Annotated in this window: 273 protein-coding genes and 1 tRNA gene (1 of these 274 only partly in view); 129 read left to right on the top strand and 145 right to left on the bottom strand. The window is 67.7% G+C overall.

Annotated elements, in window-relative coordinates:
* Window positions 1-289 precede the first annotated feature (289 nt).
* Window positions 290-802, top strand: a complete 513-nt coding sequence (locus tag KY501_RS54290; protein WP_373691609.1) for an HNH endonuclease — start codon at window positions 290-292, stop codon at window positions 800-802.
* A 39-nt stretch (window positions 803-841) separates the two neighbouring features.
* Here KY501_RS54290 and KY501_RS15920 read toward each other — a convergent pair whose 3' ends face one another.
* Window positions 842-1006, bottom strand: a complete 165-nt coding sequence (locus KY501_RS15920) for a hypothetical protein (protein WP_224363877.1) — start codon at window positions 1004-1006, stop codon at window positions 842-844.
* A 57-nt stretch (window positions 1007-1063) separates the two neighbouring features.
* The gene (locus KY501_RS15915) at window positions 1064-1324 is read right to left on the bottom strand and encodes a DUF4442 domain-containing protein (RefSeq protein ID WP_224363876.1); all 261 of its coding nucleotides are present in this window, start codon (window positions 1322-1324) and stop codon (window positions 1064-1066) included.
* A 139-nt stretch (window positions 1325-1463) separates the two neighbouring features.
* Between KY501_RS15915 and KY501_RS15910 the strand changes: the two genes are divergently transcribed.
* Together KY501_RS15910 and KY501_RS15905 are read left to right on the top strand one after the other, a co-directional pair.
* The gene (locus KY501_RS15910; protein ID WP_224363875.1) at window positions 1464-2087 is read left to right on the top strand and encodes a glutathione S-transferase family protein; all 624 of its coding nucleotides are present in this window, start codon (window positions 1464-1466) and stop codon (window positions 2085-2087) included.
* Between the two features lie 42 nt (window positions 2088-2129).
* Window positions 2130-3596, top strand: a complete 1467-nt coding sequence (locus tag KY501_RS15905; protein WP_224363874.1) for a protein adenylyltransferase SelO — start codon at window positions 2130-2132, stop codon at window positions 3594-3596.
* A gap of 22 nt (window positions 3597-3618) precedes the next feature.
* Here the strand turns inward: KY501_RS15905 and KY501_RS15900 are convergent, their stop codons facing one another.
* Both KY501_RS15900 and KY501_RS15895 read right to left on the bottom strand, forming a co-directional pair.
* The gene (locus tag KY501_RS15900; RefSeq protein ID WP_224363873.1) at window positions 3619-4479 is read right to left on the bottom strand and encodes a trypsin-like serine protease; all 861 of its coding nucleotides are present in this window, start codon (window positions 4477-4479) and stop codon (window positions 3619-3621) included.
* Between the two features lie 106 nt (window positions 4480-4585).
* Complete coding sequence (locus KY501_RS15895) at window positions 4586-5404, bottom strand: trypsin-like serine peptidase (RefSeq protein ID WP_224363872.1); 819 nt, start codon at window positions 5402-5404, stop codon at window positions 4586-4588.
* A gap of 346 nt (window positions 5405-5750) precedes the next feature.
* Between KY501_RS15895 and KY501_RS15890 the strand changes: the two genes are divergently transcribed.
* Together KY501_RS15890 and KY501_RS15885 are read left to right on the top strand one after the other, a co-directional pair.
* Window positions 5751-6221: a hypothetical protein gene (locus tag KY501_RS15890; RefSeq protein ID WP_224363871.1), complete on the top strand. Its 471-nt coding sequence runs from the start codon at window positions 5751-5753 to the stop codon at window positions 6219-6221.
* Between the two features lie 10 nt (window positions 6222-6231).
* Complete coding sequence (locus KY501_RS15885) at window positions 6232-6759, top strand: inorganic diphosphatase (RefSeq protein WP_224363869.1); 528 nt, start codon at window positions 6232-6234, stop codon at window positions 6757-6759.
* Between the two features lie 70 nt (window positions 6760-6829).
* Here KY501_RS15885 and KY501_RS15880 read toward each other — a convergent pair whose 3' ends face one another.
* Window positions 6830-7666 (bottom strand): hypothetical protein, encoded by an 837-nt coding sequence (locus KY501_RS15880; protein ID WP_224363868.1) that lies wholly within the window; start codon window positions 7664-7666, stop codon window positions 6830-6832.
* A 152-nt stretch (window positions 7667-7818) separates the two neighbouring features.
* Between KY501_RS15880 and KY501_RS15875 the strand changes: the two genes are divergently transcribed.
* Complete coding sequence (locus KY501_RS15875; RefSeq protein ID WP_224363866.1) at window positions 7819-9093, top strand: Hsp70 family protein; 1275 nt, start codon at window positions 7819-7821, stop codon at window positions 9091-9093.
* A 1-nt stretch (window position 9094) separates the two neighbouring features.
* Here the strand turns inward: KY501_RS15875 and KY501_RS15870 are convergent, their stop codons facing one another.
* The 4 genes from KY501_RS15870 to KY501_RS15855 all read right to left on the bottom strand — a co-directional run bounded on the left by KY501_RS15870 (window position 9095) and on the right by KY501_RS15855 (window position 14427).
* Complete coding sequence (locus KY501_RS15870; RefSeq protein ID WP_224363864.1) at window positions 9095-9961, bottom strand: hypothetical protein; 867 nt, start codon at window positions 9959-9961, stop codon at window positions 9095-9097.
* 1 nt (window position 9962) lies between these two features.
* A complete protein-coding gene (locus tag KY501_RS15865; RefSeq protein WP_224363862.1) occupies window positions 9963-12575 on the bottom strand; it encodes a TonB-dependent receptor domain-containing protein in 2613 nt (870 codons plus the stop codon).
* A gap of 26 nt (window positions 12576-12601) precedes the next feature.
* Window positions 12602-13417, bottom strand: coding sequence for an OmpA/MotB family protein (locus KY501_RS15860; RefSeq protein ID WP_224363860.1), 816 nt, complete (start codon window positions 13415-13417; stop codon window positions 12602-12604).
* 80 nt (window positions 13418-13497) lie between these two features.
* Complete coding sequence (locus KY501_RS15855) at window positions 13498-14427, bottom strand: LysR family transcriptional regulator (protein WP_224363858.1); 930 nt, start codon at window positions 14425-14427, stop codon at window positions 13498-13500.
* Window positions 14428-14531: 104 nt separating this feature from the next.
* Between KY501_RS15855 and KY501_RS15850 the strand changes: the two genes are divergently transcribed.
* Window positions 14532-15167 carry a glutathione binding-like protein gene (locus KY501_RS15850; protein WP_224363856.1) on the top strand — a complete coding sequence of 212 codons (636 nt, stop codon included), beginning with the start codon at window positions 14532-14534 and terminating at the stop codon, window positions 15165-15167.
* 58 nt (window positions 15168-15225) lie between these two features.
* The gene (locus KY501_RS15845) at window positions 15226-16131 is read left to right on the top strand and encodes an SAM hydrolase/SAM-dependent halogenase family protein (protein ID WP_224363855.1); all 906 of its coding nucleotides are present in this window, start codon (window positions 15226-15228) and stop codon (window positions 16129-16131) included.
* Between the two features lie 5 nt (window positions 16132-16136).
* Here the strand turns inward: KY501_RS15845 and KY501_RS15840 are convergent, their stop codons facing one another.
* Complete coding sequence (locus KY501_RS15840) at window positions 16137-16685, bottom strand: chalcone isomerase family protein (protein ID WP_224363854.1); 549 nt, start codon at window positions 16683-16685, stop codon at window positions 16137-16139.
* A 337-nt stretch (window positions 16686-17022) separates the two neighbouring features.
* On the opposite strand from KY501_RS15840, the gene KY501_RS15835 reads away from it, so the two are divergent.
* Both KY501_RS15835 and KY501_RS15830 read left to right on the top strand, forming a co-directional pair.
* Entirely contained in the window at window positions 17023-18375 is a 1353-nt protein-coding gene (locus tag KY501_RS15835; protein WP_224363853.1) for an erythromycin esterase family protein, read from the top strand.
* A 54-nt stretch (window positions 18376-18429) separates the two neighbouring features.
* Window positions 18430-19407 (top strand): RpnC/YadD family protein, encoded by a 978-nt coding sequence (locus KY501_RS15830; protein WP_224363852.1) that lies wholly within the window; start codon window positions 18430-18432, stop codon window positions 19405-19407.
* A gap of 7 nt (window positions 19408-19414) precedes the next feature.
* On the opposite strand, the gene KY501_RS15825 is transcribed toward KY501_RS15830, so the two are convergent.
* Entirely contained in the window at window positions 19415-19933 is a 519-nt protein-coding gene (locus KY501_RS15825) for a nuclear transport factor 2 family protein (RefSeq protein ID WP_224363851.1), read from the bottom strand.
* A gap of 86 nt (window positions 19934-20019) precedes the next feature.
* Here KY501_RS15825 and KY501_RS15820 point away from each other — a divergent pair, with 86 nt between their 5' ends.
* A complete protein-coding gene (locus tag KY501_RS15820) occupies window positions 20020-20799 on the top strand; it encodes an alpha/beta fold hydrolase (RefSeq protein WP_224363892.1) in 780 nt (259 codons plus the stop codon).
* Window positions 20800-21546, top strand: a complete 747-nt coding sequence (locus KY501_RS15815; protein WP_224363850.1) for a ZIP family metal transporter — start codon at window positions 20800-20802, stop codon at window positions 21544-21546.
* A 137-nt stretch (window positions 21547-21683) separates the two neighbouring features.
* On the opposite strand, the gene KY501_RS15810 is transcribed toward KY501_RS15815, so the two are convergent.
* Window positions 21684-24047 carry an alpha-2-macroglobulin family protein gene (locus KY501_RS15810; RefSeq protein ID WP_224363849.1) on the bottom strand — a complete coding sequence of 788 codons (2364 nt, stop codon included), beginning with the start codon at window positions 24045-24047 and terminating at the stop codon, window positions 21684-21686.
* Complete coding sequence (locus tag KY501_RS15805; RefSeq protein WP_224363847.1) at window positions 24044-27163, bottom strand: MG2 domain-containing protein; 3120 nt, start codon at window positions 27161-27163, stop codon at window positions 24044-24046. Before KY501_RS15805 ends, KY501_RS15810 begins: the two co-directional genes overlap by 4 nt.
* A gap of 124 nt (window positions 27164-27287) precedes the next feature.
* Between KY501_RS15805 and KY501_RS15800 the strand changes: the two genes are divergently transcribed.
* A complete protein-coding gene (locus KY501_RS15800) occupies window positions 27288-28463 on the top strand; it encodes a hypothetical protein (protein ID WP_224363845.1) in 1176 nt (391 codons plus the stop codon).
* A 14-nt stretch (window positions 28464-28477) separates the two neighbouring features.
* Here KY501_RS15800 and KY501_RS15795 read toward each other — a convergent pair whose 3' ends face one another.
* The gene (locus KY501_RS15795) at window positions 28478-28759 is read right to left on the bottom strand and encodes a hypothetical protein (RefSeq protein ID WP_224363843.1); all 282 of its coding nucleotides are present in this window, start codon (window positions 28757-28759) and stop codon (window positions 28478-28480) included.
* Between the two features lie 87 nt (window positions 28760-28846).
* Window positions 28847-29068 (bottom strand): hypothetical protein, encoded by a 222-nt coding sequence (locus KY501_RS15790; protein ID WP_224363841.1) that lies wholly within the window; start codon window positions 29066-29068, stop codon window positions 28847-28849.
* A gap of 207 nt (window positions 29069-29275) precedes the next feature.
* On the opposite strand from KY501_RS15790, the gene KY501_RS15785 reads away from it, so the two are divergent.
* Window positions 29276-29482: a hypothetical protein gene (locus tag KY501_RS15785; RefSeq protein ID WP_224363891.1), complete on the top strand. Its 207-nt coding sequence runs from the start codon at window positions 29276-29278 to the stop codon at window positions 29480-29482.
* Window positions 29483-29502: 20 nt separating this feature from the next.
* On the opposite strand, the gene KY501_RS15780 is transcribed toward KY501_RS15785, so the two are convergent.
* From KY501_RS15780 to KY501_RS15770, 3 genes are all read right to left on the bottom strand, one after another.
* Window positions 29503-30309, bottom strand: a complete 807-nt coding sequence (locus KY501_RS15780) for a hypothetical protein (protein ID WP_224363839.1) — start codon at window positions 30307-30309, stop codon at window positions 29503-29505.
* 75 nt (window positions 30310-30384) lie between these two features.
* Complete coding sequence (locus tag KY501_RS15775; protein ID WP_224363838.1) at window positions 30385-31299, bottom strand: AEC family transporter; 915 nt, start codon at window positions 31297-31299, stop codon at window positions 30385-30387.
* Window positions 31296-32270 carry a LysR family transcriptional regulator gene (locus tag KY501_RS15770; protein ID WP_224363837.1) on the bottom strand — a complete coding sequence of 325 codons (975 nt, stop codon included), beginning with the start codon at window positions 32268-32270 and terminating at the stop codon, window positions 31296-31298. Before KY501_RS15770 ends, KY501_RS15775 begins: the two co-directional genes overlap by 4 nt.
* Before the next feature lie 120 nt (window positions 32271-32390).
* Here KY501_RS15770 and KY501_RS15765 point away from each other — a divergent pair, with 120 nt between their 5' ends.
* The 4 genes from KY501_RS15765 to KY501_RS15750 all read left to right on the top strand — a co-directional run bounded on the left by KY501_RS15765 (window position 32391) and on the right by KY501_RS15750 (window position 38600).
* Complete coding sequence (locus tag KY501_RS15765; RefSeq protein WP_224363836.1) at window positions 32391-32984, top strand: hypothetical protein; 594 nt, start codon at window positions 32391-32393, stop codon at window positions 32982-32984.
* 44 nt (window positions 32985-33028) lie between these two features.
* Entirely contained in the window at window positions 33029-33622 is a 594-nt protein-coding gene (locus KY501_RS15760) for a hypothetical protein (protein WP_224363835.1), read from the top strand.
* 132 nt (window positions 33623-33754) lie between these two features.
* The gene (locus tag KY501_RS15755) at window positions 33755-35017 is read left to right on the top strand and encodes an MDR family MFS transporter (RefSeq protein ID WP_224363834.1); all 1263 of its coding nucleotides are present in this window, start codon (window positions 33755-33757) and stop codon (window positions 35015-35017) included.
* Window positions 35018-35057: 40 nt separating this feature from the next.
* The gene (locus KY501_RS15750) at window positions 35058-38600 is read left to right on the top strand and encodes a DUF2135 domain-containing protein (protein ID WP_224363833.1); all 3543 of its coding nucleotides are present in this window, start codon (window positions 35058-35060) and stop codon (window positions 38598-38600) included.
* Window positions 38601-38820: 220 nt separating this feature from the next.
* Here the strand turns inward: KY501_RS15750 and KY501_RS15745 are convergent, their stop codons facing one another.
* The gene (locus KY501_RS15745) at window positions 38821-39723 is read right to left on the bottom strand and encodes a hypothetical protein (RefSeq protein ID WP_224363831.1); all 903 of its coding nucleotides are present in this window, start codon (window positions 39721-39723) and stop codon (window positions 38821-38823) included.
* A gap of 349 nt (window positions 39724-40072) precedes the next feature.
* Window positions 40073-41872 (bottom strand): outer membrane exchange accessory lipoprotein TraC, encoded by a 1800-nt coding sequence (gene traC / locus KY501_RS15740; RefSeq protein WP_224363829.1) that lies wholly within the window; start codon window positions 41870-41872, stop codon window positions 40073-40075.
* A gap of 183 nt (window positions 41873-42055) precedes the next feature.
* Here traC and KY501_RS15735 point away from each other — a divergent pair, with 183 nt between their 5' ends.
* The 3 genes from KY501_RS15735 (at window position 42056) to KY501_RS15725 (ending at window position 43928) form a co-directional block, all read left to right on the top strand.
* Window positions 42056-42616: a DsbA family oxidoreductase gene (locus tag KY501_RS15735; RefSeq protein WP_224363890.1), complete on the top strand. Its 561-nt coding sequence runs from the start codon at window positions 42056-42058 to the stop codon at window positions 42614-42616.
* A gap of 130 nt (window positions 42617-42746) precedes the next feature.
* The gene (locus KY501_RS15730) at window positions 42747-42983 is read left to right on the top strand and encodes a hypothetical protein (protein WP_224363827.1); all 237 of its coding nucleotides are present in this window, start codon (window positions 42747-42749) and stop codon (window positions 42981-42983) included.
* Between the two features lie 156 nt (window positions 42984-43139).
* Window positions 43140-43928, top strand: a complete 789-nt coding sequence (locus KY501_RS15725) for an FRG domain-containing protein (protein WP_224363889.1) — start codon at window positions 43140-43142, stop codon at window positions 43926-43928.
* A 22-nt stretch (window positions 43929-43950) separates the two neighbouring features.
* Here the strand turns inward: KY501_RS15725 and KY501_RS15720 are convergent, their stop codons facing one another.
* Window positions 43951-44151, bottom strand: coding sequence for a hypothetical protein (locus KY501_RS15720; RefSeq protein ID WP_224363825.1), 201 nt, complete (start codon window positions 44149-44151; stop codon window positions 43951-43953).
* A 214-nt stretch (window positions 44152-44365) separates the two neighbouring features.
* Between KY501_RS15720 and KY501_RS15715 the strand changes: the two genes are divergently transcribed.
* The 4 genes from KY501_RS15715 (at window position 44366) to KY501_RS15700 (ending at window position 48264) form a co-directional block, all read left to right on the top strand.
* Entirely contained in the window at window positions 44366-44650 is a 285-nt protein-coding gene (locus KY501_RS15715; protein ID WP_224363823.1) for a DUF427 domain-containing protein, read from the top strand.
* A gap of 45 nt (window positions 44651-44695) precedes the next feature.
* The gene (locus KY501_RS15710) at window positions 44696-46501 is read left to right on the top strand and encodes an acyl-CoA dehydrogenase (RefSeq protein ID WP_224363821.1); all 1806 of its coding nucleotides are present in this window, start codon (window positions 44696-44698) and stop codon (window positions 46499-46501) included.
* 19 nt (window positions 46502-46520) lie between these two features.
* Window positions 46521-47330: a hypothetical protein gene (locus KY501_RS15705; RefSeq protein ID WP_224363819.1), complete on the top strand. Its 810-nt coding sequence runs from the start codon at window positions 46521-46523 to the stop codon at window positions 47328-47330.
* Window positions 47331-47565: 235 nt separating this feature from the next.
* Window positions 47566-48264 carry a hypothetical protein gene (locus KY501_RS15700; protein ID WP_224363818.1) on the top strand — a complete coding sequence of 233 codons (699 nt, stop codon included), beginning with the start codon at window positions 47566-47568 and terminating at the stop codon, window positions 48262-48264.
* A gap of 81 nt (window positions 48265-48345) precedes the next feature.
* Here the strand turns inward: KY501_RS15700 and KY501_RS15695 are convergent, their stop codons facing one another.
* On the bottom strand, window positions 48346-50616 hold the full coding sequence (locus KY501_RS15695; protein WP_224363817.1) for a M4 family metallopeptidase: 2271 nt from the start codon (window positions 50614-50616) through the stop codon (window positions 48346-48348).
* Window positions 50617-50894: 278 nt separating this feature from the next.
* On the opposite strand from KY501_RS15695, the gene KY501_RS15690 reads away from it, so the two are divergent.
* Complete coding sequence (locus KY501_RS15690; protein ID WP_224363816.1) at window positions 50895-52088, top strand: DUF1615 family protein; 1194 nt, start codon at window positions 50895-50897, stop codon at window positions 52086-52088.
* A gap of 24 nt (window positions 52089-52112) precedes the next feature.
* Here KY501_RS15690 and KY501_RS15685 read toward each other — a convergent pair whose 3' ends face one another.
* From KY501_RS15685 to KY501_RS15670, 4 genes are all read right to left on the bottom strand, one after another.
* Window positions 52113-53573 (bottom strand): M16 family metallopeptidase, encoded by a 1461-nt coding sequence (locus KY501_RS15685; protein ID WP_224363815.1) that lies wholly within the window; start codon window positions 53571-53573, stop codon window positions 52113-52115.
* Window positions 53570-54973, bottom strand: coding sequence for a M16 family metallopeptidase (locus tag KY501_RS15680; protein WP_224363814.1), 1404 nt, complete (start codon window positions 54971-54973; stop codon window positions 53570-53572). The genes KY501_RS15685 and KY501_RS15680 overlap by 4 nt, the downstream gene beginning before the upstream one ends.
* Window positions 54974-55088: 115 nt before the next feature.
* Window positions 55089-59015 (bottom strand): DEAD/DEAH box helicase, encoded by a 3927-nt coding sequence (locus tag KY501_RS15675; RefSeq protein ID WP_224363813.1) that lies wholly within the window; start codon window positions 59013-59015, stop codon window positions 55089-55091.
* 12 nt (window positions 59016-59027) lie between these two features.
* The gene (locus tag KY501_RS15670) at window positions 59028-59621 is read right to left on the bottom strand and encodes a hypothetical protein (protein WP_224363812.1); all 594 of its coding nucleotides are present in this window, start codon (window positions 59619-59621) and stop codon (window positions 59028-59030) included.
* Window positions 59622-59762: 141 nt separating this feature from the next.
* Here KY501_RS15670 and queC point away from each other — a divergent pair, with 141 nt between their 5' ends.
* Window positions 59763-60491 (top strand): 7-cyano-7-deazaguanine synthase QueC, encoded by a 729-nt coding sequence (gene queC, locus KY501_RS15665; protein ID WP_224363811.1) that lies wholly within the window; start codon window positions 59763-59765, stop codon window positions 60489-60491.
* Between the two features lie 16 nt (window positions 60492-60507).
* On the opposite strand, the gene queE is transcribed toward queC, so the two are convergent.
* A complete protein-coding gene (gene queE / locus KY501_RS15660; RefSeq protein ID WP_224363809.1) occupies window positions 60508-61155 on the bottom strand; it encodes a 7-carboxy-7-deazaguanine synthase in 648 nt (215 codons plus the stop codon).
* 246 nt (window positions 61156-61401) lie between these two features.
* Here queE and KY501_RS15655 point away from each other — a divergent pair, with 246 nt between their 5' ends.
* Both KY501_RS15655 and KY501_RS15650 read left to right on the top strand, forming a co-directional pair.
* Entirely contained in the window at window positions 61402-62439 is a 1038-nt protein-coding gene (locus KY501_RS15655; protein ID WP_224363807.1) for a Gfo/Idh/MocA family protein, read from the top strand.
* A gap of 152 nt (window positions 62440-62591) precedes the next feature.
* Window positions 62592-62927, top strand: a complete 336-nt coding sequence (locus KY501_RS15650) for a hypothetical protein (protein WP_224363806.1) — start codon at window positions 62592-62594, stop codon at window positions 62925-62927.
* Between the two features lie 126 nt (window positions 62928-63053).
* On the opposite strand, the gene KY501_RS15645 is transcribed toward KY501_RS15650, so the two are convergent.
* Window positions 63054-63126, bottom strand: a tRNA-Phe gene (locus tag KY501_RS15645).
* A gap of 220 nt (window positions 63127-63346) precedes the next feature.
* Here KY501_RS15645 and nhaR point away from each other — a divergent pair.
* Window positions 63347-64240, top strand: coding sequence for a transcriptional activator NhaR (gene nhaR, locus KY501_RS15640; protein ID WP_224363804.1), 894 nt, complete (start codon window positions 63347-63349; stop codon window positions 64238-64240).
* A 78-nt stretch (window positions 64241-64318) separates the two neighbouring features.
* Here the strand turns inward: nhaR and KY501_RS15635 are convergent, their stop codons facing one another.
* Entirely contained in the window at window positions 64319-64513 is a 195-nt protein-coding gene (locus KY501_RS15635; protein WP_224363803.1) for a hypothetical protein, read from the bottom strand.
* 206 nt (window positions 64514-64719) lie between these two features.
* Between KY501_RS15635 and KY501_RS15630 the strand changes: the two genes are divergently transcribed.
* On the top strand, window positions 64720-66015 hold the full coding sequence (locus KY501_RS15630; protein WP_224363801.1) for a glycosyltransferase: 1296 nt from the start codon (window positions 64720-64722) through the stop codon (window positions 66013-66015).
* A gap of 27 nt (window positions 66016-66042) precedes the next feature.
* Here the strand turns inward: KY501_RS15630 and KY501_RS15625 are convergent, their stop codons facing one another.
* Window positions 66043-66528, bottom strand: a complete 486-nt coding sequence (locus KY501_RS15625; RefSeq protein ID WP_224363800.1) for a DUF2721 domain-containing protein — start codon at window positions 66526-66528, stop codon at window positions 66043-66045.
* Window positions 66529-66638: 110 nt separating this feature from the next.
* Here KY501_RS15625 and KY501_RS15620 point away from each other — a divergent pair, with 110 nt between their 5' ends.
* The 8 genes from KY501_RS15620 to ureG all read left to right on the top strand — a co-directional run bounded on the left by KY501_RS15620 (window position 66639) and on the right by ureG (window position 75209).
* Entirely contained in the window at window positions 66639-67142 is a 504-nt protein-coding gene (locus KY501_RS15620) for a helix-turn-helix domain-containing protein (protein ID WP_224363798.1), read from the top strand.
* A 7-nt stretch (window positions 67143-67149) separates the two neighbouring features.
* On the top strand, window positions 67150-69780 hold the full coding sequence (locus KY501_RS15615) for a VIT domain-containing protein (RefSeq protein WP_224363796.1): 2631 nt from the start codon (window positions 67150-67152) through the stop codon (window positions 69778-69780).
* A gap of 64 nt (window positions 69781-69844) precedes the next feature.
* Window positions 69845-70471 carry a phospholipid scramblase-related protein gene (locus KY501_RS15610; RefSeq protein ID WP_224363794.1) on the top strand — a complete coding sequence of 209 codons (627 nt, stop codon included), beginning with the start codon at window positions 69845-69847 and terminating at the stop codon, window positions 70469-70471.
* An 8-nt stretch (window positions 70472-70479) separates the two neighbouring features.
* On the top strand, window positions 70480-71322 hold the full coding sequence (locus KY501_RS15605; protein ID WP_224363792.1) for an urease accessory protein UreD: 843 nt from the start codon (window positions 70480-70482) through the stop codon (window positions 71320-71322).
* A 54-nt stretch (window positions 71323-71376) separates the two neighbouring features.
* Window positions 71377-72051, top strand: coding sequence for an urease subunit gamma (ureA, locus tag KY501_RS15600; RefSeq protein ID WP_224363791.1), 675 nt, complete (start codon window positions 71377-71379; stop codon window positions 72049-72051).
* Window positions 72048-73763: an urease subunit alpha gene (gene ureC / locus KY501_RS15595; protein WP_224363790.1), complete on the top strand. Its 1716-nt coding sequence runs from the start codon at window positions 72048-72050 to the stop codon at window positions 73761-73763. Before ureA ends, ureC begins: the two co-directional genes overlap by 4 nt.
* A gap of 10 nt (window positions 73764-73773) precedes the next feature.
* Window positions 73774-74439: an urease accessory protein UreF gene (locus KY501_RS15590; RefSeq protein ID WP_224363789.1), complete on the top strand. Its 666-nt coding sequence runs from the start codon at window positions 73774-73776 to the stop codon at window positions 74437-74439.
* Window positions 74440-74447: 8 nt separating this feature from the next.
* Window positions 74448-75209, top strand: coding sequence for an urease accessory protein UreG (ureG, locus tag KY501_RS15585; RefSeq protein WP_224363788.1), 762 nt, complete (start codon window positions 74448-74450; stop codon window positions 75207-75209).
* A gap of 12 nt (window positions 75210-75221) precedes the next feature.
* Here ureG and KY501_RS15580 read toward each other — a convergent pair whose 3' ends face one another.
* Window positions 75222-75800 (bottom strand): Uma2 family endonuclease, encoded by a 579-nt coding sequence (locus tag KY501_RS15580; protein ID WP_224363787.1) that lies wholly within the window; start codon window positions 75798-75800, stop codon window positions 75222-75224.
* Window positions 75801-75880: 80 nt separating this feature from the next.
* Entirely contained in the window at window positions 75881-76183 is a 303-nt protein-coding gene (locus tag KY501_RS15575; protein ID WP_224363786.1) for a YkvA family protein, read from the bottom strand.
* A 244-nt stretch (window positions 76184-76427) separates the two neighbouring features.
* On the opposite strand from KY501_RS15575, the gene KY501_RS15570 reads away from it, so the two are divergent.
* Complete coding sequence (locus KY501_RS15570; protein WP_224363785.1) at window positions 76428-77345, top strand: CHAD domain-containing protein; 918 nt, start codon at window positions 76428-76430, stop codon at window positions 77343-77345.
* Between the two features lie 60 nt (window positions 77346-77405).
* On the opposite strand, the gene gyrA is transcribed toward KY501_RS15570, so the two are convergent.
* Entirely contained in the window at window positions 77406-80180 is a 2775-nt protein-coding gene (gene gyrA, locus KY501_RS15565; protein ID WP_224363784.1) for a DNA gyrase subunit A, read from the bottom strand.
* 149 nt (window positions 80181-80329) lie between these two features.
* Window positions 80330-81100 (bottom strand): tetratricopeptide repeat protein, encoded by a 771-nt coding sequence (locus KY501_RS15560; protein ID WP_224363782.1) that lies wholly within the window; start codon window positions 81098-81100, stop codon window positions 80330-80332.
* A gap of 283 nt (window positions 81101-81383) precedes the next feature.
* Between KY501_RS15560 and KY501_RS15555 the strand changes: the two genes are divergently transcribed.
* Window positions 81384-81737 (top strand): hypothetical protein, encoded by a 354-nt coding sequence (locus KY501_RS15555; protein WP_224363781.1) that lies wholly within the window; start codon window positions 81384-81386, stop codon window positions 81735-81737.
* A gap of 141 nt (window positions 81738-81878) precedes the next feature.
* Window positions 81879-82625, top strand: a complete 747-nt coding sequence (locus KY501_RS15550) for a hypothetical protein (RefSeq protein ID WP_224363779.1) — start codon at window positions 81879-81881, stop codon at window positions 82623-82625.
* 14 nt (window positions 82626-82639) lie between these two features.
* On the opposite strand, the gene sitI6 is transcribed toward KY501_RS15550, so the two are convergent.
* The 7 genes from sitI6 to KY501_RS15515 form a co-directional block, all read right to left on the bottom strand.
* Entirely contained in the window at window positions 82640-83353 is a 714-nt protein-coding gene (gene sitI6, locus KY501_RS15545; RefSeq protein ID WP_224363778.1) for a SitI6 family double-CXXCG motif immunity protein, read from the bottom strand.
* A gap of 6 nt (window positions 83354-83359) precedes the next feature.
* Window positions 83360-84076 (bottom strand): SitA6 family polymorphic toxin lipoprotein, encoded by a 717-nt coding sequence (gene sitA6 / locus KY501_RS15540; protein ID WP_224363777.1) that lies wholly within the window; start codon window positions 84074-84076, stop codon window positions 83360-83362.
* A 31-nt stretch (window positions 84077-84107) separates the two neighbouring features.
* Entirely contained in the window at window positions 84108-85292 is a 1185-nt protein-coding gene (locus KY501_RS15535) for a tetratricopeptide repeat protein (protein WP_224363776.1), read from the bottom strand.
* Between the two features lie 113 nt (window positions 85293-85405).
* A complete protein-coding gene (locus tag KY501_RS15530; RefSeq protein WP_224363775.1) occupies window positions 85406-86443 on the bottom strand; it encodes a hypothetical protein in 1038 nt (345 codons plus the stop codon).
* Window positions 86444-86565: 122 nt separating this feature from the next.
* The gene (locus KY501_RS15525; protein ID WP_224363774.1) at window positions 86566-87066 is read right to left on the bottom strand and encodes a DUF3592 domain-containing protein; all 501 of its coding nucleotides are present in this window, start codon (window positions 87064-87066) and stop codon (window positions 86566-86568) included.
* A gap of 9 nt (window positions 87067-87075) precedes the next feature.
* Complete coding sequence (locus KY501_RS15520; RefSeq protein WP_224363773.1) at window positions 87076-88809, bottom strand: sensor histidine kinase; 1734 nt, start codon at window positions 88807-88809, stop codon at window positions 87076-87078.
* A gap of 81 nt (window positions 88810-88890) precedes the next feature.
* Window positions 88891-89589, bottom strand: coding sequence for a uracil-DNA glycosylase (locus tag KY501_RS15515; protein WP_224363772.1), 699 nt, complete (start codon window positions 89587-89589; stop codon window positions 88891-88893).
* Between the two features lie 125 nt (window positions 89590-89714).
* Here KY501_RS15515 and chrA point away from each other — a divergent pair, with 125 nt between their 5' ends.
* From chrA to KY501_RS15490, 5 genes are all read left to right on the top strand, one after another.
* Window positions 89715-90947: a chromate efflux transporter gene (gene chrA, locus KY501_RS15510; protein ID WP_224363770.1), complete on the top strand. Its 1233-nt coding sequence runs from the start codon at window positions 89715-89717 to the stop codon at window positions 90945-90947.
* Between the two features lie 78 nt (window positions 90948-91025).
* Window positions 91026-92843, top strand: a complete 1818-nt coding sequence (locus KY501_RS15505; RefSeq protein WP_224363768.1) for a TadA family conjugal transfer-associated ATPase — start codon at window positions 91026-91028, stop codon at window positions 92841-92843.
* A 205-nt stretch (window positions 92844-93048) separates the two neighbouring features.
* Entirely contained in the window at window positions 93049-94029 is a 981-nt protein-coding gene (locus tag KY501_RS15500; protein ID WP_224363766.1) for a hypothetical protein, read from the top strand.
* Between the two features lie 8 nt (window positions 94030-94037).
* Window positions 94038-95651, top strand: a complete 1614-nt coding sequence (locus KY501_RS15495) for a hypothetical protein (RefSeq protein WP_224363765.1) — start codon at window positions 94038-94040, stop codon at window positions 95649-95651.
* A 386-nt stretch (window positions 95652-96037) separates the two neighbouring features.
* A complete protein-coding gene (locus tag KY501_RS15490; protein ID WP_224363764.1) occupies window positions 96038-98086 on the top strand; it encodes a serine/threonine-protein kinase in 2049 nt (682 codons plus the stop codon).
* Between the two features lie 39 nt (window positions 98087-98125).
* Here the strand turns inward: KY501_RS15490 and KY501_RS15485 are convergent, their stop codons facing one another.
* Entirely contained in the window at window positions 98126-98902 is a 777-nt protein-coding gene (locus KY501_RS15485) for a transglycosylase domain-containing protein (RefSeq protein ID WP_224363763.1), read from the bottom strand.
* 57 nt (window positions 98903-98959) lie between these two features.
* Here KY501_RS15485 and KY501_RS15480 point away from each other — a divergent pair, with 57 nt between their 5' ends.
* Window positions 98960-99655: a ferredoxin reductase domain-containing protein gene (locus KY501_RS15480; RefSeq protein WP_224363762.1), complete on the top strand. Its 696-nt coding sequence runs from the start codon at window positions 98960-98962 to the stop codon at window positions 99653-99655.
* Here the strand turns inward: KY501_RS15480 and KY501_RS15475 are convergent, their stop codons facing one another.
* The 5 genes from KY501_RS15475 to KY501_RS15455 form a co-directional block, all read right to left on the bottom strand.
* A complete protein-coding gene (locus tag KY501_RS15475; RefSeq protein ID WP_224363761.1) occupies window positions 99656-101251 on the bottom strand; it encodes a WD40 repeat domain-containing protein in 1596 nt (531 codons plus the stop codon). It lies immediately after the preceding gene.
* A complete protein-coding gene (locus tag KY501_RS15470) occupies window positions 101248-103398 on the bottom strand; it encodes a penicillin-binding protein activator (RefSeq protein WP_224363760.1) in 2151 nt (716 codons plus the stop codon). Before KY501_RS15470 ends, KY501_RS15475 begins: the two co-directional genes overlap by 4 nt.
* Before the next feature lie 347 nt (window positions 103399-103745).
* Complete coding sequence (locus tag KY501_RS15465) at window positions 103746-106910, bottom strand: protein kinase domain-containing protein (RefSeq protein WP_224363759.1); 3165 nt, start codon at window positions 106908-106910, stop codon at window positions 103746-103748.
* Between the two features lie 207 nt (window positions 106911-107117).
* On the bottom strand, window positions 107118-108248 hold the full coding sequence (dnaJ, locus tag KY501_RS15460; RefSeq protein ID WP_224363758.1) for a molecular chaperone DnaJ: 1131 nt from the start codon (window positions 108246-108248) through the stop codon (window positions 107118-107120).
* Between the two features lie 107 nt (window positions 108249-108355).
* A complete protein-coding gene (locus KY501_RS15455) occupies window positions 108356-108802 on the bottom strand; it encodes a hypothetical protein (RefSeq protein ID WP_224363756.1) in 447 nt (148 codons plus the stop codon).
* Between the two features lie 151 nt (window positions 108803-108953).
* Here KY501_RS15455 and KY501_RS15450 point away from each other — a divergent pair, with 151 nt between their 5' ends.
* Together KY501_RS15450 and KY501_RS15445 are read left to right on the top strand one after the other, a co-directional pair.
* Entirely contained in the window at window positions 108954-110717 is a 1764-nt protein-coding gene (locus KY501_RS15450; RefSeq protein WP_224363755.1) for an ABC transporter ATP-binding protein, read from the top strand.
* Window positions 110718-110777: 60 nt separating this feature from the next.
* Window positions 110778-111158 carry a hypothetical protein gene (locus KY501_RS15445; RefSeq protein WP_224363753.1) on the top strand — a complete coding sequence of 127 codons (381 nt, stop codon included), beginning with the start codon at window positions 110778-110780 and terminating at the stop codon, window positions 111156-111158.
* A 1747-nt stretch (window positions 111159-112905) separates the two neighbouring features.
* Here the strand turns inward: KY501_RS15445 and KY501_RS53120 are convergent.
* A complete protein-coding gene (locus KY501_RS53120; RefSeq protein WP_255636551.1) occupies window positions 112906-113520 on the bottom strand; it encodes a hypothetical protein in 615 nt (204 codons plus the stop codon).
* Window positions 113521-113584: 64 nt separating this feature from the next.
* Here KY501_RS53120 and KY501_RS15435 point away from each other — a divergent pair, with 64 nt between their 5' ends.
* Genes KY501_RS15435 through KY501_RS15425 form a run of 3 tightly spaced genes read left to right on the top strand, consistent with a single transcriptional unit; the run spans window position 113585 to window position 115539 of the window.
* A complete protein-coding gene (locus KY501_RS15435) occupies window positions 113585-114349 on the top strand; it encodes a hypothetical protein (RefSeq protein WP_224363751.1) in 765 nt (254 codons plus the stop codon).
* A gap of 3 nt (window positions 114350-114352) precedes the next feature.
* Window positions 114353-114913 (top strand): hypothetical protein, encoded by a 561-nt coding sequence (locus KY501_RS15430; protein ID WP_224363749.1) that lies wholly within the window; start codon window positions 114353-114355, stop codon window positions 114911-114913.
* Complete coding sequence (locus tag KY501_RS15425) at window positions 114913-115539, top strand: RNA polymerase sigma factor (protein ID WP_224363747.1); 627 nt, start codon at window positions 114913-114915, stop codon at window positions 115537-115539. Before KY501_RS15430 ends, KY501_RS15425 begins: the two co-directional genes overlap by 1 nt.
* Before the next feature lie 9 nt (window positions 115540-115548).
* On the opposite strand, the gene KY501_RS15420 is transcribed toward KY501_RS15425, so the two are convergent.
* The 4 genes from KY501_RS15420 to KY501_RS15410 form a co-directional block, all read right to left on the bottom strand.
* Window positions 115549-119343, bottom strand: a complete 3795-nt coding sequence (locus tag KY501_RS15420; RefSeq protein WP_224363745.1) for a serine/threonine-protein kinase — start codon at window positions 119341-119343, stop codon at window positions 115549-115551.
* Window positions 119344-119422: 79 nt separating this feature from the next.
* The gene (locus KY501_RS15415) at window positions 119423-120244 is read right to left on the bottom strand and encodes a hypothetical protein (RefSeq protein WP_224363743.1); all 822 of its coding nucleotides are present in this window, start codon (window positions 120242-120244) and stop codon (window positions 119423-119425) included.
* A 9-nt stretch (window positions 120245-120253) separates the two neighbouring features.
* A complete protein-coding gene (locus KY501_RS54625) occupies window positions 120254-121363 on the bottom strand; it encodes a hypothetical protein (RefSeq protein ID WP_507236556.1) in 1110 nt (369 codons plus the stop codon).
* A 321-nt stretch (window positions 121364-121684) separates the two neighbouring features.
* Window positions 121685-124717, bottom strand: a complete 3033-nt coding sequence (locus KY501_RS15410) for a helicase-related protein (protein ID WP_224363741.1) — start codon at window positions 124715-124717, stop codon at window positions 121685-121687.
* Between the two features lie 602 nt (window positions 124718-125319).
* On the opposite strand from KY501_RS15410, the gene KY501_RS15405 reads away from it, so the two are divergent.
* The 9 genes from KY501_RS15405 to KY501_RS54280 all read left to right on the top strand — a co-directional run bounded on the left by KY501_RS15405 (window position 125320) and on the right by KY501_RS54280 (window position 135986).
* Window positions 125320-127173 carry a cytochrome c3 family protein gene (locus tag KY501_RS15405; RefSeq protein ID WP_224363740.1) on the top strand — a complete coding sequence of 618 codons (1854 nt, stop codon included), beginning with the start codon at window positions 125320-125322 and terminating at the stop codon, window positions 127171-127173.
* A gap of 27 nt (window positions 127174-127200) precedes the next feature.
* On the top strand, window positions 127201-128352 hold the full coding sequence (locus tag KY501_RS15400) for an FIST signal transduction protein (protein WP_224363738.1): 1152 nt from the start codon (window positions 127201-127203) through the stop codon (window positions 128350-128352).
* A complete protein-coding gene (locus KY501_RS15395) occupies window positions 128352-131300 on the top strand; it encodes a response regulator (protein WP_224363736.1) in 2949 nt (982 codons plus the stop codon). Before KY501_RS15400 ends, KY501_RS15395 begins: the two co-directional genes overlap by 1 nt.
* Complete coding sequence (locus KY501_RS15390; protein ID WP_224363734.1) at window positions 131293-131694, top strand: response regulator; 402 nt, start codon at window positions 131293-131295, stop codon at window positions 131692-131694. Before KY501_RS15395 ends, KY501_RS15390 begins: the two co-directional genes overlap by 8 nt.
* A 130-nt stretch (window positions 131695-131824) precedes the next feature.
* Complete coding sequence (locus KY501_RS15385) at window positions 131825-133165, top strand: tryptophan 2,3-dioxygenase family protein (protein ID WP_224363732.1); 1341 nt, start codon at window positions 131825-131827, stop codon at window positions 133163-133165.
* Window position 133166: 1 nt separating this feature from the next.
* Window positions 133167-134309, top strand: coding sequence for an aminotransferase class V-fold PLP-dependent enzyme (locus tag KY501_RS15380; RefSeq protein WP_224363730.1), 1143 nt, complete (start codon window positions 133167-133169; stop codon window positions 134307-134309).
* Entirely contained in the window at window positions 134306-135328 is a 1023-nt protein-coding gene (locus KY501_RS15375; RefSeq protein ID WP_224363728.1) for a methyltransferase, read from the top strand. Before KY501_RS15380 ends, KY501_RS15375 begins: the two co-directional genes overlap by 4 nt.
* 87 nt (window positions 135329-135415) lie before the next feature.
* The gene (locus KY501_RS54285; protein WP_373691608.1) at window positions 135416-135667 is read left to right on the top strand and encodes an addiction module protein; all 252 of its coding nucleotides are present in this window, start codon (window positions 135416-135418) and stop codon (window positions 135665-135667) included.
* Entirely contained in the window at window positions 135657-135986 is a 330-nt protein-coding gene (locus tag KY501_RS54280) for a type II toxin-antitoxin system RelE/ParE family toxin (protein ID WP_224363725.1), read from the top strand. Before KY501_RS54285 ends, KY501_RS54280 begins: the two co-directional genes overlap by 11 nt.
* A 19-nt stretch (window positions 135987-136005) precedes the next feature.
* Here the strand turns inward: KY501_RS54280 and KY501_RS15360 are convergent, their stop codons facing one another.
* The 4 genes from KY501_RS15360 to KY501_RS15345 form a co-directional block, all read right to left on the bottom strand.
* Window positions 136006-136755, bottom strand: coding sequence for a glycosyltransferase (locus KY501_RS15360; protein WP_224363724.1), 750 nt, complete (start codon window positions 136753-136755; stop codon window positions 136006-136008).
* A 14-nt stretch (window positions 136756-136769) separates the two neighbouring features.
* Window positions 136770-137792: an NAD-dependent epimerase/dehydratase family protein gene (locus KY501_RS15355; protein ID WP_224363723.1), complete on the bottom strand. Its 1023-nt coding sequence runs from the start codon at window positions 137790-137792 to the stop codon at window positions 136770-136772.
* Window positions 137789-138973 (bottom strand): nucleotide sugar dehydrogenase, encoded by a 1185-nt coding sequence (locus KY501_RS15350; RefSeq protein ID WP_224363722.1) that lies wholly within the window; start codon window positions 138971-138973, stop codon window positions 137789-137791. Before KY501_RS15350 ends, KY501_RS15355 begins: the two co-directional genes overlap by 4 nt.
* A gap of 287 nt (window positions 138974-139260) precedes the next feature.
* On the bottom strand, window positions 139261-139938 hold the full coding sequence (locus KY501_RS15345; RefSeq protein ID WP_224363721.1) for a LuxR C-terminal-related transcriptional regulator: 678 nt from the start codon (window positions 139936-139938) through the stop codon (window positions 139261-139263).
* Window positions 139939-140586: 648 nt separating this feature from the next.
* Here KY501_RS15345 and KY501_RS15340 point away from each other — a divergent pair.
* Both KY501_RS15340 and KY501_RS15335 read left to right on the top strand, forming a co-directional pair.
* Window positions 140587-141849 (top strand): sensor histidine kinase, encoded by a 1263-nt coding sequence (locus KY501_RS15340; RefSeq protein ID WP_224363720.1) that lies wholly within the window; start codon window positions 140587-140589, stop codon window positions 141847-141849.
* A gap of 244 nt (window positions 141850-142093) precedes the next feature.
* Entirely contained in the window at window positions 142094-142522 is a 429-nt protein-coding gene (locus KY501_RS15335) for a response regulator (protein WP_224248625.1), read from the top strand.
* A gap of 28 nt (window positions 142523-142550) precedes the next feature.
* On the opposite strand, the gene KY501_RS15330 is transcribed toward KY501_RS15335, so the two are convergent.
* Together KY501_RS15330 and KY501_RS15325 are read right to left on the bottom strand one after the other, a co-directional pair.
* Window positions 142551-142844, bottom strand: a complete 294-nt coding sequence (locus tag KY501_RS15330) for a hypothetical protein (protein ID WP_224363719.1) — start codon at window positions 142842-142844, stop codon at window positions 142551-142553.
* A 121-nt stretch (window positions 142845-142965) separates the two neighbouring features.
* Complete coding sequence (locus tag KY501_RS15325; RefSeq protein WP_224363717.1) at window positions 142966-144273, bottom strand: ABC1 kinase family protein; 1308 nt, start codon at window positions 144271-144273, stop codon at window positions 142966-142968.
* A 179-nt stretch (window positions 144274-144452) separates the two neighbouring features.
* Between KY501_RS15325 and KY501_RS15320 the strand changes: the two genes are divergently transcribed.
* Window positions 144453-146051 carry a sensor histidine kinase gene (locus tag KY501_RS15320; RefSeq protein ID WP_224363715.1) on the top strand — a complete coding sequence of 533 codons (1599 nt, stop codon included), beginning with the start codon at window positions 144453-144455 and terminating at the stop codon, window positions 146049-146051.
* A 2429-nt stretch (window positions 146052-148480) separates the two neighbouring features.
* On the opposite strand, the gene KY501_RS15315 is transcribed toward KY501_RS15320, so the two are convergent.
* The 17 genes from KY501_RS15315 to KY501_RS15235 all read right to left on the bottom strand — a co-directional run bounded on the left by KY501_RS15315 (window position 148481) and on the right by KY501_RS15235 (window position 172319).
* The gene (locus KY501_RS15315) at window positions 148481-149626 is read right to left on the bottom strand and encodes a serine/threonine-protein kinase (protein ID WP_224363713.1); all 1146 of its coding nucleotides are present in this window, start codon (window positions 149624-149626) and stop codon (window positions 148481-148483) included.
* Window positions 149627-149745: 119 nt separating this feature from the next.
* Window positions 149746-151506 carry a serine/threonine protein kinase gene (locus KY501_RS15310; RefSeq protein WP_224363710.1) on the bottom strand — a complete coding sequence of 587 codons (1761 nt, stop codon included), beginning with the start codon at window positions 151504-151506 and terminating at the stop codon, window positions 149746-149748.
* 19 nt (window positions 151507-151525) lie between these two features.
* Window positions 151526-152437 carry a DUF2381 family protein gene (locus KY501_RS15305; protein WP_224363708.1) on the bottom strand — a complete coding sequence of 304 codons (912 nt, stop codon included), beginning with the start codon at window positions 152435-152437 and terminating at the stop codon, window positions 151526-151528.
* A 118-nt stretch (window positions 152438-152555) separates the two neighbouring features.
* Window positions 152556-152900 carry a hypothetical protein gene (locus KY501_RS15300; RefSeq protein ID WP_224363706.1) on the bottom strand — a complete coding sequence of 115 codons (345 nt, stop codon included), beginning with the start codon at window positions 152898-152900 and terminating at the stop codon, window positions 152556-152558.
* Between the two features lie 550 nt (window positions 152901-153450).
* Entirely contained in the window at window positions 153451-155337 is a 1887-nt protein-coding gene (locus KY501_RS53635) for a protein kinase domain-containing protein (RefSeq protein WP_309242966.1), read from the bottom strand.
* A gap of 273 nt (window positions 155338-155610) precedes the next feature.
* Window positions 155611-157815 carry an ATP-binding protein gene (locus KY501_RS15290; protein WP_224363704.1) on the bottom strand — a complete coding sequence of 735 codons (2205 nt, stop codon included), beginning with the start codon at window positions 157813-157815 and terminating at the stop codon, window positions 155611-155613.
* A gap of 172 nt (window positions 157816-157987) precedes the next feature.
* Window positions 157988-158260, bottom strand: a complete 273-nt coding sequence (locus tag KY501_RS15285) for a DUF5985 family protein (RefSeq protein ID WP_224363703.1) — start codon at window positions 158258-158260, stop codon at window positions 157988-157990.
* A gap of 8 nt (window positions 158261-158268) precedes the next feature.
* Complete coding sequence (locus KY501_RS15280; RefSeq protein WP_224363702.1) at window positions 158269-158532, bottom strand: DUF5985 family protein; 264 nt, start codon at window positions 158530-158532, stop codon at window positions 158269-158271.
* On the bottom strand, window positions 158525-158929 hold the full coding sequence (locus KY501_RS15275) for a hypothetical protein (protein ID WP_224363701.1): 405 nt from the start codon (window positions 158927-158929) through the stop codon (window positions 158525-158527). Before KY501_RS15275 ends, KY501_RS15280 begins: the two co-directional genes overlap by 8 nt.
* Before the next feature lie 64 nt (window positions 158930-158993).
* Window positions 158994-160673: a sensor histidine kinase gene (locus KY501_RS15270; protein WP_224363700.1), complete on the bottom strand. Its 1680-nt coding sequence runs from the start codon at window positions 160671-160673 to the stop codon at window positions 158994-158996.
* Entirely contained in the window at window positions 160670-161212 is a 543-nt protein-coding gene (locus KY501_RS15265; RefSeq protein WP_224363699.1) for a chemotaxis protein CheB, read from the bottom strand. The genes KY501_RS15270 and KY501_RS15265 overlap by 4 nt, the downstream gene beginning before the upstream one ends.
* Window positions 161209-162042 carry a CheR family methyltransferase gene (locus KY501_RS15260; protein WP_224363698.1) on the bottom strand — a complete coding sequence of 278 codons (834 nt, stop codon included), beginning with the start codon at window positions 162040-162042 and terminating at the stop codon, window positions 161209-161211. Before KY501_RS15260 ends, KY501_RS15265 begins: the two co-directional genes overlap by 4 nt.
* Window positions 162039-168518 (bottom strand): HAMP domain-containing protein, encoded by a 6480-nt coding sequence (locus KY501_RS15255; protein ID WP_444881607.1) that lies wholly within the window; start codon window positions 168516-168518, stop codon window positions 162039-162041. Before KY501_RS15255 ends, KY501_RS15260 begins: the two co-directional genes overlap by 4 nt.
* Window positions 168519-168761: 243 nt before the next feature.
* On the bottom strand, window positions 168762-169580 hold the full coding sequence (locus tag KY501_RS15250) for a hypothetical protein (protein ID WP_224363695.1): 819 nt from the start codon (window positions 169578-169580) through the stop codon (window positions 168762-168764).
* Between the two features lie 57 nt (window positions 169581-169637).
* A complete protein-coding gene (locus KY501_RS15245; protein ID WP_224363693.1) occupies window positions 169638-171122 on the bottom strand; it encodes a DUF7125 family protein in 1485 nt (494 codons plus the stop codon).
* Between the two features lie 91 nt (window positions 171123-171213).
* Window positions 171214-171525 (bottom strand): hypothetical protein, encoded by a 312-nt coding sequence (locus tag KY501_RS15240; RefSeq protein WP_224363692.1) that lies wholly within the window; start codon window positions 171523-171525, stop codon window positions 171214-171216.
* 122 nt (window positions 171526-171647) lie between these two features.
* The gene (locus KY501_RS15235; protein ID WP_224363691.1) at window positions 171648-172319 is read right to left on the bottom strand and encodes a CHAP domain-containing protein; all 672 of its coding nucleotides are present in this window, start codon (window positions 172317-172319) and stop codon (window positions 171648-171650) included.
* 171 nt (window positions 172320-172490) lie between these two features.
* Between KY501_RS15235 and KY501_RS15230 the strand changes: the two genes are divergently transcribed.
* Window positions 172491-173015: a hypothetical protein gene (locus KY501_RS15230; protein ID WP_224363690.1), complete on the top strand. Its 525-nt coding sequence runs from the start codon at window positions 172491-172493 to the stop codon at window positions 173013-173015.
* Window positions 173016-173699: 684 nt separating this feature from the next.
* Window positions 173700-176213, top strand: coding sequence for a sodium-translocating pyrophosphatase (locus KY501_RS15225; protein WP_224363689.1), 2514 nt, complete (start codon window positions 173700-173702; stop codon window positions 176211-176213).
* Window positions 176214-176288: 75 nt separating this feature from the next.
* Here the strand turns inward: KY501_RS15225 and KY501_RS15220 are convergent, their stop codons facing one another.
* The gene (locus KY501_RS15220) at window positions 176289-176609 is read right to left on the bottom strand and encodes a transcriptional regulator (protein WP_224363688.1); all 321 of its coding nucleotides are present in this window, start codon (window positions 176607-176609) and stop codon (window positions 176289-176291) included.
* A gap of 190 nt (window positions 176610-176799) precedes the next feature.
* Here KY501_RS15220 and KY501_RS15215 point away from each other — a divergent pair, with 190 nt between their 5' ends.
* Window positions 176800-177003 (top strand): cold-shock protein, encoded by a 204-nt coding sequence (locus tag KY501_RS15215; protein ID WP_224363687.1) that lies wholly within the window; start codon window positions 176800-176802, stop codon window positions 177001-177003.
* Between the two features lie 113 nt (window positions 177004-177116).
* Complete coding sequence (locus KY501_RS15210; RefSeq protein ID WP_224363685.1) at window positions 177117-177683, top strand: endonuclease dU; 567 nt, start codon at window positions 177117-177119, stop codon at window positions 177681-177683.
* Window positions 177684-177802: 119 nt separating this feature from the next.
* Here the strand turns inward: KY501_RS15210 and purL are convergent, their stop codons facing one another.
* Window positions 177803-181711 carry a phosphoribosylformylglycinamidine synthase gene (gene purL / locus KY501_RS15205; RefSeq protein WP_224363683.1) on the bottom strand — a complete coding sequence of 1303 codons (3909 nt, stop codon included), beginning with the start codon at window positions 181709-181711 and terminating at the stop codon, window positions 177803-177805.
* Between the two features lie 135 nt (window positions 181712-181846).
* The gene (locus KY501_RS15200; RefSeq protein WP_224363681.1) at window positions 181847-182395 is read right to left on the bottom strand and encodes a DUF2378 family protein; all 549 of its coding nucleotides are present in this window, start codon (window positions 182393-182395) and stop codon (window positions 181847-181849) included.
* Window positions 182396-182440: 45 nt separating this feature from the next.
* On the opposite strand from KY501_RS15200, the gene KY501_RS15195 reads away from it, so the two are divergent.
* Window positions 182441-183187 carry a hypothetical protein gene (locus tag KY501_RS15195; RefSeq protein WP_224363679.1) on the top strand — a complete coding sequence of 249 codons (747 nt, stop codon included), beginning with the start codon at window positions 182441-182443 and terminating at the stop codon, window positions 183185-183187.
* A gap of 30 nt (window positions 183188-183217) precedes the next feature.
* Here KY501_RS15195 and KY501_RS15190 read toward each other — a convergent pair whose 3' ends face one another.
* The 5 genes from KY501_RS15190 to KY501_RS15170 all read right to left on the bottom strand — a co-directional run bounded on the left by KY501_RS15190 (window position 183218) and on the right by KY501_RS15170 (window position 190790).
* A complete protein-coding gene (locus KY501_RS15190; protein ID WP_224363677.1) occupies window positions 183218-184690 on the bottom strand; it encodes a TolC family protein in 1473 nt (490 codons plus the stop codon).
* A 38-nt stretch (window positions 184691-184728) separates the two neighbouring features.
* A complete protein-coding gene (locus KY501_RS15185; RefSeq protein ID WP_224363675.1) occupies window positions 184729-187857 on the bottom strand; it encodes an efflux RND transporter permease subunit in 3129 nt (1042 codons plus the stop codon).
* Between the two features lie 42 nt (window positions 187858-187899).
* Window positions 187900-188991 (bottom strand): efflux RND transporter periplasmic adaptor subunit, encoded by a 1092-nt coding sequence (locus tag KY501_RS15180; RefSeq protein ID WP_224363674.1) that lies wholly within the window; start codon window positions 188989-188991, stop codon window positions 187900-187902.
* Window positions 188988-189743: a TetR/AcrR family transcriptional regulator gene (locus KY501_RS15175; protein WP_224363673.1), complete on the bottom strand. Its 756-nt coding sequence runs from the start codon at window positions 189741-189743 to the stop codon at window positions 188988-188990. Before KY501_RS15175 ends, KY501_RS15180 begins: the two co-directional genes overlap by 4 nt.
* 369 nt (window positions 189744-190112) lie before the next feature.
* Window positions 190113-190790: a DUF2293 domain-containing protein gene (locus KY501_RS15170; RefSeq protein ID WP_224363672.1), complete on the bottom strand. Its 678-nt coding sequence runs from the start codon at window positions 190788-190790 to the stop codon at window positions 190113-190115.
* A gap of 159 nt (window positions 190791-190949) precedes the next feature.
* On the opposite strand from KY501_RS15170, the gene rnz reads away from it, so the two are divergent.
* A complete protein-coding gene (rnz, locus tag KY501_RS15165) occupies window positions 190950-191873 on the top strand; it encodes a ribonuclease Z (RefSeq protein WP_224363671.1) in 924 nt (307 codons plus the stop codon).
* A gap of 5 nt (window positions 191874-191878) precedes the next feature.
* On the opposite strand, the gene KY501_RS15160 is transcribed toward rnz, so the two are convergent.
* Window positions 191879-192391, bottom strand: a complete 513-nt coding sequence (locus tag KY501_RS15160; RefSeq protein WP_224363670.1) for a hypothetical protein — start codon at window positions 192389-192391, stop codon at window positions 191879-191881.
* 55 nt (window positions 192392-192446) lie between these two features.
* Complete coding sequence (locus tag KY501_RS15155; RefSeq protein WP_224363669.1) at window positions 192447-193379, bottom strand: alpha/beta fold hydrolase; 933 nt, start codon at window positions 193377-193379, stop codon at window positions 192447-192449.
* 126 nt (window positions 193380-193505) lie between these two features.
* Between KY501_RS15155 and KY501_RS15150 the strand changes: the two genes are divergently transcribed.
* The 4 genes from KY501_RS15150 (at window position 193506) to KY501_RS15135 (ending at window position 197323) form a co-directional block, all read left to right on the top strand.
* Window positions 193506-194279, top strand: coding sequence for a rhomboid family intramembrane serine protease (locus tag KY501_RS15150; RefSeq protein ID WP_224363668.1), 774 nt, complete (start codon window positions 193506-193508; stop codon window positions 194277-194279).
* Between the two features lie 93 nt (window positions 194280-194372).
* On the top strand, window positions 194373-196052 hold the full coding sequence (locus KY501_RS15145; RefSeq protein WP_224363666.1) for an amidohydrolase: 1680 nt from the start codon (window positions 194373-194375) through the stop codon (window positions 196050-196052).
* A gap of 17 nt (window positions 196053-196069) precedes the next feature.
* Window positions 196070-196357: a hypothetical protein gene (locus tag KY501_RS15140; protein ID WP_224363664.1), complete on the top strand. Its 288-nt coding sequence runs from the start codon at window positions 196070-196072 to the stop codon at window positions 196355-196357.
* 93 nt (window positions 196358-196450) lie between these two features.
* Window positions 196451-197323 carry an alpha/beta fold hydrolase gene (locus KY501_RS15135; RefSeq protein WP_224363662.1) on the top strand — a complete coding sequence of 291 codons (873 nt, stop codon included), beginning with the start codon at window positions 196451-196453 and terminating at the stop codon, window positions 197321-197323.
* A gap of 7 nt (window positions 197324-197330) precedes the next feature.
* On the opposite strand, the gene KY501_RS15130 is transcribed toward KY501_RS15135, so the two are convergent.
* From KY501_RS15130 to KY501_RS15095, 8 genes are all read right to left on the bottom strand, one after another.
* Window positions 197331-201194 (bottom strand): hypothetical protein, encoded by a 3864-nt coding sequence (locus KY501_RS15130; RefSeq protein ID WP_224363660.1) that lies wholly within the window; start codon window positions 201192-201194, stop codon window positions 197331-197333.
* On the bottom strand, window positions 201191-202150 hold the full coding sequence (locus KY501_RS15125) for a hypothetical protein (protein ID WP_224363658.1): 960 nt from the start codon (window positions 202148-202150) through the stop codon (window positions 201191-201193). Before KY501_RS15125 ends, KY501_RS15130 begins: the two co-directional genes overlap by 4 nt.
* A gap of 21 nt (window positions 202151-202171) precedes the next feature.
* Window positions 202172-203125 (bottom strand): AAA family ATPase, encoded by a 954-nt coding sequence (locus tag KY501_RS15120; RefSeq protein ID WP_224363655.1) that lies wholly within the window; start codon window positions 203123-203125, stop codon window positions 202172-202174.
* Between the two features lie 3 nt (window positions 203126-203128).
* The gene (locus tag KY501_RS15115; protein ID WP_224363652.1) at window positions 203129-204955 is read right to left on the bottom strand and encodes a metallophosphoesterase family protein; all 1827 of its coding nucleotides are present in this window, start codon (window positions 204953-204955) and stop codon (window positions 203129-203131) included.
* Window positions 204952-206025, bottom strand: a complete 1074-nt coding sequence (locus KY501_RS15110; RefSeq protein WP_224363650.1) for a metallophosphoesterase family protein — start codon at window positions 206023-206025, stop codon at window positions 204952-204954. The genes KY501_RS15115 and KY501_RS15110 overlap by 4 nt, the downstream gene beginning before the upstream one ends.
* Before the next feature lie 31 nt (window positions 206026-206056).
* Window positions 206057-206791, bottom strand: a complete 735-nt coding sequence (locus KY501_RS15105; RefSeq protein ID WP_224363648.1) for a PEGA domain-containing protein — start codon at window positions 206789-206791, stop codon at window positions 206057-206059.
* Window positions 206792-206815: 24 nt separating this feature from the next.
* Window positions 206816-208330 carry a GspE/PulE family protein gene (locus tag KY501_RS15100; protein ID WP_224363646.1) on the bottom strand — a complete coding sequence of 505 codons (1515 nt, stop codon included), beginning with the start codon at window positions 208328-208330 and terminating at the stop codon, window positions 206816-206818.
* A gap of 133 nt (window positions 208331-208463) precedes the next feature.
* Complete coding sequence (locus KY501_RS15095) at window positions 208464-210605, bottom strand: serine/threonine-protein kinase (protein WP_224363645.1); 2142 nt, start codon at window positions 210603-210605, stop codon at window positions 208464-208466.
* Window positions 210606-210718: 113 nt separating this feature from the next.
* Between KY501_RS15095 and KY501_RS15090 the strand changes: the two genes are divergently transcribed.
* Together KY501_RS15090 and KY501_RS15085 are read left to right on the top strand one after the other, a co-directional pair.
* Window positions 210719-220522: a PKD domain-containing protein gene (locus tag KY501_RS15090; protein WP_224363644.1), complete on the top strand. Its 9804-nt coding sequence runs from the start codon at window positions 210719-210721 to the stop codon at window positions 220520-220522.
* Entirely contained in the window at window positions 220519-220905 is a 387-nt protein-coding gene (locus tag KY501_RS15085) for a hypothetical protein (RefSeq protein ID WP_224363643.1), read from the top strand. Before KY501_RS15090 ends, KY501_RS15085 begins: the two co-directional genes overlap by 4 nt.
* 29 nt (window positions 220906-220934) lie before the next feature.
* On the opposite strand, the gene KY501_RS15080 is transcribed toward KY501_RS15085, so the two are convergent.
* From KY501_RS15080 to KY501_RS15070, 3 genes are all read right to left on the bottom strand, one after another.
* Window positions 220935-221567, bottom strand: coding sequence for a hypothetical protein (locus KY501_RS15080; protein WP_224363642.1), 633 nt, complete (start codon window positions 221565-221567; stop codon window positions 220935-220937).
* Window positions 221568-221578: 11 nt separating this feature from the next.
* Window positions 221579-223054, bottom strand: coding sequence for a SitA5 family polymorphic toxin (gene sitA5, locus KY501_RS15075; protein ID WP_224363641.1), 1476 nt, complete (start codon window positions 223052-223054; stop codon window positions 221579-221581).
* A 71-nt stretch (window positions 223055-223125) separates the two neighbouring features.
* A complete protein-coding gene (locus tag KY501_RS15070; RefSeq protein WP_224363640.1) occupies window positions 223126-225132 on the bottom strand; it encodes a DUF4139 domain-containing protein in 2007 nt (668 codons plus the stop codon).
* 70 nt (window positions 225133-225202) lie between these two features.
* Here KY501_RS15070 and KY501_RS15065 point away from each other — a divergent pair, with 70 nt between their 5' ends.
* From KY501_RS15065 to KY501_RS15055, 3 genes are read left to right on the top strand one after another with little or no spacing between them, the layout of a single operon-like run.
* Complete coding sequence (locus tag KY501_RS15065; protein WP_224363638.1) at window positions 225203-225931, top strand: hypothetical protein; 729 nt, start codon at window positions 225203-225205, stop codon at window positions 225929-225931.
* A 1-nt stretch (window position 225932) separates the two neighbouring features.
* Window positions 225933-227147, top strand: coding sequence for a DUF6068 family protein (locus KY501_RS15060; RefSeq protein WP_224363636.1), 1215 nt, complete (start codon window positions 225933-225935; stop codon window positions 227145-227147).
* Complete coding sequence (locus KY501_RS15055) at window positions 227144-227497, top strand: DUF4286 family protein (RefSeq protein ID WP_224363634.1); 354 nt, start codon at window positions 227144-227146, stop codon at window positions 227495-227497. Before KY501_RS15060 ends, KY501_RS15055 begins: the two co-directional genes overlap by 4 nt.
* 49 nt (window positions 227498-227546) lie before the next feature.
* Here the strand turns inward: KY501_RS15055 and KY501_RS15050 are convergent, their stop codons facing one another.
* Window positions 227547-227981 (bottom strand): organic hydroperoxide resistance protein, encoded by a 435-nt coding sequence (locus KY501_RS15050; protein WP_224363632.1) that lies wholly within the window; start codon window positions 227979-227981, stop codon window positions 227547-227549.
* Between the two features lie 103 nt (window positions 227982-228084).
* Window positions 228085-229902: an amidase gene (locus KY501_RS15045; protein WP_224363630.1), complete on the bottom strand. Its 1818-nt coding sequence runs from the start codon at window positions 229900-229902 to the stop codon at window positions 228085-228087.
* A gap of 226 nt (window positions 229903-230128) precedes the next feature.
* Here KY501_RS15045 and KY501_RS15040 point away from each other — a divergent pair, with 226 nt between their 5' ends.
* The gene (locus KY501_RS15040) at window positions 230129-231700 is read left to right on the top strand and encodes a sensor histidine kinase (protein WP_224363628.1); all 1572 of its coding nucleotides are present in this window, start codon (window positions 230129-230131) and stop codon (window positions 231698-231700) included.
* A complete protein-coding gene (locus KY501_RS15035; RefSeq protein WP_224363627.1) occupies window positions 231700-232086 on the top strand; it encodes a response regulator in 387 nt (128 codons plus the stop codon). Before KY501_RS15040 ends, KY501_RS15035 begins: the two co-directional genes overlap by 1 nt.
* A gap of 120 nt (window positions 232087-232206) precedes the next feature.
* Here KY501_RS15035 and KY501_RS15030 read toward each other — a convergent pair whose 3' ends face one another.
* From KY501_RS15030 to KY501_RS15020, 3 genes are all read right to left on the bottom strand, one after another.
* Entirely contained in the window at window positions 232207-233412 is a 1206-nt protein-coding gene (locus KY501_RS15030) for a vWA domain-containing protein (RefSeq protein WP_224363626.1), read from the bottom strand.
* Window positions 233413-233430: 18 nt separating this feature from the next.
* On the bottom strand, window positions 233431-234273 hold the full coding sequence (locus KY501_RS15025; RefSeq protein WP_224363625.1) for an AAA family ATPase: 843 nt from the start codon (window positions 234271-234273) through the stop codon (window positions 233431-233433).
* 154 nt (window positions 234274-234427) lie between these two features.
* Window positions 234428-234997 (bottom strand): hypothetical protein, encoded by a 570-nt coding sequence (locus KY501_RS15020; protein WP_224363624.1) that lies wholly within the window; start codon window positions 234995-234997, stop codon window positions 234428-234430.
* Window positions 234998-235278: 281 nt separating this feature from the next.
* Here KY501_RS15020 and KY501_RS15015 point away from each other — a divergent pair, with 281 nt between their 5' ends.
* The gene (locus KY501_RS15015; RefSeq protein WP_224363623.1) at window positions 235279-236265 is read left to right on the top strand and encodes an endonuclease/exonuclease/phosphatase family protein; all 987 of its coding nucleotides are present in this window, start codon (window positions 235279-235281) and stop codon (window positions 236263-236265) included.
* Between the two features lie 14 nt (window positions 236266-236279).
* On the opposite strand, the gene KY501_RS15010 is transcribed toward KY501_RS15015, so the two are convergent.
* Window positions 236280-237041, bottom strand: a complete 762-nt coding sequence (locus KY501_RS15010; protein WP_224363622.1) for a J domain-containing protein — start codon at window positions 237039-237041, stop codon at window positions 236280-236282.
* A 262-nt stretch (window positions 237042-237303) separates the two neighbouring features.
* Here KY501_RS15010 and KY501_RS15005 point away from each other — a divergent pair, with 262 nt between their 5' ends.
* The 4 genes from KY501_RS15005 (at window position 237304) to KY501_RS14990 (ending at window position 240599) form a co-directional block, all read left to right on the top strand.
* Window positions 237304-238143, top strand: a complete 840-nt coding sequence (locus KY501_RS15005; protein ID WP_224363621.1) for a hypothetical protein — start codon at window positions 237304-237306, stop codon at window positions 238141-238143.
* A 304-nt stretch (window positions 238144-238447) separates the two neighbouring features.
* A complete protein-coding gene (locus KY501_RS15000) occupies window positions 238448-239212 on the top strand; it encodes a sterol desaturase family protein (RefSeq protein ID WP_224363620.1) in 765 nt (254 codons plus the stop codon).
* Complete coding sequence (locus tag KY501_RS14995; RefSeq protein WP_224363618.1) at window positions 239209-239700, top strand: hypothetical protein; 492 nt, start codon at window positions 239209-239211, stop codon at window positions 239698-239700. Before KY501_RS15000 ends, KY501_RS14995 begins: the two co-directional genes overlap by 4 nt.
* Window positions 239691-240599, top strand: coding sequence for an HTTM domain-containing protein (locus tag KY501_RS14990; protein WP_224363617.1), 909 nt, complete (start codon window positions 239691-239693; stop codon window positions 240597-240599). Before KY501_RS14995 ends, KY501_RS14990 begins: the two co-directional genes overlap by 10 nt.
* Window positions 240600-240683: 84 nt before the next feature.
* Here the strand turns inward: KY501_RS14990 and KY501_RS14985 are convergent, their stop codons facing one another.
* Together KY501_RS14985 and KY501_RS14980 are read right to left on the bottom strand one after the other, a co-directional pair.
* Complete coding sequence (locus tag KY501_RS14985) at window positions 240684-243974, bottom strand: ELWxxDGT repeat protein (protein ID WP_224363616.1); 3291 nt, start codon at window positions 243972-243974, stop codon at window positions 240684-240686.
* 287 nt (window positions 243975-244261) lie between these two features.
* A complete protein-coding gene (locus KY501_RS14980) occupies window positions 244262-244870 on the bottom strand; it encodes a hypothetical protein (RefSeq protein WP_224363615.1) in 609 nt (202 codons plus the stop codon).
* Window positions 244871-244992: 122 nt separating this feature from the next.
* Here KY501_RS14980 and KY501_RS14975 point away from each other — a divergent pair, with 122 nt between their 5' ends.
* Entirely contained in the window at window positions 244993-245904 is a 912-nt protein-coding gene (locus KY501_RS14975; protein WP_224363614.1) for a DUF3396 domain-containing protein, read from the top strand.
* A gap of 136 nt (window positions 245905-246040) precedes the next feature.
* Here the strand turns inward: KY501_RS14975 and KY501_RS14970 are convergent, their stop codons facing one another.
* Entirely contained in the window at window positions 246041-246757 is a 717-nt protein-coding gene (locus tag KY501_RS14970; RefSeq protein ID WP_224363613.1) for a hypothetical protein, read from the bottom strand.
* Between the two features lie 14 nt (window positions 246758-246771).
* Between KY501_RS14970 and KY501_RS14965 the strand changes: the two genes are divergently transcribed.
* The 8 genes from KY501_RS14965 to KY501_RS14930 all read left to right on the top strand — a co-directional run bounded on the left by KY501_RS14965 (window position 246772) and on the right by KY501_RS14930 (window position 255661).
* Window positions 246772-247683: a type VI immunity family protein gene (locus tag KY501_RS14965; protein WP_224363612.1), complete on the top strand. Its 912-nt coding sequence runs from the start codon at window positions 246772-246774 to the stop codon at window positions 247681-247683.
* A 475-nt stretch (window positions 247684-248158) separates the two neighbouring features.
* Window positions 248159-248494, top strand: coding sequence for a hypothetical protein (locus tag KY501_RS14960; protein ID WP_224363611.1), 336 nt, complete (start codon window positions 248159-248161; stop codon window positions 248492-248494).
* Between the two features lie 416 nt (window positions 248495-248910).
* Window positions 248911-249795, top strand: a complete 885-nt coding sequence (locus KY501_RS14955) for a DUF2381 family protein (RefSeq protein WP_224363610.1) — start codon at window positions 248911-248913, stop codon at window positions 249793-249795.
* Window positions 249796-249819: 24 nt separating this feature from the next.
* Entirely contained in the window at window positions 249820-251466 is a 1647-nt protein-coding gene (locus tag KY501_RS14950; RefSeq protein WP_224363609.1) for a serine/threonine protein kinase, read from the top strand.
* A 159-nt stretch (window positions 251467-251625) separates the two neighbouring features.
* The gene (locus KY501_RS14945) at window positions 251626-252807 is read left to right on the top strand and encodes a serine/threonine-protein kinase (RefSeq protein ID WP_224363608.1); all 1182 of its coding nucleotides are present in this window, start codon (window positions 251626-251628) and stop codon (window positions 252805-252807) included.
* Between the two features lie 25 nt (window positions 252808-252832).
* Window positions 252833-253180 (top strand): hypothetical protein, encoded by a 348-nt coding sequence (locus KY501_RS14940; RefSeq protein WP_224363607.1) that lies wholly within the window; start codon window positions 252833-252835, stop codon window positions 253178-253180.
* Between the two features lie 198 nt (window positions 253181-253378).
* Window positions 253379-255340: an ATP-binding protein gene (locus KY501_RS14935; RefSeq protein ID WP_224363606.1), complete on the top strand. Its 1962-nt coding sequence runs from the start codon at window positions 253379-253381 to the stop codon at window positions 255338-255340.
* Between the two features lie 153 nt (window positions 255341-255493).
* Complete coding sequence (locus tag KY501_RS14930; RefSeq protein ID WP_224247571.1) at window positions 255494-255661, top strand: hypothetical protein; 168 nt, start codon at window positions 255494-255496, stop codon at window positions 255659-255661.
* Between the two features lie 49 nt (window positions 255662-255710).
* Here the strand turns inward: KY501_RS14930 and KY501_RS14925 are convergent, their stop codons facing one another.
* Both KY501_RS14925 and KY501_RS14920 read right to left on the bottom strand, forming a co-directional pair.
* Complete coding sequence (locus tag KY501_RS14925) at window positions 255711-256820, bottom strand: aldo/keto reductase (protein ID WP_224363605.1); 1110 nt, start codon at window positions 256818-256820, stop codon at window positions 255711-255713.
* 113 nt (window positions 256821-256933) lie between these two features.
* Window positions 256934-257518, bottom strand: coding sequence for a TetR/AcrR family transcriptional regulator (locus KY501_RS14920; RefSeq protein WP_224363604.1), 585 nt, complete (start codon window positions 257516-257518; stop codon window positions 256934-256936).
* Window positions 257519-257652: 134 nt separating this feature from the next.
* On the opposite strand from KY501_RS14920, the gene KY501_RS14915 reads away from it, so the two are divergent.
* Complete coding sequence (locus KY501_RS14915; protein WP_224363603.1) at window positions 257653-258354, top strand: dienelactone hydrolase family protein; 702 nt, start codon at window positions 257653-257655, stop codon at window positions 258352-258354.
* A 17-nt stretch (window positions 258355-258371) separates the two neighbouring features.
* Here the strand turns inward: KY501_RS14915 and KY501_RS14910 are convergent, their stop codons facing one another.
* The 5 genes from KY501_RS14910 to KY501_RS14890 form a co-directional block, all read right to left on the bottom strand.
* Window positions 258372-260147 (bottom strand): zf-HC2 domain-containing protein, encoded by a 1776-nt coding sequence (locus tag KY501_RS14910; protein WP_224363602.1) that lies wholly within the window; start codon window positions 260145-260147, stop codon window positions 258372-258374.
* Window positions 260144-260695: an RNA polymerase sigma factor gene (locus tag KY501_RS14905; protein ID WP_224363601.1), complete on the bottom strand. Its 552-nt coding sequence runs from the start codon at window positions 260693-260695 to the stop codon at window positions 260144-260146. Before KY501_RS14905 ends, KY501_RS14910 begins: the two co-directional genes overlap by 4 nt.
* Before the next feature lie 159 nt (window positions 260696-260854).
* On the bottom strand, window positions 260855-261331 hold the full coding sequence (locus KY501_RS14900; RefSeq protein WP_224363600.1) for a TspO/MBR family protein: 477 nt from the start codon (window positions 261329-261331) through the stop codon (window positions 260855-260857).
* 114 nt (window positions 261332-261445) lie between these two features.
* On the bottom strand, window positions 261446-262204 hold the full coding sequence (locus tag KY501_RS14895) for a ferritin-like domain-containing protein (protein WP_224363599.1): 759 nt from the start codon (window positions 262202-262204) through the stop codon (window positions 261446-261448).
* Complete coding sequence (locus KY501_RS14890; RefSeq protein WP_224363598.1) at window positions 262201-263406, bottom strand: hypothetical protein; 1206 nt, start codon at window positions 263404-263406, stop codon at window positions 262201-262203. The genes KY501_RS14895 and KY501_RS14890 overlap by 4 nt, the downstream gene beginning before the upstream one ends.
* Window positions 263407-263628: 222 nt before the next feature.
* On the opposite strand from KY501_RS14890, the gene KY501_RS14885 reads away from it, so the two are divergent.
* The 5 genes from KY501_RS14885 to KY501_RS14865 all read left to right on the top strand — a co-directional run bounded on the left by KY501_RS14885 (window position 263629) and on the right by KY501_RS14865 (window position 270976).
* Entirely contained in the window at window positions 263629-266001 is a 2373-nt protein-coding gene (locus KY501_RS14885; RefSeq protein WP_224363597.1) for a CHASE2 domain-containing protein, read from the top strand.
* A 17-nt stretch (window positions 266002-266018) separates the two neighbouring features.
* Window positions 266019-266579, top strand: a complete 561-nt coding sequence (locus tag KY501_RS14880) for an SH3 domain-containing protein (RefSeq protein WP_224363596.1) — start codon at window positions 266019-266021, stop codon at window positions 266577-266579.
* The gene (locus tag KY501_RS14875) at window positions 266576-267580 is read left to right on the top strand and encodes a M48 family metalloprotease (protein ID WP_224363595.1); all 1005 of its coding nucleotides are present in this window, start codon (window positions 266576-266578) and stop codon (window positions 267578-267580) included. The genes KY501_RS14880 and KY501_RS14875 overlap by 4 nt, the downstream gene beginning before the upstream one ends.
* Window positions 267581-267709: 129 nt before the next feature.
* Entirely contained in the window at window positions 267710-269845 is a 2136-nt protein-coding gene (locus KY501_RS14870) for an alkaline phosphatase D family protein (RefSeq protein ID WP_224363594.1), read from the top strand.
* Window positions 269846-270001: 156 nt separating this feature from the next.
* Entirely contained in the window at window positions 270002-270976 is a 975-nt protein-coding gene (locus KY501_RS14865; protein ID WP_224363593.1) for a dioxygenase family protein, read from the top strand.
* A gap of 21 nt (window positions 270977-270997) precedes the next feature.
* Here the strand turns inward: KY501_RS14865 and KY501_RS14860 are convergent, their stop codons facing one another.
* The 3 genes from KY501_RS14860 to KY501_RS14850 are packed head-to-tail and all read right to left on the bottom strand — an operon-like array spanning window position 270998 to window position 275077.
* On the bottom strand, window positions 270998-272188 hold the full coding sequence (locus KY501_RS14860; RefSeq protein WP_224363592.1) for an extensin-like protein: 1191 nt from the start codon (window positions 272186-272188) through the stop codon (window positions 270998-271000).
* 38 nt (window positions 272189-272226) lie between these two features.
* On the bottom strand, window positions 272227-273174 hold the full coding sequence (locus KY501_RS14855; RefSeq protein ID WP_224363591.1) for a ParA family protein: 948 nt from the start codon (window positions 273172-273174) through the stop codon (window positions 272227-272229).
* A 40-nt stretch (window positions 273175-273214) separates the two neighbouring features.
* Complete coding sequence (locus KY501_RS14850; RefSeq protein ID WP_224363590.1) at window positions 273215-275077, bottom strand: HEAT repeat domain-containing protein; 1863 nt, start codon at window positions 275075-275077, stop codon at window positions 273215-273217.
* Window positions 275078-276007: 930 nt separating this feature from the next.
* Between KY501_RS14850 and KY501_RS14845 the strand changes: the two genes are divergently transcribed.
* The 3 genes from KY501_RS14845 to KY501_RS14835 all read left to right on the top strand — a co-directional run bounded on the left by KY501_RS14845 (window position 276008) and on the right by KY501_RS14835 (window position 278185).
* Window positions 276008-276364 carry a helix-turn-helix domain-containing protein gene (locus KY501_RS14845; RefSeq protein WP_224363589.1) on the top strand — a complete coding sequence of 119 codons (357 nt, stop codon included), beginning with the start codon at window positions 276008-276010 and terminating at the stop codon, window positions 276362-276364.
* Window positions 276365-276497: 133 nt separating this feature from the next.
* A complete protein-coding gene (locus KY501_RS14840) occupies window positions 276498-277397 on the top strand; it encodes a fatty acid desaturase family protein (protein WP_224363588.1) in 900 nt (299 codons plus the stop codon).
* A gap of 80 nt (window positions 277398-277477) precedes the next feature.
* A complete protein-coding gene (locus KY501_RS14835) occupies window positions 277478-278185 on the top strand; it encodes a helix-turn-helix domain-containing protein (protein WP_224363888.1) in 708 nt (235 codons plus the stop codon).
* A 6-nt stretch (window positions 278186-278191) separates the two neighbouring features.
* Here KY501_RS14835 and KY501_RS14830 read toward each other — a convergent pair whose 3' ends face one another.
* Both KY501_RS14830 and KY501_RS14825 read right to left on the bottom strand, forming a co-directional pair.
* Window positions 278192-278800, bottom strand: a complete 609-nt coding sequence (locus KY501_RS14830) for a glutathione S-transferase family protein (RefSeq protein ID WP_224363587.1) — start codon at window positions 278798-278800, stop codon at window positions 278192-278194.
* Between the two features lie 17 nt (window positions 278801-278817).
* Entirely contained in the window at window positions 278818-279423 is a 606-nt protein-coding gene (locus KY501_RS14825) for a phospholipase D-like domain-containing protein (protein WP_224363887.1), read from the bottom strand.
* A 108-nt stretch (window positions 279424-279531) separates the two neighbouring features.
* On the opposite strand from KY501_RS14825, the gene KY501_RS14820 reads away from it, so the two are divergent.
* Window positions 279532-280212, top strand: a complete 681-nt coding sequence (locus tag KY501_RS14820; RefSeq protein WP_373691607.1) for a TetR/AcrR family transcriptional regulator — start codon at window positions 279532-279534, stop codon at window positions 280210-280212.
* A gap of 6 nt (window positions 280213-280218) precedes the next feature.
* Here KY501_RS14820 and KY501_RS14815 read toward each other — a convergent pair whose 3' ends face one another.
* Window positions 280219-281265, bottom strand: coding sequence for a hypothetical protein (locus KY501_RS14815; protein WP_224363585.1), 1047 nt, complete (start codon window positions 281263-281265; stop codon window positions 280219-280221).
* Window positions 281266-281372: 107 nt separating this feature from the next.
* Window positions 281373-281789, bottom strand: coding sequence for a DUF1801 domain-containing protein (locus KY501_RS14810; protein ID WP_224363584.1), 417 nt, complete (start codon window positions 281787-281789; stop codon window positions 281373-281375).
* Between the two features lie 290 nt (window positions 281790-282079).
* Between KY501_RS14810 and KY501_RS14805 the strand changes: the two genes are divergently transcribed.
* Together KY501_RS14805 and KY501_RS14800 are read left to right on the top strand one after the other, a co-directional pair.
* Window positions 282080-283522: an aldehyde dehydrogenase family protein gene (locus KY501_RS14805; protein WP_224363583.1), complete on the top strand. Its 1443-nt coding sequence runs from the start codon at window positions 282080-282082 to the stop codon at window positions 283520-283522.
* Between the two features lie 26 nt (window positions 283523-283548).
* Window positions 283549-284175: a phenylalanine--tRNA ligase beta subunit-related protein gene (locus tag KY501_RS14800; protein WP_224363582.1), complete on the top strand. Its 627-nt coding sequence runs from the start codon at window positions 283549-283551 to the stop codon at window positions 284173-284175.
* 14 nt (window positions 284176-284189) lie between these two features.
* On the opposite strand, the gene KY501_RS14795 is transcribed toward KY501_RS14800, so the two are convergent.
* Window positions 284190-284675, bottom strand: coding sequence for a gluconokinase (locus tag KY501_RS14795; RefSeq protein ID WP_224363581.1), 486 nt, complete (start codon window positions 284673-284675; stop codon window positions 284190-284192).
* A 181-nt stretch (window positions 284676-284856) separates the two neighbouring features.
* Here KY501_RS14795 and KY501_RS14790 point away from each other — a divergent pair, with 181 nt between their 5' ends.
* The 3 genes from KY501_RS14790 (at window position 284857) to KY501_RS14780 (ending at window position 288661) form a co-directional block, all read left to right on the top strand.
* A complete protein-coding gene (locus KY501_RS14790; protein WP_224363580.1) occupies window positions 284857-285951 on the top strand; it encodes a DNA ligase in 1095 nt (364 codons plus the stop codon).
* A 282-nt stretch (window positions 285952-286233) separates the two neighbouring features.
* Window positions 286234-287700 (top strand): serine/threonine-protein kinase, encoded by a 1467-nt coding sequence (locus KY501_RS14785; protein WP_224363579.1) that lies wholly within the window; start codon window positions 286234-286236, stop codon window positions 287698-287700.
* Window positions 287701-287824: 124 nt separating this feature from the next.
* A complete protein-coding gene (locus KY501_RS14780) occupies window positions 287825-288661 on the top strand; it encodes a hypothetical protein (protein WP_224363578.1) in 837 nt (278 codons plus the stop codon).
* 7 nt (window positions 288662-288668) lie between these two features.
* Here the strand turns inward: KY501_RS14780 and KY501_RS14775 are convergent, their stop codons facing one another.
* Complete coding sequence (locus KY501_RS14775) at window positions 288669-291200, bottom strand: ATP-binding protein (protein ID WP_224363577.1); 2532 nt, start codon at window positions 291198-291200, stop codon at window positions 288669-288671.
* 396 nt (window positions 291201-291596) lie between these two features.
* Here KY501_RS14775 and KY501_RS14770 point away from each other — a divergent pair, with 396 nt between their 5' ends.
* Both KY501_RS14770 and KY501_RS14765 read left to right on the top strand, forming a co-directional pair.
* Complete coding sequence (locus KY501_RS14770) at window positions 291597-292232, top strand: hypothetical protein (RefSeq protein WP_224363576.1); 636 nt, start codon at window positions 291597-291599, stop codon at window positions 292230-292232.
* Between the two features lie 52 nt (window positions 292233-292284).
* Complete coding sequence (locus KY501_RS14765; RefSeq protein ID WP_224363575.1) at window positions 292285-292710, top strand: hypothetical protein; 426 nt, start codon at window positions 292285-292287, stop codon at window positions 292708-292710.
* Window positions 292711-292716: 6 nt separating this feature from the next.
* Here KY501_RS14765 and KY501_RS14760 read toward each other — a convergent pair whose 3' ends face one another.
* Entirely contained in the window at window positions 292717-294453 is a 1737-nt protein-coding gene (locus KY501_RS14760; RefSeq protein WP_224363574.1) for a histone deacetylase family protein, read from the bottom strand.
* A 139-nt stretch (window positions 294454-294592) separates the two neighbouring features.
* Entirely contained in the window at window positions 294593-295345 is a 753-nt protein-coding gene (locus tag KY501_RS14755; RefSeq protein ID WP_224363573.1) for a phosphatase PAP2 family protein, read from the bottom strand.
* A gap of 155 nt (window positions 295346-295500) precedes the next feature.
* Here KY501_RS14755 and KY501_RS14750 point away from each other — a divergent pair, with 155 nt between their 5' ends.
* The gene (locus KY501_RS14750; RefSeq protein ID WP_224363572.1) at window positions 295501-296907 is read left to right on the top strand and encodes an NAD-dependent succinate-semialdehyde dehydrogenase; all 1407 of its coding nucleotides are present in this window, start codon (window positions 295501-295503) and stop codon (window positions 296905-296907) included.
* Here the strand turns inward: KY501_RS14750 and KY501_RS14745 are convergent.
* Entirely contained in the window at window positions 296897-297922 is a 1026-nt protein-coding gene (locus KY501_RS14745; RefSeq protein WP_224363571.1) for a hypothetical protein, read from the bottom strand. The two genes, KY501_RS14750 and KY501_RS14745, sit on opposite strands and share 11 nt — an antisense overlap.
* Before the next feature lie 508 nt (window positions 297923-298430).
* On the opposite strand from KY501_RS14745, the gene KY501_RS14740 reads away from it, so the two are divergent.
* Window positions 298431-299417, top strand: a complete 987-nt coding sequence (locus KY501_RS14740) for a COX15/CtaA family protein (protein ID WP_224363570.1) — start codon at window positions 298431-298433, stop codon at window positions 299415-299417.
* A gap of 34 nt (window positions 299418-299451) precedes the next feature.
* On the top strand, window positions 299452-299820 hold the full coding sequence (locus KY501_RS14735; RefSeq protein ID WP_224363569.1) for a DUF4180 domain-containing protein: 369 nt from the start codon (window positions 299452-299454) through the stop codon (window positions 299818-299820).
* Between the two features lie 30 nt (window positions 299821-299850).
* Here the strand turns inward: KY501_RS14735 and KY501_RS14730 are convergent, their stop codons facing one another.
* From KY501_RS14730 to KY501_RS14705, 6 genes are all read right to left on the bottom strand, one after another.
* Entirely contained in the window at window positions 299851-301359 is a 1509-nt protein-coding gene (locus KY501_RS14730; RefSeq protein ID WP_373691606.1) for an ABC transporter permease/substrate-binding protein, read from the bottom strand.
* Window positions 301356-302102, bottom strand: a complete 747-nt coding sequence (locus KY501_RS14725; RefSeq protein WP_224363568.1) for an ATP-binding cassette domain-containing protein — start codon at window positions 302100-302102, stop codon at window positions 301356-301358. Before KY501_RS14725 ends, KY501_RS14730 begins: the two co-directional genes overlap by 4 nt.
* A gap of 36 nt (window positions 302103-302138) precedes the next feature.
* Window positions 302139-302732 carry a hypothetical protein gene (locus tag KY501_RS14720; protein ID WP_224363567.1) on the bottom strand — a complete coding sequence of 198 codons (594 nt, stop codon included), beginning with the start codon at window positions 302730-302732 and terminating at the stop codon, window positions 302139-302141.
* A 14-nt stretch (window positions 302733-302746) separates the two neighbouring features.
* Window positions 302747-303340, bottom strand: coding sequence for a hypothetical protein (locus tag KY501_RS14715; RefSeq protein WP_224363566.1), 594 nt, complete (start codon window positions 303338-303340; stop codon window positions 302747-302749).
* A 14-nt stretch (window positions 303341-303354) separates the two neighbouring features.
* Window positions 303355-303948, bottom strand: coding sequence for a hypothetical protein (locus KY501_RS14710; protein ID WP_224363565.1), 594 nt, complete (start codon window positions 303946-303948; stop codon window positions 303355-303357).
* Between the two features lie 487 nt (window positions 303949-304435).
* The gene (locus tag KY501_RS14705; protein WP_224363564.1) at window positions 304436-306325 is read right to left on the bottom strand and encodes an SPFH domain-containing protein; all 1890 of its coding nucleotides are present in this window, start codon (window positions 306323-306325) and stop codon (window positions 304436-304438) included.
* 141 nt (window positions 306326-306466) lie between these two features.
* On the opposite strand from KY501_RS14705, the gene KY501_RS14700 reads away from it, so the two are divergent.
* Window positions 306467-307855 carry a sigma-54 interaction domain-containing protein gene (locus KY501_RS14700; RefSeq protein ID WP_224363563.1) on the top strand — a complete coding sequence of 463 codons (1389 nt, stop codon included), beginning with the start codon at window positions 306467-306469 and terminating at the stop codon, window positions 307853-307855.
* Between the two features lie 118 nt (window positions 307856-307973).
* Window positions 307974-310520 (top strand): CHASE domain-containing sensor histidine kinase, encoded by a 2547-nt coding sequence (locus tag KY501_RS14695; protein ID WP_224363562.1) that lies wholly within the window; start codon window positions 307974-307976, stop codon window positions 310518-310520.
* Between the two features lie 23 nt (window positions 310521-310543).
* Here the strand turns inward: KY501_RS14695 and darG are convergent, their stop codons facing one another.
* The 8 genes from darG to KY501_RS14655 form a co-directional block, all read right to left on the bottom strand.
* Window positions 310544-311578 carry a type II toxin-antitoxin system antitoxin DNA ADP-ribosyl glycohydrolase DarG gene (darG, locus tag KY501_RS14690; RefSeq protein ID WP_224363561.1) on the bottom strand — a complete coding sequence of 345 codons (1035 nt, stop codon included), beginning with the start codon at window positions 311576-311578 and terminating at the stop codon, window positions 310544-310546.
* Between the two features lie 64 nt (window positions 311579-311642).
* The gene (gene darT / locus KY501_RS14685; protein ID WP_224363560.1) at window positions 311643-312272 is read right to left on the bottom strand and encodes a type II toxin-antitoxin system toxin DNA ADP-ribosyl transferase DarT; all 630 of its coding nucleotides are present in this window, start codon (window positions 312270-312272) and stop codon (window positions 311643-311645) included.
* 33 nt (window positions 312273-312305) lie between these two features.
* Entirely contained in the window at window positions 312306-314516 is a 2211-nt protein-coding gene (locus tag KY501_RS14680) for a SpoIID/LytB domain-containing protein (protein WP_224363559.1), read from the bottom strand.
* A 3-nt stretch (window positions 314517-314519) separates the two neighbouring features.
* On the bottom strand, window positions 314520-319226 hold the full coding sequence (locus tag KY501_RS14675; RefSeq protein WP_224363558.1) for an alpha-2-macroglobulin family protein: 4707 nt from the start codon (window positions 319224-319226) through the stop codon (window positions 314520-314522).
* Window positions 319223-320848, bottom strand: coding sequence for a hypothetical protein (locus tag KY501_RS14670; RefSeq protein ID WP_224363557.1), 1626 nt, complete (start codon window positions 320846-320848; stop codon window positions 319223-319225). The genes KY501_RS14675 and KY501_RS14670 overlap by 4 nt, the downstream gene beginning before the upstream one ends.
* A complete protein-coding gene (locus tag KY501_RS14665; RefSeq protein ID WP_224363556.1) occupies window positions 320845-321462 on the bottom strand; it encodes a DUF1175 family protein in 618 nt (205 codons plus the stop codon). Before KY501_RS14665 ends, KY501_RS14670 begins: the two co-directional genes overlap by 4 nt.
* Window positions 321463-321480: 18 nt before the next feature.
* The gene (locus KY501_RS14660) at window positions 321481-322452 is read right to left on the bottom strand and encodes a DUF2135 domain-containing protein (protein ID WP_224363555.1); all 972 of its coding nucleotides are present in this window, start codon (window positions 322450-322452) and stop codon (window positions 321481-321483) included.
* Between the two features lie 149 nt (window positions 322453-322601).
* The gene (locus KY501_RS14655; protein WP_224363554.1) at window positions 322602-323294 is read right to left on the bottom strand and encodes a serine/threonine-protein kinase; all 693 of its coding nucleotides are present in this window, start codon (window positions 323292-323294) and stop codon (window positions 322602-322604) included.
* Window positions 323295-323438: 144 nt separating this feature from the next.
* Here KY501_RS14655 and KY501_RS14650 point away from each other — a divergent pair, with 144 nt between their 5' ends.
* The 5 genes from KY501_RS14650 to KY501_RS14630 all read left to right on the top strand — a co-directional run bounded on the left by KY501_RS14650 (window position 323439) and on the right by KY501_RS14630 (window position 337331).
* Window positions 323439-325295 (top strand): serine/threonine protein kinase, encoded by a 1857-nt coding sequence (locus KY501_RS14650; RefSeq protein WP_224363553.1) that lies wholly within the window; start codon window positions 323439-323441, stop codon window positions 325293-325295.
* 84 nt (window positions 325296-325379) lie between these two features.
* Entirely contained in the window at window positions 325380-326303 is a 924-nt protein-coding gene (locus KY501_RS14645; RefSeq protein WP_224363552.1) for a DUF2381 family protein, read from the top strand.
* A gap of 177 nt (window positions 326304-326480) precedes the next feature.
* Window positions 326481-328562 carry an AAA-like domain-containing protein gene (locus KY501_RS14640; protein WP_224363551.1) on the top strand — a complete coding sequence of 694 codons (2082 nt, stop codon included), beginning with the start codon at window positions 326481-326483 and terminating at the stop codon, window positions 328560-328562.
* Entirely contained in the window at window positions 328559-332995 is a 4437-nt protein-coding gene (locus KY501_RS14635; RefSeq protein ID WP_224363550.1) for an AAA-like domain-containing protein, read from the top strand. The genes KY501_RS14640 and KY501_RS14635 overlap by 4 nt, the downstream gene beginning before the upstream one ends.
* A gap of 3316 nt (window positions 332996-336311) precedes the next feature.
* Complete coding sequence (locus KY501_RS14630) at window positions 336312-337331, top strand: acyl-CoA desaturase (RefSeq protein WP_224363549.1); 1020 nt, start codon at window positions 336312-336314, stop codon at window positions 337329-337331.
* A 9-nt stretch (window positions 337332-337340) separates the two neighbouring features.
* On the opposite strand, the gene KY501_RS14625 is transcribed toward KY501_RS14630, so the two are convergent.
* A complete protein-coding gene (locus KY501_RS14625) occupies window positions 337341-340070 on the bottom strand; it encodes an ATP-binding protein (RefSeq protein WP_224363548.1) in 2730 nt (909 codons plus the stop codon).
* 170 nt (window positions 340071-340240) lie between these two features.
* Here KY501_RS14625 and KY501_RS14620 point away from each other — a divergent pair, with 170 nt between their 5' ends.
* Window positions 340241-341317 (top strand): hypothetical protein, encoded by a 1077-nt coding sequence (locus KY501_RS14620; protein WP_224363547.1) that lies wholly within the window; start codon window positions 340241-340243, stop codon window positions 341315-341317.
* A complete protein-coding gene (locus tag KY501_RS14615) occupies window positions 341314-341814 on the top strand; it encodes a hypothetical protein (protein WP_224363546.1) in 501 nt (166 codons plus the stop codon). The genes KY501_RS14620 and KY501_RS14615 overlap by 4 nt, the downstream gene beginning before the upstream one ends.
* Window positions 341815-341820: 6 nt before the next feature.
* On the opposite strand, the gene KY501_RS14610 is transcribed toward KY501_RS14615, so the two are convergent.
* The 3 genes from KY501_RS14610 to KY501_RS14600 all read right to left on the bottom strand — a co-directional run bounded on the left by KY501_RS14610 (window position 341821) and on the right by KY501_RS14600 (window position 344836).
* Window positions 341821-343032, bottom strand: coding sequence for a serpin family protein (locus KY501_RS14610; RefSeq protein ID WP_224363545.1), 1212 nt, complete (start codon window positions 343030-343032; stop codon window positions 341821-341823).
* Window positions 343033-343081: 49 nt separating this feature from the next.
* Entirely contained in the window at window positions 343082-343654 is a 573-nt protein-coding gene (locus KY501_RS14605) for a hypothetical protein (RefSeq protein ID WP_224363544.1), read from the bottom strand.
* An 87-nt stretch (window positions 343655-343741) separates the two neighbouring features.
* Window positions 343742-344836: a 3-oxoacyl-ACP synthase III family protein gene (locus KY501_RS14600; RefSeq protein WP_224363543.1), complete on the bottom strand. Its 1095-nt coding sequence runs from the start codon at window positions 344834-344836 to the stop codon at window positions 343742-343744.
* A gap of 510 nt (window positions 344837-345346) precedes the next feature.
* Between KY501_RS14600 and KY501_RS14595 the strand changes: the two genes are divergently transcribed.
* Window positions 345347-346642, top strand: coding sequence for an MFS transporter (locus KY501_RS14595; RefSeq protein ID WP_224363542.1), 1296 nt, complete (start codon window positions 345347-345349; stop codon window positions 346640-346642).
* Here KY501_RS14595 and KY501_RS14590 read toward each other — a convergent pair.
* Window positions 346587-348545, bottom strand: coding sequence for a PAS domain-containing sensor histidine kinase (locus tag KY501_RS14590; protein WP_224363541.1), 1959 nt, complete (start codon window positions 348543-348545; stop codon window positions 346587-346589). The genes KY501_RS14595 and KY501_RS14590 overlap by 56 nt on opposite strands.
* 230 nt (window positions 348546-348775) lie before the next feature.
* A complete protein-coding gene (locus tag KY501_RS14585; protein WP_224363540.1) occupies window positions 348776-348970 on the bottom strand; it encodes a hypothetical protein in 195 nt (64 codons plus the stop codon).
* Between the two features lie 161 nt (window positions 348971-349131).
* On the opposite strand from KY501_RS14585, the gene KY501_RS14580 reads away from it, so the two are divergent.
* A complete protein-coding gene (locus KY501_RS14580; protein WP_224363539.1) occupies window positions 349132-349905 on the top strand; it encodes an alpha/beta hydrolase in 774 nt (257 codons plus the stop codon).
* Between the two features lie 6 nt (window positions 349906-349911).
* Here KY501_RS14580 and KY501_RS14575 read toward each other — a convergent pair whose 3' ends face one another.
* The gene (locus KY501_RS14575) at window positions 349912-351081 is read right to left on the bottom strand and encodes an ATP-grasp domain-containing protein (RefSeq protein ID WP_224363538.1); all 1170 of its coding nucleotides are present in this window, start codon (window positions 351079-351081) and stop codon (window positions 349912-349914) included.
* Between the two features lie 227 nt (window positions 351082-351308).
* On the opposite strand from KY501_RS14575, the gene KY501_RS14570 reads away from it, so the two are divergent.
* Entirely contained in the window at window positions 351309-352310 is a 1002-nt protein-coding gene (locus KY501_RS14570; protein WP_224363537.1) for an LLM class flavin-dependent oxidoreductase, read from the top strand.
* 43 nt (window positions 352311-352353) lie between these two features.
* On the top strand, window positions 352354-352417 hold the start of the coding sequence (locus tag KY501_RS14565) for an aldo/keto reductase (protein WP_224363536.1). 854 nt of this gene lie beyond the right edge of the window; 64 of the gene's 918 nt are visible here — the first part of the coding sequence; the start codon lies at window positions 352354-352356; the stop codon falls past the right edge of the window.

Genomic DNA, 352417 nt, shown 5'->3' with positions numbered 1-352417 from the left:
GAACGACGCCTGGCCAGAGACTACGAGCGAAAAGAGGAGTCGTCCGAAGCCTTCGTCTACCTGGGGATGATCCGACTGATGCTGGGCCGCCTTGCCTGAATGCCTTGCCTCAACACCCTCTTACCGTCTTCAAGGCAAGGATCCACAAAACCAAGCCAACCAACTCCTAGCGTTGGCCTACCGCCAACAGATTCCCCTCATCTACTTCCGCGGTATCGAGCCGGGCCGATACAGGCCCATCTGGCCAGCGGTCATCACGCATTTCGCGCCCCAATCGCTCAAGTGCAGGGTGGTCCAGTTGGACTCAAATGAGTTCACGTGGTTGGAGGCTTCGAAGCCGGTTCTGCATGACGCGGAGGCAGGGGCCGGAGCGGACCTCATCCGTCGGCGGTACGTGACGGTTCAAGCCAAGAGGCGGCTCCACCAGGCACTCTTCCGAGCCCGTGTTCTCCACGCGTATGGGAGACGCTGCGCGGTGTGCCTCCTTCCGCATGAGGCGCTACTCCACGCGGCTCACATCCGTCCAGACAGTGACGAACTGAGCGAGCCCACCGTACGGAATGGACTGGCGCTCTGCCTCCTCCACCATGGTGCCTTCGATGCGAACTTGATGGGCATTCACCCAGACGGGCACATCGAACTATCGTCCAGGTTGGGAGACACGTCGGTTCTCCCCATGAGCCAACATGCGTTCCACGCTTTCGCGGGCAGGCGCATTCACACCCCCGTTCGCCGGGAGCACAGGCCAAGCCCTCAGTTTCTAGAGGAGCGCTACCGCCGCTTCCTCGGACTGGCTCGTTGAGACTCGCTCTGTCTCATCAGGCGCCAGCCTGGACAAGGTTCAGCGCTTCTTCACCGAGTCCAGGAAGCGCACCTCGGTGACGACGGTGCCGTCCTCGGCCAGCAGCTTCACAGGCACCCACGCCTCGGCCTTGTCCCCCGGCTGTTGCAACGCCTCGGCCAGCGAGGCGAATGCCTCCGGAGGCGGCTCGCAGACCGCGGACACCGTCCCCTTCCCTTGAGTGCGGAAGTCCGCCTCCACCCGCTTCACGAGCGAGCGGTACTAATCAGGCGGAAAGCGCCGCAGCAGCAACAGCCCCGCGCAGAGCTCCGCCAGCGTCATCTGCACGCCGAAGTACAGCCCGCCCACGTGGTTGCGCGTGCGCCGCTTGAGCGGCACTGACAGCCGAGCCCGCGTCTCCGTCACCTCTTCCACCCGGATGCCCAACCCGCCGGCCGAGGGGATGATTCGCGGCAACGCGGCGCTCAGTACCAGGTTCGCCGCGCCCGGAGACATCTGGCGCAGCCGGTCGATGACATCCATGGGTCGCACAGGCCTCCTTCTCTCCCCCTTCAGGAAAGAAGGCGAAGGCGCATGCCTCGAACGACGAAGCCTCGCCTGAGCGTGCAGTGCGGGACGTGGCCGTTATACAAGGCCACCCCTCTGCCCGAGGAACTCCTACATGATCGACCTGTACACGTTCACGACGCCCAACGGCCGCAAGATCTCCATCGCCCTCGAAGAGCTGGGGCTGCCCTACACCCTCAAGGTGGTGGACATCTCCAAGGGCGAACAGTTCAAGCCCGAATTCCTCGCCATCAGCCCCAACAACAAGATTCCGGCCATCGTGGACCATGACGTGCCGGGAGGGCTGAAGCTGTTCGAGTCCGGCGCCATCCTGATCTACCTGGCGGAGAAAACGGGCCGGCTGATGCCGTCGGACCCCGCCGGCAAGGCCGAAGTCCTTCAGTGGCTGATGTTCCAGATGAGCGGATTCGGGCCGATGTTCGGTCAGCTCAACTTCTTCTCGCGGGTGGCTCCGCAGAAGCTGCCCCTGGCCATCGATCGCTTCCGCAATGAGTGTGCGCGCCTCGTCGGCGTGCTGGACCAGCACCTGAGCGGGCGCGACTACGTGGCACGCGAGTACTCGATCGCGGACATCGCCCTGTACCCGTGGGCGGCGGGGGCTCGGGGCTGGGCACCCGAGCTGTTCAGCTCCTCCCCGGGCGTCATCCAGTGGATGGAGCGCGTGAGCCAGCGGCCTGCGGTGCAGCGCGGCATGAAGCTGCCCGAGCTGTCTCGCTAGACCCGGGATACCTCCCCGGCCGCCCGGTTGTTATCTCCTGTCATGCCTTCGCTCGAGCAGCTCCGATTCGACAACACGTACGCCCGCCTGCCGGCCGGCTTCAGCGTGCGCGTTCTTCCCAGCCCGTTCCAGGACGCGCATCTGGTGAGCGTCAGCCCGCAGGCGCTCCGGCTGCTCGGGTTGGAGACCTCCGAGGCCCGGCGTCCGGAGTTCGTGGAGGCGTTTGGCGGACTGCGCCCCCTGCCAGGCATGGAGCCCATGGCGACGGTGTACGCGGGGCATCAGTTCGGCGTGTACGTGCCTCGGCTGGGAGATGGGCGCGCCTTGCTGCTGGGCGAGGCGGTGACACCCTCGGGTGAGCGCTGGGAGGTGAACCTCAAGGGCTCGGGGCACACTCCCTTCTCGCGCATGGGAGACGGGCGCGCGGTGTTGCGCTCCACGGTGCGCGAGTACCTCTGCAGCGAGGCCATGTACGGGCTGGGCATTCCCACGACACGGGCCCTGTGCATCATCGGCGGCCGCGAGCAGGTGTTCCGCGAGGAGGTGGAGACAGGCGCCATGCTGGTGCGGCTGGCCCCCTCGCACGTGCGCTTCGGCACCTTCGAATACTTCCATTACACCGAGCAGCACGAGCATGTGGCGACTCTGGCGGACTACGTGCTCGCGCGGCACTTTCCGCACCTGGAGGGAGCGAAGGACCGATATGCCCGCTTCTTCGCGGAGGTGGTGGAGCGCACCGCGCAGTTGGTGGCGCAGTGGCAGGCGGTGGGGTTCGCGCACGGGGTGCTGAACACGGACAACATGTCCATCCTCGGCCTCACGCTGGACTACGGCCCCTTCGGCTTCCTGGATGACTTCGAGCCGGGCTTCATCTGCAACCACTCGGATGACTTCGGGCGCTATGCATTCGACAAGCAGCCGCGCATCGCCCTATGGAACCTGGCGTGCCTGGGCGAGGCACTGCTCAGCCTCATCTCCGAGGAGGAGGCCCAGACGGCGCTCCAGGCCTTCTCTCCGTCCTTCGCCTCGCACTTCCTGGCGCGGATGCGGGAGAAGCTCGGGCTGCGCGAGTCCCGCCCGGAGGACCGGGAGTTGCTGGAGACGCTCTTCGCCAAGATGGCCGATGCACGGGCTGACTACACGCGCTTCTTCCGAAGGCTGGGGCGCTTCGACACCTCGGAGGGCGCTCGCAATGAGCTGCTGAGGGATCAGTTCCTGGACATGGAGGGAATTGATGCGTGGGCAGCGGCGTACCGCACACGGCTGCTCGCCGAAGGCAGCGTGGACGCGGAGCGCCGGTTGCGCATGGACCGCATCAACCCCAAGTACGTGCTGCGCAACTACCTGGCGCAGACAGCCATCACCCGCGCGCAGGAGGGAGATTTCCGCGAGGTGGACCGGCTCCTGGAGGTGCTCTCGCGTCCGTTCGACGAGCAGCCCGAACACGAGGCCTCCGCGGCTCCGCCTCCTGCCTGGGGCAAGCACCTGTCGGTGAGCTGCAGTTCCTGAGTGCAGCGCATACGCGTCTGCCTCAGTCTGGGCCTTGCCGCTCCGCATTCGCCATCTGCTGGCGAAGCCACGCCAGGTAGAAGTACGTGCTGGTGTATTCCGAGAACTGGACCAGATCCTGGCCGCCGTAGTGCGTCTTGGCGATTCCCACCAGCTCCATGGAGCCATTGCGCTCACGCAAGCATGGACCGCCACTGTCACCCGCCAGGCTGTACGAAGCTTCTTCTCGCACCAGCAGTCCCTCCTTGGGCTTGTAGGGCCGCCGGACCTGGACTGGCTTGCCGATCATGAATGTGGCGCCGTCCTCCGCAATGGTCACCACCTCGTTGAAACCGAAGCGGCGCATCTGCCCTTGCCGCTCGTCCGGCTGGCTCCTGCCAAAACCCACCAGCGTGACAGGCTGGGTATAGCGAACCTGCTCCGTCGCCAGACGCACGGGTTTGACTCCCTGAGGTGCTGACCTCAGAACGATCATCGCGAGATCGGCGCTGCTCGAGATCTCCTTGTCCGAGTCGTTGTAGACGACCCTCATTTGCTCATGAGGCGCAACCGTGCCTGTGAGTTCATCCAGCCTCGGCTTGCCCTCGAGGCGATAGGTCAACACCCTGACCTTCGCTGTGCGAATGCACGTGGTCTTGTCTACGAGTGTCTGGGGTGGAGCACCGTCAGAGGCCACCTCGTGCTGGGCGCAAACACAATGGCCCGCCGTCAGGACCACGCGTGGAGCAATCAGCACTCCGCTGCACACTCCCCTGCCGCCATCCACCAGGACCGTCGCCGCATAGCGATTGTCCATATCGACCTGGCTCTTCGAGATGATCGACTCTCCGAGTTCTGGCTGTATCTCGGCTGGCACATACTCGGGGAGACGGTCGCGGGTCACGGTCCCAGCGGTGCTCGCACCACATCCCATGGCAAGAACGACAAGTACAAGCTCCAGGCATATCGCTGGCCGTCGACCGCTCACAGACTCCGCAGCCCCGCGTTGCTCACTGCGACTTGGGGGTGGTTCCCTCAGCATGCTGGATCTCCTCCCTCAACCAGGCCTGATAGCCCTGGATGCTCGCGAAGGCCGCCCCATCTCCGAGCCAACGGCTCGAGATTCCGACAAGCTCCGCTCCCGCCACGCCCTGGCGCAAACAGGGGCCTCCGCTGTCCTGCCTGTATCGATGCCCTCCAGGCTGCCGGATCAGCACTCTCTCATCCTCCGCGGTGGCGAGCCTCCGCACTTCGTTCACGCAGAAGCGGCGCTCGGAGCCCGTGACCCTCTCGACCTCGTCATAGCCGTACCCCACGATGGTGACCGAGTCCCCCACCCGAACTTCCGTGTCGGCCAGGGACATGCCTGGAAACGCCAGAGGATCGCGCAGGAGGATGAGGGCAAAATCCGCGTGACTCGACAGCACCCGCCCCTGTTCATCGAGCACGATCCGCAGAGCAGGATGAGGCCGCACCGTTCCAGGGTGGATGCTCGTCTCCGAGCCCCCACTCCGAGCTCCTTGCTCAACGGGTGGCAGGTAGGAGAGCACCCCCACCTTCGCGGCTTCAAAGCAGGCTCGTGCAGAGATGAGGCTCTGGCCTCCGCCCTCCAGCCCTCCCTGAACTCTCCGCTCGCACACGCAATGGCCAGCCGTCAGCACCAGGTGAGGGCTGATGGCTACCCCGCTGCACCACGACTTCTCCTCCTCGCCTGAGAGAGCTGAGACCATGACGGCCGACAGGTAGCGATTCCCGGTGTCCACTTGTCCCGCCAGTTCCAGCAACCGTGTATCCAGCCGCAGGAACTCCGGCTCAGGCAAGGGAGGCATCGCAACCGCTTCCGTCTCCGGTTTGAGTGCATGGACTGGACTCTTCTGTGTGGCGCGCTCCTCGCACCGGCCACAGTTCACGGCAGCCATGACGCTCCATGCGCCCAGGAAGAGCCATGCCCGCTGACGGTTCATCCCCATTGGCTCCTCTCTGTAACCCAGTGGCAGAGAACCGCGTCCCACCCTTCGTCGAGGCATCAGGCACTGCAGGCCGCAGCCGCACACTATAGCTCCTCGCTCAGCAGCCTCTGTGTGCACCGAGCAGGCAGGCGTGACGCCCCAGAGCCTCCTCCGACAGGTGTCTAGCTTCAAGGCTCGGGGTGTCACCCATCCCCAGGAGGCTCTTGTGAGCGAAACCACCCTTGTCCCCGAGTCCCGTGTCTCCCTGCGCGCATTGGGTCCTGGCCTCGCCGGGGCGCTCGCCGTCACCCTCATCCACGAGGGCGCCCGCCGCGTGCTGGACCATCCTCCGCGGATGGATGTGCTCGGCAAGCGCTCGCTGAAGAAAGGGGCCCGTTGGCTCGGACTCCGCCCGAGCCGTGGCCAGCGACTCCACCGCCAGGCCTTGCTGGGCGACATCCTCACCAACTCGCTCTTCTACTCGCTCGTGGCCCTGGGCCGTCCGCGCCGCCCGTACCTGCGCGGCGCCCTTCTGGGAGGCCTCGCCGGACTGGGCGCCGTAGTGCTCCCACCCTTCCTGGGCCTCGGCCGACGCCCCAGCCAGGCTCGTACCTCCACCTCGCTACTCACCATAGCCTGGTATCTCCTGGGAGGCCTGGCCGCCGCACGCTTCACGCGCTCACTCGCCACGGAGTGAGAGACAGACCATGACGACGGACCTCACGCAGCTGCCCCTTCGCGGCGAGCCAGGCACCTTCCATGTCGTCGTCGAGTCCCCTCGCGGCTCCACGGTGAAGCTGAAGTACGAGCCGGAGCTGGGCACCTTCACCATCAGCCGTCCCCTGACACGAGGGTTCCGATACCCCTTCGACTGGGGCTTCATCCCCAGCACCAAGGGGCCGGACGGTGATCCGCTGGATGCCCTGGTGTACTGGGACGTGGCCACCTGGCCCGGCGTCGTTCTGCCCTGCCGCGCGCTCGGCGTGCTCGAGGTGGATCAGAAGAAGAAGCGGGGCCGAGGCCGCGAGCGCAATGACAGGCTCCTGATGGTGCCTGTGTCCGCGGCACGCTCCGACCACCTGCACAGCCACCAGGACCTCTCCCGCCGGGAGCGAGAGGAACTGGAGCACTTCTTCCTCACCGTGGTGGCCTTCGCTAACAAGGATGCTCGCATCCTCGGATGGAAGGGGCCCGCCGCCGCGCAGAAACTCCTTGAGGAGCACGCGCTGCACTGAGCCCGACAGCTCCAACCGGGCTGACAGCCGAAGCAACTCTCGAGGCTGCCCCGGCTGCCGCTCGGAGACGTCACTTGCTGTCCGGCTGGAAGGACGGCTCCTGGTCACCGGGAGAGGATTCACCGCTCTCGGGGGCCACTGGCGCGGCGGGCCGCACGGAGGTCGTCACTTCGATGCGCGTGGCGGTCGGCTCACCTCCCTGGTCGCGGTACGAGGCACGCACCTGGCTGCCCTCCTCGATATCCGTGGTCCGCGCCAGGCGCCCATCCACATAGATCTGCGTCCCTGGCCGCACTTGGAGCCGGAGCCTCGGCTCACCCCGGTCGCTCACCAGCACCTCGCGAGCATTCACCGTCAGCACCTCGCCCACGATGAACTGCTCTCCCTGCGGCTGCGACGTCCCCGCCGGAGCCTGGGCCACGGACTGCTGAGTCTGCTGGGAGCTCTGGTCCCCCTGGGCGGGAGTCTGCTCCGCCGGTGGCTGGGCCTGCCCCTCCTGAGGCTCCACTTGCTGCGCCAGCTCGGCCTGCTGCATGCGCTGGGCCTCTAGCGCGCTCTGCTGGGACTGGGCCACCGTCTGCTGGGCCTGCTGCGTCTGCTGCTGGGCCGCCTGCTGAGCCTGCTGCGCCTGCTGAGCTTCCGTCCGAGCCTTGGCCTCGGCCTCCTTCAGGTCCCGCTGCGCGTCTTCCAGGTTCCGCTGCGCCCGGGCCGCGTCTTTCTGCTCGTCCGTGGCCTTCTCCTGGGCCCGCTTCGCCTGGTCGATCGCCTTCTCGGACTGCTCCTGGGCCTTCTCCGCCGACCGGGACGCCGTGGCTTGCTGATCCCCCACGAACTTGCCCTCCTTGCACCCCGCGGTGAGGAGCAAGGCGGCGACTCCGGCCGACAACCATCCTGCGCCGAATCTCATGGTCTCTCCTGTCGTCAAATGGACAGGGCAAAGATGGAGCGCGGAAGTGGAGCGCCAACCCAGCCGGACAGGCGTCCAGGGCCCGCCCTCCTGCCTCTCCTACGAGAAGGCGCTACCGTCGGAGCCGGTTCAGCGGTATGGGCGCTGGCGCCATGCCTGTCTGCGGACTCGACTTCGGAACCAGCAACACGGCGGCGGCCCTGCCTGACGGCCGCGTGCTGCCCATCGCTCCTGGGACGCGGGAGCCTCGCCTCTTCCGCTCGGTGCTCTTCTTCCCAGAAGACGATCGCATCACCTACGCCGGCGAGGAGGCCATCACCCGCTACCTGGAGGACAACGCCGGACGCTTCATCCAGTCGGTGAAGTCCTTCCTCCACAGCCGCTCGTTCCGCGCCACGCAGGTGCACGGCCGCACGTGGACCATTGAAGAGCTGGTGGCGGTACTGTTACGCCGGGTACGAGAGGCGACGGGGGTGCAGTTGGGCAGCCCTCCCGAGGCCGTCATCCTGGGGCGCCCGGCCCTCTTCACCTCCGAGCCCGAGGCGGATGCGCTGGCCGAGCAACGCCTGCGCAAGGCAGCGGAGCTGGCGGGCTTCACGCGCATCCAGTTCCTCATCGAACCCATCGCCGCGGCGCTCGCGTACGAGGCGCAACTGTCCAAGGACGAGCTGGTGCTGGTGGCGGACTTCGGCGCGGGCACCACCGACCTGACGCTGATGCGGCTGGGGCCGTCCCGGCGAGGAAACCCGGACCGGAAGCCGGACGTGGTGGGCTCCACGGGCGTGCGGATTGGAGGAGACCGCTTCGACGCGGAGATCATGCGCAACAAGCTGCTGCCGCGGTTCGGCGCGGGAACCACGTACAAGGTTCGAGGCTTCTCGGACAAGCGGCTGCCGGTGCCGCAGCATGTGATGGCCAAGCTGCTGTCCTGGCACGAGATGTCGTTCATCCGTGAGAAGTCCACGCAGGAGCTGCTGGAGCTGATGCTGGAGTCCAGCGACAAGCCGGAGACGGCGGAGGCGCTGTACGACCTGGTGATGGAGAACCTGGGCTATCGGCTCTTCCGAGCCATCGAGCAGGCCAAGGTGAAGCTGTCGGCGCAGGACGAGGCGATACTGGACTTCGAGGAGGCGCGCATCACGCTGCACGAGCGCATCACGCGCGCCGAGTTCGACACCTTCTGCCAACCGCTGCTCACGGAGTTGGACCAGGTGACTCAGGGGCTGCTGGAGCGGTGCGCGGGGGCGGGAGAGATCGACGCGGTGTTCCTGACCGGCGGCTCCTCGCAGATCCCGGCGGTGCGTCAGCTCTATGTGAACCGGTTCGGCGAGGGGCGGGTGCGCACGGCGGACGCGTTCACCTCGGTGGCCGAGGGACTCGGCCGGGCCTCCGCCGCGCTCGAGCAGGCCGGAGCAGCTCCGGCCTGAGCTACGGCCCCACCTCCACCGTGCGCGTCAGCCAGTCCTCGCCGCCGCGCCCGTCCCGGGCCACCACATAGAACGTGATGCGCTGGGGCGTGCTCGGCGTCTGGTACTTGATGGTGGGCTCGCCCGGCTTGTCGTCCACGGGCTCCAGTGAGCGCAGCTGCTTCACCTCGCCATCGCCGGTGGCGTACCAGCTGTAGAAGACCTGCTCGGTGCGTGGGCCCTCGTCGCTCTCGTACGTCTCCAGGCTGCCCTCGGCCAGCCGTGGCCGCAGGACTACCTCCGTGTCCAGCGGTAGCGGACCCGCGAGCGGCGCATCGTCCAACAAGATCTCCTCCATGCGCGGGTTCTGGTTGGGGGTCGCCGTGAGTCTCAGCGTCAGCCGACGCACGCCTTCCTCCACACCCGCGGGCGCATCGGTACCATCCGTGGCCTCGTAACCGACGGAGAGCGGCACCCCCTTCTCGAGCACCGCGCGCGTCGCCGGATCATTGAGGTCGATCGGCGCTCCACCGTTGCCCGCATTCGCCGTCTCCTGGAGGATCTGCTGCACGTTCGGATCCTGCAGCGACAGCTCCCCCTGCGGCAGCGAAGCGCCGTCCTGGCCCGGGCAGTCCAGCTCGTTGCTGTAGGCATTGCCGGGCCGGCACAGCGCGAGCGCCACGCTCACCGGGCGCTCATCCGGCGCCACGGCCAGCGTGGTGAACACGACGGGCGGAGGCAACGTGGAGGAGTCCGGGTTGAACGCCAGCTCGGCGGGCTCGGCCTTGATGGCCAGCACGCGAACCCGGCGGATCTCGCTCTGCAGCTCGAAGTCCGGGCCACACGCAGCCACTCCCAGCGCCAGGAAGAAGAGAACGGGCGCGCGCATGTCAGAAGGTCCCCTTGGCGCCGAGGATCGGCAGGATGGGCAGGCCCTCCAGGAACGCCGACTCGGAGTAGTTGTAGTTGTAGACGGTGCCTTCCTTCGCCGGGTTGTTGTAGGCGTTGGTCAGGTCCACGTACAGGTCCAGGCTCCACGTGTCGAAGATGAAGTTCTTGTCCACGCGGATATCCATCTGGTGGAAGTTGGGCAGCCGCTGCGAGTTCACCCCGCCGAAGATGGGGATGAACACGTCCGTGACGTCGTCCCTCCGCGCTCCAACAATGGGCGTGGTCGGGTTACCGGAGGAGAAGCGGAAGCGCGCTCCCACCTCCCACCCGGCCGGCAGCTTGTAGCTGCCAATCACCGTGAGCACGTGCGTCTGGTCGTTGTCGAACAGGCGCAGCGCCCCGTCCGGCCTGTCCCGTCGCTCGCTGCGGCTGAAGGTGTACGCCACCCACCCGAAGAAGCGCTCGGTGAGGGCGCGCCGCGCCAGCAACTCGAAACCGTAGATACGGCCAGTGCCTTCATTGCTCAGCCGCTCGGTCACCAACTGCCCATCCCGTTCCACCAGCCGGCTCGAGCTGACGATGAGGCGGTTCAAGTCGTTGTAGAAGAGCTCGCCGCTGATGAAGTACTCGGGCTGGGGCTGCCACTCGGTGCCCACGCTGTACTGGATGGAGCGCTTGGCACGCAGCTCCGGGTTGCCGAACGAGACGCTGGGCTCCTCGTTGATCGGAGGCCCGTGGTAGAGGCCCGCGCCGCCCTTGAGCGTCACCTGATCCGTGAGCGCGTAGCGCACCGCCAGCCGTGGGTTCAGCGAGCGCTTGTTCACCTGCTGATCCTTGAACAGGTAGCTCTCACTGCGCACACCGGGAACCACCAGCAGGCCCTTCACCGGCTTCCAGCGCGCCTCGGCCCAGATGCCTGGGAAGTACTGGTAGTAGTCGTCATCCGCCGTGATGATCTCCTCCGTCACCTGAGGGCCGAACGGCTCGCCCTCGCGAGGCGGCTCCTGGACCCGGGCCTTCACCTGGGCACCCGCGTACTGGATGTCCAAGCCGCCCGCCAGGGTGAGCGAATCGCTCAGCGTGTACTCAGCGGTGGAGCGCAGATCCAGGTCCAGCGAGGAGATGCGCAGGAAGCGATCTCCGATGACGAACTCGATGAGCGTATTGCCCACCATGCCCTGGCTCTCCAGGCTGAAGTTGCCGGCCTTGTACTGGTGGCCGAGCCGAACCTGGTTGAAGCCAGTGGTGATGTTGAAGTCACCGTTGATGCTCGGGTCGTCATCCGCGGGCCGGTCGAACACCAAGCCCAGCACGTCATTCGAGGTGAGCCCCTGCAGGGTGAAGGTGTGCCGCTTGCTCGGCGTCCATTGCAACTTCACCTGGGCATCGTAGTAGCGCGGCGCCACCTGGATGGCCGGGCCGTCCTCGTTCTCGGGGACGAGCTTCAACACCAGGTCGATATAGGAGCGCCGGCCGCCCACGGCGATGCTCAGGTTGTCGGTGATGGGACCCTCGAGCACGGCATTGGACTCGATGAGGCTCACGCCCACGGTGCCGTGGAAGCGATCCGACTTGGGCGCTCGGCTGCGCACGTTGATGACGCCGCCGGTGACGTTGCCGTAGTAGGCGGAGAAGTTGCCGGGCAGGTAGTCCAGCGCCTCCAGCAGGTCCGAGTTGTACACGGAGGTCAGTCCGCCAAAGTGGTACAGCAGGGGAATCCGCTGCCCGTCCAAGAAGACGCCCGAGTCATTCGGACTGGTGCCACGGATGACGAGCTGGCCTCCATTGAAGGCGGGCCGCGCCACGCCGGGCAGGTTCTGCACCACCTTCAACGTGTCGCCCTGCGTACCGGGCACCTTCTGGATCTCCGCCACCTGGAGCGTGGTACGGGTGACCTCCTTGCGCTCGCGCTCGCTGCGCACCACCGTCTCGTACTGGCTGAAGATGCGCTTCTGCACGTAGTACGTCGCCTGCGTCTCCTGACCCTCGGCGATCGTCTCCTTCGTGCGGAACCGGTCATACCCGCTGAGCACCACGAGCACCTCGTGCGTGCCCACGGGGACGCCCCGGAACGAGAAGCGGCCGTCCTCATCCGTGCTAGTGGTCTTCTGTAGCTCGGGTAGAGCCACCTCGGCGCCCGAGAGCGGACGGCGGGTGCCCCGCTCCAGCGCCCGGCCACTGAAGTTCACCGGCGGCTCGGGGGCCTGCCCCGACTCGGTGCCCTCGGGAGGCGGCGGGGCGCGCCAGACGAACTGGTACGCGTACTCGATGCGCACCGGCGCGGGGACGTTGTCCACCTCGGCGGGCTCGAACTCGAACTGGCGCACCGCAGCCACGGCCGCCTCATCGAAGCCATGGCCCGCGGGCTGTGTCACCTGCACCTCCGTGACGGCGCCCGTCTCGGAGATGTCGATGTTCATCACCACCGTGCCCTCGAGCTGCTGAGCGAGGGCCTCGGGCGGGTACTGCGCCTCCACCTGGCGCTTGAGGACGGGAGCCTTGGTGAGCACTCCAGTAGGCGTGCCCGCGTCGGGAGGCGTGCCGGCATCCGAGGCCTGAGCCAGGGCCCCGGTCGCGGCGAGGAGACAGAGGACGAAGGCGAGTGTTTTCATGAGGGGGTGCGAATTCGCGCCCCCGTCTAGCGCCCTCCGGCTTTCGGTGCGAGCACGATTTCGATTCGTCTGTTCAAGCTGCGATTCTTCTCACTGTCGTTGGGAGCAATGGGCTGGTACTGCCCGTAACCCGCAGCCGAGAGGACCGTGGGATCCACCCCCGCATCCTGGAGCGCGCGCACCACGGCCATGGCACGCGCCAGGCTGAGCTCCCAGTTGGAGGGGAACGGGCCATCCTTCGGCGTGGGCACGTCGTCGGTGTGGCCCTCTACGCGGATGATGCGGCCCTGCACGGCCTTCAGGGCGTCGGCAATCTTCTTGAGCGCATCCTGGCCCTCCTTGTTGACGCGGGTGGAGCCGGAGGCGAAGAGGATCTTGTCCTTGAGCTGCACCGTCATGCGGCCCTGGAGCTCGGACAGCTGAATCTTGCCCTCGGAGATCTCCTGCTTGAGGCTCTGGGCGAGGTTCTCGTACTCGGAGCTCTTCTTCTCGAGGGCCTCCTTGGCCTCGGAGAGCTTGCGGGTGGACTTGGCCAGCTCGTCGTTGAGGGCGGACAGCTCGATGTTCTTCTGCTCCAGGGCGTAGCGCTCGGCGGCGGAGGCGGTGAGGCGGGACTCGGAGGTGGTGAGCCGGGAGGTGAGCGCCTCCTTGTCACGCTCGAGCGCGGCGAGCTTCTCCTCGAGATCCTTCACCTTGGCCTCGAGGGCGGCGCGAGCCTCCTTCTCCTCCTTGAGGCGGGTGTCGAGGTTCTCGTTCTCCGAGGCCAGCTCGTTGTACTTGCTCTGCGAGACGCAGCCCGTGGCGAGCGCCGCGAGCGTGGCGAGGGCCAGCATGGAACGCATGGGTAGGAATCCTCCTGACTGACGGTAAAGGTTGGGTCGCAGAGACTAGCGCCCATGGCCATCCGCGTCAGGGAGGAATTTCAGCCCGCCAGGAGTCCACGCGGCACCGTGGCCTCGATCGCGGCCAGGAGGCGGAGCGCGGCGCTGTCCACCTCGCGCCGCCACGCCATGCGCCAGGGCCGCAGCAGGGGCCCCGATGCGAGCCTTTTCGCCACCACGTCTCCCTTGCCGAGATGCGGACTGGCGACCCACTCGGAGAGCACCGCGATGCCCAGGCCGGCGCGGGCCACGTCGATGATGGCCTCGGTGAGGGGAATCTTCTCGAAGCGAAGCTGGGGCCGGGCCCGGCCGAACACGCGCTTCATGAACCAGTGTCCCTCGGTCGAGGGCACCGCGGACGACAACAGCGTGTGCTCGCAGAGGTCCTCGGGCGAGAGCGTCTTGCGGGCCGCGAGCGGGTGGGACGCCGAGACGATGAACACCACCTCGTCCGAGAAGATCTGCCGCTCCTCGAGCCGGGCGCGGGGAACCACGGCGGAGGTGACGAGCGCCACGTCAATGTCCCCGGCCTCGAGCGCGGCCACGGGAGTGTGCGTGTGCTCCAGCGCGAGTGACACCTCGAGCGCGGGCAAGCTCTTGCGCAGGTTGGCCAGCGTGGACGGCAGCCAGTGGTACGCGGTGTAGCACTCGCAGACGAGCCGGAGGCGCAAGGGCGCGGACTCGGGAGTGCACACGCGATGCTCGAGATCGCCCAATTCCACGAGGAGCCGCGTGGCGCCGGAGATGAGGCGCTCCCCTGCGGAGGTGGGCACCAGCCCTCGAGGTGTGCGGTCGAAGAGGCGGGTGCCGAGCTTGTCCTCAGCGGCCAGGAGCGCACGGCTCACGGCGGGCTGGGTCAGGTGCAGCATGGACGCGGCCTGCGCCGTGGTGCGCGCGGAGGCCAGGGCGAGCACGACGCGCAGGTCTCGGATGTCGAGCCGGGGGCTGGGCAGCGAGGGAATGTCATCCATGCATCGAGTCTATGCCAAAGATGCGTTGGACGCATTGCTCCTCGGCGCGCAGATTACGCCCGTTCCCGAGAGCGGGAACCAACCGACACACCGGAGGAAGTGCCATGCAGCTCTATTTCTCTCCCCTCTCCTGCTCACTGGCGACGCGCATCTGCCTGTACGAGGCGAACGCGGAGGCCACGTACACGGAGGTGGGCCCGAAGACGAAGCTCACGCGAGATGGCCAGAACTACCGGGAGGTGTACTCGCTAGGCCTGGTGCCGGCGGTGCGCACGGAGGATGGCGAACTCCTCACTGAAAACGCGGCCATCCTCCAGTACGTGGCCCGCCGCTATCCGGAGGCGAACCTGGCTCCGGCGGATGAGCGGGGCCTGACGCGGCTGCAGCAGTGGCTGTGCTTCGTCGGGACGGAGCTGCACAAGGCGCTCTTCGCGCCGCTGCTGGACCCGAAGGCTCCGGAGGGCGCGAAGGCCTACGCGCTGGAGAAGGGCCAGTCGCGCCTGGCCTTCCTGGAGAAGCACCTGACCGGTCGCGAGTTCCTGCTGGACCGCTTCAGCGTGGCGGACGCGTATCTGTTCACTGTGCTGCACTGGTCCATGGCGGCGCCGGTGGACCTGAAGCAGTGGCCCGCGCTCGCCTCCTACTTCTCGCGCCTGCGAGAGCGGCCCACCATCGCGAAGGCGCTCAAGGAGGAGAAGGTGCTCTACGCGGAGGAGTTGGCAAAGCACAAGGCCGCGTAGGGCCGAGAGCCTCTTTGGGGATTCCCAAGCGCGGCGAGTTCGGAAGAGGATGCCGCCCATGCGCCTGGCACGTCGCATCATCCTCCTCCTGCCGCTCCTCGCCGCCCTCGAGTCCCTGGCCGCGGAGCCCTCGCCGCAAGCTCCCGCCGCTCCGGCCCAACCCACGCTGGTCTTCATGACGGACTTCGGCCAGCGAGACGACTCGGTGGCCATCTGCAAGGGAGTCATGTGGGGGCTGGAGCCCCGGCTGCGCATCGTCGATCTCTCGCACGACGTGGAGCCCTACTCGGTGCTGGATGGGGCGCGCTTCCTGGCGGGCACGGCTCCGTACTACCCGGCAGGCACGGTGTTCGTCACCGTCATCGATCCGGGCGTGGGCAGCGAACGGCGCGCCATCGTGGCGAAGTCGAAGCGGGGGCAGTACTTCGTCCTGCCCGACAACGGGCTCCTCACCCTGGTGGAGCGCCAGGACGGGCTGGCAGAGGTCCGCCACATCACCAACACGGCGTGGAACCTCACCCCGAACCTCTCCTCCACCTTCCACGGAAGGGACGTGTTCTCCCCGGTGGGCGCGCGGATCGCCCGAGGGGATGACTGGACACAGGTAGGCCCGGCGCTGACGGAGTGGAAGCGGCTGGAGATTCCCGAGGCGAAGCTGACCGACGCGGCGCTGAGCGGCACGGTGCTCGCCATCGAGCACCCATACGGCAACCTGGTGACCAACGCGGACGGAGCGGTGCTGGCGAAGCTGGGCTACCAGCGGGGCGACACGGCGCGCGTCACCTTCGGCAAGGGCCGCGAGCTGCGCGTGCCCTTCGTCACGACGTTCAGCGATGTGCCGGTGGGCAAGCCGCTGCTCTACGTGGACTCCCGAGGGCGCGTGGCCTTCGCGGTGAACCAGGGGAGCTTCGCGCAGGTGAACGGCATCAAGCCCCTGACGACCTTCGTGCTGAAACGGAAGTAGGCGCTTCAGTGCTCGAAGACGGGGTTCTTCTGGAGCCACGCGGTGAAGAGCGCGTCCGCGAAGCCCTTGCCGGGAATGAGGATGCCACCCGAGGCCTCACCGGAGACTTCCAGCCCCGCGTCGGGCACGTAGGTGAGCACGAGATTGTCGCCCTTGCTCACGTCCTTGAGCGACTGGAGCAGCTTCTCCATCTGTTGCTGCATGGGCTCGGCGCTCAGGGCGGCATTGGCTGAGAGCCCCTTGCGGAAGGCGCCCACGAGCTGATCGCGGCGGATCTTCCGCAGGAAGCGGAAGTGCAGACGCTTGACGGAGTTGGCGGCCACGGCTTCGGCCTCCAGGCGGGGGATCTGCTCCATGTAGAGCCCCCACACATAGATGTCGAAGAAGAGCTTCTCCTTGAGAGCCATGTGCGCGAGCGCCAGGCGCTTGCCCTCGAGCTCGAGCGTGTCGGGCATCTTCACGCCGCCGACCTCCCGAGCCTCCGCCAGCCCCGCCGCCAGCAAGGCCACCAGCACCAGCCACCGCAGCCCCATCATCCAGTCATCTCGCCCCATCCGCCTGCCCCTCCAACACCCCATGGCTGGCCTGCCCCCATTCTGGCTCCAGGAGGAAGCCAGAGAGCGGGTGCCTGTCTCCGACTGCACGACCATGGTGGAATCGAGTGCCTGCGACGATGGCCACGCCGGCGCGAGGTGGCCAGCGTGGACAATCGGCAGGTGACGAGAATCGGACACGTTCGGGCTGACGAAACGCTTCCGCATGAACAGGAGCGTACCGCTGGTCCCTGACAGTCCGGAACCTGGGCGCACGGGTACGAGAGGCCCCCTGCCTGCATGTCTGCTACCCGATCGGGGCTGGGCAGTGCGGAGGAAGGAGCCGCACTTTCTAGATATGGCCTCCTTTTTCGACGACGAGACTCCGGAAGTGTCGCCTCAACTGTTGGATGGGGTGCGCTCGGCGGCGGTGCCGCTGACGGGTGCGGCTTCGGACCTGGATGCGCTCGTCGAAGGCATGGGCGCGGCACGCTTCGTCCTGCTGGGCGAGGCAACGCATGGCACCCACGAGTTCTACACACTGCGGGCCGCGCTCACGCGGCGGTTGATCGCCGAGCACGGCTTCACGGCGGTGGTGGTGGAGGCGGACTGGCCGGACGCGCTGCGGGTGAACGCCTTCGCGCACGGCGAGGGCGGAGACACGGAGGCGGAGGGAGCGCTGGGGAACTTCGAGCGCTTCCCCCGATGGATGTGGCGCAACCGGGACGTGGCGGAGCTGGTGCGGTGGATGCGGGCGCACAACGCGGCGCGTCCGGAAGCGGAGCGGGCAGGCTTCTACGGAATGGACCTGTACAGCCTGCATGCCTCCATGCGCGCGGTGGTGGAGTACCTGGAGAAGGTGGATCCGGAGGCAGCGCGGCGAGCGCGGGCGCGGTACGCGTGCTTCGAGCACTTCGGGGAGGATCCCCAGGGCTACGGCCACGCGACAGCGTACGGATATTCGGAGACGTGCGAGAACGGAGTGGTGGAGCAGTTGCTGGAGCTGCAGCGACGCCAGCCCGCGAACGCGAGAGACGAGGATGCGCGTTTCTACGCCGAGCAGAACGCGCGGCTGGCCCGGGACGCGGAGGCGTACTACCGCACGATGTACGCGGGGCGGAACGAGAGCTGGAACCTGCGCGACACGCACATGGCGGACACGGTGGATGCGCTGGCGGCGCACCTGGAGCGGAAGCTGGGGCGGCCGGCGCGGATGGTGGTGTGGGCACACAACTCGCATCTGGGGGACGCGCGAGCGACGCAGCTGGGCGATCAAGGCGAGCTGAACCTGGGGCAGTTGCTGCGCGAGCGGCATGGTAGAGCGGTGTACAGCGTGGGGTTCACGACGTACACGGGGACGGTGATTGCGGCGAAGGAGTGGGATGGGCCGGGGCTGCGGCGCCGCATCCGCCCGGCGCTCGAGGGGAGCTACGAGCACCTGTTCCACGAGGTGGGAGTGCCTCGCTTCCTGCTGCGGATGGAGGAGCTGGGCGAGGCGGCCTCGGGGCTGCGCGAGCGGCGGTTGGAGCGAGCGATCGGTGTGGTGTACGCGCCGCGCACGGAGCGCTGGAGCCACTACTTCCTGGCGGATCTGCCAGCCCAGTTCGACGCGGTGGTGCACTGCGACGAGACATGGGCCCTGCGTCCGCTGGATACGGACGCCGGACACGAGGAAGAGGACGCGCCCGACACGTATCCCTTCGGCGTGTAACCACGGACTCCGCCAGCCGTTGGCTGTCAGACGTGGCAGGTAGGGTGCCCCGGCATGGCATCCATGAGACATGACGGGTTGGTGAGCCTGTTCCGCAACCATCCCGCGCTGGCGCCCGAGTTGCTGCAGGAGCAGCTCGGAGTGGCCCTGCCGGACTGGTCCGAGGCACGGGTGGAGTCTTCCGAGTTCACCCAGGTGGTGCCCACCGAGTACCGAGCCGACCTCGTGGTGCTGCTGTTGAACGGCAAACCCGTCTTCGCCATCGTGGTGGAAGTGCAGTTGTCGCGCGACGAGGACAAGCGGAAGAGCTGGCCGTTGTACCTGACGAGCCTGCGCTCGCAGGTGGATTGCCCCACGGCGCTGCTGGTTGTCGCACCCGACCCGTCGATAGCACGCTGGTGTGCTCGGCCCATCGACATGGGCCACCCTGGCTTCGTGCTCCGGCCGCTGGTAGCGGGACCAGACGCCATTCCTCGCATCCTGGGGCCTCAAGAGGCGGGGAAGGATCCGGAGCTGGCCGTGCTGTCCGCCATGGCACACGGGCACGAGGAGGAACTGACGACCGCGCTCATGGAGGCGGTCATCAGCTCGGCCCGGGGGCTTGATGACGAGCGTTTCAGCTTCTACGTTGACCTGACCCTCTCGATGATGAGCGGGTCAGCTCGCAGGGCCTTGGAGGCGATGATGCAGAGCGGCAGCTATCAGTACCAGAGCGAGCTCGTCCGGAAGTTGTTGGCCCAAGGGCGCGAGCAGGGGCGCGAACAGGGACAACAGGAAGGCCGTCTGGAGGGAGAGCGACGAGCGCTCCTCAAGGTGCTGGATGCTCGTGGGCTCGTCGTGAATGACGCAGCCCGCCGGAAGCTTCTGGCCTGCACGGATCTGGAGCAGATGGAGCATTGGCTCCACGACGCTGTCGTCGTGAACTCCGTCCAGGAGCTCTTCAAGCGCAAACCTGGCTCCAAGCCCACGACTCGCGCCGCGGACAAGCAAAACCGGAGCGCAAAGCCCTCCAGGTCTCGTTCCAAGCAGTAACGGCGTCTCACCGGGTCTTCGCGGGTTCGCTCTGGGCCGGAGCCTGAGGCTGCTTGAGGTACGCGTCGATGCGCCCCTTGAACTCGGGCATGAGCGCGTTGGGGATGGGGATGGAGAGGTTGTACTGAGCGATCTTCCAGCTCCCTCCCTCCTTCACCAGGACTCCCGAGCCTCGACTCGGCCCCATGTTGGGCGTATCGAGCGCCTCGTCGAACCATGCCACCGTCCCCTCCTTCGAGAGTGTGATGTTCCGGGACACCGCGCGGAAACTCCACGCCTTCCCACGCGCGAAGAACGGCTTCGCCCAGGCACGGAACGCATCCCGGGTCCACCGCTCGGTGGCATCCGTGCCCAGGAACACCGCATCCGCGGTGAAGTGCCCGAAGTAGCGCGCCTCGTCCGCCTCCGAGGCGGCCTTGTGCCAGTCATCAATCACCGCGGCGATGGCTGGGCGCGGATCCCCCTTGTCGGAGGCAGGTGTCGGGGAAGCGGCGAGCATGAGACAGAGCAGCGAGACGGTGGACACAGAGTCCCTCCGGGCAGAAGGCGTTCGCGATATGAAGCGCGACGGCCCGTGCCCCGGTCAAGCGCGAGGCCTGAAAAGGAATGCGTGTGTTGCTCGAGAGCTTCCAACTGGGCGAGGGCGATGTCCCCACGGTGCTGCTGCACGGCTTCCTCGGCTCGGGGCGCAACCTGCGCTCGCTGGCCGTGGCCTGGAGCCAGGCGGAGCCCCAGCGCCGCTTCCTGCTCCCGGACCTGACGGGGCATGGCAGTTCCCCCACTCCGCCTCCGGGCGCCACCCTGGAGACCGTCGCTCGCGACGTGCTGGAGACGGCGCGCGCCAAGGGCTTCACGGGCCCGCTGGCGCTGGTGGGGCACTCCCTGGGCGGACGGGTGTCCCTCGCGGCGAGCCTCGTCTCTCCCTCGGAGGTGTCCAGCGTGACGCTCCTGGACATCGCCCCGGGCCCCGTGCCGGTGGACCTCTCGGAGAGCGGCATGGTGCTGAACGTGCTGCTCCAAGCGCCGGAGACCGCCTCGAGCCGCCGGGAGATGAAAGCGGGGCTGATGAGCCACGAGCTCTCGGAGGGACTGGCCGACTGGCTGGTGATGAACCTTGTCTCCACGCCCGAAGGTGGCGTGCGCTGGCGCTTCGATCGACAGGCCCTCGCCCGGCTGCACCAGCAGGTGAACGGCGCGGACCTCTGGGCGGCCGTGGAGCGCCCCGGCGCGAAGGTGCGCTGCATTCGCGGCAGCCGCTCGCGCTACGTGTCGGACGCGGACGTGGCGCGCATGGAGGCCGCCAACTGCCCCGTGGAGACGCTCCCGGGCGCGGGGCACTTCGTCCACGTGGATGCCGCAGAGCCCCTGCTCCGGTGGTTGCTGAGGCCCTGAATGGAGCGGGCGACGCTCTACACCTGGCTCGCGGTGCTCGCGGATGGACTCGCGGGCCTGACGGGCGGGCTGCTCTCCGAACAGTGGCTCCGGCGCCACCTGGCGGTGTTCGTTGGCTTCGCGGCCGGGGCCCTGCTGACAGCGGTGTTCCTGGAGCTGCTACCGGAGGCCGTAGCCTCGGAGGGACCGTCCGCGTTCCATTGGGCCTTCGCCAGCTTCATGGTGCTCGCCGTGGCGGAGTGGCTGATGGGGCACCACCACCATGACTCTCACGGGAGCCAATCCCGAACGTTGCCGCCCGCACTGCTGACCTCGGACGCGCTGCACAACGTGGGAGACGGCGCGGCGGTGGCGGCGGCCTTCCTCGTGTCGCCGAAGGCCGGCATCGCCACGGCACTGGCCATCATCGCCCACGAACTGCCACAGGAGGTGGGCGACTACGCGTTGCTGAGAGCCGCAGGCTTCTCGCGTGCCCGAGCGCTGACGGCGCTCTCCCTCGTCCAGCTGTCCGCGGCACTGGGGGCCGCGGCGGTGATGCTCGGCAGCCACCTCGTCCAGAACCTCGAGGGCATCGTCCTGGCCATCGCCAGCGGCACGTTCCTCTACATCGGCGCCACGGACCTGCTGCCGGAGATGCGCACGGCCACTCCCTCGGAGGGGCGTGGCCAGTGGCTGGGCGTGCTGGGCGGACTCGTGCTCGTAGGCGGTGTCAGCCTGGCGGAGCACCTGCTCGGGCTCAAGAATTGAACCCGAGCGATGCTCCGGCCCAGGAGCGGCGGCTCATGCGCAGGCGCGTGGACGGCGGCGAGAGCGCAGCAGCCACACCCTCACGAGCCCCGCTTCTATCGCGTATAGGCATCCATGACTCTGCGAATGACGCGCCCTCAGCGCACCGTCCACTGGGAAGGTGGCACGTACGAGACGAGGTCCGGCCGGCTCGCCGGGAACAGGCTGGAGGCCCCGCCCTGCAGCGTCCCCGCCAACGTGGGCACCACCCGGAAGCTGGCCTGGAACGGCTCGCCCGCCCCTCTCGGCGGAAGCGAGAGTGTCAGCGCTCCATCCTCCACCTCATATGTGGACACCTTTCGATCCGTCACGAGCCGAGCGAGGCTCGGCGTATCCACCTTGACACCCGCTGGCAGCGCGTAGCGCAACTTGAGCGCCATGCCCGCCGGAGACGCGGCCTGCACCGACACATCCACTGGCATCCCCACCTTCGCCTCTGACGGCGCCTTCACCGCGAGTTCCAGGCCCTGCCCCTTCTCCGCCTTCCACGGCACGTACGCGCTCAGCGCCAGCGAGTAACCCAACCCCGGCACCGCAGGCTCCGCGCGCACCGTCCACGTGTGCGCCCCCGCCGAGCCCGGCGACGCGGCCTCCAGCGCCAGCACGTCACGCAGAGCCTTCGCATCGAAGGTCCCTTCCGTCACGGTCTTCCCATCGCGCTCCAGCACCACGCGCACCTGCGAGGGCAGCGGCTGCGAGAAGAGCGCCATCGCCGCCTGGAGGCACAGGAGGTTCGCCCGGCCATCCCCCCACCCCCACCCCGGCTGGTAACTCGCGAGCAGCGATGTGCCCAGATCCGCCATCGGAGCCTTCGCGTCTCCCGCCAGCGCCAGCACCGCCAACGCCGTGGCCTCCGCCTCACCCGGCATCGTCCCATCCGCGCGCATCACGCCCTGCTCCACTGGCAGGTACGCCGAGCCATCCTCGCGCGTCTTCAGCGCCTCGCGCACCTTCGTGCGCAGCATCTCCTGGAGAGAACCCGTCACCCCTCCGCTGGCCAGGATGGCCGCCGCCGTGTAGCCGTCCTGCACCCGTGAGAGGTTCCGCTCGAAGGCCCCCATGGATCGCACGGAGAACGCCTCGGCGCGCTGCTTACCCGCCGAGGACAACGCCGCACCGGCACGCACCGCCTGCGCACAGTCCGCCGTGGCCACGAGCAGCCGCTGCAACGTCCACCCATCGGCTCCCTGGCACGTGCCATCCGGACGCTGGGCGTTGGCCACCTGCGCGGACAAGCGCTCTCCCAGCCTCGCCAGCACCGGGTTGTCCGGATGCGTGAGCGCCGCCTGCGCCAGCAGCGCCGCGGTGGGCACGTCCGGCGTGCGAGAGGCCCTCAGCACCCGCTGCCCGGAGACAGAGGCCATGGCCTTGAGTGCCTCCCCATCCGCCGTCTCCCCAAGCGTCTTCAGCAACGCGGGCGCTCGCCCCGCCAACAGCAGCGCATAGGCATCCTCCGCCAACCCTCCGCGCCCCACGGCCGCGGCCAGCTCCGCGCGCAGCACGCCCAGGGCCCCGGGGTACACCAGCAGCCGCACCCGCTCGCTGCCCTGCTCTACCTCCACGGGGCCCTCCAGGGTGAGCGTACGAGGTGCCGCAAGCGAGCCCCCGCGCGTCTGACTCACCGGCCGGCCCGTGGGCATCACGTCGAAGCCGCGAACCACCGCATCCGTCGAGCCCAGCGAGGCCCGCACGGAGACGGGGCCTGGCCGGGTGGCCTTCACCGTCACGTACGCCACCACACTGCCCTGGGCCGGCACCCTCACGGTGCGAGAGCCACCGCCCTCCACCACCGCGCCGTCCGCCTCCAGCTTCAGCGCCTGCTCCACCGCGGCGCCCGTGGTGTTCACCACCTGCACGGGCAGGCGCACCGAGTCTCCCGAGCGCAGGAAGGCCGGCACCACCGGATCCACATAGGTGGGCAACGTGCCCGCGAAGCTCGTCACCGCCCCCGCCTGTGCACCCGAGCGCGAGTGCGCCAGCGCCAGCACCCGCCACCGCGTCAACCGGTCCGGCACCTTCACCGGCACCGTCGCCTGCCCGGCCCCATCCGTCACCACCAACGGCTCGAAGAGGAACGTCTCGGGGAACCAAGCACGGCTCGGGGCGGATGCGGATGCAGATGCGTCCTGCTCGCCTCCCTCGGAGTCCTCTTTCTGCGCCAGCTCCCCACCCAGGGACATGAAGCCACTCCCCTTGACGCCCAGAACGAGCCCCCCGCGCTTCTTGGCCTTCATCTCGCTGCGATCGGCGGCACCCCCTCCACCAGGGGCCGCCTCCGCTTCTTCGGTGACAGCGGACATGGGTTCAGGAGCTGGCACCGCGGGAGCGGCCGTCACCATGGAGCCATATGCGGCCTCCTGCGTCGCGGCCATCGGTGCGGCGAGCCGCATGGTGCTGGTCATGACGGCGCCCAGCACCATGCCCACCAGCAAGATTCCAACCACGAGCAGTGCGCGCTTCATGGCGCCTCCCGGGCGACCCAAGCGCCCCAGTTCTCGACGTCCTCGGACAACCGCGTACCACCCACCACCACCATCCGCGGATCGGTGAGGGCGAGCAGATCCGCAGGCAGCCGTGACAACCTCAGGCGGCGCCCGTACCCATCCGTCACGGACTCTCCGCGCTTCTCGCAGGCCACCAGCGCCTGATCCCACATCTTCGCCATGGCCTCGGGGCTCAGCGTCTCCCCTTCGGGAGCCTTCTCCTCCCAGGCCCGCACCTGCGACGTCAGCTCGGCGAGCACCCGGTAGAAGGGCTCCGTCAGCTCCACGGTGGGCTCGAAGGTGCCCTGGGCGCTCGCGGACAGGGACGGTTCCGCGTCCTCGATCGTCGGCACCGAGCTGACACGCAGCAGGGCCGCCGCCGCCGCCTGGGCGCCGCGAATGCGCCCCATGGCGAGCGCCTGTCCATCCAGCACTCCGAAAGCCGGGCTGGCCAGGGTGGGCGCGGGCCGCAGGCTCGCCAGCGCCGTGGGCCCGGGCAGGGGCGCGAGCTGCGCCAACCCCTCATCCACGCCGAAGAGGCCCACGGCCGCGGGGCCCTCCTTTCCATCCACGCGGGTGTGCAGCAGCAGCCGAGCCACCTCTCCCGGCGCGTAGGCGGGCTTCTCCGGAGCCACCTCCACGGAGAGCTGCGCGCGGGGAGCCACGTAGACGCGAGCGATCGCCGAGTCCCACTGCACCTGGGCCCAGCCCTCGAAGTCCACGGGCAGGCTGAAGCTCGCCGCGCGAGCCTTCGGATCCACCTTGCTCTCCAGCCACTTGGTGCCGACCTGCAGGGAGAGTGTCTTCGGCAGTGTGCCCGTGAAGCCGGGGCCGCGCAGCAACTCCACGCGCACCTCATCCCCGGCACGTGCCAGGCCCGGCGTGGCACGCAGCCGCTGGGAAGGAAGCTGCGCGGGAGACAGGAAGAGCTTCGTCGAGCCGCTGTCCTTGCCCTCCACCCGGGCGCTCACCAGCAGCTCATAGCCGAGCCGCGTGGTGTCCTGGGGCCGGCCCTCTCTCGCTTCACTTGCACCGGGCGAGGCGGTGAGGTGCGCCACTCCCATCGCATCCGGATGTTTGCTGGGAGCGTCCTCCTCCTCATCCTCCTGATTCTGCACGTGCTGGAGCGACACACGCGCGAAGCGGGCCTGGATGCAGGAGAGCACCGTCGCGGAGAGCACGGCCTCGCCTTCCTGCTTCCGAACGGGCACCCAGCCCACCTCCACCTCCGGCTTGTCGGCCCGGATCCGCCACCGGAGCGTGGCGGGCAGCACGGCCTCCTCCGAGAGCTTCGGCGGCAGGCACGAGCGCGCATCGAGCGCCACCTCACCGAGCACCGCCTGGATGCTCGAAGGCTCGTCCATGGCGGCCTCGGCGGACACCTCCAGCATGGGCAGTTGGGGATCCATGACGCGGACGTTCAACGCCAGCATGCGCTCGCGGCCGGAAGGCAACGTCCGGCCCCGAGCCACCTCGGCCAGACAGCCAGCAAGCCGCCCGCGCCCACCCACCACATCCACAACCGAGCCATTGGAGCCGACCCGCACCGCCAGCTCTTCGTGGGCCGCTCCGATGTCGGGCGTGACGAAGCGCGCACAAGGGAAGAAAGCAGGCGCCCACCGCTCCAGGGCCACCTGATCCTCCAAGGATGTCTCCTGATCCTCGCTGAGCAGGTCGGTCGAGCTGGAGAGCTCCACCGGGGCCGAGACCAGCTTGCGGCGCACAGGCATCGCGGGCACGACGACATTGACGGCCACGCCGGGATCGAACTGCAGGGCCGCCACACCATCCTCGTCCGCCACCGCGTTCACTCCCGGATCCTTCGGATCCCATGCACGCTTCACGGTGAGCTCGGCGCCCGGGAGCACCTGGCCGTCCGCCGTGGTGGCGCGCAGGTACACCCGGTTGCTGTAGTTCCCCACGAGCCCGCCCTCCACCTCCGTCACGGAGGAGACCGCGAGCGCATCCTCGGAGAGCATCAGCGCTACATCGCCACGCACCGCGTCTCCAGCGGGATCGGTGGCCGTCAGCACAGCGGAGAGCGTCACGTTGCCCCGAAGATCCTCGGGCACCCGAGGCAGGCTCACCCGGAAGCGCCCCGCCACATCCGTCTTCACCTGAGTGGGCAGGCCGCCGCCCTCGAACCACTCCGAGGGAGGCGGCCACTCACCCGCGTGGTTCCACGCGAGCGCCACCTGCGCACCCGCCACGGGAGCCCCAGAGCTGTAGACCACCTGCCCCTCGACGGTGGGCTGCTCGCCCGCGCGCCAGAAGGCTCGAGGACTGGAGGCCTCCACCCGGAAGCGCGGCAAGGTGAAGGGCTCCACCCTGAAGGAAGCTTCGCCGCTGGCCGTCCCGCTCACCCAGCGCACTTGCCACGTGCCCGCGGGAGCACCGCGATCCAGCGGAAAGGCACCGGCCACCACGCCCCAGGGCCCTGCGGGAGCACGCTCCTCCAGCACCACCTCGCCGGAGGGATCCACGATGCTCCACGTGCCCGGGCGTCCGTCCAGGGGAGACAGATCCTTGGTCCGCAGCGCCAGAGCGCGGAACTGCACGCGGTGGCCGGGCTCGTACAGGGGCCGATCGGTGAGGACATGGATGCGCGCGGGCGCATACAGCGGCAGCGCCACCTCCACGGAGTCCGTGCCCAGCGGAGTCTCCACCCGGGCGCGCAGCCGGTAGTCTCCATCCGGCAACGCGGGCAGCTTCACCGAGGTGTAGATCTGCCCATCGTCGTCGTACGGCTCCCACTTCTTCTCGGGCTTGAGCGGCGTCTCCTGGCCCGCGGCATCCAGCAGCACGAGCTGGGCCTCGAGGCGCCGGACACGCGACAGGAGCTCCTCGCCATGGGGCTTGCCGACGCCGTGCGCCATGGCCCAAACCCGGACGATGCCGGAGCGCTCGCGGGCGAGCCCATCCACCGCTACGCCCGCGGTCTGCCTCCAGCGCCCATCCGGGCACTGCGGCACCTTCACTCCCTGGAAGAGCCATGCGGACAGGCACACCTGAGAGCTGGCGATGGCCAGTACGACTCCGACGAGTGCCACTCCAATGCCGCCAGCAATGAGCCGGCGGCGGGACCGGACGGTCATGTCTTCCTCCCCACGGGCCCACTCTATGCTGAGTCGAAGCCGGAGTGCCTGCCCGCCCGCCTCGGGGCTCCCGGGAGTATGAATCGAGGGGTTTCCCCGGATCTGCGCTAGCGTCTCCCCTCGAGTGAAAGCCCGAACGTCCCCCGAAGCCCTACCCGAGCGCCTTCAGGCGCTGCTCGAGTCCCTGACGGACCGCCACCTCGCCGAGCGCCTGGAGCGTGTATACGAGGCGGCCGCGGTGGCCATCGACCAGCTGAGCCACCTCAACATCGTCAAGTACGAGCCCACCACGGCCGAGCAGGCGGACGGGGCGGACCTGTCGCTGTGGGAGACGATGGCGCCAGCCCTGCGCGACACACTGGTGGACGTGAACCACCTCATCGCGGTCATCCGCAAGGAGTTCCCGGCACCGGAGCGCTCGGCGGGCGCGGACAGCGGCTGGAGGCCCCTGCCCGCGAGCGCGGACGAGCGGCTCTCGCAAGAGGCGGAGGTCGTCTTCCAGAAGAACGCGGAGCAATTGGCGCGGCGGGTGGCGGAGCTGGGCGAGCGGGTGCGCCGCCCGGAGGTGGTAACGGACCGCTGGGAGCTGATGACGGAGCTGCAATCCTCGCGCATGGACTTCCGCTCGCGCATCGGGGACATGGTGTACCTGACGGCGGCGGCCTTCGAGGACGTGAGCCGCGAGGAGGTCGTCCCGGGCTACGGGGTGCAGATGGCGGCGGCGGCGGCGCTGCGAGGCGCTCTGGTGGATCTGCGCCGCTCGCTGCAGGGCAAGCTGGAGCGCGTGGCTCGCACGGCGCCCGAGGGCATGGCGGGGCTCACGCGTCAGGTGGCCGAGAGCCTGGGCTCGTTCGCGACGATGCCAGCCTCGCTGACCCTGCGCACGCGGGACAAGCGGCTGCTGGTGGAGTTGCGCGAGCAGTTGCAGAAGGTGGCGGGCGCGGGCCCGGTGGCCGCCGAGGAGCTGCCGCGGCGGGTGCAGCCCTTCCTGGCGGAGCTGGAGCGAATCATCGAGCAGCTCACCACGCAGGTGCTCACGGGGCACGACCGCGCGGCGTGGAGCGCCTGCAATGCGCAGCTCGAGCAGATCTCCATGCACCTGCACCTGAGCTCCCGGGGAGCCGAGCGGGTGCTTCAGGCGGCACTGGACGGAGCGGGCGCGATCTACGGGCGCTCGGCCACCTTCGACGCCTTCGTGCGCAAGAGCCGCCGCGCGGCCGCCGAAGGTCTGGAAGAGCAGGCGGTGCGCGAGACGCTCGATCAGTTCCGGGAGCAGCTCGCGGCGCTCCCGTTCCACTGAGGCACTGCCGAAATCTACGGCTTCTTGTCGCCCTCGGGCAGCTGCGGCCTGGCGGCCGTGGGCGGGAGGGTGCGCAGGCGCTGGTAGCTGCGCGCAAGCGTCTCCGGCGTCATCTCCTCCTGGAACTGCTTGGGATTGGTGTTCCAGGCGAAGTCAGCGGGGACCTTGCCACCGCCCTGGTTCTTGTAGCCGATCATGTCCGGGAACTTGTCGGACCAACGGCCTGCGGGATCAGGCTCCAGGGTGACCTGCTCACGGTGGGGCGGAAGAATGAAGGGCTTGGAAGCGTCGCTCATGGTCATCTCCTACGAACATGTGCAGCCTCTCCGAAACCCGCCCGCATGGGTAGTAGAAAGCCGCCGACCGGTGGCTTCGCGGCCGGGCTAGCCCGGAGCCTCCACCCCGAGTGTGGCTGTCCGGGCCCGTTTGCGCTTGCGAGCGCTGGCAGGCAGCGTCCGAGGCCCCAGCTCGAACACGGCTGCGAAGAAGCGTGCCTGGGCCTCGCTGGCATAGCGGTAGCGCCGGGAGCCACCCTCCCTCATGAGGACCTTCACGCTCCATCCGCGTCGATCGCGCAGGAGCACCACGTGCTCGATGTCCGCCATCCGCCCCTTCCCCCTCGTGAACACTTTGCTTGAAAGACGCGTGCCAACCCGCGTGAAGCGTTTCAGGGGTTTGCAGTGTCGGCGAGCGGCCGTTAGGAGCAGGACTGTAAGGACTTCAGGCGGGCTCGCCTGGCCGGCTGCTCTTGGGTGGGCAGCCGGCGGATGAAGCCGACTTGTGATGCGCGAAATCTGCGTTACGTCAAAGGCATGATGATTCCAGAGATCAACGGCGAGCGGTTCGCTGAGTTCACGCTGCCTTCGGGGTGTCTGGTGTGCGGGGGTGAGGTGACCATCCGCGCGACACCGGCGGGAGCCCACAGCTACTGCACGAAGTGCCACTGGCTGTCGAAGCCGCGCATGAAGGTGAATGGCAACGGGCTGGAGCTGTCGTACTCGGCCACGGCCAACGCGTAGCGTCCCTCGCGCGAGGGGGCTCAAGGCCAGGCGGAGAGCCGGTCTAAGTCCTCGGCGGAGTAGTGGGCGCTGTCGAGCCCGTTGGTGACCCAGGCGCCTTGGAGACCGAAGCCTTCCCGCATCTGACGGTAGGCCTGGACATCGGTGAGGCTGGGGGCGAGCGCCCCAGCAATGTCCGCGAGCGTGTCCGCGGTCGCCCAGGTGCGATCCCCCGGCTTGCGGTCGAACAGGAAGGGATGGTTGTGGAGGTGTGCCAAGGGCGTAAAGCCTCGGGCCACATCCGCGACGACACGGTCACTCACCTCGTGGCGCAGCTTCTGGCCCACGCGATCCGCTCCCGAGAAGTACACACGAATGCGGCCCTGGCCGCGGAGCACGTAGGCGCCGAACTCGGTGGGCCGATCGATCGCGGGGAAGCGGTGGGCCTGGTGCTGGAAGAGGCGCCACTCCAGGCAGGATGCAGGCGAAATGGTACCGGCCCGGCCCTGCAGGAGCGCGTCGATATTCTCGGCTTCACGGGCGCGATCACCCGGGAGCGACGCATGCACAGCGCGCTGTCGCTGCAGGAGGGCACGAGGCTGGAGGGCATCCTCACCTCCAAGCCGGCCCACAAGGGCGGCACGATACTGCGTACGCTCGGAGTCCATGGGAGCCGGGGCCCACCACTCAGGTGAGTCGGGCAGCTCGAAGAGCACGTTCAGTTCGCCGGCGATGGGCTCTGGCACCGGGATGAGCTCAGGCGAAGCATCGAGCACGCACGCCGCGGTGGAGCCTGCGGACAAGACCTTCGCGCTCGGTGCGGCGCACGCCGCCAACAGCGATGCCATCAGCAACCAGGGGAGTGCTCTCACGGCACGGGAGCATACCGCTCCGCTGCCCGGGCACGCGTGCGGAGTCCCTGGTCACGCAACGTGGTGAGCCAGCCACAGCCACAGCGGAACGGTAAGGAAACTCAAAGGAATGCCGAAGCCCACCATGAGCGCGGACAGCTCGGGATCCAGCTTGTGCTCCGCAGCAAGGATGGCGCCGCTGACCATGGGCGCCATGGCGTTCTGGATCAGCGTGGCATCGCGAACGATGGGAGCCACCGGCAGCGCCCACAACCCGAGCGCCACCAGGGCCGGCGCCAGCACCAGCTTGTAGCCCAGCCCGAGAACCAGCGCTCCGGCTCGCGAGCGAAGCCCTGCGAACTGGAGCTGGAACCCCACGGAGAACAGCGTGAGCGGAGTCAACGTCGAGCTCAGCCGCTCCAGGATCGCGTCCAGCCACACGGGGAAGCTCCACGGATGCAGCGCCAGCGCGAGGACGAGCGCCACGAAGGGTGGGAACTTCACCACCTTGAGCAGAAGGGCGGTCCGGCTGAGGGACTCCTCCCCGGCGGCGGCTCGCGCGGCGAAGAGCGTCGCCAGCGTCGCGAGCACGAGGAATGTGCCGAGCTGATCCACCACCACCGCCACCGCGAGCCCCTCGCGCCCCAGCAAGGCCTCGGCCATGGGCAGGCCCACGAACGCCGTGTTGCTCAACCCGCCCGTGAGCACGAGCGCGGCCACGGAGGCCCGTCCCAGTCCGAGCCGTGACCCGACTCCCTGGAAGAGCACCACCGCCGCCACGAAGACGACCCACGGCGACACGGCCGCGACCACCAGCTCGGGACGGAACTCCAGCCGGTGCACCACGCGCAGCACGAGTGCGGGCAGGGCCACGGCGATCACGAATGAGTTGAGCACCATGGCCGTCTGGGGAGGAAAGCGGCCACTGCGCCGCGCCAGCACCCCGAGCGCCAGACACACCGCCAGCAGGCTGATGACGGAAATCATGCGGTCCGCTTCCTCGGCTTGCGAGGCACGGCCGGAGTCCGGGCCTGGGCCGCAGCTTCCGGCATGGGCACAGTCAGTCCGCCACCCGAGATGAGTGGGCGCTCGCGTTGGATGAGCTCGGCCAGGAAGTGGAGCACGGCACGCACACGCGCGTTGTGCTGCAAGTCGCGGTGAACCACCAGCCAGATATCGCGGCTCAGCGTGGAAAGGGGCGGCATCAACCGGCGCAGGGAAGGCTCCCTGTCGCCCATGAAACAGGGCATTAGCCCGATACCCACGCCAGCCCCCGCCGCCGCCACCACGGACAGCAGCGAGTTGCAGCGCACCGCCACCCGAGCCGAGGTGGCCACCTCCGTCATCCACCGTGCCTCGGGCCACTTCGACGCCGCATCCGCGTAGGCGATGATCTCATGACCTGCGAAGCCCGAGGCCGGATCGGGCTGCCCGCGCCGCGCCAGGTAGCTCTCGGCGGCATAGGGAGCGATGGCGATCTCCCCCACCTTGCGCGCCACGAGCGTGTCCTCCTTGGGGCGAGTCAGGCGCACGGCGATGTCCGCCTCGCGCCGAACGAGATCCAACGCGCCATAGTCGGTGAGGAACTGCACCTCGATATGGGGGTGGCGCTCGCGAAAGGGGCCGAAGCCGGGCAGCAGCGTGCGCACGGCGAAGGCCTCGGTGGTGGTGATGCGCACCACGCCCTCCAGGCGTGCGTCATCCCCGCTGGCCTTGCGCTCCACGGCCAGCACGGAGGCCTCCATCTCCTCCACGGCCGAGCGGATGCTGCGCCCGGCCTCCGTGAGCACGAAGCCCGCGGGCATCCGATCGAAGAGTCGAGCCCCCAGCGCCTTCTCGAGCACCGCGAGCCGCCTCCCCACCGTGGTCGCATCCACCCGGATCGTCCGGGCCGCCGCCGCGAGCGAGCCCTCTCGAGCGATGGACAGGAAGTAGCGCAGGTCATCCCAACTGGGCATGGCCTGCAGATTTGCAGGGGTCCCCGGCGAACTCCAGCGTTTCCGCATGGCCCAGGCTGAGGCATTTCTTTCCGCGTTCGGGACGCACTCCGCCCCCGAGTCACCTGGAAGGAACTCCCCATGAAGACCTCGCTTCGCCTGCTCGCCGCCCTCGCCACGCTGTCCGCCGCCTGTGCCACCACTCAGGGGGCACAGACGGCCGTGAAGCCGCAGGAGCTCGCCGGCACCTGGGACAGCGCCACCTGCGAGTCCATCGGCAACAACAACTACATCCAGCGCCACTTCACGCTCACCGAGAACACCTGGACGCTCCACCTGAACGCCTTCGGCGACGCGCAGTGCCAGATGAAGCTGTTCACCGCCCGCGTCGTGGGCCCCTACACGCTGGTGCAGGACTCGGCCGCGGTGCCGGGCGCCACCGAGGGCAACTTCGGCTTCGGCGAGCTCTACATGACGCCGCACGTGCAGCCGCTGGCCGACGCCTTCCAGAACGCGAAGTGCGGCTCGGGCACGTGGAAGGTCGGCGAGGAGCAGCGGACCACGGACACGGGCTGCCTCTTCTTCCGCCCCACCTCTGCGTGCGGCACGGATCACGACATCGTCAAGGTCGAGGGCAACCAGCTCTTCTTTGGTCAGCGCCCCGCCGACAACGACATGTGCGCGCCGCAGAAGCGCCCCGCCGCTCTCGCCGCGCTCCCCGTGGTGCGCCGCTGAACCCCACTCCTTCCCTCCCTGAACCCCACGAAAGGAACACCGTCATGAAGACCCCTCTCCGTCTCTTCGCCGCCCTCACCGCCCTGTGTGCCGTCGCCTGTGGTGGAACCGCCGTGCAGACCCAGGATCTCGAGGGCACCTGGTCGAGCGCCTCGTGCGAGGCCGTCCCCAACGGCGATGGCACCAACTCCTATCTCCAGCGGACGTTCACGCTGACCGAGGACACCTGGACGCTGAAGGTGGACGCCTTCGGCGACGCGCAATGCCAGACGAAGCTCTTCTCCGCCCGCGTGGGCGGCCCCTATGAGTTGGAGAAGGACTCGGAGAAGGTGGAGGGGGCCACCGAGGCCACCTTCACCTTCAAGGACCAGTACATGACGGCGTACGTGCAAGGGCTGGCGGACACCTTCCAGAGCACCCACTGCGGCTCGGGCACGTGGAAGGTCGGCGAAGAGCAGTCCACCGCGAGCACCGGCTGCCTCTTCTTCCGTCCCACCTCGGCCTGCTCGTCGGACCACGACATCGTCAAGGTGGACGGCGACAAGCTCTTCTTCGGCCAGCGTCCCGCCGACAATGACATGTGCACGGCCGACAAGCGGCCCACCGCGCTCACCACCGCGGCCGTCGTGAAGCGCTGAGCCCCCGACGCGTCCGAGCAAACAACACCCTTCATGCTCGGACGCTCGTGCCCTCCCACCCAGGGGCGTCACCGTGGAGGGGCGTCAGGCCTCTTGGAGGGCAGCGTCCGCTGGCGCATGCTGCCAGCCAGAATGGCCTCCGTCCCCCGCGACACACTCCGCAGCCGGTTCGTGGAGCAGGTGCGAATCACCATCGGTGGCTTGCCCTCGACGTACTGGTTCCTGTGGACGGGCACCCTGGTCAACCGCATCGGCGGCTTCGTGGTGCCCTTCCTGGCGCTCTACCTGACGCGCGAGCGCGGCTTCTCCGAAGTCCAGGCAGGCCTCGTCGTCTCGCTGTACGGCTTCGGCGCCATGTTCTCCGCGCTGCTGGGTGGGACGCTGGCGGACCGGCTGGGACGCCGCCTCGCACTGGGGCTCGGGCTGTGGCTGGCCGCGGGGGCCATGCTCTTCCTGGGCTTCTGCCGTGACCCACTGTGGATCCGCGTGGGCGCCTTCGCCCTCGGACTCCTGGGAGACCTGTACCGACCCGCCGTCTTCGCCGCCATCTCGGATGTGGTGCAGCCCCAGGATCGGATCCGGGCCTTCAGCCTGCTCTACTGGGTGGTGAACGTGGGCTTCGCCATCGCCGTGCCCCTGGGAGGGTTCGTCGCCCAGGGCGGCTTCCTCACCCTCTTCGTGGCCGACGCGATCACCACCTTCCTCTATGGTTGCGTCGTCTGGTTCAAGGTCCCGGAGACCCTCACGCAGCGCGCCCCCTCGCGCTCGCTGTTGCCCTCGCCGATCCCCTTCCTGGACAAGATCTTCCTGGCCTTCTGGCTGCCCAACCTCCTGGTGGCCTTCCTCTTCTTCCAGAGCCAGGCGGCACTCGCGTTGGACCTCGCCTCCCACGGCATGGGGACGGCGCAGTACGGCACGGTGATGGCCGTCAACGGGGTGCTCATCGTCCTGGCGCAGCCCTTCATCTCGCGGCTCGTGGCGCGGCGGCGGCGCTCGGCCGTGCTCGCGGCCGGAGCCATCTTCACCGGCGTGGGCTTCGGGCTGCACGCCCTGTCCACCACCGTCCCGCTGGCCATGTTCGCCGTGTCCATATGGACCTTGGGAGAGATCCTCGGCGCGACGATGTCCGCCTCGGTGGTAGCGGACCTGGCCCCGGTCCACCTGCGCGGAAGCTACCAGGGCGCCTTCTCCATGAGCTGGGGGCTGGCCTCCTGCCTCTCGCCCATGGTGGGCAGCTGGGTGCTGAGCCGCTTTGGCGGCGCCACCCTGTGGGGAGCCTGTCTGCTGGTGGGCCTGCTCGCGGGCGTGTGGCACCTGGCGGCAGCGGGTGCCCGGCGCCGCCACCTGGAGGTGCTTCGGACCCAGCAGGGCATCGTGGGCGCGGCCCTGGACTGACGCGGAGCGTTACCCCGCCTTGGGCTAACGTCTCCGGGCCATGAACCTGAAGCGTGCCTCCACCGCCCTGCTGTCCCTGTGGCTGCTCCTCTCGGGCTGCACCCGCGGCACCCCGCGCGAGCCCACGACTGTCACGCCGCCCTCGACGCCCTCCGTCCCCCAGGCGGAGGTGGAGCGGTTCAAGAAAGCAGGGCTGGCGGCACCCTCGGCGGCACTGAGCCAGGCGGACACCGGAGAGGTGAATCTCGCCGAGCTGCGTGACTCCGTGGCGGATCCCCAGGTGATCACCGAGGCCCAGGTCGCCGAACTCGAGCGCGCGAACCGTCCAGAGCCCCCCGCGGAGTCGGAGGCGGCCGAGGAGGGAGGCGTCCAGGGAGGCGTCGTAGGAGGCGTCGCCGGAGGTGTCGTCGGGGGTGCCCTCGGCGGCAGAGTGGCCGCTCCCGGGAGCGCGGGAGCGCTCCCGCCCCCGCCCCCACCTCCGGCCCCCGCTCCCCGAGACCTCGCCAGGAACCGCAGGGAGATCATTCAACCGGCTCCGGCCATGGAAGCCGCCCCGAGGCCGGACATGGACGACGCACCGAGGGAGGCCCCCAAGAAGAAGACAAAGGATGGCGAGAGCGACGCGCCGCCCACGCCGGTGCTGCCCAAGGTGGAGGCGGCGCTGCGGGCGGCCAAGGTGCTCATCACCGATGAGTCCGGCCGCTACCAGCCTCTCAAGATGCGCGAGGTGCGCGTGGTGACGTACATCCAGGGAGCCCGGGTGCGCACCGTGGTGGACCACCTGTTCGAGAACGACACGAACCGCAACCTGGAGGGGACCTTCTACTATCCGCTGCCGGGCGGGGCCTCGATGGCCGGCTTCGCGCTCTACTCGGGCTCGGTGGCGGTGGACTCGCCCTCGCTCTTCCAATCCTCGGAGCTGCTCCCGCCGCTGGGAGACGCCTCGGGCAAGATGGAGGAGTTGGAGGCTGCGGCGCCGCCGAGTCCTCCTGGGGCGAAGCGCTCCTGGGGCCAGCGCCAGGAAGCCCGCGTCGTCGAGCAGAAGCGCGCCCGCGAAGTCTACGAGGACGTGGTGCGGCGCAACGTGGACCCAGCGTTGCTGGAGTGGGCGGGAGCTTCGACGTTCAGCGCCCGGGTGTTCCCGCTGCCGCCCAAGTCCCTCAAGCGCGTGGTGATCGCCTACGAGCAGACGCTCCTCTTCGACGGGAAGCAGCTGCGCTACACGTGGCCGCTGCCGCCGGGGGCAGGCCAGGGGCTCCTGGTGTCCGCACGCGTGCACGTGGACCCGCGCCACGTGGGCGTGGTGACGGTGCAGCCGGCCTCGGCGAGCCAGCCGCGCGCACAGGGCCCATGGCAGGTCTACGACTTCTCCAAGCTCCAGGGAGACGGAGCACTGGACGTGGCGCTGGCCCCCAAGAGCGCGGACGCGGACGTGCTGGTGGGCAAGGACGCGGCGGGATTGCCGGGCCAGGCCTTCTACACACGGGTGCGGCTGCCGGCGCGGCTGACCTCGGGCGCGGAGGGCCCACCGACGGGACGCGCGGTGCTGGTGGTGGACACCTCTCTCTCCGTGGAGGACGGCAACGCCTGGGCGCTCCAGGCCGCCACCCTGCGCGCGCTGCTGGAGAAGGACGAGACGCTCAAGGAATACGCGGTGCTGCTGTTCGACGTGCGCCCGCGCTGGCTCCACGGCGCGGGCTGGCGGACCAATGACGCCGAGCACCGCCAGCAGACGTTCTCCGAGTTGGAGAACATCTTCCTCGAGGGGGCCTCGCACGTGGACGGCGTCCTGGAGGAGCTGGACAAGGCCGGAAAGGAGTGGCTCAAGCCGGCCAAGGCGGGCGAGCGCGTGACGGCATTCCTGCTCTCGGACGGCAACGCCACCTGGGGCCAGGGCCGGGTGGAGGCGCTGATCTCCACCCACCCCAGTGTGGAGACGCTGCGATGGATGACCTACCGCTTCGGTGAGGCGGCGGTGAACCAGGAGCTGTTCGACGCCCTGGCACGCGCGAGCGACGGGCGCGTGGTGAACGTGCTCTCCGGCTCGGAGGTGGAGGCGGCGGCCCGGGCGCACCGGGCGGCCTCGGTGGTGCTGGCCCGCGTCGAGGTGAAGGGCGCGGCCTCGAAGGACGTCGTGGTGGCGGGGCGGCCGCGGCTCGTCTTCCCGGGCCAGGAGCTGCAGGTGGCGGGGCGGCTGCCAGACGAAGGGGCGGCGGAGCTGGAGGTGGTGACGCGGGTGGGTGAGGAGGAGCGCGTGCTGCGAGTGCCCCTGCCCCGAGACATGGACAGCCCCTTCGCCCCGAGAGCGTGGGCGGAGCTTTTCACCGCGCGCCTGGTGTCGCTGGACGACGAGCGGCTGGACCGGATGGTGGTGGCGCTCAGCCAGCACTACCGGCTGGCGAACGCGCGAGCCTCCATGCTCGTGCTGGAGTCCGAGGGCGACTACACGCGCTACGCCGTGAAGGACGAGCAGGTGGACCTGGCGGACCTGGAGGGGCTGAGGCGCAAGGAGGAGGACCAGCGGCGCGACAAGCTACTGGGCATCGCCTTGGACGACGTGCCGGACTCGGGCCGGCAGGTGGTGCGCAAGCTGGGCGAGGTGGGCAGCCAGCTCAGCGCCCTGCTGCGGCGCCAGCCCCTGAAGGACGAGCCCTATGCGGGAGGAGACGAGCGTCTCCAGGCGGAGCTCCAGTACCGGAAGGCGCGCCGGGACAACAAGGACGACGTGCTGGTGTACGAGGCCATCTCGCGCAAGCGGGCGCTGGCGGGAGACACCTGGGGCGCGGTGCGAGCGCTCTCCTCGCCGGTGGAGCTGCGTCCCCAGGACGCGGAAGCGCTGCGGCTGGTCGGCTACGGCATGCTGGCGCTCGGGCAATACCCGGCGGCGGCCGAGCTCTTCGAGCACGTGCGGCTCAGCCGTCCCTTCGAGGCCCAGGCCTTCCTCGAGGAGGCGCTGGCGCTGGATGCGGCGGGCCGCTACTCGGAGGCGGCTCGCAACTACGAGATCGTCCTGGCGCGGAGCTGGCCCCGGCACCCGGCCGAGCTGAAGACGGTAGCGGCGTACCACTACTCACGGATGCTCACGGCGCTGGCGCGCCACCCGCGCGCGGGAGCCGTGGCGACCGTGCTGCGCACCCGGCAGGGAGAGCTGGCGAAGCTCGGCACCGTGACCGAGGAGCTGAACTTCCAGCCAATCGACTACCAGCTCACCACCCACTGGAACTCGGACAACACGGACATCGATCTGTGGGTCATCGAGCCCAATGGCGAACGCTGCTTCTACTCGCACAAGGAGACACAGCTGGGCGGCAAGCTCTTCTGGGACATCACCGACGGGCTGGGCCCCGAGCTGTACCACGCTCGCAAGGCAGCGCCGGGGCCGTACCACGTGGTGGTGCACTACTACGGCAACCACTCGCAGCGGTACGTCGTGCCCACGGCGCTGTTGCTGGTGAGCGATCGTGGAGTCTTCACGCCCGAGGACGAATACCGGCGCCGCTTCCAGGTGCGCATCCTTCCGAAGAACGATGCCCTGCTGCTGCTCCGGCGTGAAGAGATGGTGCCCGTCGCGAAGGCACCGTGAGCGGCGCCTTAGAGAACGAAGGCCGCCATGAGCGCCAGGTAGGCAGCAATGACGAAGAACATCGCAGGGTAGTTCAGGTCGCTGTCGTGGATCAGGTAATTGAAGTTCATGATGGCCTCCTCCGAGCCCCTTCATCTGGCTCTACGGCGCCACCTTTTTGCGATTGCGCACCCCGGCCGCCCGCCTGCTGTCCCCACAACCCAGAGGGGGGCCGAGGTGCTCAGTGCAGCTCGTCGGTCAATCCGATGAGAACGCGCTTCTCGGCTCTTCCATCCTGCGTGGCGAGCACGAGCTCCCGCTGGGATCCCCCTTCAATCAGGTAGCGGACGGCTCCCGCGAACCAGCGCACGCAATCCCTCCAGCCTTCGACAGCGGGAGAGCTCTCCTGGAACATGTCATGGGCTCGCGACAGGCTCTCCTCGAGGGTCCCCTCCGGGGAGAACAGGAGCTCGACGTACACGGACTCGGCGATGCGATCATCGATGGGGGCATGGACCCAGATGGCCCACTGGTGCCCGGGAGCGGGCGCCTCCACGGCATAGATCTCGGTGACATTCCGTGCGGGGAAGCCCTTCACCTTGAGGGAGAGCTCCGCCTCGGGAGGCACGAGCATCAGCAGGGACTGCACGGGCAACCGAGGCGTCCTCCAGGGGCTTTCGAGCGGCGACCGCCGGATCAGCTCGGCAACCTGGGGAGTAGGCTCATAGATGTGGCGCCCTCCCTTGTCATGCGCCACGAGGTGCCACAGGCGCAGTGAGTTCCAGGCAAAGCCCTCGACGGCGCGCGAATAGTGCTCCTGGGCGAAGGGGCCGTGGCGCTGGAGGGTACCGGACAGGCTGTCCGTCTGCAGGGTCATGAACTCGGGATCCCGGTACAGGGCGCCAAAGCGCGTATGCCCCACGCGCTGGGTGATGTACTCGATGACCAGGTAGTGCATGTGACTGAGCACCTGCTGAGCCTTCTCCCAAGGCAGACGGCCCTCATTCATGTCCGCCACGATGGCATCCACACCTCGATTGAGCCCGAACGCTTGGATGTAGCGCCGCCCGATCTCCAGATTCCTCTCGTGGGCGATGACACAGCGTTCGAACATGGTCGCGGGAAGAAGAATATCGTGTGGCACGTTGGGCCTCCTCGGCCCTACCTAGCACGTTGGGTAACGAAAGGGGGAGAAGATTTGTCAGCGCCTGCCGCCCGGCTGCCTGGAGGGTCGAGAGGCAGGGCGGCATGGGCTCAGGGAAACTGGATTTCTGGGACGATCCGGCAGCCCTCCTGCGCGGGAAGCCCAACCTAGCAGGTCTGTGACTCAACAAGTAGGGTCAGCGCGTGCCAATGCGTTGCATTCCCCTCATTTCATTTCGAAGGGAGCGCTGTATTGCGCACTGCGCTGGGTGTACGGACTCTTTCGCAGGGGCAACAGAGCCCCGCGCCGGGTCTTTTCTCAGCCGATCACCGGGAGCGTACCCCTGGGGTCACTTGCCGAGGATGGACTCCGGACGCTGGAGGCCTCGCGCCTGCGCCACCGGCAGCAGGATGTCCGCGGGCGGCTTGTCCGCCGTGAGCAGCAGCACCCGCACCGAGGTCTCCACCACGTCCTCCGCCCCGGGTCGCACCATGCCGCGCCGCGCGTCCTCCACCCGCTTCTGCCGGTACGCGTCGAAGCGCTCCATCACCCGCCTCGCCAGATCCCCCATCGCCTTGTCTCCCACGTCCACCCGCAGCTCCAACTCGCTGCGCAGCTGCACCGGGTCCGCCAGCACGCCGTACCGGTCATAGCCCTTGTGGCTGTAGTCCTCGTGCATCACGTCGTAGTCCTGCGTCACCGGCGCCGGCACCGCCTGCGTCGCCAGCAGATCCCTCAGCACCGACGTCACCGTGGCCTTCACCGTCAGCCGGTGCAGCTCCACGTCGAACACGAAGTCCGAGTACATCGGCTCTTCCACCGTCATCGGCTCTCGGAAGACCAGGTCCCTGTTCCGCTGCACATCGCGCCGCTGGTTCTCCGACTGCTCCAGCGACCCATCCAGCACCTTCTCCAGTTGCTGCACCACCGCCGCGTTCGACGCCAGCAACTGCTCCTCCTGCCCGCACTGCCGCGTCGCGCACGCCGACGGGTTGCACTCCTCGGGCACCGAGCCCGGCTTCTCCTGCTCGCTGGCTGCATCGCCACACTGCTGGATGAGCTTCAGACACGCCTGCCGCTCCCGCTCGCGGCAGCGCTCGGCCGTCTGCCTCACCGTGTTCAGCTCTGCCTGACGCCGCAGGTAGTCACGCAGCGCCACCGCCTGCTTGCGCTCCACCTCCTCCATCGTCCGCTCGGACTGGAGCAGCTTGTCCTCGTACTGCCGGCGCCTTGGGTTCGGCACGGAGCGGTTGCCCGCGAGGTACCGCTGGCTCCGCTGGGACTGCTCCACCACCTTCAGCGGCAGCACCCGCTCCAGCGTCAGATCCAGCCTCACTCCCACCTTGGACTCGGGCGCCTCCGTCACCACCCGGATGGGCACCTCCTTGGGCAGCATCGATGCCAGCCGCCCCGCCCCCAACCGCTGCGCCACATCCGGCGACTCCGCCTTGTCCTCCACCGGCGTGGCCACCACCAGGAAGGCCACGTCATCCCTCAGCTTCTGGCGCACCGCCTCGGCCCGCTCCCGAGCCGCCGTCGCCCCCACCCGCTCCTGATCCGCGCGCAGGTACGCCAACAGCGCGTTGCCCAGCTTGCCGCCCTCCTCGAGCTGCTGCCCCGTCTTGAACCAGCGCTTCGCCCACGCCACCTGCACCGCGTCCACCCCCTTGCGCGCCGCCGGGTGGTCCGGCGAGACAGACAGCACCGCGTCGAACTCCGCTCGCGCGTCCTGCAGGCGTTCCTCCTTCAGCGCCTTCTGCGCCGCCTCCACCCGCGCATCCAACGTCTTCGTCAGCAGCGCTCGCGCCGGCTCATTCTCCCCGTCCAGCTCCAGCGCGCGGACCAACAGCTTCTGGGCCGCCGGCAGGTCTCCCGTGCCGTGGACGCGCTCGGCCTCCGCGTACACCTCCTCGCTCCAGCTCTTGCGCATGGCGCGCAGCTTCACCGTCACCTCGGAGGCCTCGGGATCCACGGCGAGGGCGCGCAGGTAGGCGGCCTCGGCCTCGGCCCACTTGTGCTCGGAGGTGAACTGGTCTCCCTCCTTCACGGCGCGGCTGAAGGCGGTACAGCCGCTCACGAAGAACAGGGCGCACAGGGCCAGCACCGCCAGCGGGCGGCAGGAAGATGTCGAAGGCGATCGGGCAGGCATGGACACGGGCGCATCTTCAGGGAAAGTCCCCTCCGGGTGAAGGAATGTGCGAACTGCCCGGCCGCTCGATGAGCAGGGTTGGCAACGTGCGCGTGACAAAGGTATGAGGAGGGGCCGCCAAGGAGGCCCCCCATGGCTGTACCCATCCGCCTGTACTCGGACTTCGTCTGACCCTTCTGCTTCATCGCGGAGCAGAGCAGCCTGGTCAGGCTGCAAGCAGAGTACGACGTGGAGTTGGACTGGCGAGGCTACGAGCTGCGTCCCGAGACGCCGCCCGGAGGCATCCTCATGGAGCGGCTCTTCCCCGGCCGCTCCCAGGCGATGTTTGCCCGGATGCTCCAGGTGGCCCAGATGCAGGGCGTTACGGGCATCCAGCCGCGCAACCTGATGAACAACACCCGGCGAGCCATCGCGCTGGCCGAGTGGGCAAGGGACCAGGGCCGGCTGCACCCGTTCCGTGAGGCCGTCATGCGGGCCTACTGGAGCCGGGGCGAGGACATCGAGAACCCGGAGATCCTCGGGAGGCTGGCGGAGGAGGCCGGCCTGTCCGCCCAGCAAGCGGTCGCCGCCATGGACTCGCCCGAGTACCAGGCCCGAGTGGATGCGCTGCGCGCCGAGGGCATGGCCCTGGGCATCAGCGGCATCCCCACCGTCTTCGTGGGCAACCTCCGCGTGGTGGGCGCCCAGCCGTACGAGGTGTTCGCCGAGGCCGCACGCAGGGCTGGCGCCAGCCGCCGCACCTAGCCGCCCCATCCGGAAGGTCGGACGGCGCTGGCCGGTTGAGAGAGACGTACCTCCTCGGGAATGACGCGACGCACCAGCCGTTGGTCCGTGTGCAACGAGGGGGATCCAACCGAAACGCGAGTCATCGACCATGCCCTGCGCTCAGCCGCGACCCACCGCATTCCGCCTCCCCCGGCGGGCGGAACAGTTCCACATCGAAGAGCACCGCAACGTCCACTGCCGCCACTACAGCGCGTGCGTGGATGTCGCCGTCCACGAGGACTGGGAGAGCTTCACCTGCGCCAAGTGCCCCCTCTTCCAGGAGGACAAGGCCCCCGGTGCGGACTCCTATGCCTTCAACCAGCCAGCCGACTCCGGCCGGCCGTAAGCCCGTCCGCCGCACGGGCGGGCGACCGGGATGGCGGGCGTCCCCGTAGGTGTAGCGTGGTGCACGCTCCAACGTTGCCTCTGTGGGCTGGCGCACGCATCCCGGAACCTCCACGCTGGTGGAGGCGGGCCTGGAGTGAATACTGGTGCCACGGCCGTGAAAGAGCACCGCGTCGACAGCTGGATCGAGTTGCAGGAAGCGCTCTTCTCGGGCTCGTGGAACGAGCAGATCCGCCGCTTCCGCCCGAGCTTCGTCTTCCGGGGTGTGCCGGACGCCCAGCATGATCTGTCCACCTCGCTCAACCGCCACCAGGGCTCCTTCGTTCCTCACGAGAGGGATCTGCTGCGCGCCTTCCGCAAGTACGCGCGCGACGGCACCCAACCTTGTGAGTCAGTCTGGGACTGGCTGGCGCTGGCCCAGCATCACGGGCTGCCCACGCGGCTACTGGACTGGACGTTCAGTCCCCATGTCGCGCTCCACTTCCTGACGGAGGATCCGGAGCTGTACGACGTGGACGGCGCGGTGTGGTGCGTGGACTACCGTGAGACCAACCGGTTGCTTCCCAAGCCGCTCCAGGCCGAGCTCCGCGAGGAAGGCGCGGACGTCTTCACCGCGGAGATGCTCGCGGAGGTGGCCGGGGACCTGTCCACGTTCGATCGGATGACGAAGCACCCCTTCGTGCTCTTCTTCGAGCCTCCCTCGCTGGATGCCCGGATCGTGAACCAGTTCGCGCTCTTCTCGGTGATGAACGGCCCGCTGCTGCGCTTGGACACCTTCCTGGAGAGCCAGAAGCGCGGCGTGCACCGGCTCATCGTCCCGGCCGCCCTCAAGTGGGAGGTGCGGGACAAGCTGGACCAGGCGAACGTGACGGAGCGCGTGCTCTTCCCAGGCCTGGACGGCCTGAGCCGCTGGCTGCGGCGCTACTACAGCGCGCCGCAGGGTTGAGCCACGCCCCGCGCTCGGGCTCTCAGGCTTCGAGGTAACGCTGGTGGATCGGATGAGGCGTGTCGGAGGTGACGTCCCCCGTCAACCCGTCGCTCCGCTCCCGCTCGGTGCGCAGTTGCGCCTCCTTCTCGTGCGCATTCGCCGCGGCGCCAAAGAGGATCGTGACCACCAGCAGCCCCACGAAGAAGAGAACCCCCAACACGATGGACCACACGACGAGCATGACGTGACCTCCCTTGCGAGTGCGAAACCGTGGCCCTCGAGGGCCTGTGTCTTCCCAAAAGATGGGGATGCTCCGCCTGCCTGTCCGGCCTCATGCCCGTGCTCCCTCGTCCGCCGGGCTGTCGGGAGACTCCCCGCAGGAGTTGACAGAAGGGGCAGACCGAGCTGGCACCGAACCGGGGATCCGAGAAGATGACATGGACGAGGGGGGCCACATGGCGAAAGCAACGTGGAACGGGACCGTGCTCGCGGAGAGTGAGCGGTACGAGCTGGTGGAGGGCATCGTCTACTTCCCTCCCGAATCCGTACAGCACGCGTGCCTGCGAGCCAGCCCCACGCACACCACGTGCGCCTGGAAGGGCGTGGCCAGCTACTACGACGTGGTGGTGGACGGGCAGGTGAACAAGGACGCGGCCTGGTGCTACCCGGCGCCCAAGGACGCGGCCTGGCACCTCCGCAACCATGTGGCCTTCTGGAAGGGCGTACACGTGGAGCGATGAATTCCGGCTGGCGGCCCGGCCCCTCTTCGTATCAGGTTACCCCTCGTGACCTCCGCCAGCTCCAATCCGCTCCTGTCCGATCGTGACGTCGACTTCCAGCTCTTCGAGGTGCTCGACGCCGCGAGCCTCTGCACCCTGCCCGCCTTCTCCGAACACTCGCGGGAGACCTTCGACTTGCTGCTGGGCAACGTGCGCCGCTTCGCCCGCGAAGTGCTCTTCCCCACCTACCGGCTGCTGGATGCCGAGCCGCCCTCCTTCCGCGATGGGCGCGTCCACGTGCACCCGCTCATGCGCCGGCTCTATCCCCAGATGGTGGAGCTGGGACTGCTCACGGCCACGCGGCCTCCCGAGGTGGGCGGACAGCAGCTGCCCATGACGATCGCCTCGGTGGCCTCGTCGTACCTCATGGCGGGCAACCTCAGCGTCTACGGCTACGCGGGGCTCACCATCGGCGCGGCGCACCTGCTCGAGGTGTTCGGCACGCCCTGGCTGCGCGAGCACTTCATGTCCCGCCTCTACAGCGGCGAGTGGACCGGCACCATGGCCCTCACCGAGCCGCAGGCCGGCAGCAGCCTCGCGGACGTGAAGACGCGCGCCACGCCCATGCCGGATGGCAGCTACCGCATCTCCGGCTCGAAGATCTTCATCAGCGGCGCGGACCAGGACTTCACCGAGAACGTGGTGCACCTCACGCTCGCCCGCATCGACGGAGCCCTGCCCGGCACGCGCGGCATCTCGCTCTTCGCCGTCCCCACGCGCCGTCCCGAGGGCGGCCGGCTGGTGGACAACGATGTCCAGGTGGCTGGCGTCATCCACAAGATCGGCTGGAAGGGCCTGCCCAGCTGCGTGCTCAGCTATGGCGAGGCGGGAGACTGCCGGGGCTGGCTCGTGGGGGCCGAGAACCGCGGCCTGGCCTGCATGTTCCAGATGATGAACGAGGCGCGCATCATGGTGGGCCTCAATGCCGTCTCCACCGCGTCCGTGGCCTACCACGAGGCGCTGGACTACGCGCGCAACCGCCCCCAGGGCCGAGCCTCCTCGGCCAAGGACGTCACCCAGCCGCAGACTCCCATCATCGAGCACGCGGACGTGCGCCGGATGCTGCTGCGCCAGAAGGCCATCGTCGAGGGCGGGCTGTCGCTGCTGCTGACCGCCTCGCAACAAGCGGACCTCGCCACGCACGCACAGGACGAGGAGTCGCGGCGGCGCGCGGGGCTCCTGCTGGATCTGCTCACTCCGGTGGCCAAGACGTTCCCCGCGGAGAAGGGCTACGAGGCCAACGCGCTGGCGCTCCAGGTGCACGGCGGCTACGGCTACTCGAGCGAGTACCTGCCCGAGGCGTGGCTGCGCGACCAGAAGCTCAACAGCATCCACGAGGGCACGACCGGCATCCAGGGGCTGGATCTGCTCGGCCGCAAGGTGGTGGCCGCCGGAGGCGAGGCGCTGCGCATCTTCTCCGAAGAGGTGGCCGCCACGGTGGCCCGCGCCCGCAAGGCCGGCGTGGACCCAGGCTGGTGCGAGAGCATGGAGCGCACCCTGAGTGCGGTGACGGAGCTGACGCTGTCGCTCGGCGCCATGGGCATGTCCGGCGAGGTGGAGCAGATGCTGCGCCACAGCGCGGACTACATGGAGCTGTTCTCCATCATGGCCGTGGCCTGGCGCTGGCTGGCCCAGGCAGCGGCGGCCCGGGAGGGGCTCGGCCGGGGAGGCGAGGGCCGGGACTTCTACGAAGGCAAGCTGTGCGCCGCTCAGTATTGGTTCGCCGTCGAGGTGCCTCGCGTGCCCCACCTCGTGGAGCTCTGCCGCTCGTGCGAGGACTCCTATACGCGCATGCAGCCAGGATGGTTCTGAGCGTATAAATGGAGGGACTGTGTCCGTCTCCTTCCACCTGTGCCAGCCCGGGCGGGGTGCCTCCTGCGGTGCCTGCTGTGGGCTCTACAACTTCCGGGATCACTCCCGGGCGGCGTTGACCGAGCGGCTCGCGGAGCAGACCGCCCGCATGCGCGATGTGCCTCGAGAGCGCGAGGCCTGGCATGCCGCCGCCCGCGACGCGCTGGAGTCCCGGAAGGAGCCTCCCCTCTTCCCCTCCGTGCGCGTGTGCCCCCTGTTGGGCTTCATCGACGCGGAGCAGCGCCGCGTGGGTTGCCTGGGGCATCCGAAGGTGACGGGCGGCGTGGATCTCCGCGATTGCGGCGTGTACCGCGCCTCCATCTGCGAGACGTTCACCTGCCCCTCCTTCGGCTGGCTCGAGGATGCCCAGGCGCGGCTCGTCGAGGCGGCCTGCCAGGACTGGTACCTCTACGGGCTCGTCATCACGGACGTGGAGTTCATCCGGGGTTGCCTGCGCCTCATCGAGCGCGAGCTGGCTGGCCCGGCCCGTCCGGAGCGCATCATGGCTCGCCCCGCCGCGCTGGAGGCCGTACGGCGCCTCTTCGCGCTCAAGGAGACCGCCACCGGCCGCAGCCCCCACGCCCCCATCTTCGGACGCTTCACCCCGGACATGGAGGGCGAGCCTGTCTCGCGAACGCTCAACTACGCGCGCCTGGGTGTGCGCGCCGCCCCCGAGGACGATGTGGTGCTGTGCCTCGGCTACGACCCGGCGGATGCCTCCACGCTCATCGCGGCGCGGGAGCGCGTGCGCCTCCATGTCCGAGCCGTCGTGCGCACGCTGATCGACTGAGCGCTGTCCACTGCTCCACGGAGGGAGGGAAACTCCTTCGCCACAGGGGGAGGCAAACTCCTCGCCTGCCCGCTCCCCTTCCCGTCGGCCCTCCAGCCCCCAAAGCCCGCCTCCGGCCTGAGTTCCGGGCCTCGCACTGTCCGCTGCTGGAAGCACGCGCGAGCCGCCTGCCCGGCGCGCCCATTGCAGTGGTGCGCCCCCAAGAACCAATTTTCCCACACCGGGGGAGGCAAGGATGGGGCGTCGTTGGGCATGGATGGGAATGATGGGGGTGTGCGCGCTGGTGACGGGTTGCCAGCAGCGCGAGATCCACGAGCAGGCGGCGCCTGTCTCCGCGCGGGCACCGGCTCCGTCGCGGCCAGGCGCGAACACCGCACCCACGCAGGTGAGCACGGCGCCTCCGGCAGAAACCCCGGCTCCGCAACCCGTGGCGCAGCCCGCCGCACCGGCTCCAGCTCAGACACCGGCATCGGCCCCAGCTCAGGGCGTGGCCAGCTCGCGCACCGCACCCGCGCAGGCACAGCCGGCTCCACGGGGTACCACCACCACCGAGTCCGCAGCCCCTCAGCAGGCCCAAGAGGGCCGGGTGATGATCGGCTCCGAGGCCATCCAGGCCAGCGAGGATGAGGCCTGGTACGAGGGCGCGGCCAAGGCGGCGCGTGCAGCACGGCAGAACGACTCGGTGCCGCTGGAGCGGGTGGTCATCGCCTCGGGCAGCGTGGATGGCCGCGTCACCCGCGTGGATCGCGGCACGGTCCACGTGCGTGACACCGAGGGCAACGTGTACCAGCTGCGCATCGACAAGCGCAGCCGCGGGGTGCGCGAGGGCCAGAGCGTGCCGATCAAGCAGCTCGAGGAGGGCACTTCCGTGCGCGCTTCGTTCGACCTGGTCGGCGGCAGCAGCTTCGCGCGCGACATCGAGGTCCGCCGCTAGCAGCAGGACCCCGCAAAGACGACGCCCGGGAGCACAGGCCCCCGGGCGTCTCACTTCTCACTCAGTGTTACGAGCGAAGGACTAGTAGGTGCCCTTCATCGTCACCTTGGTGTAGGCGCTGTAGCCGTACGAGCACGCGTACCAGGTACCCGCAGTCGGGCTGCTGATGGTGCACGTCTCGGTGTTGCCCGTGAGGTACGGACGGCAGGAGTAGGTGCTCGTCGTCGGCGCGGAGCCCTGGCGAACGTACAGGTCCGCGTCACCCGTGTTGCCCGAGGCGCCGACCTGGTTGAAGGTCAGCGTGCTCTTGCCGGACGGAACCGTCAGCGTCCAGCACTTCCAGGTGCTCGCGGAACCGGAGTACTGAGCCGTGGCCACGCCGTTGGTCAGCGTGTCAGTGCCACCGCCGGTACCACCGGTGTAGGTACCCGTCAGCGTCACGCCCGAGTAGGTCGCGTACGCGCTCAGCAGCACGTACCAGTCGCCGGCCGCGGGGCTGGCCTTGGTGCAGGTCTCCGAGGTGGCCGTGCCCTCCGACTTGCAGTCGTAGGTGGAGGTGTCCGGAATCGCGCCGGCCTTGACGTACAGGTCCACGTCACCCGTGCCGCCCGAGGTGGTGAACGTCACGCTGGTCTGGCTGGCGGGAACCGTCAGCTTGTAGACCTTGTCCGTGCCCGCGCTGGCGCCAATGCCCGTCACCGGCACGCCGTTGCTCAGCGTCACGACGGTCGGCGGGGTGGTGGAGCCCACGCCCACGGCCGCCCAGGCCGCCGTCACCGAGGCGATCTCCGCCGCGGTGAAGCCCAGCTGGGTCGCCGCCTGCTCGGTCGCCGTCTTCAGCGCCGCGTACTTGCTGGAGGCCGTCAGGATGTCCGTGTTGGCCTTGTAGAAGATCTGACCGGCCTTCTGCACGCCGATGCCCGTCACGACCGTGGTGGACTTGCCACGCGGGTGCGTACCGCCGCGCGACAGCAGGGTGAACGCCAGGTTGGCGATACCGGAGCTGTAGTGCACGTCCACGCTGCCAGCGCTGCTGGTCCAGTAGTCCAGCGAGGCGCCGTCCTTGGCCGGATCGTACATGTAGCGGAGCGCGTCACCCGGGGTGGCCGGCGTCCAGATGTCCTCGCCCACCTTGAACACGTCGTCGGTGGTGATCCAGCTGCCGCTCTCGTAGCTCTCGCAGAAGGCGCCGAAGATGTCGGACATACCCTCGTTGATGCCACCGGACTCACCCGAGTAGGTGAGGTTGGACTCGTTCTCCGTCACGGCGTGCGTCAGCTCGTGCGTGGTGACGTCGTTGTCCAGACCCAGCTGGGTGCTGTTCACGCCGTCGCCGTCGCCGTACACCATCTGGGAGCTGTTCCAGTAGGCGTTCACGTAGTTGGTGCTGTAGTGCACCGTGCTCTTCAGCTGCGCGCCCGCGTTGTTGAACGAGTCACGGCCGAAGTTGTTGAAGTAGCAGTTGTAGGTGCCACCCAGCTTCGCGTAGTTCGTGTCGACGTGGTTGTCGCCGCTGGCCGCGCCGCCCTCGGAGCGCTTGAGCGTACCGGGCAGCGAGGTGCCGTTGTTGGCGCTGTACACCGCGCGGTTGAGCGACGTGTAGACCTTGGGAGCGCGCAGGGCGATCTTCCCGTTGTCGGCGTTCACGTACACCAGGTCTTCCACGGGGATGCCGCCCTGCTGGCCCACCACGCGGATCTCGTGCGCCAGCACGAGGCTCTCGTTGGTGTCACGCACGTAGACCAGGCGCTCGGCCTTGCCCGACTTGTTCAGGGCCTGGGTCGACTTGGTGGCGGCGGTGACCGCGGCGTCCGCGGAGATCTGCGCCTTCACCAGGGTGTTCATCGCCACGCCGGCCTTGGTGTCACGCGCGTCGCCGTTGGCGGCGTACACGTTGCCCTTGGCGTCCACGTGGAGGATGAGCTCGCCGTTGATGACGGGCAGGCCGTTCTTCATCTGCTGGAAGCGCAGGTGCTGGTGGCCGTTCTGGTCCACCGTGACGCGCTTGAACGTCAGGTTCGCAGCCTGCAGGCGGAACACCGGAGCTACCGCCGCCAGAGCCTCCTGCACGGTCGCCTTCGCGTCCACCGCCGCCAGGCCCTTGGCCGAGCTGGAAGCGAAGCCGAAGTTACCCGTGATGTAGTAGGGAACGCCGTCCTTGTTGGACCCCTGGACGCTGGCGCCAGGCAGCACGCTCAGGGCCTGCTGGATGTCCGCATGGTCGTCCTTCGACTCGGCATTCGTCGACAGCTCATCGGCGTCCACCGGTTGCTGCTGCTCAGCGGTGCCGCACGCAGCGTAGGTGAGACCCATCCACGCCGCACAGAACGTCCTCAGAAGCTTATTGCTCAACGTGCTACCTCCTCGGGGGAAATACGAGCCTTTCGTGACATACAGGTGTCGATGAGATCAACTACTTTTTTGCGGAAGTAGCTTCTAACAATTTGAACAACAATTAGAAAACTTCCGCATTAAACAATTATCACGGCATATACGGGGTTCCGTTTTTGGGATTCCTCAACACCCGTGCGCTGTTAGGGGCGAGAGCCTCGTCAGGGGCTGGCGAGACCCACCCCAATACTCCGCGTGAAACGGAGTGTTTTCAGACTCACCACCGCGGACAGTATGGAATGAAGTTTCTATCTGGACTGCAGCATCTGGGGCTCGGTCTGGCTGTCTTGGGTGTGTTCTCGAGCTGCGGTTCACGCGTGGTGCGCGAGTCCGAGCCCCCGCCCGCACTGCCTGCGCGGCTCACGGCGAGCCAGGTGGCGCGGCTCATCCCCTCGCGGGTGAAAGAGCCCGAGCGCTGGAGCCAGGACGTGCTCTCCGCGTTGGATGCACAACAGGTTTACCCCTCGGCGGAGCCGGTGTGTCAGGTGCTGGCCATCATCGAGCAGGAGTCCGGCTTCCAAGAGAACCCGGTCGTGAAGGAGCTGCCGCGCATCGTCCGCAAGCGGCTGGACACGTACGCAGGGAAGCTGGGGCTGGTGGGGCGCAAGGCCCTGCAGGCGCTGATGCAGCACCGGGCACCGGGCCAATCGCGCACCTTCGAGGCCCGGCTCCAGGCAGTGCGGACGGAGCGGGATCTGGACCGGTTCTTCCGAGAGCTGCTGTCTGCCTATGAGGAGCAGTACCCGGCGGTGTACACGGCGGCGGATCTGGCCAGCGAGCTGTTCACCTCTCGCGGACTGCGGGAGCTGAACCCCATCACCACCGCGGGCTCCATGCAGGTGAGCGTTCGCTATGCGGTGGAGCAGTCCGATGAGGATCGCCCCGAGGCGGAGGTGCGCGAGGAGCTGTACACGCGCGCGGGCGGCGTGCGCTTCGGCACGGCGCGACTGCTGGGATACGAGGCCAGCTACTCCCTGCCGCTGTACCGCTTCGCGGACTACAACTCGGGCCTCTACGCCTCGCGCAACGCGGCGCTGCAGGCCCAGGTGAGCGAGATGATGGGGCTGCGGTTGGCAGCGGATGGGGACCTGCTGCTCTACGACGCGGACGGCAAGCCCCGAGACGAGGACAGCCGCACGCTGGCGGCGCTACTGGCGTTCCGTGCGCGCCACGCCCCCAAGCTGAGCGAGCGGCAGGTGCGCCGGGACGTCCTCAAGGAAAAGACGGCCGACTTCGAGAAGACGGAGACGTGGCGCGCCGTGAAGCAGTCCTACGAGCGGGTGAAGGGGAAGCGCCCCGAGTATGCCCGGATGCCCGAGGTGGTCATCCGCAGCCCGAAGCTGAGCGGAGACCGGACCACCGGGTGGTACGCGCGATCGGTGGATCAGCGCTTCCAGCGGTGCATGACCCGCTACCACGCGCAGGCACAGTAGCGAGCCACGTCCGGCGGGCGCCCCTCAGCGCTTCGGTGCGGGAGGAGGCGTGAAGCTCTTGTCGGAGAGCTTCATCTCCGTCACGGGACCATAGCGGCGCGCCACTTCCCGGATGGCGGAGGCATTGCCGAGAAGCACGAGGGTCAGGTCCTCGGGAGCAGGGAGCACTCGCTGGGTGACCTGGCGGATGTGCTCCCGGGTGGCTCCGGCCACGGCGGCAGCGAAGCCGTTCACGTCCTGGGCATCGAGCCCATAGAAGGCCAGCTCCGCCAGCTTCGAGGCCAGCTGGCCGCTCGTCTCGAGCGTGGGCGGGAACTGGCCCAGCACGTAAGATTTGGCCGAGGGGAGCATCGCCTCATCCATGCCGTCGCGGCGGTAGCGGGAGAGGACGTCCAGGGACAGATCGATCGCCTTCCCGGTGGACTCCGTCTTCGTATACGAGGAGATCGCAACGACGCCCGGCTGCGTCTCCCTCATGAGGATGGAACCAGCGCTGTAGCTCAGGCCAGACTTGATGCGCAGCTCCGTGTTGAGGAGCGAGGTGAAGCGTCCGCCGAAGATGGAGTTGCTCAGCGACACGTCCACTCTGTCCGGATCGCCGCGAGCAATGCCGGTGTTGCCGAGCCAGAAGTACGTCTGGGTGGCATCGGGCTTGTCCACCAGCAACACGCGCCGGCCCTTGGTGGCGGAGGTCGGCGGCGCCACGGGCGCGGGGGCTCCTGCACGAGCCCAGCCGCCGAGCGCGGCCTCCAGCTGGCTGGCGAGCTGCTTCGTGTCGAAGTCTCCGACGACCGAGAGGATGAGGCGATCCCCACCGAGCTGGGCCTTCGCGTACGCGAGCACGTCCTCGCGCGTGAGGGTGGGGAGCGATGCCTCGCTGCCCATCACCGGCCGCCCATAGGGGTGCCCAGCGAAGTGGAAGGCGAGGAAGTAGAAGTTCATGAGGCTCCGCGGGTCTCCATCCTTCAAGGCGGCGAGTTCGGAGGTCATCCGGTCCCGCATCTTCTCGAACTCACCCGCTTCGAAGCGGGGCCGCATCAGCAGGTCCGAGAGCAGCTCCACCATGAGCGCCGAGTCCCGCGTCATGAACTGGCCCTCCACGTGCAGCGCCTCGGTCTCGGCGGAGACATCGAGCTCGGCCCCCACGCCATCCACGGCCTCGGCGAACTGCCGGGCGTCACGCTTGCCCGCGCCCTTGAGCAGCAGCTCACCGGTGAGCGCAGCCAGACCTTCCTTGCCCTGAGGCTCTCCCAGGGTTCCTCCGCGCAGCCAGCCGCTGAAGGAGATGAGCGGAACATCGTGCTTCTCGGCCAGGATGAGCCGAGCCCCGTTCTTCAGCTCGATGACGGTGGACCTCGGCAACTGGACGCCCGGCACGGACTCGGTCTTCTTCGGCTCCGCAGGCTTGGTGGTGGTGCTCTGCGCCCCGGCTGCGGTCGTCATCAGCAATGCCGCCACCACGCCCCTGCACATGACGCTGCTCATCGTCCCGCCTCCTTCCCGGCCGCGGCCTGGACTTCACCCGTGGGCATCAACACTCCAACGGTGCGGTGGTCCGGATCGAGGATGCGCTGGGCCACCTTGCGCAGTTGCTCGCGCGTCACCTGCTCGTAGCGCGTGGGCACGTCGAAGAGCTTGTGCCAGTCCCCCAGGAAGACTTCATACGTGCCCAGGAGATAAGCCCGGGAACTATTGGTCTCCATGCCTCGCCAGAAGTTGGCCACGACGATGTTCTTCGCCTTGCGCAGCTCCGCGTCGGTGACGCCCTGCGAGCGCACCTTCTCCAGCTCCTCGCCGAGCAGCTTCTCCACGCGGGCCACATCCGCGCCCGGCGGCATGTCCACGACGAACCACACCAGGGAGGGATCAAAGGTGAGCGTGGACTGGCTGCTGACGTGGATGGCCACCCGCTCCTCCTCCACCAGCCGCAGGTGGAGCCGGGAGGACTCTCCCTCCGCGAGGATCTGCAGCAACAGCTTCAACGCCGGCACGTCCGCGTCCTTCGCATCCACCCCGTGGTAGGCCACCTGGAGCATCGGGGCCTGCGCCATGCGGCGCACGAGCACGCGCTTCTCGCCCTGCTGCTCGGGCTCCTTCGTACGCACCGGCTCGGGCGGGGGCTGCGAGGGGATGGGCCCCAGGTACTTCTCCGCGAGCGCGAAGACCTCCGCGGGAGTCACCGCGCCCACCACCACCAGCGTGGCGTTGTTGGGGGCGTAGTACGTCTGGAAGAAGCGCTGGAGATCCTCCATGCGCCAGGACTCGATGTCCGAGGGCCAGCCGATGACGGGAATCTCATAGGGGTGCGCGACGAAGGCGGTGGCCTGCACCTGCTCCATCAGCGCGCCCATGTTGTCGTTGTCCACCGACGAGCGCCGCTCCGAGTAGACGACGCCGCGCTCGCTCTCGATGATCTTCGGATCGAAGGACAGGTGGGCCAGCCGGTCTCCCTCGAGATCGAAGATGGTCTCCAGCGCGGAGCTGGGGAACCAGTCCATATAGGTGGTGATGTCCTCGGAGGTGGAGGCGTTGTTCCGGCCACCCGCGGCCTCCATGACGGAGTCGAACTGGCCCGGGCCGTACTTCTTCGCGCCGTTGAACATCATGTGCTCGAAGAAGTGGGACAGGCCGGTGATGCCGGGCCGCTCGTTGCGGCTGCCAACCCGGAAGAAGTTGAAGAGCGTCACGTTGGGGATGTCCTGGTCCGGCCAGACAATGACCTTCATCCCGTTCTTCAGCGTCCGCACCTCGATGCCCGCGCCCTGCTGGGCCGACGCGGCCTTGCCAGCGGGTGCCGATGCGGTCTTCCCAGGGCGCCCCTGCGCTCCGGCGGCCGCGCTCACCCCGAGCACCAGAGCCACGACGAGCCACTGCTGACGGTACATCCACCCTCCCTTTGATGACGAGCGAGCCCAACTTGTGGGCATCCCCCATATTCCCAGGAGTGGGCTCGGATGGCATGACCTCTTGCGTTGGGCGGGCTTCCCTGGCCCCTTTTTCTCACTCGTTGGAAGGACGAGAGGGTGAGGAGGAGAAGCGCAGCAGGGACATGAGCTGCTCGGGAGTGAGGGCGGCGGCACCATCCACCTCGGAGAGCAGGCTCGAAGCCAGTTCCCGCTTCTCGGCGTGGAGCGCGACGATGGCCTCCTCGATGGTGCCCTCGGTCACGAGCCGGGACACCGTGACGGGCCGGGTCTGACCGATGCGGTGTGCCCGGTCCGTGGCCTGATCCTCCACGGCCGGGTTCCACCACGGGTCCAGGTGGATGACGTGGTCCGCCGCGGTGAGGTTCAGGCCCGTGCCTCCCGCTTTCAGGGAGATGAGGAACACATCGCCCTCGCCGCGCTGGAACGCCTCCACGCGGGATTGGCGCTCGGGTGCGGGGGTCTGTCCGTCCAGGTACTGCACGGTGAAGCCGCGGGCCTCGAGTGCCTCGCGCGCCAACCCGAGGAGCTGGACGAACTGGCTGAAGATGAGGGCCCGGCCTCCCTCGGCGCGCAGCACCTCGACACGCTCCAGCAGGCGTTCCAGCTTCGAGGACTGCTGCTGGAAGTCGGGATCGACCAGCCGGGGATGACAGGCCAGCTGCCGCAACCGGGTCAGGGCCGCCAGCAACTCGAAGCGCTTGCCTTCATCGGCGCCGTCCCCCACTTGTGCCAGGGCCGCGAGCCGGACCCGCTCATACAGCCGTCGCTCCTCCTCCGAGAGCACGACCGGGACGAGGGTCTCGATGCGCGGGGGCAGCTCGCGGGCCACTTCGGCCTTGGTGCGCCGCAGGAGGAAGGGGCGCAGCACCCGGGTGAGCGCCGCGCGAGCCGTGGGATCCCTGTCACGCTCGATGGGTTCGGCGAAGCGCTTGCGGAAAGACTCGCGGCTGCCCAGCAGCCCTGGGAAGACGATGCGGAACAGGCTCCAGAGCTCCGAGAGGCGGTTCTCCACCGGTGTGCCCGTGAGCGCCACGCGAGCCTCGGCCTGGAGCCCCCGGAGCGCACGCGCACGCGCCGTGTCCGGATTCTTGGCCGCCTGGGCCTCGTCCACCACGAGGGTGGCGAAAGGAATGCTCGCGAGCCGCTCGGCATCCCGGACGAGCAGCGCATAGCTCATCAGCAGTACGTCCCCCGCCTTCAGCTCCGAGAGCAGCCGTTCTCTGTCCGCCTCGCGGTAGGACCGCACCCGCAACGTGGGAGCAAAGCGAGCGGCCTCGGAAGCCCAGTTGAAGCAGACGGAGGTGGGCGCCACCACCATCGCCGGCCCGGCCTTCGCGCGGTGCAGCAACAGGGCGAGCGTCTGCAGCGTCTTGCCCAGGCCCATGTCATCGGCGAGGCACCCGCCTCCGCCCCACTCGCTGAGCCGGGCCATCCACTGGAAGCCCTGACGCTGGTAGTCGCGCAGCTCCGCTCTCAGCGCGGAGGGCACATGGATGTCTCGCGCCTGGGCCTTGCGGATACGGGTGGCGAGCCGTCGCCAGTCAGGAGGAGCCTGAACATCCACGCCTGCCTCGGCGAGCGCATCCAAAATGGGCGCCGCGGCCTGACTCACCTCCAGCCCTTCGCGAGTGGGGTGCGCGAGATCCGCCAGGGGCGTGAGCCGCTCGCGCAGCTCCTCCGTGAGCCGCATCCAGAGGCCCTTGCCCAGGGGCACGAAGCGCCGGCGGCTCCGAAGCGCTTCCAACAGGGTCGCGAGATCGACCTGCTGACCCTCCACCTCCACGCTCCCCTGGAGGCCGAACCAGTCACGCTTGCGGAGGACTTCGACCTTCAGCTTGCGTGCATCCGGCGCACCGGACAGCCGCCAGGGATGCTCCTCCCATTCGACCCGGAGGTTCGAGCCAATGAGCGGCTCCAACCGTTCCAGGAAATCGAGAGCCGCTTCCGCCTCTTCCAGGACGAAGTGACCCGCGGCGTCCGTTGCCAGCACACCCAGTCGCTCACGGAGCGTGAGGGCCTCGGCGCGCTCGGCCTCCAGATCGCGATGCGCCACGACGCGCTCGCCGTCACGGAGGGCCCGAACCCGAGGAGCCCCCTCCCCTGGAGGCAGCAGTGGAGCTTCGGGCAAGGGGCGAACGAGCAGGGTCCCCTCCAGCGCCTCCTGTCCCACGTGGCGCAGGCGCAACAGGAAGCCCGGCTCGGCGGGAACGGGGCGGGCCTCCAGCGATTCAGGCAGAGATATGGGATAGGCAGCCTCCAGCCCTGCGAGGTTGCGCACCACGGCCGGGCGGGAGGACTCGGGCAACCGGGTTCCATATTCGCGCAGCGTGGTGAGGAGCTCGCGCGCTCCGGAAGTCACGGTGACCAACGTCAGCCGTGGCAGCTCGCGCTCGAACAGAAGCCAGGGCAGAGGCGCATCGACTCCGGAGGGAGGCGGCTGGAGCGCCCTTGGATGGAAGGCTTCGCCATCGAGGGAGGGGTGAACGGTGAGGCCGGAGCCTGTCTCCGAGAAGGAGAAGCCGAGCGGCGCCTCGCGCACCTGGAGCGGCTCATCCAGCCGCGAGGCTTCGAAGAAGCGGGGGCTGTGCGCCAGCAGCCTCAACGTCCGCAGCAACAAGAAGTAGCCATCGGTGGCGAGTGCGTGGCGAGAGGCGAACTCACACAGCTCGAAGGCCTCGAGCTCTCGCGGGTCCGAGAGCATCGCGCGGATATCATCCCGATCGCGCCAGCCCGCGGGCGTGCCCTTGGACAGTCCTCCTTTCTTCAGCGGCCGGTGGAGGTAGAGACGCAGCTTGAGCGCGCGGACATCAAGGCCCTCCAGGCGGAAGGTGACGTAAGACTCGCTGACAGGCCGCACCAGCGCCTGGGTGGCCTTCTCGAAGGCACCGAGGATCTCCCGCGCCGGCACCTCGAAGAGCAGCTCCGCGAACCGCACATTGAACTGAGCCTGCAGGGGCTCCGAGAGCATGTCGAGCAACGTGTCGATGGCGGAGAGGGCATGGACGCAACGAGCCTCCCCGCTGGAGGTGCACCAGCAGGACAGGGCGGCCTTGTCATCGAGCAGAGCGCGCGGGTCCACCGAGACACGCATCCGCAGCAGCCCGCTCCAGGGGCCCAGCATCTTGAGAGGAGTCGGAGGGTTTCCAGGCTCCTCGACGTACAGGAGCAAGGGCCGATCCTGCAGTGTCACATCGGGCCGGCCTGGGAGGAGCCGAGGAACGGCCTGCGCTCGCACCCGGACCCGTGCCCTCTCGAGCGCTTCCTTCCAGGGGACCAGCCGCGCATCCGAGGGAGGAGGGCGAGGTGTCTCGGCCCGCTGCTGTTCGATTTCGAGCCCCCGCCGGATGCGCTCGGCCTCGGCGGCGAGCCAGGTCCACACCGCCTCCTTGAGCATGATCTGGGTGGCAAGCCCCCGGACGTGGCGATGCAACTCGAGCGATCCATCCAGCGGGGACGTGACGGGCAGATGTTCGAGGCCATAGAGCCCCGGTGTCTCCCGGAAGCTCTTGGCGAGGAATGGCTCCACGACGGACAAAGGCATCCGCGAGGCGTGGGTGAGGTGGTGCGCCACCAACCACTCCTGAAGCTCCTTGGGCCCTCGCGGCCGCTCGGTGCTGGGGGGAGGCAGCGCTCGCTCCGAAACGGAGCCGCCCGCATCGAGGAAGGCCAGACCGAGCGCGACGGCGTGCTTGCAGAAGCCCTGGCTCTCGAATGTGGGGCATTGGCACTCACAAAAGAAGCCGTCCGCGTCGACCGAGATGGAGACGGGATAGGAGTGCCCTGGCTGTTCGAGGACCTCGCCATGGAGGGCATCGGGTAGCGCCTCGAACGCGGTGACGCAGTGCCGGGCCAGACACGACTCCCCCTGCTTGAACAGCCGAGGGCCTGCGGTCTCGAACAGCGATTCCCGGGTGAGCCACCGTCGCAGGGGAGCCAGGGCGTCAACGGAAGGCTTTGGGAGGGAAGATGGGGTGGAGGATTCGACCTGTTGGCTGGACATGGGAGCAGAGGGTCAGGAGGCGCGTTCAGTCGAGCCCGTGGACGGAGCCATCCGGGCCGGGTGGTAGAACTCCTCGAGGACGAAGTGGTGGTAGTTGGTGCTGTCGAGCCGCGTGGCGAAGGTTCGCGCCGAGACGCGCAACCGGTCGGCCACGGCCTCGAACTCGGCGCGGCTCACGTCCCGCAGGGACAGGTAGAGGCGCGAGGCGGCTCGGAGATAGGAGAACAAGGGATTGGGATCGACGCCATCGGGGCGCCGGCGCAGGAAACGGTAGAGGCGCTGGAACTCGCGGTCCCGCTCGGGCTTGCCCGTGGCGTCGCAGTACTCGGCGGCGGTGGCCTCGATGAGGATGAAGAAGGGCTCGTACTCCGGCGGTGGCGCAAAGGAGAAATCGGGAGCCACCGCCGAGCCCGTCCACAGGGAGGAGATGGGTTGGAGGGGGAGCCAGACGACGCGGTCCTCCTCATCCATCACGGGCACGGGGAGGTCCTGGTCCAGGGGCAGCACCCTGCCCTGCTCTCCGAGCACGGTGGGTATCCGGAGGAACTCCGGGCGGGAGGGGTCCATGCCCGCCCTCTCGAGCGCCTTGGTTGCAATCAGGTCCATGACCTTCCCCACTGGGTTGTGCGCATCGTACCCAACCTAATACCTCGGGTCGCGCGGTGCCAGCACCTGGAAGGGGTCCAGGCGGGCGGAGCCGAAGTTGGGCGCGCCGAGAGGGTGGAGCTGGGATAGGGTGCCGGAGCCATGTTCGCTCCCGCAGCCCCGGTTCCCGCTCCTTCAGCCCTGGTCCTCTTCTCGGGGGGACAGGACTCCGCGACCTGCCTGGCGTGGGCGCTCGCGCGGTTCTCCCGCGTGGAGACCCTCAGCTTCGATTACGGCCAGCGCCACGCCGTGGAACTCGAGTGCCGCACCCAGGTGCTGAAGGCCCTCCGGGAGCGCTTCCCCGAGTGGGGAGCGAAGCTCGGAGAGGACCACACGATTGATTTGAGGGTGCTGGGGCAGATCAGCGAGACGGCGCTGACGCAGGACATGCAGATCCGCGTGGCGGAGAACCGGCTGCCCAACACGTTCGTGCCCGGGCGCAACCTGATGTTCTTCACGTTCGCGGCGGCGGTGGCCTACCGGCGCAACTTGAAGGTGCTGGTGGGCGGGATGTGCGAGACGGACTACTCCGGCTATCCGGACTGCCGGGATGACACGCTGAAGGCGCTGCAGGTGGCGCTGAACCTGGGCATGGACAGCCGGTTCGTCGTCGAGACGCCATTGATGTGGATCGACAAGGCGGCGACGTGGAAGCTGGCCGAGACGCTGGGAGGCGCTCCGCTGGTGGAGCTGATCCGGCTGGAGACGCACACCTGTTACATGGGAGACCGCCGCGTCCTGCACGAGTGGGGCTACGGCTGCGGCACGTGCCCCGCGTGCGAGCTGCGCTCGAAGGGATGGGCGACCTACCAGGGCGAGCGAAAAGGCTGATCGCGAGACACAGGGCTCACGGGATGCCCAGCACCTTGTGGGTCTGGAGGCCGAGTCTCCACTGGGGGTGCTTGAGGCAGTACTCCAGTGCGAGTTCCGTGTTGCGGACCCGGTCCGGGCCATCGCGGGGCTGGAGGAAGAAGTGGGAGAACTCCAGTTCGGCAAACTGGGCGGGCTCCATCCCCTCTTGAGGGAAGACGAACTTCAGCTCGCTGCCCTGCTTCTGGACCACCTGGCTCCCGGCCTTGGGGCTGACGCAGATCCAGTCCACGCCCGGGGGCACGGGCAGGGTTCCATTCGTCTCAAGGGCGATGAAGAAGCCGCGAGCGTGGAGCGCGTCACAAAGCGCTGAGTCGAGTTGGAGGAGCGGCTCTCCGCCGGTACAGACGACCAGGCGAACGGAGCGTCCTGGGGCCTGAGGCCAGGCTGCGGCCACGGCGTCCGCCAGTGCCTCCGCGCTCTGGAAGCGCCCACCGCCCGGGCCATTCATGCCGACGAAGTCGGTGTCACACCACTGCGAGCAGCCGCCCTGCCCACGGCCGCGATCCCGCTCGAGTCCAGTCCAGAGGTTGCACCCGGAGAAGCGAAGGAAGACGGCCGCCTTGCCCGCCTGAGCTCCCTCTCCCTGAAGCGTGTAGAAGATCTCCTTGACCGCGTAGCTCATGGCTGCTGCCTGCGCTCCTCCGCCTGAGGCGCTCTTATCTACCACTGGGTAGGTCCCCGCGCTTCCATCCTGAGAGGATGAAACTCGCGAGCAGCCGCCGAGACGGCTCACGCATCCCCGCCTGGCCGCCCCGGAGTCGGGCTGGATTCTCTCCACGTCGCGCGCCCGGTCTTCAACTCCCCGCCTGGGGTGGGCTGTCGCGAGGAAGAGGGGCTGTTTCGGGGAGCCGCTGGTAGGTTCGCGCGCATGAGCTCCTTTCCCTCAGCCCTGCCCGAACCCGACTTCACTCCGCTGCGAGGGGGGCGCGCGCTGCGCTGGGGGATTCTCGCGCCGGGCCGGATCGCGGGGGGCTTCGCCTGGGCACTCCATCGCCACACCGACCAGCGCGTCCAGGCCGTGGCCTCCCGAGAACTCGATCGCGCCCGGAGCTTCGCGGCGACGTATGAAATCCCGCACGCATACGGCTCCTACGAGCAACTCGTCTCCGATCCCGGGGTCGACATCGTCTACATCGCGTCGCCGCACAGCGAGCACAAGCGCCAGGCCCTGCTCGCCATCGCCGCGGGCAAACACGTGCTCGTGGAGAAGCCCTTGGCGCTCACGGCCGCCGAGGCGCGGGAGATTGCCGCGGCAGCGCGCGCGGCCGGAGTGTTCGCCATGGAAGCCATGTGGTCCCGCTTCCTGCCCCAGACGACCCTTATCGACCGGCTGCTGCGGGACGGCGTGCTCGGAGATGTGCGCCTCGTCATGGCGGACTTCGGCGTCCGCTGCGACTTCGATCCCGAGAGCCGCATGTTCAACCCCGCGCTCGGCGGCGGTGCCCTCCTCGACCTCGCGATCTATCCGATCTGGTTCGCGCACTTCGCGCTCGGCGCACCCTCGAGGGTGCTCGCAACGGGCGAACTCGCCAGAACGGGAGTGGATGGACAGACAGCCCTGGTGCTCACCACGGCCACGGGGGCACAGGCGCTCCTGCACACGACGCTCTTCGCATGGACCCCCAACGAGGCGACCCTGAGCGGCTCGCTCGCGCGCCTCCATGTGGAGGCACGGTTCATCGCCCCCGGTGGTTTCACGCTGGCGGATTCTCGCTCCGAGGCGCGGCTGCGATGGACCGATGGATCTGGGGTACGCGGGAGCGAGGCTCTTGCCTATCAAGCGTCGGCAGTGGCCCAGCACATCGCGGATGGGCTCACCGAATCGCCGCTGCACCCGCTCGATCGAACCATCGCCGTGCTCGAAACGATCGACGAGGCGCGACGGCAGGTCGGCTACGCGCCCTGACCTTGGAACGCACGTACGTCGAGTTGGGAAGCAGCCCCCCTCAGCCACCCAAGAAACGTGCGGCCCCTTGGGTGCCTCCTGCAGGTGTAGCCCCTGCTACCCAGGTTTCCTGCCAGAGGCAGCGCGTCCTCGGATGACACGGGAGACACACCATGAAGTTCACGAACCGGAAGCGGCTCGTCACCGGCTTGCTGGCTGGCACCTTTATGTTCATCGGGTGCACTGCGAGCACCCCCACCGTGCGCAAGAGCCCCTATGGGAACAACACGAACGCGGGCGCCGGACATATCAGCAAGACCAAGGCGTCGGATGACAACCTCCGCATGCCGCTGGAGGATCCGCTGCGCACGAAGGAGCACGAGAGCATCCGCGACGCGGAGGTCGAGCCAGCCGCCTCGGAGAGCGAGCAACCCGGCGTCGGCACGGGAGGCTCCGGCAACACGAGCCCGTCTTCACCCCCGCAGGAATACCGCTGCCCACTCGAATAAAACCCGGTCCACAACTGCGCGATGGGCGCAGCCCTGGCACCCTGAGGCGACGGTCCGCCAGGCTGCGGGCAAAAAACAAAGGGCCTCGAACCGAAGTCCAAGGCCCTGAAATCTCTTCGCTTTTTGTGCCCAGGGGCGGAATCGAACCACCGACACGGGGATTTTCAGTCCCCTGCTCTACCAACTGAGCTACCTGGGCGGGTCGCTGCGAAAGCAGCGCCGATTTACGGGGACTCCTCTCCCACGTCAAGCGCCTTCTGCGGACCCCCTCCCCCTCTCCGCTTGCCCGCCTGGGTTCACTTTTTCACCCTCTACCTCTGTCGAGCATGTGCCCAAAACCACGGTTGCCGGGTCACTCAAATCGAAACCCTTCGATTTTTTCGTGAATCCATGAGGGGTCCTGCCCCATTGAGGTACCCGTGAGCTGGCTCAACTACCACCACCTCCTCTATTTCTGGACCGTCGCCCGCGCTGGCACCATCGCCAAGGCGGGCGAGGAGCTCCATCTGGCCCAGCCCACCATCAGCAGCCAGATCAAGCTCCTCGAGGAGTCCCTGGGCCACAAGCTCTTCGAACGCCAGGGCCGCAAGCTCGTCCTCACCGATGTCGGCCGGACCGTCATGCGCTACGCCGATGAGATCTTCCGCCTCGGCAACGAGCTCAAAAACGTCGTCGGAGGTCTCCCTTCCGGCCAACAGGTCCGCCTCCAAGTCGGCGTCGCCGATGTCGTCCCCAAGGCTGTCGCCGAGCGCCTGCTCCAACCCGCCCTCGACATCGGCCCCCTGCGCCTCGTCTGCCGCGAGGGCCCCCTGCCCCAGCTCCTGGCCTCGCTCGCCCTCCATGAGCTCGATGTGGTCATCGCCGACGCCCCGGGATCCGAACCCGTCAGCGTCCGCGCCTTCAACCACCTGCTCGGCAAGTGCGGCCTGTCCTTCTTCGCCGCCCCCTCGCACTCCCACCTCAAGAAGGACTTCCCTCACTCCCTGGACGGCGCTCCCATGCTCATGCCGTCCGAGGCCAGCTCGGTCCGCCACTCGCTCGATCTCTGGTTCGAGGCCCAGAGCGTTCACCCCACCGTCGTCGGCGACTTCGACGACAGCGCGCTCCTCAATGCCTTCGGGCAGCGCGGGCTCGGCGTCTTCGCCATGCCCTCCGTCATCGAGGACGAGGTCGCTCGCCAGCTCGATGTCTCGGTCATCGGCCGCACCCACGAGATCGAGAACTGCTTCTACGCCATCACCGTCGAGCGCCGCCTGCGGCACCCCGCGGTCGTTGCCATCGCCGAAGCCGCTCGCTCCAACATCTTCCAGTAGTGGCTCCTCCAGACCCGCGGGCCCCGGGCTCGAAATGCCTCGAAGCCCGCGGCCCCGGAATGGGAGCTCACTCTGTTGTCAGCCTGATACACCCGCGTCCACGGGCGCGGTGATGGGCCCCGCAGGGCCGGGGGGCTCCGCGGGCACGCTCTGGACGGGTTCCGGCCCCACCTGATCGATGGGCATCTGGTTCTCCGTCCCCGGTGGCTGGGTCGTACGGCAGGCAATGGCCACGGCGGCCAGGACGGCGGCGATGAGTACGGCACGGCGCATGGTTTCTCCTCCGAGATTCCCGACCCTAGGAATCGCCTCCCTGCCAGGCAACGCGCCACTCAGCCTTTCGTTCGGCATCGGATGAGCATGCGGCCGTTCGGGCCTCCGGGCTCCGGGGCGCCCGCCCAGCTTGCCGCCCTTCACCGCTGGTGCTCCTGCCCGGAGTGGTCACCTTCCTCAGGACCTCTCCCTCGCTGGAGCGCCAGATGCTGGACCTCGTCGATCTCGGCAAGCGATCGTTCTCCGCCTTCCGGGGCATCGCGCCCCAGGAACAGCTCGACGAGGTGCTTCACCTCGCCCAGCGCCTGCGCGGTGTCCGCTGCCTCCACCTCAATGCCACGCCCTACGGTGGAGGAGTCTCGGAGCTGCTCCGCTCGGGCGTCCCCCTGCTCAACGACCTGGGGATTGTCACCGACTGGAAGATCATCCGTGGCGACCAAGCCTTCTTCCAGATCACCAAGCGGCTCCACAACGCGCTCCAGGGCGCACCCGGTGAGTTCTCCGAGTCGGACAAGGCCACCTACCTGGCCCACTCACGGCTCAACGCCAACAGCCTGTCGGAGGGTGACTACGACTTCATCGTCGTCCACGACCCTCAGCCCGCCGCCCTGCCCATGATCGGGGGCCGCAAGGGCGCCCGGTGGGTCTGGCGCTGCCACATCGACACCTCGCGCCCCAACCCCGAGGCCTGGGAGTTCCTCCGCCCCTTCCTCAGCTCCTACGACGCCGCCATCTTCACGCTCCCCGAGTTCATCCCTCCGCGCTTCCCCATCTCGCATGTGGCCATCCACTCGCCGGCCATCGACCCGCTCAGTCCCAAAAACCTCCCGCTGCCAGAGGAGCTCGCGCGCCACATCCTCGAGTGGATCGGCGTGCGGCTGAGCCGCCCTCTCGTCACGCAGATCAGCCGCTTCGATCCGTGGAAGGATCCGATGGGCGTCATCGCCGCCTACCGGCGTGTGCGGGAGCGCGTCCCGGAGCTACAGCTGGCCATGGTGGGCTCGCTCGCCCTGGATGATCCCGAGGGGTGGGATGTCTACCGGGAGATTCGCGATGCCACGGCCAACGACAACCTCATCCACATCTTCACCAACCTGGTGGGCGTGGGGAACATCGAGGTCAACGCCTTCCAGGCGCTCTCGAACGTCGTCATCCAGAAGTCCATCCGCGAGGGCTTCGGGCTCGTGGTCTCCGAGGCGCTTTGGAAGGGCACTCCCGTCGTGGCCGGGCGCGCCGGGGGCATTCCGCTGCAGATGCCCGAGGGCACGGGCGGCATCCTGGTGGACAGCGTCGACGAGTGCGCGGAGGCGGTGCTGCACCTGCTGAAGCACCCCCGGGAGGCCCACCGTCTGGGCGAGCAGGGACGCGAGCACGTGCGCCGTCACTTCCTCGTGCCCCGGCTGCTGCTGGACTTCCTGCACCTGCTGGACTCACTGGTGCAGGAGAAACCCGTCGAACCCCGGGGATTGGCCCTGGCGTCTCAGCCCTCCGCCTCGCCGTGAGCGGGCTTCACTCGAGCCGTCCCCTGTTCATGACTTGGGGGACGCAGGTGGCTCCTCGAACAGTTCCCGCTTCTCCAGCAGGATGGCCCTTCGGCTCAGCCGCAGCGAGGCCAGCGTGTAGAGGGCGATACCTCCCGCCAACACCACCCCCAGGGAGAAGGACACCACGGGCGCCTCCTCCGGCACGCTGAAGCGCCGCTGCGCCAGGTACAGCAACGACGTCACCACGAAGGACAGCAGCGCCGCGTAGTCCAGGATCAACGCTCTCGCCAGCAGCGCATGTCGCCGGTCGAGCACGGCCACCTCCTCGCGCAGCACCGCCCGCCGTGCGTGTCCCTCCGGCAGCGCGCGCCACTCGCGCACCATCTCTCGCACCCGCATGCTCACCCGGGCCGCCTGGTTGTCCAACCCCAACGCCAACATGCCGCACCCGGACACCATCACCGCCGGCGTCACCGCCGCGCCGATGAGCCGCAACGAGGAGACCTCCAGCATCCCTGCGCCTGCATCCATGGTTGCCTCTCTCCCACCTCGTCCCCCTCACCGCAAGCAAACCCGCCAGTGGCAAGATTTCGCCCACTGTCATCTTGACAGTCGAAGTGTCGAGTCTTACTGTTCGTCTCGTGAGCCCGAGGAAGACACAAACCGAGTGGAAGTTGGCCGAGCTGGCCGCCGAGGTCGGCGTCTCGCCGCGCACGGTGCGCTACTACGTGCAGCGAGGCCTGCTCCCCGCCCCGCCCTTCAAGGGTCCAGACACCGTGTATGGCGAGGAGCACCTGCGCCGGCTCAAAGCCATCCGCGTGCTGCAGGCGCGCTTCCTCCCGTTGGATGCCATCCAGGTGGAGCTGGCGCGGCTGAGCCCGGACGAGCTGCGCGCGCTGGCGGAGTCCGAGCTGCCCACGGACACCCTGCCGCCTCCTCCGCCCGCGGCGCCGGAACCTCTCAAGGCCTCCGAGGTGTCCACGGCAGGGGCGGTCTCGACAGTCAGGCAGGTGCCCGTGGCAGGTTATCGCCGGTGGGAACTGGCACCGGGCCTGGAGCTGCACCTCGCGGACACAGCGGATGACAAGACCCGGGCGCTCGCCGAGCGCGTGCGCGCCCTCATCGAGCAGTCGGAAGAAAGGTAGAAGCCAGATGACAACCGAGCAGTCAAACCAGAGGACGCAGTGCGGGCTGTTCACCAAGGACGGCGCGCAGATTCCCCTCCAGGGTGTGGAAGTCACGGGTGAGCTGCTCGGCGGCCATGCGCGCGTGCGCGTGAGCCAGCGCTACCGCAACTCCGAGCGCCGCCCCGTCGAGGCCATCTATGTGTTTCCGCTCCCCTCGGACGGGACGCTCATTGGCTTCTCCATGGAGTGCAACGGCCGGAAGGTGCAGGGTGTGGTGAAGGAGCGCGAGAAGGCCTTCGCGGACTACGACGACGCCATTGTCGCCGGCCACGGCGCCGCTCTGCTGGACCAGGAACGCCCCAACGTCTTCACCGCGCAGGTGGGCAACCTGCTGCCCGACGAGGAGACGCTGGTCGAGGTCGAGTTCCTCCAGGCCATCCAAGTGGAGGAAGGCAGCGTGCGGTGGATGCTGCCCACGCTGGTGGCCCCGCGCTACATCCCCGGCAATGTGCAGGGCAATCGGACCGGGCATGGTACCGCCAGCCCCACGAACCAGGTGCCGGACGCCGACCGCATCACCCCGCCGATCGGCCAGGTGGCATACGGCCTGAAGATGGACCTGCTGGTGGACCTGGGCCGCCCCGTGGTGGTGGAGAGCCCCTCGCACGCGCTCACGCTGGAGAAGGACGGCCAGAAGGTGCGCGTGAAGTTCGCCAAGGGCGAGGTCGCGCTGGACCGTGACTTCGTCCTCACCGTGCGCAGCGAGGACACGAGCACCTCGCTCACCACGCTCGTGACCCACCGCCAGGGCGAGAACCCGGGCACCTTTGCGCTCACCGTGGTGCCGGACCTGCTCGGCATGGCCACCGGCGCGAAGCGGCAAGAAGTGGTGTTCGTGGTGGACACCTCCGGATCCATGGAGGGCGAGAGCCTGCCGCAAGCCCAGGGTGCGCTCCGGCTGTGCCTGCGCCACCTGCGCGAGGGAGATCGCTTCAACATCATCGCTTTCGATAGCAGCTACCGGACGTTCTCTCCCGAGCCGGTCGTCTTCACGCAAAAGACGCTCGAGCAGGCTGACCGGTGGGTGGCCGCGCTGCGGGCCGACGGAGGCACCGAGCTGCTCCAGCCCATGCAAGCCGCCGTGCAGGGTGTGCCGGACGGCGTGGTGGTGCTGCTCACCGACGGGCAGGTGGGTAACGAGGAGCAGATCCTCAAAGCGGTGCTCGGGGCCCGGAAGACGACGCGCGTGTACTCGTTCGGCATCGGCACCAACGTGAGCGACGTGCTGCTGCGAGACATGGCGAAGCAAACGGGCGGCGCGGTGGAGTTCATCCACCCGGGCGAGCGCATCGACGACAAGGTGGTGGCCCAGTTCTCCCGCGCGCTTGCCCCACGCGTCACGGACCTGAAGGTCTCCTTCGAGGGCGTGGAGTGCACTGACCTCGCACCCGAGAAGGACTCCGTGCCGCCGCTGGTGGACGCCGTGCCATGGACGCTGTTTGGCCGCTACCCCGCCGCGGGCCGAGGCAAGGTGACGCTCCAGGGGCACTCGGGACAAGAGCCCTTCTCGCTCACCCTTCCCGTGGAGTTCCCCGCCGCCTCGGATCGCCCTGTGGTGGAGAAGCTCTGGGCCGCCGAGCAGATCCGCACGTGGGAGTCCGCGAGGCTCGAGGGCCGCCGCGCGGAGCGGATGAAGGAGCGCATCATCCAGCTCGCCGTGGCGCACCAGATCGTCACCCAGTACACCTCGTTTGTCGTGGTGGAGGAGCGCACCGCGGAGCGCCGGGCCTCGGGCCAGCCAGAGACGCGCGTCGTCCCTGTCAACGCTCCCGCCGGCTGGGGGATGTTCGGCACGGACAAGAAGGAAGCGGAGCAGGCCGTCGACGGGGGTGTCTTCAAGAACTCGAGCGGCGGGAAGCAGCGGAAGCGGGCCACCACCGGCTCCTTCGCCTCCATCGGAGGCATGGCGCCCGGTGCTCCGCCTCCGGCCCCTGCGCGCCCGGCTGCCCCGGCTCCCATGGCCGCGGCGCCCGCTGCGATGCCGGTGGCCGCGATGCCTGCCGAAGCCCGCGAGTCCAGCAAGGCAGACGTGGCGCGTTCGGCTGCAAAGCCCAAAGGCAGCCTCCTGCAGGGGCTCATGGACACCCTCTCCCTGAACAGGAGCGCGCCCTCCATGCAGAGAGCCCCCGAGCCCATCATGGACGTGGATGACGACGCGTTCGCACCCGCGGACATGGAGGAAGAAGCCCAGGCCGAGGAGAAACCGGCCCATGGCACGGGCGTCACCGCGCTCCTGTCCCGCCAACTCGCCAGCGGCCTGTGGGAGGGCACGGGCACCGGTCCGGAGCCAGTTCGCCAGGCCCGCGCCACCGCGCTCGCGCTGCTGGAGCTGCTGCGCCAGGGCATCACCAGCAACCACCCGCTGCACGGCGCCCAGGTGAAGAAGGCGGTGGAGGCGCTGCTCTCGCTCGCGTCGGGTCTCACCGGCGTGCCCGAGGTGGCGGAGCTGGCCCTGGGCGTGGCGTGGCTCGTGGCAGCGGGGCCTCGCACGCGGGGGAAGATTGCCCAGGCGGCCCAGCCCCTGGCGGGGCTCAGCGCCTGCATCGGCGATGAGGCGAAGCTGCGCCAGCACGTGGACACGCTGGCCACCCGGTGAAGCTTCTGTGACGACAGGGGCCTCGGGGCGCTAGGGTGCACCCAACCCGCGTCCCGAGGCCGCCATGCGCTCCGACTCCTCCGCCATCACCCTGTTCCAACGCCACAGCATGCTGCGCGTGCGTCAGAAGAAGGAATGGGGGGAGATCCTCACCGGCTTCGAGATGCGCAACAAATACCAGGTGGTGGGAGACGACGAGCAGCCGCTGTTCTTCGTGGGCGAGGTGGATGGCGGCCTGGGCGGGCTTTTGGCGCGTCTCTTCCTCAAGGCCCAGCGCCCCTTCACCCTGGAGCTGAAGACACCCGACGGCGCCACCCTGCTGCGGCTCAAGCGGCCCTGGCGCTGGTGGTTCGCCCACCTGGACATCGAGGACGGAGCCGGCCAGCACCTGGGCAGCATCCAGCAGCGCTTCGCCTTCTTCGAGCGGCTCTATGAGGTGCATGGTCCCTCGGGCGAGGTACTCGCCACCCTGCGCGGGCCGTTCTTCAAGCCGTGGACGTTCCTCGTCGAGCTGCAAGGGCGCGAGGTGGGGAAGATCCAGAAGCAGTGGAGCGGATTCGGCAAGGAGCTGTTCACCGCGGCCGACAACTTCGGCGTCTCCTTTGGAGACATCCAGGATTCCCGGCTGCGCACCCTGGTGGTGGGCGCTACGTTCCTCATCGACTTCGTCCACTTCGAGAAGCGCGATTGAGCAGCGCCTTGGCGGCACTTGCGTTCAAGGATGCACCGGATGCACCGGAGCACGCTCCGGGCAGAGGGGTGCTCGCGCTGGAGCGTGGGCCTCGGGGAACGGTCGTTCGTGCCGCACGCGCCAACAGCCCTCTCAAGATGCTGCTGCCGCGCAACCACGGCCGGGGCGCCTGGGCCTACCTGGCCAGCTTTGGCGGAGGGCTCGTGGATGGAGATTCCATTCACGTCGAGGTGGATGTCGGCGCCGGCGCCACCGGCCTGCTCTCCACCCAGTCCGCCACCAAGGTGTATCGCTCGCCGCGAGGCTGCCGGCAGGAACTCCACGCCCGCGTGGGTGAGGGGGGATTGCTCGTCCTGCTGCCCGATCCCGTGGCCTGCTTCACGGGTGCTCGCTACACGCAGGAGACCACGGTCACGCTCGAGCCTCGGGCCTCGCTCGTCCTGCTGGACGCCTTCACCTGCGGGCGCGCCGCGAGAGGCGAGCGCTGGGCCTTCGAGCACTACCTGAGCCGCACGCACATCCAACGCGCGGGCGCGCCCCTCTTCCTGGACGCCATCCGCCTCACCTCCGAGGAAGGTCCCCTGCCGGCACGCATGGGCCGCTTCGAGGCCCTGGCCATGCTCGCCGTCTTCGGCCCGGAAGTGGCTCCCCTGCGCGAAGCCCTCCTGCGCCCCTTGGAGCCCCTGCGGCGGCGGGCTCCTGTCATCGAGACGGCCAGCCCTCTCGGGGACGACGGCGCCCTGCTGCGCGTGGCCGCCACCTCAGTCGAGGAAGCCATGTCCGCCGTACGGGCCCGGCTCAAGCCCCTGCCCCAGGTGCTCGGCGACGATCCTCTTGCAAGGAAATGGTGACTCAGCTGACGCGGTGCAGCATCATGGCCTCCAGTTGTCACTGAGAGGATCCCCATGCACCTGGTCCCGCGCGAGTTGGACAAGCTCACGCTCCACGCCGCAGGTTTCCTGGCCCAGAAGCGACTGGCTCGAGGCCTTCGGCTGAACTACCCCGAGGCCGTCGCACTCCTCTCCACCCAATTGCTCGAGCTCATCCGAGACGGGCGCCGCGTCTCCGAGTTGATGGACCTGGGACGGCGGATGCTCGGCCGGGCGCAAGTGCTGCCGGGCGTGGCGGAGATGCTCCACGAAGTGCAGGTGGAGGGCACCTTCCCGGATGGAACAAAGCTCGTCACCGTCCACCACCCCATCTCGCTCGAGCAGGGAGACCTGACGCTGGCGCTCTACGGCAGCTTCCTACCCGTGCCCGCCGCCTCGGCCTTCGCCGCGCCCACCGAGTCCGCGCCGCCTCCGGGCGAGGTGCTCACCCAGGCCGGAGAGATTGCGCTCAACCCGGGCCGCCCGCGCCTCTCGCTGGCGGTGGAGAACCGCGGCGATCGCCCCATCCAGGTGGGCAGCCACTATCCCTTCGAGCACACCAACCGCGCGCTCGAGTTCGACCGTGCGAAGGCGGTGGGCATGCGGCTGGACATCCCTTCGGGCACGGCGGTCCGCTTCGAGCCCGGAGACAAGAAGACCGTGACGCTCGTTCCCGTCGCTCCGACGCAGCAGGCAGGAGGCACTCCATGAGCCGCACCCTCGATCGCCGCCACTACGCGGACATGTACGGGCCTACCACGGGGGACCGGGTGCGCCTGGGAGACACGGGCCTCATCGCCGAGGTGGAGCGGGACTTCACCTCCTATGGAGACGAGTGCAAGTTCGGCGGCGGCAAGGTGCTGCGCGACCGGCAGGGGCAGATGGAGGGCATCGGGGACGGAGAGGCGCTCGACTGCGTGCTCACCAACGCGCTCATCGTCGACTACACGGGCATCTACAAGGCGGACATCGGCATCAAGCACGGGCGCATCGTCGGCATCGGCAAGGCGGGCAACCCACGCATCATGCCGGGCGTGACGCCGGGGATGCTCGTGGGCGTCACCACCGAGGTCATCTCCGCCGAGGGCCACATCGTCACGGCGGGAGGTATCGACGCGCACATCCACTACATCTGTCCGCAGCAGGCCTTCGAGGCGATTGCGTCGGGTGTCACCACCTTCCTGGGCGGAGGTACGGGCCCGGCCACGGGCACCAACGCCACCACGTGTACACCGGGCGCGAAGAACATCGAGTTGATGCTGCAGGCCACGGACACGCTGCCGCTGAACATCGGGCTGACGGGCAAGGGCAACACGTCGCACCCGGCGGGCCTGGTGGACCAGATTCGCGCGGGCGCGGCGGGCCTCAAGCTGCACGAGGACTGGGGCACCACGCCGCCATCCATCGACTGCTGCCTGGGCGTGGCCGAGGACGAGGACATCCAGGTCACCATCCACACGGACACGCTGAACGAGTCGGGCTTCGTGGATGATTCGATCGCCTCGTTCAAGGGGCGGACGATCCACACGTACCACTCGGAGGGCGCGGGCGGAGGCCACGCTCCGGACATCATCCGCGTGTGCGGCGAGCCCAACGTCATCCCCAGCTCGACGAACCCGACGCGTCCCTACACGGTGAACACGCTGGATGAGCACCTGGACATGCTCATGGTCTGCCACCACCTGGACCGGGGCATCCCCGAGGACGTGGCCTTCGCCGAGAGCCGCATCCGCGGAGAGACGATCGCCGCGGAGGACATCCTCCACGACCTGGGAGCCATCAGCATCATCTCCAGCGACAGCCAGGCCATGGGGCGCGTGGGCGAGGTCATCACCCGCACGTGGCAGACGGCGCACAAGATGCGCGACCAGCGGGGGCGGCTGAAGGACGAGCGGGGTGACAACGACAACCTGCGCATCCGCCGCTACGTGGCCAAGTACACGATCAACCCGGCCATCGCGCACGGCTTCAGCCACGAGGTGGGCTCGGTGGAGGTGGGGAAGCTGGCGGACCTGGTGCTGTGGAAGCCGGCGTTCTTCGGGGCTCGGCCGGAACTGGTGGTGAAGGGAGGCTTCATCGCCTGGGCGCAGATGGGAGACGCCAACGCTTCCATCCCCACGCCGCAGCCGCTGCAGATGCGGCCCATGTTCGGCGCGTTCGGCCGGGCGACGGGATCCACCAGCGTGGCCTTCGTGTCGCGGCGCTCGCTGGAGGAGGGGCGGGTGAACGCGCTGGGGCTGAACAAGCGGCTGGTCGCGGTGCGCAACTGCCGTGGAATCGGCAAGAAGGACATGAAGCTGAACGACGCGCTCCCGCGCATCACCGTGGATCCGGAGAGCTACGAGGTGCGCGCCGACGGCGAGCTGCTGCGGTGCGAGCCGGCCACCACCGTTCCCCTGGCCCGTCTGTTCAGCCTGTTCTGAGCTCGAGCCGATGACGAACCGCTGGCGCGTGCTGCAGCTCGCTGACTCGGCCTTTCCGACCGGAGGTTTCTCGCACTCCTCCGGGCTGGAGGCCGCTGCTCAACAGGGCGAGGTGTCTGATGCGCCGGCACTGCGCACCTTCATCGAAGGAGTGCTGTGGCAGGCCGGCCATGGGGCCCTGCCCTTCCTGCGCGCCGCATATGCGCCGGGAGCCGAGCCGACGAAGCTGGATGCTGTGTGCGAGGCCTTCCTGTCCAACCACGTGGCCAACCGGACCAGCCGCACCCAGGGACGAACGCTGGTGGCCACGACGGCGCGCATCTTCCCCGATGAGGAGCTCCAGCGGCTCCATGCGGCGATCCGCGCTCGCACCCTGGTGGCCCACTACGCCCCCATGTTCGGCTTCACGCTCCGGGTTCTCGAAGTACCCCTGGAGCAGACGCAGGAGCTGTTCCTGCACCTGGCACTGCGCGGAGTGGCCTCGGCGGCGGTCCGCCTGGGGCTGCTCGGTCCGCACGAGGCGCAGCGGCTCCAGCACGAGCTGGCCGGGGTACAGAGCACCATCCTCGAGCGCTGTAGCTCGCTCTCCCTGAACGAGCTGGCCCAACCGGCGCCGCTCATCGACCTGTTCGGCGCCACCCACGATCGACTCTATTCCCGCCTCTTCCAGTCCTGAGGAGCACCATGCACGACCACGACCACGACCATGACCACGATCACGGGCATGCGCATGATCACGATCATGACCATGACCACGGGCATACCCACGAGCACTGGTCGGGCCCCGGCCTGTTCCGGGAGCGAGAGCCCCGCCTGCCTCGCGACTACCATCAGCGGTCATTCACGGTCGGCATCGGCGGGCCGGTGGGGAGCGGGAAGACGGCGCTCGTGCTGGCGCTCTGCCGGGCGATGCGGGACAAGTATTCGCTGGGCGTGGTGACGAATGACATCTTCACGAAGGAGGATGCGGAGTTCCTCCACCGCAACAAGGCGCTGCCGACCGAGCGCATCCGCGCGGTGGAAACGGGAGGCTGTCCGCACGCGGCGATCCGCGAGGACATCAGCCACAACCTCGACGCGCTCGAGGGGCTGATGCACGACGTGAAGCCGGAGCTGCTCATCGTCGAGAGCGGCGGCGACAACCTGGCCGCGCAGTACAGCCGGGAGTTGGTGGACTACACCATCTACGTGATCGACGTAGCGGGCGGGGACAAGGTGCCTCGCAAGGGCGGCCCTGGCATCACCCAGTCGGACCTGCTGGTCATCAACAAGAAGGATCTGGCGCCGCACGTGGGCGCGGACCTGGGCGTGATGGATCGCGACGCGCGGAAGATGCGAGGCGATGGCCCCTTCCTCTTCACGCAGGTGAACAAGGACGTCGGCGTGCCCGAGGTCGTCGAGCACATCGTCGCAGCGTGGCGCGAGGCGACCCACAAGGCGGCGTAGGCGTCGACAGGCTCAGCCGAAGATCCGCAGCAGCGGCAGGGAGACGCCCGGCAGCGCCCGGCACTCGAGCACTTCCCCACCGGAGCGCACTTCCCGGCTCCGGTAACGACCCTGAGTCGCATCAGGGTCCCGGTACACCTCGATGCTCTTCCGCCCCACGTCTACGAGCCAGTACTCTGGAATGGACGCGCGAGCGTAAAGGCGGGCCTTCACCTCGCGATCTCGCGCGAGCGAGGCATTTGCCACCTCCACCACCAAGAGTGCGTGAGACGGGTGCTCGGCCGAGCCCTCGGCACCTGCTGGTACGACGGCAAGATCTGGCTCGGGTTCACTCTGCTCATCCAACGTGAGCGGCAATTGGGGCCGAACATCGAAAGACTCTCCCAGGCTCAGCACCAAGAGACGAGTCAACCGGACGATGACCCCTGCGTGCGCCTTGCCCTGTGGAGACATCTCGACAATGACCCCCTCGAGTAGCTCGACATGGTCGTCCTCATCGAGGATGCCGGTCTCCAGCATCCGATGGTAGGCATCCACCGTGAAGCGGTGCGGCGTCCCGAGTGACGCCAGGGGTGCTTCGACCTCGACCATGAGAGGCTCCTCGTTGCCTCCAAGATAGCTACCTCGTTGGCGGCACGTCCACCGCGCCCTGCCCTCGCAGCAGAGCCCCGTCAGAGGGAATCGCGCACTGGCGGCAGACGCGAGCGCCCATCCATGTCGTGCGGCACTCCGGTAGGCGTCACCTCGGGCCGGTACGCCTGAACCTGGCGCACCATCCAGAAGGCCGCGGCGGACAGGACGCCGAGATCGTCCAACCAACCCAGGACGGGAATGACGTCCGGGATCGCATCCACCGGAGACACGAAGTAGATGACCGCCAGCAGCCCGGCGAGCTTCTTCCACAGGGGGACACGACCGTCTCTCAGGTACCGGAAGAACCGGGACCCCATTCCGCGAAGACCCGAAGCGTTCATGTCTCCTCCTACGTATAGGGGACCGGGTTCATTGCACCCCGGCACTCCACGCCCGGCCCCTCGCTGAGCGGCCGACAGTCCACTCCATTGCCCCACAACCCGGCAGTCCCAAGGGCCACCCAACGCCAAGTATCTCATCATCCCTTCGCGCCTGCTCCTCCGGACGCTTGAAGTTCCGCATGGGAGCACCCACGCTCGGAATCGAACAGCTACACCGCTCCGGTGTGGAGGGGGTTCAACGTTCGTGGCGTCCGCCTCCAAGAAGCTCGCTCACAAGTCTGCGGTGAAGGGAGCACGGAAGCTCATGCTCCAGCACCTGGAGGAGGCCGTGGCTGCCGTCGAGCGCCTGCCCGACTCCGAGGACACAGAGGCACTGCATGATCTCCGCGTCGCCCTGCGCCACCTGCGCACGTACCTGACCACCTACAGCAAGCTCTTCTCCGAAGCCGTACCCGCTCGGAGCCTCGAAGCCCTGAAAGAGCTCACCCGCCTCACCAACCCGGCACGCGACGCCGAGGTCCAGGCGGGCTGGATCGCTGAGCACTCCCCAAGCCGCCAGTCCTCCTCTAGCCCCGCAGCCCGTCTCCACTCCCGGCTCACCGAGCACCACGCAGAGCTGTTGCGAGTGATCCGCGAGCGATTCACCCGTGACTTTCCCCGACTCGCCAGACGCCTGCGTCGGCAACTTCACCGCGCTGAGGACGAGGACGCGCGCACCTTCGGGAAGTACTCCTCGAAGCAGGTGCTGCGCCGAGGCCGGCGTCTCCGCGAGCGGCTGGACCGCATCGAAGGAATGGCCGACATCGAGGGCTGCCACAAGGCTCGCATCGCTGCCAAACGCGTGCGCTACCTGCTGGAACCCTTCGATTCCCTCGAAAGCGCGGAGGAGCTGATCGACCAGCTCAAGGAACTCCAGGACACGCTGGGGGAACTGCACGATCTGCACGTGCTGATGGAGACGATGTCCAGCGCGACTGAGAACACCCAAGCCCCGAAGGGGCGACGCCAACGTTCGGAACTGGCTTCCCTCGCCTCTACCGCACGCCAACGAATGACCCGGATCTACGCACAGGTAGAGAAGCGCTGGCTGAATGACACGAAAGCCAGCCTCGACGAAGCGCTGGCTCGGGCCGCATCCAAGATCCGCAAAGCCGGACGGTGAGGCCGCTGAAGCAGCTCCCACCCCTCTGCCAGACACAGAGGGGCGAGGGTTCCACCGGGCTCAGCTCTCTTCAGGAGAGCCGCTGTCCGTGTCCGTGTCCGTGCTGCCCTCTGTGGACTCAGAACTCTCGGTGTCGGAAGGCGACGGCTCGGCCTCGGATGACTCGGTGCCCTGCGTCTCACCCGAGCCTGAGCCAGTGTCCTCCTCGGACTCGGTCGACTCCGGCAGCTTGGAGATGCCCGTCACCTTCTCCGTGCCGTTCTCCAGCGCGATCAGCCGCACGCCCTGCGTGTTGCGGCCGATGACGGAGATCTCCTTCGCCTTCATGCGGATGAGCATCCCGCCGTTGGTGACGAGCATCACCTCGTCCCCATCCTTCACCTGCACCAAACCCACCACCTTGCCGTTCCGCTCGGTGGTCTTGATGTCGATGATGCCCTTGCCGCCGCGGCCCTGGCTCCGGTACTCGGCCTCCTCGGTGCGCTTGCCGTAGCCGTTCTCCGTCACCGTCAGGATCGTGGTTCCCTTCTCCACCACGTCCGCGCCCACCACCTCGTCGCCCTCCTCCAGCGTGATGCCCTTCACGCCGTAGGCCTGCCGCCCCATGGAGCGGACCTCCTCCTCCGGGAAGCGGATGCTCATGCCCTGAGCCGTCGACAGGAGGATGTCCTTGCTCCCATCAGTGATCTTCACCGCCACCAGCTCATCTCCATCGTCAATGCCCAGCGCGATCAGACCGCTGGCTCGCACGTTGGAGAACGCACTCAGGTCCGTGCGCTTCACCACGCCGCGCTTGGTCACGAAGAAGACGTACCGGTTCTCCGGGAAGTCCCGCGTCACCAGCACCTGCGCCAGCTTCTCACCCTCGCCAAACTGCACCAGGTTCACGATGGCCTTGCCTCGCGAGGTGCGGCTCGCCTGCGGAATCTGGTGCACCTTCAACGAGTACAGCTTGCCCTTCGTCGTGATGGGCATCAGGTACGCGTGCGTGCTCGCCACGAACAGGTCCGTGACGAAATCGTCTTCCTTCGTCGTGGCGCCCGTCTTGCCTCGGCCGCCGCGCTTCTGCGCCCGGTACTCGCTCAGCGGCGAGCGCTTCACGTAGCCCGTGTGAGACAGCGTGACGACCATGTCCTCTTCGGCGATCAGGTCCTCGCTGGTGATCTCGGACACCTCGCCGGTGATCTCCGTGCGGCGCTTGTCGCTGTAGCGCGCGCGAATGTCCTGCAGCTCCGTCTTGATGACGTTGAGCAGGCTGCGCTCGTTGGACAGGATGTCCCGCAGCCGGACGATGTCCCGCACCAGCGCGATCAGCTCCTTGAACAGCTCCTCGCGCTGCAGACCCGTGAGGCGCTGCAACCGCATCTCGAGGATGTTCTGCGCCTGATCCTCGCTGAAGCCCGCGCCCTCGTACTTGTGCTCCAACCCACCGTAGCTGGGCTCCTCGGCGCGCGCGCGGCTGACCAGCAGCTCCATCTGCGCCTTGGCCTGCGCGTAGTCGATGCGCTGCAGGTTGCGGAAGTTCGGGTTCTCGTACAGCGCCGGCGACAGGATGTGCATCAACCCCCACCGCGCCTCGTCCGGATCCTTCGAGGCCCGGATCAGGCTCACCACCAGGTCGATGAGGTCCTGCGCCACCAGCAAGCCTTCGACGATGTGCAGGCGAGCCAGCGCCTTCTTCAGCTCGTAGCGGCTGCGGCGGGTGACGACATCGCGGCGGTGCGCGATGAACCGGTCCAGCAGCTCCTTGAGCGTGAGCGTGCGTGGCTGCCCACCGTCGATGGCCAGCATCACCGCGCCGAACGTCGTCTCCAGCGGAGTGGTGGCGTACAGGTTGTTGAGCACCACCCCGGAGATGGCATCGCGCTTGAGCTCGACGACGATGCGCATGCCCTGCCGGTCGCTCTCGTCGCGGATGTCGCTGATGCCCTCCAGCTTCTTCTCGCGCACCAGGTCGGCGATCTTCTCGATGAGCCGCGCCTTGTTCACCTGGTAGGGGATCTCCGTGATGATGATGGCCTCACGGTCTCCCTTCTTGCTCTCCTCGATCTCCGTCTTGCCCCGCAGGGTGATCTGCCCGCGGCCCGTGGTGTAGGCGCGGAGGATGCCCTCGCGGCCGGTGATCATGCCCGCGGTGGGGAAGTCCGGCCCCGGGATGAACTTCATCAGGTCCTGGACGGTGGACTCTGGATGGTCGATGAGGTGCAGCGTGCCGTCGATCACCTCGCCCATGTTGTGGGGCGGGATGTTCGTCGTCATGCCCACGGCGATGCCGCTGCTGCCGTTCACCAGGAGGTTGGGGAACTTCGAGGGCATCACGAGCGGCTCGGTCAGCGAGTCGTCGTAGTTGGGCCCGAAGTCCACCGTCTCCTTGTCGATGTCCGCCAGCAGCTCCTCGGCCAGGCGGTCCATGCGCACTTCCGTGTAACGCATGGCCGCGGGCGAGTCGCCGTCGACACTGCCGAAGTTGCCCTGCCCGTCCACCAGCAGGTAGCGCAGGCTCCACTCCTGGGCCAGGCGCACCATGGCGTCGTACACCGCGCTGTCACCGTGCGGGTGGTACTTACCAATCACGTCACCCACCACGCGGGCGCTCTTCTTGTACGCGCGGTTGTGGGTGTTCCCCAACTCGTGCATCGCGTAGAGGACCCGGCGATGCACGGGCTTCAAGCCGTCACGCACGTCGGGCAGCGCGCGCCCGATGATGACGGACATGGAGTAGTCGAGATACGAGCGGCGCATCTCGTCTTCGATGTTGACGGGGATCAACTCCCCAACGCCGCCCGGAGGGGGCGCGGGGGGCGTTGCCGGCTTGTCAGTGGTGTCGTCGGCCATGGGCTTTGAACGCTCTGGAAGGTAGGGGCGGGGCCGCTAGAAGGAGGGCCTCCGCGCTGCGTGGGAGCGTTCGTAACCCTCGGATCTTCCTGCGTCAACAGGGGAAACGGGGGGGTGTTGGCAGGTCCGCCCGGCCGGTGTGGGAGAGGCTAGGCAACACTCTTGGGACGCAGGGGAGCGGCGAGCCGCTCGGCCTCGGTTCCAATGGGTCCTTCCGGGTCTTTTTCCCTGGCTTTTTCGAAAGCAACCAGGGCTCCGTCGCGGTCTCCCTTGAGCTTCAGCGCCACGCCCTCGTTGAGGTAGGCCGCGGCGTTGTCGCGGTCCATCGAGAGGGCCTCACGGAAGAGTTCGAGCGCCTGGTCCACGTCACCGGACAGGAGCGCCTCCTTGCCGGCCTGGACCCGCTTCTCCGAGTCGTTGATGAACTCCACCTGGAGCACGCTCTTGCCCACCACGTTGGCGATGAGGACCCGGAGGATGCCGCCCCAATAGAAGCTGAGGCCCTCGGCGGCCACCACGGCGGCCAGCGGCAGGTCCGGCAGCAATTGCTTGCCCCGGAACTTGAACCGGACCTTGGTGTAGCGGCCCTTGTTGGCCCAGTGGACCATCTCGCCCTGGAGCTTCTTGAGGCTCTCCTCCACGCGCTTGGGATCGATCTCGAAGGGGAGCGCGCGGCCCTTGTCCACGGCCTCGCCCGCGGGCAGCGCCTTCGGAGTGGGCTGGGGCTCGACGATCTCGGCTTCGACAACGACAGCCTCGAGAGGCTGGGGAGCCTTCTTGGGAGTCTCACGGACCGGAGTGGATTTTACGGGAGTCTCGCGCCGCTTCGCCTTCACAGGAGGCGTGCGCTGCTTGGAGGCAGCGGCGCGGGTGGGCTTCTTCTTCGCAGGGGCCTTGCTGCGGGGTGCGGTCTTCGCCATGGGACGAGTTTAAGCCAGTCTCATTCCGAGTGCTCGAAGGACCTTCACGCAGGGTGGAACCTGCGGTGGTCTCAGGGTGTCTCTCACCGGAGAACAGAGTCGGCTGGATTGCTCGACTCCGCCTTCTCAACGCACTCGCAGGCTCACTGATCGAGGGCCACGCTGACACGTCAGTGACATACCGCTGACGTGTCAGCCGCGTCGGTTTCCGCCTGTGGCGCGGAGGCCTTCCATCCTGGGAGATGCATCAAGGGCGGTACGACGCCTGCACTCTGCGCGCGATATGGCCATCCTGACCGTCTACATCCAACCTCAAGGCGTGAGCTACCACCCCTCTCCTCCTGTCGCGAGGCCAGGCGATACGGTGAGCTTCGTCATCGACGGTCGAACGGATGAGGTCTCCGTGAGCTTCGACTCGAGCTCTCCCTTCTCTGGAGTCAGCAACTTCTGCCTGAATGGCAGCACTCAGATCACGGGCTCCTTCAGCGATCTCGTCATCGACAACGCGTCGGGGCGCTATGCCTTCACCGTGGCCCCCACCACGAACGCGTTTATCGGTGGGGCCCATGTCGCGCCGCCCGGCACTGTCCGTGGAGGCCTGGAGGTGAGTGCGGATCCGCTGCTGCGGGCGCTGTAGCTCTCGCCACCCGTGGCCTCTCTCTTTCGAAGCGGGTCTCCCTCCCTGGGAGACAGGCACGCGAACTGCAGACCAGCTCGCAACCCCTGAGACACCCCAGCCCCCAAGGCTGATTCGACCCCCTCCGAGGAGAAGAACCGAATGAACGTGCAGAACCTGCTTCGCATCCACTGGCTGACCGGAATCACGGCCCTGCTGTCGCTGACTGCCTGCGGCGGCGATGACACCCAGGAGCCTCTTCCGCCGCAGGAGCTGACGTGCGATGCGCAGACCTACTCGGATGGAGTCCGAGATGCCGCGGAACCCGACGCGGCGGATGTCTATACGGGCCTATGGGCCATCACCCCGTCCAACCCGAAGCTGATCTGGAACGCGGACAAGACGGCGGTGCGGATGGCGATCTGGACCACCTTCACGGGCTACCAGCCGGGAGACATGACGCTGACGCGCGAGGTGTGGATGACGGCGGCGCCCCAGGTCCAGGAGCTGTGCAAGACGCTGTCGGCGGAGAAGATCGTCCCGCGCATCAACCAGTTCCTCGGCCTGCCCCCGGCCGGCGATGCGGACAATGCGCGCTTCTTCGTGGAGGCGTGGGTGAAGCCTGGCGACATGTTCCGGCCGTGTCCGGACTCGGAGATCGACGACACCTCGTGCAGCCTGACGTTCCCGCCCACGGCGACCACCGAGCACAAGAACTGGATCAACGGCAACTACTCGTACAGCTATGGCTTCTGGCAGACGACGCAGTACCCGTGGACGGGGCTGGGCTACACCTATGACTGGTGCAACGCCGACACGCACGTGGGCGCCAGCGAGTTCGTCGTGCGCTCCGGCTCCACCATCACGGTGACAGGCGTGTTCGACCGGGCCACCTACTGCGCTCCGTAGGAATGGTAGGCCACTCAGCGCGCCGATAGTTCGCGGAAGGCAATGTCCTGCTCGTAGCCCAGGCGCCGCACGGTCTCCACGAAGCGCTCGGTAGCGAGGATCATCGTTCCGGCCAGCCGGAACAGATCCAGATCTTGCGGTAGAGAGGCTTCGAGCAGGACAGGCTCATCCGGAAGCTTGAAGCCATCTCCCCCACACTTCGGGCAAGGTGGCGGGCGTGGAGGCAGGCATTCCGGGTGAAGCTCTCCCCTGGGCAGCAGTTCCATCTCCAGCAACTCCGGCGGGCTCTTCTTGCGGAAGCGCAACTCCGTGCGGCAACCCTTCAGGCCCATCAAACTTTCGGCCTGAAGGCGCTCGAACCGCTCTCGCCACATCAACAGTTCCCATGAATTCACCAGGACCAGCGGAGCGAACTCTCCCTGGGCCGCGCCATTCATCGGGCCGAGCTGGGTACCGGGCCAGAGGGGAACTCCAGGAGGTACCAGCGGACGCACCTGCTCGCGCAGCCGCTCGAACTCCGCATAGTCCTCCTCCACTCGAGGGAGATACTTCTTCTGCTCGGAAGCGGGCAGATGCGACAGATCCACTGAGGGATAGGCATGTCCTGTCGCCGCCCAGGTGTCATGGCACGCAGGACAGTGCACGCCAGGCAAGCTCCACTTGTGCCCGTACGTGTACCAGCCCGAGTAACGCGGATGCGGGACACTGCGCAGCCAGTAGAATCGCATAGCCCCTCACTGCCCCGAAGACAGCGGTGGCGGCTGCTTCCAATACGGCACCACGGGGCCGAACAGCTGGAACTCGTAGAGGAGCTGTCCCGCATACCGATAGATCTCGGCTTTCGTCACCCTCTGTTGGTGGCTCTCGATGAACTTCCGCCATGCATCATTCCAAGGACCTCCCCGCTCCCCACGATGAATGCTGCGGTGCTTCTCCACCGCCAGCGGCATCACGTACTCGTCGATGTCGATGCCCCTCTCGGCAAACCAGGCCCTGAACGCTTGCGGAAAGATGGGGTGCCGCTCGTGTGGCTTCTTGCGTTCAGAAGCCGCCGCCTCCAGCGCCTGTTTCTGGCTGGGTAGCAGCTCTGGCTTCGCATCCCACGGAATGATGAACACCGGGCGCGAGTCCTGTGGCAACTCCTGCGCGCTCCCCCAGTATCGCTGCGCCCCTCCTTGGGCCTGGGGTAGCGCCAAGACCGCCCCCCGGGCGAGCACCACACGCCCAGCAGAAGAGGCCTCCATCACCTCGCGGCATCGGTAGAGCCCACAGCGCTCTCCGGCGCAGAGCACCAGCAGGCTGCTCTCCTCCACGCACGCTTCTTCGAAGGAGACGGCTTCCGCCGCCTCTTCGCACCCAGCGGGCTCATTCGCTCGGATAGAGGGTGTCGCGCAGGCCACCAACGCAACAAGGGCCAGCAGCCACACCCGGCCCCAACGCAGTCCAGTCATAGGCAGCGCCTGCGTCCTCGGGCGTCCGTGCTCAGTTGGCGTGCTTGAGCAGTTGCTCGGCCTGCTGGCGGATCGACTCCTCCAACGACGGCCCGCGCCCCACCAGCACCTTCGCCAACTCCTTCGCCTTCGCCTTGTCGCCCAGCTTCATGCACGCCAGCGCCAGGTTGAGCTGCAACTCGGGACGATCCGGACTCCGGCGCAGGCCCTCCTCCAACACCTCTCGCGCCTGCTTCGCCGCGTCCGGCAGCTCCGGCATCCGCATGAGCAGGTTGCCCAGGTTGTTGGCCGCCCCCCACTCCTTCGGATCCAGCGCCATCGCCGCGCGCCATGCCGCCGCCGCGCCCTCGAGATCCGGGGGATTCATCGCCTCGTAGATCATCGCCTCCACCGAGCGGCTCTCCACCGTGGCCATCCCCCGCTCCGCCAACGCCTGGCACAGCGAGAGCGCATCGCCGAACCGGCGCTGCACCATCCGGAAACGCGCCAGGTTGCTGATCGCCGCCGGATGGTTCGGCTGCACACTCGCCAGCTTCTCCGCAGCCTCCGCCGCTCCCGCCCAGTCCCCCTTCGCCGCCAGCACGTTGCACAACGACTGCAGCAGGTACGGATCCTCCGGGAACGCCTTGAGGCCCTGGCGCAGGATGTCCTCCGCCGCGTCCAGCTCACCACCCGCCTGCATCGCGATCGCGAACACCACGTAGGAAGGAATGTGCGCCGGGTTCAGCTTGAGCGACGTCTCCAGGTGCTCGAAGGCCTCCTTCATCTGCCCCAGCGCGAACTGCACCCGCGCCAGCTGGAAGTGGTACACGGCCTCCTGGGGCTCGAGATCCACCGCCTTCTGCAGCGCCTTGCGCGCCAGCTCGTTCTCCTCCGCCTCGGCCAGCAGGAAGCCCACGCCGTACAGCGCCTCGGCGCGCGGCGGATCCTCCGCCAGCTTCAGGTACAGCTGCCCCGCCGCCTGCGGATCTCCCTTCCGCATGAGGAGCGCCGCCTTCACCAGCATGGCGTCCTCTTCGTCCTTCTGGGTGCCACCGGCCGCGCGCGCCAGGAGCGACTCCGCCCGGGCCTCGTCGCCTTCGAACGCCGCCAGCTTCGCCAGCGCCAGCAGGGCCCGGCGGTCCTTCGGATCGCGCTTGAGGGCCGCCTCGGCCTCCGCACGTCCCTGCACCAGATCACCCGACTTCAGGAGGGTCTCGTAATGTGGAGTGCTCATGCAGTCCCAGATAACAGAAAAGGGGCAGATGACGCGAGCCGCGCCCCTGCCCCTCCAAGGTTCTTCAGGCTTGATGGCGGACCGCGACAACAGGCCCGCCACCCGGGCTCACATCACCAGCCGCTGAAGATCTTCTTGACGGTGTCGCCCACCGCCTTGCCCACCGACTTGACGCCCTCGGCGATGGCGTGGCCCGCGTCCTTCACGGCGTTCGTCACGCCCGAGGCCGCGCTCTTGAAGAAGTTGCCGACCTTCTCGCCGACGTTCTTCACGATCTCGACCGGCTTCTTGAAGATGTTCTTGATGCCCTCACCGATCTTCTTGAAGTTGATGTCGACACCGAAGCCCAGCTTGAAGCCGAGGCCGAGCGCCGCGCCGAGCTCGAAGCGCGCCGAGAACCGGCCGTTCTCCAGGCCCACGTGCGCCTTGGCCGTCACGCCGATGCCCGCCCAGGCCTCCGCAGTGCCGTGCACGCCGCCGTAGTCACCCAGGTTCACGTTGGCCGACGCGCCGATACGGGCGCCCGCGAACGCATCCGCACCGGCATCCAGCACGTACTTGCCGTTGATCGGATCGATGATGGCGTCGCCGCTCGCGTTGGCCTTCACGCCCGCGTAGGCGTGGGCCTCGCCGTCGGCGGACACCGGGCCCAGCTTCGCGCGGAAGTTGGCCGCCGCGTCGAGCAGCGTGGCCTGGGCGTGCACCTCACCGTGCGCCGAAAGGGCGCCGTTCTCCAGCGTCACCGAGCCCTTGCCATTCACCGAGGCCTCGAGCGCGCTCAACTTGTACGTACCGGAGGCGACGCCGTTCGGGTCTCCGAAGCTGCCCTCCTTCTTGTAAGCGGAGACGCCCTTCTCGAAGCTGCCCTCCTTGGTGAGCTTCGGCAGCTTGCCCAGCAGGCCCGCCAGCGCCCCGCCCACGCCCGTGGTGGGCAGCTTCGGCGTGTACATGGGGCGGTCCGAGCTGTACGTCTTGTTCCAGTTCCGGTTGATCTCCCCGCTCCGCTCGAAGCTGCTCTGCAACTGGTCCGGCAGGCCCGAGGACTTCGGCTGCGCCACCGTGTTCTTCTCGGACGTGGCAGCAGGCTTGTCCTGCGTGGTGGAACGATTGACCAGGCCGGAGCCAGACGAGTTCGTAGAGCGGACGGACATGACGGCAACCTCGATAGGAATGAGTCGTTGCTGGATTATCGCCGGGTTGGGGGGGCGGTTGCTTCAGGGCCGCGATCATTTTGATCCCATTGCACCCGTTAGGTTTTCATGGGCCAAGAGACCTACACCTTCGCGGCGAACCAGCGCGCCACGAGTTCCATCGACACCGCAACTCCCAGCAGCACCAGCCCCACGATAGCCCGAGTGAAATCCAGAGGGCGAAGGCCCGGCTCGAGGACCGAATCGGTCGGATCCCCTGGGTTATAGGAGACCCGGACCTGTTGGCCAGGGAGGTATCTGGCGAGTGTGGACTGCACCCCCACTTCATGGGTCGACTCCGTGGGGCCGAGCCTTACAACCGTCGAGCCGATATGGACTCGGCCGACGGTGTATTCGTAGTGGATCCGCGCCTCATAGTGGATGCGGGAGCCGCCTCCGGCCTCGGCGGGCATCTGCCGGGAGTGCTGCAATTCCTCGGCGGAGACGATGATGCCAGGAGCCGTGGGCCAGCTCCGGGTGCGGGCCGCCTTCCAGGCGTCCTTCAGCCCCGCGACGAGGAACGCGATGCCGGTGACGGCGAACACCGCACAGATGAAGTGGAGGACTCCCCAGAGCAGCCACACGCCTCCACCCTAGCAGAGCGGCGGAGGGCGCAGCGGCAGTTCCACCGTGAAGACCGAGCCCTGCCCCGGAGCGCTCTCCACGTGGATGCTCCCGCCCATGGCGTCCAGGATCTGCCGGACGATCCACAGCCCCAGCCCGAATCCGCTGTAGTGCCGCTCGCTGGCGAGGCGCTCGAAGCGCTGGAAGAGCCGGGACTGATCTTCGATCGAGATGCCGATGCCCTTGTCCTTCACCACCACCCGGGCCGACCGCGCGTCCGCGGAGATGTGGAGCTGGATGGGAAAGCCCGGCCCGTACTTGAGGGCGTTCGACAGCAGGTTCTGGAGGACCTGCTCCACGCGCAGCCGATCCCAGTACCCCACCACGGGCGCCTCAGGGGTCACCATCCTCAGCTCGCAGCCAGCCCGGGAGAGGTCCTCCGCGAAGCGTGGCACCAGCTCGCGCGTGAGCGAGGTCAGCTCCACCTCCTCGGGCTCGAGCCGGAGCTTGCCCGCGGTGATGCGGGACACGTCCAACAGCTCGTGGATCAGGTTGGCCAGGCGGGAGATCTGCCGGTGCACCGCCTGGAGCTTCACGGTCGCCGTCTCCTGGAGTGGAGTGCTGGAGCCCGCGGACGCCTGCTGGAGGGCCCGCTGCAGCGCCTGGATGTTCAGGCTGAGCGAAGTGAGCGGAGTGTTCAGCTCGTGGGAGGCGACGGACAGGAAAGAGTCTCGCGCCTGGATGGCCTCCTGGGCCTCCTTATAGAGCAGGCCATTGTCCAGGGACGTCGCCGCGCGCCGGGCCAGATCCTCCGCGAGCTGCACATCCGCCTGTGTGTACCGCCGATTCGAGTCCGCGTAGATGAGCGAGAGGGCCGCCAGCGTCCGGCCCCGGCTGCTGAGCGGGACGATGATGATGGATTTGACCCCAAGCTCCCGAACGTCGTGGCGGCGCTCGGGGTCCGAGAGACTCTGGTCGAGGAGCTCGTCCGAGACCTCCAGCACGTACTGCGAGATACCCGTGCGCAGCACCTTGCCAATGCCGTGGGGGTCCTCGAGGGTGACGGGGTACTTCGCCTGGAATGCCTCTCCCTGAGCGAGGCGCTCGGCCTCCAGGTGCACGGTGGCCACCCGCCGGACCGCGCCCTCATCCGTGGCCACATCCACCGCGCACCAGTCCCCGAGCGTCGGAACGGCCAGATACGCCAGGCTGCGGAGGATCTCGTCTGAATCCAGAGAGGACGCCAGCACCTCGCTGGCCCTGGCCAGGAAGGCGGCGCGCTGCTGCGCCAGCCGCGCCTGTTCATAGAGCTGCTCGGTGAACTGGTAGGACTCGGCGCGCTCGAGCTCGGCACGCTTCTGCTCCGTCACGTCCTGCGAGAACACGTAGATGAGCTCGCCGCGGAGGTAGAGCCGCTGCCGGAACCAGCGGTCCCAGGGCTTGTAACAGTGCTCGATCTCCAGCGCATGGCCCGTCTCGACGACCTGGAGGAACGCACGATGGAATGCGCTCTCCCCTGCCCCGGGGAAGACGTCCCAGATGCAGTGCTCGACCAGCTCCTGCCGCGACTTGCCAAGAAGGCGCTCGGCGAATGCATTGACGTATCGGTAGGTCGCGTCCCGCCGGAAGACAGTGACGCCCTCCGCCATCTGCTCGAAGAGGGCGGTGTCGATGCCCTCATCTCGCGCGTCACGCCCCTCGGAACGATGAGCGTCCCGGTGGTTCGGGAGAAGACTCGCGGATGGGACGCCGATCTGGGACATGGATCACCCCCATCCTGCTCCAACCTGTCGGGTCGCCGGGCATTCCTGCCCCAATGACTGTCGGACAGCGCACAGGCACGGCTAGGAACGCGAACCGCGTGTAGCCTCCGAGGGCAGGTGCCAGTCGATGGGCGGTTGTCCATGCAACACCAGCGCGTCGTTGATCCGGCTGAACGGACGGCTGCCGAAGAAGCCTCCCATGGCTGACAGCGGCGAGGGGTGTGGCGATTCGATAATGTCGTGCCGCCCGGTGTCGATGAGCTTGCGCTTCTTGCGCGCGTAGTTGCCCCACAACAGGAACACCACCGGCTCCGGCTTCGCATTCACCGCCCGGATGACCGAATCCGTGAAGTCCTCCCAGCCCTGCCCCGCGTGGCTGTTGGCCTCGCTTTCACGGACCGTGAGCACCGCGTTGAGCAACAGCACCCCCTGCTCCGCCCAGCGCACCAGCGAGCCGCTCGTGGGTGGCGGCATCCCCAGGTCGCTCTGGAGCTCCTTGAAGATGTTCACCAGCGAGGGCGGCAGTGCCACCCCTGGCCGGACCGAGAACGCCAGCCCGTGCGCCTGCCCGGCCCCGTGATACGGATCCTGCCCCAGCAACAACACCCGGACGCCCTCGTACGGTGTCAACCGGAACGCCGAAAAGAGATCCTCCTCGGGGGGATAGACGGTGTGCTGCTTCCGCTCCCCCTCCACGAAGCGCTCGAGCTTGCGGAACGTGGGGGACTCCAGCGTCTCCTTCAATACCGCGCGCCAATCGTCCGGCAGCATCTCCCTCATGCACCCTCCCTCATACGTCACATTCAAGCACGCCTACGTGCCGGGTTGGGTGAAAAACCGGTTGCATGCTCGTTGCTGGACGAGAGGCTTGGGAGACCACAGAGTCATGGGCATGGGGAGATACCTTGAATCCCTTTGAGGCGCACGACTCCTCCGCGCCCGATGCCCACGTTCCCCGCGAGCCGCTCCCACGCCTCTTCTGGCGTTTCCTGCGCTTCGGGCTGCTCGCCTGGGGGGGGCCCATCGCGCAGATCGCCATGATTCGCCAGGAGCTCGTCGAGGAGGAGAAGTGGGTCACCCCCGCTCGCTTCCACCGCGCCCTGGCCCTCTACCAGATCCTCCCTGGCCCCGAGGCCCATGAGCTGTGCGTCTACTTCGGCCTGCTCTCCCGAGGCCGCGTGGGAGGCCTGCTGGCCGGGCTCGGCTTCATGCTCCCCGGGCTGCTCCTCATGCTCCTGTGCTCGTGGCTCTATGTGCGGCTGGGCCTCGACTCGCCCGGGGTCAAGGCGGCGTTCACCACCGTCCAGGCCGCCGTCGCCGCCCTCATCGTCCGCGCCGTCCACCGCATCGGCAGCCACGCCTTCACCCAGCGCGCCTTCCTTGGCATCGCGCTGCTCGCCGCCGTCGCCCAGTTGCTCGGCGTCCACTTCACCCTTGCCCTCGCTTGGGCGGGCCTCGCCGCCGTGCTCCTTCAGACCGGCCTCCGTGCCGCGGCGCTCGGACTCACCGTCGCGTGTGCCGCCGCCACTGTGGGCTTCGTCTTCCTCCACACCCCCGAGATCGCCGCTCCGCTCACCGCCGCAACTGCCGTCAGGACGGCCCCGAGCACCCTCTCGTTGCTCGGTTCCGGCCTGCGCACCGGCCTGCTCACCTTCGGTGGCGCCTATACCGCCATCCCCTTCCTCCAGAATGACGCGGTGATCCGTGGCGGGTGGATGACCGATGCCCAGTTCCTCGATGGGCTTGCGCTCGGCGGGATGCTGCCCTCCCCCCTCATCATCTTTGGCACCTTCGTGGGCTACATGGGCGGAGGCCTGCCCGGCGCGCTGGCCATGACGGCCGGCATCTTCGCCCCCGCCTTCGCCATGACGCTGCTGGCCCATGATCCGCTGGAGCGCCTGCTGCACCACCCTCGCGCCCGCGTCTTCCTCGAGGGCGTCACCGCGGGCGTCGTAGGCCTCATCGCCGGCACCGCGCTGCCCCTGCTGCGCACCGCCGTGCGCGACGTGCCCACCGGGCTCGTCTTCGCCGCCGCCCTCGTTGTGCTCTTCCGCTCCAAGGCGCGGCTGGCTCCCATGGCCGTCATCGCCGCCGCCGCGGGGGTGGGTCTGGGCATACACACGCTCGGGTGGATGTAGGCCGCCCCTCCCCCCTGCAGGGAAGCATCCGCGGGCGCTTGGGTTCCAGGCTCCGCCCGCGCTAGCCTCGGGGTTGCCATGTCGATGTACAACGAGTCACTCCGCGCCTTCTTGAAGCCGGTCCTCCCGTACCTGGACGACCCGTCGGTGTCGGAGATCATGATCAACGGCCCCCAGGACATCTGGATCGAGCGCAAGGGCCGCCTCTCCAAGACAGACGCCGCCTTCTCCGAGGAAGGCCTGATGGGCGCCGCGCGCAACATGGCGCAGTTCGTCGGCCGCGTCCTCAGCGAGGAGCGCCCGCGACTCGATGCGCGTCTGCCCGACGGCAGCCGTATCCACGTCGTCATCCCGCCCATCGCCCGGCGCGGCACCACCATCTCCATCCGCAAGTTCTTCAAGGACAAGCTGACGATCGAGGCGCTGATCAAATACAACTCGATGACGACGCAGATGGCGCGCATCATCGACGCGGGCATCCACACCAAGCTCAACATGCTGGTGTCCGGAGGCACGGGCTCGGGCAAGACGACGCTGCTCAACATCGTCTCCTCGCTCATCCCCGATGACGAGCGCATCCTCACCATCGAGGACTCGGCGGAGTTGCAGCTCAACCAGTCCCACCTGGTGGCCTTCGAGAGCCGTCCGCCGGACAAGTTCGGCAAGGGCGGCGTGGACATGGGAGACCTGCTGCACTCGGCCCTGCGTCTGCGCCCGGACCGCATCGTGGTAGGCGAGGTGCGCGGCGGCGAGGCCTTCTACCTGGTGCAGGCGATGAACACCGGCCACGGCGGCTCGCTGGCCACCTGCCACGCCAACACCCCCACGGACACGCTGCGCCGCATCGAGTCGCTGTGCCTCATGTCCGCGGTGGAGCTGCCCATGGTCGCCGTGCGCTCCCAGGTCGCCAGCGCCATCAACTTCATCGTCTGCTGCGAGCGCCTCCACGACGGCAGCCGAAAGACGATTGCCCTGTCCGAGGTACTCCCCCTCAACGAGAAGGGCGACTACCGCACGCAGGACATCTTCGTTTTCACTCCCGTGACGAAGGACGAGGAGGGCCACGTGCTGGGCTATCACGCGCCCACCGGCATCATCCCCACCTTCGTGGGCAAGGCCCGCGCCTACGGCTTCACGGACCTGGACGAGTCCTTCTTCGATCCGGCCACCTACGGCGTGCCGCCGCCCCCCACCTTCCAGGTCGGCTCCTCCTACGAGGTGCGCTGGGCCCCCTCGCTCAAGCACCGCGAGCAGGGCCGGCCGGATCCCTCCGAGTACAAGAAGCAGTGGCTCGACTTCGAGAAGAAGCTCCAGGTTGACGCGCGCCAGGGCAAGGATGGCCAGCCTGCGGCTCCCGCCTCGCTTCCCGTGCAGGTGCAGGTGCCCGCCAACCTGCCCTCCTCGAAGCCTGCTCTGGCTCCCGCCGCCTCGAGGCCGGCCCCGGCTCCCCAACAGGCGCGCCCCGCGGGCAGACCCGCGCCGGATGCTCTCTCGGATGAGGACAAGACGCCGCCGCCCACCCGCAACCCCTTCGCTCGGGGTGAAGACGACGACTTCAGCGCTCCACCCGAGGACGTGCCCACCCACGCGGGCATGCCTCCGAAGGACGAGCCCAAGGTGGAAATTGCCGAGGATCTGCTGGCCGAGGCCTCCAGCTCCCGGCCGGCGTCCCCTCCCCCGCGTCGCCCTGCCGCGCCCGTTCCCGCTCGCCCGGCCACGGGTGCATCCAACGCAGTACGCCCCGGGGCCGTGCCTCCCCGCCGTCCCGCTCCCGCTCCGGGCGGTGCTCCCCCGCGTCCCCCCGCAGACGAGGAAGACATGGACGCCGGTGGAGCCCCGAAGAACGGGGAGAAGACGCAGATCCGCTCGCCTCCTCCCGAGCGGCCTCGCCGGTGAGCTCGCGCCTCGCGCTGCTGGGGCGTGCTCCCTCCCTCGGCTGCTTCCAGAAGAGTAGTAGGGCGCTCTCCCACCACCCAGAGGTATGAACCGAGTGCTCGGGCCCCCAACTCGGAGTGACAGCGCTCGCCGGGAGAGGCCTCTGGAGAGGCGGGCGAAGCGCCACAGTCTTGCTCTAGTGGCGGCATGAGGAGAAAGTCGCCCCGTGCTGACACCCCTTCTCCTGTCCTTGGTCCTCCTCAACCAGGCTCCCGCGTCGCCGGAAGAGCCCATCCGTGTGCTGATCGCCCCACCTGACACCGCGGGTGTGCCGGCGCACGTCGTGGAGTTCGCGCAGGAGCACGTCGCCGAGCAGACCCGGGTCAGGGGGCTCACCGTGGTGCGGATGAAGGACGTTCTCCGCAAGCTGCCCGCGGCCAAGCGCCGCACGCTGCTGAAGTGCAAGCGCACGGAGCTCAAGTGCCTCACCGCGCTCGGCCAGGCCGCCAAGAGCGAGGTGGTGCTGGTGGCTGAGTTGCTACAGCGGATGGATGGCTACCGCGTGGGCACGAAGGTCTACAAGACACAGGACGGTGGGCTCGTGGCCGAGCACCTCATCCCCGGGGTCCGGGAGGATGGGATGCTCGATGCGCTCACCCAGTCCCTCGATGTGGTGGTGCCCGCGGTGATCAAGGATCTGCGCCCGGGCAGCGTGGTGCCCGAGACGAAGCCTCCCGAGACGAAGCCTCCCGAGGTGACGCCTCCGCCCGTCGCGGTGGGGCCGGGCGAGACGAAGCCGCCTGAGACGAAGCCTCCTGAGGTGAAGCCGCCCGAGGTGACGCCTCCGCCGATCACGGAGAAGCCGCCCGAGAAGAAGGAGCCGTCGGCTCATCCGTGGGCCTGGGTTCCCGCCGCGGGTGGCGTCGTCTTCGCGGGCGCGGGGACGTACTTCTATCTCCAGGCCAAGGACAACTACGACACGCTGACGACGCCGGGTGGCGATGGCACCCTGCTCGACGGGAACAAACTCGCGAGTGACGGGCGTCGGAACCAGTTGCTGAGCCGGGTGTCCTTCGGGCTTGCGGCAGCCGGCGTCGTGACGAGCGCGGTGCTCTACCTCCTCCCCGCCAAGAAGGCGCCGGTCAGCCCCACCGTCGCCGTGGGCCCGGGTGGAGGCATGATCGGGGTGGTGGGGACGTTGCCGTGAGGATCTCAATGTTGAAGACCTGGAAACCCCGCGTCACCCTGGCAGTCCTCGGCGGCCTCGTCTTCGCCGTGGGCTGCTTCGACTTCGACAAGGCAGAGCAGAAGTGTCTCGACGAGGACCGCTGCAAGGGCTCCACCGAGGACTGCGTCAAGACGAGCGACGACGACGCGCCGGATGATGCCTTCGAGGACACCAACTGTGATGGTGTCGACGGCATGGCGGATGGTGGAATCTTCGTCGACCCTGCCGGCGGTTCGGAGGGAGCTGCGGGCACGGCGGCAGCACCTCTGAAGACGCTCAGCGAGGCGCTGGATCGAGTCCGCAAGGGAACGGCCCCCCGACTGGTGTATCTCGCCAAGGGCATCTACAACGAGACAGGGCTCATGCTCGACACCCAGGTGTCCCTGTATGGCGCCTATGGAGGTCGCGACAACTGGAAGCGCAAGAGTGATTACGTGACGCACCTGGATGGCGGCACGATCGGACTCTCGATCCAAGGCATCCCCGAAGGCTCTGGGATGGTGCTGGACCGGCTGAGCGTCTCTTCCGCGAACGCGACGGACAGGGGTACTCCTTCCATCGCTCTGCAAGTCATCAACTCCCAAGGCGTCGTGCTGCGTTACGGCACCTTCACGGCTGGCCAGGGAGCAGAGGGGCTCCCAGGAATCACTGGCCCCCAAGGCGCGGACGGCGGAGCAGGCATGGATGGAGGGAACTCCATCATGGCGGCGGCAGGTGGGTTCGGCGCCAGAGGCGTCAGTCTGTGCGTTGATGGGGATGCCTCGGGTGGAAACGGTCAGGATGGGGTGAGCGGCTCCTATTCGCCCGGTGTCCCGGGTGATCCGGGACAGCCCTCCGGGCGCGGAGGCCCAGGAGGAGCGGGAGGCCCAGCGGGTTCTCTGGTGGACGGCGGCTCCGGCTTCTTCATTTGCAGGGCAGGGGATGGTGGCGTGGGCGAGCCGGGTCTACCCGGAGGGAAGGGCAACGGCGGTGCGAGCGGTGAAGGCGAGGGCGAACTGAACGGCACCATGTGGGTCGCGACCCAGAATGGTGGCAACGGAAGCGTTGGGTCCCCGGGCGGTGGCGGTGGAGGCGGCGGGAGCGGAGGGGCCTGCAAGAGAGAAGGCACCGTTGCTGGTGCCGCAGGCGCTGGAAGCGGCGGTGGCGGTGGCGGTGGCTGCGGCGGCGGCGGCGGCGGCGGGGGACGCGGCGGCGGTGCCTCCATTGCGGTGCTGCTGGTCCACTCGCAGGTGGCTTTCGAGGGAGACACCGTGCTGAGCACGCGGGGTGGCGGGCGAGGCGGGAACGGCGGTGAGGGAGGCCCGGGTGGAGCGGGCGGCCCGGGGGGCGCGGGCGGTGTGGGAGATACCATCACGAGCCCCTCCTACAATTCCTATGGCGGAGGCGGTGGTGCAGGGAGCCCCGGTGGTGCAGGTGGCCCCGGTGGTCCTGGTGGTGGCGGCGGTGGCGGTCCCTCCATCGGTGTCTGGTGCAGCCCGGATGCCGGTTACTCGGGCGCCTTTGATGCCTCAGTGGGCAATGGAGGTGCTGGAGGCAACGGCGGAAGCGGCGGAGACGGTGGGCAGCCTGGAACGAGGAACAACACTCACGGGTGTCCTTGACATTGCACAGACATCCACAGCGCGGCCGTAAAAGCTAACCGTGGCGGTAAAGGTGGGACCGGGGGGACCCATGATCGCTGCCAGCACCTCGCCAGTGTTTGCTAGTCGAATGAGAGAACCCTCACAACCCGAAGGGGTCCCCTGATGGGGCGTCTGGCTTCCGCAGATCCCGAGGACTCACAAGGTAGCGTCCCCACGCATGACGCACTGCGGATCCGTCGTCAGGCCTGCCGCTGTCCCCGCTTTCAGCGTCAATCCCGGCCACACTACCCGACAGGGTGGATGAACAGGCGCTCCAGAGCGCCTGTCGGCCTGTCTGCTTTCCTAGAGACGACAGATCGGCGACAGTCCCGCAGTCTGCTAGGCTGCGAGCCCTGAATTCCCCGATGGCCTCCGCGCGCACTTGTGAAACCTGTGGTCTCGAAGTTCCGCCCGGCGCCGGTGTGTGCCCTCGGGATGGGACCGTGATTCTTTCGTCCTATATGGCCCGGGACGAGGATGACACGCAGATCGAGGCGCTCGCGAAGGTGTGGGGCGATGAGCCCCCCTCCCGAGGCCGCAACGCTCCCTTCGCCTGGGGCGAGGAGGCCCCGCCGAGGGCCGCCCAGGCCCCGACGGACATGGAATCCTCCGCACCTGCCTCCTCCCTGTGGGGAGAGGAACCTCCCACGCGAGATCCACTCATTGGCATGAAGCTGGGGGAGTACGAGCTGCGCTCGCGCATCGGCGTGGGCGGCATGGGCTTCGTCTATGACGGCATCCAGCCGCTCATTGGCAAGCGCGTGGCCGTCAAGGTGCTGCGCCCCGAGCTGGCCCAAGCCCCCGAACAGGTGGCCCGGCTGCTGGCCGAGGCCCGCGCCGTCAACGCCATCCGCCACCGCGGCATCATCGACATCTTCGGCTTCGGCCAGGTGCCGGACGGACGGCAGTACATCGTCATGGAGTTCCTCGACGGGCAGCCGCTGGATGGCTACCTGGCCGAGAAGGGACGACTGCCGCCCACCGAGGCGCTCTCCATCCTGGACGAGGTGCTGGCCGCGCTGGGTGCCGCTCACGGCGCGGGCGTGGTGCACCGCGACTTGAAGCCCAGCAACATCTTCCTCGTGCGCGAGCCGGGCGGCACGCGCTACGTGAAGCTGCTGGACTTCGGTCTCGCCAAGCAGGGCCAGAGCGGCGCCACCGCGCGCACCGCGCAGACGCGCACGGACATGGTGGTGGGCACGCCCGAGTACATGGCGCCGGAGCAGGCCCGCGGCCAGGCCGTGGGCCCGATGACGGACCTGTACGCCATGGGCGTCGTCACCTTCGAGATGGTCACCGGCCGGCTGCCTTTCATCGGCACCTCGCCGGTGGACCTGCTCATGAAGCACGTGGATGCGCGCCCGCCGCGGCCCTCGGAGTTCGTCCCCGAGCTGCCGCCCGCGCTGGATGCCTTCATCCTGCAGATGCTGACGAAGGATCCCGAGGCGCGCCCCAGCTCCGCGGACGCCCTGCGGCAACAACTGCACCGGCTGCGCCGCACCATGCTGCGGCCCACGCGCGCGCAGACTTCCGCCAACAATGGAGCGACCGGCGGCACGCGCATTCCCACGCCCGGGACGGCGCCCACCGCGTTCCCGCCCGAGCCCGCTCCGGGGGCTCTCGCCGGCGCCGCGCTCGCTGCCGCCGCCTCAGCGCCCCCGGCAGCTCCCTCGACCGAGGTGGCCTCCCGGGCTCCCACGACGGAAGTCCCGAAGCACTCCGAGGCCGAGACGATCCCCAATGAGATCGTCAAGGTGGAGGACGCGGCGCCGCGCCCCAAGTCGCGTCCGGTCTCCATCGCGCCCGAGGTGCTCCCCGCGCAGCTCCGTGCCGCGAGCGGGCCCTCGCCCATGCGGCGCCTGCTGCCTGTGCTGGGTGGCGCTGTCGCCGTCCTGGCCGCTCTCGGGCTGTTGTTCTGGAATCGGAGCCACCCTTCCACGGACGAGAAGCCTCCGGCCGTAGTGACTCCGTCCAACCCGGCCACGACTCCCGACAAGACCGGGCCCCAGACACCGCCTCAGCCGGCACCGGTTGGGACCAACCCAGCGCCCGATACGCCGCCGGTGGCGCCAACCCCGGTGACTCCGCCTCCCACCGTCACGCCCACCGAGCCTCCGAAGTCGCCGGAGGAGGGCAAGACCGTGGCCCAGTCCGAGACGCCGAAGCCCAAGAATCCCCGGCCTCCTGGAGGCAATGTCCCTGGCGCGTCCGAGATGCTCGACAACATCAACCGGCTCGAGCGGGACCTGGAGGCGCGCCTCGCCGCGGGCCAGAAGATCCAGGGCGCGGATCTGGCCCGCAAGAAGTTCAAGGAGATGCGGGCCGAGACGCGCAAGGCACGGGACGCCGAGGAGCTCCGCGAGGTCGCCAAGACGCTCGACTTCCTGGAGAAGAACCTCCTGAAGCGGCAGTAGGCCCCGGAGCGCTCCGCGCCGCCCGAGCGGGGGCCCTGCCTACTTGCGCTGCGTGCAGAACACCGGCTGAGCTATCGCGTTGTTGACCTTGTCCGGGCTGAGCAGCTGCGCATTCATCGTGTACTTCAGGATGAGGTCCCGGTTCTGCTTCATGATGGCGGGGTTCACGCAGGTCTTCAGATCGTTGTAGTAGCCGTACGGCGGCAGCACGAGCTGCAGCTCGGCCAGCTCCGACAGCGAGAGCTTGTCCAGCTCCTTCCCGAAGAGCTTGAAGGCCACGTCCTCCACACCCACCACTCCGCGCTCGAAGGTGATGATGGCCAGGTCGTACGCGATGAGCTGATCCTTCTGGAGGAAGGCGTGGATCTTGTTGGCCGCCACCGTCAGCTCGGTGTTGTCGCGCACGCCCAGCTTCCAGGCGATGCGGAAGGCCAGGATGCGCTCACAGCCGCCATCTCCGGGAGGCTGGCCGCCCGTGGCCAGGCCCAGGAAGAGCCGCCAGGCCCACGCCGTCCCGTCCTCGCGCGGCGTCTGGAAGAAGCGCGGGCACCCCATCTGGGTGATGTAGAGGGCCACCAGATCCTTGGGCAGCCGGGTGAAGTCCGGGTGGTTGAACTCGATGGAGCGATCCGGCTTCACGTACATGCCAGCCACGAGGCTCATCCGCTCGCCTTCGATGCTGTGCTTGAGCTTCTTCTCGATGTCGAACTCGCTGTCCATCGTGGGCAGCTTGCTCGCGTTGTAGAGATAGGAGATCGGGATCAGCACCCCGGCCAACCCGAGCAGGAACAGGACGAACCAGATAATGGCCTTCACCCCTCCAAGGCTACCAGGGCAGCGTCCGGCCTGCTCGCGGGTTAAAACGGGAGAGACATGACGCAATGGCACCCGGCCACCCTGGTGGCCCGCTCGCCCTCGGCAGATGGGCTGACCGACTTGACGCTCGATCTCTCGGAGACCCCGCTGAGAGGCGCCCATCAGCGTCCTGGCCAGTACGTCCACCTGCGTCTGCCCGGCCATCCCGAGGAAGGGCTGTTCGCCCTGGCCTCCCCGCCGGGCAACTCCGGGCGATGGGATTTCCTGGTGAAGGAGGGCAGCCCGCTGACGAGCGCACTGATCCACCTGCCAATGGGGGCCTCGGTCGAGGTGAGCCACCCCGAGGGCCGCGGTTTCCCGCTGGAGCAGGCCCGGGGCAAGGCTCTGCTCCTGTTCGCCACGGGCTCGGGCATCTCTCCCATCCGCTCCGTCATCGAGAGCATCCGCCGGGAGCGCCGGGAGTATGGGCGGGTGACGCTGTACTTCGGCGTTCGCACGCCGAGCGCGTTCGCCTACGCGCGGGACTTCGAGGCATGGGAGCAGTCCGGCATCCACGTGGTGCGCACGGTGAGTCAGCCCGGCGCCAGTGGGTGGCAGGGGCTCACCGGCTACGTGCAGGGGCACCTGGCCGAGGAGCCGCTCTCCGCCGACACGATGGCCTTCGTCTGCGGCCAGCAGGAGATGGTGACGGGCGTGGTGCAGGCGCTCCAGGCCCGCGGGCTGCCCGCGAGCTCCATCTCCCAGAACTTCTAGTCAGCGCCGCTCCACCGTGGGCGAGGCGTAGAGCACCTGGAAGAGCGCCGCGGCCGGATCACTCTCCTGATCGCCGATGGGGTTCTGCGGCGTCCACGCGGCCACTCCCACCCAGCGCCCGTCCGGGCTGAAGCTCACCCGGCGCACGGACCAACCGAACTCGCGCTCGGCCACGGGCTGCTCCTGGCCTTCGGAGAAGAGCAGCAGGTTCTTGTCCCAGCCGCCCGTGGCCAGCGAGTGCCCATCCGGCGAGATGCTGGCGCTGGACACCACGCCGCCGTGGACGGACCACTTCTTGAGGATCTTCCCGGAAGAGGCCTCCACCAGCGCGCCCGCGTTGAAGGGGCCCTTCGGCTCCTCGACGCCCTTCTTCTCGCGCTCGTAGACGGCCCGCGTGCGCTCGGCCTTGTCCTGCGAGAAGGCCACGCCCAGGCGCTGACCCTTGGCATCCACGGTGACGTCGTTGACGTAGCCCTCGAAATTGAAGTCCGCCTGCGGCGCGAGCACCAGGCCCTGCGTCTCCGCTCCAGGGGCCGAGCCCGCCTTCGCGGTGAAGATGGCTTCGCGGGTGGACTCGTCAAAGGCGATGTCGAAGCGCTCGGTGAAGGGAGCGCCCAGCACACCCTGGGCTCCTGTGGGCACGCACACGTCGCACACCGCGATGTCCACTCCCTCCATGGGCAGGGACTTGAAGCGCAGGGACTGGGCCTTCGCCAGCTTCGCCACGGTATTGCCCAGCGGCGTGGGCACCGTGAGCGTGTCCTTCAGGAAGGCTACGTCGATGCCCGCCTGGGTGGCTGCCTCGGTGGTGAGGAGGATCGCCGGAGCACGCGTATCCAGCGCGAAGCTGACCTGCGCCTTGCCGTTCACGGCGCCACGCACGACGGCGAAGCCACCGCGCCGATCGAAGATCACCCGGGCCTGATCTGGCCGCAGCGCCTCCTCACGGGTGGCCCACACGCGCAGGTGCTTGTCCCAGCCCCCTGAGTACAGTGTCCCATCCTGCGCGAAGACCAGCGCACTCACTTGCCCCGCATGGGCACGGGACTCGAAGGCGAAGGAGAGCTGCGGCACGGTGAAGACCGAGACGAGCCCCTTCACACTGCCCACCACGATGTAGCGGCCGCTGGGGTGGAAGGCCACCGCGGTGAGCGGCTCCTCGGTGAGGATACGGCCCTTGGGCTCGCCGCTGGCGGCATCGAAGAGGCGCAGTTCCCCGTCACGCCCCGCCGTGGCCAGCAGCGTGCTGTCCGCAGAGAAGGCCACCGCCTCCAAGTCGTACTCGTAGGAGTTGACGTTCTTGTCGGACACGAGCTCCGGCGGCGTGCCCAGCTTCCACAGGCCGAGCAGGTAGAACTTCGAGCCCAGGTGCGTATACGCCACGCGCGAGCTGTCCGGCGAGAAGGCCAGGGACCAGACGAAATCCTTGTTGTTGAGCAAGGGCCCGTCCTCGAGCCCCTTCGCGTCTCCCGCCAGGTAGCCGCCCGGTGACTCCGCCAGCCGTGAGAGCGTATCCGCCGACAGCGCGGGAGGCCCATGCGCACAACCCACCCCGAACACCAGCACCGCGGCGAGCAGGAGACGCATACGGCTCATGTTCCCGAGCCTCCCGCCGCGGGAGTCGCCTCGGGAGGCAGCTCCTTCACGCCCCTGCTGTCCACGGACAGCAGGAAGAGGGGCTTCACGGCCTCGCGCTTGTCATCGAAGGAGGTGCGGCCCGTGGCGCCCTCGAAGTTCTTCAGGTTGATGAGCGCCTCGCGCATGTCGCTGCGCGAGGCCGGCTTCTGCTTCTGGATGATCTGCCGCAGCATCAGCGCCGAGTCGTAGCCGATGGCCTCCAGCAGGCCCGGCTCCTTGTCCACGTCCTTGTAGGCCTCGCGGAAGGCCTGGACGAACTTGCGCGTGGGCGGCCGCTGCGAGTCGACGAAGAAGCCGTCCACGTACACGGAGCAGGTGACGAACTTGCCACCGCGCTCGATGAGCTCCGGCAACCCCGAGCGCCCCTTCGGGCTGCTCCACGTGTTGGTGCCCAGCAGCGTCACCGTCTTCAGGTCCTTCTTGCCCGTCGTCTTGCGGATGCGCTCCAGGTCCCTCGGGTCGCACGCGTTGGTGACGATGTCCTCCACCGCGAGCGCCGGACCCACCAGGCTCACGCGCTTCCAGTCGTCCGGGATGAAGATGGCGTCGAAGTCGATCACCGGCTCCACGCTGCCCTTGAGCTTCTCCACCGCCTTGCGCTTGCGGAACGCGTCCAGGCTCTCGCCCTGCAAGTCGCGCATGCCCTCAAGGTAGTCGGCCCGATCCTCCAGGTAGTAGCGGCCGACCAGCTTCTTGGCCTCGTTGGTGAACGTCGTCTGATCGTGCGCATAGCTCTCCGCGCCGCGCACGGTGCCGCCGTTCTGCACCACCTCGTCCCAGAAGCCGTTGGCCAGCTCCACGCCATAGGGGATGTTGGGGTAGAGCACCGCGAAGCGCTTGAAGCCGCGCGTCTTCATCGCGTAGTCCGCGATGGCCTGCGCCTGCGCGGAGTTGGTGAGCATGTTGCGGAAGACGTAGGAGCCGATATCGGTGATGCCCTCGGTGCGCGTCATCGTCAGCAGCGGCACTTGGAGTTCCTCGGCCACCAGCGCGGCGCGGCGCGAGTCATCCGGCAGCAGCGGACCCAGCACGGCGATGGCGCCCTCGTCGAAGGCGAGCTGCTCCATGGCCTGACCGGCCAGCATCACCTCGCCCTGGGTGTCCTTCACCACGAGCTCGATGTCGCTGCCATTGAGCGCCAGTTGCACGCCGCGCAGCACCGCCTCGCCGATGGGCTTGAAGCGCCCCGTCATGGGCAGCAGGACGCCCACCGTCTTGGGGCGCACGTCCACGCGACGGGTGGAGCGCGACAGCAGCTCCCGGGCCTGCCCGGCGAACGGATGGTTGGGGGCCTCCTGGAGGAAGCGCTGCAGGGTCTCCTCGAGCCGCGTCCAGTCGCGCAGGTGGTAGTAGATGCGGGCCAGCTTGAAGGTGAGCACGGGCCAGGCCGGGTGCCTCGGGGACATGCCATCCGCCACGCGAGCGATGTCCATGAAAGCCGCACGGCCCTCCACCAATTGCTCCACGCGGGCCACGGCGGCGGACTGCTCCTCGGGCGTCTTCGCGTCTCCGGCAACCTTCACCGCCATGTCGAGCGCCGCGCCGTACAGGCCCGCGCCCTCCGCGGCGCGCTCGGCGTCCGCGATGAGCTTCTGGCGCTCTGCGCCCTCCGCCTTCTCGGCGAGGCTGGAGAGCGTCTGGTAGGCATCCCGGTAGGCGCCCACCTCCAGCGCGGAGAGGGCCAGCTTGTGCTTGGCGTCCTCCGCCTGCGAGAAGAGCGGGTTCTCGAAGAGCAGCTCGTTGAAGGTCTTCCGCGCGTTGGCGTAGTCCTCGGACTCGAAGTAGAGGACACCGGCGCGGTAGAGCGCCTCCTGGCTGGCGGTGGTCTCCGGGTATGCCTTGCGGACGCCCAGGAACACCTCGGCCGCCTGCTTCTTGTCCGGAGCCCGGGCCGCGTTCTCGATGGCCTGCGCCAGCGCCGCATCCGCCGTCGAGTCCTTCCTCGCCTCCACGCGGGGCTTCGTCAGGAAGGTGGTGCCCTCCTCAGGCGGACCTTCGGTGCCGCTACCGCCTCCTCTCACGGGTTGGGTCGTCTTCGGACAGGCCGTCAGCAGCAGTGCCAGCGCCAGCCCCAGGGCACGGCGCGTAGTGGGGAGGACTTCCATGGTGGGGGGGTGCATAGCAGTGTGGGTGCGCCTCCGTCGACAATCGAGAGACCGGAAGATTCCGGGGGAAACGTCTCGGCGCCTGCAGTGCCCGTGCCCCTTCCAAGTGCCTGACACTCCGAGGGGTTATCCCGGAGTTGCGGGCGGCGAACCGCACCGTGAGGCCCGGAGTGCGGGTGACGCAGCGACTCCTATCGGACATCGCGCCGTGAGTGCTCGCCTCCCTGCTCTGCCGGGAGGCCGGAGCCCATGAGAGGAGACCCTCCGGGCGCGGTTCGGCCCCACTGGTATGGCGGTCCTACCAGTTGGGTCCTCCAGCGCCGCCCAGGGGCAGCCACCTCGAACTCCTATCCCGCGACCGCCGACAGGGAGCGCCGGGGCTGGAGGGCGCGGCGCACCTTGGCCGCGAGCACGTCCGGGTTCACCGGGTAGGTGAGCACGTCATCCGCTCCGGCATCGAGCCCCGCCTCCACCACGCTGGGATCCTCGGGAGGAGCGAGCAGGAAGATGGGCAGTTCGAGCGTGGGCCCGGAGGAGCGCAGCGAGCGGGTGAGTGCGGCGCCCTCCCCGTCCGGCAGGCGAGAGCCCACCACCAATGCTTGGGCACCACCCGCCACCAACTCTCGAGCGCGGGCCGCCGACTCCGCGAGCAGCACCCTGACGCCCTCCGCGAGGAAACGAGCCTGGAAGGTGGCGGAGCGGGCCGGATCAGGTTCCGCCAACACCAGAGTGGGCGAGGTGGCATCCCCGAGCACCAGCTCAGCCACCTCGGCGGCCAGGGCCTCCAGGGCCGTGGCGGGCACCCGCCCCTCTTCCCTCAAGCGCACGAGGGCACGCGAGGCATTCTCCGGCGTGAGTGCGCCCGTGCCCAGCGTCTCCATCAGCGCTGTCGCGGCCGTGAGCGCCTGGGACGCGCGGCCAGGCTGAGACGTACCCGAACCTTCGGTGGGAGCGCCGAGCACCGAGGCCAGCTCTCCCGCATCCCGTCCAAGCACTGCACGCACGGCCTCGCACTTGGGCCTCGCGAAGGAGTCCTTGCCCTCGAGCCGCGCCGCGCAGGCCATGGCATAGGCCGCGGCCGAGGCCCGCTCGGCCTCCGCCCTGCCCGCTCCGAGCCGAAGCGCCAGGCGCCGGGCCAGCTTCGCCAGCACCGCGCCCTGCACCCCCGCGCCGCCCAGGGCCGCGAGGGCCGCATCCAACACCCGGGCATGCAGCCGCGCCGCACGCCCCAGCGGCCCGGCCTCACCACCCAGTGCCTCGGCCAGCGAGGGCAGCACGCGCACCTCCATGCCAGGAGCCGCCACGAGCAGTCTCGCCACCACCGCAGGCGTGTCCTGAAGGGTGTCACTCGCGATGAGGGCCACCTCGATACCGCCCAGGGCCACCGCGCGCTCGGCCTCCGCACTGGAGCTGCCGGCGGCCGCGACGCCCTGCCGCGAGAACAGGCGCACCGCCGCGTCCCGCTGCTCTGGATCATCCGCCACCACCAGCAGCATGCGCGCCAGGGAGCGAGGTGGAGCCCGCGTCGGCTGCGGCGCGGGGGCAGGAGGTGGCGCTGCCGGCTCCGGAATCTGCAGTGGCGGCAACTGCGGCGGAGGCGGCGAGAAGGCCTCCTCGTCGAGAACGCGCTCGCGGGTGCGCGTGTGCTTGTCCGCGAAGGGTGTCACGCCGACCTGCGTCTCCGACGCGCTCACCTTCATCATATTGCCCCAGTCGAGTCCGACCGGTGGCTCCTCGCCTCGATAGAAGCGGTTGATGGTGCGGCGGATGGCACCCTCGCTGGCGAGGATGCCCCTCACGGCATAGCCGGTGCGGAACTGGAGCTCATCCAGCCGATCCAGGTTCTGCGGCTCGCGCATGGCGCAGAACAGCTCCTTGCCCTGCAGCGTGAGCGGGACGGCCTCGAAGCGCTCAGCGTGCTCCATCGGCAGCAGCGACAGCAGCGGTGTGGGCACGGGCAGCGTGCGCAACTGGTGCTCGGCGATGAACGGAATGCCGAGCTGCTCACCAATGGCGGCCACCAGCTCCTCGTCCGTGACCAGTCCCTCGGCCACGAGCCGCTCTCCCAGCTTGCCGCCCTCGCGGCGCTGCCGCTCGAGCATGCCTCGCAGTTGCGCCTCCGAGAGCTTCCCCGCGGCGAGCAGAAGCTCTCCGAGTGGGCGACGCACCGACGGACGCGGGCGCAGTGCACCGAGTTGCAAAAGCTGGGCGGTCGCCGAGCGCGGAGGCAACACGATGCGAGGTGCAGCCTCTGGAGGCTTCTGCGGCAGCGGCACCGGCGTGAGTCGCCGGCCCGGCTCGGGATGGGCTGCTGCCACCTGTCCCTGCGCGGGAGGCATGGCAGGGCGTTGCAGCTCCGGCCGACTGTTCGTGCGGATGGCCACCGTCTTGGCCCCAGCCATCGCGGCAGGCGCCGGAGCCTGCTGCTGCGGAGCGTTCGGGATGGGAGGAGGCGTCCTCGGCGCCGCGGGGCGCTGCGGCTCCTGCCACGCGGCTCTGATTGGAAGCGTGCGAGACCCTGCCGGCGGTGATCCCCCTTCCATCCCCAGGCGGATCTCCTCGCCCCGAGGCTCCACCGTCCCGGCCGGCGAGTTGTCCAGCGGTGAGCGCCGTCCCGGGAAGCAGCGGGCGAAGAGCCTCGCCACGTCCTGAGGCCCCACACGCAGGCGGTGATCAAAGAGGAAGTTCTGCAGCGCGTCCGACATGTCCCGCGCGCGCTGGAATCGAGCCACCGGATCCGGCGCCAGGGCGCGTGTGACCATGCTCCACAACGGCGCGGGAACGCCGGGCACCGGCACCACCGTCTTCACATCAAAGGACGAGATGTTGCGCAGGATCTGGAAGTACTCCGGCCCACTGAACAGCTGCTGGCCAGAGAGCAACTCATAGAGCAGCAGCCCGAGCAGGAAGAGATCCGCGCGCTGATCCACCGTGCCACCGCGCACCTGCTCCGGAGCCAGGTAGCCCAGCTTGCCCTTCACCACGCCTGCCTGGGTGCCGCTCTGGACGTTGGCGGCCTTGGCGATACCGAAGTCCGCGAGCTTCACCTCTCCCGCACTGGCGATCATCACATTGGACGGGTTGATGTCGCGGTGGATGATGTTGAGCGGACGGCCCGATGCGTCGAGCTTCTCGTGGGCATAGGCCAGACCCTCGGCCACCTGCTGGACGATGAAGCACACCTCGCGCAGGCCCAGCCCCACCTGCTGCGCGGCGGCGGCCCGCTGGAGCGTCCGGAGGTTCTCTCCGTCGACGAACTCCATCACCATATAGTACTGGCCCCGCGCCCCACCCAGATCAAACACCTGGACGACGTTGGCGTGCTGCAGGGAGACCGTCAGCTTGGCCTCGCGCAGGAACAGCTCGATGAACTCCTTGTCCTGCGCGAGCGAGGGCAGGATGCGCTTGACCGCGACGGGCTTCTCGAAGCCCTCGGCTCCGACGACCTTCGCGAGAAAGACTTCCGCCATGCCGCCCGCGGCCAGCTTGCGGACGAGTCGGTACAAGGCCACGTGAACTCCCCCCGACCTGGTGGTGGTGGCGGGCGAGATGTGCATGGCCTGGCGAGTTGGTGAGTGCCCGCTCAGTATGATCTCGACGAACGTCGAGTCGCGGGCACTCGCGCGTGCTGGCGCTGGACGAACCGTCGAAGGTTGAGCAGGCCCACGCCCACCACCGAGGTAGGCGCGGCTACACCGAGGTATTCAGAAGCGTGAGGCCTAACCGAACAGCTCCTTCACCTTGTCGAAGAAGCTCTTGGCCTGGGGATGGGACTCCTCGCCCGAGGCTTCCGCGAACTTCTCCAGCAATTCGCGCTGCTTGGCGGACAGCTCCGTGGGCGTCTCGATGATGACGCGCACATGCTGATCACCGCGCTGCTGGCTGTGCAGGTGAGGAACGCCCTTGGCCTTGAGGCGGAACACCTTGCCGGACTGCGTGCCCGAGGGGATGGTCATCTTCACCTTCCCGTCCAGCGTGGGCACGTCGATCTTCGCCCCCAGCGCCGCCTGCGTGAAGGAGATGGGCACCTCGCAGAACACCTCGTAGTCCTCGCGCTGGAACAGCGGGTGCTCGCGGACGATCACCGTGACGTACAAGTCTCCGGGAGTGCCGCCGCGATCACCCGGCTCGCCCATGCCCGCAAGGCGCACCCGCGTGCCGTTGTCCACGCCGGCCGGGATGCTCACTTCGATCACTTCCTCGCTCGGCGTCTTGCCCGAGCCCCGGCACTTCGAGCACGGATCCGGAATCACCGCGCCCGTGCCGTTGCAGTCGGTGCAGGTGCGCGACACCGCGAAGAAGCCCTGCGTGAAGCGGACCTCGCCCACGCCGCCGCACGTGGCGCACGGCTTGGGAGGCAGGCCGCTCTTGCTCCCCGAGCCGCTGCACGTCTCGCACTTCTTCGGACGCGGGATCGGAACCTTGGGGCGGCAGCCGAACGCCGCTTCCTCGAAGGAGATCTCCAGGTTGTAGCGCAGGTCCGCACCGCGGCCCGGGCCTCCGCGGCCTCCGCGCGCGCGGCCTCCGCCGAAGATCTCTCCGAAGATGTCCCCGAAGATGTCGTTGATGTTGACGCCCTGGAAACCGCCGAAGCCCTCGAATCCCTGGCCCCCGGCGGCCGCATGGCCGAACCGGTCATACCGGGCGCGGCGCTCCGGATCGCTGAGCACCTCGTAGGCCTCGGAGGCTTCCTTGAACTTCTCCTCGGCCTCCTGATTCCCTGGATTTCGGTCCGGGTGGTACTGGAGTGCCACCTTCCGGAAGGCACTTTTCAGTTCCTGAGGACTGACGTTCTTCTGGACGCCGAGAATCTCGTAATAGTCGCGCTTCTGTCCCGCCGCCGCTGGCATCGCGTCAAACCCCTGGATTTATTGGCCTTTTCAGCCTGCGTAAAACCCTGATCCACTATAACGCAGGGTTTGGAGCCAGCAATCCAGGGGCGTGCGCGAACCGCCGATCAGACCATCCACACCCGGTTGGCCGTCAGCTCCATGCGGGCCAGCCGGCGCTTGAGTGCCGGGTCCACCGGGCCGATGGCGGACCACTTGGGAACGACGAAGTGCAGTTCGGCATTGTAGAGCTTGGCCGCACTGGCCAGCAGGCTCCACCGGTTCTCCGTGAGGGGATCCTCGACCATCTCCGGGGTCACGATTTCCAGGATGATGGGCGTGCGAGCCGAGTCCGTTTGCCGACAGGTGAAGTCCGGCCGATGGTCCTCGATGGTTCCCGACAAGATGGGCGGGGGCATGAAGCCCGGCAGCCTCGCTTTGATGTCCGTGTACCCGATTGTTCGGAAGTACTCAGCCATGAGCCACAGGAGCCGCCGGCGCTCCTCGTCCTCGACCACCGGCTCACAGCCTGGACTGAACAGCGCCTCTTTTTGGTTCGTATCGTTGATGTCCATGGCTGTCGGAAAGCTGTCCGCCACACTCGCCTACAGCAACGTTCAGGCCACCGTGCGGTGGCAGGAGGGCCGCACAGCAAGCGAGGAAGCGTTGCGCGCGCTCTGAAGCGCCTTGGACGAGGGCCGCTGGAGTGAGAGAGTCCGCGCCTCCGTGGCGCCCCGTCCTTCTCCCCAGCTCTACCGTCGACTGTTGAGCTATCTGCGGCCGTACCGGCGTCTGCTGTTCGCGGGCCTGGGGGCTTCGGTGGCGGCCGCGGCGGCGACGTCGGCGTACGCATGGTTGGTGGGGCCGCTGCTGCGCGCGGTGCTCACGGGCGAGGCGGTGACGGTGGCGGGGTGGAGTCTGCCGCCGGGAGAGATGCTGCGCCGGCTGCCGCTGCTGGTGGTGGCGGTGGCGGCGGTGAAGGCGACGGCGCAGTTCCTCCAGGGCGGGTGGATGCAGCGGCTGGGGCAACGGGTGATGGCGGATCTGCGAGGGTTCTTCTACTCGCGGCTGCTCACCCAGCCTCCGGCGTTCTTCGAGAGGCGGCACTCAGGCGAGCTGCTCTCGCGCTTCACCGCGGATGTGCCGCTGGTGGAGTTCTCGGTGACGCAGGCCTTGTCCTCATATGTGAAGGATGGGCTGCAGATCCTCTCGCTGCTCGTCACGTGCGCGCTGATCGATGGGAAGCTGTTCCTGCTCACCTTCGTGGTGATGCCGGCGACAGTGGTACCGGTGTCGCGCTTCGCGCGCTCGCTCAAGAAGGTGGCCACTCGCTCACAGGCGAGCCTGGGAGCGCTGAGTTCGCTGACCTCGGAGCAGTTGCAGAACCTGCCGGTGGTGCAGGCGTATGGAGGCGTACCTCGGGCGCTGACCACCTTTGACGCGGAGGCCGAGCGGTACCTGGGAGAGATGCGCCGCTCTCTGTTCCTGCGAGGGGCCGTCAGCCCCACGGTGGAGATGCTGGGGATTGTGGGTGTGGCGCTGGTGGTGATGTGGGGAGCGCGCGCGGTGGCGACCGAGCCCGCGCTGGCCGGGCGGCTGCTCTCGTTCATCGCGGCGGCGCTGCTGCTCTACCAACCGGTGAAGTCGCTCAGCGGGACGCTGTCACAGGTGCTCACGGGACTGGTGGCGGCCGAGCGCCTCTTCGCCATCGCGGACGAGCCCTCTCCGCCAGACGAGGGGCGCGAGGCCCGTGCCCTGGGCCAGGCGCTGGTGCTGGAGGACGTGCGCGCCACGTACCTGGACGGCCGCGAGGGGCTGAGAGGAGTGAGCCTCACGGTACCTGCGGGTGCGCGCGTGGCGCTGGTGGGCGCATCGGGCGCGGGGAAGACGACGCTCTTCTCGGTGCTGCTCGGCTTCCTGCCCGCGAGCGGCGGAACGGTGCGCTGGGATGGCGTGCCGATGACAGAGCTGAAACCGTCGAGCGTGCGAGCCCAGATGGCGTGGGTGCCCCAGGAGCCGGTGCTGTTCTCCGGAACGGTGCGCCACAACCTGCTGCTGGGCCATCCAGAGGCCACGGATGCGGAGGTATGGGAAGCGCTGGCGCTGGCGCACGCGGAGGACTTCGTGCGGGCGCTGCCGGGTGGACTCGACGAGCCTGTGGGCGAGCGAGGCTCGAGGCTCTCAGGTGGACAGCGGCAGAGGCTGGCGCTGGCACGGGCCTTCCTGCGCCGTCCCTCGGTGCTGCTGCTGGACGAGCCCACGAGCGCTCTGGACGCGACGAGCGAGGCAGCCGTGGGTGAGGGCCTGGTGGAGCTGATGAAGGGCCGCACGGTGCTCGTGATTGCGCACCGGCTCTCGACGGTGCGGGACGCGGATCTCATCGTCGTACTGGACGCGGGCCGGGTGGTGGAGTCCGGCACGCATGCTGAGCTGGTGGCACGCCAGGGCCGCTACGCGCAGTTGCTGGGAGAAGGCGCCGTAGCCGCCTGAGGTACAAGTCCCTCCTGCGCTCTTGCCCCGCGCCCCCTGCTTTGCGACCGTGGCCTCCCCATGTCGCACGAGCCGTCCCCGCTCAACCTCAACTCGCTGCTGCTGGTGCCCGCCCTCGCGCTTGCCGCCACCGCCTGCTGGGCCGTCACGGCGCGTCAAGCCGCCATCGCCACCGCCGCCACCACCACCCTCTTCCTCGTCCCCGTCGTCTTCCGCCTCATGACGCGCACCTGGTATCGCGGCCTCGTCGTGCGCGGGCTCGGGCTGTTCGTTCTCGGCTTCAACCTCCCCATGTTCATCTTCGGATTCTTCGCCCATGCCAACATCGGCTGCGAACCCGGCAACTGCATGGGACTCATCATTCTCGGCGCCCTCCTCGGCCCCATCGTCGGGATCCTGTTCACCGTCGTCTACTGGCTCATCGGTCGGCCTCCGGTCTGACTTACCCGACTTACCCCGAGTACCTAATTTCTCGGGAAATGCTCGTTACCGCCAGACCCAGCTTTCCTCCCGGGGTGGTTGCGGCTGCGACCGCGCCCATCGCCGTCCTGTTCGCTTCCGCACTCCTCGTGGCCTGGAGCGGCGGGCCCGAGGAGGTCTCCCGCATCACCCACGCATCGGGGCCGTTCGCCTCGCTGGTGATGCTCTCGGGGTTGGTGGAGCTGGCCTTCCTCACCGTCATGGTCTGTCACACCGGCTCCGGGCGCATGGTGCCCCTGGCCGTCATGCTCGGCATGGCCACCCTGCCCTGGACGGTGGGTCTCCTCGGCTCCGAGGCCATCGTCAGCCGGACCGTCACGGCGCTCGGTGAGCTCGAGGCTCCGGATGCCCGCAGCGCACTGGCACTCGGCGTGGGCCAGGCCATGGCCTCGCGCATGCTCGGCGCGTGGATGAGCACGGCCCTGCTCGTGGGCCTGGGCCTGGGCCTCGCCATCGCCGGAGCCTCCTCCAACGCCCCATGGCTCCCCACACCGCGAGGCCGCACCGCCAGCCTGATGTTCGGTGTCGTCGTGGCCTTCGTGCTCGCCGCCCTCTCCCTGGCCGGAGCGTTGGAGGCCCACGCCCTCTTCGAGGGGCTCTCCCGCGTGGTGCGCACCCCCGTCACGGAGCAAATCAATCTCCTGAGCACGGCCGCCCAGGAGATGTCGAACCTGAGCCCGATCCGGAAGACCTGTGAAGTCCTCCTCGCCGGGCTGGGAGCCGTGCTCCTGATATGGCAGGTCCGCCGGGCCGCACCCCCCGCGCAAGGCTGGATGGGCAGTGCCTTCCTCGTGGCCGCCGTCGCTGCCCTGCTCGTGCTGGATGGCCACCCGCTGCGCCTCGCCGAGCAGAGCGCCCGCGCCGCCGGACTCAGCGCTCCCACCCTCCCGTCGGACTTCCAGACCCTCTCCACCCTCCGAGCCTCCACGCCTCGCCCGCTCGCGGCCCTGGTCACCCTGGAGGGCGTCGTCCCCTCCACCGGGCCCCGTCTGCCCTGGAGCGCTCCAGCCAGAACACTCGCCGAGGCCCTGTCCTCTTCTCTCCACTCCACCGCGCTGGGCCAGCCCGCTCTCAGCGGAGCCACTCCCGAGCCCGTGCTGCCGCTGCTGGCCGACGCCCGCCTCTCCGGGAGCGCCATGCGCCAGCTCCTGCGCGCCAGCTCCCTGGCCGGTGCACGCTCCGTGGTCCTCATGGGACAACAACCTCACGCCGCCCCTCCCGCAATGCTGGAGTGGTTCGAGTCCCGGCGGCCTCTCTTCTCCCTGCTCGCGGCGAGGGTGGGCATGCTGCAGCTCCTGCTGCCGTCCGCCCTGCCCCAGGCCCGTGAGCTCAGCTGGCGCGCCCGCATGGAACCCCAGGGCCAGCTCCACCTCTCCTCCACGCAGGGCAGCGGCACGCTCACCCTCTCCCTTCAAGCGGCGCCCGCGGAGATCCCCGAGGTGCTCGCGGGGACATTCGTGGGGCTGGAGGTCTCGGACACCACCTCCTTGAGCCAGCTCAGTGCCGCGGTCGATGTGCTCGAGCTGGCCGGAGCCGCTCCCGTCGCCGTGCTCGACCCGGACTCCCGCGAGGCCTTACCGGCCAACGGCGGCACGGACACCCTGTGGAGCTCTCCCCTGCTGTGGAAGTGGCAGGTGCTGCGAAAAGGCCAGGGGCCCCGCCGCGCGCAGACGCCTCTCCGCCGCGCTCCTCGGCCCGCCGTGGCCGCTCATAGCAGCGAGATGAACAGGACGATGGCCGCCACCAGGCCCACGCCGAACACCACCAGCATCACCACCCCCTCGGAACTCGAGGACCGGGGAACATTCGGCACCGCCTCCGAGCCCGGATTCACCTCCCGAGCCACCGGCGCGGCGGGGACCGCCTCGGGCGAGCGCTCCTCCGAGAGCTTGACGACGGAGGCATCCCGAAGCTCGAGGCCCTCTCGCGCCAGCGCGAGGACCCTCTTGATGTGGAGTATGTAACGGTCCTCGCCGTCGTACGTCTCCAGCGCCAGCGCCGCCCGCATGAGCCGCCCGGGTACCAGTTGGGGATCCGTGTGCACGACAGCCGCGGCCGCGGCCGCCTTCGAGGCGCTGTCCGGCTCCACCCGCCCCGTGCGCAGGCCCTCGCCGCTGGTCCACACATAGTGGTCGTCCAGCAGCGTCAATTCCTGGCGCTGCACCCGGCCCTCCAGGTCCACCAGCGACAACAGCTCCGCCCCATGCGTGCTCATGTGCCAGACCGAGCGCTGTCCATGGTCTCCGGGGGGCCCCTCCACGGCTCGCACCTGGTAGAGCGCCTGCACCGCGGACTTCAGCTTCTCTGGCGAGGGGGTGTTCATCCGTGGCCGGAGCCTAGCATGCGCACGTGCGTCTCCCCGCTCTCGGGGCTAGCGTGCGCTCCCCATGAGCCGCTCACGGGGAAGAGGCACGGACTTCGAACACCACTTCGAGGGCGCGGAGGCGCTCGACGGGCTGCTGGAGCTGGCCGGCAGCCCCTGTGACACCTCCGAAGTCATCGTCCGCATGCGCACCGCTCGCGCCGAGGGCCAGCCCCACGCCGCCGTCATTCCCACCCTCTTCCCGAAAGAGCCCCGCTTCGCCTCGCCCGAGGTGGCCCAGCGGCTGTTCGAGAACCTTTTGGGGCTGTGGGATTTGGTGGCCGAGGGCAAGCCCATCCGCACCGAGGAGGAGCCCCGGCCCCCCCGGCCGAAGAAACCCAAGCCCGTGCGCCCCCCTCCCTTCGCCCCCGGCGAGCCAGGGAGCGAATTCGTGGAGCTGGCCTGGCGTTATCTGGAGGACGACCCCAAGGAGCGCACGCGGCGGGAGCACTCCTTCGACAACCGGCAGGACGCTCTGCTGGGCGAGCTTGACGGCATGGGCCTCACGGACGAAGGATATGCGGCAGCCCGCCACCTGCTCTTCGAACTGCACGCCATGTTGGAGCTGGGCTGGCCGCCGGGACTTGCCAGTGTGGACCCGGCGGTGCTGACGAGGGAGGACACGGAGGCTCCGCCGGTGCCCCAGCCCCTCACCGCTTACGCGGACGAAGCGCTGTTCGAGGCGGAGCAAGACGAGGAGCACCCGCTCGCAGCCGAGGAGCTCGCGCGGGTGCGCACCCTGGTGCGACGCGGGCTGGCGGCGCTGTGGAAGGCCCGGAAGGGAAGTTGACGGATGGCAAGAGACAAGGACGACAACGAGGGCGGCGGTTTCTCCGGCAAGCGCAACAAGAGCTGGCGCGAAATCGACGCGATGCGAGGCAAGAGCAAGAGCCACTCGCGTCAAGATGACCCCGCCCAGCAGCGCATCGAGCGCAGCGCCTCGTATCAGAAGTACAAGGCGGCCGCGGACGCCCTCTTCACCGGAGGCGAGCTGCCCCAGGGGCTGGCCGAGAAGTTCGACCCCGAGGGCAAGCGCAAGACGCAGAAGCAGGCCATGCAGAAGCTGCAGCAGGCCGAGTCCCGCCAGGCCTGGGTCCAGGGCGTCATTGAGTACCTGGAGAAGTACCCGGAGCTGCCCGAGGACGCGTACTTCCTGGACAGCCTGTTGGACCACCCCCGCGAGCGCATCGCCGACAAGGCCCTGGCGAAGCTGGAGTCCATGGAGGCCGAGGGCAAGCTGAAGACGAAAGTTCCCAAGAGCCTGGACGAGCGCCTCAAGTCCATCCAGCTCACCAGCCTGGATCCGGACATGCAGGGCCGCGCCAAGGCGCTGCGCGAGAAGCTCAAGGCCTGATGACGCCCCAAGAGCGCGAAGAGCTGGAGCGCGTGGTCCGCCGTCTGTGCGAGCAGGGGCAGCCGGCTCGCGCGGCGGAGGCCGCCATCCGTGGCTACGGCCCGGAGATCCTCGGAGTCCTGCTGGCCACGCATCGGGATGACGAAGTGGCCGATGAGGTGTTCGCGCAGTGGAGCGAGCGCCTCTGGCGAGGGCTGGGAGGCTTCACCTGGTCCTGCTCGCTGCGCACGTGGGCCTATACGCTGGCGCGCAACGTCTCCATCAGCTTCCAGCGCAATGCGCGCTTCCGCGAGCGGCTGCACCCGCCCATGCCGGACTCCGAGGCCCTGTCGGCCATCGCCCAGCACGTGCGCACGCAGACGAAGTCCTATCTGCGCACCGAGGCCAAGAGCAAGCTGGCGGAGCTGCGCGACAGCCTGCCTCCCGAGGACCGCACGCTCCTGGTGTTGCGCATCGACAAGGGCCTGGAGTGGAAGGATCTGGCGCGGGTGATGCTCGGCGAGGAGGCCGAGGTCTCCGATGCGCAGCTCACCAAGGAGTCCCAGCGGCTGCGCAAGCGATTCCAGCTCCTGAAGGACCGGCTCGTCGAGCAGGGCCGTAAGGAAGGGTTGATCTCCCAGGAGTGAGCCCGCGTCTCAGTCCCGCTGCTTCGACATGGAGGGGATGACGATGGCCGGCAGCCGCTCGGGCGCGCGAACCGACTGGCGGGCCATCCATGCGTCGGCTTGGTGAATGAGCGCCTGCCCCTCGTCTCCGCCCAGCAGCTCGCCCCGCCTGCGCTGGATGGACGTCATGATCAGCGCCATGCCGTGCGCTCGAGCCGCCTCCTCCGCCAGGCAGAGCCATCGGAGCGCCTCGGCCTCGTTGCCCTGTCTCCAGGCCACGCCCGCACGGAGCAGGGTACCGAACGGCGCAGCGGCCCAGTTCAAGCGCTCGTGCTCCAACGCTCGCGCGGCGCGGAGCACCTGACGCAGGACTCCCTTGTCGCCGCGAGGCGCGGCCTCCAGCTCCACCAGCGCGCCCCAGTACCGGGACTCGATGCGGAGGGCGGGCACGCGCATCAGGCCCGAGCGCAACAGCAGGAAGCGCCTGCCGCGAATGACGGAGAGGGCCCGCTGCCGCTCTCCCTGGTAGAGGGCGAGCCGCACCTGCGCCGCCGAGTCCCGGTAGTGCTGGACCTGGTAGGTGCGCTGAGGCCAGTCGCGCATGGCCGTACGCAACGTCTCCCGGGCCCGCTCGGGCTCATCGGCGGCCAGGTGCACGAGGTAGTCGGTGGTCAGCCGCACCATCGTCTCGCAGTGCAGATTGCCTCGCTCGCGAGCATCCTCGATCAGCGACTTCACCAGCGTGGCGAGCCGGGGAACCTCACCGAGCTGCCACAGGACGATGGCCCACTGCGTCCTCGCGAAGTCCAGCTCCCAGGGCACCCCGGCACAGCGGCCCTGGAGCACGGTGGTGGCCTCTCGCAGGAGCGACTCGGACTTGCGGTAGTCCCCCTGCGTCATCGAGTAGAGGCCCGCGCTGAGCAACGACATTCCGAGCGCGTGGGGATGGGCCTCCTGCTCGGCGAGCTCCCGGGCCCGGCGCAGCAGGAACTCGGTCCTCTCCGTGTCCCGAGCGTTGCTGAAGGCCTGCGTGAGGGCTCTCAGGGACATGGCTCGGGAGATGCGGTACGGCTCACCGGCTTCGAGCGCCAGGAGCATGTTCCGCATCTGGAAGTCCGCGGCGCGGATGGGGTTGGTGACGGTCAGCCCCAGCGCGACGGCCCAGGTGGTGTCGATGAGCCGCAGCGTGTCCTCGGACAGCGCCGAAGCGGGCCGCTGCTGGAAGTCGAAGCCCCTCAGCTCGAGCCGGAGCCGGCGCACCACCAGCGACAGCAGCGCTCCCAAGGAGGTGGAGGGCTGTGAGAGCCCGACCTCTCGCAGGACCTGGGCGAGCACCTCGATGCCCTCCTCGATGTAGCCACCGAGCAGGAGCTGCTCCATGGCCTGCCGCCGGTGCACGAAGGCTCGGTCCGCCGGACTCGACTCCGCGACCTGGAGGTGCACCTGCGCCGCTTCCCGAGGCCTCCCGGCGCTGGTCAGCGCCTCTCCCAGACGGCTCTTGAACACACGGACCTCTTCCGAGGTCAGCGTCCCCGTCTCGAGCGCCGCACGGTAGAGCCGGGCCGCGCGATCGAAGGCGAGCACCTCATGAGCGCGCGTGGCGGCCTGGACGGCATAGCGCGCGGACTTCGGCAGCTCGCCGGCCTCGCGAAAGTGGAAGACGAGCTGCTCCAGCTCCGCGTGCCCGGACTCCTCCAACGCCAGGGCGAGTCCTCGGTGGTGTCCCCGGCGGATATCGAGAGGGAGCCGGGTGACCACGACCTCGCGGATGCGATCGTGGTACGGCAACAGCTCCTCCCGTCCCTCGACTCGCCGCACGCGCAGCAGCTGGCTGGCCCGGAGCAGCGCCAGGGCCTGGAGCTCCTCCTCCCCTCCCAGAGCGCCCGAAGCCGCGCGCGAGGCACTCGTGCGCGCCAGCGGCTGGCCCGCGACGGAGATCACCTCCAGCAGCCGCCGCGCCGCCTCGGGCAACCGCTGCAGGCGGGCCTGGATGACCGCCTCCAGTCCCATCGGCATGTCGCCGGGCCCCGTGCTGGCCTCGGTACGGGGATCCGGCAGCGAGGACTCCTCGATGTAGCGGGCCAGCTCCGTGAGGAAGAACGGACTGCCGCGCCCCTCCGAGGCCAGCACGGGAGCCGACGGGAGCCCCTGCGCGCCCGTGCCGAGCAGCGCTCGCATCAGCTCCTCCGACTCGGCGGCCTCCAGCTCGCCCACCTCCACGTCGTGCACGGCAAGGGCGGAGAAGGGCTCCTGGCGCAGGGCCTGGAGCAGCGTCGAGAGGGACGGGCTCGTGTCCGCCTCATCCTGCCGGTACGAGGCGAGCAGGAGCAGGGCCGGAGCCGATGGGGGGCGCAACACCTCCAGCAGCAGGGCCACGCTGTCGAGGTCTCCCCACTGGAGATCATCGATGAAGAGCACCAGGGGCCCGCGCCGTGCGAGCGCCACGAGCAACGCTCGCAGCGCCCATGCACCGCGCCTTCGGAGCTGAGCTGGCTCCTCCGTCTCCAACCGGGCCGCCACGGGTGCTCCGGGGAGATGTCCGAGCACGGGGAAGAGCCTCGCCAGGGCACCCAGGTCCTGTGGCAGCAACGCCTCCAGCTCCGAACGAGGCAGTCGCCTCAAGTATCGGCAGAGCGCATCGACGAGGCTGTCGAGCATCTTGTAGGGCACGGACTCCTGCTCGAAGCACCGGCCTGAGAGCACCACGCGCTCCGGCTCGGAGCCCTGGGCTGACAGGTCTTCGAGGAAGCGGTTCGCCAGCGCGCTCTTGCCCATTCCCGAGGGGCCGTGGAGGAACGCGATGGCCGTGCGATCCTCCTGCGAATCCGCGAGCGCCCCATCGAGCCTCCTCAAATGAGCGGAGCGTCCGACGAAGGCCGCACTGGGGGCGGTGGAGCGTTCTCGCGGGCGAGGGCGGGGCTCGGACTTCGCCAGCCGCTCCAGCACGTCGACTCCCGAGGGCCGCTGCTCAGGAGCGGGGGCGAGCAGGTCCAGGCACAGCGTCTCCAGATCCTCCGGGACGCCTTGGGCAAAGGTGCTCGGTGGCGGTGGAGGCTCGTTGGCAGGGGCCTTGATGTACGGCGGCCGGCCTGCGAGCGCCTCGTAGAGCATGACGCCCACGGAGTACCAGTCCGCCGCGGGGCCGATGGGGCGGGCCGCGGCCTGCTCGGGGGCCATGTAGCGAGGCGTGCCGGCTCCCATCGCCTCCTGACGTCCTTCCGCCATGTCCGTCACGAGGCCGAAGTCGAGCAGCACGACCCGGCCTCCCTCCGCGACCATCACGTTCGACGGCTTGATGTCGCGGTGCAGCTTCCCCGTGCCGTGCAGGAAGCCGAGCCCCTCGGCAAGCTGCCGGAGCGTGTCCCGCAGGCGCTCCTCGTCGAACGGGGGCAGCGTTCCCGCCGGAGTGCGCACCGCGTCCAGGAAGGAGCGGCCCCGGATCAACTCCATCGTGAGGAACCACTGCTCACCATCCGAGTGCAGCTCGTAGAACTGGACGAGGTTTGGGTGAACCATCCCCGTGAGCGTGCGGAACTCCTGTTTGAAGAGCAGGAGCGCCTGCGGATCCCTGCGCCGCATGAGCTTGAGGGCCACTGTCGCGTTGCGCTCGCGGTCGTGGGCCTCGAAGACGACGCCGAACGCACCGGAGCCGAGCTGCCGCTGGAGGACGAAGCGTTTCGAGTTCCAGTCGCGAACGAGCTCGACCTTGCCGGACACAGCCGTGTCCGAGGAGAGTTCGCTCACCGGAGCATCCGATACATGAGCCAGCTCGCGCAGGAACGCGAGCGTTAATGCACCTTCCTTGGAGGCTTCCTCTTCGCTCACACCCGAAGCCTACCGCTCTCGGGTGACGGATGGAGCCGCCCCACTCACGAGTCAGCGTGAGTGCAACTTTCGCATGAAGCTACTCTGCTCGGAGCAAGTCGTGGAACGCGGCTCGAAGCCGCGGCTCCTCACGCGTGTAGAACCGCCCGTCGCAGGAGAGCTCAGGAGCCCGGAGCTTTGATTGATTCCCGTGTGCCAGGGTGCGCGCGAAGGAAGCCAGCGCTTGTAGGTTCGTATCCGCGTCATCGGGTGTGACGCATCCACCGAGCGCCTGCGCCTGCTGGAGCCAGACGTAGGACTGTGTCCTCAGCACGAGCCGCCGTTCCACGAAGGGGTCCGCGAGGTAGAGCTTGAGCAGGAGGAAGGGAGTCTCCCATTGGCCATCCCCGGCGGAACTCACCTCCTGAAACAGCCGGGCCCAGATGGCTCCTTCAGGTTTCTGGAGCGCAAGGGAAACAGCTCCGAACACGTAGAGGGTCGCCTTGGGAAAACGGGTGGCCCAGCGCGTGAGCGCAACCAGGGCGTCCTCGGTCAGGTGCTTCGGCTCAAGCACTGTCGCACCTAGCTGCGCATCCACCCGCTCGAAGGGAGAAAAGCGCTGGTCCAGGGGACTGGTGCGCCTCACGGCGTCAGCACACTGCTGCTGATAGGCATTCAGCTCGGCATCCTGACCGGTAAAGAGTGAGATGGATGCCGGAGTCGGAAGCCTCACTCTCAGGTGCATGGACAGAAAGCGCTCGAGCGCGTAGCCCGCCAGGAACCAGTGATCGCCGACGCTGTGCCACTCAATGGCTCCTACGGCTACGGGCTGGAAGAAGCCACTTCCAAAAGCGGGAGCAAGAACATCACCAAGGGTTCCATCGGTGACGAGCGGGACGGAAACCTCCAGGGAGAAACCCATGGAGCGACTCTAGCCCGGGCCTCCAAAGAAGCCACTCCACCACGGCTCACCATGCGGGCCGAAAACTCGAACAAACCGCCCGCGGAGATCTCCGTGCGCTTTGCGCAGTTGGGGGATGAGCTGCAAGAAAGCCTCGTGTGAAGCTCCGGGTGAGGTGATCTGCAAGTAGATCTCCGTCGTTCGATCCTGGCCGGCCTTCCTCACAAGGTGCCCGCCCAGTGCGTCCAGGGTGAATTCACCGTGGTGAACGGATACTTCGCGTCCACCGCCGTTCAGGAGAGTCACATCCGCTCCCTCTCCCCCTGGCCCTTGTACGTTCTTTCCGCCGCGTGCGGCCTCTGTGGCAACCCTGGGATGCAAGCCAGGATGTTCCTCCAGCAGGACGTCGCGGATCCTCTGCTGGAAGGCCGGCAGTGGCGCTTCAGGGACTGCCTCGCGCTCCCTCAGAGCCTGAGCAGACGCCTGGGGATTGCCTGCCTTGCCTTGCTCCGGAACGGCGACTCGCGTCGGGCGCGGCTGCGCTGGCCCGGTCCCCCGAGCAGCCGGAAGCTCCTCTGTCTCGGCAGGGCGAGACATTGGCTGTCGCGGTGCCGCAACCTCGCCCTCACGACCTCCACTCCCACGTAGAGGACGGAGTTCGGGCTCCAGGCCCACTCGCAGCACTCGCGAGAAGACCCCTTGCAGAACCCGGGTCCCCGCCAGTCCCACCAGCAAGACCTTCATCTCGCGCTGAACGGTCTCGGCCAGTTGCTTCCGCACCTCAAGCATCGTCCGGGCAACTCGAGGTGTGGTGGCAGGAGAGAAGAGGGTGGGAACAATCAGCGCACCACCTGCCCCACGGTAATAAGCGTAGATGTCAGCTCGTCTCGACGCGGGAACATTGGCTGTGATGGCCGCCAGAGCTCCATCCCGGTCCGGGTAGATGGACGCGTTCAGCGGTGCAGCGCCCGTCAGTCCGAGATCGACCTGGGACTCCGGAACGAGAACGGGCAGCGGCAACCCATCGCAGTAGAGCAGGTAGCCGCCCGCAGTGATGCCAAAGCCCACAGCGGTGACACGAAGGTCGACGAAGTCTCGATGCGTGCGTGGATCCGCTGTCGCTTGAGAGACGCGGGGCATCTCCACACCACGCCGACGAAGATCCTCCGCCTGCTGGGGCGTTGATGCCTCGAAATCGACATCGACGATGTCCTGCCCGGGTCTTGCTGCATCAGAGAAGCCCTGTGCAGTAGCAGAGCGGTCTTGCCGATACCGCTGAGACCCACCCAAGGAGCGCTGTGACGCGCATCCCGCGAGCAACAGCAGTAGCGCAACGCCGCCAAAGCGATAGAGCCGCATCGTGTCAGGATGCAGGCCTCGCGAGCGCGCTTGAAGAACCTGGGCGGTCGATGCCAACGAGCCCGCCAGCAGTGGTGGGGCGCCACTGCCAGCGGGTAGAACTCAGCGGTTGATGACGAAACCGCAGGCGGAGTCGAGCACTACCTTCGCTCCCGCGAGCGCCTTCAGCAGGCGATCGTAGTGGGTGCGCTCGGCATCCAACTGCTCCTCCAGAGCCTCGGCCTTCAAGCCCTGATGGCCCAGCGACAGTCGCATCCGATCCACCGCGGCGTCGCGCTCGGCTTCGATCGTCTTCTTCGCCTTCGCCGCCAGCTTGCCCAACTCCGCCTCGGCGGCCTTCTGGCCCACCGGCACCGCCACGTCCACGAAGGCGCCGACGTTCGGGAACGCCCGCGACACCTCGTCGCCCTTGAGCGCACGCCCCTCCGCCTCGAGCACCGGCAACAGGGTTGCGTCCGCCTTCGGCCCGCCCGCCGCCTCCGCCACCGCCACGTGCAACAACGTCCGCTCCAGGAACCGCGCGAGCTGACGGCTCGGCACACGAGCACCCGGTGAGGTGTCCTCGGGCTCGGGCAACTGCACGTGGAAGAGCAACTCCAACCCGCGTGCCTTCAGGGGCCCACGCTTCTCCAGGAAGCGGAACCCACTGCGCCCGTACGGTCCATCCCTCAGGAATCCGAACAGCGCCTCCACCAGCGAGTGCCCCGTGGCGAAGTACTCCAGCTCCTCCGCCTCCACCGCCGTGTCGCGCCAGAAGGTGCCCAGCACCGTCCGGTCCTCCATCACGTCCAGTCCTGGCAGGCCCTCGACATTCAGCGCGTGGCCGAAGTGGAAGGCGCACTGGAAGGCCTCCACCTCATCGTCCGTGTCCACCCGGATGCCCACCCGCTTCGCCAACTCGGTGACGGTCTCCTCCAACCGTTCGTCCAGGTCTCTCGCCACGCCCCAGATCCCGTCCTCCAGCGGCTGTTCCTCCTCCTCGTCCTCCTCCTCGATCCCCATGCGCGCCTGCGCACGCTTCACCAGCCGCTCCACCGCCGGCTTGTCGAAGGAGCGCAGATCCAACAGCGGATCATACGCGCGCTTCACCTGCGCCCGAGCCGCCTCCACCTTCGCCTTCAGCTCCGCCGCGTATGCCACGCGCGACTCGCGCGGCAGCAGCGCCAGGTCCGCCAGCCGGTCCTCCACCTCCTCCAGCACCGCGTCCAAGCCACCCACCGTCTCGCCGAACACGCCCACCGCGTCCGCCAGCAGCATCAGCACGTCCGACGCCAGCGTGCCCGCCGGATCGAAGACATGGATCTCCACCGGCTTCGTCTGCCCGATGCGATCCAGGCGCCCGATGCGCTGCTCCACCGTCGCGGGGCTCCACGGCAAGTCGTAGTGCACCAGGTGGTGCGCGAACTGGAAGTTGCGGCCCTCGCCGCCCACCTCCGTGCACAACAACACCAGCGGGCCCTCGGGATCGCGGAACCGCGCCACCTGCCTGTCCCGCTCCACCAGCGGCAAATCACCGTGGTAGCCGAGCGCCTCGATGCCCTCGCGCCCCAGCTCCGTCTGCAGCGCCTCCAGCGTGTCGCGGCTCTCGGTGAACACGAGCACCTTCGCCGACGTCTCCGAAGCCCAGATGCCGCGCAGAACACCCAGGAACGCCACCAGCTTCGCATCCCGCGAAGGCAGCTTCAGGTCCGCCTCCTTGAGCGCCGGGTTTGCCTTCACCGCCCCGGTGAACGCCGCCGCGCTGGACTCCAGCCGTCGCAGCAAGTTCGCCAGCGGAGCACCGCGCAGGCTCGAGCCCGCGAGCGCCGCCAACGCCGCATCCCGCGTCTTCAACTCCTCGGCCGACAGCTTCACCGGATGACGGTGCAGGCGCCGCGTGGAGAACCCGCCCACCACCGCGCGCCGGTTGCGCACCAGCCGATCCGACAAGCTGTACGTCTCCGCCAGGTGCTCCAGCAGCGCGTCCCGCTCCTTCAGCGCCTGCAGCTTCGCATCCTCGGGGAAACGCTTCGCCAGCGCCTTCACCGCCTTGGCCGGCTCATTGCCCTCCAGCAGCGCGCGCACCGCGCTGGACAGCTCCTCCTGCCGCGCCAACCGCTGCTCGAACCCCTTCACCGTGGGCGCCGTCGCCGCGTCGATCAGCGTGAGCAGCCCATGGTACTCCGCCGGATCCAACTGCATGGGCGTGGCAGTGAGCAGCAGCAGGCCCCAACTGTTGCCCGCCAGCGCCTCCGCCGCCTCGAAGGCCTTCTCGCCCTTCAGGTGGTGCGCCTCGTCGATGATGACCAGGTCCCAGAACGCGTCCTCCTCGGCCACCGCCTGCCGGTGCTCCTCGGTGCGCGAGAGCATCTCCAGGCTCGTCACCACCAGCGGGAAGCGCGCCCACGGAGACACATCCGGCTGCTCCTTCAAAGACTGCGCGTACCGGTCCGAGTCCATCAGCGTGAACAGCTGGTTGAACTTGTGGAACAGCTCCACCAGCCACTGCACCGTAAGGTGGCTGGGCGCCACCACGAGCACACGCCGCGCGAGCCCCGACAGCCGAAGCGCGCTGAACACCATGCCCGCCTCGATCGTCTTCCCCAGGCCCACCTCGTCCGCGAGCACGAAGCGCGGCCGCCGCGCCGACAACACGCGCTGCACCACGCCCACCTGGTGCGGCTTCACCATCACCCGGCTCGCCAGCAGCGCGCCCAGCGCGTCGCACCGCCGCTCGTCATCCAGCACCAGCGCCTGCTTGCGCAGCATGAACGCCTTGGCGTCCCCTACGCGGCCCTCTCGCAGCGTGGACAGCAGATCCGAGCGTGGCGGCAGCGCGCGCACCTCGGACTCCGGCATCTCGTCCTCTTCGCCCGTGTCCGTGTAGCGAATCACATAGCGGCGCAGGCCGCGCGCGCCGGGCTCCTCGCGCACCACCGTGGCTTGCCGCCCCTTGGTGGTGACGATGGGCTCACCGGCCGGCAGCGCATAGGACACCAGTGCGCCGCCCTTCGTGGACACGAGCACCGGCGCGTCCTCGCGAGCAGGGAAGAAGACGACCGCCTTGGCGCCTCCCTCCTCGAGCATGGCCAGATGACCCACGCCCCACTCGGGCTGGGGGAGATAGCGAACCTTGATACCTTCGACGAGTGGCATAAGGGCTCGCCTCTTAACGCCGCACTCGCTCGAAGGCCATTCCGCGGCACTCCGCTCCGTCGCTCGGGTGGCTCACGTGCATCGCTCGACCAAGCCAACCTGTTGAGTCACTCCGCGCTCCCCGCGAGAACGCTCACACGGCGCAGTCACTGCGCGCTCCGCGAACCTCACCCCCATTCATCTCCACGCCTTTGCTCCCTTCCGCGCGCGCCCTCAATACCTCCTCGGGTGCATCCACCCACCAGGGCTTTCCGTGAGATCCTTTTTTTGAGAGTGAGAATCATCTGGGGAAGTCAAGAAAAGCCGGGCGGAGTGCATTTCGAGTCGTGTCGACTGCGATCCCAAAACGTCCTGTTTTCTCAAGTTCCAGAGGGAAAAACGGCCGGTTTAGGACGAGTTACGTTCAACACATCCGGATATTTTTCTTCCTTGTTGAACTGTTCTGTTCGAAACGGATATTCTTTTTATGGCTCGAAACAATCTCTTCCCGGCAAAGCCGGAAATGACGAATCTCTAGTACTCTCTGATTAGCAGAGGCTACAGGGGACATAACAGAAAGCTGGAGTTGCCTCTGACTCCAGTGATTCGCAGGAGGGGCCACCATGCGTGAGACAACAGCACCACTGGCAACGACGCTCGAGACCACTCACCAGGTCAGGTCGCCAGGCGTACGATTCCTGCTCGTTGCGCTCACAAGCCTCGTGGTCGCGTGCGGCCCCCAGCCTCAGGACGAGGCCCCCTCCGAGGAAGGCCTGAGCACCCAGGCCCAGGCGGTGCAGAATCAGAATGATGACCAGGATGATGACGGGGACGATGGCGAGCGCCGCCCGGCCACCCCTCCCATCGGCCTGGCGCTCGCGGTGGAGAACGGCCAGGGCACCCCGCTGACCCTGCGCGCCAATCAGCCCTACTACGTGAACATCATCGATCTGCGCGCCAGCATGACCGCCACGAAGGACGAGGGCGTCAACGGCCTGGATCGCACGGGTGACTTCAGCGGCCTGGGCTGGGGCGGCCTGAAGATGGCCGAGCAGGCCTTCGAGATGCTGGCCGGGCCGGAGGGCTACAAGCGCCGCCGCTTCTACCGGGACGCCGCATGGATGAACCTGCCCAGCTACTTCATGGTGGAGCAGGTGGACAAGAACGGCATCTTGACGGCCCTGCCCATCATCCTGAACGCCGGCACCAACGACAGGACGCGGGACGATGACGACTTCTTCGTCCGCCGCTTCCGCGCCATCCAGTGGACGTACGACTGTACCTCGCTGACCAACTGCGCGGGGGCCAACGACTTCCAGGAGGAGGCGCTGGTGGAGCTGCGCAACGCGCGCACCCCCTGCAAGTCGAAGGTCTTCACCCTCAACTCGCGCACCAAGGCGCTGCGCGTGCGCTGGTCCCTGCGCCCGGTGGCCCCCTACACCATCCCCGTGCAGCAGGACGCCCACCCGGCCTACGACTACGGCTTCAACATCGACGTCAAGGCGCTGACCCCACCCCGCGCGGATGGCACCTATGCTCCGGGTGCGGCCATCCAGTTCCAGCTCACCCTGAAGGATGGCGCCGGGCGCCGTCTCCACCCCCAGGGCTCGCTTCCCACGTATAATCAGGTCATCGATGGTGCCGTGGAGTCGGGCATCCAGTACTACAATGCCTTCTTCGATCCGACGACGACCTATTACCGGCGCAAGCACCGCGAGCGCATGCTGATGACGCAGATCATCGGGCCGGCCCAGCTCATCCAGCCCATCCGGTCCATCGTTGAAATGGCAGACTTCCTGGCGCCCAACGACGTGCAGACGCTGGGCACCTTCGAGCGCGATGGCGTCTTCTCCCAGTTCCAGACCTTCCCCCCGGGCAACGACTTGTTCGGCGGCGCGTTCGATCCGGCCCACCTGGGCTGGGCCGCTCCGGTGAGCGACAAGTGGACCTACCAGCTGCCCGCCAACGCCGTGCCGGGCACGTACCTGGTCACCGTGAAGGGCCGCCGCGTGTACATGGGCGAGGACCTGCCGGCCAGCACCACCATTGAAATCCAGGTGGGCACCAAGACGCGCACCACGGCGCCGTTGACCACGGGCCCGTGCAACAGCTGCCACAGCCAGGGCGGCGAGCTGGCCAACGTGCTGCACGGCAACGACAACCGCGCCGCGTGCGCCGGCTGCCACGCCCCCCTGGGCTTCGAACTCGAGGGCCCCATCTTCGTGCGCGTGCACTTCATCCACTCGCGCTCGGACCGCGTGGACGCGGACCTGGCCCAGTGCTCCAAGTGCCACCTGAACAATGCCAGCATCCAGCGCACCAGCAAGGCTGCATGTTTCTCCTGCCACAAGACCTGGACCAAGCAGCATGAGGACAAGTTCGGCCCGATTCAGCACATGTACGTGGGCGGTGGACGGGAGTCCTTCCAGCAGTGCACCAGTACCTGCCACACTACACACCCGAAGAGCGGCCTCTAGCCGCCCTACCCCTTCAGGAGGACCTCCATGGCGCAAGTGAAGATGCAGACGGCTCGAACCTCGGAGAAGGAGCCCGTCGCGGCCGCGGAGGATCTCTTGAAGCAACTGGGCGGCTTCCAGCCCAAGCTGGTGACGCTGTTCGCTTCACGTGACCGCGACCAGAGCGCGCTCAACCGCGCGGTGCGCGAGCGCCTGCCCAAGGGCTGCCGCCTCATGGGCGCCACCACCGCGGGCGAGCTGGACAACAGCGGCATCTACTCCGGCACCGTGGTGCTTGGCGCGCTCGCAGGCGACTTCGACGTGGGCCTGGGCCTGGGTGGAGGCCTCTCCACGGACGCCGTGTCCGCGGGCGCCGCCGCCATCCGCAAGGCCTGCGAGGAGCTCGGCGTGCGGCAGGCGGATCTGGATCCGCGCAAGTACGTGGGCCTCGTGATTGACGACGGCTTCCGCTACAAGAAGGAAGAGCTGCTGCTGGGCATCCTCGAGAAGAACCAGACGCTGGTGCTCGTGGGCGGCGGCGCCAGTGACGACAAACAGCAGTCCGCGCAGCTCCACGTGGACGGCGAGGTCGCCACCGACGGCGTCATCGTCGCGCTCTTCCGCACCAACGCCCCCTTCGCCGCGCTCCGTTCGCACTGGTATCTGCCCACCGGCGAGCGCATGACGATCACCAAGGTCGACGAGACGCACACGCGCGCGCTGGAGATCGACGGCAAGCCAGCGGCCCTGCGCTACGCAGACCTGCTCGGGTGCCAGCCGGCGGAGCTGGAGTTCGGCACCCCCAAGGGCTTCGCTGTCCGCCCGACCGCACTCCGAGTGGGACGCGAGTACTTCATCCGCGCCCCCTGGAAACCCATCCTCGAGGACAACTCCATCCTCTTCGCCAACCTCCTGGAGGAGGGCTCCGAGCTGGAGCTGATGAAGCTGGGCGACATGGCCGGGATGACCAAGAGTTTCTTCACGGAGGAGCTGCCCAGGCGGGTGCACAACCCCCAGGCAGCCCTCCTGTTTCATTGCGGTGGCAGAATGTGGTACGCGAGCGCTACAGGTAAGATACCGGAGCTAGCCCAGACCTTGCGCTCCGCGCCCACGGCGGCTGGAATGAATGTGCACTTCGAGATCTACTCGGGGTTCCACATCAACACCACGCTGACCGTGCTGGCGTTCGGATCCAACTGATGAGCCTCTCCCCCACCGCGCAAACCGAAAGCCCTACCTACCGCATCCTCCTCCTCACCAGCGAGCGTGAGACCGAACAGGTCCAGGCCGCGCTGCGAAAGGTGGCGCCCCAGGCCCAGGTGGAGCGTGCCGCCAGCGCGGAGGCGCTGGGCACGGCCCTGGGCAAGCCGTGGACGCTGGCGGTGATCGGCACCGAGTCTCCCGCGGTGCCGCTCTCGCAGGTGCAGACGGTGTGGAAGGAGAAGGCGAGCACCACGCCCTTCGTGGTGCTGTCGCTGAAGTGGAGCGACGACACGCTGGCGGCCGCCACGCAGGCCGGCGCGTGCGACTACCTCACCGAGGAGCAGTTGGGGCGATTGGGATTGGTGCTCGCGCGCGAGCAGCGCATCCGCTCCAGCCAGCAGCGCCACGAGTCCTCCCAGGCCGAGCTGAAGCAGACCAACTGGCTGCTCAACACCATCATCGACAGCCTGCCCTTCATCCTCTTCGTGAAGGATGCCAAGGAGCTGCGGCTCAAGGTGGCCAACAAGACGTTCGCCGACTCCTTCAAGGTCACCAAGGAGTGGCTCGTCGGCAAGCTGGACCACGACTACTTCCCGCAGGTCCAGGCCGATGCCTTCGTGAAGGATGATCGCGAAGTCATCTCCACCAAGCGCATCAAGGTGTTCGACGAAGTGGCGCGCGTCGTGGATCAGGACCGCATGTTCGGCACGCGCAAGGTGCCGCTCGTGGATGAGAACGGCGAAGTCCTCTACGTGATGGGCGTCACCGAGGACATCACCGAGCGCAAGCAGGGCGAGGAGGTGCTGCGCGCGTCCAAGGTGGAGCTGGAGTCGGCCAACAAGAAGCTGGCCGAGAGCCTCGAGGAGCTCAAGCGTTCGCGGTCCGTGTCCGCGCGCTCGCTGGCCAGCTACCAGCAGCGCGCCCTGCAGATGGAGATCATCCGTCAGCAGAACGAGGACCTGGACCGGCTGGCCACGGACCTGGCCATCTCCAAGCGCAACGAGGAGGAGCGCGCCCGCGAGGCCGAGGCCGCCGCCCGCCTCAAGAGCGAGTTCCTGGCCAACTTCAGCCACGAGATTCGCACCCCGCTCAACGGCATCATCGGCTACTGCGATCTGCTCATGCGCGAGGAAGGCAGCCGCCTCACCGCGCACGGCCGCCGCGACTTGAACGTCGTCAAGACGAACGCCAAGACGCTGCTGGCGCTCATCAACGACATCCTCGACTTGTCGAAGATCGAAGCGGGCCGCGTGGAAGTCGTCGTCGAGCGCGTGGACGTGCAGGAGCTGGCCGAGGAGTGCCTGGCCACGGTGCGCGAGTACCTGAAGGGCAAGGACGTCGCGCTGACGATGAACATCGAGGAGCGCGCGCGCTACCTGCAGACGGACGCGCTGAAGCTGCGGCAGGTGATGTTGAACCTGCTGAGCAACGCGGCCAAGTTCACCGAGTCCGGCGAGGTGGCGCTGGGGGCAAGGGCCGAGGGCAACGAGCTGGTCATGACGGTGGAAGACACTGGCGTGGGCATCCCGTCCGATCAGGTCGACTACATCTTCGAGAAGTTCCGCCAGGTGGACGGCTCCACCACGCGCAAGGTGGGCGGCACGGGCCTGGGCCTGGCCATCGTCCGCGAGCTGAGCAAGGTGCTGGGCGGCAACGTCAACGTCACCAGCGTGCTGGGCCGCGGCTCCACCTTCACGGTGCGGCTGGCCGGCGTGCTCGAGAGCGCTGGGCCCATGGCCACTCCGCCCTCCGCAGTCGTGACCACCGAGCAACCAGTGGCGGTGGAGGAGGTGGCCGCGAAGCTGGCGCCGCTCGCCGCTGGCAGCACGGTGCTCGTGGTGGATGACGATCCGCTCATGCAGCAGCTCGTGCAGGGCCAGCTGGAGCCCGCGGGCTTCAAGGTCATCCCCGCCGGAGACGGCGTGAACGCGCTGCGGCTGGCGCGCGAGTCGAAGCCCCAGGCCATCATCCTGGACATCCACCTGCCCCGGCTGGACGGCTGGTCCGTGCTCAGTCAGCTCAAGAGCGAGCCGACGCTGGCCAGCATCCCCGTCATCCTCGTGTCCGTGGAGGAGCAGCGTGCGCGCGGCTACTCGCTGGGCGCGTGCGAGTACCTCGTCAAGCCCGTGGAGCCGGACCGCCTGGTGGAAGTGGTCACCCGCACGCTCGGCAACGCGGCCCTGGCCAGCGGCGAGGTGCTGGTGGTGGACGACGACTCCAGCACGCGCGAGCTCGTCAGCCGCAGCCTGCGCCGCGCCGGCTTCTCCACCTCCGAGGCCCACAGCGGTGAGGATGCGCTCCTCAAGGCGCGCGTCTCCCCGCCGGTGCTCGTGGTGTTGGACCTCATGATGCCCAACCTCGACGGCTTCGAGGTGCTGCGGCGGCTGCGCTCGGAGAACCTGCACATGCCGGTGGTGGTGCTCACCGGCAAGGAGCTGGGCCCCCACGAGCAGTCCACGCTGCGTGACGGGCTCATCGCCTTCGTGCGCAAGGGTGGCCACGCCATCGACGAGGTGATTGGCCAGGCCAAGACGCTGCTGTTGCAGAAGCGCGCCGCCATCAACGGGCGTCCGCCGCGCATCCTCTACGTGGAGGACAACCCGCAGAACCGCGACATCGTCCGCCGCTACCTCGGCAACAACTACGAGCTGCTCGAGGCCGAGGACGGTGAGCACGGGTTGGAGCGCGCCCAGCGTGACACGCCGGACCTGGTCCTCATGGACCTGTCCCTGCCCCGCGTGGACGGCTGGGAGGCCACCCGCCGCATCCGCGCCCTGCCGGCCGCCATCTCCAAGGTCCCCGTCATCGCCGTCACCGCGCACGCGGGCCGCGAGTACCAGGACAAGGCCCTGGCCGCTGGCTGCACCGCGTACCTCACCAAGCCCCTGGATCGCGACCAGCTGCTGGATACGATCCGCAAGCACCTGGGGAAGAGCCATGCCTGAGGGGAAGCTGCGCGTGCTCGTGGTGGATGACGACCCGGATCTGCTGGATCTGGTGGCGCGCTCTTTGAAGAACCACGGCATCGAGGTGGAGACGCACCTGTCGGCCCTGGGTGTGGCCAACCGCATCCGGGAGTCCACGCCGGACGTCGTCCTCATCGACGTGAACTTCCCCTCCCTCAAGGGAGACAAGGTGGTGTCGCTGGCCCGCTCCCAGGCTCCGGCCAACACCCGGTTCGTCCTCTATTCGGCCTCGGATGAGGCCCAGCTTCGCTCCCTGGCCAGAACCTCGGGAGCGGACGGATACCTCTCCAAGAGCGTCCAGGGCGCGGAGCTTGCCCGGAAGATCGAGTCCTTCTGTGACAAGCCCCGCGCGGCACCTGTGCCGCTCGTCTGAATTCGCTGCTGTTTCGCTGACTCGGCTGTCTGTCTTGTCTTGAATTTGCCCGTGCACCTGGAGGGCTCAGGCCTTGCGTACCCCAGACTACAGTGAGGCTGAAAAGTTACGCCGCCAACTGGAGTCTCCCATGTTCAACCCGCTGCTGAAGAAGTGGGTGGGCAAGGGAGAGCTCGACTACGAGGTCTACCTGAAGACGGGGACGCTGCTGCACCTGCAGACGCCGTCGGAGGAGCTCGTCCACCATGACGAGCTGCTGTTCCAGGTGACGCACCAGGCGCAGGAGCTGTGGCTCAAGCTCATCTCCCAGGAGGCCGTGGAGGTGGTCGCCGAGATGGACGGCGACCTGCTGTGGCCCTCCACCGGCCGGCTGGAGCGGATGCTGCGCGCCATGCGCTGCCTGGTGGCGGAGATGAACATCCTGGAGACGATGACGCCGGACACGTATCAAATCATCCGGCGGAGCCTGGGCAACGGCAGCGGGCAGGAGTCTCCGGGGTACAACGCCATGCGCCTGTCGGCGGACGCCATGGAGGCGGCGCTGGAGCGGGTGCTGCGCCGGCGCAACCTGCGGCTGGTGGATGTCTATAAAGTCGGCTCGTTCGGCGCGGAGGACTTGAAGCGCATCTGCGAGCAGTTCGTGGACCTGGACGAGCTGTTCCAGACGTGGCTGTACACGCACTACCAGATGGTGCGCCGCATCATCGGCGTGGACCGCTCCATCAAGGCACTGGACGGACTGCCGACGCAGGTGCTGGCGGGCCGGATGACGCTGCCGCTCTTCCGCAAGCTGTGGGAAGTGCGCGTGGAGATGACGAACGCGTGGCGCCGCGATGGCGGCTACGCGCCCGGAACGCAGCGAGCCTCGGGGACGTATCCGGCGGTGTCTCCTCAGGCTCCGGCCAGCTCGGGACTGATTGCCGAGGCGGTGAGTGCCCATGCCTCGAGTGCCGCGCCCAACCCCACGCCTGTGGTGGCATTCGACGAGGAGCCCTCGCCCCTTGCGGCCTCGGCCCAGGCCCTGGCCGCAGCCGCGGCCTCCGTGGAGATGGCTTCCCCGGACAGCGCTCCTCCCGCGGCGCGCCATCCTCCCGGAATGCACGCTCATCCTCCGGTGAACTCCCATCCTCCGGCGAGTGCGCATCCTCCAGTCAGCGCTCACCCTCCAACGAGTGCTCACCCTCCAGCGAATGCCCATCCTCCGGTGAATGCGGCTCCGGCCCCGAGCGTGGCGCCTCCGGCGGCCCCCGTGGAGGATCCATGGTCCAAGCCCGAGCCGCCTCGCCGCGGACACATCGCCAGCACCCCCACGCCCGCTCCGATTCCGGCCCCCACCGCGGAGCCGAACGATCCGTGGTCCAAGCCTGAACCGCCCACCTCTCGCCGCGCGGCTCAGCTCCAGGAAGACGCCTCCGCGGCCTCCGCTGGCGCCCAGTGGAACCGCCCTCCGAAGGACCAGGGACCGTACTGACATGGACACCACGCTCTCGGCGGTACGGGCGGAGTTCCCCATCCTGGAGAAGTGCACCTACCTCAACAGCAACTCCACGGGCGCGTTCCCGCGCGGCATGGAGGCGGTGTTCCAACGCTACTCGCAGACGCTGCTGAACTGGCGGGACGAGGCGTGGGAGGGCTGGTGGGCGGACTGGCTCGGGTACATGGACGCGGTGGCGCGCTTCATCAACGGGGCTCCGGGCTCGGTGGTGACGGATACCAACCTCACGACGCTGCTGGGGCGCCTGGCCACGTGCTTCGACTACCAGAGCCCTCGCAACCGCGTGGTGACGACGGATCTGGAGTTCCCCACCGTGCCCTTCCTGTGGAAGGGCTTCGGACGCTACGGGGCGGAGGCGGTGGTGGTGCCCTCCGAGAACGGGCGCATGGATGAGGAGCGGCTGTGCGCCGCCATCGACGAGCGCACGCTGCTGGTGAGCCTGGCGCATGCCAGCTTCGCGACGGGGGCGCTGGTGGACCTGGCGCCCGTGCTGAAGCGCGCGCGCGAGGTGGGGGCCCTGGTCATCGTCGATGCGTACCAGTCCGTGGGAGCTGTGCCCATCGACGTGGAGGCGCTGGGCGTGGACTTCCTGCTCGGGGGCGCGCACAAGTGGATGTGCGGCTCCACGGAGAGCGCCTTCCTGTACGTGCGCCCGGCCCTGTTGTCCTCGCTGCGGCCGGCGGCCACGGGGTGGATCGCCGGGGAGAACCCGCTGAACTTCGAGCCGGCGCGAGACTGGGCCAACACGGCCCGGCGGCTGGCGAGCGGGACTCCCGCGGTGCTGCCCTCGCAGCTGTCGCGGGTGGGGTTGGAATTGCTGGCGCAGGTGGGGATGCCCACCATCCGTGCGCACTCGCTGCGGTGCACGGCGCGGGTGATGGAGCGCGCGGAGGAGGCGGGCCTCACGGTGGTGACGCCACGGCAGGACTCCCGGCGCGCTGGCGTTGTGGCCCTGCGTTTCCAGGGAGATGCGGAGGTGGCGCGACGGATGGTGGCTCGGGGCTTCATCTGCAGCTACCGGGGCGCGCTGCGCGTGGCGCCGCACTTCTACAACACGCTCGAGGAAGTCGACCGCTTCATGGACGCCCTGGTGGCCGAGGCCCGGAGGGAGAAGGCATGAGCAGCGTGGAGTTCACGCCTCGCGCGCTGCTGCACCTGCTCTTCAATGGGGCGCGGGCGATCGACGTGGTGGAGACGGCGCACAAGTTGGGGATGCTGGAGGCGCTGGAGGCCGGCCCGGTGACGCTGGGCGAGCTGAGCCAGAAGTACGGCATGGTGCCGGGGCGGCTCTACAAGTTCCTGGACTGCCTGGAGAGCCTGGGGCTGGTGAAGCGCGAGCAGAAGACGGATGCGCTCATCGAGGCCCGCTACACGGCGGTGCCGGGCCTGCGCGCGGCGGCTGACAAGGTGGTGGGGCCGGCCTCGCTGGAGCGGGACCGGGAGAAGTACGGCTGGCGCGAGCTGCATGGCCACCTGCCGGAGGTGCTGCGCGGGGAGCGGAGCATGCCCCGGGAGTCCTTCGACTGGCCGCCGCAGACGCCCGAGCAGGTGGCGGGCTTCGAGGCCAGCATGGCCGCGGGGTTGGGCCCCATCCTCGAGGTGTTCCGCACGCACGGCAGCAGGCTGTGGAGCGCGGGACAGCGGCTGCTGGAGGTGGGCGGCGGGGATGGGACGCTGGCGGCGCACCTGCTGGAGCAGCACCCAGGGCTGACGGTGGATGTGTACAACCTGCCGGCCACCGAGGCGCTGGTGGCTCGCACGCGGGACAAGCACCAGTTGGGCGCGCGGATGGGCTTCGTGGGCGGAGACTTCCTGAACGAGCCGCTGCCTCGCGGCTATGACGCCATCTCGTTCGTGCGCGTGCTGCACGACTGGCCGGCGGAGACGGCACGGGAGCTGATGAAGGCGGCGTACGCGGCGCTGCCCTCTGGAGGGCGGATCCTCATCTGCGAGGAGTTCCGGACGCCCGAGCGCCTGACCGCGCAGTTCTTCTGGTCCTACTTCCTGATGGGCGTGGACAGCTGTGTGAGCCGGCTGCGCGAGGTGGAGTACTACCTGGTGGCGCTGAAAGAGCTCGGCTTCCGAGCACCCGAGGTGCTGCCGGGCCCGTTCGAGCTCGTGGTCGCCACGAAGCCCTGAAGCAGCCCTACAGGCTGCGTTGCCGTCCTGAGAACAGGTTCTCGGGGTCACGGCCTGCGCGGCTCGACGCCTGCCAAGGGCGGTCTTATGCTCAGTGCCATGGACGATCGCGCTCGCAAATTGCTGGAGGAGGCGCTTCATCTCCCCGCGGAGGAACGGGCGTACCTGGCGGCCGAGCTGAGCGCGAGCGTCGAGCGCGAGGAATCTCCAGGTGACCTGGAGAAAGCCTGGGCAGAGGAACTCGAGCACAGGGTCCATCGGGTGGATTCTGGAGAGTCAGAGTTGACCGACTGGGCCACGGTGCGAGCTCGCCTCCAGAGAGCCCCCGGTGGTCGCTGAGCGGCGCGTCAGGCTCTCGACCGAAGCGGAGGTAGACCTCGGGCAGGCAGTCGGGTGGTACGAGGGTCAGCGTCTCGGCCTCAGCGAGCGCTTCCTTCAGTCGGTCGATGAAGCCTTGCAGCGCCTGAGCGTCCCGGGCAGCCATGGCAGCATGGTCCCGAGAGCGCCGGAACGCCTTCAGGTCAGGCGCCTACGCCTGCAGGGATTCCCATACTTCGTCATCTTCAGAGAGCGCGGAGACGAGGTTCAGGTCCTCGCCTTCGCCCATGAACGGCGCAGGCCCTCATACTGGCGGAGCGGCATCGGACGAGCGGACTGACAGCCTCGCCGTGCCGCCCTCACCGCCGAGCGGACTGCGGCACCAGCCGGCCTCGCACCCCCAGCGTGTACCAGCGCAGGTAGTGCGGCAGCCACTTCATCAACTTGAAGTTGCTCTTGCCCGCCACCCGGTCCGTCCACACCGTCGGCAGCTCCGCGATGCGCCGCCCCTGCAGGTGCGCCTTCACCGTCAGCTCCAGCGCCAGCTCGAAGCCCCCCTGGGACTCGATCTCCACCGTCCCCAGGAACTCACGGCTGTACAGCTTGAAGTTGTTCGTCGCGTCCCACGTGGGCACTCCCGCCAACACCCGCAGGCTCGCCCCCGCCGTTCGCGACAACAACCCCTTCACCAGTGGGCCCCCACGCTGGGCCCCACCCCGCGCATACCGGCTCGCCGACACCACCGCGTTCCCCTGCCGGTACAGCTCATACATCTCGTCCACGCACCCGTGGTCGTCCGACAGGTCCGCCATCGTCACCAGCACCGCCCCCGCCCTCGGACGCCGCATCCCCGTCTTCAGCGCCCCCAACACCCCACGCCCCTCGTTCTTCACCAGCTGGATGCGCGCATCCTTCGCCGCCAGCTCCCGCGCCACCGGCAACGTCGTGTCCTCGTCCTTGTCATAGACGACGAGCAAATCGAACGGCGTGCGCACCTTGCTCGCAAGGCTCTCGTAGAAGGGCCGGAAGTTCTCCGCCTCGTTGTAGACCGGAACCACCACGTGCAGATCAGGCTCGGCCAACGAGCGCTCGGGACTCGATGCGGACACCGTCTCCTCCCGCGTTAGATGTTGCCCAGCTCCACCTGCTGCTTCACCCACGGCACCACCTCGTCCAGCATCTTGTCCAGCGAGGTGGCGCACTGGAACCCCAGCACCCTCTCCGACTTGCTCACGTCCGGCACCCGCTTCTGCACGTCGTACTTGAAGGGCGGATCCGACTCCAGCCGCACCGGCTGCCCCGGCTTCAGCTTCTTCCAGATGGCCGTGGCCAGCGTCCGTACGTCCGTGGACTCGGGCGTGGAGATGTTGAAGTCCTCGTTCACCGCCGCTGGGTGCTCCATGCACACGCGGATGCCCTTGGCCAAATCCCCACCGTACGTGTAGTGCCGCACCTGGTCCCCAGAGCCCAGGATCCGCAGCGGGTCCTGCCCCTTCACCACCTTCTGCACCAGGTCCGGCACCACGTGGCTCATCGCCAGCTTCACGTTGCCGCTCATCACCTCGCGGTCGTTCTTGGCGCGCTTCTCGCCAATGCCCACGCAGTTGAACGGACGGACAAGGGTGTACGGCAACTTGTACTGCTCATGGGCCCCACGGGCGAAGTACTCGCACGCCAGCTTCTGGAAGCCGTAGGTGGACATCGGCGGCGGCGAGCTCAGCTGCGCCCCCTCCGGCGTCGGGTACACCGTAGTGCTCTCGTACACCATCGAGCTGGACAGCACGGTGATCTTCTTCAGCGGCTTCTTGTTCGTGAACGCCCAGATGGCCGCGTCGAACGTCGCCGCGATGATGCGCTCGTTCTCCGCCAGCAAGTCGTAGGCGAACTCGTGGAAGTAGCTGATGCCGCCAATCATCGCCGCGCCCGCGACGAGGTGATCGCAGTCGGCCACCAGCTCCTTCATCAGCCGCACGTCCTTGGCGTCGCCCTCGACGAAGCGGTACCGGGGGTGCTTCGAGTAGCTCTTCTCCACCGGGCCGTACTTCGAGAAGTTGTCGATGCCCACGACTTCATAGCCGTTGGCGAGCAGCTCCTCGACGAGGTAGCCCGCGATGAAGCCCGCAGAGCCCGTAACGAGTGCCTTCACAGCTTGCCTCCTTGTCCCAGATGGTTCCACACGTCCACCACGGGCTTGCCGCGGTAGTCCAGCGTCTTGTACCGCTTGTGCGGAGCGCCAATGACGAACAGGTCCGCCTTCTCCAGCACCTGCTCCTCGGGCACCAGGCGCGCGTCCGCGACGTACGGGTCGCAGGTGAGCACCTCCTCCGCGTGCAGCTCGAGGATCTTCTTCAGCTTGTACGACAGGGACTCGCGCGGATCATCGCTCTCCGCCTTGAACGCCATGCCCAACAGGCCCACCTTCTTCTGCCCCAGGTCCGGCCAGCGCCCCAGCATCTGCTGCACCACGAACTGCGGCAGGCCCTCGTTCACCAGCATGGCCGAGTGGCCCAGGAAGAACTGGTTGTTGTTGAAGGCCGCCAGCTGCATGGTGTCCTTGAACAGGCACGGCCCCGCGGCGAACCCCGGCATCGGCAGGTGCGCCGCGCGCGGGTAGTCCTTCTTCATCGCGTGCAGAATCCGGTACGGATCGATGTTCCACTCGGAGGCCACCATGTAGAACTGGTTGGCCACCGCGAAGGAGATGTACCGGTAGACGTTGGTGAAGAGCTTGGCCAGCTCCGCCTCCAGCGGAGACAGCTCGATGAGCTCCACCTCCAGCGGCGAGAACAAGTCCCGCGCCGCCTTCACCCCCTCCGGGCTGAAGCCGGAGATGATCTGCGGCAGCTTGCGAATCTCGTGCAACGCCACGCCCTCGGCCACCCGCTCCGGGCAGAAGGCCACCTCCACCTTGCGCCCGCTCTTGCGGAAGTGCCGCTGCACCCGCTCGGACGAGCCCGGGTACACCGTGGAGCGAAGCACCAGCGCCTGCCCATCCCGCAGCACCTCGTCCAATTGCGCCAGCAGCTTGTCGAACACCGCGAAAGACGGGTTGAGGTGCTCGTCCACCGGCGTGCCAATCACCGCCACCAGGATGTCGCAGGAGGACAGGTGCTCCGGCGAGGTGGTGACGATGAGGCCTCGCGCCAGCGCCTCGCGCAGGGCCTGCTCGCCGCCCTCGTCGCGGAACGGCATCTCGCCGCGCTTCACCTGCGCGACGGCCGCCGCGTTGATGTCGTAGATGATCACCTCGTGGTGGGGAGCCAGGGCGAGCGCGAGCGGCAGGCCGACATGGCCACAACCCCCGATGATGGCAACTTTGAGTCTCATGGGCATGCCCCCTACACGGGGTTCCAGCCCGTCTACGAGGTCAGCACCACGAGGTCAAGACAGGGACGCCCAGGCAACAGCGGACCGGGGCAGGGGAGGAAGCGTCTCTACCCCGGCCCGCTGGACAACGTCCTGCGGGGCACGGGCAGCGAGAGAAGGCAGGGAAGGAGGGATCTCACCGCCGTGCTACCTCCAGAATGGGGATGCAAGCCGCTTTCACCTATTGTCCCCGGGTCGGAGACTCCGTCCTGCCGCCAACCCCTGGCCGCTGGACGGTCAGGCGAAGCTCAGGCGTTCACCGGGCGCTCCACTCCCAACTGGCAGGCCAGCATGGCCATCTGCGTGCGGTTCTCCACGTCCAACTTCCGGTAGATGCTGGTGATGTGCGCCTTCACCGTGCGCTCGGTGATGCCCAGGCACACGGAGATCTTCAGGTTGTCCGCGCCCGAGGCAATGTACCCCAGCACCTCGCGCTCGCGGGAGGTGAGCCGCCCCAGCGCTCCGCGAGTGGGCGACAGCTCATCCATCTGCACGGGACTGGGGAACAGCTCCGGAGGCACCAGCCGCTCGCCGCGCGCCACCCGCTCCACCGCCTCCAGCAGCTCGGCGCCCCCTACGTTCTGCTTGCACAGGTAGCCGGCCGCCCCGGCACGCAGGCAGCGCTCCACCTCCGCCGGGTCCCGGTTGCCCGACAGCACCAGCGCGCGCACCTGCGGATGGAAGTCATGCAGCAGTTCCACCGCCCGGAGTCCACTCGAGACTTCGGAGCCATCCCGGTGCTCCAGCCGCAGATCCACCAACGCGACGTCTGGCGGCTGCTGCCGCGTCTGCGCCAGGAAGTCCTCCACCGTGGCACATCGCGCGGTCACCTGGATGCCGGAGAGCTCCAGAAGGGACACCAGACTCTCCAGGAAGATCTGCTGATCCTCGAGGATACCAATCCGCAGGGGAGACCCTCTTTGCATCGCTGACCCTCCAAGCCTGGGGCACACGCATGGCCCCGAATGTTTTGGCGCGCACCTACAAATCTAAGGGCAGTGCAGATCGGGAAAGAAAGGGCTACCTGGAGCGTCCCACTCCGCAGTGTTCAACAGGCGATCCCAAGAGGTTGAGTCCGAGCCCCGCCCCGTCCACAGGCAGGTGGACGAGGACCACCACCCTTCCCCCCTCGGGCTGAGCCAGCTGTTCCCACCGGGAGTCATAAGCCACGGCTACTGAGCGAGCGGATGAAGGGGGGCCTTTTCCTACATCCCCACGGTGGCCATTCCCGAATCCAGAAAGAACTGTACCGCCGGACAATGGCCAGCCCCTTCCATAGAGGAAACATACGGCGGCTCACCTGATAGGATGGCCTCGTCCTTGCCCACCTGAGAGGCCGTGCATGAGACGCAGCGCCGCGGCGCATGGCCGCCATCCGTTGCAAGACTCGTGGCGCCTATCTGGCTCTGTGCTGGGTGCCGTCCTCCTTTTCGAGGACACCCCCGCCTGGCCGGGCTCGCGCAGGAGAACCGTGAGCTCAAGGAGCGATTGAAGCGATGACCTCTCGGCGCCCCTCCCCAGAGACACCGCGCCCTCCCACGGCCGAGCTTCTCACGGCCAACAGAGAGAGGCTGTTGCGCAAGTACCAGGAGCTGCTGGCCCGGCACGAGAAGCTCGTGCACAAGCTGGAGTTGCGCAATGACGAGCACATCTCCACCCATACGCTCTCCACATGGGCGATGGAGACGAGCGCAAGTGCGCTGGCGCTCATCGGGAACGGCGTGGTGATGCTGGCCAACCAGCGCTGGCATGAGCTGTCGCGCAGCGGCCCCTGGTACCGGGTGCAACAAGGCCAGCCGCAGGGCACCGCGCTGCTGACGCTGCGCCAGATCGCCGAGTCCGCCTCTCTGCTCCTGAAGTCTCCCCAGCAGCAGGGCCTGCTCGTGGAGCGCTACCAGGAGCAGGCCGGCGTCCAGACGCTGGAGGTGCGCACCGAGCGCGTCGGGGCTCCCACGAAGGGCCGCCCCTACCGGGCCGTGCTGATGCTCGCCCATGACATCACCTCGCAGGTCCAGGCCGAGAAGGAGCTGGAACAGGCCCGCGCCACGCTCGCCCAGCAGGAGCACCTGCGCGCCCTGGGCGAGCTGTCCTCCGGCGTGGCGCATGATCTCAACAACACCCTCAACGCCATGAAGCTGCGGCTGGAGCTCATCGAACGGGATGCGGAGTTCGCCGAGCGCCACCGGGCCCATCTGGACGCGCTGGTGCGCATCGTCAGCGACGCGAGCACCCGCATCCGCCACCTCCAGGACTTCGCGCAGCAACGCCCGGAGCCACCCGGCGAGCAGGTGCACCTGGCCGACATCATCCACGAGGCGGCGGAGATCGCCCGCAGCGACCTGGAACTCCGGGCGAAGCGTGAGGGCATCGCGCTGCGCGTGGAGGTGGAGTTGCCCCTGCTGCCCCGGGTGAACAGCTCGGCGACGGACCTGCGCTACGTCTTCATCAACCTGCTGCTCAACGCCCGGGACGCGATGCCCCGTGGCGGCACCATCTTCGTGCGCGGGACCGTGGCCAGGAACCAGGTCGTCATCTCCGTGGAGGACGAGGGCACGGGCATCCCCGAGGCCCACCTGCGCAGCATCTTCCGGCCCTTCTTCACCACCAAGGGCCGCCAGGGCACGGGCCTGGGCCTGTCCATGGCCTACGGGGTGATGTCGCGCACGGGGGGCTCCATCACCGCCGCCAACCGGAAGGAAGGAGGCGCGATCTTCACCCTTCACTTCCCCCTCCAGGCTTCAGAGCCCCAGAAAGCTCCCTCCGCCATGGAGCAACCCAAGAAGCCCGCTCCCCAGCGCTCCCTGCGCACCGCGCGTCCCCGGAAGAAGCAGCGGTAGAAGCAGGGCTGTCGGGGCGACACTCCACTCCTGCCTGCACAATTCCCGTCTGCCCGCAGTTTCCTGGGCAGGATGACGGACTATCCGGTAATTGGGCGGGTTGAGCGCTTCACCGTTTTCTGGGGAGAAGCATGCTCGGCTGCCCGGATTGAACGGGTGGAATCACACCCCCCCTTCAATGGGTGGACGAGAGAGGCCATAATCCTGGTACCTGACTCGACGAACCCTGCCCCCTGGGGGAACCATGTCGGAAACCAAGATCCGCGTCCTCGTTGTCGACGACGACCAGGATCAACTCGTGCTCGCTGAACGTTCACTCTCCTCGTACGGCTTCGATGTTCGGACGCACCGCTCGTCGCTAGGCGTGTCCAACCTGGTGCGTTCGGTGGCACCGGACCTGGTGCTGCTGGACGTGAACATCCCCGCGCTGAGCGGGGACAAGGTGCTGTCGCTGGCGCGGGCGCAAGCCCCGCTGGGCACCAAGTTCATCCTCTACTCGGCCTCCGACGAGTCGAAGCTGCGCTCGCTGGCCCTGTCGTCCGGTGCGGACGGCTACATCTCCAAGAGCGTGCAGGGTGCGGACCTGGCCAAGAAGCTGACGGACCTCTACAAGCGAGGCCGGTCGGCGACGAGCCCCACGTCCAGCACGACGAATCAGGCCATCAACAAGTAGGGGCGCGCCCGCTGGGGCGCAGCCAACCTCATGGGGCGGGCGGAGCAGGTTCCGGCCTGTCCCCGGGCAACACTTCGATGCGGTGGATGAGGAGCGTGCGCGCCGTGGCGTCGACCACGAAGAGCACGCGCACCCCCTTCACCGCAGTGACGAAGCCCTCTTCTACCCGAGCCAGGAACTGGGGTAACCGCTCCGGAGGACTCGCCTTCACCAGCAGGGCGAGATTCTCCAGGTGGTTCTCCAGGTGCAGCCGCACCTCGGCGGGCAGCCCTTGGAGGCGCCTCCTCGCGGCGCGGGTGTAGAACAGTCGTGGGTGCCGCATGGACGGAGCCTCTTGGCCTCGAACGTAGCCATGGGGCGCCCGTCGTGCACCTGACCTTCTGGGAATGTGAGCAACCGAACAGGCGTGCTGCCTCCGCGCCCCGGGTGGCTCCGGCCAAGGCTCAGCCCAACAGGGCTGCCACTTCCTGGTACACGCGGCGGAAGTCTCCCTGCGCGGCGATGAGGCGGAGGTTCTGCGCCAGCCCTCCCGTGGAGCGGAAGAACATCACCGCTTCCGGGGGCGGACGGATCTTCAGGAAGCGGACCGCGTTCTTGGCGAAGTGGCGCTTCATGTCGCGGTTGATCTCGCAGGAGGCAAAGTCGTAGTCGTGCGAGCGCATGGGCCGGCCGGCGATGCGGAGCACCTCGTGGATGAGCTCCTCGGCCTCGGCCTCGGGCAGTTCGAGTGTGAAGCCCACCTCGCGGCTCAGGCCGAGGATGTCCAGGGCCTCGAGGTTCACGGCCTGGATGAACATGCGCCTGTTGGCGTCGACGAAGCGCGGGGAGAAGCTCTTGATGGAGCCGAAGTCCAGCAGCCCGAGCCGCCCGTCCTTCATCACCATGAAGTTGCCCGGGTGTGGATCCGCGTGGATCTCTCCGGCGCAGAAGAAGGGCCCGTAGATGGCGCGGATGAGCTGACGGGCGACGCGGAAGCGCTCCTCGGGTGGAGGCTCGGTGACGACCCAGTCCTTGAGCGTCTGGCCCTCGAGCAACTCAAGGGTGAGGACGCGCTCGGAGCTGCGCTCGGAGATGACGTCCGGCACCTTGAGGTCCGGCAGCCGGGAGACGCTCTGGGCGAAGCCCTGGCACAGGCGCGCTTCGCGGCGGTAGTCGAGCTCCAGGAGGAATTCCTCGCGCAGCTCCTGGAAGTAAGCGGTGCCATCCATGGCCTTGGACGTCTTGGAGACGGTCTTCACCACGAGGCCCAGGCTGTCCAGGTCGCCCTGAAGCGAGTCTCCGACGCTGGGGTATTGCACTTTGACGACGACGGGGCGGCCGTCTTCGAGCACGGCTCGGTGCACCTGTCCGAGCGAGGCAGCGGCGAGCGGTTGCGGGTCGAACTCGCGGAAGAGGGACTCGGGGGAAGCGCCGAGCTCCTGGCGGATGACACGGGCCACGGAGTCATAGCCCATGGCGGGGGCCTGGTTCTGGAGGCGGGCGAGGACCTGACGCACCTCGGGGGTGAGCAGATCCGGATCCATGGAGACGGCCTGGCCGAACTTCATGGCGGCGCCCTTGAGGTCTCCGAGGGTGGCGACGAGCTTCTCGGCCATTCCCTTGCTGAGCAGGTCCGGGTCCTGACCGGCCAGGCGCTTGGCTCCACTCTTGAGGACATCCGCGCCGAGTTGGGCGGACAGTCCGGCCAGCTTGCGCAGCCGGTTCAGCCGGCCCTGCGGTGGGAGCTTGTCATCGGAGTCCGAGGAGGCCATGAATGGGATGATTAACGGGGAGGCTGTCGCCAGACGCAAGAGGGGCCGGCGCATCGCGAGGCGAGGCGTTCGCTCGCTTGCCTGCCCGTCCCGCTCCTGGGCCCAGAAGTCTTGGGGACATCCCACTTGGTGCTCATTCTTCGGACAGCGGATGCCCTTGGTCCTTGGATGGGGTGGTCATGCCTCAACCCTCTCCCCCTGACTTCCAGCGCCTCTTCGAGAAGAGCCCCGGCCTGTACTTCTGCGCCCTGCCCGACGCGGACTTCACCCTCGTGGCCGTGAGCGATGCCTACCTGCGTGCCACCATGACGACCCGTGAGGGTGTCCTCGGCCGTCCCTTGTTCGACGTGTTTCCGGACAACCTGGCGGCTCTTCATGCCCCGGGCGTGCACAACCTGCGGGCCTCGCTCGAACGGGCCATGGCCACGCGCTCGACGGACACCATGGCCGTGCAGCGGTACGACATCCGACGCCCGGCATCCGAAGGCGACGGCTTCGAGGAGCGGTACTGGAAGCCCACCAACACCCCGATCCTCTCCAGCGAGGGAGAGGTGCTCTACCTGCTGCACCAGGTGGAGGACGTCACCGCCTTCGTACACCAGGGCCAGGAGCTCCAGGCCTCCACCCAGGAGCTGGAACAGGCGCGCCTGCGGCTCGAGGCGCTCGACGCCGCGGAGGAGTTGGCGCGCAACACGGCCATCCTGGAGGCCATCCTCCAGAGCATTCCGGATGCCCTGTACGTGGGGGATGCCACGGGCATCAAGCAGGCCAACCGCCGGGCCTTGGAGATGCTGGGGTTCCAGTCGCTGGAGGAGCTGAACCAGAATGTCGCCACCTTGGGGGAGCGGCTCCAGAACCGTTCCGTCGAGGACGGGCACCGGCTCACACCAGAGGAAGAGCCCTTCATGCGGGCCTTCCGGGGGCAGCCGACCACGCGGGAGGTCTGCTCGCGTCACCTCCTCACGGGCAGGAAGGTGGTGCTGCGCTGTGCCGCCGCCCCCGTCCGTCTTGGGGGCACCATCGTCGGAGCCGTCGCCATCAACACCGACATCACCGACCGCAAGCGCGTCGAGGCGGAGTTGCAGCAGGCGGCGGAGTTCCGCGAACGGTTCATCGGCATCGTCTCGCATGACTTGCGCAATCCGCTGAACGCCATCCTCCTGTCAGCCAATGCGCTGATCCGTTCGGACTGCGTGCTCCAGCAGCACTTGAAGACCGTGCGGCGAATCGTCACCAGCGCCGAGCGCATGGGGCGGATGATCGCGGATCTGCTCGACTTCACGCGCGGGCGGCTGGGGGGCGGCATCCCCATCACCCGGCGCCCGGCGCACCTGCGCTCGCTCTGCCAGCATGTGCTGGAGGAACTCGAGACGGGCAATCCGCAGCGGGAGCTCCGACTGAGCGCGACAGGAGAGTTGCGAGGCGAGTGGGATCCGGACCGGCTGACCCAGTTGCTTGGCAACCTGGGCAAGAACGCGCTGGATTACAGCCCCGAAGACAGTCCGGTGGACTTCGTGCTGCGAGATGAGGGAGACGCGGTGCGGGTGGACGTCCACAACGGAGGCGCGCCCATTCCGGCGGAGCTGCTGCCCCGCATCTTCGAGCCCTTCCGGCGCGGCACGGACGGAGGCTCTCAGACGTCTGGATTGGGGTTGGGGCTCTTCATCGTCCAGCAGATTGCGCAGAGCCACGGGGGCCGCGTCGAGGTGCGCTCCAGCGAGGCGGAGGGGACCACGTTCAGCGTGTGGCTGCCGCGCTCCGCTCCCGGGGCTGGGTAGAAGGCCCGGCTCCCGCCGTGGACGCTGTGGGAGCCGCGCTGCTAGCGTCGAGGATTCTTCCCGGGATGGACTCATGCAGCAACTCCCAATCGTGCTCCTGGTCCTTTCAACACTCGCGCTGACCGGCTGCCCCTCTGAGTTCGGCAGGGGCGGCCGCATCGACAGGGCCGTGCACAAAGATGGCCAGGAGCAGCTCGGCATCAAGAGCTGCTCGGACGCATACAAAAAAGAGGTGTGTGAAGGCCCTCAACGGGATGACCAGAAATGCCTCGAGTGCGGATGAACTGGCGCACATTCCTCAGCGTCTGCGCGGGCGCGTTTATGTCGCTGCCGCTCATCCTGCTGCTACGAGCCTTCCTTCAACCTGAACTCAAGCCCGTGCCACCAGCAGAGGAGCGCATCAGCCCCATGCTCGACATCGAGCAACGCGCGCGCTTGATGACCTACGGGCGGAACTGCGAGTCGAGTGCCGACTGCGAACAACCGCTGGGCTGCTTCTACGAGTCGCGCTATCGGCACGCGTACTGTACGGACAGCCAATGCACCACGGATGCGCAGTGTTCCGAGGGCCAGGTCTGCCGCAGATTCGCCACGGAAAAGAACGGACCGCTCGTGCGTATCTGCGGCCCTGTAGGCGTGCGCCAGGAGGGCGAGAACTGTCTCCCTGTTCCTTCCGATCCGAAGAACGCCTGCGCAGCGGGACTGCTGTGCGCTGGGAAGGACTATTGGTGCGCCCACCCATGCCACCCGGGAATGCCTGCGCAGTGCCCCGAGGGCTTCTTCTGCGCGGACACCACGCCCGAGCCCGCATGTCTGCCCACCTGCGAGAAACAAGGATGTCCCGCAGGGAAGCAATGTATCCAGTTCCGCGAGGGCTCCTCTCTCTGCGCACAGGTGTATGGCACCAATTGCCAGCAGTCTCCTTGTGGGGAGGGTGAATTCTGCACCCCGCGCATCCACCCATCGAAGCCTCGAAAGGTATGGCTGCGATGTGTCCCGGAGTGCGGCGATGACCGCCCTCGTTGCCCGGCTGGCCTGGTCTGTGACGCATATGAATGCCTACCGGCGTGTGACCCACAGGGCCCTGCCACCTGTGCCGAGGGGTTTCAATGTCGGCAGCCCAGGCCGGATTCGCCCTTTGCGTGCCGTCCGGATTGGTAGCTTCCCAGTCATACGCCCCCACTGGGGTACCATCCTCATCCGGTTGGGTGGCGCCTATCTGCCGCGGCGTGGACGGTGTGGGAGCCGCGCTGGTAGCGTCGCGAGCCCGTCACGGGAGGAACCGATGCGGCGGCGACAAGCAACGATCATGGTCCTTTCTACGCTCGCGTTGTTCGGCTGTCCTTCCGACTTTGGCAAGGGTGGCCGCATCGACAGGGCCGTGCATAAGGACGCGCAGAACCAGGTCATCGGCATCAAGAAATGTACGGTGGAACGGCGCAAGGAGGTCTGCGGGCCTGGCCAGGAGAACTCGACTGCGTGTCTCGAATGCGGAGGACCGTGATTGCGGGCAGCGAGCTGGCACAGGAGCGCGGCCGTCTTCGCAGGAGTTCTGTTGCCAGTACCACTGCTGGTGCTGCTATGGACGCTGCTGAGGCCAGAGGTGCTAGCGGATGGGCCCTCCGGCATGCGTATCAGTCCCATCCTCACCGCCAATCAACGCATGCGTCTGGAGACATATGGGCGGCGCTGCGGGCCGGGCAAAGAGTGTGAACCGCCGCTCGGCTGCTTGTTCGACCCCCGCTACCCACGGTCAACCTGTACCGACAGCGAGTGTCTGACGGATGAGCAGTGCCTGGAAGGCGACGTCTGTCGGCGTCTTGCCACCTGGGGAGAAGGACCGCAGGTTCGCCGGTGCATCCCCGTGGGCCCACGCAAGGAAGGGGAAGGTTGCGTCGAGCTTCCGGACGACAAGAGGAACGCCTGCGAAGCCACATGGCTGTGTGGCGGCCGCGAACACTCCTGGTGCTCCCGACCGTGCCGTCTGGGCGACAACGCAGACTGCTCCGAAGGCTTCTTCTGCGCGGATACCGTTCCCCAACCCCTGTGTCTGCCCACGTGCGCGACACGCGAATGCCCCGCGGGCCAGCAGTGCATCCCGTTCGAGGAGGGCGCTTCGATGTGCGCTCAGGTCTATGGCCCCCAGTGCCAGCAGACCCCCTGCCCTGATGGCCTTGAGTGCCATGTCGCCAGAGAGCCGGCGTATCCCGGCAAAGTGTGGATGGAGTGTGTCGAACCCTGCGGTGAAGGCAAGCCCCCCTGCGGCGCTGGAAAGGTCTGCGATGGCTGGCATTGCCTACCAGCCTGCGATCCTCGCAGCACTGCTGAGGCGTGCGGTGAGGGCTATCATTGCAGCCGCAGTTGGGAGCAGGGTCCCTTCTCGTGTCAGCCGCTCTACTGGGATTGGACGATGGGGATCTAGAGCGCCCTCAGCCCGGCCGCCCCTCACTCGTGGGCTCCATGACACCTCGCTTCCCGCGAGCCCCCTCCAACGTCATGCGTATCTCTTCCAGCGCTTCAGTAGGGCCATAGGGGACTCCGAGCGACGCGAGACCTGCCCGAAGCTCCACCTCCAGCTGCGCCGCCGACGGGCAGCGATCGTTGGGGTTCCGCTGAATCAATCCGCGGAGGATGAAGCGCAACGGAGCCAGCAGCGGCTCGGTGAGCTCCTCCACGTCCTGCGGGGCGAACGTGGCGGCGCGCAGGATGCAGTCCTCCGCATGTCCCGGCAGTTTCGCCTCCATCGCCGTGAGGGTGGCGCCCAGAACCTGCGCCTTCACCCCGGGCGTGAGCGCCTTCTCCAGATCCGAGGGCCGTGCATTCGCCGTGTTGTAGAGATGGCGCCAGGTCGCCAGTTCCAACAGCACCAGCCCCAGCGAGAACAGATCCGAGCGCGGATCCAGCTCCTCGCCGAGCAGTGCCTCGGGTGAGGAGTAGAAGACATCTCCTCGAGGACGCGGGAACGTCGTCGCCACGCGCCCCGGGAGCAGGGACCGCGCGCGCGCGAAGTCTGTCAGCCCTACCTCGCCCTCCGGCCCCAAGGAGATGCGGCCAGGGTTCACGTCGCGGTGCACGATGCCCAGCGGGGTACCCCGCTCATCCGTGCAGGTGTGCGCGTGGTGCAGCGCGCTGGCAATCTCGGCGCCCAGGTACATGCAGAACGCGGGGGACATGGGCGCTTCGCGCATGAGCGAGTAGGTGATCAGCGTGTTGAGCGAGATGCCCTCGACCATCTCGGACACGACATGGAGAACGCCCTGAACCTCGTGGAGACCGAAAATCCGGGCGATCCGGGGGTGGTGCAGGTACGTGGCCAGACGCGCCTCTTCACGCAACCGCGCACGCATGCGCGCGAGCGCCTCTGGATCATCCCCCGTTGAGGGCAAGCTGCGGACGAGGACCTGACGCAGGCGCCTCGCGTTCTTGCACTCCCACGCGAGAACGGTCTTCTCGCCCAGCTGCGGTTGGGCCCACGCCTCGACAACGCGATGCGAGAGATCCACCTCGTACGAGAGCTCGCCGTGGGAGAAGAGAATGACGCCTGGGAAGCTCCAGCGACTTCGGGCAGTGGCCATGCGGACTCGGCTCCTCGCAGCGCCCGAGGGCGCCGCGCCATGGAGCGGCATACTACCTGACATGTGCCCAAAGAGGTGAAAGACGTCTGGGGTTGGACGCGCGGCAGGCCTGGGCGCGGCTACCGCCATCGATCGACGACTTCGGCTTGGACCTCCTTCTGGCCTCGAACGGCACCAGGCTTCGAGCCCGCTTCCTTGGGGATGCCCACGATGCGCTGGTCAGCCAGTTCGATGCAGATCGGTACGGCGTGCCCATCCGGGAAACGGGCCTGTCGATAGCGACCGTAGATGCGGTCTCCCGTTGTCCAGAGGTGGCCATCCAACAGGATTCCCTCTGGAGCCTTCCCGAGCGCTCGGGACAGAGCACCTGTCACAGGGCCGTCCTGGAACACTGTATCGAGTTCCTCTACCTTCACCCTTCTCTCTCTGGGGATACCTCCTTTTGTGACGTCAACAACCATGAGGGGCTGATCTCCCACGTCCCAACCCAGTTCTTCCCACATCGTCTCCCGGGTCCCCTTGGGACATGCCTCTGGATCGGGCCTCGCCTGCACACCGGCACAGCCTGCTTCAATCCACGCCAAGGTGAACGCGAGGAGCGCGCATGCTTCAGCCTTCGAGAGCACGCGCCAGTCACTCGACCTCTGTGCCATGGACGGGCTCGAGCCGCTGTTGGTGGGGGTGGGGGAATTCTCGGGCTGTCGCATGGAAGGGCTCGCCTCCTCCTGGGTAGGAAGAGCCAAGGGTAACCGAGCGGAGAGGCTTGTCGGCTTTTCGGCCGGGTGGACCACCAGGGATGTCAACGCCAACACTCCGGCGAATACCCGGCGGCGCATCCCTGAGCGCAACCCCTTCACCACAACCGCCTCCCTTACAGGCGGTGCATCCGCCACTCCCTGGGAAAGCCCCGCATGGACCGGCCCAGGCAACTGCGCAGCGGGCTCTGGCGGCAACTGCGCTGCAACCGGGTGAAAGGGTGCACCGCGCCACGGCGGTCCCTCATACCGCTCAAAGCCCTCCAGCGGGCGGCCCGCGTCCTTGGCCGTCGCGGGCCGCCCCTCTGGCTCGCGAGCAATGAGCATCAGACAGTAGGCACTCAGCTCCTCTGGGACCCGCCCCTGGGAGAGCCTGAATGGGGAAGGAGGAGGCATCATGCCCCCCAGCGGGTGGCGCTCGCTGCTGCGCTCGGGCGCGGGATCTGTCAACACGTCGTAGAGGTCGGCTCCCAGCGCGAAGATGTCATCGGTCGCCTTGAAGGAATAACGCGCCTTCGGGTTGAGCCGGTTCTCGTTCCAGAAGCGCATGGCCTCCGGGCTGCGGTTTCGTGGTGTCCCGGGGGGCAAGGGCGCATCCGTCACCTCCTCGGCGGCCGCGTAATCCGCCGCGCCAAAGTCGATGATGACGGGCTCACCCTTGTGGGTGACCATGATGTTTCGCAGGCTCAGGTCACGGTGGGATACGCCCCGCTCGTGCATGTACGCCAGCGCGTCAAACAGCTTGCGAAACAGGACGACCGCTTCGTGGAGTGTCGGATGGGTTCGCTCCACCCACTTGCCCAATGTATAGCCGTCCACGAAGTCCAGGACGATATAGATGAAGCCCGAGCAGGGTCCTGGCCACCAGCCATGGGCCCACATCCGGATGATATAGCGATGGTTGAGGTGCTGGAGACAGACCACCTCACGCTTCGCGCGCGCTTCCGTCTGTAGAGGATCGCTGTTCTGATCGCGTTGGCAGGCCACCTTGAGTGCGAAGCGCTTCCCATCCTTCTCTACCTCGTAGACAGCGGAGTAGGTACCGCTGCCGATCTTCCGCACGATGAGCCAGCCGTCCACCCACTGGCCGGGCTCGAGTTCCCTTGGGTCCACTTGGGCCACCATGCTGCGCACCTCGCTGTCGTTACAGCGTTACGTTCGAAACGACGACACAGCGGCTGCCGGCAACGTCACACACCCGCAGTGAGTACAACTCCTGCCGCCCTGGTTGCTGAATCCCCAGGGGCATCGCCACCTCGACAGCCAAGGTGGCCGTGCCACCCGGGGAGATGGTGACGTGAGCTGGCAGCACTGTACGGGCACGGCGTGGCGCCCCACCTGCACCTCGGGAGACCTCTGCCCACTCAGGAGTCCACGGCGCTGCTCCAGTGTTTCTCACCACGAGGACCACGACAGCCCACGTTGAAGCCCGGAAGGAGTTGCAGTGCACGGGGCGAAGTTCACCTGTTGCCTCCCGGAGGCACGCTCGCTCAAGTTCCGTGGCCTGCACCCCCTTCGCATCGAGGAACCCCGCGAGCGCCATGGCGGCCGGGCTTGCCACCGGGGGTCGGGCTTGCAGGTCCTCCAGTTCCCTGCTCTGGGCTTCCCAGCGCTCGCGCGTGGCGGACAGCGCCTCGCGGCACACCTCAAGGGTCTGCTTCGGGCGGCTCACGTTGACCACGGTATCCGCCTCACCCTGCGCCCCAGTGAGCAGGAACACGACGCTCGTTGGGAACCCCTCGCGATAGGAGAAGCGGAGCGCCAACCGCTCCGTGGGCCCGAGCGGCTCTGCCAGCGCAAGCGTGATGCCCTGATCTGCCGGATCCACTCGGGAGAAACGGGCCCGGCCCTCCACCTGGACGGATTCGCGCACGATGGGCGCGTCCAGAACGAGCAGTGTGAAAGTCCCCAGCGCCAGAGCGATGAAGGGAGACTCACCAGCCTTACCCGTGAGCACGACGGAGCGGGCAGCGGGCGCAGCCAGTGCCGTACCAGCAAGGCTCACCAGTACGGCGGCGAGCGCGAAAAGCGGGAGACGGGGTGGGAGTGGGAACAAGGCGAAGGGACCTCATAGGTTGTCCCCAGCCTATCAAACGCGATGAGTTGTCTGCGCCGAACTTTCACGCTTTCACCGCGGCTCCACCCCTACCGAACTCAGGAACGCGGCGGCGGACTCATTCAGACACCCCGAATCCCAGGGCCTCAAGGGCTTGGCACGCATACGCCTTGAGCCGCTGTACACGCTCCACGTCATCCCAATCGACAGATTGCACCAGGTCTCGTACCTGCGAGAGCGCAGCTTTGGCCTCAACAGCGAGAGGAACCACCTTCGGGTTGTGCATTTCCTCGTGCACCACCATATCCAGCAGCAGAACAGCGGCTTCCTGGATGATCTCCCTGAGCTTCGCGTCGCCGCTAGAACGCCGAATCTCCTCTAGGGGATGGCTGGCAGCCAGATGGCCCAGAGTACTGAGCGCATTCCCAATGCGGATGGCATCATTCTCGGGTGGTGAAGGCATGGAGCAAGCTTCTCCCTGGCAGCAACTCGAGTCCTACTCTCGTGGGCATCCCAATGAGCCTATGAAGCCCTTTCCAATGCTTGGGACAAAGCCAATCACCGTCCCCATCCGGATCGGTCCGCGCACGCATTCGAACTCGCACCACTGCTTGAAGACGAGGTGCTTGAATGCTTCCGGCATGGGAGACGGGCAGAGGTTGCAACTCCCTTTGCCACAGTGGGTGGCATAGCAAACAGCCTTGGCGTTTTCGCATACCACTACGGTTGGACACCCATAGTCCGTACACTCAGGCCTGGGAACAACAGGATCGCCACCAGATACCAGAACGACTTCTGGACGTGTCTGCCGTACTTCCCTTGAGTTCTCAAGGTACTGCGCTGCCGCTTCCCTGAAAGCCGCAATCTCCTGCCGGTCTTGCGCTTCGGTATCTCTCGGAGCCTCCGCACGATGGAAAGAAGGAGCGGAGGCGCACCCAAAAGAAAGAGGGGTGCAGGCTCTAGAGACTACTGGGTCTCAGCGATGCTGTGTCTCACAAGGTTGGGAAAGAGGCCTAGCGTCCCGTCGCCGCCGAAGCAGCAGGCGCACTCTTGAGCCGGGCCCGCACCGTGCGCCACCGCTTGAGCGCCTCGAGGTGGAGCGGATCCACTCGCAGCGCCGCCTCGTAACAGCGCAGCGCCTCCGCTGCCTTGCCCTGCGTGGCGAACGCATCTCCCGTGGCCAGGTGCAGCGTCACATGCCCCTCTGGCACCCGGTTGCGCGCCAGGAACCGCCGGCGGCACTCCTCCAGCGCCGTCACCGTCAGCCCCGCCGACACACAGCGCTGCACTCCCTCCAGGTTGCGCAGCTCCGCGTCAAACTCCGCGCGCCGCTCCAGGTGGCTCAGCACGTGGAAGGCCTCCGCCACGCGCCCCAGCGCCCGATCCACCCTCGCCCGCTGCCCCGGCGCCAACGGCAGCTTCAGCAACGGCTCCAGCGCCAGCCGCGCCTCCCGCGCGTTCACTCGCACCGTGTCGAAGTCCGCGTCCCATGCCGCGCCCAGCACCCGGTAGTGGTCCCCTTGCAACCGGCTCGCGAAGCGCTGCAGCACCGCCTCCGCCCGCGCATCCTCCTGCACGTTGCTCACCGGCGGCGTCTGCGGTGCCACCCGCTCCCCCGCCAGCAGCCGCTCGAAGGCCTCCTGGAACCCCGGTGCCGTGTCTCGCAACTGCACCGCGAAGCCCGGCGTCATGTGCCACTGGTGCGCCTGCTCCGGAGACACGTGCCGCACCACCTGCCCCGTGCACGCCAGCTCTCCTCCCGGCAGCCGCAGCAACAACCCCACGTCCAGCAGCAGCGGCGGGGGCGGAGCCTGCGTGTGGAGGAACAATCCCGTCCGCCCCACCCGCTCACCGCGCAGCTCCGCGGACACCGACTCACCGCTCACCCGCACCCGCACGGTGAACGGCGCCAGCGTCTCCCGCCCCGCCGCCAGCGAATCCTTCAGCGCCTGGCGCAGCTCCGCCGCCGAGCCGTAGCGATCCTCGGGCCGCTTGGCCATCGCCCGCGCCAGCACTCGCGAGAGCGCCTGCGGCACCTCCGGGCGAACCTCGTGCGGCAACCGAGGCGCCTTCACCAGGTGCGCCATCAGCACTTCCGCAGGGTGGCTCCCCGTGAAGGGCAGCACCCCCGTCGCCAGGAAGTAGCCCATCACCCCCACCGCATACAGGTCCGTGCGAACATCCACCGGCAGGCCGCCACACTGCTCGGGCGCCATGAACTCGGGCGTGCCCAGCACGGCCCCATCCTGCGTGGGCATCATCCCCGTCGGGTACGTCAGCAGCTTGGCGATCCCGAAATCCAGCAGCTTCACCCGGTGCCGCCCATCCGCTCCCGGCACCAGGAACACATTCGCGGGCTTCAAGTCCCGGTGGATGATGCCATGCGCGTGCGCAGCCCCCAGCGCGTCGCACACCTGCGAGAGCAGCTCCACCACCAGCGCCGGCTCCAGCGGGCCCTTCGCGAAGGAGGCCAGGCTCTGCCCCTCCAGGTACTCCATCACCAGGTATGGGCGCCCCTCCCGCATGTCCAAGTCATACAGCGTGACGACGTTCTCGTGCTGGATCAGCGTCAGCGTGCGCGCCTCCGAGAGGAAGCGAGACACCACCCGCTGCTCTCGCGCCAGGTGCGCGTGCAACACCTTCACCGCCACGCGCTTCTGGATGAGCGTGTGCTCGGCCAACCACACCGTGCCCATACCGCCCCGGCCCAGCTCGCGCACCACCTGGAAGCTGCCGAACCTCTGCCCGACGAAGTGGTCCGCCTCGCTCTCCTGCGCCCAGGACAGGCCGGCCCCACGGCGCGTGTCCACCGCCGCCTTGCCCGAACGAATCAGCGTCGGGCACTCGGCCGACTCAGGATGCGGACTCGCGCAGTGGCAGAGAGGGAGGGATGCGTGCACAGCGGGCTTCCGAGGTGGGGACGGGGAAAAACCTGTCCGGGTTCCCACCCGCGCCCGGACCCACGTCCCCAATGCGACAACCGTGCCGACTTCCGCTCACACCCGGTGTCCGCTGTAACCTCAGTCAACCGGTTGATCGGATTCGGATTTTGGACAGTGTCGTGAATCGATCTCCTACCGCAGGGCATGAGTCCCCCGTGACAGCCGGTAGGAATGCCAGCCCCCGGAAGGAAGAACTTTCAGCCTCGCGGCACTCGTCACGGGCCCGTCACCTCAGTGGAGAGCCGGGCCTTGCAGCGCAGCGGCCACCGAGCCCGGCTCGTCGGAGACGAGCAGCCGCCCCTTGGCCTCCGCGAACCCCGGGACACGCACCACGGGCTCTGGCCCGGTGAAGGGCTCCTGCCGACTGGCCCGCAGCGGCAGGCACACCGTGAAGGTGGCCCCCGAGCCCGGCCCATCGCTCACCACCTCCACCGAGCCGCCGTGCAGCTCCACCAGGTGCCGCACGATGGCCAGCCCCAGCCCCAGGCCCCCATGCTCGCGGCCAATCTCCCCCTGACGAAAACGCTCAAAGACGTGGGGCAACAGCTCGCGCGGGATGCCCTTGCCGGTGTCGCGCACCGCCAGCTCCACCAGGGACTCGCGCCGGCGCGCGCTCAACCGCACGCACCCACCCCGATCGGTGAACTTGATGGCGTTGGAGAGCAGGTTCCACAGCACCTGCTGCAACCGGGTGGCGTCCGCGAAGACGTTCTCGCTCAGCGCCTCCAACTCCGCCTGAAGCTGCACGCCGCGCATCTCCGCCGTGGGCCGCACGCTCTCCAGCGCCGCCTCCGCCACCTCGCGCAGCGCCACCTCCTTCAGGTCCATCACCAGCTTGCCGCTGGTGATGCGCGCCACATCCAGCAGATCCTCCACCAGCTGGCGCTGCGCCCGCGCGTTGCGCTCGATGATCATCAGCCCACGGCGCTGGCCTGCCTCGTCCAGGTCGTCCCGCTTGAGGAGCATCTGCGTCCACCCGAGGATGGACGTCAGCGGGGTGCGCAGCTCGTGCGAGAGCGTGGCGAGGAACTCGTCCTTGAGCCGATTGGCCTCCTGAGCCACCCGCTGGGCCCGCTGGGCCTCGAGGTAGAGCAGCGCGTTGTCCATGGCCACCGCCGCGCGGCGGCCCAGCTCCTCGGCCAGCGCCAGGTCCCTCGCGTCATAGCGGTGGCGCGCGCCCGAGATGGCGAAGGTGATCACGCCAAAGGTCCGCTCGCGGGCGCGCATGGGCACGTGGATGCACGACTGGCAGCCCACCTCTCGCAGCAGCGCCGCGTGCTCCGGCTCCGGCGCCATCCTCCGAAGCAGCGAGTCCGGCACGTCCACCAGCAGCTCGGGGCTCCCGGAGTCCAACACCCGCCCCACGCCGAACGGCCCGCCCTGCAGCGGAGGGAAGCGCTGGTGCAGCTCCAGCACCCGCTCCGCCTTGCCGGAGTCCACGTGAGCCACCGCCACCCGGCAGAGCCTCGCCTCGGCCTGCTCCTCGGTCAGCACATCCACCGCGCACCAATCCGCGAAGCGCGGAACCACCAACTGCGCCAGGCGAGCCAGGGTGGCGTGGAAATCCAGCGAGGAGGACAGCACCACGCTGGCGTGCGACAGCAACTGGGAGACCTGGTGGCCGCGGCGCTCGTCGTCGATGTCCGTCGCCGTGCAGATGAAGCCAGGGTACCGAGTCCCCGTATGGGGCAGCGGCGTCACGCGCAGGCGGTACCAGCGCCAGCCCTCCGGAGTCCCCATCCGGTGCTGGGCCTCCCACGGGTGTCCCGTGCGCAGGGCCTCGCGCCAGCCGGCCTCCACCGCCGCACGCTCATCCGGGTGAACGGCCTCCAGGAAGGACTCTCTCGGCCCGCTCTTCTTCTGCCCGGGCATCAGCTGCTCCCAGGCGGGGTTGCACCAGGCCTGATCATCGTCCGTCCGCGTGGCCCACACCGCCTGCGGCATGGCCTGGAGGGTGATGCGCGCGTTCGCCTCTCCCTGGCGCACCAGCAGCTCGCGCTCCTGCTCCCGCAGCCGAGCCTCGCGCCGGCGCAGCTGCTCCTGTCGCTGGTACAGCTCCACGAAGACAGCCACCTTGGCGCGCAGCACGTCCGCATCCAGCGGCTTGAGCAGGTAGTCCACCGCGCCCAGCGCGTAGCCGCGCAGCACCTGCCGCTCGTCCCGGTGGATGGCCGTGAGGAAGAGCACCGGCACGTGCCGGCTGCGCTCCTGCGATTTGATGAGCCGCGCCGTCTGGTACCCATCCAGCTCCGGCATCTGCACGTCCAGCAGGATGGCGGCGAAGTCCTCCTCCGCGATGCACCGGAGCGCCTCCGCCCCGGAGCGGGCCCTCACCAGCCGTTGCCCCAGCGGCTCCAGCGCCGCCTCCAACGCCACGAGGTTCGCCGGATGGTCGTCCACCAGGAGGATGCTCGCGACTGGAAGTTCTTCCCACATGTCGGATACCCCCGCTCGCGGAGCGCACGGCCCAGACGACATGCGAATTGAGCCGAGAAGCGGCAAGTGGATCCGGTGCCGAACGTCTTCTTTCCCCGTAGGGGGGCAGGCGGACAGGTGGGCCCGCCTGCGGAACAGAGCGCACGAACTGTCCACTCCGAGGCACTCGCCCTCAGGAACTGCTGCCGCGCCCGGCCCGGTTCTTGTCCCAGATGGCGTAGAGGATGATCAGGAAGGACACCAGTCGGATGATGTAGAGGTAGTGGCGCCGCTCGTCATCCACCTGGAGCAGCGCGAGCAACATCCAGTTGAACGCCATCACCCCGAAGGCCAGCGCGAAGAAGGCGAAGAGCCTGTCGTGCGATTGCTTCCAGAAGCGCAGGAAGAAGAGCGCACATGCCAGGCACGCCATCACCAGGCCACCATGGATCATGGTGTTGATCATGCCGCTCTTCATTGCGAGTCCCAGATGAGGCCGTAGAGCAGCGTGGAGATCCCGATCAGCGCCAGGGAGCTGCGCCAGACGGACAAGTCAATCTCCGGCCCCGGCACGATGACCAGGTCCACGAAGAGCAGCATGTTGCTGATGGCGAGCGCCGCGAAGCACAGCCCGCTCCACAGCAGCAGGCGCATGCGCGAGCGCGAGTAGCCTCGCAACAGCAGCACCGCGCACGCCACGCTCGTCAACGCGCAGAGGATGTAGACCGCCTCAGCCATGGCCGTCGTCCTTGTCCCGCTTCAGGCGGAACGCATCGGCGAATCCTCTCACCTTGTCCAGGGGCTTGGAGAAGATGAATGAGATGACGCTCACCCGGCGCGTGCTGTAGGTGTCCTGCAATTGGGCGATGTCCTGGGCATCCTCGGAGCTGGCCGGGCTGTAGCGATACAGGGCAGGCGAGCCCTCGGCCTTCACGAGCAGACGGCGGGTGCTCAGGTCCTCCAACCGCGCGGCGGCGGAGGATTCCATGATGCGAAGCTCCTGGCTGATGTCTCGGGCCGTCCACTCCCGCTCGGCCCGTGACCGCATCAAGAGCAGGACTTCCAGCTTCTCGATGGAGTCGATGTGCGTCGCGATGAAGCGCTGGACCCGCGGGGGGATGACCGCGTCACTCACACACCCAACTTGCCCACGATGCTTTGTAAATCAACTATTTCTTTTCCAGGGGGAGCGGGGATGTTCACCCCTGGGCGACTTTGCGCCACTCGGTCGCCTGGGGTTCACGCGACCAGGGCAGCAGAACGCGGAAGAGGGCTCCCTGGCCGGGGGGGCTCTCCACGGTGACGGAGCCTCCCAGGCCGGTGACGATCTCGTGGACGAGCCACAGCCCCAGCCCGAAGCCGCTGTAGTGCTCGTGGGGCACGGCGCGCTCGAAGCGCTCGAAGATGCGGTAGCGGTCCTGCTCGCGGACGCCAATGCCCCCATCGCGCACCTCCAGGGTGGCATGAGAGGCCTCCTCGCTCACGGCGAGTTCCACCGGGGCACCGGCACCGTACTTGAGCGCGTTGGCGAGCAGGTTGGTCACCACCTGATCCACCCGGCTGTAATCCCAGCGGCCGACGACGGGGTTCTCCGCGCGCACCGAGAGGGTGCAGCCAGCGCTCGAGGCCTCCTCCGAGAAACGGGAGGCTACATCTCGGACCACCGCCGCCAGATCCACCTCGGCGAGCTCGAAGTCCAGCCGGCCCGTGTGGATGCGGGAGATGTCCAGCAGGTTGTCCACCAGCAGGGCGAGCCGGCTCACGTTGTGCTCGAGCGTCTCCAGCTTCGCCACGTACTGGGCCACGGGCAGCGGCTCCTCGCCCCTTCGGTGCGCGGCGCGCAGGGCGCCCTGGACGTGGACCTTGAGCGAGGTGAGCGGCGTGCGCAGCTCGTGGCTGGCCATGGAGAGGAAGTCGTCCCGCACGTGCACCGCGCGCTGGAGATTGCGCTCCGTCACGTGCAGCGCCGTCACGTCCAGCAGGGCCAGCAGCGCCGTCTCCGGACGGCCGTGCATGGGAGGCAGCCGCGAGGAGAAGGCCAGCGCCGCCCCGCGCTGCTCGCCCCGCCTCCACTCCACGGGCACGCCCGAGAGCAGCTCCCCCCGGGCCGCGCGCGCGGCGGGCAGGGACTCGTCTGGCAACTGCTTGCCCTCGGAGTCCGTGAAGACGAGCTCCGTGTTCAGGCGCCGCGCCTCGGGATAGACCAGGGCGCCGTCCGCCAGGCTCTGAGCGGCGCGGTTGGCGAAGAGGATGTGCCCGGTGCCCGGCTCCAGCAGGGCCAGCGGACTGGGCAACGTGGTGAGCACGGCCTCCAGCCACCGCTGCTGGTTGCGGCCCGTCTCCATCTCCTTGCGCAGCAGCTCCTCGCGCCACCGCGAGCGCTCCACCTCCAGGCGCTGGTGGGCCTCGGCCAGTTCGCGCTCGTGCTCGCGCCGCTGGGCCTCGCGCAGCGCCTCGGCCTGGCGCCGCAGCATCTCCGTCTTGCGAAACAGGTCCACGAAGACGCTCACCTTGGAGCGGAGGATGTCCGGCTCGTAGGGCTTGAGCAGGTAGTCCACCGCGCCCACCGCGTAGGCGCGGAACTCGGGCACCTCGCCGCGAGAGAGCGCGGTGAGGAAGAGAATGGGCGTGTTGCGGCTCTTCTCGCGCTCGCGGATGAGCTGCGCCGTCTCGAAGCCGTCCATCCCCGGCATGACGATGTCCAGCAGCACCACCGCGAAGTCCTGGTTGAGCAACTGGCGCAGCGCCTCGCGGCCGCTCCGGGCGACGACGATCTGCTGCCCCAGGGGCGCCAGGGTCGCCTCCAACGCCATCAACCCCTCGGGCTGATCATCCACCAGGAGGATGGGGACCTTCTCCCGAGGCAACTGCGCACTCACGGCTGCACCTTCATTCGCGGCGCATAGGACAGCCGCGCCAACCAGGCGTTCACCTCGGACAGCCGGACCCGCTCCACACCGTCCACGGGCTCACCCTCCCCCACCACGGCGACGTGCCCGCCACGGGCCCGCAGCGTGCTCATCCCCGCCCAGCCATCCTCGTGCTCGCCGAAGAGCAGACCCGCGGCTGCCGGACCGTAGGCATCCGCGGCGGACTCGAAGAGCGGATCAATGGCGGGGCGCTGCCCATGCTCGGCGGGCTCGCGAGACAGACAGATGTTTCCGCGATCCACCAGCAGGTGATAGCCCGAGGGCGCCAGGTACACGCGGCCGGCCACCAGCTCTTCCTTGTCATCGGGCTCGAAGACGGGCAGGGGGCAGCGGCGCCCCAGCGGCACGGCGAGCAAGTCGTGCGGGCCGCGGTGGAGCGCGAGGACCACCGGTACGGAGAGGCGCGGAGACAGCGAGGCGAGCAGCGCCTCCACCTCCGCCGAGGCGCCTCGCGGCGCACCCACCACCAGCAGCCCCAGGGGACTCATGCCGACCTCCGGTAGACGCGGCCCGTGCCTTCCAGCTCCTCGTACGCCGCCGCGTAGGGCGTGCGAGCTACGGTCTCCTTGCGCCCCAGGCACAAGAAGCCGAACCGCGTCAGGCTCTCATAAAGGCGCTCATGCACGCGACTGGCCAGCGAACGATTGAACGCCAACAGCGTGTCCCGGCAGAGGATGACCTGGAACTCATTGAAGGAGCCATCCGTGGCCAGGTTGTGCTGGGTGAAGAAGATGTTGTCGCGCAGGGATGGGTGTACCACGGCCCAGTTGCCATCGCGGGTGTAGTACTCCGCGAGCGCGCGCCGGCCCCCGGCCTCCTGGTAGTTGCTCACGTCCTGCTCGCTCGGGAGCGCCAGCACACCGCTGCGAGCATCCGCCAGCAGCCCCGCGCTGGCATCCGAGGCATAGAGCCGGCAGCGCCCCCACAGCCCCTCCTCCATCAGCAGCATGGCCAGGGCGTAGGTGTCCTCACCGGAGCCGCAGCCCGCGTGCCAGATGCGGACCGAGGGGTAGGTGCGCAGCACCGGCACCACCCGCGCGCGGAAGGCCTGGAAGAAGGCGGGATCCGAGAAGAGCGAGTCCGGCGGGCAGGCCAGTGCGCGCAGCAGCTCCTCCATGGCCTCGGCATCGTGCAGCACGCGGGCCTGGAGCGCGGAGAAGGTGTCCAGCCGCTCCTCGCGCAGGTGGTGTCGCAGCCGCCGCAGAATCAGCGGCCGGGCATGGTTGCGCAGATCGAAGCCGTAGTGGCGCCGCACCCCTTCCAGGAGCAGCTCCAGCTCCAGCGTCTCCAGCTCCGCGCTGTGGGTGACGGCTGTCACTCAGAGACCTCCGTGCGCTGCGCCTTGGGCACCCCTCCGCGCGGCGCATGCAGCCACACGCGCAGCAGGCTGAGCAGCTTGTCGATGTCCACCGGCTTGGTGATGTAGTCGGAGGCGCCGGCCTCGAGGCACTTCTCGCGGTCGCCCTTCATCGCCTTGGCGGTGAGCGCGAGGATGGGCATATGGGCCAGGCGCTCCATGCCTCGAATGGCCTGCATGGCCTGGTAGCCATCCATCTCCGGCATCATCACGTCCATCAGCACCAGCTCCACGTCGGCCTCGCGCTCCAGCAGGGCGATGCCATCCTTGGCGCTCTCCGCGAAGGCCACCTTCATGCCGTAGCGCTCCAGCACGGTGTTGAGGGCGAAGATGTTGCGCACGTCGTCATCCACCACGAGCACCTTGCGGCCCACCAGGAGCGGATCCATGTGGCGGGCCTTCTCCAGCATGCGGCGCTTGGGCTCGGGCATCTGGGCGGGGGCGCGGTGGAGGAAGAGGCTTGTCTCCTCCAGGAGGCGCTCGGGGCTCTGGGCGTCCTTGATGACGATGGCCTCGGCCACGCGGCGCAGCTCCGTCTCCTGGGCGCGAGACAGCTCGCGGCCCGTGTAGACGATGACGGGCGGAGTGGCCGGGCCGTGCTCGGTGTGCAGCTTGCGCAGCAGCTCCGCGCCGGGCATGTCCGGCAGCCCCAAGTCCAGCACCACGCAGTCGAAGCGCCGCTCGGCGATGGCGTTCACCGCGTGGGCCGCGGTGCCCACGGAGACCGTGTGGATGTCATCGCTGCCCAGCAGCTCCACGAGCGATCTGCGGTGCACCTCATCATCCTCGACGATGAGGAGGCTGCGGCCCTTGCGGTCCACGAAGTCGCGCAGGTCCTTGAGGGCGTGCGCGGCGGCCTCGGGGTCCGCGGCGGCGCGAAGGTGGCCGAGCGCACCCAGGGTGAGCGAGCGCTCGCGGTGGTCACTCTCGGACAGGGTGTAGACGGGCAGCGCGCGGGTGGCGGCGTCATGCTTGAGCCGGTCCAGCACCACCCAGCCCGCCATGTCCGGCAGGTCCAGGTCCACGGCCACGGCCACGGGCCGGGTGTTGCGAGCCGCCTCCAACGCGGCCTCGGCCTCGGTGGAGACGAGCATCTTGAAGCCCACGCCCTGCGCAGCCAAGCGCAGCCGGGCCGCATGGTCCGGCTCGGTGGTGATGGCCAGCAGCACCGGGTCGCCCGGGAGAATCGCGGCGCTGTCGTCCTCGATGTCCAAGCGGCGGGTGACCAGCGGCGGGGGCACCTCCGCGACAGGCACGGGAGCGGGGGTAGGGGCAGGCACGGTGCTCAGAGTGGGAACCGGCAGGGCCTGGACGCCGGCGATCGCCTTGTCCACGACGCTCCCGGACTCCGCGGGCCGAGGCGCCACGTAGTTGAGCGGCAGGTAGAGGGTGAAGATGCTGCCCTTGCTCACTTCGCTCTCCAGGCGGATCTCTCCGCCCAGCAGCCGGGCGATCTCGCGCGAGATGGAGAGGCCCAGGCCCGTGCCGCCGTACTTGCGCGCGGTGGAGCCGTCCGCCTGCTGGAACGCCTCGAAGATGATCTGGTGCTTGTCCTTGGGGATGCCGATGCCCGTGTCCTTGACGACGAAGGCCACCACGGTAGGGGCGGTGCGGAGGATGGGGTGATCGGCCGAGAAGCCGCTCCGGGCGGACTGGATGCCGAGGGTGACCTGGCCGTTCTCGGTGAACTTGAAGGCGTTGGACAGCAGGTTCTTGAGCACCTGCTGAAGGCGCTTGGCGTCCGTCTGCGCCTCCAGGGCCAGCTCGGGGGCCACCTGGATGTTGAAGTCCAGGCCCTTCTTGTCGGCCACCTGGCGGAAGGTGCGCTCGACGAACTCGCGCAGGTCGCTGAAGCGCAGCGGGCCCACGTCCACCGTCATGGTGCCGGACTCGATCTTCGACAGGTCGAGGATGTCGTTGATGAGCTCCAGCAGGTCCGCGCCGGAGGCATGAATCGTCTTGGCGAACTCGACCTGGCGCGGGCTGAGGTTGCCGTCGGTGTTGTCGCTGAGCGTCTGGCTGAGGATGAGCAGCGAGTTGAGCGGAGTGCGCAGCTCGTGGGACATGTTGGCGAGGAACTCGCTCTTGTACTTGGAGGTGAGCGAGAGCTGTTCGGCCTTCTCCTCGAGGGCGCGCTTGGCCTGTTCGACTTCGAGGTTCTTGCGCTCCACTTCGTTCTTCTGCTCGGAGAGCAGCTTGGCCTTCTCCTGGAGTTCCTCGTTGGTGCGGCGCAGCTCCTCCTGCTGCCGCTTGAGGAGCTCCTCGGACTGCTGGAGCGAGTTGGCCTGCTGCTCCAGGCGCTTGTTCGTCTCGGTGAGCTCTTCCTGCTGCTTGCGGAGCTCCTCGGTGAGGGCCTGGGACTGCTTGAGCAGCGCCTCGGTGCGCATGTTCGCGGCGATCGTGTTGAGCACGATGCCGATGGACTCGGTGAGCTGCTCGAGGAAGCCCAGGTGCACGTCGCTGAACTTGTGGAAGCTGGCCAGCTCGATGACGGCCTTGATTTCACCCTCGAAGAGCACGGGGAGGACGACGATGTTGCGCGGCACCTCCTCGCCCAGGCCGGAGTTGATGCGGATATAGGTGTCCGGGATATCGGAGAGGAGGATGGGCTCCTTCTCCAGGGCGCACTGGCCGACGAGGCCCTCGCCCAACTTGAAGACGTTGGAGAGGCCCTTGCGCTCGCGGTAGGCGTAGCTGGCGAGTAGCTTGAGGACCTGCTCTCCCTCGATGCGCTCGGAGATGTAGAAGACGCCGTGCTGGGCATCCACCAGCGGCGCGAGCTCCGAGAGGATCACCTTGGACACGGTGAGCAGATCGCGCTGGCCCTGGAGGACGCGGGTGAACTTGGCGAGGTTGGTCTTCAGCCAGTCCTGCTCGGTGTTCTTGCGCGTGGTGTCCTTCAGGTTCCGGATCATCTCGTTGATGTTGTCCTTGAGGGCAGCCACTTCGCCCTGGGCGGACACGGTGATGAACCGGGTGAGGTCACCCTTCGTGACGGCAGTGGCGACCTCGGCGATGGCGCGCACCTGGGTGGTGAGGTTGGCGGCTAGCTGGTTCACGTTGTCCGTGAGGTCGCGCCAGATGCCGGCGGTGCCGGGCACGCGGGCCTGACCACCGAGTTTTCCTTCGATACCCACCTCACGGGCCACCGTGGTCACCTGGTCGGCGAACACGGCGAGGGTGTCGATCATGCCGTTGATGGTGTCGGCCAGCTCGGCGATCTCGCCCTTGGCGTCCACGACGAGCTTGCGCTTCAGGTCGCCGTTGGCCACCGCGGTCACCACCTTGGCGATGCCGCGCACCTGGGTGGTGAGGTTGGTGGCCATGGAGTTCACATTGTCCGTGAGGTCCTTCCACGTACCGGCCACGCCCTTCACCACGGCCTGACCGCCCAGCTTTCCTTCCGTACCCACCTCACGAGCGACGCGCGTCACTTCCGAAGCGAACGAGGACAGCTGGTCCACCATCGTGTTGATGGTGTTCTTCAGCTCCAGGATTTCGCCCTGCACGTCCACGGTGATCTTCTTGGACAGGTCACCGTTGGCCACCGCCGTCGTCACCTCGGCGATGTTGCGCACCTGCGCCGTCAGGTTGCTGGCCATGGAGTTCACGTTGTCCGTGAGGTCCTTCCACGTGCCGGCCACACCCTTCACGAAGGCCTGGCCGCCCAGCTTTCCTTCCGTACCCACCTCGCGCGCCACACGTGTCACTTCCGAGGCGAACGACGACAGCTGGTCCACCATCGTGTTGATCGTGTTCTTCAGCTCCAGGATCTCACCGCGCACGTCCACGGTGATCTTCTTGGACAGGTCTCCGTTGGCCACCGCCGTCGTCACCTCGGCGATGTTGCGCACCTGCGCCGTCAGGTTCGACGCCATCGAGTTCACGTTGTCCGTGAGGTCCTTCCACGTTCCACCCACGCCCTTCACGACGGCCTGACCACCCAGCTTTCCTTCCGTACCCACCTCACGAGCGACGCGCGTCACTTCCGAGGCGAAGGAGGACAGCTGGTCCACCATCGTGTTGATCGTGTTCTTCAGCTCCAGAATCTCTCCGCGCACGTCCACGGTGATCTTCTTGGACAGATCACCGCGAGCCACTGCCGTCGTCACTTCAGCGATGTTGCGCACCTGAGACGTCAGGTTCGACGCCATCGAGTTCACGTTGTCCGTGAGGTCCTTCCACGTTCCACCGACGCCGCGCACGATGGCCTGACCGCCCAGCTTTCCTTCCGTACCCACTTCGCGCGCCACACGCGTCACTTCCGAGGCGAACGACGACAGCTGGTCCACCATCGTGTTGATCGTGTTCTTCAGCTCCAGAATCTCTCCGCGCACATCCACGGTGATCTTCTTGGACAGGTCTCCGTTGGCCACCGCCGTCGTCACTTCGGCGATGTTGCGCACCTGGGCCGTCAGGTTGCTGGCCATGGAGTTCACGTTGTCCGTGAGATCCTTCCACGTACCGCCGACACCCTTCACGACGGCCTGGCCACCCAGCTTTCCTTCCGTACCCACCTCACGAGCGACGCGCGTCACTTCCGAGGCGAAGGAGGACAGCTGATCCACCATCGTGTTGATGGTGTTCTTCAGCTCCAGGATCTCACCGCGCACATCCACGGTGATCTTCTTGGACAGGTCACCATTGGCCACCGCCGTCGTCACTTCAGCGATGTTGCGCACCTGCGCCGTCAGGTTGGAGGCCATGGAGTTCACGTTGTCCGTGAGGTCCTTCCACGTTCCACCGACGCCGCGCACAACAGCCTGACCGCCCAGCTTTCCTTCCGTACCCACTTCGCGCGCCACGCGCGTCACTTCCGAGGCGAAGGAGCGGAGCTGGTCCACCATCGTGTTGATCGTGTTCTTCAGCTCCAGAATCTCACCGCGCACATCCACGGTGATCTTCTTGGACAGGTCGCCGTTGGCCACCGCCGTCGTCACCTCGGCGATGTTGCGCACCTGCGCCGTCAGGTTGCTGGCCATGGAGTTCACGTTGTCCGTGAGGTCCTTCCACGTACCACCCACGCCCTTCACGACGGCCTGACCGCCCAGTTTTCCTTCCGTACCCACCTCGCGAGCGACGCGCGTCACTTCCGAGGCGAACGAGGACAGCTGATCCACCATCGTGTTGATCGTGTTCTTCAGCTCGAGGATTTCACCCTGCACATCCACGGTGATCTTCTTGGACAAGTCACCGTTGGCCACCGCCGTCGTCACCTCGGCGATGTTGCGCACCTGCGCGGTCAGGTTGCTGGCCATGGAGTTCACGTTGTCCGTGAGATCCTTCCACGTACCGGCCACGCCCTTCACCTCGGCCTGACCGCCCAGCTTTCCTTCCGTACCCACCTCACGAGCGACGCGCGTCACTTCCGAGGCGAACGAGGACAGCTGGTCCACCATCGTGTTGATGGTGTTCTTCAGCTCCAGAATCTCACCGCGCACGTCCACGGTGATCTTCTTGGACAGGTCACCGTTGGCCACCGCCGTCGTCACCTCGGCGATGTTGCGCACCTGCGACGTCAGGTTCGACGCCATCGAGTTCACGTTGTCCGTGAGGTCCTTCCACGTACCACCCACGCCCTTCACGAAAGCCTGGCCGCCCAGCTTTCCTTCCGTACCCACTTCGCGCGCCACACGCGTCACTTCCGAAGCGAAGGACGAGAGCTGATCCACCATCGTGTTGATCGTGTTCTTCAGCTCCAGAATCTCTCCGCGCACATCCACGGTGATCTTCTTGGACAGGTCGCCACGGGCCACCGCCGTCGTCACCTCGGCGATGTTGCGCACCTGCGACGTCAGGTTGCTGGCCATGGAGTTCACGTTGTCCGTGAGGTCCTTCCACGTACCGGCCACGCCCTTCACCTTGGCCTGACCGCCCAGCTTTCCCTCCGTACCCACTTCGCGCGCCACGCGCGTCACTTCCGAGGCGAACGAGCCGAGCTGCTCCACCATGCCGTTCACCAGGCGGGCGGTGCGGAGGAACTCGCCCTTGAGGGGCCGGCCATCCACCTCGAGCGCCATCGTCTGCGACAGGTCGCCCTTGGCCACCGCGCCAATCACGCGGCTCATCTCAGACGTCGGTTGGATCAGGTCGGCCACCAGCATGTTCACGGACTCGACGCAGTCGGCCCATGAACCCACCGAGTTCGCCAGCGTCGCGCGCTGGGTGATACGGCCCTCCTTACCCACCATCGTCCCGATGCGCTCGAACTCCTTCGCCATGCGCTCGTTCAGGTCGATGATGTCATTGAGCGTGTCGGCGACCTTGCCGGAGATACCCACCGTGTCCACGGGCATCCGGACCGTGAAGTCACCGCGCTGAACAGCCGAGAGGACTCGGAGCAACTGACGTTCGTCGAGCGTGTCGGAGGAAACTTCCATGTCCCGGGGAACCGGACGGGAAGTCTTCCGGGTTGAAGTCGTCTTCTGGGTGCGCATTCGAGCCCCTGGCTGGCCCACGACGGTCAAAGCGGTCCCTTGCCGTGGACTGGGAATACTGAGCGGAGCAGAGTTCTCTTTGATTGCGGGAGGATGCGCCAGTCCCCGGGTCGTGCTCGGCTGCTGGGTAGGGGACAGTCCCCTGCCTCGTTCGTCCGCTATCGGACGTTTACCCTGGACCCACACACATTGAGTGAAGGGCAGTTCCCGGCCATGCTGTTTGGCTTGCCCTGCGGGCAACCGTCAGTTGCGCATGCGCGGCTGCGGAGCAACTACTCGGATCACCATCTGCTCGGTGCCGGAGACGATGGTGCTGAGGGCCTCGCGCTGGTTCGGATCCAGGCGGGCCATGCCCCGCAGGGTGGCCACCAACACCAGCGCTTCGATGGGAGAGGGCATGGAGAGCCCTCCGGGCCCCGTCTTGAGCGGCAGAGGCAGGCGAGGCGCTCGGCCCGCGGCGGCGAGCGCGGCCACCGCGTAGCTGGGCCGGGTGTCCAGCGTGAGGCCGATGGCAGGCAGCTGCGTGGCGGCATCTCCGTGGCCGCTGCCCTGTAGATCCATCAGCACCTTGAGCGCACCCGTCTGCTCGTAGAGCGCAATCCCCTCGCCGCCGTTCTCTCCCCCGAAGATGCTGCCCTCGTAGGTGCGCGACAGCGGGCCGGTGACGGTGACGTGGAAGGGCTGGGAGTCATCCCAGTGCGTCCAGGGGCGAGCCTCCCAGAACTCTGTGCCAGCCTGGACGAAGAGCAGCGCCTTGTCCGCCCCCAACCCCGCCACGCCACGCTGCTCCCACGCCATGAAGGTGGCGATGGCCGCGCGCGCGGAGAGCACCTCCTGCGGGGGCGGCTCCACCCGCAAACCCAGGCTCTGCGCCACGGCCGCCAGGTCCGGCTCGCAGCTCACGTTCCCGGGCTCGACACCCTGGATCACCGCCTGCACCCCCGTCAGATCGTCGCGATCGAACACGGGCGGCGAGAACTCGCCCGTGGGCGTCACCCGGAGATACACGTTGGTGCTGTCCTGGGTGAGTTGGACAGGACCGAGCTTGAGCACGTGGAACATGAGGCCTCAGGGCTATCGTGCCACGGTTCGCCTGTCGAGCGCTCAGGCCTTCGAGAATCACTCCCGAGAGGAGTCGCCCCCGGTCTGGCGGGCCACCCCGGTGAGCATGGCCTCGCCTCCCTCGAAAGGCCCCTGCACGGCGATGCCGCTCCCCGAGGAGATGGTGAACTCGCGCAGCGTCGTGTCGTACTCGCAGTCCCTCACCTTGAGGACGGACACCAGCCGGTGCAGGCGCGAGCGCAGCTCCACGTGGCGCAAGAAGAAGAGGTTCTCGGCCACCGCGGAGATGCCGCTGCCCACAGGCACGGGCAGCTCCGGGCCGAACACCTGGGAGGTCTCCAGGGCGAAGGCCGTGGTGGCGCCCAGGCAACGCAGCTCGTGGGTGAGGCCCGCGAAGAAGAGGCTGAGGCGCGCGGGCTCGGTGGTGGCGTCGAAGAAGGCGCTCAGCCCGTCCACGAACACCCGCCTGGCTCCGTGGGCCTTCACCGCTGCCAGCAAGCGCGAGGCCAGCACGTCCAGTTCGTACTCCCCCGGTGGTTGCCACTGGAGCGAGAGCCTGTTTGCCTCCGCCGCCGGCCGCAGCTCGATGCCCACCTTGGCGGCCTTGTTCATCAGCCGGTCCGGCGGCTCGTAGAAGCCGAAGTAGAGGCACGGCTCACCCTGGCGCAGCCCCTCGGCCAGCAGGCTCAGGCCCAGCAGCGTCTTGCCGCTGCCGGTGGGGCCGAGCAACAAGGTGGTGGAGCCCGCCGCCAGGCCCTCGGAGAAGATGGCATCCAACGAGGGAATCCCAAAGCGGACGCGCTGCGAGCCCGGATCCACCGGCTGCTGGCGGTGAATGCGGGACTCCAGCCGGGGAAACACCTCCAGGCCCGCATCGGAGATGCGGAAGACGTGGCGCCCCGGCAGGTTCTCGCCGCCGCGGAACTTGCGGACCCGCAGCTCGCGGTGGGCGCGAACGCCGTAGGAGCTCTCGTGCAACTCGATGATGCCGTCCACCATGGCCTGCTCGGGCGAGGCCTGCGACTCGGTGCCCGAGGTGGACAGCAGCAAAGCGGTGAAGCGCGCGAGGTTCGCGGCGGTCTGCAATTCGTGGATGAACTTCTTGAACTCGCGCGGGCTGGCGGACTGCTCCTGGGCCTGCACCAGCCCGTCGATGACGAGCAGCCCCGCCTCGCGCTGGCGCATCTCGCGGCGCAGCATCTCCTGCAGCCCGTGCAGCCCCTGGGACTCCAGCACCTGGAACGCGCTCACGTAGCAGACGGTGTCCGGCAGGGCTCGCGGCTCGAAGAAGCGCATGGGCTCGAGGTGCTCGAGCATGCGCACGTGGGGCTCGGCCAGCAGCGTGACATAGAGCGAGCGCATGCCCTGGCGGGCCTGGTGGAAGCAGACCTGGTTGGCCAGCAGTGTCTTGCCGGCGCCCGGTGGTCCCATCACCAGGTAGATGCCCGCGCGCCGCAGTCCCCCGCCCAGCACCTCGTCCAGCCCCGGAATACCGCTGGCCAGTCGCCCGGAAAGGAGGGGTGTGTTCTCGGAGGAGGACATCCCCCTTCTCTTAGCGCAAAACCCCTGCCCCTGGCGTTGTACTCAAGAACGCCTTGTGTGTTGACCCGGCCTCGCTGCGGGCCTCCCCGCCCTACCGGCCGGCCACCACCCGGGGGGGCCTCTTCCGGGTCGACGGGGTGATGGCCAGACAGAGCGGGGCGAGGAACGCGCGCGACGGGCCGAGGTTGCAGGGGTCCACCGGCTCCGCGGGCGCTGCCTCCAGGTGCTCGGTACGAGCGGACTCGTAGGCCTGCTGAAGTGCCACCGGCTCTTCCCGCCCGGCCTTCACCTCCGCGGCCGGTCTCCCTACGGGTATCAACATCCACGCGGCGGCCAACACGCACAGCGCGCGGTTCACGGAGGCAACGGGACAGCTCATGAGCACCTCATCGACTCGGATCATGCCAGCTCGGACAGACACCCGGGCCGCATGCGCACTTGAGCGGCAAACCCGAGCCGTTGCGACTGAGGTAAACCCGAATCGGAGCGCTCGCCAGGGCCCTATTCCAACGGAGAGTGAAGCGTCTATCGCGCCGGGGGTGCGCGCCGCGCGCGGATCCACGGATCCGGCGAGGCAAACCCCGCGAACAGCTCCGCGGTGAGCCAGGCGCGCTGCTTTCGAGACGCCGCACGCAGGTAGTCGTTCACCACGGTGCCGCCGCGCTTCTGGCGGTGCGTGGTGGGGTGCTTCAGGTTCATCCTCGTGCGGGCCACGCCCTTGCTGCCGCGGTGGACAAGGATGACCTGTCCGTCGGGCTCCACGCGCTCGACGATGCCCACGTGCGTGAGCCCATCGTTGCGGCGCCCGTCCCGGTTCCTGTCATACGTCTCGCGAAAGAAGGCGATGTCTCCAGGCTTGGGGTGATCGCGGTGCACCGCGCCCAGCTTGCGCGCCCGCTGGAAGATGAACGAGACGCCGTTGGCACCGCGCACGCCGCTGCCGTCCATCAATTCGATGCCTGCCTTCTCGTAGGCCAGGCGGACCAGCCCCGTGCAGTCATCCGGCACCGAGCGATCGACCGAGCGCAAGGAGCGCACGCCCACCAACTGGGTGGCCCTGGCGGCGATCTGCTTGCCTGTCGGTGCGGAGGAGCGCCTGGCGGCGCGGACCGTCCCGCTCGGAGCCTGTGCTTGCGCGCTGCCAGGCGAGCAGGCCCCCACTAAGGCGAGCATGACGACGAGGAGCGATCGGATCATGCCAGGGCAAACGGGCTCGCTTCGCCGCGTATTCAGCCGCCAGGCGCCCCACACAGGAGACAGCGGACCCACCTCGCCTCATGTCCGCTCGCGTTGCCCTCGAAGGGTTTCGTGCTAGACGCAGCCCCCGAGCCGGCCTCGGTCGGCTCTCAACGGAGGGGATTCTTTCAAATGAAGAAGATGCTGACTCGGAGCGTGGTGTTCGTGGCCCTGACTGGAGCGCCCCTGGCGCTGGCGCAGGATGCGGCCCAGCCGGCGACTCCGCCCGCGGCTCCGGCCACGCCGGTGAACAAGCCGAGCGCCGACGCGGTCCGCGACACGTGGAACTACTTCTACAAGGGCCAGGGCCAGGGCCCCATCCTCGTGGACTTGAAGCTCTGCACCGAGGTGGGCAAGGAAGGCCCCACCAAGTTCGAGTGCATCGGTGAAATTGATCCGGCGGCCGGCGTGAAGGCCAACACCACCATCACCGTGCTGCAGAACTACCTGGTGCCGCAGAACGACACCGTGGAGGACGTGGCCCTCCAGACCAAGCAGGGCGCCACGGTGCGCGAGACGAAGGATGTGAAGCTCAAGAGCGAGGGCTGGCGCAGCATCCGGTGGAACAGCGTGCGCCTGACCAAGGCGGGCGCCTGGACCATCAGCGTCATCCGCGGGGATGAGACGCTCAAAGAGATCCAGATCAAGGTGAACTAGTCCACGCTCGAACCTGGAGGGATTGCACCCTGGGGGCCCGGCACCCGGAGCTTTTTACGGGCCTCCGTCCCCCGGGGGATCCCCTCACCACCCCCCATCCCCCTGTCTTCTCAAGAGATTTGCCGCGCCGCGGTGCTGGCAATGCCCTTGCAGAAGGACAGCCTGCGGTTCGAAGGGCAGGGGTCGGTCAGGGCGAGGTGGGGGGAAGAAGGCGGGGGCTGGAGTGAGGTGGGCGGGGGAGCCACGAATGGGTCACGAGCGCTGGTGCTGGGGGACAGCCGAGCGATGCGTGGAGGAATGGCTCGAACGGGGGACGCCCTCGGGGTGGCGGCCTAGGGGAGACCGAGGACCTTGGGGGAGGGCCCCTGCCCTTCAACCGTGGATGTAGGCAAGCCGGGTTTCCCGGACCTTCGTTGAGAAGCCAAAGGTCCTGGGTCGAGCCCTGACGGCATGTTACCGCACGGTGTCGTACCGTTGAATTCGACTTTCACACCGTGCCCGTGTTAATCGGCCGCCGCCTTCTGGGCTCTTCGGGCTCCGAAGGGCGAGGCTGTGCTGAAGCGTCGGCGCGCGGTGTCCCCGCTCGCTGGCGGCCAACCCCTCGACATTCTCCTGTTCATTCCCGGCTCGCGGCGCCCGTAGGGGCTTCGAGTCACAGACGAGTCTCTTGAGGAGTTGCACCCCATGACATCCACCGTTTCACGGATGGACGCCCTTCGCAGGGGCGTCACCGGCACGGCCGCCCGGGTTCTCGGAGCCCTGGCCGTCCTTGCCGGTAGCACCGCCCGCGCCAGCGAGGCGGACCTCATCCTTCCGGACTTCGCCTCCCAGTCGTTTCTCAACAACGCCCTCAACGGCCACCAGCTGCTGCTCGGCGGCATCGTGGTGTGCGTGATCGGCCTCGTGTTCGGCTTTCTCCAGTACGCCCAGCTGAAGAATCTGCCGGTGCACAAGTCGATGCTGGAGATTTCCGAGCTCATCTACGAGACGTGCAAGACGTACCTCGTCACCCAGGGCAAGTTCATCATCGCCCTGTGGGGCCTGCTGCTGGTGGTGATGGTCGGCTACTTCGGATTCCTGCAGCACATGCTGAGCGAGGCTCCCCTCAAGCTCGTCTCCATCCTCGTCTTCAGCCTCATCGGCATCGCGGGCAGCTACGGCGTGGCGTGGTTCGGCATCCGGGTGAACACCTTCGCCAACAGCCGCACCGCCTTCGCCAGCTTGCGCGGCAAGCCCTACCCCACCTACGCGATTCCCCTGCAGGCCGGTATGTCCATCGGCATGGTGCTCATCAGCACCGAGCTGTTGCTGATGCTCATCATCATGCTCTTCGTGCCCGCCACGTACGCGGGCCCGTGCTTCATCGGCTTCGCCATCGGCGAGTCGCTGGGTGCCTCGGTGCTGCGCATCGCCGGCGGTATCTTCACCAAGATTGCCGACATCGGCTCGGACCTGATGAAGATCGTCTTCAAGATCAAGGAAGACGACGCGCGCAACCCGGGCGTGATCGCGGACTGCACGGGCGACAACGCGGGCGACAGCGTGGGCCCCTCGGCGGACGGCTTCGAGACCTACGGCGTGACGGGCGTGGCGCTCATCACCTTCATCCTCCTGGCGGTGCCGGAGGGCTACCGGGTGCAGCTGCTGGTGTGGATTTTCACCATGCGCATCGTGATGGTGATCGCCAGCCTGCTGTCCTACTTCGTCAACGAGGCCATCCAGGGCGCCAAGTACAAGACCGCCGACAAGATGAACTTCGAGCACCCGCTGACGTTCCTGGTGTGGTTGACGTCGGCGGTGTCCCTGGTGCTGACCTTCGTCGTCAGCAAGCTGCTCATCCCGGATCTGGCCGGTGACTCCACCCTGTGGTGGAAGCTGTCGCTCATCATCACCTGCGGCACGCTGGCGGGCGCCATCATCCCCGAGGCCATCAAGGTCTTCACCTCCACCGAGAGCCGCCACGTGCGCGAGGTGGTGACGGCCAGCCGCGAGGGCGGCGCGAGCCTCAACGTCATCTCTGGTCTGGTGGCGGGTAACTTCTCCGGCTACTGGATGGGCATCATCATCGCCGGCCTGATGGGCGCGGCGTTCTGGGTGAGCACCTCCGTGCCGCCCGCGCTGATGCTGGCCCCGGCGGTGTTCGCCTTCGGTCTGGTGGCCTTCGGCTTCCTGGGCATGGGCCCTGTCACCATCGCCGTCGACTCGTACGGCCCGGTGACGGACAACGCGCAGAGCGTGTACGAGCTGTCGCTCATCGAGAACGTGCCCAACGTGAAGGAGCAGGTCCAGAAGGACTTCGGCTTCACGCCGGACTTCGAGAAGGGCAAGGAGTACCTGGAGGAGAACGACGGCGCGGGCAACACGTTCAAGGCCACGGCCAAGCCGGTGCTCATCGGCACGGCGGTGGTGGGCGCCACGACGATGATCTTCTCCATCATCGTGCTGCTGGTCGGCACCGAGACGCGCGATGGCATCATCTCGCTGCAGACGGCGAACCTGGGCAACCTGTCGCTGCTGCATGCTCCCTTCCTCCTGGGCCTCGTGACGGGTGGCGCGATCATCTACTGGTTCTCGGGCGCCTCGATGCAGGCGGTGTCCACGGGCGCCTACCGCGCGGTGGAGTTCATCAAGGCCAACATCAAGCTGGAGGGCGTGGAGAAGGCGAGCGTGACGGATTCCAAGCGCGTGGTGGAGATCTGCACCCAGTACGCGCAGAAGGGCATGCTCAACATCTTCCTGGGCGTCTTCTTCAGCACCCTGGCCTTCGCGTGCGCCGAGCCGTACTTCTTCATCGGCTACCTGATCAGCATCGCCATCTTCGGCCTGTACCAGGCGGTGTTCATGGCGAACGCGGGCGGTGCGTGGGACAACGCGAAGAAGCTGGTGGAGACGGAGCTGCGCGCCAAGGGCACGGACCTGCACGCGGCCACGGTGGTGGGCGACACGGTGGGCGACCCGTTCAAGGACACCTCGTCCGTGGCGCTCAACCCGGTCATCAAGTTCACCACCCTGTTCGGCCTGCTCGCGGTGGAGCTGTCGGTGGAGCTGAACAAGGCCGGCCAGGGCACGCTGACCCACATCCTGGCGGTGGTCTTCTTCATCCTCTCGATGTTCTTCGTGTACCGCTCGTTCTTCGGCATGCGCATCGAGTCGCCGATCCGCAGCTCCGAGGGCGCCAAGGAGCCCGTGAAGGCCTAAGCCTCACGCCTCCCTGAAGTCTCTCGAGCGGCAGGGTGCCTCCGGGTGCCCTGCCGCTTTGCTTTGCGGGGTGGCTCAGCGCTCGACGCGGAAGGCGGGCGGGTCGATTCGGGTGGAGCGGCACTCGGGGCAGGCGCCCGGCCGGGTGAAGCGCTTGCGGTCCCGGAAGACGAAGCCACAGGCGATGCACTCGGCGGGCAGCACCTGCAGCCGGCCCCCCGAGGCCTTGAGGGACTTCTCCAGGTGGGAGAGGTGCTCGGCCACATCCTTCTCCGAGATGCCCACCGCGCCGGACAGCTCTCTCGCGGTGAGGCCTTGCTCCGGGGCGGCGGCGAGCGCGGCCTCGAGCGCGGCGCGGACGGTGGTGCCTCGGGCCTGCGGGCCTTGCTCGCTCATTCACTCACCTGCCTGTTCTGGGAGGAATTGGGGATACTGGGGGGTGGGAGATGACACGCTTGGAGACCGGAATGAAAAGAAAGTCGTTGTCCTCTCGACTTTCTTGAGAAGTCAGACTACGTGAGGCATTGCCCAGGTCGGGCTGGGAAAAAGGCGGCAACAGCCGTCTCGCAACGAAAGAAGAAGGTTCATGGCAACTGGTACTGTGAAGTGGTTCAACGACGCGAAGGGCTTCGGTTTCATCACCCAGGATGGTGGCGGCGAGGACGTGTTCGTCCACCACACCGCGATCAACATGGATGGTTTCCGCACTCTGGCCGAGGGCCAGAGGGTGGCGTTCGAGGTCACCCGCGGTCCCAAGGGACTGCAGGCCGCGAACGTCCGCGCGGCCTGAGAAACAACCCCAGGTGATGCACCCGGAGCCCGGCCTCTTCACGGAGGTCGGGCTTCCGCTTTTCGTGGCGCAAGGGCTTCCCTCCGGCTCGGCGCGGGCTCAGGCTGCCTCGCATGCGTCTGCCTCGCCTGCCTCGAGTGATTGGCTTCGATGATGGTCCCTTCCTGCGCCGTCCTGGCGCCTCGGTGCCCGTGGTGGGCGTGGTGTGCAGCGGCACGCGCTTCGAGGGGCTCGTCTGGGGACGGGTGCGCAAGGATGGGAGGAGCGCGACGCGCGAGGTGTGCCGGCTGCTCGAGGGAGGCAAGTTCCTGCCTCAGCTTCATCTGGTCTTGTTGGATGGGATTGCCTTTGGCGGCTTCAACGTGGTGGACCTGCCTGAGCTGGCGGCCCGGCTGAAGCGACCCTGCGTGGCGGTGATGCGGCGGCTGCCGGACATGGATGCGGTGGAGCGCGCACTGCAAAGGCTCCCACGTCCGGAGCAACGGCTGGCATTGATTCGGCGGGCGGGGCCCATCCATCAGCTGGGAGGCTTCACGTTCCAGGTGCAGGGTGCGGAGCCGACCGAAGTGGCGGATGCCCTGGCGCGAGTCACGGACCGGGGCCTCGTCCCGGAGCCGCTGCGGCTGGCCCACCTCATTGGCTCGGCGGTGGTGACGGGCGAGAGCAGCCACCGGGCCTGACCTGCCTCGTGGGCTGCCCACTGGTATGCTTGTCATACCAGTTCGGACCAGACGCGGCCGGCAGGGCTGCCATTGATTGCCCTGCTCATCCAGCCCTGGCGTGAGCTTGCGCCTCTCCGCTACTTCAAAGCCGCCCGAGCGTTGCGGAAGAGCCGCATCCATGGGCCTTCGTCACCCCACTCGGTCGGGCGCCACGAGTGCTGCACCGTCCGGTGCACCCGCTCCGGGTGCGGCATCGTCACCGTGAAGCGCCCATCCTGCGTCGTCACGCCGCTGATGCCGAAGGGCGAGCCATTCGGGTTCGCCGGGTAGCTCTCTGTCACCTGACCGCGGTTGTCCACGAAGCGCGTCGTCACCAGCCCCAGCCCGTTCACTCGCGCCGCTTCCTCGGCGTTCAGGAACTCCGCGCGCCCCTCTCCGTGCGAGACGGCGATCAGCATCCGGCTGCCCGCCATCCCCCGGAAGAAGAGCGAGGGGCTCTCGGCCACCTCCACCATCGAGAGCCGCGCCTCGAACTGCTCCGAGGTGTTGCGCACGAACCGGGGGAAGTGCTCCGCCCCTGGGATGATGCTCTTGAGCTGCGCCATCATCTGACAGCCATTGCAGATGCCCAGCCCGAAGCTGTCCGGGCGCTCGAAGAAGGCCGAGAACTCATCCCGAGCCCTGGAGTTGAAGAGGATGGACTTGGCCCAGCCTCCACCCGCCCCCAGCACGTCTCCATAGGAGAAGCCGCCGCACGCCACCAGGCCCGCGAAGTCCTTCAGTGACACGCGCCCCGAGAGCAGATCGCTCATGTGCACGTCCACCGCCGCGAAGCCCGCGCGGGTGAACGCCGCCGCCGCCTCCATCTGACTGTTCACGCCCTGCTCGCGCAGCACGGCCACCCGAGGCCTCGCCCCCTTGGCAATGAAGGGCGCCGCCACGTCTTCCTTCGGATCGAACGCCAGGCGCGGCGAGAGCCCTGGATCCTCGGCGTCGCACTTCGCGGCGTACTCCTGCTCCGCGCAGCTCGAGTTGTCCCGGAGCTTCTGCATCTCGTAGCTGACGCGAGACCAGTATTGACGCAGCGCCATCGTCGGCACCGCGAGCAGCGTCTGCTCCCCGTGGCGCAGGCGCACCTCCAGCTCCGTCCGAGGCCGCCCCAGCTCATGAGCCTGGGCTCCGAGCCCATGCCGCGCCAGTACCTCGCGCACGCGTCCCAGGTCCGCCGCGCGAACCTGCAGCACCGCGCCCAGCTCCTCGTTGAAAAGGGCCGCCAGCGCGTCTTTCCCCAACCCTGTCAGCTCCACGTCCAGGCCACAGTGTCCCGCGAAGGCCATCTCGCACAGCGTCGCCAGCAGGCCGCCGTCCGAGCGATCGTGGTACGCCAGCACCAGCCCCGCCGCGTTCAGCTCCTGGATGGCCGAGAAGAAGCCTCGCAGCACCGCCGGGTCCTCCACGTCCGGGCACCCGGCCCCCACCTGCTCGTAGACTTGCGCCAGCACCGAGCCACCCAGGCGCTGCTGCCCCTTCGCGAGGTCCACGAAGAGCAATCGCGTGTCCTCGTTCAGCTCTCGCAGCTGCGGCGTCAGCGATTGGCGCACGTCCAGCACCGGTGCGAACGCAGATACGATCAGCGACAGCGGCGCCGTCACCGCCTTGCGCGTTCCCTGCTCCTCCCACACCGTGCGCATGGACATGGAGTCCTTGCCCACCGGAATGGTCAGCCCCAGTGCCGGGCACAGCTCCATGCCCACCGCGTGCACCGCCGCGTAGAGGTTCGCGTCCTCGCCCGGGCTGCCCGCCGCCGCCATCCAGTTGGCTGACAGCTTTACGTCCGACAGCTTGCCGATCCGCGCCGCTGCGATGTTCGTCAGCGCCTCTCCCACCGCCATCCGCGCCGAGGCTGCCGCGTCGATGAGCGCCACGGGCGTCCGCTCGCCCATCGCCATGGCCTCGCCCGTGTCGCTGGTGATGGTCGTCAGCGTCACTGCGCAGTCCGCCACTGGCACCTGCCACGGGCCCACCATCTGGTCCCGGCTCGTCTGGCCCGACACCGTCCGGTCTCCGATGGTGATGAGGAAGGACTTGTCCGCCACCGTCGGGTGCCCCAGCACTCGCGCCACCATGTCTCCCAGCTCCGCCCCGTCCAGCTTCACCGGAGCGTGCGTGAGCGGACGGGACTTCACGTCCCGGTGCATCCTCGGCGGCTTGCCGAAGAGCACGTCCATCGGCAAATCAATGGGCGCGTTGCCGAAGTGCTTGTCCTCCAGCTTCAGCACCTGCTCGGCCGTGGCCTCTCCCAGCACCGCGTAGGGCGCACGCTCCCGCTCGCACAGCGCCCCGAAGCGCTCCAGGTTCTCCGGCGCCACCGCCAGCACGTAACGCTCCTGCGCCTCGTTGCACCAGATCTCCACCGGAGACATGCCCGGCTCGGCGTTGGGGATGGCTCTCAGCGAGAGCGCCCCACCCAACTCGTTGTCGTGCACCAGCTCCGGCACCGCGTTCGAGAGCCCGCCCGCGCCCACGTCATGGATCGACCGGATGGGATTCATCTCGCCCATCATCCAGCAACGGTCGATGACCTCCTGGCAGCGCCGCTGCATCTCCGCGTTGTCCCGCTGAACCGAGGCGAAGTCCAAGTCCACCGCGCTCGCGCCCTGCGCCAGCGAGGACGCCGCGCCCCCGCCCAGCCCGATGAGCATCGCCGGCCCGCCCAGGACAATCAGCTTGTCCCCCGCCCGCAGCTTCCCCTTCTGCACGTGCGAGGCCCGGATGTTCCCCAGGCCTCCGGCGATCATGATGGGCTTGTGGTAGCCGCGCACCTCCACACCCTCGGGCGTGGACACCTGCGCCTCGAAGCTCCGGAAGTAGCCGCACAGGTTGGGCCGGCCGAACTCGTTGTTGTACGCAGCCCCGCCGATGGGCGCCTCCAGCATGATGTCCAGCGCGGAGACGATGCGCTCGGGCTTGCCGTACTCCCGCTCCCAGGGCTGCTCGTAGCCGGGAATCCGCAGGTGCGAGACGGTGAAGCCCGTCAGCCCCGCCTTCGGCTTCGCACCCCGCCCCGTGGCTCCCTCGTCGCGGATCTCTCCGCCCGCTCCCGTCGCCGCTCCCGGGTACGGCGAGATGGCCGTCGGGTGGTTGTGCGTCTCCACCTTCATCAGGATGTGCGTCGGCTCGCGCTGGGAGCGCCACTCGCCGCTCTCCACGTCCGGGAAGAAGCGCTCCGCCTCGAAGCCCTGGATGACCGCCGCGTTGTCCTTGTACGCCGACAGCACGCCCTCGCTGTGCACCGCGTACGTGTTCTTGATGGCCTGGAACAGCGAGCGCTCCCGCTGCACCCCGTCCACCGTCCAGCTCGCGTTGAAGATCTTGTGCCGGCAGTGCTCGCTGTTGGCCTGCGCGAACATCATCAGCTCGACGTCCGTGGGGTTGCGCTTCAGCTCGCCGAAGCGCGCCACCAGGTAGTCGATTTCATCCTCGGCCAGCGCCAGCCCCAGCTCGCGGTTGGCCGCCGCCAGCGCCGCCTTCCCTCCGCCCAGCACGTCCACCGTGGCCAGCGGCTTCGGCGTGTGCTCGGCGAAGAGCACCTCCGCCTCGTCCATCCGGCCTACGACGACCTGCGTCATCCGGTCGTGCAGCACCGGCATCACCCGCTCCAGCTGCTCGCGCGAGAGCTTCTCTCCGTCCTTGTCCCCGACGAAGTAGACGATGCCCCGCTCCATGCGCTTGATGCGGCGCAGGCCGCAGTTGTGCGCGATGTCCGTCGCCTTGCTCGACCAGGGAGAGATGGTGCCTGGCCGTGGCATCACCACCAGCCGGCTCCCCACCCACCCTTCGATGATGAGCCTCGGGCCATACTCCAGGAGCCGGAAGAGGATCTCCTTCTCGGCGTCGGAGAGCGGCTCATGCGGCTCGATGAAATGCATGAACTCGCCGTAGAGCGTGGCGACCTCGGGCACCCGCTCGCGGCAGAGCGCAAGCAGCTTGTCCCGACGGAAGGTGGAGTGGGCAGGGCCACTCCGCACTGTGAGCATTCTGGTCATGTGAGAAGCCTGAAGACTCTGAACAACAGCCGAGCCGTGCTTATCACCGAGCCTACCCGTCTGGTCCTGAAAGAATGGAGGGCCCGTCGCCTGCTACACGGACGGACAGCCAGCCCTCCCCCCGGTCCGGCCGCCTCAATCCTCCCGCCAGAGTACGTGGAAGGTGACATCCTCGAGAGTGAAACCGTGGACTTCCACACGCGCCTCCCGGACGCCGCACCCCCGGAGGCCCGCCAGGATGGCCCCCTGCACCAGGTAGCGGGTGGGCCCCGTCTCGTTCACTCTGAGTTCCAGGTGGCCCGGGGCCAGTTCCTGCAAGTGGACTTCGGTGTAGTTGTTGCCTGAGCGAAAGCTCTGCTGCACCCGGCCAAGCACGCGCCGGGGGCCCAGCAACTGCAGGACGCTGAACAGCGCCCGCCCCATCATCGTGCTCCGGTAGCCATCCACCATGCACTCCCCGAGGGCCCGGTAGGCCTGCTCCTCGGGCGCTCCGGTGTACAGCTCCCGGGCCACCACGCGCACACAAGAGCACCAGATTTCAAAGGGATAGGCCGGCAGGAGCTTGCGGTCCAGGTCAACGCCCACGTCGCGGAGGTGGTGCCGCAAGGAGGGGGTGATCCGGCCTTCGAGTCCCCGGACGAACAGCCCCTCGAGGGTCTGATCGAAGACCAGCTTCTCCTGCATGGGAGTAGTCTACTCCCCCGAGCCTCCTAGCGCGGAGCAAGTCTCATGGGTCTTCACCGAGAACTGGCCGCGATGGCCATGCGGGCCACGCCCCTGCCTGGGCAGAGGAACTTCCTCCACGACACGGGAATCCACGCGCCGGTCCCCCTGCACGATGGCTCCATCGGCGTGGTGGCGCGAGAGCCCTTCAAGGCCGAGGAGCTCAAGCGGCTGTTCGATTTGATGGTCATCTTCACCATCGGGGACTTCGCGAGCGGGGCGAGCTGCTCGAGTTACTTCGACCCGAACAGCCCCTGGTACAACGTCTTCTACGGTGCTTACGGGGTGCGCTCGCACAAGCGGGATGGGAGCCCGTGGGGCTTTCGCGGCGACGGGCGGCCGAACGTGGACGAGATGCTCGAGGTGCCGTGGCTGGACTACAACTTCCTCACGGCGGGGAACCTGGGGTGTCCGCCCTCGCGGATGTGCTTCCAGGTGGAGGACGTGAGGGAGGGCAAGGAGGGCTTCTGGCACACGGCCGAGGTGGCCTGCATCATCCCCAGCGGGCTTCACCGGATGAAGGACGCGGTGACGCCGGACCTGACGTACTACGCCGTCTTCGGAGTGCCGGAGGAGCACTTCCTATCGAGCCAGCGCGAGAGCTACGAGCCGGTGCGCATGCGCGGGAAGATGTACTTCCGGCCGGTGGCTGAGCGCACCACGCTCGTGTGGGGCGGGCTGTGCCCGGACACGCCGGATGGACAGCGGCTGTTCAACTCCATCCTGGAAGGGATGACGCCGCTGTACCGGTAGGGCTCCTCAGGGAGTGCTCGAAGCTGATGGCTACTCCGCCTGGACGAGCGCGGCCAGTTGTCCCTCCGCCGCGGCCAGCTCCGCCCGGCGGATGTCCACCGCAGCCCGGGATTGAGCCGCGGCGCTCGCGGCGAGGAAGCGACGGCTGTCCGCATCCGAGAGTTCCAGGTTCGTGACGACGCCTGCTCGGGCTGAGGCCTCCACCTGCTTCTGGGCCCGAGCCGCGAGCTGCGCCTGGGCCTCCGCCTGCGTCAGCGCCGCTTGCGCGGCCTCCAGGTTCGCCCGCGCCGCAACCCATGTGGCCCGAGCCTTCGCCCGGCTCCCGTCGAGCTGCGCCTTCGCCTGAGCCAGCTTCGCCTCGTCCTCGCGCTTCGCCGCGTAGCGCAGCCCGCGGTCGTACAACGGCACCGTCACCGCGAGAATCAAGTCGTAGCTCGTCGTCTGGCCGCTGAAGCCCGTGTTCGAGTTGTAGTTGCCCTTGCCCACCGCCGCCACGCTCGGCAGCCATGCGAAGCGGTCGTAGCGCAGCACTCCCTCCGCTGCTTCAAACGCCTTCGTCGCACTGCGCACCGAGTAGGTCTGCTCCCACGGCTGCGCCTGCTCGTCCTTCACTCCACCCCACTCCACGCCGGACGCTCCCGCAGGCAGCGGAGTCACCGGCTCGCCCACCAGCGCCTCCAGCATGGCCAGGAGCTGCGCCCGCTGTCCCGCGAGCTGTGCCAACTGCGCTCGCGCCTGCGCCGTCTCCGTCTGGGCTCGCAGCAGGGACACCTCCACCGCCATGCCCACCTCGAGCTGCGCCCGCGCGTCCTTCTCACGCTTCAGAGCCACTGCCTCCGCCTCACGAGCCGCTTCGATGAGCTGCTCCACGCCCTGGAGCCCCAGGTACGTGCGCGCCACGTTGAGCAGCACCTGCTCACGAGCCTCCTGAGCCCCGAGCGCCGCCGCCTCACTGCCCGCCTGCGCCGGCCCGATGAGGAACGCACCCTGCGGCGTGAACAGCGGCTGGGAGATCTGCAACGTCGCGTACCGGGAATTCACTCCCACGATGGGAACCGGTGGAGGCAGGGCTCCCAGGTTCTGGGGCGGAATCTGGTACACCTGTCCTACCAGTCCGACGAACTGTCCCAAGTCGAGCGAGGACGGTGCGCTCGTGTGGACGATCTGGCCGGTGGCGGTGATATCCGGCTTCCAGGCCGCCCACGCCCGCCCCACCGAGGCGCGAGCCAGCTCCGCCTGGGCGCGGGCTGCCGCGATGTCCGGGCTCTGCTTCGCCGAGAGGGCCAAGGCCTCCTTGAGAGCCACCTGGCGTCCACGGGCCGACGCCTCCACCACTGCCACCGGTGGCACCGCGGACTCGGGAGCCTGCGAGGGCGCGGCAGCAGCAGGAGCCTGCGCGGATGCAGAGAGTGGCGCGAGCATCACGGTGGCCACCAGGAGCGATACACGTCGGGTGTGCGTGGCGACATGTGCGCCACGCGAGTCAATCACTGAGGTCTTCATAGATGGTCCATTCAGGCGCTCCGGCTGGAGCGTGAGTCTCAGGCGGCGCGCTCTTCCTTCGCCTCCACGACGGACGTCACCGGTGCCAGCTCCGGCTTCGGCTCGGGCTTCTTGCGGCTCCGGAAGAAGCCCACACGCTCCATGCCCGCGAACACCACCGGCACCACCAGCAGCGTCAGGAAGGTGGAGGTGATGACACCGCCGATGACCGAGATGGCCATGGGCGCGCGGAACTCCGCGCCCAGTCCCTGGCCCACCGCCGTGGGCACCATGCCGATCGCCATCGCCGCGCTCGTCATCAGGATGGGCCGCAGACGCCGCGGGCCTGCCTTCAGCAGTGCCTCGTCCACACTGTCACCCGCTCGCAGGTGCTGCAGCGCTCCGTCCACCAGGAGGATGGCGTTCTTCGTCACCAGGCCCATCAGCAGGATGACGCCAATCATGGCGCCCAGCGACAGGTGATGGCCCGTCACCACCAGGCCCAGCAACGCGCCCACCAGCGCCAGCGGCAGCGACACCATGATGGTGAACGGGTGCTTGAACGACTCGAACTGGCTGGCGAGCACCATGTAGATGAACACGAAGGCCAGGCCGAACGCCGCGCCGAACGCGTCGTTCTGCTCGTCCAGGTTCTTCATCTGTCCGTCGAAGGAGATCGAGTACCCCGCCGCCAGCTTCGTCTCCGCCACCTTCGCCTTGAGCGTCGTGGCGATGTCTCCCAGCGCCGCGCCCTTGTCGAGCTGCGCGTAGATGGCGATCTGCCGCTCGCGGTTCTCGTGCTCGATGACGCTCGGGCCGTCCTTCAGGTCCACCTCCGCCACGTCCGTCACCGGCCGCAGCCCGCGCGGCGTGTACACCTCGAGCAGCCGCACCTTCTCCGGCGTGGCGCGATCCTTCTCCGCCAGCCGCACGCGGATGTCCGTCTCGTCCGTGCCCTCGCGCAGCTTGGCCGCCACGTCGCCACCGATGGCCAGCCGCAACTGCATCGCCAGCGTCGCGGCGCTCAGGTCCACGTCCGTGGAGCGCGCCCGGTCGATCTGGATCTGCAGCTCGGGCTTGGGCGGGTTGGACTCCACACGGATGTCCGCCGTACCCGGAATGTCGCGGAGGATCTGCGCCACCCGCTGTGCCTCCACGTTGACGCGCGCCAGGTCCGGCCCGGTGACGCGCACCATGATGGGGTACCAGTCACCCAGACCCTCGATGGTCGGCGGATCCGCCAGGTTCACCTGCGTCGCCACGAGCGCCGGCCCGAGCAACCCACGCGCCTCCTCCTTGATGGGCTGGATGCCCCGCTTGCGCTCCATCTTCGGCTGAGTCAGCACGCGCAGGCGCGACTTGTTCACGTCTCCGTTCAGGCCGACGATGCTGTAGATGTCGACCACCTCGGGGATGCCCTTGAGGAGCTGCTCGGCCTGCGCGGTGCGAGCCTCTGTCTCCGCCAAGCTCGCCGAGTCCGGAAGCTGCAGGTCCACCAGGAACTGTGAGCGGTCCTCCGCCGGGATGAACTCCGCGCCCAGCCGGCTCGCCGCCCCGAACGAGCCCACCAGCACCAGCACGGTGATGCCCACCGTCGTCCACTTGTGCCTCAGCACCCAGGCCAGGATGCGCGCGTACACGTGCTCGATGCCGTCCAGCCCGCGCCGGATGGCCGAAGCCACCGCGCTCTCCTTGTGAACCTCGCCCGGCTTGCGCGCCTTGGCCAGCCGCGCCGACAGCATCGGGTCCAGCGTGAACGAGATGAACAGCGACACCAGCACCGCCACGGAGATGGTGACACCGAACTGCCGGAAGAACTGGCCCACGATGCCCGGCATGAACGCCACCGGGATGAACACCGCCACCAGGGACATCGTGGTCGCCAACACCGCCAGGCCCACGTCCTTGGTGCCGCTGGCCGCCGCGGACATGGGGTCCTCGCCCTGCTCCAACCGGTGGGTAATCGCCTCGCGCACCACCACCGCGTCGTCGATGAGCAGACCGATGGCCAGCGACAGCGCCAGCAGCGTCATCTGGTTGAGCGTGTAGCCCAGCAGGTACATCACGAAGAATGTGCCCACCACCGACGTGGGCAGCGCCAGCGACGAGATGAACGTGCCGCGCACGTCCAGCAGGAACATCAGGATGATGAGCACCGCCATCGCGCCGCCGAAGATGAGGGCGATCCACACCTCCTTCGCGTTCTCGCGGATGAGCTCCGACTGGTCGATGAGCAGCGTCGCCTTGAAGCCGTTGCCCATAGAGGGCCCCAGCTCCGCCAGCTTCTTCTTCACCAGGTCGCTCACCTGCACCGTATTCGAACCCGGCTGCTTCACCACCTCCAGGATCACCGCGTCGTTGCTGTTGAGGCGAGCCGTGGTGCGGCGCTCAGCCACGCCGTCCGTCACCGCGGCGATCTCATCCAGCCGCACCTGCGCACCCGTGCGGCTCTTGGCCACCGGCATGGCGCGCAGCTCCTCCACGCTCCGGAACTGCCCGAGCGAACGCACCGTCAGCTCGCTGGGCCCCAGCTGCAACCGGCCCGCGGGCAGGTTCAGGTTCTCCATCCCGATGCGCTGGGCGATCTCCACCGGAGCCACGCCCACCGCTCGCGCCTTGTCCAGGTCGATGTCCACCTGGACCTCCCGCACATCACCGCCCGTGACACGCACCTCGGCGGCGCCCTCCAACTGCGCGAGCGCCGGCTTGATGCGATCGTCGATCAACTTGCGCAGCGCCTGCGAGGACATCTCCGCGCTCACCGCGTAGGTGAGCACCGGCGTAGCCGAGAGGTCCACCCGGCTGACCACCGGCGCATCCGCGTCATCGGGCAGCTTGTTGGACACGATGGCGACCTTGTCGCGCACCTCCTGAACAGCGGTATCCAGGTCCGTGGCCAGGGTGAACTGCACCGCCACCGTGCCCAGGTTCTCGCGGCTATACGAGTGGATCTTGTCCACGCCGCTGATGCCGGCCACCGAGTCCTCGATGGGCTTGATGACCTGGGTCTCGATTTCTCCCGGGCCCGCGCCCCGGTACACGGTGTTGACGATGACGAACGGGAAGGACACGTCCGGGTACAGGTCCGTGCCCAGGCGCTTCAACCCCATCACCCCGAGGACGATGAGGCACAGGGACATCATGGCCGTGAACACAGGCCGGCGGATGGAGACGTCACTCAGGAACATGAGAGGCTCGCGGAGGCTGCGAGAAAAGGAAGAGAGGCGGCCCTACTTCACGGAGACCCGGGTCCCGTCCTGCAGGCCCGCGCCGGGGTAGTCGATGACCTTGTCCAGCGCCGTGGCGGCCTTCACCACCACCTCGCGGGCGCGGCGCTCGATGACCTGCACGTCCACCCGGCGCGCCTCGCCGGAGGGCAACACCACGTAGACATGGTCCCCGTTCGCCGACGAGAGCGCCGAGGCCGGCAGCACCTGCATGTCCTGCTGGTCACCCATGGCCAGCACCGCCCGCGCCAGCGTGTGCGCCACGAAGCGGCCGTCCGAGTTGGGCACGGCGATCTCCACGGGGATGCGCCGGGTGTTCGCGTCCGCCGAGGGAAGGATGAGGCTCACCGTCGCCGCGTCCGAGGAGGCCGTGCCGCCAATGGCCTCCACGCGCACCTTGCTGCCCTGCTTCAGCACTGCCCGCGCCGGCTGCGCCACCGTCGTCTTGAGGATGAGCGTGTCCAGGGACTCCAGGGTGAAGAGCGGCACGCCCGGAGCCACCGTGGCGCCCGTCTGCTCGGGCGCGTCGATGAGGGTACCCGCGAAGGGCGCCTTCAGCTCGTGGCGGCGGCGGGCGGCCCGAGCCTGCGCCAACTGCGCCTGCGCGGCCATCAACTGCGCCTTCGCCTGCTGCGAGGTGGTGGCGGCCGTGCGGTTCTGCAGGTCGCTCACGTTGCCCTGCTCCTGCAGCTTCGCGTTGCGGCCGGCCACGTCCTCGGCCATGGCGGCACCCGCCTGCGCGGCGGCCACAGCGGCCTCGGCTTGCGCCACCTGCGCGTCGACGATCTCCACATTCAGCGTGGCGAGCACCTGGCCCTTCTTCACCACCTGCCCTTTCTTCACCTGCACCGACTCCAGCCGGCCGCCCACCTCGAAGCCCACCTGGAGCGCCTGGGACGGGAAGAGCGAGCCCGTCACCTCCTCGCTCGGCGTGGCCTGCGTCGTCTTGGACTCGATGAGCTTCACCACCGGCACCGGCGCGGTGGAGGCCGCGGGGGCCGGGGCTGCGGCATCCGCCTTCTCACAGGCGGACAGCGAGAGCGCGCCGACGAGCGCCCCGGTGGCAACGAGAACGCGGGTGACGGTGGGCTTCATGATTTCCTCGAAGTGTGACGTGTGTGCGCGCGGGACGAGCCCTGGCGCGTGGAAGTGCGAGAGGCGGCGGCGCGCGGCGCGCGGACCGGCGCGGGAGCGGTGTCCCGGGGCATCACACCCTCTCGAAAGATTCGCTGGAGTTCGCTCGCCCAGCCCGCCAGGTCCGGCTTCTCCTGCATGAGGGTCATCTGCTGGACCAGCAGCGCGTAGGTGCCGACGATGACGGTGCCGAACAGCTTCGCGTTCACGTCCGAGCGGCAGGTGCTCATCTCCTGCAGCCGCCGGCAGTCCGTGGCGACGCGCTCCACCTCGCGGTCCACCAGCACCGGGAACAGGTTCTCGTACTCCGTCCCCTGGCTGCCGCGCAGCAGCACGTGCATCACGTCCCGGTAGTCCCACATCACCTCGAGCGTGCGCAGATCCAGCTCCGTCTCGAGCCGCACCAACCGCTCGAGGCGCTCGCTGCGCTCCGCGAGATCCCTCGCGTCCGGACGGCCGTGCTCGGTGAAGAAGCGCTCCATGGACTCGAAGCGCTCGTGGGACAGCGTGTCCAGCGTGGCCCGCACCTGATCGACCACCTCGCCGAACAGCGCCTCCTTGGAGGCGAAGTGCAGGTAGAAGGCGCCCTTGGACAAGCCGCACGCGGCAGTGATGTCCTCGATGCGAGCCCCGCGCAGGCCCTTCTTCACGAACTCCGCCCGAGCAGCGGAGATGAGATCGGTGCGGGCATTCGGATCAGCGGGGCGAGCCATGGCGGGCCAGTTATTAACCCGCTGGTCATAAATCGCCCAGGAATTTCTGAACGACGAGTCACTGACTCACCGGTCAGGCTTATCAAACACTGAAGCCGCGCCGGCCCACGGACACGTAACCCCACGAAATGAAAAGGGCGGCCCCCAGAGAGGAGCCGCCCGAGAGGCGTCACTTCGGATGCGCGAGGACTGCTTTCAACGAGAGCGCCCTCGTAGCACTCGCGAAGCTCTGGCCGAACGGAACCTCGGCCACCAGCACTCTTCGCGACGTCAGGGGATGGCTACAGGCGTCGAGAGGGTCGACCCTGGCCATTCGGGAACGGCCACATAGGTTTATTTTTCGGCTATTTCTGGAATGTAGGAATCATCTCACCTCTTCTCCAGGGAGGAGCAGAGGGGGCAGGTGGCGGCAGTGTGGGGCGTGTCCCGGCGGTGCACGTCCAGCAGCGCGCGAGAGATTTCCGCCAGCTCGCGGCGCACCTCGCGGCGGGCGCCCTTCATCCGGGCAATGCGCATGTCGTCATAGCCCGTCGTCTGGTGACGCAGCCAGGCAATCACCGCGGCCTCGGCGCGGCGCTCCACGGGAATGCGCTCGGTGCGCGCCACGGTGCCGCTGCCCACGGGGGCCGCGTGGCTGGTGACGATGACGGCCAGCCGCTTCGCGTGGTTGGTGAAGGTGGGCGCGAAGGCGAGGAAGCGCAGCACGGCGTTGGCGAAGTCCACCTCGTACTCGGCCTGCTCACGCTCTCGGCGGGCCTGGTCCGAGGCGCGGCGCTTGGCGTAGGCGGGAGTGGCGCGTTCGACTTCGAGCTCCGCACGGGCGGCGGAGATGTGGGCTTCGGGGGCCCAGACGCCTCGGGAGAACGTCTTGCGGCCCTTCTTCTCCACCACCGTCCAGGTGGGGCCGGCGGCCTTCACGCGGCGAGTGAGCCCGGCATCTCCAGGGGGCAGCAGAGCCCAGCCCGAAGGCGGAGTGAGGAGGGTGCCATCCGGCGCACGCACGCGCCGCGGATCCGAGGTGGGGGCGACAGTCAGGGAGTCAGGCATGGGACAGGAGCGCGGCTGCATAGCGCACGAAGCGTCAGTCAGGAAAGCACGGGGGCGTGATGACCTGATAAATGGCCGCCACGCGAGCGTCCGCGTACCCTGCGTGTATTCGAGGGCCCGGGCGCAGCGGGAGGTCCTCTTCTCGTGGGAAGCGCCGGCATGTCCCTCCTCAGGCTTACCTTCCTTGGCACCTCGGCAGCGCAGCCCACGCTGCACCGCAACCTGTCCGGACTGGCGGTGAAGGCCGACACGGACCTGCTCCTGTTCGACTGTGGCGAGGGCAGCCAGCGGCAGATGGTGCGCTTTGGCACCGGGTTCAGCGTGGACGCGGTGTTCTTCACCCACTTCCACGCGGACCACTACCTGGGAATCATCGGGTTCCTGCGCACGCTGGGGATGATGGGCCGCGAGCAACCCATGCGCCTGTATGGCCCGCCCACGGCGAAGCGCGTGCTGCACCAGGCGGTACACCTGGGCGTGGAGGCGCTGGCCTTCCCCGTGGAGATTGTCGAGCTGAAGGACGGCGACAGCGTGCGGCGCGAAGGCTACACGGTGCACGCGGTGGGAGTGGATCACCGCATCAACGCGCTGGCGTACGTGCTGGCGGAGGACGACCGGCCGGGGCGCTTCCACGTGGAGAAGGCCAAGGCGCTGGGCGTTCCCTCGGGGCCGGACTTCGGCAAGCTGCAGCGCGGCGAATCGGTGACGCTGGCCGACGGCACCACGGTGCGGCCCGAGGACGTGCTGGGCGCGGCGCGCAGCGGGCGGCGGCTGGTCATCTCCGGGGATACGCGGCCGTGCGCCTCGCTGACGCGGGCGGCGAAGGACGCGGACCTGCTCATCCACGAGTCCACCTTCAGCGACGACGAGCAGGAGCGGGCGCTGGAGACGCGGCACTCCACGGCGCGCGAGGCGGCGCGAGTGGCGCGCGAGGCGGGCGCCCGGCGCCTCATCCTCACGCACCTGTCCAGCCGGCACGACACCGACCCCTCGAAGCTGCTCGTGCAGGCACGCGAGGAGTACAAGGGGCCGGTGGAGGTGGCCCATGACGGGCTCACCGTGGAAGTGCCGATGCGGGACTGAGGGGGCTACTGCACCTTCTGGGCGGCCTCGGCCTCGAGCGCCTTGGCGGCCTCGGGGTCCACCTTCTGAAGGAGCTTCCACTCCATGACGTAGTCGCGGCTGGTGGAGTCGGAGGCGGTGGTCTGAGCATCCTTGCCGGTGTTGGCGTCGTGGGCGCCACGCGACTCGACACGGGACAGCTTGAGGAACTCCACCGAGCACTGGCCGGGGCCCTTCTCGATGCCGCGCACCAGGTAGCGCGCATAGGCGGTGCCCAGAGACGAGGGCGCGCCTTGCATCTGGAAGTCCGTCACCATCTCGAAGGCGCCGCCCTTGGACTCCATGACGGAGTAGCCCTCCTCGACGAGGACCTCCTTGGCCTTGGGCCATACCTCGGCGATCGGCTGGCGGTAGACGTGGGTGCTCGCCTTTTCCTGGATGTAGGCCTCACGGCGGTTCGCGGCACAGCCCGTGGAGAGGGCGAGGGCGGCCACCAGCAGCAGCGCGGTGGACGCGAGCGGGGACTTCGTCATCGTCATGGTTTGGCTCCGGGATGGAGAGGAAAGCCCCCGTGTTCAAGCACGCGCCTCCGCGCTAGCCAAGAGGGGCGGAGTCCGTGGGCACATGAAGGGTGGGGCGAGGCGCTGTACGCCCGAGAAATTCCAGCAGCAATGCGGACACCTGCTCGGGAGCCTCCAGGGTCGCGAAGTGGCCCACGTTCGACAGGTAGCGCACCCGGGGGGGCTGCTCGAACCAGGGCTCCAGATCATGGGTGAGCTCGCGCCCGAGCACGATGTCCTCCTCGGCCCAGATGAGCAGAAAGGGTGCGCGGATGCGCGGGTAGCCGTTCCTCCTCTGCCGCAAGTGCCAGGGCTTCAACGCGTCGCGGAGGGCGTGGCGGTAGTAGTCGATCGCCGCGCGAGCGGCCTCGGGCTTCGAGAAGTTCTCGGCGTAGGGCTTCAGGCGCTCGTCAGAGACGCTGGTGGGGTCCACCAGGGCACGACGGATGAGCTGCGGGACGCGCTCTCCCCCATTCTTGGAGAGAATGCGCTCCGGCAGCCAGGGGAGCTGGAAGAAGAACATGTACCAGGCACGCGCCAGCTGGTCCGGCTTCCACAGGCGCCGAGTCATCACCTCCGGGTGGGGCGCGTTGATGACGACCAGCCGATCCACCACCTCGGGGTGATGGGCGGCCAGGTGGTAGGCGATGATGCCGCCCCAGTCATGCCCCACGATGTGGGCGGGCCGGTCGGGCTGGAGGTGGCGGGCCAGTTGGTAGATGTCCGCCGCCAGCGTGCCCAGGTCATACCCGTACCGGGGGCGATCCGTGCCGCCGTAGCCGCGCAGGTCCGGCGCCACGGCCCGGAAGCCCGCCGCACCGAGGACCGGGAGCACCTCACGCCAGCTCTCGGACAGCTCCGGGAAGCCGTGCAGGAGGAGGACGAGGGGCCCGTCCGCCGGTCCCGCCTCGAGCGCCTGCATGCGCAACGAGGGCAGCTGCAAGGAGAGGGATGCGAGAGGGACCATGGCCGTGCACCCTACCCGGCCTGGGAGCGCCTCGGGCGCTGGGAGTGGCGGGACGTCAGGCTCCGCACAAGCGCAGTGCTGATGGCTGACGATTTCTCCTCGCTGTGACCATGATGGACACACGCGATGATTCCGATCAGTGATGACAACCCGACGCTGCGCACCCCGGTGATGACGTACCTGCTGCTGAGCCTCATCGCCTTCGTGTGGATCTTCCTCCAGAAGGCGGGGCTGGACAGCACGGCGCTGGCCCGGAGCGTGTGCGAGTGGGGCATGGTGCCGGGCGAGCTGACGGGCCGGGCCCCGTTGGGGTTCGAGGTGCCGCTGAGCCGGAACTTGCAGTGCATCGTCGACAACGAGCCCATCAACATCTTCACGCCGCTCACCTCCATGTTCCTGCACGGGGGCTGGGGCCACATCCTGGGCAACTGCCTGTTCTTCTGGGTGTTCGGCAACAACGTGGAGGACAGCATGGGGCGGCTGCGCTTCCTCATCTTCTATGTGCTCTGCGGGCTCATCGCGGCAGGGGCGCACGTGGCGATCGATCCCACGTCTCCGGTGCCGACGGTGGGAGCGTCGGGTGCCATCTCGGGAGTACTGGGGGCGTACCTGGTGCTCTACCCGCGCGTGCGGGTGAACCTGCTGGTACCCATCTTCTTCATCCTGCGCATCTTCTCGGTGCCGGCGTGGTTGGTGCTCATCTACTGGTTCGGGCTGCAGGTGATTACGGGGCTGCCCCAGCTCACGACGATCCGGGCGGATGCATCAGGAGGCGTCGCGGTGTGGGCGCACATCGGCGGCTTCGTGGCGGGCATGGCGCTCATCAAGCTGTTCGAGAACCGGAACTACACCGCGCAGCGTACGGGGTGGCGGCACCGGCTCCACCCGGACCACCCGTGACAGGAACACGGACGTCGTAGCCAGTCCGGCTCAGGTGCGCGAGAGTGGCGCGCCTCGCCCCGACGCCCGGGGCGAACCTCCACAGGTGTCTCGATGCTACGTGTCCGCTGTGCCCTCTCGGCGGTGATCCTCCTGGCTTGCGTGGCTGGCTGTGCCCGGCGTGCGCCTGACTCCGCGTCCTCCTCTTCCTCCACCACGGTCTATGTCGCTCACCGGATCCGGACGCTCGATCCCGCGCGCCCGCTCGCCGAGGCCCTCGCCGTCCGTGATGGCAAGGTGCTCGCCACCGGCAACCGTGACGAGGTGCTCTCCGCTGCTGGCAGTGATGCGCGCGTGGTGGACCTCGGAGATGCCACGATCGTCCCTGGCCTCACCGATGGCCATGGCCACCTCGCTGGGCTCGGCCGCGCCCTCTCCGCCGTCTCGCTGATTGGCGCCACCTCCCGCCAGACAGCCCTCGCGCGTCTCAAGGGCGCGTCCTCCTCCGCCTTCCAGGGAGACTGGCTCATTGGCCAGGGATGGGACCAGAACGACTGGCCGGAGAAGGCGTTCCCGACCCGCTCCGAGTTGGACGCCGGCTGGCCCTCCACTCCCATCGCCCTGTCGCGCATCGACGGCCACGCGCTCTGGGTCAACGGCGAGGCCCTGCGCCGGGCCCACATCTCCCGTGACACCCCTGACCCGCAGGGGGGTCGCATCGTCCGAGGCCCTGACGGCGAACCCACCGGCGTCCTCGTGGACAACGCCATGAGCCTCATCGACACCGTGATGCCCCCTCCGACCGAAGAGCAGTTCGCCGCGCAGCTCTCCGCGGCGCTCGCCACCTGCGCCCGGGGCGGCATGACCGGAGTCCATGACGCTGGCATGGACCTGCGCACCTTCCACCTCCTCCAGCGCTGGGACGCCGAGGGCCGCCTTCCCTTGCGCGTCTATGCCATGGCCGCTGGCATGGACTCCGACCGGGAGAAGTTCCTCGCGCAGGGCCCCTTCCAAGGGAACAAGCTCACCATGCGCGCCGTGAAGCTCATGATGGATGGAGCGCTCGGCAGCCGAGGCGCGGCGCTCCACTCCCCTTACAGCGATGAGCCAGCCCAGCGCGGCCTGCTCCTGATCAGCCCCGAGGAATACGAAGCCCGCGTCCGCGCCTTCATCGGCCGTGGTTTCCAGGTCGCCACGCATGCCATCGGTGACCGCGCCAATACGATCGTCATCGACACGCTGCTGCGCGTGGCGGGCCCCGAGGGCGTGCGCTCCGGCAGGCACCGCGTGGAGCACGCCCAGGTCCTGCGCCTGGAGGACATCACAAAGCTGGGCGCCAACGGCTTCATCGCCAGCGTCCAGCCCACCCACGCCACCAGTGACATGCCCTGGGCCGAAGTGCGCGTGGGTCCCGAGCGCATCCGTGGCGCCTACGCCTGGCAGCGCCTCAAGGCCGCGGGTGCACCGCTGGCGCTTGGCAGCGACTTCCCCGTGGAGCGACCGGATATGCTCGCCGGACTCTATGCCGCACGCACCCGGCAGGATGCCGCCGGCCAGCCCCCGGGCGGATGGTTCCCCGACCAGCGCCTCAGCGGAGAGGAAGCGCTCGAGGGCTTCACCGTTGGCAACGCCTACGCCTCCTTCGCGGAGAAGGAGCGCGGCAGGCTCCAGCCCGGCATGGACGCGGACTTCGTCGCGCTCTCGGTGGATCCGGTGGACGCGCAGCCCTCCGATCTCCTCACCGGCCAGGTCCGTCTCACCGTGGTGGCCGGCACCGAGGTCTACCGGCCGTGAGTGCTGGCCTGGAGGACGTGAAGAGGCACCTCAAGGACTCCCTGCGCGCGAACAAGACGCTCACGTATGCGGCACTCTCCGACGCCGCCTATTCCTATGACGTCGCCTCGGGCCATGCCACGGGCGTGGCCTTGTTCGAGGCCATGCTGGAGGTCCTCGCGGAGGGCCATGTGCTCTCCCTCGAGGGCTTCCCCGCGCCAGGTGCACCCCAGCAGATCCGCACTGCGCACGAGTTGGAGCAGGTCGTCGAGCGGCACTTCCCCTACGTCTCTCTGAGAGACGATTTCGGCCGGTACTTTGGCTGACGCTCATCTCCTTCAGGCCAGTCCCCGAGGGTGTCCCCTCCGGGCGCGGTTCGAGCCAACCGGTATGCTGGCAGTACCAGTTCAGGAGTCCCCATGCACCTCGAGGATTGGAAGCGCACAGGCAAGACCTTCATCTTCGAAGGACACCGCATCTTCTACCGCGACGAGGGCACAGGGGACGTGCTGCTGTGCCTTCATGGTTTCCCCACCTCGTCGTGGGACTGGTCCCGCCTCTGGCCCGAGCTGACTCCTCGGTTCCGGGTGATCGCCCTGGACATGCTCGGCTACGGCTTCTCGGACAAGCCTGCGCGGCACGTCTACTCCATCCTGGAGCAGGCCACGCTCACCGAGCGGCTGATGGAGTCGCTCGGCGTCACGCATGCGCACGTGCTCTCCCATGACTTCGGCGTCTCCATCGTCCAGGAGTTGCTCGCGCGCCAGTTGGAGCGAGAGAAGAGCGGACAGCCGGGGCTCACCTTGCGCTCCTCGTGCTTCCTCAATGGAGGCCTCTTCCCCGAGGTCTATCAACCTCGGTTGATTCAACGGCTGCTGGCGGGTCCCCTGGGGCCACTCATCGCGCAGTTCTTCAACCAGCGCTCCTTCGAGCGAAGCTTCTCCGCCATCTTCGGCGAGCGGACCCGGCCCTCGAAGCAGGAGCTGGCCGAGTTCTGGGAGGCCATCACCTACAACGGCGGTTCGCGAATCTCGCACCGGCTCATCTCCTTCATGGCGGACCGGCACCGTCACCGCGCCCGCTGGACTGATGCGCTCCAGCGCACCCGTGTCCCGCTGCGGATGGTGAACGGAGCAGCGGATCCTGTCTCAGGAGCGCACATGGCCGCGCGCTACCGCGAGCTCGTGCCTCGCCCCGACATCGTGTCGCTGGAGGGAATCGGGCACTACCCCATGGTGGAGGATCCACAGGCCGTGCTGAAGGCCTTGGTGGCCTTCATTGGGAGTGCCTGACTCCGCCTCATGAGAAGACTTTGACCAGCGTGAAGACCCAATCGAGCATCTGCTGCAGCCGCGGATCATCTTTCTGCACGGGTTTCTGCGCCGACGGGTGGGCAATCTCGTTCCGAAGGGACCAGAAGTTCTGGAACGCTCGATGCTCTTCCTCCGAGAGCCGTCCATCGGCAAGCAGGCGCCTGGCAATGAGGGAAGCAGCACCGGTGACTCCCAGTGGCCGACCTGCTTCCTCGAGCATCTCTTCGACCAGGGTCCCTGCGGACAGCACCCTCAAGCGATCGTCCAGATCCAGGGAGCCCAGCTCCAACCACCGCCTGTAGTACCGCGCCCAGGGCTGCTCGCCTGACGTGGAGGAGAGCTCCAGTTGGCGGAGTTCCTCGATCAACTGACCACTCAGGATCCAACGACTGCTGTCATCCTTCGTGATGAGTGCGCCGGGCCTGCCGCTGCGCTGTTCCCTTAGCGCATCCACGAGCCCCCGCCGCTGAATGCGATTGAGCAGGGGCACCAACTCCTTGGCTGCATTCAGCGCGGTCCACTGCTCGAAGGAGGACATGCTGGAGTGGATCCCTCCCAGCACGATGCCTAAGCACTCGGGCTCGGGCTGGAACCGCACCATGGCCAACGCGACAAGCCGATCCCCTGGAGTTCCCAGCTCGAACCGCGCCTTGATCTCCGCGGGCACCAGCCGGGTTCGCCTCACCAGCGTACCGATTTCGAAAACGAGGAGGTTCATCGCCTGGGTCCTCGTGGCGCTGAATTGCTGTGTCTCGCGCGTCTCCTCGTACTTCCGGGCGTACTGCTCGAACGCCTCGACTTCCTCATGCGCGGACCGGAAGGGGCCAGCGAGCAGGGCCTTCACGCGCTCCCTGCACGCTCCCTCCCAGTCATCATGCGAGCTTGGAGGATGGGTGTCGAGAACGACAAGCAGTTGGCGAGAGGAGAGCAGACCGGCCAGTGATTCCGCCACGGCCCGGCGTTCGTCGTCTCTCCACTGCGGCGGCGGTTGTTCCAGCGCCACCAGCAACTGCCATAGCGCCCGGAGATCGACTCGCGCAATCTCGGACCGCTCTCTCATCAACGCATCAAGCACTGCCTCGGACGTGGCCAGCCCGGGTTGAAGCTGGAACAAGACATAGGCCACAACCCGCACGGCCACCTGGTCCCATGCTGTCACGAGGTGATGGACGAAGTCAGGACGAGCGATGGAGAGCGCGGGCCTCAGATCCTTCCTCAACTCCTCAGCAAGCACATCCGCGATACCAAAAGATTGCGACCCGAGATAGGCAACCGCAGTCTCCCTGACAGCTGCCACCACGAACCGGAACTCCAGCTCCGCGCGGGTGATGCCGACCCTGGCGTCCAGCCAGCGCTCGACTGCATCGGTCGCCCCGAGCAATGCGCGAGCTTCGTCCACAAGGAGGAGCACCTCCTCTCGCGGTGCCCAGAGGTCGAAATCCCCGATCTCCCGAACCAAGGCGCCCAAAGCGGGGACCAAGGCGAATTCCTCAACCACGTGGCGGAGCAACTCCGCGACGCCCCTCATCCCAGCATGGTGGCGCTGGAGCAGACAGATCCGGACGAAGTCGTAGGCAAGCCATTGAGCCTGCTGAGGCAGCGCAGCGAAGAGAGCCCCCCATGCCACATCAATGCCCTTGTCCCGGAGGTCTGAGCCCTTCGCTGCATCACTGAGTTCACGAAGGTAATCATCTACCCCGTCCCCATACGGGCCAGGCCCCAACACCGAGAGCACCAGCCCCAACATGCCGTCGGCGAAGGCCTTCTCGCTGATGGGGTGATTGCTGCGCGGCGGTGTGGACGCGACCATCACGGCGCGCTCGACCAGTTGCATCACATCTTCAGGGCCACGAACCATCGAACCCAGGAACCGGGCCCGCCTCGTGGTGAGCAGATCCGGCTGCCGAATCAAAAGCTCCTTCGCCGCCTCCCCTGACCAGGCCAACGGGATCTGTCTTACGCCTGCATGGCGCTCCTGCTCGAGCAGCGACATGTCGACCTGCGCCTCGCCCATGATGATGGTGGCGCTGAGGTGCTGGGACACGTTGTCAGGGAGTTGCGTGCTGTAGACGCGGCCCTGAGGAAAGTCGGCACGCTCTCTCCCGCGAGTGATGTGAACCAGGTTGTCCTCGACAGGCACTCCCAGGAAAGCGAGCTGCGCCACATAGGCTCGGGCCACCCCATAGGCAGCTCCTTGCGAGCCGTCCGTGACGAGCCGATGCCCATGCAGGGCTAGCGCCCGCCCCAGACTGTCGGCGGTCCACTCCTCCACTTTCGAGAGTTCGTACCGGGCTGTTCCCACGACCCGGATCCAGAGACCGCTCGGCGACCAGGTGGCCGGAACCTGCGGCGGATCGCGCAGGAGCTCGGCCTTGATGGCTTCGTGAATCGGCTGGAACGGCTCAGGGTGTTCGCTGAGCAGTGACACAGCTTGGGTGGCTGCCAGGATCGCCTCTACGGCTCTCTGGGTGGTCTCCTCCACTGACCATGCATCTCCGAAGAGCGCGGATGCCGCCAGCGCTGCTTCAATCGCTGCTTCCGCGCAGAGGCCCTTCAACCACAGCACGTGGCTCCGGCTCAGCGCCTCAAGGCGGTGCAGCTCCGTGAGAGAGTTGAGCGAATACGGAGCGGTCTCCCCCACTCTCTGGCTCAGGATTCTCCGCGCTACATCCAAGCTCTTTTCAATGACCCGGTTGATGTATGGAGCCTCGCCATCAATGAACCGAAGGACGTCTGGAGCCTCGCCATCATCGTGAGGTGAGATGAGTCTCCAGGCTGCTTCAACCGCCGCCACCGCTGCGCCAGCGACCGTGCGAAGCCCAAAGCGATGCAGTCCCTCGAGGACCCTTTCCGTCACCCGCTTGTCCTCGTCTGCCACGCCGACGAAGGGCCAGTTGGAGAGATGTGTCCTTAGCTCTTCGCGCTGCTCCTCCATGAGCCGATTCTCCGGCGTCCGAGCTCCCTCCCTTAGGCGCCTCCCGAGACGGAAGCGCTTCCCTGTCACCGTCCGGAGTTCCACCGACTCCTGGGTGATGGGCAGAGCCCGGGTTCCTCCGGGTTCGAACGCGAGCAGGTGCCGGGTTCCTCCGGCCTCCACTTCCAGTAGAAGTGGGTTCGTCCCCGGCACATCCACACGAACAGCCCCCGGCTGCTCGTTGCCATGCACCGAGAGGGCCCGCTCATCCAGCCGGAGATACATGGGAATGTGAGGCAGATGCGTAGGCATCAAGCCCGGCAACCATTCCGGAAGCCCTACTCTCGGCTCGAGGGCCAGCTCCAGCTTTCCGGACACGATGAGGTGCGACTGCACGGAGACCCGTCTCGCCGCATCGGTCTCGAGGATGCGAGGAGGCAGTTGCGCCAACATCTGCAGAGACCAGGAAGCGACACCCTCACGTCCCGGCGTCGCCAGAGTCTGGCTGACCTCCGCTAGCAGTTGCTGAATCTCCGCATCGACCTTCGCTGACCGTGGACGCAGGGACAGATAGAGAAGTCGCTCCTCGATCTGAACCGCCCTCGGCGCCGCGCGATGGAAGCGCTCCAACTCCCGCCATGCCCGCGCGAACAGCGGCTCCTGCTGGACCAACTCGGCTCGGAGCACCCGCGCCACCTCGGGAACGAGGACGAGCCCCGCCACGCTGCGCACCTGGACGAGCGGGCTGAACCAGAGGGTCGCCTCCGCAGCCGCATCCATGTCCGGCAGAAGCTGAAGCCTCATCCAGCGGAGCAGCTCCGGCTCGATGCGCGAGGCCAGCGAGAGGCAGCGCGCGAGCCTTGCCGCGTCAGGCGCTCCCAGCTCGAAGTCCCTGAGCAGCCCCTCGGGTGAGAGTGCAAGGTCCTCCTCGATCACCACGACCTCCGCCTCGGACGCGCGGAAGCCGAGAGGACCCGGCCCACCGTCGTGTGACGATCCCACTGCACGATGCGGATGAGCTTCGTGAGTTCACGAGGCCATCGCGAGGGAGGATAGGGCACGAAGGCCACCAGCGGATGGCCGGTTGCACCCCACTTCCTGGCGAGCGCCATCCACTCGTCGAGGCTCGCCCTGGACGATGAATATGCGGGACCTCCCAAGCCCAGATCCGTCAGCAGCAGCAGGGGTGTGCCACGAGGAGGAAGCACGAGCGCTCTCCCCCTCGGCGTCCGCCGTCCCGGCAAGCCGATGAAGGACGTGCTCGACACCCGCTCCGAGCCCACCACGCGACGCAGCTGGGCGAGCAGCTCTCTCTGATCCCGTGTGAAGGGCTGCATGCCTTCGCCCTTGTCCACCAGCACGTGCACCCCCCTGCTCAAGGTGGGCAGTTCCTGGCTGGGGAAGGTGCGCACTGGCTCTCCCCGAGAGAGCACCTGGATCAGCACCTCGACATCGGGCGGGCCTTCTCCACTGGGAGTCCGCAGTGCCGTGGTGAGCAGATGGCGGCTCGTCGCTGACGCGAAGAGCGGCTCCAACGGCAGACTCCCGGGAGCGGCAGAAGGAGGCGCCATCGGTGCCACGCCCTTGAGCCACACCGGGGTGCGCAGCGGCGCATCCTCCAAAGGCTCGATCGTCGTGAAAGAGTCGAAGAGCGGTCCCATCTGCGGCATGGGCACCACCGGAGCAGCCTCCACCGGAGGTACAGGCTTCTGGGTGGGCTCCGCGCCCAGGGGCAAGGGCTCGGTGGGTGGTGGCTCAAGAGCGGCGGGCGGCTCTGGTGCCAGGGGCCACTCGAACCCGAGCAGGCTCGCCACCTGACGCAACACCTCTGGATCCGCCGTCGCCAGGCGGCGTGTCGCAGTGACGAGATCTCCCAGGCCGATGGCGTTCATGAGCGCGGCTCCATTCGCGGCCTAGGACTTCCGCAGGGTGACCTGGAACAACTGCTCCAGCAGGTCGTCGCTCGCGAGGCCTTCGGTCTGGAGCTCACGGAAGGCCTTCACCGTGTCCAGGAACTCAGGCGTGCTGGGGGGACGCCGGCCCTGAGCCTTCGCCTCATTGGCGAGCGCCTCCACCTTGTCGGCGACGCGCTCGTAGAGCGCCAGGGCCTCCTTGCCTTCTCCGAAGTGCGCCACCGCGATGCGCCGCAGCCGCTCCTTGTCCGGCATGGGCAGCTCCAGCACCACGCAGCGCCGGAGGAAAGCCGCTGGAAGCTCCCGCTCGTCGTTGGAGGTCAGCACCACGAAGGGCGCATGCGCCGCAACGATGGGAGGCCTCTCGCCCACGGTGAACTGGAGCGAGCCCAGCGGTACCAGCAAGTCATTGGGTACGTCCGGATCCGCCTTGTCAATCTCGTCGATCAACACCACGGCCGGCATGCCCTGACGCTTCTCGTTGAGCCTGGAATTGGGCTCCTGGGCATTGTCCACTTTGGCATCCGGCGGAGTCCCGCGCCGGACCGCGCTCTCGCGGTTGAACGCCCACCAGAGGACGCCGGGCTTCACATAGCGAAACTCCTCCCCGGCCTCTCCTGCCTGGGCATCGCTCAGCCGTTTCACTGCATCGAAGACCCAGAGCAGGTCCCTCGCCTGCGTGCGAGAGGAGACGACATCCTCGTAGTACCGCCACCCCATCACCCGGGCGACCCACGGCGCCAACGAAGACTTCCCCGAGCCGGGTGCACCGCGCAGCAGCAGCGGGCGGCCGGTCGCCATCGCCACGTTCACGGCGAGAACGATCTGCTCGGTGGACTCGTAGAGCTCGCCATCGCGGCGATCGCCGAGACGCCCCTGCCTCTCCGCCGCGGGGGTCATGGGCACGACCGGACGCGTGGGGTCGAAGCGCTTCTTGTAGTTCGACACAGTCATGGCTCAGCCTCTGGAAGGCGCTTGCTGCCTGTCAATCAGCCGTCTGGCGGCATGGTGGAGCTTCTGCACCTCGCGCTCCTGATTCGGATCCAGCCGAGGCAAGAGCACATCCACGGGCGCGGGAGGCTCTCCCGTACCGGTGAAGAGCAGGAACGTCAGGGTTCGGAAGTGTTGCTGGAGCTGCCGGAGGACCCCCCGTGACAGTGAGGGAGCCGAGAACAGCACCAAGACCGCCGTCTTGAAGGTGTCCTCCAGCATTCCCAGTTCGTCGTCGACCGCGGCATCCGTCTCAAGATCGAAGCGAGACTTCAAGCAATCGTAGATCTGGCGCTGGATCTCCTCGAAGGACCCCTCATAGAGCTTCGAGAGCAGGATGAGATCCCAGTGAGGAGTGTCATCGGGGTTCGCTCTGCATGCGTACATGCGCCCGGTAAAGTCCGGGTCCTCCGCGTTGAGCCCCACGACCCGCTGCTCCAGGGCACGCTGGGTCACGTCCGCGAGCATCCGCGCCGCCTTGGCCGGAACCCAGCGGAAGGGGGTGATCAACTTCAGCAGCCGGAGGAACTGCTCCCTGAGGACGCGCTGCAGCGGAGACAAAGCCTGAAATGCTTCCTTGATGCTGGCGAGCGAGGCCTCCTGGGGTTGGAGCAGCTTCATGGCGAGCGCACGGCGAAGCGCCTCCTGCTGAGCAGGAGGTGCCTGCCCCAGCGCCTGGAGCGCCTGACAGAGGGGCTCTGGCCTATCGATGCTCGCGAGGATCTTCAGCACCTCATCGAGGATGGGCTCTGGCGTGGCCGGGAGCACAGGCGCCGCATTCCGAGGGACACGCGGAATGGATTCCTTCCACACCTCAGGCTCCAGCACGAAGCGCGTGTAGCCAGCGTTCAGGTTCTTCTGGGCGAGCCGGGTGTGAACCTGGAAGCGCACCTCCGTGGGAGCCACCTCGATCCGGGCGACCTGGTACCCAACGCGCGAAGCCCCCCCTCGGCCAAAGAGTGACAACCCCGGCAGAAAGCAGCGGCTCCCGGCACCGCTCAGCCTCTCCAGCCTGGGCAACTCGTCCGAGCGCCCGAACAGGTGCAGCGCAAAGCGGTCGGGCGGGTAGATGAACTCCTTGTAGGCACTCAGCGCGCGCTTGCTCAGCAAGGATTGTGCCCCGTGGGTGATCAGCAGCGTGAGATCCTGCTTCTCAAACCAGGCCGGAGGATCAGGGCTGCACACCGCATTGAGCTGCCGGAGGTCTACCTCCATCCGGAAGCGCTGCTCTGCCCAGAGCTGAAGGAAACTGGTGTTGAGCCCCACCAGCCCCAGCTGCACATCGCCTTTCTTCAGGAATGCCGAGCAGTCACCCGGTAGCAGTCCTTCGGTGGGGGACAGGCCTCGCGGCCTCTCGCCGGTCGCTCGCCAGGACTGGTAGGGGGCGAAGACCTCCGTAACCTTCTTGCGCATGGCGTGCGCGTCCTGGCTCCAGAAGACCTCCGAGATCTTCGAGTTGCTCTCCCAAGCCGCCAGGGCCAGGACCTCGGTGTCGGTCTCGCTGGGAAGCTGGACGTCGCGCTCGCCCGGAACCGTCAGCAGCTTCGGCTGAGAGCCCAGCTCCCCGAGCCGTTCCCAGAGCTTCTGCACGAAACCCTCGACTCGCGCGAACTGCTCGGGAGTACCGGAGTCGGTGAGATTCCCGCTGATGACGACCAGATCGAACAGGCCGACAAGCTCGTGCGCCTTCTGGAGGTCCTCCAGAAAGCGCGCCTGATCCTGGGCGGAATACGGCTCGCGCTCGGGATTCCCCAGGTGCAGATCCGACAGGTGGAGCAGCCCGAACGAGGTCAAGGAGCTGCCACCTCGAACGCCACGGAGAAGGACCCGTCATCTCCGAGGTCATACTGGCGCTGGTCCGGCACCATGCGCCGATGGCCCGAGTTCACGTTGAGCTCGAGGCTCCGGGGCCAAATCGTGAGCCTGCCCTGCGTGCCGTCCACGTCGATCTGGATGGCGCTGTAGCCGTGGATGCGCTGGACGTGCTTGCCCTGGGCATCCACCCACTCCTCCAGCCCGAAGAGCGAGGCGCCACACAGCCTGCGCCGAGGCCGGGCTGCGCCCTCGCTGGAGAAGACAGCCGTGGACTCGTGCATGTGCCCATGCAGGTGAGCCAGGAAGTTCCCAGGCCGATCGATCATCTCCCGGAACTCGGCCTTGGGCGCCGGGCTGAGCCATGAAACCGGGTGATGCGTCAGCAGCAGCGAGACCGGGTGACGCGCCAGCCACCCCACCGGATCGTTGTCACAGACGGCGTTGAACTGCCGGACATCCACGTGCAATTCGCCATCGAAGTTCCGGCCGCTGAGCTGCAGGAAAGAGGAGTTGAGGCCCACCACCCCCACGCTCAAACCATTCCGCGTCACCGTGGCCGAGAAGTCTCCCGGCAGCAGCCCCTGCTTGGGCGCCAGCGTTCCCAGGGCGTACCGCGTCTGAGCCCACTTCGTGAAGGGCTCGAAGGCCCGAGCGACAGCCTTCCGGTACTCCCCTTTGGGCTCGCTCCAGAAGGCATTCCGGATCTCCTCATCCTCCTTCCAGAGGGTCAGCGCCTTCACGACCGAGGAAGTCGACTTCGGGCGCTGCAGATCGTGGTTGCCCGGAACGAACAACAGCTCGGGGTTGGAGCCCAGGGTCGCGAACTTCTCCCAGAGCTTCTTCAGCGTCTGGTCGAGCGCCTGGAACTCCGCCTCCGTCCCGCGCTGGGTCAGGTCCCCGGTGAAGAGCACCAGATCCCACGGCCCGGTCTGGACGTGGAGCTTCTCAAGGTCCTTCTCGAACTCTGCCCTCACGTGAGGCCAGAGGATCTGCTGCCCTCCCTGCCCTTGATGGAAGTCGGAAAGGTGGAGAATGCGAAGGGTGGCCATACGTCGTCTCGGATGAACTGCCCGACACGGCTCACTTCGGCGCGCCGGGCTTCTTCTCGATCTTCTTCAACCGCGCATACAACTTGATCATCGTGTTCGTACGGCAGAACGTGACCCGCTGCGCCCGCTCATAGCCCCTGCGCGTCACTTCGACCTTGATGGGCTTGCCCGGGAGGCAGTCCAGCGTGAGCGACACAGGCGTGTTCCCCTGGTCATTGCCGTCCACCCGCACAGCCGCGTTCGGCACCTCGGACTCCACGACCAGGATGGCCGCCCCGTCGAACGTGGTGGTCTGCTCGGCGATGACCTCATCCGGATCCGCGGAAGGCGCAGGCGTGTCCAGCGCCGGCGCGATCGTCTTGTACGTCGTCTTGATGACCTCCGCCGTCTCGGGCGCGGTGGGCAACTGGAACGAACGGTCGAGCTCCGGCAGCGCGAACAGCGCCACCGCCATCAGCGAGAACCCCGCCGCGCCCAGCTTCAGCGCCGCCGCTACCCGCCACGCTCCCCCCTCCGTCGAGGGCAGGAACGTCTCGATCTTCTCCCTCGGCTGCTGGTGCACCGACACCGTTCCGGACGAGCCGGTGCGATGCGCGCTGCCCTGCCCCTCCTCGTCTCCTCCCGGGCCCTGCAGGGTGGAGAACCGGGACTGGACGTGCTCCGTCTCCTGGGTGCGGCCCATGAGGGCGTCCTGGAGCTCGTCTCGGGGCTGCCCACCCACCGGGGGAGACGGCCAGTCAGGTTTGGATGGATGCGAGTTGCTCACGTCTCTTCTCCCCGCCCCTCAGGCTCAACCACCGACAACCCGGAACACTTCGCGCAGCGTCGTCGCCCCAGCCCGCGCCCGCTCCACCCCCGCCGCCAACAGCGGCACCATCCCCTCCTTCATGGCGATCTCCTGCAACCGCGGCGTCGGCATCTTGGCGTTGATGCCGTCGCGAATGGCCGGGCTGACGGCCAGCATCTCGTAGATGGCCGTGCGCCCCAGATACCCGCTGCCGCCACAGCGCTGGCAGCCCACCGCGCTATAGAACGTCCCGCGCTCCAGGCCCGCCGAGTCCAGGCGGACCGCCTCCTCGGGGCTGATGGGCGAGGGCGTCCGGCAGTGCGGACACAGCGCGCGAACCAGACGCTGCGAAATCGTCGCCACCGTGGCGGAGGCCAACAGGAAGGGCTCCACGCCCATCTCGATGAGGCGGTTGAACACGCCCGAGGCCGAGTTCGCGTGGATCGTCGTGAGGATGAGGTGGCCGCTCAGGCCCGCCTGGATCGCCGTGCGCCCCGTCTCCGGATCGCGAATCTCACCCACCATGATGACGTTCGGATCCTGGCGCAGCACCGAGCGCAGGCCTTGTGCGAACGTAAAGCCCTGCTCGGCGTTCACCTGCGTCTGCGCGAAGAGCGGTACGTCGAACTCGACCGGATCCTCGATGGTCGCGATGCGTGTGAGCGCGCCACGCGACTCCTTGATGTAACCCAACGAGGCATACAGCGACGTCGTCTTGCCGCTGCCCGTGGCGCCCGCCACGAAGATGACGCCCTGGGGCAGCTGGAGGATCTGCTGATACTTCTCGTGCAACCCGCTGGGGAACCCGAGCGCACTCAACTGCGGCAGCTTCACGCCCGTGCGCGCGATACGCAGCGCCACCGCCTCACCGTGGTTGGTGGGCAGCACCGAGACGCGGATGTCCGCCGGCCCCTCCTGCGTGGAGAGCGGGAAGTGTCCGTCCTGGGGCTTGTCCAGCTTGTACAGCGTCAGCTTGGACAGCACCTTGATGCGGTTGATGAGGCGCGGGTGGTGCTCGCGAGGGAAGGTGAGCACTTCCTCCAACACGCCGTGGACGCGGAACGCGATGCGCGTGCCCGCCTCCAGCGGATGGATGTGCACGTCGCTGGCGCCCAGGCGGATCGCCCCGTCCATCAGCGTTTCCATGAACACGATGATGTCCGGATCCGGCGAAGTGGCCACGCCGCGCAGGAACTGGCCCAGCTCCACCAGCATCTCGCGCACCTGGATGGCCACGTCCTCGTTGACCACCTCCAGCGGAGACAGTGCCGGGCGCTTCGCCATGGGCGGCGGCGCGCGGCGCGCGTACGCGGTGACCAGCGAAGAGCCCACCCCCAGTGCGATCGCCAACCCCGCGCTGAGGAACACCAGGGGCGAGAGCGCCGTGTGCAGGTACGTCCCCGCGCTCTTCAACGTAGTCTCCAGGCCCAGGGGCACGTGCCGGAGGAGGAAGGAACCGACACCCGCCACGAGGACCACTCCCGTGAGGGTCCACATCCCGCGAGTGGCCTTGCTCATCAACGCAGTCATGAGGTGACAAAACCCTACCACCCGGGTGGCCGCCGTTCCACTCGGGCCAACCAGACAGGCAGTCGTCGACCCTCCCACCCAAGAAGGGCGGGGGGAAAACCCGCCCTCCCGGATCAAAAGGCTACTGGAGCTGCTCTCGCACGACGGTGGTCCGGCCCGGCTCGACCACCACTTTCACCGCCTTGATGGCGCCCAACTCGCTGTTCACCAGACGCACCGTGTAGCTGCCCTCGTACACCTCGCGCGGCGCCAGTGGCGTGGTGCCCAGCTTCCGCTCGCCGATGTAGACATCCGCCCACGGCCTGGCGTCCGCGGCGATCTTCCCCTTCCGGAACTCGACAGCAGCACGAGACTTCCCCTTCGCATCCACGTTCACCGAGGTCGTCTGGCGCAGCTCCAGCTCGGCGTTGACGAAGGTGAGCGCCACCTTGCCCACCGGCAGCTTCACCGTCGCAGGCGTGTGCCCCAGCTTCTTGCTCCCAAGGAAGATGTCCGCGGGCGGCGTGCTGGAGATCTCCACCTCACCGGTCAGGAGCTCCTTCTTGCCCTTCTTGCCTCGCGGATCGGAGATGGCCTCCGCCGTGGGCTCGGGCTCGGGCGGCGGCAGGGCCTTCAGCGCGAGCTTCACCGGGGCGGTCGCACCCGGCTCCACCTTCACCGTGGCCGCCTCGTCCTGATGGCCCGCGAGGCTGATGCGGATCAGGTGCTCCACTCCCGAGGCCACTTCGGGCAGCGTCAGCGGCGTGGTGCCCTCCAGCTGCTTCCCGTCGAGCACCACCGAGGCCCCCGGCGGCTCCGTCTCCAGCGAGATGGCCCCGGGTTTCGCCTGCTCGGGAGGCAGCATCACGGAGATGGTCTTGCTCGCGGCCTGCCGGGTGAGCCTCACCGTCACCTCGCGAGGCTCGCGGCCCTCCTTCTCGACTCGCACGTGGATGTCCTGATCGAACCCCAGCATCCGCAACGTGCCCGGCGTCGTCACCTTCGACGCGATGCCATCCACCACGAGCGCGGCCCCCGGCGGATCGCTCTCCACCGTCAGCTCTCCCTCCACCGGCAGCGGCGGAGCGGAGGGGCGCGTGAGCACGAAGCCGACGCCCGCCAGCGCCGCCACCCCCGCCACCGCGAGCGCGGCCAGGGTCCCCACCTTCTTTCGCTCCGAGGGCCGCTTCACCGCATCCAGCACCGCCGTGCGATGCTCTCCGTCCACCTTCTCCGCCCCCGGATCCGTGAAGCCGGAGACCTGCGAGTTGCCCGTGCCGGTGCGGTGCCCCTGCTCGATGATGTGGACCAGCTGCTCCGGACGAGCGGTGGGCAGCTCGCGCAGGAGCGCCTGGTAGGCGGTGTGCTCCTCGGCGAACAGCTTGAGCATGAACTGCGAGACGTGAACGCTGGTGGGTGGCTCGGCCGTGCTGGCCAGGTACTTCTCCAGCGCCAGCTGCATCTCCTGCGCGCTGGCGAAGCGGCGGCGCCGGTCCTTCTGCAGCGCCTTCTCCAGAATCTCATCCAGCGCCGGAGGCACATCCGCTCGCAGCTCCGAGGCGCGGCGAATCTCCCCCTCGAGGATGTCCTGCATGATGGCCAGCTCGTTCTCGCGCTTGAAGAGCCGCCGGCCCACGAGGATTTCGTACAGCACGATGCCCAGCGCGAACACGTCGCTGCGCGCATCCAGCGCCACCGAGCGAATCTGCTCGGGGGACATGTAGCTGAACTTCCCCTTGATCTTCCCGCCTTCGGTCTTGGTGCTCTGCGTCTCGGCCTTGGCGATGCCGAAGTCCACCACCTTCACCCCGCCCTCGTACGTGACGAGGATGTTCGAGGGGGACACGTCGCGGTGGACGATGTTCAGCGGGTTGCCAGCGTTGTCCTTGCGGGTGTGCGCGTAGTGGAGGCCCTCGCACGCTCCGGCAATCAGTCGCGCGGCGATGGGCGGGGGCAACGGGGCCTGGGCGTGCTTGCATTTGCGCAAGATGGCCAGGAGGTCATGCCCCGCGATGAACTCCATGGCGATATAGAAAGACGCCTGCTCCTGACCCAAGTCATAGATTTGCACCACATGGGGGTGGTTGAGCGAAGCGGCCAGCCGCGCCTCGTCCAGGAACATCTGGACGAAATCCCTCTCGGTGGCGTGCTGGTCGAGGATGCGCTTGACGACCACGAGCTTCTCGAAACCCTGGAGCCCGAGCTGCTTGGCCAGCCAGATCTCCGCCATGCCGCCCACCGCCAACCGCTTGAGCAGCAGGTACTTTCCGAACTGCTGGGTCATGAGGAACATCACTGTATCGGAACGGGGGGCCCCGAGCACAATCCGACCCGGGGAGGCGCGTCCCCACCCGACTGCGGTAGGTTGTTCCCATCCGCCCTACCCACGGTCCCCCCATGGCTTCATCCCTCCGCGCCCTCAGCCCGAGCGCGCGCCTGCTGCTGCCCATGCTCGTGTTGCTCAGTGCTGCCTGCCAGCAGCCTCCCGAGCCCCCCGAGCCCGAGCCGCTGCCCTCCTCCCTGGCGACCACCCGCCAGGGATTGCGCCTGCCCATCGACAACGTGGGAGACCTCTTCCTCGGGCAGACCACGGCGACCTTCAACGCCGTCAACCTGCTCGATGGCCGAGGCCTGAATGCACCCGAGGGGGTGGCGCTGGACACCAGCGTGAGCCCGCCACGCGTGTATGTGGCGGACACCTCCAACAGCCGCGTGCTCGCCTGGGCGGATGCCACCGCGTTCGCCAACGGGGCTCCGGCGGACAAGATTCTCGGGCAGAGCGACCCGTACCGAGGCGCCTGCAACGCCACGGGCGTGAGCGCCACCTCGCTGTGCAATCCGAAGGCGGTGGAGGTGGACGCGGCCGGAAATCTGTACGTGGCGGACAGCGGCAACAACCGGCTGCTCGAGTTCGACTCGCCCTTCACCATGGACCTGGGGGCGGACCGGGTCTACGGCCAGGGCGGCAACATGCTCACGGCCACCTGCAACCTGGGAGGCACACCCAGCGCTTCCACCCTGTGCACGCCGGTGGGGCTGTCACTGGATGGCTCGGGCAATCTGTATGTCACGGACCAGGGCAACCACCGGGTGCTGCGCTTCAACGCACCGCTCACGGACGTGGTGGCGGACGCGGTGCTCGGGCAGACGGGCATGGCGGGCAACCTGCCCAACATCGTGGACTCGCGCGGCCTGTCCAACCCGTCCCGGCTGGCCATCGATCGGAGCGTCACGCCCAATCGCATCTATGTGGCGGACACGGACAACCACCGCGTGCTCGGCTGGAGCAACGCCACGGCCTTCTCCAACGGTGCCCCCGCGGACCGGATCCTCGGGCAGCCGGACGCGGCGTCCAGCGGATGCAACACGGGGGGCATCGGGGCCGGCACGCTGTGCTTCCCTCGCGGCCTGACGGTGGATGCGGCGGGCAACCTCTTCGTCGCTGACACCAACAACAACCGCGTGCTCGTCTTCGACACGCCCTTCGCCAGTGACAAGCTGGCCGACAAGGTATGGGGACAGGCCTCCTTCACCGGCGCGACGTGCAACAACGGAGGCGCGTCCGAGGCCACGCTGTGCGGCCCCTGGGGCGTGGCGCTGGACTCGGCGGGCAACCTCCTCATCGCCGACACCAGCAACAGCCGGGTGCTCTACTACGAGGGCGGACGGGCGGGAGACACCGTCGCGGATGATGGGTTCGGCCAGGCCAACCCCACGGACACTGGCTGCAACACGGGCGGCCTCGGCTCCGGCACGCTGTGCACCCCGCGCGGGGTGACGGTGGATGCGGCCGGCAACGTCTTCATCGCCGACTACGGCAACTCACGCGTGCTGGTGTACACGTATGCCTCCGGGGACACGATCGCGGATCTCGTGTTCGGCCAGGCGAGCATGACAGTGGGCACGTGCAACGCCGCGGGCCTCACCAGCTCCTCGCTGTGCAATCCGGGCTCGGTCGCAGTGGACGGCTCGGGCAACGTCTGGGTGGGGGACGAGGGCAACTCGCGCGTGCTCGGCTACCAGACGCCGCTCACCACCAACACCGTGGCGGACAAGCTGGTGGGCAAGTCCAGCTTCACCTCGAGCTCCAGCGGGTGCTCCACCATCTCCGCCACCTGTCTGCTGACTTCGGCTCCCTCCGTGGCGGTGGATGCCTCCAACAACCTCTACGTCTCGGACACCTCCGCCCACCGCGTGCTGGGCTACAACGCGCCCTTCGCCACCGGCAATGACACCACCCCGGATCGCGTCCTGGGGCAGACGGACTTCGCCAACACCGCTCGCAACTCCATCGACAACCAGGGCCTCAACGCTCCCGCCGGGGTGCATGTGGATCGCTCCTCCTCGCCCAACCGGCTCTATGTGGCGGATGCGTCCAACAGCCGCGTGCTGGCGTGGAACTCGGTGACCTTCACCAACGGGCAGGCCGCGGATCGCGTCTTCGGCCAGGCTGACTTCACCAAGGGCGTCTGCAACGGCGCGGGCCTGGGCGCCTCCAGTCTGTGCACCCCCGCGGACATGACGAGCGATGCGGCGGGCAACCTCTACGTCTCCGACACCAACGCCCGCGTGCTCGAGTACAACGCGCCGTTCGCCACCGGCGGCGACACCGTGGCCGACCGTGTCTTCGGGCAGACGGTCTTCACCGGCAGCACCTGCAACAGCGGCGGCGCCTCCGCGCTCACCCTGTGCAACCCGAAGGGCATCACCGTCAACTCCACCGGCAACGTGTATGTGGTGGACGGCGGCAACCACCGGCTGCTGCGCTACACCACGCCCCTGTCCACGGACCTGGTGGCCGACGCGGTGCTCGGGCAGACCGGCTTCCGCTTCACCGGCTCCAACCTCGTGGATGGCACGGGCCTGTCCTCGCCCACCTCGGTGGCCATCGACACGTCGGTGACGCCCAACCGGTTGTACGTGGCGGATACCTCCAACAGCCGCGTGCTCGCTTGGGCGGATGTCACCGCCTTCCAGACCGGCTCTCCCGCGGACCTCGTGCTGGGCCAGCCGGATCTGCTGACCTCGGGCTGCAACAGCCAGGGCGTCTCCGCCTCCAGCCTGTGCAGCCCCAACGCCGTCACCGTGGACTCCACCGGCCGCGTCTACGTCACCGATACCTCGAACCACCGCGTCCTCCTCTACAACGCGCCCTTCACCACCGACACCGTCGCGGACAAGGTGATCGGCCAAGCGGACTACACCTCGCGCTCGTGCAACCGCGCCCTCTCCAGCCCGAGCGCCATCACCGTGTGCAACCCCTCCGGCGCCACGGTGAGCCCCGCCAATGACCTGTTCGTCTCCGACCACGACAACAACCGCGTCCTCGTGTACTCCGACCCCTGGAGCACCGATGTGACCGCGGACGCGGTGTTCGGGCAAGCGGGCGGATTCTCCACCGCCACCTGCAACCGGAGCGGTCGCTCGGCCAGCTCGCTGTGCGGACCCAACCAGCTCGCGCTGGACACCAGCGTCTCCTCCCTGCGGCTGTACGTGGCCGACAGCGACAACCACCGCGTCCTCGAGTACGACGCGCCACGCTCCTCGGACACCGTCGCGGATCTCGTGGTGGGCCAGTCGTCGATGACCAGCGCCTCGTGCTCCGCGAGCCAGACCGGCCTGTGCGCCCCCTGGAGCGCTGCCGTGGACTCGGCCGGCAACCTCTATGTCGCTGACCGGGACTCGGATCGCGTCGTCCAGTACAACTCGCCGCGTTCCACCGACGTGAGCGCGGACCGGCTCTTCGGCCAGTCCACTTCCACGGGGAACTCGTGCAACGCGGGCGGCCTGGGCCCCGCGTCCCTGTGCACCCTGCGCGGCGTGGCCATCGACGCCGTGGGCAACCTCTACGCGGCCGATACCAGCAACCACCGCGTCGTCGTCTATCTCGCGAACAACCGCCCCACCGCTGCTCCGCTCACGCTGAACCCTGCCGCCCCGACGACCACGGACACCCTCGTCGGCACGTACACGTACCAGGACGCCGATGGCGACGCGCAGAGCGGCACCGAGGTGCGCTGGTTCAAGAACGGCACGGAGCAGGTGGCCTACTTCGGTGTGCTGACGGTTCCCGCGTCGGCGACGACTCGCGACGAGCAATGGCACTTCACGGTCCGCGCTCGCGATGGCCTGGAGCCCGGCCGGCTGGAGACGTCTCCCACGGTCACCATCCTCAATACGGCGCCGGTCGCGGCGACGCCCACCATCTCGCCCTCGTCTCCCAGAACGGCCGATCTCCTCACCGCCAGCTACGGCTACTCGGACGCGGACAATGACACCGAGAGCGGCAGCGAGATCCACTGGTTCCTCAACAGCGTGGAGCAGACCTCGCTGCTCAACCAGCTCACCGTGCCCGCATCCGCCACGGTCAAGGGCCAGGTCTGGTACTTCACCGTGCGCCCCGGAGACGGCACCAGCCTGGGCGCCAGCGTGAACTCTCCCGTGGTGACGATCGCCAACACGCCTCCCTCCGCGAGCAGCGTGCAGATCACCCCCGCCTCGCCCAGCTCCAGCTCCAACCTCAGCGTCTCGTATACGTACGCGGATCCGGACAACGACTCGGAGCTGGGCTCGGAGATCCGGTGGTATCGCAACGGCACCCTCCAGACTTCGCTGAACGATCTGCGCACGGTGACGGGGCCGTTCACGCTGAACGACCAGTGGTACTACACGCTGCGCCCCAAGGACGGCGCAGACCTGGGAACACTCGTCACGTCCACCACCGTGGTGGTGGGCAGCTCCGCTCCCACCGTCACCAACGTCCGCATCACGCCCAGCCCTCCGCGCACCGATGACGTGCTCACCGCGAGCTACACGTACTCGGACCCGGACAACCAGCCGGAGACCAACAGTCAGTTCCACTGGTTCAAGAACGGCGTGGAGCAGACGGCCTACCTCAATCTGAAGACGGTGCCGGCCAGCGCCACCACCAAGGGCGACATCTGGTACTTCACCGTCCGCCCCTGCGACAACACGCCCGTGTGCGGCGTGCTCCAGACGGCGCCTTCCGTGACGGTGGGCAACACCGCTCCGGCCGTGAGCACTCCTACCGTGACGCCGGCTTCGCCCAAGACCACGGATGCGCTCGTTGTCAGCTACACCTACTCCGACGCGGACAACGACTCCGAGAGCGGCAGCGAAATCCGCTGGTTCAAGAACGGCGTGGAGCAGACCTCTCTGGCCAACCTGCGCACCGTCCCCGCGGGGACCGCCGCCAAGGGGCAGAGCTGGTACTTCACCGTTCGCCCCCGGGACAGCGTGGACTTCGGCACGGTGGCCACCTCCTCCGTGGTGACGATCGTCAACACCGCACCCGTGGCCTCCCAGGCCGTGCTCGCTCCGGCCAGCGCGCGCGCCACCGACACGCTGACGGCCTCGTACAAGTACACGGATGCGGACAGCGATGCGCAGTCCGGCTCCAGCGTGAAGTGGTTCAAGAACAACGTGGAAGACACTTCGCTGCGCAATGCGCTCACGGTGCCTCCCTCCAAGCTGGCCAAGGGACAGGCGTGGAAGTTCACCGTCGCGCCCTCGGATGGCACGGCGACCGGCTCCACGGTGACGTCCAACACGGTGACGATCCTGAACTCGCCGCCCGTCGTCACGAGCCTCTCCATCACACCCGCCACGCCCAACGCGGGCGATGCATTGACGGCCTCGTACTCCTACGCCGATGCGGACGCGGATGCCCAGGCTGGCAGCGAGCTGCGCTGGTTCAAGAACGGCGTGGAGCAGACGTCCCTCTTCGGCGCAGCCTCGGTGCCCGCGGGCGTCACTGCCAAGGGCGAGCGCTGGTCCTTCTCCGTGCGCCCCAAGGACGGCACGGACTTCGGCACGCCACAGACTTCGGCGGAGGTCTCCATCGCCAACAGCGCTCCGCTCGCGAGCAGCCTCTCCATCCAGCCCACCCAGCCTGGGACGAATGACAACCTGGTGGCCACGTACACGTACCTCGACGCGGATGGGGATGCGGAGTCGGGCACGGAGACGCGCTGGTTCAAGAACGGCGTGGAGGCTCCCACGTACTTCGGGCTCAAGACGCTGCCGGCCAGCGCCACCACCAAGGGAGAGAGCTGGTACGTCACCGTGAAGCCCAAGGACGGCACGGACTTCGGTCAGCTCGCCACCAGCGCGCCCGCGCTCATCCTCAACACGCCTCCCAGGGCGACCAACGTGAACCTGTCGCCGCTGTCTCCCCGGGCGACGGATGCGCTGGTGGCCAGCTACACGTACTCGGATGCGGACGATGACGCGCAGCAGGGCACCGAGCTGCGCTGGTACAAGAACGGCGCGGAGCAGACCGCGCTCCTCGGGCAGCCCACCGTCCCCGCGGGCACCGCCAAGGCCGGAGAAACCTGGTACTTCACCGTGAAGCCCAAGGACGGTGTGGCCTTCGGCACGCTGGTGACGTCCACCTCCGTCATCGTGGGCAGCTCCGCCCCCGTGGCCACGGCGCTGCAGATCACCCCGTTCTCTCCCACCGCCCAGGATGTGCTCCAGGCCAACTACCTCTATAGCGACCCGGATGGAGATGCCGAGTCCGGCAGCGAGCTCGAGTGGTACCGCGATGGCAAGCCCGTGGTGACTCTCAATGACACGCGCTCGGTGCCTGCGGGCACTGCTCGAAAGGGCGAGGCCTGGAGCTTCAGCGTGCGTCCGAAGGATGGCGTTGCGTTTGGTGCGAAGCAGACCTCCGCTCCGGTGGTGATTGGCAACACGGCGCCTTCCGCGTCCAGTGCCACCGTCAGCCCGTCGCAGCCGCTCACGGACGATGTGCTCACGGCCACCTTCACCTATGCGGATGCGGATGGAGACCGGCAGTCAGGCTCGGAGATCCGCTGGTACCGCAATGGCCTCGAACAGCCTTCGTTGCTCGACCAGACCGTGGTCCCCGCGTCGGCCACTCGCAAGCGCGAGGTCTGGTACTACCGGGTGCGGCCCAAGGATGGCACCGACTACGGCACCGCCGAGGTGTCGAGCCCCGTCTTCATCGAGAACTCGCCCCCCGTGGCCAACGCGGGTCTGGATCAGACCGTTCCGCCCACTGCGGCCGTGGTGCGTGTGACGCTGGATGGCACGGGCTCGCTGGATGCGGATGGAGACGTGCTCGACTACGCGTGGTCCGAGGGCTCGACGGTCCTCGGCCGGGGTGCTCGCGCCAGCGTCGACCTGCCCGTGGGCAAGCACACCCTCACGCTCACCGTGGGCGATGGCGAGAGCTCGTCAACGGATGAGGTGTTCATCGACATCCCAGATCCGAAGCCCACGGCCGCGGCGCCCTCGGACCGGACGCTGCCTCCGGGACGGGTGACGCTCGTGGGCTCCGCGACGGATCCGCTGGGCCGGACACCGGCCTTCCAGTGGACCCAGGTGGACGGAGTGCCCGTGGAGCTGAAGGAGGCGGGCCAGGCCACGGCGTGGTTCCTGGGGGCTCGTGCTGGCACGTACACCTTCGAGCTCGTCGCCACCTCCAGCAGCACTCCGAGCGATCCGGTGCGGACCTCGGTGACGATCCGCAATGTGGCTCCGTGGGCATCTGTGCCAGCGCGGCATGTGGTGCGGGTGGGCTCGGAGCTGACGCTCGATGGCAGCGGCAGCGACGATCCGAACGGAGACGCGCTCACGTGGAACTGGGCGGTGGAGCTGGGCGGAAGCAACGCCACCCTGGCGGATGCGGATCAGCCCTCGGCCCGGCTCACGCCCACGGTTGATGGGCGCTATGGCCTCACCCTCGTGGTGAACGATGGCGAGGTGGCCAGTGCCCCGGCATTCACGGAGGTGCTCGCCATCAACCCCAACGTGACGACTCACGAGCCTGTCGCCTCCGCTGGGCCGGACGGTGTGGGCGAGCTGGGCAAGCCCGTCACCCTCGAGGGCCGCGGCAGCTACGACGTGGACGGCGATGCGCTCACGTACACGTGGCGGAGGGTCTCGGGCCCCGCGGATCCTCCCGTGCCCGCCAACTTGGCCACGCCCACCTTCCGGGCCACTGGAGCAGGCACCGTGGTCATGGGCCTGACGGTGAGCGATGGCAAGGTCACCAGCGCCGAGGACACCGTCTCCTTCGAGATTGACGACCCGGCGGTGAACCGCCGTCCCATTGCCCGCGCTGGCTCTGATCGCTCCGCGGTGGTGGGCACGGAGATCCAGCTCGACGGAACTCGCAGCACGGATCCGGATGGCGACGTGCTCACTTATGAGTGGACCCAGATCTCGGGGCCTCACGCAACGCTCGATGACGCGCACGCCTCCCGCCCCACCTTCACGCCGACACGGCCCGGCTTCGTGCGGTTCGAACTCATCGCATCGGATGGCAAGGGCCGCTCGGCTCCCTCCGGTGTGCTCGTGCAGGTCACGACCGAGGCCAACCATCCGCCGCTCGCTAGTGCTGGAGCGGATCAGCAGGTGACGATCGGCGGTCCTGTGACGCTGGATGGCTCGGGGTCCTCGGATCCGGACGGGAACGCGCTGCGCTATGTCTGGGAGCAGATCTGGGGCAGCCCGGTGGTGCTGACCAGCGCTGGCGAGCACCCGTCGTTCCAGCCCTCCGGACAGGGCCGATACCGCTTCCGCCTCACCGTCTGGGATGGAGAGACTCCCAGCGTGCCCGACGAGGTGGATGTGCTGGTGAGCACGCACGGCGCGGACAACACGGCGCCCGTGGCGGTGACGGACGCAGATATGGAAGCGGTGGTGGGGGCGAAGGTGCTGCTGAGCGGTAGCAAGAGCCACGACCAGGATCCGCTCGACAAGCTCACGTACGAATGGACGGTGTCGGGCTTCCCCACGGGCAGCGAACCCTCGCTTGACGATGCCGCGACCGCGACGCCGTCGTTCACGCCCACGGTGGCCGGGGCGTACACGGTCCGCCTGCGCGTCTCAGACGGGGATCTGACCAGCGCACCGTCTTATGTGACGGTGATGGTCCGATCCGACTCCAAGGGTGGACTGGGCTGCGGGGTCGGGAGCAGCTCGCCCCTGCCGCTGGCGGCGATCCTGCTGCTGCTCGTGGCTGGAGGAAGGAGACGAGGTCTGATGACTCGAACCGCGCGAGTGTCCGCGGGACACTCTCTGGCCGTGCTCCTCATGTTGGGAGTGGCCTGGGCTCCCAGGTTCGCAAGCGCCGAGATCGACTCGACGCAGACGCAGAGCAAGACTCGGAAGAAGAAGCCGACCTCCGGCAAGCTCGTCACCACCGGCAAGATCACTCCCGGAAAGCCTCCCTCCGGCAAGCTCGTTCCGGGCAAGTCCGCCTCGGGCAAGAAGGGCAAGAAGAAGAAGCCCGCGCTGGAGGCCCCTGTCGAAGTGCCGATGCCTCCCGTGGAAGAGGCGAGCCCGGAGCCCTCGCAGCCCCTGGATGAGCCTCCACCGGTGACTCCCGAGACGACGCCCTCGGCGCCACCTCAGGAGGAAGCCGCCGCCCCCACCGAGGGCCCGCCCAACCCGTACCTGGAAGAGGCTCGCCAGCTCTACCTCGGCTTCCAGTTCGAGGGGATCATCCCCAAGCTGGAGTTCGCGCTCGCCGTGAAGGGCGTAACCGAGGCGCAGCGCATCGAGATCTACCAGCTCATGGCGTTGACCCACTCCGCCTTCGACGACGCAGCCCAGGCAGAGGAAGCCTTCCTGCACATCCTGGAGCTGAAGCCGGACTACGCGCTGACGGGTGGGGCCTCACCGAAGATCCGCTCGTATTTCGCGAACGCGCAGAAGACGTACCGGTTGCGGCTGGCGGTGAAGCTCCAGCACGCGCCACCCAAGCCCAGCATGCTCGGCGAGACGACAACGGTGGACGTGACGGTGGTGGTGGGCGCGGAGCGAGTCACGGCGATGACGCTTCACTACCGTCCACGGGGGAGCAAGAGCGGCTACTCGCAGATGGCGATGGCGCACGGAGAGAACGGAGCCTTCTCCGGCAACGTGCCCAACGCCTTCCCGGGCCCGGCGGGCAAGCGGACCATCGAGTACTTCGTTCGAGCGCGTGACACGAGCGGGGCGCTGCTGGCGTCGGTGGGCTCGGAGGAGACGCCGCTGGAGCTGACGATGGAGACGGTGGAGGTCGCGGCCTCGCAGCCGCTGTACAAGAGCTGGGTGTTCTGGACGGCCGTGGGCGTGGGAGCCGCAGCAGCGGTGGCCACGCCGGTGCTGCTCAACCGGAGCGCGGAGGTCCGACCCGGGACGCTCGGAATGGAGCCGCTCAAGTGAGGACCCTCTCGCGGATCAGTTGGGCAGGCGTGGTGCTCGGGCTGCTGGTGCTCGGGGCATGCGGCAAGGGCGCGGTGTTCCTCACGATCGAGGCCGTGGGGCCCGAGGGAACGCTGCGCATCCCGGACGACGTGGACAAGGTGAAGGTGCGCGTGACGGACGAGGACGGTACGAACGTCCTGCTCGAGAAGGAGTACTCGCTCACTGCGGAGCAGCGCTTCCCCCTGACGCTGGGCCTGGAGCCAGGCCCGGAGACTGGCGAACGCATCCACGTGGAGGTGACGGCCTTCAAGGAAGAGCAGCCAGTGGGCGATGCCGCTGCGCTGGTGCCCATCACGCGGCAGCAAGAAGCTGCAGTGACGCTGCGAATCGTGAAGAGCTGAGGCGGCTGGAAGACAAGGAGATTGCCCACCTAATAGATGACGTCGGCATGGCCTCTGAGCAGGGCCCTGATCCTGTCTTCGCTGACGCCCGTCTCCTTCTCCAGGATCGTCGCAGAGTAAGTAATGGCGGCGGTTGTCTCGGGGAACATATCGAAGATGGTGAACGAAGTACGAAGCTCTCGCGGCCAGGCGACGGAGGCGAACTCCTCGCGCCTCCGGTAGGGCTCCAGAATGGTGAAGTAAGGCCATCGAGGAAACTTCAGGGTGCTGGCATCACACCCGACGAACCGGCATCCATGGATATGCGCCGCAGTGAAGTCGCAGTCCTCGATCCCCCCCACGTCTTCATAGGGAAGCGCGGGATCTGGCCTCCTGCGCCCGAAGTCGCAGGAGAAGAGGCGCCCTGTGAAACGGCAGCCTTTCAGATGGGCTGTGTACCAGCGCACTTCCTTCAGTTGCCTTTTGACCTCGATGTTGCAGTCAATGAACCGTGGACCGGGGAGATGAAGGAGATCGGAAGGCACTCGAAGAACGAGGGTGCAGCGCCTCAGTACCAGGTTGGGCCCTAGGTAGTAGCGGATGTTCTTGGCGCCAAGCTCGAGCCGCTCACCCTCCAGGGTCTGGTCTTGAATGATGACGTTGTCGGGGTATTCAGAATGCATGCCTTCTGCCCTCAGAAGCCGATCATCCGGAACAACTCCTCTGCCATACGCCGACCGTGTCTGGCCATGTTCGATTCGGTGCGGGTGAGGATCTCGTACTTGATGCCAGTGGTCGGATCGACTGCGTCGACGCCTTTGTGACTCCACTTCAAGTGCGGGAACTTCAGCTTCAGTTGAGCGTGCACAAAGCGCCCCCGGGCCTCGACTTCCAGGAGATTCGCCAACCAGTGCTCCCCTTTGGCTCTGGCGTTGGTGATAGCCAGTGCTGCCTCTCGGCTCAAATCTTCTCTGCCCCATTGCTCGCGATACACCTTGGCGGCAGCCACAAGGTCGTCGCCGACAGGGTCTCTAGGTGGAATGTCCTTGATGGACCTGCCCGCCGGCACGTGCCAGCGCTGATTGTTATTGCAGAGCACCTGCCGGTTGCCTCCCTGGTGACGGATGATGGTGACGACACCTCCTCGTGCCTCCGCCGCCGCAGCCTGGCTACCGGGGCTGCGCACCATCAGCGTGAAGGTGCCCTCGGCAGGGGCTGCCACGGACTCCACCTCTCCCGCCGCTGCCAACCTCATCCCCTGTGCCTCAGCCTGAGCTGCCGCCCTCCCGTAGCCGGGGATCAGCGGCAGTCTTTGTGAGAACCGCGCCGCGCCCCCGCCCACCGCAGCCGTCACCACCAGCACCACCACCCGCGCGGTGTTCTCCCCCATCACCTTGGAGAACTTCCGCCCGGATTTCTCCAGTTCCTCGAAGGTGGTGGCCCGGTCCGCTTCCGTCACCAGCCGCCCCCACCCGTCCATCAGCTCCCACAGCGTCTGGGCTCCCAGCCACGCCAGGAGACCGATGGAGATCAGCGCGGCCACGCCCTTCGTCACGGGCTCGGGCACGATCCAGAGCATGAAGTAGAGCATGGCCGCGCCAACCACCAGCGCCAGCACCGCCCGCAAACTCACCATCTGCTTGAGCGACGCGCGCGTCTCCTGGAGCACCCCGCCGAAGGCGAAGGCTAGCGCCAGGGTGCGCCGGTCGTCCCTGTCCAGGACGGGTCCGTCCGCAGTCAGCCCCAGACAATCGCCTCCCTCGTACTGTTCCGCGCACAGGTGCTGATAGCCGACCAGCAGCTTCGCGTTCGAGGCGACGGACAGGGAGCTGTCCTCTTCCAGTGGCACCAGCCGCACCACGCGCCCGTACTCCACCTCCGCCAGCAGATCGGCCTGGAGTTCCTCCTCCATCAGCCAGCGTGCTGTCTCTCGGGGCCGTTCGGAAGCTGGCACATGGCGGGCCAGCACCGACGCGGCTCCCTGGAAATCGTCCTCGTCCACCTCCACCGGCTCGGTATCCACTGCACCCGAAGTGAGCACTTGCAGTTCGTAGCGGAGGGCTTTCAGCTCCGCCTCATATGGGTCCAGACTCGTGGCTGATCTCTGGGGCGAGCCAGCGCAAGCGGTCAGCCATACCAGGAACAGTGCGCCCCATTCGCGTCTTCTCATGGTCACCTCCTAGAGCCTCGTGGAGGGAATCAGCCTCACGCACAGACCCTCCCAGCACGGATGCCTACGCCTCAGCGCTCGAACTCGGCGGTGTAGCTGAACGACTGGATGCGGCGCGTGACTTCGTCGTTGGCCGCCTTGCGCTCCTTCGCCAGCCTCTCCAGCTCTACGCTGATCGCGTCCAGCCGGTTCTCCTGCTCACTCAGCTTCGCCACGAAGCGCTCGGCCAGCTCCCGCTGCGATGCACCGCTCTTCAAGGACTCGATGTTCGACCGGATGCGCTCCTGGTCCTTGAACAGCTGCTCCCGCTCCTCCGTCAGCCGCCGCTCCTCCTGCCCCAGCGCCACCACCCGCTCCTTCAGCGCGATGACTTCCTTCAGTGCATCCCCCAACTTCTGATCGATGTAGCTCTTCCTCAGGTAGAAGAAGATCTCCTCCGTCGAGCTGATGCTGCTGAACGAGTACTGCACCACCCCGCGCGTGCGCTCCGTCACCGGAAACTCCCGGCTCTCCCCCGCCGCCAGCTCCAGCTTGAAGCGCAGGAAGCCCTCTGTCGTCTCCGCTGGCTCCGGCGTCTCCCTCAGCTCCCACACCGAGCGCGGGTGCTCCAGGAACAGAGTCGCCGGCCGCTTCCCCTTGTTGCGCACCACGTACTTCGCGCGCCGCAACAGGTAGTGCTCCACCACCAACACCCCACGGTTCACCACCGACCGGAACACCGGCCCGTCCTCCGTCGACTCCTCCACCGCCACCGTGCAGCTCAACTCCACCGCGTAGGGCACGAACCGCGTGTCGTCCGGCTTCATCGTATCGAGCATCGCCTCGCCCACGTACGTGTCCGCCTCCATCACCGTCACCGGCCCCCCCTCCAACGTCAGCCCCGTGGTGTTCTTCAGCTCGATGCACGCCATCGGGTTCTTCTCCCGCGTGGCCCGGTTGTAGAGCAGCACCCGCCGCCCCTCGAACGGCCGCTGGAGGATCGGCACCAGCGCGCTCTGATTGCGATGCACCGTCACCGGATGATCCACCCGGTACTCGAACAGGTCCCCCACCTCCTTCGTCAGCGTCTTCACCTGCACGCTCTTCTCCGCCACCTCGCGCATCAGCCTCTGCCTCAGCGCTCCGGAGCCTGGCCCGGCCATCGTCATCGTCATCGGCGCTTCGGCTGCCGCAGGTGCGGCGCTGTACATGGCGCCATCCCCCCCTTCATCGGCAAGAACCTCCGCCCTCGCCCCCCCGAAGGACTCCTCGGGAATCACCGGCGCGGCGGCCGCCTCCGTCCGCACCTCCACCACCGGGCGCCGCAAGTAGCGCGGGTTGTACAAGTCATGCACGAACGACACCGGCAGCCCCGCAATCAGCGCCAGGTCCACGTCCACCCAATCCTCGTCCCCCGTGTTGTCCACCAGCGCCCAGCCCTGCAGCAGCGGCGGCTCCTTCTCCTCCAGGAGGATGCGGTAGCTCGTCTTCCACACCGGCGACTCCAGCACGTAGCTGACGAACAGCTCCCGCTCGCCCTCTCCCGCCGTGAGGATGGACATCCGCTTGCTGTCCTTCTTGTACGAGCTCAACACCGTGGCCAGGTAGAACTCGAGATCCTTGCGCACCGCCTCGTCCAGGAACTCCAGCTCCGCAATCTCCAGCACATCGAACGTCCGCAGCGAGCTCCCCACCAACAGTGACAAGAAGGGCCGCACCACCGAAGCTTTGCCCTCCACCATCTGCAGCGACTCCAGCCCGACGATGATGCCCTCCACGCTCTCCTTGCCGCCCACCCGTGCGCGCACCCGCGCGCCCTTGATCTGCCCCAACAGCGCCGTGAGGCTGCCGGACTCGGGGATGCGGATGGTGGCCTCCTGGAGCAGTTGCTCCAGCGGCTTCGTCGAGTCGTAGCTCACCGCCGACACCGAGCCCCCCGACAAGTCCAGCACCGTCATCGACTTGAGCACGTCGTTCATGTCCCGAGCCTTGAAGTCCAGGCTCAGCGACTCGCTCCCCGTCACCTTCCCCTTGCGTTCGAAATACCCCACCCCGTGCTTGTAGAGGACGACTCGGCGGATGGGCAGAACGGCGGACATGAGAGCCTCCAGGAGATTGATTGGGGTTCGTCGAGGCTCGGTGTATCAAGTCCCCCCCGGGGAGGACACCATGCAACCCACTGAGAAGAAGAAGCGCTCACCGTGGCTCTATGTCGGCATTGGCTGTGGCGTGCTGCTGCTGCTGGGCATCGGCGGCACCGTCGCCGCCGTCATGTTCGGCATGAGCAAGTTCAAGGAGTTCACGGAGGACATGGCCGATCCGGTCAAGCGCACCGAGATGGCCAAGAAGACGCTGGGCGCGGATGACCTGCCCGAAGGCTACAGCGCGGTCGTGGCGCTCAGCGTCCCCGCCATCATGGACGTCGCCCTCCTCATGAGCGGCGAGCCCCAAGAGCCCAGCGAACAGGCCGAGCAGGCTCCGGTCCGCACCTTCGTCTACTTCTTCATCAAGGCCTCCTCGCTGAAGGACGTGGAGGAGCTGCGCGCCTTCCTCGAGGGCCGCTCGGATGACGCCTCCGTGCTCCGGCGCAACCACATCGACATCCAGACCCGGGAGATCATCGGCCGTGGCGTGCTCCAGCTCGATGGGCGCCGCGTGCTCTACCTGAGCCAGCGCGGAGTGTTGAGGAGCAGCCAGAACGAAGACGACGGGCCCGGGCTGAACTCGCTCACCTTCATTGAGTGTCCAGGCCAGAACCTGCTGCGCATGGGCCTCTGGCACTCTCCGGATCCGTCACCCGAAACGCCCCTCGATCAGCTCGATGTGAAGGGCACTCCTGTCGATCCCGAGGCCATCCGCGCCTTCATGTCTCACCTCAATCCATGTCGGGGAACCTGAGATGAACCTACGTACCGCTGTCTTCTCCATGGTGGGCTCCGCGGCCCTCGCGCTCGGCGCGGGCTGCGCGACCACTCAACAACAAACGGTGCCGGATACCTCCACCGCTCCGCCGCCTCCCTCCCAGGAGTCGCCCGCGACGGCCACGCCTCAGCCAGAGCCCTCCACGGGGAGCTCCGCCTGGCAGCGCGCTCGGGTGGGCGACCGCGTGGTGTATGCCTTCTCCGCCAACCGCGCGTACCCCAACACCAAGAAGGCGACGGCCATCGCCGGGAAGCTGGCGCTGGAGGTGGTGGCGGTGCAGCGGCCGTGGGTGTGGCTGAAGCTGTCCGTCGCGGACGAGGCCGGCAAGCCCTTCAGTCGCCCGCAGCTGGCCCGGGAGCTGCTCTTCCCCATGAGCATGGAAGGCAACCGCTCCCTGAGGGAGCCCCCCCGAGGCACCGCGGCCTCCGAGCAGATCTCCGCCGTCGGCCGCACCTGGGACGCCCTCCGCTTCGTGCAGGACAACCGGCCCAGCGATGGGCCGCTGGAGGACCGCCTCTACGCCGCGAGCCCTGAAGCGCTGTACCTCACCAACGGGCTGCTCTCGTCCAGCACCACCCTCTCGGGCTTCGGCGCGAGCGGCGGCGCACAGCTCACCCTCGTGGAGCTCCGCCAGGGCACCGAGGGCTCCACGGCCGCGCCTCCCGAGATGAAGTATCCGCTCGGCCCGGGCACCTGGTCCGACACCAGCGTGGACTCGGGCCAGGGCGCCCAGGTCCAGCGCGACTGCTACGCCGCCGAGCGCGGCTACTTCCTGTCCAGCTCCGGCCCCGTGCCTGCCACCAATAACGAGGGCCCCTGCCCGAGCTTCGCCGGCGCCGCCCCGATTCCCATCGAGGAGGAGCTGCTCAACTCCCTCTCGCTGCTCCTACCCCCTGCCCCTGGCGCGGAGGCGCGAGGGCCGGTGAAGGCGCGTAACACCCTCTCCGTCAGCGGGCGCGGCATCCCCTCGCTCACCTACGAGAGGCCCGAGAACGCGGGCGGCAATCCGCAGATCTTCTCCGAGACGCTCCCCGAGGATCCCTGGCACCCATCGCTCGATGGACTGAACCAGGTGGCGCGCTTCAACCCGCTGGCCGAGTCCGTGGACTCGGTGGGCGCCAATGGCAAGCGCACGACGACCTTCACCAAGAAGCTCATCGGCTGGGGTACGTGGGTAGGAGGTGCGAAGTGAAGCCCGTGCTCTACATCGTCACCATCGAGGTGGCTCCCGGTTCCGAGGACGCGTGGCACGCGTGGCACGAGAAGGTCCACGTCCCCGAGGTGATTCGTCAGCCAGGATTCCTCGCGTGCCGCAAGTGGAAGGACACCATCAACGCCGAGGATGGCTGGGCGCGCTACGTCTGCCACTACGAGCTGGCCAGCGCGGAGGCCCTCCAGCGCTACACCGCCAGCGACGCGGCCAAACAGTTGAAGGCCGAGTCGGAGAAGCGCTTCGGCTACGTCACCCGCCACCACCGGCAGATCTACGAAGAGGTGTCGCGGTACGAGATCGACACGGAGCCCGAGGGCTCGGACGAGTGACACGGGCCAGGGGCCTCTCTCGAGCGGAGAGGCCCCGAGCCACCACGGCTCAGCTCTCGACGGAGAGCTTCACGTCGATGTTGCCGCTCGTGGCCTTCGAGTAGGGGCACACCGTGTGGGCGGTGTGCATGAGCTGCTCGGCCTCCTCCTTGGACAGGCCGGGCAGCTTGCCCTTGAGTTCCACCGCCAGCCCGAAGCCACCGTCCGGCGTCTTGCCGATGGTGACCGCCGCGGTGATGCTCGCGTCCTTCACGTTCTTGCCCGCCTTGCCGGCCACCAGCCGCAGCGCGCTCTCGAAGCACGCGGAGTAGCCCGCCGCGAAGAGCTGCTCGGGGTTGGTCACCGCGCCACCCGCACCTCCCAGCTCCTTGGGCATCGCGAGCGGCAGATCCAGCACGTTGTCAGACGAACGGACACGGCCGTTGCGGCCTCCCTGGGCGGTGGCGGTGGCGGTGTACAGCGGCGAGATGGTGACAGGAGCCATGGCGTTTCCTCGATTCACTTCGGGTGGGGTGCCAGCAGATCAGGCGCCCCCGACGTAGTGAGCCTCTCTCCGGGTTGCAACGGAATCCTTCCAGAAATGTCGCTCAGAACCCGGGAGGCCGTTCCCCCGCGACACCGGAGGCACGCTCCAGCGCGATGCCCACCCTGCCCAGGGTCCCTTCGTCGAAGAGCCGCCCGATCAGCGTCACCCCGTGCGGCACACGGCGCTTGGGAGAGAACGTAGGCAGAGGACGTGCCGGATCCGGCGCCCAGTCGCTCCGGGCCTGCCCCACCTCCACGAAGCCCGTGCGCAGCGTCAGCGAGGGGTGCCCCGTGAAGTTCGAGATCGTCAGCATGTCCTCCTGCAGCGAGGGCACGAGCAGCAGATCCACCTCGCCCATGACGCGCGCCATCTCCTGCGCCACCTTGCGCCGCAGCCGGTCCGCCTGGACCATGTCCACCGCGGACAGGAACCGCGCCTGCCGGAACAGGTTGGGCCACGCGTCCGCCACCTGCATCTTCAGCGCGTCCACGCCGTGGCTCAGCGTGAGCTCCTCGAAGGCCGCCGCCGCCTCCGCGAAGAGGATCACGCTCAACGAGCCATAGGGCCAATCCGGCAGGCGCACCTCCACCGGAGTCAGCCCCAGCTGCTTCAGCGTCTCCAGCGCCGCGCGATCCACCTCCGTCGCCGGGGCCTTCTCCATCCAGCCCGGGAAGTAGCCCACGCGCAGCCCCTTCACGGGGGCGTTGGCGTCGAAGTCCAGCCGGCTCGGAACGCTCGCCACGTCTCCCGCGTCCGGTCCGGAGAGCGCCCGCACCACCAGCAGCGCATCCTCCACGCCGCGCGTCATCGGCCCCAACTTGTCCAGGGACCAGCACAGCGTCATCGCCCCCGTGCGAGGCACGCGCCCATACGTGGGCCGCAGCCCGGTGATGCCGCAGCGCATGGACGGAGAGATGATGCTGCCTCCCGTCTCGCTGCCCAGCGAGAACCCCACGCACCCCGCCGCCGTCGCCGCCCCCGGCCCCGCGCTGCTGCCCGAGGAGCCCTCCTCCAGCAGCCACGGGTTCTTCGTCTCCCCGCCGAACCAGATGTCATTGAGCGCCAGCGCGCCCAGGCTCAGCTTGGCCACCAGCACCGCTCCCGCGCGGTGCAGCCGATCCACGGTGACCGCATCCACGGTAGGCACGCGGTTGCGGAACGGCTCGGCGCCGTACGTCGTGGCGATGCCCGCCGTGTCCACCAGATCCTTCGCGCCCCACGGGATGCCATGCAGCGGGCCCCGGTACTTCCCCGCGGCGATCTCCGCGTCCGCGCGCCGGGCCTGCTCCAGCGCCAGGTCCGGCGTCAGCGTGATGACGCACCGGAGCTTCGAATCGAAACGCTGGAGCCGCTCCAGGTAGATGCGCGTGAGCCGCTCGGAAGTCAGGGCCCGGGACTCAATCCACCGCGAGAGCGCCGTGACGGGCGCGAAGGCGATGTCCTCGTCCTTCGCCGGCAGTGGACTGGCAGCCCCCTTGCTCCGCACGAAGCGGTCGCGCGCCGGACCGGCCACGAGCCCAGGGAGCAGGGGATCCCACGTCGACGCGGGAGCGAGCGTCGGCTCCAGCGCCACCTTGCGAGGCCCCACCCGCGACTCGTACAGCGGCGCCATCGTCTTGCTCCAGTTGCTGGCCGCCTGCGCTCGCTCCGCCGGTGTGTACTGCACCTGCATGAGCTTCTCCGCCTCGGTGAACGTGCTCGCACCCACCGTGGGCCCCACCGGCGGCGCCGTGCCAAACGCAGGCGGAGCCCCCGGAGGCGCGGACGAGGGCACACCCGCATCGGAAGTTGCCGCCTCCGCGGAAATGCCCTCTGCAGCCACCATGCCTGCGATTCCCACCGCGGTACCGGACAAGAATTCCCTGCGGGAGCGGGCCATGTGAATCCTTCCTGGAGACGAGAAGTGCGCGAGTCTGCCACGCGATCCGCACCTCGCGAGATCCAACACATCAATCCCCGCTCAAGGGCTTGTATTTGGCAGTCCGCGACCCCAGATTGATTGTGATGGACGATCCCGAACAGTTGCTCACGGCACGTGACGCGGCCAGGATCCAGGGCTTCTCCCGAGTCGGTGGCGGGCACGCCTGAAGTTCTCAGGAGCTTTGATGACCGAAAAGACGCGAGCCCCCGTCCCCCAACCGGGAGGATCCTCGCAGCGCCCCTGGGACATCAACGAGCAGGCGAGAATGCTGGTCGAGAGCGTTCGCGACTACGCCATCTTCATGCTCGACGCCCAGGGCCGCGTGGCCACCTGGAACCCCGGCGCCGAGGCCATCAAGGGCTATCGCCCGGAGGAGATCATCGGACAGCCCCTCACCCGCTTCTACACCCCGGAGGATCTGCTCGCGGGCCGGCCCCAGCACCTGCTGCGGATGGCCGCGGAGCACGGGCGCGTCGAGGACGTGGGCTGGCGCGTGCGCAAGGATGGGCGGAAGTTCTGGGCGGACGTGGTCATCTCCGCCGTGCGTGACGCGACAGGTCATCTGCTGGGGTACTCGAAGGTGACGAGGGACCTCAGCGAGCGCCGGGTCACCGAGGAGCAACTGCGCCAGAGCGAGGAGCGCTTCCGCCTCCTCATCGAGGGCGTGAAGGACTACGCCCTCTTCATGTTGGATCCGACCGGCCACATCATGACGTGGAATGTCGGTGCCGAGCGCCTCAAGGGCTACCGCGCGAACGAGGTGATCGGCCAGAGCATCGCCCTCTTCTATCCGAAGGAGGATGTGCTGGCCGGCAAGTGCGAGCGCGCGCTGGAGGTCGCCCTGAGCGAGGGCCGCTACGAGGAGGAGGGGTGGCGGCTGCGCAAGGACGGCACCACGTTCTGGGCCCACGTCATCATCACCTCGGTGCGCGACGCCACGGGGCTGCACCGCGGCTTCGCCAAGGTGACGCGCGACCTGACCGAGCGCCGGAAGCTGGAGACCGAGCGGGTGCAGGTCGCCCAGGCCCAGGAGGCGCTCCGGCTCCGTGACGAGTTCCTGTCCATCGCCTCGCACGAGCTCAAGACGCCGCTCACCGCGCTGCAACTGCAGCTGCAGAGCCTGCGCGACCAGCTGGCGAACCTGGATGCCAAGGTCACCACGAAGGTGGACCGCGCCACGCGCAGCAGCGAGCGTCTGGCGGACCTCATCGAGACGCTCCTGGACGTCTCGCGCATCACCACCGGCCGCTTCGAGATGAACCCGCAGCCCTTTGATCTCGCCGAGGCCGTGCACGACGTCACCGAGCGGCTCCGGGACTCCGCCGCGCGGGCGGGCTGCGCGCTCAGCGTCCAGGCGGCCGCTGCCATCCTGGGAACATGGGATCGCTTGCGGCTCGAGCAGGTGCTGACCAACCTGCTGTCGAACGCCATCAAGTACGCGGCCCGGACGCCCATCGACGTGTCGCTCGTGCGCGAGGAGGAGACAGCGGTGCTCGAGGTCCGAGATCAGGGGCCGGGGATTCCCGAGGAGGCGCTCCCGCGCATCTTCGACCGCTTCGAGCGCGCCGCGGAGATGCGCCACTACGGCGGGCTGGGGCTGGGCCTCTACGTCGTCCGGGAAATCGTCAAGGCGCACGATGGGATGGTGACCGTGCGCAACGTGCCCGAGGGGGGCGCCTGTTTCACGGTTCGACTGCCGCTCGTGCCCAGGGCCTCTGCTCGGGAGGAGCAGGCCAGGCCTGGAGAGTTGCACTGATGCCTTCGTCCAACCGGGTCCTCGTCGTGGAGGACGATCTCGAGATCCGCGAGAGCATCATGGAGATCCTCGAAGACCACGGCTACGAGCCGCTGGGGGCCGAGAACGGGCTCGAGGCCCTGGACAGGCTGCGCGAGCCTGAACCACCGCCCTGCCTCATCCTGTTGGATCTCATGCTGCCGCGGATGGACGGGAAGACCTTCCGTCAGGAGCTGCTCCGACACCCGGGGCTCGCGAACATCCCCGTGGTGGTCATCTCCGCCTTCCGGGATGCCCGAAAGCTCATCGAGGACATGCAGGTGTCCGGCCTCCTCCAGAAGCCGTTCAAGGTCCACGAGCTCGTCGACGTCACGCGGCGCTACTGCCTCTCCCGCTCCTCCCCCTGAGCCCAGGGGAAGTTGTTACACCTACATGGAGCAACTTGTGGAAAACTCAGGTAGGCAAAAGCCCTACTTGAGCCTCCTTCCGAGGGGGATGGGACGGCCCGCATCCTTATATGCGGGGATTCAGCGGCGGACGGTGGTGCCCTTGGCGGTGCGTCCCTTGGTGAGGTGGGATACGGCCTCACCCAGCCCCTCGACGGTGAGGTGGAACATGGGGAAGACGCGGCCGACGGTGGCGATGGTGCTGCCGGGCCAGATGCGAGGGGCTTCCGGGTTGAGCCAGGCGCTGCGCTCGAAGTGCTGCGCGAGCTGCATCATCCACACGAGCCCCTCGAGCCCATCCGGTGAGTAGTGGCCCTGCGCGTCCGCGCGGATGCCCAGCTCATAGGGAGCCATGTACGCGTCGCCGACGATGACGAGCTTGTGGTGCTTGCCCACCTGGGCGATGAGCTCCGGCACGGTGGTGCCGCCGGTGAGCTGAGGCGTGCCGTAGAGCCGGCCGTAGATGCAGTTGTGGAAGTAGTAGGTGCGCAGCTCCTTGAAGTGGGTGGCGCGGCTGGCGGCGCTGAACAGCCGGCTCACCAGGGCGGCGTAGGGATCCATGGATCCACCCACGTCCATCAGGAGCACCACGCGCGTGTTGGGCCGGCGCGGGGGGCGGATGACGACTTCGAGCTCGCCGGCGTTGCGGGCCGTGGCGCTGATGCTCTCGTCGATGTCCAGCTCATCCGCGATGCCCTCTCGGGCGAAGGCGCGCAGCTTGCGCAGGGCCACCTCGAGCTGCCGCGTGTCCAGCACCACATCGTCGCGGTAGCCCTGATACCTGCGCTCGCCGGCCTGCATCATGGCGGTGCCCTGCCGGCCGCCGGTACCGCCCACGCGGAAGCCCTTCTGCCCGGCGCCTCCGTTGCCGAACGGCGAGGCGCCACCGGTGCCGATCCACCGGTTGCCGCCGTCATGGCGCTCGCGCTGCTCCTTCAGGCGCTCCTGGAAGAGGCGCTCCAGGGCCTGCTCGTCCAGCGAGTCGAGCAGGGCCTGCTCCTCGGGGGTGAGGTCCCTCCGCTCGCGCGCGTCGCGCAGCCAGTCCATCAACTCCTGGGTGAGCTCGAGCCCGGCGGACTCCACGCCCTTGAAGTGGGAGAGGAAGGCCTGGTCGAAGGCATCCAGCTGCGTCTCCGAGTGAACCAGGAGGGCGCGCGCCACGTGGTAGAAGCCGTCGAGGCAGCTGTCGTGCAGGCCGGCATGGAGCGCGCCCGCGAGCGCCAGGGCCTCCTGGGTGCCCACGGGCACTCCGCGCCGCCGCAGCTCATAGAGGAAGGGCAGGTACATGGCGCGTGCTCTCCTGGCTCAGGCGCGGGTGCGGCGGCCCTTGCCGAACGCCTCCGCCACGGCGATGAGGTCCTGCTCCTTCTTCAGCAGCGCGCCGAGGAAGGGCAGGTTCTCCTCCAGCTTGAGGCTCTGGACGCCGCTGGCCTTGAGCACGGCGATCCAGTCGATGAGCTCGCTGGTGGAGGGGCGCTTGCGCAGGCGGCTGAAGCCGCGCAGCTCGTAGAAGATCTTCAGCGCCTGCTCGGTGAGGGACTCCTCGAGGCCCGGGTGGTGCACGCCGACGATGCGGCGCATGAGGTCCGCGTCCGGGAAGTCGATGAAGTGGAAGACGCACCGGCGCAGGAAGGCGTCGGGCAATTCCTTCTCGTTGTTGCTGGTGATGACGACGATGGGGCGCTGGGTGGCCACCACCTCGTCATTGGTCTCCATGATGCGGAAGCGCATCCGGTCCAGTTCGTGGAGCAAGTCGTTGGGGAACTCGACGTCGGCCTTGTCCACCTCGTCGATGAGCAGCACGACGCGCTCGCGGGAGGAGAAGGCCTCACCCAGGGGCCCCAGGCGGATGTAGCGGCGGATGTCCTTCACGTCGCCATCGCCGAAGCGCGAGTCATACAGGCGCTGCACGGTGTCGTAGACGTAGAGGCCGTCCTGGGCGCGGGTGGTGCTCTTGACGTGCCAGGGGATGAGGCGCAGGCCCTGAGCCTCGGAGATGGCCTCGGCCAGCAGCGTCTTGCCGGTACCGGGCTCGCCCTTCACGAGCAGGGGGCGTTGCAGGGTCAGCGCGCAGTTGACGGCGGCCTGGAGACCCTCGCTGGAGAGGTATTTCTCGGTGCCACGGAAGCGGGAGGAGGTGGGCGTCATGGTGTTACCTCCTCCTTTAACATTCTCGGCCGCCCGGCGCGCCTGGACTGCTCGCCTGGGAGGCCTGCGCCCATCCACCGGGGTGCCGAGGGCCCGCGAGCCGGGGCCCGCCTGCCTCCCGCGCCCCGGTGGGAGCGTGGCGGAGGTGGAGTGACTACCCGCCGCTGCCGCTGCCGTAGGTGAAGTAGCGGTCGCCGTCGATCTTCCGGCCCGAGAAGTTCAGCGTGACGCTGCACGAGGGCGTGCCGGCGCAGTTGCTGCCGGCGCAGCTGGAGGTGAGCACCAGGGTGCCCTTGAGCGTCTTGCCCAGCTCCTCGATCGTGTAGACGGCCGAGGTGACGTACTGCTCGTTGGCGGACGCGGTCTGCGTGCGCTCGCTGGTGAAGACGTAGGCACCGTCATCGTTCTTGCTGCCGGAGATGCCGTCCCCGGAGATGACGACGCTGTGGGCATCGGCGAGGGTGTAGTTGATGTTCCCGGGCTCGAAATAGAAGGTGTCGTCGATGCCCTCCCAGACAACCCACTGCTTCTCATCGACGAGGTTGGTGACCTTGTCGGTGATGGTGGTCGGCGCGTTGCCGGCGCTGTAGCAGGCCACGGGCATGTTCTGCGCGCTGAGCGTGTCGACGGCGACGCGGTAGATGGAAGGCTGGCTGTTGCCGCCGCAGCCCAGGAGGCTGGTGGTGGCGGCGACGATGGCAACGGCCCGATTCATGAAACGCATGTGTGTTCTCTCCTGAAAAGAGCGCTGTGGCGCTCCCTCCGCTGCGGCCGGCCCGCGTGGCGGAGAATCCCCCCGTGGCCCAGGGCCCCGGTCGGGGCGGCGCACTATCAGGTGGGCTGGAGGGCAGGCAAGAGAGAGGTGGTCCTCTTCGGGGTATCCCCCAGGGCCGGGGGGCAGGCCCTTCCGCCGGGGGGCAGCCTGTCAGCCAGCGAGCGGAGTGTTGGCTGGAAGGACTCCCCAGCACCCGAGGCGAGGGGCATTGGTTAATGTGACTGACGGCTATGGCCGACACACCCTTGCGAATCGTGAGCTACAACGTCCGCTACTTCGGTCATGCGCTCCGCGGCCTGGCGAGCACGGTGGGGCCGAAGCGCCGTGTCTCCTCGGCGATCGCCGCGTTGGATCCGCTGCCGGATGTCGTCTGCCTGCAGGAGGTGGAGACGACCTCGTTCCGCAGCTCCGTGGCGCACCGCCCCAGCCATCCGGGGGAGACGCAGCTGCAGGCCTTCATGGGGCGCATGGAGGAGATCTTCGGAACGCAGGGGCGGGAGATGCCCTACGACGCGTTCTACTTTCCGGCGCACCACTACAAGCTGGGGACGTTCTCGCTGTACACGACGGGCCTGGCGATGCTGGTGAACCGGAAGACGCTGCGGGTGGACCGGCACAACGTGGAGGCGCCGGCGCAGATTACGTACCACCACGTGGAGCGGCTGAAGGAGCGGAAGCAGAGCCGGATCTGCGCGCACATGCGGCTGCAGCAGGTGGGGGATGGGCGAGCCTTCCACGTGTTCAACACGCACCTGAGCCTGCCCACGCCGTTCGCCAAGGAGTTCTGGTCGACGAAGGACAAGATGGGGCGCGGGGTGAACCAGCTGCACGAGGCGCGCAAGCTGGTGGGGTTGTTGCTGGAGCACTCGCAGGGCGAGCCGTTCATCCTGGGGGGAGACTTCAACTCACCGCCGGCCTCGCCGGTGTTCCGGTACCTGAGCGAGGAGGCGCATCTCACGTGCGCGCAGGTGGCGGTGGGGCAGATTGATCCGTCTTTGATTCGCGGGTTCCCGACGGCGGGCTTCATGCACATGCGGATGCACCTGGACCACCTGTTCTCGGGGGCGGGGGTGCGGTGGGTGGACATGGAGGGGACGCGGCCATTCGGAGACGCGACGAGCCGGTTCTTCGGGCTGTCGGATCACATGCCGTTGATTGCCCGCTTCACGTTGGATGGCAGCGTGCCGGTCTCTCCGCCGGTGACGAACGGGGGCTGAGCGGCGAAGCGGGTTCAGGAGAGCGACTTCTCGAGCTGCTCCCAGGCCTGGAGGAGCTCGCGCGTCTTGCGTTCCGCGAGCTCCTGGAACTCGGGGGCGAGGTGGGCGACCTTGTCCGGGTGGTACTGGGCGACGAGGGTTCGGAAGGCACGGCGGGCCTCGTCCCTGGAGGTGCCCGGCGCGATGCCGAGGATGGTCCACGGATCCTTCTGGGCGGGCGGCGGCGGGGGAGCGGGTTCGGGCTCGGGCTCGGCGTAGGAGGCGGCGCGAGTGCCTCTCGGCGGAGTGGGCTCGGAGACGGGCGGACGGCGGGAGGCGTTGGGGACTCGGGCTTTGCGGGGGCCGGGCTTGCGAGCTGGATCCGGTGGCGGGATGCGAGGAGAGAGCTGGTTGAGGGCCTCCTGGAGGTACCAGAGGTCTTCGCGAGGGGTCTCGCGCTTGCGGACGACGGCGCGAGGGCGGCCGTTCTCGAGGAGGAGGTAGCTGCTCGAGGCGACGTAGGCCTGTTCCTTGTTGTTCGGGTAGAGGCGGGCTCCGAGGTCGCCGAGTGGATCGCGCCACATGCCTTCGACGGAGCCCTCGTCGGCGACGAGGACCTGGGTGACGGCATGGCCGAAGCTGGCCTCGAGGGTGTCGAAGGGCTCGCGCTGCTCGGGGGGAGTCATGCCAGGGCCATGGCGGACGCCCTTGATGACAAGCAATCCCCGCGTGCCGTCGACGAGGGCGAAGAGCTTGTCGCGCACCTGCCTGTCGGAGAAGAAGAGGACGTGAACCACGGTCTGGAGCCTACGCGTTCCGGGGCCCTGATGTGCACCTCGCGCCCGGGGTTGATGACTCGGGTACCCGAGTGGTGAGCGCTGTCACCAGGAACCGAGGTCGAAGCGAGCCTCGGGAGCCTCGGGAGTGGACGCTACCCCCGCGAATTCCCAAGCGAGGCCCCTTCCCCAGGGACCGAGACCGAGCTTCACGGGTGCTGGCACATCCGTTGCTGAGGACAGGGCTATCGCCACGAAGTACGGCTCCCGAAAGGACCTCCCCATGATCCGCTCCGTCCAAAGCCCCGCGTTGCCTCCGGTGTCCCTGCAGTCCACCGAGCAGACTCAGGCGCTCCAGCCGCAACTGAAGACCGCGACGGTGGAAGGGCTCTCGAGTCCGGTCGCCGAGAGGCTGCCGACGTTGAGCATGCCTCGGGACGAGTTCAGCCCGAGCTCGCCGAAGCTGGGAACGGTCATTCCTGCGTTCCATGATCATGGGCCCGTGGTGAACAACAAGCCCCTGGACCTGTCGGGGGCCGTGGCGGATCTGGGCGCTGGTCCGGTGCAGGACCCCTCCCGTTCCCTGGCCAACGCGAGGGACCAGCTCATCAACCTCGTTCCTCCGGCCCCAGAGCGTTCCCAATCCCTGACCCACGCGAAGGACCTCCTTGGTCCTGGCCCGGCGCAGGACCCCTCCCGCTCCAAGGTCAACCTGAGGGACCTGATCATCGACCACGGTCCGGTGCAGGACCCCTCCCGCACCAAGCTCAACCCGAGGGACTTCGTCATCGACCACGGCCCGGTGCAGCACGACCCCTCTCGCACCAAGCTCAACCCGAGGGACTTCGTCATCGACCACGGCCCGATACAGGACCCCTCCCGCACCAAGGTCAACCCGAGGGACCTGCTCGTCGACCTTGGCCCCGTGCACGATAGCCCCGCCAAGCTCAACCCGAGGGACCTGCTCGTCGACCTCCGCCCTGTGCGCGATGCCTCCGACTTCCATCCCAAGACGCACGGCATCCAGCCCTTCTCGCTGGAAGACGCCAAGAAGAACGACACCCCGGCGCTGCGGGACGCGATCCAGAACCTCAGCACTTCGCTGGACGGCTCAAGCACGTAGTCCGGGACTCCAGCGGCAGGAGCTGGGCATCATCTAGCGCGCGTGCGCACAAGTCCCTGCCGCTGTCGCTCTTTCTGGAGGGCCTGAACACAGTCCTTGAAGGTCTCCAATCCCAGCGCCTTCTGCGCTGCGCCAACCAGAGACCCGATCAGTCTCATGTCGACTTGTCGCAGGAGCTGAAGCGTCCATCATCCTCAGGAATTCCTGACACTGTAGTCCGGCGGCAAGTGGCGCTTGTCTCTCTAGGGCATCATCCACTCCAGGTTATCGACAACGCACCCATTAGTTCGAAGCGGTGTGCATCATGGGAACCTATATCTGTCCCATGCTCGTGGCCTCCGTCGTTCTCGTAGCAGCCCTCTGGATGATGCTCGTCGAGGCCAGGCGACCTGGCCGCTCCTTCCCCAAGGTCGCCCACTGGTATGGGCGAGCACTGGCGCTCAACGGCATCCAGGCCCTGAGCATCTTCACCGTCGGGCGCGTCGCGGATGGCTTCTTCCAGGCGCGCGGTGCGGGACTGTTGGGAGGGCTCGGGCCCATCAGCGGGGCCCTCGTCGGCTACCTCATCCACTCCTTCGTCTATTACTGGTGGCATCGCTGGCGCCACGAGGTGCCGTTCCTCTGGCGCTGGGTCCACCAGCTCCACCACAGTCCCCAGCGACTCGAGATCGTCACCAGCTTCTACAAGCACCCCATCGAGATCGCCGTGAATGGTGTCATCTCCAGCGCCGTGCTCTATGGCGCGCTCGGCTTGTCCCCGGAGGCTGGCACGGGCGCCTTCCTTCTCAGTGGGCTCGCCGAGCTGCTCTACCACTGGAACGTGAAGACGCCTCGCTGGCTCGGCTACATCATCCAGCGGCCGGAGAGCCATTGCGTTCACCACGAGGAAGGGCTGCACGCGTACAACTACGGTGACCTCCCGCTCTTCGACTGGATGTTCGGCACGCTCCGGAACCCGCCCGAGTGGCAAAAGACATGCGGGCTCGGCGCCGAGAACGAGACCCGCCTCGCCGAGATGCTCACCGGCGTGGACGTGACGCAGAAACCCGCGCCGGAGCCGAAGCCATGAGCTCGAGGCTGGGACTGGCTTCCGCCATCGGGTTGAGTGTGCTGGGCCTCGCGCAGATGGCCGGAGACTTGCTGGGTTCTCCCGCCTTGAAGGGCCTGGCAGCAGCCACATGCGCCTCCCCTGCTCCCAAGGTCTTCTCGGCGGTGCGAGGCTTTGAGACCTATTCGACGCGCTTCTTCCTGGAGTGGACGGACTGCGGCGGCGCCCCGCGGTCAGTCCCCATCACCGCCGAGACGACCGCCCACCTCGACGGGCCCTACAATCGCCGCAACGTCTACGGGGCGGCTCTCGCCTATGGGCCGGTGATGCCTCCCGAGCTGCGCGATCCCATCATGGCCCATGCGCTCTGCGGCCCTGGCAGGCTGCTCTCCGAGCTGGAGATCCCGGCACCCGGGCGCTGTTCCCCCTTCCGCGTTCGTTTCGAGCCTCTCCCGGGCACACGGATTCCGGCTGAGCTCCCACTGCTCATCGAGGCCCCATGCTTCTGAAGCACCTCCTCGGCCGCGACAACGGCTGGACCGGTGGGCAGTACAGCCTGGTGCGCATGCTGTTCGGCGTGTACCTGGCCATCCACTTCGCGCACTTGATCCCCTGGGGCGAGGAGGTCTTCTCCTCCGCGGGTGCGCTCCCCTCGAGTGCGAGCCCGCTCTTCCGCCTCTTCCCAGGCGTCTTCTGGATCAGCGACGCGCCCGCCTTCGTCACGGGCGTGCTCGTGGCCGCGTCACTGCTGTCGGTCCTGTTCGCGCTGGGCATCCGCGATCGTCTCGCCGCGCTCCTGCTCTGGTGGATCTGGGCTTCCCTCTTCGATCGCAACCCGCTCATCTCCAACCCGAGCCTGCCGTACGTCGGCTGGATGCTGCTCGCGCACGTGTTCCTGCCCCCCAGGCCCTACGGCAGCGTAGACGGGCGAGCCTCACCGGAAGCGGCAGCGGGGTGGCGCTTTCCTCAGCCGCTGCACCTCGCGGCGTGGCTGATGCTCGCGGCCGGCTACTCCTACAGCGGATACACCAAGCTCGTTTCGCCCAGCTGGCTGGACGGTACGGCCATCGTCGCCGTGCTGGAGAGCCCACTGGCACGTCCCGGCCTGCCGCGCGACCTGCTGCTCTCGCTACCTGGGCCGTGCCATGCCGTGCTCACGTACGGTGCCCTCGGACTCGAGCTCTTCTTCCTTCCGCTCGCGCTGTTCGCACGGCTGCGCCCGTTCCTCTGGCTCGGGATGCTCCTGATGCACCTCGGGTTGATCCTGGTCGTTGGCTTCGCGGACTTGTCATTCGGTATGGTGATGTTCCACCTGTTCACGTTCGACCCCGCGTGGCTCAGGAGACTGCCCCGAGCCCACGAAGCCCTGTCGCTCCGCGCCTGGGGCAGAATCGTCTCCCATGGGTGAAGTGAGGACCTGGACCGAACCTGTATGACTAGCAGACAGGTTCGGAAAGATGGCGCCGGACAGGGAGCCGGACAGACGCCCAGCTCAGGACCTGTGACTCATCCCTTTCAGGCCACTACCCCGGCGCCGCATGCACAGCACCAGCAGGAGAATGGCCCAGGTCCCACGGGTCCAGAGAGTAGAGCCCGTGGAGGAGCAATCCAGCACCGTCTTACCCGGAGGAGGAGCCTGCGGATTATCTGGAGGGGGCTGCGGATCATCCGGAGGCTCCGAAGGAGGTTCTGACGGGGGCAGCGCGGTGACCGTGACCTGGAGCGTGCAACGAGCCGTGTTGTGTGAAGCATCCGTGGCGATGACCTCGACCTCTGTGGTCCCCACGGGAAACCAGCTCCCCGAGGCAGGTGTGGCCACGAGGGAGACAGGCCCCAACGCGTCCGTGGCCTGCGCGGAAGGAAAGAAGACCTCGGCCCCCTTGGACCCGGAGGCCTGCGCCGACTGATCCGGAGGGCAGGACACGGAAGGAGGCTCCACATCGGCCACCGTCACCAGGAAGGAGCAGGAAGCCAACCGGCTGTCTACATCGGCCGTGGCGGTGACGAGAGTGGTCCCCGCGGGGAAGCGTGAGCCTGGGGCCACGCTGTAGCTCACGGGGCTTGGGAAGGGACTGCCATCCGCGGCGGTGGCCTCGGGCCAGGTGACGAGCGCCCCTGCCGCGCCCTCGGACGAGCCGAGCACGTTCTTCGGGCAACGGAGCACCCCAGGAGCCCGGCCCGCGGGCGGAACGATGGGAGCCTTCCAGAGTTCGAAGCCATGCACTCCATCGTTCGCGGAGAAGTAGAGCTCATCGCCCAGGCGCGCCAGGCTTGGCAGGGCCAGCTTCGAACCCGGCGGCAGGACGGAAAGAGGCACAGGGTACGTCCCCGCCACCGTGCCGTCCGACTGCCAGAGGATCCGCTCCCGCGTATCGAAGTCCTCCACGATGAGCAGCATCAGACCCTCTCGCTCGAGCAGGTTCGACATGGACAGGAGGGAGTAACGGCGGATGTCCGTGACGGGGAATGTGCCGGCCTCGGTGCCATCGGTCCTCCACAGGTTCCGGCGAAGGAGTCCTTCCGCGTTGACACTGTTGCCGATGAAGAAGAGCAGGCCGTTGTTCCGGCTGAAGGGAGAGAAGACTCCCGAGCCCCCCAGCGTGGGCACCAGATCCTTGACGAGGAACGTGCTGGACACCGTGCCGTCCGTCCGCCAGATCGCTCCATGGTCCCGCTCGTCCCAGGCGACAAAGTAGAGGCTCCCATTGAGGACGGCCAGTTGCTCGGGGGCTAGGTACTTGTTGCGCGGGTACCCGATGGAGTCATCGATCGAGACCGTTCCGCCGGGGGTGCCATCGGTCCTCCAGAAGGCGTGGCCCCAGCGGGCATCATTGGCGACGAAGTAGATGGGCCCCCCCTCGGAGGCGAAGGAGGCCGGCCTGGAGGAGACCGCGCCGGGCGAGATGTCTGCGAGGAGCACGGTGCCCTCCTTCGTTCCGTCACTGACGTACGGCTCGAGTCCGGTGCTGGGCTCCGCCTTTTCGAGGATCCACCGTTGCTCGCCCACCCTCAGCCCCTGATTGAGCTGTAAGGACTGCGAGATGGCGTCATCATCCAGGGCGGGGAGCGTCCCTGCGGTCGTTCCATCGGACATCCAGAACCACGGCAGGTTCGGCGTGAGCGTAGTGGCGAAGTAGAGAGGCTTCCCTGTGCTCCAGAACGAATAGGGACGAGAGCCCTCGGGCCCCGGCAGAACGTCCTTCAGCATGAAGGTGCCGGCCTCTGTCCCATCACTGGTCCACAGCTCGCTGCCGTGGAGGCCATCCTCTGCACTGAAGTAGAGCCGATCCTGGTAGGCGAACATGTTCGTCGGGGAGGCGTGGGCCAGCCCGACGAGCAGGTCCTTCACGAGCACGGTGCGCTCAGCCGAGCCGTCCGTCTTCCAGAGCTCTGCCCCGGTCACGCCATCATTCGCGCTGAAGTAGAGCGTACCGCCCACCACGGTGAGGGAGCGGGGGTTGGCGCCTTCGGGGCCGGGCTTCACCTCGCGCACGAGCTCCGTGCCCGCGGCCGTCCCATCCGTGCGCCACAGCTCAGTGCCGGACTCGGGGAGCGTCGCGGTGAAGTAGAGCCGGTCCTGAAACACCTTCAGCAGCGTGGGATTGGCCCCACCCGATGGCCGCAGGGAGGTGACCTTGACGGTGCCCTCGGGACTGCCGTCCGTCTTCCACAGCTCGCGGCCCGAGCCATCGTCGGCACTGAAGTAGAGCGTGCCGTTCCAGTCCGTGAGATCCGCCGGCTTCGAGCCCTGGGGGCCGGGCCGCAGATCCTGGATGAGCCAGGTGCCCTGAGCGGATCCATCCGTGCGCCAGAGTTCCCGGCCACTGGGGCCATCCGCCACGAAGAAGAGCAGGCCGCCGACCTGGATCAGATCCGAGGGCATCTGCCCGGTGAAGCCCGGCCACACGTCCCTCAACTTCACTGTGCCGTTGGTGCTCCCGTCGCTCCGCCAGAGTTGTGGCCCCGAGCCATCATTGAAGCTGAAGTAGAGCAGCCCACCGGCTTCCGTCAGGTGCAGCATGCTGGGAGTCGGCGCCCAGTTGGGAGTGATGTCCTTGACGAGGACCGTGCCCTTCTCGGTGCCGTCCGTCTTGCACAGACTCGAGTAGAACCCGCGTTCATAGCCAATGAAGAAGACCGTCCCTCTGGCGGCGGTGAAGTCCAGGAAGGCGCTCGTGAAGACGTCGGGGAACGTCTTGACGAGGACGGTGCCAGTCTCGGTCCCATCACTCTTCCAGATGGACATGGGATAGGCGGCGCCGTCTGCGAAGGGGGCTGTGGTGAAATAGAGAGTCCCCTGGATGTTCGTCAGCTCGCGCGGGCGTGAGGAGCCTGGGCCCGGAAAGAGATCCTTCACGAGCACGGTACCGGCCTCGGTGCCATCGGTCCGCCAGAGTTCCTCGCCGGATTGGCCGTCGCTGGCGACGAAGTAGAGCGCGGTTCCCAGGAGGACGCGGCTGGGGCGGCCCGGATCCACGGGTGGGACGCTCAGCCCTCGAAGCGGGACAGTGCCCGCCTCGGTCCCATCGCTGCGCCACAGCTTGCCCTGGACCGAGAACACCAGCGTGTCCCCCAGGGCGATGAAGTCCTCGGGGTTGCTGCTGAGCACCTCTCGGGCGCTCGTGTTGATGTCCGCGACGAGGCGGGCTTGGCCCAGTGCGCCGGAGGGCGCCACCAGCGCTGCGGTTTGGGAGTGCGGAGCCTCCCGAGCGGGTGAAGGATCCGCGCAAGCCGCGACGCAGACCCATGCCAGGATGCACGTCAGGCTCCCGTGGCCGTTCATGATGCTTCTCCTCGGCGGACTCAGGCCCCCGGAGTGCTCTCATCCGCCGGCCACGGTGGAGGGGGCAACCCGCGACCGTGATTGTTACGTCGCGTGGGAGAGGACGGTCAAGACCCCTGCTGAGGGCAACCCCCGGGGCTGCTTCGACTGAGCTATCGTCACGCCCTCCCATTCGCGAGGCACCGATGCGACGAACCCACCGTGAACTGTCCCGAGGGTCTGCCGTCCTCGCCGCCTGCGCACTCCTCACCGCCTGCGTCACACCCCGCCCTGCTCCCACCCAGTACTCACAGACTGTCGACTCTCCCTCCAACTTCTGTCGCACTCACCCCCTCCTCTGCAAGCCTCAACCCGGAGAGCAACTCCCCAGCGTCCCTCCTCCCTTCTCCGGGCCTTCTTCCGCCGCTCTCAACATCGCTGCCGCAGCCAAGGTCATCCAGGTCGTCATCGACGCCACCCTCGAGGCTCAAATCCGGCAGGCCCTCAAGGAGTGCGCTGACAAGGCTCGCTCCGACGTCATGTTTCAACACTTCCAGCGCAGCCCTACCCGTGAAGAGTGTCTCAAGGTCGTCGAGCACGACGCACGGGGGCAGCCCGTCACGCGCGCCATGCTCCTGGGCCGCCTCCAGCACACCGCAGCGCTCCAGTGCGCCGAGCAACGGCTCCAACAGCTCACCCCTGGCGGCTTCACCCTCTCTGCCCGCTATCGCTACAACCCCGCCACCGGTGAGACCGAGTTCCTCTCTCCTGAGCAGGTGAAGGCCCTTCTCGCCCAAGGCCGAGCCGCCGAACTTCTGGGCACCATCGAGCCTGACGTGGTCATTCACCTGCCCGGCCAGCCGCTCCACATCCAACTCGTCTTCGACTTCAAGTTCCCTTGCGTCAACACGGACCAACCGATTCCGTGGCGGAAATACCCCTCAGGCCATCCCCTCCAAGAGGTGTCGCAAGACAGTGCATACAAACTGGTATTGAGGGTAGACCCCTGGCGCGTACAACCCCATATCGGAGCCTTCAGGTGAGCGTGCATTACCCCCGCATTCGCATTCAGGCCGAAAATGGCTTTGTCGTGGTCCGTGAGGGGCTGGACATCACCTTCTACATGCGCCACCGCCATGACGACATCGCGCCCAAAGTGCACCTGGCACTCGAAGCCTACTTGCGCTCCGTAGGTGCCGACGCCCTCGGCTGGTACGCCGATGATGAAGGGGAGTTACAGCCCCTCGACATTGCAGGTTGGGAACTTGTCTGGCGCCAGATGCGTGCTCCCTCCTCGGCTGCCATTCAACTCTTCGACGCCTCCAACACCGAGACCAGGTATCGCTTCGAGTATTGGGGAAGAACCCTGGAAGACACCCCGCTCTTCAAGAAGGCGAACATCGTGAGCGCGGTCAGCTTCTGGCTGCCTACTGAATTCCTCGAAGAGCATGGCCCAGGGCACGTGCGCGAGCTGGCCCTGGAACTCGCGGCTCACCTACCGTTCTGCTCCGGCCATGCAGGCCTTTCCTTCAACGGAGACCTGGACCTGTCTGGCGTCGCCCCACACGTCTCTCCCTATTACTTCCGCTACCCAGGTCTGGACATTCCGAGAATGAGCTGGCGCTCCCTGCATCTGGGAAACCGCGTCGTCGGCCCCCAATGGCTGACCTTTCTCGGCCAACCAGTGCTGGGTGAACTGGGCGGAGCCGCCGCCCTGCGCTCCCACCTCATCTCGCCAGAAACCACTGTCCAAGCACTGGAGGGTGACAGAGCCGTCGTCACGCTCGGTCCCTGGCCCGAAGCTGGAGACACCGAGCGCGGCGACACCCTACCCGCATACCGCGAGCTGGCTCGCGTCCTGGAACCCTGGCTCTTCCGCGAGCCCAATGGATCCATGGCCGGTATTCCCCGCCAGGATGTTCCTCGCTGGGAGCGCCGCTTCCTCGACTGAGCTATTCTCGTGCACCCCCATCCGCGAGGTGTCGATGCGACGAACCCACCGTGAACTGTCCCGAGGGTCTGCCGTCCTCGCCGCCTGCGCACTCCTCACCGCCTGCGTCACACCCCGCCCTGCTCCCACCCAGTACTCACAGACTGTCGACTCTCCCTCCAACTTCTGTCGCACTCACCCCCTCCTCTGCAAGCCTCAACCCGGAGAGCAACTCCCCAGCGTCCCTCCTCCCTTCTCCGGGCCTTCTTCCGCCGCTCTCAACATCGCTGCCGCAGCCAAGGTCATCCAGGTCGTCATCGACGCCACCCTCGAGGCTCAAATCCAGCAGGCTCTCAAGGAGTGCGCTGACAAGGCTCGCTCCGACGTCATGTTTCAACACTTCCAGCGCAGCCCTACCCGTGAAGAGTGTCTCAAGGTCGTCGAGCACGACGCACGGGGGCAGCCCGTCACGCGCGCCATGCTCCTGGGCCGCCTCCAGCACACCGCGGCTCTCCAGTGCGCCGAGCAACGGCTCCAACAGCTCACCCCTGGCGGCTTCACCCTCTCTGCCCGCTATCGCTACAACCCCGCCACCGGTGAGACCGAATTCCTCTCTCCTGAGCAGGTGAAGGCCCTTCTCGCCCAAGGCCGAGCCGCCGAACTTCTGGGCACCATCGAGCCTGACGTGGTCATTCACTTGCCAGGCCAGCCTCTCCACATCCAACTCGTCTTCGACTTCAAGTTCCCTTGCGTCAACACAGACAAGCCTGTTCGTTGGAGGCAGTATCCCAAGGGGCACCCTTACGAAAACAGGTTTCAGAACGAACTCTACGAGCGCGCGCTGAAGGTCACTCCCAGGCGCGTGCAACCTCATCTCGGTGTCATGGAATGAGCGAGCACCCTCCACGCATCCGCGTCCTGGCTGAGAACGGATATGTCCTCGTCCGTGAAGGCCTCAGCATCACCTTCTACATGAGGCATGCCCATGTCGAGTTGGCCCAGTCCCTGGAGCACGCGCTGAAGACCTACCTGCGCGCGGTGGGTCCAGGAGCTCTCGGGCTCTACGCCGATAGAGACGGAGAGTGGCAGGCTCTCGACGCCTCGGGATGGGAGCTGATCTGGAGCCAGTTGCGTGAAGATCCGCAGGCCTCCCTGGACCTACAGGATGGCTCCAAACTCGAATGCAGGTACCGGGTCGAATATCGAGGCAGGTCCGTCGACGGTCATTCCGCTTTCGACAATGCCTCCGCCGTCAGCGCCGTCAGCTTCGGGCTCCCCTCCGAATTCCTGGAAGAGCATGGTCCCAGCCGCGTGCGCGAGCTGGCACTGGAACTCGCTGCCGCGCTGCCGTTCTGCTCAGGTCATACAGGCCTGTCCTTCCTTGGCGAGTTGGACATGGCTGGCGTCGACAGACGTATCGCCTCCTCCTGTTTCCGCTACCCGGGCCTGGATATTCCTGATCTGAGCGGACGCTCGTGGAAGATCGGCACCCGTGTCATCGGCCCCCAGTGGCTGACCTTTCTTGGCCAGCCGGTGCTGGGCGAGCTGGGTGGAAGCGCCACCCTGCGCTCCCGTCTCCACTCCCCGAACACCACCGTCCAGGAGTTGGGCGAGGACCGAGCCGTCGTCACACTCGGGCCATGGCCCGAAGCCGGCGACACCGAGCACGGTGACACCCTGCCCGCATACCGAGAGCTGGCTCAAGTCCTAGAGCCCTGGCTCTTCCACGAGCCCCATGGCTCCATGGCCGGCCTGCCTCGCCAGGATGTTCCTCGCTGGGAGCGACGCTTCCTCGACTGAACACTCCTCGTCCTCCTATCCGCAGAGCGAGACAGAGCAGCAGGCAGTAGATGGACACACCCTATCAGCAGGGAGTTGTGAACCGTGTGGCCACCGGCCTCACGAAGTGATCCGGCATGGACCGACATGTTGCCGTCATGTCAGGCAAGTGTCTGGTCAGCACCACACCGGATGAGAATGCGAGAAGGCGGCTCTCGACAGAGGTGCGCCGTGTTGAGGAGTGAAAGGAGTCCGCTGCCACCGTCTACGCCCAGAGACGGTTTGTCCACGGCTGTGGACGGAGATGCGCGCAACGCCAGGGATGGCGACGTGGCATGCGGCGCGCAAGAGCAATCCAACGCCGCCCGCGACAAACATCCAGACACGGTGAGTGGTTTCACCGTGGCGTTTGCATCGGTGCGCACAGCCGTATGGCGGCACGGAGCGAACTCACACGAAGCACTGAACTGAGGAGATAGAAATGAAGAGGCTTACGATGATGTCCCTGCTGTGTGCGGTCGTTGGTGCGTCCATGCTCACTGCCTGCGGAGCCGAACCCAGCGACGGCGGTCAGGAGCCGGAGATGCCGTCTCAACCGGATATGCAGCCCCAAGGACAGGCCGACATCGAGCCAACGCAGGAGCTGGCACAAACGGCGGGTCTGACGACCGTCTGGTACTGCTACCGCGTGCGTGACAATTCCTACCAGGGCACCGTCGCGATCTGGTGGGGCCATAAACCGAGCGACGCGGCCTGGGCATGCAACAACTGGAAATCCGCATGCGGCAACTCCCCGGGTGGCTGCTTCGCGACCTACGCCGGGTATTACTAGGGCATGAAGCCCCCAATGGGCTGGTGAGTCAGAGCGACCGTTGGCACTGACTGGAAACAGTCCTCCAGGAACGCGTGCGAGATCTGGTCGCACGTTCCTGGAGCAGGAAATTCGAGCGCATGGACGCCCAGAAGCTTGAACTCTGGGAGCGCCAGCTGGCTCGACCTCGCTGCGGCATGCAGAGGAAAAACGATCGCGCTGACTGCGATCGCTGCGCCGTGCTTCTGGAGGATCGCTTCCACTGGGTAGGTCGGACGGCGCCTCCGTTCCGCGCTCGCGCGCCCATTCTCCATAGACCACCGTCCACACGAACCCAACGCCGCTTCCTCGACTGAGTGGCCCAACCCGCTCCAGCCACCTCCCGCCGCACGGCAACACGGCGTTCTGGTAGCCTCAACCCAAGAGGTCCTATCAGAATGTCCCTACCCAGCACAGCGTGGCTGGCGTGTGCGTGTCTGCTGTGGGCGGCCGCCACGTCCGCCCAGTCCCGCGCACCTCGCGAGAAGAAGGAACGGCAAGCATCCCTCCTGCGCGGCCCCACCGTTCCCGCGCCCCAGGTACGCGTGGCCGCGGGGGTGCTCTCCTCCCTGTTCTTCAACGCCCCTCTGGCAAGCGCCCAGTTGGAGGGCCGCGAGCGCTTCACACGCCTGGACGTCGGCGAGCGCGCCCTCTACCTCGAACCCGCCCTGGAACTCGCCCCCACCGAGCGCCTGGCCCTTCATCTCGTCTTCGCGGATGGGCGCGAAGCCGTCATCCTCCTCATCCCCCATCCCAGCGAGGTGGATACACGGGTGGACTTCGCCCTCCCGGAACGCTCCGCGGATGCCTGCGAGCACGAGCTGGCCACCACACTCGCCCGCTGTGAAGCCCAGAGCCAGGAACTCAAGGAGCTCCAGTCCCAGCGCAGTCCGGGCGCCCTCGCACTGGCCGGCAGCTTCGATCAATGGATCTTGCGGACGTACCTACCGAAGAGTGACAGCCCAGGCCCGCTCACTCTCGTCCGTGGAAGGACGTACCGTCTGAGAGGGTGGGTGGTGCTGACCCTGAGCGTACGGAACACGAGCGCGGCGCCCTGGACACCCACCCTCGCCTTTCTGACTCCCGCCGCGCCAGGTGTACGCGTGTGGATGGTTTTCCCGGCGAACGCCGCCGTGGCCCCTGGAGCGGAAGCGGAGATCGCCATCGAGTTGAAGTTGCCCGCCCCCGGCAAGCTCCGGGAGCCAGGTGCGAAGCATGACCTGACGCTGTGCGACAGCGCCCGGGAGCGCTGTCTGTCCTTCCCCAGCCCCGAGCTCGAGTAGACGCTCGCGGAGGCCCTGTCACCCATGAGTTCTCAGCCGGATCCCACGAACCTTCCACCCGGTACCTTCATCCAAGGCTGGCGAGTGGTGGAGAAACGCGGCCAGGGCGCCTACGGAGTCGTGTACCGCGCCCAGCTGCGGGGACAGGACTTTGCCTTGAAGATCGCGCAGCACCGCGCGGATAGCGGGGACTCGGCGCACACGGATGAGCGCATCCGCCGGGAGATGACCTGCCTGAACCTGGTCAACCACCCCAACATCGTCCGGGTCTGGGGCCACGGGCGCTGGTTGGATCCTCGAGAGGGCTTCTTCTTCATCGTGGAAGACTACGTGGACGGGGACACACTGGCCGGGTGGGCGGAGCACGCGCACCCCACCTTCCGCCAGGTGGTCGCGCTCCTGGAGCCCGTGGCCGACGCGCTGGAGGCCGCACACCAGGACAAGATCTTCCATCGCGACATCAAGCCCTCCAACATCATGGTGCACAGAAGCAATAGCGTGCCCGTGATCACCGACTTCAGCGTGGGCGAACATCCCCTGGCTGAGGAACTGACGGAGGGTATGCCCCCCGGCACGCGGCGCTACCGCAGCCCGGAAGCCTTGAAGGCCGAGCGCCAGCACGAGCCTGGGGCACGCTATTCCTACCAGGCGGCGGATGAGCTCTTCGCGCTCGGGGCCACCCTGTATGACATCCTGACGGACCCGCTGCCCACCGAGAGGCGTGCGCGCCTGCCTCTCAACAACGAGGCGCTGCCACCGCCCTCGCCCGTCAAGGTCAACCCGCGGGTGCCCCCCGCGCTGAGCGATCTGACCATGGCCCTGCTGAACCCGAATCCCCGGCTCCGGCCACCCTCCGCCGGCACCTTGCGCGGCTTCCTGGCGGAGCTGAAGGCGGACCCGGACCAGGCCTGGGATGAGCGGGTGTACCCACCCTCGGCGCGGCGCAGGACAGCCCTCCCTCCTCCCAAGACCCGCCAGGGCCTGTCCAGACAGGGCTGGGCACGGACCGCTCTCCTGGGATGCGCGCTGCTGGCCCTGCTCCTCGGAGCCATCACCTTCTTCGGCGCGCGGGGAGTAGACCTTCCGGCGGAGACTCCAGCATCCCACGCTCCACAGCAGCGCCCACTCCCCAAGGAGGACACCCCCGTGAGCCCCGTGAGCCCCAAACCCAAGCCGACTTTCACGCAGTGCGCCGCGCTGATCGGCACGATGGCATTCCTGGAGATGGGTTGTGCCACCGTCCACACCCGTCCTGAGCCCGGTGAGTGCCCCGAGGAAGCAATGAAGTTCATGAGGAAGTTCGGTCAACCCAATGACTACAGCCGCTACATCGGGATCGTGCTCGACCCGAAGAAGCGCAACAAAGACGACAGCACAGAGGTGGCCCTCTACGAGAACGGCCCCATCACCAGTGAATTCGATAGCGTCTATGCCCGAGAGCTCCCCGAAGGCACCCTCCTGGAGGGGCATCTCTGGGTCGCTCCAGGCAACCTGGTCTTCGGGCGGTACACACGCGCTCGCCGTCCGGATGGCACAACGGTCCCCATCTGTGTGGAGCTGTGCAACGAAAACAATGCCGCGGGCTGGCCAAAAGATCGCCCCGACCCTCGGGAGGGCGCTGCCCTGTTGATGCCCTTTGCGGGGGCCTGCTTCACCGAGCGCTGGCACTGAGAGGGGCCCTGTAACCCTCCTTTACATTCCGGCGCCCTGCGCGCCCGCCACCCCCACAGCAAACGGATAACCTGGTGGGTCATTCCCTTTTGGGTTACGTTATGGGTAGTATCCTCCCTGTCAACGATGGGTCCTCGTCAAGCGACGGAGGCGCTTCCCATGTCATCCGCATCACGCCCCTGGCATCCCCAGGGCGTCATCCTTTTCTCCCAGGATGGCGTCTCCTACGAACTCCTCCGCGAGCTGGAAACCAGTCACCACGGTGAGTCCACGGTGCTCGCGCGCCAGCGCACGGGCCGCTCCATCGGGGGACAGGTGGTGATCAAGCGCCTGCCACTCACGGACGTGGACGCCGCCACACGGGACCTCATCCGTACACGCCTCCAGGAAGAGGTCCGCCTGGCCACCTACCTCCAGCACCCGAACATCGCCCGCGTCCACCGGAGCCATGAGACTCCGGATGACTTCTTCGTCGTCAGGGACTTCGTGGAGGGCTGGAGCCTCAACACGCTCCTCACCGCCTCGATGATGTGCGGCGTCCATCTCTCCGAGGCCTTCGTCCTCCACGTGGGCGTGGAGGTCGCCCGCGCCCTGCACCACGCCCACACGCGCGTGGACGAGCAGGGCCATCCGCTCCAGATCCTCCACCGCGACCTCAACCCCCGGGGCATCACCTTGGGGCCGCTCGGCGAGGTGACGCTGACGGACTTCGGCCTGGCCCACTCGCGCCTCCCCGGCCGCCGCCCCACCACGCTCCCGCGTCCCCGGGGCAACGTCTACTTCGCAGCGCCCGAGGCCCTGCTCGGCGGCAACCTGGATGCACGGTCGGATCTCTTCTCCCTGGGTCTGGTGCTCCTGGAACTGGCCACCTGGAATCACCTCTACAACCTGGACGCCTCGGCCTGGGACGCACTGCCAGAAACGCTCACCGCCCCCATCAAGGAGCAAGTGCTCGGCGCACTCCTCACCGCCGCCGCAGCGGCGCTGCCGGACGAGGTGGACGAACTCATCCTCCGTGCCGCCACCTATCGCCCGGAGGAGCTGGAGCGGGTGCTTCAGCCCGTGAGCGAGCCTCTCCGAGACATCCTCCGCCGCCTGCTCCAGCGTGAGCCCTCGGCCCGTCCCTCCACGGCCGCGGAGCTGGAAGTGGAGTTGCGTGCCTGTCTCGCCGCGCGCGGCTCGGTGTACGGCGCGGCCGAGGCCGCCGCGGAAGTCCGCACCTCGCTGGCCGCGGCCAGCTCGAGCCAGGAGCACGTCACGGCCACGGAGCCCGGCGTCTTCCCCGAGTGCATCCCCCTGTCTGCCGACGACATCACCACCGAATCCGGCCGCCGCGCCTGAGGCCGAGCGCCTCTGCCGATCGCCCATGCCCAAGACACGCGAAGCCCCTCAGACGCGCATCATCCGGAACGGCACCCACGGCCCCGACGAGCCTCCCGCCTCCATCGACACGCTGATCACCCTCCTCCAGGAGCATCCGGTGGCCTCCTGGACGACGTGCCGCCCGCTGAAGAAGACGCCGACAGCGACCTTCTTCTGTGGCGAGTTCCGCAACCGCGAACACCCCTTCAGCATCCTCACCACCGAGCCCGCCGTCGCGCGCCGCCTCACCGACGCCTTCACCTCCAACTGTGAGCGCTTCCACCTGGAGGCCGATGAACCTCGCGCGCGAAGGTCCCGCACGGGCACGAAGGGGGGACGGCGCAAGCGCTGAGGCCCGGGCCCACACGCGTGGGTGCACGGGACGCAGCCCCTGCTCGCCCGGCTGATCCAGCCTCCCTCTCCATGCCTAATCTCCCACCAGGAGGGATGCGCGCCCTTCCCGAGCGACCCGCACCCGGGTGAGGAGGCTCGCTCGCGCACGTGCAGCGCCTGCCTGCGAAGCCCCGCGCACTCTGGGAGGAGCCCGTCAGTGACGCGCTCAGCCGCTGACGATTTCAAGCTGCTCGTCGAAGCCATCGCCGACCCGCTCGTGGCCTGCGATGGCCAGGAGCGCATCGTCCACCTCACCCCTCCCGCCGAGCGGCTGCTCGGCTGGACGAACGAGGAACTGCGCGGCCGGCCCTTCACCCTCCTCGTCCCCCAGCGCCTGCACCACGTCGATGGCTGCCCCCTGTTCCACTACCTGCTCGACAGACAGCCCCTTCGGGGAGGCTGTCCCATGCTCCTGCCCCTCCAGCGCCGGGGCGGCGAGGAGCTCCTGCTCGAGGTGACCGCCGGCCGGGCGGGCCAGGATGAGCACCAGCGCCTCGTGCTCTCGCTGCGCCGCGTCCCCGAGTCCCCCAGCTTCACCCCCGAGCCCTTCGCCCAGGATGTCTCCCTCCAGCTCTGGCACGACGGGCACGCCAGCGCCACGCGCCCCTTCAGCGCCGCCGACCGTCTCTACCAGGCCATCATCGAAAACGCCCCGCTGGGCATCCTCCACTTCGACAAGACGCCCGTCATCACCCTGTGCAACGACTACTTCGTCCGCATCATCGGCTCGTCGAAGCGGCTGCTCATCGGGCTCAACCTGCTCACCCTGAGGGACGAGCAGATCATGAGCTGCGTGCGCGCCACGCTCACGGGCCAGCACACCTACTACGAGGGCAACTACGCCTCTGTCACCGCCCAGAAGGTGACGCCCGTGCGCGTCCACTTCGCGCCCTGTTACGACGAGCACGGCCAGCTCAATGGAGGCATTGGCATCATCGAGGACGTCACCGTGCAGCGGCGCATGGAGGAGGAACGCGCCACCCAGTCCGCCCTGGTGGACACGCTGTTGCGCACCGCGCCCATCGGCATGGCCTTCCTGGATTCCCATCTGCGCTACGTGCGCGTCAACGACATGCTGGCGCGCATGAATGGCAAGCCCGCCGATGAGCACATCGGATGCCGGCCTCGAGAGATCCTCGGTCCGGGAGGCACCAAGCTGGAGCAGGTGCTCCAAGACGTGCTCGAGACAGGCAAACCGCTGGAGCACCTCGAGATGAACAGCCGGGACTTCTACGAGGACGGGCCGGTGCACCACTGGGCCTCCAGCCTCTATCCCGTCCGCGGCAAGGACGGCCGGCTGCTGGGCATCGGTGCGATCGTAGAGGACATCACCGAGCGCAAGGCCGCCGAGCAGGAGCGCGCCCGGCTCTACCGCGAGGCGCAGGAGGCCATTCGCGTGAGGGATGACTTCCTCACCGTCGCCTCCCACGAGCTGAAGACACCGCTCACTCCGCTCTCGCTGCGCCTGGCCAGCCTCGAGCGGCGGTTGGAGCAAGGCGAGCCCGCGGACCCCTCCTCCCTGCGCCACGCCCGCCAGCACCTGCTGCGACTCACCGCGTTGATCAACGATCTGCTGGATGCCTCGCGCATCGAGTCCGGCGGGCTCGCGCTGCACCCCCAGCCCACGCGGCTCGACGCACTCACCGAGCATGTCATCCGCGTGACGGAGGGCACCCACGGCGCCGAGCACCGCATCGCCTTCCACCCCTCCTCCACGCCGCTCCAGGTGCTCGGGGACCCATACCGGTTGGAACAGGTCATCGCCAACCTGCTGGAGAACGCGCTCAAGTACAGCCCGGATGGGGGCACCATCGACGTGGCCCTGGAGCCACGGGACGAGCTGGCCCTGCTGTCCGTGAGAGACCCCGGCATCGGCATCCCGGCCGACCAGCAGCAGCACCTCTTCGAGCGCTACTTCCGCGCGCGCAACGTCTCCACGCACTCGTACGGGGGGCTGGGGCTGGGGCTCTACATCTGCCGCGACATCGTCGAGCGTCACGGCGGCCGCATCTGGGTGGAGAGCGAAGTCGGGCGCGGCTCGACATTCTATGTCGCGCTACCGACACTCCAGCAGAAGCAAGGCTCCCTCGAGCAGGCGTCCGAGCACTCCGTCCACTGAAAGTCTTGCAGGTGGGGCTGCAAGAATGACAGGCCGGGTGTCCGTGGGTGATCGCCCCCCTCGCTCAACCGCCCGCAATCCCATGTCCCGAGGGCTGGCACGCGGGCTGCTAATAGAGAGGAGCGGGAGGATCACTACAAGCAAATGGACGCCATGACGACCGAGACCCCCACCCTGACTCGTGAGAAGGACGGCTGGCTGATCCGCGTGAAGATGGGCGGACGCATCCAGGAGGTTCGCTGCACCAATGAGGTCCAGGCTCGCTACTTCGCGGTGATGCTGGCCCTCAACCCGCTCAAGCCCACGCGCTTCCGCAACTGAGGGCTCCCAAGAGAGCCCGAGGCGCCATGCACCTCGGGCTCGGAGGAGCTCACGGGGCGGAGGCAGTGTTGCCAGTTCCTACGGGTGTTGCATATCGCACCGGCTTGTCGCTGACGGCCGCGCCGATCATCCCGGACTGATACCCATCCTCGAACATGGAGTAGGGGAACGAGGATGGGTTCGCACTGACCTGATCGAGTTGCCGCCGCAGCTCCGCCGGGAGCTCGAAGTCGAGCGCGGCGAGATTGTCCTCGAGCTGCGCCACGCTGCTCGCGCCGAGGATGACCGAGCCAATGCCCGGCTGGGTCGCGACCCAATTCAGGGCCACCTGCGCCATGCTTCGCTCAACCTGCTTCGCCACCGACTCGAGCGTGGCGACCACCCGCCAGTTGCGTTCGCTGAACAGCCGCAGCTGCTGCGCGGTCGCATCCTTCATGAGCCGCCCGAAGCCCTGGACGCCACTCTCACCTGGCCGGTACTTGCCGGAGAGTAGGCCCAGGCCGAGCGGGCTCCACGCGGTGATGCCCATGCCCAGCGACTGCGCCAGCGGCACGAACTCGGGCTCGATGCTCCGCTCGATGAGCGAGTATTGGAGCTGGATGTTGATGAACGGCGCCTGGGAGTGAGCCTCCGCGAGGGTCTGCACGCGCGCGGCGTACCAGGCGGGGACATCGGACAGCCCCGCGTAGCGGATCTTCCCGGCTCGGACGAGATCATCGAACGCACGCACCACCTCCTCGGCGGGGGTGATGCGGTCCCATGTGTGCAGCAGGTAGAGATCGATGTAGTCCGTGCGCAGGCGGCGCAGCGAGGCCTCCACGGCGCGGATCATGTTCTTGCGGCCATTGCCGCTGGCGTTCGGGTTGCCGGGCTCGAGCGAGTAGGCGAACTTGGTGGTCAGCACGACCCGGTCTCTTGCGCGCGCCTCGGAGATGAACTCGCCGAGCATCGCCTCGCTCGTCCCGTGGGTGTAGAGCTCGGCGGTGTCGATGAAGTTCCCGCCCGCGGCGAGGTACCGGTCGAAAACAGCTCGGGAAGTCTCCTTGTTCGTGCCCCACGAGCCTCGGGCTCCATCGGTTCCGAAGGTCAGCGTGCCGAGGGCCAACGGACTGACCCGAAGACCCGAACGGCCGAGCAGATAGTAGCGATCCAATGACATGTGCGGACTCCATGGGTGAGCGTCACCGCCGTGGCTCGCCACGCCGATGACGTTATTGACACATCAGTCCAGAATCAGGCGTGCGAAGACGGACGCGCGGTCCTGGGTACTTCCTAGCGAGCCCTCAGGCTCTCGATGGCAAACTGGGCGATGTCTCGAAGGGCTTCCGGGGAGACGCCTGCCTTGGCGCTGACCCGGAGGCCTTGGAGGGTGTTGAGGAGGAAGCGGCCCGCCGCCCGTTCATCGACATGAGTGGCCACCTCGCCCTTCTGCTTGGCTTCCCGGACGACGCTCTCGAGCGTGGCTTCACACATCAGCCCGCTGGCCTTCGACAGGGAGGCGACCTCCGGGTCCGCCTGTGCGCACTCCGTGATGGCATTCACGCCCATGCAGCCCCGAGCCCTCCTGGCCGGCGGCTCATTCGCGATGGCCAGGAGGACGTCTCGAAGCGCGGACAGAGGAGAAGTCCCGGCGCGCAGACGTTCGACCATGGCGGCCTGGGAGTCGGCGTTGTAGCGCTGCAGCGCCTCGAGGAAGAGGCTGTGCTTGTCGCCAAAGGTGTCGTACATGCTCTGGCGTCCGATGCCCATGGCGCGCAGGAGCTCGTCCGTCGAGGTCGCCTCGTAGCCCTTCTCCCAGAAGACGGCCACAGCCCGCTTCACTGCCTCGTCGCGATCGAACTCCTTGGGACGTGCCATGACCCATGTGTAATGATTCTGGACTGTCCCGTCAACAATATCGAGCAGCCAGCGAAGCGAGCCGATGCAGGGCCCTTGCTGCCGCTCATCCGGTACCCCAACTCACGGGTAGGAGTCTCGAGGAGGGTCCAGGCATGAATGCGCGCGGAATCTCGGAGCACGAGGTGCAGGTGGCGGCGGAGCCCGGCGTGCTGTTGGAGGGCAGCCTGACCGTACCGGAGCAGGCGTTGGGCGTGGTGCTCTTCGCCCACGGCAGTGGCAGCAGCCGCTTCAGCCCTCGCAACCGGCACGTCGCCAGCGTTCTCCAGCAAGCGGGCCTGGCGACGCTCCTCATGGACCTGCTGACACCCGAGGAGGAGGAAGCGGAGCGGTGGACGCGGCACCTGCGCTTCGACATCGAGCTGCTCGCGCAGCGGCTGATTGGAGCGAAGCAGTGGCTGATGGAGGAGCCCGAGGTGCAAGAGTTCCCCATCGGCCTGTTCGGCTCGAGCACCGGGGCCGCCGCGGCGCTGGTGGCCGCTGCGCGTGAGCCCGAGGGCATCGCGGCCGTGGTCTCCCGAGGTGGCCGGCCGGATCTGGCTGGGCCCCTGCTCCCTCATGTCCACGCTCCCACGCTGCTCATCGTGGGAGGAGATGATTTCCCCGTGATACCGCTCAACCGTGAGGCGCTGGATGCGCTGCGCACGGACAAGCGGCTGGAGCTCATCCCTGGAGCCACCCACCTCTTCGAGGAGCCGGGAGCCCTCGATCAGGTGGCCCGGCTGGCGGGGAGCTGGTTCCTCCAGCAGTTCGCCGCGACCTCGCACGAGGGCCGGCCCGGCCAGGCACCGGTGTAGCGAGTGCGGGGCTCGATTCAGAGTGGAGGCACGCTCGTGGCGCACCGCGACCCCGGCTGCGCCTTGGAACAGTCCTCCGGCTGAAGTAGGGCCGCCTCCTGGAGGTAGGCGCGCGACAGAGCCAGGCTCTCGCGGAGGCGGGCGATCTGCCCCAGGTCCTGCAGCATTTGGGCCTCCATACCCGCATCGTTCACCTGCTGGACCCAGCGCAGCCCGCGCAGGGCGTGCTCACGCGCCTCAGGCAGCCGGTGCCCGGCGGTGTAGAGCTCGGCCAGCGCTCGCTCCAGCTCGGCGCAGCGGTCATCCAGCCCCTGCTGCTCGCACGAAGCGATGGCGGCGCGCAGCGTGGTTTCCGCCTGGGCCTGCTCGTTGGCGCCAAACTGCGCCTTGGCCCGCTGCAGCTCGGCGTTCGTCAGGAACCACGGGTCTCCCACCGCGCGCGCGGCGGCCTGGTAGAGCTCCACCCGCGCAGGCATCAGGTCGAGCAGCGGGAGCGCGCCCAGGAGGATGTCCTGCTCGCCCGAGGCCTGGAGCTGGCGGATGAAGCCCTCGGAGGCACCCGGCTCCAGCTTGCCCGCGAGCACCTGGGCAAAGGTGGCGGCGAGCGGAGCCCGCTTGGAGAAGTCACGCTGCGTGGTGCGCTCCAGGTAGTCCTGCAGCACGCGCCCGCCGTAGTGCGCATCCAGGGCCTGAGCCACGGGCATCAACGCGCGGACGCGCTCGGCGGTGGGCGCGGACCAGACGGCCAGGTACAGGTAGCGACGCGCCAGGGGCGGGGCATCGCGCACCTGCTCAGATGACAGGATCGGGCCCTGCTCCGCCATGGCCTTGCCAGCGTCCCGTACGGCCATCCACCGGCTCTGACGCTCCTGGTGCTTGCGCTCAAGCAGGGTCCTGCGCTCGCGGGCCTCGTCGCTCCATCCGGGCTCGTTGAGAGCAGCCACCTTGCCGAAGCTCTCCGCGGCCAGCAGGTCCAGCCCCAGCTCGCGCAGCACGAGGCCCCGGTTCCACAGCGCGGGCGCATGGTTCGGCGCCTTCTCCAGCACGCCCTCCAGAAGGGTCAGGGCCTCCTCCAGCTCTCCCTTCGAGAGCGCCACCACCGCGCGGTCGCTGTCCACCTCGGGCGAAGCCGAGAGCTTGCCCAGATACGCGGCGGCCCGCTCGCGCTCGCCGCTCAGCAGGAAGGTGGTGGCCAGGCCGTACAGATCGCCCGCCTTCTCCAGCTTCACCTGCGTCTCCAGCGGCACCACCTCCACGGGGCGCTCGTTGCCGGAGCGCTTCACTCCATACGGCCGCCAGCCGCTGGCGCCGCCATAGCTCAGGCGCGCCTCCATGGAGCGCGTGGGAGCCAGCGCGAGCGCCTCGGGCCCCACTCCCTCCGTCCCGCCCCCCGGATTGCGGAGCACGACCACGGCGAAGGCCGCGGCCAGAACGCCGCCCAGCAACACCGTGAGCCCAGCGCGCTGACGGCGGCTCCACGCGGGGCGAAAGGCGCGGGGCGAAGTCCCCTCCGAAGCCCGAGGGCTCTCCGCCATCCGGGCTGCCTCCGCCGGTCGGGCTGCCTCCTTCGACGGCACGGGCTCCGTCGGTATGGAGGCCTGCTTCCCCTCCAGCTCCGCCAGCCGCCCGCCCAGGGACTGGAGCTGAAGGATATCCTCCAGCTCCTCCTGGCACTGCTTGCAGGTGCCCAGGTGCTTGCGGAAGTCCTCGGCCTCGGCGGGCTCCAGCTCCCCGTCCGCGAAGGCGTGCACGAGGTCATGGATGTCATCGCCCATGTCGGACACGCCGCTCATGCCTCGCCTCCGGATACTACGGGCAGCAGCAACTCCTTGAGGCGCCGGCGCGCGCGGATCAACCGCGTGCCCACGGTGGCCTTGGGAATGCCCAGCCGTTCGGAAATCTCGATATAGGAGCGGCCCTCCAGCGAATGGAGCTGGTAGACGAGCCGGAACTCCTCGGGGATCTGCTCCAGTGCCTCGCGGAGCTGCTCGGGGCTGATGGCCGCCCAGGCGGGCTGCGCCTCCGGCTCGGGCGCGGCGACACGCTCCTGCAGGTCCTCGGCGGAGACGTCCGCCCGCTGCCCGCGGGCGCTCGAGCGGCACTGATCGATGAACAGGTTGCGGAGGATGCTGAGCAGCCAGGCCCGGAAATCCGTGCCCCGCTTGTAGCCCCCAAGCTTCTCGAGCCCCCGCTTGAAGGTCTCCTGAACGAGATCCGACGCCTCGGAGGCGTTGCGGCACAGCTTCAGGGCGGCGGCGCGGAGGACGGGCTCATGCTCCGGGGCGTTGGCTGCGAACCACGCGCTGTCAGGAGCCGAAGGTGGGAAATGCCGGGAATCCACGCGGGCGGCAGGCTGGTCCGTCCGCTCCCAGGGAGTCAAGCTCCGAAAGAAGACGGACGCGCCGAACAAACCAGCACGCTGTAGGGCAACCGCGCTCATGTAATTCGAGAACGGTGGCACCCGCCGATCTTCCCGGCGGGTTTTTCCAGGGATTTTCCGCTAGGGGTTGCGGCGGACAATCTCCTCATTGAGGAGGCTGGCGAAGCACACCCATCCCAGGTAGGGCGCCACGAGCACCGCGGCCGTCCGGTCCACCTTCCGAGCGGCAGCAATGTAGGCGGCGATGCTGACCCCGAGCGCTCCGATGTCCGCCAGCGCGGTCCGCTTGAGCCGCTTGCCGAAGAAGAGCCAGGACCAGGCGGCATTGAAGCCAAGCTGGAGGGTCCACAGCCCCAGGGCACGCGAGCGCGCGGGACCTGCCGGCTGGTTCCACACCCTCCAGCCCGACAGGGCGATGAGCCCATAGAGCACCGTCCACACCGGTCCGAACACGGCGCTGGGAGGCTGGAACGGAGGCTTGCGCAACCACCGGTACCAGCTCTGGGTTCCATGGTCCGTCACCGTCGCGCCGAGCGCACCCGCCCCCGCGGTCAGCGCGCTGAACACCCCGAGCGCCGCGAGGGACTCGGTTCTCAAGGAAGGGCTCTTCAAAGCAGGGCTCTGTTGCATCGTCTGTCCTCCAGATGGGAATGCATGAAGACTCCCCGAAGGAAGGAGCTTCCCCCGGGGAGCCGGTTCTCCTGCGTCGTCTCACGGAGCGGGGATGCCCGCTTCCACCCTCACTCCGGCCTCACCGGTGACACCGGCGATGAGCCAGCGCCGCACCAGCAACAGGTGCTCGGCCTCGGCGCCCAGCGCCACCTCGAACCGCTCAGCGAGATCGGTCTGCCCCAGTCCCTGGGCCAGCTCGATGAGCAGCTCCCAGCCGGCGTTGTCCGTCAGCTCCGCCACCAGCAGCACCTCCAGGCACTGAACCAGGTTGGTGCGGGGATCCACCAACACCGCCGGGATGCCCTTGGAGGCCACGGCAACCAGATCCGCCGAGGGAGTCAGGGCCGTGGGATCAGCGCCCAGCTTCTCCATCGCCTCGCGGATGAGATTGAAATGGGCCAGCTCGTCGAACATGATCCGTTCGAGCTGTTCGCGCGAGGGGCCACCCTCCCACGTCCCGTGGATGTCGAACTTGCACAGGGCGGCCTCATAGAGCCTCACCCCGGAGCGCTCGAAGCCGAGCCGTTCGCCCAGCTTGTCGATGAACACCGTGGGCTTGTTGCCCTTGAGCATCTCCTTCGCGGTGGTGAACACGCCCTTGAGCGTGGCCGGGACAGGCACGGTGCCCAGATTGTCGCTCTCCTTCGCGTAGGCGATGCGCACCTCGGCGATGCCGGCCTCGGTGCCCGGCGAGCTCGGCAGCCCCTGGCGCGCGCCTTCGATGAGCTCCTTGCTGTCCACGGGCGAAGTCTGGATACCCGTGCGGTTGAGCCCCACCTCACTGGATGACTTCCTCATTGCTGCAGCCTCCCTTCCGGCCCGACGCCCACGTTCTGCACCCGCACGGTCAGCTCGGTGCCCGGCGTCCACTGGTAGCCCGCGGCGGCGATCTCGCTCGGCGAACCCTCGGAGTTGAGCTGATCCCGGTAGATGATGGACCGGTGCCCGGGCGGGAGCTCCGCCTTGTCGACGATCTCCGTGCCACGGGCGCGCAGATCCACCTCCTGGTTCAGCGTGCGGCGCACGAAGTCGCGGTGGCTCTTGAAGTCGATGAGATCCGGCAGCGTGGCGGGCAGCACCTCGGCCGGGTCCCTTCCCTCGATCCGCTGGAACAGCTCCATCACGTAGTGCAGGTGGCCCAGCTCGTAGTCCACCATGCGCTGCCAGATGCCCTTGATGCGGGAATTGCCCTCGTACTGGAGGCACGAGTAGTAGCAGTACAGCTCCATGGCCTCGTGCAGCATCCACTGCTCCAGCACCGACTGGCCCGGGTCCACCAGCGAGCCGTACTGGGTGACGTGCTGCTCCTCGATGGAGGCGATCTCCGCGTAGAGCTGGCGCGCGAGGGGATCGGCGAACATCGGGCCGATCGTCATGTAGAAGTCGTGCGTCTGGAACTCGGCCGCGGTGATGAGCAGCGCATGGATCTTCGACAGCGGGTGCGCCGTGCTCACGTCAAAAGGCCGCCGCAGGTCATCCAACGGATGGCGGTGCTCCACCGCCGTGGGCCGTCCAGGCCGGATGTCCGAATAGGACTGGATGAGGTAGTTCGGATCCTTGCCCTCGAGCCGGTCGTACAGGGCGGAGTACCGGTAGAGGTGATCGAAGTCCTCCAGCAGGCCGAAGCGATAGACCTGGGCCAGATAGGGGTCCGGCTCCTTGAGGGCCACGCTGGCCGTGACCTCGATGGCCACCTGCTCGAAACCAATGGTCGTCTCGACTGGGCTCTGGTCCGCCGGGTTGAGCCAGTTGACCAGCGTCTGCTGGTGGTGCTCCACGCGCCGGACGAGCGCGAGCGGCTCACGCAGCTCGCGGTTCAGGCGCGCCACGATGTGCTTGAAGCGGAGGGCATCCGCCTCGATTCCGTTCATGAGGATGACTCGCACGCGAGTGAAGGCGTCGTCATCCAGCTTGCTATAGGGGCGCTGAACCAGGTCCTTCCAGGTGAACACCTGACGATCCAGCGGTACCCCTTTCTCCTTGAAGAGATCCAGGGCCACGTCTGACTCCTTTAGGCGGAGAGGTGAACGAATCGGGCTAAAGCTCGGGCGCGTGACAGGGCGCGGCAATGGAGAAGGGCCCACTGCCTGGAGCCCGCTGGAGTGTGAGGTGGCTCGCCTGGATGCCTGCTCGAGCGGACTCCCAGGGATGACTTCGCCACGAGGCGGATGCCGTGCGCTCCAAGAGGTGGCATAGAGTCCGCAAGAGCAAAGAAGGAGCGGATGGCAAGCGACACCTGGAAGGTCCTACGGCTGCGCCTGCGCAACCACCTGCCGTTGATGTTGGGGGTAGCAGTGCTGAGCACGCTGGTGCCCGCACTGTGCTGGAAGGGCGGCCTGTTGTGGCTGCCGACCCTGGAGCGCGCCCTGTATGACAGCGCCCTCACCCACTTCACCCGGGCGGGCCCTTCCACGGGGATCGTCGTGGTGGCCATCGACCAGTCGAGCCTCGACGGGGTGCGCAACAACCCCTCGTACGCGCGCAACTTCGGCAACTACCCGTGGACGCGCAGCCTGTGGGCACGGGTGGTGGAGCAACTGGCGCATGAAGGGGCGCGCGCCGTGCTCTTCGACATGGTGATGGACGAGCGCGACACGGATGCGAGCGCGGACCTCGACTTCGCCCAGGCGCTGCGCACCACCGGGCTGCCCATCTACATGGGAGTGGCCACGCATCCGCGGGCGGCCCCGCTGCCGAAGATCGACCCGGTCCACGTACCGCGGCCGTTCCTGCCTCCCGCGGTGCCACAACCACCCGCCGTTGGGAGCGCGGGAGGCAGCGCCCCTCCATCGCCCTCGGGGAATGAGGAGTTCCAGGAGGTAGACGAGAACGACGTCCAACCCCCCACGGATCCGCTGGAGGCGGCGCGGGCGCTGACCTTCCCGGTGCGGACGAATGGGCACGAGCTGCCCCTCCTGGAATACGAGTCCGAGCAAGGCTTCCGCGAGCGCTACCGTCCAGTGCCTCCCATCGCGTCGCTGCTCCCGGAGGCGGCGGGCTTCGGGTTGGTGGAGGTGGAGCCGGATCCGGACGGGAGGATGCGCCGCACCCGCTTCGCCTATACGGATGGGGACAACACCTACGTCACGCTCCCGGTGGCGCTGGCGGCGGATCTGTTCGGGGCGACGGAGCTCGTGTTCTCGGGCCGGACGCTGCAACTGGGCTCGCGGACGTTCGAGGTGAACCCGGATGGCAGCGCCGAGCTGGACTTTGGAGGCATGCTGCACGATCGGTTCCCCGTCATCCCTGTCGTGGCGGTGCTGGACGATCGGGCGCTGCGCGATCAGGGCAAGCCCACGATGCTGCCCGCGGATCTGTTCCGAGGCCGGATCGTCGTCGTCGGAGGCATGGCGGTGGGACTGGGGGACAACAAGCCCACTCCGTTCTCGGCGTCCACACCGGGGGTGAGCAAGCAGCTCGCGGTGCTGGAGAACCTGCTGGCCGGGCGTTTCGTCACCGAGGCCCCCTTCTGGGTGAGCCTGCTGTTCGGGCTCGGGCTGGCGCTGGTGTCGGCGGTGCTCCTCATGACGCTGCGGGTGCCCGCGCTGGAGTTCGCGTGGGTAGCGGTGGTGGTGGTCATCGTCTATGGAGTGCTGGGCGCCTCCCTGGCTCAGAGCCGGGTGCATGTGCTCTCGGCGCTGCCCATGGCGTCGGGGCTGCTGGCGTGCATGGGCGCCATGGCCTTCAACCACCTCTTCGCCAGCCGCGAGGCGGCCTTCATCCGCCAGGCCTTCAACCGCTACATGGAACCGCGGCTCATCGAGCAGATGATTGAGGAGAACCAGCTGCCGAAGCTGGACGGTGAGGAGCGGGAGATCACCGCCTTCTTCAGCGACATCCGCGGCTTCTCCACCTTCTCCGAGCGCTTCAAGCAAGACCCTCGCTCCCTGGTGCGCGTGCTGAACCAGTACCTGACACGGGTGAGCACGGCGCTGCTGCACGAGGGGGGCTGCCTGGACAAGTACATCGGGGACGCGGTGGTGTGCCTGTTCGGCGCGCCCGTGAACCACTCGGACCACGCGGTGCGCGCCTGCAAGGCGGCGCTGGTGGTGCAATCGGAGGTGGAGCTGCTGCGCGCGCACTTCCGCCACCAGGGCCTGCCGGACGTGTACACGCGCATCGGCCTCAACAGCGACCGGCTCTTCGTGGGCAACTTCGGCAGCGATCAGCTCTTCGACTACACCGCCATGGGCGACGGCATGAACCTGGCTTCCCGGCTGGAGGGCGCGAACAAGGCCTACGGCTCGCTGATCATGATCGGCCCCCGCACCTACCAGCTGGCGCAGGACGCCATCGAGGCGCGAGAGCTGGATCAGGTCCGCGTGGCGGGCAAGACGGAGGCGGTGACGGTGTACGAATTGCTGGCGCTCAAGGGCGAGCTGCCGGCGGAGAAGCGCGAGACGGTGGAGCGTTACCACGAGGCGCTGGGGCTGTATCGCAAGCGGCGCTTCGCGGAGGCAGCGAGCCTGTTGAAGGCGCGGTTGGCGAAGGATCCGGAGGATGGCCCGACCGCCTCGTTGCTGGCGCGCTGCCAGAAATATGTGGAGATGCCGCCCCCCTCCGGTTGGGATGGGGTGACGAGCCTGGACAAGTGAGAGGAAGCGAGAACGCGATGCACAAGAGAGCACGCTGGCTGATGGCCACATTGGCCCTGTGTGCCGCGAGCGCGGCCCTGGCGGTCGAAGTGAACGGCACTTTGTACGTGAAGGCGCGCAACACACGGCTGATGGCGGCTCCGCCTCCCAGCACCACCGTGAAGGCCGTCCTGCAGCCCGGCCAGCAGGTGAAGTGGCTGGGCGCGGATGCGAAGGACAAGCAGTGGCACCGCGTGGAGGTGGACGGCAAGACGGCGGGCGTCGTCTTCCAATCCAACCTCTCCACCAAGCCCCCCAACATGGAACTGACGACCAAGAACGGGACTCCCAGCGCGGACATGAAGGCCCTGGCCAGCTCGGGCGCCGCGGTGCGAGGCCTGAGCGAGGGTGCCATCGCGTATGGCAAGGAGAAGGGGGCGAAGACTCCCGGCTTCTCGCAGGCCGTGGATCAACTCGAGGCGCTCGAGAAGCTCGCGGATGACATCAAACCCCAGGATCTCTCCAAGCATGCCCAGGAGGCTCACCTCTTCCCGGTGGTCGGCCCGCGCGACACCACGGCCAAGCGAGGTGCCAAATGATTCGCATGTTCCTGAGAACTTCGGTCCTGGGACTCGGCCTGCTGGCGCTGTCTTGCGCTGCCGTCTCCAAGACGATGGGAAACGTCGCCAAGAAGGCGGGCGTCGACCCCAAGCCGGCGCAGAGCGCCGAACTCGCCAATGACGAGTCCAGCGATTGCGAGAAGCTCCAGACCCAGCCCTCGATCGAAGAGGAGTACGCGCTGGGAGGTGCCGTGGCACTCAACTGGGTGCAGCAGGGCGGGGGGCTGATCGATCGCAAGGCGAACGAGTCGCTCCTCGTGTACCTCAACACGGTGGGCCGGAACCTGGGTGCGCAGTCCCCGCGGCCCACACTGCGCTGGACCTTCGGCGTCCTCCAGAACGACGAGGCGGTCAACGCACTGTCGACGCCGGGCGGCTATGTCTTCGTCACCCGCAAGCTCCTACAGACTGTGGACAACGAGGCGCAGCTCGCGGGCGTGCTCGCGCATGAGATCGCCCACATCACCCAGCGGCATGTCCTCAACCAGTACGCCAAGGTCAAGGTCCGGCAGTGCAAGCAGGCGGCGTTCCTCAAGGCCGGCAAGGACATCCTTTCGCTGGGAGGCAGCCAGCTCTCTCCGAAGGTGGCCGAGAGCCTCGACTCGCTCCGGAAGACGTGGAACGGAAAGCTGGACCTGGACCACCACGTCGACCTGCTGGGCAGCTTCGCGGACGACCTCGTGGGAGACCTGGCCAACAGCGGCCTCGACAAGGAGGACGAGTATGCCGCGGATGAGGAGGCGGTCCGCATGCTCGTCTCCGCCGGCTACGATCCGATGGAGTACGTCACCTTCCTCTCGCGGATTCCCGACAGCCGGGGCTTCTTCGCGCACCACCCACGCAGCACGGACCGCAAGAAGAAGCTCGTCGCGCTCCTGAACGCGAACAAGGGCTCTGACCAGGAGTTCTCCGACTTCGCCTCCAACCGGGAGGGGCTCGTGAGTCCCCCGCTGCCTCCGGCGTTCGCCTCGCTGAAGTGAACCGCGCTTCGCTCCTGGGACGAGGCGTGACGACGCACTGAGCCATGGGCCCGCGATTTCCGCTCCGAGGTCGCGGGGGATACGCTGCCGCCGCCGCTGGCCCGGAGGCCCGGCCGATTGGAGGATTGCGTGTCCCAGAAGATGCACCGTCGCACCATCCTGCAGTCTATCGTCGCGGTCGCGGCGACGACTGCGTTTGGATGCAGCGACGATGAGACGACGGTCGATACACAGTCGGACAAGTCCCGTGCGTACTTCCCGCAGTCAGTAGCCTCGGGAGAGCCACGCCCGAACAGCGTCGTGCTGTGGACGCGCGCGATAAACCCGGCGCAAGCCGGAGACATCACGCTGTCCCTTGATGTCTCCACCGACGAGAACTTCGGCTCGTTCGTGCTCCAGCAGCAGGGCCTCACGGCCCAGGCCACTCACGACAACGCCATCAAGATCAAGGTCACCAACCTCCAGCCACGCACCACCTACTACTACCGCTTCATCCACGAGAACGGCGGCGACAAGTTCGTCTCCCCGGTGGGCCGAACGAAGACGGCGCCCAGCGCGACCGATGACGTGCCGGTGAAGTTCGTGTTCGCCAGCTGCCAGGACTACGTGGGCCGCTACTACAACTCGTGGGCGCGGCTGCTGCAGCTCGACACGGACCTGGACTTCATCGCCTTCCTCGGGGACTACATCTACGAGACGACGGGCGACCCGGCCTTCCAGTCCACGAACACCCTGCGCGGCATCCAATTCACCGAGCCCACGACGGCGTTGGTGCAGCACAGCGGCATCTTCCAGTACGGAGCGGCCGCCTCGCTCTCCAACTACCGGGACATCTACAAGACGGTGCGCGCCGACCCCATCATCCAGAAGCTGCACGAGCGCTACCCGTTCATCGTCATGTGGGACGACCACGAGTTCTCCAACGATTGCTGGGGCTCGAACGCCACGTACGAGAACGGGCGCCGCACCGAGCGTCAGGACGAGCGGCGGCGCAACGCGGAGCAGGCCTTCTTCGAGTTCCTCCCGATCGAGGCCAATCCGTCCGGCGCGTCCCAGGGCGTCATCGACGTGAACAGCGAGCCGAAGTACCCCGATACGCACATCTACCGGGACTTCGAGTTCGGCAAGCACGTACGGTTCATCGTGACGGACTACCGCACATACCGGCCCGATCACCTCGTCCCCGAGGATGCCTTCCCCGGAACGGTGGCCATCGACGCGCCGACGCTGGCGGCCACGGGCTACGCGGACGCATTCAACTCGGACCTGTTCTCGTACATCGACGTGGACGCGCCGGAGTACGCGCAAGTGAAGGGCGCTCTGCGGCTGGGGTACATCGCGCTCGCGCAACAGTCCGGGCTGTCGTCCGATGAGGCCACGGCGAAGGCGGACATCTGGGTGAAGGGCAACCTGGCGCTGGCCTACGTCAACCAATTGCTGGCGGCGGCGGGGGCTCCGGCCTCGGGGCTCGTGGTGTCACCGGCCAACAAGCCCCGAGGCGTGGCCTTCGTGCACATGGGCAAGCTGGGCCTGTTCGACCAGCGCGGCGTGCGGAACATCGTGGTGAAGGACACGTATGACCTGTACTCGTACGTCCGCTACCTGGCCACGCAGACGGCCAGTGAGAACGTGCTGGGCACCGCACAGGAGGCCTGGTTCAAGGACAAGCTGAAGGCCACCAACACCTGGAAGGTCATCGTCAGCTCGGTGTCGTTCTCTTCGCTGGTCCTGGACCTGAGCAACAAGACAGACATCCCGGACACCTCGCTGCGCCAGCGCTACTACTTCACCACGGACCAGTGGGACGGCTTCCCGACGAAGAAGAAGGAGCTGCTCACGTACCTGAAGAACAACGTGAGCAACCCGCTCGTCATCTCCGGAGACATCCACGCCGCGTTCGCGTCCGTGGAGGAGGGAGTGCCCACACTGACGGCCCCGGCCATCTCGTCCAGCGCCATCCAGGAGGAGGCGGGCACGGCGGTGATGGGGGCGGGCTTCTCGGAAGGCAGTGCCATCTATCGCTACATCGCGGTCGACACCGACAAAACCCTGAAGGAAGCCAACCCCGCCCTCGCCGTCAACAAGACGGACAGCCATGGCTTCGTGGTGCTCGAGGTGAAGGCGGATGAGGCGGTGGCGACCTACCACTTCATCCCCAGCACCGAGGTGCACAAGGACTACTCGCGCCGGACGGCGGAGGAACTCCGGGGGCAGTTCACCACGCAGACGGTCCACGTGCGGAACGGCGCCATCATCTCCGGCTGAGCGATGGTTGCCAGGGTGGCACGGTTCTCGCGCCGTGCCGCCCAAACGCGGAGTGAGGGATCCTTCACTCGAAACACTCCGCAACCTCCGTGTCAGGGGTGCTTAAGAACCGCTTGAGACATTGGCTCTCGAAGTTCGATTCCAAAGGAACCGACCATGAGCCAAGACGACAAGAACCACCCCACACCTGAGCAAGTGACGCGCCGCAGGATTCTCCGCGGCATCGGCATGGCATTGGCGGTCGCACCGCTCGGCAAGCTCCTTGCCTGCTCTTCGGGCGATGACGAGAACCCCGGTGACGGGACCGACACGCCGGATGCGGGAGGCACACCCGATGCGGGAACGGATGCGACAGCATGGGCCACCGGAGGCACGGCGGTGATGACGGGCAGCTACGCGGATCCGTTTGCCTCGGGTATCGGCACGGTGTGCGCGCTGACGTGCGCGGCGACACTGGGCCCCTGCTATGCGAACACGCTCGTCCGCAAGGACATCAGCGAGGGACACAACGGCCTGCCCGTGCGCATGGCGTTGCTCGTGGTGGACACGAATTGCAAGCCCATCCCGGGCGCCGAGGTGGACATCTGGCACGCGGCGCCGGAGGGGCTCTACTCGGGTGAGGACGCCAGCACGTTCTGCACCGCGGATGATCCTTCGGCCACCTCCGCGCGGTGGTTTCGCGGAGTGCAGACGACCGATGCGAACGGCCGGGTGGACTTCGACACGTGTTTCCCGGGCTGGTACAGCAGCCGGACCATCCACATCCACTTCACGATTCGCGTGAACGGCAGCGAGTACGTCACGTCGCAGCTCTTCTTCGACGACACGCTGAACGACGAGATCGTCAATACCCAGCCGCTCTACAACGCGCGGGGGCCGCGCGACACGACGAACTCGACCGACACGGTGATCTCCGCGAGCAGCGTGGGCGACTACCTGTTCCAGACGCAGCGCATGGCGGATGGCGCGATGCTGGCCTGGAAGACGCTGGTCATCCGCTCGTCTCTCTCCGACACGCTGTGCAACGTGCCGGGGGGCAGCGGTGGGGGTGGCGGTGGCCCTCCGCCGGGCTTCGATGGAGGAATGGGACCTCCGCCTGGCTTCGACGGCGGCATGCCCCCGCCTCCGTGAGGAAGGGGCTGACGGCGAGCTTCAGCGCACCGTGGCCTGGCTGAGGGCGCGGTGCACGGCCTCCAGCGCCTTGCGCGCATCGAGCAGCTCGGCGCGTTCGGCGGTCAGTGCCGCCACCTGCTGGGCGAGCACGTCCCGCTCGCTCCGGAGCGTCTCCACGGCTCGTCGCAGGGAGGAGGCCTCATCCTTGGCACCCTCCAGCTCCGTGGCGAGCCGCTCCTCCTCGGAGAGGCTGTCGGCCAGTGCCTTCTTGCCCTGGGCCACTTCCTCTTCCAGCGCCGCGCGCTCCGTGCTGGAGGCCTGCAGCGCCTGCCGTGACTCCTGGAGCGACAGCAGCGCCTCGTCCCGCTCGCCCTCCAGCGCCGCCAGCTCGCGCTCCAGGTCGCCCAGGAGCTTCACCCGGCCCTCCATCTCCGCGGCCAGCCGACGCGCCTCATCCATGCGCAGGCGCGCTTCCTCCGTCGCCTTCTCCGACTGCCGCCGCGCGGCCTCCAGCTCCTGCGTCAGCGATAGGTTGAGCGCCTTCAGCCGGTTCAGCTCGCCTTGAAGCGCGTTGATGCGCTCCACCGCGCGCATCCCCGCCTCGGACACGGACGCCGGGAGCGGCTCGGGGCGCGGGTTCTCTCGCACGGCCTTGAGGCGCTCCTTGAGCCGCTCGCGGCGGGCCTCCGGAGCCATCTCCTCATGGGGCGAGGGCGGCGTCTGCACCTCCACCTCCGTCGCCGGAGCATTTCCATGTGCCATCGGCGTGACCATCGGAGCAGGAGCCGCATGAACCACCGGCGGCGCCACGGGTGCCATCACCGCGGCCGGTGCAGCCGCCTCGGCGGGCGCGGTGAACGAGGCAGCGCCGACGGGCTCGGGCTCCACGGCCGTCACGCGCGGGGCATCGGCGGTGGCACCGAAGACTTCCTGGTGCACAGCGGCCATCGCATGCGCCTCGCTCTGGGACAGCGGAGAGCGCAGGGCTGCGCTCACGGCCTCGGCGGCGGTGGGACGCGGCGCGCGGGAACGCTCGATGCGGGCTCGCACCTCGGCGGAGAGGTCGGCGGGAGCGGGCGCGGAAGCCTCGGCGACGGGAGCGGCCTCGGCCACGGACTCGGCGGCCTCCCCGGACTCGGCGGACTCGGGAGTCTCCAGGAGACCCGTCAGCGCACCGAGGCGGACTCTCGGCTTGGCGCGGGACACGTTCTGTTCGAAGGCTTTCTTCATAAGCGGAAAGGGTGCGGTGGAGGAAAGGAGTGAGAAGGTCAGCTGGCCTTCGAGCCGGCCTTGGGCGCGGCGGCGGCCATTTGCGGGAGCACGTGGTTGATGAGCGCCTGGATGTCGGTAGCGCCCTTGGAGGTCGGGTCGGCGACGAACACGGGGCGGCCCTCGCTGGAGGCCTGCGCGAACTTGGTGCACTGCCGGATGATGGTGGGCAGCAGGTACTCGGGGTAGTGCGTCTGCAGCGCCTCGAGCGCCTCCTTGGCCAGCTTGAACGTGGCGTTGAAGGAATTCACCACGATGAAGACGTGGTCCAGCACGTGCTGGAGATCCTCCTCCAGGCTCTGCACGGTCTCGAAGAGCAGCTTCAGCCCATGGAAGGACAGGAAGTCGGCGAGCACCGGGACGAACAAGTCATTGGCCGCCATGAGCGCGTTGAGGTTGAGCAGACCGAAGGAGGGAGGCGCATCAAAGACGATGACGTCGTACTGGGCCTCTACCTCCCTGAGGGCATTGCGCAGCTTGAACTCGCGCCCGGCCATGGGCATGAGCGACAGGTCCACCGTGGACATGCTCAGGTTGGAGGGCACGAAGTCCAGGTTCGGCAGGGTGGACTTCTGGATGACCTGGGCCAGGGGCGTCTTGCGGACCAGCACGTCCTGGAGCGTCTTGGGGAAGTCCTCGCCTTCGTAGCCCAGGCACTTGGTGGCGTGGCCCTGGCTGTCGAGATCCACCAGGAGCACCGCGTAGCCCAATTCGGCCAGCCGCCACGCATAGGAGGTGGACAGGGACGTCTTGCCCGTACCGCCCTTGAAGTTGAGGAACAGCTGGCGGCGGTGGCTGATGACGTCGGGGTACTTCTGCAGCGTGGCGCGCAGCTCCCACAGGTCATCCGGGGTGTAGTCGTCCTTCTTCAGCGCCTCGGAGAGCTCCTTGGGAGACACGCCGAGCATCTCGGCTACCTGCTTGGCGCTGTAGATTGGAGCTTCCATCGAAAACCCTTCGTTGAACGCGCGGGGCGCGCACCTCGCCTCATGCCGCGAAGTATTTGTGCCCCCGCCGTATCACAGCCCCCCGGGCAAGAAGGAGAGTCAGGGCCTCCTGGGCCAGTTCCACCGGTGCCGAGAGCGCGGTCGTCAACTCTCCAAGCGAGCGGCCCCGGATGGCCGCGCGGATGTCCGCCATGAACGAGGAGCAAAGTGCCTCCACGGGCGACGGTCCGGGGCGAGCAGCGGGAGTGCTCGGCGCGGGCGCGGGTGGAGACGCGGGCCGGGTTCCCATGGCGGCCAGGGCCACACGGGCGGAACCGGAGCGCTCGGGGGCGGAGGCGGGAACAGAGCGCGCGAGCGTCACCGCCGGGGCGGGAGCCGGTTGCGCGGGAGAAGCGGTCGGGGCCACCGGAGCAGCCGGCACCTGCAGCGCGGCTACGGTCTTCGCGGCCACGGTCTGGGCCGGAGCGCGCACGGCGGCGGGAGCCGCGGGAGCCAGCTCGACGGGAGCGCGACGCGGAGGCGGCGGTGGAGCCAGCGATGCACGCACCGGCTGCGCGGGCAGCGTGGCGAGCCGGCGGACCTCTCGCCTGCGCTGCGGCTCGTCCATCTTCACCACGGCAGACACATCATGACCGAGGATGCGCGAGAGGCTCTGCGCGGCGGACTTGCGCACACGAACCTCGGAGTCCAGGAGCGCATCGAGCAGCAGCGTCCGGGCCCCCTCACCACTGGCGGCTCCCAGCGCGAGAGCGGCGAGGCTGCGCACCTCGGGGTCGGTGTCGTGGATGGCCTCCTCGCCGAGCCGTCGCGCCGCATCTCCCTCCAGGCCCAGCGCCAGCAGCGAGGCGCGGCGGCGCACGGCCCGGTCCGGATCCTTCATCGCCTGGGCCAGGTGAGGCGCGGCGTCATCGGGAGCCAGCGAGAGCAGGGCCTTCAGCGCGGAGATGCGAACCTCGGCCACCGGCGAGGCCAGCAGCGGAGAGACGACGGATGCGCCCTGCTCCCGGCACAGCCCCGCGAAGGCCTGGATGAGCGCCACCTGAACGGAGGGATCCGTCTCCGCGTGCAGCGCGGTGGCCAGCGCGGGCGCGGCGGCGGGCTGGGCCAGGGCCTTGAGGCGCTCGGCGGCACGGATGCGCGCGGCGGGGTCGGCGGCGGACAGCTCTCGCACGGAGAAGCCGAACAGCGTCTCGTCGGCGCTGCCCGCGGGGCCTACGTGTCCGGACAGCTCGGCGAGTTGCTGTGGGCTCACGCCAAGCCGGCCCTCATAGAAGAACCTCTGCGCCTGCTGCACCACGGGCGACGCTCCCGTCACCGAGGCCGCCTTGGGCGCCGACGCCATGGCCATCGCGAAGCCAGGCGAGCCCACGTGGAACAGGGGCTCGTCCTCATCGGGCACGGGCGGAGGAGGCCGCTCGGAGAGGGGCTTCACCGCCACGGGAGTAGGAGTACTCCGAGCGACCGGCGCCTCCACGGACATGGAGGGCGTGGACGCTCCCTCCGGCCGGGTCAGCACTTCACTCCGAAGCTGCGAGATGAACGAGGCCAGGTCGATGCCCAGGTCATTGTCCGCATCATCCTCGGGCACCTGGTCCGCGGTGCGGATGCGGCTGGCATCGAGCAGCTTGCCCATGAGCTGGGTGCGCTCGCCTCGCAGCGCCGAGTTGACACGGGCCAGCTCGTCGCGCTCGGCCTGAGAGCGGTTGAGGCGCACCTCCAACTCCGCAAGCTCACGCCTCAGGACGATCTCGCGCTGCCCCGTCTCGGCCAGCTCGCGCTTGAGCCGCTCGCCATCCTTCCGGGCGGCTTCCAGCTCATGGTGGAGCTGATCCGCACGAGCCTCGAAGTAGACGATCTTTTCGAGTGCGCTCTTGAGCAGCGCGTCCGGACGCTCATCACTCACGGCCTGAACAGCCCTCCACCGTCAAGGCGCTCAAGGCGCTGGGTGCTTTCGGTGGGGGCCTCCTCCTGCGGACACCTCTGACCACCTGTGGCATCGGGGCGGGACCTTATGTCAGACCCTCGTGGCAGGTAAACCCCCGAAATAGCTGGGGCTTTTTTCTGATCGGACCCCAAGCCCATTGACAACGCCGCGCGGGCCGATTTTTCGGCCCCAGACGCGAATGGCAGGGGTGTACCTCCAGACATGGGCTCGGCCCCTCGCCTGGGACCCTGCTCTGGGGTCCTAAGCACTTCCCACTAGCGGCCCGTGCGCTTGGGTGAAGTTTCGGACAGACCGGGAGCCACCGTGGAAGGACGGCTGCGCCGTGAACCTCGCGGCGACCCGCGCACGGCGTCGCGCGTCGAATGATCAGATCCACCATGGCGGAGCGGATCATTCTCGCGCGCCACGAGGCGCTCGCCATGCTGCCCGGCCATCCCATCAGGCAGGGTTGATCAGCGCCGACAGAGCCCACAGACTCAGCAGTGAAAAGGGGCTCCGGAGCCGGAAAATCGGCCTCGGAAGGGTTTCGTGATGGAATGCGTTGATCGTCCACCAAGTTGATCCGGGTTCGGGGAACCGACTCGGAACACGTTTCCAACGCCATGGGTTGATCATTCCGCGGGCGGATCCGGAGCCGAGAAATCGGCCTCGGCGCCTGTTCACGACGGCACGGGTTGAACTGTGCACGGCGCGGCACTGGGACGGCACGGGGTGTGCGCGTCCGGTGTGCGCGGAAGGTCTTCCCAGGGCGGCTACGAGGATCCTGGGATGTCAGACGCCCTCCGTAATGTCCCTCTTACGCCGTCGCTCACAACGAGCGACGACTCCCTCGACGACGCGTGTCGCGGCGACGAGGGTCAACGCCCTTCTTCTCAGGTGTCAGAAGCCATGGAACAGCGACTGGCAGGCATCATTGGAGCCTCCGTGCGAGCCGCACGGCAGCGCTTGGATTTGACTCAAGCCGACGTGGCGGAGCGCGTCGGCATCGCCACGGAAGTGTATGGACGGTTGGAGCGAGGCCACATGCTGCCCAGCGTGAAGACGCTGCGCAGGCTGTGCCTGGTGCTCAACTGCTCTTCGGACGTGCTGCTCGGAGTCGCCTCGGCGGATAAGCCGGTGGCGGTGGCCGAGGACCCGCCGGAGTATGGGGAGCGTCCCGAGGTGCGGCGGGTGCTGCGCACGCTGCGTCGGCTCGAGCCGGCCCAGCTGCGCCTCATCAGCCAGGTGGCGGGCGCCATCCGCTGAGCCGAGGCCGCCCGCTTCCTCGTGAGCACGCCCGAGGAAGGGGCGCCCGCGCGCCGGAGATTTTTCGCCTTTTCGCAACTTCTTGGCGCATGGAAAGAAGCGACCTGGGGCGTCCGAGGCGTACATCGCCTCCATGCGCCCCCCCCAGACGACGTCGCCCTCGCTGGACCTGCCGAGCCTTGCCGTGCATGCGCTGTGGTGGGGCTGGTTCCCCGCCTTCGTATGGAGTTGGGACCAGCTGAGCTGGTCAGGCCGGTTGGGGATGTTGGCGTTGGGCTGGGCCGTGCTGTTCTGGAACTACTCCGTGCTGCACAACCACATGCATGTGCCCATCGCGAAGCCGCGGGTGCTCAAGTGGGTGGTGTCGCGGACGCTGGGACTGTCCTGTGGCTTCCCGTACCGGGGCTACTACCTGTTCCACTTCAACCACCACAAGTACAACGACGGGCCCGGGGACTGGGGGCAGCGGCTACCGAGCGAAGGCGTAGTACACTATCTGCTGCGCAACACGCTGAAGCAGTGGTTCTGGCCGTGGGAGCTGGTGGCCAACGTGTGGCGGGCGACGAAGACGCGCACCCACCGGTTGGAGCTGGTGCTGGACTTCGTGGTGGTGGATGGGGTGCTGCTGGGGCTGCTCTTCTGGGAGCCGGCGCTGGGACTGTCCTTCTTCGGCATGCTGCTGGTAGGGCAGGTGAGCATCTTCTGGCTCAACCTGGCCGCGCACTTCGAGTCGGATTCGAGCCGCCGGGACTCTCTGGGCGTGACGTCGACCTCGAAGTTCTATAACTTCTTTTTCTTCAACGCGGGCTACCATCAGGCGCACCACTTCTGGCCGCAGGTGCCGTGGCAGGAACTGCCGACGGCCACCCGGGAGCTGGCGGCGTCGGCACGCGTTCGTCCAACACTGCAAACCTCGCTCTCTCCGATCAATCCGTTGTTCGTGGCGCGGGTGATCCGGAGCTATTCTGCCGAGCCGTGCGATCGGCAGACGGAGTCGACGATTACCTCCGGGACCCCATCGGCCGTTACCTGATCGGCGACGGGTTCCTGCACTGGTACGCCTCGGCGGACCTGTGCGGGTTCATCGCGTGGCAACGTCCGGACGAGCCCTTCATCCGGCGCCTCATCGAGGTGCTGGACGTGGAGCGCACGCCGCATGCGCCGCACCGCTCGCTGGTGGACTTGCGGCGGCTGGAGTCTCCGGATCCGTCGGCCTTCGGGCTCTTCGTGAACTACATGCGGCAGCGGGAGGAGGACTTCGCGGCCTCGGTGCAGCGGCAGGCGCTGGTGCGGCCAGAGGGCATCATCGGCGCGGTGGTGGGTGGGTTCTACAGCCTGCTGAGCCCGCGTTACCCCAGCCGGGTGTTCACGGAGTCGAACGAGGCGCTCTCGTGGCTGGGTGTGCAGGAGGCCAAGGCGGCGGCGCTGCAATCAGAGCTGAATCAGCTGGTGATGGAGGCGACGGGACAGTCCCCGCTGTTGCTGCAATTGCACCGGGTGCTGCGCCCCAAGCTGGTGGAGGCGAGCCTGGCAGACACGGCGCGAGAGATGGGCATGTCCGAGCGCACGCTCCAGCGGAGGCTGAAGGAGGCGGGCACGTCCTTCCAGGCGGAGTTGAACGCGGTGCAGGTGCGCACCGCGCAGCAGCTGCTGCTGGAGACGGACATGAAGCTGACGGCGGTGGCGGTCGAGGTGGGGTGCGCCTCGCTGCAGCACTTCAGCAGCCTGTTCCGGAAGCTGGTGGGCGATTCTCCGAGCAACTGGAGGGACCAGCAGCGCAAGGCGCCGCCGTCCCCACAGGAGAGCCCGCCTGGCAAGTAGCGCGGCCTATCCGCCGTAGCCCTTCTTCGCGGCCGGGCGCGCCATGAGGCGCTCCAGCGTGGCCTTCAGCGTGGGCGTGTCATCGCCGAGCTGCCCCACCCTGCTGGCGAAGAAGAGCACGCCGCCAAGCACCACGTCGGCGGCGGAGAACTTGTTGCCGACGATGAAGTCACGGCCCTTCATGCGCTCCTCCAGCACCGCGGCCACGGCCTTGAAGCGCTTGGTGGCACGGTCGACGGCGGCGGGAGAACGGTCCGCCTCCGAAAGGAAGCGGGTGTTCTGCACGATGGTGATGAGGGGAGGCTCGGCCTCGGTCATCGCGAAAAGGATCCACTGGTAGTATTCGCCGCGCTCTTGCGTACCCACCGCGGGAGCCAGCCCCTTCTCGGGGTACTTGTCCGCTAGCTGCATGATGATGGCGGCGGATTCGAAGAGGGGACATCCGCTGTCCTCGATGGCCGGCAGCTGGCCCATCGGGTGCACCTTCAGATAGGCGGGCTCCTTCTGCTCGCCCTTCAGCAAGTCCACCGGCGCCAGTTCGTAGGGGATGCCGAGCTCCTCGAGGATCCAACGGATACGCGTGGAACGGGACTGCGGATGGAAATAGAGCTTCATTTGGATCTCCAGAGAGGTCAGCGCCGCAGGCGCCGGGCGTGGCCCAGGCGGATGCGGTCGCGCGATGCCTTCTTCTCCGTTCGCGCGCCCGGGGGCAAGATCGGATCCGGGCAGACACTGCGCAACCGACACCCTCGGCATTCCGCGCCGCTCCACACGGCCTCGTAGAGGGCCGTCACCCGGTCGATGACGTCGAAGTCCTCGGTGACGAAGCCCAACTCGAAGTTGCGCGTGTCCTCACCCTTGGCGCCCAGGCCCGCCCCCGTGAGGTTGGCGCTGCCCAGGTAGGCCCAGGCTCCGTCCACCAGCACCGTCTTGAAGTGCACCCGCGGACAGACCTTCAGCTCCAGGCCTCCGCGCACCAGCCGCTCGCTCGCATCGAAGGCCTCGCGGAACGGGCGGCTGGGCAGCTCCGCGTGCAGCAACCGCAGTGCCACTCCGCGCTTCGCCAGCGTCTCGAACAGCTCCAGCACCGGAGCGAAGCGGCCTCCCTGCTCCACGAGCATCGCCTTCACATTGGCCGTGGCGATCCATACCGACTCGCGCGCATGCGCCAGCTTGGCCAGCACCACCTCGCGATAGAGCGCGCGGCCCTGGAGCAGCTCCGCTTCAAGGGTTCGCATCATGAGCCCACACTATCGCACATTTACCTCCCACAGCGAGTCTGCGGGTTTACGAAGAAATGACCCAGGGTCATTGACGACTGACCTCGAGTCACCTACGCATGACTCATGGTCAGTAACGGGATGGCGAAGACGAAGCGTCCGCTGCGGCGGCGGGCGCGGAAGGAGGAGGACAAGGAGGCGCGGCGGCGGGTCATCCTGGATGGAGCGCTGGCGCTCTACTCGGCCACCTCCTACGAAGCGGTGAAAGTGGCGGATGTGGCGGAGCGGGCAAGGCTCGCCAAGGGGACGGTATTCCTCTACTTCCCCACGAAGGAGGCGCTGTTCCTGGCGCTGCTTGAGGAGTTGCTCTTCGCCTGGCTCGAAAAGCTGGAGGGGTTGCTGGGTGGTGGAGAGGAGCAGTGGACGGGACCACAGCTGGCGCGCACCGTGGCCGAATCTCTGGAGGGACACGAGACGCTGACGCGGCTGCTGGCGCTGCGGCAACCGGTGCTGGAGCAGAACGTCGATTCGGAGCAGGTCCGGGGCTTCAAGGAGCGGTTGCTGGAGTCGACGGTGAGCACGGGGGAGTTGCTGGAGCAGCGGCTGGAGTTCTTGAGACCGGGCGAGGGCGCACGCTTCTTCATCCACCTGCAAGCGCTGGTCACGGGGCTGCGGCAGATGGCGGACGTGGCTCCAGCCATGCGCGAGGTGATGGACCTGCCACACATGGCACTGCTGCGTGTGGACTTCACACAGGAACTGACGGACGCGCTGACGACGCTGCTACATGGGCTCGAGACCCGCTGAACGGCGTCACCGTTTGGAGCGGGACTTGGAAGCCTTCGTAGTCCGGCCTTGCTTGCCGGCCTTGCTTGCATCGGGCTTGGAAGCGGCCACTTTGGAGAAGAGCTCTTGCACGGACTCGACGGTCACTGCCTTGCGTAGCCAGCTCTTGAGCTGGTCCTGGTCGGTACAGTCCAGGATCTGCTGTCGGACAGCCTCGTCTACCTCGAAACCTCGGGCATCGAGCACCTCGAACAGAGCGGTCCGCTCGCCCTCGTGGCGCCCTTCCTGCCTCCCTTCCTCACGTCCCTCCTCACGTCCCTCCTCACGTCCCTCCTCACGTCCCTCCTCGCGCCCCTCCTCGCGCCCCTTCTGAAGTCCCTCTTGGAGCCCCTTGGCCACGAACTCGCGCGCAAACTCGCTCTGATACTCGTAGTTGCCACTCCGCATCAGTGCCTCCAAGGATCGACGGGCCGCCTCGCTGAGCGAGGACAAGGCCAGATCAACGTAAAGGCGGACCCGCTCGGCTTCAAGCCCCGCCACGGCCGCCATCACCGTCTGGGCAATGGCCTGCCCCACCGCTTCGTGCCCGTGTGCCAGAGCTGACAGCACCGCCAGCTCCGGGTCCCTGCGCGCCTGCTGCTCGTCAACGAGCACAGGGATGGCATCGGGCCCCACTACCAGGGGCCGAAGCACGAACTCCGGGTGGCCCAGCGGGATGGGCTGTGCGCACCACCGAGCCATTGCCTCATCCGGCGCGACCACCAACAGTGCCGTGGGACATCCCACTCGCGAGCGCAGGCTTGTCAAATACAGCGGCCACGTCTTCCGCTTGTCCTCATCTCGCGACAGCTGCACCTCCACCACGATGGCGAAGACTGGCGTGCCCTCCAACAGCAGAACGACGAGGTCCGCGCGGTACTCAGTCGGTACCACTTCGGTCAGCTCGGCAGACTCCACCCGAGCTTCGGAATAAGGAGGCAGTTCCAACCCCAGCACATCGCGCATCAGCTTGGGAGCCAGTGTCGGACGGTTTCGAAATAGGAGCAGGAGCCCCTCGTGCTGCATGGATGGCATGACGCTGCACCCTACCCGGCACGTCTGACTCCTCGCAGGGGTATGCTCCCTCTGCCACGCCGAAGCCACCCTACCCCAGGAGTCGGCCCACGACAACACGTGGCACGTCAGGCGTGCCGCTTCTTCGTGTCCGCGACAGCCTTCTGGATGATCTTGCTCAAGGTCGCGACGTCGACGTCCTCGAGCGCGTTGATGTAGAGGCACGACTTGCCCGTCTTGTACTTCCCGAGCTTGGTGACCAGGGCCTCGTAGGCGTCCACTCCCGGCATGATGTAGAGCGCGAAGTTCTGCTTCCGGGGCGAGAACCCCACCACGAACCAGTCGCCCTCGCGACCGCTCGCGTATTGGTAACGATAGTCCCCGAACCCGATGATGCCTGCGCCCCACATCCTGGGCTCGCACTTCGACACCTTCTTCATGAGCTCACACAGGGCGAGCGCGTCCTTCCGCTTCTTCTCGGGGCTGACCTTCGCGAGAAAATCCTCGACGCTGGCGGCAGTCTTCTTCGTCTTCAGTTCGGCCACGGAGCGCTCCTTCCAAAGAACTGCGAATTTTCCTCTACCATCCCGCGGCGCTGGGAGGCCTCCGCCAGCCTGAGCCGCTGCCCACCCTGCTCCCGGGCATGCAGCCGTGCAAGAACCTCACGCCCGTGGCCATGAGTTCCCCCCAGTAGGACGTGTTGGTCCAGAGAAGGACGGGGACGGGCGGAAGGGGCTTGCCGTCCCCCCGCGTCGTTGGCTCAAGTAGGTGGCTCGCACGGGAAGACGAGGACCCCTCCAGGCGTTGGGGGCCCGAAAAAACAGGAGAGCAGGCCATGCGCCTCGTGAGGACGGACGAAGTTTCGGGGACGCAGCAACCGCTGCAGGAAGCCTTCGAGCGCCTCCAGGCACGCCGCTGGGAACAGGCCCAGACGACCGCCAGGGAGCGCCTCGCGCGGCTCGAGCGCCTCAAGGCGAACATCCTCGCTCGGCGGCAGGCGCTCGCGGACGCCCTTTATGCCGACTTCCGCAAGCCCCAGGCCGAGGCCGAGAGCACCGAAGTGCTCCCGGTCCTCATGGAGCTGGCGCACACGATGAAGTACCTCAAGTCGTGGATGAAGCCGCAACGGATGGAGACGCCACTGCTGCTCGCCGGCACCCGCAGCGAGGTGCGCTACGAACCCAAGGGCGTGGTGTTGGTCGTCGCTCCGTGGAACTACCCGTTCGCCCTGGCCATCGCCCCACTGCTCACGGCCGTGGCCGCCGGCAACTGCGTGATGCTCAAGCCCAGCGAGAAGACCCCGCACACGGCCGCCTTTCTCGCAGAGCTCGTACGCGACACGTTCGATCCCTCCGAGGTGACAGCCGTACAGGGAGGCCCCGAGGTGGGCGAAGCGCTGCTGCAGCTTCCCTTCGATCACTTCTTCTTCACGGGTGGACCGCGCGTGGGCCAGAAGGTGATGGCGGCAGCAGCCCGGCACCTGTCCGGAGTCACGCTGGAACTCGGCGGCAAGTCCCCGGTGGTGGTGGATGCAACGGCGGACGTGAAGGCAGCAGCCGAGCGCGTCGTCTGGGGCAAGTTCCTCAACGCAGGGCAGACGTGCATCGCGCCGGACTACATCTTCGTGCACGCATCCAGGGAGGAAGCCTTCCTCGCCGCGGCGAAGGATGCGCTGGAGCGTTTCTACGGCAAGACCGAAGAGGCCCGGCGCGCGAGCCCGGACCTGTGCCGGCTGATAGATGATTCGGCCTTCTCCCGCGTGAGCAAGCTGCTGGACCGCACGGTGGCCCAGGGCGGCCGAGTGGTGACGGGCGGAGTGGTGGACTCGGACAGCCGCTACATCTCTCCCACGATGCTTGCCGATGTGACGCCCGAGGCTCCCATCATGGAGGAGGAGATCTTCGGCCCCGTGTTGCCGGTGTTGCGCTACGAGCGGCTCGAGACGGTTGTGGACACCATCCGCGCGGGCGGCAAGCCCCTGGCCATGTACATCTTCAGCCAGGACGAGGAGACGGTGGAGCGGCTGCTGCGGCAGACCTCCGCTGGCGGAACCGTGGTGAACAATGTCGTGCTCCACTTCGTCAACCCAGCCCTGCCCTTCGGCGGAGTGGGCCAGAGCGGCGTGGGCGCCTACCACGGCGAGGTGGGCTTCCGAGAGCTCAGCCACGCCCGCGCGGTGCTCCGCCAGGGGCGCGCATCGCTGGCGCAGTTCTTCTTCCCTCCCTACACGGGCAAGGCCAAACAGCTCGCCCGGCTCGCCAGTCGGCTCTTCGAATAGCCCGCGAGCACCGTAGAGTGCCCCCCGTGCTCACCATCGACCCCCACCCCCTGCTGGATGCCCTGGCCTTCACCACCACCCTGCCAGGGCCGATGTCCTCCCTGCCCTCGCCCGAATGGCTCACGGCGTTCCTGAAGCTGGACGCCCCCGCACCGCTCTCGAGCGATGACACCGTGCGCGGCGTCGTCCGCGACCTGCTGCGCCACGGCGGCTACAAGCCCACCGGCCGAGGCAAGCCCGCCTCGGAGTACCTCGTACGCGCCGCCGGAGACGGCTCCCTGGGCTCCATCAACGCCGCGGTGGACATCTGCAACGCCGTCTCCCTGCACAGCGGACTGCCCATCAGCGTGGTGGACCTCGACCGGGCCAAGGCGCCCTTCCGCCTGGGCATCGCCCCGGCCGGCTCGCAGTACGTCTTCAATGCCTCCGGACAGACCATCGACCTGGACGGGCTGCTGTGCCTCTTCGACGCGGACGGCCCGTGCGCCAACGCTGTGAAGGACGCGCAGCGCACGAAGACGAACGCGGACACCCGCCGCACCCTCACCATCATCTGGGGCGCAAAGACACTGGGAGACCGGACCGCGCGGGCCTTCGCGTGGTACCGCGAATTGCTCGAGCGCCTGGGCGCCACCGTGGAGCGCGTTCCCTGAGCACGCCACTGAACCTATAGCCCCAGCCTGGCGCGAATCGTCGCCACCACCTCATCGGGCCCAGGCGTCACGTCCACCGGCACCGCCTCCTGGGGCACCTCCAGCACCTGGAACTGGCTGTCAAGCAGACTCACCGGCATGAAGTGCCCCACGCGGCCCGCCAACCGGCCGGCAATCACCTCTCGCGGCGCCCACAGGTACACCCACCGCACCCGCGCCGGATCCACCGTCAACTGCTCGCGGTAGCTCTGCTTGAGCGCCGAGCACGCCAGCACCGCGTCCTCGCCGCGCGCCAGGGTCTCGGAGATCAGCTCCCGGAGCCGCGCGAGCCAGGGCGCACGGTCCTCGTCCGTCAGCGGGATGCCCGTGGCCATCTTCGCCACGTTCTGGGGAGGGTGGAAGTCATCTCCCTCCAGGAAGCGCCATCCCAGCGCCCGGGCCAACGCCTTGCCAATCGTCGTCTTCCCAGCCCCTGACACTCCCATGAGGATGATCACCACGTGTCTGCTCCCCTGCTCGCTTCGCCTGCACCCATGGTGAGGCATCTCCCCCGCCGCCGCTACCCTCGAGGAGGGCTACCGTTGACCCGCCCTCTCAGGTCCTCCGTCCACGTCAGACCTGCCGGATACGATTCACCTCGTCGCCGCGACAGCATCGCGGCGTTGTGAGGGGTTCAAACGCGTGGCTGATATCCCAAATGGCGGCCAGGTCGAAGTCAAAGGCTCGGGCGCCAAGCCGTACATCCTGAAGAACACCGGTGGTGTGTATTCGTGCTCGTGCCCGGCCTGGCGCAACCAGTCCGAACCCATCGAGCGCAGAACCTGCAAGCACCTGCGCAAAATTCGCGGCGATGAGGCCGAGGACGCTCGCATCGGCGCGGCGGCCTCCCGGGCCGCGGCCAACGCTCCCAACCGCGCCACCAACCGGGCGGCCACCTCCAAGCGTGCCAGCACGGCCGCGAGCGACGGCAAGGCCCCTCCGGTGCTCCTGGCCCACTCGTGGGAGAATGACACGGACCTCACCGGCTGGTGGATGAGCGAGAAGCTTGATGGTGTGCGCGCCTACTGGGATGGGACGCGCTTCCTCTCGCGCCAGGGCAACCCCTTCTACGCGCCGGACTGGTTCACCGAGAAGCTGCCGGACCACCCCCTCGACGGAGAGCTCTTCGGCGGGCGCAAGAAGTTCCAGCGCACCGTGAGCATCGTCCGCCGGCAGGACATGAGTGATGACTGGAAGGAGCTGGCCTTCGTCATTTTCGACGCCCCCGCGCTGGACGCTCCCTTCGAGGAGCGCATCGCCCACGTCCAGCAATATGTGGACGACGTGGCTCCGCCCTATGCCGAGTGGCTCCCGCACGAGACCTGCCAGGGTGTGGATCACCTGCGCTCGGAATTGGCGCGCGTGGAGGGGCTCGGTGGCGAGGGCCTCATGCTGCGTCAGCCGGGCTCGCGCTATGAGGTGGGCCGTTCGCACACGCTGCTGAAGGTGAAGAGCTTCAAGGATGACGAGGCGCGCGTCATCGGCCACCAGCCCGGCGCGGGCCGGCACAAGGGCCGGCTCGGAGCACTCGAGGTGGAGCTGCGCAACGGCACCCGCTTCTCGGTGGGTACGGGTCTGTCAGACGCAGAGCGCGGTAACCCGCCCGCCCTCGGCAGCATCATCACCTTCCGCTACCAGGAACTCTCCAACGACGGCGTGCCTCGCTTCCCCTCGTACGTGGGCGTGCGCATCGACGCGGAGCCCTGGGAGTCCCAGGGCAAGCGCAAGCGCACCTGACGCATCGCGCCTCCCACTGCCCCTTCTTCCCCGAAAGAGGGGCTCGGGCTCCGTCCTCCATCGAACGAGATGGAAAGAACAACAGATCGTCCATTGAACGAAATGGTGTCTCACCTCAGGTGACGGAGTGGGCCTGTCCACCGTCTGTCACCGCAATGCCGCGAACCTCCGTGCGCAGCGAGGCGCCATCCGCTCGGATTCTACGTCTCGTACATTTCGAGACGAAGCACATGTCTTGCAGGGCATCGGGTTGATCCCCCTTATCCAGGTTCTCCGACCCCCATGCGCTGCGAGCTCTGTCTCTCCGAACATGCCGACGATGTGCTGTGCGGAAACGTGCACTGGAGCCAATCAGGCCAGATCACCCCCGTGAGCCCCGCACGGCCCCAGCCTGCTCCCACCCCCAAGGCCCCGCGCGTGCCCGCGCCCGCGTTGGATCTGGTGGGCCAGACGCTCGGGTACTACCGCGTGGTGCGGCGGCTCGGCTCGGGGGGCATGGGCACGGTGTATCAGGCGGAGCAGACGCGCATTGGCGCGCGGGTGGCGCTCAAGGTGCTGCACCCGCACCTGAGCCAGGACTCAGCCCTGCGCGCGCGCTTCTACGCCGAGGCGAAGACGGTGAACGTGGTGGGCCACCCGAACATCGTCCGCATCTTCGACATCAACGAGGCCCCGGGCGGGCTCCACTACTTCGTCATGGAGTACCTGGAGGGAGAGCCGCTGTCACAGCTTCCCCGGCCGCTGGAGCCGGCCCTGCTCACGCACCTGCTGGCCCGGGCCTGTGAGGCGCTCGAGGCCGCGCACAACGCGGGCGTGGTGCACAGGGATTTGAAGCCGGACAACCTCTTCGTGGTGCGGCGCGACGGGGCTGAGCGCCCCTCGCTGAAGGTGCTGGACTTCGGCGTGGCCAAGGCGCGCGACTCGATGAACGCGAAGCTCACCGCCGTGGGGACGGTACTGGGCACTCCGGCGTACATGGCTCCGGAGCAGTGGACGGGGCAACCGGTGGATGGGCGCGCGGACATCTATGCGCTCGGGGTCACGGCCTACCTCATGGCCACGGGGCGGCTGCCATATCCGCGCGGCCAGGTGGCGGAGATCGTCCTATCTCCCACGGCCCCAGGCCCGGTGCCGCCGCACACGCTCAACCCGTGCATTCCCCAGGCGTTCTCGGAGACGGTGCTGCGCGCGCTGGCACGCAGCCCCTCGGAGCGCTTCGCTCACGCGCTCGAGTTCAAGCAGGCCATGGAAGCGGCGATGAGCGCCTCGACACGCTCCCGGGCCGTGCCCGCGCCCTCGCCCATCCCCGAGGCCCTGCGCGCGAGCACTCCGATACCCTCTCCCACCGTGTCCCTGCGCGTTCCCCGCGCGCACCTGCCACGAACGGAGCTCCAGGCCCCCCCAACATGGGAGGCCCGCGTACGCCGCCGCAATGGAGCCGGTGAGGTGACGGTGCAGTGCACCGAACTGAGCCGGGGCGGGCTCTTCCTGTGCTGCTCCGAGCCCTTCCCCCAGCTCTTCACCCAGTTGGCATTCACGCTGATTCTCGACGGCCAGCCCGTGGAGTGCGTGGGCGAGGTGGTCCGGCACGTGGACTCGGTGCAGGCCCAGACATGGAGCATGTCCCCGGGCGTCGGGTTGCAGTTCATCAACCCCTCGGCCCAGCTCCGAGAGCACGTGCGAAGGCTGCGTCCCGCGCGTGCGCTGCCCTCCACGCCCGTGCCCGTGACTCAGGACTGCGTCCTCTAGTAGGGCAGTGTCGGCTCCCATCCACCCTCGTGGATGGAAACGTCACCTTCTCAACGCGGGGAGAGGGAGCAAGCACCGCCCCGCCCTCAGTGAGCACCAGGGCCTCGGCTAGCGTGGGAGCCTCATGGAACATGGGAAACGCAAGGGGAGTGCGGCCTCCGGGAAGGTCGGCAGTCTCTGCGGGCTGTGGTTGCTGGTGATGGGGCTGGTGGTCGGCGCGTGCCGGGATTCCGTCGGGACGGCGCTCTACGTCACCATCGACTTTCCGTCCTCGATACAGATGGACCAACTCCTCGTGTCGGGCGTCGTCGCGGGCAGCAGCATCGGTCCCCATGTGCTGCCGGAGCAACCCGAGCGCCTGCTGGCCAACGGCGAGACGTTCCGCATCCTGCTGTCCTCTGTTCAGGGCAAGGCCGAGGCGGAGCTCACCGTGGAGGGCATGCGTCAGGGCGAGCGGGTAGCGCTCGGCACCAACCGGGTGGAGGTCCGCGAGGGGGATGAGGTGGATATCACCGTGCACCTGGACCCGGCCTCTCCGGATGGAGAGCCGAATGGAGGCTCCTGCCCCGATTGCGCGAGCGGCTGCTGCGCGAACGGCATTTGCACTTCCCCCGCCTTCAACACCTGTGGCACGGGCGGCGTCGCCTGTGTGACGTGCGATCCGCGCACCTCGAACGCCTGCTCTCCCCAGGGCGCCTGTGTCTGCGGGCAGGGCCCCGCGTGTGACCCCATCACCGCGGACCAGTGCATCAATGGTCAGTGCAAGTGCGGTAACGCCTCGGCGTGCGGCTTCGGCCAGGAGTGCGTGGCGGGCAAGTGCGAGTGCACCCCCACCTCGTGCGGCGGTTGCTGTAACGGCAACGTGTGCGCGCCCGGCAACAACATCAACGCCTGTGGGCGCAACGGCGTGACGTGCGAGAAGTGCAAGAAGACATGCAACTCCACGGGCACCTGCAGCTGAGCCGCGGCTAGCTGCCGCGCGAGAGCACCTCGATCATCATCCGCTGCACGTCTTTCTTGCCGAAGGGCTTGTCCAGCACCCGATGCTGTCCGCTGGCGAGGAACTCTCGAGCGCGAGGCGTGAAACCACCGCCCGTCATGAAGATGAACCGGCGGGCCAGGGCGGGATTGCGGGTGGTCACTTCCTCGTAGACATCCATGCCCGAACGGACCGGCATCAGCAGATCGCAGAAGACGATGTCGTAGGAGCTGCGCAGCAGCCGCTCCATGCCCATGACGCCACCGTTGGCTATCTCCACCGAGTGCCCCTCCAGCATCCGGCCCAGCGCGGCGGCCACGGACGGCTCGTCATCGATGATGAGCACGCGCGTGGGTGCGGCCGTCGGCACCGGGGCCGGGGCGGATACCGAGGAGACAGCGCCCGCCGCGGGCGGCAGCGTCACGCGGAACGTCGTCCCCTTACCCACCGTGGACTCCACGGTGATGTCCCCGCCATGCGCGCGCACCAGCGAATGGCAGATGGCCAGCCCCAGCCCCGTGCCCACGCCCTGCGGCTTGGTGGTGAAGAAGGGCTCGAAGATGCGGGCCATGTTCTCGGGGCGGATGCCGCTGCCCGTGTCGCGCACCTCCACCACGGCGTTCCCCTTCTCGTCCGTGCGGGTGATGAGGCGGATCTCGCTGGTGTCCACCTTCCCCTCGGGGATGGCGTGCGCGGCGTTGATGACGAGGTTGAGGAAGACCTGGAAGAGCTTGCCGTCGTTGCCAACGATGGGCGGCAGCGCGCCGTAGTCCTTCACCAGCTTCGCCCGGTGACGCACCTCGCTGGCCGCCATCTGCGCCACCGAGTCCAGCACCCGGTGCAGATCCACCGACTCCTGCCGCTCCTCGTCCACGCGCGAGAAGGACTTGAGCTGGCGGACGATCTGCCGCACCCGCTCGGCGCCCTCGCGCGCGTCGCCCAGCACATTGCGCCACTCATCCACACGCTCGGCGTTGGTGGGCCCGGGTGCCATGTCGCCGTGGACGAAGTCCAGGTTGGCGATGACGTACGAGAGCGGGTTGTTCAGCTCGTGCGCGATGCCCGCGGCCAGCGTCCCCATGGAAGCCATGCGATCGCTGAACATGAGCCGCGCCTGCATCTGCTTGCGCTCGGTGAAGTCGCGCGCCAGGGTGACGAGCGCGGGCCGCCCGTCGAAGGTGACGCGCAGGGTAACGAGGTCCGCCACCAGCTCCTGGCCATCCCGGCGCAGCAGCTTCACCTCGTGCGCACGGGCGGACACGCCCTGAATCGCCTCGGCGATGTGGCGAAGGATGGCCGGGTGGTCCTCCACCTTCACCAGCATCAGCACCGGGCGCCGCAGCAGCGTGTCCGGCGTGTCGTGCCCCAGGTAGCTCACCGTGGCCGGGTTGACGTAGAGGACGCGGTTCTCCGCGTGCACGAGCACCGGCTCCGGGAAGCCGTCGATGAGCAGGTGCAGGCCGGCCTCGGTGCTGCGCAGGGTGGCCTCGGTGCGCGCCCGCAGCGCGTCCGAGGTGCGCTGCTCCAACGCGAGCGACAGCGCGGCCGCCGCCCCCGCCAGCAGGCTCACCGTCCCCTCCTCCCACGGCCGCGCGTCCACGCAGTTGTCGAAGCCCAGGAAGCCGATGAGATCCCCATGCATCCTCAGCGGCAACAGCATCACGGCACGCACACGCCGGGCCGCCAGGTTCGCCTGGAGCCGGGGCGGACAGTCAGAGGCGAGGAACTGCAGGGGCTGGCCCGCCCGGAGCAGCAGCACATGGTCCAGCCGCAGCACCTCCTCCAGGGGAAAGTCCTTCAGCTCCGGCAGGCCGAGCTGCCCGGGGATGTTGGGCGCGCACCACTCGGCCTTGTATGAGACACGCAGCCGCTCCAGCTCGTCCTGGTGCGCCTCCAGGATGTAGGCCCGGTTGGCCCCCACGGCGCGGCCCAGCGGCTCGAGGACGCTGGGGTAGAGGTCCCCCTCGGACTCGTGCGCCAGCAGCCGGCGCTGCACCTCCACCACGGCGGACAGGCAGCGCTCCCGGGTGGAGACCGCCTGCTGGGTCGCCCGTCGCGCGGAGATGTCCGTCAGCAAGCCCACCACCTCTCCGGGCGCGGCCGGTGACGCCTCCGCGAACAACTCCACCCAGCAGGTGCCCGTGCGAGTCAGCACGCGCACCTCCTCCATGAAGCTGTCCGCCTCGCGCGTCACCATGGCGCGCACCTGCTTCTCGATGCGCTCGCGATCCATGGGGTGCAGGGCCATGACGAGCGAGGTGCCGAGCGTGGAGGAGGGCTGCATTCCGGTGAGCTGCCGCCAGGAAGCGCCGAGCAGCGTGAAGCGGCCGTACCCATCGAGCTGGAAGGCCACCGCGCCCAGGTGCCGCACCAGCAAGCGGTAGCGCAACGCGTCCGCTTCGAGTTCCGCCGTCAGCGGAGTGGCAGGGCCCGAAGCTCCGCGCGGCTCACCCGAGCGAGGCTCCGGTGGCTGCTCCGGGCGCCCGGAAGACTTCGATCCTGGACCCCGCTCATCCGCCAAAACGACTCCTCCCTCTCATTGCATGAGACCGGACCGGTGCGAGCCCGGCCACCACTCGAGGTTGGTGACGCTCCGCCCTTTCCGCCGCCGGCCCCTACTCCACTCCGTCTCAGCACGCACCATCCTGTGATGTACGGGCGGCGCGACCAGTTCACCAGGGCCTGGAGATCACTGGTAGTGCACACATTTCCGGGTCACCGGAGCCCCTCTCTCCGAGGATGCCTGGGCACTCGCCCAACCCATGAGGTAGGGTGGTCCAGACTCGACGCTTCATGTCCCTGACCTGATGAGTGAGGAATCCCCCCTACCTGATACGTGGTCGTGCATTGCACGAATTACAGATTTCAGCGTAAACTGGCCAATGACTTGATTTCCTATTCTTCCAGGAGTTGGCGCATGCGGCTTCCCCCCGGGCTGATGCTGCTGTGGTGGGGGCTGGCGGGGTGCGCCAGCGGCTCCGGGCTGGCGACCGAGAGCGCCACCTATGGCCTCAAAGACGGGCAGGTCTGGGTCACGGGACCGTGGGAGGCCATCCACCCCTCGAAGGATCCAGATGAGGTGATTGATCAGTTGTGCCCCGCCGTCATGGAGCTGCCGGGCGCGCGGTTCGGCGACCATGGCCGGGAGTACTGCGGCCTCATCTACTCGCTGGGCGACGGCACCTACTACGCCAGCCACCCTTCTCCCCTCGGAGACCCGCAGATAGGACGCGTTCCCCGAGAGAAGAACTGCTACGTGCCACGGCAGGTGGTGGATGCTCGAGGCCAGCCAGCGCCCCTGGCCGACTACCACGGTCACCCCTGGTCTCCCTCTTCCATGGTCGAGAGCAAGGCGGACCTTCTCGCCGCGACCCAGGTGTTCTCGATTCGCATCCAGTTCGACAAGGCCTGCCACATCCAGAAGTTGGTCCCCTATCTGAAGGAGGACCGCCCGGGCGAGCTGTACGAGCGCCGCGGCAACAGCTGGAAGCTCATCGGCCTCATCCAGCCCGAAAACAAAGCCAGCGGACGGGTCACCCTTGTCAACGATTGAACCGCGCCCCAGCGGCCAGCGGCTCCAGCCCGCGCCGCTCCTGAGGAACTTCATGAAGCGTCCCCTGCTGTTGGCGCTCTGCGCCCTGCTCCCCGCCTGCGCGCTCTTCCGGCGCCCGCCACGTCCTGTCTATGCGCCGCCGCAAGAGGCCACGGGCATCACCTTCCCACCGGAGCCGCGCAATCTCGAAGGGAGCGTGAGCGTCACAGGTCCCCTGTTCGTCGCCATGCAGCTCGCCATGGAGGACTTCCGCCCCTGGGATCTCACTCCCCCCAAGGACGCCACACCCCGTGAGGAGTGCCTCTACAAGCGCGAGTCCTACGACATGAGTGCGGCCCCCGGGGCCGACGGTGTGGTCTTCGTGCAGATCTGGCCGCGCCCCGGGCCGTGCGAGATGGGCATGGGCCCCATTCTCGATTTCGGCGCCAACTACATCATCGACACGAAGACGTGGCGCATCCTCGCGATCACGCACTGAACCCCATCACCCATCCACGGTGAAGTGGCAGCGCTCGCGCTCCAGGGAGATGAACCGCGCGTCGTCCATCATGGGGGCCCGGCGAGACACCATGTCGTGGCACTCCCAGGAGTAGCGCTCGCCGTTGAGCCGCACATGCCCCTCGGCCACCAGGCGCGTGGCCTCCAGCAGCGGCACGTGCGCCAGGTCCCTCATCAAGGCCTCGAAGCGGCCCTGGCGGATGGGGTCCACGAACCGGAATCGGGCTCGAGCCACGACAGCCAGATGGTACCACATGGGCCGGAAGGCCACCCCTGACAGCTTCAGCCGCTCCCCCATCAGCATGAGCATTTCCCCCGCTTCTCGAGACAATCCCAATCCTGGCACTTCCTGGCCCGGGAGTTGGGGCCGCACGGCGCTGAAGCGCGCGTGCGGGTGACGCAAGGTGAGCCAGTTGACGAAGAGGTAGTCCTCCTGGGCGAGGCTTTGCCGCGCCAGGACACAATCCACCAGCACGTGCTCGCGTCCGTTCGCGCGTCCCAGCAGTTGGATGCGATCGCCCGTGCCCGTGGTGCTCACCTCCACCCGAAGCTGGCCGTAGCCCAGCCGCTCCAGGTGCGGCAGCAGGCCATAGCGAAAGAGCGCGTACTCGAGGGACTGCGCCGTGTAGTAGCCCAGCACCCGTGGCTCGTGCGGAACCGTGTGTCCCAAGGAGCCTTCGAGCTCCTCCAGAGTAATGGGCTCCCAGTCCGTGGACGACTCTCGCGAGAGCAAGCGCGAGATGTGCTGGAAACGGGCGCTCAGGGGATCGAACCGCTCGTGGATGGACTGGTGCCCGCGCCCGCCCAGCACCAGCACCGAGCCAGCAAACACCTTCCAGGAGTCCGCGTGATAGCCGCCTCCAGGCAACCACACGGACGGGACTCCTCGGAGCGCCCGCGCCACGAGTCGATCCCGCTGACGTGCCCCTTCCAATGAGAGGCCCAGGCGGCCGAAGCGGTCTCCGCCCAGCACGTCCGCGCCCGCGATGACGAAGGCCAGCTGCGCGCGAGGCATGCGGTCCAGCAGCGCCTCGAGGCTGGCGAGGTACTCCGCGTCACCGGTCCCTTCCGGCATCAGCACCTCGTCCACACCGGACAGGCCTCCCCAGTTGCTCGCGGAGATGGAACCGATCCACACCTTCGGATCGCTCGCGAGACACGCGGCTGTGCCATCCGGAGGGTGGGCGTCCAGATCCACCACCACCGCCCTCCCGTCGAAGCCCTCGGAGCGAACGGTGGTCAGGGCCACGGCGATGTCATTGACGGCGCAGAAGCCTCCGCCATGGTCTGGGGCCGCATGGTGGAAGCCACCGGCCATGTTGGCCACCGGGCGCCCGCGTGCGAGCGCCATCCGAGTCGCCTCCACGGTGCCGCCACAGACGCGGCGGAGCGTGTCCAGCACCGTGTCCACGGGCACATCCGAGGGATCCACTGCGAAGATGCGCGCAAGTGTCTCCGGCCGGCCGAGGGACTCCAGGTAGGCCACGTCATGAACGCGCGAGAGCTGGGCGTACGAGGCGGGCTGCGGGCGGTGCACCTCGGTCCGGTGCAGCACCCGCATCTCCAACAGGTACCAGGTGGTGAAGTCCACGCGGCGAGGCTCGATGCCGGTGGAGAGCTCGAGCCCCGCGAAAGGCAGGCGGTAGGACTCGTCATAGAAGACGGGGACCCGAGCCCGAGCCGGGCTCAGCCGCGCGATCCACCCCTCCACCCAACCTCGCATCCGCGGGCTCACCTCCATAGAAGCGCGCATCCAGAGGGCCCCCCAGACCCGGAACGCGCAGAGCATGCCACTGCTCGCTTTGCTGGGTCCACACACGAGGACAGCGCCAGAGCTTCCCTTTTGGCCCTCTTGCAGACCCTCACGGGTTCGTGGAGTCGGGCACCTCCGCGCCGGTGCGCACCTCTTCTCGGAGCCCCGGGCTGCGCCGCTTCGCCGCCCGAGCCAGCAGCGAAGTGAAGAGCGCCCAGGCCAGGCCGGCCATCCATCCACCCAGGATGTCCGTGAGGTAGTGCACCCCCAGGAAGACCCGCGTCAGCCCCACCAAGAAGGTCAGCGCCAGCGACACGCTCAACACGTACACCTTGAGCCACCGGTTCTCGGTGAGCTGTGCCAACAACGCGCCCAGCGTGAGGTACACGATGGCCGAGAGCATCGCGTGACCGCTGGGGAAGCTCGGCGCGGAAGCCTCGGTCAGGTGCGGCACCACCGTGGGCCGTGGCCGGGCGAAGAAGGCCTTGAGCAGGGAGTTCAGCACCGCTCCGCCTACCGTGGAGCCGAGCACCAGCAGCAACGAGCGGAAGTGCCGCACCAGCGCCAGGAAGCCGCACACCGCCAGCGTGACGAGCGTGAGCACCGTCACGCCTCCCAACGACGTCACATCCCGGGCCGCGCCTCGCAGCCAGACGGGGCCAATGGGAGTCGACGGGTCATCCGCCCGGCGCAGCGCGAGCACCACGGCCTCGTCGAAGCCCTGGGTCTCCTTCTCGAGGATTTCGTCCGCGAGGGCGACGAAGCCCAGACAGCAGCCGACGAGCACCAGCAGCGTCCCCAGCAGCCGGATTCCATCCGCGCTCTTCAGCGTGGTTCTCCACTCGCGGAAGCGATACCGCATCCCCTCCACCTTACGCATTCCCAGCATTGTCGCAGAGCGAGAACCTCACGGCCGCCTGGAAGTGCACAGAACGCCTGGACCCTCGGCTCCCCTCCCTCCTGCCCCGTTGTTCTCCGCGTCCAGGCTGCTATCACTGCGCTCTGGGAGGAACGCACGTGGCCATCGCGACCATCGATCCGACGACGGGCAAGACGATCCGCACCTTCACCGCTCACACTCCGGAGGAAGTCGAAGCGCGGCTGAGGCTGGCCGACGAGACGTTCCGCTCCTACCGCCAGACGTCCCTGGCGGACCGGAAGCGCTGGCTGGCCCGAGCCGGCGAGCTGCTGGACAAGGAGGCCGAGCACTTCGGCCGCATCATGACGCAGGAGATGGGCAAGCCCTTCGAGGCCGCCAAGGCCGAGTCCCAGAAGTGCGCCACGGCCTGCCGCTACTACGTCGAGCACGGCGAGGCCTACCTGCGCGACGAGCCCATCGACGTGGGCGGGGACCGCAGCTACGTGCGCTACCTGCCGCTGGGGCCAGTGCTGGCCATCATGCCGTGGAACTTCCCGTTCTGGCAGGTCATCCGCTTCGCGGCTCCGGCGCTGATGGCGGGCAACGTGGGGCTGCTCAAGCACGCGCACAACGTGCCGCAGTGCGCACTGGCGCTGGAGGAATTGTTCCTGCGCGCGGGCTTCCCCAAGGGCGCCTTCCAGACGCTGCTCATCGAGACGGGGGATATTGCCCGCGTCATTGATGACTCGCGCGTGAAGGCCGTCACCCTCACGGGCAGCGAGGGCGCGGGGCGGGCGGTGGGCAACCAGGCCGGGCGAGCCCTGAAGAAGGTGGTGCTCGAGCTGGGCGGGAGCGATCCGTTCATCGTCATGCCCAGCGCGAAGCTGGAGCTGGCGGTGGAGACGGCGGTGAAGGCGCGGCTCATCAACAACGGCCAATCCTGCATCGCGGCCAAGCGATTCATCGTGCACGAGTCCATCTACCCGGAGTTCGAGCGCCGCTTCGTGGAGCGCATGCGCAAGGCGGTGGTGGGCGACCCCATGGAGGCCAAAACGGAGGTGGGCCCACTGGCCACCGAGGGCATCCGCCAGGGGCTGCATGCGCAGGTGGAGAAGAGCGTCTCGGCGGGGACGAAGCTGCTGGTGGGCGGCAAGCTGCCCACGGGCGCGGGGAACTACTACCCGCCCACGGTGCTCTCGGAACCCGCGCCGGGTTCGCCCGCCGCCACCGAGGAGCTGTTCGGCCCGGTGGCCGTGCTCTACCGGGCGCGAGACATCGACCACGCCATCGCGCTGGCCAATGACACGCCCTTCGGCCTGGGCGCGAGCGTCTGGACCCACGACGAGGCGGAGACGCGCCGCTTCATCGATGGCATCGAGACGGGCATGGTGTTCGTCAACCAGATGGTCGCCTCGGATCCGCGGCTGCCGTTCGGCGGGGTGAAGGCCTCGGGACACGGGCGCGAGTTGGCGCTGCACGGACTGCGCGAGTTCCTCAACGCGAAGACGGTGCGCATCAGCGCCGGCACCGTGGCTGCGCCCACCCAGGCGTCGGCTAACGAGTAGGCACCCGTGTGTCGGGGGCGCGGTGGACGTCTTCCAGCGCCTCCGTCACGGCGTCCATCTCCGCGCCGAGCTGCTCCACGCTCTGGCGCAGGCCGGCTCCCGCCACGTCCTCCGAGGCCGAGTCCGCCGTGCGCACCCGCAGCACCTGCGTGTAGAGGTTCTCCAGCGTGTAGTAGAGCCGCATGTGCTCGGCCTCCAGCCGCGAGGCTGAGGTGGCCAGCTCCGCGCGCTGGCGCCGCTGCTCGTCCAGCACCCGCAGCGCCGAGGCGAGCCGCTCCTTCACCACCGCGTCCTTCTCCGCCTCCACGCGTGCGGACAAGGACGCGTGCTCGTCCGCCAGCCGACGCTCGTCCTCGGGGGAGGTCAGGGCGCGCAGTTTGCGCTCGCGGAGAGCCAACTCGTGGCAGCTCTTGCGCAGCGCCTGCACCGTCTGCTCGGGCGAGTGGACCACCTCGCGCAACACCGTAGGGCCTCCCCGTAGCTCCGCCAGCAGCTTGTCGCAGAGCGCATCCACCCGGGCCATCCGGGGATCCGCCTCGATGGGAGCCTGCTGAGATTCCGGGAGCGACGCCGCTTCACCCTCTCCCAGTGACTGCTGGGGCACGGAGCGCCCTGGCATGAGATGGCGCGCGGCCTTCTGCCCGAACACGAAGACAGCGATGAAGATGAGCCACCACATGTTGGGCAGCCGCAGGGCCATGGCCAACGTCACCAGCGCGCCGATCGCGAACATGACACCCAGCAGAGGGTTGCGCGAAGCCTCCTCTTGAGCCCTCTTCTGCTCCTTGCGGCTCTCCCTCTCCGCGCGATGGGCATCGTGCTTCGCCTGCCTCCTCCAGCGCTTCTCCCATTGCCGGCGTTCCTTGTGGGTAGGCAGGCGGCCCATCTCCCGGACCCAGGCCTCCAGTGCCTGCGCCTGACGCTCCTGGCCCTCGGCCAGCGCCTGCTCCAACCGTTGCAGGCGGTCTTGGAGGGGGGCCGGAGGAAGGGGCGGCTTGGGAGGATCGGGGAGCACGGGGTGAGGCTAACCACTTCTCCCGGCTCTCGGGGAAGAAGCTTGCTCGCCACTCCAGCGGGAGAGCTTCCGCCGCGCCCATCACCCCAAAGGAAAGCACATCGTGCGAGCGTGGGACGCAGGGGGATACGTCCCACGCTCGCCTCGGGAATGTTGACCTGGACTCCCGAGCCGCCGTGCGTCGTCAGCGCCCGGCGTCGTGAGGGGCTGAAGCATCCCGCGTGCCAGCGCTCCAGATACGGATGGCTGCGTGCGCAAGTGCCCAGACTCCCAGGCAATTCGGGCGTCAGGCTGCTCGCAGTGGGTGGTACTCGGGCGAGCCTCCCCGGGGAACCGTCTCGCTGGCTGGACGGTGACAGTCCGAGAACGTGGACGGGGGGTGCTGGCTGCGAGCACACCAGCTGATGGAAGAGAGGAAGCAAGCCGGGAGGCAGGACCCGGGGGGAAGAGGCGTTCGGAGCCGAAGTGAGTTAGGGAGGAGCCCTCTTCCCGCCGGGGTCGCCCCACCATGACCTACCCAGCCTCGTCTCGCCGCTTCCAGGTCTTCAGCTACGCCGTGCTCGCCTACACGCTGGCGGTGGTGCTGTGGGGCGCCTTCGTGCGAGCCACGGGTTCGGGCGCTGGGTGCGGAGAGCACTGGCCGCAGTGCAACGGGGTGGTCATCCCCCGCGCGCCCACCGTTGCCACGCTCATCGAGTACACGCACCGGGTAACGAGCGGCCTGGCCACGATACTGGCGGTGGCGCTGTGCGTGTGGGGCCTGCGCGCGCACGCGAAGGGGCATCCGGTGCGGCGCGCGGCCGTCTTCCAGCTTGTCTTCATGCTGACGGAGGGAGCTGTCGGGGCGGGCCTGGTGCTGCTGCAGTACGTAGCGCACAACCCGTCCATCGCCCGCGCCTTCTGGATGGCGGTGCACCTCATCAACACCTTCCTGCTCATCGGAGCCCAGGCGTTGACGGCCTGGTTCGCGGGGGGACGCGCGCGGCTGGTCCTGCGAGGCCAGGGGCTGACCGGAGCGCTGGTGGCAACCGGGCTGTCGGCCCTCACGCTGCTGGGAGTGACGGGAGCCATCGCGGCGCTGGGGGACACGCTCTTCCCCGCGACCAGTCTGACGGAGGGACTCCAGCAGGACATGTCCGAGACGGCCCACATCCTGCTGCGCCTGCGAGTGCTGCACCCGCTGGTGGCGATTGGCGTGGGGGCACTGGTGGTGACGGTGGGCTCTCTGCTCGCCCGGCTGCGACCCACAGCGGAGGTGAAGCGAGGGGCGACGGTGCTCGGCATCCTTTATGTGGTGCAGCTGACGGCGGGGGTCCTGAACCTGGTGCTGCTAGCGCCGGTGTGGATGCAGCTTGTCCACCTGTTCCTGGCGGATCTGGTGTGGATCTCGCTGATACGGCTGTGCGCGGCGGGACTGGCGGAGGATGCGCCGAGGGCGGAGCTGCGTCCGAGCCCGGAGCGGACGGCCTCCGCTTCGAGCTCTGGCGTAGGGTGACAGGAACAGCAAGGCGAGTGAGTCGAGGTTTCGAATGAGCACGAGTGCCCAGGTCAGCAACGTTCACGGTGTCCAACTCCTCGAGTTGCCGACGAAGGGGCCACCGCTTCGGGACGCTGCCGATCTGATCAGTCTGGCCTGGGAGCATGACGTCGCCCTGATCGCCATCCCTGTCGAGCGCTTGGAGGCATCCTTCTTCAAGCTCGCATCGGGCGAGGCCGGCGAGTTCGCCCAGAAGTGCGTCAACTATCGCCTCCGTCTCGTGATCGTGGGCGACATCTCGGTCCATGTGGCGAGCAGCCGGGCGCTCCAGAGCTTCGTCTACGAGTCGAACCGCGGAACCCATCTCTGGTTCGTGGAGAACCGCGAGGCTCTCACGGCGCGCCTGGCCGGCCGATCCTGATTCCCTTCAGGTGAGTCAACGAGCCTTCTCTCACCGTGCCTGGGACACACGGAGTCCGCGGGGCACCACGAGACGCTCGATGAGCTCGAACAGCGCACTGACGACGAGGGCCAGCAGCGCCGCAGGCACCGCGCCCTCCAGGATGAGCCCCGTGTCATCCAAGCGGATGCCCGTGAGAATCGGCTGTCCGTAGCCCCCCGCCCCAATCAATGCCCCCAGCGTTGCCGTGCCCACGTTGATGACGGCCGCCGTCTGGATCCCAGCCAGGATTGAGGGTGCGGCCAACGGCAGCTCGATGCTCCACAACCTCGCGCCTGAGGGAAGGCCCAAGGCCTCGGCGGACTCGCGGATGTCTCCTGGGATGCCGCTGATCCCCGCAGCCGTGTTCCTCACGATGGGCAGCAACCCGTACAGGAACAGCGCCACGATCGCTGGCCGAGAGCCGATTCCCAGCAGCGGGATCATCACCACCAGCAGCGCCAATGAAGGCACCGTCTGGATGATGCCTGCCAGCCCCAACACCGCCCGTCCCACTCGCGCCCGCTTCGCCGCGAGCACCCCGAGCGGCACTGCCACCGCCACCGCTCCGAGCAGCGACACGATCACCAGGAACAGATGCTCCCGCGTCCGGCGCCACACCCGCGAGGCCACGCTGTCCGTCCCCATCTCCGGCTCGATGCCTAGCTTCCGCACGAGGAACTCCGAGGCCACCTGCGTCTCGGGGACACGCTCCAGGCGAGCCCGCGCATTGAGCTGCACCATCTCCCTCTCGGAGATGAGCCCTTCCAGCCGCAGCACCGCTTCGAGTGCACTCCGGCCCCGCTTCGCCCAGTCCTCCCGGTACAACAGCACGGCGTCGTAGGCGGGGAAGTGCTTCAGATCGTCCTCCAGGACGCGCAGGCCGTAGGCGGCGATCTCCGCGTCGGTGGAGTACAGGTCTGCCACCTGGATCGCCCCACTCTCCAGCCCGCGATAGGCGAGGTCATGATCCAGCCCGCGCACCTCCCGCTGAGGTAGCTGGTAACGGTCGCGCAGGGCGGGCCAGCCATCGGCGCGCTCCATGAACTCGTTGCTGAACCCGAACTGGATCTCCGGGTGCGCGCGCAGGTCCGAGATGCGCCGGATGCCCAGGCGCTCGGCCTCCGCCTCCTTCATCCCCAGCGCATAGGTGTCGTTGAACCCGAGCGGCCGACTCATCCCCAGCCCCTCGGCGGCCAGCGCAGCGCGCAACTCGTCATCCGTCCGCAGGCCTCGCGATGCAAACAACTCCTGGCGCAGGGTACCGGTGTACTCGGGATACACGTCCAGCTCGCCGCGCTTCAGTGCCTCCCAGAGCACGGTGCTCCCTCCCAGCTCCCGCCGATGCACCGCATGCGACCCGGATAACCGGGCGAGCCGCACCACCATCTCTCCCAGGATGACGGACTCGGTGAACTTCTTGGAGCCCACCCGCACCTCGGACCGGGTGTCCTCGTGCCCACGAGCACAAGCCAACACCCCCAGCAGCCCCAGCAACGCGCCCGCGAGCAGCCCCCTCACCCGCGCCCCTCCGTCAGCAGCCGCTGCGCCTGGATGAAGCGCGTGACGAAAGGGTCCGCCGGGCGAGCCTCCAGCTCGGAGAGCGGTCCCTCTTGCACCACTTGCCCTTCACGCAGCAGCACCATGTGCTCGCCGAGGAACGCCGCCTCCGCCAGATCATGCGTGACGAGCACCACCGTCTTCCCCAACCGCGCGAAGATGGTCCGCAGATCCGCCTGCAGCTCGGAGCGCACCATCGGATCCAAGGCCCCCAGCGGCTCGTCGAGCAACAACACGTCCGGCTCCAACATCAACGCGCGCATGAGCCCCACCCGCTGACGCTGACCTCCCGAGAGCTGTCCGGGAAATCGCTCCAACGCATCCGCCGGAAAGCGCGTCAGCTCCACGAGTTCCGCCAGCCGGGCTTGCCGCCGTGCCTCGGGCCACCGCAGGTGCCGGGCCATCAGGTCCACGTTCTGCCGCGCCGTGAGATGCGGAAACAGTCCACCTCCCTGGAGCGCGTAGCCCATCCGCTGGCGCACCGCGAGCACCGCCGCCTGCTCGGATGCCAGCGGCTGCCCATCGAAGAGGACGCGGCCTGTATCCGGACGCAGCAGCCCGTTCATCAGCCGCAGCAGGGTGGACTTGCCACACCCGCTCGGCCCCAGCAGCACCGTGGTGCGCCCAGGCGGCAGCTTCAGCGATACCGGCCGCAGCGCCTGGGTGACACCGAATCGCTTGGAGACTCCCTCCAGCTCAAACACCGGAGCACGTGCCTCCCGGCCCGCGAGCCGCGCGTTCTACGCCTTGACGATATAGGTGCAGGACTTGTCGCCCCGCTTGCGGCACGAATGGGTCGCGTCGTGGAGGATGGCGCCCTGGGCGTGGAGCACCTTCATGGCGCCGAAGAGCAGTCCCTTGTCGAAGGCGCACGGGTACGGATTGGTCGCCTCGAGCTCCATGGTGCCATCCGGGCGAGCCCGGTACACGTAGTGGCCAATACCCTCCTGCATCTGATCCGTGGCCTGATCCCACATCACCTTCCCGAGCCTGCGGTGGTTCAAGTGATAGGCCCGATCGATCTGCGGGACCAGCCCCTTGAGATCCCTCACGTTGGGCGTCCACTCCGCGGTCCTCGCTGTCGACACTCCGATCTGATGCAGGACCGGGTCTCCCATCTGCTGGCTCGCACGGTCGAACGCCCTCATGAACCGATCGAGCGGAAACCAGGCCATCGCGTCCACGATGACCATCCCGTCATCCGCCTTCTCCCCAATGCCCTCCGCCAGCAACAACTGACTGGCCAGCGCCCTGAGATTGCCGAAGGCATGAACGACCCCGAACACCACCCGCCCGGAGACTTCGATCTCCTTGTACTCCTCGAACGTCCGCATGTTCCTCCCCCTGATCAACCCTTGATGATGTACGTGCAGGACTTGTTGCCCCGCTTGCGGCACGGGTGGGAGTCGTCATGAATGATGGCGCCCACCGTGTCGAGCACGCGCATCGCCCCAAAGAGCAGTCCCTTATCGAAAGCGCATGGGTACGGATTGTTGGCCTGGACCTCCATGGATCCATCCGGACGAGCCCGGTACACATAGTGACCGATGCCCTCCTGCATATAGCCCGTCGCCGGATCCCACATCACCTTCCCAAACTTGCGGTGGTTCAGGTGATAGCCCTGGTCGATCTGCGAAATCACCCCTTTGAGATCCGTGGTGTTGGGCGCCCACTCCGCCGTCTTCGCCGTCGACACACCAATCTGATGCAGGACCGAGTCCCCCATCTGCTGTCCCGTCCGGTCGAACGCCCTCATGAATCCGTCGAGCGGGTACCAGGCCGTCGGATCCACCACCACCAAACCATCCGCCCCCTTCGTCCCGATTCCCTCCGCCAGCAGCAACTGGCTGGCCTGCCCCTTGAACTGGCCAAACGCCTGAACCAGCCCGAACACGACTCGTCCCGAGACCTCGATCCCCTTGTACTCATCGAACGTGCGCATGGACTCCCCCTGGCTCACCCCTTGACCACGTAGACGCAGGACGAATGCCCCTTCTTGCGACACGGCTGGCTGTCGTCGTGGAGGACGGCGCCCACCGTGTGCAGCCGCCGCAGGCCCCCGAACAACATCCCCCGATCGAAAGCACACGGGTACGGGTTGTCGCTCTCCACCTCCACCGAGCCATCCTCCCGCAGCTTCCACCGGTAGTGCCCGATGCCCTCCTTGATCTTCCCCGTCGTCGGATCCCACATCGGCCGGCCGTTCTTCCGGTGATGCATGTGGTAGCCCGCGTCCATCGTCTCCATCATCGACTTCACGTCCTTCACGCTGGGCAACCACTCGACGTTCTTCATCACCGACACGCCAATCTGGTGCAGCACCGAGTCACCCATATGCTGGCTGGCTCGCGCGAAGGCTCGCAGAAATGCGTCGAACGGGTACCAGGACTCGGGCTCCACGACGACCATGCCGTCCGGGCCCTTCTGCCCAATCCCCTCGGCCAGCAGGATCTGACTGGCGATCGATTTGAACTGCCCGAACGCCTGCACGAGCCCCAGCACGTTGCGTCCAGACACCTCGATGCCCTTGAACTCGTTGAACGGAATCATGGCGCGGCGGGTCCCTCTCGACAGCCAGGCTCACTCTTCCTCGCGCCCCGCTCTCTCGGGAGAGCATCCGGGCCGAGCGCTCGGATGATGGCACGGCTATTCACTCCCCCACACCACCTGCCGGGTCTCTTCCTCGGCTAATTAGTCTGATTAGACATGAAATCCTTGATTCCCGTCCGCAATGAGACTAGAAGATTCCGCCCCGAGGGCGCACCGGGAAAAAACATCGAGTAAACACGCCCTTAGGGCCATAAGAAGTTGCCGGGTGCTTACGACGTGCATTAGCATCCGGAATACATGAGGCGCTCTCGGAAATCGGGAGCAACTCAAGCCACCCGCACGCGGACACCCGGGGGCGAGTGATGGGCCGTATGCCATCACAGCAGTCCGCACCCGAGTGGGGTGGGCAGTGAGCAGCGGGCCTGCCCCTCTGCATCCTCGGGGGATGATGCAGAGGGGGCCCGCTGCGGTTTTTTCGGGCCCTACCTCATGACTTGGGCGGAACCGGGGCGGAGAGCCCCTGGGCGCTCGAGGCGAGCATGCGGCCGATGAGCACTTCCGCCAGTCCGCCGCCTTGCGCGTTGCCGCCGACCGAGATGTCCGGCACCAGCTTCACGTGGTGCTCGCCGAGGATGCTGGCGATCTGCACCGCCGTGTACCCCGCCGCGCCGAGCGCATCCTGGCCCTGGCGGTGAGCCTCGGCCTTGGCCGCGCCGACCTTCAGCACCAGCCCCGCCTCGGCCTCGGCCTTGGCCGCGCCGACTTTCAATACCGTCTGCGACTCGGCGTCGGCCTTGGCCAGACCCACCATGCGCACGGACTCGGCCTCCGCCTCGGCCCGCGCCTTCACCGAGAGCGCCTCGCCGCGCGCGGACTCCACCTGGGCCCGCGCGTTCTGCTCGCTGATGCGCACCTGCTGCTCGCTGCGCACCACCTCCGCCTGGATGTTGGCGATGGCCAGTTCGCGCTGCAGATCCTGCCGCTTCACCTCCGCCATGCGCTGCACCTCGTACGTGCGCTGCAGCTCCTCGGCGATCTTCCGGTCCGTCTGCGTCTTCATCAGCTCCGCAGGAGGGACGATGTCGCCGATGAGCGTGTCGATGCACTCCACGTCGTACACCTGGATGGCCTTGCGGATGGCATCGAAGGCCTGCTTCTGCCTGTCACTGCGCGCCGAGAGGAACTCCAGCACCGTCACCTCCTGCGCCGAGTTGCGGAAGTAGTTGCCCACCGTGGGCTGCAGCACGTGATCCACGAGGTTCTGCATGCTGCCCACCCGCGAGATGACGCGCGGCGCGTTCTTCATGCTGATGTGGATGATCTGCGACACGTCCAGGCTGAAGCCGAAGCCGTCCTTGCTGCGCACGTGGATGCTGGAGAGCTTGTCGTCGTACTTGTGGGACTCGGTGCGGTTGGCCCAGTTGAGAACGATGTTGGTGGTGGGCACCAACTCCACCTTCATGACCCGCGTATTGAGCGGGTGCTTGCCGGGCAGCAGCGGCTCCACCCACACGCCCTTGCGGCCCTTCTCCACCAGATCGCCGTGCGTGAAGGAGTCACCGGACACGTCCACGTGCTCGCGCCCCACATAGGAGACCACCACCCCCACGTAGCCGATGGGGATCTCCGTCAGGGGGATCAGCTCCACCTGCACGAACCAGGGGTTGAGGTTCCACGAGCCCGACATCAACACCTCCTCCTGGAGGCCTCGGCTGCCGCCCGCATCGATGAAGACCTGCGGGTTCTGGAAGCTGTCATGCGCCTCCACCACGGGACCGGCGAGATCGCCCGCCGGCACCGGCTTGCCGTCCAGCACCGTGACGATGCCCACCCGATCCGCGGGCACCTGGAAGACGCGCAACTGGCTGGCGTCCATGCCGTGCTTGACGGCGTTCGCCGTCGTCACCACGTCGAAGAGCGCCGGGTTGATGCGGTAGTGGCCCGCGGTGAGGAAGCCGGCCTGGCGGCCACGCTGGCCTCTGTTGGTGAGGAACGCCTCCGCGTCCTGGAAGTCGTCGCACTCCACCACCTCTCCAAGGATGCGCTCGGCGGGCAGCGGCTCGCCGTCCTTGGCGACCACGAGAGCCATCTCTCCAGGCCGCACAATGACGAGCGGCACACGGACCACCTTGTACTGCCAACGCCACAGCCCGAAGTGCCAGCCTGGAGGCAGCATCCGCGCTTGGTAGCCAGCCTCTCCCTTGCGCGCCACGAGCCGCCCCGGAGACAGCTGCCGGCCGAAGCGCCGGATGATCAATCCGGACTCGCCCTCCCGAATGACCCAGGTGCCGAGACCGAAGATGAGCCAGATGGCCAACCCGGGCAGCACGATGGCGCCAGTGAGGAGCAGCAGGTGGGCCTGGATGAATTCGAACATGAATGCCCTTCCTTTCGAGGGTGAGCCTCCTGTCTGCATCCGCCCTGCCAGTCCCAACCGGTTGGATTTGCTGAAGGCCATCCCCGCCGTTGGCGTGCCAACCGAATCTGATTTCGGTCTGGTCCGTGTTTGAATGACGCCATGGCCACCGTGCGCTGGGAGGGTCCACCCCCTCCGCCCTCGCTGACTTCGCTCCTCGCCTCGGAGGGCCACCGGCTGGTGTCGCGTGGGGTGGCGGACGTGGCCGTCGTCTGCACTCCCACCGCGACCCGGCTGCCTGCGGCCTTCGTGCCCGGAGTGCCGTGGCTGTGGGCCAGTCAGGCGCGCCTGTCCCCTCTGCTCGCCACGGAGGCGGCGCTCGCGGGGGCCTACGATGCGCTGTGGCTGGGAGCTCCCGATGCGGCGCAGCGCCTCGTGGCCCGGCTGGCGGAGATGGCCATACCAGAACCGGCTCCCGCTCCCTCACCCACCTTTGTTGCTCGGAGTACCGCGTCGCGCGCCGCGCTCCATCAGGTGGCCCGTGCCGCGCGCACCTCCATGCCCGTGCTCATCACCGGTGAGACGGGCACCGGCAAGGAGGTCACCGCACGCCTGCTCCACACCTGGAGCGAGCGCCGGGGCGGACGCTTCGTGCCCATCAACTGCGCGGCCATTCCCAACGAGCTCATGGAGGGCGAGCTCTTCGGCTACGCCAAGGGCGCCTTCTCCGGCGCCACGAAGGGTTTCGACGGGCAGCTCATGGCGGCGGCCGGCGGCACGGTGTTCCTCGACGAGATCGACGACACGCCCCTGTCCCTGCAGATGAAGCTGCTGCGCGTGTTGGAGGACCGGGTGGTGACGCGTCTGGGAGAGTCCGAGCCGCGGCAGGTGGACTTCCGCATCGTCGCCGCGACGAACCGCGATCTGCGCGAGCTCATCGCCCGGGGCGTCTTCGGCGCGGATCTCCATGAGCGTCTGGCCATCGTCAGCATCCACCTGCCGCCCCTTCGCGAGCGCCAGGAGGATCTGCCGCCCCTCATCGAGCACTTCATCGCCCGCTTCCAGCGAGAAGAGCCCAGTGCGCCCCAGGGCCCCATCCATGTGACGCCCGAGGCGCTCGTCGCGCTGCAGGCCTACCCGTGGCCGGGCAACATCCGCGAGCTGCGCAACGTCCTCTTCGAGGCGCTCGTCTACAAGCGGGTGGGCAACGAGATCCTCCCCTCGGACCTGCCGCGGCGCGTGCTGCGGCGCGGCGCCGAGCACACCGCCCACGGCAGCCTGGACACCGCGGCCATGTCGCGTGGCATGGATGCGGGCACCTTCAACCTGCGCACGGAGGTGGAGGCGCTGGAGCGGCTCGCCCTCACCCTGGCCCTCGAGCGCTCTGGGGGGAACGCCTCTCGCGCGGCGGAGTTGTTGGGAGAGGTGGGGCGCGGGCGCTCGGCCGATCCGGGCGCCACCGTGCGAGCCATGGTGCGCAGGCTCGGGCTCGGCCAACCCGTGGGCGCAAAGCGACGTCGTCGCAAGGTTCGCAGGAGTGCCTCCACGTGATCTGTTGAATCCTCTCCATGCCCGGCCAGAAGCAGTACGCAGGGTGGGTTCAATGGTATCTGGAACCATCCTCGCTCCCGTGAACACCGCCGCTCCCCCCCCCTTCAGGCGATTCCCTTTGACGGCGCTCGCCGTGCTGGCCGTGTCGCTGCTGCTGGCGGGGGCCTGCATGGCCACGTTCCTGGTCACTGCTCAGAGCCGGGATGCCGCCCGCTTCGAGAGTCATGTCCAGATGACCCAGGACCGGATCACCGCCCAGCTGGACTCGAACATCAGCCTGCTCCGGGGAGGAGCGGGCCTCTTCGCCGCGAGTGACTTCGTCACGCCCCAGGAGTTCCGCCTCTACGTCCAGCGGCTGGAGCTGAGAAAGCACGATCCCGGCGTCCTGGGTCTCGGCTTCAGCCAGCGCATCTCCGCGAACGAGAAGGAGGACTGGACCGCCCGGCTCAGGGCCAACGGCATGTCCTCCTTCCACATCTGGCCCGATCAGCCCCGGGCGGAGTACCACTCGGTCATCTACCTGGAGCCCCTCAACACCCGGAACGAGGCGGCGCTCGGCTACGACATGTTCACCGATCCCACCCGCCGCGAAGCCATGGAGCGGGCCTGGCTGTCCGGCGAGCCGGCGCTCTCGGGGAAGGTCGTCCTCAAGCAGGAGACGAACCTGGAGCAACAGGCAGGCTTCCTGCTCTATGTGCCCGTGTATCGGAGCGGCCTCGTTCCCACCACCGAGGCGGAGCGCCTGGCCATGCTCCAGGGGTTCGTCTACAGCCCGCTGCGCGCGAAGGATCTGTTCGACGCGATGTTCCCGCCCGAACATCCCCCGCGCGTCTTCTTTCGCATCTATGACGGAGCGGAGGCCGACCCCGAGCAGCTCCTCTATGACTCGGCCGGTGCCGAGAAGGGGATCCACAAGGTCCCGTCCTTCACGCACACCTGGCGCCTGGAGTTCGCAGGACGTCCGTGGACGGTCGTCTTCACCTCCCGGCCCTCGTTCGAGAGCTCCATGCTGACGCCCTGGGCGCCCTTGGTGGGAGCGCTGGGCTTCATGCTCAGCCTGCTGGTGTGCGCCGTCACGTGGACGCAGATCGCCGCGCGGCAGCGAGCCGAGGCCAGTGAGGCGGAGCGAGCCCAGCTCCTGGCCCGCGAGCAGGCAGCCCGGACCGAGGCCGAGGCGCAGCGCGCCTACCTGAATGATCTCTTCATGCAGGCTCCAGCCCTCATCGGCATCCTGAGCGGGCCTCAGCACGTCTTCGAGTTCGTCAACGCCTCCTACCGGCGGTTGCTGGGCAAGCGCGAGGTGCTCGGCAAGCCGCTCGTCGAGGTCGTGAAGGATCTGCCGCCGGGGATCCTGGAGATGTTCGACACCATCTACCGGACCGGGCAGCCCCACTCCGGCCAGGAGCTGTGCCTTCCCGGCGTCTATGCCACCGACCAGGTGGAGGTGAGGTACTGGAACTTCGTCTGGCAGCCCCGCCGAGGCCCCAGCGGCCAGGTGGATGGAGTGATGATCTTCGCCTCCGAGGTGACGGAGCAGGTCCTGGCACGCCAGCAGGTGGAAGCCAGCCGCGAGGAGGCCCGGCGCAGCGCGAGGCAGTTGCAGACCATCACCGATGCGTTGCCGGCGCTCGTCGCCTATATCGACTCCGAGGAGCGCTACCGCTTCGCGAACGAGACCTATGAGACCTGGTTCGGCATCAAGCCCGAGAACCTGCTGGGGAAGACGATCCTGGAGTTCATCGGGGAGAAGGCCTACGCGCGGTTCCGGGACCCCGTGCAACGCGCCCTCTCGGGAGAGACTGTTCAATACGAAGGCGAGCTGCCGCTGAAGGGCGGAGGATCCGTGTTCACCCAGTCCAGCTACATGCCGGACCGGGATCCCAGCGGCCAGGTGCGCGGCTTCGTGGTGCTCGCCTTCGACGTCACCGAGCGCAGGAGGTCGGAGGAGACCGTCCGCACCGCCGTGCGGCTGCGCGACGAGTTCCTCTCCGTGGCCAGCCACGAGTTGAAGACACCTCTGACCTCCCTGAGCCTCAAGCTCCAGACGCTCGCACGCGAGGCAGCGACCCAGTCCGAGTCCCCCTTTGTCCTGAAGACCCGCACGAATGTGGAGACGGCGCGCAAACAGATCAAACGGCTGTCGGATCTGATCGGAGACCTGTTGGATGTGTCGCGGATCAGCTCCGGGAAGATGAAGCTCCACTGGGAGCCTGTGGATTTCTCCGCCGTGGTCCGCGAGGTGGCCGCGCGGCTGGAGCCCGAAGCCACCCGGGCGGAGTCACGCCTCACCGTGGAGACGCCCGATGCGCTGCCGGGCCGCTCGGATCGAATGCGGTTCGAGCAGGTGGTGGAGAACCTGCTGACCAACGCCATCAAGTATGGGGCCGGCAAGCCCATCCACATCCAGATGCATGCAGACGCGCAGCGCCTCGTCCTCACCGTGAGGGATCACGGCATCGGCATCGCTCCCGAGCACCAGGTGCGCATCTTCGAGCGGTTCGAGCGCGCGGTGTCCGAGCGGAATTACGGCGGACTGGGGCTGGGGCTCTACATCACCCGGACCATCCTGGAGGCGCTGGGTGGCACCATCCGCGTCCAGAGCGAGACCGGTCAGGGGGCCTGCTTCACCGTGGAATTGCCGCTCGAACCGCCCGCCGGGCCGTAGGCTTCGGGTTCCGTCCCGCTTCGTCAGAGCCAGCCAAGTTCCTGCAAGTGCTTCCACGCAACTTCGATCTGGAAGGGTGAGAACGCTCGCTGTTTGCGCTCGCTCCATGCATGGACCTCGCGCGTCACGGCCTCAAGCTCACGCGCCGGGCCAGAGTTCCCTCTGGCGACCCAATGAACCGTGGCGAGCAACTCCAGTCCATGGGGTGACTCAAATCCCTTGAGCAGCTCCCGCGTCCGCTCTACGTGTTGCCGGGTCTGGGGGTGCTGACTCAGCAGCGCGCTGGCCTCCTTTACCGCCTCGGGAAGCGGGTAGATGTCCGCAGGTTGAGACCTGTCACCGTAGCCACGAAAGAAGTGACCCTCCATGCGCTGAAGGGCCGGATTCAATGCCTCGGCATAGGGTCCGAACTGAGCCTTGATGAACTGGAGGCGCATCTGCTCTCCTGCCTCCTGGAGGAAATAGACGATCTTCTGCACGACGAGCTGCGTGGAGCCCTCTGTCGCAGCGTGGGTGTAGTGCTCCAGGAGCTGGAGCATGCCGGCCCGCCCCGGTGTCATGCGCGGGCGCTGCGTGCGGACCTTCATCGCGGAAACAGGCGGTGCCCCTTGAGGAGCGAAGAGGAGCACACGAACATCCTCGAGCGGCGAGAGCGCTGCCAGGATGCGCGGCTCGACATCCTCCCAGCGCAGGCCTCCGTTGCCACAGCCCAACGGAGGCACCGCAATGGAACGGATGTTCTTTTCGCGAATGACGCGAACGAGGTCCTCCAGGCCAGCCTCGATGTCCCCGAGGCGAGAGCCCGCCCGCCAATGACGCTTCGTCGGGAAGTTGATGATGAAGCGAGGGCCCGTCAGCGCGCCCGTGGGGACGACGAACATGTGGCCAGGCTGGACCTCGCTTCGGGCGCACGCCTGCTTGTACGCTTCATAGTTCTCGGGGAAGGCCATGCGAAACTGAAGGGCGATGCCCTTGCCCATGACACCGACCGTGTTGACGGTGTTCACCAGGGCATCGACATCCGCGTCCAGCAGGTTTCCGCTCGCTCCCTCAATCATGGCCGGTGTTCCATCTTCCAGATGCCTTCCCCTCGTTTCAACGCCTCAATGAAGGCACTGCTTTTTATCTGTAATACCAATCGGGTACGACATTCACCTGGGGCGTATGGGGCGCCCGAGCAAGCACCCGCTCGACATTCTGCCTGACGGCTTCCGTGCATACCCCGATTTCACGCACCGCGTCCCAGGGGAGGAAGCGGTGCACGAGGAACTCCGCTTGCCTCCGGCGCTTGCGGTCGCCGTCCTCATCCGTGTTTTTCCAGTACGTGGCATTCATGAGCTCCCAGTCGACCAGCTCCAGGTGCGCCCAGTCCTCGAAGAACTGGCTGAAGGGAGTGGCGGCGTGGCCGTCGGTGAACGCAAAGGGCAGCTCTTGTTGACGGATCGCTTCCGTCCGGACGACCAGGTAGAGCACAGGCTCCTGCCCCTCCTGATAGCCCTCCACCTTCCCTTTGTGGATGGCATAGAGCATGGGTGAGCGCGGAGCGAAGTAGAAGGGTACGTAGTCCGCAAGCGTGCCTCGCTTGCAAACGGGAACTCTCGTCCTAGCCCGCGCCACCTTGAGATCGGCGTAGGCGATGTTGACGGGGGAGACCCGCTGCCTGGCGCACTCGCTGTCGCACCACAGCCCTCCTTCATCGAGGATTTGCGGAAGATTGCGGATGTGAGTGATGTGAAAGAGGTTCCGTTCCATCACGCCTCCGAGCACCCGTGTCCGTTATAGCTCTCATCGCGCGTAGGCGCGCTCAAGGATCTCGTCGCTGCGCAGGCCGCTCGCCTTCGCGGATTCCACGTCCAGCCCCTCGCCGTGGCCCCGGCCTCGGCCCTCGAAGAGGATGTCCGGCCCGTCGAAGGAAGCTGTGCGCGGACACGCCGGCAGCTTCAGTCCCGAGCGCAGCAGTTCGCACGGCAGGGACTCGGTGGTGTCGTAGGTGGCGCCTGCTTCCTGCTGTGCCTTGACGAAGAAGACGCGCCCCATGTCGAAGCGCAGTGCCGCGAGCCCCGGCCCCAGCAGAGCCTCTACCTTTGCCCGGGGACGCACCTCCCTCCAGGGCTCCTGTCCCCCTTGTGAGAAGAGCAGCCACTCCTTCCAGCGCAACTCCGGCAGGCCCAGCGCCTTCTCTTCCTCCGGCTGCACTCGCACCGTGCCGAGGAAGGCCTGGCAGTGCGTCGTGTCACAGATGGGGCGACCCCCGTGACGGCTCTCGGCGTGCCGCTCGTTGTGCGCCACCACCCGCGCCAGCGCCACGCGCGCCTCTCCCTTGAGCGAAGCGTCCTCCGAGGCCACCACTCCCGCCGTGTACTGGAGGCGCGTGGTGCGGAAGAGGAAATCCGAGCCCCGGCGCGCATTGCGCTCACGCTCGGTGGTCGGCACGCCCAGCGGAGGCCGGTACGGCGGCGGGGAGGACCAGGTGAAGATTCCCGCGTAGTCGCGCCCCTGTGAGGGCAGCCCCGGCACGCGCACCCGCCATGGACTGCCCAGGCAGACCGCTGGGCCGCCCGCCACCATCTCTCGCATCCTCGAGAAGCCCTGGGGCACGGCGCGCGGCTGGCCCTGGTTGATCGCAAAGCCCACTCCCTGACAGGCCGCCTCGACGTCCCCGGAGGAGGCCAGGCCGAGGACCTGCACCCGCGCCGCGTCCAGGCCCGGACGCTGGCGCACCCGAGCCAGCACCTGGGGCATCTCGTCGGCGAAGCTGCGCGGCATCTTCCCCGGCCGCATCGCCACCGCGACGAGGTCCGCGTCCACCGCGACGATCCACCCATACTGGGGCCGGCTCGCCGCGTCTCGCACCGTGCCTGTCTTCGTCGCTACGCCCGTATACGCCGGCGAAGCTGGGAGGTCCGACAGCGTTCCCCTCGCGGCGTTGTCCTTCATCCACTCGATGAGCTCCGGGTGGGCCTCCGCCAGCAGCCGGTACGCCTGCGCCATGCCCCACGGCGAGAGCGCCAGCGTGGAGCGCAAGCCGATGGCATCCGCCATGTCCGCTGGCTTTCCCGTGAGCCCCACCGCGGACAGCACCGCGCCCCAAGGACCGAAGTCCGGCGCCGCCCCTCCCTTCGCCTCCCAGTCCAGGAAGTACCCGTTGCATGAGCGCAGCAGCGCCGTGCGCCCGTCCACCTGCCTTGGCAAGCCCTGGCCGCATGCCCACTCCTGGATGCCTGAGCGTGGCGTCAGCAGCGGCGGCTGAGAGCTCCCCGCGAGCACGAAGGGCTTCAACGTGGAGCCATAGGGCACCGCGCGCTGCACGTCTCCCTCGGAGAACAGCACCTCTCCCGAGTGGCGGCTCACCACCACCGTGGCGTTCGTAGCGGCCTTCACCGTCACATCCGCCAGTTCATCAATGGAGAGCGGCACTGCCCACCGCGCCCCATCCTGGCACTGCCTCAGCCTGCGAGAGAGCGCCTGGGGAAAGCCTCGGTCCTCCCCGAGGATGCGCGCCAGCGCCCTGCGTGCCCGAGGCGTGTCCACCGAGGGCGAGCGGGCCAGCTCCGCCGCCGACACGCTGAGCGATTGATAGGGGCCGTCCCTCCACTCGGGCAGCTCGCCGCTCACCACCAGCGCGAAGGCCTCATGGAAGAGCCGATCCTCCGAGGCAGCAGGACAAGCCCACCACAGCAGTTGGTGCGCCAGCTCGTGCTTCAGGGCGACGCGGAGCCGATCCTCCAGCACTCCCGGCGTGTTCTGCCGCAGCTCCACCAGGCCGGGCCGGCTCTGGGCATTGCGCTCCGGAGGCAGGCCCATGCCCCGCTGCAGGCGGATGGGCGCCGGTGGCTGCGTGGGGAGCCCTCCAGCCTCGGCCGCGTACCTCGCCTCCAGCTCCTTCCAGGAAGCCTCGGCCTCGGCACGCAGGGCGGCCTCGGGCGTGACGTCGCCCTGCGTGAGGAACATCGGGGTGGCCGCCAGGAGCGCGGCCGTCACCGCGGCCCACCCCATGCGCTACCAGTCGCCTCGCGACTTCTCCGAGGGCTTCACCGCCAACACGTCCGACTTCGTCCGCCCGCGGAGGCTCGCCACGTACATGTCCTCGATGGAGGCCGGCGGCGCGGTAAACGTGCCCGCGAACTGGGCCCGCATCACGTAGCCCACCGAACGCGGGCTGTCGCTCCACCACGTCGGCTCCTCGAAGAAGAACGTCGCCCGCTCCGGGCTGAGCACGCGCCGCTTGAGGGCCTCGGGCGCCAGGTTCAGCGAGTACGGCGCGCCCCGGTACTCCTTGTCCTCGATGAGCGGCACGAAGCCCGCCGGCACCGCGTCCTCCACCACGTAGTACGCCGAGCGCGCCTTGTTGTCGCCGCGCGCATCGAGGGTCAGCTCGACGAACACCTCCTCGCCCTGAGCCACCTGCTCACCGGCCGCCAGCGCCACCTTACCCTCGGGGCGCAGCACGTAATACCGGCGCTCGATGCTCATGCCGTCGGCCCTCGGCTGCACGTCCGCCAACGGCGTCAGGGCCTTCGCGCGCAGCGTGGCCACGCCATCGAAGGAGCCCACGTTCACCGAGCGCGTCCCCGGCTCGAGCGTGGCCACCAGCCCCATGCCTCGCGGCGCGAAGCTCACCGTGCCCTTGGCGCCCTTCACCTCCGGCGGCGGCAACTTCTTGAAGGCCTTGGCATCCCGCTCGATGAGCCACAGCGAGTGCAGCAGCGCGGTGCTCCGATCGAAGGTGGAGAGATCCGACTGACTGAGCAGCTCCAGCAGCTGCCGGCGCGCCTTGTCCACGTCCAGCTTCCCGAAGGAGGCCGCGTGCGCGAGCAGCGCGGTGAGGCCCACGCGCCTCAGCGGGTAGTGGAAGAAGGCCTCGGACTCGGGAGACGTCTTCAGGCTCGCCAGCTTCACGAAGCCCTCGTTGCTCGCCGTCACCAGCGAGTCCACGCGGGCCTGCAACGCGGGCTCCTTCATCACTCCTGCCTTCTCCGCGGCCAGCACCGAGAGCGCCAACGGGTACAGGTCTCCCGGCGTCGCGCGGTCGATCAGGGCACGCACCCGCGCCGCCTGCCGCTCGCCGTACAGCCGCGAGAGCACGTAGGCGCGCGTCGCGTCGTACTCGAAGGGCAGGTTCTCCTGCGCCTCCAGCCAGCGCGCGGCCTCCGTGAGCCGGCCGTCATTCGCGTCCACCAGGCCCGCCTCCGAGGCGTAGGCCAGGCCGTCCAGGGCGATGAGCGTCATCGCCACATCCGGCGTGCTGTAGCCGCCGAACCACGTGAAGCCACCGCCCTTCACCGCCAGAGAGAGGATGCGAGCCGTACCCTGCACCGAGCGGCTGCGCGCCTCGGCCAGCAGCGCCTGGCTCTCCGGATCCAGCTTGCCCAGAGCGTCCACCTTCTTGAGCGTCTGGTAGAGCGCCACGTTGGGCACTGTGGTGGAGACAAGCTGCTCCAGGCATCCATACGGATAGGTGAGCAGCTCGCGCACGTTGGTGAGCGCCGCGTCCACCAGCGACGGCTGGAGCACCAGCTCCACATCCGCCACCGAGGCCGTGTTCGCCGCCTGCAGCGACAGCTCGCCGCCACCCCACACGGATACCTTCACGGGCTCCTCCAGGGCCGCGGGCCGCACCGGCAGCGCACGCCGATCCTTCAAAGGATCCTTGCCGCCCGTGACGTCCACCGCCAGCTCGGCGAAGCCCGCAGCCGTGGCCTTGATCGGCAGGGGAATGACCTTCTCACCACCCTCGCCCAGTTCTACCTTCTCCTGCGTCTGGTTGGCCTGGAGCACACCTGCGGAGGCGAGCTTCACGTCCAGCACCTGGCTGCCCTTGGAGGCCGCTCCCGCCGACAGGCGCACCGAGGCAAGCGCCTCGTCCCCCGCGCGGAGGAACTGCGGCAGCGCCGCGTACAGGTTGAGGCCGCCGCGCGTGGCGAACTCCGCCGTGCCCTCGCCGAAGCGACCCGAGGTGTCCGCCGCCACCGCCGTCACCACCCACAGCGTCTGGTTGGACGGCAGCTTGAAGCGCACCGTGGCGCGACCGTCCCGGTCCGTCACCACGTTCGGCTGCCAGAAGGCCGTATCCCGCTCCTCATCCTTCGCCTTGCGCGTGGGCGGCTTGATGGAGGCGAACGCGTGATCCGGCAGCCCCGCCATCTTGCGCGCCAGCGCCTCGCCGTAGCCATAGCCCTGGAACTCGGCCGAGTAGAAGTTGGACACGTTGTTGCGCGCTGGCGGGTAGAAGAAGTCCAGCACCTTCGGGCGGAACTCCGTCTGGACGGCGTAGACGGCCTTGTCCACCACGCCCACCGAGAGCTGCGACACCACACCGTTGCCGTCCTTGTCCGTCACCCGGACGTCGATCACCTGCTCGGTGAGCGGAGTGGCCTCGGCACGGCGGGGCTCCAGCTTCACCGAGAGGGTGCGCTCAGCCGGGACGATGCGGTAGGCCACCGTGCGCTCCTCCCAGCGGCCCGAGGCCGTCGGGTACGCCACGGACACGTACACCGCGCTGCCGAAGCGCTCCTCCACCGGGAAGGAATGCACCAGCGTGCGGCCGTCCTGCTTCACCAGCTTCGTGCCGAACAGGCCCGCGCCCGTATAGGTGATCCACACCGGCCCCGAGTCCTTGCCGCTCGGTCCCCAGCCATCGGGCAGCAGGCCCACCAACTGCGCCGTGTCCCCCGGAGACAGCGTGCCCGAGAGTGAGGCCAGCGTCAGGTTGGCCACCCGCGCCACCGGCTCGTCATTGCCGCCGATCACCAGCATGGACTGCTCGCCCGTCCATGCCTTGCCGTTCTTGTCCTTCACCGTGAGCCGCGCCAGCACCGTGCCCACATCGCCCGTGGGCACCTTCTCGCGGGCGACGCCATCCGCCCCCGTGGTGACCGAGCGCTTGCCCAGGCTCTTCTCGCTGCCGTCCGCCTTGCGCAGCACGAACTCCACCTCGGCCTGCGTGACGCCGTAGGGCTTGCCGGACAGCGTCGTGGCGCGCACGGCCAGCGTGGCCTCGCCGCCCTTCTTCACCACCGCGTCCGAGAAACTCCCCGCGCCGAACACCTCCACGTCCGACAGGAAGAAGGAAGCGCTCGCGTTGGCGAACGTCCCCTGATCATCCCGCGCGCGCACCGTGAGCGTGTAGCGGTACGGCAGGCGCTCCTCGCCCGGCTGCAGCGCGGGCACGTTGATCTCGATGACGGCCTCGCCGTTCTCGTCGAACTTCGTCGCGCTCTCCCACGAATCGCCCTCCGCGCCGCGCTCGGCCACCGTGGAGTAGAGCCGCTCCGGCACGCTGAGCTTGCCCTCGGTGGTGGAGGCCGTGCCGTACGTCACCGCGCTGCCCGCCCCTCCCTTGCCCGCGTCATCCACCCACGCCGGAGCATCCAGCAGCGAGCGATAGAGGAACACCTCGTACTTCGCGCCATCGGGGGCGCCACCCGCGTAGCGCCGCGCCCGCACCGTGGCCTTCAGCGTCTGGCCGGGGACGATGTTCTCCTTCTCCGGCGTCATCTCCACATAGAAGGTGGGCTTCACATAGTCCTGCACGCGCGCCTCCGACTGGTGGGACTGGTCGTCCACCGAGGCGTTGATGCGCAGCACGCCCGTGCCCAGGTCCTCCGGCACGTTCATCTCGCCGTGGAAGCTGCCGAACTCGTCCACCCCAACGCGCGTGGACACTTCGCGGCCCTCGGCCGACTCCAGCTTCACCAGCACCTCCTTCTTCCGAGGCGTGAACATCCGCGCGAGGAAGGTGTCCGGCTGGCGCAGCACGCCGCGGAACTTCACCGTATCTCCCGGCTTGTAGATGGGCCGATCGCTGTAGATGAAGACGTCCGGCGCCACCGCGAGCGACGAGTAGAAGTCCGTGTCCACCAGCGCCGTGTCCTTCTCCACCGTCGCGGTGGCCAGCAGGCGCGGCTCCGTCACGGCCAACGTCACCTCGCCCTTGTCGTCCGTCTTGCCCGCGGGGCCCTTGCCCGTCGGCAGGAACACCTGCACCTGCGCTCCGGCGCGCGGCTGCTGATCCCGCCCCGCCACGCGCACCAGCACCTGTCCGTCCGTCTGCTTGAGCTGCACGGTGAGGTCCGTGACGACCAGCACCACCTGGCCCTCCACCTTGCCCTGCACCAACTGGAGCACGTACGTGCCCGCAGGCAGCGGCGCCAACATCACCCGGCGCTCCTGGAAGCCACTGCTGCCGTACGTGGCGAAGCCCGGGACGCTGAAGTCCACGCCGCCACCGCCCAGGTCCAGGTTCAGCCACTGGCTGCGCGCCACGGTGAAGCCAGGAGGCACGCCAATGAGCTTGTCCGGGCCCTCGGCCATCTTGTTCAGCGTGGGCGGCGTGTCCTCGGGGCCGCGCTTCGGCAGCGACTCGGAGACAGCCTCGCGGAACTCCGTGCTGAAGGAATACAGCAGGTACGTGCTGGGCACCTTCACCGCGTTGAGACCCCGGCTGAGCGCGCGGCCCGGGTTCTTCAGCACGGGCGGCTCCTCGTAGGCCCGGCGCATGTCGCCCTGCGCCTGGATGAAGGCCTCCAGGTTGTCCGGCTTGAGCACCCGCAGCTCCACGGGGCCCTTGCTGTTGAAGGCCACGTCCACCGCCACCGGCTCGTCGGTGCCATAGGCCCGAGGCACGGTGATGTAGAGCGGCTTGGCCGCAGCCACGCCGGCCAGCGTCAGCGCGGCCAACAGGGAAATGCGCGAGGAGTACCTCATGAACCAAACCCTCCCGGAACCAGCGAATTGCCCTGCACCGTGCCGCGCAGGCCCACATACGGCAGTGTCTCGAGATCACGCCGAGCGGCTTCGATCTCCGGCGGCGCCGAGCTCGGCACCGGCTTGTTCTTCCCCAGCTGCTGCTCGGACCAGTACCCGTCCGCCAGCAAGTGGCTGAGCAGGGGGCCCGTGTTCACGCCAATCGTCACCGAGCCCGGCTCTCGCAGGCCCTTCACCACCGGCCCCGCCGCGTTGATCAGGTTGGGGCTCTGGCCCTCGCAGGCCTTCTGCAGCCGCTGCAACACGTCCGGCGCGGAGGCCAGCACCTGGTGCTTGCACAGCGTGGCCTGCACCAGCCCGTTGCCACCGTTGAACATGGTCTTCAGCGCGGCCGCGTCCTCCGTCCGGCCCCAGAGGATGGCGAACTCGTGGCCCAGGTCCGCATCCCCGCGCGGCGTCCATACGAACGCGATCTGCCGCGTGCGCACCTGGCCCGCGTCCTCGCCCTTCCAGTACGCGCCGACCTTCGAGCCCTCGAGCGACTCGGGCAGCTTCAACTGGAGCGCGATCAACACCGGCGTGTCCGCGGGCACCAGCTTCAGCAAATCCTCCGAGAGCGGCTGCGCATCCAGCCGCACCTGCTCCTTCAGCGGACCGGCGATGCCGCGCGCCACCAGCTTGTTGCCGTCGGCGGCGAACTGCAGCCGGGTCCCATTGGCCAGCCCCAGCGCGTGCGAAAGGAACGCCATCTCACGCCCAAGCACCTCGTTGTCGAAGCCCAGCTCCAGGTCCACACCCGAGGGCGCCTCCAGCTTCGTCAGCTCCACGCACAGGCCGCGCAGGACCATGGACGGCTGCCTCGCCACCACGAGCCGATCCGAGGCGCGCCCGGCGTACAGCGACTGCTCGCCGACGAGCCAGCGTGAAATCTTGAAGCCCCCCTCGGGCGCCTTGACGGTGGCACCCTCCGGGCACGAGGCCGCAGTGAAGCCGCCACGGCTGGTCACCTGGTCCATGCTCTCGTAGGCGGTGACGGCACTGCCGCTGGGGCTGGGGATGATGAAGGCCGGAGCGTTGGTGTCGCTGCCGCCCACGAACCACAGCGCGCGGAACGGCGAGTCAAGCAACTGCCCGGCCACCACGTCGAACACCGCGCCCTTGAAGGAGGCCTTCAGGTCCTCACCCGTGGAGCCGAAGAAGGCCGCCCACGAGCTGGCGAAGCCCTGGCCGAGCGGCTTCTTCAGCTGCTCCTGGAGCCACCGGTTCTGCACGAGCGCACCGCGCACCTTGGCCGGGGAGTACACGTCCACCCAGACCGCGGGCTGCCCCTCGCTGGAGACACTCAGCGGCTTGGGAGGCGGAGGCGGAGGCATGCCCTCCACCGTCGCGCCCGCGCTGGGAGTGCCCGGCCCACTGGGGCCCGCTCCCTCCGAGCCGCTCGAACCCGAACTCCCGCTTCGGCGGCCAAGCACGAAGGCACCCACGACCGCGCCGGTCACCAGCACGGTGACGATCGCCACGAGGATCGCCTTGGAGGCACCACCGCCGGGCGGCGGTGAGGCCGGCGTTGGCGTTTTATCCGTGGGCGGAGGCGCGCCCGGCGGGTTTTCGGATGAACTCATGGCATCCACTCCTTGAAGCGGAAGAAACCGAGGAAGGCAGTGTTCTGGGGCACGGGGCGCCACTCCAGCGGCGCCTCGGTGACGAGCCGGTGCAGCACGCCCGTGCGGACGGCGGCGCCCTTCTCGCCCGGGTGATAGACGACGCGCGCCGGGGCGTGCGCCTTGTCCTCCGGGCGCACCACCAGCATCAAATGGAAAACGGGGCCCGAATCGTGCTCCTGGCGGAACGCGACCAGATCTCCGGTGCGCAGGGACTCGGCGGTGGCCTCATCGCGGCCCAGCGGCACGAAGCTGCGCGTGAGCAGCGTCTCCGCGTCCGCGAACTCCGAGGGCCGTCCCTGCACATCGAGCCACAGGGGCCGCGCGAGCCGCTCCGGGTAGAAACGCTTGTGCGCACTGCGATAGGCGAAGCGCACCAGCCCCGCGCAGTCCCGCTGGTCCGGGTGCCAAGCCGGATCGAACTTTTCGATCTGCGCCAGCGCCACCTGCCCCAGCTCCCGGCGCAGCAGCACGTCCCGAGCCTCGCGATTCCCGGACGCGGAGAGCGTCTCAGGCGCGGCGGCGGCCGGAGGCGTGGAGGCAACGAGCGCCACGGTGAGCAACAGAGCGAGCATCGAGGGCCTCAGACGGCGTCAGTCCCCACCCTCGGAGTTCTCGCCCTCGCCCTCTCCCCCATAGCTGTCGCCCTCTCCTTCATAGCCGCCCTCGTCGCCCTCACCCTCGTTGCCCGAGGAGACCTTCTTCGCGGCGTCATCGAGGTTCTTGGGCCACGTGGGGCCGGTGGGCTTGGGATCGGCCGTGGGCACGTACACCTCGGCCTGGTTGTTCCCGAGGATGTTGATCCACGCCAGCACGCGCGTGGTGCCCGGCGTGGCCAGGGGGATACGCACCATGCGGCGAACCTCGCCGGGCGTGCCCTCGAACAGCGACACGTTCAGCGTGGCCACCGTGTGGGCCTTGTCACCGCTCGGCCAGTAGTTGGTGGCGATCAGGTAGATGCCCTTGGGGGGCGCCCGGTGAACATAGAGGTAGGGGCCATAGGCGGGCTGGTCGAAGTCGCCGCCCTGCTCGTTGAGGAAGAAGGTGCCACCGCTGGGGCTGGCCGTGTTGGCCCAGTACACGTGCGCCATCTTCGCGCCCTCCAGCTCCAGCCCATTCGCCCCCTTGGTGACGCTGCTGTCGGTGGGCTCGTAGACGTGCAGGTCCGTGTACACGCCCTCGGTGTCGCTGGTGAGGATGGCCTTGAGCGGCACGGGCGGAATCTGCGCGTACGTCGTCACCTGCGCCTGCGCCGTGCCGGCCTGGTTGGTGGCCATCACCGTGACGATGTTCTTGCCGCTGGCCGCCGGGAACTTGCGGCTGAAGCGCCCGTTGTAGGTGCGCATCAGGTAGCGGTCTCCATTGATGGAGACGACCACCGGATCAATGGTGGTGTCGCTGAGCGTCCCCTCCACGAGCATCATCCGGTCCACCGTCCAGCCACCGGAGGGAGCGGTGAGGGCGACCTTGGCCAGCTTCGTGCCCTTGCCGATGGGAACGCCCTGCTGGCGAGGGTTCGGGTGCGGCGTCTGGGTCAGAAAGAGGGCCAGGAGTACAGGCAGCATCGGGGCTCGTCCTGTCAGGGTAGGAGACCGTGGGCAAAGCCCACGGGGCGACAGACTGCGGCACCCAGGCTCCTCATTTCAAGCCGCCTGCCAGTCCTCCCCCGATGCATGGACGACATACTTGTGGCACGAACCACTTTCAGCGTGGCTCACATCCACGAAATCGGAGTGGGCCCCGGGGCCAACAGCCTCATGGCGACCTCACTCAGCTCCCGAGGCACTCGCGGATTGACGACGTGGGGCGGCGGTGCGTAGGGCCCCGGGTTCTTGCGCGTGAGCGCCTGGTAGAGCATCACCCCCACGGCATGGAGATCCTCGCCGATCTCGTCGCTGGTGAGCGCTCCCCAGCCCGGGAAGGCTCCGCCGATGTCGGTGAGGACGGACTCGAGGCGCCCCTTGCGGACCGTGATGTCTCCGCTGGAGATGCTGGGATAGCGCACGCCCTTGCGGTGCATCTCGCAGAGTGCCGAGGTGATGCCCAGGAACACGTGAAGCATGTCCCGGGCCGTGGGCCCGTACTGGTGGTACCACTGGGTCAGCGTCATCCCTTCCACGGCTTGAAGGACCAGGAAGGAACCGCCCTCTTCCTCCGGCCAGCGCCCCTGTGCTTCCAGAGCGGCGACGTGCGGGCCTCGCAGCAACTTCAGGCAGGTGACCTCACGCTCGGCGAGCACCTCGGGTGGCTCGAAGAAACCACTCTTCTGGGAGGAGCCCAGCCACTTCAAGACGAAGGGCTGCCCGTCACGCTCTACCGCGTAGAACGCACCGTGGCGGCCCTCTCGGAGGTGCCGAATGACCTTCCAACCATGGACGCAAGTGCCCGGAGCAAGCATGTCAGTCATGGAAGTGAGCAGTCCTGTTGGGGAGGGTTGCTGGTGGCTGACCTGATGGGTAGTATGTCAACAACCTGAAGGCGTGTCCATGCCAGCGGCCCACTCTCCCAGCGCCCACATGCCCCGGCGGCGCTCTCGCCTGAAGGGCTCGCCATGAGGCTGCCCCCTCTACCGAAGGTGGCTCCGGGGCTGGAGCTGTTGGGCTGCACCGTGGAGGGACTGGTGGATATGGGGGGCTTTGGTGCCGTGTACCGCGCCCGTGATCCCGCTGGCATGCTGTACGCGCTCAAGTTCATGGCCCTGGCACGCGCCGGAGGTTGGGCCCAGCGCGAGCAGGAGATTCTCCTACGCTTGAGGCACTCGAACATCGTACGACTCTGGGGGAGTTGCCTCTGGCCCGAGGAGTCCTCCGAGTTCCTGGTGCTCAAGCTGGAGTTCATCCCGGGACAGGCGCTGGACCACTGGGCGCACGAGTGGAATCCGGACGCACGGGAAGTCGCGGGCAAGGTGCTGGGCGTGGCCCGGGCGTTGGCGGTGGCGCATGCGGAAGGGGTCGTCCACCGGGATGTGAAGGAGGCCAACATCCTGGTGCGCGAGGCGGACGGGGAGGCGGTGCTCATTGACTTCGGCGCGGGCTACTTCGCACGGGCGCCTACCGTCACGGTGGCGGTGCTGCCGCCGGGCACGCCGGACTACCGGGCCCCGGAGGCATGGCGCTTCGCCGAGGAGCACGAGGCGGATCCGCGAGCGCACTACCGGCCCGGCCCCTTGGATGACGTGTACGCGCTGGGCGTGGTGCTCTACGGGTTGCTGACAGGCCAGCGCCCCTTCTACCTCGACCGGGAGGAGGACGGGGTGGCCGCCATCCTCCACACTCCGCCGGTGCCTCCGCACGTGCGCAACCCGCGCGTGCCCGTGGAGTTGAGCCAGCTGTGTCTGCGCCTGCTGGCCAAGCGCCCCGAGGAGCGAGTCGCGGGGGCGGTAGTGCTGTGCCAGGAGCTGACGGAGCAGCTGGCCGCGGCGGATGCGCGCTGGGCGGTGCGGCTCCAGGAGGTGGGCCGTTTCATGATGGGCAGGAACCTGCCTCGCGCGCCTCCTCCTCCGCCCGAGCCCAACCCCGGCGTAGGAGAGCCCGCCGCGCCGCTGGCCCTGGCGCCCTCCAGCTCCGGTGCGGGGGCCGCCGTGCCTCTGCGGCCCGTGGCGTTCCATGCCCTGGGGCGGGCGGCGCTCTGGGCCGGTGCGCTGGGGGTGGTCGTCTGCCTGTGCCTCTTCCTTCTTTCCCGGAGGGAGCGCGTTCCACGCGAGCCCGAGGCTCAGCCTGTTGATGCCCACCAGGTGAAGCCGGGTACTGGTCAGGAAGTAGCGCCTGCTGGACAGGAGCCGGAAGCTTCGCGGGCCGCAGCTCCGTCCGAGCCGGAGCCCACCTCTGCGGCCGCCGCCCCTCTCGCGGTGCCTCCCGAGGATGCCTCCGCCATGAAGACACGCGACACTCCCGCCATGCCCTCCCGGCAGAAACCCCGCTCCCCGGGCCTGGGCCCCGTGGGCAAGAAGGTGGCCACGGGCGCCGTCTGCGCCACCCTGGGCTGCACCCCCGCCGCGGCGCCTCAGCTGCGTCCCAACGCTCCTGAGGAGTGCCCTCGTGGCGCCCTCGAGGCCATGGCCGGGTTGAACATCCACGTTGGCGACGTGCACTTTGCGCTACTCAACCCAGCTCAAGGTCTCGACCGGGTGTTCGTCAAGGAGGGGGAAGCGACCTTGAGGCTCGTGAACGGGCCCTTCGAGGGGATTCCTGCGGGCTCCACCCTCAAAGGGCGGCTCCTCATCGGCGCGGAGCGCGTGTACGGGCGCTTCACCCTAGCGCAAGAGTACAAGGGCCCTCGTACGTGGCCTGTCTGCCTGGAGTTGCTGGGCGGCGATGACGAGCGCGGAATGCCAATAGAGGTCTCGACGGACGACGAGGCGAGGGTCGTGAACTCTGCGTCGGTGAGAGTGGTGGATCGCTTCAAGTGAGGTGACTCCAAGCACAAGGAAAGGCATGATAGAGGCGACCTCCCAGGACACTACGTCCAGTCCCTACTCAGGAGGTTCTGTTCCGTGCTCGCCTCGTTCCCCGCCGCTCTCCTAGCGCTGCCGCTGCTTGTAGGCACTACCGCCAGTGCGCAGCCCCTGGCCTTGCCCTGCGAGACAGGAACACGTCGCATCGAGCTGAAGGCGGAACCCGCTGGAGAGGCGCCTGAGCTATGCATCGGCCCAGGGGTATCCACCACGATCATCTTCCACGGTGCGGAGCTCCTCCCCGGCGGCATCACCCTGGACGGGCGGGAGCGCTTCACGCTGGTGGATGCGGGGAGCACCATGCTCCGGTTGGAGCCTTCAGAGGGCGTGATGCCGGGAGAGCGCTTCCGGTTGATAGTGCGCTTCAAGGACGGTGCAGCCCCAGCGAGCATCGCCTTCCGGCTAGGAGTATACGCTGGGAAGGTGGAGCCCCTCGTGGAGGTGTACCGCGAGAAGCGCACGCTGGCGTCCTACCAGCACGAGATACAGGAGAAGGAGACCCAGCTCCACCAGTGCCGAGAGGTCCAGGAGCGGCTGCGCGCCGAGAAGGAGAGCCCCGGGGGCCTCACTGGCCTGCTGGCCACCGGGCTCCTGGACGACAGGGGGCTCCTTCACAAGAACATCTTCACGAGCATCGGGAAGCGCCCCGGAAACTTCGCCCAGGTGTTTCGGGCCATCAGCTATCGCTCCACCCGCACGGTCGCCATCGTTCTGTGGTTGGAGGTTCCCGATGGCATCCAGCCCTGGCGAGCGGTGAGCGCGGAACTGGTGGGCCGAGATCACCGTGCGCTGCGCGTGCAGCATCCCTGGCAGAGCACACCCCTCACTTTCGGGTCGAAGGAACAGCGCGTGGTAATCGAGGCAGAAGCAACGGAAGAGGAAACGCAGGGGAGCTTCACCCTCAAGGTGTGGGGCGAGGATGGGACTCGGAACCTCATCATCTCGGGGATCACCTTCCCTTGAGGAAGCGGGCTTCCCATTTCGCGTCCGATTCCTCTCACGCACCGAGATGCCAAAGACGAACGCTGGCAAGAATTCCGCAGCGTGAGCTGAGAAAGAAGTAGCCGGTGTGACCTTGACGTTCGCAGGAAGCTGGCATGGGATTGTGGTTCTGTCGGATAGGCCTACCCAGGGAATCGCATGGAAAGCTCCAACGAGCCGCTGTTCTCGTGGCTCCATCTCTCGGACATCCACTTCGGCCATGGCAGCGCTGCCGAGCGTGCTCACCGGGAGCTGGTGCTGAATCAATTCGAGCGAGACTATCTCAAGGCAAAGGACTGGGGGGCGCCGTCGCCAGAGGCGGTGCTCGTTACAGGGGACATCGGCTTCAGCGGCGATGCCTTGGGACGCCAGGAATACTCGCAAGCGTCATCGTGGCTGCTGCGGCTGACCGATCAATTGCACCTCAAATCACACAACATCTACCTGGTGCCAGGTAATCATGATGCCCCTCGGCTCAAGGAGCCAGGGGAAGTGGAGAAGCTCGAGGAGATACGCAGTGGGACCCGGCGGCTCGACGATGTGCTCGACGACGCTCCCGTGCGCGAGCTACTGGCAGGCAGGATGAAGCCCTACCGAGAGATGGCCGCGCAGCTCAATCCACATGCTGGAAGCGGAGCGCCCCAAGACGCCCTGTGCTGGGTCCATGCCTTGACAGCCCGATCTGGGCTTCCAGTGCGTCTGATGGGATTGAACACGGCGATCCTGGCCAATGACGATCAGGACAAGGGCAAGCTCTGGATGGGCCGGCGCCAGCTTGTCCGGGCGTTCAAGGACTCGACCCCTGACGAACTTCTCATCGCTCTGGCACACCACCCCTTGGGCTGGCTCGGAGATGGGGCTGAGGTGGCGCTCTGGCTGGAGAGCCGAGCCGACATCTTCCTCAGTGGTCACCTTCACGAGCTGGAATCCGTGTCGACTCAGCGAAGCGGAGGGAGAAGGTTCGTCCATGTTGCCTCTGGCGCGCTCCACGAGGTGCCTGCTCCCAAGGAGAAACCTGTCCCCTTCGGCTTCAACTTTGGAGCCGTCTATGCGGGCCCGCACGGGAAGCTCCAGCTCCGGATCTGGCCTTTCATATGGACGAAGCACCATGAGTTCCTCCCTGACTCGGCTCATCTCCGAGAGCCGATGAAGTACTACGCAACTCACGACCTGGAAGGAGCGACTCCAGCACAGGCGCAAGGAGGCGCGTCCGCTGCCGACAGGGTGGAGCCGCGCCCCCAAAGACAACCGGGCGGGCCACTCCGGACCGACGACCCCGCATACATCCCTCGCCGGTCCGATGACGAAGCACTGGGCATTGCCCAACAGCAGGCAGAGACGCTGGTCATCAAGGCACCCTTGCAGATGGGCAAGAGCAGTCTGCTCGGGCGCTACCTCGAGGAGTGCCGCCAGAGCGGCAAGCGGACTGTCCAGCTGGACTTCTTGATGTTTGAAGAGAGGGTGCTGAGGGACTACCCCTCGCTCCTGAACTTCCTGGCAGCGGAGATACTCAGGGCCCTGGAGTTGCCTCCAGAACTCAAGCCCGAGATCGGCAGTCACCAGGAGATGTGCCACTTCATCGAGGATCGTGTGCTCCAGGCCGTGCAGGAGCCCCTGGTGCTGGCCTTCGATCAGGTGGACCGGGTACTGGGGAGGCCCTACCAGGAAGACCTCTTCTACTTGTTCAGGTACTGGCATAACAAGCGTTCAGCGGACGCTCTCGCCCGCTGGGCTCGCCTGGGCATTGCGCTCGTCATCTCCACCGAGCCCTACCTCCTCATTTCCGACGCCCACCGTTCGCCCTTCTCCGTCGTCTCTGCCATCAAGCTCCAACCCTTCGGGACGCGGGAGTGCCTGGAATTCAATCGCCGCTATGGCGACTTCTTGAAGCCGGAGCAGGTGGAGGAACTCCACAGGTTATTGGGTGGCAATCCCCACTTGATGCATGTGGCCTATTACCTGATGACGGGGCGTGGGCGGGTGAAGTTCGACGAGCTGAAGCAGAAGGCTCACGAGGATGGCGGGCCGTTCCGTGACCACCTCAGAGGGCTACGGAAGCAGCTCACGCAAGGAGGCACGATACGGCTGCTCGAGGCGATGAAGCAGATCATCGAGTACGGGACAGTTCCCGACGAGGACGCCTTCCAGCGCTTGTCGGGCGCCGGGCTGTGCCAGCGTGAGGAGGGGCGCATCCGCGCATCTTGTGAGCTCTATGTCCGGGCATTTGGAGGGGCCCGGTGAGCGATGCGAGCAAGCCTAAGCTGCAGGCCGGAGGGACGATCAACAGCACGAAACACGTCTACATCGTCCGTCCCACGGATGATGAGCTGTTGGACTATCTCCTGGGGGGAGAATACTGCAACGTCCTATGCCCGCGGCAGATGGGGAAGTCCAGCCTGATGATCCGCACGCAGGCATGCCTAGTGGAGCGGGGCGTGCGGGTGGCCGAGGTGGACATGGCCATGCTGTCGTCGGGGCCGGTGCCAGCAACGGTGGAGAACTGGTACCTCCGCATGCTCCAGGAGATAGCGCGGAAGTTGAATCTGGCCGTCGATGTGCGGAGTTGGTGGGATGCAAGACAGGAGGCTTCGCCCAATCAGCGCCTGCTCCAGTTCTTTCTGGAGGAGGTGGCTCGCCTGGATGCACCCGTGGTTGTCTTTTTGGATGAAATCGACGCCACGCTCAAGCTGCCCTATGCGGACGGCTTCTTCGTGGCGTTGCGCTCCATGTACAACGAGCGCGCGCAGGAAGGGGGCTTCACGCGCCTCACCTTCTGCCTGTTGGGGGTGGCCACAGCCAACGAGCTCATCAAGGACCGCCGCACCACGCCATATAACATTGGCAAGCTGGTAGAGCTGGGCGACTTCGACCCTGAGCGGGACGACCTGCGAAAGCTGTATCAGGCCGTCGTAGAGGATGAATCGGCGGGGGAGCGGCTGGTGAAGGAGGTGCTGCGATGGACGGGAGGGCATCCCTTCCTGACGCTCTATGCGTGTAGCGAGCTGGCCCGCAAACAGCGGACTTCCCCCGGTGAGGTGGAACAAGCCATGGCGGAGATGTTTTCCAGCCTGGAGGCGTTGCGCGTAGAGCCCCACTTCGAGCAGGTGCTGCGGTTCATCGACCAGCGGATGGAAGACAAGCGGTCGGCCCTGGAGCTCTATCGCCGCATCTGGGGGGGGAAAAAAGAGGTGGATCGCAATACCCCCCTGCACAATCAACTCAAGCTGACGGGGCTCGTGAAGCGGGACAGGCAGGGGCAGCTCGTGGTCCGTAATCCCCTCTACCAGAAGCTCTTCACCGATGCTTGGGTCCAGGCGGTCATCCCCCTAAAGCCTAAGCTGCAGGCCGGAGGGACACTCAACAGCACGCAACACGTCTACATCGCCCGTCCCGCGGATGATGAGCTGTTGGACTATCTCCTGAGGGGAGAATACTGCAACGTCCTATGCCCGCGGCAGATGGGGAAGTCCAGCCTGGTGATCCGCACGCAGGCATGCCTGGTGGAGCGGGGCGTGCGGGTGGCCGAGGTGGACATGGCCATGCTGTCGTCGGGGCCGGTGCCAGCAACGATGGACGAATGGTACTTCCGCATCCTCCATGTGATCGCGCGGCGGTTGAATCCGGCCGTCGATGTGCGGAGTTGGTGGGATGCAAGACAGGAGGCTTCGCCTAATCAGCGCCTGCTCCAGTTCTTTCTGGAGGAGGTGGCTCGCCTGGATGCACCCGTGGTTGTCTTTTTGGATGAAATCGACGCCACGCTCAAGCTGCCCTATGCGGACGGCTTCTTCGTGGCGTTGCGCTCCATGTACAACGAGCGCGCGCAGGAAGGGGGCTTCACGCGCCTCACCTTCTGCCTGTTGGGGGTGGCCACAGCCAACGAGCTCATCAAGGACCGCCGCACCACGCCATATAGCATTGGCAAGCTGGTAGAGCTGGGCGACTTCGACCCTGAGCGGGACGACCTGCGAAAGCTGTATCAGGCCGTCGTAGAGGATGAATCGGCGGGGGAGCGGCTGGTGAAGGAGGTGCTGCGATGGACGGGAGGGCATCCCTTCCTGACGCTCTATGCGTGTAGCGAGCTGGCCCGCAAGCAGCGGACTTCCCCCGGTGAGGTGGAACAAGCCATGGCGGAGATGTTTTCCAGCCTGGAGGCGTTGCGCGGAGATCCCCACTTCGCTCAGGTGCAGCGGTTCATCGACCAGCGGATGGGCGACAAGCGGTCGGTCCTGGAGCTCTATCGCCGCATCTGGGGGGGGAAAAAAGAGGTGGATCGCAATACCCCCCTGCACAATCAACTCAAGCTGACGGGGCTCGTGAAGCGGGACAGGCAGGGGCAGCTCGTGGTCCGTAATCCCCTCTACCAGAAGCTCTTCACCGATGCTTGGGTCCAGGCGGTCATCCCCCCCGAGCCCCAGACACGCTGGGGCACTGGGAGAGTCGCCACTGCAGCCGGGGTGGCTGGGATCCTGCTGAGCCTAGCCATCGGGTTCTGCGTGCTCTATCCAGACTCGCTGCTGCAACGGCTAGAGCAGGCCTCCGAGGATTACGTTCCCGCCTGGAACACATACCAACTCCTGCGCGATCTTCCCTTCCGTGAGGAGCAGGCAGATGAGGCCTGGGCTCGCTTCCTGGAGCGCAAGGCCCTTGGGGCCGAGCGAAGAGAGGCTCGGGATGCAGCGCTCCTCTGGAGGTTGAAGGCTCTGCGGGCCAACCCGACGGATGCACGCAGGAAGTCTGTGATGGCGCTGATCGGTGAAGACTATCGCCGCTTGCTGGCGACGGCACGCCGCGCGGGAGAGGAACCCGCACGAGAAGGGATGCCCCACCTCGAGGCGTTGGCGGTCAGCGCCGATGGCCAGCGGGTGGTGACCGCAGGCGATGGAGACTCGGCGCGGATCTGGGACGCGCGCACGGGGTTGCCGGTAGGGGAGCCGCTGCGCCATGAACTCTCCGTCAGGGCAGTGGCCATCAGCACGGATGGCCTGCGTGTGGTGACGGGAAGTGATGATGACACTGCGCAGGTCTGGGATGCGCGGACGGGGCAGAAGCTGGGAGGACCGCTCCGCCATGGGGATGATGTGGTGGCGGTCGCCTTTAGCGCGGACGGCCAGCGGGTGGTGACGGGAAGCCTGGATGGTACAGCGCAGGTGTGGCGCACGGAGACCGGTCAGCCAGTGGGCCCGCCGCTGAGTCATCAGCGCTTCGTGATGGCCGTGGCCCTCAGCCCCGATGGTCAGCAGGTGGTGACCGCTAGCGAAGGCACTACGGCGCAGATATGGGATGCACAGACGGGGCAGAAGGTGGGGCCGCCGCTGCCCCACAAACGCTCCGTGAGAGCGGTAGCCTTCAGCCCCGAGGGCCAGCGGGTCGTCACCGGAAGCGGTGACACCACGGCGCAGGTATGGGATGTGCGGACCGGGCAGAAGGTGGGGCCGCCGTTGCGCCATGAGGCTGCCGTGAGGGCGGTGGCCTTCAGCCCCGAGGGCCAACGCGTGGTGACGGCCAGTGACGACACCACGGCGCAAGTCTGGAGCGCTGAGACGGGACAGTCGTTGGGGCCGTTGCTGCGCCATCAGCGAGCTGTGAGGGCGGTGGCCTTCAGCCTCGACGGCCAGCGAGTGGTGACTGGAAGTGATGACGACACGGCACGGGTGTGGGACACGCAGACGGGTCAGGTGGGGCAGCGCGAAGAGAACTTCGTGAGGGCCGCTGCCATCAGCCCTGACGGCCAGCGGGTCGTGGTGGCCAGAAGCCGGGATACCACTGCGCAGGTATGGAATGCGGAAACGGGGCAACCCGTGGGGCCGCCGCTCCGCCATCAGGAGGTTGTCAGGGCGGTGGCCTTTGGCCCAGGCGGTCAGCGAGTAGTCACAGGAAGCGAGGACAACACCGCACAGGTGTGGGACGCGCAATCAGGGCAGCCGGTAGGGCCACTCCTGCATCATGGGGACGATGTGGTAGCCGTGGCCCTCAGCCCTGACGGCCAGCGGGTGGTCACAGGAAGCAATGACGACACGGCGCAGGTTTGGGACGCGCAAACGGGACAGTCGATAGGGCCGCGGCTGCGCCACAGGGGCAATGTGGTGACCGTGGCTTTCAGCCCGGATGGCCAGCGGGTGGTGACGGGAAGTGATGACGACACAGCGCAGGTATGGGATGCGCAAACGGGGCAGCCCGTGGGAGCACCGCTGCGCCATGAGCAGTCCGTGGTGACCGTGTCCTTCAGCGCGGATGGGCAGAGGGTGGCGACCGGAAGCCTGGACCGTACAGCGCGAGTGTGGAGAGTGGAGACAGGAAAGGCAGCAGGTCCGCCGCTGCGTTATGAGAGCTTTGTATGGGCAGTGGCCTTCAGCCCCAATGACGAACAGACCATTGCCGCAACCTGGAAGTGGCTCCACCTGTCCAGAGGAGACCGCCCCCTCTGGAGCGAGCTATTGCCGGGCAGACTTCCTATAGGCCAGACCATCCGGTTCCTTGATGCCACGGGCAATACGCTGCAGGTCGCCGTGAGCACCCCAGAGAGCATCATCCACCTCGTGAAGCTCCAAGACGGTGGGATGGCGAATGGCCTCTCCGTCGAGGGTGATCCCGCTCAGTTGATCGCCGAGTGGGAACGCCTGCTGTGGTTGCGGATCGACGAGTCTGGCCAAACCGTGTCACTCCACGAGCAGTAGCACCTCCTCGCGAGGCCGAATTCTCGCGGCCCAGTGCCATTCCATGCCCTTGGGTCGCTGGGCACCCACATGACGTGGTGAGTCAAGCCTTCCGTCAGATGTGGCGGGCAACTCCTTCAAAGGAGAGGCCGAAAATACTTGCAAGATTAGTTGACCATATCTTTCAAGCCAAACATAATAAACCTCCATATTCCGCAAGGTCAGGAAAACATGAATATCCGGATGGCTCTCCATTGGTTGGTCATTCTGGGAATAGGGAGCGCGTTGCTGGGCGGTGTTGCGGCCTACGCGCAGCGTGCGATCTGTGAGGACAGGTATCCCTGTGGCTGTGGTTCCGATGGGAACACGATCTACTGCTACAGCTCAGAGTCCTGCTGATGGTACGCGCGACCTCAGGCACCAAGGTGACAGTGCCTGTGCTGACGGCAGTGGTTGCCTCTGCGGCGATGGTACTGGCGGTGGCCTCCTCCAGCGAGCTCATGCACAGCCCTGCCCAGGACTCTGGGAGTATTCCCTCCCTGCAACCTCTCCAGGCTCCCTCTTCCTCTCCTTCCCCAAAGCCTGCGCAGAACGCCCCCTCTCAAGAGCCCTCGCTCTCCTCTTCTCCTTCGGCGGAAGCCGCGCAGGCCTGGCAGGCGCAGTCCTCCGGGAGTGCATTGCCCGCAGTGCCTTCGCTGCCTGCACAACTCAACCTCTCTTCTTCCTCTCCGCAGATTGCCTCCGTGAGCAGCGTGAGCTTGCCCCCAGTCCATAGTGAGCGGGGAGCTGATGGGCTGCCGGCCGCCTCTCTGCGCTGCTCCTTCGAAGGCGGCCTGCTCAACTGCGGCGCATGCAGGACCGATGGCGACTGCCCCGCTGGCTCCGGCTGCGTGGCCGATCAGCAGACACGCCGCACCCAATGCCTGCCCTCTGAGTGCCAGCAGGACGAGCAGTGCTCAGGGCAGCGGGTGTGCCGCGCCGTGACCGCGGGCGTCAGCGGCCCTGTCATTCGCAGGTGTGTCGAGGCCGGAGAGCGCAAGGCGGGAGAGCCCTGTGACTTGCTCTTCGTCTCTCGCTCCGGCGCATGCCAGCAGGGCCTGGTGTGCCACCGTGGCGAGTGCAGCACTCCCTGTGGACAGCAGGATGCGGGCGGCTGCCCAGACGGCTTCCAGTGTGAGCAGGGCCTCAACGGAGGTGCCTGCTTTGCCGATTGCCGCGTGGCTGGCTGCAACCCAGGGCAGCTCTGCAAGCGCCTCAACGACACCGATTACCAGTGCCTCGACAGTGTCCAAGGACAGTGCCCGGAGCAGCCCTGTGCTCAGGGCGAGCGCTGCAACATGCGCTTGTCCAGAGGACGAGCGGTGTTCTGGTGTGCCGCGCGCTGCAACCCCCTTCAGCAGGACAGCTGCCCCTCAGGACAAGTCTGCGGCGTCGGCGCGCCCACTGAGAGCACTTGCTTCCAAAGCTGTGATCCCAACCAGGCCGACTCCTGCCCCCAGGGCTGGCAATGCGCCACCGTCAACGAGGACTTCTCCTCCTTTGGCTGCAGGCCCATTCCAGGCTCGCCTTCTCAGGTCGGCGTCATGTCTCTCCCCCGACAGTGAGTTCCCTGCGACTGGAACAAGCCGGCAGGACGTGTTAGGTTGGATGTCCCAGGCACAACCTCAGGGGTCGTGGAGACGCGGGAGAGTTCTTGGTGACTTCAAGAGAAGCGGTTCCAAGGAACGTCGTACACGACGCAGTGCATCAACCCCTGCGTCTTCTAAATGACCTGGGAGGTCACGTCCCTCGCAACACCGGGGCAAAGCCCTCCGACAATGGACCACAAGGAGTATTGATCTTTCCTCCAGGCAGAGCTGTATAATGGCGAATACGCTATAAGTCTGGAAATCGAGAAACCAAGAAAGCCAAGCCGCTCATGAGAGAGCATCCGGCACAGATGGGGCGTGAGACCTCAGGCACCAAGGTGATCGTGCCCGTGCTGACGGCAATGGTTGCCTCTGCGGCGATGGTACTGGCGGTGGCTTCCTCCAGCGAGCTCCTGCACAGCCCTGCCCAGGACTCTGGGAATGTGCCCTCTCTGCAGCCCCTCCAGACTCCCTCTCCTTCCAAGTCTGCGCAGAACTCCTCCTCTCAAGAGCCCTCGCTCTCCTCTCTTCCTTCGGCGGGAGTCGCGAAGTCCTGGCAGGCGCAGCAGTCCTCCATGAATGAGCTGCCCGCGATGCCTTCGCTGCCTTCACAGCTCAACCTCTCGTCTTCCTCTCCGCAGATTGCCTCTGTGAGCAGCGTGAGCTTGCCCCCAGTCCATAGTGAGCGGGGAGCCGATGGGCTGCCGGCCGCCTCTCTGCGCTGCTCCTTCGAAGGCGGCCTGCTCAACTGCGGCGCATGCAGGACCGATGGCGACTGCCCCGCTGGCTCCGGCTGCGTGGCCGATCAGCAGACACGCCGCACCCAATGCCTGCCCTCTGAGTGCCAGCAGGACGAGCAGTGCTCAGGGCAGCGGGTGTGCCGCGCCGTGACCGCGGGCGTCAGCGGCCCTGTCATTCGCAGGTGTGTCGAGGCCGGAGAGCGCAAGGCGGGAGAGCCCTGTGACTTGCTCTTCGTCTCTCGCTCCGGCGCATGCCAGCAGGGCCTGGTGTGCCACCGTGGCGAGTGCAGCACTCCCTGTGGACAGCAGGATGCGGGCGGCTGCCCAGACGGCTTCCAGTGTGAGCAGGGCCTCAACGGAGGTGCCTGCTTTGCCGATTGCCGCGTGGCTGGCTGCAACCCAGGGCAGCTCTGCAAGCGCCTCAACGACACCGATTACCAGTGCCTCGACAGTGTCCAAGGACAGTGCCCGGAGCAGCCCTGTGCTCAGGGCGAGCGCTGCAACATGCGCTTGTCCAGAGGACGAGCGGTGTTCTGGTGTGCCGCGCGCTGCAACCCCCTTCAGCAGGACAGCTGCCCCTCAGGACAAGTCTGCGGCGTCGGCGCGCCCACTGAGAGCACTTGCTTCCAAAGCTGTGATCCCAACCAGGCCGACTCCTGCCCCCAGGGCTGGCAATGCGCCACCGTCAACGAGGACTTCTCCTCCTTTGGCTGCAGGCCCATTCCAGGCTCGCCTTCCCAAGTCGGTGTCATGTCTCTCCCCCGACAGTGACGCAACCCGGCGCCATTCGCCTGGCCAGCAGGGCCTCTGCCAGTCAACTCCTCACGAAGAGCGCCTCCCTGGGGCTTCGCATCAGGATACCGGCTCGGCCATGATGGGTCCGCTTTGGCCGAGTTCCCGCCCTCCCCGCTCCTCTCCTCCCCAGAAGCCGCCGCGCTCCCAGAAGCCGGAAGGGCAGCACTTCCACCCGTGGAAGCACGTCCCGTCCAGGACTCCGGCGCAGGCCTGCGAGACGCACACGAGCGTCTAGGCGGAGCGCGGCGCGCCCTGCTGTTCTTCATGGTCGAGGGGCTGCCCCTGCTGGGGCTCGGCTACGGGGTGTGGCTCTTCCTGCGAGAGGGCATCCGCGCGCTCGACGTGGGGCTACTCGTGGGGATGTACCTGCTCACCATGACGGGCATCGAGCTAGGCTTCCACCGCTACTACGCCCACCGCACCTTCGAGACCACGCGCACGGTTCGCACCCTGCTCCTCGTGCTCGGCTCGATGGCCGGACAGGGCTCGGCGATGTTGTGGAGCGCCGTTCACCGCTGGCACCACGCTCACACGGATGTGCCGGGCGATCTGCACTCCCCCACGCTCGGGAGGCAGGGCCTGTGGCAGCGCGTGCGAGGGTTCTTCTGGTCCCAGTTCCTCTGGTACCTGGACTCGCCTGCCGTCGCGACCTTCAGCCGTTTCCTCCAGCTCCACCGCGCCGACCCCGAGGCCGTGCTCGCCGCGGCAGAGCAGACGCAGGAGCACCGGCTCGTCCGCACGATTCCAGATCTGCTGCGCGATGAGCTGCTACTGAGGCTCAACCAGCGCTATGGGCTCTGGGTGCTGCTGGGCCTCGCACTGCCGACCCTCGTGGGAGGACTCGTCACCGGCTCGTGGGAGGGCGCGTGGCGAGGGCTCGTGTGGGGCGGCTTCGTCCGTTTCTCTCTCGTGCAGCAGGCCTCGTTCGCCATCAACTCGGTGACGCACACGATCGGGACGCAGCCGCTGGCCTCCCGGGATGACAGCCGCAACAACGCGGTGATGGCGGTGCTCACGCTGGGGGCCGGGTGGCACAACAACCACCACACCTTCCCCGGCTCGGCCTTCACGAATTTCCGTTGGTGGCAGGTGGATGCCTCGGGCTTGATGATCCGCCTGCTGGAACGGCTCGGGCTCGCCTGGGACGTGCGCAGACCCTCCCCCGACGCCATCGCCGCGCGAGTGCGTCCCTGAAGCGGCACCTCAAGCGTTGGCGCACTGCAACGAGTCCGACTCGCCCATGGGGACGCTGAAGCAGAACGTGGTGCCCTCACCAGGCTGGCTCTCCAGCCAGATGCGCCCGCCATGCGCCTCGACGATCTGCCAGCTCAGGTGCAGCCCCAGCCCCACCACTCCGGTGTAACCCGTGGCGCCGGGAGGCAGGGGCTCGTAGAGCGGCTCGAAGACGTGGGGCTGCCGCTCGGGTGGAATCCCAGGACCCTGGTCTCGCACGGAGACCACGGCCTCGCGGTCATCACTCTGCAACTCCACCTCGATCCTCCCGCCGGGCGGCGAGTACCGGATGGCGTTCTCCAACAGGTGCGCCACCACATCTCCCATGCGCTCGCGATCGCCATCGACAATGACCGAGTCCGCGCCGTCCACGTGGATCGGATGCTCCGTGGTCCGAGAGACGCTCTTGACCTTCTCCCCCACTACGGCACCCAAATCGAACCGGCCGCGCTCCATCTTCGGCAGCCCCGGTGCCATCCACACCGCGGCAAACAGGTGCTCCACCAGTTGCGCCAGCCGACGCGTGTTCCGCGAGATGGCCATGAGCCCCTTCTGTTGCCGCGCCGAGTTCACCTCCATGCGGGTGAGGATCTCCGCCCAGGTCTGGATGGTGGTCACCGGCGTGCGCAACTCATGTGCCGCGGCTGACATGAACTCCTCCCGCAGCCGCAACGCCTCGCGCACCTCCTGGAACAGGCGTGCCTTCTCGATGGCCATGGCGAAGAGCTGGCCCACCATCGTATGGAACTCCAGCTCTCGAGCCGTGAAGTGACGCGGGCTGTCCGTGAAGCACGTCATTACCCCCACCAGGTTTCCTCGGGAGTGCAGGGGAATGGCCACCATGCCCCGGAACCCCTCCTCCATCGCGATCTTCCGAGAGAGCGAGGGCACCTCGTCGGACTGCACACTCTCGATGACCTGGATCGTCTCGCGCCGGGCCGCCTGGGCCGTGAGCAGCGGCGCATCGAAAGGCACGTGCTGGAGCACCTCGCGGACCCGCGCCGTCAGCCCATGCGAGGAGATCATCAGGAGCTGCGAGTGCTCCGGCTTCGCCAGCCACAGGCCGATGGCGTCGGCTCCCAGCGCCTGGAGGCTCTGCTCGATGGCCACATGGGCGATCCGCTCGAGCTCCACCTCACGGACCAGTGCCTGGCTGATCCGGGACATGGCCAGCTCCCGATCGAGCAATCGGGCCCGCTCCGCCTCGACCTGCTTCCGATCGGTGATGTCATGGAGGACCGTCTCTCCGAGGATGATCTGCCCGGAGGAACTGCGCACGGGCGAGCCATTGACGCTGACCAGCCGCTCCTTCCCATCCAGGGTGCGCAGGCGCATCTCCACGTCGGTGAAGGTCTCCCCGGCCAGGGTGCGCTGGAAGGGCAGCTCGGCCAGGGTCATGGGGCGGCCGTCACCGTGCCGCAGCGCGTAGCGCTGGAGGTATTCGAAGAGCGGCTGCCCCAATTCGGAGCGATCCTGGAACCCGAGCAACTGGCGTCCGGCCGGGTTGGCATCGACGAGCCGCCCATCCGGGCTGGCCAGGAGGATGGCGTCCGGAACGCTGGCGATAATGGCATCGAGCTGGCTGGCATGCTGCTCGGCCTGGGCGCGCAGCGAGTCCACCTCCGCCTGGCGCTGTGCCACCTGCGCCGCCATCTCGTTGAAGGCAACTCCGAGCACCTCCAGTTCGTCCCCCGTCTGGATGGACACCGGCTGCGCCATCTCCCCCTGCCCCAGTGCCCGGGCGACGCGTTGGAGCCGCCGCACGGGGCGCGCATAGAAGCGCGCGAGGATGGCCGACAGGAGAGCACTCAGGAGCAGGATGCCGACGAAGCCCACCAACTTCGCGCGCAGCCACGAATAGAGCGGAGCCAGCGCCACATCCCGAGGCGCCGTCACCCCGACTGCCCAGCCATGTCGGGGCGTCGGGACGAACGCTCCCAGGGAGGCTTGATGGCTCAACGGATGGGTGAAGGAGTCCAGCTTCACCGGCGTGCCCGACAGCGCGAGATAGAGGGGCGCGAAGGTGAAGAAGGCGTTGCTCTGGGAGAACTCCAGCTCAGGGTGCCCGGTGAGAAAGGCCAACCGGCCAGCCGGATCCACCAGCAGGAGTTCCTGGCCCGACTGGAGGCGGGCGTTCAGGTAACGCTGCTCCAGCAGATCCGTCTGCATCACCACGTTGACGACGCCTATGGGCGGCTTGTCTCCATCGCCCGGGATGGGGACGGAGACGATGACGGCCATGCGCTTGGGGCGGCGCAGCTCGATCACCTGGGAGATGACTGGAGCCCCGGTGGCCATCACTCTCTGGAAGTACGGGCGATCACCGATGTGGAGCCGAGGCTCGGCGGGAGTGTCCGGTTCACCCCACCCCTGGTTGACGCCGCTGGCGTCGTAGACACCGATGGCATCATAGAGAGGGCTCTTCCGGACCAAGTCCTGGAGGTGCGGATCCAGTTGGTGCGGATCCATACCGTGCACCAGCGGATCATGCGCCACGGCCCGGCCGAACTCGATGGCGGACTCGAAGGATTCGGTGATCTGCACGGCGACGGCCTGGGCCGTCATTCCCTGCGCCTCCAGGATGGTCTCCTGGGTCCTGCGCAGGCCCGAGAAGAAATCCGCGCTCAGCAGACCCAGGATGGGCAGGAGGACAGCCCCAAAGGCGAGCAGCAGTCTGGCGTGGAAACGCAGTCGAGGCATGGCCATCCGGATCAGGCGATACCGTCTCAACAGCACCCAGCGTCCCGGCCTTCAGCCATCGCTCCCCGGTCAGCAGGGACAGGAGACAGCCAGCCAGGGGATTGCCCTGGAGGCCGTGGCCGGGCTGCCTGCGAGCAACCACACAGGCGCGCTAGAATGGTCGAGTCTCCATGCTCGCTCCAGCGCTCGCAGCTCCTCTGTTGAACCTCGATGATCTCCCCGTGCGCCGGAAGGTGCCGCCTCCCGAGCTGCTCCGCGAGCACATGCTGGGAGGACGCCAGTGGTCCGTGGCGCTCCCCGTCACGTTCACCCCGTTCGCATCGGCGCAGCCGTGCTCGGCGCGCTGCGTGTTCTGCTCGGAGACGCTGTGGCCTCGGGACTCCCAACGGCTCTCTGCCTCGCTCCGTCCGGGGCCGGGCTACCACGAGGGACTCGCGCGGGCCCTGGTTGAGCTCCGCGGACTCCCGCTGGGCATCTCGCTCTCTGGGCTGGAGGCCACGGATGTGGCCGAGTGGCTGCTCGGTGTGGTCGACGTGCTCCAGGACCACGAGCGCCACCCCGAGGGACTCGTGGAAGAAAAGGTCCTCTACTCGAACGCGGCGGGGCTGACCCGGGAGACCTCGGGCGCGGTGCTGCTGCCACGCCTGGCGCGCTACGGGTTGACGCGGGTGGAGCTCTCCCGTCACCACCATGAGGCCGCACGCAACGACGGCATCATGCGCTTCCGAGCCGGACAGCCCATCGCGCGACAAGAGGTCTTCGAGGAGACGGTGCGAGCGTCACGCGAGCACGTGCCGGTCCGGCTGGTGTGCATCGTCCAGCGCACGGGAGTGGCGACGCCTGGGGACGTGGAGACATACCTGACGTGGGCCGTGGAGAAGCTGGGTGTGACGGATGTGGTGTTCCGGGAGTTCTCGCGCCTGCACGGGCTCTATCGTCCCAACGGCACCCAGCGCACCATCGAGCGCGATCGCGTGGCCATCGAGTCCCTGCTCGGCCCACTGCTGCCAGAGGCCCTGCGCGGGAACTCCGACTTCGAGCCCGTGGAGCTCACCCAGGGCTACTACTACTGGAACGTGCTCATGCGCTGGCGAGGCCGCTGCCGTGTGACGTTCGAGGCGTCGGACTACCAGGAGATGAAGGCGCGGCACCGCTCGGGCGTCATCCACAAGTTCGTCTTCCACGCCAACGGCAACCTCTGCGCGGATTGGGATCCGGAGCGAGAGGTCCTCCTGCGAACCGCATGAGTTCCCTGCCGGCCGAGCACCGCGCCTATCTGGAGGTGCTGCACCGATTGAGGGAGCAGGGCGTAGCCTTCGCCCTCTGTGGTTCGTTCGCCCTGCGGCTGTACATGGACGCCCTGGATGGCGAGCCCGTCCCAGACTGCGATCTGTTCCTGCTCCCCACGCCGGACAACCTCCAGCGCTGGGCCGCCACGCTGGAGCGGGAAGGCTGGGCGCTCACGGTCTGGAACGAGCCAGTGTCGCCCCCGCTGAACCCCGAGCACCTGCGCGGCAAGTACTACGTCCGGGCCAGGAAGGGCGCTCTGGTGATGGACGGCACCTACGAGCACGACGACCTCTCGCTCGACGCGCTCATCTCCCAGGCCACGGTCCTCCAGGAGCTGCCCGTGATGGACCTGGACACTCTCCTCACGCTCAAGCGGGAGCGAGCCCGGCCCCGAGACCTGGAGCACGTGGCCCAGGTGGAGCGCTGGCGCCGAGCCTCCCTGCCCCCCGGCTGAGTCCCGCTACTTGCTCGCTGGATCCGCGACGCGGCCCATGAAGAGGACCATCCCGGAGCGGGTGTCTCGCAGGAAGAACAGGAACGGGTGATCCGCCCGGAACTCCTTGGGCGCGTTCGGCCTCAGTGCGGACCGCGCGGCCATCACGACCGCGGTGGCAGCGGCCGCCTCGGTGCCCTCTTCGTCGAGCTTGATGAAGGCTTTGTGGAACACGTCGCTGATGTGCAGGCGCTCCTCGGGGTTGCGCGGGTTGGCCATGCCCGTGAAGTCCGCCCGCCCCGGATCGAACGCCTTCTGCATCCCCATCCCGCTCAAGATTTCGCCCAGCTCCATGCCTCCCTCGGGACTGATCTCGAAGCGAGGAAGGACGACATCGACCCGCTCGCGCGACAGGGCGTCGATCCAACTGGAGAACCGCGCGCTCGTGAGCCGCTGCTCGACGGCCGCCAGCCCGTCGATCTCATCCGGGAGCACGAGGATCATCGACGCGTCCTCGCCGTTGTAGAGCACCTCCAGCACCTTGACGCCGTCCAGCTCGGCGAAGCGGTAGTTCCCCATGCGCTGCATCAGGGGCACTTCCTGGATCCGGGTCCGCGTGGCGAAGAAGCGTCCGGGCCGCGTGTTGCTCCCCTGGAACGGATAGGCCCAGAGCGCCTTGAAGTAGATGGCGTTGACGAGCACGAGCCGCGTCAGCCCGGGCTTCAAGCTTCCCGGCGGGAGCAGCCCCTTGATGCGCTCCTGGGTCTGCCGGGCTACCCAGTCATTGATGTGCTGGCGCGAGGTCTCGACACCGGCCCCGAAGTCCATCGGCTCCAGGGGAGCGCCGAACGCCGCCCGGGTCTGCTCCAGATACGGCTGCTCGAACGCGTAACTCCGCTCGCCAAAGAGGCGGTTGGCCACTCGCAGCATCGCGAAGCCATCGGACGTGTTCCAGGACCGGAGCAGCTGCCCCGCCGACGCCATCACCTCATCGGCCGAGCCCTCGAAGTGGAGGACCTGCTTCATCTCGGCGGCCGTCTCGCCCCGAGCGCCGCCCCAGGCCATCGCCAATGCCAGGGAGATGCTCGCGGGAGAGACGGTCAGGTTGCCCTCACGCAGGCGAAGCTGGTTCCAGAGGTCCACCGCGAAGGCATTGCTGCTCGCGGCCAGCCGACCCAGCACCTCGGGCTCGGGCGGCTCGACAGGGGTGGCGGCTTCAGTGGACTTCGAGGATTCCATGCACGCTCCTGATCAGTTCCTCCAACTTGCCCCATCTGTCTTCCACAGGCTACGGCGCTTCACCGTGGGCCCTCGCCGCGACCGCGGGCATCGACTCGAACACCCGCAGCGTCCACAACGAGCCGGTGCTATAGCCCGGCAGGTGGAGCGGGTTGAAGACGCTCGCGCTCGTCGCGGAGCCTCCCGCGTAGCCCGCCGGGAACTCCGTCAGCTTCAGCGCGCAGCTCGCCAGCACCACGCCCGCGCGGGGCACCGCGTTGCTCACCGCCGTGCAGTGGCCCACCGCCGTGAAGTGCCCCTCGGGCAGCTCGAAGCTCGCGTAGATGTCTGCCTGCGAGCCCTCGGCGAACGTGCGATCCGTGATGCGCAGGCACGCCAGCGCGGCCCCCGCGTGCCTCGCCGCTCCCAGTTCCACCCGCCCCTCCGCCAGCCCCCTCTCCGGCACGGAGATGATCCCCGACAGCGCCACGTTCGACTGGAAGGGCGCGCCCTGGCACGCGCCCGGGTTCGCCGCGGCCTTGGGGTCCTCCTCGGTCTGGAACTGGTACACCACCTCTCCCGCCAGCGCGGGGCCAGAGAGAGACAACACGAGTGACACGACGCAGACGGGGATGCGTGGCATGAGTCAACTCCTGGATGACGGGGACCAACGAGGACGGGGAACCACACGGAGGCGGCCACGAGCCGCCCCCCACTTCACTTCACACGACTACAACCGCACGAGCTGAGCGCCGTAGTGCACGCTGGCTCCCACAGCCGCCACGAGCACCAGATCTCCACTGCCCAGGCGCACCTGGCCGGACTCGATGTCCTCGGCCAGCAGGATGAGCATGCCCGCCGCGGAGGTGTTGCCGTAGCGGTGCACGTTCATCGCCACGCGCTCGGCCGGCAGGCCCGCCTTCTGCATGAAGAACTCCATCAACCGCCGGTTGGGCTGGTGGAAGTAGTAGCGCTTCACCTCGGAGCGCAGCTTGGGGTGCTTCTCCAGCACCCCGTTGATGCACTGGCTCATGTAGAGCGGGTAGCTCTCGGCCACCTTCTGCCCATTCACCACGAAGGCCATGTCGCCCGGACGCACCCGGCCCTGGTACGGCAGCTTCATGCCTCCACCGCCGCGGCGGATGACCAGCTCCTCGTGCGTGTTGCCGGACAGCGTGGACAGGATGCCCGTGCCCTCCTCGCCGTCCGCGCGCAGGATGACCGCGCCCGCTCCATCTCCAAAGACATACGCGGAGAGGAAGGCATTGAGTGGCTTGTGACCCGGCTCGGGGAGGATCTCGTCCGTGTAGACTTCACGGTTCATATGAGGGGAGGTCAGCGTGGACGCCACCACCGCCACCGTCTTGAAGCGGCCGCCCTCCATCATCTTCGCCGCCATATCGATGATGTATGGGGTGCCTCCGCACCCATCATCCACCACCAGCGCGAAGGTGTCCGTGCGGCAACCCAGGCGCCGGTGCAGCTGCATTGCATCGTGGTTGAAGTTCAGCTCGTCCGGCGTGCACGTGACGAGGAAGATGGCGTCCAGCTCGCTCGGGTTCACCCCGGACTGCCCCAGCGCCTTGCGCAGGGCAATCTCACACATGTCTGTGTTCGAGGCCGGGTAGATGGGCAAATCATTCTCCGGAGGAGGAATCGCCGTGCCCTTCTCATCCATCTCCCAGAGGTAGCGCCGCTCGACGATGCCCGTCTTCTCCAGGATCCGCTCGGCCGACCAACCCGGGAACGCCTTGGCGATGCGTTCATTGGTGATGACTCTCGACGGGACGTAGGCACCAGCACCTGCGAAGCGGACCGTGGGCATGAGCATTTCTCGCGAAGTTGAAGGGTCTTCCCAGCTGCTCATCCGAATGAGCAGGGCTCATGCCACGGCGGTGATTCATCGAGACATGCCGGGTCCCACAACCCACCAGGTCCTCACCCTCGAATTACCGCCTTAAGCTGCAATTCTTGAATTCAAAGAAATCTGAGTGCCTCTTCGAGAAACTCCGCACGCGAAGGGCCGGAATTCACACGCGAATCCATCCCGGGAAAATCCATCACCCGAAGTACCCTGGCGGGCATGGAGGCGCTGTGCCCACCGTGGCCCTTCGAGCAATTGAGTCCCTCATGACACCCATGGGTCAAAAGAGCCCTAAAAAAGCCGTCCAATGGAGTCCAAATGACCCCCTTTGGAGGCTCATTGGCACTCAACGGTTTTTCGCTGTGAGTCTCAGAAGACCCTCTTTAACGTTTTCATTCTCGGCCTCCGGGAAATTACAGAGGTAGGTAAAAGGAGCCATGCTACTGAAGACCGTGAGCCGGGAGGTGTGGGGTGTCTGAAGCGACCCCTCCGCAGGGTGGATTCCAGTCCCAGCGTGATCTCTGGAGGATGCCGACCTGGCGCCGGTGGGTGCTGGCGGCGACCGCCGTGAGGCTCTGCGCGACGATGATGCCTTTCGCGCTGCTGCTCGCGGGGCAGGCCGCCCTGGGCTCTTTCGCGGCCGGTGCGTGGATGACGAGCATCTACTCCGCCGGGGCGGCCCTGGCGGCCCCCTTCCGAGGTAGGGCGATGGATCGCAGTCGCCTGCCGGACTCCCTGCGCCCCTCGCTGCTGGCGCTGGCAGGGCTCTGTGTGGCGGTCTCGATCGCCAGCGCAATTCATGCGCCGCTGCCCGTGCTGCTGGTGCTGTCACTGCTGCTGGGAGTCATCCCGGCCGGCGCCGGCGGGGCCTATCGCGCGCTGCTGCCCTCCTTCCTGCCTGCCGGGCTGCTGGCGCCCGCCTTCGCCATCGACGCGGTGCTCATCGAGGTGACGTGGATCACCGGCCCGCCGCTGGTGGGGCTGGTGGCGCTCGCGCACTCGAGCCTCAACCTGGCATTGATCGCCGTGTGTGCCCTGGGAGCCATTGGCGCCAACCTGCTCATGCCTCCTCGCGAGCCGCTTCCCAGTTCGAGCGCGCCGGGGACAGGCCTGGACCTGGCCCCCTTCCTTCGCGGACTGCCGCTCATCGTGTTCGTGGGAGTCATCGTCACCGGGGTGAGCTGGGGCATGGTGGATTCGGGGCTGCCTCCGCGGCTGGTGCAACTGGGCTCGCGCGCGGAGCTGTGGGGTCCCCTGGCGGCGCTGCTGTCCGTCACCAGCGCCATCGGCGGGCTGCTCAACGCGGGACTCGCGCGGCCGGGCTCGGCGCGGCAGGCCCTGGTGCGCGCGCTGGTGCTGCTCACCATCTGGAGCGGGTTCCTGCTGCCGCTCGGATTCGTGGAGGGGGTGACGGGTACCGCGCTGGCCCTGGCCGCCGCGGGCTTCCCCCTGGCGCCGCTGTCGGGCCTGCTCACGTACCTGCTCCAGCAGGCGCTCCCGGCGAATCGTCAGGCCGAGGGCTTCTCGGTATACGGCGCCTGCTGGTCGCTGGGCATCGGCGCGGGCAGCGCGCTCACGGCCGTGCTCCTCGAGCACTCCAGCGCTCGCGTGGCGCTGATGATGTCGGGGGTGGTGCCCCTGGCGATGGTGGTCCTCGCGGCGCTGCTGTCTCGTCCGCTGCTGCGCGCCGCCACCCGCTCATCGCCGCCGCTCACGAGCGCGCCGGAGCCCGCGCCTGGGGAGGATGCCGGGGCAGGCTCACCGTGAACGTCGTCCCGTTCTCCGGGCTGGAGTCCACGCGGATGCGGCCCCCGTGGGCATCGGTGATGTGCTTGACGATGAAGAGCCCCAGGCCGATGGAGTGACTGCCCCGCCCGCCCTTGCCCTCGCCTCGCTTGAGCGGCTGGAAGAGCTGCCCCATCAGCTCGCGAGGGATGGGCCGCCCCATGTTGTGCACGGAGAGCACCACGGTGTCCGCCCACCCGTGCGTGCGCACCCGCACGGCGCAGTGCTCGTCTCCATAGGTGAGCGCGTTGTTCACCAGGTTGGTGATGAGCTGGGCCAACCGGTCCGCGTCCCACTCTCCGCGTCCATCCCCGCTGCGCTCCACGACGAGCCGCCGGTCCGGGTGCGTGAGCTGCACCTCCTCCGTCACCTGGCGGGTGAGCTCGTGCAGATCCAACGGCCGGGGATCCACGGGGAGCGCGCCGCTGAGCCGGGCCTGGGTGAAGTCCAGCAAGTCCCGCAGCATCCGGGTGGCGCGCTCGGCGCTGCTGACGATGCGGTGGAGGGAGCGGCGCTGCGGCTCGCCCAATCCCTCCTGCTTGAGCAACAGCTTCGCGGCCATGGAGATGGCGTTGAGCGGGTTGCGCAGGTCATGGCTGACGATGCCGATGAGGTGCTGCTCGAAGTCGGCCCGCCGCTGCGCCTCCTGCTCGGCCACCCGGCGCTCGGTGATGTCCTGGAAGGCGCCCACCATCCGCACGGCGCGGCCCTGTGAGTCCCTCACCACGTAGCCCCGGTCGCTGACACACATGTATGAGCCGTCCCCGCGCCGGAAGCGGTACTCGTCCACCCAGTGGGTGCTCCCGTTGGCCACGGCGGCGTGCAGGCCGCTTACTACCCGCTCACGGTCATCGGGGTGCACGCGCTCGGCCCACCACTCGAGGGCTGTATCCACCTCGTCCTGTGCGTGCCCGGTGAGCCGGTAGAAGATCTCGCTCCAGTGCACCTGATCGGTGCTGAAGTCCCAGTCCCAGACAGCGTCACTGGTGGCCATGCTGGCCAGGCGGTAGCGCATCTCGGACTGGCGTAGCTCCGCCTCGGCGCGCAGGCGCTCGGTGATGTCCAGCGCCAGCCCCGAGACGCTGACCACCGCGCCGTTCGGCCCCCGCTCGGGCAGGAGGCTCACCTCGAAGCTGACCCCTCGGAACTCCATCTCCTCGGTGAACGCCTCGCCCCGCAACGAGCGCTCGACGGCCTGGAGGACTTGAGGCTCGTCCTTGAAGAGCTCGAAGGCGGACCGGCCGATGATCTGGTCCGGGGTGATGCCAATCCGTCCGAGCGCCTGGCCCTCGCAGAGGGTGAACACCGCGTGGGTGTCAAAGGACCAGAGGATCACGGGGAGTGTGGACAGCACGCAGCTCAGGCGCTCGCGCGTCTCGTCTCGGGGAAGGCTGGCAGTGGGTACCTCGGCGTTACAGGACTGGGATGGCGCCTCGTCCGTGCCCAGCGCCCGTTCGCGCTCCAGCGCATAGCACCGCAGTGCCTCCGCGCTGGCCCGGGTGAGCACATCCAGGAGGCCCCGCAGCGCGTCGGTCTCCATCAAACAGGCACCGTCCCGCAGGGTGTCGAGGATCACGTCTCGCAGCAGGGAGTGCTCGAGCACCACCGTGGCGATATCGAGCCCGCTGTGGAAGCACTGACGGCCATGAGCCTCGGCGAGGGCACCCACCTGGGAGTCCACCGTGGAGTCCCTGGGCGCGGGCCCTTCCCGCAGGGCCGTGCCCACCGCCGCGATGAACTCCGGCAGCACGTCACGGAGCGCCCCGCGAGCCGGGGGCCTCGAGAGACTCTGGCCCACCCGCTCCTCCCACCGCGAGGCGATGTCCCGGACCCGTGCCTGCAGGAAGTCCGCGAGTCCTTCGCTCGACGGGTCGCACGGGCTCATGAGGACCACTCTCCCACCAGAAGGACCGCCTGCCCGGTCTCCATCACACCGGTCGTCCTCCGTCTCTCCCGGATCGCCTGCCAATGTGCGCATGGCGCGGCATGATGGCGAGATCCTTGGATCGAGAGCCTGTCTGCTCGAAAGGGGCGCCCCGCCGTCATGGGCGGGCGGACATGGGAGCGCACGCCATCCGCTGGCAGCTCACCCCTCCTGGGAGTCTCAGGGAAACGTCAGACGCGAGGCGCCAGGGAGATCCTCATGGCCAGCAGCTCGCCGGCCACATCCCGCGCCGCCAGGTGCCGCGCGAAGGCCGCCTCCAGCCGCTGCCGCGCCTCGGTGCTGCCATCCAACCCCCTGCGGGCCTGCTGCAGCTCGAGCGTGGCCACCATGAGCAGGGTTGCCAGTTCCAGCGGATGGAGCTCCATCGTCTCGTCTCCCGTGGAGGGCGTCGTGACCTCTGTATCTACCAGCCGCTGGCCGCCGCTCCAGTTTCTGGGGCCCCGGGAAATCAGCAATAGCTGACAGAGCCCTGCACTTCAGGGTTGGGCCCGAGGCGCGGAGCCATCTAAGGTTCCGTCCGCTCTCCATGGGCCACATCCACATCATCCGCGACTTTCCCTCTCCGCAGGAGGGCTTCAACCGAACCCTCCGCATCTACACCCCGGACGGCTACGACGAGCACGGCACGCGCCGCTACCCCGTGCTCTACATGCAAGACGGGCAGAACGTGTTCGCGCATCCAGAGTCGGCGGTGTTCGACACGTGGTGTACCAACCACGCGATGGAGGCGTTGGTGGGCGAGGGCCGCCTGGAGCCGTGGATCATCGTCGCGGTGGATTCGGGGCTGGGGCGCTTCCAGGAGTACTCGCCGTGGGACGAGCCGCGGGGGCGGGTGGAGGGCCGCGGGCAACTGTACGCGCGCTTCCTGGTGGAGCAGCTCAAGCCCTACGTGGACCGGGTGTACCGCACGCGGCCTGGATCCGAGTGGACGGGGGCCATGGGTTCGTCCCTGGGCGGGCTCATCTCGCTGTACCTGGGGTGGAAGTACCCGGAGGTCTTCGGCCGCATCGGCGGGCTGTCGCCCACGGTGATGTGGAGCCACCGCAAGCTCTTCGAGGAGTGGCGGGAGCACAGCCAGAAGTGGACGCGCATCTACCTGGATGCCGGCAGCACGGAGTACATCGACGCGGGTGGGTTCGATCTCCACTACGGCGAGGGGACGCGCGAGTTCTACGCGCACCTCAAGAAGCTGGGCTACCACGACCACGAGCTGATCCTGGTGCTGGATCCAGGCGGCCAGCACAACGAGAAGGACTGGCAGCGGCGGCTGCCGTTCGCGCTGCGCTGGCTGCTGAGCTGAGCCTCGCTACTGGGAGAGGGCCTGGATGAAGCGCACGTCCTCGTGCATGCGCTCCAGGTCCACGTGGCGGGTGAGGTAGAGCTCGGTGCCCATGGCGGCCTGGTACACGGAGGGCAGGTTCGCGTTGTGCTGCAGCAGCGTGGGCCCGAGCCGCTGCACCACCTCGGCGTGCCCGTGGAGGTAGGGGCGGCCGGCGCGCCGGGCGATGTGGCACACGTGGTACTTGGGCTTGTAGCGGAAGTCCGTGACGGGATCGCCCGTGACGACGCGCGCCCAGAGCCGGTACACGTCGATGTCGCAGGCGTAGTTGATCATGTCCGTCATGAAGCCGCCGGGCGGACGGAGGTTGGCCTCCAGCGCGACGAAGCCGCCGTCCGGCAGACGGAAGAACTCCAGGTGGAACCAGCGCTCGCGCAGGCCGAGCGCGGCCACGGCCTTGCGGCCCAGCGTGTCGAGCGCCTCGGGGATCTGCTTGAGGCTCCAGAAGGAGATGTCCCGCTTCTCCGTCACCACCTCCATCACTCCATCGCTGTACTCGTGGCTGAGGGTGAGGAGGATCTGGCCGTCGCGGTCCACGATGCCGTCATAGGTGACGATGGTGCCCTTGACGAAGGACTGGGCGACGTAGGGGTTGATGGGCGGCCGGGGGATGGCTTGCTCCACCTCGGCGTCGCTGCTGACCTTGAAGGTGTGGGCGGCGCCCACGCCCACGTCGGGCTTGAGCACCAGCGGATAGCCCACGCGCTGGGCGAAGGCCTTCACCTGTTCGGCGCTCTGGACGATTTCCAGCTCGGGGTGCGGCACGCCGGCCTCGCGGAAGACGGCGGCCATGCCGGACTTGGTCCTCAGGCGCTGGATGTCCGGGGGCCTCAGGCCGAAGACGTTGAAGTCCTCGCGCAGCCGCGCCTCCTGGGCCAGCCAGGACTCGTTGAGCGACTCGATGCGGTCAATGCGGCCGTGGCGCCAGGTGAGGTAGCCGGCGGCGCGCAGCAGGGCCTCGTAGTCGTGGAGGTTGGGGGCGAAGAAGTACTCGCGGAGGGCGTTGCGCAGCTCGTGGCGCAGGGTCTCGTAGGGGGTGTCGCCGATGGCGAGGACGTTGACGCCACGCTCTCGCAGCGCCGTGACGAAGTGGAAGAACTGGGGCGGAAAGTGGGGGGAGATGAAGACGAAGTTCATGGTGCTCGGAGCCAGTGCTCCCGTACGGCCGACGATAGCGCGGGATCGGTCACTGCCCACTTCCTTGTCAAGGAGATATCCAGCCGAGCCCCTCTCCCCACGCCCTCTATCGGCTCAGCGACGGGGTGGGTATGGCCCACCCGGCGGAGACGTTGACTCCCGGGCAGAGGGGAGGTTCTGGCCACGGGCGGAGAAACGAGGGTCCGCTTGGGGCATCCAGGAGATTGATGAGCCCTCCTCTCTCCATTTTGGATGTCATCCCCTTCCCGGAAGGCGCGACCAGCCACGAGGCGTTGCGCCGGAGCCTCGAACTGGTGCGCCTGGCGGATCGGTTGGGGTACACGCGCTACTGGTTCGCCGAGCACCACAATCTGGCCGGCATCGCGAGCACGACGCCGGAGATCATGATTGCGCTGGCGGCAGGGGCCACCACGCGCATCCGCGTCGGGTCCGGCGGGGTGATGCTGCCCAACCACGCGCCACTCAAGGTGGCCGAGGCCTTCAAGATGCTGGAGGCGCTGTACCCGGGCCGCATCGATCTGGGGATTGGCCGGGCGCCGGGCACGGATCCTCGGACGGCGCTGGCGCTTCGGCGGACGCGGGAGGCCCTGGAGGTGGATGACTTCCCGGAGAAGCTTGTGGAGTTGATCTCCTTTGGGAAGAACCAGTTCCCGCCGGGGCACCCGTTCGGCCCGGTGAAGGCGCTCCCGGAGGATGTGCCGCTGCCGCCCATCGTGCTGCTGGGCTCGAGCGGGTTCAGCGCGCAATTGTCGGCCCGGCTGGGGATGCCCTTTGGCTTCGCGGCGCACTTCAGCCCCGAGCCTCCCGATGGGCCGATGCTGGCCTACCGGGAGCAGTTCATTCCGGGTGTGCTGGAGAAGCCCCATTCCATCCTGACGGTGTCGGTCGTCTGCGCTCCGACGGATGCGGAGGCCGAGCGCCTGGCCTCGAGCATCGTCCTGTCCTTCGTGCGGGCTCGGACGAACCAGCGTGCGAGGCTGCCGAGCCCCGAGGAGGCGCTGGCCTATGTGTACTCGCCCTTCGAGCGAGAGGTGGCGGAATCCATCCGGGCGATGCAGATCTTCGGCTCTCCGGAGACGGTGAAGCGCCGGATCGATGCGCTGGTGGAGCGCACGTCCGCGGATGAGGTGATGGTGCTGACCAACACCTACGGCCATGCGGAGCGTCTGCGCTCCTACGAACTGCTGGCGGAGGCCTTCCTGCGCTGAGCCGCATGTGGCCACGATGGGTGATGGGGTAAGGGGACGAACCATGGAGAGACGACAGATCGGCTCGCTGTCCGTGTCGGTGGTAGGGCTGGGGTGCAACAACTTCG

The sequence above is a fragment of the Hyalangium versicolor genome (assembly GCF_020103695.1).
In the GTDB taxonomy this organism is placed as follows: domain Bacteria; phylum Myxococcota; class Myxococcia; order Myxococcales; family Myxococcaceae; genus Hyalangium; species Hyalangium versicolor.
Note: the sequence above shows the minus strand (reverse complement) of the source record. Positions and strands in the feature narration are given on the sequence as shown.

Coding starts and splice junctions, on each gene's coding strand:
- KY501_RS15915 (WP_224363876.1), bottom strand. CDS start 1,324: ATGGATGTCATCGACCGGCTGCGCCAGATGTCTCCGGGCGCGGCGAAC.
- KY501_RS15910 (WP_224363875.1), top strand. CDS start 1,464: ATGATCGACCTGTACACGTTCACGACGCCCAACGGCCGCAAGATCTCC.
- KY501_RS15905 (WP_224363874.1), top strand. CDS start 2,130: ATGCCTTCGCTCGAGCAGCTCCGATTCGACAACACGTACGCCCGCCTG.
- KY501_RS15895 (WP_224363872.1), bottom strand. CDS start 5,404: ATGCCTCCCTTGCCTGAGCCGGAGTTCCTGCGGCTGGATACACGGTTG.
- KY501_RS15885 (WP_224363869.1), top strand. CDS start 6,232: ATGACGACGGACCTCACGCAGCTGCCCCTTCGCGGCGAGCCAGGCACC.
- KY501_RS15880 (WP_224363868.1), bottom strand. CDS start 7,666: ATGAGATTCGGCGCAGGATGGTTGTCGGCCGGAGTCGCCGCCTTGCTC.
- KY501_RS15875 (WP_224363866.1), top strand. CDS start 7,819: ATGCCTGTCTGCGGACTCGACTTCGGAACCAGCAACACGGCGGCGGCC.
- KY501_RS15870 (WP_224363864.1), bottom strand. CDS start 9,961: ATGCGCGCGCCCGTTCTCTTCTTCCTGGCGCTGGGAGTGGCTGCGTGT.
- KY501_RS15865 (WP_224363862.1), bottom strand. CDS start 12,575: ATGAAAACACTCGCCTTCGTCCTCTGTCTCCTCGCCGCGACCGGGGCC.
- KY501_RS15860 (WP_224363860.1), bottom strand. CDS start 13,417: ATGCGTTCCATGCTGGCCCTCGCCACGCTCGCGGCGCTCGCCACGGGC.
- KY501_RS15855 (WP_224363858.1), bottom strand. CDS start 14,427: ATGGATGACATTCCCTCGCTGCCCAGCCCCCGGCTCGACATCCGAGAC.
- KY501_RS15850 (WP_224363856.1), top strand. CDS start 14,532: ATGCAGCTCTATTTCTCTCCCCTCTCCTGCTCACTGGCGACGCGCATC.
- KY501_RS15845 (WP_224363855.1), top strand. CDS start 15,226: ATGCGCCTGGCACGTCGCATCATCCTCCTCCTGCCGCTCCTCGCCGCC.
- KY501_RS15840 (WP_224363854.1), bottom strand. CDS start 16,685: ATGGGGCGAGATGACTGGATGATGGGGCTGCGGTGGCTGGTGCTGGTG.
- KY501_RS15835 (WP_224363853.1), top strand. CDS start 17,023: ATGGCCTCCTTTTTCGACGACGAGACTCCGGAAGTGTCGCCTCAACTG.
- KY501_RS15830 (WP_224363852.1), top strand. CDS start 18,430: ATGGCATCCATGAGACATGACGGGTTGGTGAGCCTGTTCCGCAACCAT.
- KY501_RS15815 (WP_224363850.1), top strand. CDS start 20,800: ATGGAGCGGGCGACGCTCTACACCTGGCTCGCGGTGCTCGCGGATGGA.
- KY501_RS15810 (WP_224363849.1), bottom strand. CDS start 24,047: ATGAAGCGCGCACTGCTCGTGGTTGGAATCTTGCTGGTGGGCATGGTG.
- KY501_RS15805 (WP_224363847.1), bottom strand. CDS start 27,163: ATGACCGTCCGGTCCCGCCGCCGGCTCATTGCTGGCGGCATTGGAGTG.
- KY501_RS15795 (WP_224363843.1), bottom strand. CDS start 28,759: ATGAGCGACGCTTCCAAGCCCTTCATTCTTCCGCCCCACCGTGAGCAG.
- KY501_RS15790 (WP_224363841.1), bottom strand. CDS start 29,068: ATGGCGGACATCGAGCACGTGGTGCTCCTGCGCGATCGACGCGGATGG.
- KY501_RS15785 (WP_224363891.1), top strand. CDS start 29,276: ATGATGATTCCAGAGATCAACGGCGAGCGGTTCGCTGAGTTCACGCTG.
- KY501_RS15780 (WP_224363839.1), bottom strand. CDS start 30,309: ATGGCATCGCTGTTGGCGGCGTGCGCCGCACCGAGCGCGAAGGTCTTG.
- KY501_RS15775 (WP_224363838.1), bottom strand. CDS start 31,299: ATGATTTCCGTCATCAGCCTGCTGGCGGTGTGTCTGGCGCTCGGGGTG.
- KY501_RS15770 (WP_224363837.1), bottom strand. CDS start 32,270: ATGCCCAGTTGGGATGACCTGCGCTACTTCCTGTCCATCGCTCGAGAG.
- KY501_RS15765 (WP_224363836.1), top strand. CDS start 32,391: ATGAAGACCTCGCTTCGCCTGCTCGCCGCCCTCGCCACGCTGTCCGCC.
- KY501_RS15760 (WP_224363835.1), top strand. CDS start 33,029: ATGAAGACCCCTCTCCGTCTCTTCGCCGCCCTCACCGCCCTGTGTGCC.
- KY501_RS15755 (WP_224363834.1), top strand. CDS start 33,755: ATGGCCTCCGTCCCCCGCGACACACTCCGCAGCCGGTTCGTGGAGCAG.
- KY501_RS15750 (WP_224363833.1), top strand. CDS start 35,058: ATGAACCTGAAGCGTGCCTCCACCGCCCTGCTGTCCCTGTGGCTGCTC.
- traC (WP_224363829.1), bottom strand. CDS start 41,872: ATGCCTGCCCGATCGCCTTCGACATCTTCCTGCCGCCCGCTGGCGGTG.
- KY501_RS15730 (WP_224363827.1), top strand. CDS start 42,747: ATGCCCTGCGCTCAGCCGCGACCCACCGCATTCCGCCTCCCCCGGCGG.
- KY501_RS15720 (WP_224363825.1), bottom strand. CDS start 44,151: ATGCTCGTCGTGTGGTCCATCGTGTTGGGGGTTCTCTTCTTCGTGGGG.
- KY501_RS15715 (WP_224363823.1), top strand. CDS start 44,366: ATGGCGAAAGCAACGTGGAACGGGACCGTGCTCGCGGAGAGTGAGCGG.
- KY501_RS15700 (WP_224363818.1), top strand. CDS start 47,566: ATGGGGCGTCGTTGGGCATGGATGGGAATGATGGGGGTGTGCGCGCTG.
- KY501_RS15690 (WP_224363816.1), top strand. CDS start 50,895: ATGAAGTTTCTATCTGGACTGCAGCATCTGGGGCTCGGTCTGGCTGTC.
- KY501_RS15685 (WP_224363815.1), bottom strand. CDS start 53,573: ATGAGCAGCGTCATGTGCAGGGGCGTGGTGGCGGCATTGCTGATGACG.
- KY501_RS15680 (WP_224363814.1), bottom strand. CDS start 54,973: ATGTACCGTCAGCAGTGGCTCGTCGTGGCTCTGGTGCTCGGGGTGAGC.
- KY501_RS15675 (WP_224363813.1), bottom strand. CDS start 59,015: ATGTCCAGCCAACAGGTCGAATCCTCCACCCCATCTTCCCTCCCAAAG.
- KY501_RS15670 (WP_224363812.1), bottom strand. CDS start 59,621: ATGGACCTGATTGCAACCAAGGCGCTCGAGAGGGCGGGCATGGACCCC.
- queC (WP_224363811.1), top strand. CDS start 59,763: ATGTTCGCTCCCGCAGCCCCGGTTCCCGCTCCTTCAGCCCTGGTCCTC.
- queE (WP_224363809.1), bottom strand. CDS start 61,155: ATGAGCTACGCGGTCAAGGAGATCTTCTACACGCTTCAGGGAGAGGGA.
- KY501_RS15655 (WP_224363807.1), top strand. CDS start 61,402: ATGAGCTCCTTTCCCTCAGCCCTGCCCGAACCCGACTTCACTCCGCTG.
- KY501_RS15650 (WP_224363806.1), top strand. CDS start 62,592: ATGAAGTTCACGAACCGGAAGCGGCTCGTCACCGGCTTGCTGGCTGGC.
- KY501_RS15635 (WP_224363803.1), bottom strand. CDS start 64,513: ATGCGCCGTGCCGTACTCATCGCCGCCGTCCTGGCCGCCGTGGCCATT.
- KY501_RS15630 (WP_224363801.1), top strand. CDS start 64,720: ATGCTGGACCTCGTCGATCTCGGCAAGCGATCGTTCTCCGCCTTCCGG.
- KY501_RS15625 (WP_224363800.1), bottom strand. CDS start 66,528: ATGGATGCAGGCGCAGGGATGCTGGAGGTCTCCTCGTTGCGGCTCATC.
- KY501_RS15615 (WP_224363796.1), top strand. CDS start 67,150: ATGACAACCGAGCAGTCAAACCAGAGGACGCAGTGCGGGCTGTTCACC.
- KY501_RS15610 (WP_224363794.1), top strand. CDS start 69,845: ATGCGCTCCGACTCCTCCGCCATCACCCTGTTCCAACGCCACAGCATG.
- ureA (WP_224363791.1), top strand. CDS start 71,377: ATGCACCTGGTCCCGCGCGAGTTGGACAAGCTCACGCTCCACGCCGCA.
- ureC (WP_224363790.1), top strand. CDS start 72,048: ATGAGCCGCACCCTCGATCGCCGCCACTACGCGGACATGTACGGGCCT.
- KY501_RS15590 (WP_224363789.1), top strand. CDS start 73,774: ATGACGAACCGCTGGCGCGTGCTGCAGCTCGCTGACTCGGCCTTTCCG.
- ureG (WP_224363788.1), top strand. CDS start 74,448: ATGCACGACCACGACCACGACCATGACCACGATCACGGGCATGCGCAT.
- KY501_RS15580 (WP_224363787.1), bottom strand. CDS start 75,800: ATGGTCGAGGTCGAAGCACCCCTGGCGTCACTCGGGACGCCGCACCGC.
- KY501_RS15575 (WP_224363786.1), bottom strand. CDS start 76,183: ATGAACGCTTCGGGTCTTCGCGGAATGGGGTCCCGGTTCTTCCGGTAC.
- gyrA (WP_224363784.1), bottom strand. CDS start 80,180: ATGGCCGACGACACCACTGACAAGCCGGCAACGCCCCCCGCGCCCCCT.
- KY501_RS15560 (WP_224363782.1), bottom strand. CDS start 81,100: ATGGCGAAGACCGCACCCCGCAGCAAGGCCCCTGCGAAGAAGAAGCCC.
- KY501_RS15555 (WP_224363781.1), top strand. CDS start 81,384: ATGGCCATCCTGACCGTCTACATCCAACCTCAAGGCGTGAGCTACCAC.
- KY501_RS15550 (WP_224363779.1), top strand. CDS start 81,879: ATGAACGTGCAGAACCTGCTTCGCATCCACTGGCTGACCGGAATCACG.
- sitI6 (WP_224363778.1), bottom strand. CDS start 83,353: ATGCGATTCTACTGGCTGCGCAGTGTCCCGCATCCGCGTTACTCGGGC.
- sitA6 (WP_224363777.1), bottom strand. CDS start 84,076: ATGACTGGACTGCGTTGGGGCCGGGTGTGGCTGCTGGCCCTTGTTGCG.
- KY501_RS15535 (WP_224363776.1), bottom strand. CDS start 85,292: ATGAGCACTCCACATTACGAGACCCTCCTGAAGTCGGGTGATCTGGTG.
- KY501_RS15530 (WP_224363775.1), bottom strand. CDS start 86,443: ATGTCCGTCCGCTCTACGAACTCGTCTGGCTCCGGCCTGGTCAATCGT.
- KY501_RS15520 (WP_224363773.1), bottom strand. CDS start 88,809: ATGTCCCAGATCGGCGTCCCATCCGCGAGTCTTCTCCCGAACCACCGG.
- KY501_RS15515 (WP_224363772.1), bottom strand. CDS start 89,589: ATGAGGGAGATGCTGCCGGACGATTGGCGCGCGGTATTGAAGGAGACG.
- KY501_RS15505 (WP_224363768.1), top strand. CDS start 91,026: ATGTCGATGTACAACGAGTCACTCCGCGCCTTCTTGAAGCCGGTCCTC.
- KY501_RS15495 (WP_224363765.1), top strand. CDS start 94,038: ATGTTGAAGACCTGGAAACCCCGCGTCACCCTGGCAGTCCTCGGCGGC.
- KY501_RS15490 (WP_224363764.1), top strand. CDS start 96,038: ATGGCCTCCGCGCGCACTTGTGAAACCTGTGGTCTCGAAGTTCCGCCC.
- KY501_RS15480 (WP_224363762.1), top strand. CDS start 98,960: ATGACGCAATGGCACCCGGCCACCCTGGTGGCCCGCTCGCCCTCGGCA.
- KY501_RS15475 (WP_224363761.1), bottom strand. CDS start 101,251: ATGAGCCGTATGCGTCTCCTGCTCGCCGCGGTGCTGGTGTTCGGGGTG.
- KY501_RS15470 (WP_224363760.1), bottom strand. CDS start 103,398: ATGGAAGTCCTCCCCACTACGCGCCGTGCCCTGGGGCTGGCGCTGGCA.
- dnaJ (WP_224363758.1), bottom strand. CDS start 108,248: ATGCCAGCGGCGGCGGGACAGAAGCGCGACTATTACGAGATTCTCGGC.
- KY501_RS15455 (WP_224363756.1), bottom strand. CDS start 108,802: ATGGACATCAACGATACGAACCAAAAAGAGGCGCTGTTCAGTCCAGGC.
- KY501_RS15445 (WP_224363753.1), top strand. CDS start 110,778: ATGTCGCACGAGCCGTCCCCGCTCAACCTCAACTCGCTGCTGCTGGTG.
- KY501_RS53120 (WP_255636551.1), bottom strand. CDS start 113,520: ATGAACACCCCCTCGCCAGAGAAGCTGAAGTCCGCGGTGCAGGCGCTC.
- KY501_RS15435 (WP_224363751.1), top strand. CDS start 113,585: ATGAGCCGCTCACGGGGAAGAGGCACGGACTTCGAACACCACTTCGAG.
- KY501_RS15430 (WP_224363749.1), top strand. CDS start 114,353: ATGGCAAGAGACAAGGACGACAACGAGGGCGGCGGTTTCTCCGGCAAG.
- KY501_RS15425 (WP_224363747.1), top strand. CDS start 114,913: ATGACGCCCCAAGAGCGCGAAGAGCTGGAGCGCGTGGTCCGCCGTCTG.
- KY501_RS15415 (WP_224363743.1), bottom strand. CDS start 120,244: ATGGGTTTCTCCCTGGAGGTTTCCGTCCCGCTCGTCACCGATGGAACC.
- KY501_RS54625 (WP_507236556.1), bottom strand. CDS start 121,363: ATGCCCCGCGTCTCTCAAGCGACAGCGGATCCACGCACGCATCGAGAC.
- KY501_RS15410 (WP_224363741.1), bottom strand. CDS start 124,717: ATGCCACTCGTCGAAGGTATCAAGGTTCGCTATCTCCCCCAGCCCGAG.
- KY501_RS15405 (WP_224363740.1), top strand. CDS start 125,320: ATGCGTGAGACAACAGCACCACTGGCAACGACGCTCGAGACCACTCAC.
- KY501_RS15400 (WP_224363738.1), top strand. CDS start 127,201: ATGGCGCAAGTGAAGATGCAGACGGCTCGAACCTCGGAGAAGGAGCCC.
- KY501_RS15395 (WP_224363736.1), top strand. CDS start 128,352: ATGAGCCTCTCCCCCACCGCGCAAACCGAAAGCCCTACCTACCGCATC.
- KY501_RS15390 (WP_224363734.1), top strand. CDS start 131,293: ATGCCTGAGGGGAAGCTGCGCGTGCTCGTGGTGGATGACGACCCGGAT.
- KY501_RS15385 (WP_224363732.1), top strand. CDS start 131,825: ATGTTCAACCCGCTGCTGAAGAAGTGGGTGGGCAAGGGAGAGCTCGAC.
- KY501_RS15380 (WP_224363730.1), top strand. CDS start 133,167: ATGGACACCACGCTCTCGGCGGTACGGGCGGAGTTCCCCATCCTGGAG.
- KY501_RS15375 (WP_224363728.1), top strand. CDS start 134,306: ATGAGCAGCGTGGAGTTCACGCCTCGCGCGCTGCTGCACCTGCTCTTC.
- KY501_RS54285 (WP_373691608.1), top strand. CDS start 135,416: ATGCTCAGTGCCATGGACGATCGCGCTCGCAAATTGCTGGAGGAGGCG.
- KY501_RS15350 (WP_224363722.1), bottom strand. CDS start 138,973: ATGAGACTCAAAGTTGCCATCATCGGGGGTTGTGGCCATGTCGGCCTG.
- KY501_RS15345 (WP_224363721.1), bottom strand. CDS start 139,938: ATGCAAAGAGGGTCTCCCCTGCGGATTGGTATCCTCGAGGATCAGCAG.
- KY501_RS15335 (WP_224248625.1), top strand. CDS start 142,094: ATGTCGGAAACCAAGATCCGCGTCCTCGTTGTCGACGACGACCAGGAT.
- KY501_RS15330 (WP_224363719.1), bottom strand. CDS start 142,844: ATGCGGCACCCACGACTGTTCTACACCCGCGCCGCGAGGAGGCGCCTC.
- KY501_RS15325 (WP_224363717.1), bottom strand. CDS start 144,273: ATGGCCTCCTCGGACTCCGATGACAAGCTCCCACCGCAGGGCCGGCTG.
- KY501_RS15320 (WP_224363715.1), top strand. CDS start 144,453: ATGCCTCAACCCTCTCCCCCTGACTTCCAGCGCCTCTTCGAGAAGAGC.
- KY501_RS15315 (WP_224363713.1), bottom strand. CDS start 149,626: ATGGCCACTGCCCGAAGTCGCTGGAGCTTCCCAGGCGTCATTCTCTTC.
- KY501_RS15310 (WP_224363710.1), bottom strand. CDS start 151,506: ATGGTGGCCCAAGTGGACCCAAGGGAACTCGAGCCCGGCCAGTGGGTG.
- KY501_RS15300 (WP_224363706.1), bottom strand. CDS start 152,900: ATGCCTTCACCACCCGAGAATGATGCCATCCGCATTGGGAATGCGCTC.
- KY501_RS15290 (WP_224363704.1), bottom strand. CDS start 157,815: ATGTGGGAAGAACTTCCAGTCGCGAGCATCCTCCTGGTGGACGACCAT.
- KY501_RS15285 (WP_224363703.1), bottom strand. CDS start 158,260: ATGATCAACACCATGATCCATGGTGGCCTGGTGATGGCGTGCCTGGCA.
- KY501_RS15280 (WP_224363702.1), bottom strand. CDS start 158,532: ATGGCTGAGGCGGTCTACATCCTCTGCGCGTTGACGAGCGTGGCGTGC.
- KY501_RS15265 (WP_224363699.1), bottom strand. CDS start 161,212: ATGAGTCCCCTGGGGCTGCTGGTGGTGGGTGCGCCGCGAGGCGCCTCG.
- KY501_RS15255 (WP_444881607.1), bottom strand. CDS start 168,518: ATGCGCACCCAGAAGACGACTTCAACCCGGAAGACTTCCCGTCCGGTT.
- KY501_RS15250 (WP_224363695.1), bottom strand. CDS start 169,580: ATGTTCCACGTGCTCAAGCTCGGTCCTGTCCAACTCACCCAGGACAGC.
- KY501_RS15245 (WP_224363693.1), bottom strand. CDS start 171,122: ATGTCCTCCTCCGAGAACACACCCCTCCTTTCCGGGCGACTGGCCAGC.
- KY501_RS15240 (WP_224363692.1), bottom strand. CDS start 171,525: ATGATCCGAGTCGATGAGGTGCTCATGAGCTGTCCCGTTGCCTCCGTG.
- KY501_RS15235 (WP_224363691.1), bottom strand. CDS start 172,319: ATGATCCGATCGCTCCTCGTCGTCATGCTCGCCTTAGTGGGGGCCTGC.
- KY501_RS15230 (WP_224363690.1), top strand. CDS start 172,491: ATGAAGAAGATGCTGACTCGGAGCGTGGTGTTCGTGGCCCTGACTGGA.
- KY501_RS15225 (WP_224363689.1), top strand. CDS start 173,700: ATGACATCCACCGTTTCACGGATGGACGCCCTTCGCAGGGGCGTCACC.
- KY501_RS15220 (WP_224363688.1), bottom strand. CDS start 176,609: ATGAGCGAGCAAGGCCCGCAGGCCCGAGGCACCACCGTCCGCGCCGCG.
- KY501_RS15215 (WP_224363687.1), top strand. CDS start 176,800: ATGGCAACTGGTACTGTGAAGTGGTTCAACGACGCGAAGGGCTTCGGT.
- KY501_RS15210 (WP_224363685.1), top strand. CDS start 177,117: ATGCGTCTGCCTCGCCTGCCTCGAGTGATTGGCTTCGATGATGGTCCC.
- purL (WP_224363683.1), bottom strand. CDS start 181,711: ATGACCAGAATGCTCACAGTGCGGAGTGGCCCTGCCCACTCCACCTTC.
- KY501_RS15200 (WP_224363681.1), bottom strand. CDS start 182,395: ATGCAGGAGAAGCTGGTCTTCGATCAGACCCTCGAGGGGCTGTTCGTC.
- KY501_RS15195 (WP_224363679.1), top strand. CDS start 182,441: ATGGGTCTTCACCGAGAACTGGCCGCGATGGCCATGCGGGCCACGCCC.
- KY501_RS15190 (WP_224363677.1), bottom strand. CDS start 184,690: ATGAAGACCTCAGTGATTGACTCGCGTGGCGCACATGTCGCCACGCAC.
- KY501_RS15185 (WP_224363675.1), bottom strand. CDS start 187,857: ATGTTCCTGAGTGACGTCTCCATCCGCCGGCCTGTGTTCACGGCCATG.
- KY501_RS15180 (WP_224363674.1), bottom strand. CDS start 188,991: ATGAAGCCCACCGTCACCCGCGTTCTCGTTGCCACCGGGGCGCTCGTC.
- KY501_RS15175 (WP_224363673.1), bottom strand. CDS start 189,743: ATGGCTCGCCCCGCTGATCCGAATGCCCGCACCGATCTCATCTCCGCT.
- KY501_RS15170 (WP_224363672.1), bottom strand. CDS start 190,790: ATGCCTGACTCCCTGACTGTCGCCCCCACCTCGGATCCGCGGCGCGTG.
- rnz (WP_224363671.1), top strand. CDS start 190,950: ATGTCCCTCCTCAGGCTTACCTTCCTTGGCACCTCGGCAGCGCAGCCC.
- KY501_RS15160 (WP_224363670.1), bottom strand. CDS start 192,391: ATGACGATGACGAAGTCCCCGCTCGCGTCCACCGCGCTGCTGCTGGTG.
- KY501_RS15155 (WP_224363669.1), bottom strand. CDS start 193,379: ATGGTCCCTCTCGCATCCCTCTCCTTGCAGCTGCCCTCGTTGCGCATG.
- KY501_RS15150 (WP_224363668.1), top strand. CDS start 193,506: ATGATTCCGATCAGTGATGACAACCCGACGCTGCGCACCCCGGTGATG.
- KY501_RS15145 (WP_224363666.1), top strand. CDS start 194,373: ATGCTACGTGTCCGCTGTGCCCTCTCGGCGGTGATCCTCCTGGCTTGC.
- KY501_RS15135 (WP_224363662.1), top strand. CDS start 196,451: ATGCACCTCGAGGATTGGAAGCGCACAGGCAAGACCTTCATCTTCGAA.
- KY501_RS15125 (WP_224363658.1), bottom strand. CDS start 202,150: ATGAACGCCATCGGCCTGGGAGATCTCGTCACTGCGACACGCCGCCTG.
- KY501_RS15120 (WP_224363655.1), bottom strand. CDS start 203,125: ATGACTGTGTCGAACTACAAGAAGCGCTTCGACCCCACGCGTCCGGTC.
- KY501_RS15110 (WP_224363650.1), bottom strand. CDS start 206,025: ATGGCCACCCTTCGCATTCTCCACCTTTCCGACTTCCATCAAGGGCAG.
- KY501_RS15100 (WP_224363646.1), bottom strand. CDS start 208,330: ATGAGCAAGGCCACTCGCGGGATGTGGACCCTCACGGGAGTGGTCCTC.
- KY501_RS15095 (WP_224363645.1), bottom strand. CDS start 210,605: ATGACCCAGCAGTTCGGAAAGTACCTGCTGCTCAAGCGGTTGGCGGTG.
- KY501_RS15090 (WP_224363644.1), top strand. CDS start 210,719: ATGGCTTCATCCCTCCGCGCCCTCAGCCCGAGCGCGCGCCTGCTGCTG.
- KY501_RS15080 (WP_224363642.1), bottom strand. CDS start 221,567: ATGCATTCTGAATACCCCGACAACGTCATCATTCAAGACCAGACCCTG.
- sitA5 (WP_224363641.1), bottom strand. CDS start 223,054: ATGAGAAGACGCGAATGGGGCGCACTGTTCCTGGTATGGCTGACCGCT.
- KY501_RS15070 (WP_224363640.1), bottom strand. CDS start 225,132: ATGTCCGCCGTTCTGCCCATCCGCCGAGTCGTCCTCTACAAGCACGGG.
- KY501_RS15065 (WP_224363638.1), top strand. CDS start 225,203: ATGCAACCCACTGAGAAGAAGAAGCGCTCACCGTGGCTCTATGTCGGC.
- KY501_RS15060 (WP_224363636.1), top strand. CDS start 225,933: ATGAACCTACGTACCGCTGTCTTCTCCATGGTGGGCTCCGCGGCCCTC.
- KY501_RS15050 (WP_224363632.1), bottom strand. CDS start 227,981: ATGGCTCCTGTCACCATCTCGCCGCTGTACACCGCCACCGCCACCGCC.
- KY501_RS15045 (WP_224363630.1), bottom strand. CDS start 229,902: ATGGCCCGCTCCCGCAGGGAATTCTTGTCCGGTACCGCGGTGGGAATC.
- KY501_RS15040 (WP_224363628.1), top strand. CDS start 230,129: ATGACCGAAAAGACGCGAGCCCCCGTCCCCCAACCGGGAGGATCCTCG.
- KY501_RS15035 (WP_224363627.1), top strand. CDS start 231,700: ATGCCTTCGTCCAACCGGGTCCTCGTCGTGGAGGACGATCTCGAGATC.
- KY501_RS15030 (WP_224363626.1), bottom strand. CDS start 233,412: ATGTACCTGCCCTTCCTCTATGAGCTGCGGCGGCGCGGAGTGCCCGTG.
- KY501_RS15025 (WP_224363625.1), bottom strand. CDS start 234,273: ATGACGCCCACCTCCTCCCGCTTCCGTGGCACCGAGAAATACCTCTCC.
- KY501_RS15020 (WP_224363624.1), bottom strand. CDS start 234,997: ATGCGTTTCATGAATCGGGCCGTTGCCATCGTCGCCGCCACCACCAGC.
- KY501_RS15015 (WP_224363623.1), top strand. CDS start 235,279: ATGGCCGACACACCCTTGCGAATCGTGAGCTACAACGTCCGCTACTTC.
- KY501_RS15005 (WP_224363621.1), top strand. CDS start 237,304: ATGATCCGCTCCGTCCAAAGCCCCGCGTTGCCTCCGGTGTCCCTGCAG.
- KY501_RS15000 (WP_224363620.1), top strand. CDS start 238,448: ATGGGAACCTATATCTGTCCCATGCTCGTGGCCTCCGTCGTTCTCGTA.
- KY501_RS14995 (WP_224363618.1), top strand. CDS start 239,209: ATGAGCTCGAGGCTGGGACTGGCTTCCGCCATCGGGTTGAGTGTGCTG.
- KY501_RS14990 (WP_224363617.1), top strand. CDS start 239,691: ATGCTTCTGAAGCACCTCCTCGGCCGCGACAACGGCTGGACCGGTGGG.
- KY501_RS14985 (WP_224363616.1), bottom strand. CDS start 243,974: ATGAACGGCCACGGGAGCCTGACGTGCATCCTGGCATGGGTCTGCGTC.
- KY501_RS14970 (WP_224363613.1), bottom strand. CDS start 246,757: ATGAGGTTGCACGCGCCTGGGAGTGACCTTCAGCGCGCGCTCGTAGAG.
- KY501_RS14965 (WP_224363612.1), top strand. CDS start 246,772: ATGAGCGAGCACCCTCCACGCATCCGCGTCCTGGCTGAGAACGGATAT.
- KY501_RS14960 (WP_224363611.1), top strand. CDS start 248,159: ATGATGTCCCTGCTGTGTGCGGTCGTTGGTGCGTCCATGCTCACTGCC.
- KY501_RS14955 (WP_224363610.1), top strand. CDS start 248,911: ATGTCCCTACCCAGCACAGCGTGGCTGGCGTGTGCGTGTCTGCTGTGG.
- KY501_RS14950 (WP_224363609.1), top strand. CDS start 249,820: ATGAGTTCTCAGCCGGATCCCACGAACCTTCCACCCGGTACCTTCATC.
- KY501_RS14945 (WP_224363608.1), top strand. CDS start 251,626: ATGTCATCCGCATCACGCCCCTGGCATCCCCAGGGCGTCATCCTTTTC.
- KY501_RS14940 (WP_224363607.1), top strand. CDS start 252,833: ATGCCCAAGACACGCGAAGCCCCTCAGACGCGCATCATCCGGAACGGC.
- KY501_RS14930 (WP_224247571.1), top strand. CDS start 255,494: ATGACGACCGAGACCCCCACCCTGACTCGTGAGAAGGACGGCTGGCTG.
- KY501_RS14925 (WP_224363605.1), bottom strand. CDS start 256,820: ATGTCATTGGATCGCTACTATCTGCTCGGCCGTTCGGGTCTTCGGGTC.
- KY501_RS14920 (WP_224363604.1), bottom strand. CDS start 257,518: ATGGCACGTCCCAAGGAGTTCGATCGCGACGAGGCAGTGAAGCGGGCT.
- KY501_RS14915 (WP_224363603.1), top strand. CDS start 257,653: ATGAATGCGCGCGGAATCTCGGAGCACGAGGTGCAGGTGGCGGCGGAG.
- KY501_RS14910 (WP_224363602.1), bottom strand. CDS start 260,147: ATGAGCGGCGTGTCCGACATGGGCGATGACATCCATGACCTCGTGCAC.
- KY501_RS14895 (WP_224363599.1), bottom strand. CDS start 262,204: ATGAGGAAGTCATCCAGTGAGGTGGGGCTCAACCGCACGGGTATCCAG.
- KY501_RS14885 (WP_224363597.1), top strand. CDS start 263,629: ATGGCAAGCGACACCTGGAAGGTCCTACGGCTGCGCCTGCGCAACCAC.
- KY501_RS14880 (WP_224363596.1), top strand. CDS start 266,019: ATGCACAAGAGAGCACGCTGGCTGATGGCCACATTGGCCCTGTGTGCC.
- KY501_RS14875 (WP_224363595.1), top strand. CDS start 266,576: ATGATTCGCATGTTCCTGAGAACTTCGGTCCTGGGACTCGGCCTGCTG.
- KY501_RS14865 (WP_224363593.1), top strand. CDS start 270,002: ATGAGCCAAGACGACAAGAACCACCCCACACCTGAGCAAGTGACGCGC.
- KY501_RS14860 (WP_224363592.1), bottom strand. CDS start 272,188: ATGAAGAAAGCCTTCGAACAGAACGTGTCCCGCGCCAAGCCGAGAGTC.
- KY501_RS14855 (WP_224363591.1), bottom strand. CDS start 273,174: ATGGAAGCTCCAATCTACAGCGCCAAGCAGGTAGCCGAGATGCTCGGC.
- KY501_RS14845 (WP_224363589.1), top strand. CDS start 276,008: ATGGAACAGCGACTGGCAGGCATCATTGGAGCCTCCGTGCGAGCCGCA.
- KY501_RS14840 (WP_224363588.1), top strand. CDS start 276,498: ATGCGCCCCCCCCAGACGACGTCGCCCTCGCTGGACCTGCCGAGCCTT.
- KY501_RS14830 (WP_224363587.1), bottom strand. CDS start 278,800: ATGAAGCTCTATTTCCATCCGCAGTCCCGTTCCACGCGTATCCGTTGG.
- KY501_RS14825 (WP_224363887.1), bottom strand. CDS start 279,423: ATGCGAACCCTTGAAGCGGAGCTGCTCCAGGGCCGCGCGCTCTATCGC.
- KY501_RS14820 (WP_373691607.1), top strand. CDS start 279,532: ATGGTCAGTAACGGGATGGCGAAGACGAAGCGTCCGCTGCGGCGGCGG.
- KY501_RS14815 (WP_224363585.1), bottom strand. CDS start 281,265: ATGCCATCCATGCAGCACGAGGGGCTCCTGCTCCTATTTCGAAACCGT.
- KY501_RS14805 (WP_224363583.1), top strand. CDS start 282,080: ATGCGCCTCGTGAGGACGGACGAAGTTTCGGGGACGCAGCAACCGCTG.
- KY501_RS14785 (WP_224363579.1), top strand. CDS start 286,234: ATGCGCTGCGAGCTCTGTCTCTCCGAACATGCCGACGATGTGCTGTGC.
- KY501_RS14780 (WP_224363578.1), top strand. CDS start 287,825: ATGGAACATGGGAAACGCAAGGGGAGTGCGGCCTCCGGGAAGGTCGGC.
- KY501_RS14770 (WP_224363576.1), top strand. CDS start 291,597: ATGCGGCTTCCCCCCGGGCTGATGCTGCTGTGGTGGGGGCTGGCGGGG.
- KY501_RS14765 (WP_224363575.1), top strand. CDS start 292,285: ATGAAGCGTCCCCTGCTGTTGGCGCTCTGCGCCCTGCTCCCCGCCTGC.
- KY501_RS14760 (WP_224363574.1), bottom strand. CDS start 294,453: ATGCGAGGTTGGGTGGAGGGGTGGATCGCGCGGCTGAGCCCGGCTCGG.
- KY501_RS14755 (WP_224363573.1), bottom strand. CDS start 295,345: ATGCGGTATCGCTTCCGCGAGTGGAGAACCACGCTGAAGAGCGCGGAT.
- KY501_RS14740 (WP_224363570.1), top strand. CDS start 298,431: ATGACCTACCCAGCCTCGTCTCGCCGCTTCCAGGTCTTCAGCTACGCC.
- KY501_RS14735 (WP_224363569.1), top strand. CDS start 299,452: ATGAGCACGAGTGCCCAGGTCAGCAACGTTCACGGTGTCCAACTCCTC.
- KY501_RS14720 (WP_224363567.1), bottom strand. CDS start 302,732: ATGCGGACGTTCGAGGAGTACAAGGAGATCGAAGTCTCCGGGCGGGTG.
- KY501_RS14715 (WP_224363566.1), bottom strand. CDS start 303,340: ATGCGCACGTTCGATGAGTACAAGGGGATCGAGGTCTCGGGACGAGTC.
- KY501_RS14710 (WP_224363565.1), bottom strand. CDS start 303,948: ATGATTCCGTTCAACGAGTTCAAGGGCATCGAGGTGTCTGGACGCAAC.
- KY501_RS14705 (WP_224363564.1), bottom strand. CDS start 306,325: ATGTTCGAATTCATCCAGGCCCACCTGCTGCTCCTCACTGGCGCCATC.
- KY501_RS14700 (WP_224363563.1), top strand. CDS start 306,467: ATGGCCACCGTGCGCTGGGAGGGTCCACCCCCTCCGCCCTCGCTGACT.
- darG (WP_224363561.1), bottom strand. CDS start 311,578: ATGATTGAGGGAGCGAGCGGAAACCTGCTGGACGCGGATGTCGATGCC.
- darT (WP_224363560.1), bottom strand. CDS start 312,272: ATGGAACGGAACCTCTTTCACATCACTCACATCCGCAATCTTCCGCAA.
- KY501_RS14680 (WP_224363559.1), bottom strand. CDS start 314,516: ATGGGGTGGGCCGCGGTGACGGCCGCGCTCCTGGCGGCCACCCCGATG.
- KY501_RS14675 (WP_224363558.1), bottom strand. CDS start 319,226: ATGAGGTACTCCTCGCGCATTTCCCTGTTGGCCGCGCTGACGCTGGCC.
- KY501_RS14670 (WP_224363557.1), bottom strand. CDS start 320,848: ATGAGTTCATCCGAAAACCCGCCGGGCGCGCCTCCGCCCACGGATAAA.
- KY501_RS14665 (WP_224363556.1), bottom strand. CDS start 321,462: ATGCTCGCTCTGTTGCTCACCGTGGCGCTCGTTGCCTCCACGCCTCCG.
- KY501_RS14660 (WP_224363555.1), bottom strand. CDS start 322,452: ATGCTGCCTGTACTCCTGGCCCTCTTTCTGACCCAGACGCCGCACCCG.
- KY501_RS14655 (WP_224363554.1), bottom strand. CDS start 323,294: ATGACTGACATGCTTGCTCCGGGCACTTGCGTCCATGGTTGGAAGGTC.
- KY501_RS14650 (WP_224363553.1), top strand. CDS start 323,439: ATGAGGCTGCCCCCTCTACCGAAGGTGGCTCCGGGGCTGGAGCTGTTG.
- KY501_RS14640 (WP_224363551.1), top strand. CDS start 326,481: ATGGAAAGCTCCAACGAGCCGCTGTTCTCGTGGCTCCATCTCTCGGAC.
- KY501_RS14625 (WP_224363548.1), bottom strand. CDS start 340,070: ATGCCTCGACTGCGTTTCCACGCCAGACTGCTGCTCGCCTTTGGGGCT.
- KY501_RS14620 (WP_224363547.1), top strand. CDS start 340,241: ATGCTCGCTCCAGCGCTCGCAGCTCCTCTGTTGAACCTCGATGATCTC.
- KY501_RS14615 (WP_224363546.1), top strand. CDS start 341,314: ATGAGTTCCCTGCCGGCCGAGCACCGCGCCTATCTGGAGGTGCTGCAC.
- KY501_RS14610 (WP_224363545.1), bottom strand. CDS start 343,032: ATGGAATCCTCGAAGTCCACTGAAGCCGCCACCCCTGTCGAGCCGCCC.
- KY501_RS14605 (WP_224363544.1), bottom strand. CDS start 343,654: ATGCCACGCATCCCCGTCTGCGTCGTGTCACTCGTGTTGTCTCTCTCT.
- KY501_RS14600 (WP_224363543.1), bottom strand. CDS start 344,836: ATGCCCACGGTCCGCTTCGCAGGTGCTGGTGCCTACGTCCCGTCGAGA.
- KY501_RS14590 (WP_224363541.1), bottom strand. CDS start 348,545: ATGAGCCCGTGCGACCCGTCGAGCGAAGGACTCGCGGACTTCCTGCAG.
- KY501_RS14585 (WP_224363540.1), bottom strand. CDS start 348,970: ATGGAGCTCCATCCGCTGGAACTGGCAACCCTGCTCATGGTGGCCACG.
- KY501_RS14580 (WP_224363539.1), top strand. CDS start 349,132: ATGGGCCACATCCACATCATCCGCGACTTTCCCTCTCCGCAGGAGGGC.
- KY501_RS14575 (WP_224363538.1), bottom strand. CDS start 351,081: ATGAACTTCGTCTTCATCTCCCCCCACTTTCCGCCCCAGTTCTTCCAC.
- KY501_RS14570 (WP_224363537.1), top strand. CDS start 351,309: ATGAGCCCTCCTCTCTCCATTTTGGATGTCATCCCCTTCCCGGAAGGC.